This is a genomic window from Devosia sp., from assembly GCF_036563435.1.
Taxonomy (GTDB): domain Bacteria; phylum Pseudomonadota; class Alphaproteobacteria; order Rhizobiales; family Devosiaceae; genus Devosia.
This window is the reverse complement of sequence record NZ_DATCMJ010000018.1, coordinates 341,486-802,858: the sequence shown is the minus strand read 5'-3', so window position 1 is coordinate 802,858 and position 461,373 is coordinate 341,486. Positions and strand designations below refer to the sequence as shown.

The 461,373-nt window shown below is 63.3% G+C and carries 419 protein-coding genes, 3 tRNA genes, 3 pseudogenes and 1 riboswitch (2 of these 426 only partly in view); of the genes and pseudogenes, 250 read left to right on the top strand and 175 right to left on the bottom strand.

The annotated features are described in order from the left end of the window. The 4 genes in view from VIL88_RS16275 to VIL88_RS16260 are tightly spaced (at most 49 nt apart) and all read right to left on the bottom strand, a layout consistent with a single transcriptional unit that may run on beyond the window. Positions 1-659, bottom strand: the 5' portion of a protein-coding gene (locus tag VIL88_RS16275) for a hypothetical protein (RefSeq protein WP_331990641.1). It extends 490 nt beyond the left edge of the window; 659 of the gene's 1,149 nt are visible here — the first part of the coding sequence; the start codon lies at positions 657-659; its stop codon lies beyond the left edge, outside the window. A 2-nt stretch (positions 660-661) separates the two neighbouring features. Continuing rightward, entirely contained in the window at positions 662-883 is a 222-nt protein-coding gene (locus VIL88_RS16270; protein WP_331990640.1) for a DUF2093 domain-containing protein, read from the bottom strand. Positions 884-932: 49 nt separating this feature from the next. After that, entirely contained in the window at positions 933-2,546 is a 1,614-nt protein-coding gene (xseA, locus tag VIL88_RS16265) for an exodeoxyribonuclease VII large subunit (RefSeq protein ID WP_331990639.1), read from the bottom strand. Between the two features lie 46 nt (positions 2,547-2,592). Then, positions 2,593-3,480 carry a LysR family transcriptional regulator gene (locus VIL88_RS16260; protein WP_331990638.1) on the bottom strand — a complete coding sequence of 296 codons (888 nt, stop codon included), beginning with the start codon at positions 3,478-3,480 and terminating at the stop codon, positions 2,593-2,595. A gap of 59 nt (positions 3,481-3,539) precedes the next feature. Here VIL88_RS16260 and VIL88_RS16255 point away from each other — a divergent pair, with 59 nt between their 5' ends. Further along, positions 3,540-3,881 carry a hypothetical protein gene (locus VIL88_RS16255; protein ID WP_331990637.1) on the top strand — a complete coding sequence of 114 codons (342 nt, stop codon included), beginning with the start codon at positions 3,540-3,542 and terminating at the stop codon, positions 3,879-3,881. Positions 3,882-4,045: 164 nt separating this feature from the next. On the opposite strand, the gene VIL88_RS16250 is transcribed toward VIL88_RS16255, so the two are convergent. Next, on the bottom strand, positions 4,046-4,612 hold the full coding sequence (locus tag VIL88_RS16250) for an invasion associated locus B family protein (RefSeq protein ID WP_414650150.1): 567 nt from the start codon (positions 4,610-4,612) through the stop codon (positions 4,046-4,048). A 269-nt stretch (positions 4,613-4,881) separates the two neighbouring features. Between VIL88_RS16250 and coxB the strand changes: the two genes are divergently transcribed. The 11 genes from coxB (at position 4,882) to VIL88_RS16195 (ending at position 17,416) form a co-directional block, all read left to right on the top strand. Beyond that, a complete protein-coding gene (gene coxB / locus VIL88_RS16245) occupies positions 4,882-5,820 on the top strand; it encodes a cytochrome c oxidase subunit II (protein ID WP_331990635.1) in 939 nt (312 codons plus the stop codon). 24 nt (positions 5,821-5,844) lie between these two features. Next, on the top strand, positions 5,845-7,548 hold the full coding sequence (gene ctaD / locus VIL88_RS16240; protein WP_331990634.1) for a cytochrome c oxidase subunit I: 1,704 nt from the start codon (positions 5,845-5,847) through the stop codon (positions 7,546-7,548). Between the two features lie 51 nt (positions 7,549-7,599). Beyond that, positions 7,600-8,532, top strand: coding sequence for a heme o synthase (locus VIL88_RS16235; protein ID WP_414650149.1), 933 nt, complete (start codon positions 7,600-7,602; stop codon positions 8,530-8,532). Beyond that, entirely contained in the window at positions 8,532-8,714 is a 183-nt protein-coding gene (locus VIL88_RS16230; RefSeq protein ID WP_331990632.1) for a hypothetical protein, read from the top strand. Before VIL88_RS16235 ends, VIL88_RS16230 begins: the two co-directional genes overlap by 1 nt. Next, positions 8,714-9,280, top strand: coding sequence for a cytochrome c oxidase assembly protein (locus tag VIL88_RS16225; RefSeq protein WP_331990631.1), 567 nt, complete (start codon positions 8,714-8,716; stop codon positions 9,278-9,280). The genes VIL88_RS16230 and VIL88_RS16225 overlap by 1 nt, the downstream gene beginning before the upstream one ends. Before the next feature lie 2 nt (positions 9,281-9,282). Beyond that, entirely contained in the window at positions 9,283-10,116 is an 834-nt protein-coding gene (locus tag VIL88_RS16220) for a cytochrome c oxidase subunit 3 (protein WP_331990630.1), read from the top strand. A 60-nt stretch (positions 10,117-10,176) separates the two neighbouring features. After that, positions 10,177-10,959: an SURF1 family protein gene (locus VIL88_RS16215; RefSeq protein WP_331990629.1), complete on the top strand. Its 783-nt coding sequence runs from the start codon at positions 10,177-10,179 to the stop codon at positions 10,957-10,959. A gap of 69 nt (positions 10,960-11,028) precedes the next feature. After that, complete coding sequence (gene thrC, locus VIL88_RS16210) at positions 11,029-12,423, top strand: threonine synthase (RefSeq protein ID WP_331990628.1); 1,395 nt, start codon at positions 11,029-11,031, stop codon at positions 12,421-12,423. A gap of 53 nt (positions 12,424-12,476) precedes the next feature. Further along, positions 12,477-13,739 carry a pitrilysin family protein gene (locus tag VIL88_RS16205; RefSeq protein WP_331990627.1) on the top strand — a complete coding sequence of 421 codons (1,263 nt, stop codon included), beginning with the start codon at positions 12,477-12,479 and terminating at the stop codon, positions 13,737-13,739. Between the two features lie 14 nt (positions 13,740-13,753). Beyond that, positions 13,754-14,359 (top strand): GNAT family protein, encoded by a 606-nt coding sequence (locus tag VIL88_RS16200; protein WP_331990626.1) that lies wholly within the window; start codon positions 13,754-13,756, stop codon positions 14,357-14,359. A gap of 162 nt (positions 14,360-14,521) precedes the next feature. After that, positions 14,522-17,416, top strand: coding sequence for an EAL domain-containing protein (locus tag VIL88_RS16195; protein WP_331990625.1), 2,895 nt, complete (start codon positions 14,522-14,524; stop codon positions 17,414-17,416). Here the strand turns inward: VIL88_RS16195 and VIL88_RS16190 are convergent, their stop codons facing one another. Beyond that, positions 17,417-17,992 carry a YqgE/AlgH family protein gene (locus tag VIL88_RS16190; protein WP_331990624.1) on the bottom strand — a complete coding sequence of 192 codons (576 nt, stop codon included), beginning with the start codon at positions 17,990-17,992 and terminating at the stop codon, positions 17,417-17,419. A 219-nt stretch (positions 17,993-18,211) separates the two neighbouring features. Here VIL88_RS16190 and VIL88_RS16185 point away from each other — a divergent pair, with 219 nt between their 5' ends. The 3 genes from VIL88_RS16185 (at position 18,212) to VIL88_RS16175 (ending at position 20,134) form a co-directional block, all read left to right on the top strand. After that, entirely contained in the window at positions 18,212-18,949 is a 738-nt protein-coding gene (locus tag VIL88_RS16185; protein WP_331990623.1) for a protein-disulfide reductase DsbD domain-containing protein, read from the top strand. 89 nt (positions 18,950-19,038) lie between these two features. After that, positions 19,039-19,527: a peroxiredoxin gene (locus tag VIL88_RS16180; protein WP_331990622.1), complete on the top strand. Its 489-nt coding sequence runs from the start codon at positions 19,039-19,041 to the stop codon at positions 19,525-19,527. A 22-nt stretch (positions 19,528-19,549) separates the two neighbouring features. Beyond that, positions 19,550-20,134, top strand: coding sequence for a hypothetical protein (locus VIL88_RS16175; RefSeq protein ID WP_331990621.1), 585 nt, complete (start codon positions 19,550-19,552; stop codon positions 20,132-20,134). 57 nt (positions 20,135-20,191) lie between these two features. On the opposite strand, the gene gcvPB is transcribed toward VIL88_RS16175, so the two are convergent. The 14 genes from gcvPB to VIL88_RS16105 all read right to left on the bottom strand — a co-directional run bounded on the left by gcvPB (position 20,192) and on the right by VIL88_RS16105 (position 34,261). Further along, positions 20,192-21,739, bottom strand: a complete 1,548-nt coding sequence (gene gcvPB / locus VIL88_RS16170) for an aminomethyl-transferring glycine dehydrogenase subunit GcvPB (RefSeq protein WP_331990620.1) — start codon at positions 21,737-21,739, stop codon at positions 20,192-20,194. Continuing rightward, positions 21,736-23,079 (bottom strand): aminomethyl-transferring glycine dehydrogenase subunit GcvPA, encoded by a 1,344-nt coding sequence (gcvPA, locus tag VIL88_RS16165; RefSeq protein ID WP_331990619.1) that lies wholly within the window; start codon positions 23,077-23,079, stop codon positions 21,736-21,738. Before gcvPA ends, gcvPB begins: the two co-directional genes overlap by 4 nt. A 9-nt stretch (positions 23,080-23,088) precedes the next feature. Then, entirely contained in the window at positions 23,089-23,454 is a 366-nt protein-coding gene (gene gcvH / locus VIL88_RS16160; protein ID WP_331990618.1) for a glycine cleavage system protein GcvH, read from the bottom strand. Between the two features lie 8 nt (positions 23,455-23,462). Beyond that, positions 23,463-24,632 carry a glycine cleavage system aminomethyltransferase GcvT gene (gcvT, locus tag VIL88_RS16155; RefSeq protein ID WP_331990617.1) on the bottom strand — a complete coding sequence of 390 codons (1,170 nt, stop codon included), beginning with the start codon at positions 24,630-24,632 and terminating at the stop codon, positions 23,463-23,465. Between the two features lie 151 nt (positions 24,633-24,783). Further along, positions 24,784-24,870, bottom strand: a riboswitch (glycine riboswitch). 240 nt (positions 24,871-25,110) lie between these two features. Then, entirely contained in the window at positions 25,111-25,599 is a 489-nt protein-coding gene (locus VIL88_RS16150; protein ID WP_331990616.1) for an ATP F0F1 synthase subunit B, read from the bottom strand. Between the two features lie 3 nt (positions 25,600-25,602). Further along, a complete protein-coding gene (locus tag VIL88_RS16145) occupies positions 25,603-26,229 on the bottom strand; it encodes a F0F1 ATP synthase subunit B (protein ID WP_331990615.1) in 627 nt (208 codons plus the stop codon). A 97-nt stretch (positions 26,230-26,326) separates the two neighbouring features. Further along, positions 26,327-26,554, bottom strand: coding sequence for a F0F1 ATP synthase subunit C (locus VIL88_RS16140; RefSeq protein ID WP_331990614.1), 228 nt, complete (start codon positions 26,552-26,554; stop codon positions 26,327-26,329). A 67-nt stretch (positions 26,555-26,621) separates the two neighbouring features. Further along, the gene (locus VIL88_RS16135; protein ID WP_331990613.1) at positions 26,622-27,395 is read right to left on the bottom strand and encodes a F0F1 ATP synthase subunit A; all 774 of its coding nucleotides are present in this window, start codon (positions 27,393-27,395) and stop codon (positions 26,622-26,624) included. A gap of 24 nt (positions 27,396-27,419) precedes the next feature. Next, entirely contained in the window at positions 27,420-27,812 is a 393-nt protein-coding gene (locus VIL88_RS16130) for an AtpZ/AtpI family protein (protein WP_331990612.1), read from the bottom strand. Positions 27,813-28,030: 218 nt separating this feature from the next. After that, positions 28,031-28,756: an RES family NAD+ phosphorylase gene (locus VIL88_RS16125; RefSeq protein ID WP_331990611.1), complete on the bottom strand. Its 726-nt coding sequence runs from the start codon at positions 28,754-28,756 to the stop codon at positions 28,031-28,033. Further along, positions 28,728-29,156: an antitoxin Xre-like helix-turn-helix domain-containing protein gene (locus VIL88_RS16120; RefSeq protein ID WP_331990610.1), complete on the bottom strand. Its 429-nt coding sequence runs from the start codon at positions 29,154-29,156 to the stop codon at positions 28,728-28,730. The genes VIL88_RS16125 and VIL88_RS16120 overlap by 29 nt, the downstream gene beginning before the upstream one ends. A gap of 66 nt (positions 29,157-29,222) precedes the next feature. Next, positions 29,223-32,678 (bottom strand): chromosome segregation protein SMC, encoded by a 3,456-nt coding sequence (smc, locus tag VIL88_RS16115; RefSeq protein WP_331990609.1) that lies wholly within the window; start codon positions 32,676-32,678, stop codon positions 29,223-29,225. Positions 32,679-32,822: 144 nt separating this feature from the next. Beyond that, positions 32,823-33,644, bottom strand: a complete 822-nt coding sequence (locus VIL88_RS16110) for a thioredoxin domain-containing protein (protein WP_331990608.1) — start codon at positions 33,642-33,644, stop codon at positions 32,823-32,825. Between the two features lie 107 nt (positions 33,645-33,751). Next, positions 33,752-34,261 (bottom strand): hypothetical protein, encoded by a 510-nt coding sequence (locus VIL88_RS16105; RefSeq protein WP_331990607.1) that lies wholly within the window; start codon positions 34,259-34,261, stop codon positions 33,752-33,754. A 103-nt stretch (positions 34,262-34,364) separates the two neighbouring features. Between VIL88_RS16105 and mutY the strand changes: the two genes are divergently transcribed. Beyond that, complete coding sequence (mutY, locus tag VIL88_RS16100; RefSeq protein ID WP_331990606.1) at positions 34,365-35,417, top strand: A/G-specific adenine glycosylase; 1,053 nt, start codon at positions 34,365-34,367, stop codon at positions 35,415-35,417. A gap of 125 nt (positions 35,418-35,542) precedes the next feature. On the opposite strand, the gene VIL88_RS16095 is transcribed toward mutY, so the two are convergent. The 3 genes from VIL88_RS16095 to VIL88_RS16085 form a co-directional block, all read right to left on the bottom strand. After that, positions 35,543-36,676, bottom strand: a complete 1,134-nt coding sequence (locus VIL88_RS16095; RefSeq protein WP_331990605.1) for a site-specific DNA-methyltransferase — start codon at positions 36,674-36,676, stop codon at positions 35,543-35,545. A gap of 105 nt (positions 36,677-36,781) precedes the next feature. Further along, complete coding sequence (locus VIL88_RS16090; RefSeq protein WP_331990604.1) at positions 36,782-37,444, bottom strand: ribonuclease HII; 663 nt, start codon at positions 37,442-37,444, stop codon at positions 36,782-36,784. Positions 37,445-37,489: 45 nt separating this feature from the next. Further along, positions 37,490-37,861 (bottom strand): DUF4180 domain-containing protein, encoded by a 372-nt coding sequence (locus VIL88_RS16085; RefSeq protein ID WP_331990603.1) that lies wholly within the window; start codon positions 37,859-37,861, stop codon positions 37,490-37,492. Between the two features lie 74 nt (positions 37,862-37,935). On the opposite strand from VIL88_RS16085, the gene VIL88_RS16080 reads away from it, so the two are divergent. Both VIL88_RS16080 and VIL88_RS16075 read left to right on the top strand, forming a co-directional pair. Beyond that, positions 37,936-38,520, top strand: a complete 585-nt coding sequence (locus VIL88_RS16080; RefSeq protein ID WP_331990602.1) for a hypothetical protein — start codon at positions 37,936-37,938, stop codon at positions 38,518-38,520. 22 nt (positions 38,521-38,542) lie between these two features. Beyond that, on the top strand, positions 38,543-39,235 hold the full coding sequence (locus tag VIL88_RS16075) for an HAD-IA family hydrolase (RefSeq protein ID WP_331990601.1): 693 nt from the start codon (positions 38,543-38,545) through the stop codon (positions 39,233-39,235). On the opposite strand, the gene VIL88_RS16070 is transcribed toward VIL88_RS16075, so the two are convergent. Then, positions 39,232-40,380 carry a PA0069 family radical SAM protein gene (locus tag VIL88_RS16070; RefSeq protein ID WP_331990600.1) on the bottom strand — a complete coding sequence of 383 codons (1,149 nt, stop codon included), beginning with the start codon at positions 40,378-40,380 and terminating at the stop codon, positions 39,232-39,234. The two genes, VIL88_RS16075 and VIL88_RS16070, sit on opposite strands and share 4 nt — an antisense overlap. Positions 40,381-40,730: 350 nt before the next feature. Here VIL88_RS16070 and VIL88_RS16065 point away from each other — a divergent pair, with 350 nt between their 5' ends. Continuing rightward, positions 40,731-42,221, top strand: a complete 1,491-nt coding sequence (locus tag VIL88_RS16065; RefSeq protein WP_331990599.1) for an MDR family MFS transporter — start codon at positions 40,731-40,733, stop codon at positions 42,219-42,221. Between the two features lie 45 nt (positions 42,222-42,266). Here VIL88_RS16065 and moaB read toward each other — a convergent pair whose 3' ends face one another. From moaB to VIL88_RS16050, 3 genes are all read right to left on the bottom strand, one after another. After that, positions 42,267-42,803 (bottom strand): molybdenum cofactor biosynthesis protein B, encoded by a 537-nt coding sequence (gene moaB, locus VIL88_RS16060; RefSeq protein ID WP_331990598.1) that lies wholly within the window; start codon positions 42,801-42,803, stop codon positions 42,267-42,269. After that, positions 42,781-44,106: an MFS transporter gene (locus tag VIL88_RS16055; protein WP_331990597.1), complete on the bottom strand. Its 1,326-nt coding sequence runs from the start codon at positions 44,104-44,106 to the stop codon at positions 42,781-42,783. Before VIL88_RS16055 ends, moaB begins: the two co-directional genes overlap by 23 nt. A 107-nt stretch (positions 44,107-44,213) precedes the next feature. After that, complete coding sequence (locus VIL88_RS16050; protein ID WP_331990596.1) at positions 44,214-45,020, bottom strand: uracil-DNA glycosylase; 807 nt, start codon at positions 45,018-45,020, stop codon at positions 44,214-44,216. Between the two features lie 67 nt (positions 45,021-45,087). Here VIL88_RS16050 and VIL88_RS16045 point away from each other — a divergent pair, with 67 nt between their 5' ends. From VIL88_RS16045 to VIL88_RS16035, 3 genes are all read left to right on the top strand, one after another. Then, positions 45,088-46,734, top strand: coding sequence for an electron transfer flavoprotein-ubiquinone oxidoreductase (locus tag VIL88_RS16045; RefSeq protein ID WP_331990595.1), 1,647 nt, complete (start codon positions 45,088-45,090; stop codon positions 46,732-46,734). Positions 46,735-46,839: 105 nt separating this feature from the next. After that, a complete protein-coding gene (locus VIL88_RS16040) occupies positions 46,840-48,582 on the top strand; it encodes a tetratricopeptide repeat protein (protein WP_331990594.1) in 1,743 nt (580 codons plus the stop codon). A gap of 5 nt (positions 48,583-48,587) precedes the next feature. After that, complete coding sequence (locus VIL88_RS16035; RefSeq protein WP_331990593.1) at positions 48,588-49,472, top strand: 4-(cytidine 5'-diphospho)-2-C-methyl-D-erythritol kinase; 885 nt, start codon at positions 48,588-48,590, stop codon at positions 49,470-49,472. Here VIL88_RS16035 and VIL88_RS16030 read toward each other — a convergent pair. Beyond that, positions 49,467-50,540 carry a polyprenyl synthetase family protein gene (locus VIL88_RS16030; protein ID WP_414650148.1) on the bottom strand — a complete coding sequence of 358 codons (1,074 nt, stop codon included), beginning with the start codon at positions 50,538-50,540 and terminating at the stop codon, positions 49,467-49,469. The two genes, VIL88_RS16035 and VIL88_RS16030, sit on opposite strands and share 6 nt — an antisense overlap. Positions 50,541-50,712: 172 nt before the next feature. Here VIL88_RS16030 and VIL88_RS16025 point away from each other — a divergent pair, with 172 nt between their 5' ends. The 8 genes from VIL88_RS16025 (at position 50,713) to VIL88_RS15990 (ending at position 59,254) form a co-directional block, all read left to right on the top strand. Next, positions 50,713-51,357, top strand: coding sequence for a tRNA1(Val) (adenine(37)-N6)-methyltransferase (locus VIL88_RS16025; protein ID WP_331990591.1), 645 nt, complete (start codon positions 50,713-50,715; stop codon positions 51,355-51,357). 47 nt (positions 51,358-51,404) lie between these two features. Next, positions 51,405-52,247, top strand: a complete 843-nt coding sequence (locus VIL88_RS16020) for a S49 family peptidase (RefSeq protein ID WP_331990590.1) — start codon at positions 51,405-51,407, stop codon at positions 52,245-52,247. Continuing rightward, on the top strand, positions 52,244-52,465 hold the full coding sequence (locus VIL88_RS16015; RefSeq protein WP_331990589.1) for a hypothetical protein: 222 nt from the start codon (positions 52,244-52,246) through the stop codon (positions 52,463-52,465). The genes VIL88_RS16020 and VIL88_RS16015 overlap by 4 nt, the downstream gene beginning before the upstream one ends. Before the next feature lie 52 nt (positions 52,466-52,517). After that, positions 52,518-53,441, top strand: a complete 924-nt coding sequence (locus VIL88_RS16010; protein ID WP_331990588.1) for a glycine--tRNA ligase subunit alpha — start codon at positions 52,518-52,520, stop codon at positions 53,439-53,441. A gap of 131 nt (positions 53,442-53,572) precedes the next feature. Beyond that, entirely contained in the window at positions 53,573-54,133 is a 561-nt protein-coding gene (locus VIL88_RS16005; protein ID WP_331990587.1) for a LemA family protein, read from the top strand. A gap of 10 nt (positions 54,134-54,143) precedes the next feature. Continuing rightward, positions 54,144-56,114, top strand: a complete 1,971-nt coding sequence (locus VIL88_RS16000; RefSeq protein WP_331990586.1) for a DUF2207 domain-containing protein — start codon at positions 54,144-54,146, stop codon at positions 56,112-56,114. Positions 56,115-56,178: 64 nt separating this feature from the next. Further along, a complete protein-coding gene (gene glyS / locus VIL88_RS15995) occupies positions 56,179-58,203 on the top strand; it encodes a glycine--tRNA ligase subunit beta (RefSeq protein WP_331990585.1) in 2,025 nt (674 codons plus the stop codon). 58 nt (positions 58,204-58,261) lie between these two features. Further along, the gene (locus VIL88_RS15990) at positions 58,262-59,254 is read left to right on the top strand and encodes a DUF808 domain-containing protein (protein ID WP_331990584.1); all 993 of its coding nucleotides are present in this window, start codon (positions 58,262-58,264) and stop codon (positions 59,252-59,254) included. Between the two features lie 3 nt (positions 59,255-59,257). Here VIL88_RS15990 and rnhA read toward each other — a convergent pair whose 3' ends face one another. Continuing rightward, positions 59,258-59,704 carry a ribonuclease HI gene (rnhA, locus tag VIL88_RS15985; protein ID WP_331990583.1) on the bottom strand — a complete coding sequence of 149 codons (447 nt, stop codon included), beginning with the start codon at positions 59,702-59,704 and terminating at the stop codon, positions 59,258-59,260. Beyond that, a complete protein-coding gene (ispH, locus tag VIL88_RS15980) occupies positions 59,701-60,672 on the bottom strand; it encodes a 4-hydroxy-3-methylbut-2-enyl diphosphate reductase (protein WP_331990582.1) in 972 nt (323 codons plus the stop codon). The genes rnhA and ispH overlap by 4 nt, the downstream gene beginning before the upstream one ends. A gap of 117 nt (positions 60,673-60,789) precedes the next feature. Here ispH and VIL88_RS15975 point away from each other — a divergent pair, with 117 nt between their 5' ends. The 3 genes from VIL88_RS15975 (at position 60,790) to VIL88_RS15965 (ending at position 64,901) form a co-directional block, all read left to right on the top strand. Beyond that, a complete protein-coding gene (locus VIL88_RS15975) occupies positions 60,790-63,054 on the top strand; it encodes a putative PEP-binding protein (protein ID WP_331990581.1) in 2,265 nt (754 codons plus the stop codon). A 64-nt stretch (positions 63,055-63,118) separates the two neighbouring features. Continuing rightward, entirely contained in the window at positions 63,119-63,676 is a 558-nt protein-coding gene (locus VIL88_RS15970) for a hypothetical protein (RefSeq protein ID WP_331990580.1), read from the top strand. A 187-nt stretch (positions 63,677-63,863) separates the two neighbouring features. After that, the gene (locus VIL88_RS15965; protein WP_331990579.1) at positions 63,864-64,901 is read left to right on the top strand and encodes a cell wall hydrolase; all 1,038 of its coding nucleotides are present in this window, start codon (positions 63,864-63,866) and stop codon (positions 64,899-64,901) included. Here the strand turns inward: VIL88_RS15965 and VIL88_RS15960 are convergent. The 3 genes from VIL88_RS15960 to VIL88_RS15950 form a co-directional block, all read right to left on the bottom strand. After that, positions 64,898-65,344 (bottom strand): hypothetical protein, encoded by a 447-nt coding sequence (locus tag VIL88_RS15960; RefSeq protein WP_331990578.1) that lies wholly within the window; start codon positions 65,342-65,344, stop codon positions 64,898-64,900. The genes VIL88_RS15965 and VIL88_RS15960 overlap by 4 nt on opposite strands. 123 nt (positions 65,345-65,467) lie before the next feature. Next, a complete protein-coding gene (locus tag VIL88_RS15955; RefSeq protein WP_331990577.1) occupies positions 65,468-66,070 on the bottom strand; it encodes an HD family hydrolase in 603 nt (200 codons plus the stop codon). Positions 66,071-66,164: 94 nt separating this feature from the next. Continuing rightward, positions 66,165-66,995, bottom strand: a complete 831-nt coding sequence (locus VIL88_RS15950; protein WP_331990576.1) for a hypothetical protein — start codon at positions 66,993-66,995, stop codon at positions 66,165-66,167. Between the two features lie 73 nt (positions 66,996-67,068). On the opposite strand from VIL88_RS15950, the gene VIL88_RS15945 reads away from it, so the two are divergent. Further along, positions 67,069-68,388, top strand: a complete 1,320-nt coding sequence (locus VIL88_RS15945; protein ID WP_331990575.1) for a dihydroorotase — start codon at positions 67,069-67,071, stop codon at positions 68,386-68,388. Between the two features lie 169 nt (positions 68,389-68,557). Then, positions 68,558-69,049, top strand: coding sequence for a DUF6985 domain-containing protein (locus VIL88_RS15940; protein ID WP_331990574.1), 492 nt, complete (start codon positions 68,558-68,560; stop codon positions 69,047-69,049). Here VIL88_RS15940 and VIL88_RS15935 read toward each other — a convergent pair. From VIL88_RS15935 to VIL88_RS15905, 7 genes are all read right to left on the bottom strand, one after another. Next, positions 69,046-70,074: a hypothetical protein gene (locus tag VIL88_RS15935; protein ID WP_331990573.1), complete on the bottom strand. Its 1,029-nt coding sequence runs from the start codon at positions 70,072-70,074 to the stop codon at positions 69,046-69,048. The two genes, VIL88_RS15940 and VIL88_RS15935, sit on opposite strands and share 4 nt — an antisense overlap. 257 nt (positions 70,075-70,331) lie before the next feature. After that, a complete protein-coding gene (locus VIL88_RS15930) occupies positions 70,332-70,739 on the bottom strand; it encodes an SRPBCC domain-containing protein (protein ID WP_331990572.1) in 408 nt (135 codons plus the stop codon). A gap of 18 nt (positions 70,740-70,757) precedes the next feature. Continuing rightward, positions 70,758-71,168: a DUF1801 domain-containing protein gene (locus VIL88_RS15925; protein WP_331990571.1), complete on the bottom strand. Its 411-nt coding sequence runs from the start codon at positions 71,166-71,168 to the stop codon at positions 70,758-70,760. Next, a complete protein-coding gene (locus VIL88_RS15920; protein WP_331990570.1) occupies positions 71,165-71,488 on the bottom strand; it encodes a metalloregulator ArsR/SmtB family transcription factor in 324 nt (107 codons plus the stop codon). Before VIL88_RS15920 ends, VIL88_RS15925 begins: the two co-directional genes overlap by 4 nt. A 246-nt stretch (positions 71,489-71,734) precedes the next feature. Further along, on the bottom strand, positions 71,735-71,995 hold the full coding sequence (locus VIL88_RS15915) for a hypothetical protein (RefSeq protein WP_331990569.1): 261 nt from the start codon (positions 71,993-71,995) through the stop codon (positions 71,735-71,737). 121 nt (positions 71,996-72,116) lie between these two features. Further along, a complete protein-coding gene (locus VIL88_RS15910) occupies positions 72,117-72,485 on the bottom strand; it encodes a TIGR02301 family protein (RefSeq protein ID WP_331990568.1) in 369 nt (122 codons plus the stop codon). 12 nt (positions 72,486-72,497) lie between these two features. Continuing rightward, positions 72,498-72,911, bottom strand: coding sequence for an NUDIX hydrolase (locus tag VIL88_RS15905; RefSeq protein ID WP_331990567.1), 414 nt, complete (start codon positions 72,909-72,911; stop codon positions 72,498-72,500). Between the two features lie 56 nt (positions 72,912-72,967). Between VIL88_RS15905 and VIL88_RS15900 the strand changes: the two genes are divergently transcribed. Beyond that, positions 72,968-73,699 (top strand): SOS response-associated peptidase, encoded by a 732-nt coding sequence (locus VIL88_RS15900; protein WP_331990566.1) that lies wholly within the window; start codon positions 72,968-72,970, stop codon positions 73,697-73,699. Positions 73,700-73,714: 15 nt separating this feature from the next. Here VIL88_RS15900 and VIL88_RS15895 read toward each other — a convergent pair whose 3' ends face one another. After that, positions 73,715-74,272: a hemerythrin domain-containing protein gene (locus VIL88_RS15895; RefSeq protein WP_331990565.1), complete on the bottom strand. Its 558-nt coding sequence runs from the start codon at positions 74,270-74,272 to the stop codon at positions 73,715-73,717. A gap of 72 nt (positions 74,273-74,344) precedes the next feature. After that, positions 74,345-75,760, bottom strand: coding sequence for an FAD-binding oxidoreductase (locus VIL88_RS15890; protein ID WP_414650153.1), 1,416 nt, complete (start codon positions 75,758-75,760; stop codon positions 74,345-74,347). A gap of 101 nt (positions 75,761-75,861) precedes the next feature. Here VIL88_RS15890 and fabI point away from each other — a divergent pair, with 101 nt between their 5' ends. From fabI to VIL88_RS15870, 4 genes are all read left to right on the top strand, one after another. Beyond that, positions 75,862-76,671 (top strand): enoyl-ACP reductase FabI, encoded by an 810-nt coding sequence (gene fabI / locus VIL88_RS15885; protein WP_331990563.1) that lies wholly within the window; start codon positions 75,862-75,864, stop codon positions 76,669-76,671. 60 nt (positions 76,672-76,731) lie between these two features. Then, positions 76,732-77,340, top strand: coding sequence for a histidine phosphatase family protein (locus VIL88_RS15880; RefSeq protein ID WP_331990562.1), 609 nt, complete (start codon positions 76,732-76,734; stop codon positions 77,338-77,340). Positions 77,341-77,403: 63 nt separating this feature from the next. Further along, positions 77,404-77,679: a hypothetical protein gene (locus VIL88_RS15875; protein WP_331990561.1), complete on the top strand. Its 276-nt coding sequence runs from the start codon at positions 77,404-77,406 to the stop codon at positions 77,677-77,679. A 14-nt stretch (positions 77,680-77,693) separates the two neighbouring features. Further along, positions 77,694-78,083, top strand: a complete 390-nt coding sequence (locus VIL88_RS15870) for a type II toxin-antitoxin system VapC family toxin (protein WP_331990560.1) — start codon at positions 77,694-77,696, stop codon at positions 78,081-78,083. 19 nt (positions 78,084-78,102) lie between these two features. On the opposite strand, the gene VIL88_RS15865 is transcribed toward VIL88_RS15870, so the two are convergent. Then, complete coding sequence (locus VIL88_RS15865) at positions 78,103-78,945, bottom strand: MBL fold metallo-hydrolase (RefSeq protein WP_331990559.1); 843 nt, start codon at positions 78,943-78,945, stop codon at positions 78,103-78,105. Between the two features lie 157 nt (positions 78,946-79,102). Here VIL88_RS15865 and aroC point away from each other — a divergent pair, with 157 nt between their 5' ends. Next, complete coding sequence (gene aroC, locus VIL88_RS15860) at positions 79,103-80,218, top strand: chorismate synthase (RefSeq protein ID WP_331990558.1); 1,116 nt, start codon at positions 79,103-79,105, stop codon at positions 80,216-80,218. 137 nt (positions 80,219-80,355) lie between these two features. Here aroC and VIL88_RS15855 read toward each other — a convergent pair whose 3' ends face one another. From VIL88_RS15855 to VIL88_RS15840, 4 genes are read right to left on the bottom strand one after another with little or no spacing between them, the layout of a single operon-like run. After that, positions 80,356-81,093, bottom strand: coding sequence for a TlyA family RNA methyltransferase (locus tag VIL88_RS15855; RefSeq protein WP_331990557.1), 738 nt, complete (start codon positions 81,091-81,093; stop codon positions 80,356-80,358). After that, entirely contained in the window at positions 81,090-81,692 is a 603-nt protein-coding gene (locus VIL88_RS15850) for an SCO family protein (protein ID WP_331990556.1), read from the bottom strand. The genes VIL88_RS15855 and VIL88_RS15850 overlap by 4 nt, the downstream gene beginning before the upstream one ends. 17 nt (positions 81,693-81,709) lie before the next feature. Further along, positions 81,710-81,952, bottom strand: a complete 243-nt coding sequence (locus tag VIL88_RS15845) for an exodeoxyribonuclease VII small subunit (protein ID WP_092180342.1) — start codon at positions 81,950-81,952, stop codon at positions 81,710-81,712. A gap of 9 nt (positions 81,953-81,961) precedes the next feature. Next, a complete protein-coding gene (locus VIL88_RS15840; protein ID WP_331990555.1) occupies positions 81,962-82,909 on the bottom strand; it encodes a histone deacetylase family protein in 948 nt (315 codons plus the stop codon). A gap of 67 nt (positions 82,910-82,976) precedes the next feature. Here VIL88_RS15840 and VIL88_RS15835 point away from each other — a divergent pair, with 67 nt between their 5' ends. Next, positions 82,977-83,918 carry an L-threonylcarbamoyladenylate synthase gene (locus VIL88_RS15835; protein ID WP_331990553.1) on the top strand — a complete coding sequence of 314 codons (942 nt, stop codon included), beginning with the start codon at positions 82,977-82,979 and terminating at the stop codon, positions 83,916-83,918. Between the two features lie 199 nt (positions 83,919-84,117). Here VIL88_RS15835 and VIL88_RS15830 read toward each other — a convergent pair whose 3' ends face one another. Beyond that, positions 84,118-85,059: a J domain-containing protein gene (locus VIL88_RS15830; protein WP_331990718.1), complete on the bottom strand. Its 942-nt coding sequence runs from the start codon at positions 85,057-85,059 to the stop codon at positions 84,118-84,120. A gap of 105 nt (positions 85,060-85,164) precedes the next feature. On the opposite strand from VIL88_RS15830, the gene pdxH reads away from it, so the two are divergent. Beyond that, positions 85,165-85,788, top strand: a complete 624-nt coding sequence (pdxH, locus tag VIL88_RS15825) for a pyridoxamine 5'-phosphate oxidase (protein ID WP_331990551.1) — start codon at positions 85,165-85,167, stop codon at positions 85,786-85,788. A gap of 100 nt (positions 85,789-85,888) precedes the next feature. Further along, positions 85,889-86,701, top strand: coding sequence for a DUF1499 domain-containing protein (locus VIL88_RS15820; protein ID WP_331990549.1), 813 nt, complete (start codon positions 85,889-85,891; stop codon positions 86,699-86,701). Between the two features lie 14 nt (positions 86,702-86,715). Here the strand turns inward: VIL88_RS15820 and VIL88_RS15815 are convergent, their stop codons facing one another. Further along, the gene (locus VIL88_RS15815) at positions 86,716-87,633 is read right to left on the bottom strand and encodes an MBL fold metallo-hydrolase (RefSeq protein ID WP_331990547.1); all 918 of its coding nucleotides are present in this window, start codon (positions 87,631-87,633) and stop codon (positions 86,716-86,718) included. A gap of 96 nt (positions 87,634-87,729) precedes the next feature. Here VIL88_RS15815 and VIL88_RS15810 point away from each other — a divergent pair, with 96 nt between their 5' ends. The 3 genes from VIL88_RS15810 (at position 87,730) to VIL88_RS15800 (ending at position 90,569) form a co-directional block, all read left to right on the top strand. After that, a complete protein-coding gene (locus VIL88_RS15810; protein WP_331990545.1) occupies positions 87,730-88,341 on the top strand; it encodes a biotin transporter BioY in 612 nt (203 codons plus the stop codon). 76 nt (positions 88,342-88,417) lie between these two features. Further along, positions 88,418-88,999: an HXXEE domain-containing protein gene (locus VIL88_RS15805; RefSeq protein WP_331990543.1), complete on the top strand. Its 582-nt coding sequence runs from the start codon at positions 88,418-88,420 to the stop codon at positions 88,997-88,999. A gap of 259 nt (positions 89,000-89,258) precedes the next feature. Further along, positions 89,259-90,569: a hypothetical protein gene (locus VIL88_RS15800; protein ID WP_331990541.1), complete on the top strand. Its 1,311-nt coding sequence runs from the start codon at positions 89,259-89,261 to the stop codon at positions 90,567-90,569. A gap of 49 nt (positions 90,570-90,618) precedes the next feature. Here VIL88_RS15800 and VIL88_RS15795 read toward each other — a convergent pair whose 3' ends face one another. From VIL88_RS15795 to VIL88_RS15770, 6 genes are all read right to left on the bottom strand, one after another. Next, positions 90,619-91,050, bottom strand: coding sequence for an RbsD/FucU family protein (locus tag VIL88_RS15795; RefSeq protein ID WP_331990539.1), 432 nt, complete (start codon positions 91,048-91,050; stop codon positions 90,619-90,621). A 76-nt stretch (positions 91,051-91,126) separates the two neighbouring features. Further along, complete coding sequence (locus VIL88_RS15790) at positions 91,127-92,122, bottom strand: aldo/keto reductase (RefSeq protein ID WP_331990537.1); 996 nt, start codon at positions 92,120-92,122, stop codon at positions 91,127-91,129. A gap of 4 nt (positions 92,123-92,126) precedes the next feature. Next, positions 92,127-93,401, bottom strand: coding sequence for an L-fuconate dehydratase (locus VIL88_RS15785; protein ID WP_331990535.1), 1,275 nt, complete (start codon positions 93,399-93,401; stop codon positions 92,127-92,129). A 168-nt stretch (positions 93,402-93,569) separates the two neighbouring features. Continuing rightward, positions 93,570-94,517, bottom strand: a complete 948-nt coding sequence (locus VIL88_RS15780; protein WP_331990533.1) for an ABC transporter substrate-binding protein — start codon at positions 94,515-94,517, stop codon at positions 93,570-93,572. A gap of 83 nt (positions 94,518-94,600) precedes the next feature. Continuing rightward, positions 94,601-95,596 carry an ABC transporter permease gene (locus VIL88_RS15775; RefSeq protein WP_331990531.1) on the bottom strand — a complete coding sequence of 332 codons (996 nt, stop codon included), beginning with the start codon at positions 95,594-95,596 and terminating at the stop codon, positions 94,601-94,603. A gap of 45 nt (positions 95,597-95,641) precedes the next feature. Further along, the gene (locus VIL88_RS15770) at positions 95,642-97,195 is read right to left on the bottom strand and encodes a sugar ABC transporter ATP-binding protein (protein ID WP_331990529.1); all 1,554 of its coding nucleotides are present in this window, start codon (positions 97,193-97,195) and stop codon (positions 95,642-95,644) included. A 165-nt stretch (positions 97,196-97,360) separates the two neighbouring features. Between VIL88_RS15770 and VIL88_RS15765 the strand changes: the two genes are divergently transcribed. Continuing rightward, positions 97,361-98,053 carry a FadR/GntR family transcriptional regulator gene (locus VIL88_RS15765; protein ID WP_331990527.1) on the top strand — a complete coding sequence of 231 codons (693 nt, stop codon included), beginning with the start codon at positions 97,361-97,363 and terminating at the stop codon, positions 98,051-98,053. Positions 98,054-98,084: 31 nt separating this feature from the next. Then, a complete protein-coding gene (locus VIL88_RS15760; protein WP_331990525.1) occupies positions 98,085-99,098 on the top strand; it encodes a zinc-binding alcohol dehydrogenase family protein in 1,014 nt (337 codons plus the stop codon). Positions 99,099-99,211: 113 nt separating this feature from the next. Here VIL88_RS15760 and VIL88_RS15755 read toward each other — a convergent pair whose 3' ends face one another. The 3 genes from VIL88_RS15755 to VIL88_RS15745 all read right to left on the bottom strand — a co-directional run bounded on the left by VIL88_RS15755 (position 99,212) and on the right by VIL88_RS15745 (position 102,278). Further along, positions 99,212-100,084: a sugar phosphate isomerase/epimerase gene (locus VIL88_RS15755; protein ID WP_331990523.1), complete on the bottom strand. Its 873-nt coding sequence runs from the start codon at positions 100,082-100,084 to the stop codon at positions 99,212-99,214. Continuing rightward, positions 100,081-101,034 carry a zinc-binding dehydrogenase gene (locus tag VIL88_RS15750; RefSeq protein WP_331990521.1) on the bottom strand — a complete coding sequence of 318 codons (954 nt, stop codon included), beginning with the start codon at positions 101,032-101,034 and terminating at the stop codon, positions 100,081-100,083. The genes VIL88_RS15755 and VIL88_RS15750 overlap by 4 nt, the downstream gene beginning before the upstream one ends. Positions 101,035-101,255: 221 nt before the next feature. Beyond that, positions 101,256-102,278 carry a LacI family DNA-binding transcriptional regulator gene (locus tag VIL88_RS15745; RefSeq protein ID WP_331990519.1) on the bottom strand — a complete coding sequence of 341 codons (1,023 nt, stop codon included), beginning with the start codon at positions 102,276-102,278 and terminating at the stop codon, positions 101,256-101,258. 192 nt (positions 102,279-102,470) lie between these two features. Between VIL88_RS15745 and VIL88_RS15740 the strand changes: the two genes are divergently transcribed. The 7 genes from VIL88_RS15740 (at position 102,471) to VIL88_RS18130 (ending at position 108,695) form a co-directional block, all read left to right on the top strand. Further along, positions 102,471-104,012: a sugar ABC transporter ATP-binding protein gene (locus VIL88_RS15740; RefSeq protein WP_331990517.1), complete on the top strand. Its 1,542-nt coding sequence runs from the start codon at positions 102,471-102,473 to the stop codon at positions 104,010-104,012. Beyond that, complete coding sequence (locus VIL88_RS15735; protein ID WP_331990514.1) at positions 103,993-105,012, top strand: ABC transporter permease; 1,020 nt, start codon at positions 103,993-103,995, stop codon at positions 105,010-105,012. Before VIL88_RS15740 ends, VIL88_RS15735 begins: the two co-directional genes overlap by 20 nt. 69 nt (positions 105,013-105,081) lie before the next feature. After that, entirely contained in the window at positions 105,082-106,032 is a 951-nt protein-coding gene (locus VIL88_RS15730) for a substrate-binding domain-containing protein (protein WP_331990512.1), read from the top strand. A gap of 619 nt (positions 106,033-106,651) precedes the next feature. After that, the gene (locus VIL88_RS15725) at positions 106,652-107,308 is read left to right on the top strand and encodes a DUF4145 domain-containing protein (protein ID WP_331990717.1); all 657 of its coding nucleotides are present in this window, start codon (positions 106,652-106,654) and stop codon (positions 107,306-107,308) included. Positions 107,309-107,523: 215 nt separating this feature from the next. Further along, positions 107,524-107,928: a helix-turn-helix transcriptional regulator gene (locus tag VIL88_RS15720; protein WP_331990511.1), complete on the top strand. Its 405-nt coding sequence runs from the start codon at positions 107,524-107,526 to the stop codon at positions 107,926-107,928. Positions 107,929-107,932: 4 nt separating this feature from the next. Next, positions 107,933-108,106 (top strand): hypothetical protein, encoded by a 174-nt coding sequence (locus VIL88_RS15715; RefSeq protein ID WP_331990510.1) that lies wholly within the window; start codon positions 107,933-107,935, stop codon positions 108,104-108,106. A 229-nt stretch (positions 108,107-108,335) separates the two neighbouring features. After that, positions 108,336-108,695, top strand: coding sequence for an NYN domain-containing protein (locus VIL88_RS18130; RefSeq protein ID WP_414650147.1), 360 nt, complete (start codon positions 108,336-108,338; stop codon positions 108,693-108,695). A gap of 973 nt (positions 108,696-109,668) precedes the next feature. On the opposite strand, the gene VIL88_RS15705 is transcribed toward VIL88_RS18130, so the two are convergent. Continuing rightward, the gene (locus VIL88_RS15705; RefSeq protein WP_331990508.1) at positions 109,669-110,079 is read right to left on the bottom strand and encodes a hypothetical protein; all 411 of its coding nucleotides are present in this window, start codon (positions 110,077-110,079) and stop codon (positions 109,669-109,671) included. 167 nt (positions 110,080-110,246) lie between these two features. Here VIL88_RS15705 and VIL88_RS15700 point away from each other — a divergent pair, with 167 nt between their 5' ends. The 12 genes from VIL88_RS15700 (at position 110,247) to VIL88_RS15645 (ending at position 128,596) form a co-directional block, all read left to right on the top strand. Continuing rightward, positions 110,247-111,293: a hypothetical protein gene (locus tag VIL88_RS15700; RefSeq protein ID WP_331990506.1), complete on the top strand. Its 1,047-nt coding sequence runs from the start codon at positions 110,247-110,249 to the stop codon at positions 111,291-111,293. A 76-nt stretch (positions 111,294-111,369) separates the two neighbouring features. Next, positions 111,370-114,183: a DEAD/DEAH box helicase family protein gene (locus tag VIL88_RS15695; protein ID WP_331990504.1), complete on the top strand. Its 2,814-nt coding sequence runs from the start codon at positions 111,370-111,372 to the stop codon at positions 114,181-114,183. Then, positions 114,180-115,730, top strand: coding sequence for a restriction endonuclease subunit S (locus tag VIL88_RS15690; protein WP_331990502.1), 1,551 nt, complete (start codon positions 114,180-114,182; stop codon positions 115,728-115,730). The genes VIL88_RS15695 and VIL88_RS15690 overlap by 4 nt, the downstream gene beginning before the upstream one ends. Continuing rightward, positions 115,727-117,454, top strand: a complete 1,728-nt coding sequence (locus VIL88_RS15685; RefSeq protein ID WP_331990500.1) for a DUF262 domain-containing HNH endonuclease family protein — start codon at positions 115,727-115,729, stop codon at positions 117,452-117,454. Before VIL88_RS15690 ends, VIL88_RS15685 begins: the two co-directional genes overlap by 4 nt. Then, positions 117,451-118,893, top strand: a complete 1,443-nt coding sequence (locus VIL88_RS15680; RefSeq protein ID WP_331990498.1) for a class I SAM-dependent DNA methyltransferase — start codon at positions 117,451-117,453, stop codon at positions 118,891-118,893. The genes VIL88_RS15685 and VIL88_RS15680 overlap by 4 nt, the downstream gene beginning before the upstream one ends. Before the next feature lie 20 nt (positions 118,894-118,913). After that, positions 118,914-119,723, top strand: coding sequence for a DUF429 domain-containing protein (locus VIL88_RS15675; protein ID WP_331990496.1), 810 nt, complete (start codon positions 118,914-118,916; stop codon positions 119,721-119,723). A 133-nt stretch (positions 119,724-119,856) separates the two neighbouring features. Then, positions 119,857-120,174: a hypothetical protein gene (locus VIL88_RS15670; protein WP_331990494.1), complete on the top strand. Its 318-nt coding sequence runs from the start codon at positions 119,857-119,859 to the stop codon at positions 120,172-120,174. A gap of 56 nt (positions 120,175-120,230) precedes the next feature. After that, a complete protein-coding gene (locus VIL88_RS15665; protein ID WP_331990492.1) occupies positions 120,231-121,172 on the top strand; it encodes a site-specific integrase in 942 nt (313 codons plus the stop codon). A 96-nt stretch (positions 121,173-121,268) separates the two neighbouring features. Continuing rightward, positions 121,269-123,218, top strand: a complete 1,950-nt coding sequence (locus VIL88_RS15660; RefSeq protein ID WP_331990490.1) for a hypothetical protein — start codon at positions 121,269-121,271, stop codon at positions 123,216-123,218. Positions 123,219-123,278: 60 nt separating this feature from the next. Beyond that, positions 123,279-124,208 carry an OmpA family protein gene (locus VIL88_RS15655; RefSeq protein ID WP_331990488.1) on the top strand — a complete coding sequence of 310 codons (930 nt, stop codon included), beginning with the start codon at positions 123,279-123,281 and terminating at the stop codon, positions 124,206-124,208. After that, positions 124,205-125,512, top strand: a complete 1,308-nt coding sequence (locus VIL88_RS15650; RefSeq protein WP_331990486.1) for an EH signature domain-containing protein — start codon at positions 124,205-124,207, stop codon at positions 125,510-125,512. The genes VIL88_RS15655 and VIL88_RS15650 overlap by 4 nt, the downstream gene beginning before the upstream one ends. A gap of 3 nt (positions 125,513-125,515) precedes the next feature. After that, on the top strand, positions 125,516-128,596 hold the full coding sequence (locus VIL88_RS15645) for a DEAD/DEAH box helicase (RefSeq protein WP_331990484.1): 3,081 nt from the start codon (positions 125,516-125,518) through the stop codon (positions 128,594-128,596). Positions 128,597-128,695: 99 nt separating this feature from the next. Here the strand turns inward: VIL88_RS15645 and VIL88_RS15640 are convergent. Then, positions 128,696-128,772: transfer RNA gene (locus tag VIL88_RS15640), tRNA-Pro, on the bottom strand. Positions 128,773-128,930: 158 nt separating this feature from the next. Here VIL88_RS15640 and VIL88_RS15635 point away from each other — a divergent pair. Together VIL88_RS15635 and VIL88_RS15630 are read left to right on the top strand one after the other, a co-directional pair. After that, positions 128,931-129,005 (top strand) — tRNA-Gln (locus VIL88_RS15635). Positions 129,006-129,358: 353 nt separating this feature from the next. After that, a complete protein-coding gene (locus tag VIL88_RS15630; RefSeq protein WP_331990482.1) occupies positions 129,359-132,361 on the top strand; it encodes a hypothetical protein in 3,003 nt (1,000 codons plus the stop codon). Between the two features lie 42 nt (positions 132,362-132,403). On the opposite strand, the gene VIL88_RS15625 is transcribed toward VIL88_RS15630, so the two are convergent. Further along, positions 132,404-133,069: a response regulator transcription factor gene (locus VIL88_RS15625; protein ID WP_331990480.1), complete on the bottom strand. Its 666-nt coding sequence runs from the start codon at positions 133,067-133,069 to the stop codon at positions 132,404-132,406. Between the two features lie 300 nt (positions 133,070-133,369). Here VIL88_RS15625 and VIL88_RS15620 point away from each other — a divergent pair, with 300 nt between their 5' ends. The 5 genes from VIL88_RS15620 (at position 133,370) to VIL88_RS15600 (ending at position 148,421) form a co-directional block, all read left to right on the top strand. Further along, positions 133,370-142,315, top strand: coding sequence for a peroxidase family protein (locus tag VIL88_RS15620; RefSeq protein WP_331990478.1), 8,946 nt, complete (start codon positions 133,370-133,372; stop codon positions 142,313-142,315). A gap of 92 nt (positions 142,316-142,407) precedes the next feature. Next, positions 142,408-144,138, top strand: a complete 1,731-nt coding sequence (locus VIL88_RS15615; RefSeq protein ID WP_331990476.1) for a type I secretion system permease/ATPase — start codon at positions 142,408-142,410, stop codon at positions 144,136-144,138. Continuing rightward, on the top strand, positions 144,135-146,366 hold the full coding sequence (locus tag VIL88_RS15610; protein WP_331990474.1) for a calcium-binding protein: 2,232 nt from the start codon (positions 144,135-144,137) through the stop codon (positions 146,364-146,366). The genes VIL88_RS15615 and VIL88_RS15610 overlap by 4 nt, the downstream gene beginning before the upstream one ends. A 21-nt stretch (positions 146,367-146,387) precedes the next feature. Then, positions 146,388-147,737 carry an HlyD family type I secretion periplasmic adaptor subunit gene (locus tag VIL88_RS15605; RefSeq protein ID WP_331990472.1) on the top strand — a complete coding sequence of 450 codons (1,350 nt, stop codon included), beginning with the start codon at positions 146,388-146,390 and terminating at the stop codon, positions 147,735-147,737. Next, on the top strand, positions 147,738-148,421 hold the full coding sequence (locus tag VIL88_RS15600) for a response regulator transcription factor (RefSeq protein WP_331990470.1): 684 nt from the start codon (positions 147,738-147,740) through the stop codon (positions 148,419-148,421). Between the two features lie 41 nt (positions 148,422-148,462). Here VIL88_RS15600 and glmS read toward each other — a convergent pair whose 3' ends face one another. The 4 genes from glmS to VIL88_RS15580 form a co-directional block, all read right to left on the bottom strand. Continuing rightward, positions 148,463-150,289 (bottom strand): glutamine--fructose-6-phosphate transaminase (isomerizing), encoded by a 1,827-nt coding sequence (gene glmS / locus VIL88_RS15595; RefSeq protein ID WP_331990468.1) that lies wholly within the window; start codon positions 150,287-150,289, stop codon positions 148,463-148,465. Positions 150,290-150,434: 145 nt separating this feature from the next. Further along, the gene (locus tag VIL88_RS15590; protein ID WP_331990466.1) at positions 150,435-156,536 is read right to left on the bottom strand and encodes a cadherin-like domain-containing protein; all 6,102 of its coding nucleotides are present in this window, start codon (positions 156,534-156,536) and stop codon (positions 150,435-150,437) included. Positions 156,537-156,545: 9 nt separating this feature from the next. After that, positions 156,546-157,037: a hypothetical protein gene (locus VIL88_RS15585; RefSeq protein WP_331990464.1), complete on the bottom strand. Its 492-nt coding sequence runs from the start codon at positions 157,035-157,037 to the stop codon at positions 156,546-156,548. A 13-nt stretch (positions 157,038-157,050) separates the two neighbouring features. Further along, positions 157,051-158,007, bottom strand: coding sequence for an MJ1477/TM1410 family putative glycoside hydrolase (locus tag VIL88_RS15580; RefSeq protein WP_331990462.1), 957 nt, complete (start codon positions 158,005-158,007; stop codon positions 157,051-157,053). Between the two features lie 192 nt (positions 158,008-158,199). Here VIL88_RS15580 and VIL88_RS15575 point away from each other — a divergent pair, with 192 nt between their 5' ends. From VIL88_RS15575 to VIL88_RS15560, 4 genes are read left to right on the top strand one after another with little or no spacing between them, the layout of a single operon-like run. Next, a complete protein-coding gene (locus VIL88_RS15575) occupies positions 158,200-158,850 on the top strand; it encodes a hypothetical protein (protein WP_331990460.1) in 651 nt (216 codons plus the stop codon). 30 nt (positions 158,851-158,880) lie between these two features. Further along, positions 158,881-160,401, top strand: coding sequence for a GT4 family glycosyltransferase PelF (pelF, locus tag VIL88_RS15570; protein ID WP_331990458.1), 1,521 nt, complete (start codon positions 158,881-158,883; stop codon positions 160,399-160,401). After that, entirely contained in the window at positions 160,401-161,795 is a 1,395-nt protein-coding gene (gene pelG / locus VIL88_RS15565) for an exopolysaccharide Pel transporter PelG (protein WP_331990456.1), read from the top strand. Before pelF ends, pelG begins: the two co-directional genes overlap by 1 nt. 30 nt (positions 161,796-161,825) lie before the next feature. Further along, positions 161,826-162,419 (top strand): hypothetical protein, encoded by a 594-nt coding sequence (locus VIL88_RS15560; RefSeq protein WP_331990454.1) that lies wholly within the window; start codon positions 161,826-161,828, stop codon positions 162,417-162,419. 4 nt (positions 162,420-162,423) lie between these two features. Here VIL88_RS15560 and VIL88_RS15555 read toward each other — a convergent pair whose 3' ends face one another. Both VIL88_RS15555 and VIL88_RS15550 read right to left on the bottom strand, forming a co-directional pair. Beyond that, entirely contained in the window at positions 162,424-162,792 is a 369-nt protein-coding gene (locus VIL88_RS15555) for a response regulator transcription factor (protein WP_331990452.1), read from the bottom strand. Next, entirely contained in the window at positions 162,789-164,201 is a 1,413-nt protein-coding gene (locus VIL88_RS15550) for a sensor histidine kinase (protein WP_331990450.1), read from the bottom strand. Before VIL88_RS15550 ends, VIL88_RS15555 begins: the two co-directional genes overlap by 4 nt. A 326-nt stretch (positions 164,202-164,527) precedes the next feature. Here VIL88_RS15550 and VIL88_RS15545 point away from each other — a divergent pair, with 326 nt between their 5' ends. Beyond that, positions 164,528-165,187, top strand: coding sequence for a response regulator transcription factor (locus VIL88_RS15545; RefSeq protein WP_331990448.1), 660 nt, complete (start codon positions 164,528-164,530; stop codon positions 165,185-165,187). A 2-nt stretch (positions 165,188-165,189) separates the two neighbouring features. Here VIL88_RS15545 and galE read toward each other — a convergent pair whose 3' ends face one another. Continuing rightward, the gene (gene galE, locus VIL88_RS15540; protein ID WP_331990446.1) at positions 165,190-166,176 is read right to left on the bottom strand and encodes a UDP-glucose 4-epimerase GalE; all 987 of its coding nucleotides are present in this window, start codon (positions 166,174-166,176) and stop codon (positions 165,190-165,192) included. A 15-nt stretch (positions 166,177-166,191) separates the two neighbouring features. Then, positions 166,192-166,992 carry a Crp/Fnr family transcriptional regulator gene (locus VIL88_RS15535; protein ID WP_331990444.1) on the bottom strand — a complete coding sequence of 267 codons (801 nt, stop codon included), beginning with the start codon at positions 166,990-166,992 and terminating at the stop codon, positions 166,192-166,194. 469 nt (positions 166,993-167,461) lie between these two features. On the opposite strand from VIL88_RS15535, the gene VIL88_RS15530 reads away from it, so the two are divergent. The 12 genes from VIL88_RS15530 to VIL88_RS15475 all read left to right on the top strand — a co-directional run bounded on the left by VIL88_RS15530 (position 167,462) and on the right by VIL88_RS15475 (position 180,154). After that, positions 167,462-168,700, top strand: a complete 1,239-nt coding sequence (locus tag VIL88_RS15530) for an ABC transporter substrate-binding protein (protein ID WP_331990442.1) — start codon at positions 167,462-167,464, stop codon at positions 168,698-168,700. A gap of 210 nt (positions 168,701-168,910) precedes the next feature. After that, positions 168,911-169,942, top strand: a complete 1,032-nt coding sequence (locus tag VIL88_RS15525) for a sugar ABC transporter permease (protein ID WP_331990440.1) — start codon at positions 168,911-168,913, stop codon at positions 169,940-169,942. A 1-nt stretch (position 169,943) separates the two neighbouring features. After that, positions 169,944-170,834 carry a carbohydrate ABC transporter permease gene (locus tag VIL88_RS15520; protein WP_331990438.1) on the top strand — a complete coding sequence of 297 codons (891 nt, stop codon included), beginning with the start codon at positions 169,944-169,946 and terminating at the stop codon, positions 170,832-170,834. Between the two features lie 4 nt (positions 170,835-170,838). Next, a complete protein-coding gene (locus VIL88_RS15515; RefSeq protein WP_331990436.1) occupies positions 170,839-171,897 on the top strand; it encodes a sn-glycerol-3-phosphate ABC transporter ATP-binding protein UgpC in 1,059 nt (352 codons plus the stop codon). 20 nt (positions 171,898-171,917) lie between these two features. Beyond that, the gene (locus VIL88_RS15510) at positions 171,918-173,441 is read left to right on the top strand and encodes an amidase (protein WP_331990434.1); all 1,524 of its coding nucleotides are present in this window, start codon (positions 171,918-171,920) and stop codon (positions 173,439-173,441) included. 87 nt (positions 173,442-173,528) lie between these two features. After that, positions 173,529-174,857, top strand: coding sequence for a histidinol dehydrogenase (hisD, locus tag VIL88_RS15505; protein WP_331990432.1), 1,329 nt, complete (start codon positions 173,529-173,531; stop codon positions 174,855-174,857). A 3-nt stretch (positions 174,858-174,860) separates the two neighbouring features. After that, the gene (locus VIL88_RS15500; RefSeq protein ID WP_331990430.1) at positions 174,861-175,625 is read left to right on the top strand and encodes an SDR family NAD(P)-dependent oxidoreductase; all 765 of its coding nucleotides are present in this window, start codon (positions 174,861-174,863) and stop codon (positions 175,623-175,625) included. Between the two features lie 11 nt (positions 175,626-175,636). Further along, positions 175,637-176,680 carry a LacI family DNA-binding transcriptional regulator gene (locus VIL88_RS15495; RefSeq protein ID WP_331990428.1) on the top strand — a complete coding sequence of 348 codons (1,044 nt, stop codon included), beginning with the start codon at positions 175,637-175,639 and terminating at the stop codon, positions 176,678-176,680. A gap of 100 nt (positions 176,681-176,780) precedes the next feature. Further along, the gene (locus VIL88_RS15490; RefSeq protein WP_331990426.1) at positions 176,781-177,818 is read left to right on the top strand and encodes a cupin domain-containing protein; all 1,038 of its coding nucleotides are present in this window, start codon (positions 176,781-176,783) and stop codon (positions 177,816-177,818) included. A 4-nt stretch (positions 177,819-177,822) separates the two neighbouring features. Further along, entirely contained in the window at positions 177,823-178,950 is a 1,128-nt protein-coding gene (locus VIL88_RS15485) for a cobalamin-independent methionine synthase II family protein (protein ID WP_331990424.1), read from the top strand. A 163-nt stretch (positions 178,951-179,113) separates the two neighbouring features. Beyond that, positions 179,114-179,815, top strand: a complete 702-nt coding sequence (locus VIL88_RS15480) for an RraA family protein (protein WP_331990422.1) — start codon at positions 179,114-179,116, stop codon at positions 179,813-179,815. Positions 179,816-179,875: 60 nt separating this feature from the next. Then, on the top strand, positions 179,876-180,154 hold the full coding sequence (locus VIL88_RS15475) for a hypothetical protein (protein WP_331990420.1): 279 nt from the start codon (positions 179,876-179,878) through the stop codon (positions 180,152-180,154). Between the two features lie 30 nt (positions 180,155-180,184). Here VIL88_RS15475 and hisD (VIL88_RS15470) read toward each other — a convergent pair whose 3' ends face one another. Further along, a complete protein-coding gene (hisD, locus tag VIL88_RS15470; protein ID WP_331990418.1) occupies positions 180,185-181,471 on the bottom strand; it encodes a histidinol dehydrogenase in 1,287 nt (428 codons plus the stop codon). A gap of 168 nt (positions 181,472-181,639) precedes the next feature. On the opposite strand from hisD (VIL88_RS15470), the gene VIL88_RS15465 reads away from it, so the two are divergent. After that, a complete protein-coding gene (locus VIL88_RS15465; RefSeq protein ID WP_331990416.1) occupies positions 181,640-183,562 on the top strand; it encodes an alpha/beta fold hydrolase in 1,923 nt (640 codons plus the stop codon). Between the two features lie 189 nt (positions 183,563-183,751). On the opposite strand, the gene VIL88_RS15460 is transcribed toward VIL88_RS15465, so the two are convergent. Continuing rightward, positions 183,752-184,279, bottom strand: a complete 528-nt coding sequence (locus tag VIL88_RS15460) for a hypothetical protein (RefSeq protein WP_331990414.1) — start codon at positions 184,277-184,279, stop codon at positions 183,752-183,754. Between the two features lie 395 nt (positions 184,280-184,674). On the opposite strand from VIL88_RS15460, the gene VIL88_RS15455 reads away from it, so the two are divergent. From VIL88_RS15455 to VIL88_RS15420, 8 genes are all read left to right on the top strand, one after another. Further along, on the top strand, positions 184,675-185,142 hold the full coding sequence (locus tag VIL88_RS15455; protein ID WP_331990412.1) for a GbsR/MarR family transcriptional regulator: 468 nt from the start codon (positions 184,675-184,677) through the stop codon (positions 185,140-185,142). Then, positions 185,139-186,341 (top strand): efflux RND transporter periplasmic adaptor subunit, encoded by a 1,203-nt coding sequence (locus VIL88_RS15450; protein WP_331990410.1) that lies wholly within the window; start codon positions 185,139-185,141, stop codon positions 186,339-186,341. Before VIL88_RS15455 ends, VIL88_RS15450 begins: the two co-directional genes overlap by 4 nt. Positions 186,342-186,344: 3 nt before the next feature. Then, entirely contained in the window at positions 186,345-189,476 is a 3,132-nt protein-coding gene (locus tag VIL88_RS15445; protein ID WP_331990408.1) for an efflux RND transporter permease subunit, read from the top strand. Between the two features lie 124 nt (positions 189,477-189,600). After that, on the top strand, positions 189,601-191,325 hold the full coding sequence (locus VIL88_RS15440) for an ABC transporter ATP-binding protein (RefSeq protein WP_331990406.1): 1,725 nt from the start codon (positions 189,601-189,603) through the stop codon (positions 191,323-191,325). A gap of 266 nt (positions 191,326-191,591) precedes the next feature. Next, positions 191,592-192,914 (top strand): sn-glycerol-3-phosphate ABC transporter substrate-binding protein UgpB, encoded by a 1,323-nt coding sequence (ugpB, locus tag VIL88_RS15435; RefSeq protein ID WP_331990404.1) that lies wholly within the window; start codon positions 191,592-191,594, stop codon positions 192,912-192,914. 76 nt (positions 192,915-192,990) lie between these two features. Next, positions 192,991-193,875, top strand: a complete 885-nt coding sequence (ugpA, locus tag VIL88_RS15430; protein ID WP_331990402.1) for a sn-glycerol-3-phosphate ABC transporter permease UgpA — start codon at positions 192,991-192,993, stop codon at positions 193,873-193,875. A 9-nt stretch (positions 193,876-193,884) separates the two neighbouring features. Continuing rightward, positions 193,885-194,727, top strand: coding sequence for a sn-glycerol-3-phosphate ABC transporter permease UgpE (gene ugpE, locus VIL88_RS15425; RefSeq protein WP_331990400.1), 843 nt, complete (start codon positions 193,885-193,887; stop codon positions 194,725-194,727). 1 nt (position 194,728) lies between these two features. Then, the gene (locus tag VIL88_RS15420) at positions 194,729-195,781 is read left to right on the top strand and encodes a sn-glycerol-3-phosphate import ATP-binding protein UgpC (protein ID WP_331990398.1); all 1,053 of its coding nucleotides are present in this window, start codon (positions 194,729-194,731) and stop codon (positions 195,779-195,781) included. Here VIL88_RS15420 and cobM read toward each other — a convergent pair whose 3' ends face one another. Genes cobM through cobF form a run of 7 tightly spaced genes read right to left on the bottom strand, consistent with a single transcriptional unit; the run spans position 195,782 to position 201,805 of the window. Continuing rightward, positions 195,782-196,540 carry a precorrin-4 C(11)-methyltransferase gene (gene cobM / locus VIL88_RS15415; RefSeq protein ID WP_331990396.1) on the bottom strand — a complete coding sequence of 253 codons (759 nt, stop codon included), beginning with the start codon at positions 196,538-196,540 and terminating at the stop codon, positions 195,782-195,784. It abuts the gene before it with no gap. Continuing rightward, positions 196,537-197,742: a precorrin-6y C5,15-methyltransferase (decarboxylating) subunit CbiE gene (gene cbiE / locus VIL88_RS15410; RefSeq protein ID WP_331990394.1), complete on the bottom strand. Its 1,206-nt coding sequence runs from the start codon at positions 197,740-197,742 to the stop codon at positions 196,537-196,539. Before cbiE ends, cobM begins: the two co-directional genes overlap by 4 nt. Beyond that, on the bottom strand, positions 197,739-198,500 hold the full coding sequence (locus tag VIL88_RS15405; protein WP_331990392.1) for a precorrin-3B C(17)-methyltransferase: 762 nt from the start codon (positions 198,498-198,500) through the stop codon (positions 197,739-197,741). Before VIL88_RS15405 ends, cbiE begins: the two co-directional genes overlap by 4 nt. Next, the gene (locus VIL88_RS15400; RefSeq protein ID WP_331990390.1) at positions 198,497-199,219 is read right to left on the bottom strand and encodes a precorrin-2 C(20)-methyltransferase; all 723 of its coding nucleotides are present in this window, start codon (positions 199,217-199,219) and stop codon (positions 198,497-198,499) included. The genes VIL88_RS15405 and VIL88_RS15400 overlap by 4 nt, the downstream gene beginning before the upstream one ends. After that, positions 199,216-199,848: a precorrin-8X methylmutase gene (locus tag VIL88_RS15395; protein WP_331990388.1), complete on the bottom strand. Its 633-nt coding sequence runs from the start codon at positions 199,846-199,848 to the stop codon at positions 199,216-199,218. Before VIL88_RS15395 ends, VIL88_RS15400 begins: the two co-directional genes overlap by 4 nt. Before the next feature lie 2 nt (positions 199,849-199,850). After that, positions 199,851-201,035: a precorrin-3B synthase gene (cobG, locus tag VIL88_RS15390; protein ID WP_331990386.1), complete on the bottom strand. Its 1,185-nt coding sequence runs from the start codon at positions 201,033-201,035 to the stop codon at positions 199,851-199,853. A gap of 44 nt (positions 201,036-201,079) precedes the next feature. After that, positions 201,080-201,805 carry a precorrin-6A synthase (deacetylating) gene (gene cobF, locus VIL88_RS15385; RefSeq protein WP_331990384.1) on the bottom strand — a complete coding sequence of 242 codons (726 nt, stop codon included), beginning with the start codon at positions 201,803-201,805 and terminating at the stop codon, positions 201,080-201,082. Between the two features lie 85 nt (positions 201,806-201,890). Between cobF and VIL88_RS15380 the strand changes: the two genes are divergently transcribed. The 3 genes from VIL88_RS15380 to VIL88_RS15370 all read left to right on the top strand — a co-directional run bounded on the left by VIL88_RS15380 (position 201,891) and on the right by VIL88_RS15370 (position 203,670). Next, positions 201,891-202,232 (top strand): metalloregulator ArsR/SmtB family transcription factor, encoded by a 342-nt coding sequence (locus tag VIL88_RS15380; RefSeq protein WP_331990382.1) that lies wholly within the window; start codon positions 201,891-201,893, stop codon positions 202,230-202,232. A gap of 11 nt (positions 202,233-202,243) precedes the next feature. After that, positions 202,244-202,735 carry an SRPBCC domain-containing protein gene (locus VIL88_RS15375; RefSeq protein WP_331990380.1) on the top strand — a complete coding sequence of 164 codons (492 nt, stop codon included), beginning with the start codon at positions 202,244-202,246 and terminating at the stop codon, positions 202,733-202,735. 218 nt (positions 202,736-202,953) lie between these two features. Then, positions 202,954-203,670, top strand: coding sequence for a DUF1428 domain-containing protein (locus VIL88_RS15370; RefSeq protein ID WP_331990378.1), 717 nt, complete (start codon positions 202,954-202,956; stop codon positions 203,668-203,670). Between the two features lie 62 nt (positions 203,671-203,732). Here VIL88_RS15370 and VIL88_RS15365 read toward each other — a convergent pair whose 3' ends face one another. The 3 genes from VIL88_RS15365 to VIL88_RS15355 are packed head-to-tail and all read right to left on the bottom strand — an operon-like array spanning position 203,733 to position 206,588. Continuing rightward, positions 203,733-203,936, bottom strand: a complete 204-nt coding sequence (locus VIL88_RS15365; protein WP_331990376.1) for a heavy metal-associated domain-containing protein — start codon at positions 203,934-203,936, stop codon at positions 203,733-203,735. Between the two features lies 1 nt (position 203,937). After that, entirely contained in the window at positions 203,938-204,345 is a 408-nt protein-coding gene (gene cueR / locus VIL88_RS15360; RefSeq protein ID WP_331990374.1) for a Cu(I)-responsive transcriptional regulator, read from the bottom strand. Further along, positions 204,342-206,588, bottom strand: a complete 2,247-nt coding sequence (locus VIL88_RS15355; RefSeq protein ID WP_331990373.1) for a heavy metal translocating P-type ATPase — start codon at positions 206,586-206,588, stop codon at positions 204,342-204,344. Before VIL88_RS15355 ends, cueR begins: the two co-directional genes overlap by 4 nt. Before the next feature lie 367 nt (positions 206,589-206,955). Here VIL88_RS15355 and VIL88_RS15350 point away from each other — a divergent pair, with 367 nt between their 5' ends. Continuing rightward, positions 206,956-207,102, top strand: coding sequence for a DUF1127 domain-containing protein (locus VIL88_RS15350; RefSeq protein ID WP_331990371.1), 147 nt, complete (start codon positions 206,956-206,958; stop codon positions 207,100-207,102). Positions 207,103-207,335: 233 nt separating this feature from the next. Here the strand turns inward: VIL88_RS15350 and ybaK are convergent, their stop codons facing one another. Together ybaK and VIL88_RS15340 are read right to left on the bottom strand one after the other, a co-directional pair. Further along, positions 207,336-207,809 carry a Cys-tRNA(Pro) deacylase gene (gene ybaK / locus VIL88_RS15345; protein ID WP_331990369.1) on the bottom strand — a complete coding sequence of 158 codons (474 nt, stop codon included), beginning with the start codon at positions 207,807-207,809 and terminating at the stop codon, positions 207,336-207,338. A 193-nt stretch (positions 207,810-208,002) separates the two neighbouring features. After that, positions 208,003-208,179: a hypothetical protein gene (locus VIL88_RS15340; protein WP_331990366.1), complete on the bottom strand. Its 177-nt coding sequence runs from the start codon at positions 208,177-208,179 to the stop codon at positions 208,003-208,005. A 118-nt stretch (positions 208,180-208,297) separates the two neighbouring features. Here VIL88_RS15340 and VIL88_RS15335 point away from each other — a divergent pair, with 118 nt between their 5' ends. After that, positions 208,298-209,194, top strand: a complete 897-nt coding sequence (locus VIL88_RS15335) for a LysR substrate-binding domain-containing protein (RefSeq protein ID WP_331990364.1) — start codon at positions 208,298-208,300, stop codon at positions 209,192-209,194. Positions 209,195-209,257: 63 nt separating this feature from the next. Here the strand turns inward: VIL88_RS15335 and rhaI are convergent, their stop codons facing one another. Then, positions 209,258-210,547: an L-rhamnose catabolism isomerase gene (gene rhaI / locus VIL88_RS15330; protein WP_331990362.1), complete on the bottom strand. Its 1,290-nt coding sequence runs from the start codon at positions 210,545-210,547 to the stop codon at positions 209,258-209,260. A 10-nt stretch (positions 210,548-210,557) separates the two neighbouring features. Next, positions 210,558-212,657, bottom strand: a complete 2,100-nt coding sequence (locus VIL88_RS15325) for a bifunctional rhamnulose-1-phosphate aldolase/short-chain dehydrogenase (RefSeq protein ID WP_331990360.1) — start codon at positions 212,655-212,657, stop codon at positions 210,558-210,560. 185 nt (positions 212,658-212,842) lie between these two features. Here VIL88_RS15325 and VIL88_RS15320 point away from each other — a divergent pair, with 185 nt between their 5' ends. The 16 genes from VIL88_RS15320 to VIL88_RS15245 all read left to right on the top strand — a co-directional run bounded on the left by VIL88_RS15320 (position 212,843) and on the right by VIL88_RS15245 (position 231,298). Then, complete coding sequence (locus tag VIL88_RS15320; protein ID WP_331990358.1) at positions 212,843-213,649, top strand: DeoR/GlpR family DNA-binding transcription regulator; 807 nt, start codon at positions 212,843-212,845, stop codon at positions 213,647-213,649. Positions 213,650-213,686: 37 nt separating this feature from the next. Further along, positions 213,687-214,673: a rhamnose ABC transporter substrate-binding protein gene (gene rhaS, locus VIL88_RS15315; protein WP_331990356.1), complete on the top strand. Its 987-nt coding sequence runs from the start codon at positions 213,687-213,689 to the stop codon at positions 214,671-214,673. Between the two features lie 217 nt (positions 214,674-214,890). Next, positions 214,891-216,396 (top strand): sugar ABC transporter ATP-binding protein, encoded by a 1,506-nt coding sequence (locus VIL88_RS15310; RefSeq protein ID WP_331990354.1) that lies wholly within the window; start codon positions 214,891-214,893, stop codon positions 216,394-216,396. Then, positions 216,393-217,370, top strand: a complete 978-nt coding sequence (locus tag VIL88_RS15305; protein ID WP_331990352.1) for an ABC transporter permease — start codon at positions 216,393-216,395, stop codon at positions 217,368-217,370. The genes VIL88_RS15310 and VIL88_RS15305 overlap by 4 nt, the downstream gene beginning before the upstream one ends. Positions 217,371-217,548: 178 nt before the next feature. Next, the gene (locus tag VIL88_RS15300; protein WP_331990350.1) at positions 217,549-218,544 is read left to right on the top strand and encodes an ABC transporter permease; all 996 of its coding nucleotides are present in this window, start codon (positions 217,549-217,551) and stop codon (positions 218,542-218,544) included. Beyond that, on the top strand, positions 218,541-218,873 hold the full coding sequence (rhaM, locus tag VIL88_RS15295) for an L-rhamnose mutarotase (protein ID WP_331990348.1): 333 nt from the start codon (positions 218,541-218,543) through the stop codon (positions 218,871-218,873). Before VIL88_RS15300 ends, rhaM begins: the two co-directional genes overlap by 4 nt. A 59-nt stretch (positions 218,874-218,932) precedes the next feature. Continuing rightward, positions 218,933-220,492 carry an aromatic amino acid lyase gene (locus VIL88_RS15290; protein ID WP_331990346.1) on the top strand — a complete coding sequence of 520 codons (1,560 nt, stop codon included), beginning with the start codon at positions 218,933-218,935 and terminating at the stop codon, positions 220,490-220,492. Positions 220,493-220,583: 91 nt separating this feature from the next. After that, positions 220,584-221,495 carry a glycine betaine ABC transporter substrate-binding protein OsmF gene (osmF, locus tag VIL88_RS15285; protein ID WP_331990344.1) on the top strand — a complete coding sequence of 304 codons (912 nt, stop codon included), beginning with the start codon at positions 220,584-220,586 and terminating at the stop codon, positions 221,493-221,495. A 147-nt stretch (positions 221,496-221,642) separates the two neighbouring features. Then, entirely contained in the window at positions 221,643-222,827 is a 1,185-nt protein-coding gene (locus tag VIL88_RS15280; protein WP_331990716.1) for an ABC transporter permease, read from the top strand. Then, a complete protein-coding gene (locus tag VIL88_RS15275; RefSeq protein WP_331990342.1) occupies positions 222,824-223,759 on the top strand; it encodes an ABC transporter ATP-binding protein in 936 nt (311 codons plus the stop codon). The genes VIL88_RS15280 and VIL88_RS15275 overlap by 4 nt, the downstream gene beginning before the upstream one ends. Then, positions 223,756-224,502, top strand: coding sequence for an ABC transporter permease (locus tag VIL88_RS15270; protein ID WP_331990340.1), 747 nt, complete (start codon positions 223,756-223,758; stop codon positions 224,500-224,502). The genes VIL88_RS15275 and VIL88_RS15270 overlap by 4 nt, the downstream gene beginning before the upstream one ends. 2 nt (positions 224,503-224,504) lie before the next feature. After that, positions 224,505-225,866, top strand: a complete 1,362-nt coding sequence (locus VIL88_RS15265; RefSeq protein ID WP_331990338.1) for a dihydroorotase — start codon at positions 224,505-224,507, stop codon at positions 225,864-225,866. Next, the gene (locus VIL88_RS15260) at positions 225,863-227,116 is read left to right on the top strand and encodes a Zn-dependent hydrolase (protein ID WP_331990336.1); all 1,254 of its coding nucleotides are present in this window, start codon (positions 225,863-225,865) and stop codon (positions 227,114-227,116) included. Before VIL88_RS15265 ends, VIL88_RS15260 begins: the two co-directional genes overlap by 4 nt. Continuing rightward, positions 227,117-228,214, top strand: coding sequence for a DUF917 domain-containing protein (locus VIL88_RS15255; protein ID WP_331990334.1), 1,098 nt, complete (start codon positions 227,117-227,119; stop codon positions 228,212-228,214). A gap of 121 nt (positions 228,215-228,335) precedes the next feature. Beyond that, on the top strand, positions 228,336-229,997 hold the full coding sequence (locus tag VIL88_RS15250) for a urocanate hydratase (protein WP_331990332.1): 1,662 nt from the start codon (positions 228,336-228,338) through the stop codon (positions 229,995-229,997). Positions 229,998-230,071: 74 nt separating this feature from the next. Then, on the top strand, positions 230,072-231,298 hold the full coding sequence (locus VIL88_RS15245) for a PQQ-dependent sugar dehydrogenase (protein WP_331990330.1): 1,227 nt from the start codon (positions 230,072-230,074) through the stop codon (positions 231,296-231,298). Here the strand turns inward: VIL88_RS15245 and VIL88_RS15240 are convergent. Then, positions 231,295-232,164 carry an NAD(P)-dependent oxidoreductase gene (locus VIL88_RS15240; RefSeq protein WP_331990328.1) on the bottom strand — a complete coding sequence of 290 codons (870 nt, stop codon included), beginning with the start codon at positions 232,162-232,164 and terminating at the stop codon, positions 231,295-231,297. The two genes, VIL88_RS15245 and VIL88_RS15240, sit on opposite strands and share 4 nt — an antisense overlap. A gap of 134 nt (positions 232,165-232,298) precedes the next feature. Between VIL88_RS15240 and VIL88_RS15235 the strand changes: the two genes are divergently transcribed. From VIL88_RS15235 to VIL88_RS15220, 4 genes are all read left to right on the top strand, one after another. Further along, positions 232,299-232,637 (top strand): SH3 domain-containing protein, encoded by a 339-nt coding sequence (locus VIL88_RS15235; RefSeq protein WP_331990326.1) that lies wholly within the window; start codon positions 232,299-232,301, stop codon positions 232,635-232,637. 59 nt (positions 232,638-232,696) lie between these two features. Continuing rightward, a complete protein-coding gene (locus VIL88_RS15230) occupies positions 232,697-233,692 on the top strand; it encodes an asparaginase (protein ID WP_331990324.1) in 996 nt (331 codons plus the stop codon). Positions 233,693-233,767: 75 nt separating this feature from the next. Then, positions 233,768-235,255 (top strand): helicase HerA-like domain-containing protein, encoded by a 1,488-nt coding sequence (locus VIL88_RS15225; protein WP_331990715.1) that lies wholly within the window; start codon positions 233,768-233,770, stop codon positions 235,253-235,255. A gap of 3 nt (positions 235,256-235,258) precedes the next feature. Then, a complete protein-coding gene (locus tag VIL88_RS15220; protein ID WP_331990322.1) occupies positions 235,259-235,819 on the top strand; it encodes a hypothetical protein in 561 nt (186 codons plus the stop codon). A 3-nt stretch (positions 235,820-235,822) separates the two neighbouring features. On the opposite strand, the gene VIL88_RS15215 is transcribed toward VIL88_RS15220, so the two are convergent. Together VIL88_RS15215 and VIL88_RS15210 are read right to left on the bottom strand one after the other, a co-directional pair. Continuing rightward, positions 235,823-236,368, bottom strand: coding sequence for a response regulator (locus VIL88_RS15215; protein WP_331990320.1), 546 nt, complete (start codon positions 236,366-236,368; stop codon positions 235,823-235,825). Positions 236,369-236,518: 150 nt separating this feature from the next. Next, positions 236,519-238,615 carry a S9 family peptidase gene (locus VIL88_RS15210; RefSeq protein WP_331990318.1) on the bottom strand — a complete coding sequence of 699 codons (2,097 nt, stop codon included), beginning with the start codon at positions 238,613-238,615 and terminating at the stop codon, positions 236,519-236,521. A gap of 168 nt (positions 238,616-238,783) precedes the next feature. Here VIL88_RS15210 and mbhE point away from each other — a divergent pair, with 168 nt between their 5' ends. The 11 genes from mbhE to VIL88_RS15155 all read left to right on the top strand — a co-directional run bounded on the left by mbhE (position 238,784) and on the right by VIL88_RS15155 (position 247,316). Next, entirely contained in the window at positions 238,784-241,177 is a 2,394-nt protein-coding gene (gene mbhE, locus VIL88_RS15205) for a hydrogen gas-evolving membrane-bound hydrogenase subunit E (RefSeq protein WP_331990316.1), read from the top strand. Next, positions 241,174-241,596, top strand: a complete 423-nt coding sequence (locus VIL88_RS15200; RefSeq protein WP_331990314.1) for an MnhB domain-containing protein — start codon at positions 241,174-241,176, stop codon at positions 241,594-241,596. Before mbhE ends, VIL88_RS15200 begins: the two co-directional genes overlap by 4 nt. Next, a complete protein-coding gene (locus tag VIL88_RS15195; RefSeq protein ID WP_331990312.1) occupies positions 241,596-241,973 on the top strand; it encodes a Na+/H+ antiporter subunit C in 378 nt (125 codons plus the stop codon). The genes VIL88_RS15200 and VIL88_RS15195 overlap by 1 nt, the downstream gene beginning before the upstream one ends. A 1-nt stretch (position 241,974) precedes the next feature. Then, positions 241,975-243,528: a proton-conducting transporter membrane subunit gene (locus VIL88_RS15190; protein WP_331990310.1), complete on the top strand. Its 1,554-nt coding sequence runs from the start codon at positions 241,975-241,977 to the stop codon at positions 243,526-243,528. Between the two features lie 8 nt (positions 243,529-243,536). Continuing rightward, entirely contained in the window at positions 243,537-244,001 is a 465-nt protein-coding gene (locus VIL88_RS15185; protein ID WP_331990308.1) for a Na+/H+ antiporter subunit E, read from the top strand. Continuing rightward, positions 243,998-244,297, top strand: a complete 300-nt coding sequence (locus tag VIL88_RS15180) for a cation:proton antiporter (protein WP_331990306.1) — start codon at positions 243,998-244,000, stop codon at positions 244,295-244,297. Before VIL88_RS15185 ends, VIL88_RS15180 begins: the two co-directional genes overlap by 4 nt. After that, positions 244,294-244,623: a monovalent cation/H(+) antiporter subunit G gene (mnhG, locus tag VIL88_RS15175; protein WP_331990304.1), complete on the top strand. Its 330-nt coding sequence runs from the start codon at positions 244,294-244,296 to the stop codon at positions 244,621-244,623. Before VIL88_RS15180 ends, mnhG begins: the two co-directional genes overlap by 4 nt. Before the next feature lie 151 nt (positions 244,624-244,774). Further along, on the top strand, positions 244,775-245,197 hold the full coding sequence (locus tag VIL88_RS15170; protein ID WP_331990302.1) for a MucR family transcriptional regulator: 423 nt from the start codon (positions 244,775-244,777) through the stop codon (positions 245,195-245,197). 164 nt (positions 245,198-245,361) lie between these two features. Further along, entirely contained in the window at positions 245,362-245,721 is a 360-nt protein-coding gene (locus tag VIL88_RS15165) for a helix-turn-helix domain-containing protein (protein ID WP_331990300.1), read from the top strand. Continuing rightward, positions 245,708-246,205, top strand: coding sequence for a DUF6456 domain-containing protein (locus tag VIL88_RS15160; RefSeq protein WP_331990298.1), 498 nt, complete (start codon positions 245,708-245,710; stop codon positions 246,203-246,205). The genes VIL88_RS15165 and VIL88_RS15160 overlap by 14 nt, the downstream gene beginning before the upstream one ends. Before the next feature lie 52 nt (positions 246,206-246,257). Further along, positions 246,258-247,316 (top strand): acyltransferase, encoded by a 1,059-nt coding sequence (locus VIL88_RS15155; protein WP_331990296.1) that lies wholly within the window; start codon positions 246,258-246,260, stop codon positions 247,314-247,316. Positions 247,317-247,319: 3 nt separating this feature from the next. Here VIL88_RS15155 and VIL88_RS15150 read toward each other — a convergent pair whose 3' ends face one another. Then, complete coding sequence (locus VIL88_RS15150; protein WP_331990294.1) at positions 247,320-247,745, bottom strand: SufE family protein; 426 nt, start codon at positions 247,743-247,745, stop codon at positions 247,320-247,322. A gap of 152 nt (positions 247,746-247,897) precedes the next feature. Further along, positions 247,898-248,203 carry a hypothetical protein gene (locus tag VIL88_RS15145; RefSeq protein ID WP_331990292.1) on the bottom strand — a complete coding sequence of 102 codons (306 nt, stop codon included), beginning with the start codon at positions 248,201-248,203 and terminating at the stop codon, positions 247,898-247,900. Between the two features lie 328 nt (positions 248,204-248,531). Between VIL88_RS15145 and VIL88_RS15140 the strand changes: the two genes are divergently transcribed. From VIL88_RS15140 to VIL88_RS15130, 3 genes are read left to right on the top strand one after another with little or no spacing between them, the layout of a single operon-like run. Further along, a complete protein-coding gene (locus VIL88_RS15140; RefSeq protein ID WP_331990290.1) occupies positions 248,532-250,343 on the top strand; it encodes a PAS domain-containing sensor histidine kinase in 1,812 nt (603 codons plus the stop codon). After that, positions 250,340-251,530: a peptidoglycan-binding protein gene (locus tag VIL88_RS15135; RefSeq protein ID WP_331990288.1), complete on the top strand. Its 1,191-nt coding sequence runs from the start codon at positions 250,340-250,342 to the stop codon at positions 251,528-251,530. The genes VIL88_RS15140 and VIL88_RS15135 overlap by 4 nt, the downstream gene beginning before the upstream one ends. Next, positions 251,531-251,863, top strand: coding sequence for a DUF1491 family protein (locus tag VIL88_RS15130; protein ID WP_331990286.1), 333 nt, complete (start codon positions 251,531-251,533; stop codon positions 251,861-251,863). On the opposite strand, the gene VIL88_RS15125 is transcribed toward VIL88_RS15130, so the two are convergent. After that, the gene (locus tag VIL88_RS15125) at positions 251,860-253,005 is read right to left on the bottom strand and encodes a DUF2336 domain-containing protein (protein ID WP_331990284.1); all 1,146 of its coding nucleotides are present in this window, start codon (positions 253,003-253,005) and stop codon (positions 251,860-251,862) included. The two genes, VIL88_RS15130 and VIL88_RS15125, sit on opposite strands and share 4 nt — an antisense overlap. Before the next feature lie 358 nt (positions 253,006-253,363). Between VIL88_RS15125 and VIL88_RS15120 the strand changes: the two genes are divergently transcribed. The 3 genes from VIL88_RS15120 (at position 253,364) to VIL88_RS15110 (ending at position 256,642) form a co-directional block, all read left to right on the top strand. Then, positions 253,364-254,182, top strand: coding sequence for a hypothetical protein (locus VIL88_RS15120; protein WP_331990282.1), 819 nt, complete (start codon positions 253,364-253,366; stop codon positions 254,180-254,182). 12 nt (positions 254,183-254,194) lie between these two features. Beyond that, positions 254,195-255,403: a chromate efflux transporter gene (chrA, locus tag VIL88_RS15115; RefSeq protein WP_331990280.1), complete on the top strand. Its 1,209-nt coding sequence runs from the start codon at positions 254,195-254,197 to the stop codon at positions 255,401-255,403. A gap of 66 nt (positions 255,404-255,469) precedes the next feature. Continuing rightward, complete coding sequence (locus tag VIL88_RS15110; protein ID WP_331990278.1) at positions 255,470-256,642, top strand: GAF domain-containing sensor histidine kinase; 1,173 nt, start codon at positions 255,470-255,472, stop codon at positions 256,640-256,642. Here VIL88_RS15110 and VIL88_RS15105 read toward each other — a convergent pair. The 4 genes from VIL88_RS15105 to VIL88_RS15090 all read right to left on the bottom strand — a co-directional run bounded on the left by VIL88_RS15105 (position 256,639) and on the right by VIL88_RS15090 (position 260,607). Continuing rightward, positions 256,639-257,184, bottom strand: a complete 546-nt coding sequence (locus VIL88_RS15105) for a hypothetical protein (RefSeq protein WP_331990276.1) — start codon at positions 257,182-257,184, stop codon at positions 256,639-256,641. The genes VIL88_RS15110 and VIL88_RS15105 overlap by 4 nt on opposite strands. Further along, entirely contained in the window at positions 257,181-257,753 is a 573-nt protein-coding gene (locus VIL88_RS15100; protein ID WP_331990274.1) for a DUF1214 domain-containing protein, read from the bottom strand. The genes VIL88_RS15105 and VIL88_RS15100 overlap by 4 nt, the downstream gene beginning before the upstream one ends. Before the next feature lie 373 nt (positions 257,754-258,126). After that, positions 258,127-258,438, bottom strand: a complete 312-nt coding sequence (locus tag VIL88_RS15095) for a helix-turn-helix transcriptional regulator (protein ID WP_331990272.1) — start codon at positions 258,436-258,438, stop codon at positions 258,127-258,129. Between the two features lie 3 nt (positions 258,439-258,441). After that, positions 258,442-260,607 (bottom strand): PBP1A family penicillin-binding protein, encoded by a 2,166-nt coding sequence (locus VIL88_RS15090; RefSeq protein ID WP_331990270.1) that lies wholly within the window; start codon positions 260,605-260,607, stop codon positions 258,442-258,444. Between the two features lie 134 nt (positions 260,608-260,741). Between VIL88_RS15090 and VIL88_RS15085 the strand changes: the two genes are divergently transcribed. The 4 genes from VIL88_RS15085 to arsC all read left to right on the top strand — a co-directional run bounded on the left by VIL88_RS15085 (position 260,742) and on the right by arsC (position 263,723). Continuing rightward, on the top strand, positions 260,742-261,197 hold the full coding sequence (locus VIL88_RS15085; protein ID WP_331990268.1) for a YcgN family cysteine cluster protein: 456 nt from the start codon (positions 260,742-260,744) through the stop codon (positions 261,195-261,197). A gap of 70 nt (positions 261,198-261,267) precedes the next feature. Then, positions 261,268-261,927 carry a diguanylate cyclase domain-containing protein gene (locus tag VIL88_RS15080; protein WP_331990266.1) on the top strand — a complete coding sequence of 220 codons (660 nt, stop codon included), beginning with the start codon at positions 261,268-261,270 and terminating at the stop codon, positions 261,925-261,927. Between the two features lie 97 nt (positions 261,928-262,024). Beyond that, positions 262,025-263,281 carry an Hsp70 family protein gene (locus VIL88_RS15075; protein ID WP_331990264.1) on the top strand — a complete coding sequence of 419 codons (1,257 nt, stop codon included), beginning with the start codon at positions 262,025-262,027 and terminating at the stop codon, positions 263,279-263,281. Between the two features lie 25 nt (positions 263,282-263,306). Beyond that, a complete protein-coding gene (gene arsC / locus VIL88_RS15070; protein ID WP_331990262.1) occupies positions 263,307-263,723 on the top strand; it encodes an arsenate reductase (glutaredoxin) in 417 nt (138 codons plus the stop codon). Positions 263,724-263,739: 16 nt separating this feature from the next. On the opposite strand, the gene VIL88_RS15065 is transcribed toward arsC, so the two are convergent. Both VIL88_RS15065 and VIL88_RS15060 read right to left on the bottom strand, forming a co-directional pair. Then, positions 263,740-264,522, bottom strand: a complete 783-nt coding sequence (locus tag VIL88_RS15065; protein ID WP_331990260.1) for a DUF2243 domain-containing protein — start codon at positions 264,520-264,522, stop codon at positions 263,740-263,742. 461 nt (positions 264,523-264,983) lie between these two features. Next, positions 264,984-265,229, bottom strand: a complete 246-nt coding sequence (locus VIL88_RS15060) for a KTSC domain-containing protein (protein WP_331990258.1) — start codon at positions 265,227-265,229, stop codon at positions 264,984-264,986. 97 nt (positions 265,230-265,326) lie between these two features. Here VIL88_RS15060 and VIL88_RS15055 point away from each other — a divergent pair, with 97 nt between their 5' ends. The 24 genes and pseudogenes from VIL88_RS15055 (at position 265,327) to VIL88_RS14940 (ending at position 284,132) form a co-directional block, all read left to right on the top strand. Then, positions 265,327-265,737 (top strand): hypothetical protein, encoded by a 411-nt coding sequence (locus VIL88_RS15055; protein ID WP_331990256.1) that lies wholly within the window; start codon positions 265,327-265,329, stop codon positions 265,735-265,737. Between the two features lie 37 nt (positions 265,738-265,774). Continuing rightward, entirely contained in the window at positions 265,775-266,245 is a 471-nt protein-coding gene (locus tag VIL88_RS15050) for a terminase large subunit domain-containing protein (protein ID WP_331990254.1), read from the top strand. Further along, positions 266,134-266,958, top strand: coding sequence for a terminase large subunit domain-containing protein (locus tag VIL88_RS15045; RefSeq protein ID WP_331990714.1), 825 nt, complete (start codon positions 266,134-266,136; stop codon positions 266,956-266,958). Before VIL88_RS15050 ends, VIL88_RS15045 begins: the two co-directional genes overlap by 112 nt. Positions 266,959-267,001: 43 nt before the next feature. Beyond that, on the top strand, positions 267,002-268,156 hold the full coding sequence (locus VIL88_RS15040) for a phage portal protein (RefSeq protein ID WP_331990252.1): 1,155 nt from the start codon (positions 267,002-267,004) through the stop codon (positions 268,154-268,156). Positions 268,157-268,181: 25 nt separating this feature from the next. Then, positions 268,182-268,370, top strand: coding sequence for a hypothetical protein (locus tag VIL88_RS15035; protein ID WP_331990250.1), 189 nt, complete (start codon positions 268,182-268,184; stop codon positions 268,368-268,370). 120 nt (positions 268,371-268,490) lie between these two features. Beyond that, a complete protein-coding gene (locus VIL88_RS15030; protein WP_331990248.1) occupies positions 268,491-268,976 on the top strand; it encodes an HK97 family phage prohead protease in 486 nt (161 codons plus the stop codon). Further along, positions 268,976-270,195 (top strand): annotated as a pseudogene (locus VIL88_RS15025) (phage major capsid protein). Before VIL88_RS15030 ends, VIL88_RS15025 begins: the two are co-directional and overlap by 1 nt. Before the next feature lie 298 nt (positions 270,196-270,493). After that, entirely contained in the window at positions 270,494-271,060 is a 567-nt protein-coding gene (locus VIL88_RS15020; RefSeq protein WP_331990246.1) for a head-tail connector protein, read from the top strand. Beyond that, on the top strand, positions 271,057-271,398 hold the full coding sequence (locus VIL88_RS15015) for a phage head closure protein (protein WP_331990244.1): 342 nt from the start codon (positions 271,057-271,059) through the stop codon (positions 271,396-271,398). The genes VIL88_RS15020 and VIL88_RS15015 overlap by 4 nt, the downstream gene beginning before the upstream one ends. Positions 271,399-271,402: 4 nt before the next feature. Next, positions 271,403-271,774, top strand: a complete 372-nt coding sequence (locus tag VIL88_RS15010; RefSeq protein ID WP_331990242.1) for a DUF3168 domain-containing protein — start codon at positions 271,403-271,405, stop codon at positions 271,772-271,774. A 105-nt stretch (positions 271,775-271,879) separates the two neighbouring features. Next, the gene (locus VIL88_RS15005) at positions 271,880-272,293 is read left to right on the top strand and encodes a phage major tail protein, TP901-1 family (RefSeq protein WP_331990240.1); all 414 of its coding nucleotides are present in this window, start codon (positions 271,880-271,882) and stop codon (positions 272,291-272,293) included. 25 nt (positions 272,294-272,318) lie between these two features. After that, positions 272,319-272,633, top strand: coding sequence for a gene transfer agent family protein (locus VIL88_RS15000; protein WP_331990238.1), 315 nt, complete (start codon positions 272,319-272,321; stop codon positions 272,631-272,633). Continuing rightward, the gene (locus VIL88_RS14995; protein WP_331990236.1) at positions 272,630-272,818 is read left to right on the top strand and encodes a rcc01693 family protein; all 189 of its coding nucleotides are present in this window, start codon (positions 272,630-272,632) and stop codon (positions 272,816-272,818) included. The genes VIL88_RS15000 and VIL88_RS14995 overlap by 4 nt, the downstream gene beginning before the upstream one ends. Further along, entirely contained in the window at positions 272,808-273,359 is a 552-nt protein-coding gene (locus VIL88_RS14990) for a phage tail tape measure protein (RefSeq protein ID WP_331990234.1), read from the top strand. Before VIL88_RS14995 ends, VIL88_RS14990 begins: the two co-directional genes overlap by 11 nt. Positions 273,360-273,456: 97 nt before the next feature. Beyond that, a pseudogene (locus tag VIL88_RS14985) lies at positions 273,457-274,076 on the top strand (phage distal tail protein, Rcc01695 family). Beyond that, positions 274,073-274,951, top strand: coding sequence for a DUF2163 domain-containing protein (locus VIL88_RS14980; RefSeq protein WP_331990232.1), 879 nt, complete (start codon positions 274,073-274,075; stop codon positions 274,949-274,951). Before VIL88_RS14985 ends, VIL88_RS14980 begins: the two are co-directional and overlap by 4 nt. Then, positions 274,948-275,361 carry an NlpC/P60 family protein gene (locus VIL88_RS14975; protein ID WP_331990230.1) on the top strand — a complete coding sequence of 138 codons (414 nt, stop codon included), beginning with the start codon at positions 274,948-274,950 and terminating at the stop codon, positions 275,359-275,361. Before VIL88_RS14980 ends, VIL88_RS14975 begins: the two co-directional genes overlap by 4 nt. A gap of 19 nt (positions 275,362-275,380) precedes the next feature. After that, positions 275,381-279,121 carry a baseplate multidomain protein megatron gene (locus VIL88_RS14970; protein WP_331990228.1) on the top strand — a complete coding sequence of 1,247 codons (3,741 nt, stop codon included), beginning with the start codon at positions 275,381-275,383 and terminating at the stop codon, positions 279,119-279,121. After that, entirely contained in the window at positions 279,102-279,848 is a 747-nt protein-coding gene (locus VIL88_RS14965; protein WP_331990226.1) for a glycoside hydrolase family 108 protein, read from the top strand. Before VIL88_RS14970 ends, VIL88_RS14965 begins: the two co-directional genes overlap by 20 nt. Before the next feature lie 67 nt (positions 279,849-279,915). Then, positions 279,916-280,245 carry a hypothetical protein gene (locus VIL88_RS14960; RefSeq protein WP_331990224.1) on the top strand — a complete coding sequence of 110 codons (330 nt, stop codon included), beginning with the start codon at positions 279,916-279,918 and terminating at the stop codon, positions 280,243-280,245. A gap of 16 nt (positions 280,246-280,261) precedes the next feature. Next, a complete protein-coding gene (locus tag VIL88_RS14955) occupies positions 280,262-280,921 on the top strand; it encodes a response regulator transcription factor (protein ID WP_331990222.1) in 660 nt (219 codons plus the stop codon). A gap of 5 nt (positions 280,922-280,926) precedes the next feature. Next, positions 280,927-282,309 (top strand): HAMP domain-containing sensor histidine kinase, encoded by a 1,383-nt coding sequence (locus VIL88_RS14950; protein WP_331990220.1) that lies wholly within the window; start codon positions 280,927-280,929, stop codon positions 282,307-282,309. Positions 282,310-282,370: 61 nt separating this feature from the next. Beyond that, positions 282,371-282,850: an RT0821/Lpp0805 family surface protein gene (locus VIL88_RS14945; RefSeq protein ID WP_331990218.1), complete on the top strand. Its 480-nt coding sequence runs from the start codon at positions 282,371-282,373 to the stop codon at positions 282,848-282,850. A gap of 178 nt (positions 282,851-283,028) precedes the next feature. Beyond that, on the top strand, positions 283,029-284,132 hold the full coding sequence (locus VIL88_RS14940; RefSeq protein ID WP_331990216.1) for a hypothetical protein: 1,104 nt from the start codon (positions 283,029-283,031) through the stop codon (positions 284,130-284,132). Here VIL88_RS14940 and VIL88_RS14935 read toward each other — a convergent pair. Then, positions 284,094-286,118 (bottom strand): FAD-dependent oxidoreductase, encoded by a 2,025-nt coding sequence (locus VIL88_RS14935; RefSeq protein ID WP_331990214.1) that lies wholly within the window; start codon positions 286,116-286,118, stop codon positions 284,094-284,096. The genes VIL88_RS14940 and VIL88_RS14935 overlap by 39 nt on opposite strands. Further along, entirely contained in the window at positions 286,115-287,173 is a 1,059-nt protein-coding gene (locus VIL88_RS14930; RefSeq protein WP_331990212.1) for a hypothetical protein, read from the bottom strand. The genes VIL88_RS14935 and VIL88_RS14930 overlap by 4 nt, the downstream gene beginning before the upstream one ends. Before the next feature lie 123 nt (positions 287,174-287,296). Between VIL88_RS14930 and ccmI the strand changes: the two genes are divergently transcribed. From ccmI to VIL88_RS14890, 8 genes are all read left to right on the top strand, one after another. Further along, positions 287,297-288,376 (top strand): c-type cytochrome biogenesis protein CcmI, encoded by a 1,080-nt coding sequence (gene ccmI, locus VIL88_RS14925; protein ID WP_331990210.1) that lies wholly within the window; start codon positions 287,297-287,299, stop codon positions 288,374-288,376. Then, entirely contained in the window at positions 288,373-288,843 is a 471-nt protein-coding gene (gene ccmE / locus VIL88_RS14920) for a cytochrome c maturation protein CcmE (RefSeq protein WP_331990208.1), read from the top strand. Before ccmI ends, ccmE begins: the two co-directional genes overlap by 4 nt. A gap of 43 nt (positions 288,844-288,886) precedes the next feature. Beyond that, positions 288,887-290,860 (top strand): heme lyase CcmF/NrfE family subunit, encoded by a 1,974-nt coding sequence (locus VIL88_RS14915; RefSeq protein ID WP_331990206.1) that lies wholly within the window; start codon positions 288,887-288,889, stop codon positions 290,858-290,860. Further along, a complete protein-coding gene (locus VIL88_RS14910; RefSeq protein WP_331990204.1) occupies positions 290,857-291,297 on the top strand; it encodes a cytochrome c-type biogenesis protein in 441 nt (146 codons plus the stop codon). Before VIL88_RS14915 ends, VIL88_RS14910 begins: the two co-directional genes overlap by 4 nt. A gap of 137 nt (positions 291,298-291,434) precedes the next feature. Further along, positions 291,435-292,958: a Do family serine endopeptidase gene (locus tag VIL88_RS14905; RefSeq protein WP_331990203.1), complete on the top strand. Its 1,524-nt coding sequence runs from the start codon at positions 291,435-291,437 to the stop codon at positions 292,956-292,958. 151 nt (positions 292,959-293,109) lie between these two features. Then, positions 293,110-293,781, top strand: coding sequence for a response regulator transcription factor (locus VIL88_RS14900; protein ID WP_331990201.1), 672 nt, complete (start codon positions 293,110-293,112; stop codon positions 293,779-293,781). 3 nt (positions 293,782-293,784) lie between these two features. Beyond that, positions 293,785-295,200 (top strand): sensor histidine kinase, encoded by a 1,416-nt coding sequence (locus VIL88_RS14895; protein WP_331990199.1) that lies wholly within the window; start codon positions 293,785-293,787, stop codon positions 295,198-295,200. A 42-nt stretch (positions 295,201-295,242) separates the two neighbouring features. Further along, positions 295,243-298,125, top strand: coding sequence for a bifunctional [glutamine synthetase] adenylyltransferase/[glutamine synthetase]-adenylyl-L-tyrosine phosphorylase (locus tag VIL88_RS14890; RefSeq protein WP_331990197.1), 2,883 nt, complete (start codon positions 295,243-295,245; stop codon positions 298,123-298,125). 4 nt (positions 298,126-298,129) lie between these two features. On the opposite strand, the gene VIL88_RS14885 is transcribed toward VIL88_RS14890, so the two are convergent. The 3 genes from VIL88_RS14885 to pepN form a co-directional block, all read right to left on the bottom strand. Continuing rightward, positions 298,130-298,306, bottom strand: coding sequence for a hypothetical protein (locus VIL88_RS14885; RefSeq protein WP_331990195.1), 177 nt, complete (start codon positions 298,304-298,306; stop codon positions 298,130-298,132). Between the two features lies 1 nt (position 298,307). Next, the gene (locus VIL88_RS14880; RefSeq protein ID WP_331990193.1) at positions 298,308-299,960 is read right to left on the bottom strand and encodes a HAMP domain-containing sensor histidine kinase; all 1,653 of its coding nucleotides are present in this window, start codon (positions 299,958-299,960) and stop codon (positions 298,308-298,310) included. A gap of 253 nt (positions 299,961-300,213) precedes the next feature. Next, positions 300,214-302,850, bottom strand: a complete 2,637-nt coding sequence (pepN, locus tag VIL88_RS14875; protein WP_331990191.1) for an aminopeptidase N — start codon at positions 302,848-302,850, stop codon at positions 300,214-300,216. A 290-nt stretch (positions 302,851-303,140) separates the two neighbouring features. Between pepN and VIL88_RS14870 the strand changes: the two genes are divergently transcribed. After that, on the top strand, positions 303,141-304,988 hold the full coding sequence (locus tag VIL88_RS14870) for an ABC transporter ATP-binding protein (RefSeq protein ID WP_331990189.1): 1,848 nt from the start codon (positions 303,141-303,143) through the stop codon (positions 304,986-304,988). A 7-nt stretch (positions 304,989-304,995) separates the two neighbouring features. On the opposite strand, the gene VIL88_RS14865 is transcribed toward VIL88_RS14870, so the two are convergent. Beyond that, positions 304,996-306,972 carry a putative bifunctional diguanylate cyclase/phosphodiesterase gene (locus VIL88_RS14865; RefSeq protein WP_331990187.1) on the bottom strand — a complete coding sequence of 659 codons (1,977 nt, stop codon included), beginning with the start codon at positions 306,970-306,972 and terminating at the stop codon, positions 304,996-304,998. A gap of 249 nt (positions 306,973-307,221) precedes the next feature. On the opposite strand from VIL88_RS14865, the gene VIL88_RS14860 reads away from it, so the two are divergent. Together VIL88_RS14860 and VIL88_RS14855 are read left to right on the top strand one after the other, a co-directional pair. Next, the gene (locus tag VIL88_RS14860) at positions 307,222-309,741 is read left to right on the top strand and encodes a beta-mannosidase (protein WP_331990185.1); all 2,520 of its coding nucleotides are present in this window, start codon (positions 307,222-307,224) and stop codon (positions 309,739-309,741) included. Positions 309,742-309,933: 192 nt separating this feature from the next. Beyond that, on the top strand, positions 309,934-310,920 hold the full coding sequence (locus tag VIL88_RS14855) for a DMT family transporter (protein ID WP_331990183.1): 987 nt from the start codon (positions 309,934-309,936) through the stop codon (positions 310,918-310,920). Here the strand turns inward: VIL88_RS14855 and VIL88_RS14850 are convergent. Together VIL88_RS14850 and VIL88_RS14845 are read right to left on the bottom strand one after the other, a co-directional pair. After that, positions 310,917-312,203 carry an NAD(P)/FAD-dependent oxidoreductase gene (locus VIL88_RS14850; RefSeq protein ID WP_331990181.1) on the bottom strand — a complete coding sequence of 429 codons (1,287 nt, stop codon included), beginning with the start codon at positions 312,201-312,203 and terminating at the stop codon, positions 310,917-310,919. The two genes, VIL88_RS14855 and VIL88_RS14850, sit on opposite strands and share 4 nt — an antisense overlap. Positions 312,204-312,269: 66 nt before the next feature. Then, complete coding sequence (locus VIL88_RS14845) at positions 312,270-313,634, bottom strand: FGGY-family carbohydrate kinase (RefSeq protein ID WP_331990179.1); 1,365 nt, start codon at positions 313,632-313,634, stop codon at positions 312,270-312,272. Positions 313,635-314,011: 377 nt separating this feature from the next. On the opposite strand from VIL88_RS14845, the gene VIL88_RS14840 reads away from it, so the two are divergent. The 8 genes from VIL88_RS14840 to VIL88_RS14805 all read left to right on the top strand — a co-directional run bounded on the left by VIL88_RS14840 (position 314,012) and on the right by VIL88_RS14805 (position 320,325). Next, positions 314,012-314,305, top strand: coding sequence for a pyocin activator PrtN family protein (locus VIL88_RS14840; protein WP_331990177.1), 294 nt, complete (start codon positions 314,012-314,014; stop codon positions 314,303-314,305). An 87-nt stretch (positions 314,306-314,392) separates the two neighbouring features. Then, positions 314,393-314,647, top strand: coding sequence for a hypothetical protein (locus tag VIL88_RS14835; protein WP_331990176.1), 255 nt, complete (start codon positions 314,393-314,395; stop codon positions 314,645-314,647). 181 nt (positions 314,648-314,828) lie between these two features. Next, positions 314,829-315,929, top strand: a complete 1,101-nt coding sequence (locus VIL88_RS14830; protein ID WP_331990175.1) for an AAA family ATPase — start codon at positions 314,829-314,831, stop codon at positions 315,927-315,929. 1,385 nt (positions 315,930-317,314) lie between these two features. Further along, positions 317,315-317,869 (top strand): hypothetical protein, encoded by a 555-nt coding sequence (locus VIL88_RS14825; protein WP_331990174.1) that lies wholly within the window; start codon positions 317,315-317,317, stop codon positions 317,867-317,869. 10 nt (positions 317,870-317,879) lie between these two features. After that, positions 317,880-318,473 carry a hypothetical protein gene (locus VIL88_RS14820; protein ID WP_331990172.1) on the top strand — a complete coding sequence of 198 codons (594 nt, stop codon included), beginning with the start codon at positions 317,880-317,882 and terminating at the stop codon, positions 318,471-318,473. Positions 318,474-318,634: 161 nt separating this feature from the next. Further along, entirely contained in the window at positions 318,635-319,138 is a 504-nt protein-coding gene (locus tag VIL88_RS14815) for an HK97 family phage prohead protease (RefSeq protein ID WP_331990170.1), read from the top strand. A 410-nt stretch (positions 319,139-319,548) separates the two neighbouring features. Beyond that, positions 319,549-319,737, top strand: a complete 189-nt coding sequence (locus tag VIL88_RS14810; protein ID WP_331990168.1) for a hypothetical protein — start codon at positions 319,549-319,551, stop codon at positions 319,735-319,737. 18 nt (positions 319,738-319,755) lie between these two features. Further along, positions 319,756-320,325: a hypothetical protein gene (locus VIL88_RS14805; RefSeq protein WP_331990166.1), complete on the top strand. Its 570-nt coding sequence runs from the start codon at positions 319,756-319,758 to the stop codon at positions 320,323-320,325. 325 nt (positions 320,326-320,650) lie between these two features. On the opposite strand, the gene VIL88_RS14800 is transcribed toward VIL88_RS14805, so the two are convergent. Both VIL88_RS14800 and VIL88_RS14795 read right to left on the bottom strand, forming a co-directional pair. Continuing rightward, positions 320,651-321,475 (bottom strand): hypothetical protein, encoded by an 825-nt coding sequence (locus VIL88_RS14800; protein WP_331990164.1) that lies wholly within the window; start codon positions 321,473-321,475, stop codon positions 320,651-320,653. A 226-nt stretch (positions 321,476-321,701) separates the two neighbouring features. Beyond that, positions 321,702-322,070: a hypothetical protein gene (locus VIL88_RS14795; RefSeq protein ID WP_331990162.1), complete on the bottom strand. Its 369-nt coding sequence runs from the start codon at positions 322,068-322,070 to the stop codon at positions 321,702-321,704. 350 nt (positions 322,071-322,420) lie between these two features. Between VIL88_RS14795 and VIL88_RS14790 the strand changes: the two genes are divergently transcribed. Continuing rightward, positions 322,421-325,048, top strand: coding sequence for a hypothetical protein (locus tag VIL88_RS14790; RefSeq protein WP_331990160.1), 2,628 nt, complete (start codon positions 322,421-322,423; stop codon positions 325,046-325,048). Positions 325,049-325,151: 103 nt separating this feature from the next. Here VIL88_RS14790 and VIL88_RS14785 read toward each other — a convergent pair whose 3' ends face one another. Then, complete coding sequence (locus VIL88_RS14785) at positions 325,152-327,107, bottom strand: acyltransferase family protein (RefSeq protein WP_331990158.1); 1,956 nt, start codon at positions 327,105-327,107, stop codon at positions 325,152-325,154. A gap of 293 nt (positions 327,108-327,400) precedes the next feature. Between VIL88_RS14785 and VIL88_RS14780 the strand changes: the two genes are divergently transcribed. Next, positions 327,401-327,571: a hypothetical protein gene (locus tag VIL88_RS14780; protein ID WP_331990156.1), complete on the top strand. Its 171-nt coding sequence runs from the start codon at positions 327,401-327,403 to the stop codon at positions 327,569-327,571. A gap of 244 nt (positions 327,572-327,815) precedes the next feature. On the opposite strand, the gene VIL88_RS14775 is transcribed toward VIL88_RS14780, so the two are convergent. The 3 genes from VIL88_RS14775 to VIL88_RS14765 form a co-directional block, all read right to left on the bottom strand. After that, positions 327,816-328,424, bottom strand: a complete 609-nt coding sequence (locus tag VIL88_RS14775; RefSeq protein WP_331990154.1) for a BRCT domain-containing protein — start codon at positions 328,422-328,424, stop codon at positions 327,816-327,818. A gap of 94 nt (positions 328,425-328,518) precedes the next feature. Continuing rightward, positions 328,519-328,773 carry a hypothetical protein gene (locus tag VIL88_RS14770; protein WP_331990152.1) on the bottom strand — a complete coding sequence of 85 codons (255 nt, stop codon included), beginning with the start codon at positions 328,771-328,773 and terminating at the stop codon, positions 328,519-328,521. Further along, complete coding sequence (locus VIL88_RS14765; RefSeq protein WP_331990150.1) at positions 328,770-328,997, bottom strand: hypothetical protein; 228 nt, start codon at positions 328,995-328,997, stop codon at positions 328,770-328,772. Before VIL88_RS14765 ends, VIL88_RS14770 begins: the two co-directional genes overlap by 4 nt. A gap of 521 nt (positions 328,998-329,518) precedes the next feature. On the opposite strand from VIL88_RS14765, the gene VIL88_RS14760 reads away from it, so the two are divergent. After that, positions 329,519-329,707: a hypothetical protein gene (locus VIL88_RS14760; protein ID WP_331990148.1), complete on the top strand. Its 189-nt coding sequence runs from the start codon at positions 329,519-329,521 to the stop codon at positions 329,705-329,707. 20 nt (positions 329,708-329,727) lie between these two features. Here the strand turns inward: VIL88_RS14760 and VIL88_RS14755 are convergent, their stop codons facing one another. Next, positions 329,728-330,831: a site-specific integrase gene (locus VIL88_RS14755; RefSeq protein ID WP_331990146.1), complete on the bottom strand. Its 1,104-nt coding sequence runs from the start codon at positions 330,829-330,831 to the stop codon at positions 329,728-329,730. 100 nt (positions 330,832-330,931) lie between these two features. On the opposite strand from VIL88_RS14755, the gene dusA reads away from it, so the two are divergent. Continuing rightward, positions 330,932-331,957 (top strand): tRNA dihydrouridine(20/20a) synthase DusA, encoded by a 1,026-nt coding sequence (gene dusA / locus VIL88_RS14750; protein WP_331990144.1) that lies wholly within the window; start codon positions 330,932-330,934, stop codon positions 331,955-331,957. A 4-nt stretch (positions 331,958-331,961) separates the two neighbouring features. Here the strand turns inward: dusA and VIL88_RS14745 are convergent, their stop codons facing one another. Together VIL88_RS14745 and cobS are read right to left on the bottom strand one after the other, a co-directional pair. Beyond that, on the bottom strand, positions 331,962-332,648 hold the full coding sequence (locus VIL88_RS14745) for a retropepsin-like aspartic protease family protein (RefSeq protein WP_331990142.1): 687 nt from the start codon (positions 332,646-332,648) through the stop codon (positions 331,962-331,964). A gap of 81 nt (positions 332,649-332,729) precedes the next feature. Further along, positions 332,730-333,560: an adenosylcobinamide-GDP ribazoletransferase gene (gene cobS, locus VIL88_RS14740; protein ID WP_331990140.1), complete on the bottom strand. Its 831-nt coding sequence runs from the start codon at positions 333,558-333,560 to the stop codon at positions 332,730-332,732. Positions 333,561-333,625: 65 nt separating this feature from the next. Between cobS and cobT the strand changes: the two genes are divergently transcribed. Continuing rightward, positions 333,626-334,648, top strand: coding sequence for a nicotinate-nucleotide--dimethylbenzimidazole phosphoribosyltransferase (cobT, locus tag VIL88_RS14735; RefSeq protein ID WP_331990138.1), 1,023 nt, complete (start codon positions 333,626-333,628; stop codon positions 334,646-334,648). Between the two features lie 26 nt (positions 334,649-334,674). After that, a pseudogene (locus VIL88_RS14730) lies at positions 334,675-335,336 on the top strand (DUF2161 domain-containing phosphodiesterase). Here the strand turns inward: VIL88_RS14730 and VIL88_RS14725 are convergent. Continuing rightward, positions 335,333-336,874, bottom strand: a complete 1,542-nt coding sequence (locus VIL88_RS14725; RefSeq protein ID WP_331990136.1) for a HAMP domain-containing sensor histidine kinase — start codon at positions 336,872-336,874, stop codon at positions 335,333-335,335. The pseudogene VIL88_RS14730 and the gene VIL88_RS14725 sit on opposite strands and share 4 nt — an antisense overlap. 80 nt (positions 336,875-336,954) lie before the next feature. Between VIL88_RS14725 and VIL88_RS14720 the strand changes: the two genes are divergently transcribed. From VIL88_RS14720 to VIL88_RS14710, 3 genes are all read left to right on the top strand, one after another. After that, positions 336,955-337,512, top strand: coding sequence for a thermonuclease family protein (locus tag VIL88_RS14720; RefSeq protein WP_331990713.1), 558 nt, complete (start codon positions 336,955-336,957; stop codon positions 337,510-337,512). 132 nt (positions 337,513-337,644) lie between these two features. After that, positions 337,645-338,124, top strand: a complete 480-nt coding sequence (locus tag VIL88_RS14715) for an Lrp/AsnC family transcriptional regulator (RefSeq protein ID WP_331990712.1) — start codon at positions 337,645-337,647, stop codon at positions 338,122-338,124. Between the two features lie 19 nt (positions 338,125-338,143). Further along, on the top strand, positions 338,144-338,557 hold the full coding sequence (locus tag VIL88_RS14710) for a VOC family protein (RefSeq protein ID WP_331990711.1): 414 nt from the start codon (positions 338,144-338,146) through the stop codon (positions 338,555-338,557). On the opposite strand, the gene moaA is transcribed toward VIL88_RS14710, so the two are convergent. Together moaA and VIL88_RS14700 are read right to left on the bottom strand one after the other, a co-directional pair. Then, positions 338,554-339,567: a GTP 3',8-cyclase MoaA gene (moaA, locus tag VIL88_RS14705; RefSeq protein WP_414650146.1), complete on the bottom strand. Its 1,014-nt coding sequence runs from the start codon at positions 339,565-339,567 to the stop codon at positions 338,554-338,556. The genes VIL88_RS14710 and moaA overlap by 4 nt on opposite strands. Before the next feature lie 226 nt (positions 339,568-339,793). Then, positions 339,794-340,384, bottom strand: coding sequence for a L,D-transpeptidase (locus VIL88_RS14700; protein WP_331990132.1), 591 nt, complete (start codon positions 340,382-340,384; stop codon positions 339,794-339,796). A 251-nt stretch (positions 340,385-340,635) separates the two neighbouring features. Between VIL88_RS14700 and rpiA the strand changes: the two genes are divergently transcribed. From rpiA to VIL88_RS14675, 5 genes are all read left to right on the top strand, one after another. Then, a complete protein-coding gene (gene rpiA / locus VIL88_RS14695) occupies positions 340,636-341,331 on the top strand; it encodes a ribose-5-phosphate isomerase RpiA (protein ID WP_331990130.1) in 696 nt (231 codons plus the stop codon). Positions 341,332-341,365: 34 nt separating this feature from the next. Beyond that, positions 341,366-341,878, top strand: coding sequence for a DUF2059 domain-containing protein (locus tag VIL88_RS14690; protein WP_331990128.1), 513 nt, complete (start codon positions 341,366-341,368; stop codon positions 341,876-341,878). 137 nt (positions 341,879-342,015) lie between these two features. After that, positions 342,016-343,395 carry a glutathione-disulfide reductase gene (gene gor / locus VIL88_RS14685; RefSeq protein WP_331990126.1) on the top strand — a complete coding sequence of 460 codons (1,380 nt, stop codon included), beginning with the start codon at positions 342,016-342,018 and terminating at the stop codon, positions 343,393-343,395. A 1,009-nt stretch (positions 343,396-344,404) separates the two neighbouring features. After that, positions 344,405-345,781, top strand: a complete 1,377-nt coding sequence (locus VIL88_RS14680; RefSeq protein WP_331990124.1) for a class II 3-deoxy-7-phosphoheptulonate synthase — start codon at positions 344,405-344,407, stop codon at positions 345,779-345,781. A 94-nt stretch (positions 345,782-345,875) separates the two neighbouring features. Continuing rightward, complete coding sequence (locus VIL88_RS14675) at positions 345,876-347,777, top strand: PAS domain-containing sensor histidine kinase (protein ID WP_331990122.1); 1,902 nt, start codon at positions 345,876-345,878, stop codon at positions 347,775-347,777. Here VIL88_RS14675 and VIL88_RS14670 read toward each other — a convergent pair. Further along, a complete protein-coding gene (locus tag VIL88_RS14670; protein WP_331990120.1) occupies positions 347,774-348,187 on the bottom strand; it encodes a response regulator in 414 nt (137 codons plus the stop codon). The two genes, VIL88_RS14675 and VIL88_RS14670, sit on opposite strands and share 4 nt — an antisense overlap. Before the next feature lie 218 nt (positions 348,188-348,405). Here VIL88_RS14670 and VIL88_RS14665 point away from each other — a divergent pair, with 218 nt between their 5' ends. After that, positions 348,406-349,383 carry a hypothetical protein gene (locus VIL88_RS14665; protein ID WP_331990118.1) on the top strand — a complete coding sequence of 326 codons (978 nt, stop codon included), beginning with the start codon at positions 348,406-348,408 and terminating at the stop codon, positions 349,381-349,383. A gap of 118 nt (positions 349,384-349,501) precedes the next feature. Continuing rightward, entirely contained in the window at positions 349,502-350,827 is a 1,326-nt protein-coding gene (gene gltX, locus VIL88_RS14660) for a glutamate--tRNA ligase (RefSeq protein WP_331990116.1), read from the top strand. Here gltX and VIL88_RS14655 read toward each other — a convergent pair. Beyond that, entirely contained in the window at positions 350,772-351,920 is a 1,149-nt protein-coding gene (locus VIL88_RS14655; RefSeq protein WP_331990115.1) for a DUF2865 domain-containing protein, read from the bottom strand. The two genes, gltX and VIL88_RS14655, sit on opposite strands and share 56 nt — an antisense overlap. Positions 351,921-352,061: 141 nt before the next feature. Between VIL88_RS14655 and VIL88_RS14650 the strand changes: the two genes are divergently transcribed. From VIL88_RS14650 to VIL88_RS14620, 7 genes are all read left to right on the top strand, one after another. Continuing rightward, positions 352,062-353,063 (top strand): fumarylacetoacetate hydrolase family protein, encoded by a 1,002-nt coding sequence (locus tag VIL88_RS14650; protein WP_331990113.1) that lies wholly within the window; start codon positions 352,062-352,064, stop codon positions 353,061-353,063. A 208-nt stretch (positions 353,064-353,271) separates the two neighbouring features. Beyond that, complete coding sequence (gene cysS, locus VIL88_RS14645; protein WP_331990111.1) at positions 353,272-354,678, top strand: cysteine--tRNA ligase; 1,407 nt, start codon at positions 353,272-353,274, stop codon at positions 354,676-354,678. Then, positions 354,675-355,151 carry a GFA family protein gene (locus VIL88_RS14640; protein WP_331990109.1) on the top strand — a complete coding sequence of 159 codons (477 nt, stop codon included), beginning with the start codon at positions 354,675-354,677 and terminating at the stop codon, positions 355,149-355,151. Before cysS ends, VIL88_RS14640 begins: the two co-directional genes overlap by 4 nt. Before the next feature lie 3 nt (positions 355,152-355,154). Further along, complete coding sequence (cimA, locus tag VIL88_RS14635; protein ID WP_331990107.1) at positions 355,155-356,771, top strand: citramalate synthase; 1,617 nt, start codon at positions 355,155-355,157, stop codon at positions 356,769-356,771. 111 nt (positions 356,772-356,882) lie between these two features. Next, entirely contained in the window at positions 356,883-358,598 is a 1,716-nt protein-coding gene (locus VIL88_RS14630; protein WP_331990105.1) for a LysM peptidoglycan-binding domain-containing protein, read from the top strand. 94 nt (positions 358,599-358,692) lie between these two features. Next, positions 358,693-359,013, top strand: coding sequence for a metalloregulator ArsR/SmtB family transcription factor (locus VIL88_RS14625; RefSeq protein WP_331990103.1), 321 nt, complete (start codon positions 358,693-358,695; stop codon positions 359,011-359,013). Beyond that, positions 359,013-360,908, top strand: coding sequence for an ABC transporter ATP-binding protein/permease (locus VIL88_RS14620; RefSeq protein ID WP_331990101.1), 1,896 nt, complete (start codon positions 359,013-359,015; stop codon positions 360,906-360,908). Before VIL88_RS14625 ends, VIL88_RS14620 begins: the two co-directional genes overlap by 1 nt. A 441-nt stretch (positions 360,909-361,349) precedes the next feature. Here the strand turns inward: VIL88_RS14620 and VIL88_RS14615 are convergent, their stop codons facing one another. From VIL88_RS14615 to VIL88_RS14575, 9 genes are all read right to left on the bottom strand, one after another. Beyond that, a complete protein-coding gene (locus VIL88_RS14615; RefSeq protein ID WP_331990099.1) occupies positions 361,350-364,685 on the bottom strand; it encodes an efflux RND transporter permease subunit in 3,336 nt (1,111 codons plus the stop codon). 11 nt (positions 364,686-364,696) lie between these two features. Beyond that, on the bottom strand, positions 364,697-365,965 hold the full coding sequence (locus VIL88_RS14610; protein ID WP_331990097.1) for an efflux RND transporter periplasmic adaptor subunit: 1,269 nt from the start codon (positions 365,963-365,965) through the stop codon (positions 364,697-364,699). A gap of 13 nt (positions 365,966-365,978) precedes the next feature. Beyond that, positions 365,979-366,527, bottom strand: a complete 549-nt coding sequence (locus VIL88_RS14605) for a PadR family transcriptional regulator (protein WP_331990095.1) — start codon at positions 366,525-366,527, stop codon at positions 365,979-365,981. A gap of 123 nt (positions 366,528-366,650) precedes the next feature. Beyond that, entirely contained in the window at positions 366,651-367,469 is an 819-nt protein-coding gene (gene cysQ, locus VIL88_RS14600) for a 3'(2'),5'-bisphosphate nucleotidase CysQ (protein WP_331990093.1), read from the bottom strand. A gap of 54 nt (positions 367,470-367,523) precedes the next feature. Beyond that, entirely contained in the window at positions 367,524-368,789 is a 1,266-nt protein-coding gene (locus tag VIL88_RS14595) for an AGE family epimerase/isomerase (protein WP_331990091.1), read from the bottom strand. Positions 368,790-368,869: 80 nt separating this feature from the next. Continuing rightward, complete coding sequence (locus VIL88_RS14590) at positions 368,870-369,820, bottom strand: class 1 fructose-bisphosphatase (protein ID WP_331990089.1); 951 nt, start codon at positions 369,818-369,820, stop codon at positions 368,870-368,872. 96 nt (positions 369,821-369,916) lie between these two features. Next, entirely contained in the window at positions 369,917-370,213 is a 297-nt protein-coding gene (locus VIL88_RS14585; protein ID WP_331990087.1) for a DUF6894 family protein, read from the bottom strand. 67 nt (positions 370,214-370,280) lie between these two features. Further along, positions 370,281-370,832, bottom strand: a complete 552-nt coding sequence (locus VIL88_RS14580) for a flavin reductase family protein (protein WP_331990085.1) — start codon at positions 370,830-370,832, stop codon at positions 370,281-370,283. A gap of 125 nt (positions 370,833-370,957) precedes the next feature. Continuing rightward, positions 370,958-371,560: a superoxide dismutase gene (locus VIL88_RS14575; protein ID WP_331990083.1), complete on the bottom strand. Its 603-nt coding sequence runs from the start codon at positions 371,558-371,560 to the stop codon at positions 370,958-370,960. Between the two features lie 188 nt (positions 371,561-371,748). Here VIL88_RS14575 and VIL88_RS14570 point away from each other — a divergent pair, with 188 nt between their 5' ends. The 3 genes from VIL88_RS14570 to VIL88_RS14560 all read left to right on the top strand — a co-directional run bounded on the left by VIL88_RS14570 (position 371,749) and on the right by VIL88_RS14560 (position 374,051). Further along, the gene (locus tag VIL88_RS14570; RefSeq protein WP_331990710.1) at positions 371,749-372,351 is read left to right on the top strand and encodes a metalloregulator ArsR/SmtB family transcription factor; all 603 of its coding nucleotides are present in this window, start codon (positions 371,749-371,751) and stop codon (positions 372,349-372,351) included. After that, complete coding sequence (locus tag VIL88_RS14565; protein ID WP_331990081.1) at positions 372,348-372,845, top strand: group III truncated hemoglobin; 498 nt, start codon at positions 372,348-372,350, stop codon at positions 372,843-372,845. The genes VIL88_RS14570 and VIL88_RS14565 overlap by 4 nt, the downstream gene beginning before the upstream one ends. Before the next feature lie 168 nt (positions 372,846-373,013). After that, a complete protein-coding gene (locus tag VIL88_RS14560; RefSeq protein WP_331990080.1) occupies positions 373,014-374,051 on the top strand; it encodes a sulfate/molybdate ABC transporter ATP-binding protein in 1,038 nt (345 codons plus the stop codon). Between the two features lie 87 nt (positions 374,052-374,138). Here the strand turns inward: VIL88_RS14560 and VIL88_RS14555 are convergent, their stop codons facing one another. Further along, entirely contained in the window at positions 374,139-374,606 is a 468-nt protein-coding gene (locus VIL88_RS14555) for an Lrp/AsnC family transcriptional regulator (RefSeq protein WP_331990078.1), read from the bottom strand. 146 nt (positions 374,607-374,752) lie between these two features. Here VIL88_RS14555 and putA point away from each other — a divergent pair, with 146 nt between their 5' ends. After that, entirely contained in the window at positions 374,753-378,166 is a 3,414-nt protein-coding gene (putA, locus tag VIL88_RS14550; protein WP_331990076.1) for a bifunctional proline dehydrogenase/L-glutamate gamma-semialdehyde dehydrogenase PutA, read from the top strand. Positions 378,167-378,219: 53 nt separating this feature from the next. Here the strand turns inward: putA and VIL88_RS14545 are convergent, their stop codons facing one another. The 4 genes from VIL88_RS14545 to VIL88_RS14530 form a co-directional block, all read right to left on the bottom strand. Further along, the gene (locus VIL88_RS14545; protein ID WP_331990074.1) at positions 378,220-378,951 is read right to left on the bottom strand and encodes an ABC transporter ATP-binding protein; all 732 of its coding nucleotides are present in this window, start codon (positions 378,949-378,951) and stop codon (positions 378,220-378,222) included. Continuing rightward, positions 378,948-379,781, bottom strand: a complete 834-nt coding sequence (locus tag VIL88_RS14540; protein WP_331990709.1) for an ABC transporter ATP-binding protein — start codon at positions 379,779-379,781, stop codon at positions 378,948-378,950. Before VIL88_RS14540 ends, VIL88_RS14545 begins: the two co-directional genes overlap by 4 nt. Further along, positions 379,781-380,680 carry an ABC transporter permease gene (locus tag VIL88_RS14535; protein ID WP_331990072.1) on the bottom strand — a complete coding sequence of 300 codons (900 nt, stop codon included), beginning with the start codon at positions 380,678-380,680 and terminating at the stop codon, positions 379,781-379,783. The genes VIL88_RS14540 and VIL88_RS14535 overlap by 1 nt, the downstream gene beginning before the upstream one ends. A gap of 142 nt (positions 380,681-380,822) precedes the next feature. After that, positions 380,823-381,896, bottom strand: a complete 1,074-nt coding sequence (locus VIL88_RS14530; protein WP_414650145.1) for an ABC transporter permease — start codon at positions 381,894-381,896, stop codon at positions 380,823-380,825. 129 nt (positions 381,897-382,025) lie between these two features. Here VIL88_RS14530 and VIL88_RS14525 point away from each other — a divergent pair, with 129 nt between their 5' ends. The 4 genes from VIL88_RS14525 (at position 382,026) to VIL88_RS14510 (ending at position 386,182) form a co-directional block, all read left to right on the top strand. Beyond that, positions 382,026-382,706: an XRE family transcriptional regulator gene (locus VIL88_RS14525; protein WP_331990070.1), complete on the top strand. Its 681-nt coding sequence runs from the start codon at positions 382,026-382,028 to the stop codon at positions 382,704-382,706. Next, on the top strand, positions 382,703-384,289 hold the full coding sequence (locus VIL88_RS14520; RefSeq protein ID WP_331990067.1) for an ABC transporter substrate-binding protein: 1,587 nt from the start codon (positions 382,703-382,705) through the stop codon (positions 384,287-384,289). Before VIL88_RS14525 ends, VIL88_RS14520 begins: the two co-directional genes overlap by 4 nt. Positions 384,290-384,508: 219 nt before the next feature. Continuing rightward, a complete protein-coding gene (locus VIL88_RS14515) occupies positions 384,509-385,612 on the top strand; it encodes a Xaa-Pro peptidase family protein (RefSeq protein WP_331990065.1) in 1,104 nt (367 codons plus the stop codon). Further along, positions 385,613-386,182 (top strand): GNAT family N-acetyltransferase, encoded by a 570-nt coding sequence (locus tag VIL88_RS14510; protein WP_331990063.1) that lies wholly within the window; start codon positions 385,613-385,615, stop codon positions 386,180-386,182. A gap of 162 nt (positions 386,183-386,344) precedes the next feature. Here the strand turns inward: VIL88_RS14510 and VIL88_RS14505 are convergent, their stop codons facing one another. Both VIL88_RS14505 and VIL88_RS14500 read right to left on the bottom strand, forming a co-directional pair. Next, complete coding sequence (locus VIL88_RS14505) at positions 386,345-387,856, bottom strand: alpha-N-arabinofuranosidase (RefSeq protein WP_331990061.1); 1,512 nt, start codon at positions 387,854-387,856, stop codon at positions 386,345-386,347. A 120-nt stretch (positions 387,857-387,976) separates the two neighbouring features. Next, positions 387,977-388,906, bottom strand: coding sequence for an ArsR/SmtB family transcription factor (locus VIL88_RS14500; RefSeq protein WP_331990059.1), 930 nt, complete (start codon positions 388,904-388,906; stop codon positions 387,977-387,979). Between the two features lie 131 nt (positions 388,907-389,037). On the opposite strand from VIL88_RS14500, the gene VIL88_RS14495 reads away from it, so the two are divergent. Together VIL88_RS14495 and VIL88_RS14490 are read left to right on the top strand one after the other, a co-directional pair. Continuing rightward, the gene (locus tag VIL88_RS14495; protein WP_331990057.1) at positions 389,038-389,280 is read left to right on the top strand and encodes a hypothetical protein; all 243 of its coding nucleotides are present in this window, start codon (positions 389,038-389,040) and stop codon (positions 389,278-389,280) included. After that, the gene (locus tag VIL88_RS14490; protein ID WP_331990055.1) at positions 389,277-389,408 is read left to right on the top strand and encodes a hypothetical protein; all 132 of its coding nucleotides are present in this window, start codon (positions 389,277-389,279) and stop codon (positions 389,406-389,408) included. Before VIL88_RS14495 ends, VIL88_RS14490 begins: the two co-directional genes overlap by 4 nt. 57 nt (positions 389,409-389,465) lie before the next feature. On the opposite strand, the gene VIL88_RS14485 is transcribed toward VIL88_RS14490, so the two are convergent. Next, positions 389,466-389,975, bottom strand: a complete 510-nt coding sequence (locus VIL88_RS14485; protein ID WP_331990053.1) for a ferritin-like domain-containing protein — start codon at positions 389,973-389,975, stop codon at positions 389,466-389,468. Positions 389,976-390,104: 129 nt separating this feature from the next. Here VIL88_RS14485 and VIL88_RS14480 point away from each other — a divergent pair, with 129 nt between their 5' ends. The 4 genes from VIL88_RS14480 (at position 390,105) to VIL88_RS14465 (ending at position 393,755) form a co-directional block, all read left to right on the top strand. After that, positions 390,105-391,076, top strand: a complete 972-nt coding sequence (locus VIL88_RS14480; RefSeq protein ID WP_331990051.1) for a TIGR03885 family FMN-dependent LLM class oxidoreductase — start codon at positions 390,105-390,107, stop codon at positions 391,074-391,076. Continuing rightward, positions 391,069-391,683 (top strand): isochorismatase family cysteine hydrolase, encoded by a 615-nt coding sequence (locus VIL88_RS14475; protein WP_331990049.1) that lies wholly within the window; start codon positions 391,069-391,071, stop codon positions 391,681-391,683. The genes VIL88_RS14480 and VIL88_RS14475 overlap by 8 nt, the downstream gene beginning before the upstream one ends. Before the next feature lie 14 nt (positions 391,684-391,697). Then, positions 391,698-392,516: an ammonia-dependent NAD(+) synthetase gene (gene nadE, locus VIL88_RS14470; protein ID WP_331990047.1), complete on the top strand. Its 819-nt coding sequence runs from the start codon at positions 391,698-391,700 to the stop codon at positions 392,514-392,516. A 126-nt stretch (positions 392,517-392,642) separates the two neighbouring features. Next, a complete protein-coding gene (locus tag VIL88_RS14465; RefSeq protein ID WP_331990045.1) occupies positions 392,643-393,755 on the top strand; it encodes a cache domain-containing protein in 1,113 nt (370 codons plus the stop codon). Here the strand turns inward: VIL88_RS14465 and VIL88_RS14460 are convergent. Together VIL88_RS14460 and VIL88_RS14455 are read right to left on the bottom strand one after the other, a co-directional pair. Next, complete coding sequence (locus VIL88_RS14460) at positions 393,720-395,690, bottom strand: cellulose synthase catalytic subunit (RefSeq protein WP_331990043.1); 1,971 nt, start codon at positions 395,688-395,690, stop codon at positions 393,720-393,722. The genes VIL88_RS14465 and VIL88_RS14460 overlap by 36 nt on opposite strands. Next, entirely contained in the window at positions 395,690-396,505 is an 816-nt protein-coding gene (locus VIL88_RS14455; protein WP_331990041.1) for an HlyD family efflux transporter periplasmic adaptor subunit, read from the bottom strand. Before VIL88_RS14455 ends, VIL88_RS14460 begins: the two co-directional genes overlap by 1 nt. Positions 396,506-396,654: 149 nt before the next feature. On the opposite strand from VIL88_RS14455, the gene VIL88_RS14450 reads away from it, so the two are divergent. Next, positions 396,655-396,888 (top strand): hypothetical protein, encoded by a 234-nt coding sequence (locus VIL88_RS14450; RefSeq protein WP_331990039.1) that lies wholly within the window; start codon positions 396,655-396,657, stop codon positions 396,886-396,888. A 7-nt stretch (positions 396,889-396,895) separates the two neighbouring features. On the opposite strand, the gene VIL88_RS14445 is transcribed toward VIL88_RS14450, so the two are convergent. From VIL88_RS14445 to VIL88_RS14435, 3 genes are read right to left on the bottom strand one after another with little or no spacing between them, the layout of a single operon-like run. Then, positions 396,896-398,116 carry an NAD(P)/FAD-dependent oxidoreductase gene (locus VIL88_RS14445; RefSeq protein ID WP_331990037.1) on the bottom strand — a complete coding sequence of 407 codons (1,221 nt, stop codon included), beginning with the start codon at positions 398,114-398,116 and terminating at the stop codon, positions 396,896-396,898. A 22-nt stretch (positions 398,117-398,138) separates the two neighbouring features. After that, positions 398,139-398,450 (bottom strand): MocE family 2Fe-2S type ferredoxin, encoded by a 312-nt coding sequence (locus VIL88_RS14440; protein WP_414650144.1) that lies wholly within the window; start codon positions 398,448-398,450, stop codon positions 398,139-398,141. Between the two features lie 13 nt (positions 398,451-398,463). Continuing rightward, complete coding sequence (locus VIL88_RS14435) at positions 398,464-399,564, bottom strand: fatty acid desaturase family protein (protein ID WP_414650143.1); 1,101 nt, start codon at positions 399,562-399,564, stop codon at positions 398,464-398,466. A 136-nt stretch (positions 399,565-399,700) separates the two neighbouring features. Here VIL88_RS14435 and VIL88_RS14430 point away from each other — a divergent pair, with 136 nt between their 5' ends. The 6 genes from VIL88_RS14430 to iolG all read left to right on the top strand — a co-directional run bounded on the left by VIL88_RS14430 (position 399,701) and on the right by iolG (position 406,521). Continuing rightward, positions 399,701-400,729 (top strand): LacI family DNA-binding transcriptional regulator, encoded by a 1,029-nt coding sequence (locus VIL88_RS14430; RefSeq protein WP_331990031.1) that lies wholly within the window; start codon positions 399,701-399,703, stop codon positions 400,727-400,729. A gap of 134 nt (positions 400,730-400,863) precedes the next feature. Then, the gene (locus VIL88_RS14425) at positions 400,864-401,694 is read left to right on the top strand and encodes a TIM barrel protein (protein ID WP_331990707.1); all 831 of its coding nucleotides are present in this window, start codon (positions 400,864-400,866) and stop codon (positions 401,692-401,694) included. A gap of 78 nt (positions 401,695-401,772) precedes the next feature. Beyond that, entirely contained in the window at positions 401,773-402,726 is a 954-nt protein-coding gene (locus VIL88_RS14420) for a sugar ABC transporter substrate-binding protein (RefSeq protein WP_331990029.1), read from the top strand. A gap of 111 nt (positions 402,727-402,837) precedes the next feature. Continuing rightward, positions 402,838-404,376, top strand: a complete 1,539-nt coding sequence (locus VIL88_RS14415; protein WP_331990027.1) for a sugar ABC transporter ATP-binding protein — start codon at positions 402,838-402,840, stop codon at positions 404,374-404,376. Positions 404,377-404,413: 37 nt separating this feature from the next. Beyond that, entirely contained in the window at positions 404,414-405,430 is a 1,017-nt protein-coding gene (locus VIL88_RS14410) for an ABC transporter permease (protein ID WP_331990025.1), read from the top strand. 53 nt (positions 405,431-405,483) lie between these two features. Beyond that, on the top strand, positions 405,484-406,521 hold the full coding sequence (gene iolG, locus VIL88_RS14405; RefSeq protein ID WP_331990023.1) for an inositol 2-dehydrogenase: 1,038 nt from the start codon (positions 405,484-405,486) through the stop codon (positions 406,519-406,521). Between the two features lie 131 nt (positions 406,522-406,652). On the opposite strand, the gene iolB is transcribed toward iolG, so the two are convergent. The 6 genes from iolB to VIL88_RS14375 form a co-directional block, all read right to left on the bottom strand. After that, positions 406,653-407,453 carry a 5-deoxy-glucuronate isomerase gene (iolB, locus tag VIL88_RS14400; protein ID WP_331990021.1) on the bottom strand — a complete coding sequence of 267 codons (801 nt, stop codon included), beginning with the start codon at positions 407,451-407,453 and terminating at the stop codon, positions 406,653-406,655. Continuing rightward, positions 407,398-407,649, bottom strand: coding sequence for a hypothetical protein (locus VIL88_RS14395; protein WP_331990019.1), 252 nt, complete (start codon positions 407,647-407,649; stop codon positions 407,398-407,400). Before VIL88_RS14395 ends, iolB begins: the two co-directional genes overlap by 56 nt. 42 nt (positions 407,650-407,691) lie before the next feature. Further along, positions 407,692-408,609: a myo-inosose-2 dehydratase gene (gene iolE / locus VIL88_RS14390; protein ID WP_331990017.1), complete on the bottom strand. Its 918-nt coding sequence runs from the start codon at positions 408,607-408,609 to the stop codon at positions 407,692-407,694. A 169-nt stretch (positions 408,610-408,778) separates the two neighbouring features. Then, positions 408,779-410,626, bottom strand: coding sequence for a 3D-(3,5/4)-trihydroxycyclohexane-1,2-dione acylhydrolase (decyclizing) (iolD, locus tag VIL88_RS14385; protein WP_331990015.1), 1,848 nt, complete (start codon positions 410,624-410,626; stop codon positions 408,779-408,781). A gap of 49 nt (positions 410,627-410,675) precedes the next feature. Beyond that, positions 410,676-412,613 (bottom strand): bifunctional 5-dehydro-2-deoxygluconokinase/5-dehydro-2-deoxyphosphogluconate aldolase, encoded by a 1,938-nt coding sequence (locus VIL88_RS14380; protein WP_331990013.1) that lies wholly within the window; start codon positions 412,611-412,613, stop codon positions 410,676-410,678. A gap of 126 nt (positions 412,614-412,739) precedes the next feature. Further along, entirely contained in the window at positions 412,740-413,582 is an 843-nt protein-coding gene (locus tag VIL88_RS14375; RefSeq protein WP_331990011.1) for a MurR/RpiR family transcriptional regulator, read from the bottom strand. Positions 413,583-413,700: 118 nt separating this feature from the next. Here VIL88_RS14375 and VIL88_RS14370 point away from each other — a divergent pair, with 118 nt between their 5' ends. Further along, positions 413,701-414,828, top strand: a complete 1,128-nt coding sequence (locus VIL88_RS14370; protein WP_331990009.1) for a Gfo/Idh/MocA family oxidoreductase — start codon at positions 413,701-413,703, stop codon at positions 414,826-414,828. A gap of 3 nt (positions 414,829-414,831) precedes the next feature. Continuing rightward, positions 414,832-415,761, top strand: coding sequence for a sugar phosphate isomerase/epimerase (locus tag VIL88_RS14365; protein ID WP_331990007.1), 930 nt, complete (start codon positions 414,832-414,834; stop codon positions 415,759-415,761). 644 nt (positions 415,762-416,405) lie between these two features. Here VIL88_RS14365 and VIL88_RS14360 read toward each other — a convergent pair. Then, positions 416,406-416,479, bottom strand: a tRNA-Gln gene (locus tag VIL88_RS14360). A gap of 228 nt (positions 416,480-416,707) precedes the next feature. On the opposite strand from VIL88_RS14360, the gene VIL88_RS14355 reads away from it, so the two are divergent. Both VIL88_RS14355 and VIL88_RS14350 read left to right on the top strand, forming a co-directional pair. After that, positions 416,708-417,889: a Ppx/GppA phosphatase family protein gene (locus VIL88_RS14355; RefSeq protein ID WP_331990005.1), complete on the top strand. Its 1,182-nt coding sequence runs from the start codon at positions 416,708-416,710 to the stop codon at positions 417,887-417,889. Further along, positions 417,846-418,622: an RlmE family RNA methyltransferase gene (locus VIL88_RS14350; protein ID WP_414650142.1), complete on the top strand. Its 777-nt coding sequence runs from the start codon at positions 417,846-417,848 to the stop codon at positions 418,620-418,622. Before VIL88_RS14355 ends, VIL88_RS14350 begins: the two co-directional genes overlap by 44 nt. Before the next feature lie 4 nt (positions 418,623-418,626). On the opposite strand, the gene VIL88_RS14345 is transcribed toward VIL88_RS14350, so the two are convergent. Both VIL88_RS14345 and VIL88_RS14340 read right to left on the bottom strand, forming a co-directional pair. Further along, positions 418,627-420,018 (bottom strand): MFS transporter, encoded by a 1,392-nt coding sequence (locus VIL88_RS14345; protein ID WP_331990001.1) that lies wholly within the window; start codon positions 420,016-420,018, stop codon positions 418,627-418,629. A 4-nt stretch (positions 420,019-420,022) separates the two neighbouring features. Further along, a complete protein-coding gene (locus VIL88_RS14340) occupies positions 420,023-421,375 on the bottom strand; it encodes an MFS transporter (protein WP_331990706.1) in 1,353 nt (450 codons plus the stop codon). Between the two features lie 371 nt (positions 421,376-421,746). Here VIL88_RS14340 and guaB point away from each other — a divergent pair, with 371 nt between their 5' ends. After that, the gene (gene guaB / locus VIL88_RS14335) at positions 421,747-423,249 is read left to right on the top strand and encodes an IMP dehydrogenase (RefSeq protein ID WP_331989999.1); all 1,503 of its coding nucleotides are present in this window, start codon (positions 421,747-421,749) and stop codon (positions 423,247-423,249) included. 91 nt (positions 423,250-423,340) lie between these two features. Here guaB and VIL88_RS14330 read toward each other — a convergent pair whose 3' ends face one another. From VIL88_RS14330 to guaA, 4 genes are all read right to left on the bottom strand, one after another. After that, positions 423,341-423,997 (bottom strand): L,D-transpeptidase, encoded by a 657-nt coding sequence (locus VIL88_RS14330; RefSeq protein ID WP_331989997.1) that lies wholly within the window; start codon positions 423,995-423,997, stop codon positions 423,341-423,343. An 830-nt stretch (positions 423,998-424,827) separates the two neighbouring features. After that, positions 424,828-426,279, bottom strand: coding sequence for a ribosome biogenesis GTPase Der (gene der, locus VIL88_RS14325; RefSeq protein WP_331989995.1), 1,452 nt, complete (start codon positions 426,277-426,279; stop codon positions 424,828-424,830). 32 nt (positions 426,280-426,311) lie between these two features. Then, entirely contained in the window at positions 426,312-427,109 is a 798-nt protein-coding gene (locus VIL88_RS14320) for a tetratricopeptide repeat protein (RefSeq protein ID WP_331989993.1), read from the bottom strand. A 110-nt stretch (positions 427,110-427,219) separates the two neighbouring features. Continuing rightward, positions 427,220-428,791: a glutamine-hydrolyzing GMP synthase gene (gene guaA, locus VIL88_RS14315; RefSeq protein ID WP_331990705.1), complete on the bottom strand. Its 1,572-nt coding sequence runs from the start codon at positions 428,789-428,791 to the stop codon at positions 427,220-427,222. 131 nt (positions 428,792-428,922) lie between these two features. On the opposite strand from guaA, the gene VIL88_RS14310 reads away from it, so the two are divergent. Then, a complete protein-coding gene (locus VIL88_RS14310; protein WP_331989991.1) occupies positions 428,923-430,140 on the top strand; it encodes an acyltransferase in 1,218 nt (405 codons plus the stop codon). Here the strand turns inward: VIL88_RS14310 and VIL88_RS14305 are convergent. From VIL88_RS14305 to VIL88_RS14295, 3 genes are all read right to left on the bottom strand, one after another. Next, a complete protein-coding gene (locus VIL88_RS14305; protein WP_331989989.1) occupies positions 430,137-430,625 on the bottom strand; it encodes a TspO/MBR family protein in 489 nt (162 codons plus the stop codon). The two genes, VIL88_RS14310 and VIL88_RS14305, sit on opposite strands and share 4 nt — an antisense overlap. A gap of 75 nt (positions 430,626-430,700) precedes the next feature. Next, the gene (locus VIL88_RS14300; protein WP_331989987.1) at positions 430,701-431,993 is read right to left on the bottom strand and encodes an RsmB/NOP family class I SAM-dependent RNA methyltransferase; all 1,293 of its coding nucleotides are present in this window, start codon (positions 431,991-431,993) and stop codon (positions 430,701-430,703) included. Continuing rightward, positions 431,994-432,428 (bottom strand): MAPEG family protein, encoded by a 435-nt coding sequence (locus VIL88_RS14295; protein ID WP_331989986.1) that lies wholly within the window; start codon positions 432,426-432,428, stop codon positions 431,994-431,996. Between the two features lie 200 nt (positions 432,429-432,628). Here VIL88_RS14295 and VIL88_RS14290 point away from each other — a divergent pair, with 200 nt between their 5' ends. Next, positions 432,629-433,900, top strand: coding sequence for a hemolysin family protein (locus tag VIL88_RS14290; protein ID WP_331990704.1), 1,272 nt, complete (start codon positions 432,629-432,631; stop codon positions 433,898-433,900). A 1-nt stretch (position 433,901) separates the two neighbouring features. Here VIL88_RS14290 and VIL88_RS14285 read toward each other — a convergent pair whose 3' ends face one another. From VIL88_RS14285 to VIL88_RS14270, 4 genes are all read right to left on the bottom strand, one after another. After that, positions 433,902-434,501, bottom strand: a complete 600-nt coding sequence (locus tag VIL88_RS14285; protein WP_331989984.1) for a GNAT family N-acetyltransferase — start codon at positions 434,499-434,501, stop codon at positions 433,902-433,904. After that, positions 434,501-435,250, bottom strand: a complete 750-nt coding sequence (locus VIL88_RS14280) for an SDR family NAD(P)-dependent oxidoreductase (RefSeq protein ID WP_331989982.1) — start codon at positions 435,248-435,250, stop codon at positions 434,501-434,503. The genes VIL88_RS14285 and VIL88_RS14280 overlap by 1 nt, the downstream gene beginning before the upstream one ends. Next, complete coding sequence (purF, locus tag VIL88_RS14275; RefSeq protein WP_414650141.1) at positions 435,250-436,740, bottom strand: amidophosphoribosyltransferase; 1,491 nt, start codon at positions 436,738-436,740, stop codon at positions 435,250-435,252. The genes VIL88_RS14280 and purF overlap by 1 nt, the downstream gene beginning before the upstream one ends. Positions 436,741-436,911: 171 nt before the next feature. Further along, complete coding sequence (locus tag VIL88_RS14270; protein ID WP_331989978.1) at positions 436,912-437,565, bottom strand: CvpA family protein; 654 nt, start codon at positions 437,563-437,565, stop codon at positions 436,912-436,914. Between the two features lie 160 nt (positions 437,566-437,725). Here VIL88_RS14270 and VIL88_RS14265 point away from each other — a divergent pair, with 160 nt between their 5' ends. Further along, entirely contained in the window at positions 437,726-438,094 is a 369-nt protein-coding gene (locus VIL88_RS14265; RefSeq protein ID WP_331989976.1) for a DUF2200 domain-containing protein, read from the top strand. A 1-nt stretch (position 438,095) separates the two neighbouring features. Here the strand turns inward: VIL88_RS14265 and radA are convergent, their stop codons facing one another. The 8 genes from radA to rpsF form a co-directional block, all read right to left on the bottom strand. Beyond that, the gene (gene radA / locus VIL88_RS14260; protein ID WP_331989974.1) at positions 438,096-439,496 is read right to left on the bottom strand and encodes a DNA repair protein RadA; all 1,401 of its coding nucleotides are present in this window, start codon (positions 439,494-439,496) and stop codon (positions 438,096-438,098) included. A gap of 91 nt (positions 439,497-439,587) precedes the next feature. Further along, positions 439,588-440,127 (bottom strand): DUF1697 domain-containing protein, encoded by a 540-nt coding sequence (locus VIL88_RS14255; RefSeq protein ID WP_331989972.1) that lies wholly within the window; start codon positions 440,125-440,127, stop codon positions 439,588-439,590. A gap of 21 nt (positions 440,128-440,148) precedes the next feature. Beyond that, a complete protein-coding gene (gene alr, locus VIL88_RS14250; RefSeq protein WP_331989970.1) occupies positions 440,149-441,279 on the bottom strand; it encodes an alanine racemase in 1,131 nt (376 codons plus the stop codon). Positions 441,280-441,282: 3 nt separating this feature from the next. Continuing rightward, positions 441,283-442,767 carry a replicative DNA helicase gene (locus VIL88_RS14245; RefSeq protein ID WP_331989968.1) on the bottom strand — a complete coding sequence of 495 codons (1,485 nt, stop codon included), beginning with the start codon at positions 442,765-442,767 and terminating at the stop codon, positions 441,283-441,285. 174 nt (positions 442,768-442,941) lie between these two features. After that, on the bottom strand, positions 442,942-444,054 hold the full coding sequence (locus VIL88_RS14240) for a hypothetical protein (protein WP_331989966.1): 1,113 nt from the start codon (positions 444,052-444,054) through the stop codon (positions 442,942-442,944). Positions 444,055-444,173: 119 nt separating this feature from the next. Continuing rightward, positions 444,174-444,746 (bottom strand): 50S ribosomal protein L9, encoded by a 573-nt coding sequence (gene rplI / locus VIL88_RS14235; protein ID WP_331989964.1) that lies wholly within the window; start codon positions 444,744-444,746, stop codon positions 444,174-444,176. Between the two features lie 246 nt (positions 444,747-444,992). Then, positions 444,993-445,247, bottom strand: a complete 255-nt coding sequence (rpsR, locus tag VIL88_RS14230) for a 30S ribosomal protein S18 (RefSeq protein ID WP_046169334.1) — start codon at positions 445,245-445,247, stop codon at positions 444,993-444,995. A 19-nt stretch (positions 445,248-445,266) separates the two neighbouring features. Continuing rightward, on the bottom strand, positions 445,267-445,683 hold the full coding sequence (gene rpsF / locus VIL88_RS14225; protein ID WP_331989962.1) for a 30S ribosomal protein S6: 417 nt from the start codon (positions 445,681-445,683) through the stop codon (positions 445,267-445,269). A 338-nt stretch (positions 445,684-446,021) separates the two neighbouring features. On the opposite strand from rpsF, the gene fabD reads away from it, so the two are divergent. From fabD to gmk, 7 genes are all read left to right on the top strand, one after another. Further along, positions 446,022-446,972, top strand: a complete 951-nt coding sequence (gene fabD, locus VIL88_RS14220) for an ACP S-malonyltransferase (protein WP_331989960.1) — start codon at positions 446,022-446,024, stop codon at positions 446,970-446,972. Between the two features lie 56 nt (positions 446,973-447,028). After that, positions 447,029-447,766: a 3-oxoacyl-[acyl-carrier-protein] reductase gene (gene fabG / locus VIL88_RS14215; protein WP_331989958.1), complete on the top strand. Its 738-nt coding sequence runs from the start codon at positions 447,029-447,031 to the stop codon at positions 447,764-447,766. A gap of 232 nt (positions 447,767-447,998) precedes the next feature. Next, positions 447,999-448,235: an acyl carrier protein gene (locus tag VIL88_RS14210; RefSeq protein ID WP_331989956.1), complete on the top strand. Its 237-nt coding sequence runs from the start codon at positions 447,999-448,001 to the stop codon at positions 448,233-448,235. Positions 448,236-448,259: 24 nt separating this feature from the next. Further along, positions 448,260-449,528: a beta-ketoacyl-ACP synthase II gene (fabF, locus tag VIL88_RS14205; protein WP_331989954.1), complete on the top strand. Its 1,269-nt coding sequence runs from the start codon at positions 448,260-448,262 to the stop codon at positions 449,526-449,528. A 159-nt stretch (positions 449,529-449,687) separates the two neighbouring features. Further along, positions 449,688-450,794 carry an endolytic transglycosylase MltG gene (gene mltG, locus VIL88_RS14200; RefSeq protein WP_331989952.1) on the top strand — a complete coding sequence of 369 codons (1,107 nt, stop codon included), beginning with the start codon at positions 449,688-449,690 and terminating at the stop codon, positions 450,792-450,794. Continuing rightward, entirely contained in the window at positions 450,791-451,675 is an 885-nt protein-coding gene (locus VIL88_RS14195) for a YicC/YloC family endoribonuclease (RefSeq protein WP_331989950.1), read from the top strand. Before mltG ends, VIL88_RS14195 begins: the two co-directional genes overlap by 4 nt. An 11-nt stretch (positions 451,676-451,686) precedes the next feature. Next, on the top strand, positions 451,687-452,325 hold the full coding sequence (gmk, locus tag VIL88_RS14190; protein WP_331989948.1) for a guanylate kinase: 639 nt from the start codon (positions 451,687-451,689) through the stop codon (positions 452,323-452,325). 103 nt (positions 452,326-452,428) lie between these two features. On the opposite strand, the gene rsmA is transcribed toward gmk, so the two are convergent. The 6 genes from rsmA to VIL88_RS14160 form a co-directional block, all read right to left on the bottom strand. After that, positions 452,429-453,292: a 16S rRNA (adenine(1518)-N(6)/adenine(1519)-N(6))-dimethyltransferase RsmA gene (gene rsmA / locus VIL88_RS14185; RefSeq protein WP_331989946.1), complete on the bottom strand. Its 864-nt coding sequence runs from the start codon at positions 453,290-453,292 to the stop codon at positions 452,429-452,431. Continuing rightward, positions 453,289-454,287 carry a 4-hydroxythreonine-4-phosphate dehydrogenase PdxA gene (gene pdxA, locus VIL88_RS14180; RefSeq protein ID WP_331989944.1) on the bottom strand — a complete coding sequence of 333 codons (999 nt, stop codon included), beginning with the start codon at positions 454,285-454,287 and terminating at the stop codon, positions 453,289-453,291. The genes rsmA and pdxA overlap by 4 nt, the downstream gene beginning before the upstream one ends. Before the next feature lie 44 nt (positions 454,288-454,331). After that, positions 454,332-455,231: a peptidylprolyl isomerase gene (locus tag VIL88_RS14175; RefSeq protein ID WP_331989942.1), complete on the bottom strand. Its 900-nt coding sequence runs from the start codon at positions 455,229-455,231 to the stop codon at positions 454,332-454,334. Positions 455,232-455,324: 93 nt separating this feature from the next. Further along, a complete protein-coding gene (locus VIL88_RS14170) occupies positions 455,325-457,637 on the bottom strand; it encodes an LPS-assembly protein LptD (RefSeq protein WP_331989940.1) in 2,313 nt (770 codons plus the stop codon). 8 nt (positions 457,638-457,645) lie between these two features. After that, on the bottom strand, positions 457,646-458,716 hold the full coding sequence (locus tag VIL88_RS14165) for an LptF/LptG family permease (RefSeq protein ID WP_331989938.1): 1,071 nt from the start codon (positions 458,714-458,716) through the stop codon (positions 457,646-457,648). Then, positions 458,713-459,783 (bottom strand): LptF/LptG family permease, encoded by a 1,071-nt coding sequence (locus VIL88_RS14160; protein ID WP_331989936.1) that lies wholly within the window; start codon positions 459,781-459,783, stop codon positions 458,713-458,715. Before VIL88_RS14160 ends, VIL88_RS14165 begins: the two co-directional genes overlap by 4 nt. A gap of 184 nt (positions 459,784-459,967) precedes the next feature. Here VIL88_RS14160 and VIL88_RS14155 point away from each other — a divergent pair, with 184 nt between their 5' ends. After that, on the top strand, positions 459,968-461,373 hold the 5' portion of the coding sequence (locus VIL88_RS14155) for a leucyl aminopeptidase (protein ID WP_331989934.1). Its footprint extends 73 nt past the window's final position; 1,406 of the gene's 1,479 nt are visible here — the first part of the coding sequence; it begins with the start codon at positions 459,968-459,970; its stop codon lies beyond the right edge, outside the window.

Genomic DNA, 461,373 nt, shown 5'->3' with positions numbered 1-461,373 from the left:
CGCAAGGCATCGACCTGCAGCGCGAAGCTTTCGGCGGTAAGGGCCCGGCTGCCGGGCAGCAGGGTCACGGCGTGCCGCCTGGTGCGGCGGGCGCCAGCGTCGTATTCGCCATGCGGAATGGTGTCCATCATCACATTGCCGGCGGCGCGGGCATCGACGCCCACATCGCGCAGCGTCTGTGCCAGATTGTCGGCCCGGCAGAAGACGGTGCGGCAGGCGCGCCGGATGAACCAGCGCTCCAGCCCCGAATAGAGTCGCGCTGCGCCGGTCTTGTAGACGTCGAGGTAGAATAGGTCCCGGTAGCCGGTGGCATAGCCGGCCAGCACCCCGACCATGTCGCCAACAACGACCACCCGATCATAACGGTCACGGATCTGGCGCAGGAAGCGCAGCGCCGGCGGCACTGTCGCCAGGCCCCCATTGGCGAGGTCCCGGCGCAGCGATCCCTTGACGTTGCGCCAGCCTTCCGATGCGAGCGTTGCACGCGGGCCGACAATGGGGCAAACGCCGGCAAAGGCATTGCCCAACCCAATCATGGGATAGGCGTCGACCTCGATCGACTTGGGCAGGGCGCGGATGGTTGCGGCAGCTATGCTGTCTTCGCCGTGGCCGTTGGAAATGAACAGGAACCGGTTACGGCCTGACGCTGCGGCCGTCACGATCAGGCTCCGCGGCCAAACCGCTCAAAGGCGGTGTGCGCGGCCACGGCATCGACATAGGCTTCCTGCCGGTCGACACTCCAATAGAACAGCTCGTCGAGCGGAATGGGCTTCTGTGTAATGGCGCAGCGCACGAAGGTGCCGGGCTTCAGCACGACATAGTCGCCATCCAGATAGCGAACCGTCGCCTCGGTGGGGGAAAAGCCCCTGTCGAAGATGTTCATGCCGACCTTCCTTCGCCGTTTCTTCCGCTATAGCCGCCTGCGACGATGATCAAAAGAGGCTTTCCTGCACGTCGCTCGCGGCTGCGGGGCGTGGTTTCTTCTTTATTGGCGGGCTGCCGGCAATTGTTGCGCCGACTTCCCCATCGGCAAACTCGATCGACACCTGGTCGCCCGGATTGGTCGCGGCACGGCCATGCACGAGGTGGCCTTCGCTATCCTTGACCACGGCATAACCGCGCGCCAGGACGCTGCGATAGCTCAAGGAGACGAGGAGCTTGCCCGACTGGGTCAGAGCAGTGCGCCGGTGCAGCAGGGTCTGTCCGATGCTGGCGAGAAGGCGCGCGGAAAGCGGTGCCAACTGCCCCTGCGAATGCCTGAGTTCGGCGCGCAGCGCATTGGGCGACAGCTTGGGTCCGATGGCGTCGAACTGGGCGCGCTTGCGCTCCACCAGCCGCCCCGCTGCCGCGCCGAGCCGCTCGGCCCGCGGATCATGGGTCAGACGTGCCCGCTCCACCGTCTTGCGCAGCCCGGCATCGGCGCGCAGCGACAGGTTGCGCAGTTTCTCCGCCGCCTCCTGGCGCTGCGCCACGAGGAGGCGCGGGTTGAGCTTGGTTTCCACGCGGGAAAAGGCGAGGTGCCGGTCCTGTACGGAGTGGCGGAGGCAGGCAAAGAGATTACTGGCGGCATGGTCGAGCCGCTGCCGATGCGTTGCAACGAGATCGGCCGGCCGGGGCAGGCCAGCGGCAACGGCGCGGTAGCGGTCGCGGGCACTGCCGGTAACGCGGCGCGCGGCCTGGCGCTGCCGCCCGCCCAGGTCATCGACATAGCCGATAAGCTCGGCGCGTACCGGAACGGCAGCCTCTGCCGCCGCGGTGGGCGTGGGCGCGCGCATGTCGGACACATAGTCGATCAGCGTCGTGTCGGTCTCGTGCCCGACGGCGGAAATCACCGGAATGCCGCTGGCGGCAACGGCACGCACCACCGCCTCCTCGTTGAAGCCCCAAAGGTCTTCGATGGAGCCGCCGCCGCGGGCGACGATCAGCAGATCCGGGCGCGGCATGTTTCCAGCCGCTGGGAGAGCGTTGAAGCCTTCGATCGCCGCGACCACCTCGCTGGCGCAGGTATCGCCCTGCACCCGTACCGGCCAGACCAACACATGGCTGGGGAAACGGTCTGCCAGCCGATGGAGGATGTCGCGGATCACGGCGCCGGTTGGCGAGGTCACCACACCGATGACCCGCGGCAGATAGGGCAGGGGGCGCTTGCGCTCACGGGCAAACAGGCCTTCGGCCTGAAGCTTGCGCCGCCGCTCTTCGAGCAGGGCCATCAACGCCCCGGCGCCGGCTGGCTCGATATTGTCGATGACGATCTGGTATTTGGACGAGCGCGGGAACGTCGTCAGCCGTCCGGTGGCGATGACCTCCAGTCCCTCCTGGGGCTTGAAGGTGAGCTTGGCATAGTTGCCCTTCCAGACCACGGCATCCATGCAGGCCGCATCGTCCTTGAGGGTGAAATAGGCGTGGCCGGACGAGTGCTGCCCGCGAAAGCCGGAAATCTCGCCGCGCACCCGGACGTGCCCGAACTCGTCTTCAACCGTACGCTTTACCGCCTGGGCGATCTCGCTGACGGTGAATTCGGCGGCATTGGTAAGAAGTTCGGCCATACGCTCTGGTGCGACAAAGGGGAGGGGAGGTCAAGAGCCCCGGGCTCTACTCCGCGGCCTCGGCCGGGCGGTGGAGGTCGAGATTGCCCATGGATTGCACGATGTGGTTGGCCAGGGCGTCATAGATGCCGCCATAGGCGTGGCTGGCGCGCTTGAGCGCAATCTGCGCATCTTCCAGATGAGGCAGGCCAACCTCGTCATTGACGACGCGCATGCCCGGCTGCAGTGCACTTTCGGGCAAAAAGCCGACAGCCAGGTCCGACAGGACGGCGCTCGAAATCGCCGTTGCGTTGGAAGACGTATAGGCAATGCGATAGTCGGTGCCGCTGCGGTCCAGCGCCTCCATGGCATCCTTGCGCCAGATGCAGCATTGCGGGCCGCAGGCGATGGCGAGCGGCTCGCTGGCCAGGGCGCGGCCGCCATGGCTTGCGACCCAGAACATCTTTTCGGTGCGGAACAACTCGCCGAAGTTCTGGTCCGTGCCCTGCGTGAAGACGATAAGGTCGTAACGCCCTGCCTTCATGCCCTCCAGCAATTGCTCGGAGGCCATGCAGGACACATCCACCGCGATCTTGGGATGGGTGCGCTGGAAGCTAGACAGGATCACCGGCAGGAGCCGCACGGCGTAGTCGTCGGGCACCCCAAAGCGGATCGAGCCTGCCAGATCGCCTTCGGAAAAATGGTCAAGAATCTCGGCATTGGTGCGCAGCATCTTGCGCGCCTGCGAATAGAGCGTCTCGCCATGCACCGTAAGCGAAACGCCGCGCCCGTCGCGCGTCAGCAGGGTATGCCCCAGCCGTTCCTCGAGCCGCTTGATCTGCATCGAGACAGCCGATTGGGTCTTGTTCACCCGGCGGGCCGCCTCGGTGAAACTCCCGCAATCGGCGATGGCGCAAAAGCTTTGCAACTGGTCGAGATCGAGCGGGGCAGTCATGGCGCGTGTCCATCAGCCATTTTGATGATGAAGATGAAATCTATTTGTTGGACGAATAGATGTCCAGCAGTCAATCTCCCTCATCGGCGCTCGACGCGTCGGCCTCGCCGACCTCCCTCGGCACAACCACATTGGAAACCATCATGGCTCTCTCGCTGTTCGGCGAGCGGTCTCTTGCGGCCGCCTCGCCCGCCAATCCACTTACCGCCGTCGCGCGCTGGATCCGCAAGGCGCAGGCCGCCCGAACCCGCCGTGCAGCGCTGTCGGCCCTGCTCGAGCTTGATGCCGATCGCCTCGGTGATCTCGGTATTTCGCGTCAGGACGTCGTTGCCGCGATGGTCGCGCCAGCCCATGCCGGACGAATGCTTAATACAGCGCGGGCCCGCAGCGCCCGTTCCTGAGCGCCACGAATTGCATCCGCCTGACCACCGGCCGGTGCCCACTTGTTGGTACGAACGCGTGAGTGCTCGTGCCATCTCCCAGGCCGGTTTTGCCGCCGGTCCTGTTTCCTGATGACTTGCCGGACGGTGCCTAGCACCTGTCCGGCTTTTTTATGGAGTCAAACTCAGGGTAGTTGGGCGAAGCCCTCTTCAAAGCCGTTGAGCGACACGGGGATGCCGATGCCCTCCTCGGGGGTCTTGAAGACCACAAAGATCGCGCTTTCGCCCTTGGACAGGGTTTCGATCAGGCTGTCGTCGAGCACGACTTCAGCCACGCAGCCATTGGGCAGGCAGCGCACAAAGGCAACGCGCCCCATATCCTCGCCATCCACATTGAGGCCGAGCCCGTTGGGCAGCAGCACGCCAAGTGGCGCCAGCACGCGCAGCAGCCGCGCTTCGCGGTCGGCCGTGCGCAGAACGATCACCGAAAGGCCGACATTGGGCTGATCTTCGGCCATGACGTTCTGGATGATGGCGCATTGCTCCGAACTTGCGCCGGGCGGGGTGTCGCAGCTCATCTGCCAGTCGCCATATTCGGCACGGACGACCCCTTGCGCCATGCTGGCGCCCGCGCCGCCAAGGGCGGCAAGTGCGGCAAGGCCAAGACCGGCTAGACGGCGCTTCACAATTGACTTCACTCTATCAATTCTCCCGACGAATCGCCCGCCGGCGCGAGCTCTCGTGTGTTTCATACAGCCCGGGAGGCGAGTCAACCAAAGCCCGGAAACGCTGGGTTATGCCGGGCAAAGTACGGCAAGGGTGAGGCGCCGGCGCTTCCTGCGGGCGCATTATGACGCAGCAGGGGCGGCTGAGGCTGCCATAGACTCGCCCTTTCCGATATGATTTAGGTCAAACCAGAGTTTTGCGCTCCGAGGTTGAGTCGGGGCGGCGTATGCTATGCCGCTATAAAAGCCCTCAATCCCGGTGTGGATGCACCAATTGAAGTCGATAGGGGGTTTAGGTGACCTTGCATTTCTTGAGAAAGATCGGGGTCGTTTCGGCAGCCGCCTTGGCGCTGGCCCCGGCTTTGGCCACGGCGCAGGAAGAAGCCGGCTATGCTGCCGGCCATCCCCTACCGGGTCAGTTCCACCTGCAGCGTTCCGTTACTCCGATCATGGACTCCATCACGGCATTCCATGACGGCATCCTGATGTGGACGATCTCGTTCATCGTCGTGCTGGTTCTGGCGCTGCTGGTCTGGATCATGATCCGCTACAATGCCAAGCGGAACCCGGTTCCCGCAGCCTTCACCCACAATACCCTCGTCGAGATCGTCTGGACGGTCCTGCCCATCGTCGTGCTGATCATCATCGCCATCCCCTCCTTCGGTGTGCTCAGTGACCAGCTGACGACCCCGGATGGCGAGCGCAAGTATCTGGGCGCCAACATCTTCTCCTTCGGCGAAGTGGAAGTTCCGGCGCCCGAACTCACCGTCAAGGCCACCGGCCAGCAGTGGTACTGGGACTATGAATATGTCGACCAGGGTCTGGCCTTCACCCAGCTCCTGCTGCCCGAAACCAGCGGCGACGGCAATGATCGTCCGACGCTGAAGCCGAACCAGCCCCGCCTCCTGGCCGTCGACAATGAACTGGTCGTTCCAGTCGACACCACCGTGCGCCTGCAGGTCACAGCCGACCCGATGGGTGTGATCCACGCATTCGCGCTGCCCTCCTTCGGCGTCAAGATCGATGCCGTGCCCGGCCGCCTCAACGAAACCTGGTTCAACTCGCGCGAGACCGGCATTTTCTATGGCCAGTGCTCGGAGCTTTGCGGCAAGGACCACGCTTTCATGCCCATCGCCATCCGTGTGGTGGAAAAGGAAGAATTCGCAGCCTTCATGGCGGCTTACGAAGGCGGCGACTATGCCGCTGCCAATGCCACGCTTGCGGCTGTCCAGTAGATAACGGGTCAGAGGAAACACTAAATGGCTGACACGACTGCCCACCTCGAGGCCCATGCGACCGGACACGATCTGGCGTCGCACATGCACGAGCCGACCGGCTGGCGCCGCTGGCTCTTCTCCACCAACCACAAGGACATCGGTATCATGTACCTGGTCTTCGCCATCGTGGCGGGGATCATCGGTGGCCTGCTTTCGGGCGTAATGCGCCTCGAGCTGCAGGAGCCGGGTGTGCAGATTTTCCACGGCCTTGCCGCAATGGTCTATGGCCTCGACGGCGGCAGCGCTGCCGCGCTCGACGCCGGCAAGCACATGTACAACGTGTTCACCACGGCTCACGCGCTGATCATGGTGTTCTTCGTCGTCATGCCCGCGACCATGGGTGGCTTTGCCAACTATTTCGCGCCGCTGATGATCGGCGCGCCCGATACCGCGTTCCCGCGCATCAACAACATCGCCTTCTGGCTCCTGCCGCCGGCCTTCATTCTCCTGCTGATGTCGTTGTTCTTTGAGGGCACGGGCCCTGGAGCGCTTGGTTTCGGTGGCGGCTGGACGGTTTACCCGCCGCTCTCGACCATGGGTCATCCCGGCCCCGCCATGGACTTTGCGATCCTGTCGCTCCACGTGGCCGGCATCAGCTCCATCCTGGGCGCGATCAACCTGATCACGACCATCTTCAACATGCGCGCACCCGGCATGACGCTGCACAAGATGCCGCTCTTTGCCTGGTCCGTGCTGGTCACCGGTTTCCTGCTGCTGCTGGCCCTGCCAGTTTTGGCAGGCGCCATCACCATGCTGCTAACTGACCGCAACTTCGGCACGGCCTTCTTCAAGCCGGCCGAGGGCGGTGACCCGATCCTGTTCCAGCACCTGTTCTGGTTCTTCGGTCACCCTGAAGTGTACATCATGATCCTGCCGGGCTTCGGCATCATCTCGCACATCGTCTCGACCTTCTCACGCAAGCCGATTTTCGGCTACATGGCCATGGCCTATGCAATGGTTGCGATTGGTTTCGTCGGTTTCGTCGTGTGGGCGCACCACATGTACACGACCGGCCTCAGCCTCGACGTGCAGCGCTACTTCGTGGCCGCAACCATGGTCATCGCTGTGCCCACGGGCGTGAAGATCTTCTCCTGGATCGCCACGATGTGGGGCGGCTCGATCACCTTCAAGTCTCCCATGCTCTGGGCCATCGGCTTCATCTTTCTGTTCACCGTTGGTGGTGTGACAGGCGTGGTGCTGGCCAATGCCGGTGCCGACCGTGCCCTCCATGACACCTACTACGTGGTCGCGCACTTCCACTACGTGCTGTCGCTGGGTGCCGTGTTCTCGATTTTCGCCGGCTGGTACTACTGGTACCCCAAGATTTTCGGCTGGCTCTACAATGAGACGCTCGCCAAGCTCCACTTCTGGGTCATGTTCGTCGGTGTGAACCTGATCTTTTTCCCGCAGCACTTCCTGGGTCTGGCCGGCATGCCGCGCCGCTATATCGACTATCCGGACGCCTTCGGCTTCTTCAACCGCATCTCGTCGGTGGGCTACTACATTACCTTCGCCGCCATGCTGATCTTCTTCTACGCAACCTGGGAAGCCAGCCGGAAGAAGCGCCCAGCTGGTGACAATCCATGGGGTGATGGGGCGACGACGCTGGAATGGACCCTGTCCAGCCCGCCGCCGTTCCACCAGTTCACCACGTTGCCGCGCATCGACTCGAGCAACGCACACTAAATACGGCGAGCCGCCCAGGCGGCTCGTTCTCTACCCAACAAGGCAAGGCCAGTGGCTCTGATCGACGACAGCAGGAATCTTTCCGGCATGACCGGAGAAGCAGGCGTGGGGGACTACCTCGCGCTGCTCAAGCCCTCTGTCATGCAGCTGGTGGTTTTCGTCGGCCTCGTTGGCGTCGTCGTGGCGCCGGGTACCATCAATCCCTTCATCGCCATTATCGCCGTAGCCTGCATCGCCATCGGGGCTGGCGGCTCTGCGGCGCTCAACATGTGGTACGATAGCGATATCGACGCCATCATGAGCCGCACGCAGAACCGCCCGATCCCCTCTGGCCGCATGTCGCGCGAAGAGGCACTGGTCTTCGGCATGGTGCTGTCGGGCTTCTCAGTGGCGCTACTGGGACTGGCAACCAACTGGGTTGCAGGCGGCCTCCTTGCCTTCACGATCTTTTTCTATGTCGTCATCTATACGATGTGGCTCAAGCGCCGGACGCCGCAGAACATCGTCATCGGTGGTGCTGCCGGTGCCTTCCCGCCCATGGTGGGCTGGGCCGCCGTCACGGGTACGGTCTCGTTCGAAAGCGTCGTGCTGTTCCTGATCATCTTCCTCTGGACGCCGCCGCACTTCTGGGCGCTTGCGCTCTACAAGCAGTCCGACTACGGCGCAGCCGGCGTGCCGATGATGCCCAACGTCGTTGGCGACAATTCCACCAAGCTGCAGATCTTCGTCTACACGCTGATCCTTGCCGCCTCGGCCATGCTGCCCACCTTCTTCGGCTTCGCCGGCGCGATCTATACGACCGTTGCGCTGATCACCGGCTTCTGCTTCAGCTTCCTTGCCTGGCGGCTGCTGAAGACGCGCGAAGACGTCGCCATGCGCCGCGCCGCGCGCACGCTCTTCAACTACTCGCTAAGCTACCTGTTCATCGTGTTCTTCGCCTTCATGACGGACAACCTGCTGACGCGCTTCGGGACGTTCAGCTGATGAGTTCCCCCAACGAAATCCGGGCCGTCGAGCCGGAGTCGCCGCAGGTCGCGGAGGCGCGCAAGCGCGTTCGGCGCCGCCGCTCCATCGCTCTGGCTATCGCTCTGGCCCTGTTTGCCGTCACCTTCTACACGCTGACCATCGTCAAGATGGGGCCGGCCCTTTTCGATCGGGCGATGTGATGGCCGAACTGCACTACAACAGCATCGATCCCACGGTTGCCCGCCGCAATAAGCGCGTGGCGATGACGGGCCTGTTCGTGGCTGCCAGCATGGTGGGCCTCGCCTATGCCTCCGTGCCGCTCTACAATATCTTTTGCCAGGTCACCGGCTTCGGCGGCACGCCCGGCAAGGCGACCGATAATCCCAAGGGCGTCATCGACCGCGAGATGACGGTGCGCTTCGATTCCAATGTCGCCAACGACCTGGCCTGGTCAGTCGAGCCGGCCGTCGCGATCACCGACAAGATCGGCGCCGTGGATACGGTCAACTACATTGCCACCAACAATTCGGACAAGCCGATTACCGGCATGGCCGTGTTCAACGTCTCGCCCGAAAAGGCCGGCGTCTATTTCAACAAGATCGAATGCTTCTGTTTCACCGAACAGACGCTGCAGCCCGGTGAAACCGTGGACATGCCGATCGTGTTCTTTGTCGATCCCGAGCTCGACCAGAACCAGGAACTCGACACTATCCGGGAGATCACCCTCTCCTACACTTTCTACGCTTCAGACAACGAGGGAAGCTGAGCATGGCCGATCTAGCCAAAAACCATGACTACCACATGGTGGAACCGAGCCCCTGGCCCTTCGCGATGTCGGCGGCAGTCCTCGTCATGGCCATGGGTGCCGTCTTCTGGATGCACGACTGGACTCCATGGGTCTTCGCCATCGGTCTTGTGGGCGTGCTCTATGTCATGTTCGCCTGGTGGAGCGATGTGGTGAAGGAAGCCAATACCGGCTTCCATACCCCGGTTGTGCAGCTGCACCACCGCTATGGCATGATGCTGTTCATTGCCTCCGAAGTGATGGTGTTCTTCGGCTTCTTCTGGGCCTATTTCGACGGCTTCTTCCGCCTGGACGACGTGGAGCAATATGCCCGCGTCGCCGCAACCGGCGGTGTCTGGCCACCGACCGGTGTGGAGCTCTTCGACCCCTTCCACCTGCCGCTGTTCAACACGCTCCTGCTGCTGACCTCGGGCACCACCGTGACCTGGGCGCACCATGCACTGCTGGAAGGCGACCGTGACGGTCTCAAGTGGGGCCTGTGGCTAACTGTGCTGCTGGGTGCCATCTTTACCGGCGTGCAGATCCTGGAATATTCGGAAGCCGCCTTCAGCTTCTCGGGCAACATGTATGGCGCCACCTTCTTCATGGCGACGGGCCTGCATGGCTTCCACGTCTTCATCGGCACGGTCTTCCTTCTCGTCTGCCTGATCCGCGCCTATCGCGGGGACTTCACCCCCGATCGTCATCTGGGCTTTGAATTCGCTGCCTGGTACTGGCACTTCGTGGACGTGGTCTGGCTGTTCCTGTTTGCCTCGATCTATGTCTGGGGCAGCTGGGGCGTGGCCATCCACCACTAGTCCCGCAACATATCAATCGGGGCGCAGCCAGGCTGCGCCCCGATTTCTTTGGAGAGCAGCTTGGCCGATCCCACCCAGCACGCCAGTCCCAGTCGCCGGCTCGGCCGCGGCATGAGCTGGGCCTTTATCGTCTTGATGCTGGCGCTTGCCGCCACCTGCGCCTTTCTGGGCCATTGGCAGATGCAGCGCCTCGCTGAGAAGGAAGCGCTGATCGCCGCCGTCGATGCCCGCATCGATGCCGAGCCCATACCTGTGCCGGAAGCCACGACCTGGAACACACTCGATCTCGAATCGCTAAACTTCCAGCCGGTCACAATGATTGGCAGCTTCCGCTACAGCCAGACCGTGACGGTATTCACCAGTCTCCTCAACGGGCGCGGCATGGCCTCTGGCCCCGGCTTCTGGGTGGTGACACCATTCGTGCTTGCCGACGGCAGCGGGACGGTCTTCGTCAACCGCGGCTTTATTCCCGAAGAGGTGCAGCCCGCAGCCGTCAGCGATGGCGATAGCCAAGACGTGGAGGTTACCGTCTCCGGCCTCCTGCGCCCGGGCGAAAAGGCCGGCCTGATCACGCCCAGCCCAAATACCTCCGACCGCATCGAATGGGTGCGTGACCCGGAGCGCCTCGCCGCAATGGTCGACCCGGCACTGGCGCCCTTCGCGCCCTTCTATGTCGACCTGCCGGCCGGTGCCCCGGGCGAGCTGCCACAAGGCGGGGAGACGGTGATCGAGTTCCCCAACAATCACCTTGGCTATGCCTATACCTGGTATGGCTTTGCCATCGTGGCGATCGTGATGCTGGGCTACTGGATCATTCGTGAGCGGGCAGCGGGCAAGGGTTGAGCCGGCAAACTTGCGGTTCACCCGCTGTTTGACTAGGTTGCAACAATTCCAAAGGGGCTCCCTTCCCGAATGCAGTTTGTTTCTACGCGCGGCCAGGCGCCGGTGCTTGGTTTCTCCGACGCCGTCCTGGCGGGTCTCGCCTCCGATGGCGGCCTCTACGTTCCACAGAGCTGGCCGCAGATCGGCCGCGAGGAAATCGCCAGCTTCGCGGGCAAGCCCTATGCCGATGTTGCCTACGCCATCATCAGCCGCTTCGTGGGTGACGAGATCGCGCCTGACAAGCTCAAGGCGATTGTCGACGAAGCCTATGCCGTGTTCCGTCACCCATCGGTGACGCCGCTGGTCGAGATCGAGCCCAATCACTTCGTGCTTGAACTGTTCCATGGCCCCACCCTGGCCTTCAAGGACGTGGCCATGCAGTTCCTGAGCCGGATCATGGACCACATCCTCGCCGAGCGCGGGCTCAAGGCAACGATCGTGGGTGCCACATCAGGGGATACCGGATCGGCCGCCATTGAAGCCTTCCGCGGCCGCGACACCACCGACATCTTTATCCTTCATCCGCAGGGCCGCACCTCGGTGGTGCAGCGCCGGCAAATGACGACCGTGCTCGATGCCAATGTGCACAACATTGCCATCGAGGGTACATTCGACGACTGCCAAAACATAGTCAAAGCCATGTTCGGCCACTCGGCCTTCCGGGATCGCGTGCGCCTGTCAGGCGTCAATTCGATCAACTGGGGCCGCATCGTTGCGCAGATCGTCTACTACTTCACCTCGGCCGTGACCTTGGGCGCGCCGCATCGTCCGGTGAGCTTCACCGTGCCCACCGGCAATTTCGGCGATATCTTTGCCGGCTATTGCGCCAAGATGATGGGCCTGCCGATCGAGCGGCTGGTGATTGCCACCAATGCTAACGATATCCTGCGCCGCACCATCGATACCGGACGCTACGAGATGGACGGCGTTGCGCCCACCATCAGCCCGTCCATGGACATTCAGATCTCGTCCAATTTCGAGCGCCTCCTGTTCGAAAGCGCCGGCCGGGATGCCGCCGCGGTGCTGCGGATGATGGAAGGGCTCAAGCAGTCAGGCGGCTTTGCCGTGCCGGAGAGTGCCCTGGCAGCCATCCGCCGAGACTTTGCAGCGGGAACCACCAACGAGGCCGAGACCCGGGCGACCATCTCGATGACGCTCCAGGCTGCAGGTTATCTGCTTGATCCGCACACCGCCGTCGGCGTCAACGTTGCCCGCCATCAGCCGCATGGCGCGACGCCGATGATCACACTGGGTACGGCCCATCCGGCCAAGTTCCCGGCCGCCGTCCATGAGGCCACGGGTTTCGAGCCCGCGCTGCCGCTCTGGTTGGCCGACCTGCATGCCCGCGAGGAGCGCCTCAGCCTCCTTGCCAATGACCAGTCACTGGTTGAAGACTTCATTTCAGCGCGCACGCGCGCTGCCTGACGCATTCGAGCGCCAGCGGTCGCTTGATCGCTGGTCTCGTGGAGGAGCCTGGCGTGAGCGTACAATCGACAACCCTCGACAACGGCATGGTGGTGCTCACCGACGATATGCCGCATCTCGAAAGTGCCTCGCTGGGCGTCTGGGTCAAGGCCGGCGCGCGCAGCGAACGCAAGGCCGAGCACGGCATTTCCCACCTGCTCGAGCACATGGCGTTCAAGGGCACCACGTCGCGCAATGCCCTCCATATCGCCGAGGCCATCGAGAATGTGGGCGGCGACCTCAACGCCGCCACGTCCATTGAACATACGGGCTACTTTGCCCGCGTGCTCAAAGACGATGTGGTGCTTGCCGCCGACATCCTTTCGGACATCCTGCAGAATTCGCTTTTCGACGAGGAGGAGCTGACCCGCGAAAAGCAGGTCATCGTCCAGGAAATCGGCGCAGCGCGCGACAATCCCGACGACCATGTCTTCGACCTGTTCCAGGCTGCCGCCTTCCCGACGCAGCCTATCGGTCGCACTATTCTGGGTACGGTCGACTCAGTGCGCGAGTTCACGCCCGACACGGTCCGCAAATACATGAACCGCAACTATGTGGGTGACCACATGGTGATGGCCGCCGCCGGCAGCGTCGATCATGACGAACTGGTGCAGGTGGCCCGCGAGCGCTTCGCTGAGCTCAAGCCCAATGGCGCACCGGCGCCACAACGCGCGGAATACCAGGGGGGTGAGGAGCGGCTGATCTCCGAACACGAGCAGGCCCATATCGTCGTCGGCTTCGAGGGCCGGGCCTATAATGCCGACGGTTTTTACGCGGCACAGGTCCTTGCGTCCATTCTGGGCGGCGGCATGAGCTCGCGCCTTTTCCAAGAAGTGCGCGAGAAGCGCGGCCTCTGCTATTCGGTTTATTCCTTCCACTGGGCCTTTGCCGATAGCGGCGTCTTCGGCGTCGCTGCCGCCACGGGTGAGGAGGAGGTCGCCGACCTCGTGCCGGTTGTGCTCGACGAACTAAAGCGCGCCACCGAAAGCATTACCGAGGCCGAGGTGGTCCGGGTCCGCAATCAGATCCGTGCCGGCCTGCTGATGTCACTGGAAAGCCCATCAGCCCGTGCCGGGCAGTTGGCGCGCCAGCAGATCCTCTGGGGGCGCCCGATCCCGATGCAGGAGACGGTGGATCGGATCAACGCCATCACCGCACAGCGCGTGCAGGACGTAGCCGCGCAGATCTTTACTCAGGGAACCCCGACCCTGGCCGGTATCGGTCCGATCGGCAACCTGCCCGACTTGGGCGCCATCAGCGAACACCTCAAGCGCTAGGCTGCAGCAAAGCCATGCTGTGGCCCTGGTCATCGCCTGCTCCGCTGATCGCCCTCCACGGCGAGCGCGTCGTGCTGCGCCTGCCGCAGATGAGCGATTATGACGCCTGGTATGCCTTGCGTCACGCGAGCCGCGATTTTCTCAAGCCGTTCGAGCCACGCTGGACCGAGGCTGACCTCGGACGGCGGGTCTTTGCCATGCGCGTTAAGCGGGCGCGGGTCGAGGCGGAGGAAGGGACGGACTATTCGTTTTTTGTTTTCCTCCGGCAGGAGCAGACGCTGGTCGGCGGCATCACGCTGTCCAATATCCGGCGCCGGGCGGCGCAGTTCGTCAATCTTGGCTACTGGATGGGGCAGCAATATGCCGGGCAAGGGCTGATGACCGATGCCGTCGCCGCCAGCCTCCCGTTTGTCTTCGACACGCTGGACCTCCATCGCGTCCATGCGGCGTTTCTGCCGGGAAACATGGCCTCGAGGCGGGTCTTGGAGAAGAACGGCTTTGTCGAGGAGGGCTTTGCCGAGCGTTACCTGCAAATCGACGGTCGCTGGGAGGACCACGTCCTCTTCGGTCTGACCAAGGAGCGGTACGAGACCGCGCGGTATCTGCGCAGTCTCGGCTAAAGCTAGTTGCCATTTGGCAACACCTTGCTAACCTTGTCGCAAGGGTCAATCCCCGCTACCAAGAGGCGCTCCCGCCAAGTGGATGCCGCTCCGCCCGGCTGATGTGGCCAATGTCGGTAGCGCTGCCACAATGAAGCCTACCGCAGGATATACTCGCCCCTGATGCGTCACCTCTTTGCACTTGCGATGTGTCTTGCCCTCGCCCTCGGCGTTGTGGCACCGGCCGCCGCCTTCGAAGTCATCACCGTTCCCGAAGACATCAATGCGGTTAATCTCAGCGACGTCATAGAGATACAGCCAGGTCCCCAGGGGCGGGTGCAGCTGTCGACGGCTCCGGGCGCAGACGGCATCATCCGACGCATCGAAGTGCTCGCCAGCGAGCCGGGCACGACTCCAAACTTCGCCATTTTCGCGCTGCGCAACGACAGCGACCAGCAGATCGAGCGCCTGCTTGTGGCGCCGTTTTTCCGCCTGCCGGGCTCGGGCATTTTCCAGCCCGACCTGGGCGACGAGCGGCTGAACGCCATAACCCCAAGCGCCGGCATTCGCCCTGTGCGTCTGGTGGATGCCGAGGCCGACGTGTTCGAGGTGACGCTCGACCCCGGTGCGACGGTGACGTTTGTCGCGGAGCTGGCGGGTGCAGACCTGCCGGAGCTCTACCTCTGGCAGCCCAATGCCTATCGCGACTACATCAACTCATTCACCTTGTTCCGCGGCGTGGTGCTGGGCGTCGCATCGCTGGCCGCGGTGTTCCTGACCATCATGTTCGTGGTCAAGGGACGCGGCGTCTTCCCGGCGACCGCCGCCTTTGCCTGGGCCGTGCTGGCCTATTTGCTGATCGATTTCGGCGTCCTGGGGCGCATCCTTGGCCTGCCGGCCGGGGGCGTGCAGCCCCTGCGGGCGGCGGCCGAGGCGGGTATTGCCACGACACTGTCCGGTTTCCTTTTCATCTATCTCAACCTCCATCGCTGGCACCTGCGCTTCGTGCATCTGGCGCTGGGTCTCGCGACGCTGTTTCTGGCGCTTTTTGCCTTTGCCTTCGTGCAGCCGGCTATCGCCGTCAGCATTGCGCGGCTGGTTCTAGCGCTGCTCGGCGTTTCGGGCTTTTTCCTGATCCTGCTGCTGGCGCTTCGCGGCTACGACCGCGCCGTGCTGCTGGTGCCGACCTGGATCATCCTGATCGCTTGGCTGTTCTATTCATGGCTGGTGCTTTCCGGCCAGGTCTCCAATGACATCGCCCAGCCCGCCGTCGGTGGCGGCCTGGTGCTGATCGTCATGCTCCTGGGCTTCACCGCAGTGCAGCACGCCTTCTCGGAAGGGCAGGTGTCCATCGGCACCCTGTCCGAGGTAGAGCGGCGGGCCTTGGCGCTCACGGGATCGGGCGATTTCGTCTTCGACTGGAACATCGAACGCGATCGCGTCTCCGTCAGCGACGAACTGGCCACGCGTCTGGGCGAAAAACGCGGCGCCCTGCGCGGCGCGATCAAGCGCTGGCTTGACCGTGTGCATCCCGATGATCGCGACCGCTTCCGCACCGCTTTCGACACCCTGGTGGAGCTGCGCCGCGGCAAGGTTTCTGCGGACATGCGCATCGCCGGGCACGACGGCAGCTATCGCAGCTTCCGCATGCGCGTGAAGCCGGTGCTGGGCGGCGACGGGCAGGTGAACCGCATCGTCGGCACGCTTCAGGACGTGACCGAAGATCGCGCCTCGCGCGAACGCCTCCTCCATGACGCGGTGCATGACAGCCTCACGGGCCTCCCTAACCGCATGCTGTTCCTCGACCGGCTGGAGCGCGCGCTGGTTCGGGCGCGGACGCCGGGCGGCGTCAAGCCGGCCGTGTTCCTGATCGATATCGATCGCTTTATGGAGCTCGAGGAGCGCGTCGGCCACTCTGCCGCAGATTCGGTGCTGCTGGCGATTTCGCGCCGCATCGCGCGCATCATGCGTCCGCTGGATACCGTGGCCCGCGTCACCGGTGACCAGTTCGCCGTGATCCTCGCCTCGGAACAGGCGGCTGGCAAGATCGCCGAAACGGCCGAGCAGATCCGCAAGGCGCTAAAAGCCCCGTTCAACTTCGGCGATCGGGACCTGACCCTGTCCTGCTCCATCGGCGTCACCATCTATGACAGTAATCCGGCAACAGCCGCCGACGTGCTGCGCGACGCGGAGCTGGCCATGTATTACGCCAAGCGCCTGGGTGGCGACCGCATCGAGGCCTATCGCGCCTCCGCGCGCTCCATCGCGGCCTATAACCGCGCCAGCGAGGAGGACCTCGAGCGCGGCATGACGCAGGGTGAACTGCAGGTGCAGTTCCAGCCGATCATGGACATTGTTTCGGGCAAGATCGCCGGAGCCGAGGCGCTGATGCGCTGGCTCCACCCGACGCGCGGCCCCGTGGCGCCCAATGAGTTCATTGCGCTTGCCGAACGATCGGGCCAGATCGAGCGGCTGGGCCGCATCGCCTTCGAACAGACCGCGTTCCAGATGCGCGACTGGATGACGACCCTGCCGGGCCTGCCGCAGGAGTTCTTCATCTCCGTCAACCTCTCGCCGGGCCAGCTGGCTGCCAAGAGCCTGCTCAACGATATCCGCGCCGTGATCGCCCAGCATCCCGGCATCGCCGGTCACCTCAAGCTCGAGCTGACCGAGTCGCAGGTGATGACCAATCCCGAGCACTCCGCCTTCATGCTGGATGCCTTGCGGGGCATGGGCCTCGGACTGGCGCTGGACGATTTCGGCACCGGCCACTCATCCTTAAGCTACCTGCACCGCTTCCCGGTGGACACGATCAAGATTCCGGCCGACTTCGTCACCATCAACGAGGCGAGCGGCCTCGGCCATACGCAGATGCCCATCATCCGCGCCATTGTGGCCTTGGCCGACGAACTTGGGCTGGCGGTGATTGCCGAAGGGGTGGAGTCGACTGGCGAGATCGAGCGCCTGCGTCAGCTCGGCTGCCGCATGGGACAGGGCTTTGCCTTCGGGGCGGCCATGACGGCCCCCGAATTCAGCAAGCAACTCGCCGCTCAGCTGGCCCGCGTGGTTCCAGCCTGATCAGGCGTGGCCGGCATCGGGGCTGAGCGTAGCTCTCGTTATATGAAGGCTCGCCAGCGCCGCGTCGTAGCGATCCTCGACCGGCGTATCGAACAAGAGTTCACGGCTGAACGGCACCGTCAGCCAACCATTGTCGACGATCTCGCTTTCGAGCTGCCCGGCGCTCCAGCCGCAGCAGCCCAGGGCGAAGAGCGCTGAGCGCGGCGCGGGCCCGAAGGCCATCGCCTTGAGGATGTCGACTGTCGCCGTCAGGCAGATGCCCTCGTTGACGGCATAGGTATTGCCGCTCTTGTAGTCGGGCGAGTGCAGCACGAAGCCGCGCGACTTCTCCACCGGCCCTCCACGCATCACCGCCCGCTCACGGATCGAATCCGGCAGGCGGATCACTGCGTCGGGATCACCGAGGTCGAGCTCGTCGAGGATATCGGAGAAGCGCATCTCGGCCAGCTGATGGTTGATGACGAGCCCCATCGCGCCTTCCTCGCCGTGTCCAACGACAAGAATGACGCTTTCTGCGAAGCGTTCGTCGGCCATATCCGGCATGGCCACAAGAAATTGGCCTTCAAGCGATGTCATGCCCTTATTGTAGGCATCGGCCAGGCAGATTCCAAGCTCAGGGCAGCGTCGGCAAAGCTCGCCCGCCATCACGAACGCCTGATGCCGCGTCAGCTTTTTCTCAACACCATCCTGCGCTAATGGCTCGCCATGCGCCTTCTTGTTCTCGCTGCAACCATCGCCTTGCTTTCCTTGCCTGTCCACGCGGGTGAAACTCCTTGGCAGGAGGTCAGTCCGGGCGTGGCGCTTCGGCTGATCAGCACGGGCACGGTGAAGGCGGACGGCACTACGATGGTGGGCATCGAGATCATGATGCCACCCACCAACAAGACCTATTGGCGCGTGCCGGGCGAGACGGGCTTCCCCACGGAGCTTGATCTCGCCGGCTCGACCGGGGTGAAGGCGCACAGGATCCTCTGGCCCTATCCGACGCGCCAGGACACGGCCGACTACCTCGATTATGTCTATATGGGCCCGACCATTCTCCCGGTTGAGCTGACGGTGGAGCCGGGGCAGCCGTGGGTGGAACTGGAGGCGCTGCTGGGCATCTGCTCGGATATTTGCGTGCCCGCGCAGGCACGCTTCTCGCTCCCGCTGACCGATGCGGCCCCGGATCGCGCCAATGGCTTGCGCATCAAGCAGGCGGCGGCGCTTGCGCCCATCGCCTGGGACGGGGCCGAGCCACCTATCACCGAGGTGGCCGTGCTGCCTTCGGACAAGATGCTGGCCGTCTCGGTTGCAGAGCCCAGCGTCGATCCCATGTCGCTGATCGTTGCCACGGAAGCTGGCGAGCCGCTGTTCGGCACGCCGCAAAAAAGCCGGGAACCAAACCTAGTGCTCGTGCCGATTTTGGGGGAGGGCGACCAGATCCGTCTCGAGGGAAGCAAGGTTCAGCTTACGTTCCTGACGGATGAGGGAGCCTTCGAGGTGATGCGGCCGGTTTCGAGCGGCCAACAAACTAAAGCCGACCGGGAATAGGGCTTTTAGCCTTGTCGATGGGCCTAAAGCCCCGTATCCCGGTAAACAGAACAAGCCGCTGCAGCGGCGCGGCATGGGGCAACTAATCGATGATCCAAAGCGGCAGTCCAATTCCTTCCGTGCCGGTCAAACTCGTCAATGCCGAAGGCGCGGTGGAAACTACTGCCGATGCTGCTTTGGGCCAGGGGACAGTGGTGTTCTTCGCGGTGCCCGGCGCCTTCACGCCGACCTGCCACGTCAATCACTTACCCGGATTCCTCGCCAACATGACCAAGCTGCGCGCCGCAGGGGTCGATCGGGTCGTCTGTGCCTCCGTCAACGATGCGCATGTCATGCGCGCCTGGGCCGAAGCCAGCAATGCTTTGGGGGAAATGGACTTCCTTGCCGATGGCCGCGCTGTCCTGGCCGAAGCCATGGGAATGGCTAAGGACTTTTCGGGCATGGGCAAGCGCTTCATCCGCTCGGCGATGATCATCCGCAATGGCGTCGTTGACGCCGTTTTTGTGGAGGATGCGCCCGGCGTCAATGCCACGGGCGCTCCGGCCGTGCTCATGGCGCTTGAAGCTGCCAATAGCTAATCTCAGCGTCAGGAGATACGCGATGACCATAGTTTCCCCCGTCCTGCGCCTGTCGGCCGTTGCGGCCGCCGCTGCGATGCTCGGAGCCTGCTCCATGGGTGGTCTGATGGGGAGCGGCAATGCCGCCCAGAACCAGCAGCTACAGAACGCCACGGCCAGCCCCGCGGCTGTTGCCCAGGCGCAGACCAATGCCCTGCCTGCCATCGCCACGACATGTCCGCCGATACGCGTTCGCGCCGGCAGCGAGGCGATGTTCTACTACGGCAATGGCCGCACGGGCGACGCGCGGGCGCTGCAGTATCAGGGCGTGATCGACGAGACCTCGCGCAATTGCGTAGTCTCGAATGGCCTGATCACCGTCAATATGGGTGTGGTCGGGCGTGTGCTGCTCGGGCCTGCCGGCAAGCAGACGTCGGTGAATGCGCCGATCCGCTTTGCCGTTGAACGCGATGGGCAGGCGGTGTTTTCGGAAAAGCACACCATCCCGGTCGCCATCGCCGCTCCCGCCCGCTCGGCGGAGTTCGTGAAGGTGCTCGAAAACGTCGCTATTCCCTATCTCGGCGGCGAAGAGATCACGATCTGGGTTGGTTTCGACACGCGCGGCTAAGACGCGCTGCTTCTGAGTTGAAAAGCCCGCGGCCGTAGCCGCGGGCTTTTTTTGCTTCTATTCAGCGGCCTTGAGTGTTTCCTCCGGCCGTTCCCATTTCAGCACTGGTTGCCGTGCCGCACGCGTCTCGTCAAGGCGGCGACGCGGGGCCTTCATCGGGGCCGCGGTGAAGCGTTCCCTGTTGCCGGCTTTGGCATCCTGCGCAAGCTCTTCCATGACGTCGCAGAAGCGGTCCAGCGTCTGCTTGCTTTCGCTCTCGGTTGGCTCGATCAGCATGGCGCCATGGACGACCAGGGGGAAGTACATGGTCATGGGGTGGAAGCCCTCGTCGATCAGCGCCTTGGCAAAATCGAGCGTGGTGACCCCGGTGCCTTCGAGGAAACTGTCGTCGAACAGCGCCTCGTGCATGGTCGGGTAGTCGGGAAAAGGCACCGAGAAGACGTGACTCAGGCGAGCCTTGATATAGTTGGCATTGAGCACTGCGTCCTCTGCCGCCTGGGCCAAGCCGTCGCCGCCGTGGCTCAGCATATAGGTCAGCGCCCGCACATACATGCCCATCTGACCATGAAAGGCCGTAACGCGGCCCAGCGCCTGCGCTTCGGCATGCTCTACCAGTTCAAGGCTCTTCTCGCCCTTGCGCACGAAGGGCACCGGCGCGAACGGCGCCAAGGCCTCTGACAAGACGACCGGACCTGCACCAGGACCGCCGCCGCCATGGGGCGTCGAGAAGGTCTTGTGCAGGTTGATATGCATCGCGTCGATGCCGAGATCACCCGGCCGCACCACACCCATGATGGCGTTGAAGTTGGCGCCATCGCAGTAGAAGAAGGCGCCTGCCTCATGCACAGCTGCGGCGATTTCGATCACCTGCGGTTCGAACAGGCCGCAGGTATTGGGGTTGGTCAGCATGATGGCAGCGACATCAGGCGATAGCGCCGCCTTGACCGCTTCCACATCCACGGTGCCGTCCTCACGCGCGGGCACCGGCTTGACGGTGTAGCCGAGGAACGCGGCGGTGGCCGGATTGGTGCCGTGGGCGCTTTCGGGCACCAGCACGATCTTGCGATGGCTTTGGCCGGCCGCTTCCTGTGCAGCCTTGATGGCCATCATGCCCAGGAGCTCACCATGAGCGCCGGCCTTTGGCGTTAGTGCCACGGCGGCAGTGTTGGTGAGCGTCATCAGCCAATGCGAGAGCTCGTTCATCAGCTCCAGCGCGCCTTGCACAGTCGAGACCGGCTGCAGGGGGTGAATGTCCGAGAAGCCGGGCAAGCGTGCCATTTTCTCGTTGAGGCGCGGGTTGTGCTTCATCGTGCACGAGCCGAGCGGGTACATCCCACTGTCGATCGAGTGGTTGAGCCGCGACAGGCGGACATAGTGGCGCATGGCCTCGGGCTCGGTGAGGCCGGCCAGATCGAGCGGCGTCTTGCGCTCGAAGCCGCGGAGACGATCGCCCGAAATGGTGACGTCTGGCAGGTCGACGCCCGAATGCTCGGTGTCCCCGATTTCGAACAGCAGGGGTTCGTTGGGGAGGAGGGCGGAGCCGGAGGTGGCGGCGAAGCCAGACGTGCCGGTGCCGGTGGGCCGGCCCTGATTGTTCATGCTCATGCGAGTTCCTCCGCAAGGGCGGCGCAGAGCGCTGCGATGTCGGCGTCGGTGGTGAGTTCGGTCGCGGCCAGCACGATCAGGTTGCTGACCGAGGGATCATCGGGTTCGAGTCGGCTCACAGGGACACCGCCGAGGATGCCTCTCATGGCAAGGCGCTCGATCAGGGCGGCCGCTGGCTGCGATGTGCGGATGGTCATCTCGTTGAAGAAGGTCGTGTTGAGGACCTCGACACCTGGCACGGCAGCTAAGGCGTCGGCCAGCTTGCAGGCATTGGCGTGGTTGAGGCGGGCGAGGCGGGTGAAGCCAGCTTCCCCCAGCAGCGCCATGTGGATGGAGAAGGCGAGGGCACACAGGCCCGAATTGGTGCAGATGTTGGACGTCGCCTTTTCGCGGCGAATATGCTGCTCGCGGGTGGAGAGGGTCAAGACGAAGCCGCGCTGGCCTTCGGCATCCACCGTCTCGCCGCAGATGCGGCCTGGCATCTGGCGGATGAACTCCTTGCGGGTGGCAAGAAGACCTAGATAGGGACCGCCGAAATTGAGCGCGTTGCCGATCGACTGGCCTTCGGCCACGACGATATCGGCGCCGAGCGCACCAGGCGCTTCCAGGAGGCCAAGCGACACCACCTCGGTGATGACGACGATCAGCAGCGCGCCCTTGGCGTGAGCGGCATCGGCTGCGGTCCTGAGGTTGCGCAGGTGGCCGTAGAAGTCTGGCGTCTGGATGACGATGGCGGCGGTCTGCTCGTCGATGTGGTCGAGGATGTCACCCTGGCCTTCCGGCGAGGCGGTGAGGCATTCGAGATCGGCATCGTCCTTGAGATAGGCCTTGACCACATCGCGGTAATGTGGGTGGAGGCCGCCCGAGAGGACGATCTTGGGGCGCTTGGTGATGCGCCGGGCCATCAGCACGGCTTCGGCTGTGCCGGTGGAGCCGTCATAAAGCGAGGCGTTCGCCACATCCATGCCGGTGAGCTTGGCCACCTGGGTCTGGAACTCGAATAGCATCTGCAGGGTGCCCTGCGAGATTTCCGGCTGGTAGGGCGTATATGCGGTGAGCCATTCCGAGCGCTGGATCAGGTGATCGACGGTTGCCGGAACGTGGTGGCGGTAAGCGCCGGCGCCAACGAAGAAGGGGCCATCTGCGCCCGAACGGTTCTTGGCGGCGAGCGCCCGCATATGGGCTTCCACTAAGAACTCGGGACTGTGAGCAGGCAGGCGGAGATCGATGCTTTTCAAGGCGCGTGCGGGTACGGCGCTGAACAGCGCGTCGATATCGGCAGCGCCGATCACGCCAAGCATCTCGGACCGCTCGGCTGGGGAATGGGGGAGATAACGCATCGGGAACTCTTAAAGGGTTAGTTCGGCATAGGCGTCGGAATCGAGCAGGGTCTCGATCTCGGCGGCGTCGGCGATGGTGATCTTGTAGATCCAGCCGCCAGCTTCCGGGTCGGCGTTGATCAAACCCGGATTGCCCGAGAGTTCCTGGTTGACCTCGGTGACGGTGCCGGCCACGGGAGCGTAGATTTCGGAAGCAGCCTTGACCGACTCCACAACAGCGGCTTCGTCGCCCTTCTTGAGCACCTTGCCCACTTCGGGCAGCTCGACGAAGACGATGTCGCCGAGCGCTTCCTGGGCATAGGGGGTGATGCCGACGGTGCCGGTGGAGCCTTCGACGCGGATATATTCGTGGTCTGGCGTGAACTTGGTGGTCATTGCGGGTCTCAACTGGCTTGGGTCTTGCGGAAGTAGCGGTGGGGAACGAAGGGGGTGGGTACGACCTCGGCTGGCTGGGCCCGGCCGCGGACGGAGACTTGGAGCTTGCTGCCGATCTCGGCATGGGCGGGCGGCACGAAGCCCAAGGCAATAGCCTTGCCAAGCGAGGGGGCAAAGCCGCCGCTGGTGACGGTCCCAACGGGCTCGCCTGTGCCATCGAGGATTTCGGCACCCTCACGGGCAGGTGCACCATCAACAAGCAGGCCCACACGCAGCCTGGAAGGCTTGTTGCTGATCTCCTGGAGGATGCGGGCGGCACCTGGAAGGTCTGCTTCCTCGCGCCGGCGCCTGGAAACGGCAAAGCCCAGACCCGCCTCGATCGGCGAAACGGTCTCGTCGAGGTCGTGGCCATAGAGCGGTAGCCCGGCCTCAAGCCGCAGCGAGTCGCGGGCGCCGAGGCCGACGGGTTTGACCCGCTCGTCCGAGAGCAGCCTGTCCCAAAGCGCCGCGGCATCGGCGGTGACGACGAGGATCTCGAAACCGTCCTCACCGGTATAGCCGGAGCGGGAGACGATGAGCTTGTCGCTTCCCCAGTCGAAGGCGTTGTAGGTCATGAAGCCAAGATCGGCCGCACCGGGAGCGATGGTGGCCATGACACTCGCGGCTTCGGGGCCCTGAAGGGCCATGAGGGCATAGGTGCCATCGGCGCGGATCAGGCGGGCCTTGTCGCCGGCGGCCGCTTCGATGCGCTCAAAGTCGGTTTCCTTGGTGCCGGCATTGACGACGATATAGAGCCCGCCCGCGACGAGTGGCGAGCGCGCCACCAGGAGATCGTCCAGCGTGCCGCCCTGGTCGTTGAGCAGCAGGGTGTAGCGGATCTGCCCGGGCTTGAGGCTGGCTATGTCGCCGCAGATCAGCGGCTCGATAATGGCGGAGATCGCGGCGTGATCGGCTTCCGCGTCACCGCTGCGCTCATTCAGCAGGAGAAAGCTCGGACCCATGTGCGAAACGTCGAACAGGCCCGCGTGCTCTCGGGTCCATTTATGCTCGGCCATGATGCCGGTCGGATACTGCACTGGCAGCGAATAGCCGCCGAACGGCACCATGCGGCCATTTGCACGGAGATGCCGTTCATGGAGCGGCGTGATCTTGAGGTCGTCGGTTGGGGCTTGGGCCATCAACACATCCCGGAACTGAACAAGGCGACACGACTGCACCCGCCTTGCGGCGATTGTCGTGCCCCCTCTGTCCTTGCCCTGAGAGATTTCCCGGCTGAGCGCCGGTTGCTCCTTCGGTGGGACCGGTGAAGGTCCGCTTTCCAGAGTGTTTGTGCTGACGGCGGTCCGTTGGCCTGAGAGTTTCCGGGGCGGTTGCTCCTTCGGCGCTGGATTGAACCAGCTCTCCCGCAGTCAGAGGCACCATGAGGGAGAACGCGGAGGGCGTCAACGGTGGTCGGTGACTTGTTCTGTGGGGAAGAAAGAACCCCACCCAACCTCCCCCTGAAGAGGGGGAGGGACTTGCCGGTGGGTGGGGCGGGATCGTGCCTCATATCCGATCTGCTCCTCCCCTTCAGGGAGAGGGTGGGTGGGGGGCGCCGGACAAACGAAAAAGGCGGGAATTGCTGCCCGCCTTTGGATTCAATCGGAATGGAGCGCCTTAGTTCAGGCGGTTGCCCACATCGGCGATGGCGCGGTCGACGACCTGACCGCCCTTACGACCCATTTCGTCGGTGAGGACCAAGCGGGCCGCTTCGATGGCGACGTCGGCCGAGCGTGAACGCACTTCGGCGATCGCCTGGGCCTCGGCCTGGGCGATCTTGTCTTCCACGGCCTTGGTGCGGCGGGCGACGAGATCGGCCAGCGACGCCTGGGCCTCGGTGGTGAGGCGTGTGGCTTCGTCCTGCGCGGCAGCGATGATCCCTTGGGCTTCGCTTTCAGCGGCAACGCGCTTCTGCTCGTATTCAGCAAGAAGTGCAGCGGCTTCTTCGCGCAGGCGCTTGGCCTCGGCGAGTTCGTCGGCGATCTGCTTGATGCGGCCGTCGAGCATCTTGCCGATGACGCCAAAGATGCCGAAATAGCCGACGGCGACCAGGAAGATGATGAGGGCGACGAGGGCCCAGAAACTATTGTCCATCCACTCGGGCATGGCCTACTCCTTGCTCACCTTTGCGACCGCCGCTCGGACGCTGTCGCTGGGGATATCGCCGACCAGCTGGGTGACGACGGTCTGGGCCGTTTCGGCAGCGATCTCGTCGACATTGGCCATGGCAGCCGTCTTGGTGGCGGCGATGCGGGCTTCAGCAGCGGCAACCTTGGAGGCCAGATCAGCTTCGACGGCGGCGCGCTTGCCGGCAATATCGGCCTGCATGGCGGTGCGGTTTTCTTCAGCAATCGCCTGCGCCTTGCTCCGCGCCGAAGCCAAAGCAGCCTCATAGGCAGCGATGGCGGCATCGGTCTGCTGGCGGCTGGCATCGGCGGCAGCCAGATCAGCGTCGATCCGGGCCTTGCGATCTTCCAGCACCGAGCCGATGCGCGGCAGAGCCAGGCGGCTCATGACCACGTAGAGCACGAGGAAGGTCAGCGCCAGCCAGGCGAGCTGCGAAGGGAAGGTCGCTGGGTCAAATGGCGGGAAGATATCGGAGTGACCGGCTTCGGTCGTCGCATGCGTGTCGGTGGCCGCGTGGCCATCGGCGGCTTCGCCATGAGCGGCAGCCGGCGTCTCGACATGTTCTTCGCTTGGGGTTTCCGCCTCTTGGGCGAAGGCCTGCGTTACCATTACATTCGGTCCCGTTCAAATTCATGGTCCAGCGGAGGCCGGACGAATGAGCCGCAGCCGGGACTCCGGCTACGGCAGTTCGATAGGTCGCTTGGAATTAGGCGACGAACAGCAGGATCAGGGCAACCAGGAACGAGAAGATGCCCAGAGCTTCGGTCACGGCGAAGCCGAAGATCAGGTTACCGGTCTGGCTCGGAGCAGCAGACGGGTTACGCAGAGCGCCCGTGAGGAAGTTCGAGAAGATGTTCGACACGCCAAGGGCAGCGCCGGCCATGCCGAGGGTGGCAATGCCTGCACCGATGTACTTTGCCCATTCAGCTTCCATTTTGTAGTCCTTTCGAGGGTAGGTCGTTTGTTGCCGGCGGGACCCGCCGAGGAGGGGACTCAACGTCTTAGTGAGAAGGGTGAACCGCGTCGTTGAGATACATCGACGTCAACACTGCAAACACATAGGCCTGCACTGCTGCGACGAGGAATTCGAGAGCCGTCAGAGCCACGCCCATGGTCAGCGGGAGCAGCGCGCCCAGCCAGCCAAGGAAACCTGCGGCGCCCAGCGACACCACAAAGCCGGTGAAAACCTTGAGGGTGATGTGGCCGGCAAGGATATTGCCGAACAGACGAACAGAGAGGCTGATCGGACGCGACAGGAAGCTGACAACTTCGATTGGCACAACGATCAGCAGGACCGGCGCAGGGATGCCCGAGGGCGCGAAGAGCTTGAAGAACTTCAGGCCGTGCTTGGCGAAGCCATAGATGGTCACGACGCTGATCACCAGCATGGCGAGGGCGAATGTGACGATGATGTGGCTGGTCACGGTGAAGAAATAGGGCACCATGCCGAAGAGGTTCGCCACGAGGATGAAGGCAAAGAGCGAGAAGACGAAGGGGAAGAAGACCATCCCCTGCTTGCCTGCCGAACTGCGCAGCATGTTGGCGATGAATTCATACATCAGTTCGCTTGTGAGCTGGAGCCGGTTAGGCACCAGCGAGCGCTTGCCGGGCGCCAGCAGCATATAAGCGCTGACAGCCACAACGGTCGCCACCATGAACAGCGACGAGTTGGTAAAGGAGAGATTCAGGCCGCTGCCTGCAGTGCCATCGCCACTGAGGTGGATCGGGATCATGTCCTCGATGACAAACTGGTGGATCGGATCAGTACCGGCCAATGTGCAGCCCCTCGTTCGTCGTCATCAAAAATCGTCCGGCTTTTCGGTGACCGCATCCGAGCCGGCGCCGGAAGCGGGCGAGGCTTTCGCCTCTTTATCCATTTCCGCAACCGCGCGGATGACGTTGAGCACACCTGCGGCAAAGCCCACCAACAGCATGATGAGCAGGCCCCAGGGGCTGGTCTTGAGGCCTTGATCGATCACATAGCCGATCCCGGTCCCCACGAGAATGGCGGCCGCAAACTCCGAGCCCAGGCGCAGACCGCGCGCTATGCCCGAATTATCCGACCCGCCGCCCGAAGCTCTGTTGTCTTCCAGCTGACGTTCCCGCTTGGCAGAGGCTATACGCGATGCGAGATCGCCCGTCACCCCTTTGGCGCTGTCCGGCCGCCCTTCGGTGTCTTGCGGTTCTTGCATCCGCGCGCTCCCCCAGGCTGGCTTTTCCCGGTTTTCCGGACGCCTTTCAAGTCGCGCGCAACATAGTGGTGGGGTTTGGGAGTGTCAAGGCAGCGGATGAAGCGCTAAGTAGCTGTTTTCGCAACTATATTCAGCCCGATGTGGGGGTGCGGCATGCTGTCCACAGCCAATCGTGGCGGAGTCTGGGCAGGCGGGAAGATTCTGCGGGGCCGTAAAGGCTATAGCCCCCCTTCCACCACCGGCTCCGGGCTCCCGCGCCAGATCATGCGATAGACGGCCCCCTGCCGAACCGATTGCACTGCCGCGGGGCGCAGTGCGACGATGCAGGTGCCACCCCGATGGCGCACGGACGGATAGATGATCCCGTTCAAGGCCTCGCTGCGAGCGCGATCGGCCAAGGCATTGCCAGCGGGATAGGCTGTTGCCGGATCTTCGCCAAGGGAGGGGTGTTCATCGACCTGGCGCAGATCAACAAACTCGCCGGCAAGGCTGGCAAACATTTCGGCATATTCGACCGTGGCATGAAAGTCGCCAGCATCGGCCAGAAAGCGCGTGAGGTGAAACCCGACCTCGGCCAGGCAGGTCTCGACCGCCAGCGCCGCATACCAGGCGCCGCGATAGGCGCCGTTGAACCGGTTGGGCTGGCGCGGCTTGCTATAGGCAAAGCTCGCATTGATGAAGCGGGCATGCGGTACGTCATGGACCAATTCATTGGCAGCAAGACCCGATATGCCGCGATCTTCTGCTACGAGGCGTGCACTGGTCGCCCCTTCGATCTCGCTCAGCAAGGCCAGTTCCTCCTCGCTGTCTACAAGCGCCAGGAGAACCGCCTCGCGCAGCCGCGCTGTGGTGACGAGGCGGACGGTCCGCCCAAAGGCCTCCCGCACGACGGGCACACCGTCGACTTGCACGGCGCTAGAGCCCGCCACGTGCGGCATCGACATAGCGGCGTACTTCGACCATGTGCGGGATACCGCCCCCGATCATCGACTCGATAGGGCTCTGATGCGCAAAAAGCGGTGCCTTGTTGCGGAGGCGGGGCCAGCGATCGGCCATGTCATCGGCGAACAGGAGGTGGAGGCCCTTGTAGATGCCGACGAGGGCCGAGATGCGGGTCATCTGATCCTGGCTCAGCACCTTGCCCCTGCCTTCCGGCTTCAGCCGCTCCCATGTGCTCATCGAAATGTCGAGGAGGGCCGCTGCCTGTTGACCGGACAGACCCCATTGCTCCGCGAGCCGCCGATAGGCCTTGAGCGCAACATCCGACAGGCGGGCCCGATCTGTATCGTGGGCAAAAGTCAGGCGTTCTGGAAAAGCAGCGTCGAGTTCGGCTGTTATCGCCACGAGCAATGCTCCATCAAATGACGGGTATGATATACGTCATTTGATGTGAGTTGTCGAGAAGACCTGTTAGCCAGCTTCGCGGAAGCTTTCGGCGGTGGTGAGATCGACAGAAACAAGCTGTGAGACGCCGCGTTCGGCCATGGTGACGCCGAACAGGCGGTCCATGCGGCTCATGGTGATGGGATTGTGGGTGATCACCATGAAGCGCGTATTGGTGCGCTGACGCATGGAGTCGAGAAGGTTGCAGAAGCGTTCGACATTGGCGTCGTCGAGCGGGGCATCGACTTCGTCGAGCACGCAGATCGGCGCCGGATTGGTGAGAAAGACAGCAAAGATCAGCGACATGGCGGTGAGCGCCTGTTCGCCGCCCGACAGCAGCGTCATGGTCTGCGGCTTCTTGCCCGGCGGGCGGGCGATGATTTCGAGCCCTGCCTCGAGCGGATCGTCGCTTTCGACGAAGATGAGCTCGGCCGTGCCGCCGCCGAAGAGGGTGGTGAAGAGCTCCTGGAAGTGCGCGTTGACCTTGCCGAAGGCTTCGCTGAGGCGGGCGCGGCCTTCGCGGTTGAGCGAGGCGATGCCGGTACGCAGCTTGGCGATGGCCTCGATCAGGTCGTTCTTGTCCTTGACCATAAGGTCGAGCTTTTCCTCGACCTCGACGGCTTCCTTTTCGGCCGAGAGGTTGACCCCGCCCAGCCGCTCGCGCTCGGCCTTCAGGCGATCAAGCTTTTGTTCGGTCGCCGTTTCGGAGGGGAGAGGCTGTTCGGGCCGAATCCCTGACGCCTCGAGGGTCTTGCTGGCAGGGATGTCCAGCGTTTCCTCGATCTGCCGCTCGATCTGCTGGCGCTGGGCGATGAAGCTGCGGACGCGCTCTTCGATGCGGGTCAGCTCGATGCGGACATTGCCCAAGGCGTCGCTGGCGGTCTTGAGGGCCCGGTCGGCCTCGCGCCATGCGGTCTGGGCGACCGATAGCGTGTCGCCAGCCGCCTTGTGCTCGATCTTGGCGGTTTCGATCTGCCCTTCAAGCTGCGTGCGGCGGGCGGCGAGGCCATCGGGTGCGTCGGTGACGCTGCTCAGCTGCGCGGCAACCTCGGCCTGGCGCTGGTCCAGCGTCGCCAGCTGCGCCAGGGCGCCGTCACGGCGGCGTTGCCAGCTGGTGGCATCGCGTTCCAGCTGATCGAGGCGGCTGGTGCGCATGCGGGCAGTGGTTTCCCAGTTGCCAAGTTTCAGCCGCGCCTGATCAGCCTGTTCCCGCGCCTTGGTGAGCTCGGCTTGGCGGGATGCGGCCGCGGCGGCGGCTTCATCCTCGGTGCCGGCTTCCGCGAGCAGGCGTTCGGCTTCGGCTTGCGCCAGTTCGGCTTCGGTGAGCTGGGCAGCGAGGCGGCTCTGGGCCTCGGCAAGAGCCGATTGCCGCGTGGCGAGGTCGCCGATGGCGCGCTGCGCCTTGTCGACTTCGCTTTGGGCAGTGCCGATGGCGTGCTGGGCGGCGCGCCAGGCATCACGCCTCTGGCGCTCGTCGCGCCGGGCGGCATCGAGTGCGGTCGAGAGCGCTTCGACTGCTCTTTTGTGCGCGTTGCGTTCACCGCGAAACCGTGCGATCTCCTCGTCGAGTTCGGCGAGGCGATTGCGCTGGGCGAGACGCTGGGCGGCGGCGCTGGGCGCGTCGGCAGCGGCGACGAAGCCGTCCCAGCGCCAGAGCGCGCCTTCGAGGGTCACCAGCCTTTGGCCGGGCTTGAGTGCATGCATGAGGCTGGGGCCATCGGCCTCGTGGATCAGCCCGATCTGGTCGAGCCGGCGCTTGAGGAGCGGTGAACCCGTGACATAACGCGACAGCGGTTCGGCGGCCTGGGGCAGGGCGGCGTCGTCGGTGTGGTCAACCGGCACCGACCAATGCATGGGCGCGCCGGCATCGGAGCTGGCATCGAGGTCGTCGCCCAAAGCGGCGCCGAGCGCAGTTTCAAAGCCGGGCGCGACCTTGAGCTGGTCGACAATGGCGGGCCAGAGGCTGGCACCCACATTGAGCATCTTGCCCAAGGTGGAGGCTTCCGCCTCAAGGCGGTTGAGTGCAGCTTCGATCTCGTTGAGGCGGGGGCGGGCGGCATCCAGGGCGCCCTGCGCCCCGGTTGCCGCTTCTTCGGCGCTGAGGGCCGCGGTTTCTGCCTCGCTCGTGCTGGCCTGGGCCGCAGCGAGGGCCGCGCGCTTGAGGCTGAGGGTTTCGTCGGCGTCGAGGCGGGCGCGGATGGTTTCGGCCTCGCGCTCGACTTCGAGCAGTTGCGTGCGGAGGCGGTCGAGGCGAGTCGCGGCATCCTGACGGGCGCGGCTGGCCTGCATGCGGCGGGCGCGGACCTGGGCGAGGAGATCGGCGGCGGCGCGAGCCTCGGTTTCGGCCGCTGCAACGGCTCGCCTAGCATTTTCGGTCTCGTGGCGGGCGGCGTCGAACTCGGCTTGCGCCGCTTCGCCCTCGGCGCGGAGGCGGTTCTGTTCTTCTACATAGGCGGCGAGGGTCGTCTCGGCCTCCGCCACCAGTTCGCGCTCGCGGGTGCCGTCGGCGGCCAGTTGGGTGAGGCGGGTTTCGAGTTCGGCGCGGCGCTGGCTGGCGCGGCGAGCTTCGTCGGCCAGCTGTTCGGCCAGGATGGTGTAGCGCTGGAGGAAGGCACCAGTCACCGCTTCCCTGTCGCGCAGAGGCTGGAGGGCCGCCTCTGCCGCTTCCACCTTGCGCTGGGCGGCGAGTTCGTTGTGCGTGGCCTCGGCCAAATGGCGGATCAGCACCGCCTGCTGCGCCTCCGCGTCCTTTTCGGCGAAGCGGGCAGCCACCCAGCGCAAGTGCCCCAGCGTCGCCTCTGCACGGCGAATGTCGCCGCTGAGGGAGCGGTAGCGGATGGCGAGGCGCGCCTGGCGCTTGAGGGTTTCGAGCTGCGTCTCGATCTGGGCGATGATATCGTCGACCCGTTCCAGATTGGCTTCCGCGGCGCGCAGCCGCAGTTCGGCCTCATGCCGGCGCGAATGAAGGCCGGAAATGCCGGCGGCTTCCTCGAGAAGGGCCCGGCGGGCGGTGGGTTTGGCGGCAATCAACTCGCCGATTTGGCCTTGGCGGACCATGGCAGGGGAGTGCGCCCCGGTCGACGCATCGGCAAACAGCAACTGGACATCGCGGGCGCGAACTTCCTTGCCATTCACCCTGTAGACCGAGCCAGCCTCCCGCTCGATCCGGCGGGTGACTTCGAGCACGTCGGCCGTGTTGAGGGCGGCCGGGGCGGTGCGATCGGAATTATCGAGGACCAGGGTCACTTCGGCCGAGTTGCGCGCCGGGCGATTGCCCGAGCCCGAGAAGATCACGTCATCCATGCCCGAGGCGCGCATGGCCTTGTAGGAGCTTTCGCCCATGACCCAGCGCATGGCTTCCACAAGGTTGGACTTGCCGCAGCCATTGGGGCCGACAATGCCGGTGAGGCCGGGCTCCATGTGGAGCACCATCTCGTCGGAAAATGATTTGAAGCCGTGCAGCTTGAGACGGGAGAACTTCATTGGCAGCGCTCCACGCTCGGAGCGGCACCCTTCCCCTTGCGGGGAGGGGTGGAGAGGGGGGCGGACTGCCTATGTATCGTGGCTCTCGTCACCCCCTCCCAGCCTCCCCCGTCAAGGGAGAGGAGCAGATTGCGGATGTGAAGATTACTGCGCAGGCGTCGCTGGGGCCGTTGCAGCAGGGGCAGCTGGAGCCATGGCGTCGCCGGCAGCGGGTTCGGCGGGCGCAGCTGGAGCAGCGGCAGGTGCCTCGGCGGCAGGAGTTGGAGCAGCGGGGGTTGCTGGAGCCGCTTCAGCGGCGCCGGTCGTGGGGACGAAACCGGCAGGAATGAGCGGATCGATTTCCGCCGCAAGCTGCTCCATTGTCTTGTCACCGGTAAGGGTCTTGCCATTGACATAGAATGTCGGGGTGCCTGCCAGACCGAACTCGTTCAGCGCCTGCTCGCGCACGGCTTCCATCCCGGTGAACAGCTCCTGATTCGTCAATGCGGCGTCGAAACTTTCCTGGGTAAAGCCCAACTGCTTGGCGATGTCGAGGATGGCGTCGCGTGGCGCCTGCGAAGCGGCCCAGGTGTTCTGCGTCTTGAAATAGGTCGAGACCACATTGTGGTAATTGGTGGGGCCGGCAGCCTCGGCCAGCATGAACACCGCCGCGTCAAGCACGTTGCGCACGAAGGGCCGCACGATCAGCTTGACCTTGCCGGTATCCACATACTGCTCGATGAAGGTGGGCAGCACATTGTTGGAGAAGGCGGCACAGTGCGGGCAGGTAGGCGACGCATATTCGATGACCGTGACCGGCGCGGTGTCGCTGCCCATCACGTGATCGGCGATTCCGCCGGCCGGAGCCATCAGCTTGGCCACGTCGACCATATCGCCTTCCTCAGCATTAGCGGTGGCAACCCCGCACAGGCTCAGAGCCGAAGCGGCAGCGGCCAGAATAAGGGTTTCGCGGCGGTTGAATTTCACGGCTAACGCTCCTGTTTTTGTTCTGCGCGACACTACACGGGGCAATTGTGTGGGCAAGTGGGCACATTCATCAACCCGGTGTGAACGCTGTGGCCGATGTTTGGTGGCTAATGCCGCTCGCTGCGCGACGTCACGGCATGACCCAGCTTGCGCAGCGCGTCCCGCAATTCGTCGTCAGCAACGGCAGCAACCTGCGCCTCAACCTTGGCAGAGACGGCAGGATCAGGTGCCAGCGGCCCGGCGCTCTTGCTGCCGCTGTTTGGGTTGAACGCTTCGGCTGAGAGGCGCACTGTGTTGACCAGGACAAAGCCGAAATAGCGGTTGACCGCGGCAGCGATCTTGGGGGCATCATGGGCAATGGCCAGGGCATGGCCGGGCATGCAGCGCAGAACCAGCGTTGCGCCTTCTTCGCTTCGTTCGCCGCGTGGCCAGCTGAGCTTGTCGGGAATGGCGACCTCGTCATAAGGCCTGGGCGCCATGACGCTCCAATGCGTGATGATGTCCCGGCTGGCAAAGCCGCGCTTCTTGAGCACGGGGTCAAGCGCGCCCGACAGCACGTCGGCGATGTTCATCGCGCGGTTGCGCCGCTTCGGTTCGGGGAGATCGTCCTTGGCCATGCCCGACAATTACCGTCACCCGGCACGAGGGGCAAGTTCAACAGGTCCGGAGGTGAACGCTTGCCACTTGAACCAGAGGCCGCGCAGACGATATCGGGTGACCATGCATCTTTCCCTCGCTGCTCCCATCGATGCCCCGGCTGTGCTCGGCTGGTATGATCGCCATGCGCGCGATCTGCCCTGGCGGGTGGGCCCGCTCGACCGGGCGCGCGGCATCAAGCCCGACCCCTATCGCATTTGGCTGAGCGAGGTCATGCTGCAACAGACCACGGTGGCGGCGGTGAAGAACTACTTCCTCCGCTTCACCAGCCTCTGGCCCACGGTGCACGACCTGGCGGCAGCGCCGCTCGATAGCGTGCTCAAGGAGTGGGCCGGACTGGGTTACTATGCCAGGGCCCGCAATCTTCACGCCTGCGCCCAGGCCGTGGTCGAGCGGCATGGCGGCGTCTTTCCGCAGAGTGCGGAAGCCCTCCAGACCCTGCCCGGCATCGGCGCCTATACCAGCGCCGCCATTGCGGCCATCTGCTTCGACGAGCCGGTGGCAGTGCTCGATGGAAATCTGGACCGGGTGCTGGCCCGCTACCATGGGCTGCCCGTGCCGGTTCGTGACGTCAAGGATGAGCTCCGCGCTGCGTTGCAGCAATCAGTTCCCCAACGTGCAGGGGACTATGCGCAGGCGATGATGGACTTGGGAGCAACGATCTGCGCGCCACGCACGGCGCTTTGCATGTTGTGCCCGCTCCAGCCGGGTTGCCTTGCGACCAGGACCGGCAACCCCACGATCTACCCCGTCAAGCCGGTCAAGGCGGACCGCCCGGTGCGCAACGGGCATGCCTATGTGATGCTGGACACAGATGGCGACGTTTATCTTCAGAGCCGCCCGAGCAAGGGCTTGTTGGGCGGCATGACGGAGGTGCCAGGCTCCGATTGGGCCTCTGAATTGCCGGCGCCAACCTACCCGGCAGAGGGCGATTGGCGTCACCGCGGGCAGGTGGTGCACGTCTTCACCCATTTTCGGCTCGAACTTGAAGTGTGGTCTGCCCACGTCGCTCCAGCCGGGCTCGACAGTGGCTGGTGGGCGGAGCCGCAGGCGCTCAAAGGTGAGGCCCTGCCGACGCTTTACCGCAAGGTTCTGGCTGCTGCGGGCCTGAAGTAGCCCGTCAATCCGTTAGCGGGCCGGCTTGATGGTGCGATCAAACGCGTGTCGGCATCATGAAAAGAAAGAGGCCGCCGGGGCAAACCGGCGGCCAGTTCAAGAGCCTGAATGATTGGAGGTCAGGATCAGGCAGAAAGCAAATCAAGTTTTGCACGGATATCCGTGCGAAGATCGTCGATGGGCAGGGAGCGCCCGTTCTGCTCGTGGTGCCAGAAAGTCCACCCGTTGCATGACTCGGATCCCTGAACCAGCGCCCCAACCTTGTGGATGGAACCCTGGTGAGTGCCCGAGACGAGCGAGCCGTCTGCACGAACCATGGCGTAGTAACGTCTTGTTAAGTCGAAAAGTTGCGCCCCTGGCTCGATCACACCTTGTTCAACGAGTGAGCCGAACGGGATGCGTGCTTCCTTGCGCTTCGGCTTAACCGACTGCAACGCCTCGAAAACGCCAGGGCGGATGGTCGAGATGCGCTTAAGGGCGGCGTTGATATAGCTCTGCTCCCGCTCGATGCCGATGAAGTGGCGTCCGAGCTTGCGGGCCACGGCGCCCGTCGTCCCGGTACCAAAGAACGGGTCGAGCACGATGTCGCCGGGCTTGGTCGTCGCGTTGAGGATCCGGAAGAGCAGCGCTTCGGGCTTCTGCGTAGGATGAACCTTCCCGTCGTCCTCGTCCTTGAGCCTTTCGGCGCCGGTGCAGATCGGAAAGAGCCAGTCGGACCGCATCTGCGTGTCGTCATTGGCCAGCTTCATCGCCTCGTAGTTGAAGGTGACGCGGCTTTTCTGCGAGCGGGCCGCCCAGATCAGCGTTTCGTGCGCATTGGTGAAGCGCGTGCCGCGGAAGTTCGGCATCGGGTTGGCCTTGCGCCACACGATGTCGTTGAGCATCCAGTAGTCGAGGTCCTGGAGCGCCGTGCCGACGCGGAAAATGTTGTGGTAGGAGCCGATGACCCAGAGGGCACCATCCGGCTTCAGCACGCGCCGGGCCGCCTTGAGCCAGGCGCGGGTGAACTGGTCGTAATGGGCAAAACTGTCGAACTTGTCCCACGCGTCATCCACCGCGTCGACCTTGCTCTGGTCCGGACGGGTCAGCGCCTGCTCGAGCTGCAGGTTATAGGGTGGATCGGCGAAGATGAGATCGACGGAGCCGGCCGGCAAGGCATTCATGTGGTCGATGCAATCGCCCACAAGAATGGTATCGATCGGGAGGCGCGATGCCTCCTCCGCAGCGGCTGACGCAGCCGTACGCGCGGTACGCAACATATACTTAACCCTAACGCAGTACTAACGAGACCGTTATAGCGCGCCAGGGTTAATGGAGAGTTTTGAAGGAGTTAGCGGGACGTTAAGACGGAGCGGTTGAGCCGCTCAGGCGACTTTCACCGAGAGCCGGATACGCGCCCATGCTTCCCGCACAGGGGCGAATTCCTCCCGATGATGCCGGCAGGGACCATGCTCTTCGAGCGCGCGCATGTGCTGCGGCGTCGAATAGCCCTTGTGGCCGGCAAAGCCGAAATGCGGTGCGTCGCAATCCATGACCTGGCACATGCGATCGCGCGTGACCTTGGCGACCACGGAAGCCGCTGCGATGGACACGCTGCGGCCGTCGCCACCGATCAGCGCTGTGCCCTCGCAGGGGAGGCCGAGCGGAACGTCGCGGCCGTCCACCAGGACGCGATCCGGCGCTACGCCAAGGCTGCGGGCGGCTTGCGCCATGCCCCAGAGCGTGGCGCCGCGAATGTTGTGGCTGAGGATGATCGTGGGCGGCGCCACGACGACAGACACGGCGAGTGCCGTATCCATGATCTGGCCGAACAAGAGCTCGCGCTGTTCCTTGGTGAGCTTCTTGGAATCGTTGAGGCCCGGCGGGATCGCCAGCGGGTCCAGCACCACGGCCGAGACCACGACCGGCCCCGCCAGGGGTCCGCGCCCGGCCTCGTCGATACCCGCCACGATGCGCGCACCCCGAGCCCTAAGCTCGCGCTCATGACTATAGTCGGGTTCTGTCTGCTGGGGCGAATCGAACAACATGGCGCCAGCATCCCCGCCACGCCTCCTAAGTCAACGGCGCAGCAATCACAGCCGCGCCAGCAGGGCCTCGCGATCCGGCACGAAGAGGTGGTTGCCGATGCGGTTGGTTTCGCCAACGAAATCGCGCAGCGACTTGCTTTCACTCACCCACTTCGAGATGTCGCCCAGGATCACCAGGCGCAGTCCGTAGTTCTGCATCTTCTGGAAGAACGCGCCGGCCAATCTGCTGCTGAGATCGAAGAACCTGGGGTCCAGCCGTTCCGTTGGCACCACGACGAAGCCGAAGTCGGTGCCATAGGTCAGGCCGACGAGGTCCACCGCATCCTGTTCGCTGGCAAGCACTGGTCCGTCCACCGGCAGTTCAAGCAGGTTCACGCCCTTGTGGGCGGTAACCACCACGTCTGATTGTTGATCCATTTGGGCTCGTGCCTATTCCGTCACAATGCCGTTGCTATAATGGGTAGGCTGGGGGCAGCAAAGAAAGAACCCGCATGATCATCCGCACCGGCATCATCGTCGCCACGCTGATACTCTCGGCAGGATGGACCATGGCCGAACCGTTCCGGCACTCGAGCGGCGAGTGGCGGGAATACCATCGCGACTGGCTGGCTGCCTGCCCCGACATGATCAATGAAGATGCGGTGGATTATTACGGCTATTCCTGCTTTGCCAGCACTGGCAGCGAGGAACTCAACAGCGCCAACCTGCCAGCCTACAAGCTGACGATCCTGCGCAACCGCCTCGACGGCCAGCTCGATGTTGCCATCACCATGGCCGCTGACGATGCCGAACCGGATCTGGACGGAACCGTTGTTCTCGCCTTTGGCGGAGAGGCGCCCCTTCGGCTGAGCTTCGCCAATGATCTTGAAACGCGCTACAATACGACCAACCAGTTCTATGTGGTGGACGAAGCTAAACGCACCGAACTGATCGAGCGCATGAAGGCGCGCAATGCCGTCACCATGATCGTGCCCTTGCGGGGCGCCAAGAACGAGAGCGTGCGGCTCTCCCTTCGAGGCGTTGCCGCCTCGCTCGATTTTATGGCTGCCTATGCCCGCAAGGTGGCGCAATACTGATACTTTCTCCCGGACTTTTTCCATGAAGCTCAAGCCAGGCGCTGCGCTGCTGTTCGATATTGACGGCACGCTTGCCGATACCGATCCCATTCACCTCCAGGCGTTCAACACCGCCTTCGCGCCCTATGGCCACAGCTTCGACAAGGCGCGCTTTTCGTGCGAATTGCAGGGGCTGGCCAACGTCGCCATCGCTGCGCGCTTTGTGCCGCATCTGTCGCCCGAAGCAGGCATGCAGGTGCTGGAGGAAAAGGAGAAGCTGTTCCGCGAACTGGTCGCCGAAGCCATTCATCCCGTTCCGGGCCTGTTCGAGTTGATGGATTTCGCTGATCGGCACGGCGTGCCCATGGCTGCGGTGACCAATGCCCCGCGCGCCAATGCCGAGCTGCTGCTTGACGGGCTTGGTGTGCGCGGCCGCTTTCAGGCCATCGTAATCGGCGCCGAACTGCCCTATGGCAAGCCGCATCCTCTCCCTTACCTGGAAGGGCTCCGCCTCCTGGGTGCTGATGCCGCGCATTCGGTGGCCTTCGAGGATTCGCGCACCGGCATCGCCTCTGCCGCAGCGGCAGGTATTGCCACCGTGGGCATCCGCACAAGCCTCGTGCACGAAGACCTCGAGGCTGCCGGCGCTGTCATCTCGGTGGATGGCTACGATGATCCCGGCCTGCAGGCGTTTATCGCCGAGCGCATTGCGCTGCGCGAAACCAGTTCTGGCTAGAACAGGCTCATCTGCCGGTCTTCCAGCCGCGGAGCAATGAAGAGGTCGTTCCGCAGGCCCGGTAGCTTGGCTTCAAGGCCATAGCGCTCGCGCGCCTTCTCGAAACGCTGCCGCAGAAGCGTGGCATAGGGGCCTTCGCCGGTCATCCGGGTGCCCCAGCGCGAGTCGTAATCCTTGCCGCCGCGCGTGTCACGCACCAGCGCAAGCACATGCCGCACCCGGTCCGGAAAATGGCGCAGCAGCCATTCGCGGAAGATATCGCGCACTTCGCCGGGCAGGCGCAGAAGGATCATGGAAGCGCTGACCGCGCCCTGGGCCTTTGCGGCATCCAGGATGCGCTCAAGTTCCATGTCGTTGATCGCCGGGATCATGGGCGAGGCGAACACCGAGACCGGCACTCCCGCTTCGCTGAGCAGGCGGATCGCTTCCAGGCGCCGAGCCGGGGAGGAGGCACGGGGCTCCATCTTGCGGCTGAGCTTGTGGTCCATGGATGTCATGGAAATTGCGACCTTCACGAGGCCAAGCTTGGCCAATTCCGTCAGCAGGTCGAGGTCGCGAATGATCAGCGCCGACTTGGTGGTGATCATCACCGGATGCCGGGTTTCCAGCATAACCTCGAGGATGCCGCGGGTCAGCTTGTGCTTGCGCTCGGCCGGCTGATAGGGATCGGTATTGGTCCCCATGGCGATGGGCTTGACCTTGTAGCTCTTGGCGCCGAGCTCCGCCCGCAGTGCTTCAACCGCATTGACCTTGACGTAGATGTCCCGCTCGAACTCGATGCCCGCCGAATGCCCGAGGAACGCATGCGTTGGCCGGGCGAAGCAATATGAGCAGCCGTGCTCGCAGCCACGATAGGCGTTGATCGAGCGCTCGAAGCCGATATCGGGGCTGTCATTGCTAGTGATGATGGTCTTGGCGCGTTCGACATGCTCCACTGTCTCGAAGATCGACAGGGGCTCCACATTGTCCCAACCGTCGTCGAAGCGTTCACGCGTCTGCTTCTCGAAGCGGCCGGTGAAGTTGGTTTGTGCGCCGCGCCCGCGAATGCGATCCGGGTCCAGCAACTCACGGCGCGCCAGGTCAGCGTCGCGGCTGCGGCTCAGCCGTTCCAGTGCTTCAAACGAGGGTGCCTGATAGAGTGCCATAAGTCGTCTCCTGCCGGCTGCGCGCTGTCGAATCGCGACGGCGCCGCATGCGCTTACCTGTAGCAGGGGAATGAGAACAAAACAAGAACTGTGACTGCTGCCTGGATCACATATGGGAAGAGCGGCGGCAAAGTTGAAGAGCCGGCCATGCCGATTTGCATCGGTGAATTGCGATAAAGGCGATAGACGCTCTCTGGCTGCTGCTCTAGACAGCCAGACCCTTCGCGAGGCTGGCTGCAGTCGCGCAACTACTGACAGCAGCTGTCGCGAAGCAGTTTCAACGGTGCTGTAGAAATCGGGCGGCCCCGTTCGTCGTCCGGAAGCCGCCACAGTCGCATCTGAGGGATATCATGAGTACCGACGCAACAACATTTGACGCCATGCCGATAAGCGAACCGGTAAGCCAGAGCGACGCCGCCCGCAACCGGCTGGTCATTGCCCTCCTGCTGGTTTCGACCTTCGTGGTGTTTCTCAACGAAACCATCATGAGCGTGGCCATTCCGCACCTGATGACCGATCTGGGTGTGGCGGCCAGCGTGGCGCAGTGGCTGACGACGGCCTTCCTCCTCACCATGGCGGTCGTGATCCCGGTCACTGGCTTCCTGCTGCAGCGGCTCAATACGCGGCCGATCTTCCTGCTGGCCATGTCGATCTTCACCTCGGGCACGCTGCTTTGCGCCGTCGCCCCGGGAATCGAACTGCTGATCGTGGGCCGCGTCGTGCAAGCAGTGGGTACGGCCATCATGATGCCGTTGCTGATGACCACCGTCATGACCCTGGTGCCACCCGAGGCACGCGGCAAGACCATGGGCAACATCTCCATCGTCATGTCCGTGGCGCCCGCTATCGGCCCAACGATCGGTGGATTCATTCTGGCCAACCTCGAATGGCGCTGGATGTTCATCCTCGTACTGCCGATTGCCGTCGGCGCGCTGGCCCTCGGTGCCCGCAAGATCCAGAATGTCTCGACGCCACGCTATGCCCCCCTGGACGTAACTTCCGTCGTCCTGTCGGCGCTCGCCTTTGGTGGGCTGATCTACGGCCTGTCGAGCTTCGGCGAAAGCTTCGCCCATACGGGTGAGGCTGGCCCGATCCCGGTTTGGATGCCGATCGCAATCGGTGCGCTTGCCATGGCCGTCTTCGTCTGGCGCCAGTTGCGCCTGCAGAACGAAAACAAGGCCCTGCTCGACCTGCGTGTCTTCCAGTCGCGCAACTATGCGGTGTCGGTCAGCATGATGCTGGTGGCCATGATGACGCTCTTCGGCACGGTGATCCTGCTGCCGATCTACACCCAGAGCGTGGTGGGCCTCGATACGCTGCAGACGGGCCTGCTGCTCCTGCCAGGCGGCCTGATCATGGGCTTGATGGGTCCCGTCGTCGGCCGCCTCTATGACCGCTATGGCCCCACCGTACTGGCCGTGCCGGGCGCCGTGCTGGTTTCTTTGGTCATGTGGGCGCTGACGCTGGTCGGCAAGGACACTTCGGTCTGGGCGCTGCTGGCCGGGCATGTGGTGATCAGTGTCGGCCTGGCGCTGATCTTCACGCCTGTCTTCACCTCGTCCATGGGCTCGGTGCGCAAGGAGCTTTATTCCCACGCCTCGGCCGTGCTGGGTTCGGTGCAGCAACTGGCGGGGGCGGCCGGCATCGCGCTGTTCATCGCCCTGATGACCATCCGCACCGCCAGCCTTGCGGCGGAAGGGCTCGAGCCGGTTGACGCACTGGCGGGCGGTATTCGCCTGGCATTCCTCGTGGGGGCGATCATTTCGCTGTTCGCGATCGTCGCCGCCTTCTTCATTCGCAAGCCGGCGGGTGGGGAGCCAGGTATGGGCCACGGTCACTGATCAAAATTGGACTTCGCAACGGCGCCTTCAGGCGCCGTTGTTGTTTCAGCGTTCGTCGAGCCGCGGCATGAGTTCCACGAAGTTGCAAGGCTTGTGCCGATAGTCGAGCTGATGGGTCAGGATGCCTTCCCAGGCATCGCGGCAGGCGCCGCGGGAGCCGGGCAGGCAGAACACGAAGGTTGTGCCGATCAGGCCGGCCGTGGCGCGGGACTGGATGGAACTGGTGCCCACAGTCGTCGCCGAATACTGGTGGAACAGCACGGAAAACCCGTCCATGCGCTTGTCGAAAAGCGGCTCCACGGCTTCGGGTGTCACGTCGCGCCCGGAAAAGCCCGTGCCGCCGGTCGTCAGCACCACATCCACCATCGGATCGGCAACAAGGTTCTGTACCGCCTGCCGGATCAGTTGGATCTCGTCACGGACCACGAGGCGCTGCGCGCAATGGTGACCGTCGGCTTCGAGAAGTGACTTGAGCAGCGCTCCGCCGGTGTCGGTTTCCAGCGTCCGCGTATCGGAAACAGCGATGACGGCAATCGAAAGCGGCTTGAACTGGCGGTCCTCAAACCGTGCTGTTTTGAACATCGCGTCCATCCTCGTTCTGCGTCATCAACTCATCCGGCACCGGGGCTTCGGCATGACCCATCTCGGGAGCGTCGCCATCGGCGCGCGGATCGAGTTCGATGCTTTCGAGCGTCACCTGCTTGTCGCTACCCATGGGCTGGAACGGCGCACGGTCGGCAGCATCGAGGCTCTTGCGCTGGCTCATGCGCCAATAGGCAAAGCCGGTGATCACGGCGTGGAACACGGCCGTGACCAAGAACAGCGCAACAGGCGAAATGCCGCCCATCAGCAATGATGCCAATGTCGGGCCGATGGCCAGACCCACGCCCAGGATAAGCAACATGCCGCCGGCAACGCGGGCGAACTCGCCTTCGCGTGCAAAGTCGTTGGCATGTGCGACGGCGATGGCATAGAGCGGATTGGCGGTCAGGCCATAGATGGCGAACAGCACATACATGAGCCAGCCGGCGCCGGGATTGAGAACAAAGATCACGGCGCCCGTGAGCGCTGCGCCGCCGCCCAGGCCGACCATGACCCAGCGGCGGTCAATCCGGTCCGACAGGCGCCCGAACGGTATCTGCCCGGCAGCGCCGGCAATTGCCGCAATGGCGAAGAGAAAGGCGATGCCGCCGGCGTTGAGTCCCTGCTCATAGCCATAGACCGGTGCCAGCGTACCGAAGGAGCCATTGGCCATGCCGCAGCAAAAGGCGGCGACAGCGGCAACAGGCGAGGTGCGGATCAACAGGCCCAGATCGAGCTTGGCGGAGGCGAGAGGGCGCGGCTGCGGGCTCGAGGTTAGTGCCGTCGGCAGAACGGCGCAGATGAAGCTGATGGCCCCGACGATAAACGGGACATAGCCTGCCGTGCCGGTGATCGACATGGCGATCTGCCCGGCCGTGGAAGCCGTCATGTTGATGGTGGTGTAGACCGAAAAGATCGTGCCCCGGCTCTTGTTCTCCGCGACTTCATTGAGCCAGCTCTCGACGATCATCGCCGCACCGGCGAAGCAGAAGCCCGAAAGCGCGCGCAGGAGGATCCAGCTGATGTCGTTGACCAGCAGGAGGTTGAGCAGGATGGTGACGGTGCCGATGGCCGCCATGACCGAGAAGGCGCGAATATGGCCGACATTGCGGACCACGAGCGGCACCGTGATGGATCCAGTGACGAACCCAACCGACCAGCCGGTGCCGATCAGGCCGAGGGCGAGCAGCGAAAAGCCCTCCTCGGCGCCGCGGACTGACAGAAGCAGGCCCTGCAGCCCGCCACCGAACATAAGAAGAGCGGAGCCCAGGAAGAGGGCATAGATCTTGATTACAGAGGCCATGACGCTTTCGGCTGTGCTGAATCGGAAGAGCGTTGCAAATCACGCAAGCATGACGATAGCGCGGCAGGGCGAAAATGGCAGGGCTGAATTGCCATGCCTGCAGAGATTTAGAGGAGGCCCAGTTCGCTTGCTCTAAGCTTGAGGCTCAGCATGTCGCGCCAAGCCTGCTGCTTGGCGGCTGGATTGCGCAGCAGATAGGCGGGATGCAGGGTAGCGATGGCCGCCACCTCGTGGTTGCCGAAGCTGACGTCGCTCCACTTGCCGCGCATCTTGATGATGCCGTTGGACGTCGAGAACACCGTCTGCATGGCAGGGCCGCCAAGCGTCATGACAAGTTTCGGAGCAACCAGCTCGACCTGGCGATGAAGAAACGGCAGGCAGAGCGCCATTTCTTCCGGCGTCGGCGTGCGATTGCCCGGCGGCCGCCACGGCACGGTGTTGGCGATATAGACCTTGGTGCGGTCAAGGCCAATGGCACCCAGCATGCGGTCCAGCAACTGTCCCGATTTCCCGACGAAGGGCTTGCCCTGCCGGTCCTCTTCGGCGCCGGGCGCTTCGCCAATCAGCATGATCTCGGCCTCAGGATTACCGTCGGCAAAGACCAGTTGCGTAGCCCGGAGCTTGAGCCCGCAACCGTCATAGGCTCCCAGGAGCCGTTCCAGCTCCACCAAGGATTGCGCCGAGGCAGCAAGGCTTCGTGCTTCTGAAGGGTCGCCACCGAGCAGCAGTGGCTCCGCTGGACGGTCCACGACACCCGCTGGGCCCGGAACATTCGGCAGGGTGACGCGCGCCGGCGGCCGTTGGGCGAAACGGTCGACCGGCTCCTCGCCCACCGCGAGATCGACGCCTGCCGCGCGGTACCAGTCGAGTACCGACAGCATCTCGTCGTGATTTAGCGGTCGATCTTCAGCCATGTTCTCTGTTATGTCACAGCCCGTTTGGCGCGGCCAGCCGCGCCCTGGCTCCATGAGGCACTCCTATATGGCAGAGGTCGGCTCCCGCGAAACCCTTTCCACCGATGTATTGATCGTCGGTGCGGGTCCTGCGGGTCTGTCTGCCGCCATCCGCATCAAGCAGCGCCACCCCGAGCTTGCCGTCACGGTGGTGGAAAAATCCGCCGAGCTTGGCGGCCATATCCTTTCAGGCGCGGTGATGGATCCGGTGGGGCTTGATGCGCTGATCCCCGATTGGCGGATCAAGGGAGCGCCGGTAGGGCCCGACGTCACCACCGACACCTATCATTTCCTCACCAGCAAGCACGACTTCGCGCTGCCTCATGCCCTGGTGCCGCCGCAGATGCGGACGCCCAACGCGGTCATCGTCAGCTTGGGGAGCCTTGTGCGCTGGCTCGGCGAGCAGGCGGCCGAACTGGGCGTTGATATCTTTCCCATGACGGCTGCCGTGGATGTTCTGGGGGGCAATGGTGCGCCCATACGGGGCATCATCACCGGGGACTTGGGCCGCCACGCCGACGGCACGCCCAAGCCGGGCTTCGCCGAAGGCATAGCGCTCGAAGCCAAATATACGCTGATCGCCGAAGGTGCACGCGGCTCCCTTGCCAAGCAGCTGATGGCAAGCGAACAGCTTGAGCGGGAACCGCAAAAGCATGGTCTCGGCATCAAGGAAGTCTGGGAGATTTCGGCAGACAAGCATCGGCCAGGGCAGGTCGACCACTATCTGGGCTTTCCGCTCGACAACGGCACCGCCGGGGGCGGCTTCGTCTACCATGCGGAAGATCGCAAGCTTTATGTAGGGCTGGTGACCTATCTCGATTATCGCGATCCCACCCTGTCCCCCTTCGACGAGTTCCAGCGCTTCAAGATTCACAAGTCGGTTGCCTCGCTATTGGAAGGCGGTACCCGCATCAGCTATGGCGCACGCGCGGTCACCGCAGGCGGATGGCAGTCCGTTCCTACGCTCGCCTTTCCCGGAGGTGGACTTATCGGTTGCGCGGCCGGCTTCATGAACGCGCCGCGACTCAAGGCGATCCACAATGCCATTCTGTCCGGCATCGGGGCGGCCGATGCCGTGGCCTCGGCGATCGCTCAAGGGCGCCAGCACGATCTGATTGCCGACTTCGGTCACCGCGTCATGGCAACCGGTATTGCGGATGAATTGAGGGGCGTGCGCAACATCAAGCCGCTCTGGAGCAGGCTGGGCACCATTGCCGGCTCGCTGGCGAGCGGAATCGAACTCTGGACCTCAGCCATTCTCGGCCGGTCCTTGCTGGGCACGCTGCATCATCGCGAGCGGGACTACCAGGGTCTTCAGCCGAGAGCAGGCTTTCCCGGCCGCAACTATGGCAAGCCCGATGGCAAGCTGACATTCGACCGCGCGTCCTCGGTCTATCTGGCGAACCTCGCGCACGATGAAGACCAGCCGGTGCATCTACGTCTTGCCGATCCGGCCGTACCCATCCGCGACAACCTGCCCAAGTATGGTGAGCCGGCGCCGCTCTATTGCCCTGCCGGCGTCTACGAAGTGGCCGAGGAGGGCGAAGAGCCTATATTCCGCATTCACGCCGCCAACTGCGTGCATTGCAAGACCTGCGACATCAAGGACCCCGCCCAGAACATCACCTGGGTGCCACCCGAAGGAGGCAGCGGGCCCAACTATGTCGGGATGTAGCCTTGGCTCCATCACGCTATGTGGCGCGCCCTTGCGGGACGGTCCCAAAACAGACAATCTTCGCCGCCAGAACGGGCGGGTGAGCCCAAGGGAGATTCAAGCCTCGTGACTTCGCTTCTGCATCGCTTCGCCCGCGCGGCGCTTGTTCCCATGCTGCTCTCGGCCACGGCGCTGCAACCTGCCGCTGCGGCCCAGGCGGTGCAGACCGCCCAATCGAGCCCTCTGGAGCAGTTCAACCTCCTGCCGCTGTTCCGCACCAGCGTGACCGGCGCCTACATGGCGGGGCAGCAAGCCCTTCAGGATCTGCGCACCGAAGAGGCTGCGCGCTATTTCAACAACGCCGCCCAGGGTGAATGGGACAACCCCATCCTGGTGGAACGCGCCTTCATCGCCTTTGCCGCGGATGGCCAGATCGGACAGGCGGCATCCACCGCCAAGCACCTGCTGGAACTCGATCCTGACAACGAACTGGCGGAACTGGTGGTCGCCACTGAAGCACTCAAAGAGCGTCGCTACGGCGCGGCCGAACAGATGCTGGGCGCCATTGGGCAGGAGAGCTTCACCGGCATCACCGCAGGCATCCTCCGGGCCTGGGCGCTGGTGGGCGACAATCGCAAGGATGAAGCCGACCGGCTGCTGGATGAACTCGGACAGTCCGGTCTTGAAGACTTCCTGGTGTTCCACCGCGCCCTGATGGCGGAATCGAGCGGCGACAACGCCACCGCCATCGAACTTGCCGGCCGAGCCTTCGATGCTGAGCCCTATGTTGCGCGCATCGTCGAGGTCTATGCCCGCAGCCTCGCCAATTCGGGAGAGTTCGAGCAGGCCAAGGAGGTTATCGCCCAATACGAGGATCAGGGCCTGACTCATCCGGTGGTGACGCTGGTCAAGGAACAGATCGACGCGGGGCAGCGCCCCGGCATATTTGCCAGCAATGTGCAGGTCGGCGCGGCCGAGATGTTCCACGGCATCGGTGTCGCGCTGTCACGGGACGGCAATCTCGACCTGTCGCTGGTCTTTCTCCGGCTGGGCCTTTACCTAGACCCCTCAGCGGACGTGATCTCGCTGGCCGTGGGGCAGTTGCTTGATGCGGCCAACCAGCACGAGGCCGCCAATGTGATCTACGAGGCGGTGCCGATCACCTCGCCGATGAAGCCCACGGCGGTGGTTCGGGTCGCGACCAACCTCGATGCCACGGGCGATCGCGGCGAGGCGCTGCGCAGGCTCAACAACATCGTCACCAGCCGGCCGGAAGACCTCGATGCCCTTTCGGTCTATGGCGACCTGCTGCGCTATGACGAGCAATATACCAAGGCGGCCGAGGTTTACTCGGAGGCGCTGGAACTGACCGGCGGTGACAGCCCGGCCGATTGGCGCTTCTACTATGTGCGCGGCATCGCCTATGAGCGCGCCAAGGAATGGCCGAAGGCGGAGGCGGATTTCCTCAAGGCGCTTGAGCTCAATCCTGATCAGCCGGCGGTGCTGAATTACCTGGGCTATTCCTGGATCGACCAAGACATGAACCTCGAGCCGGCGCTGGAGATGATCGAGAAGGCCGTCGAGGCGCAGCCGCAGGATGGCTATATCGTCGACTCGCTGGGTTGGGCCTTCTACAAGCTCGGCCGCATCGAGGAAGCCGTGGAGACGCTGGAGCGCGCCGTGATGCTGCGGCCCAACGATGCCGAGATCAACGACCATCTGGGCGATGCCTACTGGAAGGCCGGGCGCAAGCTAGAGGCGCGGTTCCAGTGGAATGTGGCTGCTTCGGTCGATGAAGAGGGCAATGTCAAGGAGCGGGTGGCGCCCAAGCTGGCTGACGGGCTTACCGAAGCCAACCAGACCGAATAGCCCTGATGGACGACATCCCGGTGCAACTGGCTCCGGCCAAGGTCAACCTTGCGCTGCACGTCACCCGTCGGCGTGAAGACGGCTATCATGACCTCGAGAGTTTAGTGGTCTTTGCTGACCTCGCCGACGAGCTTTCCGCCACCGCAGCAGGCACCGATACGCTCACAATCGGTGGTCCATTCGCTAGCACGCTGTCAGCAGGAGAGGGGAACCTCGTATCCCGCGCCGTTGCCGCCTTTCGCGCACGGTGGCCGGGTGCGGTCGAGACGGGTCTGGCACTGCACCTGACCAAGAACCTGCCGGTGGCGGCAGGCATCGGTGGCGGCTCGGCCGATGCCGCCGCCGCATTGCGCCTCATGGCCTCGCTGGCAAGCCAAGTTATACCGGTTGCAGAGCTCGCGCAGCTGGCGGCCCGCCTGGGTGCCGACGTTCCGGCTTGCCTTGTATCGGCGCCGCTCGTGGCACGTGGCGTGGGCGAAGTGCTCTCACCCTTGCCGCAGTTCCCGGCCTGCCACATCGTGCTGGTCAATCCGATGATCCCGCTGGCCACGGCCGACGTGTTCCGGCGGCTGCGCGCGCATGACAATTACCCTCTGCCCGAACTGCCGTCGCCGCTGACGCGACCGGCACAGTTGGGGATCTGGCTGGCCGAGACGCGCAACGACCTCCAGCCGCCCGCCGTCAAGCTGGTTCCCGTGATCGGTGACATCGTGGACGAGCTGGCGCAGACGCAGGGTTGTATCCTCGCCCGCATGTCGGGGTCGGGCGCAACGGTGTTCGGCCTTTTCGGCTCAAGCGGGCAGGCGCATCAGGCTGCCCAGGTCATGCGGGCAAGCCATCCCGATCATTGGGTGGCCGCGGCACCGCTGCTGGTGCCGCAAGAGCTATGAGGCGCGGGCGACGCTGAATTCGACCACGTCGCCCAGCAGCGTCCGCATCTCGGAAGGGGGGAGAACGTCGAGTGCCGCCTTGGCGGCGCGGGCATGGCCGTGCGCCTGGTCGGTGGTGCGGGCCAGCGTCTGATAGCGCTCCATGATGGCAACCACTGCGGCCACCTGTTCAGCGGTGGCATTGGCATCGCCCAGGGAGCCGGCGATGATCTCGCGCTCCTGCGCGTTGCTTTCTCCCAGCGCCAAAATCACCGGCAGGGTCATCTTGCCCTCGCGCAGGTCGTCGCCGGTATTCTTGCCGAGCGCGCCTGATTCACCGCCGTAGTCGAGCACGTCGTCAACCAGCTGGAACGCATTGCCAAGTTCAAGGCCGTAACGCGCCAGGGCCTGCCGCCCCGCCTCGTCGGCACCACCGGACATGGCACCCACTTCGCACGCTGCCTCGAACAGAACGGCGGTCTTGGCGCGGATCACCTCGGCATAGTCTTCGGGCGTCGTGGCAAGGTCACCGGTCTTGGCGAGCTGGAACACCTCGCCCTCCGCCATGACGGCAGAGGCGGCCGAAAGGACGCCGAGTGCACCGATGTCGCCGGTTTCCACCATCATCATGAAGGCCTGGCCCAGGAGAAAGTCCCCCACCAGGATCGAGGCCTTATTGCCCCAGACCATGCGGGCCGCCGGCTTGCCGCGGCGCATGTCGCTCTCGTCGACGACATCGTCGTGGAGCAGGGTAGCATTGTGCATGAACTCCACGGCCGCCGCGAAATTGATGGCCGAGCCCGAACCCTTGCCGAACAGCTGGGCTGCGGCCACCGTCAGCATGGGGCGCAGGCGCTTGCCACCGCTCTCGATGAGGTAACGGGCCAGTTCGGGGACCATTTCCACGTGGGAGTCGGCGCGGCTCAGAATCAGGGCATTGACCTTGGCCATGTCGGCCTCGGTTGCCGACAGGAGCCGCTCGATCGGATTGGCTTCCGGCGCTTGTTTGATCTGCGTCAGAACTGACACTGTTGTTCCGTCCTCGTTTGCCGCTTGGCAAATGTGGTTGAGCCTGCTGCACGGGCGCATATAAGGTCACGCCAGACCGGCCACTAAGGGTGCGATGTCCCTAGACCAGCCTTCCGGCTTTGTAAAACACCATTCGGTAACGCGCGACGCCTTTTTGGGTGGTCGGCTCACTCTGTCGCAGCCAAGCCACGGTTTTCGCGCGGGGCTCGATAGCGTGCTGCTCGGGGCGGCAGTGCGGAAGGGTGTTAAGCGCCTACTGGACCTCGGATGTGGCGTTGGTACCGCGGGCTTCGTCGCGCTCAAGCACGAAGAGGCTGCAGACGCCACCTTGGTGGAGAAAAATGCCGACGCAGTTGAGCTGGCCCGCGAGAATGCCGCCGGGAACGGGCTTGCGGAGCGGACCACTATCCTTCAGCTCGATCTCATCACCAAAGGCGCGGAGCGCCGGGCGGCCGGACTCGCCGACAATGCCTTTGACAGCGTGATCGCCAATCCACCCTTCTTCACCGCAAATGCCGGGACTTTGGCCGCAGACAGTGGGCGAGCGGGCGCCCGTCACATGGACAAAACCAGCCTTGATCTGTGGATCAAGACTGCCGCGAGTTCGGCTGCTGCGGGTGGCGAGGTGATTTTCATCTATCCGGCCGAAAGCCTCGGTGCACTGCTGAGCAGTTTCGAGCAGCGCTTTGGCGCCATCACCCTGCTGCCGCTGACGCCGAGAGAGGGGGCGAGCGCCTCCCGCATCCTGATCCGTGGCATCAAGGGTTCCCGGGCGCCGCTGACGCTCTTGGCCAGCCGAACGCTTCATGGTGAAGGACGGGCCTTTGCTGCGGAGTTCGATGCGATATTTCGCGGCGAAGCGCGGCTCGTCTGGTAATCGCGCCCGAGCCGCCCTAAATCTGCGCAAAGCAAGAAGGATCGAGCATGGCCGCACCGACCACGCCGAAGCGCCACTGGCTGCAGCGTCTGCTGGGCCGCGGCAAGACCGTCATACCGGTTATTCGCCTGCATGGCGTCATCGCTGCCGAGCAGCGGCAGGGCCGCCTCAATATCGCGACGGTGGAGCCGCTGCTCAAGCGCGGCTTTTCGATCAAGTCGGCACCGGCCGTTGCCATCGTCATAAACTCTCCCGGCGGCTCGCCGGTGCAGAGCCGCCTCATTGCCAAGCGCATTCGAGACCTGGCCGAAGAACACGGCAAGCCGGTGCTGGTCTTCGTCGAGGATGCAGCCGCTTCAGGCGGTTACTTCATTGCCGTGGCTGGCAATGAGATCTTCGTCGATCCGAGCTCAATCGTCGGCTCCATCGGTGTCATCATGGCGGGCTTCGGCTTTGTGGGTGCGCTCGAAAAGCTGGGGATCGAGCGCCGCGTGCATACCGCCGGCAACAACAAGTCCACGCTTGATCCGTTTTTGCCGGAGAAGGCCAGTGATGTCGAACGCATCAAGCAGTTCGAACTCGATATCCATCAGGTGTTCATCGACTTCGTAAAACAGCGCCGGGCTGGCCGGCTCAGGGCCGATGACGAGGTTCTCTTCACCGGCGAATGGTGGACCGGCCTGCGCGGGGTCGAACTGGGGCTGGTGGACGGCATCGGCGACCTACATGGCACCCTGCGCGAGCGCTATGGCAAGGACATCGCCCTCAAGGTCATTGCACCCAAGCGACCCTGGTTCGGACTTCCCCGTTTAAGCTTTGGCGCAAACCTGAGCAGCGACCTGGCTGCCACGGTCGAGGACCGTATCACCTGGGGGAGGTTTGGCCTGTGATCTGGCGCGTACTCATCCTGGCCGTCGTCGGCTTTGCCATCTTCTGGGGCCTGCGCCGCATCTGGCGCGACTGGACCGGGCACTTCAACATGCAGGAACAGGAGCAGCGCCGGTTGCGCCGTGAACGCGACCTGCGGGAACGGGCGCAGCCCGGTGTCATCGACCTCAAGCGTGACGAGGACGGCACTTACCGCCCCGGCGACGACAATCATCGTTGACCGGTTCGGGCTGCCAAACTAGAGGTTTGTCCCGCATAGCAGGGACTGCCACATGACTGAACGCCCGCCACATATGGACCCCAAGAACTCGTTTCAGGGGCTTATCCTCACGCTGCAGCAGTTCTGGGCCGAGCAGGGTTGTGTCGTTCTGCAGCCCTATGACATGCAGATGGGGGCGGGTACCTTCCACACGGCGACGACTTTGCGCGCGCTTGGCCCTAAGCCGTGGAAGGCCGCCTATGTGCAGCCTTCGCGCCGGCCCAAGGATGGCCGCTATGGCGAGAACCCCAACCGGCTCCAGCACTATTACCAATTCCAGGTGATCCTGAAGCCGTCGCCGCCCGATATCCAGGAGCTCTACCTCCGCTCGCTTGCGGCGATTGGACTCGACGCCTCGCTGCACGACATCCGCTTTGTCGAAGACGATTGGGAGAGCCCCACGCTCGGTGCCTGGGGCCTGGGGTGGGAATGCTGGTGCGACGGCATGGAAGTATCGCAGTTCACCTATTTCCAGCAGGTGGCCGGCTTCGAGTGTTCGCCCGTTCCGGGTGAAATCACCTATGGCCTCGAGCGCCTCGCCATGTATGTGCAGGGTGTCGAGAACGTCTACGACCTCAACTTCAATGGCCGCACCGGCGACGACAAGGTCACCTATGGCGACGTGTTCCTGCAGAACGAGCAGGAATCGAGCAAGTACAACTTCGAAGTGGCCGACACCGAGATCCTGTTCCGCCACTTCGCCGATGCCGAAAACGAGTGCCGTGCCATCCTGGCCAAGAGCGCCGAGGGGAACCGGCACACCATGGCCATTCCCGCCTATGAGCAGGTCGTCAAGGCATCGCATAACTTCAACCTTCTCGATGCCCGTGGCGTCATCTCGGTGACCGAGCGGCAGAGCTATATCCTGCGCATTCGCGAACTCGCCAAGAGCTGCGGCGAGGCCTGGCTGCAGACGTCGGGTGGCGGCGTAGACTGACCTGTAGGTTTCGAAAGTAGCGCGACCGGCTGGACCTCCCGCTGCGCCGGCCGGCGCTGCCCATTGCGATTCTCCAACCTCGGTGTAAAGGTCCGCTCGCAAAGCCGTGAGCGCTTCAGGGAGCCCGCACCATGTTCGGTTGGATCATTCTTGCCGTTGTCGTTATCGCCGCACTTTATGCCGTCGCCTTGTACAACGGCCTCGTCAAGAACCGCCAGCTGGTGGAGGAGGGCTGGTCCGGCATCGACGTGCAGCTCAAGCGGCGCACCGACCTCATCCCCAATCTCTTGGAAACGGTGAAGGGCTATATGGCCCACGAGCGTGAGACGCTTGAAGCCGTCACCAATGCCCGCGCCGCTGCAACCAGCGCGGCGAATGGCACCCCCGAACAGCGTGCCGCTGCCGAAGGGCAGCTTTCGGCGGCCCTGGGCCGGCTGATCGCCACAGCGGAGGCCTATCCGGACCTCAAGGCCAACACCAATTTCCTGGAATTCCAGACCGCCCTGCAGACGGTGGAAGACGAGATCCAGATGTCGCGCCGCTACTACAACGGTGCGGTGCGCAACCTCAACGTCATGGTCGAGTCGGTGCCCTCCAACTTCATCGCTGGCCCGTTCGGCTTCCAGAAGGCGCAGTATTTCGAGCTGGAGAACGAAGCCGACCGGGCCGTTCCCAGCGTGAAGTTCAACTGAGGGCGGCACTTTGGACACTGCGCGTTTGGCAGCCCGTGGGCGCTCTCACGGAACTCTGCGCGCCCTGAGGCGCGTCCTTGCCGCCCTTGTTGCCTTCCTTGTCCTCGCCCTGCCAGTCCTGGCTCGGGAGGAGATCCGGCTCTTCACCTCCGACGTTGTCCTTCAGGTGGACGGCACGGCCGAGGTGACCGAGACCATCGAGATACGCGCCGAAGGGATCGAGATCAGCCGCGGCATCTACCGTGACATCCCGGTGATGATGCTGGGACGCGATGGCGGCAAGGTGCGGCCCGAGCTCGAGGTCAGCTCGGTGATGCGCGACGGCCAAGCCGAGATGTTCCGCGTCGAGCGCATGGGTGACTTCCAGCGCATCTGGATCGGCAATCCGAATGAGTTCATCAGCCGCGACGTCCACCGCTATGTCATTCGCTATTCGCTGACCCGGATGGCACGAGCGTTCGAGGACCACGATGAGTTCTACTGGAACGCCACGGGCAACTACTGGATATTCCCGATCCTTCACGCGCGGGCCAATGTGACACTGCCTGACGGAGCGGTGATTTCAAACCTTGCCGGCTATACCGGCGAAGTCGGCTCCAGCGAGCAGGCCGTCTCGATCCAGCGAACGTCAGATGCAACGGCCAGTTTTCGGGCCACGAGGGCGCTCGGGCCGGGGGAGGGGATGACCATCGCCGTCGCCTTCAACAAGGGCGTCGTTGCCTTTCCGACCGGGTTTGCCGCAGCGGGACAGCGACTGGGTGACCTGCGCGAGGTTATCCTGCCGGTGCTCGCGGCGCTGATCGCCATCGCCTACAATGCATTGGCCTGGTACCGCGTCGGGCGCGACCCGGAAAAGGGCGTGATCATCCCCCTGTTTCACCCGCCAAAGGGCTTCTCGCCGGCCTTGGTCAACTACGTGCATAACTGGGGTTTCGACAATTCCGGCTGGACGGCATTCACGTCGGCCATTTTCGACCTCGGCGTGCGAGGCCTCGTGGTGATCGACAACGCGGCGGGCAAGCTCAAGATCGCCGTGACCGGCAAGGAGCCTGAGGAGAAGCTCTCCTCGGGCGAGAAACTGCTGTTCGGCTACCTTACGGAGCGACAGACCGTCACCATCGACAAGGCTACCGGAACGGAGATCGCCAAGAAGCGCGGTGAATTCACCAGCGCCATCTCGAGCGAGAACCGTTCGGTCTGGTTCAAGAACAATACCGGCTATTCCGTCCTGGGCGTGGTGTTGGCGATCCTCCTGCTCGTGGGCATGGTGGGCATGGACGTGCTGACGCCCGACTGGCTGCTCGGATCGATCGTCCTGGGCGTTCTCGCCGGCATCGTCATCGGCACCATCAGCCGCTTCCGCCATGGCTTCAAGGTCCTCAGCTTCTTCGGCTTCTTCTGGGGTGCGATCGTGGTTTTCAACCTGGGCGGCATGCTGGTCGATACCTTCAGCAGCACCCAGGTCAATGTCGGCGCCATAGCGGCCATATCGATCGTGGTCATCACCATAAGCTTTGCGGTGCTGATGCGGGCGCCCACCCTCCAGGGCCGCAAGATCATGGACCAGATCGAGGGGCTCAAGCTCTATATCGAGACGGCGGAAAAGGAGCGGATGAACATGGCTGGTGCGCCACCCATGACCGTTGCCCGCTTCGAGCGTATGCTCCCCTTTGCCATCGCCCTGGGCGTCGAAAAGCCGTGGAGCAACCACTTCGAAGCGGAGCTGGAACGTCACGCTGTCGCTGACGCAAGGGCGGACTACCAGCCGCACTGGTATCGCGGCAGCGGCTGGTCGGGTTCCGCCTCCCAGACAGCGTCGAACATGACCAATGCCATCAGCGCTGCGGCAGCCAGCATGACGGCGGCCATGGTCGCGGCGCAGCCGGTGCAGGCAAGCTCGTCGGGCTTTGGTTCATCGGGCGGTGGTGGCGGTGGTTTTTCCGGCGGCGGGGGCGGTGGCGGCGGCGGTGGCGGCTGGTAATCCGCAATAGACATCCCGCCCCACCCAAGCTAAGCAATCCGCGCCTCCAAACCCTGGTAAGTCCATGCCCGAACTGCTGCTCGAACTGTTTTCCGAGGAAATCCCGGCCCGCTTCCAGCGCCGCGCCGCCGACGATCTCAAGAAGGCCGTGACCAATGCGCTGGTGGATGCAGGCCTGGTCTACGAGGGGGCCAAGGCATTCGTGACACCGCGCCGCCTGGCGCTCACGGTGACGGGCCTGCCCACCCGCTCGCCCGACACGAGCGAAGAAAAGAAGGGGCCGAAGGTTGGTGCGCCGCAGCCGGCGATCGACGGCTTCTTGCGCTCGGCCGGCCTTGCGTCGCTGGATCAGGCCAAGATCGAAAGCGATCCGAAGAAGGGCGACTTCTATGTGGCTCAGATCAAGAAACCGGGTGCCGAAGCGGTCACGCTCCTGTCGACCATCCTTCCCAAGATCCTGACGGATTTCCCCTGGGCCAAGTCCATGCGCTGGGGCCGGGGCAGCTTCAACTGGGTGCGCCCGCTGCGGGCCATCACCGCCACCTTTGGCAGCGAAAACGAAGAGCCGGTGGTCATTCCCTTCAGCTCCAACGAGCTTTCTTCCGGCCAAACCACCTTTGGCCACCGTTTCCTGGCGCCCGAAGCCATTCGCGTGCGCCGCTTCGACGACTATGTCGAGGCGCTGGAGCGCGCCAAGGTGGTGCTGGACATCGACCGGCGCAAGGACATCATCCGCACCGACGCCGAGCACCTGGCCTTCGCCCAGGGGCTGACGGTGATCGGCGACGAAGGCCTGCTGGAAGAGGTGGCGGGCCTGGTCGAGTGGCCGGTCGTGATGATGGGCTCCTTCGATCCCGCCTTCCTCGAACTGCCCGAGGAAGTGATCATCGCCACCATCCGCGCCAACCAGAAATGCTTCTGCCTGCGCGATGCGAGTGGCAAGCTGGCGCCCAACTTCATCATCACCGCCAACACGGTGGCAACGGACGGTGGCGCCGTGATCGTTGCGGGCAACGAGCGCGTCATCCGCGCGCGGTTGAGCGATGCCATGTTCTTCTACAATGGCGACCTGGCGCTGCCGCTCGAGCACGGGCTGCCCAAGCTCGAAGAGACGGTGTTCCATGCCAAGCTTGGATCGCAGTTCGCGCGCGTCGAGCGGCTGGTGAAGCTTGCCGGCGAGATCGCGCCGCAGGTCGGCGCCGACCCGGAACGTGCCAAGCGGGCTGCCATGCTGGCCAAGGCCGATCTCACCACCGGCATGGTCGGTGAGTTTCCCGAGCTGCAGGGCCTGATGGGCCGCTACTACGCCGCGGCGCAGGGTGAGCCGGCCGATATCGCCACGGCCGTCGAGATGCACTACAAGCCGCTCGGCCCGACCGACAAGGTGCCCACCGAGCCCGTGTCCATCGCCGTGGCGCTGGCCGACAAGCTCGACCTCCTGACCGGCTTCTGGGCCATCGACGAGAAGCCCACCGGCTCCCGCGATCCCTTTGCGCTCCGCCGCGCGGCTCTGGGCGTGATCCGCATCATCACGGAGAACGGGCTGCGCTTCCCGCTTAATGTGGAGGTCGATCTCCTTGCCTTCTTTCATGACCGCCTCAAGGTGTCACTGCGCGATGCCGGGGCGCGGCATGACCTGGTGGATGCGGTCATCTCGGCCGAAAGCAATGACATTCTCCAGATCACGCAGCGCGCCGAAGCCCTATCGGCCTTGCTGTCATCGGCGGATGGTCAAAACCTTCTGGCCGGGTACAAGCGCGCCGCCAACATCCTGGCCGCTGAAGAAAAGAAGGACGGACGCAGCTTTGCCGGTGCCATCGAGCAGGATGCGTTGAAGCTGCCGGAAGAAACGGCGCTGGCCTTCTCCGTGGACGCTGTGCATGCGGCTGTCGCCAATCACGTGGCCAAGGACGACTACAAGGGCGCCATGGCGGAACTGGCAACGCTGCGGGCCCCAGTGGACAGCTTCTTCACCGCCGTGCTCGTCAACGACGCCGACCCCGCGGTACGCATCAACAGGCTGAACCTCCTGGCGCGCCTGCGCGATACCATGCACCTGGTTGCCGACTTCAGCAAAGTTGCTGGCTAGGGAACTCCCACCCATCGAGGCAGTTAGCTAACCAGTGTCCATGGCAGGGGAATAGCTCATGAGTGTCGGCTTGCTGGCCCTGCTCGATGATGTCGCCGGTATCGTGAAAGTGGCGGCAGCATCGCTCGACGACATTGCGGGCCAGGCAGCGAAGGCCGGCGTCAAGGCCGCAGGGGCGGTCATCGACGACGCCGCGGTGACGCCGAACTATGTTCACGGCTTCAAGGCCGACCGCGAACTGCCCATCGTCGGCAAGATCGCCTGGGGCTCGATCAAGAACAAACTGCTGTTCCTGTTGCCAGCGGCCTTGCTGCTGAGCCTCTTTGCGCCCTGGCTGATCACGCCACTGCTGATGATCGGCGGCGCCTACCTTTGCTATGAGGGCGCCGAGAAGGTCTTCCACGCACTGGCGCCCCACAGCGCCGAAGCGCATGAAGCAGGACTCGAGCCCGCAGCCGTCGATCCGCAGAGCCTCGAAGACCAGAAGGTCGCGGGCGCGGTGAAGACGGACTTCATCCTTTCTGCCGAGATCATGACCATTGTCCTGGCCGCCATCGAAGTGCCGGACTTCTGGACCCGTGCCGCCATCCTCGCCGTCGCGGGGGTGGGCATCACCGTCGCCGTCTATGGCGCAGTCGCCCTGATCGTGAAGGCCGATGACTTCGGGCTGTGGACGGCAACGCATGCCCGTACCGGTGCGGGGCGCGGTATTGGGCGCGGCATCGTCAAGGCAATGCCTGTCTTCATGCAGATCCTGAGCGTTATCGGCACCGCCGCAATGACCTGGGTGGGTGGCAGCATCGTTGCCCATGGGCTCTATGAATTCGGCCTGGACGCACCCGAACACATCATTGAGGCGGCTGCGCATTGGGCCGAACATACATTCCCGGCGATTGCAGGTTTTGCCGGATGGTTCGCCACGGCCTTTGTCGACTTCTTCTTCGGCTTGGCCTTGGGGGCCCTGCTGATTCCGGTGGCCGGCTATGTGATTTCGCCCGCCTGGAAGGCGATCAAGCATGTGCTGCCCAAGCGCGCAGCCAAGGCATCGTAACGGTCAGGCCTTGACCTTGAACGGCGCCATGCCATCGCGCGCCAGTTGATCCGCCCGCTCGTTGAGGTCATGCCCGGCATGGCCCTTTACCCAGCGCCAGTCTATCTGGTGGCGCTTGGTCGCCTCGTCGAGCGCCTGCCATAGCTCCATGTTCTTGACCGGCTTCTTGTCGGCGGTCTTCCAGCCATTGCGCTTCCAGCCATGGATCCAGCCCTGGACGCCGTTCTTGACATATTGGCTGTCGGTGTGGAGTTCGACTTCACAGGGGCGCTTCAGCGCGTTGAGCGCCTCGATGGCAGCCGTGAGCTCCATCTTGTTGTTGGTGGTGAGGGCCTCGCCGCCCTTGAGTTCCTTGGTATGCTCGCCGAACTGCAAAATTGCGCCCCACCCGCCCGGGCCGGGATTCCCGGAGCAGGCACCGTCGGTGTGAATGACGACCTTGTCGCTCAACGCGCGACGGCCGCTTCGATGGTGCGCAACTCGCGCGGGATGTTGAAGGCGATGTTCTCCCGCGCCGTTACCCGCGCCTCGACCTTGATGTCGTAGCGCTGGGCGAAGGCTTCGATCACCTCGTCCACGAGCTTTTCTGGCGCAGAGGCGCCAGCCGAGACGCCAAGCGAGCGGATACCGGCGAAACGGTCCCAGTCGATCTCCGAGGCACGGTCGACCAGCATGGCGATCTTGCAGCCCGAGCGCTCCGCGACCTCGACGAGCCGCAGCGAATTGGAGGAGTTCGGTGAGCCCACAACGATCATGGCGTCCACCTCCGGCGCCACGGCCTTGATGGCCTCCTGCCGGTTCGTGGTGGCGTAGCAGATATCTTCCTTGTGCGGCCCGGCGATGGAGGGGAAGCGCGCCTGCAGCGCCGCCACGATCTCTTTGGTGTCATCGACCGATAAGGTGGTCTGGGTCACGAAGGCGAGGTTTTGCGGGTCGCGGGGCTGGAAAGCCATGGCGTCGGCCACAGTCTCGATGAGGCTGATCGAACCGGGCGGGAGCTGTCCCATCGTGCCGACGACTTCGGGGTGTCCTTTGTGACCTATCAGGACGATGTCATGGCCCTCGGCATGATGCCGCTGTGCCTCCACATGCACCTTGCTGACAAGCGGGCAGGTGGCATCGAGGAAAAACATGTTGCGGCTTTTGGCGTCCGCCGGCACCGATTTGGGCACGCCATGGGCGGAAAACACCACCGGTGCGTCAGTGTCTGGAATTTCGCTCAACTCTTCGACGAAGACGGCGCCTTTGTCGCGCAAGCCGTCGACCACGTATTTGTTGTGAACGATGGCATGGCGCACATAGACCGGGGCGCCATACTTTTGCAGCGCGAGTTCCACGATCTGGATGGCACGATCGACGCCTGCGCAAAATCCGCGGGGGGCGCAGAGCAGAATGTCTAGTTGTGGCCGCTTTTCCATATCAGTCAGATGCTTTCGCCGCTCCGGCAAGTCAAGTCTTGTTGCAGCAATCGGGCCGCACAGGCATTATGCAGTTACAATCATGGCAAGGACTTAACGGTGAGTTTGGCGCAGGAAATGTTCGCGATCGCCCCCGCTTCGGGCAAGGCGAACCTGTCGGCCAGCCAGTTGAAGCTCCTGAGCGGCAAGGCGCGCTGGATCTTCCGCGTCGGTGAAGCGGGTTTTCCCACCGTACCGACAATTGCCCTTACCCGTGCCGCCTGGGACGCGCTGCAGACGGAGCGCAGCAAGAAGGATATTCGCCTCCGCACGCATTGGATCGCCTGCCTGTTCAAGCTGGTGGATCGCGATGGCACGCCGCCTTCGCTTGTGGTGCGAACGTCGGCGGCGCTGCACAATGGCGGCCTGGCACCTGCCAAGCTTGGCATTCCGGCACCCGCCAGCCCCGAAGACTCGGTGGATCCGACGCGGCCTTTGGCCAAGGCGATCAAGAACGCTTTCGAGAGCTATGGCTTCAGCCCCGGCTGGAGCGGCCGCGCCGATGAAGACCGTGCCAAGCAGATCGTGCTCGTGCAGGCTGCGGCTCCCGGCGAGATCGAGCAGTTTCTGACGCGCAACGCCCTGACGGGAGCGCTCGGACCCGCGCCGGTGAATGGAGCGCCTTTGCCGCGCCTGCCGGCATCGGTCGATGCGCTGGTGGCGCTCGTCGATGCCAAGGCCGGCCGGCACATGTGCTGCACCGTTGCCATCAATCGCGGCGAAGTGGTCTTCCTGTCGGCGCGCCCCTCCCAGGTTCCGGCGGCGGCTGAGCTCGAGGCAGCGGTCGATCGGGTGGATCGCAAGATCTGGACCGCGCAAAACGCCGTGTCCCGCGTCGATCCGCACCGGTTGGCGCAACTGCTCCACCCACGGCTCAAGTCCAGTGAGGGTGCCGCACCCGTCGCGGTGGGCCTGGGCGTATCGCCCGGCGCGGCCAGTGGCCCGATCGTGTTCAACCCCGACGATGCCGCGCGGCTGCGTGCGCGTGGCAAGCACTGTATCCTGGTGGTCAACGAGACCGGACCGGCCGATATCGAAGGCATGCGCGCGGCGACGGGCATTCTGACGGCGCGCGGTGGCATGTCGAGCCATGCCGGCGTTATTGCGCGCATTACGGGCAAACCCTGCGTCGCGGGGGTGCGGACGCTGTCGGTCGACACCAACGAAATGGTGTGCCGGATCGGGGATCGCGAGTTTCGCAGCGGCGATCGCCTCACCATCGACGGCAACGATGGCTCGGTCTATGCCGGCATGCTGCCGCTGACCCAGCCCCATATCGGCGGCGCTATCGGGCGCCTGCTGAACTGGTCCGACGCAAGCCGCACCATCGCCGTTCGCACCAATGCCGAGACGGTCGAATCGGCGCGGACGGCACTGAGCTTCGGGGCCGAGGGTATCGGCCTTGCGCGCAGCGAACACATGTTCTTCTCGCCCGAGCGCATGGTGGCGCTGCGGCGCGTTATCTTGAGCGAGGACGAGGACGATCGCAGCCGGGCGGTCAACGGCCTCGTGGACTACCAGACGGGCGACTACCAGGCACTGTTCTCGACCATGAACGGCGCGCCGGTGACAGTGCGCCTGTTCGATCCGCCGCTGCACGAGTTTCTCCCGCGCAGCGACGAAGAGATCGAAGAAACCGCCGCCTCGCTGGGCCTCGCCGTCCGCGCCCTGCGGTTGCATCTGGAACGGATCGCCGAGATCAACCCCATGTTGGGCCATCGCGGGGTGCGGTTGGCAATCACCTATCCCGAGATGCTGCAGATGCAGATGCAGGCGCTGATGGCCGGGGTGCGCGCCGCCAGTGAAACCCAGAACGAGCCTGTCTCGGTCGAAGTCATGGTGCCTTTCGTCTCCACCGCGAGCGAGGTGGCCTGGGTGCGCGATCGGGTGAACACCATCGTCGCCAATTCCGGACTGTCGCGGACAGAGCGGGTGAAATTCTCCTTCGGGACAATGATCGAACTGCCCCGCGCCTGCCTCCGCGCGGGGGACATTGCCCATATGGTGGATTTCTTCTCCTTCGGCACCAACGACCTGACGCAGACGACCTTCGGCATTTCCCGGGACGATGCCCCGACATTCCTCGCCGCCTATCAGCGCAAGGGTGTCTATGAGCGCGATCCCTTCGTGACCATCGACGAAAAGGGCGTTGGAGAGATGATCTCCATTGCCATCGAACGGGGCAGGGCAGCCAATCCCGGGCTCAAGATCGGCATCTGCGGCGAACATGCGGGCGATCCGGCTTCGCTCAAGTACTTCGCCGGTCTGGGTGTCGACTATGTCAGCTGTTCGCCCTACCGTGTTCCCGTGGCTAGGCTGACGCTGGCGCAGGCATCTGCTTAAATTACAAAGGACAATCCCCATATAGTGGGGGTGCCGGACGTTCGGCAGGGGAGGACAAGCTCACGTGAAGTATTTGCCAGTGCTGGCGCTGTTGCCGATCCTTGCCGTTCCTGTCCCCGCCGCCTTGGCGCAGCAAGATGCGAGGCAATGCACGGCTATTGCGGCGGACGCAGAGCGGCTGGCCTGTTTCGATGCCGCTTTCGCCACCGCTGATAGGGCAAATGGCGAAGCTTCGATCGTGCTGGAGTCGCAACAGCTCATCCCTGCCCGCCCGACTGGCCGGGCTCCCGCAACCATCACGATCGCTTGTACGGACGAGATTCTGAGCGTGGCCTTTGCCTTTGCCGGCAACACGATTTCAGCGCTAGGGCGGGATGCGGGCTTAACCTGGCAGCTCGACCTCGGCACACGCACCAGCCGCACGCTGCCGGTGGATGAAAGCAACACGGCCTTGCTGCTCGACAATACGCGCGACGCGCTGGCCTTCCTGCGCAGCCTCGAGGGCGCCAACAACCTGACCGTGCGGGTGACGCCTGCCAGCTCGCGAACCCTGTCCGTGCGCTACGAATTGGCACCGCTGCGTGAACTCGTTGCGCCGGTGCTGGCGGCCTGTGGCGTCTAAACGGCTGACAGCTGCGACAAATTCGCCCTTCACATTTCTGCCCGCTGCGCGCCATGGTTAACCCATTGCTGCGCCGCAAAGCTTGTTTACCCGCTGCTAACCCTAATCATACATCATCACGAACGTCGGCATTTTAGCGTCACTTTCGCCGATCAGTAGTTTTGTTGCGTATTGTTGAGTAGCGTTTATGGCTTATTCCCACCGGCCGGTGGCGCAGTCGCGCCCGGTCAGAGCGGTTCGCCGGCATACCTTCACCAGGCTTCTGGCGTTGGGTTTGTTTTGTGGGCTGAGCTATGCAGGCTTCACCAGCGGCGCCTTGGGGCCTGCTGCAGATCTGGCCGAAACGCTCCCTCCCAACGTCAACCTTGTCAGTGCCAGTCTCTCGCCGGCGCCCGCCGAGCCGGCTGCAGCTCAATCCTTCGAGCACCTGTTCGAAAGCGCCAGCTTCACCGGCCCCAACCGTGCCGAGAAGGTGGACCGCAAGCGGCCGCCGGTTGATCTTGTGGCCTTCTCCCGCAGCTTCGAAAAGGAGCGCGTGCGCATCGCCTCGCTCCGCGGCGACGATGCTTCTGCGCTCGGTCAGTCGCAAGTGGCCACGGTGGACTTCCCCGCGACCGGTGACGTGGAATACGGGCCGCGCATGTCGGTGGCCTCCATCGATCCAAGCGCGGCTGCGGCGCTGGACGCTATCGCCGGCATTGCGCCCACCACTGGTTCCCCGCTCCCGGCCATGGCGTCCGAACAACTCGCCTATGCTCGCGCCAATGCCCCCGTCACCGGCGGTTTCGCCACGGGAACACCGGTTGCCGCGTCTGACAAGGAATTGTGGTGCCTTGCCACTGCAGTCTATTTCGAGGCGCGTGGCGAGAGCTATCGTGGCCAGGTCGCGGTGGCGCAGGTCGTGATGAACCGGGTCAAGGATCGCCGCTATCCCGATACGATCTGCGGTGTCGTGTTCCAGAACCAGCATCGGCGCAATTCCTGCCAGTTCTCCTTTGCCTGCGACGGTATTCCCGAAACCATTTCCGACCGCACTGCCTGGGCTCAGGCCGAGGACATCGCCAAGCGCTACGCCGCCGGTGAGCTTTACCTGACCGAAGTGGCTGATGCGACGCACTACCACGCCACCTATGTGCGTCCCGCCTGGGCTCCGCGCATGACCAAGGTGACCCAGGTCGGCCTGCACGTCTTCTACAAGTTCAAGCGCGGCTGGCTGTTCGGCTAGTCGCGCCAGGCGCGGCTGTAGATAAAGGAATCAGCGCTGCGGGTGACAAAGCGCGACCAGTGCCCGTTGCTCCAGAAGGCAAACTGGTTGCCGGCCGCTTCGACCGGCTTCACCGCGATGCCCGGATACTGGACATGCGGCGAGAACATCGCGTCGCTGGAATAGGTACCCGTTTCTGTCGTGGTGATCGTGACATAGCTGACCGAGCCGCCTTCGATCTTCTTGATGCGCGTGGTGGAAAGCGGCGTGGTGGCGACGCTCGCGTCGTAGTCGACGGCGTATTCACGCCCCTCGAACTTCACCAGCCTGGAGGGATCGAAGCCGGCGGGTGCTTCGTCGGCGAAGGCTTCAATAACCATACCCGGCCCGATGGCGGCAAGCGCGGTGGCGCAGGCGGCGCCCAGGAACATGCCCATCAGCATATGGCGGCTTGGAAGATTCATCGCATGCGTCCCGAAATGAAGCGAATGGTTTCATCCTGTTAACGGATCAGAAACCATAATCGATCGGAAGGCGCAAAGAACAAGTCGGGTTAGGGTTAATACCCCCAGCTTAAGTGTTGGCAGCTAAACGGAAATTGCTTCGAAGGCGGCGACGAAGCGATCGTGAGCTTCGCGCGTCGGCCATGGCCGGATGAGGCGATCGAAGGCGTCGACGTCAAAGGCGGGGAGGCTCGGTTCGCCAAATAGCCGCCGCGCCTCGGTTTCTTCGAAACCGGCGAGGTGGATGGCTTCGAAGAAGGCCGATTCGCGGTCAGCCTTTTTGATCAGCTTCGCCAGGGCGGCGGAGGTGGTGGCCGGGAGGCTGAAGCGCAGGTAAATGGCGGACAGCAAGCGATTTTCCACGTCCTTGTAGTTGCCGCCCATGGCCGCTTTAAACGGGGAAATGATGTCGCCCATGACATATTCGGGCGCGTCGTGCAGCAGGGCCTGCGCCTGCATCACCGGATCGCAATCGGGGTTGTGGGCGCGAAAGATTTCCAGCACCAGGACGGAGTGCTGGGCGACGGAAAATGGGTAGTCGCCAGCGGTTTGGCCGTTCCAGCGCGCGACGCGGGCCAGGCCATGGGCGATGTCGGAGAGCTCCACATCCATCGGCGATGGGTCGAGAATATCCAGCCGCCGCCCCGACAACATGCGTTGCCAGGCGCGTGCACTTGCGCGTGCCATTATGCCCCCAGATGCTACCGATACGCTATCACTCTGCTAGCGGCAGAATTAGCAGCCCGCCACGATTCGCGACACGCCCGCGGTGGGGCGATCGCTACTCGTCTGCTGCAACGTCGCCGAAGGAATAGGTAGCCCACTGGGGCAGGGTCAGTGTGACGGTAGCGTCGCCGATGGTGACCGCGGTGGGGTGGGTGATGCGGTCGAGGCGAATAATGGCGACGGCCTTGCCCTCTACCACGTGGCCAATCTGACCGGCCTCCCGGCCGCCGGCGATGACCGCGGCACCGGCCGGAGCGGTGACGCCGGACACGATCACCGGACGACGGCGGGCGGTGCCGCGGTGCTTCATGCGGCTGACCACTTCCTGGCCGACATAGCAGCCTTTCTTGAAGTCGATCCCCTCGAGAAGGTCGAAGCCGATGTCATGGGCAAACGTGTCGTTGGTGGGGAAGTCGTTGCCCTGGTGGGCGATGCCGGCCGCGATGCGCGAGAGGTGATAGGGCGTGTCATGCGTGTTCCAGGCGCTGGCTTCCTCGACCGGAGCGATGACGTGCCAGCCAAGCTGCACCGGACCGAGGCGATTGCTGAAGGTCAGGGGCTCGGCGCCTTGTTCGGCGGAAAAGCCGACGCGGTGCGTCTCGCGCAGATCATCGATCACCACCTGTGAGCGCAGCCGGTACATTTTTATGCGCTTGAAGAAGTCATCGGCGACCGACTGGTGCACATCGAGATAAAGGCCGTCGGCAGCGTGAGCCGCGAGACCTTCGGCGAGGATTTTCCCCTGCGGCGACAGCAGGGCCCAGGCTGCCGCGACGGGGCTCTCCCCGACCGGCACCTGTCCGGTCACCACGTCGTTGAGCAGCTTGTGCGCGTCCGGCCCGGAGAAGCGGAACAGGGCACGGTCGGCGCGCAGATAGATGGTCATGGTCTTGCCTCGCAAAGCGCCTGTCGCCTATGTCGTGTTTAGCAATGCTTTGAATGCTACAGGGACCGCAGAGATGGCGCAGTACGATACCATTTTCAAGAACGCCACCGTGGTCAACCAGGATGGCGAAGGGCGCGCTGACATTGCAGTGCGCGATGGCCGGATCTTGGCGCTGGGCGAAGTGGGCACCGATGCCGATGAGATCGTGGACTGCACGGGTTTGCACATCCTGCCTGGCGTCATCGACACCCAAGTGCATTTTCGGGAACCAGGGCTGACGCATAAGGAGGACCTAGAATCAGGCTCCCTGTCGGCGGTGATGGGCGGGGTGACGGGCGTGTTCGAAATGCCCAATACCAATCCGCTGACCACGACGCGCGAGACCTTCGAGGCCAAGATCGCCGCGGGCACCAACCGCATGCATTGCGACTTCGCCTTCTATATCGGCGGCACGCATGAGAATGTCGATCAACTGGCGGAACTGGAGCGGCTGCCCGGTTGCGCCGGCGTCAAGGTGTTCATGGGCTCGTCCACCGGCTCCCTGCTGGTGCAGGACGACGCTGGCGTCGAGGCGATCCTGCGGGCCATCTCGCGACGCGCCGCCTTCCACTCGGAAGACGAATATATGCTCGAGGAGCGCAAGCGCCTGCGGGTCAAGGGCGATCCGTCCAGCCACCCCGTCTGGCGCTCGCCCGAGGTGGCGATGAGCTGCACGACGCGCCTGGTCAACCTGGCGCGCAAGACGGGCAAGCGCATCCATGTGCTCCATATCTCCACCAAGGAAGAGATCGTCTACCTTGCCGGCCACAAGGACGTGGCGAGCGTCGAGGTGACGCCGCACCACCTGACGCTGGACGAGACGGCCTATGAGCGGCTGGGCACCTATGCACAGATGAACCCGCCGGTGCGCGACAAGGCGCATCGCCAAGGCATCTGGGCAGGCGTCAGCAATGGCGTGGCCGATATCCTCGGCTCCGACCATGCGCCCCATACGCGTGCGGAGAAGGATCGCCCGTATCCGGAGTCCCATTCCGGCATGACGGGGGTGCAGACCTTGGTGCCGATCATGCTGGACCACGTCAATGCCGGCCGTCTCAGCCTGCAGCGCTTCGTCGACATGACCAGTGCCGGACCGAACCGCCTGTTCGGCATCGCCAACAAGGGCCGGATCGCCGTCGGTTATGATGCCGACCTGACCGTGGTCGACCTCAAGCGGCGCGAGACCATCACCAATGACTTGGTAAAGTCGCGGGCCGGCTGGACACCCTATGACGGCGTCGAAGTCACCGGCTGGCCGGTGGGCACGGTGGTGCGTGGCCAGCGGGTAATGTGGCAGGGCGAGCTGGTAACCGCCGGAACCGGGCAGCCCATGCGGTTCCTGGAAGCGCTTTAGTGACGGGTCGCAATCTCGTCGCGAGGCCGCTTTAGATTGGCGGCAATTGTTGCCACAGCTGAGATCGTCATCCTCGGGCTTGACCCGAGGACACTGCACTTGTCGATGGTGCTGCAAGTGAAGAGCCCTCGGGTCAAGCCCGAGGGTGACGCGCGGTGGGAGGGGTTCAATGGTCAAGGTGGCCTATTTCGACGGTGCAGAGCTCGTCTTCGACACCGAGGAGGACCTCGATGAACACAAGACTGCAGCCGCCGTCGAAGCTTTCCTCGCGCTGACGGCGGGGGATCGCATCAAGGACACGCGGCACGTCTACGCTTACTACAAGGACGTCCACGAGGCCACCGATGGTCAGGACTGGCTGGATGAAGAAATGGGCGTACCAGCGACGCCCGAAGCCATCTGGTCACACGTTCAGCCCGGCATGTTGGGCATCTGGCATGGCTATGGCGAGGATGAAAGCGTCTATGTCTTTGCCGAGTGCAACTGTGATTGGGACGTGGAACACGGGCTGCTGCTGGTCTGGCGCGACGGCAAGGTGCTCAACAAGGCAGGTGAGTTCGACGGCCACCCCACCAATGCCAACGCCTACGGCGACGAGACGCTGAGGGATGTGGTCTACCACGCGTCCAACCCAGCCTGGTCGACCAGGCTCGACGACTAGCGCCAGCTGGTGGCCGGAACCTTGATGCGGAACAGATCGGTGCCGCCGCGGACGTAGTTGTAGCGCATGGCGATGATCGAGCCATCGTCGTACCAGAACGGATCGGAGAAGCCGTTGACGACCGGCACGGTCAGAACGTGCTTGCCCTCGGTGTGGTCCCAGACCTCGAGCGTTGAGCTGACCTGACCCCACCGGTCTGGGCAGTCAAAGACCGCGGCGATACGCTTGCCGTCCGGGCTGAAGGCAAGATCGATGAAGTTGTAGTGGCAGCCCGAGCGGAGACTGGCGCCCAGTAGCTGGCCGGGACGATCCTCAAGCCCCACTGCATAGACCCGCAGGCCCACAAAGGGCGTAGCATAGGCATGATCAAGTGCCTGGGCGAAGGTGGTTCCATCGGGACTATAGGCCAGGGTCAGCCCCTGCTGGAACAGTGGACCAAGCTCATTCCAATTGACCGGCTGTGGCACCTGCGACACGGAAAGGTCATAGGCTGCGGCCAGAGCCGGGCTGGCCAGTTCGCCCAGAATGGCGTCGGGATGCAGTAGCAGGCGGCCACGCGCGTCGAAGGCCATGTAGCCCGGCAGTCCGCCCATATCCTCGGCAATAAAGCCACCCTGCCGGTCAAAGACGCTCAATTGGTGCCGCCGTCGCCCCTCACGGAACGACTGCTGGACGGCAACCTGCTCCCCGTCGGGGCTGACCGCGATGCCCAGCGGGTGGGTCTCGACTGGGTTATCCCGCAGCACCGTCTCGCTGATGACAGGACCACCCGTGGCGGGGATTTCCACCAGCCTTATGGCATTGCTTGAGTCGCCTTCGTCGGCACCAAGCGCCACCAGCAGATTGCCATTGGGGAGTCTTGCAGCCCCGCCCACATCGCCCGTGATCAGGTGCGTGCATGAGCCACCGCCGAGCAGCCTGCCGGCGGGCTCGCACGGCCAGAAGGCGCCTTCGCCCCAGAAGTAGACGAGGGCGCCCACAAGCAGCAGCCCAAGCAAGACAATGCCGGTGATCGCCTTCCGCATCGCAGTTCCTCGCAATTGCACCACTAGATTCGCCGGAGGATGACACCTTGGCGCGGAAATGCATTTGCGGGAATGGCTTTGGAGGTTTGATGACGGTGACGGGGAGTGTGGACGCCCAAGGCGGCCCCTGCCACGGCGTCATCCTTGCGCAGGCGGGAATTGTTGGGTTGCGCTCGATCGGCCAGAAAGAAGAGTGGATCCCCGCTTTCGCGGGGATGACGTCGGGGTTGTTTGTCGTGGGGCCTACACCCAGACGCTTACTCAAGCGTGCCGAGCACCTCGTCCATCTTGGCGATGAACCTGGGCCAGGAAGCGCTGGCGCCGTTGAAGGCTTGCTGCTGGTCGGCGCGGAAGCCGGCCTGTTCCATGCGCAGGTGGGTGCCGGTGGAAGTCGGCGTCAATGTCCATGTGACTACGCTTTCGAGGCCGTAAGCGTCCCACTTGTAGGCGAGCGTCCGGTGTGGCTCGACCTCGATCACCTGGCAATCAACGCCACCCCAGTCGGCGGAAAAGCGGAAGCTGTGGCCGGTCTCGGGCTTGAAGTCGCTCTTCATGCCGATCCAGTCCTCGATCAGATGGGGCTGGGTCAGGGCGCGCCAGAGCTTTTCGGGCGGATGGGTGAAGTCGCGTTCGACGATGACGGAGCGGCGTTCGGTTTCGGTCATCCTTGATCCTCCAGTGTTTCAGAAATCGTGCGACAGCGGCAGCTGGGCGGCCTGCCGCACCCAGTCGGCGAACTGCCTTTCATCGATGGCATCGCCCTCGTAGATATCGAGGTAGCGGACGTGCTGCTGCTTGGAGGTGCCCGGCGGCACCGGATCGAGCGCTGCCCCGTGAAAGAAGGAGACCTTCACGTAGCGGGTGAGGCAGTGGAAACCGAGAAACCAGCCATCGTCGATGCCATAAAAGGGCGTGTTCCAGCGCACCGCTTTCCTTACCCCCGGCAGGGCTTCGGAGATGATCCGGTCGAGCGTTCTGCCGACCTCCTGCTTCCAGCCGGGCATGGCGGCGATATAGTCCTGCACCGGACCGTCGCCATCGCCCTTGGGGATCTGCGGATTGCCGCCTGACAGCAGCACGACGTCCTTGGTCATTGGTCCATCCTCCCGAGCAGGTCTTCCAAGCGGTCCAGGCGCTTTTCCCAAAAATTGGTCATCTCTGCCGTCCAGTCGGTGAGCGGCGCGAGGGCGTCGATGCGGGCGCGATAGTGGGTGTTGCGGCCTTCCTGGCGGTCTTCCACAAGGCCCGCCTGACGCAGGAGGCCGAGGTGTTTGGAGACCACCGGCTGGGAAACGCCTGCGCCCTTGGTCAGGGCACCGACCGTGGTTTCGCCGTCGCGGCAGAGGCGCTCGAAGAGCTTGCGCCGGGTTGGGTCGGCGAGGGTCTTGAAGATGATGTCTGGCGCGGGTGACATGAATACATATCCGGTCGGCTATGGGTTGATGTATAGTTGAATGGCTATGGGTTTGTCAAACGGACAATTGCCGAGCGTCCCTCGGGGTTGAGCCGAGGGGGCTGCACTATTCGAGCGCTGTGAAGTGAAGAGCCCTCGGGTCAAGCCCGAGGGTGACGTCTGGTGGATTGGGTGACGCCTGGTGACAGAAAAGCAAAGGGGCAGCGTATGCAGCCGCTGCCCCTGATGACCGGTTGGAGGCCGGAACTATTGCAGGATGCGTTCGAGATTGTATTCGCCGCAGCGGACGCGATCGGGCAGGAGCGCGATCAATTCGGCCGTGGCTTCATCTCCATGCATCTTGACGAAGGTGGCAAGCGCCGCGAACAGGGATGCATGGGCCAGGGCGGCGGTATGGACGCCGTCGTCTTCGGCCACATTCCAGGCTTCTGCCAGGTATTCGAGCGCCAGCTGCCGCTCCCCCTGGTCGCGGTCAAACACGGTATGGCCCGAGGCGGGCGCAAACATGGTTTTGCTCGTCGTCATGCCATCGGGGGTAGCACGGGCAAATGTGGCAGGCGCGGAGGAAGTAACCCGAAGGTTAACATTGTATGCGCAAGTGCGGCGGCCGCTTTAACGGTCGTTAAGCCTATTCGGCGAAGCGCGTATGGATGTCGCGGGCGGTCCGTTCGGCTTCGCTGAGGAGACGCGTCAGCGCCTCGCGGGCGGACGGTGTGCAGGCGCGGTGGAAGCGGGCATAGGCGGTGTAGCCGACGTTGAAAGCGCCGGCCAGGCGCTGGCGCCGGTCCTCATCGGGTTCATCGAGATTGATCAGCTCGCCCATCTGCGCGCGCCAGTCCTCGCTGGCAGAAGTGCAGAGCGGCTGGAGGAAATAGAGGCTGCCCATGATCTCGGCGAGCCGCTCCATCTGCCGCTGATAGGGCGGGTCGATCGCCAGCGCCGGCACGGCGGCGGGCACGAGCAGGAGGACGGCAAGGAGGATGCGGAGGCGGATCATGGCCGATCTCTATCAGCTTTGCCCCAAAACTGCGAAGGCTCTCGCCAACACTTCATCGAGCCGGCTGGTGGTGCGCAGGGCGGGGAGGGCGGAGGGGTCCATCCACTTGTGGTCGGCGATCTCGTCGGAGGCGAGGATCTGGCCGGAAAAGTCGCGCGTGGCGAAGATGGCCAGGCGGAAGGTGCCGTCGCGGCCCAGCGGTTGCACCATGACGGGGCGCGGATTGCGGATGGAAAGGGCCAGCTCCTCGCGGACCTCGCGAATGGCGCATTGCTCGATAGTCTCGCCCGGCTCGATGCGGCCGCCGGGCAGGGTCCACAGGTGCTGGTAGGGGGCATAGGCGCGCTTGATCAGCAGGACCTTGCCCTCGCGCACGATGGCGACGCTGGCGGCGTTGGGCGGGAGCTCGGTCACTTGGAGACTCATTTGCGATTCGTGTTTCCACACACTACCTGTGCAGTGTTGATGGAGGAGTAAACCCGATGTGCGGACGCTATGCCTCGACGCTGCCGCCCGAGATGATGGTGGAGCTGTTCCGGCTGCTCAAGAGCATCGACATCGTGCCGCGCTACAATATTGCGCCGACCCAGCCCGTTGCCGCGATCTGGGAGGCGCATGGGCGGCGCGAGGCGCATTTCGCCCGCTGGGGCCTGGTGCCCGGCTGGGTCAAGGATCCGCGCGAGTTTCCGCTGCTGGTCAATGCGCGGGTGGAGACTATGGCCGAAAAGCCGGCCTTCCGCGATGCGCTCAAGCATGGCCGCTGCATCATTCCGGCCAGCGGCTACTACGAGTGGCACACCAATCCCGACAAGACCAAGCAGCCCTATTACATCACCCACACCGATGGGCGGCCAATGGCGCTGGCGGGGCTATACGCAAGCTGGATGGGTCCCAATGGCGAGGAGATCGACAGCGTCGCCACCATCACGGTGCCGGCCAACGGGCAACTGAGTGACGTCCATGACCGCATGCCGGCAATCCTTGAGGGCGACCAAATCGAGCAGTGGCTCGACGTGCGCAATGTGCGGGCGCGCGAGGCGGCGCAGCTGACGCTGCCGCTGCCCGATGGCGTCTTGAAGTTTCACCCCGTTTCGACGCGGGTCAACTCGGCGCGCGACGACGATCCGGGGCTGATCGAGCCGGTGGAGATCGAACTCCCAAAGCCGCGGCCGGCGAAGGTCGCGGCCGGTGGCGGGCAGCTGGATTTGTTCTGACGGCGACGGTGCGCGTCACATGATGCCGAAATAGCCTAGGGCATCGCCCATGGCTTCTTCTTCCCAGCCGAGGTGGGAGAGGAGCACGCGTTCGAGGGCGTGGTAGATGGTCTTGGCGTCCTCGAAGCGGCTGGGGCTGGGTTCGGTGGCGAGGGCATTGAGCGCGTCGACCAGGCGCTCGAGCAATTCGTGCACGACAACGTGTTCTGCGGTCAGCCGGTCGGCAATTGCCTTGAAGGCGGGGCCTTGCTGGGCCAGCGCCGGGAACAGGTGGTAGTCCTCGATGGAATGGTGGGTGTTCACGATCTGGCAGTACTGGCCGCAGAGATTGCCGAAGCGGCGGTAGTTGCTGACCATGGCGAGGTCACCGGTCTCGGCGGCGATCTCGGCAGGCGAGACGGCGCCGGCATTGGCCCGCTCGATCAGCTTGCCCAAAGTCACCATGTTGTGGCGCAGGTGGTCGTGGATCTGGCGCAGGTGTTCGCCGGCGCCGCGTTGCGCTGGCGTCAACCCTTCGAGCTTTTGCAAAGGTGGGCGGGTGGCGTCGTCGAGGAAGGCAATGTCGAGCAGCATTGCCCGAAGATGGGTGGAGCCGGCGCCCGGTGCAAGACGGCACGCCCATGTAACCAGCAACCAACGGGAGAACTATCCGAGCATCTTGCCGGGGTTGAGGATGCCCAGGGGATCCAGCGCCGTCTTGATGGCGCGCATCATGTCCAGCGCGACCGGATCCTTGACCTGCCGAAGCAGGTCGACTTTGAGCTGGCCGATGCCATGCTCGGCCGAGACCGAGCCGCCGAGGCGCAAGACGATGTCGTAGATCGCCTCGTGAATGCGTTCGTCGGCTTCGGCCATGAAGCTCTTGCTGTCGGCACCCACAGGCTGGCTGAAATTGAAGTGGATGTTGCCGTCGCCCATGTGGCCGAAGGGGACCGGGCGGATGCCGGGGACCAGGCGCATGGCGGCAGCGCTGCCCTCGGCAATAAGCTGCGGCACGGCGGCGATCGGCACGGACACGTCGTGCTTGATTGAGGCGCCTTCCTTGGATTGCACTTCGCTCATCTGTTCGCGGAAGGCCCACATGCGGGTGCGGTCGGCGAGGGATTCCGCCAGCACGGCATTGTCGATCATGCCGGCGCCAAAGGCGGTTTCGACCGCAGCCAGGAGCGTGCCCTCGGGGCCGCCTGCCATGCGGCTGACCTCGATCAGCGCGTACCAGGGGGAGGGGCCGGCGGTGGGGTCGCGGTCGAGCATGCCGTGGCGCAACTGCATGTCGAGGCCGATGGCGGGAATGATCTCGAAGGCATTGAGACGGCTGCCGATGCGTTCGCGCATGAGCTGGAAGAGATCGAGGGCGGCTTCGGGTCCGGCGATGTTGACCAGGGCCGTTTCATAGTCGGCCGGCTTGGGGAAAATCCTGAGCGTTGCCGCGGTGATGATGCCCAGCGTGCCCTCGGCGCCGACTAGAAGGTCCTTGAGGTCGTAGCCGGTATTGTCCTTCTTGAGCGAATTGAGCCCCTGGTAGAGCCGCCCATCGGCCAGGACGGCCTCGACGCCCATGGTGAGTTCGCGCGCATTGCCATAGGCGAGGACATTGACCCCGCCGGCATTGGAGGAGAGGAGGCCGCCGATCCGCGCGGAGCCCTGCGAGGCCAGCCACAGCGGGAAGATCGTATTTTCGGCTTCGGCGGCCTTGTGGGCCTGTTCGAGGATCACCCCGGCCTCGGCCGTCATGGTGCCGGCAGCGACATCCATGTGGCGGATGCGATCGAGGCGGGCCAGGCTGACGATGACCTCGTCGCCGCGCATCGGCACCTGGGCACCCACAAGCCCGGTATTGCCGCCCTGCGGCACGAGGCCGACGCGGTTTTCGGCCGCCCAGCACACCACGGCCTGTACCTGCTGAACAGAGCCGGGACGCACAACGGCCGCGGCCTGCTGGTGGAAGCGCTTGCGCGGTTCCTTTAGGTAGCTGCCCATCTGCGCCGCTTCCCCGATCACCGCATCGGCTCCCAGGAGGGTGGTGAGCTGGGCAACGGCTTCGGATGGAGAAAGGGTCATGGAAAAACCGGACTTTGGCGGGCTATTGCGGGAGGCGAACTTGCCGCGATGGGCCGCCATGTGCCACAACCGGCACAACGACTCCAGCAAGGGAAACAACAATGGCCACTGGATTGATGGCAGGCAAGCGCGGCTTGATCATGGGTCTCGCCAATAATCGCTCGATCGCCTGGGGCATTGCCAAGCAGCTTCATGCGCAGGGCGCCGAGATGTGCTTCTCCTACCAAGGCGAAGCGCTCAAGCGCCGCGTCGAGCCACTGGCCGCCGAAGTCGGTTCCGACTTCCTGGTCGAGTGCGACGTGACTGACGACGCGGCCATGGACGAGACCTTCCGCCAGATCAAGGAGAAGTGGGGCAAGCTGGACTTCGTGGTCCACGCCATCGGCTTCTCCAACAAGGACGAGCTGGAAGGCCGTTATCTCGACACCAGCGCCGACAACTTTGCGCTGACCATGAATATCTCGGTCTATTCCTTCACGGCCGTCGCCAAGCGCGCCGAGGCGCTGATGAGCGAAGGCGGATCGCTGTTGACGCTGACCTATTACGGCGCGGTCAAATACGTGCCCAACTACAATGTCATGGGCGTGGCCAAGGCCGCGCTTGAGGCGTCGGTGCGCTACCTCGCCGTGGACCTCGGCAGGCAGGGCATCCGCGTCAACGCCATTTCGGCCGGTGCCATCAAGACCCTGGCTGCCTCCGGCATTTCGGGCCTGCGTGACATGCTGCACTGGCAGGAGGCCAACTCGGCCCTACGCAAGAACGTTTCCATCGACGATGTCGGCGGCGCCGCGACCTACCTGCTGAGCGACCTGGCCGGCGGGGTGACCGGCGAAATCCACTATGTGGATGCCGGCTTCAACGTGGTGGGCATGAAGTTGCTCGACAACGACGCTCCCGAGGCAAGCGAATAGTCGCTTGCCTGTCATTCTAGCCACGTAGGACGCGGTCACACGAGTGACGCGGGAATGCCCATGACAGCCCTGGTCTGGCCGGAAATCTACTTCATCCGCCATGGTGAGACGCCGTGGAACGCCGAACGCCGCTACCAGGGCCGTCGGGACATTCCCCTCAACGAGAAGGGGCGGGGCCAGGCGAGCCAGAACGGCAAGGTCCTGGCCGCGCTGTTCAAGGCGCGTGGCCTCGACCCAATGCAGTTCGAGTGGCACGCCTCACCCCTCGGACGTACCCGCGAAACCATGGAGCGGGTGCGGGCCGGTTTCGACACCCACCTGCCCGAAACCAAGTTCGACGTTCGGCTGATGGAAATCTCCTTCGGCGTCCTCGAAGGCGAGCTGTTCGAGCAGTTGCCCGCCAACATGGCCGTCGCACCGGGCGATCGCACCGAGGACTACTGGGAGTTCCGCCCCGAAAACGGGGAGAACTACCGCGACGTCGAAGCCCGGCTGGCCGAGTTCTCATCGGTGCTCAAAGGGCCGTCGGTGGTGGTCGCCCATGGTGGCATCGCCCGTACGCTCCGGGTGCTGATCGAGCGCGCGCCGATCATCGAAGTCGTCAACTGGGCCCCACCCCAGGACGCCATTATGCACTTTACGCCCGGCAGGATGGAACTGCTGCGATAGGCGCTGCAGTTGTTGCCTATGTAGATCAGGCCTATATTGTGGCGTCGACGAATGGAGGCGCCTGTGAACGAAGTCAAAAGTCCGCGCCTGATCAATACCCAAGCAAGCAGGGCAATCGAGTTACCCAGCAGCTTCGAACTGCCACGGGAATTCGACCAACCCGAAGTTGAGCTTTCCGTAGTCAAGGGTGGCAATCAACTGATCATTCGCGCCGATGCCAAGCTCGAAGGCCGCGGGCGTATGACCTTTGCGGAAATGCTGGATCAGATGGAAACCATCGATATCGAATGGCCCAATGTCGACGAAGGGCTGCTGCCCCCGGACGATATCAAGCTGTGAGCCGGTGGAGCGTCATGCTCGACACCAACATCGTGTCGCACATCATGCGCTTTCCGAATTCCAAACCGGCGGACAAGATGGCGGACTACACGCCGGACGAGCTGGCTATCTCATCGGTGGTGCTCGCAGAGCTGATGTTCGGTGCGGCACGAGTTGGGTCGACCAGGTTGTACCTGCAGATCGAACTCGTCTTGCGCACCGTGAAAGTGCTCGATTACGATCCGCCCGCAGCAGAGCACTATGCCAATATTCGTACGGAACTTGAACGCACCGGAACGCCGATCGGAGGCAACGATCTTCTTATCGCTGCCCATGCCCGATCTACAGGCGCCGTTCTGGTGATGGACAACATGCGCGAGTATTCGCGTGTCTCCGATCTGCAACTGGAAAACTGGCTCGATTAAGCAGTCCGCTTCAAGGCTCTCAGCCCGCCCGCCGCAGGTGTTCGGGTGGGGCGATGCTGTCGAAGTCCTGGGCCAGTTTTTGCAAGGCGGTGAGCATTTCCGGGCCGGACGCAGCGCGGCCGTGGCCAGTGACGACCAGCCGCGGCTGATGGGCGGCGAGAAGGCGGACGGAGCCGGCGGCGGCGGCCCAGTTTGGCGTGAAATAGCGCGGCGGGCCGTGCATCTCCAGTTCCTGGATCATGACCTCGTAGGCCGATTCCTGCCCGGTGGTGATGAAGGCATCACCCACGATCATGCTGCGGTCGCTGCTGCGCCAAAGGGAAATGTGGCCTGGCGTGTGGCCTGGCGTGTGAAGCCATTGCCAGCCCGCCATGAAGGGAACGGTGCCGTCTTCGGGCAGGATGTTGAGGCGTTCGGACACATCGACCGGCGAACGGGGGAAGAGCGGCGCCAGCTTGGGCATCATGCCGCCGTCGGCAGCCGCGTCGGGCGGTGGATAGTCGGCCTTGCCGGAGAGGTAGGGGATTTCGAGGGGGTGGGCGTAAACTGGAACCTCCCACTCGCGGCTCAGCGTCTCGAGGGCGCCGACATGGTCGAAGTGGCCGTGAGTCTGCACGATGGCCGCCGGGCGGGCGCCGTGGCCGAAGCGCTTTTCAGCAGCCTCGCGAATGCTGTCGGCGGCGCCGATGATACCGCTATCGATCAGCACCCAGCCGCGGTCGCCGGCCTGTCGAGGTCCCACGAAAACGACGTTGACCAGAACGGTTCGCAGATAGGCGATGTCGGGCGCCACTTCATGGCTGCCAAGGCTGTCATCCGATTTCGCGCGCGCTGCAGAGGCAAGAGGCAGTTGTACCGTCATCGCGTCACTCCTTTGGCCGATCAACGCGATCGGCACGGCACGGTTCAGCCGGGCAAGGCAGGTTAAGGCACACCTTGGCAAGCCGAGGAGCCAAAAACGCTTCCCCGTTTCCACCAAAACCTTCTATGAAAGCGCGGTCAGCACGAGGCCGCTCTCCATGTCTTTCAATACATTCGGACACCTTTTCCGCTTCACCACCTGGGGCGAAAGTCATGGGCCGGCTTTGGGCGTGGTGGTGGACGGGTGCCCGCCCGGCCTGAAGCTGACGGCGGAGATGATCCAGCGTGACCTCGACCGGCGGAAGCCGGGCCAGAGCAAGTATACGACGCAGCGGCGCGAGGACGATGCGGTCAAGATCCTTTCCGGCGTGTTCGAGGACGAGCGCACCGACGGCGCCCGCACGACGGGCACACCGATTTCGCTGCTGATCGAGAATACCGACCAGCGCTCCAAGGACTATGCCGATATCCGCGACAAGTACCGGCCGGGCCATGCGGACTATACCTATGACCAGAAATACGGCATTCGTGACTATCGCGGCGGCGGCCGCACATCCGCTCGCGAAACGGCTGCGCGCGTGGCGGCCGGTGCGGTCGCACGGCAGGTGCTCGCGGGCGTAACCATTCGCGCCAGCCTCGTGCAGGTGGGGCCGCACAAGATCGACTATGACAACTTCGACTGGAGCCAGGTCGACCAGAACCCGTTCTTTTGCGCCGACAGCAAGGCGGCCGAACTCTGGGCCGATTATCTCGATGGTATCCGCAAGGATGGCAATTCGGTCGGCGCCGTGATCGAGGTTGTCGCCGAAGGCGTGCCGGCAGGCTGGGGCGCGCCCATTTATGGCAAGCTCAGCGCCGACCTTGCGTCAGCCATGATGAGCATCAACGCGGTCAAGGGCGTGGAGATCGGCGCCGGCTTCGAGGCCGCCAGCCTCACCGGCGTCGAGAATGCCGACCAGATGCGGGCAGGGGCGGACAAGCCTTATTTCCTCGACAACCATGCCGGTGGGATCCTGGGCGGGATCAGCAATGGCGACCCGATCGTCTGTCGTTTTGCCGTCAAGCCGACGTCGTCGATCATTACGCCGCGGCAGACGGTGACGGTCCGCAATGAGGACACCGACATCGTCACCAAGGGCCGGCACGACCCTTGTGTAGGCATTCGTGCGGTGCCGGTGGGTGAGGCGATGATGGCGCTGGTTCTGGCCGATCATGCGCTGCGGCATCGCGGCCAGACCGGCCGGGATGGTGCTGTGGGGTTTGAGCGGAACTAGGGGAGGCACGCCCTCGTGGTTCGAGGCTTTGCGCTGCAAAGCACCTCACCATGAGGGCTACTCTGGGCCAGGTATTCCGGCAGCCCTCATGGTGAGGCGGGAGCGCAGCGACCCTCGAACCACGAGGGCGTGGAGCGCTAGGCCCGCCCGAACACCAGCACCGTCTCGACATTGCCGTCGCCGCCGGCGATGGGGGAGGTGACCGAATGGCGGTGAGCGAAGCCCTGGTTCTGCATGAAGGCGATTACGTCGGTTAGTGCCAACTCGATGGCCGCTTCGCTGGTGACGATGCCGCCCTTGCCGACATTGCTGCGGCCCACTTCGAACTGGGGCTTGAACAGGACCACCGCGTCGGCCTCCGCTGCACAGAGCGCCAGCGGCGCTTCCAGCACCTTGATCACCGATACGAAGCTGATGTCGGACACCAGCAGGTCAATCGGCTCGGGGATCGTCTCCGGCGTCAGGTCGCGCGCATTGATCCCTTCCATGCTGACCACGCGGTCGCTGCCCTTGAGGCGGTCGTGGAACTGGTCGTGGCCGACGTCGACGGCATAGATGCGCCGGGCGCCGCGCTCCATCAAGACTTGAGTGAAGCCGCCGGTGGAGGCGCCGACATCGAGGCACGTCTTGCCATGGGGATCGATGCCGCCGGCGTCGAGACCGGCCACGAGCTTGAGGGCTGCGCGGGAGACGTAGTTGGCCGCGGGGTCGGAGAGCGCGACGACGTCTTCGCGACCCACCATGCGGTTGGGCTTGTCGGCGGTGACGCCATTGATGGTGACGGTGCCGCGCAGGATGGCATCGCGGGCACGGGCCCGGCTGGGGAGGAGCCCGCGTTGCTCGAGGGCAAGGTCGAGGCGGATGCGCTCGCTCATCCCTGAACCAGGCGCTGGACCTTGGCGAGGGCGGTGTCGTGGTCCTCTTGGTAAGCGATGGTGCCCTCGAAGGCGCCGTCGGCATCGACGAGGAAGGTCAAGGCGGTGTGGTTGACCGTATAATAGGGGTCGCCCGGCTCGCTCTCGACCTTTTCCGAAAACACGCCGAAGGCCTTCTTGGCGTTCTCGGTCTGCTCGATATTGTGCCCGACAAGGCCGATGATCGTGGGATCGAAGCCTTCCACATAGGATCGGACCATGTCGAGCGTGTCGCGCTCGGGGTCGACCGAAACGAAGATGATGCGCAACTGCTCCTCGGTCAGGCCCAGTTCGGCGCGCAGGGCCGTGGTTTCTGCGAGCGTCGTGGGGCAGACATCGGGGCAGTAAGTGAAGCCGAAGAACACCAGGCTCGGCACGCCTTGGAGGTCATCCTGCGTGAAGGCGCCGCCCTTGGTGGAATTGAGGGCGAATTCCTGCCCCGTGAGGCCTAGTGGCCGGGCCGGGGGGCGGAAGACGACCAAGGCCGTGGCGCCGATGGCGACAACGGCGACCAGCGTCCAGAGGAGAATGCGGAAGTTGCGGAGCGTCTTGCTGTTCATGACGGACGGCGTGCCGCTCAGGCGTCCAGCGGCTCGGTGCCGGTGGGGCGGCCGTCGCGGGACAGGGTGATCTTTTCGATGCGCGCTTCAGCCGTGCGCAGCAGCGTTTCGCAATGCGCCTTGAGGGCTTCGCCGCGCTCGTAGATGGCGATGGACTCGGCCAGCGGCGCGCGGCCGGACTCCAGTTTGCCGACGATTTCCTCGAGCTGGGCGAGGGCAGCCTCGAAGCTGAGGGTCTTCACATCGTCATTGTCGGCCATGGCAGTTTCCTAGTCTTCCAGGCGCCCGACGGCGCCGTCCATCAGCATGGCGACGTGGTGCGATGCACCGCCCGCCAGGCCCTTGAGGTCATAGCCACCTTCCAGCAGCGACACAATGCGGTTGCCGCAGCAGCGATCGGCGAGGTCCATCAACTTTCCCGTGAGCCAGGAAAAGTCCGAAGACTGCCAGTTGAGCTGGGCCAGCGGGTCGCGCTCATGGGCGTCGAAGCCGGCGGATAGAAGCAGCAGATCGGGCGAGAAGTCGATGATGGCGGGGATGATGCGGGTGAGATAGGCGTCGCGCATTGCCTCGCCGCCGCTTTCGGCATCGAGCGGGACATTGAGGATGTTGCCGACGCCGGTTTCCCGCGGATGCCCGGTGCCGGGATAGAGCGGCATCTGATGGGTGGAGGCGTAGAATACCGTCGGATCGGCCTTGAAGATGTCCTGCGTTCCATTGCCATGATGGACGTCGAAATCAACGATGGCGATGCGCTCGGCGCCATACTTGCGCTGCGCCTCGCGGGCGGTGATGGCCACGGTGTTGATGAGGCAAAAGCCCATCGGGGCGGCGATTTCGGCGTGATGGCCCGGCGGGCGGATGGCGCAGAAGGCGTTGTCGGCCTCGCCGAGGAGCACTGCATCGAGGGCTGCCAGCGCTCCACCCAGACCCGTGGTCACGGCGGAGAGCGAATTGGCGGAGATGAAGGTATCGGCATCGATCTGGCCCATGCCTTCGGCGGGACGTGCATCGCGCAGGCGGGCGAGATAGCGGCTGTCATGCACCAGTTCGGCCAGCAGCAGGTCGCCGGCGGGAGCGTTGCGGCGCAGGAGCTTGTCGAAGCGGGGGCGGCTCAGGGCATCCTCGACGGCCCGGATGCGGTCGGCGCGCTCCGGATGGCCCTCGGGCGTGGCGTGATCGGCGAAGTTGGACTGACTGACAAGCAGCGTGGTCACGGGATGCAAATCTCCTGATCGGAGCGATCGTCTTGACGCGCCGGGGCGGCATTGTCAAACAACGCGCATGATCCCGACCTCAACCGATCCAAGCACCGTCGCGGAAGCTGCCGCCATCCTGCGCGCGGGCAGGCTCTGCGCCTTCGCGACCGAGACCGTCTATGGCCTGGGCGCCGACGCCACGAATGCCGATGCGGTGCTGTCGATCTACGAGACCAAGGGGCGGCCGCGGTTCAATCCGTTGATCATCCACTGCGCTGACTTGGCCATGGCCGAGACCGTAGCCGAATTCTCGCCCTTTGCGCGCAAGGTTGCGGCGCTGTGGCCGGCTAGCCTGACGCTGGTTCTGCCGGCAAGACCAAACAACGGCCTTGCCGATGTGGCAACGGCCGGGCTCGACACGGTGGCGATCCGCATTCCCGATCATCCAATAGCGTTGGACTTGATCCGCGCTGTGGGACGGCCTCTGGCTGCGCCATCGGCCAACCCCTCCGGCCGCTTGTCGCCGACTACCGCCGACCAGGTGCGGCAGGGTTTTGGCGGGAGGGTGCCGGTGCTGGATGGCGGGCCATGCCAGGCGGGGGTGGAGTCCACGATCCTGCGGATCCAGGGGGAGCGGCTGGTCCAGCTCCGGGCCGGAGCGGTCGCGCGTGAGGAGGTCGAGCGCGCGCTTGGGGTGGAAGTTGCCGTTGCTGCAGGCGATGCGGCAATTGCGGCGCCTGGGATGCTGGCGAGCCATTATGCGCCCAATGCGCAGATGCGGCTCAATAGCGGACCGCGGGAGGAGGAGGCCTATCTGGCCTTTGGTGCTGCACCACAGTTTGCGGGCATAGTGCGCAACCTGTCGCCGAGCGGCGACCTGCGCGAGGCAGCCCGGAACCTCTTTTCCATGTTGCACGAACTGGATGCGATGGGTGTTGGTACGATCGCGGTGGCGCCGATTCCTGACGAGGGGCTGGGCGAGGCCATCAATGATCGCTTGCGCCGGGCTGCAGCGCCGCGGGGGTGAAGTGCCCACGCCCTCGTGGTTCGAGGCTCGTGAAGAACTCGCACCTCACCATGAGGGCTACTGCGAGCACGATGTGGACTTCTGCCAGCCGTCATCCTCGGGCTTGACCCGTGGGGGCTGCATTTGGGCTGCGTATCTCAAGTGAAGAGCCCTCGGGTCGAGCCCGAGGGTGACGATTGGGGGTAGGGTCGTTTCGTGACTAATCCCGGACCTTGTAGGGCTTCTGGTCGCGCATGAAGCGGGCGAGGGCCTCGAGGTCGGCGTCGCCGCCGGGGGGCAGGATGACCTTGAGGTTGACGTACAGGTCGCCGTCGCCATAGAGGCCCTTGCCCTTGAGGCGGAGCGCCTTGCCGGTGTCGATGCCCGGGGGCAGGTTGAGCTCGACGGAGCCGTCCAACGTCGGGACGCGGACCTTGGCGCCCAGCACCGCCTCGTAGAGGGTGATCGGCACGTCGGTGCGCAGGTCTGCGCCATCGCGGCGGAACTGCTTGGATTTCTCGAAGCGGATGGTGACAAGGGCGTCGCCGGGCTCGCCCATTCCAGGTGACCCCTGGCCCTTGAGGCGCACCTGCTGGCCCTCTTCGAGCTTTTCGGGCAGCTTGACCGACAGCATCTTGCCGCTGGGCATGCGCACCGAGATCGAGCCGCCGCGATGCGCCTCTTCCAGCGAGACCGTGGCATTGACCACGATGTCTTCGCCCTTGAGGCTGCGCCCGCCGCCACCGGCGGCTGCACCGGCAAACGGGTCCCACTGGGCCCCGCCTGCAGCTCCGCGGGGGCCGCCACGCTGCTGGCCGCCAAAGCCGCTCATGAATTCCTTGAGGATGTCTTCGGCAGAGAAGCCACCGGCACCGGCGGCACCGGGCCGGGCACCGCGCGTGCCGCCAAAGCCGCCCGGATTGAAGCCGGCGAATTTGGGATTGCCATCGGCATCGATCTCGCCGCGGTCATACTGGGCGCGCTTTTCGGCGTCGTTGAGCAGATCATAAGCATTGGTCGCCTCGGCGAACTTGCCGTGGGCCGAGGGATCATCCGGATTTTGATCGGGGTGATACTTCTTGGCCAGCTTGCGATAGGCGGACTTGATGTCCTTCTCGCCGGCTGATCTTGGCACCCCAAGCACGGTATAGGGATCGCGCATTTGGTCCATTCAATGTCTAGGGCGTTGCTTCGCCTGATGTTCGGGTCCTATATGGCCACGCCCCCACGCCTTGTCTAGTTCCAGCCGCAAAGGGATGTTCCGACCATGCTGCAAACGCTGACCGAACGCTTGTTTGACGATGGCGATCGCGCCGATCTCGATCCCTTCGCGCTGTTCGAGGAATGGTTTGCGTTGGCGCAGGAGGCGGAGCCCAACGACCCCCATGCCATGGCGCTGGCCAGCGTGGACGAGGACGGCATGCCCGACGTGCGCATGGTGCTGCTCAATGCCCGCGACACCCGCGGCTTCTGCTTTTTCACCAATTTCGAAAGCGCCAAGGGCCGGCAGCTGCTCAACCAGCCCAAGGCCGCCATGCTGATGCATTGGAAGTCGCTGCGGCGCCAGATCCGGGTGCGGGGACCGGTCGAGGTCGTTACGCCCGCCGAAGCCGACCAGTACTTTGCCAGCAGGCACAAGGGCAGCCAGATCGCCTCGTCCGTGTCGGACCAGTCGCGGCCGCTCGACAGGCGTGAAACGCTGGAAGCGAGAGTGGCGGCGTTGACCGAAAAGGTCGGCGACGGTCCGGTCACCCGTCCGGCACATTGGTCGGGGTTCCGCATCGTTCCCACCAGCATCGAGTTCTGGAAGGACGGCCAGTATCGTCTCCACGACCGGGTGCGCTTCGTGCGCGACGGGGCTGGCTGGAGCAGCACGCGGCTCTATCCCTGAGCGCCAGTAGAGAGCGCCGGGAACGAACCACCAATCCGGCAATTCTTCAAACTCGCGCAACACCTGGCGGCTAGGATGCCGCGGGTTCAAAGGGGCGGCCTTGCGCATACTGATCCGTACATCGCGAATGGCAATCTGGGCGCGGCGGCTGGGCAGCGTGGCCATACCCCTGGTCATCATCGCCGTCCTGCTGCATCGCTTCCGGCTGATCACCAGCGACCTCTTCATGGCTGCAGCCATCACCGCCGGGCTTGTCGCCCTGGTGGCGGTGCTGGTCTCGCTCCTGGCGCTGGCGCGGCTCTGGTGGTCGGGCGACCAGGGCTGGGGCAAGGCCTTGGCGGGCCTCCTGTTCGGCACCATCGCCCTGATGCCCTTTCTTTATTTCGGCAGCCTGGCCATGCGTTATCCGGCGGTGACCGATATCGCTACCGCTGCCCGCGATGCCATGCCGCTGATGTTCGAGCCGGGCACGGCCGCCATGCCCCCGCCGCGCATGCTCTCGGCCGTGCAGATGGCCGAGGAGTTTCCCAACGTCGAGACCCGCACCTATCCGCTGGGAATCATACCGACCTTCGCATTGGTGCAGCAGCTTGTGGCCGACAATGGCTGGGACGTGCGGCGGCTGAGCGAACCGGGCGAGGTGGGGCAGGTCAATGCGCAGATCATGACCTTGCCGGGCTGGCGCGAAGAGGTGGTGGTGCGCGTCACCGGCAGCGCCGACCAGTCGGCAGTGGACATGCGTTCGGCCTCGCTGCACGCGCTGCACGACTTTGGCAGCAATGGGCAGCGGATCGAGGCGTTCCTCGCTGCCTTGGATGAGGCCGTGACTACGACCTTGCGCGACAATCCCGCAGCCAACCAGCCTGCCGAAGCGGACAGCGAAGCCGAGGCGCCCGCGCCGCAAGCGCAATAGGTTGTGCCGGACGGCTAGTTCCGTCGGGGCGTGAGCCGCAGGCCCAAGAGGCCGCGGCCGACGGTGAGAAGGCCGCGCTCGGCCAGGTATTCCACATGAGCGCGAATGGTCATGGCCGCGGCCAGGCGGACCGCTACCGGCTGCTGCGGATAGATGCTGCGCACCACGGCGCCGATGCTGCGCGCGCCGGACTGGACTGCCGCCAGCACCTGCTGGTTGCGCATTTCGCGATGTTGCCGCAGCGCCTGTGCATAGGCAGGGCCGTCGGCAATGGGGCCGCCATGGGCGGGGAGATACTGCCGGCATTGGAGGGCGATGACCTTGTCCAGGGACGCAAGGTAATCGGCCATGGATCCGTCGGGCACGGAAACCAGGGTCGAGTTCCAGCCCATGACATGGTCGCCGCTGAGGAGAATGTCGCCGGCGGCGAAGGCGAGGTGATTGGCGCAATGGCCGGGCGTGGCATGCACCACGAGGGGCAGGTCGCCCGCAAGGATCGACTCGCCGTCACGCAGGACCCGGTCCGGCACGAGGTCCCAGTCGCAGGAGTTGCGGATTGGATTGCGCTCGAATCGCCCGAGCGGGCGCGACAGACGATGCCGGCCGCCGAACCAGAGCGGCGCACGCAGTTCGGCGGCTAGCTGGCGGGCACCGGCACTGTGGTCGCGATGGGTGTGGGTCAGAATAATGGCGTCCACCGTCCGCTCGCCGATGGCGCGGTGGAGGGCCGCACGGTGCCGCGGGTCGTCCGGGCCCGGATCAAGCACGGCAAGCCGCTCCCGGCCAAGGAGGAAGCTGTTGGTGCCGGTGAAGGTATAGGCGCTGGCATTGGGCGCGGTGACGCGCGTGATCCCCGGTGCAACCGCCACGGCCTCGCCGGACTGCGGATCGAAATCCTTCTGAAAGGGAAGGGAGGGAACAGGCGATGCCATTGCGCTCACTTTGGCGAGAGATTAAGACGGTGGTGAATGAACGCCAGGGCGGCCCGGGAGGGGACGCCGGTTCGATCTAAGCATGGAAGGTACGAAATGGCCGTGACTTTGACCACGCCCAACACGCTGCTCGGCGTGTTCCAGCCCAAGGGCGATGCTGCCAAGCTGGCATCCAATCTCGCAACCGTTGTGCTCGGCACGCTGCTCATCACCATTTGCGCCAAGATCAACGTGCCGGTCTGGCCGGTGCCGGTGACGCTGCAGAGCTTTGCCATCGCAGCACTTGCTGCAGCCTTTGGCCTGCGCATCGGCGTGGCAACTGTCGCCCTCTACCTCCTCGAAGGCGCCTTGGGCCTGCCGGTCTTTGCCACCGGCGGCGGCCTCGCCTACCTCGTCGGTCCGACCGGCGGTTTCCTCCTCGGCTTCCTGGTTCTCGCCGCGGCCGTTGGCTATGCAACCGACCGCGGTGCCTCGGGCAAGCCGCTGACCCTGTTTGTGGCCATGGTGGCCGCCGAGGCCGTGCTGCTGGTGCTGGGCTTTGTCTGGCTGCTGGCGCTTTCGGGCCAAGCGGGCTGGATCGACCAGAACAACGTCGTCGCCTCCGCCTTTGCCGGCGCCATCCAGCCCTTCGTGGTCTGGGACATCCTCAAGATGGCCCTGGCGGCCCTGACCGTCACCGGTCTCTGGAACCTTGCTGCCAAGCGGTAAGCGCTGCGGAGAGGAATGTCGAAGGCCGGCCATGTGCCGGCCTTTTGCTTTTCTGGCTTGGGAAGGGAGCGAAGCCATGCTGCGACGTCTGATCGCCAACTGGGTCTATGGGGGCTTTCTGGCTGCCCTTTTGCTGCTGGTGCTGACGCCGGTGCTGGCGCAAGGCTGGCCGCTGGCGCTGACGCTCGTCTTCCTCGTCATTCCAACCTATATGCTGCACCAATACGAGGAACATGACGACGACCGCTTTCACCGGGCCGTCAATCAGCTCATGGGGCAGGGCCGGGATGTGCTCCCCTCGAGGGCGATCTTCCTCATCAATGTTCCCCTAGTCTGGAGCGTCAATGCCTGGGTCTTTGCCGCCGCCCGGTCCGACCTGGGCTGGGGGTTGATCGGGCTCTATACGCTGCTGGCCAATGCGCTGGTCCATATCGTGCCGGCTGTCGCAACCCGCCGTTACAATCCGGGCCTGATCACCGCAGTTATCCTGTTCCTGCCGCTGGGCCTCTGGGGCAGCCAGGCCGTATTGGCCGCTACTCCTGTGACGCTGCTGCAGCAGATCGTTGCCATCGCCGTTGCCGTGGGCGTGCATGTCGGCATCGTGCTTTATGTGCAGTCAAATGTTCGCCGCCTGCGCGGCAGGGGCAGGGCGGCGTAAGGGCGCAAACGCAAAACCCGGCCTCTGGGAGCGAACCTCTTTGCACTGAAGCCAGGGAGTGCGCCCAGTAGATCAGCGGGTCCCGTCATGAAGGGTCACCAGAATGCACACCCGATACGATTTTGCACTAGACGCATGAAGTCGGCACTCGTGGCATAGCGCTGTTTCAGCCGTGTGCCATGCTGCCCCGAGTGTATCTAGTGCGCGAGGATCGAGGCTCCCACGCCTCGTGCGGGCATCGAAACGGGAGGAGACACCGATGGCAAGGATGCTGTCCATAAGCTGCGTTAGCCTGTCGAGTGCCCTACTGGTCACCACCTCCGTTCCGGCTCTGGAGGCCATCACCTACAAGGGCACGGTGGGCCGCAGCGAGGTCATCGTCGAATTGAGCGACCCCGATGAAGGCATGATGGAGGGGCGTTACAGTTATCTTCGTGTTGGTGGCGACATCCCGCTGCACAATGTAGATGGCATCGACAGCTTTGAGTTTGCCGAAGAAGCGCCCTGCACTGAAGAGACCTGCATTGCTGACGAGAACGGCACCATCTCCGATCCGCCGATAGGCGCCCACTGGGCGCTCACCTTGGCAGCCGACGGGACCAGCCTGGAAGGTCAGTGGATACCGGTTGGCAAGAGTGGCAAGTCATTGGACATCCGGCTTGCTGAAATCGGCCGTCGCACCCTCCCGAAGGATACCGAAAACAGCCCGATGGGGCTGGCCGACAGTGCGTTCTTCCGCATTCATGCCTATGGCGATCCGGTTACAGCCGTGACGCATCCCTATGAACATGCCAAGATGGACGTGAGCCTTACGGAAGGTGCCATTCAGGATATCGATGGCTCCCAGCTTCGCTTCGTCACCGATCCACGGACCATCTTTGGTTTCCCGCGTGTTGTGGCGCTGGTCGATGGCAGCTCGCCCGATGCTGCCAACCGCGCTCTGGCGTCGCGCCATGCCGCAATCAATGTCGCCGCCTTTTCGTGCCTGAACAACGACTATGCCGGGTTCTCCTATTCGCCTTACGACTCCAGCATCGAGAGCGGCTCGCTTGGCGACTATGACGGGGAAATCATCGCCGTTTCCTATCTCTCCCCCACGGTGATGGGCTGGACCGAAGCGGGCAGCACCTGGTGCGGCGGCGCTCATCCCAACAATCATTTCGACAGCTTCATCATCGACGTGAAAACGGGGGGGACTTTGCCCCTCGGCCGAGTGTTCAAGCATTGGGTAGCCACGAGCCGGATCGAAGCCGACGCTGACAGTGCAATCGATCAGACGGCAGCATTGGCTGATCCTGACCAGTATCTCTGGGGCCCCGGAGAGCCCTTGATCGACTATGTCCTCGCGCATCACCGCCGCGAGGCATCGGAGGATTGCGACATCGACGAGTTGATCACCACAAACCTGGGAGTGCGCTTTGGCCCCGGCGACACAGCCATCTTCAGCCTCGAGGATCTGCCGCACGCCATCTTTGCCTGCACCGAGGACGTGCTCACCGTAAAACTGGCCGACATCCCCGAACTTCTGGCGCCCACCGCCAGCGAGTACTTCCCCAGCCTTGGACGGTGATGGCGAACCGCTTAGGCCATCTCGAAGTCAGCAGAGCATCCCATGCCGGCTAGGCCGGACGAATGACGCCCTTTTTGAGAATGATGTTGCCATAAAGACGGGTTTCGCCGGTCTGCACTACGCAGGTGGCCTTCTTGGCGCGGTCGTAAAAGGCGAAGCGTTCGATGGTCGAAAGGGTCTTGCCGGGTTCGTGGCGGGCAAGAAGGCTTTCGAACTCGCCGAAGATCGGCGGGCGGGCAGTGGGATCGCCGACCACCGCCATGCTGATGGCCGCTTCTTCAACGAAATCGTCTAACGGCATGACGCTAAGAATGGCATCGAGAATATCGGTCACCGGAATGCCATCGGCGCGAATGGTTCGGGGCCCCAGGAACTGGGCGGGGAAGTTTGCGTCCGCGAGCACGATTTCGTCGCCGTGGCCCATGGCACGAAGCACGAAAAGCAGTTCCGGACCGAGCAGGGGCGGGATGTTCTTGAGCATGGGTTCACCAAAGGAGTGTGCTGACGGGGGACAGGTTTGGCACCTCGCGCGAGTAGCGGAAGCTGCCAAATGGAGATCAAGCAGCTTGTGCCGACAATCCTTCTGCTTGGAGGTCTGCCCAAAGTTCCTTCGGAATTTCGGCGGATAGTCCGCTCAGATTGCGCTCGAGATTGCGCGTATTGGAAACGCCGAGAAGCACCGAGGCGACCACGTCGCTGCGGAAGGGGAAATGCAGTGCAGCGGTTGCAAGCGGGACGTTGTGCGCCTGGCAAACCTGCTCGATGCGCCGGGCGCGCGAGAGGATTTCCTCTGAGGCGGGGGCATAGTTGAACATGGCACCCGGCTTTGGTCCCGTCGCAAGAATGCCCGAATTGAACACGCCACCAACAACGAGGCTGGCACCACGCTGACGGCAAGCATCGAGCAGCGGGGCGGCGCCCGCGTGGTCGAGCAGTGAATAACGGCCGGCAAGAAGAAAGCAGTCGAGGTCGGCATGCTCAAGCGCATCGAGGCATACCTGCACTTCGTTCACTCCGAGTCCGATGGCCTTGACCAGCCCCTGGTCTCGAAGGTGCGTCATCGCCTTGAGGCCGCCATCAAAGGCGATAGGCTGCCAATGCTCGTTGGCGTCGCCATGGGTGTCGCGGCCGATGTCGTGCATGTAGAGCACGTCGATCTGGTCGAGGCCGAGGCGCTGCAGGCTGTCCTCGAAGGAGCGCATGATGCCGTCATAGCTGTAGTCATATTCCTGCTCGAAGGGCAGGGGATCGGCAAAGCCGTAGTCGGTCATGGTGCGACCGCGCAGCGGGGTCAGCAGACGCCCGACCTTGGTCGAGAGCACATAGCTGTCACGCGGCTTGTCGCGCAGGAAATCGCCCAGGCGCCGTTCGCTGAGTCCATGGCCATAGCGTGGTGCGGTGTCAAAGAAACGGATACCGGCCTCCCAGGAGCCCTGGAGAGTGGCTTCCGCGTCATCTCGTGTGGAGGGTTTGAACAGGTTGCCGATGCCGCCGCCGCCAAAGCTGATCGTGGTGACGTCGAGGCCGGTGCGGCCGAGGGGACGGGTTTGCATGGGGTCAGCCTCTGAACTCGTTAGCGGCAATGGATGCGGGTTTCATCTGGATGGAAAATCCTGGCCCCCTGGGGGGCATATAGGCCGCATTTTGGATGTCGCAGGGCTCAAGAAAATGCTCGTGCAGGTGGTCGACATACTCGATCACCCGGCCTTCCTTTGTGCCGGATACGACCAGATAATCGATCATCGACAGGTGCTGCACATATTCGCACAAGCCCACGCCACCGGCATGCGGCCAGACGGCTTTGCCATATTTGGCTGCCATCAGCAGCACGGAGAGCACCTCGTTGAGCCCGCCGATACGGCAGGCATCGATCTGCACGATGTCGATAGCATCGCGAGCGATGAACTGCTTGAAGAGGATGCGGTTCTGGCACATCTCGCCGGTGGCGACTTTCACCGGAGCGACCCCGTCGCGGATCTTGCGATGGCCTTCGACGTCGTCGGGGCTGGTCGGTTCTTCGATGAAGAATGGGTTGAAGGGCTTGAGCCGATTGACCCAGTCAATGGCCTGGTCGACTTCCCAGACCTGGTTGGCATCGATCATCAGGTAGCGATCGGGGCCCATTATCCTGCGCACGATCTCGAGGCGGCGGATGTCGTCGTCGAGGTCGCGGCCGACCTTCATCTTGATGTGGTTGAACCCGGCTTCGACCGCTTCGGTGGCAAGGCGCGTCAGCTTCTCGTTGCTATAGCCGAGCCAGCCGGCTGACGTGGTGTAGCAAGGGTAGCCTTCCGCCTTGAGGGTGGCAATGCGCTCGGACTTGCCGGCTTCGGCCTTGCGGAAGATGGCAAGAGCTTCATCGGGCGTGATGGCGTCGGTGAGGTAACGGAAGTCAATTATGGAAACGAGCTGCTCGGGACTCATCTCCGCGACATAGAGCCAGACTGGCTTGCCTGCCTCTTTGGCCAGCAAGTCCCAGACGGCGTTGACCACTGCGCCGGTCGCCAGGTGCATGGCCCCTTTGTCCGGGCCGATCCAGCGGAGTTGGCTGTCGCCGGTGACGTGCCGCCAAAAACGCCCTGGGTCAGCGGCGATCCAGTCTAGCTCCAGGCCAACGACACGGTCAGTCAGGGCCTTGATTGCAGCCACGACTACCTCGTTGCCACGCCCAATGGTGAAGGTAAGGCCGTGCCCCTCATGCGCTCCGTCCGTCGCCAGAACGACATAGGCAGCCGAATAGTCCGGGTCCGGGTTCATGGCGTCCGAGCCGTCCAGCGACTGGGACGTGGGGAAGCGCAGATCGTGCGTGGAAAGGCCGATGATCTTGGTCATGTTTCACCTTAGGCCGTCGAGCTGTCCACAGAGGAGGAGGTCGTTTTGGCTGTGGCGCCGGCCGGATAGAGCAGTGGGGCAGGCGCAGACGGAAAATCGGTTGCGCCTGGTCTTGGTGATCCTAGTGGAAGGCCGGGCAGCGAACGCCGCTGCCCGGCATCGTGGTTTTTAGTCGTAGAGCACGGCTGCGATTTCTTCGTCAGCCATGTTGGATTTGTCGTAGTAGAAGAAGCCTGTGTCGATGACCGGCGGCAGCGTCTCGCCCTTGAGCGCGCTGATGGCGGCCTTAACGGTTTCGTAGCCGATGCCGACCGGGTTCTGGGTGATGGAGCCGGTGATCACGCCGCTTTCGATGAAGGCCTTCTGGGCGGCGCCGGAGTCATAGCCGATAACGACGATGTTGCTGCCCAGCTCCTGCTTACCATTGGCGACGCCGAGCACGGAGCCTTCATTGGCGCCGAAGATGCCCTTGAGATCTGGGTTGGCGAGAAGGATCGACTTGGTGATTTCGGTCGACTGCAGCTGGTCTCCGCCGCCATACTGTACCGAGACCACTTCGATATCGGGATAGGCTTCTTCGATACGATTGGTGAAGCCTTCGACGCGGTCGATGCCGGTGCGGCTGGTCTGGTCATGGGCAACCACGGCGACCTTGCCTTCGCCGCCGATGAGTTCGGCCATTTTGTCGGCGGCCAGGGCGGCAGCCGCGACGTTATCGGTGGTGGCGGTGGTGAGCGGAATATCGCTGTCGACGCCGGAGTCAAAGGCGATGATCGGGATATTGGCGCCCTTGGCCTGTTCAAGGAGCGGCGTTGCTGCCTGGCTGTCGAGGGCGGCAAGGCCGATCGCGTCCGGCTGGCGCGACAGGGCGGCAGCGAGCATGTCGAGCTGGCGATCGACCTGCGATTCCGTTTCCGGACCTTCGAAGGTGACATTGGCGCCAAACTCGGCGGCTGCCTTATCGGCACCGGCCTTCACGGCCTGCCAGAACTGGTGCTGGAAGCCCTTGGAGATAAGAGCGATGTCGTAACTGTCCTGCGCGAAAGCCGGGCCGTTAGCGGCGGCCAGCATGGCCACGGCGCTGATGGCGCCGAGCAGGGTGCGGCGAGTGAGCATGGTTTTCCTCCCAGATGCTGCGTTGAAGTCGTTTGGCATTTCTTGTTCTTGTTGGCGCCGTGTGCGCTGTTGGTGATCGGCGCCTAAAGTGCGCGGCGCCGCAGTATGTCGGCATAGACGGCCAGGATGATGATGCAGCCGGTCACCACCGTCTGCCATTCCTGGGCCACCGATAGGATGCGCAGGCCATTGGCCAGCACCGAAATGATCAGCGCGCCGATCAGCGTGCCGAGCACGGTGCCGCGGCCGCCCGAAAGCGAGGTGCCGCCGATGACCACGGCGGCGATGGCGTCGAGCTCGTAGCCCTGGCCAAGCGCCGGCTGGGCCGAGTTGAGGCGGCTGGCAATCAGGAGGCCCGCAACGCCGCAGATGGCGCCGGTGACCGAGTAGACCGCGATCTTCCAGCGATCGATGTTGACGCCGGAAAGACGCACGGCCTCCTCATTGCTGCCCAGGGCAAAGGTGTAGCGGCCAAGTGCGGTCTTAGAGAGCACGAAGGCGGCGACCAGCGCCACGGCGAAAAGGACGAGAACGCCATTGGGCAGTGGCACGCCTGGGAAGATGGAGCCGACCACCGAGCCAAGGGCGATCTGGTTGAAGCCAGGCGTGTCGTTGAAATAGATGGGCTTGGTGCCCGAGATCACCAGCGACAGGCCCTTAAGGATCAGCATCATGCCCAGGGTCGCGATGAAGGGCGGCACCTTGAGCTTGGCGATGACGGTGCCTGAAACGAGGCCGCTGGCCGCGCCGGCAAGGATTGCGCCGATTATGCCCAGCGGCAGCGGCAGGCCCCAATAGGTTAGAATAACGCCGGTTATGACGGCGCAAAAGGTCATCAGCGTGCCGACCGAAAGGTCGATGCCGCCGGTGATGATGACCAGCGTGGCGGCGATGGCAAGCACGCCATTGACCGATGTCGCCTGCAGGATCGCAAGGATATTCTGCGTCTGCATGAAGTTGGGCGAGGCGATCGAAAAGCCGACCACCAGCGCAATGAGGCCGGAAAAGGCGAGGAGCCGATGAAAGGCGCCGGAGATGCGCGGGCCGGTCTTGATGGCGGGGGCGGTGGTGTCGGTCATGCTGTTGCTCCCGAAAGGCGGACGGCGGCAAGGAGTGCGCGGAGATTAGCTGGCATGGCGCACCGCCGTGGCCGGTTCGCGCATTGTGGCAAGGCTCATGATTTCTTCCTGGCTGGCGCCGCCGGGCAGGATGCCGGTCAGGCGGCCTTCGCACATCACTGCAATGCGGTGCGACAGGCGGAGCACTTCGGGAAGTTCGGACGAGATGACGATGATGGCCTTGCCCTGCGCGGCAAGGGCGTTGAGCAGCTTATAGATTTCCGACTTGGCGCCGACATCGATGCCGCGGGTCGGCTCGTCAAAGATCAGGATATCGCAATCGCGCAGGAGCCACTTGGCGATGACCACCTTCTGCTGGTTGCCGCCGGAGAGGAGCCGCGCTTCCTGCGTGTCGCTGGGCGTCTTGATCGAGAGCTGGCGGATATAGCTCATTGCCTCGCGCTGCATGCCGGCTTCGTCGAGCACGCCAAAGGGGCCGGTGAAGCGCTCGAGGCTGGCCAGCGCCACATTGTTGCGAACGTCGAGGCCGGTGGCGAGGCCGAAATGCTTGCGGTCCTCGGAAAGGTAACCGATGCCTGCGGCGACGGCGTCCTTGGGCGAAGAGATGCCGACACGCTTGCCGTGGACCCAGATTTCGCCGCTTTCGCGCCGGTCTGCACCGAAGATGGCGCGGGCCACCTCGGTGCGGCCAGCGCCCATGAGGCCGGCAAAGCCCAGGATTTCGCCCTTGCGCACCGAAAAACTGACGTCGCGGATTTCGCGACCGCGATTGAGGCTACGTACTTCCAGTGCCACCGGCTCGTTGGTGGTATTGGGGATGACCAGCGCATCATTGGACAGGGTGCGGCCGACCATCATCGAGATGATGGTTTCGATCGGCGTATCGGCGCCCGGCACGGTGCCCACATATTCGCCGTCGCGCATAATGGTGACGCGGTCGGAGATGCGCTTGATCTCGTCCATCTTGTGGGAGATGTAGACGATGCCGACACCTTCGGCCTTGAGCCGGTTGATGATGGCAAAGAGTTCGGCAATCTCGGCATCATTAAGCGCTGCCGTCGGCTCGTCCATGATGAGGACGCGCGAGCGGTAGGACAGCGCCTTGGCGATTTCCACCATCTGCTGCTTGGCGATGGTCAGCGTTTCGACCCGAACCGTGGGCTCGAGCTTGAGGTTCATCGAGGCAAAAATGGCGGCGGCGTCGCGATTGAGCTGGCCTTCGTCCAGGATGCCGAAGCGGCGCGGTTCGCGGCCGATAAATATGTTCTGTGCGGCGGTCAGGTCCCGCATCAGCGCCAGTTCCTGGTGGATGATGCCGATGCCGAGGTCCTGCGCCTGGCGCGGCGAGGTGATCTCGACCGGCTGCCCATTCAGCAGAACCGTGCCGGCGTCGCGGCTATAGACGCCCGAAAGGATCTTCATCAGCGTCGACTTGCCGGCGCCGTTCTCCCCCATAAGGGCGTGGACTTCGCCGGGCATCAGCTCGAAGCGCGCCTTGGAGAGGGCGCGGACGCCAGGAAAGGACTTGTCGATCTCGGTCATCGCGACCAGCGGCTGGGCACCGCCATGCGCGGACATAGGACGTCCCTGACCTGTCATCGAAGCTCTCCCTCCGCCAAGCTGCCCATCTGGTGCGGGCAAGTCGCGGCGTCCGGCAAGTCAAGTGGAAATCAGTCAGGCTGTCAAGTGGTCTTACCAGTAGACCAATGTGCTGGTTCGCGCTATGGTTTGGCTTGAGACGGCGGTGCCGCTCTCGGGGGAGCAATGAAACTTCAGGCCGTTTCCAACCGAAAACTTTACATCCAGATCGCGGACCAGATCCGCGAACAGATTCTTGCCGGCGCCGTAGAAGCGGGCCAGCAGTTGCCCTCCGAACGGGATCTGGCGCTGAGTCTCAACGTGTCCCGGCCTACTGTGCGTGAGGCGCTGATTGCGCTTGAAGTGGCGGGATTTATCGAGGTGCGAGTGGGCGTCGGGGCATTTGTTCGTGACCAGAGCAAAGGCGGGGCGGCCCTGCCGGACCAGGATCATTCACCGATCGAGATCATGCGGGTGCGCCGGATGCTCGAGCCCGATGCCGCAGCACTCGCCAGCCAGAACATTTCAGCCGAAGGCAAAACCCGCCTTGCGCTCAGCATCGATCGCATGGCGGCGGACAAGGCGCAAAACGTCTGGTCCACCGATAGTGACCGGATGATGCACATGACCATTGCCGATGCCTCGGGAAATTCTGTGCTGCGCGAGATGCTGGACCTCCTGTGGAACTCCCGGTCCGAAGTGGTGGATACGCGCTTTCACGAGCATCTGGCCGCCATGGCCGGGGTGCGCGAACACATTTTCAGCGACCACAGCAAGGTGGTCGACGCCATCGTCGCAGGCCATGCCGATGCCGCGCGCAATGCGATGGCGGCGCATCTCGACTTTGTCACTGCCGCGATGATGAAGGCGTGGGACTAATTCTCTTGCACGAAACGGAAAGAGCTTGGCCATGCAGGCGCTACGCATCACCCGGCCGGGAGTAGCCGAACTTGCCGACATCGATGTGCCTGCGCCCGGGCCCGGCGAAGTTGCCATCGACATCGCTTATGTCGGGTATTGCGGCTCCGACCTGACCTCCTATCGCGGGCTTAACCCGCTGGTGAGCTACCCACGGGTGCCCGGCCACGAGATTGCCGGCACCATTGCGGCGGTAAGTCCAGATGTGACGGGGCTCGGCGTAGGGCAGCCGGTCACCGTCATCCCCTATTTCAACTGCGGCACTTGCAAGGCGTGTCGCGGCGGAAGACCTAATGCCTGTTCCTCCAACCAGACCATGGGTGTGCAACGCGAAGGCGCCATGACCGGCAGGATCGTCGTTCCGGCAGGCAAAGTGCTCCCGGTCGATGGCATGCCGCTGCGTGATCTCGCGCTGATCGAACCTTGTGCGGTTGGCTTTCACGCCGTCCGCCGCGCCGGTATTGCGGCGGCAGAAACGGTGCTCGTGCTCGGCTGCGGCATGATCGGGCTCGGTATCATCATGGGTGCGTTGAGGGCAGGAGCGACTGTCATCGCAGCGGACCTGAGCCCTACCAAACTCGACGTTGCCAAGGCTCTCGGTGCTTCGCATGTGCTAGAAGGCGGTGCTGACTTGCCGCAGCGCGTCCGGGCGATTGTCCCGGAAGGCCCTGACGTGGTGATCGAGGCAGTGGGGGCGGAAGCGACCTTTCTCCAGGCCGTCGACATTGTCGCCCCGACGGGACGGGTGGTCTATGTCGGCTATGCCAAGGCGCCGATCGCTTACGACACCAAGATGTTCCTGACCAAAGAGATCGATATTCGCGGCTCGCGCAATGCTTTACCGGAAGACTTCGAGGCGGTGGTTGACTGGCTGGGAGCGCATCCGGGCGCCGGCGATCTGGTCGTCACCAAGACGGTGAGCATCAGCGAAGCGCCACAGGCTCTTGAAGCATGGCATCAGGCCCCAGGTGACTTCACCAAGGTGCTCGTGAAGCTGGCCGTCTGACGTCGCCGCTGACGCACCGGCTGTGATGTCGCGCCGCGACCAAGGCCGGCAACGCCGCGTCCACCACCTGCTCGGCGATTTTGGGGGAAAGACCTTCCCCTCGTCGTAGCTGATCAAGTCAGATTCAGGGTGCGAGCCACGGACTTGATGTGGGCCAAGCCGCGTTGGTAGCCGGGCAGATCGAAATGCTCGAGCATCAGCGGCACGTCGCGACCGAGCTTGTGAAGCTCGGTGAGATAGGTCGCGTAGTCGAGATTGCCTTCGCCGGGCGGAACTTCGTCCATGTGGAAGGAGATCGTGCCCGGGCCCCCCTGCATGACGATGTCCTTGGCGTGGCATGAAACGATCCAAGGGCCTAAAAGGGCGAAGGCGTCGCGGATCAGGCGCCCGGTGTTGAAGTAGAGGCGCGGCGAGATCACCATGTTCACCGCGTCGATGTGGGCTCCGAAACCCGGCCGATCGATCGCCTTGATCAGCTTGAGGTAGTTTTCGGCTGTGTCGGTGACAAGCCACGGCACCATTTCAAGCGAGAACTTGGCGCGCTTTGGCTTCACCGCATCGATGACATAGCGGGCCGTGTCCACGGCGCGCTGGAAACCGGCCTCGCTTTGGTTGTCCGGATGCGGTCCGTAGTCGTAGTTGTCGCTCAGCTGCCATGGGTCGCCTGAGTGACCCACGGTGCCATGGAAGGCAACGCAGGCGCGTGCGCCCAGCTCGTCAGCCAGCGCCAGCTGGTGAACCGCGTAGTCGAGATTGGCTTTGCGCACCGTCTCGTCATGGGCGATCAGGTTGCGCCAGGCACCGCCTTCAGCGATCACCACATCGGCTGCGGCCATCGCCTTGACCACAGCAGCCACCTCGTCCTTGTTGTCGAGGCTGATATTGGGCATGTAGGCGGCATTGTAGCCGAACGCGACATGTGCCTGTGCATAGGCTTCCGGATCGCCTTGATAATCGATGCCGTAGCCGCCGATCCGCAGCGTCATAGTGCCTCCTCCAATGCGGAATGGCGCTGCCGCTTGTCTTCCGGCACGCCAGCCGGATAGAGCAGCACCTTGCCGCATGCGCCGGTTTCCTGGAGCGCGAAGGCCTTCTCGACATCGTCGAGCCCAAAGCGATGGGTGGTCAGCCGATCGAGCAGGGGCCGCGCATCGCGCACGCGCTGCATCATTGCGTCGCCGAAGCGATCGTGGTTCCAGTGCCAGCAGCCATGGATGTCCAGCCCCTTGCCGGTGATGCGTTTCACCGGCAACTCGCCCGACCAGGTGACAAAGGACAATCGTCCGCGGGCGCGGAGCAGTTCGAGGACCCGTGGCGGCGCCAGGGGATTGTTGCTGGTTTCGATCCCTGCATCGGCACCATAGCCACCTGTCAGCGCCTCTACCTGCTCAAGAAGATCGGGCGCTCTTGGATCAAGCACATGTTCCGCACCGAGCGCGCGGGCCAACTCGACGCGATAGGGGTGGAGCTCGAGGGCAATAACCCTGGCACCGATGGTACTCGCATTGATCACGGCTCCGAGGCCAACCGCGCCGCAACCGGAGACCAGGACCGTTTCCCCTGCCACAACCCCCATCCGTTCCATGGCGGTAAAGCTGGGTCCCAGGGCGCAAACAGCCATGGCCGCGTGGTCGGTCTCAATGTCGTCGGGCACCTTGTGCAGCAGGTAATCGGGTTTCAGCAGATAATCGGAATAGGTCCCAATGCCGCTGCTCGATCCCGTCTCAGCCAAGAGGTCCCGTTGCTGGGTGCAATGGATGTGCTCGCCCGCCTCACAGGCGGGGCAGGCGCCGCAGCCAGCATGCGGCATAACGATCACCCGGTCACCCGCCTTGAGCCGCGTCGACTGCGCCGCGTCGACAACCAGTCCGACCGCTTCGTGGCCGAGTTCACATGAATGAGTACCGGCCCGCCAGCCCTGCCATTCCGTGCACATGGGAGCAACAAGGATCTGTACCTTGACGACATTGTCATGGACATGCGGTTCGGTTCGCTCCGTCGCCTTCGCTTGGCGCGGACCGTCTATTTCTACGCTACGAATGTCTTCCTCCTCGATCAGCCATTTGGCCGCTCACTTCTTTGGTGAGTAGCTCATGCTAGTACCGTGAGGTACGTAAGGCAACGGGAGCTGTTTTGGACCGACTCTTCCAGAAACACCTAGATGCCCGGCGGTGACACTGAATTGCGCACGATGAGTTCGGCACGGAACAAGACTTCACGCGACTGCGGCTGTTCGCCTGCAAGCAGCGTGAGCAGCAATTCCATGGCGGCTTCGCCGATACGATGGCGGGGCTGCTTCATTGTCGTCAGGGAGGGCGACACAAAGCTCGAAAACGAGATGTCATCAAAACCCATAACCGAAAATTGTCGAGGCAGGTCATACCGCCGCGCGTTGAGCGCGATGATCACTCCCAGTGCCGTGGCATCGTTGACGCACAGAAACGCCGTTGGCAGGGCGTCTCGCACAAACATCAATTCGGCCGCGGCCCGGCCGCTTTCCGTCGTGCCATCGCCGTCGATAATGAGCCGGGGATCAATGGCGATGTTTGCGCCACTCAAAGCGGCGCGGTAGCCGTCTTCGCGGAGCCGATTGATCTCCCGGCCGGGCTTGCGGCCGATGAAGGCGATACGGCGATGGCCTTGGGATATCAGGTGTTCGGTTGCAACCCGCGAGCCTTCCAGATTGTCGACGCCCACAAATGGAATGTCGCTATCGGTGACAGGTTCGTTCACCGCCACCATTGGGGGGAGGCGCGCCTCTCCCGTGTCTTTGCCAAATCCATAGGGCAGGTGACCGGTAAAAAGGATGAGGCCATCGGCCTGGTTGGAACTGATGAAGCGCAGGTAGTCGGTCTCACGCGTCGCGTCGTTCTGCGTATTGCCGATAAGGACGCCATAGCCGCGCTTGCTGGCTTCGGTCTCGAGACCCACAAGGATGTTGGAGAAGTTTGGGTCGCCTACATCGGGCGCCAGGATCAGGATCATGTTGCTGCGGCGCATGCGCAGCGAACGGGCCATGGCATTGGTGGTGTAGCCGGTGCGGGCAATGGCTTCGTTGACGCGGCGCCGTGTCTCGTCGGCCACCTTTGTCGGCTCGTTGATAGCGCGGCTGACCGTTGCAATAGATACGCCGGCCAAGGCCGCGACGTCTTCGATGGTCGCCAGTTTCTGCTGTTGCACGTAAGAGCCCCGCCCACCCTCTGGCGCCGCGTGTTCCCGCCTTTAGCAGAAGCCGCAACCGGTGCCAGACCCTCCTGCTAGGGTTATCGTGTTTTGCACTTGTGTAAACCTTTACATCATTGATGAAAACCTTTACATCAAGGTCAGGAACGAAGAGCCAGCCAATGGCCGCGTTCAGGGGAGGGGTTCCAAATGAGCAGTGCCGACGGCGCGGCCGCATCGTCAATCCTGACTGCCAGCAGGATCTCTAAATCGTTTGGCGATATCCCGGTGCTGTTCAGTGTCGATTTTGACATCAAGCCCGGCGAAGTCCATGCCGTCATCGGCGAAAATGGCGCCGGTAAATCCACCCTCATCAAGATCCTTTCGGGCATCGAACAGCCGACCTCTGGATCGATCAGCTATGATGGCAAGACCGTGGTGCTCCCGCCCAATGGCGAAGCCGAAGCCATGGGCATCGTGCTCATCCACCAAGAACTGAACCTCGCCGAGCATTTGACAGTAGCCGACTCCATCTTCCTTGGTCGGGAACTGCGGAAGTGGGGCTTTCTCGACCTCAAGGAGATGCGCCGCCGCGCTGCCGATATCCTCGATACGCTGCACGTCCATGTCGATCCGGACGCTCGTATCAACACACTCTCGGTTGCCGACAAGCAGATGGTCGAAATCGCCAAAGCCATCAGCCGGGATGCGCGGGTGCTGATCATGGACGAACCGACGGCTGTGCTCTCGGTTGGCGAGACGCAGACGCTGTTCGAGCAGATCCGGCGTCTCACGGCGCGCGGCGTTGCGGTTATCTTCATCTCGCACAAGCTCGACGAGATCATGGAACTGGCCCAGCGCGTCACCGTGCTGCGCGACGGGCAACTGATCGCGACGATCGGGACAGAGAACCTCACGCCAGACTCAATTGCGCAGATGATGGTGGGGCGCGAACTGTCGAACCTCTATCCGCCCAAGCACGAGCCCGATGTGGATGCGCAGGTGGTGCTCAGCGTACGCGGGCTATCGGCGCCAGGTATTGCGGACATCTCATTCGACTTGCGCCGTGGCGAAATCCTCGGATTCGCCGGGCTGATCGGTTCTGGCCGAACCGCAGTGGCCGAAGCCATTGTTGGACTGACGCACAAAACTGCTGGGGAGGTCAGTCTCAACGGTCAGTCTGCGAACTACTCCGACGTCGGCAAGTCGGTCGATGCGGGCCTTGCCTATATGACCAAGGACCGCAAAGGTCGTGGGCTCCTCCTCAATGTCGGCCTCCAGCCGAACCTGACGCTGCTGACGCTCAAGAAACATCTGCGCGGCGGCTTCCTCGATGGCAAGAGCGAGGAGCGCGCGCTGGAGCGGGCGACGCGGCGCTTCGACATTCGCGCGCGCGACGCCTCCGTCCGCGTAGGGCAGCTTTCGGGCGGCAACCAGCAAAAGCTGATGCTGGGCAAGACCATGGAGAGCGAGCCCGACATCATCATCATGGACGAACCGACGCGCGGCATCGATGTCGGCACCAAGCAGCAGATCTACCACATCGTTGCGGCGCTGGCCGCCGAGGGCAAGTCGATCATCGTCATTTCCTCGGAAATGCAGGAGGTGATCGGGCTCAGCCACCGCGTCCTTGTCATGCGCAACGGGCGCCTAGCTGGCACGCTCGAGGGCAGCGAGATCGTGGAAGCAGAAATCATGCGGTACGCCGCAGGCATCAAAGGGGATGGGGACAATGAGCGTATCAGCGCATGAGGCAGCACGGCCGGCCAAGGGGTTCCGGCTCGACCTCAAGACTGCGGGTCCGCTGCTGGCGCTGATCCTGCTGGTGATCCTGGGCTATTCGCTCAACCCGCTGTTTCTGGCAGAGGGTAACGTCACCAACATCCTGACGCGCTCGGCCTTTATCGGCATCATTGCCGTGGGAGCGACATTCGTCATCACCGCCGGCGGCATCGACCTGTCGGTTGGCTCCATGGCGGCATTCATCGCCGGCGTCATGATTATCATGATGAACTGGGCAGTGGATTCCATGGGGGCCACCATCTGGACGGTTCTGCTGGGTATCGGCTGCTCGGTTATCCTCGGCGTGGGCGCCGGCTTCATCAACGGGTTTTTGACCACCAAGGCCAAGATCGAAGCCTTTATCGTGACACTGGGCACGATGGGCATCTATCGTTCGCTGGTCACCTACTTCGCCGATGGCGGCACGCTGTCGCTGGCTGGCGACGCGCGCGACATCTATCGCCCCGTCTACTATGACAGCTTCCTGCGCATTCCCTACCCGGTTTGGGTCTTTGTGCTCGTTGCCATCATCGGCTGGGTACTGATGAACCGCACCGCCTTTGGCCGCTACTGCATGGCCATCGGCTCCAACGAGCATGTCGCGCGCTACTCGGCCATCAAGGTCGATCGCGTCAAGACCTGGACCTATATCCTGCAGGGCCTTTGCGTCTCGCTGGCGACCATCATCTATGTGCCGCGCCTGGGCTCGGCGTCGGCGGCAACCGGCGTCCTTTGGGAACTGGAAGCCATTGCCGCGGTGATCATCGGCGGCACCATGCTCAAGGGCGGCTTTGGCCGTATCGGCGGCACGGTGATTGGCGCGCTGATCCTGACGTCCATCGGCAATATCCTCAATCTCACCGAGATCATCTCCAACTACCTCAATGGGGCAGTGCAGGGCGTGATCATCGTGGCAGCCGTTTACCTGCAGCGCGGCTCGCTGCAGACGCGCCGGAAGAAGGCCGACTAATTCCACGCTCCTAACGGGCGGGATCACCGGCGTCGCAAGGCGCCAAACATTGGTAGGGAGGACTTGAATATGTCTTTGAAGGCAATCGCATTGGGCCTGCTGGCAACCTCTGCCCTGGCTGGTGCAGCCGTGGCGCAGGACGAGCAGATCAAGATCGGCGTTTCCATTCCAGCGGCGACCCATGGCTTCATGGGTGGTCTCAACTGGCATGCCCAGGAGGCCGAGAAGCGCCTGGAAGAGCAGCACCCCAACATCGACCTGATCATCGTGACTGCCGATGGCCCGGAAGACCAGGCCTCGGATCTTGAGGATCTCGTATCCGTTCAGCAGATCGACGCACTTGTCGTTCTGCCGTTCGAATCCGAGCCGCTGACCGAACCGGTCCGCGCCGTTGCCGATACAGGTGCCTTCATCACGGTGGTCGATCGTGGCCTGACCGATACCTCGATCCAGGACGTCTATGTTTCGGGCAACAACACCGAAATGGGCGTGAACTCCGCTGAGTACATGAAGAGCCGCCTCAAGGAAGGCGACAACATCGTCATCCTGCGCGGCATCCCGACCGTTCTCGACACTGAGCGTTTCGACGCGTTCATGGGCGCCATGGAAGGCAGCGGCATCAACGTGCTCGACGATGAATTTGCCAACTGGAACCGCGATGACGGCTTCGAAGTGATGCAGGACTTCCTGTCGCGCTTCCCCGATATCGACGGCGTCTGGGCCCAGGACGACGACATCACGCTCGGTGTGGTCGAAGCCATCAAGCAGGCTGGCCGTGAAGACGAAATGTTCGTGGTCGGCGGCGCCGGCATGAAGGAAATCATCAAAGGCGTGATGGACGGCGACACGCTCGTGCCGGTTGACGTGCTGTACCCGCCGGCACAGATCGCGACCGCCATGGACGTGACGGTTGCTCACTTCACCTCCAATGGCCCGGTCACTGGCTCCTATATCCTCGGCGCGCCCTTGATCACGCAGGAAAACGCCGAACAGTTCTACTTCGCAGACTCGCCTTACTGATCTTTCGGAAAAATTGTGAAGGGGCGCGATCAGGCGCCCCTTCTCAAGCCCATGCCGCAGTCGCGCCGGAGCTAGCTAAACGCCTAAGTGGTGCCTCGCATATGCCTGGGGCTGCTCTGATGTTCAGTCCTTGCGAACCAGTCGGAACCTTGTCAGATGTAAAAAAACCCCGACGCCGTGAGACGCCGGGGTTGATTGGTCGGAGTAGAGTGATTCGAACACTCGACCCCCTGCTCCCGAAGCAGGTGCCGCTAAGGAAAAGCCCAGAAAACCGGTCTTTTTGTTCGCAAAAGGAGACCAGAAATCTGCTTTTGTTCCGCTAACACTGTCGGTGGCCTGTCGGTGGAAGTTAGCGTGACGATCTCACCACTGCTCCGGCGCGCTGGTAGGAAATAAAGCTAGATGGGCGACGGTCCTCAACAGCCAAGGCTACCTTGACTAGCGGGCGTTAGCTGGACATTGATTGTCGGCGATTGGTTGCGGAGCTGCGAAGGCGAGCTATAGCTAAATGCCTATCAATAAGAGCAGCTGGTCTCGCTACGTTGGGGAAAACTTCAGGGAGAAATACCCCTGCCCAAGATGTGGGAAAGGCCACGTCTTGCGCGGAGAAACTCCCGTGATGATTTCCGAGCCTGCGCACTCGTCTCGTCAGCATGGGGACGAGGAGTGGGGGCCGGACTGGGTCGAGATGTCGTTCGCGACTATGCTGACATGTGACAACATCGCTTGTGGCGAGATCGTCGCTGTAAGCGGACGAGCCGGCGTCGAATCCGTCGACGACTACGACCACAATGGATATCCTATCGGAACTGAATATTCGACGTTTCTGCGGCCACGAAGCATGTTTCCGGCGCCGCCGCTCTTTCCAATTTCGAAAGCATATCCGAAGTCGGTTCAGGAAGAGCTAAGGCTCGCGTTCCAGCTCTTTTGGGCAGACCTTTCATCGTCGACATCAAGGCTACGGACGAGCCTAGAGCGCGTTCTGGACGAACGAGGCATCCCGGCAACCGCTCCTGACAAAAAGGGCAAACTCCAGCGACTCTCGCTTTTTGCCCGCATTGATCTGTTCGAGCAGGCGACGAATGATCCAGACAGTGCAGAGTCTATGACTGCCTTGAGGGTGGTCGGCAATCTGGGAACCCATGGCGATGAGGTTACTGAGGGTGACTACTTTGACTTGCTGGAAGTCTATGAAGACGCGCTCCTTGATATATACGAGCAGAAGAAGGCGAAGCTTAAGGCCAAGAAGCAGGCGTTAATAGCGCTGCACAAATAGGTTGGTGGCAAACTGCGGCCAGTGATGACTCTTCAACAGATCAAACCAATAGCACGGGCCTAGGGCCGGACAAACGTTAGCGTCATCTTCCGCTTGCTGCCGGACGGAGCCATTCAAGGCAGGATCGGTATTTTTTCTCCCGCTCGGGACCAACGCGCATTCCCGCTACGTGTTTCTCTATAAAGTAAGTATCTTCAATAACTTACTTATACACGATGGCTACCAGAAAACCTTACGGCGACACCCGTCTTCCCCGCTTCATCGAAACGCGCGTCCTAGAACTCAAGTCCAACAAGACCCAGGCAGAGATCGCGGCAGGGGCCGGGTTCGTCAATCCCAACATGATATCGATGATCAAGTCCGGGAGTGCTCGCCTGCCCATCGACAGGGTTCCGGCACTCGCAAGAGCGCTTGAGGTTGATCCTCGACGCTTGCTGCAGCTCGCTGTCGAGCAGTGGGTCGGTGTGACTGCTGCGAGAACCTTCGACGAAATCTTCGGAACCATCGTGACGCTCAATGAGATCGCCTGGCTCAAAGAGCTCCGGGATGCATCGGACAACAGCGATCCGACACTGACTACCCGTGCCCGCTCCAGTCTGCGGTCCATTTTCGGGAAGTAGTCTGATGCACCTCATCCTTCGTGACGCACAGCCTCGCGTGCGACCAGGCGAACGGCTGACGCAGCAGCTATGGCTGAGAGCGCTCGCCCCTGGCGGGCGCCTGCCTATGCCCACCATTGAACGCATCCGCGCCGTCAAGGAACTCGTGGCGACTTGGACGGAGGAACACGATGATTAGCAGTGTCTCAGGCCAGGCTCTGAGAGCACCGACCCAGGGGTCCTCCGGTCTACGGCTCGATCGCCGCGCTTGGCTGTCCTAGTCGACGGCGACGGCATCTTGCCTGCTGATGTGAGCAAGGTGCTGCGGGATCTGCCGGGGCTTGGGCGCGTATGCATCCTGCGGGTTTACGGAAACTTCACGGGTCGAAGCGCTGCCTTGGACCAGAGTAGTCCGCACTCACAGCGCGGTGGCGCGCCACCTGCCATCTGTCGCTCCCGGGAAGAACGCAACCGACATCGCTCTCACGATTGATGTGACAGAGATGCTGATAAGCCGTCGTCTCCAAACGTTCGTGCTGATCGCCAGCGACACCGACTTCACCCCGCTCGCGGTCCGCATCCGCGAGGAGGGCAAAGACGTCATTTGGTTCGGCAGCCGATCCACGCCCGACTCGTTCCGGAGGCGTGCACCGCGTTTCATCAGGTCGATGAGCTTGGGCCTGTCGCTTCGACTGCGCCGCTCTGGAGCCTCTCGCCGAATGACGCCGAGCCCGGGGTGCTGCCCATCCTTAGTGAGCTCTTCAGGGCCGCTGAACCCGTTGAGCTGAACGTCCTTGGCGCGCACCTGGCGGAAAAGGCGCGTGGCTTCGATCCCCGCATCTATATTCGTCGCGCGCTGAGCAGCCTCTTGCGCCATTTGCCGACTGTCGAGCTCGTGGATCATGCGGGGAAGCTGATGGTCCGCCTGCGTCTTCCGTCGAACTAGGACTGGCTGACTTCCTGGGCAGGGACTGACCGGCGTATACCCACGAGCATGTCGATGTCCTAGGGTTCCCCCAGATCCTTCATGGGGAACGGTCGGATGTCCACCATAGCCGGTCCACCTATCCTCCTATGTGGCGACGCTCGCCGGCGTCGCGGCTAACGACGAGCCCACGACATGATCTGCGGCCATGACCAGGCGATAACGCCTGATCGAGCAGGGACGTCGGTTGACAACGACCTAAAACGTCAACCGGAGAGTTGGCATGGCGTCAACCGGAGGCCCGAAAACGTCAAGTCTCGGGTAGGAAGTAGCCATTTTCAAGCGTAAATCCGGTTGACAGTGCCAATCCAGTGCCAGCCAGTCGGCTCAAAAAGATCAATGAAATCAATGGGCGCGGTTGACACCGGTTGACAAGACTTGACACGGCTCCCCTGTTTTCGCGCGCGATCGACTACTTGTTGGTCACCGGGGCTGCTTGGATGTGCCTTACTGCACACCTCACCCTGTCGACGTCCCGAAATAGCTCGGGAGCTATTTGCCGGGACGGCTCCCTCCACGACCATGACGCCCAGGGGATCATGCGTGCCTAAGGAGAACAGCAATTTGGCTACAATGCCGGTGATCCAGAGGGCGTCGGGATCGGCAACGCTACGACTCCCCCCTTGCGGGAGCCTGTTGTTGGACACGACTGTATTGGGAGCCGGGAACCCAACAGCAACGACCAAGGTGACAGGAGGATGACGACCGCGACGATGCTCCGAAAGGCTCGCACGAAATGCCGCAAGACCTCCTTGGTCACCAGACTTGGACGTAGATTAATCTACGTTTTCGAAGATCCACTTACTGAGCGCTGCTGCTAGCTTGGGCTCGATTTTCGTTCCGCGGTGAAGCGCCAGGCCCAGCGATGGGTTCAGCGCCTTGAACCCTATCTCTTTCATAACCTGGCCTGACGTTATGGCGCGGCCGGCCATGATCCTAAGAATGTCGCGCTTCATGGCATCGCTCAGCGCTACTCCAGCCGTTGCCGGAGCTGAACGCGAGACCGGCGTCGGCGTGTGGGACGGGATCGTTGCCCTGAGCCAGCCTAAAAACTCCCGCTGCTCGGCCACTGATGCTTTGCTCCAGCTGTTCTTCAGTTCCTGCAGCCTCGTCCGCGGGCGCTTCAGACCGGCAACTCGAAACGCCTCAGCGGGAGACGCGATCTTGCCGGATTCGAGGTCCGCCAAGAGTGCCGGCGCCTCACGCTTGAGGCGCCCCAAGTAATATTTGTTGTCTCGTGTCCCGCCCGACGGGCTTCTCTCGCTCATCTACCCAGACCTTCGTCGGCACCTCGTCCGCGCCGCAGCTATAACGAAAACATCAGACAGCAATTACTCTCTACAGGAGCTGCCCCATGGACCCTGCACCCACCTCTGAAAAGAAGGAGCGCTTCGACGACGCCGTGTTTGCCTCGGGTAATCTGGAGCACCGACGACTTGAAGTGGAACGCGAACTGCAGTCCCTCAAATGGGTCGGATATCGCTTTCTCACCCCGCTGGCCGCGACGCGTCTCTTCTACGATGAGTATCGGGCCCGGCGCATCGACTACGTTCGAGAGCATACGGACGTCGAGCTCGCAGATAGCCTGCCCAAGGTTTCGTTCGAAAAGTTCATCAAGGATCCTGCCAAGCTGGCAGCAGCATGGTCAGCACGGCAGGCCGCAGACGCTTGCGGGGTTCCGTATGACCTATACATTGGGTTCTCGCTTTGGTTCTGGTCGCGGCGATCAGGGGGGGGCAGGGCAAAAGTTCCGCAGATCAACCAGCTGGGCTACAATAAGAAGACGGAACAGGCCTGGCTTGCCGAGTTCAACAAATACCGCGACGAACATGTCGGCCTAGCTTACCGGACGCTGGCGGATGTGCCGCAGCTCCTGGCAAGTTCGTTTGTCGGAACGCCTGAGCAGAACCACGCCCGCGATGTGATCTTGGGGCACTGCCGCCGAAGCTCCGCGTCGTTGGCCAGTCTTATCGAGACGTGGTGTTACTCTTATCCGATCCTGACACCGGACTGCTTCGAGACGATCTTCCCGGCGGATGTAGTTGCGAGTGCGATGGAAATCGTGGACACGAGCTGCGCCACGTCCGGCGCTTCAGCTTGGGTCGGACCCTCGCTGCTTTGGCCAGCGTGTCACGGGTTGCCCAACACGTTGGATGCGACCCACGAGCAATGCACGAATTGTGCGGTCGCGGAGTCCTGCGGCAAGTTCGCCACCATTGTAAAGACCGAAGTGCTCCGCCGGACGGGTCGCGAGGAGCCGAGGAAAACGCAGCTGCGGGCGGCCGCCAATAAGAGGATGCGGGACCTCCGGGCTCGAAAGAAGGCGGGCGCTGCAGGATCGGCCAAGGCGATTTCGTCCTTGCCGGGCACTGACTCCTCCGTGCCAGAAGCAGTTCTCTAACGCTGCTACAGTGACGCTTCCCTAATATAGAAAAACCTCTTTAAATAAGGAGCTACATAGGGAAGCGTCACTCTGGGTGAACTCTCCGGCACGACGACACCAGCGCAGCCGGGAGGATAGGGGAAGACTATTGGCTGCACCGGAGCAAACGGCTCGCGAGAGCATTGATCGTCTTCTGCGCGATGCCGGGTGGGTTCTGCAGGATCGGGAGCACCTTGACCGCAATGCTTCACTGGGTGTCGCCGTCCGCGAGTTCCCGTTGCCTAGTGGCCATGCCGACTATCTGCTTTTCGTCGCCGGCAAGGCAGCGGGCGTCGTCGAGGCGAAGAAGTCCGGGGTGACACTCAGCGGTGTAGCGGAGCAGTCAGAGAAATACATGGGCCAGCTTCCGTCCCATCTGGCGAGTTGGGACGAAAGCCTGGTCTTCGACTATGAGACCACCGGCGACGAGACGTTCTTCCGCAACATGCGCGATCCTGTTCCGAGGTCGCGACGCGTGTTCGCCTTTCACCGGCCGGAAATTCTGCTGGAATGGCTACAACAGCCGGACACCCTTCGGGCCCGCTTGCGCCGCATGCCGCCTATCGACGTGCGCGGGCTGAGGGATTGTCAAGGCGACGCTCTACAGGGCCTTGAGGGCTCGTTGGCGGCTGACAAGCCCCGGGCACTCATTCAGCTCGCCACGGGCGCCGGGAAGACATTTACGGCGTGCTCCTTCTCACACCGGCTGATCAAGGAGGCTGGGGCCAAGCGCATCCTCTTCCTGGTCGACCGAAACAATCTCGGAGATCAGACGCTCAAGGAGTTCCAGGCCTATCAGCCGCCAGGCACAGCGAACCGCTTCACCGGCACTTACATTGTGCAGCACCTGAGCGGCGCGCGCATCGATCCCGACGCCAAGGTCGTCATCACGACGATCCAGAGGCTCTATTCCGTCCTGCGCGGCAAGGAGCTCTCCGTCGAGGAAGAAGACCGCTCGGCATTTGAGGGTTGGCAGGCCGACGACGAAGAAGTGCCTCTCGCCTACAACCCGGCCGTGCCTATCGAGACGTTCGACTTCGTCGTCACCGACGAGTGCCACCGGTCGATCTATGGACTCTGGCGCCAGGTGCTCGAGTATTTCGACGCGTCGATCATTGGGCTCACTGCCACGCCATCCAAGCACACGCTGGGCTTCTTCAACCAGAACCTGGTCGCGGAATACCCATACGAGCGCTCAGTCGTGGACGGGGTGAATGTCGGTTACGAGATCTACCGGATCAGGACTCACGTGACTGCGAACGGCGGCAGGGTCGAGACTGACGAAGCCGGCTTCCAGGTTCCTGTGCGCGACAAGCGCACGCGCAAGGTCCGATACGAACAGCTTGATGCTGATCTGGAATATACCGCCAAGGAACTCGACCGATCGGTCGTGAACCCGAACCAGATACGCACCGTGCTGCAGACCTACAAGGACCGGGTGTTCACCGAGTTGTTTCCTGATCGCACAGGCGAATGGCTGCCCAAGACGCTGATTTTCGCTAAAGACGACAACCATGCCGAAGAGATCGTCCACGCCGTTCGGGAAGTGTTCGAGGAAGGCAATAGCTTTGCCAAGAAGATCACCTACCGCAACACCGGCGAGGACCCCAAGTCCTTGATCAAGGCTTTTCGGGTTGATCCGTTTCCACGCGTTGCTGTCACCGTCGACATGATCGCCACCGGCACGGACATCAAGCCCGTCGAAGTGCTGATCTTCATGCGCGATGTGAAATCGGAAGGTTACTACGAGCAGATGAAGGGACGCGGCGTTCGCACGATTCCGGATGCCGATTTGCAGGCCGTCACGCCCGACGCCAAGACCAAGACACGGTTCATACTCATCGACGCTGTCGGTGTCTCCGAAAGCAAGAAGACGGCGAGCCAACCACTGGAGCGCAACAAGTCAGTCAGCTTCGATGCGCTGATCGAGCAGGTCGCGATGGGGCGGCGCGACGAGGATGCACTGTCTTCGTTGGCCAGTCGTCTGGCCATTCTTGATCGCAAGCTCGATGACGCGGATCGCGCTCGAATCGCCGAGGTTACCTCGGGGAAGAGCCTCCGTGATCTGGCCAACGGTCTTCTGGACGCGATCGACGTCGACAAGCAGCAGGCGGAGATCGAGGCCCGCTATGGTCCAGCGCCGAGCCAGGAACATGAGAAGCAAGTTATCGAAGTCATGGTGGACGCTGCCTGCCGCCCGTTCGACAATCCTGCGGCGCGGTTGCTTTTAAAGGAGATCAAGCAGAAGACGGACATCGTTATCGATGAGGTGACGACGGACGCTCTCGTGTCGGCGTCCTTCGATGTGAAGCGCGCCGAGGAAACGATCACCAGCTTCAGGAAATTCATCGAAGACAATCGCGACGAGCTGACGGCCCTGCAGATCCTCTACAATCAGCCGCAGGGTCGCCAGCGCCTCACCTATGCCGCGATCAAGGAGCTGGTGCAGCACCTGACCGATCCGCCTCTCTATCTGACCACTGCAAACGTCTGGCAGGCCTATAAGCGGCTCGACGCCGCTAAGGTTCGTGGGGCCCCCGTCGACGAGCAATTGACCGAGGTCGTGAGCCTGGTTCGCTTTGCTCTGGGCCAGGCAGAGACGCTTGAGCCCTTCGCTGCCGTGGTCGAACAGCGCTTCAATCTGTGGATGGGTCGCGAAAAACGAGCCGGTCGGGACTATTCGGCTGAGCAGGAGGGCTGGCTGCGGACCATCGCCTCGTTTATAGCCGCCAATGCCGAAATCGCGCCGCGCGATTTCCAGGACGTGCCGAGCCTCGCCGACAAGGGCGGGATTCTGCAGGCGCGCAAAGTTTTGGGGCCAAGATTGAACGAGATGCTGGATGATCTGCTTGGGGCGCTGGTCGCGTGACTGAGGGATGGGCGGTCGCACAACTTAAGGACCTTGTTGCCTTCGTGATTGGCGGTGATTGGGGGAAGGCCCCCGACTTTGAAAGTCCTGACTACGTTGATGTTCTGTGCTTCCGTGGAACGGAGCTACGTGAGTGGAAGTCAGAACGAGGAGCTAGCGCGGCTCCGAGGAAAATCAAAAAGACCAGTCTCCAAAGTAGGCAATTGAAAGTAGGGGATTTGATCCTGGAGATATCCGGGGGAGGTCCAGACCAACCAGTAGGCCGCGTCGAACTGATTGATAAGCGGGCGATGGCTCATCACGGTGACACGCCGCGCATCTGCACCAACTTCTTTCGAAAGATCGAAGTTAAGGATGGCGTAGAATCAGCCTACCTCAGTAATTACCTTAAATTTTTCTACGTTAGCGGGGCGATAAACAATTATCAGGCCGGCAGTAACAATCTTCGGAACCTAAACTATACCGAATACGAAACGATCGAAGTGCCGCTTCCGCCCTTGAACGAGCAGCGACGCATAGTTGACAGGATAGAGGTGCTGTTTGCCCAATTGGACAAGGGTGACGAGGCCCTGTGTGCGGTTCAGAAGCAGCTTACTCGCTATCGCCAGTCTGTCCTGAAGGCCGCCGTCAACGGGCAGCTCACAGCCGACTGGCGCGCCGAGAATGCCGATCGGCTGGAGCACGGTCGCGACCTACTCGCCCGCATCCTGCGAGCTCGTAGGGAAACGTTCAACGGGCGAGGCAAATACAAGGAGCCTGCCGATTTACATATCGCCGACTATCCGGAGCTCCCTGACACATGGACCTGGGCGTCAGTGGAACAAGTGGTTGGGGTTTTCGGGAATGGGCTCTCTCGCCAGCCGGCCGGCCATGAGACTCCGTTTCCCATACTAAGGATTTCTGCGGTTCGGCCGATGAAGGTGGATATGGGCGACCGACGGTTTTATCTGCCGGAGCCAAAGGAAGACTTATCGTCTTACAGGGTGCAGCGAGGTGACCTCCTCTTCACCCGCTACAACGGCTCTGGCCATCTAGTCGGCGTATGCGGCTTGGTCAGGTCGGACGCGCCGACGCTTCATCCAGATAAGCTGATCAAGGCACGTCCTGTCTCGAATGAATTGACCAACCTCGACTATTTGGAGCTAGCCTGGAATTCTGGACTGACCAGGCGGCATATCGAGGCAAACACAAAGACGACCTCTGGGCAAAAAGGGATTGCTGGGTCAGATATCAAGGCAGCGCCTTTTCCACTTCCGCCGGTCGAGGAGCAGAATGAGATCGCCAGACGCGTTGGTGAGGCGTTGGCCAACATCCAAATCGCGACCTTGATGTGCCAATCCGAGCTCGCCCGCTCTACCGCCCTGCGTCAGTCCATCCTCAAGGACGCCTTCACAGGCCGCCTCGTCGCCCAAAACCCCGACGATGAGCCGGCAGCGGATCTCCTGACCCGCATAAAGGCAGCTTCGGGAGCTAAACTCACACGTCGAAGCAAGGGCGCTGCAGAGCGAGCAGCTCGCCAAGCTGATCCCAAAGGTATAATGTCATGAATGAAGCTGTTTCCGGCCTTCGCATTGAAGCGGCCCACAAGACGATATCGAAGGTCTTCTCAGAGGACTATTCCTTCAGCATCCCCGCCTATCAGCGTCCATATTCTTGGGAGCGGCAGCAGGTTGAGGAATTGCTGTCGGACATTTCCGACGCGATGGGTCCACACGCGTCGTTGGACGGCTTCTACTTCCTCGGTAGCATCGTTCTGGTCAAGCAGCACGGAAGTGCCGAGGCGAAAGTAGTCGACGGTCAACAGCGCCTGACGACCTTGACCATTTTGTTCAGCGTCCTCCGCGATCTGACGGTAGATCCAAAGACGCGCGCCCGCCGCGAGAAATACGTGAAGCAGGCTGCAGATCCCGATGTTGGGCTCAAGGAAAAGCTTAGGCTGCAATTGCGCAAGCAGGACCAGGCATTCTTCGAGAAACACGTCCAGTCCGATGCAGCCACCGACAATCTGCCCTCGGTGGAAGGATTGACTGGCAGCAAGGCTCGCATCGTCGAAAACGCGATGCTGATGCGCAGAGCGCTGCTCGAGATGGACGAGGCTCGTCGAACGGAGTTGATCGGATTTCTGCTGCAGAGTTGCTACCTGGTCGTCGTGGAAGTTCCGACTGACACTGCAGCCCGAAGAATCTTTACCGTCCTCAACGCCCGCGGCCTTGATCTCACGGCCACCGATATTCTGAAGGCCGATCTGCTGGAGCGGGCGGGCGAGGACAGGGAAACCACGCTATCAGAGCGGTGGGAGAACATTGAGCTTGCACTCGGTGTTGAGCGGTTCAATGAGCTGTTCGTTCATATCCGCATGGTCTTCGAACGTGACAAGCCACGTTCCGCTTTGGAAGTAGGGTTTCCTGCAGTTGTGACGTCGTTCAGGGCCGCACCCGTCAGCTTTCTCGACGACGTGCTCGAGCCCTACGCCGATGCGTTTCTGCTTGTGGCCGATGATAAAGAACTCCGCTACCAGTTCGGTGGCAAGACTGCCGATCTGGTAAGATCGTTGAACCGTCTCGACAATAAGGATTGGCTGCCGCCTCTCCTGCTGGCGCTTCATCAGAAGGCCAAGGGCAAGCCGGTCGATGTGCCTGTCTTCGTCGCCAAGCTTGAGCGTCTTGCCTATTTCCTGTTTTTAACCCGGGCCGACGTCAATGCGCGTATGACGCGCTACGCCGACGTCATTCAGCTCCTCGAGCCCAAGGATGGGGTCAAGGCAAAAACACTTGGGATGGATATCAGCGAAACGGAGGCGCATGCACTGTTCGATGCGCTGAACGGGCCGGTGTATCTTGCCTCCCGAGTGATCAAGCCACTGCTTCTGCGGCTGGACCAGGCATCGACGGACGCTTCGGCGACCTATGACCACGCAACGGTCACCGTCGAGCATGTCTGCCCGCAGACCATTGCAGTCGGATCACAGTGGGACACCTGGTTTGCAGACCGTGCCCATCACGCTCATTGGCTCCATCGTCTGGGCAACCTTGTGCTTCTTGATCGGCGCAAGAACCCTGCAGCGAGCAACTGGGACCTAGAGCGCAAGAAGAGCGTCTATTTCGTCAGTGGCAAGTCTTCGCCCTTCGCAATCACACAAGAAGCACGCCAGGCCGTAACCTGGACCCAGGACGATATCAGGGCCCGCCAAGACCTTCTCGTTGGTCGCTTTGCGTCAGCGTGGGAGCTCGTGCCACAGCACGCACTCTGGAAAGCAGCACAACCGAAATGACCAACGAACAGCTCGTCTCCAAGGTGTGGAACTACGCGCACGTTCTGCGCGACCAAGGCGTTTCCTATGGGGACTATATCGAGCAGATCACCTATTTGCTTTTCCTCAAGATGGACCAGGAGCGCGAGGAGCTGCTGGGCGAGACCTCGGCCATCCCGCCGAAATGGAGCTGGCCGCACCTGTCGAGCAAAGACGGGGATGCCCTTGAGCTACACTACCGTCACACGCTTGAGGCTCTCGGCAAAGAAGAGGGCCTGATCGGCACGATCTTCCGAAAGGCGCAGAACAAGCTTTCGGATCCGGCCAAGCTCAAGCGCATCGTGAGCCTGATCGACAAGGAAGGCCCCTGGGTGGGCATGAAGGTCGATGTTAAGGGCGAGATCTACGAAGGCCTGCTCGAACGCAATGCCTCCGAGGTCAGATCAGGCGCTGGCCAGTATTTCACGCCGCGTCCCGTGATCGACGCGATTGTCAAATGCGTCGATCCGAAGATCGGCGAGACGGTCTGCGACCCGGCCTGTGGCACCGGCGGGTTCCTGCTTTCGGCCTTTGATCACATGAAGACACAGTCGCAGGACCGCGAAAAACTTCGTTCCCTGCGTCACACGGCCTTCACCGGTATCGACATCGTCGACGAGGTGGTGAGGCTCTGCGCGATGAACCTCTACCTGCACGGTATCGGCAACGGCGGAAGCCCGGTCGCGCAAGGCGACGCGCTGGCAGGTGATCGAGGCGACCGTTTCAAGGTTGTGCTGACCAATCCGCCCTTCGGCAAGAAGTCCAGCTACAAGGTCGTCGGAGAAGACGGCTCTGTCACAACCGAGCGCGAGAACTATGAGCGCGAGGATTTCAAGTTCACCACCTCGAACAAGCAGCTCAACTTCCTGCAACACATCATGACCATATTGGAGGCCAACGGCCGGGCTGGCGTCGTGCTACCGGACAACGTCCTTTTCGAGGCTGGAAGGGCCGGCGAGGGGATCCGGAAGCGGCTGCTCGAGGGGTTCAACTTCCACACACTGCTGCGTCTGCCCACAGGCATTTGGTATAGCCCAGGCGTCAAGGCGAACGTGCTCTTCTTCGACAAACGCCCGGCGTCCAAAGAGGTCCAGACGAAAGAGCTCTGGGTCTACGACTACCGCACTAACGTCCACAAAACGCTCAAGACCAAGCGCCTTACCACGTCAGACCTAGATGACTTCGTTGCCTGCTATCGGGATCGCAAAGAGAGCGAGCGCTTCCGTAGATTTAGCTACGAGGAACTCGCGCAGCGGGACAAGCTCAACCTCGATATCACCTGGCTCAAGGACGATAGCCTCGAAGATATAGACAGCCTGCCAGAGCCAGATGTTCTGGCCGCCGAAATCGTGGAGAACCTTGAGGCCGCGCTTGAGCAGTTTAAGGGCGTGGCAGCCGAACTGAATCCGGATCTGGAGTAGATTGAGTGCTGGAGAAGCATGTGACCACTTCGATCATCGGCTTCGACTCCGCTTGGACGGATCAAGTGAAGGCGCCCGGTGCTGTGAGCATCATTCGGGTCGTCGAGGGCCGACCGACGGAGTTTGTGCCGCCACGCCTGGCCAGCTTTGGACAGGCACTCACGATCATTGAGGCGGAGAGGCGGCAGTTTGATCGGTGCTTCGTCGCCCTTGATCAGCCGACAATCGTTCCCAATGCCACAGGGTCGCGTCCAGTCGATAAGGTGGCTGGATCACTAATCTCCTGGGTCGGAGGTGGCGTTCAGCCAGCCAATCGGTCGAAGAAGGGCATGTTCGACGATGATGCGCCGGTCTGGGCGTTCAAGAACGCTCTCGGTGCGACGGAAGACCCTGAGGGCGCGCGCGATGCAGAGTCGGGTGTGTTTATCGCAGAAGTCTTTCCGGCGCTGGCCCTCCCGAGCCTCGCCGCCGAGTTCTGCGGGCGACTTATGGTGCCGCGCTACAACCCTGGGCGCAGGAAGACCTTCCGCATCGAACATTGGAGCGCCGTCCTGAAATGCGTCGGCGCTGCAGGCGAAGCTTATGGTGTCATAGGGCTCTTGCACTGGTGCGAAACTCACCGACTGATTGAGACGCCGACTAAGTCCGACCAGGACCTGCTCGACGGCGTCTTATGCGCGCTGATCGGATACATCTGGCTTTTCCAGCCAAGGGACCAGTCTGTTATGATTGGCGATCTCGAAGCCGGCTATATGATTGGGCCCGCTATAGAAGAAGCACGCAGAAGGCTTCAGACAGCGGCCGAAGCCAGAGGCGTCCGTCACGGATAGCTCGCCCGTATTCGATCTTCTGCACTCCCGCGACCCCGCCGCTACAACGAAAACATGAAGACCAGAATCGTGTCTGGTCGCGTGTGGACGTGCTGTGCTCGATATACCTCGCCATCTCGCCGACGATTTTCCCATGACGCTCGATCAAGCATGCAAGCTGGAGTTCGGGGGCGCCATTAAGCCCGGAACGCTAAAGGCGGAACATCGGCGTGGGAACTTGGTGCTGGAGCGGATCGGCAACAAGGACTTCGTCACGCGCATTGCAATACGGGAAATGCGTCGCAAGTGTCAGGTGGACCAGTCGGAAAGGGCCCGCGACTTTGGCTTCAGCCAGAGCGCAAGAATCGCAACGGCAGCGTCGAGGCCGCACGGTGGGTCATCCGTGACGGCGACGCAAAGCGCAGCACTGGATGCGCTGAAGGTGAGCGTAGCCGGGCTGAAAAGGCACTAGCGGACTATATCGCTCTTAAGCATGATCCTCGCCGGAATGTCGGGCAGCCCGGCCATGTGCTGATCGCCGACGTCCTCAGCATCTATGCGCGGGACGTGGCACCCAATCATAGCCGGCCGGAGGAGACCGCGTCAAAGATACTTCGTCTCGCTTCCTGGTGGGGGGATCCCGCATTTGCTCGGCGTAAGGCATTTGGGTCGGCGCCGGTCCTGACCGGCTTTGTGAGTGACGTCAATGATGCCAGTTGCAGAGCGTATTACGAGTGCCATGGAGCCAATCGGAGCGCGGCCCGCGATCTCGAGATCCTACGCGCAGCCCTCAACCATGCGCACGACCAGCGCATCTTGGCGACTACCGTGAAGGTTAAGGTGCCGCATAAGTCTTTATCGCGCGAGCGCTGGCTCACTCGTTCAGAAGTAGCCAAGTTGGTCTGGACCGCTTGGCGCGGCGGTCGCAGCGCCAACGGAAAGTCGGGTGAGGGCGATAACTGGCATATGCGCCGGCACCTCGCTCGGTTCATTCTGTTGGCCGTTTATACCGGATCCCGCAAGCAGGACGTGCTCAATGCGTCTTTCGAGCGACATCCCGACCACGGGTTCATCGATCTGGAACGCGGTGTATGGACTAGGAAGGCCGCTTCGAAGGTCGCAACCACGAAGCGGCAGACAGCCATCCCGCTGCCACCCGGCCTGCTTGCACATCTGCGGCGCTGGCGCCGCTCAGGTCAGAGCTTCGCTGTGGAGTTCAACTGCAAGAAGGTCGACAACATTAGCAAGGCATTCCGCGCACTCGTCGCAGAATGTGGTTTGGATGCGGACGTGATCCCGCATGCCCTCCGCCACACCGGAGTGACCTGGGCGATGCAGAACGGCGTCGCCCTATGGGACGCGTCGGGGTATTTCGGCATGAGCCCGAAGGTTCTGATGGAGGTCTACGGCCATCATCATCCAGATCACCTCATCGGTGCTGCAGCCGCCATGGGCAGGCGGAGGCGGTAAGGTGAGGTGTGTCTTACAGTGTTCGTCTATTCAGGTAAAAAGTTGCTGAGCTCTGAACGCGCGCTATAACTTGCCTCTATTGTTTTGGGGGCATTGATGGATTTTCTACAGAGCACCGGGGTCGCGGTTCGAAACGCGGTCCTTTTCGTCGCGTCCGGGTTGAGAGACCCTGCGGCTCCAGGCGTTATTACGCTAGTGCTACTTTGTGCCCTTGCCGCCTCAGTTGTTTCGTTCTGGCTCCGCAACGGTTCTCGCGTCGCCGCGATGCGTTGGCTCGATAAACTGGTGCGCCAATATCCGGACGACGCGGCTTTGAGCGGAAGCCTCGAAACGCTGAAGGCGCAGGTCTTCGAGGAGGCCCGAGGGCGCGACCGCGCAAAAGTGGCGGCGAACTGGCGCGAATTTGCTGAGACTTTGATCCCTCAGGACGACGATGGGCGCACAATTTACCATAATTCGGTGCGTCCCTCGACGTTCTTCAATCTTGACGACATGGGGTTCGGCCCGGGATTCTGGCGCCATGCGCCAGGGTTGTTTGTGTCCGTCGGGCTATTTCTGACCTTTCTTGGTCTAGTTTCGGCGTTGAATTCGATGGTCCCGGAAGGAGGAGGAACCATTGGCCCTTCTGAAATGAACGACTTGCTGACCGTGGCGTCAGCAAAGTTCATTATGTCGCTGACAGGCTTGCTATGTTCGATTCTATTCACGGTTGTTCTGCGTCACGGCCTGCATCGCGCAGAGGACACCGCCCATCGTTTGTCGGATGGCCTTGAGGAGCGGTTGGCCTTCCTCAGCTTGGAGGCGCTTGCGGCAAAGCAGCTCAAGTCCATGCGCGAACAGGAGACCCTGCTCAAGAACTTCGCAACGGAGCTAGTTGCTGAGCTGGGTCGACCGCTCAAGGATATGCCAGCGATGATCTCTGAGAGCATTGGGGAAAATCTTCGACCGCTTCTCGATCAAGTTGGCAAGGCCGGCACCGATGGTGTGGGCACGCTGGTGCAGGATCTGAGTAGCCGCATGAGCGAGGACGTTAGCCGCGCATTAGGCAAGGCCAGCGACAGCATTTCGGAAGCTGGCGATCGCATCGCAAAGCTCTCCGACCGCATGGACCAGAGCTCATCGAAGGTCGGGGATGAGCTCAACGTCGCGCTCGCTCGTGTCTCCGAAGCCGTGGCTAGCATAAGAGACACATTGGGAGATGCTGCGCGCGACACTGGTGGCGCCTTCAACGCTGGAGCCGAGAAACTGCTGGGTGTCATGAACCAGACGCTGGAAGGCATTCGCGACAACACCTCTCAAGGCGCCGAAGCCCTTAGCGCTGCTGCGGCGAGCCTGCGCCAGGCCGGCGAAGGGTTCGGGAAGCAGATTGAAGACGCGGGCCGCACGGGTGCGGAAGCAGCAAGTCGTGAGCTTAGCCGCGTCACCTCCGATGCCACGGAAAAAGCAGCTAGTGAGGTGTTGGCGCCCCTCGATGCGATAGCCGAGAAGATTGAGGCGGTTACGCGTCAGGTAGCAGCCGCGGGCAATGATATGCGCCTGTTCGCCGATGGGGTGAAGGCGGGCGCCGATGCGTCCGTGGTGGCTTCGAATGCCTTCCGCGCGGCGAGCCAAGAGCTGACTTCGGCCGCTGCGCCGATCCGGTCGTCTATCGGCAGTGTCGAGGCATCCGTTTCGGCTTTGGCGGATGCGACGCAGAATGTAGCAACTACGGTCTCTCGTTCCGCAGAATCGACAGCGCGGGCGGCGGCAGACGCATTGTCGTCTGCTCAAGCGGTTCTCGGTAGCGAGCAACAGGCCATTGAGAATGCGCTGGAAGGCATCCAGGTCGCGCTGCAGCGGCTGCGGGAGCAGGGCGACCGGATCGATGACATTGATGGCAAGCTTGGCCGCGCGTTTGAGATCTATACGCAGCAAGTTTCGGGAGCGGTCGATGGCATGCGGCAACACGTCCAGGAACTGCAGGAGAAGCTGCAACCAGGCATCGATACCTTGAAGACGGTAGTCGAAACGGCCGAGGAGTTTATTCCTCGGAGCCGGACGCGATAGATGCGTGCCGCATTTCGACGCCGGAGCAGGGAAGACGAAGAGGAGTCAGTCTTCGTCTCTATGACCGACATGACGGTCAGTTTCCTGTTCATCATTATGATCATGCTGGCCTTCTTCGCCAGCCGATTTAACCCTGAAGAAAGCGTGACGCGCGACGAATTTGACAAGGTCATTGTCGAGCGAGACCAACTGCAAGCTGAGGTCGCCGACCTTGAAATCGTAATTGCCGATCTCGTTGCAGAGCGTGACAGCCTGAAGATTGAACTTGCCGAGGCCCACATACAGATTGCGGCTCTACGGCTAAGGATCGAGGAACTTGAGGCCGAGATCGAACGGCTAAAGACCGAGCTAGCAGAAAGAGATCCGGTGGAGGAGTATCTCAAGCGCACCGCCGTGGTGCGTCAACGCATCTTGGAGCAATTGCGTGATCAGCTCAGGATCGATTTTCCGGACCTGCTAATTGAGATTAGCCAGGAGCAGGACGCGTTGCGCTTTTCAGGGGATGGGCTGTTCGCGAGCGGCCAGTCGGTATTGGCGCCAGGTAAGCGCGAGATCGTGGAGACGATTGCGACTAGGCTTGAGCAGATACTGCCCTGCTACACACTTGGCACCAGCGCCAGATGGTCGCTGAACTGCAATGAGAGTGCTGCGATTATTGAAGCGGTGCAGATTGAAGGTCACACTGACTCTACGGGCGATGACCGGTTGAACCTCGACCTGTCCACAAAACGAGCGAATGAGACGTTCTGGTCTATGCTGGATCGCGAGCCGAACCTTGATAATCATCTGAACTTCCGAGACCAGCCAGTGCTTTCCGTCGCCGGCTACGGAGAGATGCGCCCGATCGCTGAGAACGACACAAGTTCCGGTCGGTCCGCGAACCGGCGCATCGATCTTCGCATCATCATGTATACGCCAACGATATCGTCCGAGATCGACGAGATAGGCAGGCGTCTTGGAGCAGCTCCGAGCGGGGAGCCAATGCCATGAGCCTTTCCGGCGTCCTTGGGCGTCTCCAGCCATATCGACCGCGGGCTTTGCCTTCGCTGTCTCCCATCTCCGCTGCAGTTGAGCGAGTTCTGGCCAACTGGCCGGATTTGGTGCGGGAGCCACCAGAGAGTGACCGCGAGCGCATCGTGATGGAAATGAAGCGTCGACTTGACCAGGACGACTGGCAGGACCTTCACACCTCGCTCGTAACTTCCGCGGCTGTCGCGCTGTTCGACGAACAACGACGAGGTCGCGAAGATCTGGCGGCGCTGCGGCAGTTCTATCTCGATGAGGTTGCCGCCAATGATAGCAAGGCATTTCGCAACGGCATGATGGCGGTCTATCTGGGCTCGTATCTTCCCGGCGCCCCGCACACCATCAAGCTGGGTCGCGCACTGAGCCAAGTATCTAGCCTCCTTGGGGAGCGATGGCGTCCGCTCCTGTCAGCGGTGCCCCGTTTGCTCGATGGCACGTCTGCTCACGAGCAGTTGGGACAGCTCATGCTCGCAATGCCGTCGCCATGGTCCGACCTAAAAACTATTGGGATGCGCAAGCCACACGACGCTGGCCTGATGACGCATACACATCTGAGTTTTGTAAAAGCCATCGCACCATCTCTCAAATCTGAGCCTTCAATTGACAAATTGCTTAGTTGGTTGAGGCCAGATGGGGCTCTGCAGGCAAAGAAAGAAGGCGCAGCGCAGGCCATAGCCGCACTGCTATCGCCATGGTCGAGCGATCCTCCTGACGAACTGCGCAGTTCGTTGACGACGCGCCTAACTAGTTCTTATGGGGACCCCAGGACGCGCGGCGGCGAAGCGCCGTGGGGTCAGGTGCCCCAAGATCTGGTTGAGCGAATTTCGCGGTGGCTGACCGGCGAGAACATCAGGTTCTTCATGGACGTGGTTTCGGCGGTCGAGACCAGTCATATGTGGGAGCCTCGGCGTCGCTTCTGGCTGCAGTTGCATAGGGAGAAGCGAATCGACAGCGCTTGGGTAGCGCTTAGCGACGACGGCGCGCGACGAGCACGTGAGATGGCTCAAGGACGTCCGGGTCTGGCTTTTGGCCGTCAGACAGCAGGTGGAAGCCGGGTAAATACCTGCCTCCTGGTCCTGAAGGTCGGCTCGAGAATCGTCGTTGAGGGGTCCCACAGCTACAAGGTGCACGTATTTAGAGAGGGGGGCCACAAGACCCCTAAACTTTATCAGCCACGCTATGATTGTGAGGACATTCGCATGATCCCTGGAGCAGACTCACGTGCGCATAACGGCGATTGGCAGGGTTGGGTCAGAGAAAGGATCTAGGGGATGGATTTGAGCTTCGAATACGACGCGACAGGCATCACGTTGCGCGCTCCCCAAAAGGCCGGACTTGCTCGCCTTTTTTCTCGCTCTGGGATCAGCAACCTAAAGAAGCTCCCGCCCACCGAGCGCGACATGATCCTCGCCGTTGCTGACCTTCGCGCGCTTAGCGACGACGATACCCGAGAGCTACAGATCTACGATGACCGCATTTGGCTGTCGCACCGTTTGGCATCAAAGCTGGATGCTGGGAGTGCCAGCTCGCTCGGCTTGCCGAGGCGGGTTGATCTGACCCTCAGCACCGACGTTGAGGGCGTCGTCGGCTCAAGGGACTTCAAGCTGGTCTATCAGTGGACCAAGTCTGGCCAACGTCAGCTTCCCAAGCGCGTTGGCGCGATCCTCGAAACCGGGCGGGGCAAGAGACTTGTTCCACACTGGATGCTCGACGCCATCGAAATTGCCGAAGGCCCGCGCACTGGCGGCACCGACGAAACCGACTGGGAGGCACTTGCCCGTTTCCGCCAAGCACTTGAGCCTGGTCTGCACATGAGCCGCGACGATGCCGCCGCTCGGATGTCGATGACGGATTTCTTATCCGGCCTGGAGGTGCGCATATCGGACTCGTTCTCCTTATCGCCGACTACAGACGGCACGGATTTTGAGGTTGTGCCGTTTTCTCGTGACCGTCTGGCGAGCGAAGGGGAGGTGAGGGAAGGCGAGATCGATGAGGCGCAAGGCGAACTCACGGAGGACTCACTCAGGGCTTTTCAACGTCGCCTGCGTGATCGCGGTGCACTTCCAGCGTATCGAGTAAAGCCGGGTAGCTATCTGATCATCGATACAAGCGCGATGCCGGCCTTAAAGTTGATGGCTGAGAAGCAACACGCTCCGCGTGAAGAGCGGCAAGCCTTTATAGCCAATCCTCGTCCGGCACTGACCGAAGCGATCGTCGCCGATCTGGAATCACGCGGCCTTCTTGACGGCTTGGATGCCGCCGGGTTCGAGGAGTCGGTTGAGGCATTTGCGGGACCGGTATTGGTGGAGACGGCCCAATATTCTAGCCGCGTTCTGGGGACCAAGCTGTTCGAGAAGAATGCCCCGCTGCCGCATTCCGATCCGTCTACCTGGATGCCAGAGGAGTTCGCGCGAAAGCTCGCTGAATATCTTGAAGAACAGAATCAAGAGTCGCTTGCACAGCTGCATCGTGATGTGACTTCGGCGATAGAGGCGGGTCACTCATCAATAGAGCGCGAAGGCATCGAGATTCCCGCCAGGCCGGAAACGCTGACCACAATCTCGGCGCGACTGGACCGCATGACTGAGCCGGTTGATGATGACGACGCCCAGCCGATCGTAGAGCAAGGCCCGATTGTGCTCGACAGCAAAAGCAATCTGCGTGAGCTACAATGGTATGCCTCTCTCAAGCCCCGGACGCTCAGAGACCCTTCGCTGCCCGCTCTCGTAAAAACAGCTCTAAAGCCACATCAGGTTGCGAGTTTCGAATGGCAACAGGCAGCCTGGAAGGCGGGCCTGCCGGGTGTGCTCAACGCCGACGAGCAGGGATTAGGCAAAACGCTACAAACCATTGCGTTCCTTTCGTGGCTTCAGTCTGAGATGAAACTGCCGTCGCAACGGCGTCCACTGCTGATTGTCGCGCCGACGTCTCTTCTGCTGAACTGGGAGGAGGAGGTCGAGCGGCACCTTGAGGCACCGGGCCTAGGTCACGTCATCCGACTCTACGGCAGCGGCATCGGCACAAGGAAGCATTTCGGGGCACACGGCCGTGACATCGATGACGGCAGCGCCAAGTTGGATTTGAGGACGCTTCAGGAAGCGATTGAGGAAGGGCGCGCCCATCGGTTCTGGGTGCTGACGACCTACACCACTCTCACCAACTATCAGCATTCACTCGCGACCATTCCGTTCGCCGCTGCAGTGTTCGATGAAATCCAAACTCTCAAGAACTCCCGCAGCATGCGCTCGGAAGCAGGGCGGTCCATCAAAGCCGACTTTACGATCGGTCTCACTGGGACACCGATCGAAAACACGGTGCTTGACCTCTGGGCGGTCTTGGATCAAGTCGCCCCGGGCCGCTTGGATACCGAAGAGAATTTCATTGCGCGGTATCGAGAGCCGGACGCGACTAACATGGCCGAGTTGCACGGCCGCGTCTTCAAATCACATGACGATGTGCCTCCGGTTGGCATCAGACGTCTCAAGTCGGAAGTCGCATCGGATCTGCCTCCAAAGCGCCGCCGGCTCTATCCGCGTGCCATGCCCGCCGAACAGCAGCTTGCCTATGAAGACGCCCGTCTCAAGCTCGCCCAGGGAGGACATGGCGCCGCGCTGAAGATGCTGCACCATATCCGTGCCGTCTCCGTGCACCCAGATCTCGAAGCGCGGAATGGCAACGACGAATTCATAGAAGCCTCTGCCCGGCTCACCGCGTGCTTCCAGCTGATCCGAAAGATCCAACAGTCTGAGGAGCGGGCACTGGTTTTCATCGAGCACCGCCGGATGCAGTATCGCTTCATTGAGCTTGCAAAGGCCGAACTTGGGCTACGTCAGATAGATTTGATCAACGGCGATACGCCCATCAAGACCCGACAGAAGATCGTCAATCGCTTCCAGCAACACGGGTCTGCACCTGGCTTTGATCTGCTGGTCCTTGGTCCCAAAGCTGCCGGCACCGGCTTAACGCTCACGGCGGCCACTCACGTAATTCATCTATCTCGATGGTGGAATCCTGCCGTGGAGGAGCAGTGCAACGATCGCGTCCATCGCATTGGTCAAACTCGCGATGTAACGGTTCATCTCCCGATGGCGATTCATACCGGATATCGGGAGGCATCTTTTGACTGCCTCCTGCACAGCCTGATGCAGAAGAAGAGGAATCTGGCCGAGTCTGCCCTGTGGCCAATGGGCGATACGGGCGCCGACGCGGAGCAATTGCAGGACATGTTGTCAAACAGCGTCTCCCATCCTCCCAGCAGTGGAGACCCCGTAATAGGTGCTATCAAGGCGATGTTTGCGAGGGATGGCCTGCAAATGCCCAAGTGGGAAGCTGACGGTTCGGTGCCGCTGTAGGGACAAGCAAACTACCGGCCGCAGCTGCGATATGGACGAACCCTGTCGGTAACCCTGTCGGTGTAAAAAACCCCGACGTCCGAGAACGCCGGGGTTGATTGGTCGGAGTAGAGTGATTCGAACACTCGACCCCCTGCTCCCGAAGCAGGTGCGCTACCAGGCTGCGCTATACTCCGTCATGATTGCGACACGGGATTTCGGCCGTTCCGGCCGGTCGCGATGGGGCGGGTTATAGCTCCGCTTCACCCCCGGTTCAAGCGTCTCACCGAGGCTTTTTACAAGGGGCGGAGGTGAGTTGCGAAGCGAAATCAAACCGTGTAGGAACCGCCACAGTTGGGGTGTCGCCAAGTGGTAAGGCAGCGGTTTTTGGTACCGCCATTCCCAGGTTCGAATCCTGGCACCCCAGCCACTCCACTTGTTTGTCTATCCGTCATACTAGGGCGCTCTGGTTGGTGCCTGCTTGGACGCGACTAGGGTAAGCCAATCCACGTGCTGATGCTCAGGCGGCCTTCACGGATCGGCTCGGTCATGGCCTGGAATATGTGTGCCATCTTCACCGTTCTAGGGTGGATGGACTGTTCCTCATGAACTCGGGGCAGGGCTGGGAGAAAGAGGCTAGCAGAGTGGGTGCACTGACACGCGTGGTCAGGCCCATCCACCGCCTTACATGGTCGAAGGGTGCGCTGAAGCAGCGATCTTGATAACCGTCAATGCTGATCGGCGCGATTGAGCCAGAATACCCGCCAGTTGCGGGAGTTCAAAATGCGTCTTTGGTCAACGATAGCCGCCGTTTCCGTCTTCGCCCTTGCCGTACCCGTGGACGCAGGCGCCAGTCCGCCACTCTGCCGCACGGCTGACCACGCATGCCTCAAGGGGCAGCTCGAACATGCCGCTACCGCCGGCGACATAGTGGCCAAGATCGAGCTTGCGCGCATGTTGCTGAACGAACCTGAAAGTGGATCAAACTGGGGTCGCGCGGCTGGCCTTTTGCACCAGGCGGCGCGCACCGGAGATGCCTGGTCCGTCAGCATTCTCGCCAGCCTGTATCGTGAGGGCAAGGGCGTGCCTGAGGACGGGCGCCAGGTCATGAAGCTGCTGATCCCGCTAGCCGCAAAGGGAAGCATCGGGGCGGTTGCGGGGTTGGGTGACCTTTTCGCCTCCGGCGCCACTCCCATAGCGCCTGACCCTCAGAGAGCGGCACGATATTTTGCTCGGGCGGCAGCCGAAGGGGACGTGCACAGCAAGTACCAGCTCGCGCTGATGCTGCTTGATGGCAATGGCGTTCGCGCCGACATCGCCCGGGCGATCACTCTGCTTGAAGAGCTCAACCGGTCTGGCGATCCGTGGATCTCCATCCAGCTTGGGGAAGTATACGCCAGCGGCAAGAGTGGTCCTGCCGAACGCGCGATCGACTATTTCGCTCAAGCTGCCGAAACCGGCAACGCCTCCGCCATGGTTCGCCTCGCCCAGATGTACCAGACTGGCATAGGCACCGTGGGGCCAGATCTCCAAATTGCCATGGACCTGCTCGAGCAAGCTGCAGCCCTGGGCGACATGGGCGGGCAGGTGCAATTGGCACTGGTGCTGCTGGCGAGCGGGACGAGCGAGGATGCAAGCCAAGCCATCGAACTGCTCGAACGGGCAGCCGAAACAAACCAGGCGTGGCCTGCGACCATCCTGGCCCAACTCTACGCCGAGGGGAGGCAGGCGCCGCTTGACGGTGCCCGCGCCGTTGGGCTCCTGCAGCCCTTCGCTGACCAGGGCGTCACCGTGGCTTTGACCGGCTTGGGGGGCATCTACGCCAAGGGCGCTGGCATTGTTCCCGCCGATCCGGCGCTTGCACGCCACTACTTCGAGCAGGCAGCAGGCTCCGGTGATCTGTCTGCCAAGAACCGTCTTGGCTTCATGCTGATCAACGGGGAGGGCGGTACTGCCGACGTCGCGCGCGGCCTCCGCCTGCTTGAGCCGGTGATGGAGAGTGGCGACACCTGGGCCATGCTCCAGCTGGGTGACACCTACGCCCAAGGCACTGCCCTGCCGCAGAACGCAGAGCGGGCGCTGCATTATTATGGGCGTGCCGCAGAACTCGGCAATGCCGCCGGATTGAGCCGGATCGGCATGATCTACCGGAATGGGTTGGCAGACGTGGCGCCCGATCTGGCACAGGCGCAGGAGTATTTCGAGCGGGCTCTTGCCGAGGAAGATGCAACCGGTCGCATTCAGCTGGCCCTGCTTTTGCTCGAGGACGGTCCGGCGCAGGATATTGCGCGCGCCGAGCAACTGCTCGCCGCTGCAGCCAGTGAGGGGGACGCCTGGGCGACAACCATCCTGGCTGACCTGCTCACAAGGGGCGAAAAGGTGGAAGCTGATGGTGCGCGCGCTCTGGCCCTGCTTCAGCCCCTTGCCGAGCAAGGGAACGCTGCCGCTCTGTCCGGCCTAGGCGTTCTTTATGCCAGGGGCGCAGGGACGCTTGAGCCCGACCCTGCCAAGGCGGGCGCTTACTTCGAGCAGGCCGCGGCCTTGAACGACTACGTGGCCAAAAGCCGGCTCGGCATGATGCTGATCGCAGGTGAGGGTGTTGCCGTGGACCCCGCGCGTGGTCTGGCGCTGCTGCGGGAGGTTGCGGCTATCGGCGACGGCTGGGCCAAGATCCAGCTGGGCGATGTTCTCTCCTCGGGCAAGAACGTTCCGCTTGATCCACAGGGAGCCCTTGCAGCCTATCAAGCAGCCCGCGATGCGGGCCTCCCGGCTGCTGCGATCAAGCTGGGCTACCTCTTCCTCTATGGAAAGGGAAATATCGCTCCCGATCCGGCACGCGCCGCCAATCACTTTGCGGATGCGGCAGAAGCCGATCTCAGCGCTGGCAAGGTCAGCCTCGCCTTGCTGCTGCTCGACGGCAAGGGCGTGGAAAAAAACGTCGACCAAGCCGTCGATCTGTTGCAAGAGGCTGCTGGTCACAGTGACGCCTGGGCCAGCGGTGTTCTTGGCGGTCTCTATGCCGACGGGCGCAATTTGAAGCCAGACTACCGGCAAGCCCGCGATTTTTCTCAAGCCGCGTTCAACGCTGGCGATCAAGCTGCCATGCTGCGTTTTGGCATGTCTTTGGCTATCGGACCACTGGCGCCGGACCATCGTGCCGAGGGTATAGATTACGTCACGGAAGCCGTGGCTGCGAACATTCCTGGGGCCGTGGTTGAGCTGGCTCGCCTGCAGAGCATGGGACTTATGGGCAGTGACGGAGCGGTCGAAGCGGAGCGTAATCTGCTTGCCGAAATCGAGGCCGGCAATCCCGCCGCGCTCAGGCTTTTACTGCAAGTCTATCGATCCGGTGGCCCAGGACTCAAAGCTAGCCCACGTAAGGCGCGCGGCCTTTTGGAACAACACGCGGCGCTGCTGACATCCCCAGCGCTGGCTTTCGAAACCGTGGCGCTACACTCCATGGCTCCCGCGACCGAAGCGTCCTTAAGCGAGATCGGAGCAGCCCTAAGCGGCATTGCCTCTGCGGATTTCCCACAAGCCGTTCAGATGATGTTCTGGGGCAACAAGAACGCCTACGTTTACGCGCTGCAGTTCGGTTTGCGGGACGTTGGTCTGTATAGCGGCCCAATGAGCGGATACCTGACCAAGCAGACAATCTCGGCCATCAACCAGGCCTGCGCACAGCAGCAGATCGAGGAGATCTGCCGCCGAGGTCCGTTGACGCCGGAAGTGGCCGTGAGCCTGGGAGAGTATCTCGCCACACGTCCCGCCCCCCTGCGCTCGTGAGCGAGGGCGACAATCAGTTTCAGGCGTAAGTTGCGGCGGGCCTTATAAATGCCTTCCTGCATCCCCAAGCAACCGGCCTGCCAAGACAGCCGCTTCGACCCGATTGCGGACCCCGAGCTTCGCGAAGATGTGGGCTAGGTGGTACTTGACCGTGGCAGCGCTGATGCCCAGCCGGGATGCAACTTCCCGGTTATTGTCGCCTTCGCTGATGGCGGCCAGCACGGCAAGCTCCTGAGTGGTCAGGCTTACCTCAGGTCTGGCGGCGGCTGTGATCCGAGCGTTCTCCTTCAGCGCTTCCAGCCATCCCGTGAGCGCTTTCGGCGATAGATAGGTCTCCCCCTCGTCGATACTGTGTATGATCAAAACAAGCTCGTCAGGCAGAACTTGTTTGGAGACAAAGCCGCTCGCACCCGCCGCCATGGCGGCTACGACGTCTTGGGTGTCTTCGGAGGTCGCCAGGACCAAAATTTTGGTGTTCGGCGAGGCGGCGACTATTTCACCGAGAATGTCGCCACTCTTTGAGCTTTGCAGGCAAAAACCCACCAGCAGCACGTCCGGCTGAAATCGCTTGGCCAGAGCGATTGCTTCCATGGCATCGCTGCCTTCTGCAATGATCTGGACTGTGGGTGATCCGGACAGGACTTGATGCAGGCCAAGACGGAAGATGACCTGATTATCAACGATGACGACCGACACGGGCTTAGTCATCAATCTTCCGATCAGTAAAACACGCGGTTCCCGAAGTAAGGATACAGAGCTGCCTAAAATAAGTAGCCCGAACGGTTTGGCTTCAGCAAGCTCTGTATTCATCGCAGCCTAAGCTTGATCGACCAAGGTCCCTATCCAGGTGGTTAGCCGGCGCTAGCCGATCCGTTAGGGGCTGATGCGACCTATAGGGAAAAAGTCGAGGGACCTCCTGACATTATCCGCTGCCTCCCCGGCCGGCATAGTCACAGCATGGAGACTACGCGGCTCGATGGGCTTGTCGCGATCAGTTGGGAGGCGACTATGGTTACCTACATCAAAAGCGACCTGGAATTCATTCTCAAGCAGATCCAGCTTGCGGAGGCGCATGCGGCAGGCACGCCGCTCTATGGTCCGGGCGGACTGATCCCGACCTACAATCTTTCCTGGGGCCTGCGCGCCGTCGATGGCTCGAACAACCACCTGCTTCCAGGCCAGGAACGCTGGGGCGCATCGGACACCCCGTTCAACGAGCTGATGAACCCGACATACCGCACCATCACGATGATGATGGATCCGGATGGTCCGAACGGCCCTGCGCCGACCATGCCTGTTTCGATGCCCTACACACCGGGCAATGACGTCGATGGACCGGGTACCTTCGCAGGCCCGGGCGATGTCATCGATCCAGGCGTCCGCACGATCTCGAACCTCATCGTCGACCAGACGCTGGCCAACCCCGTCGCCATCATGATCGCGCTGCAGCGCGGCGGCGTGCTGGCGACACAAGCTGAAATCAACGCAGTTACCGGCGAAATCACCGCCGCCTTCAAGGCAATCGCGCCCCTGTTCCAGGCGGTCAACCAGGCCCAGGTCGCGCAGGCGGCAGCAGAAGCGGCTCTCAACGCCAATCCGACGGACCCGGGCCTGATAGAAGCCAAGGCCACGGCTGACGCTAACCTTGCCACGGCCCGGCTCAACCTTGCCGACGGTAATGGGGCGCTGGATACGCTACTGACTACCTATAATATCGCCATGGACGGGCAGAACATCAGCCTGACCAATGCCGCACCGGACGAAGGCCTTTCGGCGCCGTTCAACTCCTGGTTCACGCTTTTCGGACAGTTCTTCGATCACGGCCTCGACCTCGTCAACAAGGGCGGATCGGGCACTGTGATGATCCCGCTGAGCCCGGATGATCCGCTCTACATTCCCGGCAGCCCAACTAATTTCATGGTGCTGACCCGCGCGACCACGACGGCTGGACCGGATGGCCAGTGGAATACGATTGACGACGTTCGTCCGATCAATACCACGACCGCTTATGTCGACCAGAACCAGACCTACACTTCTCATCCTTCGCACCAGGTCTTCCTTCGCCAATATGTGATGACAGCCGATGGCCCGCTTTCTACCGGCAAGCTTATCGAAGGCGCCAATGGCGGCATGGCTAATTGGGGTGAGGTCAAGGCCCAGGCACGGGACCTGCTCGGCATCCATCTGACCGACCTCGATGTGGGCACGGTGCCGCTGCTACGCACCGACGCCTATGGCGAATTCATCCGTGGACCGAACGGCTTCCCGCTGATCGTGACCGGTATTGGTCTCGACGGCATCCCGAATACTGCTGACGATACTTTCATCGAGGGCGATCCCGATGCCAATGGCGGCCTCGGTGTATCGCTGGCTACTGCCGTGCGCACCAACCACGCCTTCCTTGCCGATATCGCCCACTTCGCCGTGCCCGATGGCATCGCGGATGGTGACACCGAAGTCGGCGGCAACATTCCGGAAGACGGCTTCTACGACAACGAACTGCTCGACGCGCACTTCATCGCCGGCGACGGCCGCGCCAACGAGAACATTGGCCTCACGGCCGTGCACCATGTGTTCCACTCCGAGCACAATCGTCTGGTGGATCACACCAAGGCAACGGTTCTGGCAACCAACGACCTCGCATTCATCAATGAGTGGCTGGCCGTGGACGTCCAGGTTGTGCCGACCACGCCCGAGGCTATCGCAGCCCTGGTGTGGGATGGCGAACGCATCTTCCAGGCGGCCAAGTTCGGCACCGAAATGCAGTATCAGCATCTCGTGTTCGAAGAATTCGCCCGCAAGATCCAGCCGAACATCAACGTCTTCCTGGTGCCCGATGGCTTCGACACCATGATGGACCCCTCGATCTTCGCCGAGTTCGCCCATGTCGTGTACCGCTTCGGTCACTCCATGCTGACCGAGTCGATCGACCAGTTCGACGAGAACTTCAACCCGAACCACATCTCGCTGATCCAGGGCTTCCTCAATCCCGGCTCCTTCAACGGGCCTCACGGGGAATCCGACCATGACCTCGCCGCCGGTGCCATCATCCGTGGCATGACCCGTCAGGTCGGCAACGAGATCGACGAGTTCATCACCAGTGCCCTGCGCAACAACCTGCTGGGCCTGCCGCTCGATCTTGCGACTATCAACCTGACTCGCGGCCGTGACGTCGGCGTCCCCTCGCTCAATGAAGCGCGCCGCACCTTCTTCACCATGACCAATCAGGATGCCCTGCTCACCCCCTATGCGAGCTGGGTGGACTTCGCCGGCAACCTCAAGCACGAAGCTTCGATCATCAACTTCGTCGCGGCCTACGGCACCCATCCCCTGATCACCGGGGAAACCACGGTCGAAGGCAAGCGCGATGCTGCCATGACCCTGATCTTCGGCGAGGCTATCGGCAAGTTCGCGGCAATCCCCGGCTTTGTTGTCCCTGCCGACGCGACGGATTTCCTCAATGCCACCGGCGCTTATGCCGGGGGCTCGTTGGGTGGCCTCGAAAATATCGATCTCTGGATCGGCGGCCTTGCAGAAAAGATTATGCCGTTCGGCGGCATGCTCGGTTCCACCTTCAACTTCGTCTTCGAAGCCCAGATGGAACTGCTCCAGAGCGGCGACCGCTTCTACTACCTGCAGCGCCTCGACGGCCTGCATCTCTTCGGCGAAATGGAAAACAACTCCTTCGCCGCCATGATGATGCGCAATACCGACGCGACGCACCTGCCGTCCGACGTGTTCTCGACGCCCGGCTTGATCCTCGAGATCGACCGCACGCGCCAGTACAATCCGGGCCTCGGTGAAGAAGCGGGTGCCGATGGCATACTCGAGGACGATCCGGAAACGGAAGTCAACGAGAGCGCCGACAACCTGGGGGTCGATCCGGTCGGGACCAGCATCCTCGTGCCACTGGTGGTCCGCAATAATCCGGCCACTAGCGGCACCGACACCAACTACCTCAAGTACAATGGTGGCGATCACGTCGTCCTGGGCGGCACCGATATCGGCAATGCCTTCAACCCTTCAGGCAATGACATCCTGATCGCTGGTATCGGCGACGATACCGTCTATGGCGACAGCGGCAACGACGTCATCGAAGGCGGTTTCGGCAATGACATCCTCAATGGTGGTGACGGCGACGACATCATCAAGGACATGGGCGGCGACGACAACATCAAGGCCGGTAAGGGCAATGACGTGGTGCACGCCGGCCCCGGCCTCGACCTCGTCATGGGCAACGACGGCCATGACTTTGTCTTCCTGGGTACCGACATGGGCTCGGAAGTCTTTGCCGGCACCGGCAACGACTACATCTACGGCAACCGCAACGCCGAACGTATCCTCGGCAACGAGGGCAATGACTGGATCGAAACCGGTACCTTCGACGGCGCTCCCGGCGACAACTTCGACGAAGTTTTCGCCCATGACGGCATCGACGGACACGACGTGTTCCTCGGCGACGGCGGGTTCGACGAATTCATTGGCGAGGGCGGCGACGACATCATGGTCGGCAGCACCGGCCGCGGCAAGATGGCCGGCATGTCGGGCTTCGACTGGGCGACCTACAAGGACAGCACCTTCGGCATCAATGCCGACCTGTCGCGCCCCATCGTCTTCGACGAAGCCCCGACACTGCCGGCAAATGCCGCGCTTGATGAATATGCGTCAATGGAAGGGCTTTCAGGTTCCAAGTTCAACGACGTGCTCGGCGGCTCCAATGCGCTCGGCTCTGAACGCCTGCCCTTCGACCCCAATGCGCCTGCTGGAACTACTGGCCAGGAAGGCTATCGCGGCAGCCAGGTCACTAAGGAAAGCTTGCAGCTGATTTCAGGACTGGCCGCAGTCCTCGGACTGACGACAGAACAGGTCAACGCGCTGGCCAATGGCGCCAATGTCTTCAATGCCGGCGACATCATCCTCGGCGGCGACGGCAGCGACGTCATCCAGGGCAACGCCGGAGACGACATCATCGATGGCGACAAGTGGCTGAACGTGCGCATCGCCGTCCATGCCCAGGTCGGTGAAGATGGCGGCGTTGGCGCGGTCCTCGAATACCACAACAGCATGACCACGCTGGCCGCCAAGATGTTCTCCGGCGAAATCAATCCGGGCCAGCTCCGCATCCATCGCGAGATTACGACGGCTGGTGCGGACAATGTCGCCGACATCGACACCGCCCGCTTCCAGGGCGCCCGCGGCGAATACACCTTCGGCGCTACCGCCGACGGCCAGGTCATCGTCAGCCACGCCGTGGAAGACTCCCTCGATGGCACCGACAAGCTGCGGAACATCGAAAAAGTTCAGTTCGCCACCGGCAGCGCGCTCAATATCATCGTGGGCACGCCCAACAACGACACCCTCAACGGCACGGCGACCGGCACCGACCTCGACGACCTAATGCTCGGCCTCGCCGGCGCAGACACGCTCAACGGCGGCGCCGGCAACGACATTCTGGTCGGTGGGGCTGATGGGGTGAATGTCACCAATACGACAGCCACCTATGCCGATGACTTCAGTATCCTGAACGAGAACGAAGGAAGCGCGAACTTCTCTGGCAATTGGAATGAAGCCAACGACTCTGGTGGTTCAACTATAGGGCAGATCCGTATTGACGCCAACAATAGCAATGTCATGCGCTTTCACGGTGGCACCCCAGCCGGGGACTACAATGGCGCTCAGATCACGCGTGGCATGAACCTTGCGACCGCGAGCTCGGTGACGATCGCCTACTCGGCTGACCCCGACAGCATGGAATCCGGCGAAACGGTTACGGTGCAGTTCTCGGCGAACGGCACCACCTTCACCGATCTGCAGGTCATGACCGGAGATGGCGCCTCGGGCAACTACAGCCACACCATCACCGGCCCCTTTACGGCCAATGCCGCGATCCGCTTCATTTCGACCGCAATGAACGAAACCAACGACATTGTCACCATCGACAATCTCGTCATCACCCGAACCACCACGACCAGCACAGCGGCTGGTGACACTCTCAACGGCGGTGCTGGCGACGATACCTACTCCTTCTCGCTCGGCGACGGCAACGACGTCATCAATGAAACTGCCAACAACGGGGCTGGGGATCGTATCTCGATCCTCGCTCCAACCACGGGCACCGACATCGATGGCCTGCCGGTCCAGACCATCGCCGCTCTGAACATCGTCGACAACGATACTGGCACCAACAACGGCGATCTCGTCATCAACTATAGCCTGCCGGACGGTGCGAACTCCGTCGCCCAGTCTATCCGGGTGGTCAATCACTTCGACGGCACCAATGCGCAGTCGGGCGTCGAGCTCATCAACTTCAATGGTGCGCTCTATAACGGCTACCAGCTGCTCGGCGACTATGCCATCAGCCGCGCCGACCCGACGGGCAATACCCGCACGGTCGACCTGTCAGCCTCCACGGTCAACAACCTAGTGGCCGGCGAAGACGGCGAAAATGATGCCATCGCCGGTGGCTTGGGCAACGACGTGATCTTCGGTGGTGGCCAGGGCGATGATCTCACCGGTGGTGCCGGCGACGATCTTCTGGTCGGCGATGCGGGCGATGACGAGCTCGATACCCGTATCGACGCTGGCGGCGATTTCGGCACCGCGATAGGCGCCGATACCATGGTCGGCGGCGCAGGCAACGACACCTACGGCGTCGATGACCTCCTCGATATCGTCGTCGAAGCGCTCAATGAAGGCACTGACACGGTCGAAACCTTCATGACCGAACTGTCGATCGCCAACATGGCCAATGTCGAAAACCTCACCTATCGCGGTGCCGACGCTGGCGCCTTCGTCGGCACCGGCAACGCCGGCAACAACACCATCACCGGTGGCGATCTCAACGACACGCTGAGCGGCCTTGCAGGTGCTGACCGTCTAGTTGGTGGCCTGGGTGCCGACAACATGAACGGCGGCGAAGGCAACGACACCTATGTCGTCGACGATGCAGGTGACGTGGTCAATGAATCGACCGGCCTCCCGGCGGATGTCGATACGGTCGAAGCCTCGATCAGCTACACCCTGGCAGCGGGTGTCGAAAACCTCACCCTGATCGGTGGGGCTGACATCAACGGCAACGGCAATGCCCAGGCCAACGTCATCAACGGCAACGATGGGATCAACCAGCTGTTCGGCGGCGCCGGCGACGACGTCATGAATGGCGACGACGACAACGACGTGCTCGATGGCGGCCTCGGCAACGACGTGCTCAATGGCGGAAACGGCAATGACACGGTGATCGGCGGCGCAGGCGATGACACGATCAATGTAGGCTCTGGCAACGACACGATCCGCTACTCGGCGACCGGTTTTGGCAACGACACCATCACCGGCTTCGATGCCAATCCTACTCAAGGTGGACAGGACCTGATCGACCTGCGCGGCCTCGGCCTCACCGCAGCGATGATCGGGACCGCCAATACCTCGCGCATCCATATCCAGGATATCGAGGACGGCGCGGTCGACGACACCTTGATCACCATCCGCGACGCTGTTGGCGCCACGGTCGGCACGATCAGGATCGAAGAAGTCGAGAACACCAACTTCAGTGCCACCGACTTCATCTTCGATGCAGCGGCTCCTACGCCCTTCGGCGCACCGACCGAAGGCGCCAACACCATCACCGGCAACGCGGCGGCCAACACGATCAACGGACTTGGCGGCAACGACACCCTCAACGGCGCCGGCGGAGACGACGTCATCAACGGCGGTGAAGGCGCAGATGCCCTTAACGGCGGCGATGGCAACGACACCCTGAGCGGTGGCATCGGCAGCAATACCGGCAGTGCCCTCGACCAGTTTGGCACGGGTTCCTTTGCCAACAACAACGGCTCCCTGTCCTTCTCAGGTAACTGGGTTGACAACGATCCGGGCCAGGGTGCCAACGCAGCCACATCGGGCGACATCACCGTCAGCAACGGCTGCCTGCAGTTCAACCAGAACATCGATGGTGGCGAGAGCATCGAGCGCACCGTTAACCTGACGGGTGCAACTTCTGCCACCGTGACCTTCACCTACGAGGACGACAACCTCGATGGTGGGCAGACCGTCATCGTTCAGGCCCGCAACCTCACCAACAATACTTGGGTGACGCTGACAAACGGCACCCTAGGCACGGGCGGAAACGGCACCTTCAACTTCACGGCGACGCTTGCCGCCAACCAGATCGGCGCCAACACCGCCATTCGTTTCCTGACTACGGGCGACGGTAGCAACTGGGACAGTGGCGACAACTTCTATGTCGACAATTTTGCGGTGAACGCCACCATCCCCAACCTCAATGCTGGCGTCGACACGATCAACGGCGATGCCGGCGACGACACCGTGGTCTGGAACGCCAATGCTTCCGGTCCGACCGATGGTCGCGACCTGGTCGATGGCGGAACCGAAGGGGCGGCTGGCGATACTTTCTCCATCATCGGCAATGACTCTGCAGAAACCTACCGCATCTACACCAGGGCCGCATGGCTCGCGGTAGCCGGCAACCTCGCCAGTTCGCTAGCAGCGGGATCGGAAATAGTCGTCACCCGCAACGGGAGCAATGCCGCCTCGATCATTGCCGAACTCACCGAGATCGAAGAAATCCGGGTGAACGGCGCCGATCCGGCCGGTCCGGGCAGTTCGGGCGGCGACAGCTTCGAGGTGATCGGCGACTTCTCCGGCACGAGCCTGCGCCTCAACACCATCACCATCGATGGCGATGCCGGCGACGACACGATCGACATCTCAGCCCTCTCGTCTGCCCATCGTATCGTGTTCCGCTCCAATGGCGGCCATGACACGATACTAGGCACCCTGCGGCCCGAGGATGTGATCGAACTCGGCGATGGCGCCGATCCGGCAAGCTATACCTCCACGGTTGTGGACGGTGTGACCACCCTCTCCAATGGCGAACACAGCGTCAGCTACCGAACCACCGGCAGCGGTCCTCAGATCGGTGACGACGACGAGGATGAGGACGAGGATGAAGACGACCAGGACGTCGATGACGATGATGATCTGGACGACGAAGACGATCACGATGAAGACGACGACGGCTCGGCACCAGTAAATACCGGCAACGTTCTGGGTACGGGTAGTGACGATGTGCTTCTGGGCACCTCGGGCGGGGATCTGGTCTTCGGCTTTGCCGGCACGGACTACATCATCGCCGGTGCCGGGGTGGACGTGATCCGCGCCGGAACAGGCAATGACTTCGCCGATGGCCAGGCGGGCAGGGACATCCTCTTCGGCGACGACGGCAATGACGACCTGTTCGGTGGCGACGATGATGATATGATCTACGGCGATGCTGGCAACGATCGCCTGTTCGGCCAGAATGGCAATGACCTGATCGACGCTGGAGACGGCAACGACAGTGTCTTCGGCGGCAGTGGCAACGACATGTTTGCCGCCTCGCAAGACGACGGCAATGACACCTACTACGGTGGTGACATCTCGGGTGATGCCGGTGTCGATACCCTGGACATGGGTTTCCTCACCGCCGGTGTGAATGTCGATTTGGGCACCGGCGTCAACGGACGCGGTAGCGCCGTCAGCAGCCAGAGCGGTACCGACACGCTCTACGGCGTTGAAAACGTCGTCACCGGATCGGGCAACGACCGCCTCGCGATGAGCAACGCCGTCAACGTGGTCGACGGGGGAGACGGGGAGGATGTGTTCGTCTTCGGATCGACCACCGCGGCCCATGGCGACACGATCCGTGGCTTCGAGGCCGGCGACAAGATCGACCTGTCGGGTATCGATGCCAATGTCGGCACTGCCGGCAACGACACCTTCACCCTGCAGTCCGGCCAGGCGGCCACCGCACCCGGGCAGATCATGGTGACCCACGAAACCCGGGAGGACGGCGAATACACGGTGGTCTCGGGTAATACCGCCGGGGACGGCGCCCCTGAGTTCCGGGTCAATATTGCCGGGCACCATGTGCTCACCGGCTCGGACTTCAACCTCTAGCCTCCAACTAGCCCGGCCGGTGCCACACCGGCCGGGTTTTTTGATTTCCCACCTTTTTGCGGGCGCACATCATGGCATCAACGAGCAAAGCAATGGCCGAGCAACGCGGCAACGACATGTTGCGCAAGCAGTTCAAGAGCATTGCGTTTTTTCTGTTCTGGATCTCCGGCATCATCAACGTCCTGGCACTGACCGGCTCGTTCTACATGCTGCAGATCTATGATCGAGCACTCACCAGCGGCAGCATCCCGACCTTGGCTGCCCTCTCGATCCTGGCTATCGGGCTGTACCTGTTTCAGGGCATTTTCGACGTCATTCGCAGCCAGCTCCTGGTTCGCATAGGGGCGCGCTTCGACCGCCTGCTGTCTCCCATTGCTCATCGGGTGAGCGTGGACATGCCCCGTTTCGGCTTCTCCACCGGCGAGGCGCTGGAGCGCGGCCGCGACGTAGACACGGTGCGCACCTTCCTTGGCGGGCAGGGGCCGGTGGCGCTTTACGACCTGCCTTGGGTGCCGCTCTACATCCTGTTCGTCTACTTCCTTCATCCGGTCCTTGGATCCGTCACGCTGGGTGGTGCCGTTGTTCTGACGCTGCTGACGGTTTGGACGGAGTTCAGGTCGCGCAAGCTCGCCACTGCCGCGCAGCAGGCTAACCTCCAGCGCAACGCCATCGCCGACTCCAATACGCGCAATGCCGATATTCTCAAGGCCATGGGCTTTGCCGGTCGCGCGGTAGCACGCTTCAACGAAGCCAACCGTGAGCATCTGGATCTCCAGACCCGCGCAAGCGACGTGATCGGCACCTTTAGCGCCTTCTCACGCGTGTTGCGGATGATCCTGCAGTCGGCACTCCTCGGTCTGGGAGCCTATCTGACCATCCAGGGCCAGATGTCGGCCGGTGCGATCATCGCGGTTTCGGTGGCCTCGTCACGCGCCCTGGCGCCGATCGACATGGCAATCGCCAACTGGAAGGGCGTCGTTGCCGCGCGTCAGGCGCTCAAGCGCCTCCGCGATACCATGGTGGCTCTCGCTGGCCTCACCAAGCCGCTCGACCTGCCACCGCCGTCCAAGTCCCTCAAAGTCGACAAGATCACGGTTGCAGCGCCCACATCTGGGCGAGTGCTGCTCACCGACGTTGCGTTCGAGCTCAAGGCCGGGCAGGCCCTGGGCGTCATCGGCCCTAGTGGCGGCGGCAAGACCACGCTCGTACGGACCCTTACTGGCATCTGGCCGGCGCTGCGGGGCACCGTTCGCCTCGACGACGCGGACCTCAATCAGTGGGACGAGGACAAGATCGGCCAATACATTGGCTACCTGCCCCAGGACGTGGCTTTGCTCGACGGCACCATCGTCGAAAACATCACCCGACTGGCGCCGGATCGCGACGCGCGTGCCATCGTGGCGGCCACCAAGGCGGCGGGTGTGCATGAGATGATCGTGCGCTTGCCCGATGGTTACGATACGCAGCTGGGCCCCATGGGCACGGCATTGTCGGCCGGTCAGCGTCAACGCCTGGGCCTGGCACGCGCGCTTTATGGCGATCCTTTTGTGGTGCTGATGGACGAGCCCAACTCCTTCCTCGACGCCGAAGGAGAGCAGGCGCTCAACGAGGCCATTCGCCAGGTCCGCGCCCGCGGCGGCATCGCGATCGTCATTGCCCATCGACCTTCCATCCTTGCCGAGGTGGATATAGTCGCCGTCATTCAGAACGGCCGCATGACCGCCTTCGGTCCCAAGGAAGAGATCGTCGCCGGTCAGCGCCAGGCCAATGCCAACAGTCTCAGACCGGTTGAGCCTCGCGTGGAAGCAGGGGTGCCAGCATGATTATCCAGGCCAAAGGGAGCCGGCCCGAAGAGGCCGACGACCCGCGCAAACGCTATGAATCGCCCGCCGAGAAGCTGTCTCGACTGCCAGCATATTTTGCGATGGTGATCCTGGGGCTCGCCGCCTACCTCAAGAGCGCAATCTCGGCGACCTCGCAGCCCGCTGGTGCTCCGGCAGCTGACGATCCTGCGGATAAGCCGCGTTCGCATCTGCCACAGATGGGAAGATTGGAGCGGCTCGAGCGCGCCGCGGAGATTGATGATGTCGAGACCGGGAGCATTGGCGACGAGCCCGCGCAGAACAGCATTGCCGGAACAAGCACACCATGGATCGAGCTTTTCAACCCTCCGCCACCCAATGATTTGAGCTATTCGGCCACCTCGTTTGAGCATCTCGGGGCAAAGGTGACGGCCTTCTTTCCTGCGGCGTTCACCTACCAACCACAAAACGACAACACCGCGCCCGCAAGCGAGCGCCCGCGATCTTTGGGTCCCACTGCGCCCTCCAATGAAAATGAGGGCTCAAAGCCGCCCAGGAGCCCTGAACTGCCGCCGGCCCTCACCGACGACAAGGACGATGACGACGAGGACCCCAGCGAACCGGACGATGACGAAGACGATGACCAGACCACGGTCGCGAACCGCGCGCCGGTGGTTGCCGGACCGGTCCGCCTGCACGACGTCTTTGCCGGGCAGGTTGTGCTGTTCGGTCTGTCCCACCTCCTTTTCGGTGCCAGCGACCCCGATGGCCAGGCTCTTAGCGTCAAGGATCTGACAGTATCCGGCGGAGAAGTCGTTCCGACGGCCAATGGTTGGAGCTTCGCCACGCTACCCGGAATGCTCGGGGTCTGGACCTTTGTCTACAAGATCAGCGATGGTCTCGTGGATATCGTTCAGACCGCAACGGTGGAGGTTGTCCGCAACACGGTCGTGCTGACGCCTGGCCATGACGTCTTTATCGGCACTGCCTATGACGATGACATCGACGGCAAGGCGGGGAACGACATCATTGATGCCAGAGCCGGCAACGACGTAATCGATGGCGGCGAGGGAGACGACCATCTGCAGGGCGGCGCCGGCGACGACCAACTCTTCGGTGGCCTCGGCAACGACGTCATCTTTGGTGGCCACGGCAATGACGTCATCGGCGGCGGCCAAGGCGACGACCGGCTCTTCGGCGAAGCCGGGGACGATGTGATCGAAGGCGATGCCGGCGACGACCTGCTGATGGGCGGCGATGGCGGCGATATCCTCGACGGCGGCGATGGCGATGACACCCTGCTTGGCGAGGCCGATGACGATGTGATCCATGGCGGCGCGGGTCAGGACGTTGCCGACGGTGGCCTTGGCGCCGACGTCATCTCTGGCGACGCCGGCGATGACGAACTTGCCGGCGGCGAAGGGGACGACGTTATCGACGGCGGCGATGGTCACGACACCCTCGTTGGCGACGCCGGGAACGACACCCTCCTTGGAGGCGTCGGTGACGATGACCTGTCTGGCGGAGCCGGAAACGACAATATCGAAGGCGGCGAAGGCGACGACACGATTGCGGGGGACGGTGGAGACGACACGATTGCGGGGGACGGTGGAGACGACATCCTGCGCGGCGGCGCCGGTGATGACACAGTAGCGGGTGGTGATGGCGAAGATCACATCATCGGCGGTGCAGGCTCTGATGACATCGATGGCGGCACAGGCATCGACACACTCGACTATTCCGAGATCGAAGACGACCTTGTGGTCAACTTTGTCGAGGGTGCCGCCACCGGCAGCGGCATCGAGGTCGATACATTCAGCAGCATCGAAAAGGTGCTGGGTGGCATGGGTGATGACACCTTCATAGTGGGAGCCACCGCGACGATCATCAGCGGTGGCAGCGGCGACGACCTGTTCGTCTTCACGGTCGAAGAGCAAGATCCGCTCGTCAGCCACGATCTGGTGCACCAGATTCTCGACTTCGTCATCGGCGACCGCATCCATGTAGCCGACTACAGCATCTCTCGCCGCGTCGAATTGACCGAAGAAGAACGTTTTGGCGACCTTTACGACGCCTTGGACGGCGCTCCAGCCTCGGGGAGCTTCCCCATCAAGGTCAGCTATGGCCGCTATGACGACATCGACACCTCGATCATCGAGGCGGATGCAGATGGTGACGGCAACTACGACGTCGCCATCCGTGTCGACGGACTGCACCTGCCGTTCCATTTCGAACACAACCTCACGTAAGGCAAAGGCGGAATACGCGTTATGACCACGATCGACAGCTTGTCTTCTTTTGGTGAAACCCCGCCGCGCCGCCGCTCCAAACCGCGAGACCGGGACAGTTTTGCGCTTCGCGGGAGGGTCATCGCCGGCAGTGTCTTTGCCCTGCTGCTTGTGGCGGGTATTGGCGGCTGGGCGGCCACGGCGCGTCTCTCGGGCGCGGTTATCTCGGCCGGCACCGTATTGGTCGAAGAAAACCTCAAGGTGGTCCAGCATGTCGATGGCGGTGTGGTTCGCGCCATTCTCGTCAAGCAGGGCGACGTCGTGGCCAAGGATGATGTCCTGCTCCGCCTCGACGACGTGCAAATCCGGGTGGAGAAATCCATCCTTCTGGGCCAGTTGGCGGAACTCACCGCGCGCCAGTCGCGGCTTCAGGCCGAGCATGCATCTTCAGGGACAATCGCGTTTCCGCAGGACTACCTCGAACACTTCCCGGAAGCCGACCTGATCATGGACGGGGAACGGCAACTGTTCGACAGCGCGAGGCGCGATCAGGCTTCGAAGCGTGCCCAGTTGCAGCTCCAGGTCGAGCAGCTGCAGGAGGAAATTGTCGGGCTCACGGTGCAGGCTGCAGCGCTCTCCGACGAAGTCGGGCTGATCCGCGACGAGCGCGCCCGCATGGAGGTGTTGGCGCAAAAGGGTCTCATCGAAACGACGCGGCTCAACACCACGGATCGCGAATTGGCGCGGATGACCGGCAGCCAGGGGGAAATTGCCGCCAGCATAGCCCGGTCGCGTGCACGCATCAGCGAGATCGAGCTGCAGATCCTGTCCATCGACGAACTTGGTGGAACCGAGGCATTACGCGAACTGCGTCAGGTCGAGGCACGATTGGCCGAGCTCCGAGATCGCCTGACCGAAGTCGATGCCCGGCTGATCCGCACCGAGATCCGGGCGCCGGTGAGCGGCACGATCAACGAGCTGTCGGTGACGACGCTGGGGGGTGTGATAACGCCTGCCGAAAAGCTGCTGACGATCGTACCGACCGATGCAGAGCTCAAGATCGAATTCAGGGTTGCGACGCAGGATATCGACCAGATCCGCATCGGCCAGCCGACCAAGCTGCGCTTTTCGGCCTTTAACCAGCGCACGACGCCTGAGATCGACGGGATTGTAACCCGCATCTCGGCTGCCGCTACCGCCGACCCCAGCAACGGGATGAGCTTCTATGTGGCGGAAGCGGAAGCAACGGGCGATCTTTCCCAGCTTGGCAGCACAGGTCTGGTTCCCGGCATGCCGGTCGAAGTGTTCGTCGCCACGGCGGAAGAGGTCGCAATCGCCTATTTCGCCAAGCCTTTTACCGATCAGGTTGCTCGTGCCTTCCGAGAGGAATAGATGCCTACTTCTTCGCCGACCAGCACCGTCACCATTTCCGATGATCATCCCATTTTTCTGCAGGGCGTCGAGGATGTGCTTCGGCGGCATCTGGATTTGCAGGTTGTAGGGACGGCCATCTCGGCCCAGTCGACACTTGAACTGGTGGTCGCGCAGAAGCCAGACCTGGCAATCCTCGACCTTTCGATGCCGGGCGATGTGTTCCAGACCATAGCCGATATCGCCTCTGCCGCGGTTCGAACCCGCACCCTTGTCTATACCGCCTACTGCAGCGTGGATTCCGCCGTGCGGGCGCTCGACGCGGGGGCAACGGGCTTCGTGCTCAAGACCGATCCTGTGGAGGAGCTTCTCTATGGCGTGCGGGGGAGCATCCGGGGAGAACTCGTGATCTCCAAACGCTTCTCGGCGGAAGTCCTCAAGGCCATGCGCGCCCGGCTCAAGGAGGCGCCTCAGGATCACTTCGCTACCCTCAGTGCGCGCGAAACCCAGATTGTCGGCCAGCTCCTGCTCGGCCATACCAACCGCGAAATCGCCAAGACGCTGGGACTGACGGAGCAGACGGTGAAGCACTACATGACCGGGCTCATGCAGAAGCTCGACGCGCGCAACCGCGTCGACATCGTCATCGCCGCCAAGCGGCTGCAGTCGGCTCAGGCTGAGTGGGGCCAGCAGCTCGCGATGTGAGAAATGGCCGGGTCACCGGCCATTTCTCTTCCCGTAGCGGCTTATTCAACAGTGACGGACTTCGCCAGGTTCCGGGGCTGATCGACATCGGCGCCGAGCTGCGCGGCCGTATGGTATGCCAGGAGCTGGACCGCCACGGTCGCCACGATCGGGGCGACAAAAGGATGGACCGTAGGCAGGATAACCGTTTGCGTGGCGGTGTTGCCGTGGGTGGTGGCTCCGGCGGCATCGGTAATCAGGATGATCTTTCCGCCACGAGCCTGCACTTCCTGCATGTTGGAAACCGTCTTGTCCGATAGCTCGTCCGAGGGCGCGATGACCACCACAGGCATTGTGTCGTCCACCAGCGCAATCGGCCCATGCTTGAGTTCGCCGGCGGCATAACCCTCGGCGTGGATATAGGAGATCTCCTTGAGCTTGAGGGCTCCTTCAAGCGCGATCGGATAGAGGGCACCCCGGCCCAGAAACAGCACATCCTTGGCCTTGCTCACGCTGCGGGCGATCTCGGCGACGGCGTCACTCGCCTGCAAAGCCTGGGCGAGAGCCCCGGGCAGCGCCGTCAGCGCCTCAACCAGCTCGTGGAACCTGTCGTCGGACAGAGTGCCGCGAGCCCTTGCAGCGACGAGGCTGAGGCACGCCAGTGTCGTCAATTGAGCTGTGAATGCCTTGGTGGACGCAACACCGATTTCCGGGCCGCACAACAATGGGAAAACCGAACCCGACTCCCGGGCAATGGTCGATTCTGCCACGTTGACGACGCCAGCAATGTGCTGGTCGTTGCTGGCGCAGTAGCGTAGAGCCGCCAGAGTGTCGGCCGTCTCGCCCGATTGCGAGACGAACATCGCCAGCCCACCCGCCTGTAGCGGCGGCTGGCGGTAACGAAACTCGGAGGCGACGTCGATGTCGACGGGCAGGCGCGCCAGGCTTTCGAACCAGTATTTGCCCACCAGGCCTGCCAGATAGGCGGTGCCGCAGGCAGAGACAGTCATGCGGGGCAGGGTGGTAAAGTCGAACGAGAGCTGTTCTTCCTGTGCCAGGCTCCGTTCCGCTCGATCGATATAGCGGCCGATCACCCTGGAGACCGCGTCGGGCTGCTCGTGGATCTCCTTGAGCATGAAGTGGCGATAGGGACCCTTCTCGATGATGTTGGAAGAGGTTGTGCTCAGGTGCACAAGCCGGTCGACTGCTGTGCCGGCGCGGCTGCGAATGGACGCACCTTGCTGTGTGACAACGGCCCAGTCGCCTTCTTCGAGATAGGTCACGCGGTCGGTGAACAGCGACAGTGCGAGTGCATCGGAGCCGAGGAACATCTCGCCTTCGCCATGGCCGATGGCAAGGGGAGACCCCTGCCGGGCGGCGACGAGAAGGCCGTCCTCGCCGTGAAACAGGAACACCAGGGCAAAGGCGCCCTGCAGCCGGCTGACCGTGGCCTGCACCGCTGCCACCGGGGCCAGGCCCAAATCCATCCAGCGCGTGACCATCATCGCGACCACTTCGCTGTCCGTCTGTGAGGCCGGCAGGTAGCCGTCGGCGGCAAGCTCGACCAGGAGCGACCGATAGTTCTCGATGATGCCATTATGAACCACGGCGACGCGAGGCGTGGCGTGCGGATGGGCATTGATCTCGGTTGGCGCCCCATGGGTGGCCCAGCGGGTGTGGCCGATCCCGATTATCCCACCGACCGGCTCGAGCTGCAGTTTGGTGGCCAGGTTGACCAGCTTCCCCGGGCTACGGCGGCGCTGAATTGCCCCCTCATCGAGTGTGGCAATGCCGGCGCTGTCATAGCCACGATATTCCAGCCGGGCCAACGCGCTCACCAGCCGATCCGCAATCGGTTGTCGCCCCACAATGCCAACGATGCCGCACATATTCCCTCTCCAGAGCCCAAGTTTCAGTCTGGTCCAAGGCTAGTGGGTGAGGGGATTCGGGACATTGACGGCAGTCAACGGTCAGCGGGAACAGCAATGCCCGGCAGGGTCTGCCGGGCATCGAGGTAGGCAGGACGGTGCTACCCTAGAGGTTGAAATCGCTGGCCGTCAGCGGCACGAGGCCCGTCAGCTCGACCTGGAAATCGGCAATGCGGTCGCCATTGATGTCACCCATCACGATGACCTTGTCACTGGCCGTTCCGGCCGGATCCTCCTGCACCCAGCGGATCTGGCCACGCGTGCCCGTGAAGGCAGCCCCTTGCGTTTCGAGGAAGCTGAAGGCCTGGTTGCCGCTCAGATTGGTATTGCCATCGATCGCGGAGAAGTCGAACCTGTCCTCGCCATGGACGAAGTCGGTAATCACGTCCCGGGTCGAGACCGTGTTGCCGATTTCGCCAGACGTATTGAAGATGAAGACGTCGTTGCCTTCCCCGCCGGTCATGACATCACGCCCACCGCCACCGGTGATCCGGTCTGCACCCGAGCCGCCAATCAGCGTATCGGCGCCGCCCATGCCAAGGAGAAGGTCGTCGCCTTGGTTGCCCTCCAGCCGGTTGGCTGCCGAAGAACCGGTGATGAGGTCAGCGCCACTGCTGCCTCGGACATTCTCGATCGTGGCCAGCGTGTCGGCTCCCGTTTGAGCACTCGTTGCGGTGCCATTGGTTAGATTGACGGTCGCCGCAGCGCTTGTGCCCGACAGGTCATAGGTGTCCGTGCCGGCATTGCCGGAGTAGCGGTCGTTGCCGTCGTTGATCGTCGCAACGAAAGTGTCGCTGCCAGCCCCACCACCGGCGACATCAGCACCTTCGTCGCCGAAGATCGTATCGTTGCCGTCGCCTGCCGAGATCGTGTCGTTGCCGGCAAAGCCGCGATAGGTGTCGGAACTGGTCCGCCCCGCAAGCGTGTCCGCCCCGGCCGTGCCCAGCATTGTGTTGGAGACGAGCAGGTCCATGGAGGCGGTGCCCTGCGCCAGCTTGATGCCTGCGGTCGCCGTATAGGTGAAGGTCACGGCGGTAGAATTGTTGAGCGGTGGCGTATAGGTCCATTGCCCGCTGCCCGAGGACACCAGCGTTCCTATCGATGCCGTCACGCCGGTGATCGTCACCTCACCGGCAAGGGCTGAGCCGACGATCTCGGCCGTGGTGAGGATGCGCGATGTATTGGCGGCGAGAGGGGAAAGTGTGGTGGCGGGCAGGACGTCAACCACCTGACTGCTTGGGACGGAATAAACCGTCTCCCTGGAGCCGCGACCGTCGCGATAGCTGACGGCAACGCGAACCTGCTGGTCCGCATCCGCCTGGACCAGGCGATAGGTCGAGCCGGTGGCGCCACTGATATTGGTGAAAGTGGTGCCGCTACCACGCTGCCACTGGTAGGAAAACGTCCCGAGCCCATCGGCATCCTTGATCAGGGTCGTATTGCTGCTCAGGAGCGAACTTTCAGTCGCAACCCCGCTGATGGTGGGCGCTCCGGTCGGCGCGTCGTTGGCATTCAGCACCGAAATGGCCAAAGCCTTTGCTATGCTCGTCTGCCCATCCGTGGCGGTGATCACGAGCGAAATCGCAGGCGTCGTTTCGAAGTCGATGACCTGGCCAGCTTTCAAATGGAGGGCACCGGAACTCGGGTCGATCTCGAAGCGGGCGTCGGACACGCTGAGTGTGTTGAGCCGGAAGGCCTCCGCAAGGTCAGGATCGGCGACACTGAGGTCCGCTACCTTGGTGCGGGCGGCCGTATTTTCGGCAACGGCAACCAGATTGGTCACCGTGATGGCGGTGGGTGCGTCGTTGCCGTCCAGGGTGGAAAGGGTGATGGCCTTGAAGAAGGTGACGTTTCCATCCACGCTCACGAGGGTAAGCGCAATTGTCGGCGTCATTTCGAAGTCGATCGACTGGCCCGCCTTGAGATAGAGCGCACCCGACGTCGAATCGATCTCGAAGCGCGAGTCGGACACGCTGACGACGTTGTTGCGCAGAAGCGGATTGGTGTCCGGGTCGATGACGGCTATATCTGCGACCTTGAAGCGGGTCGCGGTGTTCTCGGGGATCACGGCCATGTTGGATAGGACGATATCGGTAGGCGCCAGGTTGAGCGGCACCTGCTTGACTGAGACGCTATGGCTGCCGATGGCGCCGATATCGATGGTCATGATATCGCCTGCCTGGTTGACCACGGTGGCTCCCGTAACCGCGTAGGCAAAGCCGGCAGTCTGCTTGAGGTCGATGACCACCTTGCCTTCGCCGGCAATCGTGAAGTCGAGGTCAGTACCGTTGCCGGTGAGCGAAAGGAGCTGCGCGCGAGAACCGATGGAGGTGATGTGCGTGACATCGGCCGCCACCGCTCCAAGCTCGACACTGAACACGCCGCCATCGGCGTCGAGGAATACGCTGTCGCCATCATAGGCGTACCAGTTGGTGACCGCGGCGATCGTCTTGCCGCCCAGGTCGTCAAGGTTGAGGGCGAACGTGCCGAGCGTTCCTGCCTGTGGCGTGGAATTTATGGTGATGATGTCACCGGAAACCGAGTAACCGAACGAGGCCTGCTCGAAGGCCTTGATGCGGGCGGCCAGGTCCGCCAAGGTCACGAATTCAGTGCCGGCCGCATGGGCAGCGGCGATGAAATTGGTGAACATCGCCTGGGTGTAGGGCGAGGGCTGTCCAGCATCGAGACTCCAGCTCGTGACGCCATAGTCATGCCAAGGCCAGACCACGATGGGCATGTCGGAATTGGCGTTGAGCTGCGTCCACTCGGCCGCCCACTTGGCTTCCGCCTGTGCTGCGTTGAGGCCGAGCCATCCCATCAAGGTGAAGTCGAAGGACATATTGGGCGCAATATAGACCCTGCCCGCATCGGCCGGCGACAGATAGCCGATGGCTCCGGGATAGCCGGCACCCAGCATCGACGCGCCGCCGCTGAGATAGTCATAGTACTGGATGATGGCCCGCGCGGTTTCGAGGTTTTCCGGCATGCCGGGTACCGCCGCGCCGGTGACCGGAACGCTCAGGTTTTCCGACAGCACATGGCGCGAGGTGCCAAACTGGAACTGGAACGAGGCTTCAAGGATCGCCTTGGAGATCGGATCGAGGCCAGATGGATTGGTGGAGGCAAGGGCCGTCTGAAGCGTGGCGTTGATCTGCGCCACCGTCATTTGCGAGAGCGACTGGATCACGGCGGGATCGGCGCCGGAGCGCATGCAATAGGGGCAGAAGCAGGCTGCCGGATTGTCGAGCAGCGCCGCGTATTGGGCGATGCGCTGGTTGAGGACCTCTTGCGTCACCACATCGGGTAGGAGCAGGTTCGTGTCCGACGGATGGCTGTAGGAATGGGATCCGATCTCGTTCCCCATGTCGAGCATGGCCTGGTAGTAGGGGTTGGAGATCAGCCAGTTGGTCTCCTGGTCCGGCGAATAGAGGCCGACATTGATGTAGTAGGACCCGACGAAATTGTAGTCGGTCTTCCACTGCTCGATGATGGGGAGCATGGCGTCATAGATGCCGCCATCGACGTCATAGGTCTCCTGGCTCTGGTCCATGTCGTTGCGGGAGGCAAAGAGCGAACTGTTGCGCGTCATGTGCAGCGACACGGTCGGGCCGCCGCCCTCCTCGTTCACCCAGTCGATGGCCTGGCCGAGCAGGTTCACGTCGCCGAGCATGGCCTCGGTCGAGAAATGGACGTTTCGGCTACCGGTCACCGAACCGAGCACGGCAGCGTGGGACACACCGTTGACGACCTGCTCAGCAATCGTTGTGACCTGTCCCCCATTGGAGCCCACCGGTGTGAAGTAGGAGGTCGCATTGTACTGACCGGAATAGGTATGGATGGTTCCGCCATTGCCATAGCCTTCGGTGATCGCGTGGCCTTCAGCCATTGCCTTGACCACGGCCGTCACGCCGGTTTCACCGCCCGTGCGCTGGATGCCGAACAGCGACTGCATGATCGCATAGGCATTGCCGGGCAGGCTGTTGCCGGCTGCATCATTGGTCATGAAGTCGCCCGCGGCGATCAGCGACACGTCATACTGATAGACGAGCTTGGTCAGGACATCCTGGATGGCCGCATAGTGGGACGGCACATTGCGGAAGGATGGGAAGATAATGGTGTCATAGTTCACCATCTTGGCGAGGTCGGTCAGGTCGGCTTCCGTTACCAGGTCGAAGGGTACACCGGCCGCCATGGCCTGGCTCTGCGCCGCCATCACCAGCTGTGAATAGGCCATCTGGCTGAAAAAGTTGTTGGCCGTGGTCTGTGAGAAGACGATGGCGACCTTGTTGCCTGTCTCGGTTGCCACCGGCAGGGAGGCCGGATCATAGATCGTATAGGCTGGTGACAAGTAGTTTGCAGGCAGGAACACGCTGTCATTGACGTCAGCGAGCACGCTGACGGCATTCACCCTGGCGCCCAGCATCGCCTTGGGCACGGCAAATTCGATGCTCCTGCCGTCCGGTGCGATCTTGAAGTCGATCGCGCCGACCAGCGTCTGACCCGCCCCGCCGGTATAGAGCCGCGCCACTCCATCTTGGCCGATATTGACGTTGAACTCAGCGCCACCGGCATAGCCGAAGATCTGCGTGCCGGTGGCGGCGTTGCCATCCGTATTGAGCCAGAAGGTCGTGTTGGGGCCGATGCTCACCGCGCTCTTGAACCCGAACGTATAGGCGTCATCGCTGAAACTGCCGTAGAACTCGTAGCCTTCGACGGTGGTCATGGGCGTTTCAAGGCGCTGGTTGCTCTCCCATTCCGACAGGATGCCGTCGAACTTGCTGGCGGGGATCGAGGCGGGATCGACAAGGCTATAGCCCCCGCTGGCAAAGCTGGCGGGGAGAAAGACCGCATTGTTGATGTCCGCCAGGAGGCTGACGGCAGTCACGGAGGCGCCGATCAAGCTACGCGGAACAGCGAATTCCATGCTCAAACCATCCGCGGCGATCTTGTGGTCGATCTGCCCGACAAGGGTTTGTCCATCGGCGCCCGTGTAGAGTCTTGCCACGCCGTCGGCACCGATATTCACATTGTACTCGGCACCCCCGGCAAAGCCGAAAATCTGGTGGCCTGTTGCTGCGTCCTTGTCGGTGTTGAGCCAGAACGTGGTCTCGGCTCCGATGGCCACGGCACTCCTGACACCGAACACGAAGCTGTCGTTCTGAACGGCGCCATAGAGCTCGTAGCCTGGGACCGCGACGGCTCCGTCGATGCGCTGGGCGGCAGTCCATTCCGTTAGCAGGCCATCATAGGGCCCTTCAGGCACCACAACGGGGGCGGTCAGCACATAGCCACCGGCTGCATAGCTTGGCGGAAGAAAGATCGAGTTGTTGATGTCGGCCAGCAGCACCACCGAGGTAACCGCTTCTCCGAGCAAGGCCTGCGGCACGGCGAACTCGATGCTAAGCCCACCCGCCGCAATCTTGTAGTCGATGGTGCCGACAAGGGTCTGCCCGTCTGCGCCCGTATAGAGCCGAGCTATCCCGTCCGGACCGATATTGACGTTGAACTCCGCACCGCCGGCGAAGCCGAAGATCTGGTACCCCGTGGCAACGTCGTTGTCGGTGTTGAGCCAGAAGGTGGAATTGGGCCCAATGGGAACGGCGCTGCTGATGCCGAACACAAAGCTGCCCTCGGCCACCTTGCCGTAAAGCGCATAGCCGGCAACTTCGTTGGCCGGCGTATCCAGCCGCTCCGCCGCAGTCCACTCGGTGAGCAGTCCGTCGAATTGTCCGGCGGGCGGTGGTGTCGTGATCGTGTAGGCGGGATAGCTGTAGTCGACCGGCAGGAACACGGTGTTGTTGATATCGGCCATGATGCCGACGCTGGACACGCTGCTGCCGAGCAGGATCTTGGGCAGTGCGATTTCGAGGACCTTGCGATCTGGGCTCAATGCATATTGGAGATCGCCGATCAGTGTCTGCCCGTCGGCGCCGCTATAAAGGCGAGGAATTCCGTCCGCCCCGAAATCGACATTGAACTCCGCGCCGGCGGCAAAACCCCACACCTTGTATCCCGTTGCGGTATTGGCGTCAGTATCGAGCCACAGCGTCGAGCTGGCGCCAATGGCCACCTCGGACTGGAGAGCGAAATAGAACACCTCCGACTCGAGCCGGCCATAGAGTGAGTAGCCAGCCACAGCAGTAAGGGCAGTTTCGAGGCGATCCTCGTTGGTCCAGTCGACCAGCGTTCCGTCCAGAGCAATGGTCATGATCGTGTCCTAATCGAGTGAGGGTTCAAGGGAGGTGGTGACGTTGGAAGGCGCCAGGGCAGCCTGAAGTGACGATTGCATGGCAGGAAGGTCCTGCCCGCGGCCTGCGGCTTCTCCTACCAGCACCGGCACTTGCGCTTCTGCGGGCGTGCCCTCTGCATCCCGGAACAGCAGCAGGGCGCGGCGCGTCATTTCGGAACTGGTGGCTTGCAGGACCGGGACGGCGGTGAGCAGTGGCGCTGTGCTCAACCGGTCGATGGTGAGCACATAGAGCTTCAGCAGCATCTGGTTCTGGTAGTCCGTCAGCGGACCCTCTGCCCGCGCAGCGTCCAGCATGCTCAGTGCAGAAGCGTAACGGCCGTCGTCGATCAGGCCCGCCACCTTCTCCTCGGCGTCGGGCAGCAGCGACCAGACGCCTCCCAGGGCGATCACCGCCAGAAGCAGGATCGCGCGCAGGCTACGGTCGGGTCTCCTGCCGGAGCTGCTGACATTTCCGTGCAATGCTGGTCTGGACTCAGCGGGATTCAACATCGTCCAACTTTCTGTTCGCGATAAAAAGAGGTGCACCGAGTTGGGAGGCCGACGCGCGCGCCTCTTGGCTGCTCTTTGCGCTTTTGAGATATTCGACGACAAAGACTGGCTTGCCGGTGCGCTGGAACGGTTGCAGCAAGAAGAGGCTGGCGCGCAGCTCCGCGTGGCTGTTCCGCATGCCGTCGCCATCGAGGCCAAAGAACAGGTCTTCCTTGCCCACGGCGTCGATGGCTTCTGCGTATCTGGCGTCCACAAGCAGTTCCTCGGCATTCTGCCCGACGACGGCAAAGCCGGGCTGCTTGCCCCGGGCATAACGCGCCAGCGCATCGACAAAGGCGCTCATGGCGGCCATGCGGTCGGCCCGGCCGAGATCTGGGTCCTCGACATCGAAGGCGTCGATGCGGTCGAGATAGACCCCATCGAAACCAGCATCGATGATGGCGTCCAGGTAGCTGCTTGGCCGCCCAAAGATGATGCTCTGCCACTCCGCGGACCAGTATCGGACGGCATAGTTGCCTTCCCAGTCCTCGTTCTCGGCTCCGAGCCATTCCGGGGGCGCTGCGTGCCACGTAGCCTGCCAGTAGAAGCGGTAATCCTCCGCCTCGCCGATGCTGAGATAGGCAATCACGAGACGCTTGCCGCCGTCTGGCTTGGTCTGCATGGTTGCCACGTCAGCGCGCGTGAAAGCGGTTTCAGCCGTTCCATCGCGCGAATAGTCGATAACCATCAGGTCGTAGGCGGAGTTGGCAACCTGCCTAGGGTCGACTTCCTGCAGCTGGTAGCCCCAGCTCTGCACGCGCGACAGGTCGGCACGCAGCCCACCAGCAGACGCCGGAGCGATGGGCGCGGCAAGTGCAATATTGAGGGCCACGGCGGCACCGAGCATCCGTCGCCTAAGGCGTGCATCGCCCGAAATTCTCGAGACTGCATCGTGCGGCATGGTGCTCCCCGGCCATTGCGCAAGGACCTCTCTTGGCCATCGCTGGATAGCCGGCAGGGCACGGGGCGGCATTGATGTCCATCAATGCTGGCCAGGGGCGCCTATCCTTAAGAAAGGGTTACCAGGCGCGCTGCCAGCACGCCGTCATACTGAGTGGGTGATGTCGTGAACCAGCATATCAGTCCCCAAACCATGACCGCCCGTTCCGAGGCGCAGTCCGCCGCTGTTGTGCCCGGCACGATGATCGTCCAGGTGACAGTTGTCGTTGCCGAAATCCTGCTGGTCTCCCTTCTGCTTGCCGGGCATGCCTGGCAGGCCGTGCTCATCGGCCATTTGGCCATAGTCGGCATCCTGATCATGCTGATCGTGGCGCTTGAAAACGCCAGGGCGTCAACCGAACCGCTTCAGGCCTTGGCTCTTCTGACCTTTGCGGGCGGGCCCATCGGCGCCGCTGCTGCCCTGACAAGCGCGCAGCAGCTATGGCAACCGCGCGGCGATGCTCTCGACCGGTGGTACGAGACCATCGCGCCCACCCAGACAGAGGCAGTGACCCTGGTGGACCTCATTCTCGACGGTCGACTGGTCCGCGAGCAGTCCCGTTTGCCGCGCCCCTACGATGCCCTGCTCGAAAGCGGCACGATGCAGGAGAAACAAGCGCTGCTTGCCCATCTTGCCGTCGAGCATGACGAGAAATTCGTCGAGGTCGCACTCGCGCTAGCGCTCAGGAGTTCCGACCAGCGCGTTCGTGTTCAGGCTGCGGCCGTGGCCGCGCATATCAAGGCTCGCAATCGTCTCAGGGCGCGGCCCGCCAGCAGTGTCACCGCCGGCCCCTCTCGCGCCTGACCCCGAAAACCACACGCAAGGAAAGCAGCCATGTGGCGCGATGAGAGAATGGACTTCAACGGCTCGCCGGCACCACTTGTCGACGTATGCCTGATCGCCGAAGGTTGTTACCCCTATGTGGCCGGTGGCGTCTCAAGCTGGATCGATTGGCTCTTACGGGCGCATCCCGAGCTGACATTCAAGGTCCTGGCCATCCTCCCGGGCGAGCCAGATGGGGAGCCTCGCTATGCCCGGCCGGAGAACCTGCTGTCGATCGAACATGTCATGCTCGACGGCACGAGCTTCGGGTCCGAGCGCGCATGGCCCGCGGTGACCCCGGACCGCTTGGCGCAAATGCTTGGCGAACTGCTGAACGAGGGTGATGCAACGCAGTTGTCGAAGCTTCTGTCCTTGCTGGGCACGCCGCGTCACAGGACCGCCCTCGATACGTTGCTTAACTCGCCGGAAGCCTGGGAGACCATGTGCAGCTACTACGCGTCCATGTCCCACGCTTCGTTCCTGGGCTACTTCTGGGCCTGGCGCACCCTGGTCGGCGGTCTCTTCAGATCGTTGACCTGCCCGCTGCCGCAGGCGCGGATTTATCATGCCGTCTCGACGGGTTATGCCGGCCTGATCGGGGCCCGCGCCGCCATCGAGACGGGGCGTAATCTCATCATCAGTGAACACGGCATCTATTCCAACGAACGGCGCATCGAAATCCTGATGGCCGACTGGATCTCCAACAGCGTCGATAACGGCCTCGACCTGTCCGATGACCGCAAGGACATTCGTGAACTCTGGGCCCGCAGCTTCGAAAGCTTCGCCCGCATCGCCTATGATGCCGCCAGCGAGATCACCGCCCTCTACGAGGCTAATCAGGTCTTCCAGTATGGCCTGGGTGCCGAGCCCAAAAAGCTCAAGGTCATTCCCAACGGCGTCGATGTGGACCGCTATGGTGCGGTTCGGCGCCTGGACCATGACCGGCCAACCATCGCCTTTATCGGCCGAGTCACCCCGATCAAGGACGTGCAAACCTTTATCGATGTTGCCGAACGGCTGCGGGAAGACTTCCCCGATCTGCAGGCGTTGGTCATCGGTCCCATGGATGAGGACCCTGAATATGCCCAGGGCTGCATCGAGGAAGTGAATCGACGCTTCTTGGCTGACACCGTCACCTTCACCGGAGCGGTCAAGGTCGCCGATTATCTCGGCGAGATCGACGTGCTGGTCCTGACCAGCATCAGTGAAGCACTGCCGCTGGTCATTCTGGAAGCCGGTGCGGCCGGCGTTCCCTGCGTAGCAACGGACGTTGGCGCTTGTCGCGAGATTCTCGAAGGTCGCACAGGGCAACACGACGGCATCGGTCCGGGTGGCGCCGTGGCGCCGGTTGGCGCCAACGAAGAGATCGCGGCCTCCATCGGGTTCCTCTTGGCTGATCCCGATCGCCTCAGGAGCTTTGGCGACAACTTGCAGCGGCGCGTGCAGGAGCACTACCGCGCCGAAGACGTGGCAAGCGCCTATCGCGCCCTTTATGGGCAGAATTTCCAATCCAGGAACAGGGTGGTGGCATAATGGCCGGCATAGGTTTCGCTCTCAAAAAGCTCAGCAACCAGGATAATCTGGCCTCTCGATCACTCGCGGGCGGCCACGCCATCCTCATCTCCTCGGGCCCGTGGATCGTCATCATGGCGGGCCTGGCCCTGCTGCATGTCGTGGGCCGGCCCATCCTCAGTCCCGATGACCTGAAGATCTTCAGCATCCTGGTGATCTACAGTTTCGCGCTGTCACTGGTCGTGACCTCGCCGGTTTCGCTGGAGGCCACCTTGCGCGTGTCGCGTATTCTGTTCCGGCGGCAGTTCGACAAGGTGCAGGGCGTCTATCTGGCAGCCCTGTTCGTCACCACCTTACTGTCCCTTCTTGGGGGCGTGATCATATTCTTTGGCGTCATCCGCCTGCCCGTGACGCTTGGCGTCGCTGCCATGTTCTGCGTCTTGCAGGTGTCACAGCTCTGGCTAGCGATGGCCTTTGTGGCAGCGATAAAGCAGTACGCAGCGGTAACGTCTGCCTTTGCTCTCGGTTTGAGCTGTTCCATCGTCTTTGGCACCTCTGCAGCCTCACTCGGTCATGGTCCGGCCGGCATGCTGCTCGGCTTTAGCGCCGGGCTGTGCGTTGCCTTCTGCATTCTCAATTTTCTCATCATCAAGACATTTCCGGGCACGCGCGCCCCGCTGCGGCAGCTGCGCAAACAGCTGGACTCCCTTCCGCCGAGTTCAGCCACCTTTGTCTTCGCCGGCTTGTGCAGCGCACTGGCCGTCTGGATCGACAAGATCATCGTCTGGCATTCAGTTGAGGCAACCAGCGTTGCCGACGGTTTGCTCTACGCGGTGCGTTACGACAGCCCCATCTTCGTGGCCTATCTCGCCATCGTCCCTGTCATGTCAGTCCTGGTCATGTGGCTCGAAACCACGTTCTTCGACAACTACCGGCACTATCGCGACATTGTCCATTCGGGTGGGACCTTGCGTCAAATCGACGAGCAGCGAAGCAGCTTGGCAGGGGATACGACCGATACGGTATTCACCGCGTTCCTGGTGCAACTGACCATCAGTGCTGCACTTGCGGTGATGGCTCCCTTCATCGCCGAGATACTGGGTCTGCCCTCCGACGCCATCTCGGTCCTGCGACTGGCGCTCATAGGTTCCGCATTCCACTTCCTGTTCCAGGCCAGCTGCGGCGTCATCCTCTTTGTCCAGTACGGCAAAGCATACCTCTGGCTGCAGATTGTGTTTGTTGCGCTCAACGGCGCTTTCACGGCCTTGATGCTGCGGAACCCGGACTACCTTGGCATGGGCTATGTCTTGGCCTGCATGATCTGCGGGACGCTCGCTTATGCCGCCATGCAGCGTACGCTGAATTCTCTCAACCGCCTCACCTTTGTCGTCAACAATCCGGCAGTCCTGGGCTGACGCCTGGCATAAGCACACGAGGAGGAAAACATGAGCAACGACAATACCGAGATCGCGGCCGGCTACCCTGAAGACATCGGCAGCGAGATGCTGCGCCGATCAGACCGGCTCGCAATAGCTGAAGGCGTGATACTGCTGGGCGGGTTGGCTTTGCTCAACTACTCCGGCATCGTGCCTTTCAGCGTCTTCCCGGTGCACCCTTATCTCTTTGTCGTTATCCTTCTCAGTGCCCAGTACGGGCTCTATGGCGGGATACTGACCGCTCTTGGAGCCGCTGTGTTGGTGCATGGCGGCGGATTGCCAGTGCGGACAATCGACATGACCTATGCACAGTATTTCCGCCTGGTCTGGGCCGACACGCTGTCATGGGTGGTAGCCGCTCTGATGCTGGGCTTGGTCACCACACGTCGGAGCAGGGTTTTCAAGGAACAAACACAGCGGTTGCGAGAAGCAGCACTGGCCGAGGCGCTCATTGCGGGACAGTATCAGGTATTAGCGCAACGTACGCACTTGCTGGAACGCAGCCTGGCGGCTCGCAAGGAAGCCAATGCAGCAGATTCCACCAAGCTGAACACTGCACCGTCCCTAAAGAGGCTTCCCCGCGCAGCCCAAACCTCCGGTTAGGACCTCACACCTTCCCCTCGTAGACCGACCGCACCAGGTTGCGCAGCTTTGAACCCGTGGAGCCTTTGAGCAAATAGCCAGAGGCTCCAGCTCGCTTTGCATTTTCCATATCCGATGGGTCGCTGGAGGCACTGACCATGATGACCCGCGTATTCGGATGAATGTGCAGGATCTCACCGATGCGGCCGATACCACCGCCTGGCATATTGACATCCAGCAGGACGATGTCGGGCAGAAGTCGTCCTGTCAGCACAACGGCATCATCCCCGCTCCCGCCTTCGCCAACAACTGATATGTCGTCCTCGAGTGTTATCGAAGCAATCAGCTCAGCACGAAACGCTGCGTGATCGTCGACGACGATGACGCGGATCATTCCGGCTGCTTTCCGTGCGGCTGCAGGGGCAGCCACATTTCCAGGCGCGACAATCCATTGTTGCGCACAAAGGAGAATGTGCCGCCCAAACTTTGAACGCGGGTACGCAGACTATATAGGCCAATGCCAATATGCTGGGGTAGAACTGGCGAAGCGTGTTCGTCGTAGTGGTTCGAAATAGCCAATTTCAGCAACCCATCTTCAGTCCGGGCCGTCAGCGTCTGGTTGCCAGCAAGGCCGTGTTTGAACGCATTGTTGAGCCCCTCCTGAACAAACCTGAAGACGCAGACCGAGACATCTGCCGGCAGTTGAACCGGCTCGGCCTGGTTATCGAACATCAGTCCGCCGCCAGTGCGCCGCAAATGCCGGGCTGCAGCATTGTTGATGACTTGGGCAATATCGAGACGGTCTATCTCCGGCAGCACAAGGGCCATTGCGATGTCGCGAATTTCGGCCATGGCATCGCCCAACACCGCTTCCACGTCGCTGATCGCTGCGCTGCGCTGGGCGGCCCGCGACTTGGAGCGAACACCGTCGAGCTTCAGTACGGCCAAGCCGATCGTCTGCGCCGGACCGTCGTGCAAGTCGGTACCTATATTGCGCAGATAGCGTTCTGTAAGGAGCGTTACATTCCGCGTCGCTTCCTCGGCCACGTCTTTGGAATGACGGTAGCGCGTTGCTCGTGAGCGAAACTGCTGCAGCCGTTTGGCGAGCAGGGCACGTTGGCGTTCCACGGTGCGGGCACCTTGGAGGCCAATCACAAACAGGCCGATCATGACGATCAGCGATATGCACGTAACCGCTACCCAACTCGCCGTGGCAACGAAGTTCAGGTCGCGTTGTAAACCGACACGCACATCTTGCAGTTCCGCGACAGCAATGATCTGGCCCGACGACGCGTTCCGCAACGGGAAGAAGATTGCAACAGGATCGTTGTCTCTTCGGCGGAAACCGAAGAGTCCGCGCTCACTCATGGGAAACTTGACGGTAGCGGCGCCGGCATCAAAACCCTTCACCACTTCAGCGGGTGGCACACTGGCTGGTGGTGGCAAAGGAGTATTGGCGTACATGATATCAAGGTCAGCGGACCAGATCCGGAGGAGCGGGAACTCCGCCGAAAGTACAGGGTCGGACATAAGGTTGGTCAAGAAAGAGGCCGCCTCTGGCGGCAGACTCTCACCCGGCACATAGCCGCGCATCGCAGGCGCCAGGATCCTCTGCCCTAGCGCTGCGATATCGCCCCCTCGTCTTTTCACAAATGTATCCGACAGGAATGTAGCGATGAGGACACCGCAAATGACCATCGCGGCCAGCGTGTATACGCCGCCCAATAAGACAAATCGCACCGCAAAGGAATATTGCTTCCAACGCCTGAGCGAGTGAGCCGGACGCCTAGGCAAACCAACCATCCTGTCCTCCAACAGGGTGCCGCGTGGTAATGCTACATCCGCCGCAACTAAGTAGCTACTGGCAAACCGTTCCTCCTTCTTGGCCCCTCAGTTCCGATGCAGTGGGAATTTTACTCAGCTCGTTGAGCACCTGAGCCGTTCTTCTTGTGGCTCTTAGGTCCAGACTTGTGCCCACTTCGCAGGGCAGGCCGATAAACGGGCTTGTCAGCGGTCGCCGTTAATCACCTTTGCACAGGCCAGCGCAAACTGGTTTACGAAGTGTTAATTAAGCAGTAGTCTGTAGTTAGCTGTTTCCAAGAGGAGTGCAGCTTTACGCTGCGATCAAGATGAACAAGTTGATCAAAGTCGTAGTTGCCGACGACCATCCTGTTTTGCTTGCAGGGATGGAGACTCTCCTGATGACCACCGGGCGGCACAATGTCGTCGGTCAGGCGACCAGCGCCGGCGGGTGCCTGGAGCTTGTGCGGACGGCGGCACCGGATGTGATCGTCATGGATCTCAGCATGCCGGGGGATGTGTTCCGGACCATCTCACAGATCTCCACAACGGCTCCTGACACCAAGATCGTTGTTTTCACTGCATTTTGCAGCCTTGAGTCTGCCATCAAGGCGTTGGACGCCGGGGCTACCGGCTTTGTCCTCAAGGGCAGCGCCTCGAGCGAGCTGCTGCAGGCGATCGACATGGTGCTCGCCAACCAGATGTTCATCACCCAGCAATATGCCGGTCAGGTCATGAACGGCCTTCGGGATCGCGCAAGGCGGCAAGGGCTTGATGAAATGATCAAGCTCAACGTTCGCGAGAAGCAGATCATCGGGCACTTGATGCAGGCGCGCACTAACCGGGAGATTGCGGGTGAGCTGCATATCAGCGAAAAGACGGTCAAACACTATATGACTGGCCTGATGCAGAAGCTAAAGGCACCCAACCGGGTGGAAGTTGTGATTGCGGCCCGGCGCAGCCAGGAAGCTGCACTGGTTTCTCCATAGCGTCAGTTGTTGCGCACCATCAGGTGCTTCTCCCAGGCGAAGGCCGTGCTGACGATCGTCTGCAGGTCATCGAATCGCGGGACCCAACCTAGCAATTGGCGGGCTTTCTCGCCTGTGGCGGTTACCGAGGCCGGATCACCCGGTCGCCTGGGCTGCTCATCGGCCCGAAAATCGACGCCAGATACGGCGCGCACCGCGTCAACCACCTGGCGGACGGAGTAGCCTTGGCCATAGGCGCAGTTGATGGTCGTGCTCCCACCGCCATCGCGCAGTCGCTTCAGCAGCAAAACATGGGCTGCGATCAGATCTGAGACGTGGATGTAGTCACGGACCCCTGTACCGTCGGGCGTCTCGAAGTCCGTACCGAAGATGCTCATGTACCCCCTCTGACCAAGTGCGGTCTGGCAGGCAACCTTGATCAGGTGGCTGGCTTCCGGCGTTGATTGTCCGGTCCTCTTGCCGGGGTCGGCACCAGCAACATTGAAGTATCGCAAAACCCCGTACGTCATCGGGTGGGTCGCCGCCACATCCGCCAGCATCATCTCCGTCATGAGCTTGGAGCGCCCATACGGCGACATCGGGCTGAGCGGGGTGGTTTCCACTACGGGTGCCAGTCCAGTCATGCCATAAACGGCTGCAGTCGAGGAAAAGATAAAGTGCTTCACCCCGCCACGGACCGCGGCCTCGAGCAGGTTCCGCGACACGGCTGTGTTGTTGCCATAGTATTTCAGGGGATCAACCACCGATTCCGGCACCACGATCGAGCCGGCGAAGTGGATGATCTCGGAGACCCCGTAGCGCTTGATCACCTCGCTCACGCGGTCGATGTCTCCGGCATTGCCCAGCTCGAACGACGCGCGCCCTTCTATGGCCCAGTCGAAGCCGGTAACGAGATTGTCGAGCACCACGACGTCTTCGCCAGCCTCAGCTAGCGCCAATACCATGTGGCTGCCGATGTAGCCGGCTCCGCCGGTGACCATGACCGTCATGTTACGCTCCTCACTCTATTCGGCCGCAACACGGAAATGGACCGCATCATCAAACGCGGACCCGTCCAGAAGCATGGCTTTCTGTCTGAGGGCTGGGGCACGGCTGCGCGCCATTTCCACCAGATCTGCCTCGTCCTGCCCAGCAAGGTTGAATAGATCTGCCCGGCGCAGAAGCCGGACATTGGCACTGTCGATGGCAGCGATCGTGCCGCGGCGCACCAGGGCCTGGATATTGCGGCTGACGGTCTCTACCGTGGTGCCGAGATATGCGGCAAAGTCCCGCCGGTTGATCGGTATGTGGATCAGCGACGGCCCCGCAACGTGGCCGTGGTGACGCATCTCGTCTGCAATGAGGCGCAGGGCAAGATAGGTCGTCAGGCGCTCCATCGTGCTTTGGCAGGCAAGAACAGTGATGCGGTCATAGGCTTCGTCAAGCTGGTAGAGGTTCTCCAGGTGGATGCGGTGCTCCAGCTCTCGGCTCTGGGACAACTGCTGCTGGAAGGCGGCGCGCTCGAAACAGGCGACCACGACATCAGTGGCGGCTTCGATGGTGAACTCCCCACCCGTCTCGAACAGGCGGCCGAAAAATCCGGGCGCTTCGATCACGCCGACGATGTTGTTCCTGCCGTCGGGCAGGTAAGTCACCAGCTTTACAGCACCGCTGATGACATATCCCACGATTTCGGGAGCCCCGGGTGCCCAGATCGTCTGCCCTCGCGAAAAGGTCTTTGTCTTTGGCGAATGGTGAGGGAGTTGGTTTGCGCCGTTCGCCCTCGTCGGTCGAACATGGTTCTCTGTAGGTAAGCTGTCGTACATGGCAGACGCTCCAGCGGCCCTATGCCTATGGAGTAATAGAGAAAAATTCTGCGAGATCGGCCATTTACCATGGTCCCAAGATCGTTGAGACCAAGGCGTAGCAAAAGCGAACACAATGGTCCGGCCATTCATCGGACCTTAGTGCCCCAACCGCCATCCTCGGACCAACAACATCAATACGGGCAAACGCAAAGACAATGATCCTCATGGGTATTGCTCGCTCTAGTCAGCTGGGTTGGGCACCGTGTGCGCTAGCAAACAGCCGCCGCACATCGAATTCGTTCAACTTTGCATACGAATGCAAATGCTGTTGCATTCGTATGCAAGGCCGCTTACCAATTGTGACGTGCATAAGACACGGCTGGACCAGAGCGCTTAGAGCGAGGGGCTGATCCGGCTGCGGAGCGTAACAACAGGGGATGGTTGGCGCAGGCGCTGGGGCGTGTGCGTTCACCGTCAGGAGAACGAGATGAAGTTTATGTTGAAGACTACCGTATCGCTTGGCGCTCTGGTGCTGACCGCCGGGGCGGCCTTTGCCGATTGCGGCATCGAGGGCGCCGGTTCAGTTCGTATTCTGTCCAACGACTTCGAGGCGCTGCGCCTGGTCAACACCACTGCCGCCGAATGCGCCAACGACGCGGTGACGGTGACATCCAATGCGACAGCCGAGCACAAGAACCTCCAGGTTCCGGCGCTGTCGATCAATCCGGCTGAATATACGGTCGCTGTGGTTGCCAACAATTCCATCGTTCCGTTGATGAACGATGACCTGATCCGTCCGCTGGACGATCTGGTGGCTGAGTATGGGCAGAGCCTGCAGCCGAACCAGCTGATCAAGATCGACGGCAAGACCATGGCCATCGCTTTCATGGGCAATGCCCAGCACCTGTTCTATCGCAAGGACATTCTCGACCAGGCCGGCATCGAAGAGCCGAAATCCTACGAGGACATCCTGGCTGCTGCCGAAAAGATCAAGGCCGACGGCCTGATGGACTATCCGCTGGCCGCCTCGGACAAGCCGGGCTGGGATCTCGCCGCAGAATTCGTCAACACCTATCTGGGCACCGGCGCCGAGTTCTTTGCGCCCGGTTCGGCCGAGCTCGCCATCGACAACGAGAATGGTCTCAAGACCCTCGAAACCATGAAGGCGCTGACCGCCTATATGGACCCCGACTACCTGACGTTTGACGCCAATGGCATCCAGGCCGAATACAAGGCCGGCAATGTTGCCATGATGGTGCAGTGGGGTTCGCTGGCCGGTGACATGCTGGACGGCGAAGGCGCTGCCGAAGGCGTGGTGGAGAACACCGTTCTGGCTGCCGCGCCGACCATTGCTGGCGGCACGACGCCCGCCGTGGCGCTGTGGTGGGACGGCTTCACCATTGCGAAGAACATCTCGGACGAAGACGCTGCCGCCTCGTTCCAGGCCATGGTGCACGGCATCAACCCGGAAATGGTCGCCCAGAACCCCACGGTCGCCACCTGGCTGGTTGCCGGCTACGAGCCCGGCCCGAACGCTGTCGGCGTGATCGCCACGGCCAATGCCGGTGCCCGTGCCTATCCGATGCAGCCCTATATGGGCCTGCTCCATACCGCGCTGTCGGCTGAACTGGCCGAGTTCATGGCCGGCTCGGAAAGTGCCGAACAGGCGCTGGCGGATGTGAAGGCAGCCTATGACACTGCCGCGCGCGAAGGCGGGTATCTGTAAGCGTTCTTGAGCGACTCAAGGGGCTGAGGCCGCAGTCGACACCCTCCCCATTGTGGGGAGGGATCAAGTGTGGGGGAGTTTTAGCCCCGATCTCGTGGCTGCCCCACCCCCTCCCAACCTCCCCCTCAGAGGGGGAGGTGCCGTCCGGTGGGTGAGGCACGACTGTGCCCTGCCGGATCACTCGCCAGCTCTGCTTCCGAGGAGGCCTCGATGCCACACAAGACATTCTTTGCCTTCATCCTCCCCTCGCTTGTTGCGATGGTGCTGTTTATCGCGCTGCCGATCGTGTCGGTCGTGGTGCAGAGCTTTCATGTCGAGCATGGCCGCGTGCTGGTCGAGGTCGAAAGCTGCCAGCCCTTTGGCGGCTGCACCACCGAGACGCGGGTCGATACGGCAGCCATGGCCGAGCTGCGGGCCGAGCAGCCGATGGGTCAGTTCAACGGGCTCGGGACCTATCTCAACCGCGGCCACCTGGCGGTGAACGAAATCGGCGCCATTCTCGCCAACAACAATGGCGTGGGCGACATCATCGCCCGCATCTACAACCTGCCCTTCTACAAGGCGCTGAGCTTTACCCTGGTCTTTTGCTTCGTGGTGACGCCGCTGGCCATGGCGCTGGGCTTTGCCATTGCCCTTGCCGTCAATGCCCTGCCCAAGCCGACCAAGGGGCCGGTGATCTTCTTTTCGCTCCTGCCCATGATCATCACGCCCCTGATCGGCTCGCTGATCCTCTACTGGATGGTGCAGCCCAATGGCATCATCGGCGCGACGCTGCAGAACATCGTCAACGATCCAACCCTCTCGCTGCGCCAGTCGCCGCAGCTGACCTGGATTTCGCTCCTGTTCTACGGCGTCTGGACCAATGCCCCCTTCAGCTTCGTGGTGTTCTATGCCGGGCTCCAGACCGTGCCGGGCGATACGCTGGAGTCGGCCATGATCGACGGTGCCTCGCGCTGGGAGCGCATTCGCTACGTGATCATCCCGCATCTGGCGCCGCTCGCCACCTTTGTGGCGCTGGTGCAGCTGATGGACAATTTCCGCGTCTTCGAGCCGATCGTCGGCTTTTCGGCGGAAGCCAATGCCACGTCGCTGTCGTGGATGATCTTCAACGACCTGTCGGGCGATGCGCAGCTCTTCGGCTCGGCCGGGGCGACCTCCGTTTTAACCATTATCGGCGTCGTGATCCTCCTGATGCCGGTGCTGATCCGCACCTGGCGCGAATTCAACCACAAGGTGGTCTAGCATGTCGGAAGCAAATGTTTCGCAGAAGCGTCCGCTGCCGCTCAACATCCTGATCTACCTGTTCATCGCCGTCTGGGTCGTGCTGGCAGCCTTTCCGTTCTTCTGGACGGTCTGGGGCTCGTTCAAGGTGGAGCCGGACTTCTTTTCCCGCGAGTCCTGGTGGAACGCCATTTTCGGCACCTATACCAAGGCCCAAAATGACGGCTCGCCCTTCACCGGAAGCGGCTATTACGGAGCCTGGGTGACGCGCGAATTCTGGCGCGCCGTAGGCAATACGGCGATCGTGACCGTTTCGGTGACGGTGATCTCGCTGACCTTGGGTACTTTGGGTGGCTATGCCCTGGCGCGCTCGGGCCAGCGCTATGCCTTCTGGATCCTGATCATCGCGCTGGTGTTCCGCGCCATGCCGCATATCACGCTGGTGTCGGGCTATCTGCTGCCCTTCTTCCAGCTTAACATTTGGGGCGTGCTGCCGACCTCCATTATCGTGCTCGTGGCGATCAACCAGCCCTTCACGCTTTGGATGCTCCATTCGTTCTTCCTGAGCATTCCCAAGGATCTTGATGAATCGGCCATGGTGGACGGCTGCTCGCGCTTCGAGGCGTTTCGCCGGGTGATCATTCCGGTGATGTGGCCGGGCGTGGTGACGACGGGGCTGTTCAGCTTCCTTCTGGCCTATAACGACTTCGCCGTGACCTCGATGCTCTTGAGCGCCGACAACCAGACCATGGTGCCCAAGATTTCGAGCTTCCTGGGCTCGGTGCAGGAGCAGGGCAATGTGATGTTTGCCGTTGCCGCCGTGGTTTCGGCCACCGTGCCGCTCTTTATTCTCGTGCTCTTCTTCCAACGCCAGATCGTCAGCGGGCTCACCGCCGGCGCCGTAAAGGGGTAATCAGATGGCCCAGATCCGTCTCAAGAACGTCTCCAAGCGCTGGAACAATTTTGTCGGCGTCGACAACTTCAACCTCGATATCGCCGACCAGGAATTCCTGGTGCTGCTGGGTCCGTCCGGCTGCGGCAAGACCACGACCATGCGCATGATTGCTGGATTGGAGGACATTACCGAGGGCGAGATCTGGATCGGCGACCGGCTGGTCAACAAGCTCGAGCCGAAGGACCGGGACATCTCCATGGTGTTCCAGAGCTATGGGCTCTACCCGAACATGACGGTCTACGAAAACATCCGTTTTCCGCTGAAGGTCCGGAAGGTGCCGGCCGAGCAGCACCATGAGCGGGTGATGGCAGCCTCGAAGATGGTGGAGCTCGACGACTTTCTCCAGCGCCGTCCGGCGGCTTTGTCGGGTGGGCAGCGGCAGCGCGTGGCGCTGGCGCGGGCCATCGTGCGCGAGCCCAATGCCTTCCTGATGGACGAGCCGCTGTCGAACCTTGATGCCAAGCTGCGTGTCTCCACACGTGCGCAAATCAAGAACCTCCATCATACGCTGAAACGCACCACGATCTATGTGACACATGACCAGATCGAGGCCATGACGCTGGCTGATCGCGTGGTGGTGATGCAGAAGGGGCTGATCCAGCAGGTCGGCACGCCGATGGAGATTTATGACCGACCGGCCAATACCTTTGTGGCGAGCTTTATCGGCTCGCCGGCGATGAACCTGGTGCATGGCGAGATCGAGGGTGGGGTGTTTACCGGTGCCAATATCCGCGTCGACGGCCTGCCTGTCGGGGCAAAGGGGCCGGTGACGCTGGGCTTCCGCGCCGAGGATGCGGTGGTGATGGGCGAGGGGGGGCATATCGAGGCGCCGATCTACACGGTGGAGCTCTTGGGCGAGGCGACCATGATCTCGATGCGCGTGGCGGGCGAGCTGGTCTCGATCAAGGTCGGCAAGGAGTATCGCGCCGAGATCGGCGACGTGGTGCGGGTCAATATCGCGCCGGGCGCCTGTCACCTCTTTGACCGCTCCACGGGGCAGCGTATGGCTGCGGCAGGGTGATGGCTGCCGGAGAAGCCAGATTGGCTGACGACAACGATGACGGTTTTGACGCGGCAGTGGAGCGGCATCGCTTGATCCTGTCCGCCGAGGAGCGTGAGAGCGTGCGCAAGCTCGCCACGTGGATGCGCGAGGGGCTAGCGGGGCTGGAGACCGATGCGGGCCCGGTGACGGAGGCGATTGCCGACCGGGCGCTCGACCTGTCGCTGTTCGAGCAGGGTGCGATGCTGCGCGATGGGCGGTTGACGTCGGTGGCGCTGGTGGAGGCCTACCTTCGGCGCATCGAAGGGCGCGATGGGGCTTACCGGGCCTTTTATCTTGTGGACCGGGATGGTGCCGTGGCGGCGGCGCGGGAGGCAGATGCGGCTTTTGCCCAAGGGCTGGATATCAGCCACCTGCAGGGCATTCCGGTAGGGATCAAGGACTTGATCGACGTTCAGGGGCTGCCGACCACGGCCAACGCGCCGGGGCGGCGGGATGCGGTTGCCGCGGCCGATGCCGTGGTGATCGAACGCCTGCGCAAGGCGGGGGCCGTGGTGATCGGCAAGCTCGCTACCTATGAATGGGGCACGGTGGGTCCGGACAATCGCGGCCTCTTTCCGCCGGCGCGCAATCCGTGGAGCCTGGAGCATATTACCGGCGGCTCGTCCTCGGGCAGCGCGGTGGCGGTGGCAGGTGGGCTGCTGCGGACGACGCTGGGGACCGATACCGGCGGATCGCTGCGCGGACCGGCCTTCTATTGCGGCGTGGTGGGGCTGAAGCCGACCTTTGGTCTGGTGCCGCGCGGCGGGGTGCTGCCCATGTCCGACAGCATGGATCATGTCGGGCCGATGAGCGCGACGGTGGCTGAAGCCGCGGCGACGCTGGACGTCGTTGCCGATTTTCCGCCCGGTGTTTCGGCGGCCGAACGTCTGGGGCAGCAAATTACCGGTCTACGGATCGGCTATGCGCGCAGCTGGTTCGCCGGCAATGGGCAGACCGCGCCGGCGGTGCTGGCGGCGATGGATGCAGCGGTTTCAACGCTGTCGCAGCTGGGCGCTGTTGTCCAAGAAGTGGAGCTTCCCGATTACTTCGCCATCGAAGTTGCCGCGGCGGCGATCCTTCACAAGGAGAGCTTTGACTTCCATGCCGAGAACCTGCGGCAGCGGCCGGAGGACTTCGGGCGCCGGGCATTCCTGAGCCTGGCCGCTGGCCTGGCGGTGACGGAGGAGGAGCTGGCGAAGGCGTGGGGGGCAGGTTCTGTGTTCCGCCAAGAGGTGGACAAGCTGCTGCTCAGCCACGATGCCTTGATCACCGTCGGAGCGCTGACCACCGCGCTGCTCGCGGCGCCATTCGAGAAAGAGGCGGTCTGGACGCCGATGCGCACCATTGGCTTCAATGTCAGCGGGCATCCGGTGCTGGCTTTGCCAGTTGGGTTTGACGGTGGCTTGCCCATCGGCATGCAGGTGATCGGCAAGCACTATGACGAAGCCAGGATCGTGCAGATCGGGGACGCGTTCGAGCGCGCCACCGATCATTCTTTGCAGCGCCCGTCCGCGATCTCTTGAGAAAACGCCCGGACATCTAAAGGTCGGCGTTTACTTTCTTGCATACGTATGCAAAGTGGATGAAACAGTGTTTCGGGAGGGCAGAGCATGCCAGTCTGGCTCAAGCGCGGGGTGGATGTCGAACAGCGGGCCGAGGCGGACCGTCAGGTCCGCGCGACCGTTGAAGGCATTCTGGGTGATATCGAAAAGCGCGGCGACGAAGCGGTGCGCGAGCTGTCGCAGAAGTTCGACAAGTGGGATCGCAAGGATTTCCGCCTGTCGCAGGCCGAGATCGACGACTGCATGCGCCAGCTCACCGATCAGGACCTCCACGACATCGCGTTCGCGCAGACCCAGGTGCGCAACTTCGCCCAGGCGCAGCGCAATACCATGCAGGATCTCGAGATCGAGACGTTGCCGGGCGTGACGCTGGGCCACAAGCACGTGCCGATCAATGCCGTGGGTTGCTACGTTCCCGGCGGCAAGTACCCGCTGCTTGCCTCAGCCCATATGTCGGTGATCACCGCCAAGGTGGCCGGTTGCGAGCGGGTCATTACCTGCGCACCTCCCTTTGGCGCCAAGCCGGCGCCGGCTGTCGTCGCCGCACAGGCCATGGCCGGAGCGGACGAGATTTATGTCCTTGGCGGCATCCAGGCAATCGGCGCCATGGCAATCGGGACCGAGAGCATCGCGCCCGTCAACATGCTGGTCGGCCCCGGCAATGCCTTTGTCGCCGAAGCCAAGCGGCAGCTTTTCGGCCGCGTCGGCATCGACCTCTTTGCCGGACCGACCGAGACCCTGGTGATAGCGGACGAGACGGTGGATGGCGAAATGTGCGCCACCGACCTGCTCGGCCAGGCCGAGCACGGCCCGACCTCGCCGGCAATCCTCTTGACCAATTCGGAAAAGCTCGCCCGCGAGACTATGGCCGAGATCGAGCGCATTCTCGCCATCTTGCCGACCGGCGAAATCGCCCGCAAGAGCTGGGCGGATTTCGGCGAGGTCATCGTCTGCGAGAGCTATGAGGAAATGCTGGCGGAAGCCGACCGCATTGCGTCCGAGCATGTGCAGGTGATGACCGATCGCGACATGTGGTTCCGGGATAACATGACCAATTATGGTGCGCTGTTCCTCGGGCCGCGCACCAACGTCGCCTATGGCGACAAGGTGATCGGCACCAATCACACCCTCCCCACGATGAAGGCCGCGCGCTATACCGGTGGCCTCTGGGTGGGGAAATTCATGAAGACCTGCACGTGGCAGACCGTCACCAGTGACGAGGCTTCGGCGATGATCGGCGAGTACGGCTCGCGCCTGTCCATGCTGGAAGGCTTTGTCGGCCATGCCGAGCAGGCCAATGTCCGCGTACGTCGCTATGGCGGCCGCAACGTGCCCTATGGCACCGGCGCTGCGCCCCGCACCCAAGCGGCCGAGTAGATCATGGCCCTGCCGCGCACCCCCAGCTTCCGCCTCGACGGCAAGCGGGCCCTTGTTACCGGGGGCACGCGCGGTATCGGGCTGGGTGCGGCGGTGGCTTTGGCCGAGGCAGGCGCGGCGGTGACGATTGCCGCGCGCACGGCGTCGGATATCGAAGCGGTGGTCAACGAAATGGCCGAGGCCGGCTTCACCGCCGAGGGCGTGGCGCTCGACATCACCGACAGCGAGACGGTCAAAGCCTTCGTCGGCGACGTTGAGCCCTTCGACATTCTGGTGAACTCCGCCGGAACGGCCCGCCACTCCACGTTTGGCGACATCACGCCGGAAAACTATCACGCGGTGATGGACGTCAACCTTGCCGCGACGATCTTCGTTTCGCAGGCCGTGGTCGGCAAACTGCTCGCCGCCGGCAAGCCGGGATCGATCATCCACATCTCCTCGCAGATGGGCCATGTCGGTGGGCCGAACCGTGCGGTCTATGCCGCCAGCAAACATGCTGTGGAGGGCCTGACAAAGGCCATGGCAATCGAGCTCGGGCCGTACAATATCCGCGTCAACACAGTGTGCCCGACCTTTGTCGAGACCGAGTTGACGGCCAGGAACCTGAGCGATCCGGACTTTAGAAGCTGGGTGCTATCGAAGATCAAGCTTGGCCGGTTGGGGAGAGTGGAAGACCTGATGGGTCCGATGGTGTTTCTGGCCAGCGATGCCGCGGCACTGATCACCGGCACATCGCTTCTGGTGGATGGCGGATGGACAGCGGAGTAAAAAAGCTGGGCGTGACGTCTAGCCAAGTCGCCGAACATGCCGGCGTCTCGCAGTCGGCCGTCTCGCGCACCTTTACGCCCGGCGCCTCCATTTCCCCCAAGACGCGCGCCAAGGTTCTGGCGTCGGCCAAGGTGCTGGGCTACCGCCCAAATGCGATTGCGCGCTCGCTGATCACCAACCGCTCGCGCATCATCGCGGTGGTGATGGCTTATCTCGAAAACCTCTTCTACCCCGATGTGCTTGAAGAACTCGGCCGGGCGCTGGCCGCCGAGAACTACCATCTGCTCTTGTTCACCGGCTTCATGGATCGCGACAGCGACCCGGTTTTCGACCAGCTGATGCAGTATCGCGTCGACGGCATCATCCTGGCTTCGACGTCGCTTTCCTCCGAACTGTCGGAAGAATGCGCCACGGCCGGCATTCCGGTCGTGCTGTTCAACCGCACCACAGAGCGCGATGCCGTGTCGAGCGTCACCACGCGCAACAGGGAAGGGGGCAAGCGTATTGCCGATTTCCTGGTCGCCGGTGGGCACAAGAGCTTCGGCTACCTTGCCGGCCTCGAAAATTCCTCAACCAACCGGGATCGCCAGCAGGGCTTCGTGGACGGGCTTGCCGGCTATGGCTTCACCGATGTGGTGATCGAAACCGGCAACTATTCCCGCACGGAAGCGCAGGAGGCGGCCCGGAAAATGTTCTCGCGCCCCGATCGGCCCGAGGCGCTGTTTGTGGCCAATGACCATATGGCCGTCGCGGTGATGGATGTGGCGCGCTACGAGTTCGGCCTCCGCATCCCCGAGGATATCTCTATCGTCGGCTATGACGATGTCGGCCCGGCAACCTGGGCCAGCTATGGCATCACCTCGATGAGCCAGCCGGTCAAGCGCATGGTGGAATCCACCGTCGACATCCTGATGGATCAGATCGCCTCGGGCGAGATCGAAGCCGAGCACCGGATCCACAACGGCGAACTGGTGGTGCGCACTTCGGCCCGATTGCCCAAGACCGGCATTGTCGAGGCCGACGGCCGCAAGATCTTCAAACCCAAGGACGTTTGACCCATGACGCGACATGCTGCCGTCCTCTCTGCGACTGTCCATGCATACGAATGCAAGAATACTTATCCCCGCTCCTGCGACTCATGAAAGGATTTGAACCATGAGCAAGTGGACCCAAGCTGAAATGGAAAAGCGCCTAGTGCGCTATGCGGACCTTAAGGGCCTGCGCAACGCGTTTATCGACGCGCGCACGCCCGGCTCGGACCGCAAGGAAAACTTCACCATCATCGGGCCGGGCGTTTCGGAAAACCCGGCGCAGGTGGTGCATATTCCCGAGGCGCACGGCTTCAATGTCGGGGCGGCCCGCCAACCCTTTGGCTGCACCAATTCGCAGCATTCGCACCTGACCGCCGAGACCTTCGTGGTTCATACCGGCAAGTGGCGCTTCGTGTTCGGCGCCAACAAGGACGAGGGCTATCTCGACGTCGAGCCGGGCGATGTGGCGACCGTTCCCACCCACATGTTCCGCGGCTTCGAGAAGCGCGACGAGGGCACAGGCTTCCTCTATGTCGTGCTCGGCCACGACGATCCGGGCAAGGTGGTCTGGGCGCCGTCGGTGTTCAAGATGGCCGAGGATTTTGGCTTGAAACTCCTCAAGGGCGGCAAGCTGATCGATACGACACTGGGCGAAACCGTGCCGGAAGGCGCCGAACTCGAACAGCCGCCGACGCCTGAAAAGATGGCCGAATTGGCCACGCCGCCCATGGAAGAGCTGCAGAAGTACGCCATTAAAGCCGCCGACATCAAAGGCGATCCCAACTCGCCATTGGCGGGCGAGGGCGTTGAAGAAGCCGGCGTCATTGGCGATGTCGATGGACAGGACGGCATCAAGGCCGGCCCGATCAAAGGGCATTGGGACCATGGCTTTGCCCTGCGCCGCCTGAAGCTTGAAACGGGCGCCACTATTCCCGCGCATAGCCGCAGCGAGCAGGAAGTGATCTTCGTGCAGTCCGGCACTTTGGAAGTGACCTGGGACGGCGGTTCGATCATCATGGGCGCCGGCGACACGCTGACCGTACCGGTCGGCCTCCTGCATGGCTTCCGCAACCCGGCCTCCGCCGATGCGATCGCCTTTGTCGTCCGTGGCGCGTCCTCACCAGCCGCCCCGCAATTCGCAACCGCCCAGGCCGCGGAGTAAACGCATGGTACACAAGATCCTCACCACCCATGTTGGCTCCCTGCCGCGTTCCAAGCAGGTGACGGACCTTGTGTTCGCGCGCGAAGCCGGCGTCCCGATCGACGAGGCCGGCTTCTCGACCATCATTGCGGCGGCGGTGGATGACATCGTCGCCCGGCAAAAGGCGGCGGGCATTGACCTGCCGTCCGATGGCGAGATGAGCAAGATAAGCTACGCGACCTATATCAAGGACCGACTGACGGGCTTTGATGGGGACTCGTCGCGCCAGCCGCCCGCCGACCTCGAAATGTTTCCCAATTTCCTCAAGCGCCAGGCCAATACTGGCGGCACGCCGACCTATCGGCGGCCCAAATGCGTGGGCGAAATCACGGTCAAAAGCCTCGAGCCGCTGCGCGAGGACGTCGCGGCGTTCCAGGCGGCGCTGCGCAAGAACGGCTACGGCAAGGGCTTCATGAATTCGGCGACGCCGGGCGTCATTGCCCTGTTCCAGCCCAATGATTTCTACCGGACGCAGGACGAGTATCTCGAAGCCGTGGCCGAGGGCATGCGCGTCGAATACGAGGGCATCGTCGAGGCTGGGTTCATCCTCCAGCTCGACGCGCCGGACCTCGGGCTTGGCCGGCACATGATGTACAAGGACCTCGACGACGACGGCTTCCTCCGGGCGGCCGGGCGCCACATCGAGGTCATGAACCACGCGCTGCGCAACGTCGACGGATCCAAGGTGCGCATGCATGTGTGCTGGGGCAATTACGAGGGCCCGCATGTCTGCGATATTGCGCTGAAAAAGATCCTGCCGGGCCTGCTGAAAGCCAAGCCGCGGGCGCTGCTGTTTGAAGGCGCCAATCCGCGCCATGCGCATGAATGGGTGGACTGGAGAGAGGTCGGCCTGCCGGATGATTATGTGCTGATCCCGGGAGTCATCGACTCGACCTCCAACTTTGTCGAGCACCCCGAACTGATCGCGCAGCGGCTCAAGAACTATGTCGACATCGTTGGCGCGGAGCGGGTGATCGCCGGCACCGATTGCGGCTTTTCGACCTTTGCCGGCTTTGGCGCGGTGGATCCGGACATTGTCTGGGCCAAGTTCCGCGCGCTGCGCGAAGGCGCCGAAATCGCCAGTCGGCACTGATCTAGCGGCTCTTACACCACCTCTCCCTTCGGGGGAGAGGTCGGCGCGGAGCGCCGGGTGAGGGGGCCTTTTCTTGACCCAATGCGAGGGGAAGGCCCCCTCACCCGACCCGAAGACGGGTCGACCTCTCCCCCAAGGGAGAGGTGAAGAAGGAGGAACCCACATGCCCACTATCGCTCCCGAAACACTCGCGGCCCTGCGCAAGGCCGATACACCAACCGTCTGCAACGCCCTCGAACACGTGATGGGCGGCCGCACTGCCGAGGGCTTCACCAAGACGCCGGTGGTCTGCGCTGACCCGAGCCTACCGCCGGTGGTGGGCTTTGCCCGTACGGCCAAGATCCGGGCGTCCTCGCCGGCGCAGAAGCCGGCCGCCGAAGTGCGGGCGCTGCGGATGAAGTATTACGAATATGTCGCCGCGGGCGAGGGCCCCAATGTGGTGGTGATCGAGGACACCGATTGGCCCCATGCCATTGGCGGGTTCTGGGGCGAGATGCAGGTGGCCCAGCACAAGGGCCTGGGCATTGCCGGAACGGTGACCAATGGCGTCTTGCGTGATCTCGGCATGCTCGACGAGGGCTATCAGGTGATCGCCGGATCGGTGGGGCCAAGCCATGCCTTTGTGCATGTGACCGAGCTTGATGTGCCGGTGACGGTGTTCGGCATGGCGGTGCGGCCGGACGATCTGATCCATGCCGATCGGCATGGCGCGGTGGTGATCCCGGCCGAGCACATCGAGCGCATGGCCTGGGCGATCGACGTGGTGATGCGCAAGGAAGTGCCGATCCTTTCGGCCGCGCGGGCGCCCGGCTTCACGGTGGAAAAGCTCAAGGCGGCCTGGCTCGAGGCGGACAAGATCAGTTAGGGCCCGGAACCCTGGTCTGCCCGCTACGTTGGATTCCTTTGCAACCCAGGGAGAACCAGCATGGCAAACGCTTCAAACAGCATGGGAAATGGTCAGCAGGGCGCCAAGGGCGCAGGCACTGAGGAGCCGGGCAAGCGTCTCGACGAGCACGATCTGGCGTCCGACATCAAGAACAACAACAGCCTGCAGGGCGAGAACCAGAACGACCATTTCAACCAGCGGCAGGCCCAGGCCGATGCCAAGGGCGAAACCGATGGTCTGATCGAAAGCTTCGAAAAGCTCGACAAGGATGTCCGGGCCGAGCAAGACCTCGGCAAGGGCAACCGCAGCAGCAAGTAAGTAAAAGGCCCGCTTCCGCGGGCCTTTCCTTTAGTTCGCCTTTGACTGCATGCGGTCGAGCCGCAGCTGCGCGGCGCGGCGGTGACCTTCGAGGCCTTCCGACGCCGACTGGCGAGCGGCGGGCGAAGCGACTTGCTTGACGCCCTCTTCGTCCAGCCACTGGTGCGTCGCGATCTTGACATAGGCGCCGACCCAGAGGCCGCCGGTATAGGCGCCGGCGCCCATGGTGGGGAGGGTATGGTTGGTGCCCGAGCACTTGTCGGAATAAACGACGCTGGCCAGCTCACCGATGAACAGGCTGCCGTAATTCCTGAGCTTTTTGGCGAAGGCCTTGGCGTCTGTGGTGTGGACCTGGAGGTGCTCGGCGGCGATCAGGTCGGAGTAGCCAATCATGGCCTCTTCGGTGTCACAGACGGTGATCTCGCCATAGTTGATCCAGGCTTCGCGGGCGGTGTTGGCGGTCGAGAGCGTTTCAAGCTGCTTCTCGACTTCCTTGAGGGTTGCTTCCGCCAGCGCGCGATCGGTGGTGATGAGGCCCACGCGGGTTCGGATGTCGTGCTCGGCCTGGGCCAGGAGATCGGTGGCGATCATCTCGGGGTCGGCCGAGGAGTCGGCGACCACGAAAATCTCGGAGGGGCCGGCGAGCTGGTCGATGCCGACCGGGCCGAAGACCTGCCTTTTGGCTTCATTGACGAAGGCATTGCCGGGGCCGACGATCTTGTTGACGGCCGGGACGCTCTCGGTGCCATAGGCCATGGCGGCGATGGCCTGGGCGCCGCCGATGCGGAAAATTCGGTCAGCACCAGAGAGATGGCAGCCGGCGATCATGGCCTTGTGGGCGTTGGGCGGCAGGCAGGCGATGACTTCGTCGACGCCAGCGACCTTGGCCGGGACGATGGTCATGATTGGAGCGCTGAGAAGGGGATAGCGACCACCGGGGACGTAGCAGCCGACGCGCTGGATGGGGATGACGCGGTGGCCCATATGGACGCCGGGGAGGGTTTCGACCTCGAGCGGCAGGATGGTGGCGAGTTGCGCTTCGGCGAACTTGCGGACGTTGTTGATGGCGAATTCGGTGTCCATGCGGGTCTGCGGGTCGAGCTCGGCGAGGGCAGATTCTCGTTCGGCAGCAGTGACTTCGAAGACTTCGAGCTCGGCCTTGTCGAACCTGGCGGAGTATTCGCGAACGGCGGCATCGCCGTTGTTGCGGACATTGGCGATGATCTCGCTGACCAGGATTTCGACCGGGGCGTTGTCGCTCACGGAGGAGCGCTCCGGCGCCTTGACATAGGTGACGCCGGGGAAGGGTTGAGTCATCGAAAACACTCCGAAACGATAGCAAAAAGCGGTCGATATGTTAGCCAAGTGCTAACATCGGCAGGCGGCGTCCCCGGCTGCAATTTGATCTTGCATACGTATTCAATTTTTGCCAGAGTTTTTTGGCAAAATCGGCCCTGGAGGTGCTCCCGGGCGATACGGATAGCGATGAACAGTTTGTCTCCGGCCAGATCAGACATGGAGGGTGCCGTCACGGTGCCGCTGCCGCTTTTGCTGCTGCCCGGGACGGCGTGCGACCGCCGCCTGTTCGAGCCAATGCTGGCGCGGCTGGGCCTGCCAGTGACGATCGTCGCGGACATGAGCGGGGCAGGGAGCGCGGCGGAGCAAGCCAGGCTGATCCTTGCCGAAGCGCCAGAGCGATTTTCGCTGCTGGGTTTCTCGCTCGGCGGGATCGTGGCGCTGGAAATGATGGCACAGGCGCCGGAACGCGTGGCGCGGCTGGCGCTGGTGGATACCACGGCGCGTCCGCTGCCGCCTGACGAGGCGGTGCGCCGCCGCGAGCAGGTGAGGCGTGCCCGGGCAGGCGGCATGCGGGACTATGTGCTGGACGGCTGGAGCCGGTCCGTTGCCGAAGGAAATGCGGCCGACGAGATGTTGCGTGACACCCTGGTCGCCATGGCCGAGGAGCTCGGAGCCGAGCGGCTGAGCCGGCAGGTCGAGATCGCCATCAATCGCGCCGACAGCCGGCCGCGACTGTCGGCCATTGCTGTGCCCACGCTGATCCTGGCTGGCGAGGACGAACAGGTCTGCTCGCTAGAGGCGCATCGGGAAATGGCCGATGCCATTCCCGGGGCGGCATTTTTTACCATTCCCAGGGCGGGCCACTTCAGCCCGCTTGAAAATCCCGCCGCAGTGGCGCGTCATGTGCGTCACTGGCTGGACTGGACCGACATCAAGCACGCCATTCCGGCAGACGACCAAGGAGCGACCATGAGCGACGTGACCAGCAACCCCAAGACCAAAGGCTCATCGGCCGTGGCGCTGGAGGAAAGCGTGCTGCAGGTTGAGCGCCGCGATTATCCCGATCTCGCGCCGACGGACCGCCCCCGTTCGCAGTCGCTCGAGGGATTCGACGACATCTATACTGACATCGTCGACTACATCATCCGCTGCACCCACAAGATTTGGGACGAGCGCGATATCGGGCTGATCTACACCCATTACACCCACAACTGCGTGCTCTATGGCACGACCGGCACGATCTATAATCGCGAAGACGTGGTACGCGACACCATCCAGCGTCTGGTCTCGTTCCCCGAGCGCCGTGGCATGGGCACGCAGGTTATCTGGAACGGCAATGACAAGGATGGCTTCTATACCAGCCATCTCGTGACGGGCTCGGGCCGCCACACCCAGTATGGCCATCTCGGCCAGCCGACTGGCAAGCCCTTCGTGTCGCGCACGATCGCCGACTGCATGGTGCACCGCAACAAGATCTACCGCGAATGGGTGGTGGCCGATCAGATGGCCATCATCAAGCAACTCGGCCTCGACCCGCACCACTTCGCCATGCGTACGGCCAAGCAGAAGTTCGACGCCGGGCTGCTGTCGCTCGATATCGGCGAAAACCGCCGCTTCCTCGGCCAGACCCCGCCGACCGACAAGGCCGACACCTCGCTGGCGCACAACGACGTAGAAGCCCAGACCATCGAAATGCTGCACGAGGTGTTCACCAAGCGCATGTTCGGCCGCATCGCGCAGGATTACGCGCCTAACGCGCAATATCATGGACCGCTGATGAAGGAACTCTATGGCGTCGCCGCCATCATCCACCAGCATCTGGGGCTGATCGGCTCGCTGCCGGACGCGAGCTACGAGGTGCAGCACGTCGCCTCCAATCCATGCGAGGAAGGTGGCACCAAGGTTGCGGTGCGCTGGCTGATGGAGGGCCATCACTTGGGCTATGGGATTCTGGGTGAACTGGGCGATCCGACCGGCAAGCGCGTCCAGGTCATGGGCATGAGCCACTATCACTGGAAGGACGGCAAGATCGTCGACGAGTGGAACGTCTATGACGAGCTCAGCCTGCTGGTGCAGGTCAAGCTCGGCCAGTTGGCGGAAGCGGCGTAAGGGGGCGGTTTCCCACCGACACGGCGTCGTTCCCGCGAGGGGGGGGGAATCCAGTCTTAACGGCCAAGAATGGATCCCCGCTTTCGCGGGGATGACGCCGTGGGTGTTCGCGGGGATGGCGCTGTGGGTGAAGGAGGACGCCGTGGGGGTGGTGCGCTGACCCCCCCACGCCAGGGCCAGTGCTGCCGCCTACTTGAACGTCATGGGTGCGGCGGCGGTGAAGGCGTCCTTGGCCAGCTTCTCGACACGTTTCTGATCCTTGCCATAGGCCTTGACGATCAGTTGCTGGCCGTCGTCCCATAGCTGGTAGGTGGAGGCGTAGTCGCCCGTTGCCGTCATGGCCGAGGTCTTGAAGCCAACGGCGGAGGCGAAGGATATGTCTTCGGTGCCATAATAGGCGGCGCCACTGCCCAGGCGTTCGGCATTGGCCTTGCCGATTCCGGTGTAGGTCTCGGCGGTAGTCTCACCAGACTTCACCCGCCCGCCTGTGCCGTCGTCGGGGAGGGTTTGCACCTGAAACATCAGCGTCTCACCGCAGGTCAGGCACATGCCGATATAGTTGCCCTCGCGCTCGCCGGCGACCCAATCGGGCTGTTCGATGCCGGAAATGGAGAAGCTCGACCAATCAGGCGAAAGGAATTCGGCCATGGCGGGCAGGGGAGCGGCTGCAAGGACTGCTGCCAAGGCTGCGGCTCGGGCTATGCGGGATCGGGTCATGTCGGCTCCTGTGTACGCACCGGCAGCTTACGGTGCGGAGTTTGACCATATGATGATGCCCCTCGCAGAGGTCGCATGGCTGCCGCGCGTAAAATCCATTTACATCGTATGGATCGTTCAGTATGGACTGAACGATCGCCCCGGGTGCTTTTCACACTGGTGAGGTGGCTGTCGAGTTCGCTGGATTGAGAACCGGCTTGCCTTCGTCAGGATTGAGCAGTGCTCACCCGTCGAGGTCAGCGGTTCACGGTCCCGGCGTGAGCAGCAGGCGCTGCGGAAGTTTAGCGACTTGGCGAGGCCTCAGGAGGCAAAGTCAAATTGAGCCGCCGGCTTTGACCTGCCGGTGAGCGTAGTGAAACGGGACAGGCCGTCGTCCAGCGGCCCAGGAGAATTGGGTGTCGGCGCAGGAACGCTTTATCGAGGAAATGGGGCTGATCTCCCAGCAGCATGACGGATCGCGTATCGCGGGCCGCATCATCGGCCTGCTCACCATCGAGGGGCGAGAGCTCAGCCTGCAGCAGATCAGCGAGCGGCTTGGCGTCAGCCGGGCCAGCGTCAGCACCAATGCGCGCCTGCTGGCGCGCCGGGGCACGCTACGGCTCACGACCCGCGCGGGCGACCGCCAGGACTATTACGAAATGTCCGGCGGCTCGCACTTCGAGATGCTCCATGACCTAGCCCAGCAGTTCGACCGTCACGCCAAAGCGATCGGAGCGTGCTCCATTGAGCTGGAGGCGGAGGACCCGCAGGCGGCGGAACGCGTCAACGACTTGAAAGACTTCTTCGAAAAATCAGCCGGCATCCTTCACGACTGGGCGGGGGCCCTGCGGGAGGAAAAGACCACCGGAAAGGAACGGGCATGACCAATACACACGACAAGCCGGAATGGGCGCAAAGCAAGCGCGAAAAGAAGAATGCGGAACGCGTGGCCCAGGGATTGAAGCCGCGCCGCCGGATCATGCCGTGGATTATCTTCGCCATCATCGTCGTGGCTGTCGTCGCCTTTTTCGTGACCCGGCCTCCGGCGCCCGCACCGGTTGTGGAGGAAGCGGCTGCCGCCGAACCGCAGGCCGTGCAACTGCTCCGGTCCGAAGTCACCGAAATTGCCCCCGCAACACTGCGCGAAACAGCGCGCGTGACCGGATCGCTGGTGCCAGCGCGTCAGTCCGCCGTGGCGTCGCAGGCCTCGGGTCAAGTGCTGAGCGTTCCCGTGCGTCCCGGTGATGCCGTGGCCGAGGGCGACGTCCTGGCCGAGATCGATCGCAAGAATCTCGAACTGCAGCTGGCCCAGCAGCGTGCAACCGCTGACGCGACCCGTGCGCAGCTCGTATCGTCGCAGCAGCAGCTGCAGCGTACCGAAGAACTGGCGCGCCAGGGCCTTGCCACGCCTTCCGCACTGGAGCAGGCGCGCTCCGCGACCTCGGCTCTCGAGGCCAATCTTGCGGCCCTGCAGAGTGCGGTCCAAACTGCCGAGCTGGCCCTGAGCAATGCTACGGTCTATGCGCCGCTCGATGGTGTCGTCTCGGAACGGTCGGTCGAGCCGGGTCAATCGATCACGGCCGGCACGCCGCTCTTTACCATCGTCAACCTTGAGCAGATGGAATTCCAGGCCTCGGCCTCGGTCAATTCCAGTGCACTTGTAAGGCCGGAACAGGCGGTAACCGTTTCTGTCACCGGCTTGGGCAACGAGACCTTTGAGGGCAAGGTGACGCGCGTGAACCCGGTCGCTCTGACCGGCACGCGCACCGTGCCGATCTATATCGAACTTGAGAACCCCGACGGACGCCTGCGTGGCGGCATGTTCGCCACCGGTGAAATCACCGTCGCAGAAGTTGCCGATGCCATTGCCGTGCCGGTGGCCGCAATCCGCGAAGACGCCGAAGGGCAGTTTGTCCTCAAGCTCGTGGACGGTACGCTGACGCGCCAGGCCGTCGAAACCGTCAAGACCTGGCAGCGCGGCAGCATTGCCGAAGTGACCGGCCTTGCCGCAGGCGACATGGTGGTCACCGCGCCGCTCGCCGACCTGAGCGATGGCCAGGCCTACGAGCTCATGGAGGGCTAGAATATGTTTTTGACCCGCATCAGCGTCAACCATCCCGTGTTTGCCACCATGATCATGGTGGCCATCATGGTCTTTGGCATCTACTCCTACCAGCGCCTGCCGGTCGAGCAGATGCCCGATGTCGACTTCCCCGTGGTCGCGGTGGTCGTGAGCTATCCCGGCGCCTCGCCCGAGGCTGTGGAGGCTGACGTCGTCCAGCCCATCGAAGAGGCGGTCAACACCATTGCCGGGCTCGATACCGTGCAGTCTACCGCACAGGCCGGCCAGGCGATGATCCTGATGATCTTCGACCTCGAGCAGAACTCGCAGGAAAAGGCGCAGGACGTCCGCGACAAGATCGACCCGATCAAAGCAACCTTGCCTGATGGTGCCGACGATCCGCGCGTGCTGCGCTTTGACCCGAGCGCCTTGCCGATCCTGTCGCTTGCCGTCAGCTCCGATACGCTGTCGGACCGCGACCTGACCGCGCTTACCGAAGACATCATCGTCAAGCGCATCTCCAACATCACCGGCGTCGGTAGCGCCAGCGTGGTCGGCGGCGTGCCGCGCCAGCTCAACATCCAGATCGATCCCGATCGCCTCACGGCCTTCAACATAAGCCCCAATGCCGTCGTATCGGCGCTGCAGGCCGCCAACAAGGACCTGGCTGCCGGCTCCATCACGCAGAACAGCATCGTCCAGTCGATCCAGGTGCTGGGGCGGCTGGAAGACCAGCAGGATTTCTATGACGTGATCGTCGGTAACCAGGGCGGACAGCCGGTCACCGTGCGCGACGTCGCAACCATCGTGGATGGGACGGGGGAGGCAGGAAGCCTCGCCATTCTCAACGGCCAGCGTGCACTGGCGGTGGATATCCTCAAGACGCAGGGCGCTAATACCGTCGGCGTGGCAGAGGCCATCCGCGAGACCATTGCCGAACTGCTCGAGAATGAACTGCCCGAGGGGCAGGTCAATATCGAGGTGGTGGTCGACAATGCCGAGCCGGTGGAGGACTCCTTCCACGCCGTGCAGAACATGCTGATCGAAGGCGCGATCCTTGCCGTGGTCATCGTCTTCCTGTTCCTCAACTCGTGGCGCTCGACGGTGATCACGGGCATGACCCTGCCCATCTCGATCATCGGCACCATGGTGGCGCTCAACGTGCTGGGCTTCACGCTCAACATGATGACGCTGCTGGCGCTGTCGTTGGCCGTCGGCATTCTGATCGACGATGCGATCGTGGTGCGCGAGAACATCACGCGCCACCTCCATATGGGCAAGTCGCACCGCCAGGCGGCGTTCGATGGCACCAACGAGATCGGCCTCGCCGTGATGGCGACGACGCTGTCCATTGTCGCGGTGTTTTTGCCCGTGGCCTTCATGGACGGCATTATGGGCCGCTTCTTCCTGCAGTTCGGCGTGACGGTCTCGGTTGCCGTGCTGATCTCGCTCTTCGTCGCCTTCACGCTCGATCCGATGATGTCGAGCGTGTGGTACGATCCGGCCTCCAACCCCAACGCCAAGCGGGGACCGATCGGCAAGCTGGTCGGGCAGTTCGACCGCTTCTTCGAATGGGTCAGCGAGGGCTATCGCCACCTGATCCGCTGGGGCCTCAAGTGGCGCAAGAGCGTGCTGATGATCGCGCTCCTGTCCTTCGTGGGCAGCATCATGCTGTTCCCTATGGTGGGCGTCGAGTTCCTGCCCGCGACTGACAATGGCAACTTCACGGTGACGGTGGAGACGCCGGCGGGGTCGAGCAAGGAATATACTGCCAGCAAGCTCATGCAGGCCGAAGCGGTGATCCGCCAGTTCCCGGTGGTGGAGACGACCTATTCCACCGTGGCGGGCGGGCTGACCGCTTCGGGCTCCAATACCGGCACCATGACGGTGACGCTGGTGCCCAAGGATGCACGGGCGATCACGCCGATCGAGTTGATGCCGCAAATCCGCCAAGCGCTGACAGTTGTGCCGGGCGCGACATTCGAGGTGGCGGCGGCCTCCGGCCTTGGCGGCTCGGCGGCGCCGGTTTCGATCACCATCTATGGCGACAGCTTCGCCGTGCTGGAGCGGCTGGCCGACCAGATGGTTGCCCAGCTCGAACAGGTCGAGGGGCTGATCGACATCAGCTCGAGTCTGGACGAGGCGCAGCCGGTGCTGGGCATCAATGTCAACCGCGAGCTGGCCGACAACCTGGGCGTATCCCTCTCGCAGGTGGCAGCAACGCTCAACCCGCTGATCACCGGCACCGACGTGGCCGACTGGACCGCGCCCAATGGGCAGGTCTATTCGGTGTTCGTCCGCCTGCCGGAAGAACTGCGCGACAATGTCGATGCGGTGGGCAACCTCCCCATTGCCCAGTCGGGCGCCAGCGGGTCGTCGGGCATGATCACCCTGTCGCAGGTGGCCGAAGTGGTGCAAAGCACCGGGCCAGCAACGATCAACCGCGAGGACCTCCAGCGCGGCGTCACCATCGAGGCCAATATCGAGGGCGTCGAACTGGGCACGATCACGCCGCAGCTGCAGCAGATCGTGGACAACATTGACCTTCCGGTGGGCTATCGCACGAGCTTCGGCGGCGACGTGGAGCAGATCGCCGACACGATGGGCTCGGTCGGCTCGGCCCTCCTTCTGGCCGTGGTCTTCATCTACCTGGTGCTGGCGTCGCAGTTCGGCAGCTTCCTTCAGCCGATCGCCATCATGGGCTCGCTGCCCCTGGCACTGATCGGGGTGATGGTGGGTCTGCTGGTGGGTGGATCGACGCTCAACATGTTCTCGGCCATCGGCTTCATCATGCTGATGGGCTTGGTGGTCAAGAACGCCATCCTGCTGGTTGACAATGCCAACCAGCACGTCAAGGCAGGCTGGAACCTCTATGAGGCGCTGGTGGAGGCGGGGGTGACCCGCTTCCGGCCGATCGTGATGACCACGCTGGCCATGATCTTTGGCATGCTGCCGCTGGCGCTGAGCCTGCATGAAGGCAGCGGGCAGAATGCGCCCATGGCCCATGCGGTGATCGGCGGGCTGATCAGCTCGACCATCCTGACGCTGCTCGTGGTGCCGGTGCTCCTCACCTATATCGACAGCTTCAGCCGCTTCACCCGGCGCTTCATGCCGAAGGCGCCACATGACGACGAGCATCATGTGCCGGCGGAGTAGGTAAAAGAGCTAAACCTAAGGATGCGCGGGACCTCGGTTCCGCGCATTTGCTTCGGGCCCACCCTTGCGGAGGAGCGTGCCTTTGCGGCACAGCTGCGCCGCAACTCCTCCGAAGCCGGCCCCGATGCTCAAGCGATTCTTCTCCTACTATGCGCCCTACAAAGGTTTGTTCGTCCTCGACTTCGGCTGTGCGGTGATTGCGGGGCTGCTGGAACTCGCCTTTCCGATGGCCGTGGCCTACTTCATCGACCAGCTGCTGCCGCGCTCGGAATTCAGCATTATTCTGCTGGCCGGTGCGGCGCTGCTGGCGGTCTATGTCTTCAATGCGCTCCTGCTCGGCGTGGTCAATTACTTCGGCCACATGCTCGGCATCGGTATCGAGACCGACATGCGGCGGCAGGTCTTCGATCACCTCCAGAAGCTGAGCTTCCGCTTCTTCGACAACCACAAGACGGGCCACCTGATCACCCACGTGACCAAGGACCTCGAGGATGTGGGCGAGGTCGCCCACCATGGTCCCGAGGACGTGTTCATCGCGGTGATGACGTTTCTGGGCGCCTTCATTCTCATGTTCACGGTGAACTGGAAGCTGGCGCTGCTGACGACGCTGATCGTGCCGGTGATGACTTGGCTCGTGAGCCGCTATGGCGCCAAGATGACCGAGAACTGGCGCAAGCTCTTCCGCCAGGTGGGCGACTTCAACACGCGCATCGAGGATGCGATCGGTGGCATCCGCGTGGTCAAGGCCTTTGCCAACGAGCCGCACGAGGCAAAACTTTTTGCCGGCAACAACAATGCCTATCGCTCAACCAAGCTGCAGGCCTATGCCTTCATGACCGCCTCGATCACCATCACCTACCTTTCGACCCGCCTAGTGCAGCTGATCGTTATGCTGGTGGGCGCCTGGCTGGTGGTGCGAGGGGAACTCAGCAATGGTGGCTTCGTCAGTTTCCTGCTCCTGGTCAACGTCTTCATGCGCCCGGTCGACAAGATCACCAGCGTGCTTGAGAGCTATCCCAAGGGCATTGCCGGCTTCCGCCGCTTCACCAACCTGATCGATACCGAACCCGACATCGCCGATCGCAAAGGCGCGATCGTCGTGGAGCATCTCAAGGGCGACATCGTCTTCACCGATGCGCGCTTTTCCTATGAGCAAGGACGGCAGGTGCTGGGCGGGTTGAACCTGCGGATCAATGCCGGCGAGACGCTGGCCATCGTCGGGCCCTCCGGCGCGGGCAAGACCACGCTGTGCTCGCTGCTGCCGCGTTTTTATGAACTCGACAGCGGCTCCATAACCATTGATGGCATCGACATCCGCGACATGACGCAAGCATCGCTGCGCAGCCAGATCGGCATCGTGCAGCAGGACGTGTTTCTGTTCGGCGGCACCATTCGCGAGAACATCGCCTATGGGCAGCTGGGCGCCAGCGACGACGCCATTTGGGAGGCGGCGCGGCGCGCCCGCTTCGACACGGTGATCAAGCGCATGCCCGAGGGCCTCGACACGGTGGTCGGTGAGCGCGGCGTCAAGCTCTCGGGTGGGCAGAAGCAGCGCGTGGCGATTGCCCGCATCTTCCTCAAGAACCCGCCAATCCTGATCCTGGACGAGGCGACTTCGGCGCTCGATACGGCGACGGAAGTGGCGATCCAGCGGTCGCTGACCGAACTGTCGCAGGGCCGCACCACGCTGGTGATCGCGCATCGGCTGGCGACGATCCAGCATGCCGACCGGATCGTGGTGATCGACGAAACCGGGATCGTGGAAGAGGGGGCGCATGCCGAACTTCTCGCCCGCGACGGTGCCTATGCCGTGCTGCACAAGGCGCAGTTCGGGTACTTGGCGGGGTAGGTGAACCAGTCGATCTTTTCTCCCCTTTGCGGGGAGGGATCGAGGGCGGGGAAGGTTTGTGGGTCACGGCGGGACCCCCACCCCCGCCCCTCCCCGCAAGGGGGAGGGGAGCCTGCGCGATGTGGTCGGCAGGCTGTTCACTGTCACGGAACCGTCAAATACCTGTCACTGAACTGAAAAACACCGTTGTTAGGCACGCCGGGCTCGCACGGACGAGCCGGTAGGGGGCTTTCCTGCCGTTGTTTCCCGCACGCAGGAGAGACCTTATGGTTCGCCTTTCCCTTGCCGCTCTGGCCCTGACACTGACGTCGACCACCGCCTTTGCCCAAACTGAGATCAGCTGGTGGCATTCCATGGGTGGTGAGCTGGGCGAACGCCTTGAAGCCATTGCTGCCGACTTCAACGCTTCGCAGTCCGACTACGTCGTCGTTCCCTCCTATCGCGGGGAATACGAAGAGTCGCTGGTCAACACCATTGCCGCCTTCCGCGCCGGCGAGCAGCCGCACCTGGTGCAGGTCTATGAAGTGGGCACCGGCACGATGATGGCCGCCAAGGGCGCCGTCTACCCCGTCTACCAGCTGATGGCCGACCACGGTTCGAACTTCGACCCGTCCGCCTTCCTGCCCGTCGTGACCGGCTACTACACCGACACCGAAGGCAACATGCTCTCGATGCCGTTCAATTCCTCGACCCCGATCCTCTACTACAACAAGGACGTGTTCGAAAAAGCCGGTCTCGACCCCGAAGTCGCACCCAAGACCTGGGAAGACATCGAAGCCTTCGGCAAGCAGATCGTCGAATCCGGCGCCGCCAAGTGCGGCTTCACCATGGGCTATGCAGCCACCTGGCTGGGCACCGAGAATGTCTCGGCCCTACACAACGTCCCCTATGGCACGCTGGAAAACGGCTTCGGCGGCCTCTCGAGCGAATTGACCTTCAACGGCCCGATCCAAGTCCGCCTCTGGGAAAAGCTCAAGGAATGGCAGGACGCCGGCATCTTTGCCTATGGCGGCCCTGCCGGTGGTCCCGATACTGCTCCCAAGTTCTACGCCCAGGAATGTGCCATCAACATGGGCTCCTCGGCCGGCCGCGCCGGCGTGATCGCCAATGCCAAGGACTTCGAAGTTGGCTTCGGCATGCTGCCCTATTTTGCTGACGTCGAAGGCGCACCGCAGAACTCGATCATCGGTGGTGCAACGCTCTGGACCCTTACCGGTCATGAAGACGCCGAGTATGAAGGCGTTGCCAAGTTCCTGACCTACCTGTCCTCGCCTGAAGTCCAGGCTGCATGGCACCAGGCAACCGGCTATCTCCCGGTGACCCAGGCAGCCTACGAGCTGACCCAGGAGCAGGGTTATTACGAAGCCAATCCGGGTTCGGACATTGCCATCCAGCAGATCAACCTCAACGAGCCGACCGAGAACTCCAAGGGCCTGCGCTATGGCAACATGCCCCAGATCCGCATCGTGCTCGACGAGGAACTGCAGGCTGTCCTGAACGGCGACAAGACCGCCCAGGAAGCGCTCGACTCGGCCGTCGAACGCGGCAACGCCATCCTGCGCGAATTCGAATCCGCCAACGCACAGTAAGCCTTAGCTCATCGGGAAGGCCGGCTCTCCACGGAGGGCCGGCCTTCCTCTTCGCCCTGGCCGATCGGAAGCAGGCATGGATACCAAGCGCACTATTTTTCCCAACAAGGGCCTGCCCTACGCATTCATTGCGCCGCAGCTCGCCATCACCCTGATCTTCTTTATCTGGCCGGCCGCGCAGGCGGTCAAAGCCTCGTTCGAGCGGCAGGACCCGTTCGGACTCTCGACCACCTTTGTCGGCTTCAGCCACTATGCGCGCCTGCTCAACGATCCCACGTACCTAGCGGCGATCGGGCGGACCTTTGTTTTTGCCGCCGCCGTGACGGTCATTGCGATGGGGCTGGGCCTGCTGCTCGCCATGGCGGTGAGCCGTGTCATCCGCACCGCGCAATTCTACAGTACCATGTTGGTCTGGCCCTATGCGGTGGCGCCAGTCGTTGCGGGTATCCTCTGGTGGTTCATCTTCAACACCGGCACCGGCATCCTGCCCTATATGCTTGGCTTCTTCGGCGTCAGCTGGAACCACCAGCTCAATGGCACTCATGCGATGATCCTGATCATCATCGCCGCAAGCTGGAAGCAGGTCTCCTACAACTTCCTGTTCTTCCTGGCCGGCATGCAGTCCATCCCGCAGTCGCTGACCGAGGCTGCGGCCATCGACGGCGCGGGACCCTTCAAGCGGTTCTGGACCATCATCGTTCCGCTGATCTCGCCGACCTCGTTCTTCCTGTTCATCGTGAACGTCAACTACACCATGTTCGACACCTTCGGCGTCATCGCCGCGACGACGCATGGCGGACCGAACCAAGCCACCAACGTCCTTGTCTACAAGGTTTATTCCGACGGCGTGGTGGGGCTCAACATCGGCTCCTCCTCGGCACAGTCGGTGCTGCTCATGCTCATGGTCGTCATCCTAACCTTCGTGCAGTTCCGCTTCGTGGAACGCCGGGTGCAATATTGAGGCCGCGCCATGGTTGAAAACCGTCCCATTCTCGACTTCCTCACGCATCTTGTGCTGATCCTGGGCATGGTGCTGGTCGCCTTCCCGGTCTATGTGGCCCTGATCGCGGCGACGCATCCGGCCTCGGCGCTGGGCAGCGGATTGATGCCGCTGCTGCCGGGCGGGGAATTCTTCCGCAACATGTCGCTTGTGCTGTTTTCCAAGCTCCCCGGCCTGCCGCCCTTCTGGCTGATGGTCTGGAACTCGACGTTGATGGCGCTGCTGATCACGGCGGGCAAGATCGCCATTTCGATCATCTCGGCCTATGCCATCGTGTACTTCAAGTTCCCCGGCCGGACGCTGGCCTTTTGGATCATCTTCATCACGCTGATGCTTCCGGTCGAGGTACGCATCTTGCCCACCTATGAAGTGGTGGCGAGCCTTGGCATGCTCAATTCCTTCCAGGGCCTCACCATTCCGCTGATCGCCTCCGCGACGGCCACCTTCCTGTTCCGGCAGTTCTTCATGACCGTGCCGGACGAGCTGATGGAGGCCGCGCGCGTGGACGGCGCGGGCCCGCTCAAGTTCTTCTGGGATATTCTCCTGCCGCTCAGCCGCACCAACATCGCGGCGCTCTGCGTGATCCTCTTCATCTATGGCTGGATCCAGTACCTCTGGCCGCTGCTCGTGACCACCAACGAGAAATACTACACGCTGATCCTTGGCGTGCAGCGCCTGACCGCCACCGCCGAGGCGGAGCCGCAGTGGAACATCATCATGGCAGCGGTGATCCTTGCGCTGCTGCCCCCCGTCCTCATCGTCATCTTCATGCAGCGCCTGTTCGTCAAAGGCCTCGTGGAAACGGAGAAATAACATGGCCGCCATTGAACTGACCGGCGTCAAGAAGACCTATCCCGGCGGCGCGCAGGTGATCCACGGCATCGACCTTTCCATTGCAGATGGGGAAATGGTGGTGCTGGTCGGGCCCTCCGGCTGCGGCAAGTCCACCCTCCTGCGCATGATCGCGGGCCTTGAAACCATCAGCGATGGCGAGATCAGCATTGGTGGCAACGTGGTCAACCGCAAGGAACCGGCCGAGCGCGATATCGCCATGGTGTTCCAGAACTATGCGCTTTATCCGCACATGACGGTGCGCGGAAACCTCGAATACGGCCTCAAGAACCGCGGCACGCCCAAGGACGAGATCAACCGGCGGGTCGAGGCGGCGGCCAAGACGCTGGAGATCACTCCGTTCCTCGAGCGGAAGCCGCGCCAGCTCTCGGGCGGCCAGCGCCAGCGTGTCGCTATGGGGCGCGCCATCGTGCGCCAGCCCAAGGCCTTCCTGTTCGACGAGCCGCTGTCCAACCTCGACGCCAAGCTGCGCGGGCAGATGCGCATCGAGATCCGCCGGCTGCAACGGTCGCTGGGCACGACCAGCGTCTATGTGACCCACGACCAGCTCGAGGCCATGACGCTGGCCGACCGGCTGGTGGTGATGAATGGCGGCCATATCGAGCAGGTGGGCAGGCCGACCGAGCTCTATGACCGGCCGGCATCGCTGTTTGTCGCGGGCTTCATCGGCTCGCCGCCGATGAACCTCCTGGAAGTCGATCAGCTCGGGGCCTTGGCGGGGGTGTCGCTGCCGGCGAGCCTGCCCGAGGGAACCGACATTGTCGGGATCAGACCGGACGCGGTGATGATGGGGCCGGCTGCGCCAGGTGACATCGGGCTTTCCGGCACGCTTGAGCTGGTGGAGCCGGTGGGCGGCGAGAGCCACCTCTATGTGCGTGTTCCGGGGCTGGACCAAGCGTTCATCATCGTGGTGCAGGGGCGACCCGATTTGGCGGAAGCGGGGCAGGTGACGTTTGCGATACCCGCTGCGGCGCTGCATCCGTTTAATCGGGAAACCGGGAAGCGGGTGGGCTAGCTAAACGCGATCCCGAAACCGCCGCTGATAGTCGGGATCGTAGAGCGAACTCTCGCGGAAGTCCTCTGCGCCCAGGCCGTGGCCGACGAAGATGATGGCGGTGCGTTCCACAGGATCCTGGGCGAAGCGCGCGGCAATGTCGCTAAGCGTGCCGCGGATGATCTTCTGGTCGGGCCAAGAGGCGCGGAAGACGATGGCGACGGGACAATCGGCGCCGTAATAGGGCAGGAGCTCGGCCACGACGCGATCCAGCGCGTGGATGGCGAGGTGCACGGCCAAGGTTGCGCCGGTAGCGCCGAAGGCGGCGAGCGTTTCGCCGGGGGGCATGGGCGAAGCGCGGCCGGAGACGCGGGTCAGGACCAGGCTCTGCGCCTCGGCGGGAATGGTCAGTTCGCGCCCAAGCGCTGCCGCTGCGGCGGCAAAGGCGGGCACACCGGGGGTGAGCGTATAGGGGATGTGGAGCCGGTCGAGGCGGCGCATCTGCTCGGCCACGGCGCTCCACATGGCGAGGTCGCCGGAATGGAGCCGCGCGACATCCTCGCCGGCCGCATGGGCGCGCTGGTATTCGCGCTCGATCTCGTCGAGCGATAACGGCGCCGTATCGACGAGGCGAGTCCCGGGTGGGCACCAGTCCAGCATATCGCGCGGCACGATCGAGCCGGCATAGAGGCAGACGGGGCAAGACTGGAGGAGGCGCATGCCGCGCACGGTGATGAGGTCGGCCGCGCCGGGCCCAGCGCCGATGAAATGGACGGTCATGGCTTGGTCCACGCCCATTGCGTGATCGGCATGGCAGGGCGCCAGCCGGTCATGCTGCCGACCGCATCGGCGCGGGAGACGGCGATGCGTGTTAGCGATCCGCCCAATTCGGCGTGCTGTGCCAGCAGCACCGCTTCCATCTCCAGCGTCACCGCATTGGCCACCAGCCGCCTGCCGGGGCGGAGCGCTGCGATGGCGACGTCGAGGACGCCGGGCTCGGACCCGCCGCCGCCAACGAAGATTGCATGCGGCGCTTCAAGTTCAGCGAGAGCTTCAGGCGCGCGGCCTTGAATCAGTTGCAGACCCGGCACGCCCAAGGCCTTGCTGTTGCGCAACAATCGGGCGGCGCGTTCGGCGTCGGCTTCGATCGCTATGGCTTGGAGGCTCGGGTCGGCCAGCATCCATTCGATGGCGATTGAGCCGGAGCCGGCGCCAATGTCCCAGAGGAGTTCGCCGCGGCGGGGGGCGAGGGCGGCGAGCGTCAGTGCCCGCACCTCGCGCTTGGTGATCTGCCCGTCATGCTCGAACAGGGTATCGTCGAGGCCCGGCGTCAGCGGCAGGATGCGGGCGCCGGGCAGGGCGACGACGCTGACCGCGCAGATGTTGATCGGATCGACGTTGGGGAGGTCGAACTGCATGGCGACCTGTGAGCGCACGGTTTCGGCCGGCCCGCCCAGGGCTTCGAGGACCGTGACGATGGAAATGCCGAAGCCCAGCTCGGTCAGAAGTTGCGCGAGAGCCGCGGGCCCGTGTTCGTCGGAGGTGAGGGCGAGGATGCGGGCGCCGGGATGGAGATGGGGACGGATGAGATCGATGGGCCGCCCGTGCAGGGAAAGCGTCAGGACATCCTGCAGCGGCCAGCCGAGGCGGCTGGCGGCAAGGCTGAAGGAGGAGGGGTGGGGGAAGACCCGCATCTGGCTCGGGTCGAGGCGGCGCGCCAGCGTGGCGCCGACACCGAAATGGAACGGGTCGCCGGAGGCAAGGACGCAGACGGGGCGGCCGCGGAGGGCGAGGATGGCATCCACCGAGTCAGAGAAGGGGCTGAGCCATTCGCGGGTCTCGCCGCGGATGACATCGGCGGCGAGTTCGAGGTGGCGCGCGCCGCCGAAGACGATCTCGGCTTCGGCGATAGCAGCTTTGGCTTGGTCGCCGAGGCCCGGCAGACCATCTTCGCCGATGCCTACGATGGTCAGCCAGGTCATGGCGCCAGTCCCGTCGAGCGGGGGGAGTAGACCAGCGGCGGCAGGCCGGGGCGCTCGACGATCCGCGTTTCGGGAGAGCCGATGATGACGCAGGTGGCCATGTCCGCCTGTTCGGGGCGGGCTTCCGCCAACGTGACGATGGAGATGGCTTCATCCGGTCGGCCGGCGGCGCGGCCGAAGATCACCGGCGTCGACCACGGCAGGATTTCGCGCAGGATGGCGAAGGCGGTGCCCAGCTGGTGCGGGCGGGCCTTGCTGATCGGGTTATAGAGCGCGATCACCAGTCCCGCACCGGCGACGGCGCGCAAGCGGGACTCTATGACGGTCCAGGGCTTGAGGTTGTCGGAGAGGGAAATGGCGCAGAAGTCGTGGCCAAGGGGGGCGCCGACGCGGGCCGCCACCGCCAGCATGGCGGTGATGCCGGGCACAACGACGAGGTCGACACTGCGCCAGGCGGGCGGGCCGGCTTCCAGCGCCTCGAGCACGGCGGCGGCCATGGCAAAGACGCCGGGGTCGCCGCCAGAGACGACGCAGACCTGCTCGCCCGAAGCGGCGGTGTGAAGGGCATCCTTGGCGCGGGCCAGTTCTTCGCGATTGTCGGAGGCGACGCGGCGTTGGTCGGGGCGAAGGGACAGGCGGTCGAGATAGGGGCTATAGCCGAAGAAGACGTGGCTGGCGGCGATGGCCGACAGCGCCTCGGGCGTGGTTTGTTCGGGATTGCCCGGCCCGGTGCCGACGATGACCAGCCGCCCGCTCATGGCCGTGTGCTCCAGCCGGGCACGAGGACGATGGCGAAATAGGGCGCCACGTCGTCGGGCTTGTCGGCAAGGCGGATGGCGTGGCCGTTGCTCATGGTCCCGCGCTCGACATAGACGGCGCTGTCGAGCCGCCCTGCCGCTTCAATGGCGCGGCGGATCTTGCCGAGGTTCCGGCCCACTTTCATGATGACGGCGCCATCGGTGCCGTTAAGGCGGTCGCGCAGGTCGACCTCATCCAGCGTTCCGGGCAGGACCGAGAGAATGTCATCGCCCTGCACCAGCGGCAGGCCCGCCTGCGACCAGCAGCCCGACATGGCGGTGATGCCGGGAATGACCTCCGTGGGGTAGCGGGGGGCGAGCCGGACATGGAGATGCATGTAGCTGCCGTAAAACAGCGGATCGCCCTCGCTGAGAACGGCGACCGTGCGCCCGGCATCGAGATGCGCGGCGACGCGCGTGGCGGCATCGCTATAGAAGGCGCTGGTGGCGCTCTTGTAGTCGTCGTGCCGGCGGTCGATCTCGGTGGTCACGGGATAGCCGAGGGGCTCCTCGACCTGCGTGGTGAGGAGGTCGGCGACGATGGCGCGGGCATTGCTCTGGTTGCCCTGCTTGCTGAAGAAGGCGACGACATCGGCGCCCTGAATCGCACGCGCCGCCTTGATAGTGAGGAGCTCCGGATCGCCCGGGCCGGTGCCGACGCCGATAAGCCTGCCGGTCATATGCCTGGCCTCGCCAAGGCGTTGAGGGCGGCAGCCGTCATGGCTGAGCCGCCAAGCCGGCCACGAACGATGGCATAGGGGACGCCCCAGGAGTTTTCAGCCAGGGCCGCCTTGGACTCGGCGGCGCCGACGAAGCCGACCGGCATGCCGAGAATGGCGGCCGGCTTGGGCGCGCCATCGCGCAGCAGTTCAAGGAGGAAAAACAAGGCCGTCGGGGCATTGCCGATGGCAACGACGGAGCCGGCCAGCCGGGGCAGCCAGAGGTGCAGGGCGGCGGCGGAGCGGGTGTTGCCAATCTCGGCAGCAAGGGCGGGCGTCTGCGGATCGCGCAGGGTGCAGATGACCTCGTTGTTTGCCGGCAGGCGGGCAGCGGTCACGCCGCGGGCCACCATTTCGGCATCGCAGAAAATGGGTGCGCCGCCAGCAAGGGCCGCTCGGCCAGCGTCCACGAAGCCGGGGCCGAACTCGAAATGCGCAGCGGCCTCGATCGAACCGGCGGCGTGGATCATGCGAATGGCAACTTCCGCTTCATCGGGAGAAAAGCGCGCGAGATCGGCTTCGGCGCGGATGATGCTGAAGGACTGGCGGTAGATCGCGTCGCCATCCTTGATGTAGTCGTATGTGGTCATCCTCATCCCCGGCCGGCAACCAAAGCGGTTGCCAGCTGATCGGCGCGCAACACTGCCCGCGGCGTATCGCCCGCCTTGCCGCCGAAGACAAGGCCGTAGCCGTTCGGCTCCCCGACCAGGGTGATATCCGCGGCAGCCGGATGGGCGCAGCCCTTGGCGCAACCGGAAACATGGAGCGTGCTATGCGGCGGAAGGGTAAGCGCCAAGCGCGAGGCAACGGCGCGCGCATCGACATGACCGGCAGCGCAGCCCCGATTGCCAATGCAGGCGCTGACCTGGAGGCGCGGGTCGCGTGGATCGGTAATGAAGCCGATGGCGGCGACTTCTTCGAGAAGGCTCTCATCGGCGTTGATGGCCAGAAGCGAATGCTGCGGCCCGAGCCGGAACTCGCCGATGCCAAAGCGCCAGGCGCCATCGGCCAAGGCCGCCAGCGATTCCCAGGGCAGCGCTCCGAAGGGCAGGGCGAGGCCGGTGGCGCTCCCGCTGCGAAGGCTGAAGCGGCCAACGGGGGAGGTGATCGGCTGATGAACGGGAGCAGACGGCTCCATCCGGTCGCCAAGTGTCAGGAGAAGTCCGGGCAGGTCGAACTGCGTGGCGCGGGCATCGGGGCCGAGAGCCAGGAGTGCCGAAAGCACGATGCGGGCACAGTCGAGCGGCTGCGTGGTGGTGCCCAGAAGGGTCGTTCCGGCCGAAACCAGCCAGCGGTCCGCCGCCACGGCGACCAGCCGCAGGTCAGCCTTGAGCGCCTCGAGACCGATCTGGCCGTTGCCATCGACGACCACCGTGGCCTTGGGGGCAAAGCCACCGGCGAAGGGGGCCGCAAAAGCCCTGATGGCGCTGGCAAGGGCGCGCGGATCGGTGAATTCGAGGGGATCATCGCCGGCAAGGGGCGGCGTTTCGACCACAAGCCCGCTTTCGACCGCCACGATTTGCCTCACCTGGCGGGCAAAGGCGGGCACGACGGCGTCGGTCAGGCCCCGCATCTGCAGATTGCCGCGCGAGGTAATCTCGACCATGCCATTGCCGAAGCTACTGGCCAGGATGGCCAACTGTTCCAGCCGCACCGGATCGATCCGTCCCCCGGCGATGCGGATGCGCGCCAGCAGCCCATCGCCGGTCGGCATGGGCTGGTCGAGCGTGGGGCAGGCGCCCCGGCGCAAGGAGGAAATGGGCAGGACCACGGACATAGCGCCTTCTAGCCGATCACGAGGCGCGGGGGAATTGCGCTTTCTCAGCCACGCTGCCGCAGCAGGTAGGTGTCCATGATCCAGCCATGCCGTTCGCGCGCCTGCTGGCGTACCGAAGTGATTTCGTCGGCAACGTCACCGAGGCGGCCTGCGATCAGCATCTGGTCTGGCGTGCCTAGATAGGCGCCCCAGAAGATTTTGAGATCCGGATCAGCCTGGCGAAACGCCTGCTGGCCGTCGAGCATGACAACAGTGTCGGTCTCGACGGGGCCGAGCTGGCGCCCGGTGGTGATGAGAACCGGCTCGCCGATGCGGTTGAGGGCAATGCCATGGGCGGCGGTGAGCGCCTGGATGGCGGTTATGCCCGGGACGACTTCGACCCGGATTGGCGTCGCGACGCGATCAAGAATGCGCAGCGTTGAGTCATAGAGGCCGGGATCGCCCCAGACCAGGAAGGCGCCGGCGCCGTTCTCGGGCACCTGGTCGATCAGGCCGGTGAAGATCGCGGCAAGCCGCCTATGCCAGTCGTCGACACCGGCACCGTAGTCGGGATTGGCTGCATCGCGCCGCGGTATCGCATAGCTGACCTGGCGCGGCGTGCCGGTGACAAAGCGGGCGATGATGGTGCGGCGGACATCGGCAAGGTCGGCCTTCGCAGCCCCCTTGTCGGGCACAAAGAGCGTGTCGGCGCGGTTGAGCGCCTCGATGGCGGCGATGGTCAGATGCTCAGGGCTGCCGGTGCCGATGCCGACGACAAGGATGGTTTTCATGGAACTGCAATGCCACTCGGCTGCGCGCTTGACAACAATTCAACCAAACAGTATTATATCAATAAGTTGAATAAGAGATCCCGAGATGCCCGACCCGTTAAGCGCGACCCTGGCGGCCCTGGCCGATCCGACCCGCAGGGCGATCCTGACGCGGCTGTCGCAGGGCGAGGCAAGCGTCAATGAACTGGCCGAACCCTTCGACATGACGCTGGCCGCGGTGTCCAAGCACATCAAGGTGCTTGAGAGTGCCGGCCTGGTCCGGCGCGGGCGACATGCCCAGTACCGGCCCTGCGCGCTCGAAGCAGCGCCGATGCGGGAAGTGGCCGCCTATGTCGAAACCTATCGCAGGTTCTGGGAGCAGAACCTCGACCAACTCGACGCCTATCTCAAGAAACTGCAGACGCCCCAATCCGACACGAAGAACTGAGGAGACTTCCGATGAACGACTTGGCCTTTCCCAATCCTTTCAAAACCGAACTTCCCAGCGACGCTCCCTTGATCGTCATGTCGCGCACCTTTCACGCGCCGCTGGCGCTGGTGTGGAAGGTTTGGACCGAGAGCGAACATGTGGCGCAATGGTGGGGCCCACACGAGGCGAACCGGGTGGTGGAGTATGACGTGCGCAGCGGCGGCAAGTGGCGCATCGTCTCGACCATGCCCGATGGCGCGGAAATCACCTTCTTCGGCACTTATCTGGCGGTCGAGCCCCAGACGCTCATCCGCAACACCTTCGTGGTGGAAGGCATGTTCCCCGAGGACCCGCGATACTACGAAGAGCATCACTTCGAGGAGCGCGATGGCGTCACCCACTATCGTTCGATCTCGAACTTCCCCGATTTCGAGATGCGCAACGCCACTGTGGACACGGGCATGGAATGGGGCGCCAATGTCTCCATGGTCAAGTTCGACGCGATCCTCGATCGACTGTAGGCGCAAGGCTAAATATCTGCGATCCTTGACAACTTGCCGCGGGAACCGGAAGCAAGCTTCTTCGTTCATGCCGCGAGCCTCGGGCGACGCCGGACTATTTGGTGCCGCTGAGGCTCACCAATTTCCCTCTTTATGTCGAAACAAACTGCATGCGAACGTCATGCAGAAGAACTAGCCTCGTTCCGAGGCATGGATCCACGACAGCAAGGGAGAGAGCGATGACTTACCTATCAGGCTTTGTCAGCCCGGTACCGGCCGCCAACAAGGAGCAGTACCGGCGTTTCGCAGCCGAGAGTGTCGCCATGTTCAAGGGCCACGGCACGACGCGGCTAATGGAGGCCTGGGAAGATGACGTGCCCTCTGGCGAGGTGACTGATTTCCGCCGCGCCGTGGACGCCAGGGACGGTGAAGTCATCGTCTTCTCCTGGCAGGAATTCCCGGACAAGGCGGCCGCCGACACAGCGGGCGAGCGGATCATGAACGATCCGGCCATGGACGAGATGATGGGGAAGATGCCCTATGATGGGAGCCGCATGATCTATGGCGGCTTCGATGGTCTGTTTGAGGTCGGCACCAGGGACGCAAAGCCTGGCTATGTGGACGGCTCGCTGATCCCGGTGAAAACCGCGCGCAAGGGCGATTATCTTGCCGCCCTGCAGCGCCAGGCGGCGATCTTCACCGAAGCCGGCGCCGCGCGGTTCGTCGACGCCTGGGGCGATGCCGTTCCCGATGGCAAGCTGACCGATTTCAAGAAAGCGGTCCGGGCGCAGGCGGACGAGACGGTGGTGTTCTCGTTCATAGAATGGCCATCCAAAGAGGTGCGGGACGCCGCCTGGAGCCGGATCTATACCGATCCAAGGATGCAGGAGGACGATCCGGCGGGCGACGAAGCGCGGCGGATCTTCGGCGGCTTCGTGCCGCTGGTGGATGAGTAGCGCCTGAGCAAGATTGCGGCGCCAAGCGGTGTGGTTCAAGCCTGTGCCGGGATCACACCGCCTCAGTACGCGGCTTCGGGCGTGTAGCCGGCGTCCTTGATGGCTTCCTCGCCCTTGCGGCGATCGCCGGTGAAGCTCACGCGGTGCGTGGCGAGGTCGACGCTGACCTCGGAGCCGGGCAGGGCCGCTTCCAGGGCCTGGCGTACGGTGCCGACGCAATGGCCGCAGGTCATGTCGTTGACGATGAAGTCGTTCTTTTCGGTCATGTCAGTGTCCTTTCCGAGGAGGTGTGCCGGCGAGGTCGTCGAGAATGGGGCAGTCGGGGCGCGCGTCGCCGCTACAGCAATGGGCCAGGTGCTGCAGCGTCTTCACCATGGACTGGAGCTCGTCGATTTTGCCCTGGAGTTCGGCAATGTGATCGGTGGCGATCTGCTTGACCTCGCCACTGGCGCGGGACTTGTCCTGCCAAAGGCCGAGCAAAGTGGCCGTCTCTTCCACGGAGAAGCCAAGATTGCGGGCGCGTTTGACGAAGCGCAGCACATGGACTTCGTCACTGCCATAGACCCGGTAGTTGCTGCCCGTGCGCGCGGGGGAGCGGATCAGGCCGATGGATTCGTAGTAGCGGATCATCTTGGCCGAAACGCCCGATGCTGCGGAAGCTTCACCGATGTTCATGGGCGGGTTCCCTTGATGGCGCGCAGGCGCTGCGCATTGGTAACGACAAAGACCGAGCTCAGGGCCATGGCTCCCGCGCCCAACATGGGATTGAGGAGAATGCCGAAGGCCGGATAGAGCAGGCCAGCGGCGACCGGGATCAGCACCACATTGTAGCCAAAGGCCCAGAACAGGTTCTGCCAGATGTTGCGCATGGTGGCCGCGCTGACCTCGAGCGCGTCGAGCACGCCGCCGAGATCGCCACCCAGCAGGACGACGTCGGCGCTTTCGATGGCCGCGTCGGTGCCGGTGCCCACTGCGATGCCCACATCAGCCTCGGCAAGGGCGGGAGCGTCGTTGATGCCATCACCCACATAGGCAAGGATGCCCAGTTGGCGAAGCGTCTTGATTGCGTCGACCTTGCCGGCCGGCAGCACCTCCGCCCGCACTTCGTCGATGCCGAGCTGCCGGGCTATGGCCTCGGCGGTGCGCCGGTCGTCGCCCGAGATCATGGCCGTCTTGATGCCGCGCGCATGGAGCGCGGCAATAACCGCTTTGCTGGTCGGCTTGATCGGGTCGGCGACGACGATGGCGGCAGCCAGCTTGTGGTCGATGGCCGCGAAGACCGGCGTCTTGCCTTCCTGGGCCAGCCTGTCGATGGCGCTCTCGAAGTCGGAGAAGTCGAGATGCCCGAGGTGGCGACGGGAGCCGACGGCCACCAGCCGCCCGTCGACGCGGGCGGTGACGCCGTGCCCGGCGGTGGCATTGAACTCGGTGACCGAGCCGAGCGCCAGGCCGGCCTCTTCGGCGGCAGATACGATGGCGGCGCCGATCGGGTGTTCGGATTGGCTTTCCACCGCCGCGACCAGCGCCAGAACCTCGTCATGGGCGAAATCGTCATCGAGGATCAGGTCGGTCAGCACCGGCTTGCCCTCCGTCAGCGTGCCGGTCTTGTCGAACGCCACGACGCGGGCTTCGCGCAACTGCTGGAGGGCTTCGCTCTTGCGGAACAGGACGCCGAGCTCGGCGGCGCGGCCGCTGCCCACCATGATGGAGGTGGGCGTGGCCAGGCCCATGGCGCAGGGGCAGGCGATGATCAGCACGGCGACGGCATTGACGAGGCCGAAGGCATAGGCCGGTTCCGGACCGAACACGGCCCATACGCCAAAGGTCAGCGCGGCCAAGGCCATGACGGCGGGGACGAACCAGCCCGTGATGCGGTCGACAACGCTCTGGATGGGCAGCTTGCCGCCCTGCGCCTCCTCCACCATGCGGATGATCTGCGCGAGCATCGTATCGGCGCCGACCTTGGTGGCGCGGAAGCGGAAGCTGCCGGAGGTATTGAGCGTGCCGCCGATCACCTGCTCACCCACCGAGCGCGAGACGGGCAGGGGTTCGCCGGAGATCATGGACTCGTCGATATGGCTTTGGCCTTCGATGATCTCACCATCCACTGCGATCTTTTCGCCCGGCCGGACGATGACGACGTCGCCCACCCGGACTGCCTCGATGGGCAGTTCCATGCTCTGCCCATGGCGCTCAACACGGGCGGTCCTCGCCTGCTGGTGCAGCAGGTGCTGGATCGCCTCGCCGGTGCGGCCCTTGGCGCGCGCTTCCAGCCAGCGGCCGACCAGGATCAGCGTCACGATGACGGCGGCGGCTTCATAGTAGACGTAGCGCGTGCCCTGGGGCAGCAGTTGCGGGGCAAAGGTTGCGACGGCCGAATAGAGGTAGGCGGCTCCCGCGCCCAGCGCCACCAGCGAGTTCATCTCGGGGGCGCCGCGCAAGAGGGCAGGGATGCCATGGTGGAAGAAGCGCCAGCCGGGCCAGAAGAGCACCATCGTGGCGACGATGAAATATGCGCTCCAGAGCACCTGCCTGGGAACCAGCGCCTCCAGGGCCATGTGGAACGGCATATGGAGGTGGCTGAGCATCTCCAGCACGAACAGTGGCAGGGTGAGGCTGCCGGCCACCAGCATATCGCGGCGGAGGCGGGACGCATCTTCGTCATGGTGCGCGTGCCCGGAAGCCAGCTCGCGGGTCTCGGGCGACGGGCTAGCCTCATAGCCGGCCTTGGCGATGGCGGCGAGCAGGGCGTCCTGTTCTCCGCCGGTGACCGTGGCGCGCTCGGTGGCCAGGTTGACGGACGCCGCGGTGACCCCGGGCACCTTGAGCAGGGACTTCTCGACCCGCGCTACGCAGGACGCGCAGGTCATACCTGAGATGTCGATGGAGAGCGGTTTGGCTTGGACGTGTTCGTTCATGGTCAGCACCTCGTCCCCCTGCATATGGACCTTCCCATCATGGGAAGGTCAAGGGGCCGGGCAAATCTTCGGATCAGATTGAGGGTCAGAGAGCGCCCAGCGCTGCCTGCATGGCTTCTGGGCACATGACTAAGAAAGGGTAAAAGACGCAGACGTGTTGCCTTCCTTGGAATAGTTCAAATAAATCAGTTGTTTATATCGAAGGCTGCGTGAGGAGTGCTCCTCCGCGTGCCTCCGATCCTGACGCCAGGATGAACGCTCTGCCTCTTTTGTTTGCAGCGAATGCATAACGGATGTGCACAGAGGATATCTTCTAATCACGACCAGCTCGGTCTACATAGAGGTCATCAAACGAAGGGGAACCGAAATGACCATCCGCCAGAAAATCGCACAATTTGCCCAGTATCAGCGCACGATGCGCGAGCTCAACGCTCTCGACGCCCGTCAGCTGAACGATCTCGGCATCACCAAGGGCGACATCAAGAACATCGCTCGCGGCACCTACACCAACTAAGACTTGGTTTCTGCTGCAGACTGAAGATGAAGGCGTCCGCTTGGGCGCCTTTTGTCTTTTGTGGGGGTGGGATTGTAGTTTAGCCGCAAGGGGTGCCATCCGCAGGCCGTCACTCGGGCTCGACCCGAGGGCTCTGCACTTGCTGAACTTGCGTGAAGTATAGAGCCCTCGGGTCAAGCCCGAGGGTGACGTTCAGTGGGTAGTGGTGACGTTGGTGCACGCGCCCGCGGAAGTTACCGGATCAAGTCCGCCGCTCGTGCGCCGAGTGCCGCCACGAGGTCGTCTGGTTTCATCCGGATCTGCAGCCCGCGCTGGCCCCCGTTGAGGAATACCTCGTCCTCCAGCGTTGCCAGTTCTTCCACGCAGGTGGGCACCTGTTTCTTCTGGCCGAAGGGGCTGATGCCGCCGACCTTGTAGCCCGTCAGGCGCTCGGCGTCGGCGGGCTTCATCATGTGGGCCGACTTGCCGCCGAAAGCGGCGGCGAGCTTTTTCATGTTAACCTCCTCGTCGGAGGGCACCACGACGCAGACGGGCTTGCCATCCACTTCGGCCATCAGCGTCTTGAGCACGATGGATGGCGGCACGCCCATGGCCTCGGCAGCCTGGAGGCCGACGCGATCGGCATCGGGATCGTAGTCATAGGTGGCGGTGGTGAAGGGGATGCCGGCCTTGCTCAGGGCCAGCGTTGCGGGCGTGGTCTTGGACATGGGGAGGTTTTAGCCCATCAACTCTGCTGGGCGGAAGCCGGTTTGATCCGGAACCTGCGGGTGATCCCGGAGGTCATGCTTGGGCTTGAACCGAGGAGATTGCACGTTACGTGCGCGCTGGACGTGCAGGGCCCTCGGGTCAGGCCCGAGGGTGACGGGCGGTGGGTGGGTGACGCTTTGGAGTACTTGCCCACTAATTGCCGCGTTCCAGCACGCTCCCGTCCGCTAGGCCGAGGTCGCGCAGGAGATGGGGAGAGGAATGGATCAGGTCGATGGTTGCGCGCCGGCGCCGTTGGTCGCTGAACAGGCGGGGGATGTGCCAGCGGGGGAGGGAGATGGCGAGAAGTCGTGGTTTGGCTATGGCGTTCATGGCTGTGACCATCCTTATGCGGATGGCTCCTGCTCGGTTGTCCATGGCAGGATAGTGGCTGGCGCTGTGAGCGATTTCCAACTAAAGCTCGGAGGGTATGCATAAGGAGATTTGATCCATGTCGTCTCTCCCGCCCCTTGCCGCCTTACGGGCTTTCGAGGCGGTGGCGCGGCATCTGAGCTTCACCAAGGCCGCCGAAGAGCTGGGCATGACCCAGGCGGCGGTGAGCTATCAGATCAAGATCCTCGAGGAGCGCCTGGGCACGCCGCTGTTCCTGCGCAAGCCGCGTCAGATCGCCCTGAGCGACACCGGCGCGCGGCTGGCACCAGAAGTGACGCGAGCTTTCCAGACCCTGCGCAGCGCCTTTGCGGAACTCCATGGTCGCGTTGATTCGACGCTCTCCATCAGCGCGGTGCCGACCTTTGCCAGCCAATGGCTTGCAGCGAATTTGGGCCTGTTTCAGCTGGCGCATCCGGACATCGCAGTCCGCATCGAGAGCAATGTCGCGCTTGTCGATTTCGCAGCCGAAGAGGTGGACGTGGCTATCCGCGCCACCGGCCGGGTGGGGCCGGGGCTCGTCGCCCATGCCCTGACCAAGGTCGAGTTTGCGCCCATGCTGCATCCGCGACTGGTGGAGGAACACCAGATACGTGGACCCGCAGATCTCCTGCGCGTGCCGCAAATTACGCCGGATGATCCCTGGGTAGCAGCCTGGTTCAAGCTGGCGGGTGTACCACTGCTGCCGCTGGACCGGCCGTTTGCGCGGCTCGGCTACCAGTCGATGGAGGCCGCGGCGGTGATGGCGGGGCGCGGCGTGGCGATGCTAACGCCGCAATTTTATGGCGAGGAGGTCCGGGCGGGGCGACTGGTGCAGCCGTTTGACCTCGTCGGCTGGGAGGGCCACTATTACTATCTGGTCTATCCCGAAGCACGGCGCAACAATCCAAAAATCCGAGCCTTCCGCGACTGGATCGTGTCCGCAACCGAAGCCTTGCGGGCGCTGGAACAGACGTGAAAAAGGCCCGGCGATGCAGCCGGGCCTTTTTCGTCCGCCGCTCGGGAGGAGCGTTGGAAAAGTTTAGATGATGCCGCCCGAACCGCCTTCCACCGCGGGCCGCACTTCGGCGACCTTCTGGCGGTAGCCGGCAGCGCGATAGGTGCCGAGGAGATCGATGGCACCGCCGCGTTCGAAGCGCGACATGGCCAGAATCGGCTCGACATCGGTGCGGTAGGCCTGGCGCAGCGCCTGGGTGGCCGCAAGGGCATCGTTGGCTTCCTGTGCGGACTTGAGCCCCGCACGGTCGACGAGCAGGGCCTGGGCATAGGAGCGCTGCACGTCCGAAGCCGACAGCATCAGCGACTCGATCGGATCGGTGACATTGTGCGACTGATCGAGCATGTGGGCCGGGTGGAAGTCGGGCTGGCGGTTCTCGATATCGACCAGCTCGTTGAAGACGAGGAACAGGCGGTAGGGATCGATCGAGCCGGCGTCGAGGTCGTCGTCGCCATATTTCGAGTCATTGAAATGGAAGCCGCCGAGCTTGCCGCACTGGGCCAAGCGCGAGACGATCATCTCGATATTGACGTTGGGCGCATGGTGGCCGAGGTCGACTAGGCAGAAAGCCTTCTCGCCCAGTTCCTTGGCGATGATGTAGTTGGTGCCCCAATCCTGCACGACCGTCGAATAGAAGGCCGGTTCGTACATCTTGTGTTCGGTATAGACGCGCCAATCATCGGGCAGGGCGGCATAGACTTCCTTGGCCGAGTCCAGATAGTGCTCGAACTGGGTGGCAAAGTTTACCTGGCCCGGGAAGTTGGAGCCGTCGCCGATCCAGATGGTTAGGGCTTTGGACCCAATGGTCTTACCAATCTCGATGCATTCGAGATTGTGCTCGATGGCCTGCTGGCGCGTCGCCTTGTCATAGGCCGAGAGCGAGCCGAACTTGTAGCTCTGCAGCTGCCCCTTGGCATCCGAGAAGGTGTTGGAGTTCATGGCGTCAAAGCCAAGGTTGAAGCGGCTAGCGGCCTGCTTCAGCCGGTTCGGATCGGCCTTGTCCCACGGGATGTGGAGCGAGACGGTCTTGGTCGCCTGCGTCAGCTGGGCAATAACGGCGCAGTCCTCGATCTTGTCGAAGATGTCGCGGGGCTCGCCGGCGCCGGGGAACTTAGCAAAGCGCGTGCCGCCCGTGCCGACGCCCCAGGAGGGGACGGCGACGGAAAAGTCGGCGACCTTGGCCTTGATGGCGTCGATTGAGATGCCGCGGCGGTCGAGACGCTCGCCGAGCGAATTATAGTCGGCGCGAAGGTCAGCCTCGCGCTTGCTGTTTTCAGCTTCGACGATGGATGCGTCGATCATGTGTTCGGTCATCACGCGATCCTTAGCGGGTGAACGACTGGGCGTTGCCCGCGTCGACGTTGATGATGTTGCCGGTGGACTTGGCCGATGCTTCCGAGGCGAAGAAGTAGATCGCTTCGGCGATGTCTTCGGGGAACACCGAGCGCTTCAGCATGGAGCGTTCGCGATACATTTCCTCAAGGCCGTCCTTGTCGGTCTTGTAGGTTGAGGCGCGCTGCTCGAGCCATTCGCCGGCCCAGATCTTGGAGCCGCGCAGGACGGCGTCGGGATTGACCACGTTGACGCGGATCTGTTCGCCCGCACCTTCCAGCGCCAGGCACCGGGCCAGGTGGATTTCGGCGGCCTTGGCGGTGCAGTAGGCGGCGGCGTTGGGCGAAGCGGCAAGGCCGTTCTTGCTTGCCACGAACACGACATTGCCGCCGATCTTTTGCTGGCGGAACAAGCGGAAGGCTTCGCGCGACACCAGGAAATAGCCCGTGGACAGGATGTCCATGTTCTTGTTCCAGAGTTCGAGCGTCGTCTCTTCGATCGGCGCCGAGGAGGCGAGGCCGGCATTGGACACGAGGATATCGAGGCCGCCGAACTCGACCACGGCATGGGCGAAGCCTGCGAGGACCTGCTCTTCGCGTGTGACGTTGATGTTGACGGGACGGACGAAGTCCTTGCCGAAGGCGGAGCCGAGTTCTTCCGTTGCGCTATCGAGGGCCGTCTGGTCGATATCGGCCAGCACCACGCAGGCGCCTTCGCGCAACAGGCGAGCAGCGGTTGCCTTGCCAATGCCGCCGGCACCGCCGGTCACCAGCGCGATCTTGCCGGCCAGGGACTTCGGCTTGGGCATGCGCTGCAATTTGGCTTCTTCAAGCAGCCAGTATTCGATGTCGAAGGCCTCCTGCTCGGGCAGGCCCTGATATTCCGACACGGTCGAGGCGCCGCGCATCACGTTGATGGCGTTGACATAGAACTCGCCCGAGATACGGGCCGTCGCCTTGTCCTTGGCGAAGGTGATCATGCCCACGCCGGGGATCAGGTAGACCACGGCGTTTGGGTCGCGGACTGCCGGGGAGTCGGGGTGCTTGGAGCGGTCGTAATAGGCCTGGTAGTCGGCGCGGTAAGCCGCGATCTGTTCGCCCAAGCCGGCGATGACGGCATCAACATCGGGGTTGGCCGGGTCAAAGTCGATCACCAGCGGACGGATCTTGGTACGGAGGAAATGGTCGGGGCAGGAGGTGCCCAAAGCGGCCAGCGGGCGGAGGCTGTTGCTGTTAACGAATTCCAGCACGGCTTCGCTGTCGTCGAAGTGGCCGACCTTGTGCGAGTCTTCGGAAATGAAGCCGCGGATCTTCGGCATCAGCTTGGCGGCGACGGCGCGGCGCTCTTCAGCCGAGAGCGACTGGGTGGCAGGGCCACCAAAGATCGTCTTGCCTTCGGTCTGCTGCTCAAACCACTCGATCGCCTGGTTGATGATGCGGATCGTGGTCTCGTAGCACTCCTTGGGCGTGTTGCCCCAGGTGAAGAGGCCGTGCGACTCGAGGATCACGCCCTCGGCGTTGGGGTTCTCAAGGCAGAACTTTTCCAGCCAAAGGCCAAGCTCGAAGCCCGGCTTCTTCCATGGCAGCCAGCCGATCGTGTCGCCGAAGATTTGCTTGGTCAGTTCCTTGCTGTTCTTGGATGCCGCAATCGCAATGATCGCGTCGGGATGCATGTGATCGACGTAAGGCCGGTTCACATAGGCATGGAGCGGCGTATCGATCGACGATGCGCGCGGATTGAGGTTGAAGGTGGCGTGGGGCAGGTAGCCCACCATCTCGTCTTCGAACTCGACGCCGCGATAGAGGCCCTTCAGCGCGCGCAGCTTGTCCATGTAGAGCGTGGCAAACCCGTCGAGCTTGATCGAGGCATTGTCGCCGCCCGAGCCCTTGACCCAGAGAACCTCAACTTCCTGACCGGTCAGCGGATCCTTCTGCATGATTTTGGAGGAGGTATTGCCGCCACCATAGTTGGTGACGCGCTTGTCCGAGCCCAGAAGGTTGGAGCGATAGACGAGGCGTTCCGGCTCGCTCATCGCGGCGGCTGTGGCGTCGTCCCACAGATTGGCAAGGCGCTTGGGCGCGGACGTGGACATGGCAGACTCCTCCCAGAGGGTAGTGATGGTCAGGGTTGGCCGGACCATGGCCACGATCGATCATGAGTGTCAATCACAAACAATCATAACTGCGCATATCGCGCTTTTGGTGTTTGAAGTTGCTGGATCGGTGATTGACACTGATCGGATTAGGTGTGAAGGAATGCGTCAGGGAGATAGCAGCCTTGCACGAAACAGAGCGCCAGAGAGTGATTGTCGCAGCCGTCCAAACCCGGCCGGTGGTGACCGTTGCCGAGCTGTGCGAGGTCACCGGCTCCTCGGAAGCCACCATCCGCCGCGATATCGCGGCGCTGCATGTCCGTGGCGAGGTGCGGCGCGTACGCGGTGGCGCCGAGGCGGTGAACCCGCCCGAGCAGTCGGCCCTGGTCGGGCGCCCCTTTGTCGTGAGCGAAACGCTCAACATCGCGCAAAAGCGTGCAATAGCGCGTGAAGCTGCAGCGCTGTGCAAGGACGGCGAACCCATCATCATCAATGGTGGCACCACGACCTACCAGATGGTGCACCACCTGACCGGCCGGCGACTGTCTGTCTTCACCAACAGCTTCGCCATCGCTGAATTCCTGATCCACAACTCGCGCAATTCGGTCGTCATCCCGGGCGGTACCGTCTATCGCGAGCAGAACGTGATCCTCTCGCCCTTTGGCGGCGTGGTCGCGTCGCACTTCTATGCCAAGCGCATGTTCATCGGCTGCCAGGGCATCGGCACCCACGGCTTGATGGAGGCCGACCCCATGGTCGTGCAGTCCGAGCTGGGGCTGATCGGGCAGGCCGACGAACTGATCGTTTTGGCAGATTCATCGAAGTTTTCGGGCAGATCGAGCCTCATCCTTTGTGGGCTCGACCGAATTGCCGCTGTCGTCACCGATAGCGGCATTCGCGACGAGGACCGCCAGATGCTGGAAACGGCAGGCGTGCGGCTCATCGTGGCGGAAACCAATGCTCAGGCCGACCGCCAGTCGACGGTCGCCTGAGAAGGACTAACCAAACGTCCCAGGGAGGGAACAACGAATGAAACTCATGAAGCTCCTGGCCGCATCCACTGCCGTTGCAGTGCTGCTCGCCGCCCCCGCCTATGCCCAGACCCGCATTGCGCTGGTCGTAAAGTCGCTCGGCAACGGCTTCTTTGACGCGGCCAACAAGGGTGCGCAGGAAGCCGCCGCCGAACTGGGCGATGTCGAAGTCATCTATACCGGCCCGACCGCCGCAACCGCCGAAGCCCAGATCGAAGTCGTCAACTCGCTGATCGCCCAGCAGGTCGACGCCATCGCCATCTCGGCCAACGATCCCGACGCCCTGGTGCCGGCCCTGCAGCGCGCCATGCAGCGCGGCATCAAGGTCGTGTCCTTCGACTCGGGTGTTGCCCCCGAAGGCCGCCAAATCCACCTCAACCCGTCAGACAATGCGCTGATCGGCGAAACCATCATCAAGCTGGCTGCCGACTACCTGCCCGAGGGCGGCCAGGTCGCCATCCTGTCGGCTGCGTCCACCGCAACCAACCAGAATGCCTGGATCGAAGCTGCCAAGGCCGCTCTGCCCGAGAAGTTCCCCAACATCGAGCTGGTTGCCACCGTCTATGGTGACGACGACTCGGTGAAATCGACCGACGAGGCCAAGGGCCTGATCGCTGCCTATCCCGACCTCAAGGCCATCATCGCCCCGACCACGGTCGGCGTCGTTGCCGCCGCCCAGGTCGTGACCGACCAGAACCTGATCGGCAAGATCAACGTCACGGGCCTGGCTCTCCCAAGCGAGTTCAAGCAGTTCATCGACAACGGTGCCTCGCAGGCCGTGGCCCTCTGGAACCCCATCGACCTGGGCTACTCGGCCGTGATGCTGGCCGACCAACTGGTGGACGGCAAGGAAGCGGCTCCGGGCGCCACCTTCTCGATCGGCCGCGTGGGCGAAGTCACGCTGGACGACACCAACTCGGCCGCCATGTCCGAGCCCTTCCAGTTCGACAAGACCAACATCGAAGAGTTCTCCAAGATCTACTGATCTTGATTACCGGTCCGGCGCTTCGGTGCCGGGCCGACCCTCTTGTGCCGCGATCTGTGCCAACCACCGCGCGGTTCCTCCCCCTTGACGGGGGAGGCTAGGAGGGGGTGTCGGAAGCCACGATTGATATCGGGGCCAAACATTCCCCCACCCTGACCCTCCCCGCGAGGGGGAGGGTGTCGACTGTGAGATCGCGGCCAGCATGAGACAAGCCCACATGACCGACCCCATCCTCACCCTTTCGGGCATATCGAAGAGCTTTCCCGGCGTGCGGGCACTCCACGATGTGTCGCTTGAACTCTATGCCGGTGAAGTGACCGCGCTGATCGGGGAAAACGGGGCGGGCAAGTCGACCCTGGTCAAGACCATGACCGGCATCTACCAGCCAGATGGCGGCGAAATCCGCGTCGGCGGCAAGGTGGTGACCCTGCCCACGGCGCATTCCGCTTCGGCTGCCGGCATCACCGCCATTCACCAGGAAACCGTGCTCTTCGATGAGCTCACGGTCGCCGAAAACATCTATCTGGGCCATGCGCCGACCAATCGCTTCGGGATGATCGACTGGAAGACCATGCGCAACGAGGCACGCAAGACGCTCGATGCCATGGCCGCGGGCATCGACCCCGACATCAAGCTCAAGGAACTGGGCATTGCCAAGAAGCACCTGGTCGCCGTGGCGCGGGCGCTTTCGGTCGACGCACAGGTCGTGATCATGGACGAGCCGACCGCCGCGCTCTCGCAGAAGGAGATCGAAGAGCTCTATGTGCTGATCGAGCTGCTGAAGCAGGACGGAAAGGCCATTCTCTTCATCTCGCACAAATTCGATGAAATCTACCGCATCGCCGACCGCTTCACCGTGTTCCGCGACGGTCAGCAGGTGGGCAAGGGCTTCATCAAAGAAACCTCGCAGAGCCAGATCGTGCAGATGATGGTGGGCCGCGCGGTGGAAAACATCTTCCCGCAGCGCCAGGCCACGATTGGCAAGGTGGTGCTCGAAGCCAAGGGCCTGAGCCACCCGACCGAGTTCGAGGACGTCTCCTTCACCGTGCGCAAGGGCGAGATCCTGGGCTTCTACGGCCTTGTCGGGGCAGGGCGCTCGGAAGTGATGCAGGCCGTGTTCGGCATGACCCAGACCTCCGCCGGCACCATGGTGCTCGACGGCAAGACCATTGCGCCCAAAACCGCTGCCGATGCGGTGGAAGCGGGCATCGTCTACGTGCCGGAGGAACGCGGCAAGCAGGGCGTGATCACCGGCGAACCCATCTTCAAGAACGTCTCGCTGCCCTCGCTGGGCAAGACCAGCCGCAGCGGCTTCCTGCGCATGGCCGAGGAATACAAGCTCGCCCGCACCTATACCGAGCGGCTCGACCTGCGCGCCTCGTCGCTGTCGCAGAATGTCTCGACGCTGTCGGGCGGCAACCAGCAGAAGGTGGTGATCGCCAAGTGGCTCGCCACCCTGCCCAAGGTCATCATCCTCGATGAACCGACCAAGGGCATCGACATCGGCTCCAAGGCGGCCGTCCACGCTTTCATGGCCGAACTCGTGGCGCAGGGCCTGTCGGTCATCATGGTCTCGTCCGAGCTGCCGGAAGTTCTGGGCATGAGCGACCGGATCGTGGTGATGCGTGAAGGGCGGGTTATCGACACACTCATCAATGACGGGCTCAAGCCCGAGACGCTGGTACGCCTGGCTGCCGGTATTGCCGAGGAGCAGGCAGCATGAACCGCCTCCTGAAACACCGCGAAGTCTTCCTGCTGCTGGCCATCCTCCTGGTCCTGGTGCTGGTGACGGCGCGCTTTCCGCGCTTTGCCCAGCCGGGCAATCTCCTCACCATCTTCAATGACACGTCCATCCTGATGATGCTGGCGCTGGGGCAGATGGCAGTGATCCTGACGCGCTCTATCGACCTCTCCATGGCCGCCAATCTCGCCCTAACCGGCATGATCGTCGCCATGACCAATGCGGCCTTCCCGGGCGTGCCCGTGCCGCTGCTGATCGCCATGTGCGTGCTGATCGGCGGAGCGCTGGGCGCGTTCAACGGCATCCTGGTGTGGAAGCTCGAGATTCCGCCGATCGTCGTGACGCTGGGTACGCTGACGATCTTCCGCGGCCTGGTTTTCGTCGTCTCAGGCGGGGCGTGGGTCAATGCGGCGCAGATGAGCCCCGACTTCATCAATCTGCAACGCACGATCTTCCTGGGCCTGCCGCTTCTGAGCTGGTTCGCCATCGTCACGGCGCTGCTGTTCTTCCTCCTGATGACGCGGACGCCCCTGGGGCGTGCGCTCTATGCCATCGGCGTCAATCCGACCGCCTCGGTCTATACCGGCATTAATGTGGGTCGCACCAAGTTCTACGCCTTCGTTATCGCCGGCGCGGTGGCGGGCCTTTGCGGCTATCTCTGGATTTCGCGCTACGTGATCGCTTCGGTCGAAGTTGCCGGTGGCTATGAACTGACCATCATCGCGGCCTGCGTGATCGGCGGTGTGTCGATTGCCGGGGGCATCGGTTCGGTGGCCGGGGTGATCCTGGGTGCCCTGTTCCTGGGCGTCATCAACAATGCCCTGCCGGTCATCAACATTTCCCCGTTCTGGCAGATGGCGATTTCGGGCACGGCAATCCTCCTGGCCGTGGTGCTCAATGCCCGGGGCGAGCGCCGCAAGGGCCGCATTATCTTGAAGAAGGCGGAGGCGGTTTGATGGGCTCGATGCTGCAGTCGTCTCCCTCCCCCTTGCGGGGAGGGATCAAGGGTGGGGGTTCTGCGCCATTCGCCCGCTCAGGCGCCAGTCGTGCGGCCGGAACCCCCACCCTCACTCCCTCCCCGCAAGGGGTAGGGAAGCCCGCGCTGTGGCTCTCCACCAGCGGAGACAAGCTTCAATGACCGATACATCCCTCCACCGCTCGCTCCCCAACCGCCTCGACAACCCCCTCAAGTCAGCCGTCTTGAGCTGGGAGACGCTGCTGGTCCTCGTGGCCGTGGCCATCTTCATTCTCAACAGCTTCGCGTCGCCCTACTTCCTCAACGAGTGGAGCTTGAGCGACATGACGTTCAACTTCACCGAGAAGGCGCTGATTGCGCTTGCCATGGCGCTGCTGATCATTGCCGGCGAGATCGACCTTTCGGTTGCTGCGATCATTGCCCTGGCGTCCACCATGATGGGCCTGGCGCTGCAATATGGCGCCGATACCCCCATGCTGGTCGCCATTGGCGTGGGTGTCGGACTCCTGTGCGGCGCATTTAATGGCTTCCTGGTCACCGGGCTCAAGCTGCCCTCGATCGTCGTCACCATCGGCACGATGAGCCTGTTCCGCGGCATTGCCTTCATCGTCCTGGGTGACCAGAGCTTCAAGGGCTATCCGGCCAGCTTCTCCTGGTTCGGCCAGGGTTATGTTTTTTGGGTGATCTCGTTCGAGCTCGTCTTGTTCGCTGTTTGCGCCCTGATCTATTGGGTGCTGCTCCATCGCACCAATTTCGGCCGCCGGGTGTTCGCCATCGGCAACAACGACGTTGCCGCCCAGTTCTCGGGCGTGCGCGTCGACCGCATCAAGTTTATCCTGTTCTGCCTCACCGGGCTAATGAGCGGTATCGCGGCCGTGCTGTTGACCGCGCGCCTGGGCTCCACCCGGCCATCGATTGCCGAAGGCTTCGAGCTCGAGGCCATCACCATGGTCGTGCTGGGCGGCGTATCGATCCTCGGCGGTGCCGGTTCGATCATCGGCGTGGTGCTGGCGGCGCTGATCGTGGGTCTCGTGACCTTCGGCCTTGGCCTACTCAACGTCCCGGGCATCGTCATGACCATCTTTACCGGTTCGCTGCTGATCGTGGTGATCGCGCTGCCGATCCTCTTCCGCATGTGGAGGCAGCGAGCATGATCGTCGATGGTGAGTACGAGAAGCACGCCTTCAAGATGAGGCTCAATCCCGGCATGGCGGCCGAGTACAAGAAGCGCCATGACGAGATCTTCCCCGAACTGGTGGACGCGCTGCATGCCGCTGGCGTGAAGGACTATTCCATCCACTTCGATGAGGAAACCAACACCCTTTTCGGTGTCCTCTGGCGGCGCCTGGATCACACCATGGCGGACCTGCCCAAGACGGAGATCAATCAGCGCTGGTGGAAACACATGGCCGACATCATGGCGACCGACGAGAACAACGTGCCCCATTCGGTCGATCTCGTGCCCATGTTCTGGATGAAGTAGAGGCACGCTACGAGGCCGTGGCACTATGCTTTCTCACGCCAATCCCATAGCTTGGCGGCATGAATGAACGTCCATCGAGCCTCCACGCATCCCCCATCTCTCTTCACGGCAAGCCGCTGAGCTTTGCCGACATCGCCCGGATCGGCCGGCGCGAAGCGCAGTTGGTAGCGGATCCGGCGGCGATGCAGCGCGTCAGGACGGCGCGGGAAGCGGTCGAAGCCGCAATTGCTTCGGGGCAGCCGGTTTATGGCTCGACCACCGGCGTCGGGGCCATGAAGGATGTCGAATGGACCGACGACCAGCTCGACGCCTTCAATACCGGCCTTGTGCGCGCCCACCATTTCGGTACCGGCGACGCCTTTTCCAGCGAAATCATCCGGACGGCCATGGCCATCCGCGTCAACATGGCGCTGACGGGGCGGGTGGGTTGTACGCCTGACCTGGTAGAAGCCTTTCTGGCGCTGCTGTCGGCCGATGTCGTGCCCGTGGTCCGGCGTACCGGCTCGATCGGTTGCGCCGATATCGGGCTCATGGGCCAGATCGGGGCCGTGCTGACCGGGGCGGGCGAGGCCATGTTCGACGGGCACCGCCAGCCCGCTGAGCGTGCATTGAGCGCCGCGGGTCTCAAGGCGTTCCGGCTGGCGCCGCGCGACAGCCTGGCCGCCGTTTCCACCAACGCGGTCGGCTATGCGGCGGCGGCTTACGCGATCCGCGATGCGGCCAGCGTGGTCAGGGTTATGCTGGCGACCGGCCTCACCACGGCCGGGGCGCTCGGCGCTTCGCGCGATCCCTGGAAGGCGGTGGCGCATGTTGGCACGGAGCGGGAGGCCGGAATCGGTGCCTGGCTCTATTTCAATGCCAAGGGGTGGGACTGGCCGGACGCCACCCATATCCAGGATCCGCTGTCGCTGCGGATGATGAGCCAGGTCTTTGCTACCGGTTTCGAGACGCTGGTGAAGGCAGGTGAAATACTTCTGGCCGCGACGGGCCGCACCGATGACAACCCGGTGGTGGCGGGCGGCCAGGTGCTGACCTCGGGCGGATCGCTGCCGCTCGACGTGACCGTGTTCCTGCAGACCGCCCAATTGGGTCTCGCGCATATCGCTCGCAATTCGTTCAACCGCTGCGTGCTGCTTGGTAATGGCGGCCGGCGTCACCTGCCGGTCAATCTCGTCATGCCGGGCGCCATCGCCACTGGCTTCGGGCCCGTCATCAAGCTTGCGGGTGAACTCTTTGCCCGCGTGCTGACCATGACCAACCCGATTTCCGCCGGGTCCATGGTGGTGGCAGGCGGCATCGAGGACGAGGCGGCCTTCCTCCCGCTGGTGGTCGAGCGGCTGGAGCGGCAGGTCCTGGCACTGCGGCGCCTGGCGGCGCTCGAGGCCATGCTGGCCGCGCAGGCCATGGACATTTCTGGCGACAGCCCGGGCAACGTGCCGGGCATCATTTATGCTCTGGTGCGGCGCCATGCTGACACCTATCGTCAGGACCGTCCGCTATCGGCAGAAGTGGAGGCCATCGAAGAGGCACTGGCGTCCGACGGGCTGATGCGCGAACTTATTTCTCACTCGACTATTATGGAGTTGGACGAGTTTTTCGCTCTGGGTCCGGTCGGCTAGAACAGGCGGCCTCGCTCAATTCCACCAACAGGTTAGGTTAGGATCAACGGGGCACGCGCGATGGAGCACCCCGGAGAAAACGGAGAATACAATGCGTCTGACTTCCAAGCTTCTCACCGCCGTCGCCGCTCTCGCCATTTCAGCCAGCGCCGCCAATGCCCAGGTCGTGGTGTCGTCCAAGATCGACACCGAGGGTGGCGTTCTGGGCAACATCATCAAGCAGGTGCTCGAGGCCAACGACATCCCGGTCGAAGACCGCATCCAGCTCGGCGCCACCCCGATCGTGCGTGAGGCCATCATTGCCGGCGAAATCGACATCTATCCCGAATATACCGGCAACGGCGCCTACTTCTTCGACAAGGCCGAAGACCCGCTCTGGAACAATCCCGAAGAGGCCTATGCCGAAGTTGCCAAGCTCGACTACGAAGCCAACAAGATCGTCTGGCTGACCCCGTCCTCGGCCAACAACACCTGGGCCATCGCCGTGCGCAACGACGTTGCCGAGGCCAACAACCTCAACACCTTCTCCGATTTCGGCGCCTGGGTGGCCGGCGGCGGCGAGGTGAAGCTCGCGGCCTCTGCCGAGTTCGTCAACTCTCCCGGCACCTTGCCCAAGTTCCAGGAAGTCTATGGCTTTACCCTGACGCCCGACCAGCTGATCACCCTCTCGGGTGGTGACACGGCTGCTACCATCGCTGCGGCTGCCCAGCAGACCAACGGCGCTAATGCCGCCATGGTCTATGGCACCGACGGCGGTATCGCGCCCTCCGGCCTCAAGGTGATGGAAGACGACAAGGGCGTGCAGCCGGTTTACCAGCCCGCGCCGATCATCCGCGAGGAAGTGCTGACCGAATATCCGCAGATCGAAGAACTGCTGAAGCCGGTTTTCGAAGGCCTGACGCTGGAAGTGCTGCAGGAACTCAACGGCCGCGTACAGGTCGGCGGCGAAGTAGCCGACGCCGTGGCAACGGACTACCTGACCCAGGGCGGCTTCCTGGAATAGTCGTCAGGGCAGGTCCAGCGGCTTGCTCCCTCGATCGTCACCCTCGGGCTTGACCCGAGGGCCCTGCACTGACCCAATGTGCAGCACGTGAAGATCCCTCGGGTCTAGCCCGGGGGTGGCGCACAGTGGGTGGACAGCATCTTGAGCATTTCTGCAACATCGCCTTCTACGCGCCCCACCTGGCTGGCGCTGGACAAGCTCGGCATTCTCATCGCCTTGATTGCCGCCGCCGGGGCCGTGCTGCCCTTCAGCCTGTTTCGCGCCAACCGCATCGTGCTTGGAGAGTCGCGCTCGCTGCTGGATGCGCTGCCGAGCTTTGCCTCGGCCTTCGTTGTCGGCGTTCTTCTCGTGGGGCTGGTTGCGAGTGCCCTGCGCTTGCCGACCCTCGCCAAGCTCGCCGCAGGCCTTGTGGCGGTGGCGGTTCTCCTTGTCGCCATCGGAGTTTCCGCCAGTTTTTTGACGCCCGAAGGCGATACCTTTGCGCGGGTATCCCCCGGCGCGGGATTCTGGCTCCTCGTTTTCGCCTTTGCGCTGTTGGTCACCGACGCTCTGACCCGGCTGCGGCTGAAGCCGCTAGTGCGCATCGGCATTCTCGTCCTGGTCGGCGTTGCGCTCGCTGTGCTGCTCTGGAGCGGGACCTGGAACGACATTTCGACGCTCAAGGAATATGCAACGCGCGCCAGAGCCTTCTGGGCAGAGGGACGCACCCACCTGCTGCTGGCCTTCGGCTCGGTGGCCATAGCGACGGTGGTCGGCATTCCACTCGGCATCCTCTGCTACAAGGTCGCTCCCTTGCGCGCTGCCGTGCTCAACGTGCTCAACATCGTCCAGACCATCCCCTCGATAGCCCTGTTCGGGCTCCTCATCGCACCGCTGGCCTGGGTCGCTGCCAATGTTCCCGGCGCGTCGAGCATCGGCATTTCGGGCATCGGCCTGGCACCGGCCTTGCTGGCGCTGTTCGCCTATTCGCTCCTGCCGGTGGTGTCCAACACGGTCGTCGGCTTGCAGGGCGTCTCGCCTGCGGCTGTCGACGCGGCGCGCGGCATGGGCATGACGGGCCGGCAAAGGCTGCTGAGCGTTGAACTGCCGCTGGCTTTCCCGGTGATCCTCACCGGCATCCGCATCGTCCTCGTCCAGAATATCGGCCTGGCTACGATCGCAGCGCTGATCGGCGGCGGCGGGTTCGGTGTCTTCGTGTTCCAGGGCATCGGGCAGACGGCCATGGACCTGGTGCTGCTCGGCGCTGTGCCCACGGTGGTACTGGCCTTCGCCGCCGCGGTCGTGCTTGATGCTCTGGTGGAAATGACCTCCCGCGCGGAGACACGGCAATGATCGAAATCGACGACATCACCAAGACCTATAGCGGCACCAGGGTGGTGGACGGGGTGACGCTGACGATCGAGCCGCACACGATCTGCGTGATTGTGGGGACCTCCGGCTCGGGCAAGACCACCCTGATGCGGATGATCAACAAGCTGGTGGAGCCAAGTTCAGGGCGCATCCGCATCGATGGCGAGGATATCGCCGGTATTCCCGCCTATGAACTCCGCCGCCGCATCGGTTATGCCATTCAGGGGCATGGTCTCTTCCCGCACCGTACCGTGGGGCAGAACATTGCCACGGTGCCCAAGCTCCTTGGCTGGGACAAGCGCAAGACGGCTGATCGCGTCGATGAATTGCTTGCTCTGTTCCAGCTCGATCCTGCGCAGTTTCGGGACCGGCTGCCGCACGAACTTTCGGGAGGCCAGCAGCAGCGGGTTGGCGTGGCGCGGGCGCTGGCCGCCTCGCCCAATATTCTGCTGATGGACGAGCCCTATGGTGCCCTCGATCCGGTGATCCGCGCCAAGGCGCAGGATGACCTGCTGACGATCCAGCGCCGCCTGGGCACGACCATCGTCCTGGTAACCCACGACATGGAAGAGGCGATCCACCTGGGCGATACCATTGCGGTGATGGACAAGGGCAAGCTGCTGCAAGCGGCAAAGCCAGCCGAAATCATCGCAAACCCGGCCACGCCTTTCGTGGCCGAACTGATCGGCACCAGCGAACGGCCATTCCGCCTCCTGTCGCTGGCCCGCGTCGGCGATCACCTCGAGGCCGGAGAGATCGGAGGCGAGCCTATCGATGCCGCGGCGTCCCTGCGCGACGCCTATGCCGAACTGCTCTGGTCGGGCAGGCCAGCCCTTCCGGTGCGTCGCGACGGGCAGATCGTAGGGCATGTGTCGCTCCACGCCCTTTCGCGCCTGGCGGCGAGACCGCAATGACGGTTGGCAATCTGGTTCGTTTCGCGGCACTGGCGCTGCTGGTCTTGTTCCTCTTCCGCCCCGACCTGTTCAGCGGCTTCTTTGCGCTGTTTGCCCGCCCCAACCAGCCGCCCATCTACAACCAGGGCAGTCTGATCGACATCACCCTCAACCACCTGCTGATCGTCCTGGCCGCGACGGTCGCCTCCACGGTGATTGCAGTGGGCCTGGCGATCGTGGTCACCCGGCCGTTCGGGGCCGAGTTCCTGCCGCTGTCGCGGTCGCTGGCCAATATCGGACAGACCTTTCCGCCCGTCGCGGTGCTGGCGCTGGCGGTGCCGATGCTGGGTTTCGGGACGGCGCCGACGCTCGTCGCCCTCTTCCTCTATGGCCTCCTGCCCATTTTCGAGAATACCCTGACGGGACTGACCAGCCTGCCGCCGGCGGTGACCGACGCGGCCAAGGGCGTCGGCATGACGGGGTGGCAGAGGCTGCTCAAGGTCGAGCTGCCGCTGGCGCTGCCTGTGATCCTTGCGGGGATTCGCCTGTCGGTGGTGATTTCGCTGGCGACCGCCACGATCGGCTCCACCGTTGCCGCGCGTACGCTGGGCGAGGTGATCATCGCGGGGCTGACATCGAGCAACACCGCCTTCGTGCTGCAGGGCGGGTTGATCGTGGGCATCCTCGCCGTGCTGATCTACGATGCCTTGTCGGCGCTCGAGCGCCTGTTGATGGCGCGCACGGGACAGCTGAGGAGGACATGAGCATGGCAGACTTCGACCTCGTTCTTGCCGGCACCGTTGTTCTGCCCGACCGCGTGGTCGAGGGCGGCTATGTCGCGGTGCGCGCGGGCAGGGTCGATCACGTGGGCAGCGGCGCTGCTCCGGCGGGCCGCGAACGGCACGAGCTGGGCGAGGCGCTGATCCTGCCCGGCGCCATCGATGCGCAGGTCCATTCGCTGTCGCAGCGCAACCAGGAGGACTTCATCTGGTCGACCCGCTCGGCGGCGGCTGGTGGCGTGACTACCATTGTCGACATGCCCTATGACGAGGGCAATCTCGTCTGCTCGGCCGAGGCCGTGCGCATCAAGGTGGCGCATGCTTCGCCGCAGGCGCGGGTGGACTTCGCGCTCTATGGCACGATCAACCCCGAAGAGGGCGCGGCGCGCATCGCCGAGCAGGCGGAAGCGGGCGTCGCGGCGTTCAAGTTCTCGACCTTCGGCACCGATCCTGTGCGCTTTCCACGCATCCCGCCGGCCTTGCTGGAAGAGTGTTTCGCCGCGGTGGCCAAGACCGGGCTTACGGCTGGGGTGCATAACGAGGACGACGAAATGGTCCGGGCCGCCATGGCCAAGGTCAAGGCGGCGGGGATCACCGACTATCGCGCCCATGCGCTGAGCCGGCCGCCGCTGACCGAGCTACTGGCCTCGCTGCAGATTTACGAGACCGGAGCGCAGACCGGCTGCCCGGCCCATGTGGTGCATTGTTCGCTCGGCCGCGGCTACGAGATTGCACGCGGCTATCGCGACCAGGGCTATGCGGCGACCATCGAGGCCTGCATCCACTACCTTGTGCTCGATGAGGAAAACGACGTCCGGCGCCTGGGCGGCAAGGCCAAGATCAACCCGCCGATCCGGCCGCGCGCCGAGGTGGAAAGGCTCTGGGAGCATGTGCGGCAGGGCAATGTCACCATGGTATCGACCGACCATGTGAGCTGGTCGGAAGATCGCAAGACCAATCCCGACATGCTGGCCAATGCTTCGGGCGTCCCGGGCCTCGAGGTCATGGTCCCGCTCTTCGTCAAGGGTGCGCTGGAACGGGATATTCCCCTGATCTGGGCAGCGCGGCTGCTGGCGGACAACCCGGCGCGGCATTTCCGGCTGGATCATCGCAAGGGGGCGCTGGCGGAAGGCAAGGACGCCGACATCACCGTGCTGTTTCCGCGGCCCAAGGTCTATGACGCGGCGGCGAGCGGGCATAATGTCGTCGGCTGGTCGCCCTATAACGGCATCGAGCTGCCCTGGACGGTGGGATTGACCTATCTGCGCGGAGTGGAGGTGTTCGACGGCACGGACGTTGCTGCGCCGGGGCTTGGGCAGTTCGTGCGGCCGGAGGTGCGGAAGCGATGATCCCCAATTCACCCATCCGTCCGGAGCGGATTGCCGCCGATATCGAAGCGCTGAGCGCTATCACCGAGCCGGGCCGTCCCTGGACGCGGCGGGCCTTCACCCCGATGTTCCTCGAGGGGCGCCAATGGCTGACCCGCGCCATGCAGGAAGCTGGGGCGGTCACGCAGATCGACCCCGCGGGCAATCTCGTCGGCACCATTCCCGGCCGCAATCCGGGCCTTGGCACCATCATGCTGGGCTCCCATTCCGATACGGTCCCCGATGGCGGGCGCTTCGATGGCGTGGCCGGGGTCGTGGCGGCGCTGGAGGTGGCGCGGGCGCTGCGCGACCAGAACATCGTGCTCGATCACACCCTGGAAGTGGTCGATTTCCTGGCCGAGGAGGTTTCGATCTTTGGCGTCTCCTGTATCGGCAGCCGCGGCATGAGCGGGACGCGGCCGGCAGAATGGCTGACGCGCGAAAGCGGCGGCAGAACCCTGGAGCAGGCACTTGTCGAGGTCGGCGGCAACCTGATCCATCCGGCGCAGCGCGATGACATCAAGGCCTTTCTCGAACTTCATATCGAGCAGGGCCCGGTGCTGCAGAACGAGGCGCTCGACGTGGGCGTGGTGACGGCCATTGCCGGCATTACCCGGATCGAGGTTGTGGTGGAGGGCAGGGCCGACCATGCCGGGACCACGCCAATGAGATCAAGGCAGGATGCGCTGACAACGGCTGCCTGGATTGCGCTGGGCGTCGAGGAACTGGCCAAGGCGCTGGCTGCCGGTCCCGAGCACTTTGCCGCCACCGTCGGCGAGTTCGAGATGTGGCCCAATGCCGGCAATGTCGTCCCGGCCCGGGTGCGCATGCTGATCGATGCTCGGGCAGAGCTGCGCGCCGACATGGAACGGTTCACCGACGAGCTGCGCAACGGCATCGCGGCCATAGCGGAAAAGACCGGTGTGACGGTAGAGGAGCCGCGCATTGTTTCGGACAATCCGCCCACCCCGTCCGACGCCGGCTTGCTCGACATACTCGACGCTGCCTGCGAACGGACCGGCACCCGCCATCGCCGCGTGGCCTCGGGCGCGGGGCACGACACGGCCTGGATGGCGCGGATAACGCGAGCGGCGATGATCTTCGTGCCCTGCAATGACGGGCGCAGCCATACGCCAGACGAATTGGCCACGACGGACGACATTGCCATGGGCGCCGCGGTGCTGCTCGATGCCGTGCAGGCGCTGGACAAAAAACTGCAAGAGGAAAGCTGAATGGGTCGCATCCTGACCGAAAAGGACGTCGAGGCGGCGGTGCGCGGCGGTTCGATCTATGCAGCCGGCGGCGGTGGCTGGGCCGATCATGGCCGCATGCTGGGCATGGCCGCGGTTAATGCCGGACGGCCCGAGCTGGTCAGCGTGGACGAACTCGATCCCAATGACTGGGTGGCCACGGCCGCAGCCATCGGCGCCCCGGCTTCGACCACGCCGTGGGAGATGCAGGGCGTCGATTATATCAAAGCGGTGCAACTGCTGCAGGACGCGCTGGGCGAAAAGCTGAGCGGCCTGATGGTGGGGCAGAATGGCAAGAGCTCGACGCTCAATGGCTGGCTGCCCTCGGCAATCCTCGGCACCAAGGTGGTCGACGCCGTGGGCGATATCCGCGCCCATCCGACCGGTGACATGGGCTCGATCGGCATGGCGGGGGCGCCCGACCAGGTGATCCAGACGGCGGTGGGCGGCAATCGCGCCGAGAACCGCTATATCGAACTGGTGACGCGGGGCGCGACCGCCAAAGTCTCGCCGATCCTGCGAACGGCAGCCGACATGTCGGGCGGGTTCATCGCCTCGTGCCGCAATCCCTTGCGTGCCAGCTATGTGAAACAGCACGCGGCGCTGGGTGGCATTTCGCTGGCGCTAAAGCTCGGCGAGGCGATGATCGCGGCCGATGGCAAGGGGCCGGGTTCGATGATCGATGCCATTGTCAAGACGACGGGCGGCACGATCCTCACCAAGGGATACATTACCGCGATCGATGTGACCTATACTAGGGAAGCCTTCGACATCGGCAAAGTCACCGTTGGCGAGGGCGACAAGGCTTCGACGCTCCACATCATGAATGAGTATATGGCGGTCGAAGACGCCGGCGGCGCGCGGCTGGCGACCTTTCCGGATGTGATCACCACGCTCGATGCTGCCGGACAAGCGCTGTCGGTGGGCCAGCTCGGGCGCGGTATGTATGTGTTCGTGCTGCATGTACCCAAGACGGGCATTCCGCTGAGTTCGTCGGTCCTCGATCCGGCAGTTTATCCCTTCGTGGAGGAGCGGATGGAGATTGAACTGGCGCGGTATGCACTGGATGGCGGTCGTTAGCGACTGGGCCCTTACTTGTTGAGACCTCATGGTGAGCCTGTCGAACCACGAGGTCGGGAACCATAACCTGCCACGACCTCGTCCTTCGACAAGCTCAGGATGAGGTCTACTGAGGACGACCATGCCCACACCAAATCCGCGTCATCCCAACTTCCCTATTCCAGGCGGGCCGGAATTGCGTGCCAAGGGGTGGCGGCAGGAGGCCCTGCTGCGTTTGCTGGAGAACGTGCTGAGCGTCGGCGAAAATCCGGACGAGTTGGTCGTTTATGCCGCCCTGGGCAAGGCGGCGCGCAACTGGGCGAGCCACAAGGCGATCGTCGAAACCCTGCTGCGCATGGACGAGGAGCAGACGCTGATCATCCAGTCGGGCAAGCCGATCGGGCTGCTCAAGACCCACAGCAAGGCGCCGCTGGTGATCATGGCCAATTGCAACATCGTGGGGCAGTGGGCCAAGGCGGAAGTGTTCTACGAGCTGGAGCGTAAGGACCTGATCTGCTGGGGCGGGCTCACGGCGGGGGCCTGGCAGTATATTGGCTCACAGGGGGTCATCCAGGGCACCTATGAAATCTTCATGCGCATTGCCGAGAACCGCTTCGGCGGAACGCTCGCGGGGCGGTTCATCCTCACGGCAGGGCTGGGCGGGATGGGCGGAGCGCAGCCCCTGGCCGGGCGCATGGCCGGGGCAGCGATCCTCTGCATCGACATCGACGAGGAGCGGGCCCGCAAGCGGCAGGCGATCGGCTATCTCGAAGAGATCGCGCCGGACCTCGATACGGCGCTGGAGAGGATTGCAGAGGCGGTGCGCGACAAGCGCGCGACCTCTATCGGCCTTGTCGGCAATGCGGCCGAAATCTATCCCGAGATCGTGCGCCGCGGCATCGTGCCCGACATCGTCACCGACCAGACGTCGGCGCATGACCTTGTCTATGGCTATGTGCCCAAGGGCATGTCGCTGGAGGAGGTGCGGCGGCTGCGGATCGAGGGTTCGGCGCAGCTGATGGCGGCCAGCCGGGCATCCATCGTCGATCATGTCCGGGCCATGCTCGCCTTCCAAGCCGCCGGCGCCGAAGTGTTCGATAACGGCAACCTGATCCGCACCCAGGCCAAGGCAGGCGGGGTCGAGAATGCCTTCGACATCAAGATATTCACCGAAGCCTATCTGCGGCCGCTCTTTGCCCGTGCCATCGGGCCATTCCGCTGGATGGCGCTGAGTGGGGATCCAAATGACATCCGCAAGATCGATGACAAGCTGCTCGAATTGTTCCCCGACAACCAGATCGTTACCAACTGGATCGCCCTGGCGCGGGAGCACATTCCCTTCGAAGGCCTGCCGGCGCGGATCGCCTGGCTGGGCCATGGTGAGCGCACCAAGCTGGCACTGGCAGTCAACGACATGGTGGCGGATGGGACCCTGGCCGGCCCGGTGGCCTTCAGCCGCGATCACCTCGATGCCGGGGCCATGGCGCACCCCAATATCATGACCGAGAACATGAGGGACGGTTCGGACGCCATTGCCGACTGGCCGCTGCTCGACGCCATGCTTCTGTGCTCGTCCATGGCCGATCTGGTGGTCGTTCATTCCGGCGGTGGTGGCTATGCCGGCTACATGACCTCGGCCGGTGTGACGGTGGTCGCCGACGGCACCGAGGCGGGGGCGGAACGGCTGGGGCATGCGCTGACCAACGACACGGCGCTCGGCGTGATGCGCTATGCCGATGCGGGCTACGAGGCCAGCCACGAAGAGATTGCAGCCAAGGGCATCGGCTACATCCCTGTCGGATAAACGGTTCTTGATCGGCTCCGGGGCAACGCCTGCGCCTTGACGCGGTTTTGCCTCCAGCAACCATGGAGGCCGTCATGATCCGTATCACCCACCTGCTGACCGGGACGCTGCTGAGCACCGCTCTTCTGGCTACGCCAACGCTTGGACAGACTTCGAGCCAGCCAGCCGAGACCGAGGCGCCGAACGCACCGGACCAGCAGCCAGCCTTTAAGGGGCAGACCCGCGCGCCGACGCCGGATGAAGCGACGGCCGTGATGACGGAGGTGGTTGCCGAGGACCTGCCGCAGCTCTGGGCCATGGAATTCCTGCCCGACGGGCGCATGCTGGTGACGGCCAAGAGCGGCGCCATGCATATCGTCGCCGAGGACGGCACGGCCGGGCCCGAGATCACCGGCGTGCCGGAAGTAGATGATGACGGGCAGGGTGGCCTGCTCGATGTGGCACTGGCGCCCGACTACGAGACGAGCGGAACGGTCTTTTTCTCCTTCTCCGAACCGCGGGACGGTGGCAACGGCACCTCGGTCGCCTCGGCACGGCTGGTGCCGGACGAGGCGGGCGGTGGCGCGCTGGAAGATGTCACCGTGATCTTCCGCCAGACGCCCACCTATGATGGCGACAAGCATTTCGGTTCGCGGCTGGTCTTCGGACCTGCGGGTGAGCTCTATGTAACGGTGGGCGAGCGCTCCGACGTGGAGACGCGACAGCAGGCGCAGGATATCGGCAGCGGCCTGGGCAAGGTGTTCCGCATCGACGCTTCCGGCGCCGCCCTGCCGGACAATCCCTTTGTGGACGAGGCGAACGCCTTGCCCGAGATCTGGAGCCTGGGTCATCGCAACATGCAATCGGCTGCGCTGGATGGTGAAGGACGGCTCTGGACGGTGGAACATGGTCCCAAGGGTGGCGATGAGCTGAACCGGCCGGAGGCGGGAAAGAACTATGGTTGGCCCGAAGTGACCTATGGCATCGACTATAGCGGCGACCCGATCGGCGAAGGCATCACGCAAAAGGCCGAGACCGAGCAGCCAATCTACTACTGGGATCCGGTGATCGCCCCGTCAGGCATGGCCTTCTACGATGGCGATGCCATCCCGGCCTGGAACGGCGCCTTCCTTGTGGGCGGGCTCGTCAGCCAAGGGCTAGTCGTCGTGCATGTCGAGGGCGATAAGGTGGTGACCGAAGAGCGCGTGCCGCTCGAAGCGCGGGTACGCGACGTCAAGGTAGGACCCGACGGTGCCGTCTATGCCGTGACCGAGAACCCGGAGGCCGGGACGTCACAGATCGTGCGGGTGAGCGGCGCCTAGCGCTTCGCCACGGACTCCGTGCGCCAGCTATATTGCGGCGCGTAGCCAAGCATGCGCTTAGCCTTCTCAATCGAAAGCAGCGTCCCGTTGGTGGTAACGTTGCCCTTGGTCGGAACGGCGGGGAAGACCTCGGCCAGGAGCGACATGTTGGAGCGGCTCATCACCGTATCAGCATTGGCGATGATGAAGGCTTCGAAGCCCTTGAACTCGGCCTGGATGGCGCGCCGCACCGCCTGCGCGCCATCCCGCGCGTCGATATAGCCCCAGAGGTTCCATTTGCGGCCTTGCGGATCGGCGTCGAAGCGCGGGAAGGCGGCATAGTCTTCCGGGTACATGACGTTGGAGAAGCGCAGGCCGACCATGCGCAGTTCCGGATCCCAGCGGCAGAACTGCACTGCCATGGTTTCGTCCAACAGCTTGCCCAGGGAATAGGCGGATTCTGGACGGGGATAGTATTCCTCGTCTACCGGCGCATAGGGCGGCGGGGTGTCGAAGGGAAGTCCGAGCACGGTTTCGCTGGAGGCGAAAACGACGTTCTTGATGCCTGCAAGGCGGGACGCTTCGAACACGTTGTAGCTGGAGGGGACATTGTTGGCGAAGGTCTTGCTGTTGGCGGCAAGGCCCGGCGCGGGAATGGCGGCCAGGTGCACCACCGCCTCGAAGGGACCAGGACGTTCATCGACACCGCCAAGAATGGCTGCGGCGACCTCCCCGAAATTGGTGAGGTCGACGCGAACGCTGGGGCAGACGGGTTCGGGCAGGGGCTGCTGATCGAGGTTGAGCACCTTGTAACCATGCGCCACGAGGTCCCGCAGCACCGCCATGCCGAGTTTGCCGCTGCCCCCGGTCACCAGAACTTTGCGCATTGCCGATCTCCCTTTTCATTCAGTGTGGCACGCCGCGGGGCAAAGATGAACAGTGCCTGAACGACGATTTCAGTCACAGTTCAAACGCTTGCGAGCAGATTGGAGGAAAGCAGACGAACATCCTGGGATAGATGATGAAGAAAAACCACGAACAGCTCCTGATCGCCACCTTGTGCGGCATGGTCATTGCAGCGGCCGCTGGCTTTGCCGTGCAGCCGGCCATGGCAGGGGGCTACAATGTGGATCAGCTGGCGCAGGTGAGCGGCGTCGCCCAGTGGGACGAACTCAACGTCCGCAAGTGGCCGGCTGCCTATTCCCGCAAGGTCGGCGCCTTCGAGCCGGGCAGCCATGTCTGGGTCGAGCGCTGCATTGAGGCCAAGGCGGGTGCGGACTGGTGCCTGGTGGATGCCAACGACACCCGCGGCTGGGTCAACTCGCGCTACCTGACCCCGGTCGAAGGCACCGATATCTGACCGGGCGGTTGACTTTTCCCGGTCTGCGCTGTTCGTGAGCGCAGACGAGGGAGACTGCCATGGACGCCAACCCCATTCTTGCCGAGACCGTGCGCGGCAACTGGGTCGAGAACCGCCATCGCGGCGCCTATGTTGTGGTGGATGCCGACGGCAGGATCATCGCCTCGGCAGGCGACATCGAGCGGCCGATCTTTCCGCGCTCCGCCATCAAGTCCATGCAGGCGCTGCCCATTTTTGCGCGCGAGGCGGAAGGCCGGTTTCATCACACGGACGAGGAACTGGCGCTGGCCTGTGCGAGCCACCACGGCGAAGCGGCGCATGTCGCGACGGCCGAGGGCCTACTCACGCGCATCGGTCTCTCCGCCGCCGATCTTGAATGCGGGGCGCATGCGCCAACCAATGCTGCGGCGCGCGAGGCCCTGCGCTCGGCCGGCGCCGAGCCCAGTTCGCTTCACAACAATTGTTCGGGCAAGCATTCGGGCATGTTAAGCGTCGCGCTTGCAATGGGTGTGCCCACCGCGAGTTATGTAGGCCGCGAGCATGCGGTGCAGAAGGCGGTGCGCGAGGCGGTGGAAGCGGTGATTGGCGAAAGCCTTTCGGAAGACCGTTGCGGCACCGATGGCTGTTCGATCCCGACCTTTGCAGCGCCTCTCCGGGCTTTTGCCCTCGGCTTTGCCCGCATGGCCACCGGCAAGGGCCTTTCCCCCGACCTGGGGGCAGCGGCACGGCGCCTGTTCGACGCGGCGACGCGCCATCCGCATCTGGTGGCCGGGACCGGCCACCCCGACACGCTGCTGATGAGGGCGTTCGGGGGGCGGCTGATGCAGAAGGTGGGGGCCGAGGGCGTGCAGTGCGGCGCCATCCGCGACAAGGGCTGGGGCTATGCGCTCAAATGCGACGACGGCAATATTGCCGCCTCGCAGGCCATGCTTGCCGGCATGCTGCTGAAGCTAGCCGACTCCGACACCACCCAGCGGCAGGCGCTCAAAGCGCTGGCGCACCAGCCGATCAAGAGCGTACGCGGCGCTGTTGTGGGAGAGTTGCGCGCCGTCTGACGGGCAAGCAAATGCCGAGTTGTCCGGCGGGGAAACGGGCGGCTATAAGGGCGTGACGCAAGGGTAACGGTGGCTATGCTCCTCGACGACAAGATTTTCCTCGGCACCAGCACCCAGCCCGAATATCTGGCGCTCCGCTATGGCAACCGGCATGGTCTGGTGACCGGTGCGACGGGCACGGGAAAGACGGTCACGCTGCAGGTGCTGGCGGAGGGGTTCTCCGCGGCAGGCGTGCCGGTCTTTGCCGCGGACATCAAGGGTGATCTCAGCGGCATTGCCAAGCAGGGCAAGGCGCAGGTCTGGCAGACCCAGCGGGCAGCCGAGATCGGCTTTGACGACTACCGTGACGCTGTGTTCCCGGTGATGTTCTGGGATCTCTTCGGGCGGCAGGGGCACCCGATCCGTGCGACCATCTCGGAGATGGGGCCACTGCTGCTGAGCCGCTTGCTGGAGCTCAACGACACGCAGGAGGGCGTGCTCAACATCGCCTTCAAACTGGCAGATGACGAGAGCATGCTGCTGCTCGACCTCAAGGATCTCCGGGCATTGTTGGTGGACATCCAGGAGCGCAGCAAGGAGATCTCCAGCCGCTACGGCAATGTCTCCGCGGCCTCGATCGGCGCGATCCAGCGGGCGCTGTTGGTGCTGGAGCAGCAGGGCGGCGAGAACTTCTTCGGCGAACGGGCGCTCGACATTGCCGACCTGATGCGCACGGACCGCGACGGGCGTGGCTTCATCTCGATCTTGGCAGCCGACGAGTTGATGCGCTCGCCGCGCCTCTATGCGACCTTTCTCCTCTGGATGCTGAGCGAGTTGTTCGAGGAACTGCCCGAAGTGGGCGATCTCGACCGCCCCAAGCTGGTGTTCTTTTTCGACGAAGCGCATCTGTTGTTCGACGATGCGCCCAAGGCACTGATCGACAAGGTCGAACAGGTCGTGCGGCTGGTCCGCTCCAAGGGCGTCGGCGTCTATTTCGTGACGCAAAACCCGCTCGACATTCCGGAGACCGTCCTCGCGCAACTGGGCAATCGCGTGCAGCATGCGCTGCGTGCCTATACGCCGCGCGAGCAGAAGGCGGTTCGCGTCGCGGCCGAGACGTTCCGCCCGAACCCGGCCTTCTCGACCGAAGAAGCGATCACCCAGCTGGGTATCGGCGAGGCGTTGGTCTCGGTACTGGAAGACAAGGGTGTCCCCTCGATGGTCGCGCGCACGCTGATACGCCCGCCTTCGGCGCAGGTCGGACCGCTGCTGCCCGAGGATCGCCGCGCCGTGATGAGCGCGTCACCGGTTGGCGGGCTCTATGACCAGACCGTGGACCGCGAGTCCGCATTCGAAGTGCTGAGCCGCAAGGCGCGTGACCGGCAATTGGCCGAGGAGCGCCAGCGGCAGGACGACGAACTCCGAAAGACCGAGCGGAGCTACCAGGACGAGCGGCCGCGCCGCAGTTCCAGCAGGCAAACGCCGGCGGAAGCGGCAATGAATTCGCTGGCGCGCACTGTCGCCAACCGGCTGGGAAGTGCCCTTGTGCGTGGCATTCTCGGCAGCCTCAAACGCGGACGGTAGAACATGGTCGCTCCGGGCAACGCCCCCATTATTGCCGTCTTCGCTTCGGATCGTGGCCCCGGCGATCCGGAACGGGCTTCGATGATGAGCCAGACGGGGACCTATTTCGCCAGGCGCGGGGCTCGGATCATCTGCCTTGCCGAGAATGGCATCATTCCGGTGCCGCTGATTACCGCGACGCGCGCCGCGGGCGGGCATGTCGAGATCATCGCCGATCCTAGTATCGTTTTGCCGCCAGCGCTGGCTGGCGTGGCGATGGAGGTGATCGAGCCGCGGGAAGAACGCATCGTGCGGCTGGCGCAGCTGGCAAAGGCCTATGTGGCGCTTCCAGGCTCGCTGGCTTCCGCTTCGGCGCTGTTTGCCACCTGGTCGGCAGCCAAGCTGCAGGGCGGCACACCGCCCGTGGTCATGCTCAACCGCCATCGGGCGTTCGAAGTGGTAAGGGGCTATGCAGCCGATGTGCTCGCGCCCGGCCTTGCTGGGCACGAACGAGCCGTGCAGTTCGCCGATACGATCGAGGACTTGTGGGCACGTTTGAGTCGGCTCATGGCCGAAGCGCGCTGATTTCTAGCCTTCCAGCCCTGGATGGCTGGGTTTGCGCCGGTCCGGGAACAGCGGGATGACGTTGTCGGTGTTGCGGCGCGCTTGGACCGGCTGCGGAGTGGGCATTGCAATACGGTTGCGCCGCTCGGGTCCACGGTAGCTGCCGAAGGCGCCGACCACGGTGCGGCCGCGCAGGCGTGCCTGGATGCGCTGCAGCAGGTGGCGGGGCGACATCGGCTTGATAATGACCTCGTCGATGCCGGCGCTGATCGCCTGGTGGCGCATGGGCGGAGTGATGGTGCGCGTGAGGGCAATCACCGGCACGTCCTGGCTGATCAGGCTGCCGTTCAGGCGGATTCCTTCAACCATTTCATAGGCTGGACGGCCTTCGCGGTCGAAGTCGCAGACCAGCATGTCGACGGGTGCGATGCGCATATAGGCAATGAGATCGATCTCGCTGTCGAACTGGCGCACCTTGAGGTGCGAGTCGCCGGCCACCACCATCGCCAGGAGCGACGACAGAGCAGGATTGGCCGCAATGATGGCGACGACCTTGGCAGATGCGGACAACGAGACCCCCAAACGTTAACAAAGTGTTACCATGTTCGATTGGCCGGTTGAAGCGCTGCTCTGGGGAAATAGCTAACGAGCTTTGGAAAACGAAACTCGCCGCGCGGGGAGCACGGCGGGCTGGCGATGTCGCAATGAGCGAGCGGAGGGTCAGGCCGCGTCGAACGAGCCTTCGATGCCGACCGCATGAAGGGCGAAGGCGTAGCACATGGCCGTTTCCTTGAGGCGGTCGAACCGCCCGGATGCGCCGCCATGACCGGCACCCATATTGGTCTTGAGAAAGAGCGGGGCTGACCCTGTCTTGGTGGCGCGAAGCTTGGCCACCCACTTGGCCGGCTCCCAATAGGTGACGCGCGGATCGGTCAGCCCGGCCAGGGCAAAGATCGGCGGGTAGTCCTGCGCGGCGACCTGCTCATAGGGTGCGTAGCTGGCGATGCGCCTATAGTCCTCCGGCGAGGCGAGGGGATTGCCCCATTCGGGCCATTCGGGCGGGGTGAGCGGGAGCGTGTCGTCGAGCATGGTGTTGAGCACGTCGACGAAGGGCACCTGCGCCAGGATGCCGGCCCATAGGTCGGGACGCATATTGGCGATAGCGCCCATCAGCATGCCGCCGGCCGAACCCCCCTGCGCCACGATGCGGCCCTTGGCGGTGTAGCCTTGCTCGATCAGCATCTCCGCCGCGGCGATGAAATCGGTGAAGGTGTTGGTCTTGTGCTCGCGCCGGCCTTCGACATACCAGCGATAGCCCTTTTCCATGCCGCCGCGGATATGGGCCGTCGCATAGACGAAGCCGCGATCCACCAGGGAAAGCGCCGAGATCGAGAAGGCAGCCGGCATGGACATGCCATAGGCGCCATAGCCGTAAAGGAGGGCAGGGGCCGAGCCGTCGAGCTGGATTCCCTTGCGGTAGAGCACCGTCACCGGAACCTGCTGCCCGTCGGGCGCGGTGGCAAAGAGGCGGCGCGTCTCGTAGTCGTCCGGGTTATGGCCGGAGGGCACTTCCTGCTCCTTGAGCAGGGTGCGGGTGCCGGTTTCGAGGTCCACGTCATAGGTGCGGGATGGAGTCGTGGGCGAGGAATAGGTGAGGCGGAACACGGAGGTGTCGAACTCGTAGCCCACCGAGATGCCCAACGAATAGGCTTCTTCCTCGAACCGGACGGTTTCCTCGGTGCCGTTGCGCAGATCACGCACGACGATGCGCGGCAGGCCTTCGTGCCGCTCGAGGCGAAGCAGGTGGTTCTTGATGACAATGGTGTCGAGGATCAACACGCCCTGCTGGTGCGGGACGAGGTCGGTCCAGTTGTCCATGCCCGGACGGTCGACCGGTGCGGTCACCACCCTGAAGTCCTCGGCGCCGCCCGCATTGGTGCGGATGTAAAGGAGGCCGTCGCGTTCATCAATGTCGTATTCGATATCGGTGACCCGCGGCGCCACGATGCGCGGCTCGCCACCCCGTTCAGCGTCGATCAGCCAGCATTCCGAGGTCTGGTGATCGTGCGCGTCGATGACGATGAACTTGTCGGACAGCGTGCGGCCGACGCCGACGAAGAAGCCCGGGTCCTTTTCCTCGAAGATGATGGGGTCATCAGCCTGGTCGGTGCCGATCGTGTGGAGCCGGACCCGATAGGGACGGTGGTTGTCGTCGTATTCGGTGTAATAAAGGGCGGTGCTGTCATTGCTCCAGACATAGGAGCCGGCAGTGTCGCGGATGATCTCGGAACTGTCCTTGCCGGTATCGAGGTCGCGGATCACCAAGTCGTAATATTCCGAGCCGGCGCGGTCGGCGGCCCAGGCGAGATAGCGGTGGGAGCGATCATGTTCGGCACCGGCGAAGCCGAAATAACCGTCGCCGGCTTCCACGTTGCAGTCGAGCAGCACCGCTTCGGCGCCGCCATCGCGGGGGGTGCGCACGATCTGGGGATATTGCTTGCCCTCGAGCATGCGTGAATTATAGGCGAAGGGGCCATCCGGGGAGGGAATGCCGCTGTCGTCTTCCTTGATGCGGCCGCGGATCTCCTTGTAGATCCGCTCCTGCAGCGCCTCGGTCGGCTTGCCGAACTCCGTTTCGAAATAGCTGTTCTCGGCGTCGAGATAGGCGCGGATTTCCTCGTCCAGAGCTTCCGGCTTCTGCATCACCTCCTGCCAGTTTTCCGCCCGCAGCCAGTGGTAGGGATCGTCGCGCTCCACATTGTGGAAGGTTGCGGAATGTGGCTTGCGCGGAGCGCGGGGCGGAGAAGTCTTGGTCATGAGGGGATCCAGGTCGGCGGGACCCCAGACATAGGCGGGGCCTGGCCGCTTTGGAAGGGCATGTCGTCGCGGACCCGTGCAGAAGGCCGGTTTAGGCTTGTCCAGAGAGGTCTAATCGTTAAGGTCTGCCAAAACCCGGCGGCAGAGTCGGGGAGAAGGGAGCGTGGTTTGGGGCTTGATCTGGAAGCAGGCATTGCGCTGGTGGCGCTCCTGCCGTTTGTCGCCGCCATCCTGGCGCCGACGATTCAGCGCTTCACGCGGCCCTTTGCCGGCTGGATCCTGGCGCTGGTTCCCGGTGCGATCTTCCTGTTCCTGCTGCGCCTGGTGGAGCCGGTGCTTGCCAATGGCTCAGTTTCCGCCCGCATCGGCTGGATACCGGCCTATGACCTCGATCTCTCCTTCTACGTAGACGGCCTGAGCCTGGTCTTCGCGCTGACGATTTCGGGCGTGGGCGCGCTGGTCGTGCTCTATGCCGGAGCCTATCTCAAGGGCCATCAGCACCTGGGGCGTTTCTTCGCGTTTCTCCTTGCCTTCATGGGCGCCATGCTCGGGCTGGTGCTGGCCGACAACATGCTGGCGCTGTTCATGTTCTGGGAGCTGACCTCGATCAGCTCCTTTCTCCTGATCGGCTTCGACCACGAGCGGCAGGCGGCGCGGCGCGGCGCCATCCAGGCGCTGGTCATCACCAATATTGGCGGCATGGCGCTTCTGGCCGGAGTCGTGCTCGTCCATCAGGCAACGGGTGTCTGGGACCTGAGCGCCCTGGGCGACGAGTTGCGCGGGACACAGCTCTATGGTTGGGCGCTGGCGGCGTTCCTCCTCGCGGCATTCACCAAATCGGCACAGCTACCGTTCCACTTGTGGCTTCCCAACGCCATGGAAGCGCCGACACCCGTCTCGGCCTTCCTCCACTCAGCCACCATGGTTCAAGCGGGCGTCTACCTCCTGGCGCGGGTTACTCCATGGCTGGGCGGAACGCCGAGCTGGTCGACGGTGCTGGTGCTGTTCGGCGGCGCCACGCTAATCTGGGGCGGCATGGGTGCGCTGCGCCAGACCGACCTCAAGCAGATGCTGGCGCAAACAACGATCGCCTCGCTTGGGCTGTCGGTGCTGCTGCTGGGGCTCGGCACGACATATGCGGTGGCGGGCGCAGTGCTCTACTTCGTGGCGCACGCGCTCTACAAGGCGGCCCTGTTCATGGCCGTAGGCGCGGTGGACCACGAGGCAGGCACGCGCGACATTACGGTGCTGGGCGGGCTGGCCGACAAGATGCCGGTTACCTTCATCGGTGCCGCCATGGCGGCGCTGGCCATGATCGGCCTGCCATTGACGCTGGGCTATTTCGCCAAGGAGGAGATGTATCTCGGGCTCCTCCACTGGGACTGGCGCGACGTGGCCGTGCTGGTTGTTCTTGTGGTCGGCAATGCCATTTTGGCCGGTATCGCCATGATCGTCATGGTTCGCCCGTTCCTCGGACCGATCGTGCCGTTGCCCAAGACCGTGCACGAGGCGCCGATCGCCATGCTGGCCGGTCCGATTCTCCTCGGTGCTGCCGGGATCGTCGCGGGCGTGATGCCGGACTGGCTCGGGCAAACGGTGCTTGAGCCCGGAGCGTCGGCAATTCTGGAAGCCGAGGTGGAAAGCCATCTGTCCTTTGCCATCAATCCAGCCAGCGCGCTGATCTGGCTTTCGCTGGCGACCTGGGCGCTGGGCCTTGTCATCTACCGGCAGCACAACATGCTGCGGACGGTGCTGCGGCGCTTCGCCAACTGGCTGGACTGGAATGCCGACAAGGTGTTCGACGCGGTGATGTTCGGCCTGATCCGCTTCGCGGCAGCGGTGACGCGACTGCTGCATCACGGCAAGCTGGAGGTCTACCTCGTTACTGCCTTTGCCGCGCTCGCGCTGGCCCTGGTCATGCCCATGGTGCTGCTCGGCGGCTATGCGGTGCTGCAGCCGACGGCTGAGCTCGGCGACTGGTCGGCCAAGCTGCGATGGCCCGACATGACGCTCTATGAGTGGGGCGTTATCGTCCTGGCGCTGGTGGGCCTGGGGGCGGTGCTGGCGGCGCCGACGCGGCTGATCGCGGTAGTGGCGCTGGGCATCCAGGGTTCGGCGGTGGCCCTGATCTTCCTCCTGTTCGGGGCGCCTGACCTGGCCTTCACCCAGTTCATGGTTGAAATCCTGTCGGTCGTCATCCTCGCGCTCGTGATGACGCGGTTGCGGCTCGACGAGCGCGATCACCGCGAGCTCGAGGACCTGGCGCGGGACGGAACGCTTGCGCTGGTCTGCGGCACGGCCGTCAGCCTCCTGCTCATGGTCGTGGTTTCCGGCGAGCTCAATACGCGCCTGTCGGATTTCTTTACCGCCACCAGCGTGCCGATCGCCCATGGCGCCAATATCGTGAACGTCATCCTCGTCGACTACCGCGGCTTCGATACACTGGGCGAGATTTCCGTGGTGCTTGGCGCCGGGATCGCCATCATGGCCCTCCTGCGCCGCAAGCCGCGGCCGCTCCCGGAAGCTGCAGCGCCACTCCAGGCACCGGAGGAAGTGTCATGAACACCATTATCTTCCGCACCATGGCGCCGCTGATCGTGGCCACTATGCTGCTCTTTGCCGTCTATATCTGCCTCCGCGGTCACAACGAGCCGGGCGGCGGCTTTATAGGCGGGCTGATCGCGGCTTCCGCCATCGCTGTGCTCGGCATGGCCAACGGGGCACAGGTGACGCGACGCGCACTGCGCGCCGATCCGCTCGCCATAGCGGCCTTCGGCGTGCTGATGGCCGGATTTTCGGGCGTGGCCTCGCTCTTCACCGAGTCCCCCTTCATGACCAGCATCTGGCTCTATCTCGAACTGGGAGAGACCACGGTGCCGCTCTCGACGCCGCTGGTCTTCGATCTGGGCGTGTTCCTTGTCGTCTTGGGGACGGTTTCGGCTATTGCCCTCGGGCTTGAGAGCCGCGGAGGGGCGGACTGATGGACTATGTGTCGGCAGCCCTGGTCGGGTGTTTCTTTGCGGCGGGCGTTTATCTGTTGCTGTCGCGCTCGGTGATCCGCATGCTCCTAGGCCTCGTCGTCTTCGGCAACGGCGTCAATCTCCTGATCTTCACTGCCGGGCGACTGACCGAGGGTGCAGCGCCCATCGTGCCGCCGGACCTGGAGCAGCCGGCCGGCGTGATCGCCAATCCCCTGCCGCAGGCGCTGATCCTTACGGCCATCGTGATCGGCTTCGCCATGTTCAGCTTTTTGCTGGTTCTGGCCTTCCGTGCCTATCAAAGCCTTGATGCCGACAATACCGACACGATGCGCGTGGCCGAACCGGTCGGCGAACCCACCCCCCCCTTGAGCTACTGACATGGAGGAATTGGTGCTTCCTCCGGCCATGATCGAGACGACGACGGCTGCGGCCGACTGGGTGCTGGTGCTGCCCCTGGTGCTGTGCCTCATGGGCGCGGCGCTGACGGTGATGTTCCGCAAGGTCGGGCGGCTGGGTTTCCTTGCCGCCGTGCTGGTGGTGGCTGCGGTCATTGCCGCCGAAATTGCGCTGCTGCTGCGGGTCTTTGCCGACGGCCCGCTCAGCATGACCATGGGCAAGTGGCTGCCCCCGTTTGGCATCAGCTTTACCGCCGATCTCCTGGGCGCCGCGCTGGCGCTGGCGGCTGCGACGGTCACGCTGGTGGTGCTAATCTTTGCCGAGGGCGAGCGTAAGCAGGGCGGCGCGGACAATTTCCACGCCATGGCCTTGCTCTTGTTGGCGGGCGTGACGGGCTCGTTCCTCACCGGGGATCTCTTCAACCTTTATGTCTGGTTCGAGGTGATGCTGATCGCCTCCTTTGGGCTTCTGGTGATCGGCGGCGGGCCGCTGCAGCTAGATGGCGCCGTCAAATACGGCTTCCTCAATTTCCTTGCGACCAGCTTCTTTCTTGCCTCGCTCGGCCTGATCTATGGCCTGACGGGCACGCTCAACATGTCGGACTTGCTGCGTGTGGCGCCTTCGGCCCCACCCGCTGCCATGGCAGGCGTTGCAGCGCTGTTGCTGGTGGCCTTCGGCATGAAGGCGGCAGCCTTTCCGCTCAACGGCTGGCTGCCGGCCTCCTATCATACGCCGCCGGCGGCCATTTCGGCCCTGCTCGGTGGACTGCTGACCAAGGTGGGAGCCTATGCGCTCCTGCGCGCGCTGGTGGTCATTCTGCCGGGCAGCCGGGAACTGCTCGAGCCGGTGCTGATCGCCGCTGCGGTCGCGACACTGCTGGTGGCGCCGCTGGGTGCCATTGCCGAGACCAATCTGCGCCGTGCCATCGGCTTCCTGCTGATCGGCGGCGTCGGTTCCATCCTTGTGGGCATTGCCGTGCCGTCCCTGGCCGGCATCAACGGCGCGTCGCTCTATATCTTCCACGCCATCCTGACCATGGCGGCGCTCTACCTCGTCGCCGGCCTGGTGGAGCGCGCGACGGGCGCCAGCGACACGCGGCAAATGGGCGGCCTTTATGCAAGCAATGGTGCGCTCTCGATCCTCTTTATCGTGCTGATCCTGGCAACAGCCGGGGTGCCGCCCTTTCTGGGCTTCTGGCCCAAATTGCTGTTGCTCGAAGCGGCACTGGAGGAGGGCGGCTGGACCGGCGCACTGTTGACCGGCGCCATTCTAGCCAATGCCGTGCTGACCCTGATCGCCGGCTCGCGCCTTTGGGCGCACATCTTCTGGCGCCCGGCGCCGGTGCCGGTGGAGGTGGTCCGGAGCCGAACCGCGGACTGGATGGGCTACGGCGCGGCCGGGATCCTGGTGGTGCTGGTCGGGGCGGCCGGACTCTGGCCTAACGGGCTGTTCGAGGCGCTGGCCGTGGCCGGGCCGGATCTGCTCGACCCCAGCCGCTATGTGGACGCGACGGGCCTGGCAGGAGCGACACCATGAATATGGTCATGATCATGCTGGTGCTGGCGCTGCTCTGGGCGGTGATGACCGGCAATTTCAGCGGGCTGAACCTGCTGTTCGGCGCCGTGATCGGGGCCGGCGCCATGCTGCTGCTGCGCGGCCGCGGCCAGCCGCGTGCGCTGCGGAGGATCGGGCAGGTTGTGCTGCTCACGCTGCTTTTCCTGCGCGAGCTGATGCTGAGCGCGGTGCGGGTGGCGCGGGTGGTGCTCAGCCCCAACCTTCGGGCCCAAATCGCGCCGCAGGTGGTGGCTTTTCCGCTGAGCGTGAAGACAGATGCGGAGATCACCCTGCTTGCCAACCTGATCACCCTGACGCCGGGAACCTTGAGCATCGATGTCAGCGAGGACCGCTCGACCTTGTTTGTCCATGCGCTCGACGCGAGCTCGCCCCAGGCGGTGATCGCCGACATTGCCACGGGCTTTGAAGCCCGCATCAGGGAGCTCAGCCTATGACCCCCGCGGATGCCCTGTCGCTGGCCACCCTGGTTGCCCTGGTCGTGCTCGGTGCGGCCATGCTCCTGTCGACCCTACGCATCATCGTGGGGCCGACTTTGGCGGACCGGGTGCTGGCGCTCGACCTCCTGACCATCCTCGCCATGGGCTTTGTGGTGGCGATGGCCTTGCGCACGGGCTTTTTGCTGTACCTCGATATCGCGCTGGCCCTGGCACTGCTGGGCTTCCTGGCGACGATCGCACTGGCTCGCTACATCTTTTCGCGCCGGTTGATGCAAGAGGAGCGACAGCGATGATCGCCGATCTAGCCGTTTATGCCGGTTCGCTGATCCTGGTGCTGGGCGCCTGCTTCTCGCTGGTGGCAGCCATCGGCGTCTGGCGCTTGCCCGATCTCTATACGCGCATGCATGCCGCTTCTAAGGCCGGAGCGGTCGGGGGCGGGCTGGTTTTGCTCGCGGCGGCGATGATGTGCTTTGATGTCGGCATCTCGCTGCGTGCAATGGTGGGTATTGTTTTCCTGCTGATTACAACGCCAGTCGGCGCGCATATGCTGGCAAGAGCAAATCACCGCTTCATCGAGCAACGGGCAGACGGAGAAATCCCAAGTTCAACTAAAGGCTAAAATCTGACAGAATTTTCGCCAATGAATTGTTGCGTGGTAACATGTTAATCCAGCCGCGACGGGTTGCGGTGGACGATGAACAATCATAGGAATGCAACGTGGTCGTGCCTCCCCCTTGTCTCGACCAATAAAAACAATGGAAGGTTGAACTATGAGTGACACCGCCACCGCGGCGACCGGGTACGATCACGACCTGATCGAACTCAGCACCGAGATCGTCTCCGCCTATGTCAGTCACAACTCGGTCAGCGTTACCGATCTGCCCAAGCTGATTGCCGATGTGCATGGCGCCCTGCGCGGCCTGCAGTCCAATGAAGCGCCGGTGCAGGTCGAAGAACTCAAGCCCGCAGTCCCGGTCCGCAAGTCCGTGGCCGCCGACTACATCATCTGCCTCGAAGACGGCAAGAAGTTCAAGTCGCTCAAGCGCCACCTGCGCACGCACTACAACCTCTCGCCGGAAGAATACCGCGAGAAGTGGGGCCTGCCGGCCGACTACCCGATGGTTGCGCCCAACTATTCGGCGACGCGCTCCAAGCTCGCCAAGGACAATGGGCTCGGCCGCAAGGCCGCCTAAGCGCCCCGCACGCCACGAAACGTCGCGCTCGAACGGGCCCCGGCGATAACTAGGCTTCAAGCGGCCGCCCCTCGGGCGGCCGTTTGAATTTTGACTTATCCCCGCCCCCTGTTGCCTGTCGCAGTATCTAGGAATAAATTCCTTGATACTGACGAGGCGGCAGCATGCATCATACTCCCACACACAAGACAATCCAGCAGGCCATCCTGTGGTCGCGCCCCCACCAGGCAAGCTGCCAGAGGCTGGTCACGGTGGTTTCGCGCGCTACGGAGGTGCCGGTTTCCTTGCTGTTGCAGGCGAATCGGTCGGGCAAGGTCGCGCGGGCACGGCAGATTGCCATGTATCTCTCCCATGTGGTGCTCGGGCATAGCCTGAGCGAGGTGGGGAGAGCCTTCGGTCGAGATAGGACTACAGTCTCATACGCTTGCGCCTTGGTCGAGGACAGACGCGACGACCCGGCGTTCGACGCCGAGATCGACGCCATCGAACGCCAGCTGGAGGAGGCGGGCCTTGTTGCAGAGTGATGATGCTGTCGTCAGCCGGCTCAGCAGCAGAAGCGCGGGCGGAGAGGAGGCGTTTCTGGGGGCGCATCATCGCGCGGCCGCAGATCGGCTCGAGCGGATGATTGCGCGGGCACAACTGATGCCCCGGGTGACCATGTCCTATGATCCTGCCAGGGTTGGCGGGCGGCGCAACGCCGGCAATGGCGTGGAGACGGCGAGCGACACTGCGGCCGAAGCCCGGCAGAAGCTTAGTATCCTGGCCGGCAGGCTGCCGCGCGACTGCTGGGGCGTGCTGATCGATGTGATCGGGCTGGGCAAGGGCTTGCAGATGGTGGAGACCGAGAGGCGCTGGCCGCGGCGAAGCGCCAAGCTGGTGCTGCGCATCGGCCTGGACCAGTTGGCCAACCTGTTCGGTCTCTCACCCGAAGCGCGAGGGCGTGAATGTGGACCGCAGGAGAGCTGGCTGGAAACGCGCCTGCCGCTGATTGCCCGGCCCGAGGCTTAACCATGTCCGCGGCGGTAATATGCGCTTAGGAGGGGCCGTGGTAGAAATGCGCATGCGCAAAAAATTCTTCGCCATCCAGTATTTGCGTGGCCTGGCAGCAATGCTCGTCCTGGCCTCGCATGCGCTGCTTTACCCGCTTGTGGGTGAGCACCTGGCGTTCGGGCGGCTGGGCTGGATGGGCGTCATCCTGTTTTTTGTGATCTCGGGCTTCATCATGGTGGTGGTGACGGGGGAGAGCCGCTTCTCGGCCACAGATTTCCTGCGCCGCCGGTTCATTCGTATCGTGCCAATGTACTGGGGCGCGACGCTGATCGCCGCGGCATTGGCGCTGGCAGCACCGCAATTGTTCAAGACCACCGTCTATGACACCGGGCAACTGATCCTGTCGCTGCTGTTCATTCCCTTCTACAACCCGGTAAGCCACGGCATCCACCCGCTCTATAAGCTCGGTTGGACGCTGAACTACGAAGTGTTCTTCTACGTCTGCTTTGCCCTGCTGGCCTTCCTGAGCGCCCGGCAGCGCGTGATCTGGCTGACCATTGCTTTCACGGGTCTGGCCTTGGTTGGTCTGGTGTTCAAGCCCACAATGGCCATCGGGCAGTTCTATACGAGCTTCATGCCGCTGGCCTTCTGCGCCGGCGCGTGGATCGGGCTCGCGACGCTGGAAGGCCGGCTCCACCGCTTGCCCATGCCCCTGCTATTGGCAGTGGGGTTGCTCGGGGCGGCAGGGTTGTTCGAGGGCTTTGTCTACGATCAAGGGTTGATGGAGGACGGCGTGGCCTTTGTCGGCCTCGCGAGCTTCGCCTCGGTCCTCGTGCTGCTGGCCGTGCGGCTTGAGGAGGCCATTCCACGAATCAAGCTGCTGGAGCTGATCGGCGACGCCTCCTATTCCATCTACCTGGTCCATATCTACGAGGTCGCGATCCTGGCGGGCCTTGCCTTCCGGCTGCTCGATCCGGCAGATCTCTGGGCCGACTATTTCGTCGCGAGCGTTGCCCTGGTGGCAGGAACCGGTGCCGGCATCCTGGTGTACCGGCTGGTCGAGTTGCCGGTGCTGCGCTTGTTCAATCAGCTGTTGGGAAAGCCTCGCCGGGCAACCGCAGCGGCCTGAGGGTCAGCTCAGCGCCCGCGCTTCCGTCCGGATGCGGTTGACCATGGCGACGAGGCCATTGGAACGCTGCATGCCCAGGTGTTCGCTCAACCCAACCGTCTTGAACCATTCAATGGCATCGGTCTCGGCGATCTCGGGAGCAGGGCGGCCGGAATAAAGCGCAATCAGCACGGCCACGAGCCCCTTGGTGATGATCGCATCCGACTGGCCGCGGAACTGGAGCACCGGAACGGCGCCCGAACGGTCGACGCTCGAAACCAGCCAGACATTGGATACGCAGCCCTTTACCCGGTTCTCGTCGGTCTTTTCGGCCTCGGACATGGACGGAAGGGCCTGGCCGAGCTCGATGAGGTAGTTCAGCCGGTCTTCCCAATCGTCGAGGAAGGAGAGGTTTTCGGCGATGTCCTGAAAGACTTGGGGCGGGGTCATGGGAACTTATCTAGTCAAACCGGCCCGGCTTTACCAGCGGCGGGCAACGAGAAAAGACCGCAAGCACGGGGCAGCGTGCTTGCGGCTAGGGCCAGGCCGTGGGGCGCCGCTCGGGTAAAGCGGATCGAGCCTGGGATCTGCGAAAGGACGGCTCAGAGCGCGGCGGGGCGCTGATGCGGCACCGGGGCGATCTTGCCGGGAGCACGAGGGGCGAGGACCGTGGCAACAACAGGGGAGGGCTGCGGGGCGGCGCTGCGCAGCGCCTGGGCCACGACCACCTTGCCACCCATGCACTGAAGCGTGTCGCACTGGACGGCATCGAGCTGCTGCGCCACCACCTGACCGCCGGTGGTACGGGCGAAGTGCTGGAGCTCGGCTGCATCCGGGAAGTCGACGCCGGGCTTGATCACCATATAGGCGACGGTGAGCCAAAAGAGCGAACGAACAACTGCAAACATGACACTTCTCGTGAGTTCGACAGGGCTTCTGCCCCTCGACAGCCAAACTAGGGTCGGGCCGTTAAACCGCATTGCGGGAATTCGATAAAATTTGAAGCAAATGCTGTCGACCTGCTGCGGGAAGGTCGCAACGGCTTGTTTACGCTAACCCGAGAAAGGGAGGTCTGGGCCTCCGCGCCGGGCACCGTGTTTAAGGTCGAATTTAGCTCTTGGGACGCAGGGTGAGGGCAACAAGACCTGATCTCATTCAGGCAGGCCGCGGGGTGCGGCCAAACTCTGCGGGTGCTTCGGCAACCGCATAGCGGGCGTCGTGTTGAGAGTATTGCGTATGGGTAGCCTGTTCTCTTTCGGCGAAAGCAAAGAGACGTCCCTTGCCGTGGCCTGCACCAGCCAGCGGCCAGAAGTGCTGCGCCGCAAGACGCTGGCCAACAATTCACGCCTGCTGATTCTGCTCGCCGCCCTGGCCATGCCGGTTGCGATCTATTGCCTCGTCGTAGGCAGCGCCTTTCCCTTCGCCGTTGCCGCATTGGCGATGGGCGCCGGGACGCTGACCCTGGCATTGCACCATCGCCAGCTGTTCGACCTTGCCGCGAGCGGACAGGTCTACACCATGCTGGCCATCGGGCTGCTGCTGACCGTGACCGATCCCGCGCTCGGCGATGCGGGGCTGGCCGTTGCGGTGATGGGTCCGATCATGGCCGCGCTGCTGGGCCGCGCCGGCCTGCGCCGCCAGAGTTGGTTCATGCTGCTCGGCGTGCTGGTCGTGGCCGTTCTGGTGAGCATGCTGCCGGTGCCGCTATTCGCCGTGGCAAATGGAGTGCTGGTGTCGACGACGATCCTGGCCTTCTGCGCGGCAAGTGCCGTCGTTCTTCACACCGCTCACCGCATCAATGCGGCCTATGAGGTCTATGACAAGTCGCAGATGACGGCCTATCGTCACCTGATCGAACATGTGCAGGACGGCGTGATCCGTTTCTCGAGCGCCGGGGAAATCCTGCTTGCCTCGCGCTCGTCCGAGCAGCTCTTCGGCTGCCGCCGCTACGAGCTTTCGGCAACGAGCCTCAGCGACCGCATACATGTGCTGGACCGTCCGGCCTATCTCAGCGCCTTTGCCGAGGCCAATTGCGACGGCCGTTCGCGCACCATCGAGCTGCGCCTGCGCCAGGACGATCCCCATGGCGGCAGCAATGTGCCGCGCTTCATCTGGGTCGAGATCAGCCTTTCGCCAGTGGTGGATGGCGATCAAGGCGAGCAGCGCTTCGAGGTGGTGGCCCTGTTCCGCGACGTTACAGACCGGCGCGACAATGACTTTGCCATGGCGGAAGCCAAGCGGGCGGCCGAGGAAGCCTCCGCGGCCAAGTCGCGCTTCCTTGCCACCATCGGCCATGAATTGCGCACGCCCCTCAATGCCATTGTCGGCTTTTCGGAGATGATGACCAGCGGCATCGGCGGCGACATCTCCGACACGCATCGCGAATATGCCGGCCTTATCCACCAGAGCGGCAAGCACCTGATCGAGGTGGTCCGCATGCTGCTCGACATGTCCAAGATCGAGGCGGGCAAGTTCGAGCTGCAGACCGAGCCATTCGTCGTCCAGGACCTGATCGAGCCCTGCTTCAGCATGGTCGAACCGCTGGCTGCGACCCACAGCGTCACGTTGAGCGCAGATATTGCATCGCACCTGCCCTTGCTGGTGGGGGACGAGCGTGCCTGCCGGCAGATCCTGCTCAACCTCCTCTCCAACGCCATCAAGTTCAGCTATCCGGGCGGCAAGGTGGCCGTGAGCCTCAAGCGCCAGGGGCAGAGCATCAATCTCTCCGTGACCGACCATGGCGTGGGCATGGCACCCGAATCGCTGGAGCGCATCGGCGAACCCTTCTTCCAGGTTCAGGACGGCATTTCCCGTCGCCACGAAGGTACGGGCCTCGGCCTGTCCATCGTCAAGGGTTTGGTGGACCTCCATAACGGCACGCTGCGCGCCATGTCCGAAATTGGGGCGGGGACAACCGTGACGGTTTTGCTGCCCATAAACGGTCCGGCAATAAAGAGTGAGGAAAGTGCCGCGGTAATGCCCTTCCGCAAAGAGCCGCCCGCCGCTCAGATTCACCCATGGCAAGACGAAAAAAGAAAAGCGCAATGACGGCAAACACCTTATCGCGCCTGCCTCTGCTGGCGGGTAGTGCTGTCGCGGCCTCGTTGGGCCGCGCCGGACTTTGGACCCTGTCGCGCTATATGCGCGCGCCGCTGGCCTCCACCGGCCTCCTGGCGCTGGTCACGATGACGGCTTTCGCCGCCAGCAATGCCCTCTATTTCCAGACGGCGCGCCATCCCGCGCCGCTCTTCGCACCCGTGCCGGATGTGCCGGTTACGGTAGCAGAGCCGGCCGAGACCGCGGCTGCCGCACCGGTGCCGCAGCAGCAGGTCTCGGCTCTGCCCAGCGTGTCGCAGTACACGACGGGCAGCGTCGCAGCCTTGCCACAGGTGGCTCCCGCAGCGGCACCTGCCGCCGTCGCCGCACCCGTGCCGGATGCGCCGGTGGGTAATCGCGATGCCTTTGCCGTGCAGAAGAAGCTGACCGAACTGGGCCTGTTCAGCGGCACGGTGGACGGCTTCTATGGCCCCATGACCGCCTCGGCCATTCGTTCGTTCGAGGTCCGCAACGGCATGACGCCGACCGGTGCGCTCACGCCGGACATTGTCGATGCGATTCTCCGATCGGACGCTGCGGGCAGGGTGCCCGTTGCCCAGCAGCCTGCGCCAACTGTGCAAGCGCCGGCGCCTGTCCAGGCAGCGAGTGTCGCGCCACAGCCGCAGGCCGATGTCGTGGTGGGACGGGCGGCTCCGCTGTCGCCGGTCGACCAGGCGGTCGACACGGTCGGCAGCGCTGCAGCCACCACCATCGATTCGATTGTCGCGGCTGTCGAAGGCGGGCGTTCCACGCCGCCGAAGCCGTCTGCCAATGCGCCGGTGCCGCAGCGGCCGGTACTGGCGTCGGCTTCTCCTGCCGCCCCGGCCAACCCGCCGGTGCTGCAGGTGGCATCGCTGGAACCCATGGGCCTGCCCGCCCTGCAGGCCGCGGCACCAGCCGAGCCCCAGGCACCCGCTGCCGCCAGCAATGTCATGCCGGCCAACAATGTCCAACTGGTCAGCAGCATCCAGCGCGGCCTTGCCAGCCTCGGCTTCTACCATGGCCCGATCGACGGACATCCGGGCGATGCGACGGCCAAGGCCATCCGCGAGTTCGAGAACTTCCACAGCTACAAGGTGACCGGTCAGATCAATCCCGACCTCGTCGACCTGCTGCGCCAGGCCGGCGCCTCGGTCTAGGTGTCCCGCCTCCGCAGCGATCTGTGGTGCGGCATTTTCGTGCGGCGCCACAACGATCTTGGCCATATGTGCGTCATGGTGCGCCGGGGCGACCCCATCGCCGGCCAGGTCTTCATCGAGGTGGACCACCTCGATGGCACGCGTTCGCTCTATACGCCGGCGCCGCTTGCGGGGCGCGACGACGATGCCCGGCTGGTGTTCCAGTGCCGCTTCAAGCGGGCGGAACCGGCCAAGGTGCAGGAGCGCATCGCCCGCGAGATCGAGTTCGACCCAGACCTCTGGGTGCTCAGCCTCGACCTCAGGGGCGACGATATCGGTGTCGACGTGGTCTAGCCGGCGCGGCGGACGCCGATGCGGGCCAGGGCTTCGATGGCCTGGTCGACCACGGGGTTGTGCGCGGGCGCCAGCGTCGAGGAGGCGCGGCGGCGCGACTCCGTGAAGGGCTTGTATTCGGGCTTGTTGAGCTCAAGGAGGTTTACCTCGCCGCGCCAGGCGCTCATCAGATAGGCCATTGATTCGGGCGTGACATTGCCAAAGAGGGAGGCGAAGTCAGCCAGGGCACGCGAGCGCTCGGTGTCGTGGCTGGTGGCGTGGATCAGCACCTTGAGCCCGTCATAGGCGGTGCAGCCAAAGGCGCGCAGGATGACAAAGAGCGAAGCGCCGGTCACGTCATGGGCGATCTGGCCGCAGCGGACTTCGTCGAGGCCGGTGATCTGCGACAGGAGACGGGTGACCTCGGGGCGACGGTTCTCCGAAAAGAGCTTCATCAGCGCCTTGGTCAGCTCGGCATTGGCGACGGTGAGCTGTTCGATGGTCTTGCTGATTGGCGCCACGGGCGTCTGACGCTCGGTGAAGGCCTGGATGACCTTGAGGCGGTGATCGTCCGAGAGGTCAAAAAAGGCGGGAGCCAGGAGGGCCGCGTCGAAGTCGTCGCGGTTGGCGAGCGCTTCGGCGACCATGTGGTCCATCTGCGCCGAGCGGGCGAGGGCGCTGAGATAGGCGCCACGCGGCACGATGGCGGTGTTGGAGGCAAGCGCACGGTAGACCTTGCGCGAATTCATCTGGAAGAGCTTGGCCAGGACGACGTTGGAAAGGTCGGCGCGCGCGGCCAATGTGGCGGCTGCGGGGACGTCGTAGCGGGTGATGACGTCGATCATGGTCGCTTCCGACAGGTCTGCGGCGCCGGCGAGGAAGCTGTTGAGGTCCTCGCCAATATTGTCCACCACCAGCTTCTCAAGGGCAGGGGAGAGCATTTCGGCGCGGCCGAGGATGGCGGCGCCCTTGGCGCGGGCCTGTGCGCCAGCGATGGGGAAGAGGCGGCCGGCGAGAGCCTCGAACTGTTCCATTTCGGGATGGGTGGGTTTGCCCCGGCGTGAATAGGCGTCGCAGGCTGCGATCAGCAGGGTATTCGTCCGGTCTACGCCACCTGTCTCGATCAGCAGTTGGAACGTCTCGTAGGGCTGAAAACCAAGCATTTGTCGGGAACCGTCACTTCGGAATCGCATCACATTGATGCACCGCCACTTTTGACGCCAATTCGTTAGCAGACTGTTAACCTTGACGATCTCTTAATAGGCTCATGTGCAGTGGCTGATTTGGGCGTCGCATCGCCACTGTTGTGCAACGCGAAACGCTGCCGCCAATGGGAAGGCGGAGCGACATTGGAGGCCAGCTTGGGAAAGCTCGTCATTTTAGGTCTGCAGCCCGTACCGCCGCGCGACGTCGCCCCGCAGAGGGGCAGCGCACAGATCCTGTTGTTCACCGGAGTGCGCTATGAGCGCGGGACATTGCCACCGCCAAACCGGCGCGATCCGACGCGGCCAAAGCGCAAGCGTGGCTAGACCAATCCGTGTTTTGACGGCGCTGGCGCTGACCGGCCTGCTTGCCGCCTGTTCGGCTGCGCGCCCGGTGGGAGACTTCGGCCGCGCCGCGCCGAGCTGGACCCATGATGTCGCCATGCCCGCGGCAGGGGATGCCCTGTCAGGCATGCGCGGCGAGCCGGTCTCGGATTTCAACCGCACTGACCAGGAAGAGGAGATGCACAACCGGGTCTGGCGCTTCCTCGTCGCCGCCCATGCCAAGGATTGGGTCTTCGATAGCTCAGTGGAACTGCAGCGCACCCGCATCATCCCGCCCAACAAGGACGAGCACTATACGGTCGAGCGCTACTACAGCTGGCTCAAGCGCACGAGTTACCAGTCCTCCCGCACCCGTTATGCCACCGTAGGCAGCCATATCGCCGCCGACCTCGACACGCTGCCCACGACCTTTGCCGCCATCTGTGCGGTGATCGAGGTGGACCGGCAGCGGTCAGTCGCCTATGCCGGGCTGGGGAGGGGCCTGCCGCCGGACCGTGGCGATAATCTTGCGGCCCGGAAGTACGAGAATGACGCGTTCATCGCCTGGTTCGTGCGGGCGCTGAACTACCGCTACAGCAGCTACGACTTCGCGCTGGACAACCTCCTTGTGGAAACCCCGCACGAACAGTCGCTAGCGGTGGACGAGGCGTTGCGGCGCATGTCGGGTTTCGTAAGCCGCGCCAACCGCCGAGATTTCTGCGGCGATGGGGTGCCGCACCTTTCGGGCGGCAGTGTCGTCATACCGTCACGTTACCAGCATAGTGGCGACCGGGAAGTCGTGCTGCCCAAATAGCGCGGGGGCAGGGTGAACCAGGATCGGCACGAGCGACGGTGTACGGCAGGCGAGGTGTTCCTGGTCTTCCTCAAGCTCGGCCTGACCTCGTTTGGCGGACCCATTGCCCATCTAGGCTATTTCCGCGACGAGATCGTTTCGCGTCGCCGCTGGATCGATGAAACCGGCTATGCCGACCTAGTGGCGCTCTGCCAGTTCCTGCCGGGGCCCGCTTCGAGTCAGGTGGGTTTCGCCCTCGGGCTGCATCGGGCGGGTTGGCTTGGGGCGCTGGCCGCCTGGTGCGGCTTTACCCTGCCATCCGCCATCGTCCTGGTGCTGTTTGCCCTGACTGCCGCCGCGTTTAATGGGCCTCTGGCGCAAGGGGTGCTGCATGGGCTCAAGCTTGTCGCTGTTGCCGTGGTGGCGCAGGCCGTCTGGGGCATGGCGCGAACGCTGACCCCCGATCTGCAGCGCGCCGGGATCGCGCTGGTTGCCATCGTGATTGTCGTTGCGCTGGCTGGCTCGGCCGGACAGGTCCTTGCCATCGCCGTCGGAGGGCTCGCCGGGCTCTGGCTTTGCCGTGGCGCCGCGCAGAAGGTCGATGCTGCCATGATGTTTCCGGTGACAGCTCGGGCGGGGATGATCTGCCTGCTGATCTTTACCGTCTTGCTGCTGGGGCTGCCGGTGCTGGCGACGGTGAGCGGGCATGCGCTGGACCTGTTCGATGCGTTCTTCCGTGCCGGTGCGCTGGTTTTTGGTGGCGGGCATGTGGTGCTGCCGCTGCTTGACGCGGAAACGGTCACCACGGGCTGGGTCAGCAAGGATGATTTCCTGGCCGGCTATGGCGCCACGCAGGCCATGCCGGGACCGCTCTTTACCTTTGCCGCTTACCTCGGCGCCGCCGGCACGCTTGCACCCAATGACGTCCCCGGCGCTCTCATCGCGCTTGTGGCGATCTTTATGCCGGGCATGCTGCTGCTGGTGGGGGCCCTGCCGTTCTGGGACGCCCTGCGGCGTCGATCATGGGCACAGGCGGGCATGCGCGGCGCCAATGCCGCGGTGGTCGGCATTCTTGCGGCGGCATTTTTCGACCCCGTATGGCGCAGTGCCGTGCTGACGCCGCTCGATGCGGTGCTGGCGCTTGCCGGCTTTGTCGCGCTGGTGTTCGGCAAGGCTCCACCGTGGCTGATCGTGGTGGCCATGGCGCTGGTCGGAGCAGGGAGGGGCCTGCTGCAGCTTTAGTGCGGGCCGCACATGACAAGCGCGGCGTGGGAAGTTAACATTCCCCTTACAAGCAGCGCGGATGCCATGACTCACGACTTCCAGGACGACATAGACGCAGTGGGGCGGATCGACTCGGTCAGGACCATTCTCAACGTGGTCTGCCAGACGACGGGCATGGGCTTTGCTGCGGTTGCGCGCGTGACCGAAGATCGCTGGATTGCCTGCCAGGTGCGGGACGATATCGACTTCGGCCTCACACCGGGTGCAGAGCTCGAGGTGGTGACGACCATCTGCAGCGAAATCCGCGACAGCCGGAAAGGTGTGGTCATCGACCATGTCGCGGAAGATCCAGCCTTTCGCGCCCACCATACGCCGCTACAATACGGCTTCCAGAGCTATATCTCGATGCCCATCATCCGGCAGGACGGTTCGATTTTTGGCACTTTGTGCGCAATCGATCCGAAGCCGGCGAAGCTGAACAACCCCACCACGATCAACATGTTCAAGCTGTTTGCCGAGCTGATTGCCTCGCATCTCGATGCTGCTGAAAATGTCAGTTCCGCACAAGCAGGCCTGGCCAGCGAGAAGGCCATGGCCGAACTGCGCGAGCAGTTCATCGGTGTTCTGGGGCACGACTTGCGCAATCCGCTGGCGGCGATCGGTTCCGGCGCCAACATGCTGCTCAAGACGCCTCTGAATGAGAAGGCTACCCGGATCGTCACCCTGATGCAGGGTGCCGTCGTTCGGATGGAAGTGCTGATCAGCAATGTCATGGACTTTGCCAGCGGCAGGCTCGGCAGCGGCATCGAGCTCAGCCGGGCACGGGACGACCTCGGTCCGGCGCTTGACCAGGTGATCGAAGAATTGCGCTTGGCCAATCCGGAGCGTGAGATCGTCACCAAGATCGATCTGCAGAAGCCGGTTCATGCAGACCGGGCGCGGGTGGCGCAGCTCTTTTCCAATCTCCTAGCCAACGCGCTGACGCATGGAGCACGAGAGCGGCCCGTAGAAGTGGAGGCGAAGGCGCTTGACGGGCACTTCGAACTTGCCGTGGTCAACGGTGGCGAGCCCATCCCCCAGCATCTGCAAACCGAGCTGTTCCGGCCCTTCACGAGGCCAGCGGGCAGCGTGGGCCGACCAGGGCTGGGGCTTGGCCTCTATATCGCCAGCCAAATAGCCGAGGCCCATGGCGGCACGATCATGGTCAAGTCAGACGAAGCGGACACCCGCTTCATCTTCCGCATGCCCAACGACTAGGTCTGGTTGCCGCAGCTGACCGAGGCCAGCGCCTGAGCGAAGCGCTCGCGCATCACCTGGTGCGGGGGCGCTAGCCGTACGAGGATCAACAACTGGTCGCTCGCCGATTCCACGACCAGAAGGCCTTCCGCAACATCGAGCTGCTGCTGCGCGAGCAGCCGGGTCTGGGCTGCATTGAAGATGCCCAGGTCCAGCGTTTGGCCGATGCCATCGCGATTGGTGGTCGAATAGGACACGATGCCGGCCGGGTTGAAGAGGGCGATCGACCAGAAGGCATCCGGCATGGTGCCCTGCACATAGGCGGGGCCCTGATCGAGATCGACCCGGCAGAGGCCATAGATCAATTCGGGGTCGAGCCCGAGTGGGTTAGGCTCGCCGGCGCGCACCGGTGGCAGAATGGCGATGCGGTTGTCGGCCTCGATATCGTCAACCCGCGTCCAGATCGATTGTTCGGCGAGCGCCGGCAAGGTCAGGATGACGACGATGTGGATGATGCCGCCAAGGATGACGCCGCCGACCAGCCAAAGGAGAAAGCGGATCATGCGCAGTCCACCCGCGTGATGGTGGGCATGGACTCATCGCTGGAGAAGCCGGAGAACACGGCCGTGTCATAGAAGCGGAGCACAAGCTGGAAAGGCCCGCGGCCGGTCAGCTCGAGCCAGTTTCCCGGCATCAGACTGGTGCCGACATTGATGTGCAGGTCCCCTTCATTGGTGCGGGTGACACCGGAGCTGCGGATGGCGGGCGGTACATCGGGTGCGGCGACGTTGATGCCGGTTTCATCCAGTGCCACCAGGGTCCAGAAGGTTGCAAGGGGCGTGCGTCCGTCGATCCGGTAGGAGCAGTCGCGGGTAAGCGCCTGGCCGTCGCTATCGGTGGTGGCGGTGAACTGCAGGCCCTCGGCCTGGCCGAGTTCGAAAGCGGCCGTGCGGGCTAGATGGCCGCGCGTATAAGGATTAGGTGTGCTGGAGCCCACATCGGGCCAGGCATGCCAGGGCCCCACCTGCGCAACGCCGAAGATGCGCCCATCGGTCAGTGCGTAGTAGCTCAGCCCGAAACCAACAGCCAGAGCGACGGCGCTCATCATCAGCAGGTAGAAGACGAAACGCACTGGTCAGTGCCTCGGCGGAACGATGGAAGGCATGGAGGCAGGACCTGCGCGCGGAGTGGCTGGCTAGGCTATAGCAAGGGGTGCGGGTGTGCGGAAGGGTGTTCGATTGCCAAGCGTGCAGCGCGAGCCGATCTGCTGACCCTTATGGGTTTTCACAAGGTGGGTCTGGCGATCGGGATCATGTTACACTTGGTCGCGAGACGCGTGCTGCGCCAGTTGGAGGAATGAGATGGAAACTCTGATCCTGTGGCTATGGGGACCGACAGTTGCCTTGATCGTGATCCTCTTTGCCCTCTTCATCACCCGTCGCCAGAAGATGCATCCCGGCGAGTAAGGTCGCTGTAGACGCCTCACTGCTCTCCACGCGGTTCAGCTATCCCGTAAGGTCATCGAGGGTGACGTCCAAAGCCTGGGCGAGCTTTCGGACCGTCTCCACCGATCCTGATTTTCGGCCCGCCTCGATTTCGGCGATCTGGACGCGAGTGACGCCGGAGGCAGCGGCAAGCGCTGCCTGGGTAAGCCCACGGAATTCGCGATAAACGCGCAACGGACTTTCACCGTCGATGATGCGGTCGGCAAGTGGGGAAGGGATGAGTTCCTCGCGCCCCGCAGCGATGTCAGCCTTGATGCGGTGGTAGGCCTCGATATCGGCCAGGTCCTCAGCCGCCTCCAGAAGCCGCGTCAACGCCTACATTCCCAGCGATCTGGTCTGCGTCGTGATGCTTGCCTGATCAGTGTCCGCCTCGATTGCGGCGCTTTCAATGGTCGCGGCGAGGCGATCGGCGAGGTCGACGAGCTTGCGGGCGGCGGCGGGCGTGAGGCTGGGGGGGCGCTCGGCGATCTCTTCTTCCAGGGCGGGATCGGCTTCGGCCACGATCGGCGGCTCGATGGCGAAATCGACGCCGAAGACCGGCTGGATGTCGATATTGGTATGGGCATAGGCCATGAATTTCTGCCAGGCGATCGCGGGCAGGGTGCCACCGGTCAGGTTGTTAGTGGGGTGGTAGTCGTCATTGCCGAACCAGACGGCCGCGACATAGTTGCCGGTGAAGCCGCAGAACCAGGCGTCGCGATAGGATGACGTGGTGCCGGACTTGCCGACGGCGGGGACGCCCGGCACATCGGCGCGGCGGCCGGTGCCGCCGGTGACGACGCCACGCAGCATGGAATTCATGTAGGCGACGGTCTGCTCGTTGAGGATGCGTTCGCGCGGCGCCTCGGGATCGACTTCGAAGACGTTTTCGCCGCTGAGCGTAGTCATGCGGGTGATGCCATAGGCGGGCGTCTTGAGGCCGCGATTAGCGAGCACGGCATAAGACGAGGTCATGTCCAGGACCGAAACGGAGGCGACGCCCAGCGCCAGTGAGCGGGTGACGGGGTAGTCCGCCTGCAGGCCCATGCGGTGGCTGAGTGCGGCGATCGTGTCGCGGCCGGTCTTGATCGAGAGCGTGACAGGCACGGTGTTGAGAGATTGGGCAAAGGCACTGGCCAGGGTCACCGAGCCCTTGTAGCTGCGGCCGTAGTTCTGCGGGCACCAGTCGCCGATGCAGACCGGGCGGTCGGTGATGACGTCGCTGGGAGTGAGCCCGAGCTGCTCGAAGGCCTCGGCGTAAACGAAGATCTTGTAGGCCGAACCGGGCTGGCGCGTGGAGACGATGGCCCGGTTGAACTGGGACTTGCCGTAGTCGGTGCCGCCGACCATGGCGCGAATGGCGCCTTGCGTGTCGGTCACGACCATCGAGGCCTGCGTCACGTCATACTGCTCGCCCTGTTCGCGGACGGTGGAGACCACGGCCTCCTCGGCATATTTCTGCAGGGTCGTGTCGATGGTGGTGCGGACGACAAAATTGTTGGTGGCGAGCTGGCTTCTTTCGATCAGCAGCTTGGATTGCTCGAAGGCCCAGTCGAGGAAGTAGTTGGGGGAATTGGCATCCTCGGTTCGGGCGATCGGCGTGGCCGGGTGGCGGCGGGCCGCGGTGACCTGGCCCTCGGTGAGGAAGCCGGAGGCGACCATGTTGGAAAGGACGACATTAGCGCGGCCGCGGGCGGCGGCCAGGTCGATATGTGGCGCCCAGCGGCCGGGTGCCTTGTAGAGGCCTGACAGCATGGCCGCTTCCGCCAGGGACACGTCCTGGATGCGCTTGCCGAAATAGTAGTCGGCGGCCGCCACGACGCCGAAATTGCCGCCGCCCATATAGGCGCGGTCGAGATAGAGCTTGAAGATCTCGTCCTTGCTGTAGTGCCATTCCAGCCAGACGGCGAGGAAGGCCTCGACGATCTTGCGCTCGATGGTGCGCTCGGAGGAGAGGAAAAGCTGCTTGGCGAGCTGCTGGGTGATCGAGGAGCCGCCATGGAGGGAGGTCTCGCCCGAGGCATTGGTGACCAGGGCGCGCAGGGTGCCCACCACGTCGATGCCGAAATGCTCGTAGAAGCGCCGGTCCTCGGTCGCGAGGGTCGCCTTGAGCAGGTAGTCGGGCATGTCGGCCAGGGCCACCGAATCGTCAGAACGGATGCCGCGGCGGCCGATTTCGTTGCCGAAGCGGTCGAGGAACAGGACGGAATAATCTTCCGCCTTGTTGAACTCGCCCGAGGCGGTGACGTCGAAGGCCGGCATGGCCAGCGCCACCATGAGGACGCAGCCGATGGCGAGGAAGGAAAAGCCGTCGCTCAGCACTTCCACGATGCCGCGCTTGATGCCCGCCACATGGAAGATCGACATGAAATCCTGAAAGCGGGTATAGCCGCGGCCCAGGGACTGCCAGAATTCGTAGAGCGAGGAATCGAGCCAGGCGTCGGCGGCCAGCATGCCGGACGACTTCTTGCGCTTTTCTTTGGTGTAGAAGGGGTCTTGCACCAGCTATCCTCGGGCTCGGTTCACGCAGTGTTGTCCGGGCTGCGCCGTGAAGGCAACGCAATCGCTGGAATATGATTGCGCTCGGGCGCCGACAAGAGCAAACCGGCAACAGGCTTAGCGCCGCTTGGGTTAAGATGGCCTTCTGGGAAGAAAAATCGCTGGACGAGATGACCGACGCGGAGTGGGAAGCGCTCTGCGACGGCTGCGGGCGCTGCTGCCTCATCAAGCTCGAGGACGAGGATTCGGGGCTGCTGATCACCTCCGACGTGCGCTGCCAGCTGCTGGATGGCGACAGCTGCGCCTGTACCGACTATCCGGGGCGGCAGGCCAAGGTGCCTGACTGCATCAAGCTGACGCCGGCCAATGTTGGGGAGATCAAGTGGATCCCCACCACCTGCGCCTATCGGCGTCTGGCTGAGGGCAAGGGGTTGGCCTGGTGGCACCCGCTGGTATCAGGCGATCCGCAGACGGTGATCGATGTCGGCGTCTCGGCGCGGGGTCGCACCTTTGCCGAGCAGGACATTGCTCCCGACGAGTGGGAAGAGCATGCCGTGGACTGGCCGGAATGGGAGCCGCCAGAGCACCTGTGAGGCGTTTACGCTCCGTTAACCATCTTGTGGCGTCATCGCCGCAGATGTGAGCCTAGGATGGGCGATGAGCATGGCGGCGACTTCCAAAGATCAGGCGGACTTCTTCTGGACCCGGGTGCGGACGGCATTGCATGCCATGCGCCCGCTGCGGGAGCCGGGCTATGGGCAGGCGGCCATGGCACGATCCATGGGCATGCGGCCGCGACTCGGTGCCATGATCGAGCAGGAACTGGCCGAGGGCTGGGCCAAGGCTGCCGACAAGCACGTGTCGCTCAGTCTTCTCGTCATCGAGATGGACCGGGCGAGCGACTTCTTTGCCGCCTATGATGCCGAGATCGCCGCACAGGGCGTGCACGCCGTGATGCGTGCCATCACCGATTCCCTGCCGCGCGGGGGCGACAGCTGCCTGCGGCTGGGGCCGGGCGGTTTTGTCGCCGTGCTGCCGGACGTGCCGGTACTGATGGCGCGGTCTGCCGCGCTCAACATCGCCACCGCGGTGCGGAGCCTGTCGCTGCCCAACAAGGAAAGCCATGAGGGCGTGGTGACGGTAAGCCTGGGCCTTGCGGTCACCAATCCGCGCGGTGGCTACGACAAGAAGTTCTTCGAAGCGGGTGCCGAAGCGCTCAAGAAGGCGCAGCGCAAGGGCATCGGCTATCTCCATACCGTGGATCTGCGCCCCGCGCTTGACCGCAAGCGTAGGGCGCGCGACCGGGTGTTGAAAGCCGCCTAAGCAGGCAGACGAGGGGGCTCTTGCCTCCCGCTGCCCAAGCCCTTAAGAGAGCCGTCCCTCGCGCCGCCCGGCGCTTTTCCCCGATGGACGGCATGCCATGACCCTCTTTTGCGGCCTCGATTTCGGCACGTCCAATTCCACCATCGCACGGCTCGATCCAGGAGGCGTGCCGCACCTGCTCAAGCTCGAGGCCGGGCGCGAAACTATCCCCAGCGTGATCTTCTTCGGCTTCGAGGACGATATGATCCGCTTCGGCCGCGAGGCGGTGGCGGAATATGTGAGCGGGGCCGAGGGGCGGCTGATGCGCTCGCTCAAGAGCGTGCTGGGCACCTCGCTGATCGGCGACACGACCCGGGTCAAGGCGCGCAGCTATGGTTTTGTCGAAATCCTCGGCATCTTCATCGCCGAGCTCAAGCGCCGGGCGGAAGACGAGCTCGGTGGCGTCGTAGAGCAGGTGGTGTGCGGACGCCCCGTCCATTTCGTCGACGACGATGTTGCGGCCGACCGGGCGGCGCAGGAGCAGCTGGCCGGTGCCGTGCGGGCGCAGGGCTTTCGCCATGTGGAGTTCCAGTTCGAGCCGATCGCCGCGGCGCTCGACTACGAGCGGCAGGTAACGGCGGAGCGGCTGGCGCTGATCGTCGACCTGGGCGGCGGTACCTCGGACTTCTCGGTGGTGCGGGTTTCGCCCGAGCGGGCGAGGGCGGCTGACCGGAGCGGCGACATTCTCTCCACCGCCGGCGTCCATATCGGCGGCACCGATTTCGACCGGCTTCTTTCCATGGCCAAGATCATGCCCGAACTGGGGCTCGGCACCATGACGCGGGACGGCAAGCGGCACCTGCCGGTGGCGCCATACTATGACCTTTCCACCTGGCATCGCATCAACAGGCTCTACAATGCGCAGACGCTGCGCGACCTGCGCGGCACCCGCAACGAGGCGCGGGCCCCGGAGCGGGTCGAGCTGATGATGGAGCTGATCGAGGACCGGCTCGGGCACCGGCTGGTGGGAGCCGTGGAAGCGGCCAAGATCGCGCTTTCAGATGTGGACCGGACCAGGTTCGAGTTTGCGGTGCGCGACCAGTCGATCACGACCGAAATGACGGTCGCCGATCTGACCGAGGCGCTGCGCAACTCGGTGGAGCGGATTGCCGGCGCCATCGGAGAAACGCTGCGCCGGGCAGGTGTAGGGGCCGAGGCGATCGATAGCCTGATTCTCACCGGCGGCTCGACCCAGGTGCCGGTGATCGCCGATGGCTTGCGGAAGCTCTTCCCGGATGCAGAACTGGTGCGCACCGACGTGCTGGGCAGCGTCGGGCTGGGCCTGGCACTCGATGCCAAGCGCAAGTTCGGATGAGGCGATGGGTTCAAGGAGCCGGACAATGAGCGTTGTTATCTACCACAACCCCGAATGCGGCACGTCGCGGAATGCCTTGGCGATGATCGAGGCGAGTGGGGAGCAGCCCGAGGTGATCGAATATCTCAAGACCCCGCCGTCGCGGGAGCGGCTCAAGCAGCTGATTGCAGCGGCGGGACTGACGGTGCGGCAGGCCATAAGGCAGAAGGACACGCCCTACCTGGAGCTGGGGCTCGACGATGGATCGCTGAGCGATGAGGCGCTGCTGGACGCCATGGAGGCGCATCCGATCCTGATCAACCGGCCGTTTGTCGTGGCGGAAAAGGGTGTGCGGCTGGCGCGACCGTCGGAAGTGGTGCTGGAGATTTTGCCTAATCCCCTGAGCGGTGACTTCATCAAGGAGGATGGCGAAGTGGTGCGTGGTGGTGGCACAGCCGGGTAGGCTGTCGATCGAGCGCTCAAGCCCTGGTCCAGCTGAAACAACCGAGTGGCAGCAGCGCGCTGCTGACCAGAAGGGCGCCGTGCCGATAGAGGGCTGAAGCGTCGCCTGTGGCAACGTCGATGGCCCAGAGCTGGCGCGATGGGTCGGTGCCAAGGACGCGGGCATCCACTGCGGCTATGGCGCTCAGCGCCTGCCCCTCGGAGACGCCGGGCTGGAACAGCACGACGGCCTGCCTCTGGTTGGGCGGCGGAAGAGCGGCGATCGGCGCCGCGACGAGTACCGCCATGACCAGCGCCAGGGGCGAGTTGTGTAGTGCGGCGCTGGAGCTCCGGCGATGCATGAGCCAGCCGATGACCAGCGGCAGGACCCCGAACAGGGCGAACCACAAAAGGTCCCAGAACAGGGGATTGTGGACATCCATGCGGATGCGATGGATACCGAGGATCCAGTGGGACAAGACGCTGTCGAGCACATGCCAGATGCCGAAGCCCAGGAGCGCGTCGGCGAGGAGCCACAGATCGGCTCCCGGCGCTGAGAACATACGGCGGGCGCGGAACAGCAGCCACAGGCCGACCGCGGCAACGACATACATCAACGCGTGAAACAGGCCGTCGGCGAGAATCAGCACCCGGATGTCCTGCCGGGCCTGTTCGACGCCACTGAGGAGATGATGCCACTGCAGGATCTGGTGAAGAAGGATGCCGTCGAAGAAGCCTCCCAAGGCGAAGCCGAGCGCGTAGCCGGACCAGCGCAGGGTGGCCGATCGATGAGCAGGAGGCGCTGGGTGTAAATCGTGCATGCTGATCACTGGGGTTGCTGATCAACATGGAAGGGGGAGCGATGTTCCCGGCCGTGGAGGACGGTAACAAGGGTTATCGGGCACGAGGTCGCGCCATTCGAGCATAGCTCTCATGGCCTTCTCGTTTTCGCAAGGCTCCACTGAGGCTTTCGCCGAACGCCTCTGCCATTCGGCCACAGGCCTCATGGCCTTCTCAGCTAAAATTGCGCCACTGGCGCGATTTCGCCTGCGGCCGCCGTGCCATTCGAACATAGCTCTCATAGCCTTCTCGTTTTCAAAAGGCTCCACTGGAGCCTTTTGTCGGCTTTCGCCGAACGCCTCTGCCATTCGAGCGTAGCTCTCATGGCCTTCTCGTCTCGATAGTCTCCACTGGAGACTATCGTAGGCTTCGCCTACCGACATCGAAGTTATCCCCGGGTGACGGTGGGGTGGTATAGTTCAGCTATAGTCGGAGAAGTGGGTCAGGAGGCGGTGCGGAGCGGTGGGCGGCGGGGTTTGCGACGGTCCTCTGGCTCGACCCTCCGGCACTCGAAGCGCCCCTTGATCGACTCGTTGAAGAAGCGGCCGCGGGACTCCGCGTCGCGCAGCCCTTCATAGATGAAGTCGGGCACGCCGAAATATTTGTAGCGACGGCCATCGGGCCAGAACCAGATCGAGAGCTCCTCGTCGGCGGGCTTGTAGTGGATGTTGCGGATTGCGGCGGACATCGGGTCTCTCCCGGTTGGACTCCGCAAAGACGAATCCGGCCCGATTCCACCAGGTTCCGCCAGCGCATCGCGGGGCGATTCACAAGTGAGTCATTGCATGACGGAAGACACGGTCGACTGGGCCGCGGTGCAGGCTGCCTATGAAGCGGGTGAGATGCCGCGAAAGGAGATCTGGGAAACCTTCAAGGTGACGGCGGCCAAGATCCGCTACCGGCGGCAGAGCGAACACTGGGCCATGCCTACAAAGCGCCGGGTGGCGCGGGGCACACTGATCACCGCCATGATGCGGGTGTTGGCCAAGCAGATCGAGACACTGGAGAAACAGATGCCAGAGCAGATCGACAGGGAGGCCACCCTGCTCGGAACTATGGCCAAGACACTGGAGAAGCTGATTCAGCTCGAGAAAAGCGAGGCGGGCCAGCGTCCGGTGCAAAAGGACCTGTCGGCGCTGCGCCTCAAGGTTGCCAAGCGGCTCGAACAACTGAGCCAGCGCAATAAACTGGGGTAGGGTCGCCTGGCTCAACAACAATGAAATCGAGGCACTGATGTTCGATTGGCCCTTTTGGGCCCGCGACGAGCAATTGCCGCCGGACGGCGACTGGACGACCTGGCTGCTGATGGGTGGTCGCGGCTCGGGCAAGACTCGGGCCGGGGCCGAATGGATCAGGAGCCTTGCCGCGGCGGGCGTGACCCCCATTGCCATTGTGGGGCAGACCATCGCCGACGCCACGGCGGTGATGGTGAAGGGCGAAAGCGGGATCATGGCGGTGCATCCACCTGGGGAGCGGCCTTTGCTGCGCGAGCAGACGCTCCGCTGGCGCAACGGCGTCGAGGCCACCATTCTTTCCGCTCCGAGCCTGATCGCTTTCGGGGGCCGCAGTTTGCGGCAGCCTGGTGCGATGAAATCTGCAAGTGGCCCAATGCCGAGGCGGCGTGGGACATGCTCCAGTTCGGCCTGCGCCTCGGGAGCCGGCCTCGACAATTGGCAACGACCACGCCGCGTCCGACCAGACTGATCAAGCGGCTGCTGGCCGACAAGGAGGCGATCGTGACGCGGATGACCACGCGCCACAACCACGCCTTTCTGGCACCGAGTTTTCTCGAGGCCGTGGTGGCGCGCTATCGCGGTTCGGTGCTGGGGCGGCAGGAACTCGATGGCGAGTTGATCGAGGATCTGCCGGGGGCGCTCTGGCAGCGTGGCATGTTCCGGCGCTTCGAAGGCGGAAACGTCGGGCGCATCCTCGTGGCGGTGGATCCGCCGGTGACGGGCACGGCACGTTCGGACGCCTGCGGCATCGTCGTTGCGGGGCGGGTGGGCGAGGGAGCGGTGGTGCTGGAGGATTGTACGCTCAGGCCGGCCGCACCCCTCCAGTGGGCGCGGCGGGCTGTGGCCGCCTACAAGGCGCATGCGGCCGACGCGATTGTGGTGGAGGTGAACCAAGGTGGGGACCTGGTGCGGCAGGTTTTGGCGCAGGTGGACGCAACCGTACCGGTGCGCCAGTTGCGGGCCGATCGTGGCAAGTGGCTGCGGGCGGAGCCGGTGGCGGCGCTTTATGGGCGTGGGCTGGTGCAGCATGCCGATGGGCTGACGGCGCTCGAGGACGAAATGTGCGCATTCGGCGCCGACGGCAGGAGCGAGGGGCACTCGCCAGACCGCGTCGATGCGCTGGTCTGGGCGCTGACCGAACTGCTGCTCAATGACAATCGCCCGCGCATCCGGGGGCTGTGAGGGCGAGCCTGCGGGAGCGGGCTTTGGCCAGAGGATCAAGAACATGTCGAACTGGATCGGCCGCCTTTGGGGCGGCAGCGCTGCCGTGGCGGCGGAGCAAAAATCGTTTCCCGGGCACACAATGCTTAGCCTCAGCCAACTGGGGGCGGCGAGCTGGAGCCATCGCGGTTTTGCCAGCCTCGTCACCCAGGGCTATGCGCGCAATCCGGTGGTTTATCGCTGCGTGCGGCTGATCGCCGAAACGGCCAACCGGGTGCCGCTGGTGGTGAGCGAGGGCGGACAGCGGGTGGATGAGCATCCGCTTGGGGCGCTGTTGGCGCGACCCAATGGGCGGCAGTCAGGTGGCGAGCTGCTGGAAGCGGTGTTTGCCTATCTCCAAACGGCGGGCAATGCCTACCTGCAGGCGGGCGTCGTGGAGGGCGAGGTCAAGGCGCTGTTCTCCCTGCGGCCCGACCGGATGAAGGTGGTGGCGGGCAGTGATGGCTGGCCGGTCGGCTATGACTACACGGCAGGCGGGCGAACGGTGCGGCTGCGCCAGGATGGCGAGCCGCTACCGCAGGTTCTGCACCTTGCGCTGTTCCATCCCCTCGACGACCATTACGGCATGGCGCCGCTCGAGGCGGCGCAGACCAGCATGGACATCCACAATGCCGCCTCGGCCTGGAACAAGGCGCTGCTCGACAATGCGGCGCGGCCCAGCGGCGCGCTGGTCTATTCGGCCGGCGGGCAGTCGCTGACCGAGGACCAGTTCAGCCGGCTCAAGAGCGAGCTCGAGGAGAACTTTTCCGGCTCGGCCAATGCCGGGCGGCCGATGCTGCTGGAAGGCGGGCTCGACTGGAAGGCGCTGTCGCTGTCCCCGCGGGACATGGATTTCATCGAGACGCGGCACGCGGCGGCGCGCGACATCGCCCTGGCCTTCGGCGTGCCACCCATGCTGCTCGGCATCCCCGGCGACAATACCTATGCCAACCTCGCTGAAGCCAACCGCGCCCTCTGGCGGCAGACGCTGATCCCGCTGGTGGTGCGGGTGGCGGAGGAACTGAGCAACTGGCTCTCGCCGGCCTTTGGCGGAGCGACGATCCAGCCGGATTTCGACGGCGTCGAAGCCCTGGCCGAGGACCGCGCGGCGCTCTGGGCGCGCGTGGGTGCGGCGGAGTTCCTGAGCGACGCCGAGAAGCGGGCGATGCTGGGGGTTTAAGCCGCGAACATCATGGAGGCTGAAGATGGACGAACTCACCAAATCCGTCGTGGAGCGCGGGGACCTGGCGCATCTGGCGCTGTTTCTTTGGGCATCGGGGGCCAGTGGGTTGCTGGTGTGGAGCCTGCGCGAAATGGCCAAGGTGAATCAGCACTTCAACGACTTCGTGCAGGAGATTGCCACTCTGAATCGGCTGTTTCGAAAGGATGACTAAGGCCATGACGAACAAGACAAATCGCGTGGAGGCGCAGCAGACGTTCCGGCAATTTGCCTGGAATCTGGCCGGCACGCTGAGCAAGGCCAAGCCGGCGCAGCCAAGGCCGGCGAAGCGCTGATGGCCGCTATTGCCATCGACGCTGAGGGACGGTTCAGCGGCTATGCCAGTGTGTTCGGCAGGGTCGATGCCGGCGGCGATATCGTCATGCCGGGCGCGTTCAAGCGCAGCCTCGCCCGGCGCGGCAAGGCGATCCGGCTGCTGTTCCAGCACGATCCCAAGGAGCCGGTCGGTGTCTGGGACAGCATCAGCGAGGACGGCCATGGGCTGGCCGTCAGCGGCCGTCTGATTGGCGGCGTTCCCCGGGCCGAGGCGCTGCAGCGGCTGATCGGGCAGGGGGCGCTGGATGGGCTCTCCATCGGCTTCCGCACGGTGCGGGCGACGCGCGAGGGCGCCTACCGCAAACTCTGGCAGGTGGACCTGTTCGAGATTTCCATCGTGACCTTTCCCATGATGGAGGACGCGCGCATCGCGCCCTCCATTTCTCCGGGTGCCGCCATCCAGGCCGCTACCCGCACCATCCGCAACCAGAAAGAACATCCTTAATGGACTTGACCAGTGACGGCCTTGAAACCAAGGCCGGCGCAGGGAGCGACATTGCCGCGCTCTTTGCCGAATTTTCCACCGCCTTCGAGGAGTTCAAACGCACAAATGACCAGCGCCTGAGCGAGATCGAAAAGCGCGGCAGCGCCGACGGTCTGCTGGAAGGCAAGCTGGACCGGCTCAACGCCGTGCTCGACGGGCAGAAGGCGGCGATGGACCGGGCCGTGGCCGATCGTGCCCGCCCGCAGCTGGAGGGCAAGGCGGCGCTGCCCAATGGCGAGTACAAGGAGGCTTTCGCCTCCTATGTGAAGCGCGGCGAGGAAAAGGCGCTTTCGATCGGCGTCAATGCCGATGGCGGCTATGTCGTGCCGGCGGAGACGGAGACCGAGATCACCCGGCTGATGACGGCGGTGTCGCCGATCCGCGCCATTGCCGGCGTTCGGCAGGTGTCGAGCGCCGTCTACAAGCGGCCCATTTCGGTGACGGGCCCGGCAACCGGTTGGGTCGGAGAAACCGCGGCGCGCCCGACTACGGACAGCCAGACGTTAGCGGAGCTGAGCTACCCCACCATGGAGCTCTACGCCATGCCGGCGGCGACCTCGGCATTCCTCGACGATGCGGCGGTGGACGTGGGGCAGTGGATCGCCGAGGAGGTCAATGCGGCCTTTGCCGCGCAGGAAACCACCGCCTTTGTGACCGGCAACGGCGTCAACAAGCCGACCGGCTTCCTGGCGCCCACAACGGTTGCCGAAAGCAGCTGGAGCTGGGGTAACCTCGGCTATGTGGCAACCGGTGCCGCCGGTGCCCTTCCGGCGAGCCATGCCAGTGATGTCCTGATCGACCTGGTCTATGCGCTGAGGCCGGTTACCGGCAGAATGCCAGCTGGGTGATGAACCGCAAGGTGCAGGGTTCGCTGCGCAAGCTCAAGGATGCGGACGGCAACTACCTCTGGCAACCGGCAGCAGCGGCGGACGGACGGGCGCGCTTCATGGGCTTCGACCTGGTCGAGGCCGAGGACATGCCCAATATCGCGGCCAACTCGCTGTCGATCGCCTTCGGTGACTTCCGCCGCGGGTATCTGATCGTGGACCGGCAGGGCGTGAGCGTCTTGCGCGACCCGTTCTCGAGCAAGCCTTATGTGCTGTTCTATACGACCAAGCGCGTGGGCGGCGGGATTGCCGACTATGACGCGATCAAGTTCCTGAAGTTCGCGGCGAGCTAGGACTGCACCCCTTCTCCCCATCGGGGAGAAGGTGGCGCGTAGCGCCGGATGAGGGGTGGTCGGGCGGCGCACAACGCTCTGCAATCCCGACCACCCCCTCACCCGTCTCGCGCTTCGCGCGATCCACCCTCTCCCCAATGGGGAGAGGGAAGGGGCGCGGTGCCCTCCCAAAGAGCACTCCGCACTTCAAAGGCTCGAAGCAATGGGGTGATGCAGAACCCTCACCCTTGATCCCTCCCCGCAAGGGGGAGGGAGACGACTGCAAACGCGGTTCTTCACGAAAATCAAAGGCAAACAGATGATATCCTATCTTCTTGCGGGACCCCCGGAAGAGCCGGTTTCGCTTGCCGAGGCCAAGGCGTTTCTTAGGGTCGACGATGGGGCCGAGGACGCACTGATCACGACGCTGATCGGGGCGGCGCGGCTGCATGTCGAGGGTGTGACGGGGCGGGCGCTGCTGGCGCAGAGCTGGCGGGTGGTGCTCGACCAGTGGCCGGCTGACCGCCAGGTGCGGTTGCCGGTGACGCCGTTCATGGCGGTGACCGGGATCACTGCTTATGACGCTGCCGGAGGAGCGCACGAGCTTCCGCTGGCGCAGTTCCTGAGCGAACCAGATCGGCTGCTGCTGCCCTCCGCCGTCGCCGGGATGCCGGTGCTGCGCGAGCGGCAGGGCATCGAAATCGACTATGTAGCGGGCTTTGGCACCGAGCCCGACGAGGCGCCTACGGATATCCGCCAGTCACTGCTGGCGCTGGTGGCCTATTGGTTCGAACACCGCGATGCGGTGATCGTGGCCGGGTCGGGCGCGGTGGTGCCGAGCGGGTTCGATCGCCTGGTGGCCGGCTACAAGCGAGTGCGGCTATGAGCGAGCTCGTGCCGCCGCTGGGCACGCTGACCGATCGGGTGCACCTGAAGCGCCGCGAAACAGCTGCGGACGATGGCGGTGGGCACCTGGTACTGTTTGTGCCGGTTGCGCATCTGTGGGCGCGGGTGCGGTCGCTAGCGGGACGCATGGGTGCCACGAGCGATGGCCGGGCGGTGGCGATCTCCCATTCGGTGGTGCTGCGGTTCCGGACAGACGTCAAACCCGGTGATCGCATCATCTATCGCGGGCGCCAGCTCGATGTCGTGACGGCGGCCGATCTCAATGGCAGGCGAGCCTATCTCAGCTGCGCCTGCACCGAAACCACGATCACGGGCTGAGCCGATGCATCCCATCATCGAAGTGCAGGCGCAGCTGGTGGCGGCGTTGCGGGGTGACGCGGCGCTGGCGGCGATCATTGCCGGCGCGGTGTTCGATGCACCGCCGCGGAGCGCTGCACCACCCTATGTGGTGATCCGGCGGCACGACGTGGTGCAGCGTGATGGCGATCTGGCACCGGTGCAGGAGCATCGGCTTCTGCTGCAGTGCTGGGCGGACCAGCCAAGCCGCAGGCGCGCCGTGGAGATGGCAGAGCGGGTGGTTGCGGTGGCGCTCCTGCTACCGGTGGCGCATGCCGAGCATGTGCGCACCGAAACAAGCATCGACGAGACTGGCCTGGCGCGTGCATCGGTGACGCTGCGGCTGCTGACCGGTTAGGGGCTAGGGCGGCTCGGGTATTCGCCACGGCCCCCCACCCTCGATCCCTCCCCGCAAGGGGGAGGGAGTCGACTTGATATTCAGTGATTTTGTGAGGCAAGGACCATGGCCGCTCAGAGCGGGAAGAACATGCTGCTCAAGCTCGACCAGACGGGGTCGGGGAGCTTTCTGACGGTGGCGGGGCTGCGGACGCGGCAACTAGCCTTCAATGCGGCGACGGTGGACACGACCGACCAGGAAAGCGCCGGGCGCTGGCGCGAGCTGCTGGCCGGCGGCGGGGTAAAGCGGGCCTCGGTAACGGGAGCAGGGGTGTTCAAGGACACGGCGTCGGACGCCGAGGTGCGGTCGCTGTTTTTCGGCGGCACGATCCGACACTGGCAGTTGATCCTGCCCGATTTCGGCACGGTGCAGGGACCGTTCCAGATCGTGGCGCTGGAGTTTGCCGCCGATCACGCGGGTGAAGTCACCTTCGACCTGGCGCTCGAAAGCGCCGGCGAAGTGACCTTCTCGGCGCTCTAGTTCAGGATCAGGAAAGGACACGCGAATGGCGATTGCGCAGCGCGGGGAGATCGATGCCGTCATCGGCGGCGAGGTGCGGACACTGTGCTTGACACTGGGGGCGCTGGCCGAACTGGAGGCGCGGCTGCAGGCAGGTGACCTGGTGGGCCTGGCAGAGCGGTTTGCGAGCGGACGGATTTCGGCGCGGGACCTGACCGCGATCCTCGGCGCGGGCCTGCGCGGCGGCGGCAATGATGTTTCCGACGATGACCTGGCGCGGTTCTCGATCGAAGGGGGCCTCAGGGGCGCCGGCGACATCGCGGCGCGGCTGCTGCGCGCGACCTTCGGTGACGCGGCATGACGCCCTTTCCGTGGGAGGCGGCAATGCGCTTCGGGCTGGGCGTGCTGCGCCTTGCGCCAGATGCCTTCTGGCGCATGACGCCGCGCGAACTGAGCGCCGCCTGGAGCGCGCTGCCCGGCACGAGCGGAGCTCTGCCGCGAGACGTAATGAAACAGTTGATGGAGCGCTTCCCAGATGAGCGATGAGCTTTTTCCCCAGCAGTGGGGGCGTGACCTCGAGGATGTGTCGCTGGAGATCGAGCGCATCGGCGACCTGGCGGACGGTGTCGCCCGCTCCATCTCGGCCGCGTTTCGCGGCGCGCTGACGGACGGCAAGTCGTTCAAGTCGGTGCTGGGCGACATTGCCCGCTCGTTCGGCGACATCGCGCTCAAGGCAGCGATCCGGCCGCTGGGCGATCTGGTGGGTGGCCTTGTCGGCAATGTCCTTGCCGGCACCAATCCCGCGCTTGGACAGGTGACACCCTTTGCCAAGGGCGGGGTCATCGCCGCGCCGAGCTATTTTCCGCTCGGGCGCGGTTTTGGGCTTGCGGGGGAGGCGGGAGCGGAGGCGATCATGCCGCTGGCGCGCGGGCCGGATGGGCGGCTGGGCGTCGCCGCGGGCGGTGGGGGCACGGTGAACGTGACGTTCCACGTTACCGCGACCGATGCGCGAAGCTTTGCCACGAGCGAAGCGGAGATCAGCGCTATGCTGCTGCGGGCGGTGAAGCGTGGCACGCGGGGTAGCTAAGGCTTCTTCATCAGAGCATTTGCAAACTCGATCGTCACCCTAGGGCTTAGCCCGAGAGTGGCGGTATGTGCTTGTCAACCAACATCGAGTACCAATCATGGCCTTTCATGCCGTTCGTTTCCCGCTCGACGTTGCACTGGGCGCGCGGGGTGGGCCGGAGCGCAAGACCGATGTGGTGACGCTGGCGAGCGGGCGCGAACAGCGCAATGGCCGCTGGCAGCATTCGCGGCGGCGCTTCAATGCCGGCTATGGGGTCAAGTCGCGGAGCGACATGGCGGCCGTCCTGCCTTTTTCGAGGAGCGGCGCGGGCGGCTCCATGGCTTTCTGTGGCGGGACGGGCTGGATTATTCGAGCGGCGGACCCGAGCCGCAGCCGCTCGACCAGTCGATCGGGACCGGGGACGGCGCGACCAGGACGTTTCAGTTGACCAAGACCTATGGCGCTGGTTTCGATCCCTATGTCCGGCCGATCACCCGGCCAGTGGCGGGCAGCGTCAGGGTAGCCGTCGGCGGGGTGGAACAGCTGGGTGGCTGGACGGTGGACACGGTTACCGGCGTCATCGGCTTTACGGAAGCCCCGCCGCTCGGGGCCGCTGTAGCTGCCGGCTTCCTGTTCGACGTGCCGGTGCGCTTCGACACCGATCGGCTCGATGTGGAGCTCAGCAGCTTCGACGGGGCTGAAGTGCCCAATATTCCGCTGGTGGAGATCCTGCCGTGAGGACGCTGCCGATTGGACTTGCGGCGCACCTGGCGCAGAGCGAGACGACGCTGGCGACCTGCTGGCGGCTGACGCGGCAGGATGGGGTAGTGCTGGGCTTTACCGACCACGACTGCCCGCTGGTTTTCGGTGACACCACCTTCTCGCCGGTCTCGGGCTGGGATGGCAGCGAAGTGCCCGGCAAGCTCGGCATGCAGGTGGAAACCAGCGAGGTGCTGGGTGTGCTCAGCGCCGAAGCGATCACCGAGGACGATATTCTCCTGGGACGCTATGACGGCGCCGGGGTCGAGACCTGGCGCGTCAACTGGGCCGAAGTGAGCCAGCGCCTGCTGCTGCGGCGCGACACGATCGGTGAGATCGTGCGCGAGGATGGCGTGTTCCGGGCCGAGTTGCGGTCCGGGCAGCAGGCGCTCAATGTCACCCATGGCCGCATCTACCAGGCCTTGTGCGACGCGACGGTGGGCGACGGGCGCTGTGGCGTCGATCTGTCGGTGGCTGAGCGGTCCGCGGGCGCCACGGTGGTCGCGGTGCTGGACCGCCACCGGGTGCGAGTGACGGGGCTCGAGGCCTTTGCCGAGGGCTGGTTCGGCTTCGGCAGCGGCCTCTGGACGGTGGGACGCCGGGACGGCTTGCGCGACGCAGTGCTGACGCACGAGAGCGACGTGTTGAGCTTTGCCGCGCCGGTCGGGACCTGGGTGGCGGAAGGGGATGCGCTGACGGTAACGGCGGGATGTGACCGGCGCTTCGCTACGTGCCGCGCTAAGTTCGCCAACGCGGCCAACTTCCGCGGCTTCCCGCATATTCCGGGGAGCGACTTCGTCCTGCGCCACCCGCGCCACGGCGACGCGCTGGACGGACGGGCGGTAGTGCCGTGAGCGAGCGGGTGGTTGAAGAGGCACGCCGGTTTCTCGGAACGCCGTATCGCCATCAGGCGTCCGCTATAGGCGCAGGTTGCGATTGCCTGGGGCTGTTGCGCGGCGTGTGGCGCGCGATCTACGGCGCCGAACCCATGCCGCTTCCGCCTTATCGGGCCGATATTCGTGACCCGGACCATGTGGGCGCGCTCCGCGAGGCGGCGGAGCGCATTCTCCGGCCCGAGGACGGCGCCTGGGAGGCGGGGCAGGTGGTGCTGTTCCGCTTTGCCGGCATGGCCGAGCCGCGCCATTGCGGCATTACCGTGAGCCCGAGCCGCTTCATCCACGCCCAGGAGCGGCTCGGCGTGGTGGAGGCGAACCTTACCGAACCCTGGGCGCGGCGCGTGCACGGGCGCTTCCGGTTCCCGTAAGACGAACGAGGAAAAAAGAATGGCGACATTGGCATTGTCGGTCGCCGGGCAGTTCGTCGGCGGACTGGTCGGCGGCCCATTCGGCGCGACGGTTGGCCGGGCATTGGGGGCGCTGGCGGGCAGCGCCGTAGACGGATTGCTGTTCGGTGAACAGCGGGCACCTGCCGCGGCGCCGGACATCCGCCTGCAGGGATCGAGCGAGGGCGGGGCGGTGCCGCGCCTTTATGGCTGGAGCCGGCTCAGCGGCAACATCATCTGGGCGCGCGAGCTGGAACTGCTGGGCGCCGAAAATGTTGGCGCCAAGGGCATGAGCGAACCGGGAGAGGAGGTTGTCGGCGCAAGCTTTGCCGTTGCCTTCTGCGAGGGGGAGGTCAGCCATCTGGGGCGCATCTGGGCCGATGGCCAGTTGCTCGACACCAAGGGCCTGACGCTGCGCTTCTATCGCGGCACCCAAGACCAGCTGCCGGATGGGCTGATCGAAGCGACGCAGGGTGAGGCGCCCGCCTATCGCGGTCTCTGCTACCTGGTGGTGGAGCAATTGCCGCTCAACCGCTTCGGCAACCGCATTCCCCATTTGAGCGCCGAGCTCTGCCGCGTCGTGGGCGACCTGGAGCCCGACATCCGGGCGGTGACGATGATCCCGGGCGCCACCGAATTCGGCTACGATCCGGTGCCACGCCTGCGGCTGCTCGCGCCGGGCGAGACGGCGGGCGAAAACACCCATGTCTCGGCCCATGTCAGCGACTGGACCTATTCGGTCGACGAACTGACCGCGCTTTGCCCCAAGCTTGAACATGTGGCGCTGGTGATCGCCTGGTTCGGCGATGATCTCCGCTGCGGACATTGTGAGATTAGCCCGCGTGTCGAGGCGGCGGCGCGGGAGGTGGCTGGCACGGAGTGGCGGGTGGCTGGCCTTGGCCGCAGCGATGTGCCGGTCGTGTCGCAGCACGAGGGGAGCCCCGCCTATGGCGGAACGCCTTCGGATGGCTCGGTGCTGGCGGCGATTGCGGACCTCAAGGCGCGCGGGCTCAAGGTCACGCTTTATCCGATGGTGATGATGGATGTGCCCGCTGGCAATGCCTTGCCCGACCCATATGGCGGTGAGCGACAGGCGCCCTATCCTTGGCGCGGACGGATCACCTGTCACCCCGCGCCGGGGCAGCTGGGCTCGCCCGACCAGAGCGCTGCGGCGGCAATGGAGGTCGAACAGTTTGCCACGCGCTACCGGCAGATGGTGCTCCACTATGCCGGGCTGGCCCAGGAGGCCGGTGGCGTGGACATGCTGGTGATTGGCTCCGAAATGGTAGGGCTGACCACCGTGCGCGGCGCCGGCAACAGCTTTCCCTTCGTGGCGGCGCTCGTTGAACTGGCGGCAGAGGTGCGGTCGGTCGTGGGGGCGGGCACGAAGCTCATCTATGCCGCGGACTGGACGGAGTATTCCGGCTACCAACAGGAAAGCGAGAAGTTCTTCCACCTCGACCCGCTTTGGGCCTCGCCCGCCATCGATGCGGTGGGTATCGACAACTACATGCCGCTGGCCGACTGGCGCGAGGGTGATGGTCATGCCGATGCCGGAACATCGGCCGCGGGCTACGACCTCGACTACCTGATGGGCAATATCGCGGGCGGCGAGGGTCACGACTGGTTCTATGCCTCCCCGGCTGATCGCCTGGCGCAACAGCGCACGCCCATCACCGACGGCGCGCATGGCGAGCCGTGGATCTGGCGCTTTAAGGACCTTCGAAACTGGTGGAGCCATGCGCACCACGACCGGCCGGGCGGGGTGCGGCAGGCGGAGCCGACGGCCTGGATACCCGGCTCCAAGCCGATCTTCTTTACCGAGCTGGGCTGTGGCGCGGTCGACAAAGGGGCCAACCAGCCCAACATCTTCGGTGACCAAAAGAGCGCGGAAGGCGGGCGGCCGTATTTCTCGCGTGGCACGCCCGACCCGCTGATCCAGCGCCAGGTGCTGCGGGCGCATCAGCGCTTCTGGCGCGACCCTGCCAACAATCCGCCCGGCATGGTGGACGTGAGCCACATCTATCACTGGACGTGGGACGCCCGGCCCTATCCGGCGTTTCCGGCGCAGACGGATGTCTGGGCGGATGGCGTCAACCACCGCCGAGGCCATTGGCTGACCGGACGGCTGGGTGCCGTCTCGAGCGGCGAGCTGGCGGAACGGGTGGCGGCCGACCATGGCGTTACGCTTCGGGCAGAACCGGCGCAGCCCTTCGTGACGGGCTATGTGCTCTCCGGCCCGACAACGGCGCGGGAGGCGCTGGAGCCGTTGCTACAGGCGACAGCGTTGCGCCTGCGCAGCCGCAGCGACGGGCTCCAACTGGCCGCGCCGGGGCGACAGGCCGACATGGTCATTGACGCCGACATGCTGGTGCGCGGCGATGAGCCGGTGCTGACGCAGCGGCGCGGTGACCCGGCGGAGGCGCCCGGCAGACTGGCGCTGACCTATCAGGATCGGGAGCGGGACTACCTCAACGCTGCAGCAACGGCCATGATGGCTGGGGATGGGCCCCTGGTCGCCGAGAGCACGGCGCTGACGATGGATGGTGCGGCGGCGCGCCAGGCGGCGGAGCGCATGCTGGACCAGCGGGTGGCAAGCCGCCAGACAGTCGACCTGGCACTCCCGTCTTCCGCCCTTGCCCTGGAGCCGGGGGACGTTGTCCGGGTGGCAGGCGCGGCGGGAGGGCCGTTCGAAGTTACCCAGATCAGGGACGGGTTGGCACGGCGCGTGACCGGACAAACGGTGCCGGCGGCGCTTGCTGTGTCCGCGAATGTCGACCGCCCGTTCCAGGCGAGTGCACCAATCGTTGCGCGGGCCGTTCCCCTCGTGATTGTCGCGCATTTGTCTGGGCTGCCGGCCGATCCCGCGCGATCGCGTCTGGTGATCGGCGCCTATGCAAAGCCCTGGCCTGGCGTGGTCGATATCGCCGATGACGAGACCGGCGCCAGGCTGACGCAGCTGACGCGGACGGCCTCGCTCGGCACCCTGCTGGCGCCGCTCCGTCCGGGACCGACGGCTGTTTGGGATTTGGCGAACACGATCGAGCTGGAACTGCGGTCCGGCCACCTGTCATCGGCGGCGCCGGGTGCGGTGCTGGCCGGCGTCAATCGCCTGGCGGTGGAGAATGACGCCGGCGAGTGGGAGGTGGTGGCCTTCGCCGAAGCCGAACTGGTTGCCTCAGGACGCTATCGGCTAAGCCGGTTGCTGCGCGGCGTGGACGGCACCGCTCCAACGATGGCTCTGGCCTCGGCAACCCGACGGGTCATGGTGCTCGACGGACGCACCGTCACTTTGCCGGTAGAGCCGCAATGGCTTGTTGAGGCAAGGCGCCTGCGGATCTATGGCGGTCCGGCAGACACCGATGGCACGGGCTTGACCCTGGTGCCGGGTTCCGCGCCAGCCCTGCCGCTGCCGCCGGTGCACCTGCGGGCCCGAAGTGTTGGCAGCGAGATTGTTTTTGCCTGGACGCGCTGCAGCCGCAGCGATGCCGACGGGTGGGGCGTCGCCGCGCCGCCGCTGGACTACCAGCCCGAGCGCTACGAGATCGCGATCCTGAATGGCGGGATGCAGGTGCGGTGGCTGCAGACCGACGGCCCAGAGGTTGTCTATGGCGCCGGCGAGCAGGTGGCCGACTTCGGCGCGTCACCAACCAGCTTCGTCTATTCGGTCGCCCAGCTCAGCGCAAGGCTGGGCTCGGGACATACCGCCTGGGGAGAATTTCATGGTCAAAAGCCGCTTTGACATCTGCCTCAACCTGGTGCTGCGGCACGAAGGTGGCTTTTCCGACCATCCGGCCGATCCCGGCGGCGCCACCAATATGGGTATCACCCGCAAGACCCTGGCGGCGTGGCGCGGGATCTCGCCCTGGTGGACGCTGTCCAAGACCGAGGTCCAATCCCTTACGCGGGCCGAAGCGGCCCGCATCTACCGTGACCGGTTCTGGGAGCGATGCCGAGCCGGGCAAATGCCGGCTGGTCTTGACCTCGCCGTCTTTGACTATGCGGTCCATTCTGGGCCCGATCGCGCCATTCGCGCCCTGCAAAAGCAGCTGGGCGTGACGGTGGATGGCCAGGCGGGGCCAGTGACCCTCGCGGCAATTGCTCAGAAACCGGTCCCCGATCTCGTCGTGGCGCTCTGCAGCGAACGCCAGCGCTTTCTGAGCCAGCTGCCGGCCTTCGCCACCTTTGGCAAAGGCTGGACCAGCCGGGTCAATGCCGTACGGAACGCGGCCCTCGCCGCCGCCGCAACCAACTCACCCAACATCAAGCAAGGAACATCGATCATGGATCTTCTGAATGGCTACAAGACCTATTTCGTGGCAGTCGTGATGCTGCTGGCCGGACTGGCGCAACTGCTGGGTATTGACCTGCCCGCGCTCGACGGCAACGCGGCTGGGCACCTGATCATGGAGGCATTGGCCGTGCTGTTTCTGCGCAAGGGGCTGAAGACGGGAGGCGCTGGGGTCTGACCGATGTCGTCCGTGCGGAGATGGGGCGCGGTGCCATGGACCCATTCGGTCTGCTGTGGTCATATTCATGTCCCATTCAGCAACGCCACCCTATGGTGCGGCCATGACACGATTGTTCCCGAAACGCATCGCCACGATGGCCATGGTGCTGGGCCTCTGCCTCCCTGGGGCCGGGGGCGCCATGGCCCAGGCCTGCATCGACAGTTCGGCCGAAATCCAGGCGCTCATCAGCGAAGGTCGGATCATCAGCCAGTATGAAGCCGTCGCCTCTGCCGGCTATAGTGCCGATCAGATTCTCAATTTCCGGCTGTGCGAGCAGGGCGGACGCTATGTGTGGATCATCGGCGTGCTGAGCGCCGATGGCACGGCACAGAATCTGACGATCAGCGCCGAATAAGGGGCAGGGGGCAGCGATGCGCATTCTGGTGGTCGAGGACGACGCCAATCTCAACCGTCAGCTCAAGGAGGCACTGACTGAAGCCGGCTATGCCGTCGACGTTGCCTTCGATGGCGAGGAAGGGCACTTCCTGGGCGACACGGAACCCTACGACGCCATCGTGCTCGATATCGGCCTGCCGCAGATGGATGGGCTCTCCGTGCTGGAAGAGTGGCGCCGCACCGGCAAGACGACGCCGGTGCTCTTGCTGACGGCGCGCGACCGCTGGAGCGACAAGGTACAGGGCATCGACGCGGGCGCGGACGACTATGTGGCCAAGCCCTTCCACATGGAAGAAGTGCTGGCCCGCATCCGGGCGCTGGTGCGCCGCGCTGCGGGTCTCGCCTCCAACGAGATCGTGTCCGGATCGGTGCGGCTCGATACGCGCTCGGGAAAGGTCACGGTGGATGGCCAGTCGGTAAAGCTGACGAGCCACGAGCTGCGCCTGCTGACCTATCTGATGCACCACAAGGGCAAGGTCATCTCGCGCACGGAACTGACCGAGCATCTGTACGATCAGGACTTCGACCGCGACAGCAACACCATCGAGGTCTTTGTCGGCCGCCTGCGCAAGAAGCTGCCCGAGGATTGCATCCAGACGGTGCGGGGACTGGGCTACCAGATCGCGGAAGACTGAGCGGGATGGCGAGCCTGCGCAAGGGATCGATCGCGGCCTCGCTGTTCTGGCTGTCGGCGGGTTGGCTGGTGCTGGCCCTTGTTGCAACGGGCTTCCTCCTGACCGACCTTTATTCGCGAGCCCTCGACACCTCGCTGTCCGAGACGCTGGACTTTCACGTCGAGAGCTTGACCGGCTCGCTCCTGGAAACCGACGATCCGACCAGCGACGCCATTGCCCTGACCGATCCGCGCTTCAATCGTCCGCGCTCGGGCTGGTACTGGGCCATCCGCGATGCCGATGGCACGCTCTACAATCTCTCGACCTCGGTGGTGGGGATCGACCTGCCGGTGCTGATGGGGCCAGCGGATTCGCGCGGCCGCCGCACCGCCATCATGGAAGACGTGTTCGGCACCCAAATGCGGGTGGTCGAACGCACGGTTACCGTGGCGCCCACCACCTACCAGATCGTTGTCACCGGCAATCTCAGTGAAATCCGCGAGCTGGTTGGTGACTTCCGCGGGCAGACCTTCATCGTTCTGGGCGCGGTGGGGGTGATGCTGGCCATCATGAGCGCGATTGTCGCCCGCTTCGCCATGCGCCCGATTTCCAAGCTGAGCCATGCCATTGAAAGCGTGCGCGCCGGCGAGGCTGGGGCGGTGGAGGGGACCTATCCCCGCGAAATCGCGCCCCTCGCCGAAGAGGTGAACGAGTTGCTGCGCTCCAATGCGCAGATCATCGAGCGCGCCCGTAACCAGGTGGGCAACCTTGCCCATGGCCTCAAGACGCCGATTGCCGTCCTGCGCAACGAGGCTGCCACTTCCCATGGGCCCCTGGCAGAAGCGGTGATGAGCGAGAGCGACAAGATGAGCACCATGGTCGCGACCTATCTCGAGCGGGCGCGGCTGGCTGCCCGCACTTCAGTGGTCGGCAAGCGGGCCGATGCCGGCGCCATCGTGCAGCGGCTGGCGCGCGTCATGCGCAAGATCCATCCGGAGGTCACCATCGACTTCTCGGCCGATCAGGGCCTGCCCTGGTTCCGCGGTGACGAGGCGGATCTTGAGGAAATGGCGGGCAATCTGCTCGACAATGCCTGCAAATGGTCGCGCGGGCAGGTGAGCGTTCGTCTTTCCACCGCAGCCGGCGGAACGGGCACCATGCTGCTCATTCGCATCGAGGACAATGGGCCGGGTCTGAGCGCGGCCGACGCAGAAAAAGTGTTGCGCCGGGGTGTCAGGCTGGACGAGAAAACGCCCGGCAGCGGCTTGGGGCTCGATATCGTCAAGGAACTGGTGGATGTCTATGGCGGCGATCTGGCGCTGAAGCGCTCGGACCTCGGGGGGCTCCTGGTGGAGCTGCGCTTGCCTACGGCACGCCAGAGCGCCTCGACGAAACCGAACGCAACTTGACGCACTTTCGCCGCATTACGCCAACAAGAGCCACAAACAACATCCACTGGATCGCACACACATGAACCGCATTGCCTTCCTTGCCGCTCCGCTGCTTGCCCTTTCTGTGGCTGCCTGTTCCAGCACCGCGCCAACGCAGCGGGTCGCGACGGCCGCACCTGTGGTGACGACGCCAGTGATTTCCCAGCCCTTGGTGCCGACCCCGGCCCAGACCACGCAGCAGGCGCTTCTGACCACCAGCGTCTCCAACGGCTTCGTCGATCCGGCCGCGCTCGCCGTGATGACCAGCAAGGACTCGGCCGAAGCCAACAGCGCCCAGTTCTATGCGCTGCAGTTCGGCCGCCCCGGCGCGCCGCGGCAGTGGGCCGGTGACAAGGGCACGACCGGCTCGGTGGCCGTCGGCCCCTATGTGCGGGTGAACAATCTCGACTGCCGCGACTTCACTCACACGGTGAAGACCAACGGCCAGGAATACGTAAAGAAGGGCACCGCCTGCCGCGAGCAGAACGGCAACTGGGCAGTGGCGCCTGGCGCTGCCTGACGCCTTGTGATCGCAGCGGGAATGGATTGTTTACCTGAGGGCCTTAGGGTCGACCGGTGAACATGTCATTCCTGCTGCGTTGATGTCTCAAGCCGTCACCCAACCCGAAGCTGCCACTTCCCGCCGGCCTGGCCGTGGACGCCTGCGGCCGTTTGCTGGCGTGCTTGACCTCGTGCTTGTGCACGACCCAATCCAGTTTTCGTTTCCCGGCTCCATCGCACGCAGCCATGCCCAGGCCGCCTGGACCTGGGTGCATCGCGATCTCTGTGCCGACCTGATCGATGCCGCCCGGGTGGAAGAGGGCAGCTTCACCCCCGCAGAACTCGAAGCGATTATCCCGCAGGTATTGAGCCGCATGAAGGCGGGGCTCGACGCGGTGGCGGAAGACTCCGAGAAGGATCGTCGCCTGCGGGCCATGCTAGGAAGTGCAGAGGCGCGGGACGCGCTGCCGTCCATCATCATGGCGCTCCGCAGCCGCGCCCTGCTGGTCAAGGCACAGGCCTTCGGCAAGGCGGTAAATGCCATCACCGAAGAAGCGCAACTGGGCGCGGCGCTCCAGTCAATGCCGCTCAAGGATCCAGCACTGGCAGCCTTGCTGTTTCATGCGGCCATGCCCCAGGTTGGCAACCCTAGCCGCCTGATCACGGCCGTGATCAAGCTCAGCGGCAACGCCACCGAGGCATCGGTGATGCGCATGGGTTTCAGCCCGGTGATCGAAGCGATCCTTGCGCATGCGCAGAACCAGCTTTTCGCCCTGCAGCCGGCGGGCCCCTTTGCCGATATCGACATGGTTTGCCGCAGCCTCGAACGGTTTCACCGGCTGGTTCGTGCGCTGACGGGCTATATCGAATTCGCGCGCGGTAGCCGCTGGGCGATGATCCTGTCGGCCATCACCAAGCAGGTGTCCGATCGCATCGAGCCGCGCCTGCGCGAGGTAGTGCCCGACATCAACCACGCGCTGCGCAGGGGCCGCGAAGGCGCCGACCGCGTCGACAACGACCGGCTGCTGGCGGCCATCAACGGCGTCTATCTCCTGGCCACCATTCGCGAATGCCGCGACTCGCTGGCGCTCAACGCCTTGTTCGAACAGGCCTGGAGCCAGAGCGGCGAGGCGCTCGAGATGCACCTGCAGCGCAATCTCGACCTCATCCGGCAGAACCCCGCTGATAGCAATACGGCCCTGCGGCTCGACGCCGGGATCAAGATGGCGGAAGTGCGCTTCAATGCCGACTATGCGGAAACGCTAAGGCGCGCCCGCGCCACTGCCGAGCGCCGCAGCTAGATCCATGCCATCGCGATAGGCGGTCACGAGGCGGATCGCGACCGCGCGGCCGGGCTCGCGGCAAAAAACCGTTGCCCCTGGCGTCCCGTTGACCAGTGCCACGGCCACCTCGCCCTGCGAGCGTATGATCACGCCGATGGCATGGAGCGGGTTGCTCTCGTCGGCAGTGGCATAGACCAGTGCACCGACATTAAGGCGGCGGGGCTCAACCGGGTTGGCGACGAGAAGCTCGGCGCCTGGATAGCGCCCCCCGAGATAGGCAGGTGGGAACGGCGTCTGAGGCTTGTCCAATGCTGCTGATGCCGCACCGCCCAGGGGCACCACTTGCACCCGCTCCCGCGCAACGATGCCGGCGCTCTCCGCCGGGATTGCACCCAGCTGCACGCCGGCAGCAATCGCGGAGAGTTCCAGAGGGTGCGGAGTGTCGGCAAGCGACCAGACCGGTGGGGGCGAGTTGAATTGTAGCCAGCCTGGCCTGGTTTTCACCGCCGCAAAGGGGCGGACCAGATAGGCGCGGCTGCCGTCGAGAAACGCTGACGGTCCGCCCTCTTGGGGCGCTTCGCCAACGGGAGCGGGACCATCCGGCGTGTCGTAGATGGGATCGATCAAGGATTCCTGAACCGCGATCGGCTTTTCCCCGAGCAGCTGGGCCACGGCGCTCCTGCCACTAGCGAGGCAAGCGCTGCGGGTGAGCCAACCGGCCGCACTTCCGGCCAGCGCGATACCCTCGACGACCCCGCCTGGCTCGAGCCGCGACAGTTCGGCGTTCCACCGGCTTTCCCCGCCGGCTATGTGCCAGAGCGTCAGTTCGGGTTGCCAACCGCCGCAGACGACCAGCCGGTCGACGGTGAGCGGCGGCTCATGACTGGGCAGGCCTTCGGTGCTGAGACGCGGCGAGACGGACAGCGCGGCGCCCTTCGCCGCCGCACCGGCCGAGCCGACAACTGTTCCGGCTGCCATGGTGATGCCATAGGCCTTGGCGAATTCGATGAAGCGCGACTGGGGAGCGAGGCGGGAGTCGAGGATGCGGGCTACCGCTGCGCCCGCGTCCCTCGCCAGCATGGCAAGGCGATAGGCGGGGCTGCTGCTGGTGGCGACTATCGCGGGTCCCGTCGGCCAGACACCGTAATGGTAGGCAAGCTCGAAGGCTTCAAGCGCGCCGACAACGCCGGGCAGCCTGTTGCCGGGAAAGACCGGCAGCCGCTCCAGGGCACCGGTGGCGACCACCATGTGCCTGGCGCTGACGTCCACGATGGATGGCTTCGCGTCCTCGAGGCCGACTGCATGCAGGCGCAGCTTGCCCTTCTGCAGCGCGTAGACCTCGGCCGAGGTCAGCACCGTGACACTGGGTGCCTGCTCGATCTGCAGGCGCAGCAGATCGATCGCTTCGTCGGGCGTTGCTTCGCCATCGAGGCGTCCGAAGAGGCGCGAAGAACCGCCAAGCTGCGGCTGGGCCTCCACCAGCAGCACGCCAAGACCGCGAGCCGCGGCAGCCAGGGCAGCTGACATGCCGGCGACGCCTCCGCCGATCACCGCGAGGTCCGCCTGCATCTCCTGTGCCGCAGGAAGCCCCAGCCAGGGCTTCGACATGGCCTTGGAAGATGCCAGGTCGATGCCGAGCGAGCGCCCGCGCTGTCGCATGAGAGCGCCAAGGCCGAGGGACACTGGCCGGTGGCCCCAGGTCAGGTATTCGGCGCCGTCGCTGACCAGCGTGCGTTCCATGGCCAAGGCGTGGTGCGGATCGTTGGCATGATTGGCAGCAACGATGGAGGGCGCGTGGCTGCTGGTCAGCGCGACCGGGTGGTTGTGGAGCTTCCCGGCGGTGTCCACGCCAGAGGCCAGAACAGCACTCAGCACAGTGTCGCCGCTGAAGGCCGAAAAGGTCCTGCCGTCTAGCTGGAACTTGATGGGCTTCTGCCGGTCGAGTACCTGACCGTGGAACGGGTGTTTCTCGCCCGAAGCGAGTCGTGCGGATCTGGAACTCATGGCTGCGCACCGATCTCGGCAACGGGCGATGCGGCGGTGTCGCGCATCGGGTGCCGGGCCTCGAACCAGGCTGCCTCGGTCGAACTGGCGCTGCCGCAGAGCCATCGCGCGATGGCGGGTGCGAGGAAGGCGCCGGTGGGGCCTAGGCCCGCCAGAACATCAACGGCCGTATCGCCAAGGCGGCCGAGAGCCGGAGCGCCATCGGTCGCTGCCAGGGTGTCGAAGCTGGACTGACCGGCAGGCTGAAAATTCTCCTGTTGCGCGACCAGGAGGCGCAATTGTTCCGCTACATCCAGGATCGACCCACTGCCCGTCGCCACCATGCCGCGCCCGGGTTGGTTCAAGATGCTGAGTGCGGTATCCAACTGGAGCATCAACGGGATGCGGCTTCGCTCGACGCCAGCGGCAAAGACGGTGCTGCTCTGCTGCCGTCGTAGCAGGGGCAACTGCTCACCCAGGTGCTGCAGCACGGCCTGGTCGTCGGCCAGTACGACCCGGTTGCACCCAAGCGTCGTGCCCTCCACGCTGACCTCACCGCTGCCGTCGGCATGAAGAACGAGCCCGTCGCTGCCGGGAACTTTCCGTACATCTTGCGCGGTAAGCCACTGGTCGAGCTTTGCCTCCAGGGCGGCGCGATGCAGCAGGACGGCGTCGCGCAGCAGGACGCCTTCGCCCGAAACGCCGGATGGCAGCCGCGACACCGGCTCGGCTCCGTAACCGAAACCCAGCGCCATCTGGCGAACATGGGCGAGGGCCTCCCGGTGCTCCTCACCCTTCGCCACCAGCAGCGGATCGATATGCGACCAGGTCCCCCGGCCGCCGATGCGCGCGATCAGTTTGAGGCTTTCCGGCATGACGGATTGCAGCAAGAACCAGGTTTCCGGCCGCGTAATCGGCGCGAGGGAGAGGTCGATGCCCTGCGGCAGGCGATAGGCGGCATGGCTCTCGCCCAGGAACAGCACGGTCTTGCCGTGCGCCGACGCCAGCAGGCCCGCCAGCAGTCGCGCAAGCGGGGTTGATCCCACGACGGCGAAATCGGCCTGGCTGCTCGTCATGCCGGCTGCGCCGCCTGTGGCAATGCGTCCACCCCACTTTGCCGTGTTTCGATGGTTTTTCGCTGCAGTGAGATTATAGATGGCACCATCTTGCCGCATGACGGCGTCAAGCGTTCAAGGCCCATGCTTTTCTGGTCTATTGCCACTGCCATCACTGTGATTGCCTGCGCTGCACTTTACTACGCAGCCGGCCGGCGCATGGTCAACGCGGTGGCTGGGGAAAGCCACGATCCCAACAACCATTTTCGTCTTGTGCTGGCCGAGATCGATGCTGACCTCAAAGCCGGAAAACTGGCAGTTGCCGAAGCTGATGCGGCCAAGGGCGAACTCGCACGGGAAATCCTGCGGCACAAGGCCGAAGCCGGCGGCACTGTTTCGGCCGGCGCAAGCCTTGGGCGGATGTCGCTCCTGGTGGGGCTTGCGGCTGTGGCCGTAGTCTCTTTCGGCACTTACGCCCTGCTTGGCCAGCCGGACCTTCCGGCACAGCCTCTTGCCGGCCGCACCGACACGGCGGCCCAGGCCCTGGATCTCGAGAGCGCCGTCCAGCGCATCGAAGCCGCACTTGCTGGCAATCCGGAGGATCTGCGCGGCTGGAGTGTTGTGGCGCCCGCCTATATGGAACTCGGCCGCTTCGCCGAGGCCGCACGCGCTTATCGCCGCGTCATCGAGTTGAGCGGCCCCACGCCCGACCTTCGCACCCGCCTTGCCGAAGCGCTGCTGTCGGCCGGCGACGAGGCCGATGCTGCCGAAGCCATGACCGAGTTGCGCAGCGCTGCCGCAAGTGACCCGCAGCACGTTCCGTCCAGGCTCTATATCGCAGCCGAGCTCATGCGGCAGCAGGATTACCCGGCTGCCGCCGAAGCATGGAACGCAGTCCTCTCCCTGTCGCAAGGCGATGAGCCCTGGCTCAACGCTGCTCGCCAAGGGCTGGCCACCGCCGAAGCCGGCGGCGAAGACCCTGAAGCTGAGCAGGACATGATCGGCCAAATGGTGACCGGGCTTGCCGAACGCCTCGCCAGCGAAGGCGGTAGCGTCCAAGAGTGGACGCAACTGGTTCGCTCCTATCTTGTGCTGGGCGACAAGGCAGGTGCACAGCAGGCCTACGATCAGGCCGTTGCTGCTTACCCGCAGACTTTTGACCGCGGTGAACTCGATACGCTGGCGCTTGGCGCCGGCCTGACGCTGAACGGAGCTAAGCCATGACCATGCCTGCTGTTCGCCGCAAGGGTTGGTCGCGCAAGCAGAAGCGGCTGGCAACGATCGCCGGACTGGCTCTCGTCGTCGCCCTGGCAGCGGCCCTGGTGCTGACCGCGTTGCGTGACCAGATCGTGTTCTTTTATGCACCGAGCGACATCATCGCCCGCGAGGTTGCGCCGGGCACGCCGATCCGGCTCGGCGGGCTGGTCAAGGATGGCTCCTGGCAGCGCGACGGGCAGAACAACAGCTTCGTCGTAACCGACGGGGCGCAGGACATCGCCGCCCGCTATGTCGGCATTCTCCCCGATCTCTTCCGCGAAGGGCAGGGGGTGGTTGCCGAAGGAAGGCTGGAGCCCGATGGCTCCTTCACCGCCACCAATGTCCTAGCCAAGCACGACGAAAACTATGTGCCCAAGGAAGTCGTCGACGCGCTGAAGGCGAGCGGCGAATGGCGGCCGGAGGCAGCGCAGTGACGATCACGCGGCACCTTCAACTCCTGTGGGACCCGATCGCTTCATGAGCATCGAACTCGGCCACTTTGCTCTAATCCTGGCCTTCGCCATCGCGACGGTGTCCACCGTCGGTGGCTACCTCTATTGGCGTGGGGGCTCGCGCATCTCGCTGGTCCTGAGCCAGGGCGCTGTGCTGCAGTTCGTCTTGGTGGCCGCAGCCTTTGCAGCGCTGATCCAGGCCTTTGTCAGCTCCGATTTCAGCCTCCTGCTGGCGGTCAACAATTCCCATTCGCTCAAGCCCCTGATCTTCAAGATCTCGGGCGTCTGGGGCAATCACGAAGGCTCGCTGGTCCTCTGGATCTTCATCCTCGTGGCCTTTGGCGCCATGGTGGCCACCTTTGGCCGGCGCCTGCCGGACGATCTCCTGGCGTTGGTGCTGGCGACGCAAAGCATGCTGACCGCAGCCTTCACCGGCTTCACGCTCTTTACTTCCAATCCCTTTACCCGCACTTTTCCGGCACCAATGGAAGGCAACGACCTCAACCCGGTGCTGCAGGATATCGGCCTCGCCATCCATCCGCCGCTGCTCTATGCCGGCTATGTCGGCTTTTCGATCTGCTTCTCCTTTGCCGTTGCCGCGCTGATTTCCGGGCGCATTGATCAGGCCTGGGCCCGTTGGGTCAGGCCCTGGACGATTCTGAGCTGGACGTTCCTGACGCTGGGCATCGCCATGGGCTCCTACTGGGCCTATTACGAGCTCGGCTGGGGCGGCTGGTGGTTCTGGGATCCGGTGGAAAATGCAAGCTTTATGCCGTGGCTGGCCGGCACGGCGCTGCTCCATTCCGCCCTGGTCATGGAAAAGCGCAACGCGCTCAAGATTTGGACGATCTTTCTGTCCATCATCACCTTCTCGCTTTCCCTGCTTGGCACCTTCCTGGTCCGGTCGGGCATCCTGACGTCGGTGCATACCTTTGCCGCCGATCCGACGCGGGGCATGGTGATCCTGATCATCCTGGCGATCCTTATCGGCGGCGCCTTCGCCCTCTTCGCCATGCGCGCCGCGGCGCTGCGGCAGGGTGGCCTGTTTGCCCCGGTCAGCCGCGAAGGCGCGCTGATCCTCAACAACCTTTTCCTAGCGACAGCAGTGGGCGCCGTGCTGGTCGGCACGCTCTACCCCCTGCTGCTCGACGCGCTGACCGGAACCACCATCTCCGTCGGCGCACCCTTCTTCAATCTCACCTTCGGCGCACTGATGTCGCCCGTCCTGCTGGTCCTGCCCTTCGGACCGCTGCTGGCCTGGAAGCGCGCCGATGTCGTTGGCGCAGCCCAGCGGCTGATCGGCGCGGCAGCTTTGGCCATCTTCCTGACCATTCTGGTTTCGGCGCTGGGCGGCGTCTCGATCTCGCTGGCACCAATCGGCCTGTTGCTTGGCTTCTGGGTTTCCTTCGGCGCCTTTGCCGAACTGGTAGACCGCAGCAAGCTCGGGCGCATTCCCCTTGGCGAAAGCATGCGGCGCCTCCTTGGTCTGCCGCGCGTGGCCTGGTCCACCGCCATCGCCCACTTCGGCGTTGGGATCACCGTTCTGGGCATCGTCACCGTGACGGCTTGGGAAACCGAACTCGTCACCACGCTCAATCCCGGCGAGACGGCCGAACTCTCCGGCTACACGCTTGCCTTCGATGATTTCCGCCAGGTCGATGGCCCCAATTATCGCGCGGAGGAGGGGCACTTCACCGTGACTTCACCCGGTGGTGGACAGCGGCAGATCGTGGCCGACCGGCGCAACTATGTCGTCAGCGGCATGCCGACCACCGAGGCCGCCATCGAGACCTATGGCTTCTCCCAGCTCTATGTCCAGCTTGGTGAGCCGCTCAACGATACCCATGTCGTGCGCATCTGGCACAAGCCTTACATCACCCTGATCTGGCTCGGGGCGCTCCTGATGGCCTTGGCCGGCGTTCTGTCGCTGACCGACCGCCGGATGCGGGTGGGTGCCCCCCGCCGCGCGCAGAAAACAGCCGTGAGCCCGGCGCAATGACCTTGCTTCGCGCGCTGCTCCTGGCTCTTTTGGTATGCATGCCGGCTCTGGCCGTGAGCCCCGAGGAGATGCTGCCCGATCCGGTCATGGAGCAGCGGGCGCGCGACATATCGGCCGGGCTTCGGTGCCTTGTTTGCCAGAACCAGTCCATCGACGACAGCGATGCTGACCTGGCCAAGGACCTGCGGGTTCTGGTGCGGGAACGGCTGGTCGCCGGCGACAGCGACGAGGAAGTGCGCCAGTTCCTGGTCGACCGCTACGGCGAATATGTGCTGCTCAACCCGCGGGTGAACAACCACACGATCCTCCTTTGGATCGCGGCGCCCGCGCTGCTCCTCGTGGGCCTCCTCGCTCTGGTCGTCCTCGGCCGCAGGCGCCGTCCGCTTCCGGGCGGCCTTAACGCAGATGAACAGGCCGCGCTCGACGAGCTCAGATAGCCGTCCCAGCCAATCGTATTGCCCCGATCCTGCCGCCAACATTGCCAAGGTTTAATGTTGGGGCAACTTCCATGAAAGGCGAGGCATTCCATATGTAAGCCCATAAGCCGTTGAGGGCTTCCAAGGAGAACATCTTAATGCGCTCGTCCATTCTGAAACGTACCAGCCGTTGGCTTGGGGCTTCCACCCTGGCGCTGCTGGTGGGTATCGGTGGTGTGTCCACCGCCTTTGTCATGACCGGCCAGACCGCCAATGCACAGGTCCAGAACGCCGCCCAGATCACCGTCCCCGAGACGGCGCAGCCGCATGCCGGCTTTGCCGACCTCGTGGAAGCGGTCAAGCCCGCCGTGGTGTCGATCCTCGTCGAAGCCGAGGAAAGTGCCGAACAGGTGCAGCGCCGCGGTGGCGATTTCAACTTCAACTTCCCCGATTTGCCTGAAGGCCACCCGTTCCGAGACTTCTTCGACCAGTTCGGCAATGGCCCGCGCGGTGGTGGCGAACAGGCGCAGCCGCGCCAGTTCATGGCTGCCGGTTCCGGCTTCGTGATTTCGGCTGACGGCTATGTCGTCACTAACAACCACGTCGTCGAGAATGCTACCAAGGTGACCGTCGTCTTTGAAGACGGCTCCGAGCAGGTCGCGGAGATCGTCGGTCTCGACGAACGCACCGACCTCGCCGTCCTCAAGATCGAAGGTCAGGACCTGCCCTTCGTCAGCTTCGAAACCGAGTCGAGCCGCGTCGGTGATTGGGTCGTGGCCGTGGGTAACCCGTTTGGCCTCGGCGGTACCGTGACCGTTGGCGTGATCTCCGGCCAGGGCCGCAATATCGGCGGCTCCAACTATGGCGATTTCCTGCAGATCGACGCCGCGGTCAACACCGGTAACTCGGGTGGTCCCGCCTTCAACACCAAGGGTGAAGTGGTCGGCGTCAACACCGCCATCTATTCGCCCAATGGCGGCAATGTCGGCATCGCCTTCGCCATCCCCGCTGCCACCGTCAAGGGCATCGTGGACCAGCTGATCAAGACCGGCGACGTGACCCGCGGTTACCTCGGTGTCGGCATCCAGGACGTCACCCGCGATATCGCCGACGGCGTCGGCCTCGCCGACGACAAGGGTGCCATCATCAGCAACATCGCTGAAGACGGTCCTGCCGGTCCTGCCGGCGTCAAGTCGGGCGACATCGTCACGGCCGTCGACGGCGATCCGATCGATGACGCCCTCGACCTCAGCCGCACCATCGCCGGCAAGTCCCCCGACACCACTGTCGAGCTGACGATCTGGCGCGACGGTGCCGAGACCAAGCTGTCGGTCCAGCTTGGCACGCTCGACGAAGAAGCCGTGGCTCAGGGCGACGAACAGTCCGCTCCCACGCCTCAGGCCCCTGTTCCGGCGGAATCCAGCGTCGGACTGACCCTGGTGCCCAATGCGGACGGCAATGGCGGCCTGCTGATCCAGGACGTTGATCCGGAATCGGCAGCAGCTGAAAAGGGCCTTGCTGTTGGCGATGCCATCCTCGAGGTCAACAACCAGCCGGTGAACACGCTCGAAGAGTTCGAAGCCGCCATTGAAGGCGTGAAGGCCCAGGGCCGCAACACCGCCCTGGTCAAGGCCAGCCGCGACGGCAACGTCACCTTCATCGGCCTGCCGCTGAGCGAGTAAAATGCAGAGGGGTCGGGCCTGCCCGGCCCTTTCGCAACCACCGCGTCATTCCCGCGCAGGCGGGAATCCCCCTTGGACGTGTGAGGGAGATTCCCGCCTGCGTGGGGATGACACTGTGCTAGGTCTGTAATCGTGCGTGGGACTCAATGCCGTGAAAATCCTCCTGATCGAAGATGACCGCGAGGCGGCGAGCTACCTGATCCAGGCCCTCGACGAAGCCGGGCACATCACCCACCATGCCGCCGATGGCGAGACCGGCTACGCCATGGCCTCGGGCATGGACTACGATGTCCTCATCGTCGACCGCATGCTCCCCCGCCGCGATGGGCTATCCATCGTTGAGTCCCTCCGGGCCGAGGGCGACAAGACCCCCGTTCTCATTCTCTCCGCCCTGGGCGAGGTCGATGACCGCGTCACGGGCCTCCGCGCCGGCGGCGACGACTACCTCACTAAGCCCTATGCTTTCACCGAGCTTCTCGCCCGCGTCGAGGTGCTGGCGCGCCGATCCAGCCCCTCGGAAGCAGCAACGAGCTACGAAGTCGCCGGCCTGACGCTGGACCGCCTTTCGCGCAAAGTCGAGCGTGACGGCGAGACCATCATCCTCCAGCCGCGTGAATTCCGGCTGCTCGAATACCTGATGAAGAATGCCGGCAAGGTGGTCACCCGCACCATGCTGCTCGAAAATGTCTGGGACTACCACTTCGACCCCCAGACCAACGTCATCGACGTGCACATGTCCCGCCTGCGCTCCAAGATCGACAAGGGCCATGCCACGCCCTTGCTGCATACGGTGCGCGGCGCCGGCTACATGATCCGCGAGTAGCGCGTGAACCGCTTCTGGCAACTCTGGCGCACTTCCACGGTCAGGCTGACGGCAACGTTCATCCTGATCTTCTCGCTGTTTGCGATCCTGCTCCTGGCCTTCATCACCTGGCAGTCCAGCGTGCAGATCCAGCGCCAGCAGGCCGACGAGATCGACCGCGAGATGCGCGTCTTCCAGCGCATCGATGCCAACCAGGGCATCAGGGCGCTGGCTTTCGCGCTCCAGCGCGTCGCCAGCGCGCCGGGCCCGGGCGTCTACTATCTTGGCGACGCGTCGGGGCAGTTCCTGCTCGGCAATGTCACCGACGTTCCAGCCAACGTTTTGATCGAGCCGGGCATCTATAGTTTCGACTACGAACGGGCCAATCCCTTCATCGACCCGCCCCGGGGAGGTGGTCCAGACCGGCCACCGAAATCTGGCGTCGCCGTCGTCCGCTCGGTTGAATTGAGCAACGGCATGCGCCTTGTCGTGGGGCGGGACGTGGTCGAACGCCGCGGCTTTTCGGCCATCATCGTGCAGAGCTTTCTCTTCGGCGTGCTCGGAATCGTGCTGTTCTCGGTGATCGCCGGTGGCATCACGGCGCGGCGGGTCCTCAAGCGCATCGATACCATCCGCGACACCTCGACCAAGATCATGTCGGGCAACCTGAGCGAACGGGTGCCCGTCACCCGCCGCAACGACGAGTTCGACGGTCTTGCCACCAACCTCAATGCCATGCTCGACCGCATCGAGCAGTTGCTGCAGGGTCTCAAGGAGGTGACCGACAACGTCGCGCATGACCTCAAGACGCCGCTGACGCGCCTGCGCAACCAGGCCGAAAGTGCGCTGCGCGATGGTGCCACCGATGAAACCCGCCAGCGCGCGCTCGAAACCACGATTGCCGAAAGCGACCGCCTGATTCAGACCTTCAACGCCCTGCTGATGATCGCGCGGGCCGAGGCTGGAGCACCTTCGGGCAATCTCTCGGCCGTGGATGTCAGCGCTGTGGTGGCCGACGTGGCCGAACTTTATAGCCCTGTGGCGGAAGACGAGGGGATCGTGATCGAGACGGCGATCGAAGAGGGCGTGCACCTCCACGCCAATCGCGAATTGATCGGCCAGGCCATGGTCAACCTTCTCGAGAATGCCGTCAAATACGCCAAGCCCGAAGGTGAGGGGCAGGGGCGGATCACCGTCGGCCTCCGTCGGGAGGCAGGCCGTGTGCTGATCGAGGTGGCCGACAACGGGCCCGGCATTCCTGCCGAGGACCGCCAGCGCGTGCTGCAGCGCTTCGTGCGCCTCGAGAAAAGCCGCTCCGAGCCGGGATCGGGCCTGGGCCTCTCCCTCGTCGACGCGGTGACCCGCCTCCATGGCGGCACCTTCCGCATCGAGGACAACATGCCCGGCGTGCGGGCGGTGATCGATCTGCCGGGCGCCTGAGCCGCGCTTGCCCTGCTTGGGACCTCGCGCTATCCCTCAGGCATGACCCTGTCGCTCAACGTCCTGCCGTCCACCGACACGCCACGCTTCGACGCCTGGCTCGCTCAATTGCCCTCTTCCGAGCACCAGGCGATAGCGACGGCGCGCGCCGCTCTCGGGCCGTTGCTGGAAGCCGCCCCCTATCTTCTTGGCCTCGCCCAGGAGAATGCGGACTGGCTTGTGGCAACCCTGGGCGGCAACGCCGACGATGCCTTCGCCGACATCCTCGACGCTGTGGAACGGCAGGGTGGCACCGCAATTGACGAAGCGGCCCTCGCGCCAGTGCTCCGCATCTCCAAGGGGCGCACGGCCCTCCTTGCGGCGGTGGCGGAAACCGGCGGCGCCTGGACGACTGCGCAGGCCACCGCAGCTTTGTCGGACCTCGCCGACGCCGCGCTGGACGCGGCCCTCAACCTCCTGATGCGCCAGGCGGCCGAGAAGGGGCAACTCGCCATTCCGGCTGACCAAGCAAGCGCTGGAAACTCCGGTCTTGCCATCTTCGCCCTCGGAAAACATGGCGGGCAGGAACTCAACTATTCTTCCGACATCGACATCGTCGCCTTCTTCGATCCGCAAAAGGGCGTCCTGGTCGATCCCGCCGAGGCCACCAAGATCTATTCGCGCATCGTGCAAAAGCTGGTCGGCCTCATGGAAGACCGCCAGGCGCATGGTTACGTGTTCCGCACCGACCTGCGGCTGCGGCCCGATCCGGGCTCCACACCTGTCGCCATCTCGTTTGATGCCGCGCTCGCCTATTACGAAAGCCGGGGGCAGAACTGGGAGCGTGCTGCCTGGATCAAGGCGCGGGCCTGCGCCGGCGACAGGAAGGTCGGCGAGGCCTTCCTTCGCGAACTCGCTCCCTATGTCTGGCGCAAGCACCTCGACTTCGCGACCATAGCCGACATCCAAGCCATGAAGCGCCAGATCAACATCTCCAAGAATGTCGGCGACATCCGCGTCGAGGGCCACAACGTGAAGCTCGGCCGCGGCGGCATCCGCGAGATCGAGTTCTTCACCCAGACCCAGCAGCTGATTGCCGGCGGTCGCGACAAGTCCCTTCGCGTCAAGCCGACGGCTCACGCGCTCGCCGCCCTGGCCGACGCCAACTGGATCACCCCCAAGGCCGCGACCGAGCTGACCCAGACCTACTGGTTCCTGCGCGCCGTGGAGAACCGTCTCCAGATGCTGCGCGACGAGCAGACCCATGTCATGCCGGCCTCCGCCGAGGAGGTTGCAGTGATCGGCCGCCTGATGCGCGAGTCTGACCTGCGGGCCTTCGAACGGCGCTACCGTTCTGCCCTGGAACGTGTCGTCGGCTACTACTCCGAGCTCTTCACCGAAGGCGAAAGCCTCGGCGCTGGCGGCGGCAATCTGGTCTTTACCGGCAATGACGACGATCCGGGCACCGTGGAGACCCTCTCGGCCATGGGTTTCGTTGATCCGTCCAAGGCCATCGCCACCGTGCGCAAGTGGCACTATGGCAGCTATCCCGCCACGCGCGCCTCGGCGGCGCGGGCCCACCTGACCGAGCTGCTGCCGGCTCTGCTCACTACCTTGGGTAATGCCGGTAATGCCGACGAGGCGCTGGCCAAATTCGACAATTTCCTGTCGCGCCTGCCCACCGGCGTCCAGCTCTTTGCGCTGTTGCGCAGCCACGCCAATCTGCGCACCCTGTTGGTGCAACTCATGGCCTCGGCGCCCCGCATGTCGGAAGCGGTGATCCACCGCGCACACGTCATGGATGGCCTGATCGACCCGGCCTTCGTCAACGATGTCACACATCGTGACGTCCTCGTGGCCAAGGTGGATGCTTTCCTTGCCGAAGCGCGCTCTTACGAGGAGATCATCGATCGGGCCCGCATCATCGGCCAGGAACAGAAGTTCCTGATCGCTGCCGGCCTTCTTTCCGGCACTGTCGATGCGACCGGGGCAGGGGAGCAGTTCACCGCACTGGCGGAGACCCTGGTCCACCGCCTGTTCGACAGCGTTCGCGCCGAGTTTGGGCGTCGGCATGGCAAGCTCGCGGGGGGGCGCGTCGCCCTTCTGGCCTTTGGAAAGATGGCCAGCCGCGAGATGACAGCGACCTCGGACCTCGATTTTATCCTGCTCTACGATGCACCCGATGCTGAGTCGGACGGCGACAAGCCGCTCAGCACCAATCACTACTATACCCGCCTGACCCAACGCCTCGTCGCCGCGGTGACCTCGCCCACGGCCGAGGGCGTGCTCTACGAAGCCGACATGCGCCTGCGTCCTTCGGGCAATGCGGGTCCACTTGCCACCAGCATCGGTGGCTTCCGCGCCTATCACCATGACGACGCCTGGACCTGGGAGCACCTGGCCCTGAGCCGAGCGCGCGTCATTGCCGCAGACGGGGCCTTCGGCAATGAAGTCGAGGCCGCCGTCGCCGAAGTGATGGCGCGCTCGCGCGATCCCGAAAAGATCGTCGAAGACGTGCTGTCCATGCGGGCGCTAATGGCGCGCGAGCGGCCATCCCGTCACCCGCTGGACCTGAAGCTCGCAGAGGGCGGACTGGTCGACCTCGAATTCATTGCCCAGTCGTCCCAACTTTTGGTCGGTAAGACGATCGACCGCCCGCAGGCGCCCACCGCCCGCGTCCTGTCGCGGCTGGGCGATATCGGCCTCGTGCCGCAGGGCCTGCGCCTGGCCGAGATCCACGAGACCTTCTCCACCGTTCTCCAGGTCATGAGCTCGGCCCTGGTCAGCCCCTTCAAGGACGAAGCCTGGACCGCAGCCTTCAAGGAATTGCTGGCAGGGCTGACGCACTACCCCACCTTCGAGCTGCTGGAACTGGATCTTGCCGGGATGCGCGGCGAGGTTCGGGACGCGGCGGCCCAATGGTACGGGCGGGCGCGGGAGCTCTAGCCGGTCAATCTTCCCGCCGCGGCGGCACCGGGGTACCGCGCTGTTCCAGCGCCCGCTTGGCGCTGTCTGGCAGGTCGCGGCAGCCGCATTGCTCGGCATGTTCGATATGCCACTCGATCGGCTGCTCGAGATTGGCATTGGGCGGCATGCGATGCGTGCTGTGCCAGTCCCGGTTGATCATTTCAGGCGGCCTGTCCCTGCGCCATGCTGGCCAGCGGCAAGGATATCGCAACCGTGGTGCCGATTGAAGGGGTGGAGTCGATCACGAGATTTCCCCCGCTCGCCTCGGCAATGGCGCGGGAGATCGAAATCCCTAAGCCTGGGCCGCCGCTTTCGCGGGTAAAGGTCGCGTCCCCCAGCGCAAAGGGCTGCGACAGACTGTCGAGCCGCTCCTGGCTCATGCCGAGGCCGGTGTCGGTGATCTCGATCACCACGCCGTCGCGCGCCGTGAAGGCGGCAAGCTTCACCTGCCCGCCCGATGGGGTAAACCGCAGCGCGTTCTCGACCAGGTTTGAAATCATGCGGGTCAAGCCGAGCTGGTCGCCCATCACAATGGCGTTGCTCTGTTCGCCCAGAACAAACGTGACGCCCGCCCGGTTCGCCTGCGCCTTGAAGCGGTGCACCACGCCGTCGAGCAGGTGATCAAGATCGACCGGGTCGGAGCGCAGGGCCTTGTGGCCGCCCTCGAGCTCGACCAAGTCCAGGATGGTCGCAAACGACGCCAGCAGCCGCTCGCCCGAGGCCTTTATGGACTGGACGTAGTCGGCATAGCGCGCGTCGCCGAGCGGCCCATAGGTCTGGTGCCGCATCAGGTCGGCAAAGCCGATGATGTGGTTGAGCGGTGTGCGGATATCGTGGCTGAGATGGGCGAGGAAATTGGTCTTGGCGCGACTTGCCGCTTCCGCCTTGAGCTTTTCTTCATGGTAGCGGCGGGCGAGGAGGCGTTGCTCCTGCCGAATGGCGTGCAGCATGTTGTCGGTGCGCTTGGCCTCGGTGACGTCGCTGATCAGCGTCATGAAGGCGCCTTCGCCGAGCGGCCGTTCGTCGATCAGCAGGCACGCGCCATCCTCGCTATGCAGCTCCAGCACGCGGCTGCCGTCATCATCGTTGATGAGCTTGATATAGCCGCCGATGCTGAGCCTTTTCACCGCTTCCTGGTAGGTCGTCGTGCCGCTCCCTAGCTTCAGGCGGCTGCGATATTGCTCGTTGCAGACGATCAGCTTTCCGGTACGGGTCCAGCAGGCCACGCCCAGTGGAATGGCGGCGGCCAGGGTGCTGAAATTGTGCCGCTGCACGGCGTCGGGCATGTCGTCGCGGCGCTTGCGCGCCGCAGCCAGGGTGATGAGCCCAGCCAGCGCAAGGGCGGCGCCGCCACGCTGGATGATGCCGCTCCACACATGCCCCTGCCGCGGTTCGAGCGTTAGGACGCCATGGGGCGGCACCGGCAGCACCAGCCCGGCCAGAAGCGGGCTGGCGTCGATATTGGTGTTGCCGTTGAAGCGCGCGTGGGCTGCCGAAACCGGATAGCGATTGTGGCTGGCCAGCATGGCTTCGGCTTCGCTGCTGTTCATGCTCGAAAGCTGGGTTGCGAGAGCCGCGCCCACCATCGCGATCTCGCGCTGCGCGTCCTGGAAGCTGCGGGCGGTGTCGTAGAGGATGAAGAGCGTGGCGCCCAGCAGGGCGGTGAAGGCCACGGCGGTGGTGAGCGGCGTGAGCGTGAAGCGGAAAAGGGATCGCGAAGCCCGGGCCTTGGCGGAGTGAAGTTGCCTGCCTGCACCAACCTTGCCAGAACCGAATCCGGTTACGCTGGCGCCGGATATCTCCGCCGTCCGCATGCAATTCTCCGCTGTTGAGGAGGGGTCTCCTGACCCGCCGATTTGCCCTTAACGATTAATGAATCAGGCGGACTCAGCTGTCCATACCCCGGTCTCTGCCCCGGCCAGGCAGATCGGAAAAACACGAGTCGGAAGAGTCACTTAGCGCCGAAGAAAAATTCTTCCACAGGAGCTGTAAATTTCTCTGTCGAGAGCGCCGAGCCTCTTCGATTTTTTGAGGCCCGGCACAAGGTTGCAGCACCTTTCGGGGGTGCTAGTCAGCCAGCATGCGCGTAAGGATATCGGCGGTGTTCCGGCTCAGCGAAACGCCCTGCAGCGTTGTCAGCGCAGCCCGGGCTGCTTCGCGCCGGGAGCGCTCCAGCATGGGCCAGATGCGGAAGCCGGTCAGCACGCGCGCCGCCACCTGTGGGTTGATCTTGTCCACCTCGGCCACAAAATCGGCGACGAAGCGGAAGCCCTCTCCGTCGGCACGCGCAAACTGCGTCGGGTTGTTCATGGCAAAGGTGGCTAGCAGCGCCCGCAAGCGGTTCGGATTGGTCTTGGGGAAGCCCGGCTCCGCCAGGATCGCCTTCATGTCCGCGATCACGCCGTCCCGTGGTGCCGCAGCCGTGACGGCCAGCCACTTGTCGAGCACCAGCGGATCGCTGCCGAACCGGCTGCGGAAGTCGGCCAGCATGGCCGCGGAATCGGGCGTGTTGGCATAGGTGGAACTGGCCAGCGCTGCCATGCGGTCGGTCATGTTGCTGGCGCTGGCATATTGCTGCGCCGCCAGCGTCGAAGCACCCGGCGCTTCCGCCGCCAGCAGCAGTCCCAGCAAGCGATTGCGCAAGGCGCGGCGTCCCGTGCTCTGCGGGTCCGGCGCATAGGGCGCATCGCTGGCAAGGCGGTTGTAGGCCGTGAGCAACTGCGCAGCGATTGGATCGAACACCACCCGCAACAGGTCGCGCCGCACCGTGTGAATGCGGTCTGGATCGATGTCGCTGCCGATCTCGCGCCCGATGGCCTGCTCGTCCGGAATGTTGAGCGCCAGCGCCTTGAAGGCGTCGTCCAGCGTCTCGCTGGCAAGCGTGTCGCTCATCGCTTGGCTCAAAGCTGCAGCCGAGGCCGTGCTCCACGGCGTGCCCCTGACCGCATCCACGGCAAGCGCCATGCCGACGTCCTGCAGGGCCTGCCAGCGGTTGAACGGGTCGCTGTCGTGCCGGGCAAGGAAGAGCTGATCCTCCTGGCTCGCCTTGCTGTCCACGATCACGGGTGCCGAGAAGCCGCGCAGCAGCGAGGCGACCGGGCGGTTGGCCACGCCGGTGAAGGTCACTTCCGCCGTCGCCGTGTCGAAGACGATGATGTCGTCGCGGATCTCGGCGCCGGCCACTCCGGACCACTCCATCGGATTGCCATTTGGACCCAGCAAGCCGAAGCGGATCGGCAGGACCAGCGGCTGCTTGTCCGGCTGGCCGGGCGTGGGCAGCGTTTCCTGCTTGAGCTTGAGCTTGAAGGTCTGGGAAGACGGATCGTAGCTGTCCTCCACGCTGAGGCGTGGCGTGCCCGCCTGCAGGTACCAGGTCTTGAACTGGTCGAGATTGGTGCCGTTGGCATCGGCGAAGGCTGCAAGGAACGCCTCGATCGTCGTCGCCTGGCCGTCGTGGCGCTCGAAATAGAGATCCATGCCCTTGCGGAAGCCCGCTTCGCCCAGCAGCGTTGCCAGCATCCGGACGATCTCGGCGCCCTTCTCATAGACCGTGGTCGTATAGAAGTTGTTGATCTCGCGATACTGGTCCGGCCGCGGCGGGTGGGCGAGGGGACCACCGTCCTCCGGGAATTGGGCCCGGCGCAGCGTGGCGACGTCCGAAATGCGCTTCACCGCGCGGCTGCGCTCGTCACTGGTGAATTCCTGGTCGCGATAGACCGTCAGCCCTTCCTTGAGGCAGAGCTGGAACCAGTCGCGGCAGGTGATGCGGTTGCCGGTCCAGTTATGAAAATATTCGTGCGCAATGACGCGCTCGATCCCGTCATAGTCACCGTCGGTGGCCGTGTCCGGCTTGGCGAAGACCAGCTTGTCGTTGAAGATGTTGAGCCCCTTGTTCTCCATCGCGCCGAAGTTGAAATCGCTGACGGCGACAATGTTGAAGATGTCGAGGTCGTATTCGCGCCCGAAGCGCCGCTCGTCCCAGGCCATGGAGCGCTTGAGGCTGTCCATTGCCCAAAGGCACTGCTCTTCCTTGCCGTGGGTGCAATAGATCGCCAGCTGCACCTGCCGGCCAGAAGCGGTGGTGAAGCTGTCGGTGATTGAGCCGAGATCCCCCGCCACCAGGGCAAAGAGGTATGCCGGCTTGGGGAAGGGGTCCTCCCACACCGCGAAGTGGAGCCCGTCTCCCGCGTTGCCCTCGTCCACCAGGTTGCCATTGGCCAGCAGCACCGGCGCCACGTCCTTGGGCGCCGTCATGCGCACCTTGAACACGGCCAGGTTGTCCGGGCGATCCAGGTAATAGGTGATGCGGCGGAAGCCCTCCGGCTCGCATTGCGTGCACCAGGTGCCGCTGGAGCGATAAAGCCCCATCAGCTTCGTATTGCCCTCCGGCTGCAGCACCACCTCCGTTTCAAGCACGAAGCGGCGCAGCGGCGGCTCCACGAGCGTGAGGCTCTTGTCGTCCGCTGCGTAGGCGGACAGCATCAGCGGCGCGCCATCGATGGCGATGGAACTCAGCGTCAGCCCATCCCCGTCCAGCACCAGCGGCGTCCCGGCCAGAGTGTCCTCGCGCGGCTCCACGGTCAGCAGGGCCCTGACGCGCGTGTTCTCGGGGAGGATCTTGAAGTCCAGGTCGACGGCTACGATCCGATAGGGACTGGGGGTGTAATCCTTGAGGTAGATGGTGTGCTCGGTCTCAGTACGCATGCGTCATCCGTCTGTCGTCGGTCCGGGATTTATTGTGGCGCGGCTGCAACAGCAGACTCGCCTCTATCGTGTATCCTAACGGACCTGCATCCGTTTCGGTCGAATATTCTCAGCCCCGTTCGTCGGCTTGAGGCGCGGACCGGCTGGCTGCGCGACGCTGCTCCTCTGCGCCTGTGCGCGTATCGAGCGCGGAAGTCTTTTCTGGTCGGCACGACATCGGGCGCGCTCCCGGTCCACAATGGGGACAGAGCGCAAGTCCGATGCGGCCTGGCCCAATCCTGGTGACGATCATGCTGCGCTGGTTTGAACGACGTCTGAACGCCTATCCTTCCGGAGATCCTGTCGAGCCGCCCAAAGGCTTGCTGGCCTTCTGTCTCCACTATAGCCACGGCGCCAAGAAGTGGCTGGCCCTGATGGCCTTTGCTGCCGCTGCGGTGGCCATCGGCGAAATCATCATCTTCGGCTTCATCGGCGATGTGGTGAACTGGCTCGCTGGCGCCAACCCGGAGACCTTCCTCCAGACCGACGGCTGGAAGCTGGCACTTATGGCCGCCATGGTCGTGCTGGTCCTGCCCGGCTTCGCGCTGGTCTCCACCCTCACCATGCACCAGACGCTCTTGGGCAACTTCCCCCAGCGCATCCGCTGGATGAGCCATCGCTACCTCATCCGCCAGTCGATGAGCTACTTCCAGGACGAGTTCGCCGGCCGCATCGGCGCCAAGCTGATGCAGACCTCGCTCGCCGTACGTGAAGTGGTGATGAAGCTGCTCGACATGCTGGTCTATGTCGTCGTCTACTTCACCGGAGCGGTGGTGCTGGCGGCGTCGGCCGACTGGCGCCTCGCCATTCCGTTCCTGCTGTGGCTGGCGGCCTATGTGTCGCTGATGGTCTACTTCATTCCGCGCATGGGCAAGATTTCGCAGGCCCAGGCCGATGCTCGCTCGACCATGACCGGCCGCATCGTCGACAGCTACACCAATATCGCCACGGTCAAGCTCTTCAGCCACTCCAACCGCGAGGAGCGCTATGCCAAGGAGGCGATGGACGAGTTTCTCGACACCGTGTACCGCCAGATGCGCCTCTTCACCTGGCTCAACATGCTGGTGCTCTGGTCCAATGCCCTGCTGCTGGCCTCGGTGGGCGGCGTCGGCATCTGGCTCTGGATGCAGGGCCTGATGACGCCGGGCGCCCTCGCGGTCTCGCTCGGCCTCGTCATGCGCTTCCAGGGCATGAGCCAGTGGGTCATGTGGGAAATGTCGGCGCTGTTCGAGAATATCGGTACCGTCAAGGACGGCATCTCCTCCTTCTCCCTGCCGCGCGTCGTCTCCGACGCCAAGGGCGCCCAGCCGATCGGCAAGGTCGAGGGCGATATCAAGTTCGAGAACGTCTCCTTCCACTACGGCAAGACCTCGGGCGTCATCGACGACCTCAACCTCCACATCCGCCCTGGCGAGAAGATCGGCTTGGTCGGCCGCTCCGGCGCCGGCAAGTCGACCATCGTCAACCTCCTGCTGCGCTTCTATGACCGCGCCGACGGGCGCATCCTGGTGGATGGGCACGACATCGCCGCCGTCACTCAGGACTCGCTCCGCGCCAATATCGGCGTGGTGACGCAGGACACGTCCCTGCTGCACCGCTCGGTTCGCGATAACATCATCTATGGCCGCCCTGACGCGACCGAAGAGATGATGCGCGAGGCGGCCGATCTGGCCGAGGCGACAGCCTTCATCGAAGGGCTGAGCGATCTCCAGGGCCGCAAGGGCTTCGATGCCCATGTCGGCGAGCGCGGCGTCAAGCTCTCTGGCGGCCAGCGCCAGCGTATCGCCATCGCCCGCGTGCTGCTCAAGAACGCCCCGATCCTGGTGCTGGACGAAGCGACGTCCGCCCTCGACTCCGAAGTCGAAGCCGCCATCCAGGGCCAACTGCAACTGTTGATGAAGGGCAAGACGGTCATCGCCATCGCCCACCGCCTCTCCACCATCGCGATGATGGATCGGCTCGTGGTGCTCGACAAGGGCAGGGTGGTCGAGACCGGCACGCATGCCGAGCTGGTCGATACCGGCGGCATCTACAGCCAGCTTTGGCATCGTCAGTCGGGCGGCTTCATCGATGCCGACCAGGTTGAGGCGGCGCAGTAGCCCGGCTCTAGCTGGCGGTATCGAAAACCTGGCGTGGGTGGCGGTGCCACCCATGCCGCTCGTCCGTCAGCTGCTTGAGCATGGCGTCCTCGGTCATGGGGCGGCCGAACAGGTAGCCCTGCATCACCGTGCCGCCCAGCCCGAGCAGCACCTTGAGCTGCTCCTCGGTCTCGATGCCTTCGAAAACGCAGGAGATGCCCAGGTTCCGGCAGAGGTCGATCGTGGTCTTGATGATCGCCCGGCTGGTCGCGTCGGTGGTCACGTCCTTGACGAAGCTGCGGTCCACCTTGATCCGGTCCAGCGGCAGCTTCTGCACATAGGTGAGGCTTGAATGGCCGGTGCCGAAGTCGTCCAGCGCGATACGCGAGCCAAGCGACAGAAGCGCGATCAGCGCATCGCTGGCCTGCTCCATGTCGCGCATGACGGCGGTCTCGGTGATTTCGAAGTCGACGCGGCACGGCCTGCCCGCCTGCTGCACCAGGGCCACGATGGCTTCGATCGCCGTTGTCGAGGCCAAGTCGTGTGCCGAAAGGTTCACCGACAGCCGCATCGAGCGGGGAAGCCTTGCCGAGGCGAGGAGCGCCTTGCGCAACACCGTCTGCGTGATCTTGCTGATCATGCCGATCCGCTCGGCCAAGGGAATGAACTTGGCCGGCGACACTTCTCCCAGCAGCGGGTTGTGCCACCGCGCCAACACTTCAAATCCGGTGATCCGGTTCAGCGATACGTCAAACTGCGGCTGGAACAGAATGTGGATTTCTGCCTCGAGGTCCGCCGTGAGCAGCGCGTGCTCCATGATGCGCACGCGCCCCAGTTCGGCCGCATGCTTGTCGCTGAACACCAGCGCCGTGCCCCGCGCCTCGCGCTTGGCCACCCACGTCGCGTAGTCGGCCCGGTCGTAGAGCGTTTCAGCAGTGTCACCCGACTTGGACAGCGCGAGACCAGCGGAGGCCGACAGGTGGACGATACCCTGCTTGGTGTCGAAAGACTTGCGCATCGCTCCAGCCAGGGTGTCTCCGCACGATTGGAGGCCCGCAGAACTCGTGGCTTCAACAATGACCAATGCGAATTCGTCGTCGCCCAGCCGCGCCACCATGGTGGCGGGGCGGCGCAGCGCCTTGATCCGCTCCGCCACCTCGATCAGCACCCGGTCACCGGTGATCTGCCCGAAGATGTCATTGACCGATTTGAAGCTGTCGAGGTCGAGCCGGGCCACGGCGATCTGCCGGCCCTCGGCTTCGGCCTTTTCCAACTCGGCCGTGAGGTGCCGCACGAACCAGCGGCGGTTGGGCAGCCCCGTCAGGCTGTCGACATTCGCCATGCGGTAATTTTCGTCCGACAGCAGCTGGGTTTCCCGCTGTTTGCGCTCGACCGCCGAGCGGGAAGCGACCAATTCGCTGAAGTCCCTGTAGTTGCCCAGCAGTAACCAGATCAGCACCAGGACGACGATGGCAAAATTGAACGCCAGCGCCATGAACACCGCATTACCGCTGGTCGCAAAAACGCCGGTGAACGGCACGAGAACACAGACAGCCACCGTGATCGCAGCGCCACGCAGGTTCTTGAGCGAGAACACGCAGCAAATGCTTGTGATAGCCATGTAGAAAGCGACATGGGACTGCTGGAAGGCGTTGCCGTAGGGATAAAGGCTCAGCGACCAGGCGGAGAAGCCCACGCCCAGGAGCGCCGCCAGCGCAACCGTGCTGCCCAGGAGCTTGCGCGCACGTTCAGCCGTCATCTCCCTTTTGCGGGTGCGCCACCACATGACGAGGCGCGACATGCAGGCCAGTGTCAGCAGCGCAGGAACATAAATGCGCAAAAGGGCAGGGGCCGTGTCATGCGTCGCCGCCAGCGCCAGAGAATTGACCAGGAGGATGCAGTACATGAGCGGCACTTGCCGCGTGAATGCGCGCGCCTGCGCCTGAACCAGATCGGGATCGTCCGGCAGCGCGAAGAACTTGGCAATGGCATTCAAACCAGACATTGGCCTTCTGGCCCCAACTCTGGGCAGACCCTAGCCGGAAAAATCCTAATAGAGCTGTAAAGCTGGCTCCTGCTGATCGGTCCTCTGTCGCAAATAGCAACGCTGCAATTACGAAAAATCGAGCAGATTTCGCCATTGAGGGATGCCTTGATCTGCGTGTAGAAGGAGTTCCGCAATCGATTGCAGAACCTATTTGCTACGCCCAACAAGCGAGCTGACTGCCCCTAAGGGGCGCGTGAGGAGACCCAGATGGCCGTGCCAGAGACTTATTCCGCCCTCGATCTGCGGGGCGATTTCGCGCTGTCATCGCCGACCATCGACATCAAGGCGCCCATCGCGCTCCCGGGCGACGTGCACACCGCCCTGCTGGCCGGCAACCACATTCCCGATCCCTATTTCGGCGAAAACGAAAAAACGGTCATGTGGGTCAACGAAACCGCCTGGTCGGTGGAGCGGCAATTCACCGCCTCCGCCGCCGATATCGACGGTTACCTGACGCTGACCCTGGCCGAGGTCGATTGCATCGCCACGATCCTTCTCAACGGCGAAGTGGTCGCCAGGACGCAGAACAGTTTCCTGCGCAACGACATCGACGTCACCGGCAAGGTGCGCGAGGGCAACAACACGCTCCGCATCGAGTTCGACATCGCACCCGACGTTGCCAAGGCGCGCGCCGATAGGCACCCGTTTCCTATCCCCTTCACCAAGAACTACCAGACCAACGGTTTGAAGGGCATCCACATGAACTTCATCCGCAAGGCGGCCTGCCATGCGGGTTGGGACTGGGGCATCTGCCTCATGCCGATCGGCGTCTACGGCACCATGTCCTTGCGCAAGTCGCGCCTGGCGCGCCAGGACAGCGTCCAGGTCGATCAGGCCCATGGCAGCAACTCGGTCGAACTCTCGATCAAGACTCGCCTTTTCGCCTTTGCTCACGGTGAGGTGGAACTTGAACACACCATCGATGGGCAGTTGATCACCGATAAGGTTGTGGTGCAGAAAGGCGAGAACCTCTTTACGCACAACATCACCATCCACAATCCCAGGCTCTGGTGGCCAGCCGGGCAAGGTGAGCAACCGCTCTACGAATTGGTAACTAACCTCGAGGGCGAAAAGACCGTCCGCCAGATCGGCCTGCGCAAGCTCGAATGGATCGTCGAGCCCGACGAGATCGACCACTCGTTCAAGTGCCGCATCAACGGCCGCGACATCACCATGATGGGCGCCAACTGGATCCCCGCCGACGCCATCCCGTCGCGCATCACCCCCGCCGTCATCCGCGACCTCCTCGAAAGCGCCAAGGCCGCCAACATGAACATGCTCCGCATCTGGGGCGGCGGCCAGTACGAGCCGGACTACTTCTACGAGCTCTGCGATGAGCTGGGCATCCTCATCTGGCACGATTTCATGTTTGCCTGCATGAGCTATCCCTCCGACCGCCCGTTCCTCGAAAACGTGCGCCAGGAAATCACCCAGCAGGTGCGCCGTCTCAGTCACCACGCCTCGATCGCGCTCTGGTGCGGTGACAACGAGGTCATCGGTTCGCTCAACTGGTACCCCGAGACCAAGGCTGACCCCGGCCGCTATATCGCCAACTACGACCGCCTTAATTCCATGCTCGGCAACATCGTCGAGGACGAAGACCCGGTCCGCCGCTTCTGGCCGTCCTCGCCTTCGCTTGGCTACATGGATTTCTCCGACGGCTGGCATTCCGACACCCGTGGCGACCTCCACTACTGGGACGTCTGGCACTCCGCCAAGCCATTTGAGGCCTACCGGACGGTCCATCCCCGCTTTGCCTCCGAATTCGGCTTCCAGTCCTTCACATCAATGAACGTGATCGAGACCTTTGCCGAAGCCAAGGATCGCAACCCGTCCTCGCCGGTGATGGAAAACCACCAGCGCAATGCCGGCGGCAATGCGCGCATTCTCGAAACGATGACGCGCTACTTCCGTTTCCCGCGCGATTTCGAGCAGATGGTGTTCCTCAGCCAGATCCAGCAGGGCCTCGCCATCAAGACGGCCATCGAATACTGGCGCTCCACCAAGCCGCGTTGCATGGGCACCCTGTTCTGGCAGATCAACGACATCTGGCCGGTGGCCTCCTGGTCGAGCCTTGACTATGGCGGGCAGTGGAAGCTGCTGCAGTACATGGCCAAGCGCTTCTTCCTGCCGGTCAATGTCGTGGCCGTGCCGCAGCACGACGAGGTGCCCACCAACTCGCGCGGCACCCCCGTGGAAGGCGCACCGCCGACCACCATCGCCTTCCGCGGCATCAATGATACCGCCAAGCCGGTCAGCATCTCGCTCGAGGTGCGCGCGGTGCGCATCGGCGGCGGCGACCGCGTTGTGTTCTCCGGCAACACGGCCATCAGCCCCGATGCTGCCATCACCATCACCGCGCTGCCCTTTGCAGATCTTGCCGAGGACGAGTTCCTGTTCTTCTCCTGGCGCGATGCGCAGGGCAAGCTCCTGGGCGAGAACGACTACTTCCCCAAGCCCTACAAGGCCTACGAACTGGTGGAGCCCAAGGTCCGTGCTGCCTGGTCCGACAACGACGGCGAGTTCGTCCTGACGCTCACGGCAGACAAACCCGCGCTCTTTGTCACGGCCACGGTCGACGTGCCCGGCTACTTCTCCGACAATGCCGTGACGCTGCTGCCGGGCCGGACAACCGAACTAACCTTCACGCCCCGTCACGGCGCCAAGCCCTCGGCGTCCGAGCTGCTTCACTCGCTGAAAGTGCGTAATCTCAGCGACACGTTCTGAAACTGTCAGCGGTAGGGCGAGCTGAACGGAGCGGCGCCCCACCCACCAGCCGTCACCCTCGGGCTCGACCCGAGGGCCCTTCACGTGCGGAGCGCCGCCCAAGTACATTACCCTCGGGTCAAGCCTGAGGGTGACGCTTGTGGGTGGGGCGCGGCCCAACTTCCATACAAGTTTTCCCTGATGTGCCTTGACATGCGTCGGCGCATCACCCATCGCTGGGCCGATCCCGACGCGCCTGCGGCGCCCATCTTCGGAACAGCTATGTCCTCCACCATCGCGCCCGCACAGGAGCGTCGCCTGCTCGGCATCGGGCTTGCGCTTGCCGCCTATTTTCTCTTCGTCTGCCTCGACAGTTCGGCCAAGTGGCTGGGCCTTGCCGGCATTCCGGCGCTTCAGGTCATGTTCGTGCGCTACGCCGTCCATCTTGGCCTTGCTGCCGGCATCAACCTGCCGCGCAAGGGCCTGGGGCTTCTCCGCACGCAGAACCTGACGCTTGAAATGCTGCGGGCAGCGGCGCTTGTCGGCTCCACCCTCTGCAACTTCACCGCCGTGCGCTATCTCCCCCTCACCGTAACCGGCGCCATCAGCTTCACCGTTCCCCTGATCATCACCGCACTTTCCGTCTTTATCCTGCATGAAGCCGTAGGCTGGCGGCGCTGGCTGGCCATCATTGTCGGCTTCGTCGGCGTGCTGATCATCGTGCGTCCCGGCAGCGACGTATTCCACCCCGCAACGCTGCTGTCTCTAGGCGGCGCTGTCTCCTATGCCTGCTATGCCCTGCTGACCCGACGCCTCGCGGGAATAGACTCGGCTGGCACCCAGCAGTTCTACGGTGCTGCTCTCCCCACGCTGGTTCTCGCGCCCCTTGCCCTCGCTAATTGGGTCTGGCCAGACAGTCTCCTGGGCTGGGTGATCCTGTCCCTGATCGGCATCATCGGCTTTTCCGGGCATCAGTTCATAACCGTTGCCCATCGCTATGCGCCCGCCTCGGTGCTGGCGCCGTTCAGCTACCTGCAAATTTTCTTTTTCGCGGCGGCAAGCCTCTTTATCTTCAACCAGCCACCCGACGTCTGGTTCTTTGCCGGGGCGCCGGTCGTCATCGGTAGCGGGCTTTATATCTGGCTACGCGAACGGGCATTGCACCGCGCGGCGACCGCGGTGGAAGCGGCCGAGCGCTAGCTGTCGGTCACTTCCTTGATCGGCACGGCCTTTGTCGCGTCCCCCTGCGTGATGAGGCGGGCGCTGCGCTGTCCGCTAAGGTAGATCCACAGCCAGCTCAGGGCCACGGCGAGGCGATTCTTGGTGTCGATCAGGAAATAGATGTGGGCCAGGCCCCAGAACCACCAGGCGATCCATCCCTTGAGGCGGATCCAGCCGAAGTCGATCACAGCGGCGCGCTTGCCGATCGTCGCCAGGTCTCCCTTGTGCCCATACCGGAAGGGCCGCGCCTCTTGCTCGCCGCGGAGCCGCGCCTCGATGATGCGTGCGGCATGCCGCCCCGCCTGCTTGGCCGCGTCACCAATGCCTGGCACGGACTTGCCGTCAGCATTGATCATTGCGGCCGTGTCACCCACCACGAAGATGTCCGGATGCCCCGGCACGGAAAGGTCCGGCTCCACCTTTACCCGTCCCGCCTTGTCGCTTTCCGCGCCAAGCCACTTCGCCGCCGGCGATGCCTGCACCCCCGCCGCCCAGATGATGGACGCTGTATCCAAGCGCTTGCCGCCATATTCCAGGCCCTCCGCATCAATGGAGGTCACCGGTTCCCCCATGACCACCTCAACGCCCAGGCGTCTCAGCGCCTGGAGGCTATAGTCGGATAGCTCCGGCTTGAAGTTGCCCAGCACCTTGCTACCCGCCTCGATCAGCACCACGCGCGCCTTGGCCGGGTCGGAGTGCCGAAACTCGCCGCGCAGCGTTTCCCGCGCCAGCTCTACAATGGCGCCGGCAAGCTCCACCCCTGTGGGTCCGCCGCCGATGATCGCAAAGGTCAGCAGCGCCTGCCGCTTCTGCGGATTCGGCTCGCGCTCGGCAGCCTCGAACGCCAGCAGCAGCTTGCGGCGGATCGTGGTGGCGTCTTCCAAGGTCTTGAGCCCGGGTGCGAACTGCTCCCACGCGTCGTTGCCGAAATAGGCATGGCGGGCGCCGGTGGCGATGATCAGACTATCATAGGGCATGGGAGGGGCGTCGGCGAGGATCACCCGCTTGCCGGCCACGTCCACCTCCGTCACCGTCGCCAGCAGGGTCGTGGCATTGCGCTGGTCGCGCAGGATGTGGCGGATGGGCCAGGCAATCTCCGACGTGGCCAGCGAGGCGGTTGCCACCTGGTAGAGCAGGGGCTGGAACAGGTGGTGATTGCGCCGATCGATCAGCACGATCTCGACATCGGCTCGCGCCAGCGCTTGCGCCGCGGAAAGCCCGCCGAAGCCGCTGCCGACAATAACTACCCTGTGCCGCCCCATGATCGTCTCCATGCCCCTATATGGGTACAATGAAGCACGCTAGCATCGGTTCAGCCTGCAGGGCAGCTAGGCGATGGAACGACGCCAGCGCTGCGCGTATTCGTCGAAGCCCGGCACCGCTAGCGATTGGATTGCCGCATGGCTGGCCCGCTGCGCCTCGCCAAAGCCGAAAAGCATGCTAGCGCCCAGACTCGTGCCCGTGGCATCACCTGAAGCATAGACCGGCACGCCGGTGAGGCGGCCCAGGGCGCTGGCAAACAGCCGGTTGCGCGCCAGAGGCCCCTCGATGATGATCTCGCGCCCCAGGCCGCAAAGCCCCAGCGAAGCCTCCGTCACAAGAGCCAGGTAAAGCGAAGCCGCAGCCGTCCGCTCACCGGCCCCAAGCGTCTCGGCATCCACCGTCCAGCCGCCCTTCGCCTGCGGAAAAGGCCCGACGCCAGGCGTAACGCTGGGCTGTACCCGAACATCCCTATCGATGACGGCGGCGATCTCCTCGTCACGCGGCTCCGCGATGTTCGGCACCAGCTGGTCGAATTCCCGTCCACCCATGAAACGGGCTGTCGGCACGGCGCGCCCGAACGCGTCAACGTTGGCAAGGCTGTCGCGCCCGGCATCCAGCTGCGCGGTGCTGCCGCCTACTGTCATGGCGATGGTCCAGGTGCCGGTCGAGATGATGGTGAACGGCGCTTCGTGCTGGCCCAGATGGGGCAGGAGCGACGCATTGGAATCGTGGATGCCGCAAGTCACCGGCGTGTCGCTCGTCAAGCCAGTCTCCTGCGCCACGTCCGGTCGGAGGTGGCCGATCACCGAAGCCGCTGGACGAACCTCCGGAAACAGCCCTGACCAATCCTGTGCGCTTACAAGGCTCGAGAACGTCCCCGTCGCCGGTGCCCACAGGTCGGTATGGCATCCCAGCGATGTCACCTCGCTCGCGAGCACACCCGTCAGCCGCCACGCCCAGTATTGCGGATAGGTCAGGATCGCCGTGGCGCGGGCAAACTCCTGTGTGAAGGCATTCGCCTGCCAGAAGATTTGCGCAGCAAGATTGAGCCCGTTGGGCAGAAGCGGCGACAGGGTCTCGCTGAAGGGTGGGCGGACTTCGCCATAGGCCTCTGCCGTCTGCTCGGGACCATCATGTTCATAGTCCAGCACCGGCATGGCCAGGACCCCGCCCGCCATGAGCGCCGCCGTGGCGCCATGGGTGGTGATCGAGATGCCGTCGATGCCATGCTCGGCGCCCAGCACCCGAAGGCTCCCAACGATGAAGGTCCAGAGCATCTCCACGTCCGCATGCGGATAAAGCCCCTCCCGCCGCACCACATTGGGTGTCGTGCGCACCGCCACCTGCTGGCGCGACTGGGAGTCGATCAGCACGACCTTGGCATTGGTTTTGCCGATGTCGATCACGGCGATGTGGCGGGGCAGGGTCATGGGACGCTCGCGGGAACTGGTGCAGCGCCCATACTGCAAATCGCAGCGCCATGCCACACTAACATGTTACTCCTGCACCCCTCTCGTGCAAACCAGCTCTCCCGCCTGCGGCTGGCCAGACCGCCCTTTCTGATGTATCCCGCCACCATGACCGACATCGCGCGCGCCCGGCGCTTTTCCGTTGCCCCCATGATCGATTGGACGGACTGACGCTCTAATTTACCGCAGGCAAACAATATTTCATTGATCTGTGGCTGCCGCGTAGGATTTTTGTCGTACTCAGGGATAGTCGCGAATAAGCGCAAACGAGTTGACTTCAGAAATGACACACAGGTCTAAACTGGATGTTGGCACCTCCGCCAACGCCGGAGCCTGTCATGTCCCAACTCGCTAACGACAATTCCCCACGCCTGAACACGGCTTTCCTGCTGATGGCCCAGTACAATGGCGCCGCTGTGATCCCGGTTGAGGCGGTTTGCCGCGATTACTTCTCACATCTCGATCCGACTAAGTTCGTCCGCAAGGTCGGGGCAGGGGAGATCGCCATTCCGCTAGTCCGGATGGAAGCAAGCCAGAAGTGCGCAAAGGGCGTGCACCTAACGGACCTTGCAGATTACCTCGACGGCCGAAGGGCTGCTGCACTCAAAGAGCGCGATCAGTTGGCCGCCTAACCACCAACACCAACCACAACGATCAGCTCCGGGCACCCTCCCGGCGCTCAACTCAACACGCCCGCATTACCGCGGATAGGAAATACAATGCGCATACTCTATGCAGAGCTGGTCGATGAACCTGCCAGCAAACCAACCCGCTGCCTTGGCACCGTGGATCTGGAGCTGACGCCCGACGTCCGGATGTACGGACTACGTCTGCTCCAAATGCCCGACGGCAAGAAGATCTTGTTCGCTCCCCATGCTGGCCATCGTCGCGCGGCTACGTTCTCGCTTAAGTTGGCCAGGACCCTGACCGCCATGGCGATCGAAGCACTTGGGGTGGCAGCAAATGACGACTGATAACACCACAGCAGTCGACCCAAGAAAGGATCCTACATTTCTTGCCTGGTAAGCCGGTATGGTGGCTTCGATGCGTAGGGCGGCATCCAGGGTAAACCTACGTAGGCTCGAAGCTTGGCAAGCAGACGCCCCGGCTGCGCCTGTTCCCCAGTACCCGGTGCAGACAATTGTGCCCCCTCGGATGAGTGAGCCGGCGAACGACAACTACCCCGCATCGCTGGTTGAGTTTGTCGACCCCTCGGTTTGGGCAGGAAAGCATGTTCCGGAGCGGCGCTGGTATGTTCCAGCCCTTATTCCAGGTCGGACAGTCACCCTGCTATCTGGCGATGGCGGTCTCGGTAAGTCACTCCTGGCGCTTCAACTTGCTATAGCTTCCGCCGTGGGTGGCTCGACCATGGGTCTACACCCAGAAGCTGGCCGCGTCGTGTACGTAGGAGCCGAAGACGAAGCTGACGAGTTTCACCGGCGTATTGATGACATCCTCGCCAGCACGGGCCACACGTACGCTGATCTAAAAGACCGTTTTCTGTTGCTACCGCTTGCTGAGACTGATGCCACGCTCGCGGCGCCTGACAAATCCGGAAAGATGCAGGCCACGCCTCTCTTGGATGCGTTGTTTGATCGCGTTGTCGAGTACAAACCCACCCTAGTGGTACTGGATACCAGCGCCGATCTTTTTGGCGGTGACGAGATCAAGCGAGTACAGGTCAGACAGTTTGCGGCGATGCTTCGGGGGCTTGCCATCGAAGGTAATTGCGCCGTTCTGCTGCTCAGCCACCCATCACAGAGTGGTATGCAGTCCGGCAGTGGAACGTCCGGCAGCACGGCCTGGAATAACAGCGTACGCTCGAGGCTATACCTGACTAAGCCGACTGGTGATGCCGCGGATCCAGACGCGCGGGTGCTAACGACGATGAAAGCCAACTACGGCCGCACTGGTGACACTTTGAACCTCCGCTGGGAGGACGGTGTATTCGTCGCGAGCGATGGGCAGACTATGAGTCTCGCCGGCGGTCTGTTGAACAAGCAAGACGAAGACACTTTTCTAGCGCTCCTGTCCAAGCTCAACCGACACGGGCAATCATGTAGCCCGAACCGTAGCTCAACGTATGCACCATCGGTGATGGCCAAGCATCCCGACGCTAAAGCCGTTGGGAAGGCGAAGCTGGAGTCAGCTATGCACCGACTGCTAGACGATGGACGGATTAAGATCGTGGTCGATGGGCCGCCTTCCAAGCCTCGAAGCAGGCTTTGGGTGACGGCTGAAGACTTCGGCGGGTGACCTTCCGACGGTGCTTCCAACGGTCTTCCAACGCCTACCAACGGGGTGTTCCCACTCTCCCCCTATAACCCCCGCACCGTCGGAAGGCGTCGGTAGCCGTTGGAACGGCTGCCGCCTTCCGGCATGCACAAGGGTAAATTAATCCGATCGAACCGAACAAATGGTGGACGGCCACGTTTGACGGGCCGGTGAATTGCGGACAAGATGTCCGGGTGAAAAAAAGACCCCGCCGAAGCGGGGCCAAGTTTTCTGCATCGCTGGTTTTACCGCTTGGCGACCCGTCGCAAGGGCCACCGGCGGCAGTGGGAACTGATATGTTCCCGCTGACCCAGCCGTGTACGCCAGTAGTCGATAACCGACACTGGCTTGATGATCGGACATGCTACTCGCATAGCCAAATCTCCATCTCTGGAGACAAGTCGGGCTTGCCACCCCTTCGACGGCTAACCCGCCGAAAGACCATCCTCCTCATTACTTGGAGCGGGCCTGCCGGTGGTGGGCGCGAGTAACGTTGCGATCACCCTGTCAATTTACAGGTTGAGCCTAATACTTAACAACCAGTGATTTCGCAAAATGGGGGCTTGACTGCGAGTCCGGGCTTATAAAGGGCCGCGTCTGCTGATTATTCTTGGTTATTGCTGTGGATAGTGCCGGCTAGCCCGCATTCCGGTTTCCTGCGGGACTGGCCGCCCAACCACCACCGGCAACCCGTGGCTGGCAGCCATCACGTACCGGCCGTGCTGGGTTATCGCCAACCCTCTAGGTGTGATGCTCGCCAAACCCAAGAAGCAGAGTCGCCGCTGGGTAAGCCAAGCTACACCCCGTTGTGGCTCGACTGTCATTGCGAGCAGGAGTAGCCGCTCAGCTAGTTCAAGCTGGTCCCACCGGACCGGTTGGGGCTGTGTTAGCAGGCTCATCTCAGCACTCCGCCAGGCATCGAAGATGACCGTCAACGTGCGCTGGTCGTGGGTGGTTGCGGTTTTGTGATCGGTGGAAGGCGCACCGAACTTTGAGGGCTGGAGGGGAGGGGGTGGGTCGCCTTTCTGCCGGAACCAAGGGTGCCCACCGGCCGGGTACTGAAACGCGTTACGCCGCGAGTTTCGAGACTTTTTTCCCCACTCAGATCAGGCAGAGAACAAGAGCGTTTCTGGTGTCCATAACCTTCGATGAGGTAGGAAAACCGGAAAGTTGCAACCTTAATCAGTGAAGGGTCAACATACGACCGTTCCTGTACTCGTGCGCTTGGTTCCTGAAGCCTTCACAAGCCACCAGATTGAGGCCCGACAGCCCTCAGTGTGGTGATAGTCCCTGCCGTTTAGGCGGGGATTTTTTTCGCGCGTCCATTTGCGCGCGTCGCAGCGCGCCAACCAACATAAGGAAACAACATGGCAACCGTTGCCGAAACGGTGGCAGCGATAGCGGCTGCCACTGAAACCAAACCTGGCTGGGTGTTGCACCTCGCAAGGCGTTTGCAAGAAGCAGGTATTCTACCAACTGGCTCAGCCTCTGCACCAGCGGCCGTCCACATTGAGCATGTCGCCTCGCTGCTTTTAGCTTTGCTGAGCGGAGCGCAGCTGAAAGCAGCCGCCACGGCCGTTCATGTCTATGGTGACATGCGCCGCTGCGGCGTGGACGTCACCATCATGCCGGAGGCTATGCGGCCGCCGGTAACTGTAGCCCGCGATTATCTCGAGCATGTGTTGCACCTGTTTGCGGCTGGTAGTGCAGATGATCAGCGTGGGCTGCCACAAATGCAGCTGGAGTTTGTCTCCAACTGGCCCGAACTGACTATCCTGTTTGGCAAAGGCGAAGACCCTTGGCGGTTCGTTCCAGCAGGTGAACTGGCCACCCATTGGCGCTCAGGCGCAATTCGCAAATCCACAACCATCACCGGCGCCGCGCTCCGAGAGATCGTTCGCCGCCTGAATCAAACCCGTTAAGGAGCGCCCCATGGGTCTACTTAGTAAGAAACCTGCGGCTGTAGAGCCGAATTATCGCGTCCCAAGCCTGCAAGAAGTTGATGACGAATACGGCGTCCTGCTTGAACGGCGTTCGGCGCTGCAAACCACGCATGCTCGGCTGCAGGCTGAAATCCGGCAGTGCCAGGATGAACTGGGACGTCAGCCGGCGCCGGCCTTCAAGCCCGAAGTCGCCGAGCTGCTTGGTGAAGATGCTGGCAGTGCATCAACGCTTCGCACACAGATCCGGGAAAAGACCGCACAGGTGGCGCATCATGACGCGGCACTTCAGGTCATTGAGGATCGTCTCCGCCAAGCCGTCGGGGCTGCTAGCCTAAAGGTTTGCGAGCAGGTTCGCCCGGAATACGGGCGGCGCGTGCAACAGGTATGTCGCGCATTGCTGGCTTTGGAGAGCGCGTACGCAGAACTAGATACGCTCAAGAACGACCTAGAACGCGAGGACGTACAATGGACGCGCCTCACTCCAATGCTCCCGACCTTTCTTGGTCCTCTTCGCGACCCGGACAACCGCATCGCACGCTATCTGCGAGAGGCCAAAGACGCGGGGTATTGGGATGTCGCTTGAGCGCGCAGTCGAACGCCGATCCAAGAGCGCTCGGAAAGTGAAACTTCCTGGGCAGACTGAGCACTTCTCAAGCCGAGATGCATCGGTGATCGCTCGCGAACTTCGGGAGCGATCGGAGCTGGGTAAGCGCGAGGCTCGCCTTGCAGCCGCGGAGGCGAAACTTGGCAGAGGTTCTTAGCGGTTACGCAGCCAAGTTCGGCAAAGAGACTACCATCGCCGGGGAGTTTCGCGAGCGTCTGGCTCCAGGCTGCTTTGATCGTACCCTGCGCGAGAACAAGGACATATTCGCCCTTCTATACCACGACTACAGCCACGTGCTCGGGCGAACCAGCTCGGGAACCCTGCAGCTCCGAGTAGATGATGTGGGATTGTGGTTCTCGTTGCAACCTAACCCCGAAACACCGGATGGTCAGGCAGCGGTGGGTCACGTCAGAAGGCGAGACGTTGCTGGGTGCTCTTTTGGGTTCAGAGTGAAAGCCGAGGAATGGGAAGACGGCGGACTTAGGTTGCCGCTTCGAACCATCACCGATGTCGACCTGTTCGAGATCACGCTAACTCCGATCCCTGCCTATAAGGACACTGACGTCTCGCTAATCGCTCCTGGTGAGGCACTGCGGCAAAAAGCTGAAGCGGCCATGCGTCGGCGTGGCATTTCGCTAAACTGAAAAAGGCCCCGGCAGCTTAAGAGCGCCAGGGCCTTCTCTGTCCGGCGCAGCAGGGGGCATTGCGCACCGGTTGATGGATAGATGGTGTGGGTAGCGAAGGGATCAACGGCGCTCGCGAGGGTGTGAAGGGCCACTGCCTTCGTGAAAGGTAGATAGCTTCAGCGCGCGATTCAGCTGAAGCCAGCGGTGCGTTGAGTGGTTATCCTTCTCGCCACGCGATCAATTATAACGGAGAAACGAACTTAGCCCCGTTTCGCGCCTTATATGAGTGAGTAGCATGACGCATCAGGAGATGGGCTTTGGCTATTCGGGATTCCCGAATAGCCAAAAAACAAACTCATTGTCAACATATTGTTGACCTGCTATGGCGTACAAACAAATGAACTCACAGGAGTTCTAAGGAGCGTGGAATGGATACTCAGATCGAACTAGCGAAGCATCGGCTTTTTGCCGTTGATGAGCTCAATGCGGCTGACATCAAGCTTTTTCCCGGCTCTACCCGGGACAGCACACCTGAGCAAATAGCTGAGCAGGTAAATAAAGCTATTGCCCAAATCATGAACGGCGAATACGAGTTGCTGTCTGACGACAACGATTAGTCTGAGCTGCTCAATCGAATGAAGTATCGCGACCTATACGAATATTGCCAAGAACAGCCGCTATATATAGGTCGCAACGTTATCCGGGATAAGGCGCTCGAACTTACTGGCGTGCCCAAGATCCCCATAACGATAGTGGATATGGACCCGCAGCACTGTCGTGGGTTTTACCTATCAGCCAAGAATCAAGATCACGTTATGGTACGCCAGTTTGGCGGCCATATCGTTGCTATTGCTCGGGGCCTTAACAAGTGTTGGACCCGCTTCGTGGTCGTAAAAGAGTTCATGCACCTCTTCGGTGATGAGCTCTCTGCAGCAGACACCGGGGCAGAGTTCGAGGCGCTACTCCAGGGGATCAACGGCCCTGATGAGCTCACGCCCCAAATTCAATCTGAATTCGATTGTTTCTGGATGGCTCTCGGAGCTCTTTGTCCAGAGGCTAAGCGCCTGGAGTATGCAGCTAAGCGCGCCTTGAACGAAATCGACGACTACACGATCGCGCTCGAGCTCAAAATCCCACAGCTTTATGTTCCGCGCCTTTTCGAGAGTAGGTACCGCAAGATTCTAGATCGCATTCTTGCTAGCTAGTAAGACGCCGGCTTCAACCCGCCTCCAAGGCGGGTTTTTTGTCCCTCGTATGAATCCGGAACCAATCTTCAACAAAGCTCGTTGGACTTGGGTAAGTCGGAGTAAAAGCATGATCAAAAAGGCTTTTTCGGCATTGCTTGCCACGCATGTCTACGCGCTTGTTGCTTATCACGAGCATCGCTTCCGAACCCGTTACGGCCGCCCAGCCGTTCCACCTCGAACTCTCTGACTGCCAGCTATTAGCCCGATGGGCATAACCAGAAACGCCTCGCGAAAGCGGGGCGTTATGGCTCCAACCTGCTCGCCAAAAGTCTAGGACCACCCTCTAAGCATGTGGCGCGATATCGTAAAAGGGCACGTTCTGGAACTGTATCCCCAAAAAGAACTGCTCAATAGGTGTATGATCGGGTGGCGTTCTGATGAATACTTCGAAACAGAAGCGGAAAACACGGGTATCGGCGTCCCGTTGCCAAAAGACGTCACGGTACTCCCCGTAGCCAAAGAGAAAGCACCTCTTCTTCCCCTGGTACACCTCCCACGCTTCATCCATAGAGAGAAAGCGGTCAGACAGGTTGAAAACATTACCCGCACCCAATTCATGCTCTACTTCGGCGCCCATCCGTGAAAACGTGATATTTGGGGCTGGCTCAGACTGAGAAAGAAGAGGCATGTCGACGTAAAGCAGCTTCAAAGTTGCTGGAGACTGTCCGGTGTTCTTAATGACTGGCGCAAAGCGGAAGGCCACCACGGCACCATCCATCTGAGCGTGCATGCTGGCGGTACTCGCATGATCCCAAGACACATAAGCCCTTACCTGCGCCTCGCCCAGCAACCTAGCCGTGGCGTTCGCTTCTATGGCGGCGTTGGCAGTTCGCCTTGTCTCGATAAAAGTCCTCCTAACGAGAACCAACCCGACTAGGCTAATGCCGGTCGCGACAAGAGCAAGTAAAGCTGTCAACCAATTTGCATAGGTATCCCGCGTCGAAAATTCCGGCCACCAGTATCCCTCGAGCGGACCTCTGGCTTCTAAGCTCGCAACTATGGAGGAATCCACAGGAACGCGGTGTAGCAGTCCAACGACGGCGATCATCACGACACTTAGAAGAATAAGTCCAAGTGCAACTAAAGCTGGCTTGTCGTCGCGGTACATATCAATCTCGCAGTGTAGAAGCGCATAAGAAGGAACCTGGCGAGCCATCACCGACATCATTCAGCTAATGCAGCCCTCCCTCGTCGCGTGCGAAGTGACTATGGAAAAACGCGGGCAGCTATAAAAGGCGATGAAGCCGGTTGATGGCAACCTGGGTTGTCACGCGGACGAAGCGACTCGTAGGTGGCAAGTGCCCACCGAGGTACCGGCTTAAAAGTCGCTGCGCCTATGTAGCAGCGAAAGTGATGCCGCAGTTTTTGATGCGGTTGACCTGTTCGATCGCCTGCATCTCGCCTTTGAGACGGGCGACTTCCGCTGCAGCTGCGCCATCACCCTTCATGAAGAATGCGGCCGGCCAGAAGAGCACCAGAGAGACGGTGGTCATAGCCACGTCGCTGCTACGGGCCTTTTCCTGCTGTCCATTTGCCGCGGCCGCACGGGCCGATACGGCCTCGGCTTCGGCACGAAGCTGGGCACAACTCAGATTTTCGTAAAGGCCAGTCGAAACATAAGCAGGTGCGATGTCTTTCGGCGGTGTTGCGCAGGCAGCAAGCATCGCAGTCGCGCCGAGCACGATTACAGTCTTCTTCAACATTAGAAAGTCCCCAACAATGCAGTGACTAAGCACAATCGCGTGAATTCAAGCAAGTAGATTCATTCACGTATCGTTAAGCACTGTGTCTCGGTCCAGCTAACGCCGAGCTACCACTAACCATTCCAAGCCCGCAGCCCGCCCATCAAGGCGGGTTTTTCTTTCCGAACTGAAACTTTTACAGCCCGCCTTGAGGCGGGCTTTTTGCACATGGAGTGCCGAATGACTCTTAGTACCAACTGGCTTTTCTTGATTCTCGCGAAAGCCATACTCGAGCTAGCAGCCGGGGGGCTTTCCGCTCCGACACGGGAAGCGCTGCAGAACATTGTTGACGTTTCTGGCGAGGGCAACGAATGACCCTCACCGTCGACCAGGTCTATCGCGACAACAAAATCCTGAATAACCCGTCGAGCGGCCAACACGAGCCGGTTAAGTCTGAGGTTCGTGCCTTTCTGAAGGGGGTAATGAACCGCTCGGGTCAAGCCGTCACGCGCAACACCCTGACTGCACTGCAGGCCGTGACGCCGCCCAATGAAAACTATATGGGTGTGGTGCTCACAGGCGCTGACGCGGGGTATTATAGCCGCAGTGGTGCGGCATGGGTCTTTGGGAGGCCGTTCGCTGACACTTTCGCGCAGGTCGACCTTGCGGGATCGGGCACGGCCCAGACAGGCTCGCTGAATACGGGCGTCAACCCTGCCGGCGTCGAGGTGTTCTTCGCAAAGGTGGAGACGCCCAATACTGGCCAGTTGACGCTTTCGATCAGCGGCGGCCCGGCGCGCTCGGTCCGCAACCTCGCAGGCAACCCACTCTCTGCCGGTGAATGGACCGGCATGGTGATGTTCTACCTGAACGAGGATGGGCAGTATCAGCTTCTGATCGATGCCGGTGCTGCGGCTTCCGCTGCGGCAAGCGCGACAAGTGCCAACGCAGACGCCGATCGAGCCGGCGAAGAAGCAGATAGGGCTGAGGAAGCAGCCGCGGCGGCTCTAGCAGCGGTAAGCGGCGGCACTTCGATAAAGGCCACAGTCGCAGCGGCCATTGCGGACGAACCAGATGTCGATCCTGCCTACTACGACATCGCGTATTACGACACGAGCTATCAGACAGGGTCTGGCGCGAAATACCGCAAGGTTAATGCCGAGCCTGCGCATCCAGGCAAGTTCCAGAATGCGAATGGCGTTTGGTATGAGATTGATGCGCTGGTCTTGTTGCCGGAAATGTTCGGTGCAACTGGCGATGGCGTTACCGACGATACACCTGCGTGGCGGAAGATGGCGGAGGTTTCAACGTTCCTTCGTCGACAGATGGCAGACCGTCGCACGGGCTATTTTATCAACCCGTTGACGACAATCGAGTGCACGGAAGATGCGACGTTCTTGGGGTACTTTATCGTCCCCAAAAACAACACTGTGACGCCCTTTCGCTGGGAGCGAGACAATAAGGCTGGCACCGTTCTAAGCACCGCCGCATGGGTGGCAAATCTCACACGCGGACTGACCGAAATCGGCGCTGTGAATGCTTCAGGTAAGACAGTCGTTCTAAGTTCAACTGAAGTGCTGATCCAGCGCATTGGCGCCCCGCACTATCTGAAGACCGAAACTGTGCAGGTGCATTCGCAGGATGGGAGTCTGAGCCGCGGCCTGGTGTGCTCTTACACCAGCAAGGCCAATCTGACGGCTACAGCATATGATCCTGATCGGCCGATCAGGGTTGCGGGTATTTCGTTTCTCTACACCGGCACCGAAGGCAACGGCCCCGATGGTGTCCTTCACATTAGGCGCGACCATGTGACCGTGGACTTTCCGCGTATCCATGTCGCGGACCCAACGAACGGCATTGTCACCGGCTTTTACTCGATCGATTGCGTGGGCACGATTTGGAATAACCCGGTCTCAAGCGGTTTCGGCACTCCCGGCACAGGCTACGGAATTCAAGGAAGCCGCACGCTCGGCATGCGTGTCTACGACGCGGAAATGCTTGACGCCAGGCACGCATTTTCTGGTCGGAACAATACCGACTGCGTCATCGACGGCGGGCGGTGGTCGATCATCGATGATCACTGGTGCGAGAACTTCACCATCAAGAATTGCACAGTTCGCACCCGCGCCGTTGGCGAGCCAGTTCTATGGATTGCCGGCAATGATCTCCACGTGGAGAATGTTTCTTCCTTTGGTGGGCGAGGCTTCCTTGGAATACGGCTCGACACGCCGCACTTAGGCGGCACTGTCATGCTCCGGGATATCAAGTGCTTCTCGCGCGGCGTTTCTGCCCACGGCCAGCCTTTCGACCTTGTGGCGTATACGAGTCGCGAAGGAGATTTTGCGCCAGGCCGGACTGATCGCGTGTCCCTGGCCGATAAATTGCACATTGAGAACATCACGATAGATTGCGATGCCGACGCATGGTTGCTTTACAGCGGCGCGTTCAAGGCCGACCATCAAAGCTGGGGAGAAATCCACATCACCGGCACAAATAAAGCTGTCGGACCTAATGGAAAATCGCTTGGTGGCGTTTTCGCCTATAAAGAGGCTGTCTTCGCAACCGGGCGAACCCCACGGGTCACCATTGATGGTTGCTCGGATTTCACTGGAGCGCAATTTGGCGTCTTTATCGCAGCGCTAGACACATCCGATAGCCGAGCTTGGAACGTCAGCGTTTCCAATATGCGTGCAACCCAGTGCCGGTTTAGCCCCTATTCGGTGAGCCGCTTTGCCGCCCATCAGAGCACAATAGGTTCGGTGCTAAAGCACAGTGGTGAAGCCGGCGGCAATCATCTTTACACATTTGACGACTGCGACATGACGGGCGGAGAGGTCGGCGCCTTCACCAATCTTGGGTTCTTCAACTGCCGGTTTATGAATGGATCCTATACCAGCTTCCCATCAAGCCCCGGTGCGATGATCGGCAACGTGCGCGCCTCTACTGTAACCGGCTTGCCGACAGATATCCGCAATAATGTCGTCAGCCCATTTGCATAATGCTTGCCGCGATACCGTCGAGCGCTATATCGGAAGGCCACCCATATTTACATGCCCAGGAAATACAGGAGTCAATGTTACGATCCTATCGATAGCGTTCATCTTAGGGCTTTAGTGCGGAGATTTCGCTCTTCAAGGCCTTTTCGAAAACGTCTTTCATTGACGCTGCAAAAGTAGCAGTGAGGTGATGTTGGTCCCGGTACACAATGTTCCCGCCAATCGCTGGCAAACAAGCGTCCCTATCGCACAACCTGTCATTTACATCGATTACATGCTGACCGGCTGCAGGCAGAGAGGTGGGCATACCTCTCAGCGCATCACTCCGCGGGCGCCCGCACGCTTCCATCTCGCCGAAGCTTAGGCAGTCTCGATAGCTGGTGAACATCTCCGGCGTGTCGTTTATGAACGCCGCCGGAATGCCAGCAGCCGCAAGTTCTGCATACAGCTCCTCCAGCGCTGCCCGCCACAATGATTCAGCAGAGGCGTTATCGGCCGGCTGCTGGTACTCCTCATCGAACACCCAACCGTGGTACCGTGACGAGTTGCCGATGATAACGAGGTCAGGTGGACTTGAACGCAGTTCGGCCAAGATCTGATTACGCCAGACGTTGCATTCCTTGTAAGGCGCCTTTGAAGGCTGGTACCAGATAGTGACTGGCACGGCAGGACAAGATGACTTGGTCCGTGTTTGAACTTCCCAGCCCAGGGTGTCTGCTGCCAGCTGCAATGGAGTGAACCATTGCGCAGCGTGGCTGTCTCCGAACAGAACCACCTTTGGCCCGCCAATCCTGCCAAAAGTGCATGGAGGTTGATCAACGTCTTCGAAGTCCCGGTGACAGCCATTTAGGTAGTTCTCGCCGAAATCATTCGCTGCGGCGTTGATCTGGGCAGTTAGGATAGGATTCGTGCGGCTGGGAAGGGCATGCACAGCTAGAGAAGCAGCAGCGACGCCAATAACACCAAGCGCCGCTGCACCGAACATTCGGCCAAGTCCCACAGCTTGTAGTGAAAGATGGTGGACCGGCCGTTCTACCAGGTAGTAAGCCAAGGCACTCAGAAATGCGGTAATGGTCAGACCCAGACAGGTTGCTGCTACAGACCATTCCGGCCAAAGAGCTGAGATGATTACTGCCACCGGCCAGTGCCAAAGATATAGGCTGTATGACATGTCCCCGACCAGAACGAGCCAGGGGTGAGCCAGAGAGCTGCTCAACTTCGCAGACTGAGGGGAGTCTAAGCCTAGAAGCACAAGAGCGGCGCCTCCTGTCGGAAGGAGTGCCCAAGCGCCTGGATAGATCAGCTGATCGTTGTAGGCGAGGTACGAATATACGATTGCGGCTAGGCCGAAAAAGCAGCCGAAAGCGCGCAGAGGTGCGGCGATCCGTTGTCGGTGAACGTAGGCTAGGCTCACTAAGCCACCAGTGGCAAGCTGCCATGCTCGATATTGCGGGTGGTAGAATGCCTCAGGCTGACTTGTGATGATGATCGTCATGGCGCCAACAAGAGAGCCCGCGAACGCACCAGCTAGCGCAACGAGGATCAGTCGAGACGCTCCGAGCCGGTTGAAAAAAAGCCCTAGAGCCGCCAGCAGTGGTGGCAGCGCGAGATAGAATTGTTCTTCAACCGAGAGCGACCAGAAGTGCAACAGAGGGCTGGGGGGGTCTCCGAGCTGGAAATAATCGACGGCGCTGGCAGCGAAGTGGAAGTTGGCGAAGAACAGGCTGGCTGAAGCGGCATCGACAGCTAAGCCGGGCAATCTGTAAGCTGGCAGCAAGGTCGCCGACACAACGACTGTAGCGAGAATTGTAAGGAGAGCGTTCGGCAGCAGCCTCTTGATCCTGTTGCCCCAGAATTGAAGCAAGTTGATCGACCCGGTCTGCTCAAGCTCACGGTGAAGTAGCCGAGTTATAAAGAACCCAGACAGCACGAAGAAAACGTCAACGCCGACGAAACCTCCCCGGAAGGGTGGGACGTCAAAGTGAAACGCAATCACGCCAAGGACAGCGAAAGCGCGCAATCCTTGGAGATCCCCGCGCTTGTGGTTTTCTTTGAGGCTCATAAGGGTGCGCTAGCATGGGATTCGGTACGCCGAAAGGTAGGTCGCTGGGTCTGACTGTACCCTACGCGAACTTGTCCACTACCGCCGATCCTCAACCTTCGGCTTCACCAAAGCAAGCTAACCGACCCGCTCCGGCGGGTTTTTCTTTACCCTTTTCCGGAGAATACCCATGCCCGCTGCACAAGCGGCGCTTCCGCTCCCGCCCCTTAGCGGGATTAATCCAGCATACGCTGTCCAAGTTATCCCCGTCAGCTCATGCCGCGGTACTCTGCCTCTAAACACAGGAGGCGGCAATGACCGACGAAGCGAAGAAGACACAAGCACAATACCTGAATGGGCTAGCCATCGCTACCTTGAGCCTAGCTACCACGGCAGTACTGAGTGGTGTGCCATGGTGGGTGTTGCCGGCTGCGGCAATGGTCAGCGTAGTGCTGCACTGCGCTGCGGTGCGGGTTGTGCGTTAAACGCGTGACCTCCGCCAGCCCGCCGCGCGCGCCTCTTCTTCTGAGCAGAACCAGCGCTCTCCGTGCGACGCGCTTATTCGGGTCTCATTGTAATACTTCTGCCCAGGCACGTGGTAGATCTTCTCGCCCCGCGTGCTCACGTTGCCTTTGATGTTGCAGTCGCCGTTCTGCGCCACCGCCGAGGGTGTAACCGGCCCGACGACAAGCAGCACTGCCGCAAAGGCGGCTAACGTCACTGACCTGATCAATTTAGGTGCCTAACCCAGTGATCCTCAGAGACGATCGAGATGGGGAATCCCTGCTCCCGCCACTCCACCGCCTGGAGGATTTTGTTACCGAACGAGGAGTGCTTCCAAGACTCGGTGGCATAAACCCCGATGACCAGAACGTTGGTCTTCTGAGCGATGCCGCCTGCGGTAGCACCACGTTCTATGACAGCCGCCTCGCAGTGCTTTCGCTGCCCATAGTTGAATGTGCCAGTGAACGTATACCGGAGGCCTGGGAACGTCAGTGAAGGAGCGGGCTGGCAGACTGGCAGAGTGGTGGCCTTAAGCGGCTCTCCCAACTCGAAATCGTGGTTGGTGAAACGGCCGAGGGTTTCGAACAACTCGACTTTCTCGTCCTCGTCTGCCACGCCGTCGGCTAACACTTCATTGATGCGCCGGTAGAGCATGCGGATCAAAGGCTGACTGCTAACTTCAACGTTTGCCGCGAGCCACTTCTGCAAGAACTCGACTTCGGCTTGGTTGATCGCTCCGTCTGCGAGTAACCCACGAGTGATGCCAATCAACTCATCGATTTGCCTACCCTCGATGCGCTCTCCGCCAACTCGGTTGTAGAACTTGTCGTCCATGTTGCCCCCCTCAACAACTTCCTCACTCAGCATAGTGAGGCGGAAGTATAGATTTCGGCAACACGTTTCTTACGGAACGCAGTCACGGTGCTACTCACACGGCCTCCCATTCATCGTCTTGATCGTCCTCACCACCAGGCAAGCGCGCAAACGCCTTCTCGATGGCTGTGCGTGACCAAACTCGTCTGGCGTCGATCTGCTTTGGCTTTGGCATACGTCCGTCCCGGACCATCTCGTCAAATTTGGACGGCGAGACGTCGATGAAAGCCGCAGCTGTTTCGCGGGAGAGCCCGATGGGCGGCAAGCTGCGTGGGAGGGTGTCTTGGCGGTTCTGCTTGGCAGCTGTCACTTCTCGCCCTCCTTGCCGGCTCTATATTCCCGCTCCCATTGTGTGAAGGCATCTTCCCCCTCGGGCGGATCGATGCCACTGGCCTTGTCTAGGAATGCGTCGAGTACCTTGCGGTCCCAACGGTGCAAACCAACAAGAGGTTTGGGGAGCTTTCCTGCTGCGACGTGAGCAGAGAATGCCGACGGCTTGTAGCCGCAATAAGCAGCGGCTTCGGCGCGGGTCATAAGGCGAGGTGGGGTAGTCATGGGCTGCCTTTGAAGCAGCTTGCTCTGCAGCACAAGTCACATGCGAAAGTATTCGTTTTAGGCCGAACATGTCGAATACATACGTTTGAAGGCAGTATTAACGCATCAACTCAGATTCTGTTCCAAGTCAACCTGACAAATGTGAACTAACCACCCGGGCAAGGGTGGTTTTTCACTATTCGCAAACCATGAGATTGGTAGGTTGGCAGCGGTGCTTCGAAAACACCCGCGCTAGGCCGGCAAGCCAATGTGCAACCAAACTGAGCGGTGCAGCCAATCCCGGCAAGGATGAAACTGCCCCGTAAGAGAGCCTCGGTCGCTCACGCGCCCGTGACCGGCATCTTTATGCCGGGATCCTGCACACCATACAAGACCCTGCCAGGGGAAAGTGTGCGGAGCGCTGCTCAGTTGGCGTTTTCGAAAATCCCGGTTTTGCCTGCCCCGAATGCCGGTGGGCACCAAAACGGCCTTCGAAAAGCCGTCGCACTGAGCACACGAACATGACCAATCACGAACCTACCGCACCCGAGCGCCCGCTCTGGTACACCGAGCGGCAACTCCGCTCCAAAGCGCCACACGTCATCGTCCAAGGCACTTTCAAAGTCGCTGATTACTTCGGGGGCGAATCCATCGAGATCGACATGGCCCTGTCGCTGCGCGCGTTTAACAAGCTCCGCGATCGAGGCTAACAGCTCAGTCTGAGGCCGCTCTACAGGGCGGCTTCATCCTTTGACAGGGGCGTACTTGCAATCTCAAGCCATGGCCAGTTGGCGTATTTGTCACCGGACTGTTCCAAGTGGGTGTAACGCTGCAATGACGACCATGATCTATGACCGCTCACAGCTGCGGCGTTCGGGATGGCGAAGCCCATCTCGAACAGTCGTGACACACCGTCGTGTCGCAGGTCATGAAAGTGGAGATTCTCTACCCCAAGGAACTGACAAGCGCGGGTGAATGCGGCGCTGATGGCGTCGGTTGTGTAAGGGAAGATTTCGGCCTTGTTCTTAGGCATTGCCTCGACAACCCGGATAGCTTCAGGCGGCAGGTCAACCCAAGTGTCGTTGCCTTTCTTCTGACCTGGGTGCTTCATGTCTCGCACCAGAATACGGCCGCGCTCACGTTGCAAGTCGTCCCATCGGATCCGAGTGATCTCGTCTTGTCGCCGCGTCGAGAAAATCGCGAACACTATAATCTGGACCATTGGGCCGGACGCTGGGCGGCGCTCGTTCCTTATTTTGAAATGGTCGAGAATTTTGTCCAGTTCGGCAAGGGTAGGGCGCCTGTCTCGTTTCTCCGACTTGCTAACAGTGCCCTGATGACGCAGTACCGCTTGCGCTGCAATCATGGCCGGATAGTCGAGTTCGAAACCACCTCCAGCTTTGCCAATCCTGAAAATCGAGGCGAGGTGTGAAAGGTAGTTTGCAACGGTTTGCGGCTTCCGCCCGCTGCTGCCCAACTCCCTGGCAAATGCAACTATATCGGTGCTGCCAATGGTACTACATGGCATGCCCGCTATGCCGTACTCTTTGATTGATCGAAGTACCTGCGCCTTGGTTCGGCCGATCTCTTTGATCGAGTTCTCGACATACCAATCTATTGCGTCCGCCAGTGGATGATCCTTTCGGTTCTCACGTTCCAGCGCTCCTGGCACCGCTAGCTCGGTTTCCCGGCGTTTTATCCAGGCAGCGGCCGCGCCCCTTCGGTCAAAGGTTTGTGCCTGTCGGTGGACGATCTTGCCGCCGCGCTTTATGAGTATCTGCGCAGTGTACCCAGTGGTGCCGTCTTTACGTTTGCGCGAAACGATAGTGCCCATAGCGGTACGACAAGCCTCCTGCTGGTACGACAATGTTGTACCTGGTACGACGAAACAGTCAACAACAGGCCGGAATGGTCGCATTCGAGCAGCCGATAAAATGTCCAATACCCCAGCAAAATCGGGAAAAAGCAGCGTCTCTAAGGCCCGGCGCTTTTCCGTTGCCCCCATGATCGATTGGACGGATCGGCACTGCCGCTTTCTCCACCGCTTGTTGACGCGCGAAGCCCTGCTCTTCACCGAGATGGTGACCACGGGCGCGATCGTTCATGGCGACGCCGAGCGCCACCTCCGCCTCAACAGCGAAGAGGCCCCGGTCGCCCTCCAGCTGGGTGGTTCGGAGCCCGCCGAACTGGCCAAGGCGGTCCGCATCGCCGAAAGCTACAACTACGCCGAGATCAACCTCAATGTCGGTTGCCCCTCCGACCGGGTGCAGTCGGGCAAGTTCGGTGCCTGCCTCATGGCCGAGCCGCAACTGGTCGCCGATTGCGTGCGCGCCATGCGCGACGCCACCGATCGGCCGGTAACCGTCAAGTGCCGCATCGGCATCGATGACCAGGACGCCGAGGAAAGCCTCGACCGCTTTGCCGATGCCATTGTCGACGCCGGCGTCGACGCGCTCTACGTCCATGCCCGCAAGGCCTGGCTCAAGGGCCTGAGCCCCAAGGAAAACCGCACCATTCCGCCGCTCAACTACGACCGGGTGCACCGCCTGCACCAGCGCCTGCCCGAACTGCCCATGATGATCAATGGCGGCCTCGAAAATCTCGACATGGCAGCAGCCGAACTCGCCCATATGGACGGGGTCATGTTGGGCCGTGCTGCCTACAACACGCCCATGCTCCTCGCCGAGGTCGACCGGCGCTTCTTCGGTTCAACGGCCCCAAAGCCAGAATTGCCTGACATCATCCGGGCCATGGCCGACTACGCGGACCGCGAGTGCGCTTCGGGCACGCGCGTCAACAACATCGCCCGCCACATGCTGGGCCTCGCCAATGGCCTGCCCGGCGCCCGCCAGTTCCGCCAGATCCTGAGCGTCGAGGCCTGCAAGCCGGGTGCCGATTCAGCCGTCATGTTCCAGGCGCTCGACGCCCTCTCGCATCCGCCGCTGGCCGAGGCGAGCTGACGGCTCAGTCGGCGAGCTCCAGCGAGTTCTGCGTCACGCTGTAGCGGCTGAGGGTCTCGAGAAAGGTCATGCCGAGCAGGCTCTGGTCGAGCGCATGTTCCTCCGCAACGAAGGCAACCACACCCTCGCGCACAATGCCGCCCACCTCCATCCGGTCCAGCCGCACCCGCGCTGCCCGCCCGGTCCCATTGGCGGTCGATACCGCAATCGTGTAGTTGAGCTTCTTGGTGGAAATGCCCGCCGCTTCTGCATCATCGCGCGTCAGCACCACCGCGCTCGCCCCCGTATCGAAGATCATCGGGGTCGTATGGCCATTCACCGTCGCATTGATCTCGAAATGCCCGCCGATCCCGCGGCGGAAGGTGGCGAGGCCCTGCTCGGCGTCCACCATGGCAACTCCGGGCTGCAATTCACCGGCGACGCGGGCCGCCACATTGGTCAGTTCATCGCGATACGCATAGGCCAGCGCCGCAACCCCGACGATGGCGACCCATAGAAAGACGCTGCCGATCAGCTCCTGCGCCTTGCGGCGGCGCGTGAACAAGCCGCCGGCAAACACCACCAGGATCACTAGCATGGGGATCAGCTGCGCCGTCTGCCCCTGGCTGAGGCCGAAAACCGCCCCGGCGTCGGCACTGATCAGGAAAGCCAGCCCGACGGCGATCAGCAGCGCTACGCCGATAAAGATCATGTTCGGCGCTCCCCTTGTTCAACCGCTCCGCAAGATAAAGGCGGACCCGGTGTCAAATTCAAGACTGCGTGCGCCTCAGGCTCACACAAACGGCAGCAGCGCGGCGAGCACTGCCGTTTCGACCAGTGCCCCCAGCGCCCCGATGACGTCGCCGGTCTGTCCCTCCAGCAGCCGGCGGCACAGTGCCGTCCAGCCGGCAATCACCAGGCTCGCCGCCGCTCCCGCGACAACCACCGCCACAACGCTGGTCGCCGGCGCCGCCAGCACGAACAGCAAGACCAGCGCAAAGGCTCCACCCACCAGGAAGTTCCGCAGTGGCACCTGTCCCGCGGCCGCTGAAGCCCCGTCGCGCCGCGCCGGCGGCAGCGTCACGGCCAGCCACAGGGCGCCGGATCTGCCGGCAATGCTTGCCGCCAGCCACAGCGCCGCAGCGGCCAGGGGATTGAGCGCCGCCACCGCGCCCAGGGCGGTCACGCGCAGAAGAACGAACAGGCATAGCGCCGCCACGCCATAGGTGCCATGGCGGCTGTCCTTCATGATCTCCAGCCGCCTTTCACGGCTATGGCCGCCGAAAAGCCCGTCCATGGCATCCGCCACGGCATCCTCGGCCATCGCCCCCGTCGCAATGATCATGCCCCCCACGGCAAGGGCCGCGGCAAAATAGCTGGGAAGGCCAAGAAACGCACCGACGACGAGCAGCAGGGCAGGGCCGATGCCGATGACGACGCTGGCCAGCGGCAGCGCCAGGGCGATGCGCCCCAGATCGGGCACCTGATGTGGCGAGTCGCCGGTCGGCAGGCGCGAAAAGAAGCGCAGCGCCATAACGAGATCAGCCTTGAGGCCAAGGCCGGCACTCGCCGCTTCTGCACGGTGCAGTTCGGGCGGCTCGATCAGCGGCTCATCGTGGTTCAATTGCTTTTCACCCCGGGATCGGCAACAAGTCCGCCAACTCCTATCCCGAACCACCGTGACTTGCCATGCCCGCGCTCAGCCCCGCCTATGCCGACGTCGTCGAACTCCTCACCATTGTCGGCGATGGCGACGAATCCGCGGTGGCGGCGGTGCGCGCGCGCGACGCCCAGCTGACCAAGCCCGCCGGCTCGCTCGGTAGGCTAGAAGGCCTGGTCGAGTTCCTTGCCCGCTGGCAGGGCCGGGCGCAGCCGCGGCTCGACAACCCCATGGTCACGATCTTTGCCGCCAATCATGGGGTCACCGACCAGGGCGTGTCCGCCTTCCCGCGCGAGGTGACGGCACAGATGGTCGCCAATTTCACCAATGGCGGCGCCGCCATCTCGCAGATTTGCGCCCTGCACGAAATCAACCTGCGCGTTTTCGAACTGGCGCTCGAACTTCCCACCGGCGACATCACGCGCGAAGCGGCGCTCGACGACAAGATGTGCGCGGCAACCATCGCCTATGGCATGGAAGCGATCGCCGGCAAGCCCGACCTCATCTGCCTGGGCGAGATGGGCATCGGCAACACCACCGTTGCCGCCGCCATCTACGCAGCCCTGTTCGGCGGCACCGGCGCCGATTGGGTGGGCCGTGGCACCGGTGTCGACGATGCCGGCCTTGCTCGCAAGGCCGATGCAGTGGACCGGGCCCTTGCCCACCACGCCGGCACCCTCGATCACCCGCTGGCAATCCTCGCCCGCGTCGGGGGCCGCGAGATCGCTGCGATGCTGGGTGCCCTGATCGCCGCCCGTCACCAAAAGGTGCCGGTCATCGTCGACGGCTTCGTCGCGACTGCGGCCGCCGCCATCGCCTATGCCGTCAATCCGGAAAGCATCGAGCACTGCCTCTTCGCCCATGTCTCGGCAGAATCAGGCCACGTCCGCGCTCTTGCGGCCATGGGCCAGAAGCCCCTCCTTGACCTCGGCATGCGCCTGGGCGAAGGCAGCGGCGCAGCCCTTGCAGCAGTCCTGGCCAAGACCGCCCTCCACCTCCACAACAACATGGCAACCTTCGAAAGCGCAGCGGTGAGCGGCAGGGAAGGCTGACAAGGCCCGGATCGCGAAGCCGGATCATGGCTGAGACCGACCTATATCTGCCTCTCAAAGCCTTCATGGAAGGCGCTGGCTATTCCGTCAAAGGCGAGGTCAACGGTTGTGACCTCGTTGGCGTGCTGGAAGGTGAGCCGCCAGTGGTCGTAGTCTGCGAAATGAAGCTGAGCTTCAATCTCGAGCTGGTTATGCAGGGCGTGCAGCGCGCCGCCTATAGCGATGAGGTTTGGCTGGCGGCGCGTTTGTCCCGCTCGGGCAAAGGCCGGGAGCAGGATCCACGTTTCCGCAACCTCTGCCGCCGGCTTGGTTTCGGTCTGATCACTGTTGCTGAATCCGGCGAGGTTGAGGTCGTCGTTGCCCCGTTTGCTGCTATGCCCGTCGTGACGCCAAGCGCAGATCACGCCTTCTGGACGAACACCGGCGCAGGGTAGGTGATCCGCAAAAGGGGGGCGGTCGCGGCAAACCTATCATGACTGCTTACCGCCAGGATTGCATTCTCTGCGCCACCGCGCTGTTGGCGGGGCCGCAAAGCCCCAGGCAACTCAAAGCAGTCGTAGACCGGGCCCCGTCCATCCTGCGCAGCAATGTATATGGCTGGTTCGCGCGGGAGAGCCGGGGCATCTATGGCTTGACCGAACTGGGCCGGACCGCAATCCAGCCAACAACAGCTGCGGATAGCCTCTAACCAGCTTCCGAGAAAATCTCGAGGCGGTTGCGCTTCTCGACCACCGGCGCCAGCGCATCCATTACCCGGGCTCGCGGGAAGGTGGCGATCACTTCGGTGCCGAAACGCAGCTTGCTGAAGAGGTCGAAGCGCCCCTGATGCAGTTCCATGATCTTCTGGACGATCGGCAGGCCCAGGCCAGCCCCTTGCTCTGCCGTCTTCTGCGCCAGCGAACCCTGCCCGAATGACGAAAGCACGGTTTCTATCTCGTCTTCGGGAATTCCGGGGCCGTTGTCCTTTACGGAAACCATCTGCCCGCCGTCGCTGCTGCGGGTCACCACCAGCGTCACCTTGCCCGCCTGCGGGGTGAACTTGATGGCGTTGCTCAGGAGATTGAGCACGACCTGGCGGATGGCGCGCTCGTCGCCCCAGAGCTTGGGCAGGTTCTTGCCCACATTGTAGACCAGTTCGATGCCCTTGGCCTTGGCGCGCAGCTCCATCATGCGGCGGCAGTCTTCGGCGATGTCGACCAGCGACACCACTTCCTCGTTGAGCTCATACTTGCCCGCCTCGATCCGGCTGAGGTCGAGCAGCTCGTTGATGAGGTTGAGCAGGTGCTGCCCGCTGCCATGGATATCGCCGGCATATTCCTTGTATTGCGGCACCTGGTGCGCGCCCAGCAGCTCCGACTTCAGCACTTCGGAAAAGCCGATAATGGCATTGAGCGGTGTCCGAAGCTCATGGCTCATCGTGGCCAGGAACTGCGATTTGGCGATGTTGGCCTGCTCCGCATGGCGCCGCGCCTCGTCCGACATCTGCCGCGCTTCCTCGAGCTCCCCGATCAGTGCATCTTTTTCCGACTGATGCATGATCGTTTCGAGGTTCGCCCGGTGCATCTGCCTTGCCTGGTAGACAAAGAACACCTCACCGAACAGCACCACGGCGCCCAGCGTGTAGTTGAGCGTGCCGCCCAGCGCCAGGAGGTTACCCGATACCGTTAGGGTGACCGGCAGCGTGCTCATCAGCGTCGCCGAAGGCAGCGAATGCGTGGCCACGGAGTTGGCGGCAACCGATACCAGCACCATGGCGAACATCACCGGCGTCAGCGTATGCGGGTCGGCAACCAGGGTGAACAGCGCCAGTGTCGACCATGCGAGGCCATAGATCGTTTCCCCTGCCACAAAGGTCGTGGTCCACCGTCCGGCATTGAATTTGGATGGATCGCTGGTGCGGAAGCGCTGCGCCGTCAGCACCACGATCAGGAGGCTCAGCAGCACCAGCCCGGCCCACAGGGTGGTGAAGACCACAGGCACCCAGAAGCTTGCCACGACCGACAGGATCGACACGACGCCGGCGATCGGCAGCGCCGCATTCACGCGCGAATACGCATAGTCCTGCATCAACTCGAAGTCGAAGTCGGCGCGGGTGCCGGAGCTTGAAGTCAGCCGCTGGCGCGCATCCAGCACAGTTTTCTGCGCGGCACGCCTGCCATCCCGCCCCATTTGCGAACGGACGTCATCGATGACAGCCGAAGGGGACGCCATAAACTCGGTACTCATGAACTAAACAAATGCAGACATAAAACGCGTCCGCTACTCTGCCAGCCACACTAGCGACGGCGTAGTTAACGGGTGGTGAAATCCGCAGGCGACAGTTTTCCCAAAAGTCGATCTTCCGCACCCGCGGCGGAACCCTTCTCGCTGTCCTGATCCTGGCCGCCGCGGCTTTAGTCGCTGCTGCGCTCGACCAGCCCGGGGCTGCTCTGGTTGGAGGAGCGCGAGCCAGTGATGGGGATAGCCTCCAGATTGGCGAGACCCGCATTCGCCTCCTCGGCCTCGACGCACCGGAGTCCGAGCAGCAATGCGACAGGGCAGGGGGCGGCCAATGGCCCTGCGGTCGGTCAGCCCGTGACCGCATGGCGGAACTGCTGCGTGGCGCGGCGGTCGATTGCCAGCCCGATGGTCACGATCGATATGGCCGCCTACTCGCCACCTGCACCATCAAGGGCAGGGACCTGGCTGCAGTAATGGTAAGTGAGGGCCTTGCCATCTCCTCCGGCGCCTACTGGTCCGAGGAGCAGGAGGCTCGCCGGCGCCGCGTCGGCATCTGGCAGGGCGGCTTCGACACGCCGCGCAATTGGCGCGACGACCATGCCCGGCAGGACGCGCTCGGCTGGCTGTGGAGCTTCCTGCCGTAATCGGGGGCGCACACCGCCACAATCTAGAGGAACAATATTGCTGCCAACAGGCGATTGTGGCACCAAGGGCACAGCTAGAACCGGCAGCTGAAGCCGAAACACGCAATCTGATTTCGCGGGGCGATTGTGGCACTGGACAAGATCGACAGGAAAATCCTCACCATCCTCCAGAAGGATGCGACCATGCCGGTGGCCGAAATCGGCCGCAAGGTCGGCCTTTCCACCACGCCCTGCTGGCGCCGTATCCAGAAGATGGAAGAAGACGGCGTCATTCAGCGCCGCGTCGCGGTGCTCGACCCCACCAAGGTCAATGTCGGCGTCACCGTCTTCGTCTCGGTCAAGACCAACGAGCACAACGAAGCCTGGATGCGCAAGTTCGCCGCTGTCATCGAGGAGTTCCCCGAAGTCGTCGAGTTCTACCGCATGAGCGGCGACGTCGACTACCTGATGCGCGTGGTCGTGCCCGATATCGGCGCCTATGACGCCTTCTACAAACGTCTGATCAGCAAGATCAATCTGACCGATGTCAGCTCCGCCTTCGCCATGGGGCAGATCAAGTACACCACCGCCTTGCCGCTCGATTTCGCCATCGTCAGCGACGACGACAAATAGCCTGAAGGGAGGCATGGCCATGCTGCTGGGCTTCGAGCATGTCGGCATGACCAGCTCCGACCCCGACCGCACCATCGCCTTCTACTGCGATCTCATTGGTCTGCGCCTGGCGCTCCGCAAACCTGCCAGTGGTGGCGAACTGCTGTTTCTCGATGCTGGCGGCGGCATGCTGGAAATCTTCTGCCGCAGTGACGCCGCGGGCGCCAGCGACGTCCCGCCAACACAGGCCGGCATGCGGCACCTGACCTTCGCCTTCGACAATATCGATCCCCTGATCGGGCAACTTGAAGCAGCCGGCGTCGAAATCGTTGAACGACCGCGCCCCGCCATCAACACCGAAATGCTGCACCGCGTCGCTTTCGTGCGCGATCCCGATGGTATCCTGGTGGAACTGGCCGAGCGCTCCCCCAGCCGCCTTGCGGCCGGCTCCTAGCCGCCCGTGACGCTCATATGCCGCGCCACCGCCGGCGCCTCGCGGCTGCGATCGAGCACAAAATCGTGGCCCTTGGGCTTGATCAGCATCGCCCGGTCCATCGCCACGTCCAAAGCCGCCGGGCCACCCTCGCGTAAGGCGTCCCGCAGATTCACCTGGTCATCCTGACCCAGGCACAGGAACAACTGCCCGGTCGCCGTCAGCCGGACGCGATTGCAGCTTTCGCAGAAGTTGTGGCTCATCGGCGTGATGAACCCCAGCACGCCCCCCGTCTCGGCCACATGCACATAGCGCGCCGGCCCGCCCGTCCGCTTGTCCATGCGCGTCAGGGTAAAGCGCCGCGCCAGCTGGTCGTGCATTTCGCGCAAGGGCAGATAGCTGTCCACCCGATCCAGCCCCACCTCGCCAAGCGGCATGCCCTCGATCAGCGTCAAGCCCATGCCACGCCCATGCGCCCACGCCATCATGGGCTCGATTTCGTCGTCATTGACGCCGCGCATCGCGACCATGTTGATCTTGATCTGCAGTCCGGCCGCCTGCGCCGCCTCGATCCCGTCGAGCACCTCCCCCAGGCGGCCGCGCCGGGTGATGGAAGCAAACCGTCCGGTATCCAGCGTATCGAGCGACACGTTGATCCGCCGCATGCCCGCCGCAAACAATCCCTCGGCATATTTGCGCAGCTGGCTGCCATTGGTGGTCAGGGTCAGCTCCTCCAGCCCGCGCCCCACCTGCTGCCCGAGATTTTCCACCAGGTCCATGATGCCGCGCCGCACCAGCGGCTCGCCGCCCGTCAGCCGGATCTTGGTGGTGCCCCGCTCGATAAAGGCCCCGGCAATGCGCTCGATCTCCTCGAAGGTCAGCACGTCGCGCTTGGGCAGAAAGGTCATCTCCTCCGCCATGCAATATACGCAGCGGAAGTCGCAGCGATCGGTCACGGAGATGCGCAGATACGATACGCGCCGTCCGAAACGGTCGATTAGGGGGCGTGCAGGGGCAGCAGCAATGCTCATGCCCCACATCTATAACCTAAGGGGCCGCTTTCAAAGCAGCGCGCAAACAAAAAGGACCGCCGAAGCGATCCTTGTGCTTTTGCACTAGAGGCAAGGCAGGCGGCTCAGGCCGAGGCGAAAAGGGTGGTTTTCGAGAACCGGACCGGAGCGTACGTTTGGTACGCGAGGACCGGAAGCGCAGACAACCGCCCTTTGCAGCCCGGCATCAGCCGACCTGCCGCAGGCTCTAGTGGTTGACGATGATCTTGGCGCCAACGGCGACGCGTTCATAGAGATCGGTCACGTCTTCATTGGTCAGGCGGATGCAGCCCGAGGACACGGCCTGGCCGATCGACCACGGCTCGGACGTGCCATGCACGCGATAAAGCGTCGAGCCGATATAGAGGGCGCGGGCGCCGAGCGGGTTGTCCGGGCCGCCTTCCATATAAGCCGGCAGATCGGGGACGCGCTTGCGCATGGCAGCCGGCGGGGTCCAGCCGGGCCATTCCGCCTTGCGGGTGATGCGGTGCGTGCCCGACCAGGTGAAGCCGTCGCGGCCCACGCCGATGCCGTACTTCATGGCCTTGCCGCCTTCGAGCACGAGATAAAGGCGGCGCTCGCCGGTCTCGATAACGATCGTGCCGGGCTTCTGCGTGGTCTGGTAGTCCACGACTTCCTTGCGGATCGGGCTGCCGGCGCGCGGGCGTGGCGCGATTGCGGCCTCTTCCACCCAGTTGCCGGTGGTCCGATCATAAACCAGCGCCGCTGCGGGCATCACACTGGTGGCCGACAAGATAATCGACAGCCCGATTGCTGCCGCAGACTTGAGATTGCGCATCTAACGACTTGGCCTCTGAATAGAACGAATGAGAGATTCTTCCGTCCCAAGAATTTGGGTTGCTTACGCGTATTGATCTGGAGCGAAAAGGGGACGCTGCCTCCGAAACGCCACACTTTGAACACGTTCACCGAAATGTGTTGCGTCTTGGTTACAGTGCCTGTTCACCACTGCGTGAACGCAGGCCCCTTGAGCCATTGACACTCGGCACTGTGGCTGTAATGGCGGGATCACCAATTCACGAGGCACCGATGAGCGAAGATCTCAAGCGTCAAGCTGCCGCCATGGCCCTGGATACGCTGCAGCCCGGCATGCGCCTGGGCCTCGGCACCGGCTCAACCGCCCGCCACTTCGTCGCGCTGCTCGGTGAGCGTGTCGCGCAAGGCTTCGACTGCATCTGCGTGCCCACCTCCGAGGCGACGGCCGAGCAGGCCCGCTCACTCGATATCCCGCTCTCCGATCTCGACACGCTGGACCGCCTCGACGTCACCGTCGATGGCGCCGACGAGATCGATCCGAGGCTCAACCTCATCAAGGGCGGCGGTGGCGCCCTGCTACGCGAAAAGATCGTCGCTGCCGCTTCCGACGCGATGATCGTCATCGCCGACAGCTCCAAGCTGGTGGACGTCCTGGGGCGCTACCCGCTGCCCATCGAGGTCAATCGCTTCGGTCTGGGCGCAACGCAGCGCACCGTCGGTGAGGTTATCGCCAGCAATGGCGCCGAGGGTGGCCTCCGCCTCCGTCAGGACGGCTCAGGCGCGCCCTTTGTCACCGATGGCGGACACCTCATTCTCGATGCTTTTTTTGGCCGCATTTCGCAGCCAGAAGCGCTGGGACGCGACTTGCTCGATATTGCCGGGGTCGTGCAGCACGGCCTGTTCATTCAGATGTGCAAGACGGCTTATGTTGCAGCGCCCGATGGCGTAAGAACGCTGGCTTCTGCTTGAGAGATATGGATCGGACACGATGGGGATTGCGACGATGACCGGTATGATGACCCGCGCCAAGGCGCTGCTTGCAATGGTGCTGGGCGCCGTGATGCTGACCTCCGCTGTTGCCGCCGTGGCGCAGGAAGTGCCGCCCGAGCAGATGGCGCTGGCCCGCAAATATGTCGACTTGACCGATAGCGCCGGCGTCTACGAGATCGCCCTGGTCGAAATCGGCATGGGCACCCTGTCCGAACTCACGACCCAGAATCCGGAGCTGGCCGAGGAAGTCGACCTCGCCATCGGCAAGGTCCTCGAGACTTATCAGGGCCGCAAAGGCGAGTTGCTGGACCAGTTCGCTCGTATCTACGCCACCCGCTTCACCCTCGAGGAACTGCAGCAGATCGTTGCCTTCTACGAAACGCCCACGGGCCAGAAGCTGGCTGCCGCCAATACCGAAGTGAACAGCGATCTTCAGGCGGTGCTCCAGGTCTTCACCAACAACACCCGGTCTGAATTCTTCGCCAAGGTGCGCGCCGAGCTCCGCGCCCAGGGCTTCGAAGTCTGAGGATTTCGCCGCAGCCGAGGTGGCATCCTCGGCAAATGCATGGCAGCTATCGGACCCCGCCTCGTGCGGGGTCTTTCTTTATGGCGCGGCACAACCGATATTCATCGTAGTTTGCCGATGAACCCAAGGAGCCTCTCATGACCTATGACTATGATCTTGTTGTCATCGGCGCTGGCTCTGGCGGGGTCCGGGCCGCCCGCATGGCCGCCACCTATGGCGCCAAGGTGGCCATCATCGAGGAGTTCCGCGTCGGCGGCACCTGCGTCATCCGCGGCTGCGTGCCCAAGAAGCTCTATGTCTATGCCTCGCGCTTCCACGACCTGTTCGACGTGGCCTCGAGCTTCGGCTGGCAGGTCGATGCGACCTTCGACTGGGCGACCTTGGTCGCCAACAAGGAAAAGGAAATCACCCGCCTCGAAAGCGGCTACACCGCCAATCTCGAAAAGCCGGGCGTCGAGATCATCAAGGATCGTGCGGTCGTTGCCGGTCCTAACAGCGTGCATCTGGTGGGGCAGGGGCGTGACCTATCGGCCAGGTACCTGCTGATCGCCACCGGCGGCCACCCCTACATTCCCCACATTCCCGGTGCCGAGCTGGCGATCACCTCCAACGAGGCCTTCGACCTGCCGCAACTGCCGCACTCGATCCTGATCGAAGGCGGCGGTTATATCGCCGTGGAATTCGCCACCATCTTCGCCGGCCTGGGCGTCAACACCACCATCATCTATCGTGGCGACTGCATCCTGCGCGGCTTCGACGATGACATGCGCCGTGGTCTTGAAGCCGGCCTTATCGAGCGCGGCATACGCCTGATCTACCAGACCACCATCAAGTCGATGAGCCGGCAGGGCGACGACATCTCGGTCAATTTCAGCGATGGTGTCACCGCACCCTTCGGCGCCGTCATGTTCGCCACCGGCCGCACGCCCAACGTTCATGGCCTGGGCCTGGACAAGGTCGGCGTTGAGCTGACCTCGACCGGCGCCATCAAGGTCGACGCCTATTCCCAGACCAGCGTCACCTCCATCTACGCCGTCGGCGACGTCACTGGCCGCGCCCAGCTGACGCCCGTCGCCATCCGCGAGGGCTGGTACTTTGCCGAAACGGTGTTCAACAACAACAAGTTGGCCGTCGATCACTCGCAGATCCCGACCGCGGTCTTCTCCGATCCCGAGATCGGCGTCATCGGCCTGACCGAGGCCGAAGCGGCAACCCATGGCGACATCGACGTCTATCTCGCCCGCTTTCGCCCCATGATCAACACGCTCTCCACCCGCACCGAGCGCATGGTCCTCAAGCTGATCACCGAAAAGGACGGCGGCAAGGTCCTCGGCTGCCACATCCTGGGACCGGGCGCGGCCGAAATGATCCAGCTCGTCGCCATCCCCATGGGCATGGGCGCCACCAAGGCCGACTTCGACCGCACCATCGCCCTCCACCCCAGCGCCGCCGAAGAACTGGTAACCTTCAAGGCCCCCACCTATACCTACCGCAACGGCGAGAAGCTCGGCGGCTGACGCCCGGGATCCTGCCCGCCCCGCACCCCCTCCCAACCTCCCCCTGAAGGGGGAGGAGCCGATCGGGAACGGACCACCATCCCGCCCACCCACCGGCCCGACTCCTCCCCCTACCAGGGGGAGGCCGGGTGGGGGTACCGCAGCCTCATCGGGGCTCGCTCGTCGTCGCACCCACCACCCCACGTTCCCGCACCACGTCATTCCCGCGAAAGCGGGAATCCCCCTCCCAAACCCACGGAGACACCCGCCTGCGCCGGGACGACACCGCGCATTTGGACCGATCGCTGCGCCATCCTGCCCAGCTCCCACCCCCTCCCAGCCTCCCCCTGAAGGAGGAGGAGCCGATCGCGTGTGGGGCACCATCTCGCCCACCCACCGGCCGAACCCCTCCCCCTACCAGGAGGAGGCCGGGTGGGGGTACCACAGCCTCATTGGGGCTCTCTCGTCGTCGCACCCACCACCCCACGTCTCCCACGACGTCATTCCCGCGAAAGCGGGAATCCCCCTCCCAGCCCAACGGAAACTCCCGCCTGCGCAGGAATGACACCGACACCAAAAACTTATGCCCGCCCCCTCAACCGCGCGTACAATCCCTCCATCGCCTGCAGCAGAGCACGGTCATGACGAGTGATGGCTGCAGGGACTGTCGGGGAGCCTGGGTCGCCAGGCTCGCGCATGGATGCTGACCACCGGCTTGCTGCTGCGGCGGGGGAGAGATCTCTCCAGGGGAGAGGTTGCGGAGACGGCCAGGAGAGCTCGGCTCTTGTGGCATGATCCACCTCCGGCGATGGTTTCTTGCTGCTCGATGCGTGTGCGAAAAATCCCGGCGTGATGGCGAGGCTGCGATCTCACTTCACACTCTACCTATTCGAGACCGTGGTCTCGCCATCGCTGCTCGACAACAACCGCTGGACACGCGGCGCTTCCGCACGCCCGATTATCCTTGTCCCCCAGTGCCAGCCTTGATATTCCGCCCGCAGCAGCACGCAACCCTGCAAGGAACAAGCCGATGAGCACCTGGACCCCCGACAGCTGGCGCAGCAAGCCCATCTCGCAGGTACCGGCCTATCCCGATCCGGCCGCTCTCGCCGAAGCCGAGCGCCAGCTCGCAACCTTCCCGCCGCTGGTCTTTGCCGGTGAAGCGCGCGATCTCAAGACACGCCTGGCGGCCGTTGCCCGCGGCGAAGCCTTCCTCCTCCAGGGCGGTGACTGCGCCGAGAGCTTTGCCGAGCACGGCGCCGACCACATCCGCGATTTCTTCCGTGTCTTCCTCCAGATGGCGGTGGTGCTGACCCATGGCGCCAGCAAGCCCGTGGTCAAGGTCGGCCGCGTCGCCGGCCAGTTCGCCAAGCCGCGCTCTGCCGATACCGAAACCATCGATGGCGTGGAACTGCCCTCCTATCGCGGCGACATCATCAACGACATCGACTTCACCGAAAAGGCCCGCGTGCCCGATCCCGATCGCATGCTGCAGGCCTACCGGCAGTCCGCGGCCACGCTGAACCTCCTGCGCGCCTTTGCTTCCGGCGGCTATGCCGATCTCACCCGCATCCACGAATGGACCGTGGGCTTCATGAAGGGCTCCAACTGGTATCCGCGCTACGAGGAAGTGGCGCGCAAGATCGACGATGCCATAACGTTCATGGGTGCGCTCGGGCTCACCCCCGAAAACACGCCGGCCCTGCGCCAGACCAGCTTCTATACCAGCCACGAGGCCTTGCTGCTGGGCTACGAAGAGGCGCTGACCCGCCGCGACAGCATCAGCAACAACTGGTACGCCACGTCGGGCCACATGCTCTGGATCGGCGACCGCACCCGCCAGCCCGATGCCGCACATGTCGAATACTTCGCGGGCATCCACAACCCCATCGGCATCAAGTGCGGTCCCTCCCTCGGCAGCGACGACCTGCTGCGCCTGCTGGATCGCCTCAATCCCACCGACGAGGCCGGCCGCGTTACCCTGATCGCCCGTTTCGGCTCCGACAAGGTGCATGATCACCTGCCGCGCCTGATCGAGACGGTGCAGAAGGCCGGGCGCACTGTCGTCTGGTGCTCCGATCCCATGCACGGCAACACCATCAAGGCGTCCACCGGCTTCAAGACCCGCCCCTTCGACCGTGTGCTCGGCGAGGTGAAGGCCTTCTTCGATATCCACCGCGAAATGGGCACTTATGCCGGCGGCGTTCATATCGAGATGACCGGCGACGACGTCACAGAATGCGTCGGCGGCGTCTCGGCGGTTACCGAAGCCACGCTGGCCGATCGCTACAACACCTATTGCGACCCGCGCCTCAATGCCTCCCAGGCGCTGGAGCTGGCCTTCCTCGTTGCCGAGGAGATCGGCAGCCAGAAGCTGCCGCAACAGCAGCTTGCCGCTGGAGAATAGTGCCAGGCCGGGCTCTGGCGGATGTGACGCGTTGCGGATCACCCGCCAAGCCCGCTATGATGGGCACGCGTCGTGATTGCGTTGAAAGCTGTGCATGCCCAGATCCCTGTTCCCCGCTGCCAGCCCTGATACGCGCGAGCGTCTCGAACAGGATCCCACCCTCAAGCTGATCAACGCCTTCGATTGGTCGGCAAATCGCCTGGGTCCCATTCCCCATTGGCCCGAGAGCCTCAAGGGCGCCGTGCGCCTGATGATGGCCGCCGCCACGCCCATGGTGATGATGGTGGGTGAAGACGGCATCCTCATCTACAACAACGCCTATGCGCTGTTTGCCGGCAACCGCCATCCGCAGATTTTCGGCATGCCGGCCCTCGAGGCCTGGCCGGAGATTGCGGACTTCAATCGCGACAACATCGAGCGCGGCCTGCGCAGCGAGTCCTGGGTGCTGCGGGATCAGGAACTGGTGCTCAACCGTCACGGGCAGCTTGAATCGGGTTGGATGGACCTCCACTACAGCCCGATCGTCGGCGACGATGGCCTCTCCATGGGCACGCTCTGCGTTGTTTACGAGACCACCGAGCGCGTCTTGGCGGAGAAAGCCTTGGCCCGCAGCGAAGAGCGCCTGTCGCTGGCGCTGAGCGGCTCGAGCCTTGTCGGCACCTGGGACTGGAACGTCCAGGACAATATCGTCACCTCCGACGACAAGTTCGCCTCCATGTTCAACCTCGATCCTCTACGCGCCGGCCTTGGCGTGCCGATCGAGGAATTCCTCAACGCCATCCACCCCGAAGATGTGGTCCGGGTGCGCGAGGAAATCGACGCCTCCTTGCAGTCAGGCGCGCCCTATCGCAGCGAATACCGCCTGCGCAGCCCCGATGGCACCGTTCACTGGGTCATCGCCTCCGGCAAGCCGCGCCTTGCCATGGACGGCACGCCACTCCGCCTGCCGGGCGTCATCGTCGATATCTCCGAGCAGCGCCGCATTTCCGAGGCCTTGTCGGAAAGCGAGATCCGGTTCCGCACCCTGGCTGACACCATGCCGCAGATGGTCTGGTCCACAAGGCCCGACGGCTTCCACGACTACTACAATGCGCGCTGGTACGAGTTTACCGGCGTGCCCGAAGGCATGACCGATGGTGAAGGGTGGAACGGCATGTTCCATCCCGACGATCAGGAGCGGGCCCATCAGGTCTGGGCCCATTCCCTGGCGACCGGCGAGCCGTATCACATCGAATATCGCCTCCGCCATCACAGCGGCGCCTATCGCTGGACCCTGGGCCTGGCCCTGCCCATCCGGGACTCCAATGGCCAGATCGTGCGCTGGTTCGGCACCTGCACGGATATCCACGAAACCAAGCTGGTTGCCGAAGAGCGCGAGCTGGTGGCCCAGGAACTCAGCCACCGCATCAAGAACATCTTTGCGGTACTGACCGGCATCATCAGCCTCTCCGCGCGCACCCGGCCCGAGGTCAAGTCCTTTGCCGAGGAACTGCGCCAGCGCATCTACGCCCTGGGTGAGGCGCACGACTTCGTCCGACCACATAGCCAGGCCTCTCAGTCCCCTGAGACGCAGGGCTCGCTCCAGGCGCTGATCCTGCGCCTGATGCAGCCTTATGAACGCGATGGCCAGCCGCGCATCGTGCTCAGCGGCGATGACACACCAATCGACGACGGTGCCGCAACGCCACTGGCGCTGCTGTTCCATGAACTCGCCACCAATTCCGCCAAATACGGCGCGCTGTCGGTGGATGAGGGCAGGGTGGACCTTGCCGGTCACAATGACGGCGAGCGCTACCATCTGTCGTGGAAGGAACTCGGCGGCCCGCCGGTTTCCGGCAGCGTCGAACTCTCTGGCTTCGGCTCCCGCCTTATCACCCTCAGCGTCGAGGGTCAGATGCGCGGCAGCATTGAGCGTCTATGGGAATCTGACGGCTTGCGTGTCGAGATCGATCTGCCTGTCGATGCGCTGCGGCGCACCAACCGCTTGCACAGCTAGCCGGTAGCAGCCCAGTCGAACAGCTGCAGCCGCTTGGGCGGCGTTGCCTCGGCCGCGTCCCGCCGCGCCACCGCATAGGCGACGATCGCCCGCAGCTCGTGATCGGTCACCGGCTTGGGCATCACGCCGACAGTGCCGGGCACGCCTTCGCCCAGCTGCGATGGGTTGGCCGTCATGAACAGAACCGTGATGCCGTGATCCTGGGCCAGCGTATGGCCGATGCGAATGCCGGTCGGCCCGTCCTGCAGGTTGAGATCTACCAGGGCAACTTCGGCAGACGGAGCCAAAGCCAAAGCGGTGCGCTCATCGGGAGCGATGCCGACAGGCTCGTGACCCATATCCTCGATGACGTGCTCGATCTCCGTCGCCACGAAAATCTCGTCTTCAACCACTAAAATCTTGCGCGTCATACACGTACTCTGGAAACACTTCGGCCTTCTGGCTGAGCAACTCCCCGGCTCGTTAAGGGTTGCCCGTCGGTCGGCAAATCGCCGCCGAATGTGATCAAGTCTGCAGCAATGCAGTTAGCAAAATGCCAACCGCCTTGCACTGCCGCTTAGCGGAACTTTAACCCTAACCAACCATAAATTTGCCTCAACGCTGCACCGCTGTTGCTCCCGAGGCTTCCATGAAACACCCACTCGGCCTGGTTCTGCCTCTGCTGCTGGCCGCTCCGGCCGCTGCCGCCGACTACTTCGGCACCGCCCCCGACCTCCGCCCCGCCTATCCGCAGGATTGGGCGCTGACCGATGACAGCCCGCTCCGCTTCGAGTCGGGTCTGCGCTACTGGTACTCGGTGGGAACGCAGGAGCACAACGTCAGCACCTATTCCCAACGCGTAGAGTCGAAGTCCTCCTCCGCTGAAATCTTCGCCCGCGTCGAAGACCTCTCGACGCAGACCTTCCTTGAAGCCACCGGCGGCTACGGCATCGCCCATCAGGGCAGCTACAGCACCAATGGTGGCGCGAGCGTCGACCTGCCTGCCGCTCGCCTTGGCTATGTCGGCGCCGACTTCGGCTGGCTGCCGCTTGGCAGCGAAACCGGCGGGGTCGGGTTCCTCGCCGGCTATCAATACACCAATGACTCGCCGGACACCGGCCGGGGTGACTTCCTGGTCACTCCTACCGTCGTCAACAACGGAGGCGGCTTCTATTCCTTGGGGGGCGGCGGGGATAGCAAGGTCAACGACTTCAATGTGCACAGCCTCAAGCTGGGCTTCACCGGCAAGGCCGACATGGGAACCTTTGACATCCTCGGCGAAGCGGCAGCCATTCCATATTCCTGGGTTACCGGTACCTATGGTGGATTTAGCATACCGGCGACCCCTGACTTCGAACAGGCATCGGAAGTCTCGATCAACGGCCACGGCTACGGCGCCAGTGGCAAACTCATGGTGGGCTTCCACCCTACCGAGAACTTCACAATCCGGGTCGGCGGTCGCGCCAGTTATCTCACCGGGCAGTATGACGCCAATTTCGATACAGTTAGCCTGATACCTGCCGGCGGTGGCGCACCTACTCTGTCCCGGCAGCGATACATCATCAACAACAACCCGTTCTCCATGATCCGCTATGGCGCCTTGCTGGAACTGAGCGGCCGCTTCTAGCCGGAGCGTCGCCTGGCTTGCCCCTGTTTGGGTGAGGGGCTAAGGCTTGTCCGAACTTGTCGGCTGGGGCAGCGGTGCTGCCTCGGCCGATCCTCGTTAAGAAGGAACCGACCTCCGGATGACAGTTGTTCGCTGGGCGCCGTCCCCCACAGGCCGCATTCACCTCGGCAACGCCCGGCCGGCGCTGCTCAATTGGTTTTATGCCCGGCGTCACGGCGGCAGGTATATTCTGCGCATGGATGACACCGACCACGCCCGTTCCACCCGCGCCTTTGCCGACGCCATCGAGGTCGACCTCGCCTGGCTCGGCATCACGCCTGACCTCCTGGTGCGCCAGTCCGAGCGCACCGCCCTGTATGATGCCGCGGTTGAAAAGCTGAAGGCAGCCGGCCGCCTTTATCCCTGCTACGAAACCGAGGAAGAGCTCGACCGCAAGCGCGCCCGCGCGCGTCTCCTTGGCAAGCCGCCAATCTATGATCGCGCCGCTCTCGCTTTGAGCGAAGAAGACAAAACCAGGCTTGAGGCCGAAGGTCGCAAGCCGCATTGGCGGTTCAAGCTCGATGGTCGCCCCGTGCAATTCGAGGACCTCATCAAGGGACCCCAGACGGTCAATACCGCCTCGATGTCCGATCCTGTCCTCGTGCGCGGCGACGGCAGCTATCTCTACACGCTTCCCTCCGTCATCGACGATATCGACCTGGGCGTCACCCATGTCATCCGCGGCGAGGATCACGTCTCCAATACCGGCACCCAGATCGAGATCTTCGAGGCTCTGGGCGGCAAGGTTCCCACCTTTGGCCACCACAACCTCCTGACCGATGCCGAAGGGCAGGGTTTCTCCAAGCGCCTCGGCTCCCAGTCCATCAGCGACTTCCGCGATCAAGGCTACGAGCCCATGGCAGTCGCTATCATGGCGAGCCTTACCGGCACGAGCCTGCCGATCGAGACCTACGAGACGCTGGATGAAATCGCCAACCGTCTCGACTTCTCCATGATCTCGCATGGCTCGGCGCGTTTCGATCCGGTTGAGCTGGACAACCTCAACGCCCGCCTGCTGCACAACCTTCCCTATGAAGGTGCAGCGGGCCGTTTGACGTCCATGGGCCTTGAGGGCGAAGCCATCTGGCTTCTGCTGCGCGAAAATCTGCGCAAGTTCGGCGATATCGGCGAATGGGCCAAGCTCGTCACCGGGCCCGTTGAGCCAGTCATTGCTGACGAGGATCGCGAATTCCTGGCCCTGGCCAAAGCCATGCTGCCGCCCGAGCCTTGGGATCAATCAACTTGGGGTTCGTGGACGGACGCGCTCAAGGCCGCCACCGGCCGCAAGGGCAAGGCCCTGTTCCTGCCGCTCCGCCTGGCCCTTACTGGTCGCCCCGACGGTCCGGAGCTTAAGAGCCTGCTCCCGTTGGTTGGGCGTACGGAGTGTCTGGCCCGACTACCCTGACCACCTTGTCGCCAAACTGCACCAGGCGCAGTTCCGAAGAGGCCGTCGCTTGCGCAGGGCGCGTCACCTCGGTTTCGCCAGGGCCCGCCGGGCGGCGGCGGGGCAGGGGCACATCCACCAGCTGCGCGGTCTGCACCGGAACTGGCGTGGCCGCCTGAACGGGCACTGCTCCGCGTGGATCGCGCAACGGGAACGGGAAGGTCTCGCCCCCGACTTCGAGCATGACACGGCTTGTGCCGGCCTCGGTCTGGGCAGTGGTGAAGGTGCCCTGGGCAATGGCCGGAACCTTGCAGTTGGCAGTTGCGCTCGTGTCCAGTTCATCGCGATAGCGGAAGGCGCTGGGCAGGGCGGTATAGGGCTCACCGAACTGATTGCGCATCTGTTCGGGCTCCTGGCCCGGATTGTCATAGAAATAGAGCTCCACCGGAGTCGTGGGGCAACTCGCCTGGCAGGTCTGCGCATCGTTGTCGACATAATCGGGCAGCGTCGCGTAGCTGATCGGCCAGAAATAGCCGTCGCTCAGGCGCACGCAGACCGTGCGCACCGTCTGGTAGCCCTGGTAACCCCAGTAGCCGCCGCCATCGATCATCTGACCGTCCGAGAAATCCCCCTCCGACGTCGTCCCGAAGATGCGGTCGAACACCGACTGGCGCTCGTTGCTGAAAGTGGCGCTGGAGCCGCCGGCGCCGCAGCCGAAGCGTGCCATCTCCTGCAGAATCGCTTCGCGCTGCCCCGCCACGGCATTGGCCGACTCGACCTGCTGCGAAATCGCAGCAGCTTCTTCGCGCAGGCGCAAAACTTCCCGCCCGATCTGCTGGCATTGCCGCGTGAGCTGCATGCCGGCACGCGCCGCGTCGTTGCAGCCCTCGCGGATATAGCGGCTTTCCATCTGCTGCACGGCGCTCGCCGCCTGCCGGGCAGCCTGTGAGTTGCCGCCCACTTGGCGGAAATCGGAATTGCCCTCGAACTGGCGCAGCGCGTTTTCCAGCTGCGCACATTGCGCCGCCTGGGCATAGGCGGTGTTCACGTCGAGGACGAGCAGTATGGCCGCAAACACGGTGAGAATAATGGCGCGCGCGCTGTATCTGCCCAAGCGAAGTCCTCGAAATCCCTGGGCGCCCGTTGCGCCCGGTCCGGCCCTTAAGACAACGCTAGGACCCTTGGCAACACTATAGTGGTCACCGTCGCGGCGTGGTAGCGCTGCAAGGTCACACATGTCTGAGATTGTGCCACCATGAAACTTGCATCGCTCCGCAACGGCCGCCCTGATGGTCAGCTCGCCGTACTGTCGAGTGACTCCAGCCGCTATGTTTCGGCCACGCGCATCGCTCCCACCCTTCAGGCAGCCCTGGACGATTGGGATGCGCACAAGCCCGCCCTTGCTAATCTCGCCGCCCAGCTCGATGCCGGTGCCATTGCCGGCCAGAGCTTCGATCCCGAACTGGCGCTTGCCCCGCTCCCCCGCGCCTACCAATGGATCGATGGTGCGGGTTATCTCAGCCATCTCGAACGGGTGCGTACGCTCAAGGGCAGCAAGGACAAGGAGCTGCAGTCCACAAGGCCGCTGCTCTACCAGGGGGGCTCCGACTCGCTCTCGGCGCCCACCGATCCTATCCGCGTCACCGATCCCGATCTCGCCATCGATTTCGAAGCCGAAGTTGCCGTCATCATCGGCCGGGTACCCATGGGCGCCACCCGTGAACAGGCCTCCGCCGCCATTCGCCTTGTTACCATCTGCAACGACGTCTCGCTCCGCCGCCTCGTGGTGGATGACCTGCAGAACGGCTTTGGCTTCTTCCATGCCAAGCCGTCGACAAGCTTTGCCCCGATCGTCGCGACGCCCGAAAGCCTGGATACTGCCTGGCGTGATGATCGCCTGCACTTGCCCCTGCGCGTCGAGGTCAACGGCACCCTCTATGGCCAGCCCAATGCCGGCACTGACATGCATTTCGATTTCGCCGACCTGATTGTCGAGGCGGCGCGCACCCGCAATCTCGGTTGCGGCACCATCATCGGCGGCGGCACGATTTCCAACCAGCATGACGAGAGCCTGCCGATCAAGGCCGACGGCATCGGATTTGCCTGCATCGCCGAGGCCCGCACCGTCGAAAAGCTTAAATATGGCCGCGCCCGGACGCCCTTCCTCAAGCCCGGTGACGCCGTGCGTATCCGCGCCGTCGACGCATTGGGGCGCTCCGTCTTCGGCGACATCGATCAGAAAGTTGCCCTGGTCTGAGCCGGTGGTACGCAGATCGGTCGCAATGGGGCTTGCATTCCGCCCCAGGCCCCGTCAACATGGCGGCATGAAGACCGGCATCATTCTGATTACCCGCTGCATTATTACCTGCTAACCACTGGTTGGCGGCGCGGTCTTCTTCATCCCGTAATCTTATCCCGAAGAGCCGTCTGCCAGCACAATTGCGCCTGGCCCAGGGACGGACCATATGACGACGCTCACGCTCTACAATACGCTTACTCGCAGCAAGGAGGCTTTCCTGCCGATCGATGCGAGCAATGTGCGCATGTATGTCTGCGGCCCCACGGTTTACGATTTTGCCCATATCGGCAATGCGCGGCCCGTCATCGTCTTCGACCTGCTGTTCCGCCTTTTGCGCCACGTTTATGGCGCTGAGCACGTCACCTATGTCCGCAACATCACGGACGTCGACGACAAGATCAACGCCCGTGCTCTGCGCGACTTTCCCGAGCTTCCACTTAACGAAGCCATCCGCCGCGTGACGGAGAAAACCGAGCGGCAATTCCTGGCCGATGCGGCAGCCCTTGGCGCACTGGAGCCCACCATCCAGCCCCGCGCGACCGACAATATCGAGCAGATGCAGGTGCTGATCCGCGACCTCATCGCCCGCAACCATGCCTATGACGCCGCGGGCGAGGTGCTGTTCGACGTCAAGTCCATGCCCGATTATGGCCAGCTTTCGGGCCGCAACCTCGAGGACAACCTCGCCGGCGCCCGCGTCGCCGTGGAAGCCCACAAGAAGAACCCCGCCGATTTCGTGCTCTGGAAGCAGTCATCCGATAACGAACCAGGCTGGGACAGTCCCTGGGGCCGCGGCCGCCCAGGCTGGCACATCGAATGCTCGGCCATGAGCGAGCGCTACCTTGGCCAGACCTTCGACATCCACGGCGGCGGCCTCGACCTCATCTTCCCGCACCACGAAAACGAGATCGCCCAGTCCCGCTGCGCCCACGGCACCCACGCCATGGCCAATGTCTGGATGCATAACGGCTTCCTTCAGGTCGAAGGCCAGAAGATGAGCAAGTCGCTGGGCAACTTCGTCACCATCAACGAACTGCTTGAGACCGGCACCATGGGTGGCCGCGCCTGGATCGGCGACGTGCTGCGCCTCGCCATGCTGATGACCCACTATCGCGAACCCATCGACTTCTCGGTCAAACGCCTCGAAGAGGCCGAGGGCAAGCTGCGCGATTGGCAGCGTGCCGCCCGCGGTGCCGAGCTTACCGCGGGCGATGCGCCTGACGAGACGGTGGTTCGCGAACTGGCCGACGATCTCAATTTCCATCGCGCCAGCGTCACGCTGGACCTGATCGCCAAGCGCGCCAATCGCGACGAAGGCAATGCCCGCAATTGCCTCGCGGCAACCCTCCGCTTCCTCGGTTTCAGCCTCGATAGCCTGCTGAGCAGCGATGACGGCTGGGAGGCACCGCCCCACATCGCGGACGCCATTGCTGAGCGCCTTGCGGCTCTCAACAGCCGTGACTTCGCTCGGGCGGACATCATTCGCAATGAACTCGCCGAACAGGGCATCGCCCTGATGGACTACAAGGACGAGAGCGGTCAGCGGCAGACCAAGTGGGAGATGAAGCGGTGACAAAGGAGCACTATTCCGGCGGCTGCCAGTGCGGCGCCGTGCGCTACCGCTTTACCAGCAGGCCCTATGGCGCCCACATCTGCCACTGCCGCATGTGCCAGAAAGCCTTCGGCGCCTTCTATGCACCCCTGGTGGGTGGCCCCCGAGAGAGCTTCGAAGTGACGCGCGGCATGGTCGCGACCTTCCGCTCGTCCGATCAAGCGGAACGCGGCTTCTGCCGCAATTGCGGCACCCCGCTCACCTTTGCCTATCTCGACAGCGACCGCATTTCCGTCTCCATCGGTTCGCTTGATGATCCTGCAGCGTTCCCACCCGTCGACCAGCATGGCGTCGAGAGCCGCATTGCCTGGGCCAACGGTCTTGGCGCGCTGCCGGATCAGCCAGAGACTGAAAGCGAAAACGAAACGGCCGCCTTCATCCGCGCGACCAATCACCAGCACCCCGACCACAACACCGGTCGCTGGCCCGAGTAAGCCATGTCCAAAGAGCGCCTTTATATCTTCGATACTACCCTGCGTGACGGCGCCCAGACCGCCGGCGTCGAGTTCTCGCTCGAGGACAAGATCTCCATCCTCCACCTGCTGGAGCAACTGGGCGTCGACTACATCGAGGGCGGCTATCCGGGGGCCAACCCGGTCGACACCGACTTCTTCGGCAGCAAGCGTACCACTAAGGCGAAGTTCACCGCCTTCGGGATGACCAAGAGGGCAGGGCGCTCCGCTGCCAACGACCCGGGCGTGCAGGCGCTGCTCAATTCAGCTGCCGAGGCTACCTGCTTTGTTGCCAAGACCTGGGATCACCAGGTTCGCGTCGCTCTCGAGATTTCGCTCGAGGAAAACCTCGACAACCTGCGGGACACCGTTGCCGCCGCCATCGCGGCTGGCAAGGAAGCGCTGGTCGATTGCGAGCACTTCTTTGACGGCTACAAGAACAATCCCGACTATGCCCTTCTTTGCGTCCGTACGGCCTTGGAAGCCGGTGCGCGCTGGATTGTCCTCTGCGACACCAATGGCGGCACCATGCCATCGGAAATCCGCGACATCGTCACTGCAGTACGTGCCGTTGCGCCCGGCGAACGGCTGGGCATCCACGCCCATGACGATACGGGCCAGGCCGTGGCCAACACGCTTGCCGCCGTCGAGGCCGGCGTTCGCCAGATCCAGGGCACCCTCAACGGCATCGGCGAGCGATGCGGCAATGCCAATCTCATCAGCATCATCCCCACTTTGGTGCTGAAACCCCATTTCAGCGCGCGCTTTGAAACGGGTATCGACGCGACGCACCTCCAGCGTCTGACGCAGATCTCCCGCGCTTTTGATGACCGCCTTAACCGCGCGCCGCAGCGCCAGGCGCCCTATGTCGGCGGCTCTGCCTTTGCGACCAAGGCAGGCATTCACGCCTCTGCCCTGCTCAAGGACTTTTCCACCTATGAACACGTGCCACCCGAAAGCGTCGGCAACGAGCGCTCCATCATGGTGTCGCAGCAGGCCGGCAAGTCCAACCTGCTGACGGCATTGGCTCGCCACGGCATCAACCTCGGCAAGGACGATCGCCGGCTCGAGCGCCTGCTCGCCGAGGTCAAGGACCGCGAGTCGCGCGGCTATTCCTATGACGGCGCCGACGCGTCCTTTGCCGTGCTGGCACATGAAGTGCTCGGCACGCTGCCGCAATACTTCCAAGTCGAAAACTATCGCACCAGCATCGAAAGGCGCCACAACGCCCAGGGCGAGGAGATCACCGTCACCGAGGCCGTGGTCAAGATCCGCGTCGAGGGCGAACTGCTGATGTCGGTCGCCGAGGGCAATGGCCCGATCAACGCGCTCGACCTCGCCATGCGCAAGGACCTCGGCAAGTACTCCTCCCGCATCGAGGATCTCGAGCTCGTCGACTTCAAGGTGCGTATCCTCAACGGCGGCACGGGCGCGGTCACCCGTGTACTGGTCGAGAGCCGCGACGGCAGTGGCGAGCGCTGGTATACTATTGGCGTCTCGCCCAATATCATTGATGCCTCGTTTGAAGCCTTGTATGAATCGATCAACTACAAGCTGCTGAAAACTGAAACTTCCCTGGGGACGACAGAAAAGGTGGCCTGATCCCGCAGTCCTGCCCCAAGGGAGGATTGCTGAACTGTCCCGGAGGACAAACTGGCCGACACTGCTCCCAACAAGCCCCTGGCGCTCACCATCGGTGCAGCAGCAGCTACCTTGTTCGTCATTCTTGCCGTTCTCGCCGGCCCATCGGTGGTCTCCTGTTTCAATGCGGAAGGCGGCATGGGCGTCTGCCTGCGCGGCAAGATGACCGATGCCGGTATCCTGCCCCGGCAGGCCGTGGCGAGCGGCAGCGAGACGCCAGCGGAAGAGGCTGCCGTCGCCTTGGCTGCGCCTGATACGGAAACGCCGGCCGCGCCGGCAGCCCAAAGCGCCCCGTCAGCGGCGGAGGAGCCGCAGGCCGAGCCTGCACCGCAGCCGCAGCAACAAGCAGAACCGCTGAGCGAACCCGAGACTGCCGTTGGCACGGCGGCCCTCGACGTCGAGCCGGCATCAGAGCCCGCCAATGACGCCGCGGTCGATGCCACTTTCGGCATGCGTGTCGAGCCGGACGGATCGGTCGTGATCGCGGGCAGCGGCACCCCCGGCACCGAACTCGAAGTCTATTCCGACGAAGAACTCCTGGGTACGGCCGAGGTCGAGCCCAGCGGCGACTGGGTCCTTGTTCCGGACGCTCCTATTGCGCCCGGCGGCACCGAAATCTCCGTTGCCGAAGCAGGCAAGGAGGGCCGCGCGCCGCAGTCATTCGTCGTCGTCGTGGACGAGGACAAGACCAGCGAGCCGCTGGTTGTTGCCAGCACGCCTGGTGCTGCCAGCGAAATCCTGCAGGGCCTTGATCGTCCCGCCACGCGCATTGCGCCCGAGGCGGCTGTCGCCGCTCCCGCCACGCCGTCTCCCACGATACCGCCCGCTACCGCTCCGGCCGTCGAAGAACCGGTTGCTCCGCAGCAGTCACCAACTCAGGCGCCGAGCGCTCAAACAGAGCCCGTCGCACCTCCCGCTCCGGCGGACGCAACCCCGCCTGCTGTGTCAACGGCACCCGCGATCGAACCGCAGGCAGAACCTGAAGCGCCTCCGAGCCCGCCAGTCGCTACCGCTGCTGCCGATCCGACTTCCGCCGCACCTGCCGCGTCGCCGGCCGTCACCCCGCCAACCATCGACGCCATCGAACTAGAGGGCGACCGCACCTTCTTTGCCGGTGCAGGCAGCGAAGGCGACACGGTGCGGCTCTATGTCGACGACACCTTCGTCGCCGATGCCGAGGTCGAGGATGGCCGCTGGCTGGTCGAGGCCGGCAAGGTCCTGACCAAGCCAAACCAGCGGGTCCGCGTCGACGCGCTTGCCGGCGAAGGCGGTGACGTCACGGCGCGTGCCGAAGTCAACTTCGAACTCGATCTGCCCCAGCCGGCTGCCCCCATTGCAGTGGCCGAGGCGGAACCCGCGACAGAAGCACCAAGCACTACGGCCGCGACTTCACCTGCAGCAGCGGCTCCATCGACCACGGCGCCATCTGCGCCAACCGCCCCCGCTACCGAGCCGAGCACGGCCACCACTGCTCCGGCCGCCGAGCCAGCCGTGGCAGACAGCCCCGCCGCCACCGAGCCGACCCCCACTGCGGAGCAGACGGCAAGCGCGCCAGTGGAGGAAAGCGACTCTGTTCCCACCATGGTTGCGGTGTCCGTCGGCGGGCCCGATTCCGAGCGCTTCGCCTCCGGCAAGGCCATCATCCGGCGCGGCGACAACCTGTGGACCATCGCCCGCCGGGTCTATGGCGAAGGCATCCGCTACACCACGATCTACGAAGCCAACAACGGCCAGATCCGCGATCCGGACCGCATCTACCCCGGCCAGGTCTTCGACCTGCCGAATTGATGCGAACAAAGTGGCCCGCCTTCTGGCGGGCCATTGATTATTGGCGGGCCAGCCCCCATTTTATCGGTAAATGACGATCAACAGCGGCCAAGCCATGCAAGACGACGACATTGCCAACATCATGCGAGCGATGGGCCATCCCGTGCGGCTCAATATCCTGCGCATCCTCGCCAAGCAGGAACGCGGCGAGTGCTGCTGCGCCGACGTCACCGACGAACTGACGCTGGCGCAATCGACCGTCTCCCAGCACATCAAGGTGCTGCTCGATGCCGGCCTGATCGAGCGCAAGCCGCGCGGCACCCGCAACTGCTATATCGTCCAGCATGATCGCCTCGCGGCCCTGGGCAGTGCCTATTCGGGCATGATCGCGGGGTTTGCGCCCGCTCCCGTCAAACTGGAAGCGGAACCCGCCTGATGTCCCAAGACAGCGTCGCGCCTAAGCCGTCCGTCAGCGCGGACGAGGGATCGGTATTCTCTACGGTCCGCAACCTCTGGTCCTATATGTGGCCCTCCGATCGAGCCGATCTGCGGATGCGCGTCGTTCTGGCGTTGAGCGCCCTGCTGCTGAGCAAGGTGGCCACCACGCTGATCCCTTTCGCCTACAAGGGCATCATCGACAGCCTCGACGCTTCCGCGCCCAACAGCGGCGTGATCCTCGGCCTTGCCGTGCCCATCGTCCTGGTTGTCGCCTATGCCTTGGGCAACGTGATCGACGCTGGATTCCAGCAGTTGCGCGACGTTTGGTTCGCCAGCGTCGGCCAGCACGCCGTCCGCAAGCTCGCGCTGCAGACCTTCCATCACCTCCACCGCCTGTCGCTGCGCTTTCACCTCGCGCGGCGCACCGGCGGCCTCAGCCGTGTGATCGAGCGCGGCACCAAGGGCATCGAAACGGTGGTCCGTTTCGCCATGCTCAACATCGCCCCGACGATCGTCGAGTTCATCATCACTGCCGTCATCTTCGTCTGGATGTTCGGCGTGAGCTATCTCGGCGTCCTCGTGGTGATGATCTGGGCCTATCTCTACTTCACCATCAAGGCTTCGAACTGGCGTATCGCCATTCGCCGCGACATGAACAATTCTGACACCGATGCCAACGGCAAGGCCATCGACTCGCTGCTCAACTATGAGACGGTGAAGTACTTCGCCAACGAGAAGATGGAGGCGGAGCGCTATGACGTCTCCATGGCGGGCTATGAGCGTTCCGCCATCCGTATCTGGACGTCGCTGGGCTTCCTCAACTTCGGGCAAGCCGTCATCTTCTATACCGGCTTCCTGATCATCTCGATCATGGCCGTCATGGGCGTGATGAACAAGACACTCACCCTGGGTGACTTCGTCCTGCTCAACACCTTCCTGATGCAGATCTACCGGCCGTTGAACTTCATCGGCTTTGTCTATCGCGAACTGCGCCAGGGCCTGACCGATATCGAAGAAATGTTCAAGCTTCTGGACCAGAAGCCTGAGGTTCAGGACAAGCCCGGCGCCAAGCCGCTCGCCGTCACCGGTCCGGTTATCCGCTTCGACAACGTCACCTTCCACTACGACCCCGAACGTCCCATCCTCAAGGGCGTCAGCTTCGAAGTGCCCGCGGGCAAGACAGTGGCCATTGTCGGCCCGACGGGCGCCGGCAAGTCGACCATCTCCCGGCTCCTCTATCGCTTCTACGATGTCTCTGGCGGCGCCATCACCATCGATGGCCAGGACCTGCGCGACGTGACGCAGGAATCCCTCCGTTCCGCCATCGGCATGGTTCCTCAGGACACAGTGCTGTTCAACGACACGATTGGCTACAACATCGAATATGGCCGCCCCGGCGCCAGCGCCGAAGACGTCCGCTCCGCGGCAGCCATGGCCCAGGTTGGTCCGTTCATCGAGTCGCTGCCGCATGGCTATGACACGCCGGTGGGCGAACGCGGTCTCAAGCTGTCGGGTGGCGAAAAACAGCGCGTCGCCATCGCCCGCACCATTCTCAAGGCCCCATCCATCCTGATTCTGGATGAGGCCACCTCCGCTCTCGACACCAAGACCGAGCGGGATATCCAGTCGGCGCTCGACGTCGTGGCCCGCAATCGCACCACCGTCGTTATCGCCCACCGTCTCTCGACCGTGGTCAATGCCGACGAGATCCTGGTGCTGCGCGACGGCGTTATCGCGGAGCGCGGCCACCACACCGATCTGCTGCAGCAAGGCGGTCTCTACGCCCAGATGTGGAATCGCCAGCGCGAGGCCACTGAAGCAGAGGAAAAACTGCTCCAGACCGCCAACGACCCCGACGGCTTCGTCAAACGCGGCACTCCCGCCGCAGAGTAGGGCAGGGGAAGAGCAGTCCCCCGCTGCCCACTAGCCATCACGGCCACCCTCGACATCATTCCCGCGAAAGCGGGAATCTTCCTTTCATGCCTCCCAAACCGCACCGCCGCTGAAACACACCGCGGGTAAGCACCTATTCCCGCGACTTGACTGCCGGCGGCCTATGCATCGGCGCCTCACGATGAGGCGCCTCATAGAGCGTCGTTGACAGAACAACAACTGAGTAGCGGCCATCGGACTGAACGAAGAACAGCTCTGCCTCCTCCAAACGCCCAACCACTTCGTCGAACTGCTCCTGAACTTCACCTTTGTCGAACTGCGCATTTGGGCAGTCTCTCGTTTTGGAGATGGCTGGATCATCGATAGCGCACCGTCTCGCGAGATGGGTACTATCCCGTAGCCCCCAACAAAAAGGCCCGCATCGCTGCGGGCCTTCTCATTTTACTCTGCCGCTTCCGGCCGCTCCGGCTTCTGGTTTGCCGGCCCGTCTTTATGCTCGAGTCCTGCATCCGGGCTCACGATGTAGCGCCGTGTCCCGTCCGCATCGGCGGGGATTTCCACCGCCATGCCGTCGAACCCGGCGGGAACAGCCATGGCCGGCTTGCGGCCGCGGCCCGTGACCCAGCGGCCAAAGCGCGCCACTGCATTGCCCGTGCCCTTGGCCTGGCCCCAGATCACGCTTGGCGCCGTAATCATCACCGGCACCATGATCAGCGTCAGCGCCGTCGAGAAGAACAGGCCGGACACCAACGCTGCCGACAGGTGGATGAACCACGAACCGGCAAGCCCGCCCACAACGATCTCGCGGCGAATGAAGTCGAACTCCACATTGGCCCACATCGGGATCACGCCGAGCGCGGTGAGGAAGGCCGTGAGCAGCACCGGCCGCACACGCTGCCCTACAGTCAACAGCATGGCCTTGACCGGCTCGACATGCTGGTGGCGGTGGTAGTCGTTGTAGGTGTCGATCAGCACGATGCCGTTCTTCACCACGATGCCCGCCAGGGCCACGATGCCAAGGCCCGTCATGATGGCCGAGAAGGTCATGCCCGTCGCCAGCATGCCCAGCAGCACACCGGCCACCGACATGGCAACGGTCGAGAGCGTGACCAGCACCTGATAGAAGCTGTTATACTCGAGCAGCAGCACGAAGAAGATGATAGCCATCGCCATGCCCATCGCCATGACGATGAAGGCATTGGCATCGCCCATCTGCTCTTCGGCACCACCGAACGCCACGTTGACCGTCTCAGGGAAGTTCTGGTCAGCGATCCAGCCCTGCAGTTCTTCCACCTTGTTGGAGGCGTTGACGCCTTCTGGCAGGTTGGTGAGGCCCGCGGCCACGTTCATCACATAGACCTGGTTGCGCCGCTCGATATTGGCGACCTTGGGCACGGCTTTGCGATCGATGAAGTTCGACACCGGGATTAGCCCCTGCGCCGTCGCAATGCGCATGCTTTCCAATGCATCAAACGTGCGCTCCTCTTCCGGCAGGCGCACGCGAATGTCGAGCTCGTCGCCCGTTTCCGCATCGCGATAGGTGCCCAGCTTCACCCCGGAGGTGATCAACTGCACATAGGGCGAGAGCTCGCGCACGCCGATGCCGTAGCGGCCCGCTTCCACACGGTCGATGGTAATCTGCCAGTCGATGCCACGCGATGGACGGCCGTCTTCGAGGTCGACGGTCTCCGGCCAGCTGGCCAGTTCGGTGCTGATGGCGTTCACCACCGGCAGCAGATCATCATAGTTGGTGCTTTCCACCCGCAGGTTGATGTCCTTGCCCGCCGGCGGGCCGTTCTCGAGCGGCAGAACCTGCACGTCGAGGCCGCCGATGGAGCTCACCCGTTCGCGGATGTGACCGAAGATCTCCTCGGCCGGAACGCGTTCGTTCCAGCTCGTCAGCTGCAGCTGGAAGTTGCCGATGGTGTTGGGCGGCATGGTGCCGGCAGCACCCGTATCGCCGAACTGCATGATCACGTCCTGAATTCCCTGGACCTGCAGGATCTCGTCCTGCACCTCCACCAGCATGTCGCGCACTTCCTCGGGGCTGTAGTTGCCCTGCCCGACGACGGCAACCGTCGCATATTCAGGTTCGGAAGCCGGGAAGGCCTCGGCTCCGGTTGGGTTGGCGCCGTAATAGATGAAGATGCCGATGACGATGGCAAATCCCGCGGCGAGCGTCGGAATGGGCCAGTGCATCAGCTTTTCCATCAGCCGCACATAGACGCCCGTGATGCCCGACACCTTCTTGGAGTCGAACTTGTCGGGGTACATCACGATGTCGGCCTTGGCCTTCTCCTTCTCGTCCACATGGGTCGAGGCGATGATCGAGCCGATAACCGGCATGAAAATCAGCGCCGAGATGAAGGAAGCCACCATCACGATGATCACGATGGTCGGCAGGTAACTCATGAACTTGCCGATGATGCCCGGCCAGAACAGCAGCGGAATGAACGCACCCAGCGTCGTCGCCGTGGCGCCCACAACAGGCACAAACATCTTGCGCATGGCCATAATGAAGGCTTCCTTCTTTGGAACACCTTCCATGAGCTTGCGTTCGGCATATTCGACGACCACCACCGGGTCGTCCACCAGCACGCCCACCGCAATAACGAGACCGAACATCACCATCATGTTGATGGTCATGCCCAGCATTTCGGCCACCAGGAACGCCATCATGAACGACAGCGGGATGGAAAGGCCGATCATCAGGGCAGGGCGCACACCAAGCGTGGCCACGCAAGTGATCAGCACCAGTGCCACAGCCGTCAGCACCGCAGCTTCAAGCGAGCGGAAGAGGTTGGTCGTGGTTTCCGCCTGGTCGAGGAAGAAGCTATAGCCCACCCCGCCCGACCAGGTATCGGCCACCGCCTTGGTGGTCGCGCGCACCTGTGCCGAGGCATCGATGATGTTGGTGCCGGTCTTTTTGGCGACGCTGAGGATCAGGGCAGGGGAACCGTTGACCTGCGTATATTCGGTGGCATCGGCCAGGGTACGGGTTATAGTCGCCACGTCGCCAAAGGTAACGACGGTGTTGCCATCAGTCTTGAGCGGCAGCTGATAGACGTCCTGCGCCGTGGTGATCAGGCCCGGCACTTCTATGTTGAACGCGCCCTGGCCCGAATTGTAGGTGCCCCCGGGCACGACCATGTTGTTGCGGGCGAGAGCATCAAGAAGCTGACCGGCCGTGAGGCCATAGGCTTCAAGCCGCGTCTGGTCGATACGGACTTCCAGCTGTTCCTTGCGTGCACCCGACAGGGTGACCTCGCGTACATCGGGGAGAGCTTCAAGCGCATCTTCGAGCTCTTCAGCCCGCCGGATCATTTCCTTGTCGGGCGCCGAGCCATAGATCGCCACCGACATGATCGGGCCGATGAAGTCGATTTCGGTAACGGTCGGATCGTTGGCCTCGTCAGGCAGCTTAGCGCGCACCGCATCCATGCGGGCGCGCGTGTCAGCGAGTGCCTGGTCCTTGTCAGTGTTGATATCGAACTCAAGGAGAACCGAAGCATGACCAGTGGTCGAAGTCGTGGTGATGTTCTCCAGCCCGGTCAGCGTTGCCAGTTCCTCCTCGGCCGGTTTGGCGAGGAGGTTCTCGGCGTCGGCCGGCGAAACGCCGGTCTGGGTGATCGAGACATAAAGGTAGGGGATCTCGATTGCCGGGAAGCTTTCCTTGGGCATCGAGACATAGGCGGCCGTGCCCGCTGCCAGCACGATCAGCATGACCGTTAGGACGACGCGGGGCATCCGGAGGATGCGTTCGATGAAATCGAGCATGATGCGTTCCCTTAGCTGACTGTGGCTTCAGCGGCTTGCGCGTCGGCGGGGCTCGTCTCGACCGACTCGCCGGCGGTTACGTTTTCCTGGCCTACGGTGATCACCTCCGCAGTTACAGGCAGGCCTGACACCCAAGTGCCGTCCCGCGTGTCGCTGACGATGGTGACCGGGTAGAAGGCGACCTTGCCGTCTTCCACCGTCCGCACACCTAGAATGCCATCGTCATCCAGGGTCAGGACAGATTGTGGCAGCAGGTGTCCCGGCACGGTGCCGACTTCGACAACCGCCTGTGCGGTCACGCCGTCACGGATGGCGAAGTCTTCGTTGGGGATCTCGATCTCGGCGGCAAAGGAGCGCGTTGCGTCGTCGGCGACGGAAGAGATGTAGGTCACTTCCCCTTCGACCGTGTCGCCCGTTACTGTGGTGACGGTAGCCTTGAGGCCAGTCTTGGCCTTGGCGATGTGAGCTTCCGGCACCGCACCGCTGAATACGATCGGGTTGAGCTGGACGATGGTGGCGCAAGGCGAGCCGGCATTGAGTACCGAGCCTACAACAGTAACCGGGTCTTGCACGAGTCCAGCCACCTTGGCTTTGATTTCGGTACGGGCCAATTCCTCGCGGGCATTGTCGATCCCGGCCTGAGCCTGCGTCACCCCGGCACGAGCCTGCGCCAACGCGACTTCAGCTGCATTGGCAGTGTTGGTGGCAGCCAGGCCGCGCTCTCGCAGGTCGGCATTGGTAGAGGAATTGAGTTCAGCCTGTGCGAGAGCGGCCTCGGCCTGGGCCAGCGCAGCTTCGGCCTGCGTCACGGCAGCCATCCTTGTGCCCTGGTCGAGCGTGCAAAGGAGGTCGCCCGCTTCCACGCGCTGTCCTTTGCTGACATGCACGATGTCGACCGTGCCGGCTGTTTCGGCAACGGCCGAGATGGTCGACTTGGCTTGCGTGCGACCGCGCAGCGATACCTGGATCGGCATTGGCTGCGCGGTGAACACTTGCGTACGGACGGACTGAACTGGAGCGTTCGCGCCGGTGACCTCTTCAGAGCGCTGGGCAATGGTGAGTGCCGGATCGACCTCGGGCGCATGGTGCTCCGCCAAGACTCCAGTCTCTGCCAGTGCAGTGTGGATTGGACCGTGTTCTTCACCCTCGATCACAGAGATGATCGGTCGAACCCCGTTGCCAGGGCCCTGGCCACCCTGCACGAGGGTGCCGGTCGCCAGCCAGCCGCCAATCCCGACAAGGATCAGGAAAGCCAGTCCATAGGAAAACAGTGCACGCATAAGTATTCGCCCCTTACTCAGCCGCGTCTTTGTTCGGCTCGGCTCTCGCCATTGTGATCAGTTCGTGCATATGGGCGCGCATGTGCCTTTCGGCAAGCTCCATGATTGCACGTCCGTAATTCAGTACCCAGGTGTCGCCGGCCTTGCTGCCGTGCTCAGCTGCCACATTGTCCAGTTTCTTGCGGTCCTGCACCAGCTTATCGAGCTGCTCGGCAGCGCGTGTTTCCACCAGTTCGCGCGGCAAAATATGCGCATAGCGGGCAAACAGCAGGAACGGACTGCGGAACACGTCTTCGCCAAGTGGTGCCGCCAGCTCATCCGCGAAAGCTGCACGTCCGGCATCGGTAATGCTGTAGACCTTTTTGGCCGGCTTGCCGCTTTGCTGCTGGGTTCGGCTGGTCACCAGCCCTTCCTGCTCCAGCTTATTGAGGGCAGGGTAGATCGAACCGAAGCTGGCTTCGATGAAATAGGCGCACTCGCCCTCGACGCATTTTCTGCGAATCTCATATCCGGTTGCCTCCCCTTCAAAGAGGATGGACAAGCACAGCGTTCTGACATTCATGCGTGGGATCCGAGCCTATATCAGTTCGATATATGCTGGTTCTTTATAAGGCGGCGTGCCGGAAGGCAAGTTGAGTGCGATACGCTTTCCAGCAGAGCAGTTAAGAGCGCCTTGCATGCCTGCCTAGTCGATCAGGCGGCTCATTTCCGCGGCGGCCCGCTGTGCCAGGGTCAGTGTGGAGGCCGCGACGAAGTAGGGGTTGAGGAAGGCGAGGTTGTGCTTGCCATAGCGCATCCGCTCCCCGTCCAGTGTCACCACGGCGCCGCCCGCGGCCTCTAGCACAGCCTGTCCGGCGGCCGTGTCCCATTCAGACGTTGGCGTAAACCGCGGGTAAAGCTGCGCCTCGCCGCGCGCCAGCATGCAGAACTTAAGCGATGAACCCACGGAAACATCGGCTTCCACGTCCAGCAGTTGGCAGAGCTCGGCCAGCGCCGCGTGGCCGTGCGACCGGCTCGCCACGATCATCGGCCTCGCCCGCTCCGCCACGCTAATGCGGACCCGTTCTGCCCCCAGCCCCTCCTGAACCCAGGCGCCGGTATGATCGCCGATAAACGTTTGGCCAGTGGTCGGAGCGAGGACGACGCCTATCACCGGCACGCCATGCTCGACCAGGGCGATGTTGACCGTGAACTCACCGTTGCGCTTGATGAATTCCTTGGTGCCGTCCAGCGGATCGACCACGAAGTAGCGGTCGCCCAGTTCGGGCACCACGCCCGCGGCGACGCTTTCCTCGCCCAGCACGGGAATGCCGGTGATGCTGAGCTTTTCGAGGATCACAGCTTCCGCGGCAGCATCCGCCTCCGTCACCGGAGATCCGTCCGTCTTCCGCACGACGCTGATCGGCCGGCTATAGACATCCATGATGACGCCTGAGGCAGCCTGGGCCGCCTCAAGTGCCAGCGTCGTCAGTGCCCCATCGGTCTCTGCTGCTGCCGCGATCATTGTTGCCTCCACGCGGCGCTGCTCTACGCGCAGACGGGCGTGCTGGCAATCGCGCTAGAAGCCACGCCGCTGCGTATGGTCAGCTTCGATGATCGCCTTGGTCAGGCTACCGGTGGCAGGGTAGAGCGGGATCAGGCAGGCCTGCAGCGCATGGTAGATGTCGGGTTTGCCGACAAACAGCCGGGACGTGGGCGTCAGGTCTTCCTTGAGTTCGCTCAGCCAGCCGCCGCGCGCATGATCAATCACGTGGTTCTCGGCATAATCCCAAAGCTTGCGGTACCAGCCTTGGAAATAGTCGCTCGTGTCGTAGGCGGAAATATACGCGGCTGCGCCGATGGCCTCGGCCAGCGGCCACCACAGCTTCTCGCGCATGATGGGCTTGTTGTCCCAGTCCAGCGTATAGAAGAACCCGCCGTGCACACTGTCCCAGCCCAGCGCGATCGACTGCTGGAACAGCTCCCGTGCCGCTCCTGTCATCCAGCTCGACCGCTTCTCGCCCAGAATCCACAGCTGGTAGAGCAGGCGCGACCATTCCAGCCAGTGCCCCGGCGTGGTGCCGGAGGGGCGGAACATCTCGTTGCCCTCGTAATTTTTATCGAGCACCCAGTTGTGGTCGAAATGCTCAGCTACCCGATGCCCTAGCGGCACGGCGTTCTTGAGGATGATCAACTCGGCAATGCGCTCGGCCTTCTTGAGGTAGTCGCGATTGCCCGTTGCCTCGTATGCGGCCATCAGCGCTTCGGTCATGTGCATGTTGGCGTTCTGCCCGCGATAGGGCAGCAGTTCCGACCAGTCCTCGTTGTACTCGTCCTTGACCGTGCCGGTTTCGTCGTCCCAGAACCGTTCGTTGATGATCGTCGTCACGTCCGCGATCATCTGGTCGGCCAGCGGATGACCCAGGAGCTTGGCGCTGGACGCCGCGAGGAGCACGAAGGCGTGCCCATAGGCCTGTTTGGAGCCGTTGGTGACGCCATTGTCATCCAGTCCCCAGCTATAGCCGCCGTGCTGGGCGTCGCGATGCTTGTCCCAGATATAGCGCATGCCGTGGTCGACGATCTCGTCTGAGCCCGGTCGGCCCAAGAGGCTCCCGATCACCGCACAATGCACCATGCGTGTCGTCACATGGATTTGGCGCGTGCTGTTCTCCGCATCCAGCGGCAAGCCCTCATCGTCGAGCTCGAAAAACCCGCCCTTGGGACTGATCGAGGCGGATTCAAAGAAGTCGTAGAGGTTGTTAGCCTGCCGCATCAGGTACTGCCGGTGAAACGGCCGGTTCTGCCAGGGGCTCGAATTGGTCTTGGCAAGCATCAGATCGGTCATGGGAGGCTCCTCATCCAGGCGGAGCTATAGCGAGCCCATGGCAACGTTGCAATCCAGCGTTGGAGCAGGGGGAAACCACCTCACCCCCTGCGGTACCAGGCCTCCACCCGCGCCACTTCCTCGACCGAGCCAAGGATTACCGGCACGCGCTGGTGAATCGCCGTCGGCACCAGGTCGAGGATATCCTCCCGTCCCGTCGTTGCGGCGCCCCCAGCAGCCGTCACGATCATGGCCATGGGATTGGCTTCATAGAGCAGCCGGAGCCGGCCCCCCTTGCTCACCGTTTCGCTGTCGAGCGGATAAAGAAAGATGCCGCCGCGCTGGAGGATGCGATGAATGTCGGCCACCATCGAGCCCACCCAGCGCATGTTGTAGCGCTTGCCCGCATCGCCCGTTTCGCCCGCAACGTTCTCCGCCACGTAAGCCTTGGTGGCCGCGTCCCAGAAACGTTCCCGTGCCGTGTTGATCGCGTACTCCCCCGACGACGGTGCGACCTCGACCTTGTCCAGCGTCAGCACGAACGTCCCTTGCGCGTCGAGGGTGAACACCGCCACGCCCTGGCCAAAGGTCAGCACCAGGCTGGTCGCCGGCCCATAGGCGGCATAGCCCGCCGCCAGTTGCGCCTTGCCCTGCTGCAGCAGGCCCTTGCCGGCATCGAGCACCGAAAAGATGGTGCCCACGGTCACGTTCACGTCGAGGTTGGACGACCCATCCAGCGGATCCGTGGCAACCAGGTAAAGACCCTGATTCTCCAGATGAACCGGCTCATCCAGTTCTTCCGAAACAAGAATCGCCACCTCGGCATTCCGCCGCAAGTGATTCAAAACTATGTCGTTTGAGATGACGTCGAGCGCCTTTTGCGCCTCGCCCTGCACATTGGTTTGTCCCGCCAGCCCCGTCTGCCCGGCAATCGGCGCCTCCCGCAACACCTGGGCGATCTCGGCACTTGCCGCGGCCATGCTAGCGACAACGGAAGCCAGATTCGGATCAACCGCCTGGGTATCGAGCCAATCGGCAAGCGTCGTGGTCATGTGCGTTCTCTGATCTGCTGCAGGAGCCTCCAGTCACCTCATGACGGCGCCTGAGGCAAGGCAGACTTTGGCATGAGGCGGCAGGGCAACGCCCCCTCAGTGCACCGTCGCCGGGACGTCGAACATCTCGTCCTCGTCATCGCCCTCTTCATCGGCGCCGAACTTCGGACCCGCCCAGAATACGAGGTAAAGCAGCTCCTCGCCATTTGCGTCGGTGATCTCGATCGAGCGGGGCAGGCGGGTGTCGCCGCCAGTGCTGGCCGCATGTTCCACAATGGCCTTGGCCAGCGCGGCAGCGCTATTCTCTGCCGCTTCGAGGTCCGGCAACTCGCTGCCATCCTCGTCCGGGATCAGCTCGTCATCGGTGCGATAGTGGAAAAAGAACCGCGGCATGAGCGCCTCCCTTTGCAACGGAATGCCAGAACCGGGGAGTGGTTGCAACGTTGCCGCAAACGGCAACTCAGTCGAGCGGGGTCAGCCCGTGATATTGGTGCCGCTGCCAGAGGAGCGGCGACCGTCCGGTGGTCGTCTCCGCCTCCACGATGGCGCCGGCAAAAAGGACATGCGATCCGGTTTCGATGGCGCCGATCACTTCGCAGTCCAGCGCCGTGACGGCCCCGAGCAGCATCGGGTGACCCGACGGCCATTCGCCCCAATGCGCGGTGTCAAACCTTTCATGCGGCTCGAGCTTGCCGGCAAAAGCGTCGGCAGTCGCTGCCTGGTCCTCCGCCAGCATGGAAAGGGAAAACCCGCCCGTCTTGGCGATCAGGTCCGCCAGCCGGCTCAGCATGTCGATCGAAACCAGCACCGCGGGGGGATTGGCCGCGAGTGACAGGACAGCCGTCACCGTCCGGCCGATCCGTTCCTCGCCGCGGCGCGCCGTCACCACGCTTACCGTCGACGCCATAGCCGCCATGGCCGAGCGGAATTCGGCATTGCCGATCACCGGCCGGCGCGACGGTCGCAGCCGCATGGCTTCGGGAAGGTCGAATTCAGCCATCAGTGCAGTCAATTCTTTCTCCGGCACCCGCTTTGCCAAGCGGTCTAGCAGGGCGAACATGCGCCCCGGAACGACGAACCCAGCTTGAGCCGGGTTCGCCTTTAGACCTCCCGGATGGAAGGCTGCGGTTCGAGGTCTTAGCCGAGATTGGCTTCGGCGAATTCGTAGTTGGCCAGCTTGTCGAGGAAGTTGGTCACGTAGTCAGGGCGGCGATTGCGGAAGTCGACATAGTAGCTGTGCTCCCACACATCGAGGCCGAGCAGGGGCTTGCCTTCGCCGGTCGCCAGCGGGTTGGAGCCGTTCGGGGTCTTGGTGACCTTGAGCTTGCCGTCATTGCCGAGCACGAGCCAGGCCCAGCCGGAGCCGAACTGCGTGGTGGCGGCGGTCTTGAACTGCTCCTTGAACGCCTCGACCGAGCCAAGATCGCTGACGATCTTGCTTTCGAGCTTGCCTGGCAGCGCGCCGCCATTGGGGGAAAGGGCATTCCAGAAGTGGATGTGGTTCCAGTGCTGGCCGGCATTGTTGAACACCGGCTGCAGGTCAGCCTTGCCATTGGCAAAGGTGATGATCTCTTCGAGCGACTTGCCCTGCAGATCGGGATTCTTTTCTACGAAGCCGTTGAGGGCGGTCACATAGGCCTGGTGGTGCTTGTCGTGGTGCAGTTCCAGGGTTTCCTGGCTCATGCCGCGCTCGGCCAGGGCGGAATGGGAATAGGGCAGGGCGGGAAGTTCGAAAGCCATGTTGTGCTCCTCTTGATGCGACATGCCGACGCTTGCTTTTGCGCATGACGCCGGGTAATTTCCAAGCAATGACTTTGAAAACCTCTGCCGCTAATATGTCAAGCCTCAACTTGGAAAACGGTGCCGCAGCCACCGTGCCCTCCGGTCGTCCGGCTTGGTCTCCGCGCAGCCCCGCCGAACGCGTCCTCATGGCGCTCAAGATGCATGGTGCGCTTTCCGCAGCAGAGCTCGGCAGCAAGCTTTCGACCACCAGCGAAGCGGCGCGCCAGCAGTTGTCCCGGCTTGCTGAAGAAGGTCTTGTCGTTTCCGCCAGTCTCGCCAGCGGCGTCGGTCGGCCCACCCAACGCTGGAGCCTCACCGCAGCCGCCCAGTCGCGCTTCCCCGACACCCATGCCGCGCTGACGGTGCAGTTGCTCGACATTGTCCGCAGCTCGCTGGGCGACGCCGCCCTGGATACCGTGATCTCGGTCCGCGAAGCTGAGACCCGCTCCGCCTACAGGACTGCCGTCGCCGATCACCTGCCGCTGCGTGACAAGGTGGAAGCACTTGCCAATATCCGCTCTGCCGAAGGCTACATGGCCAGTTGGCGCGAAGAGGCCGACGGCACTTTGGTCCTCGTCGAAAACCATTGCCCCATCTGTGCCGCGGCCACGGCCTGCCAGGGCTTCTGCAGAGCCGAGCTGGACGTCTTCCGCGCCATCCTTGGCCCTCAGGCCCAAGTGGAGCGCACCGAGCATATCGTCTCGGGCGGCCTCCGCTGCACCTATGCCATCCGGCCCGTCACGCGATGACGGACAACACTGGCCGCCCGCCGGTGGGCACCCGGCTCCAGCGCATCGGCTGGGAAACGCCGGAAGGGCTGGACGAGGCGCTGATCCGCAAGGTCGTCGACCAATTCTACGCCGATGCGCGGCGCGACCCTGTGATCGGCCCCGTCTTCAACCGCGTCATTCCTGATGAAGCCTGGCCAAACCACCTGCAGACCATCGCCGACTTCTGGAGCTCCATGCTTCTTGGCACTGGCCGTTATGCTGGCCGCCCCATGCCCAAGCACATGGCCATTCCCGAGCTTTCCGACGCGCACTTCACGCGGTGGCTGGCGTTGTTCCGACGCACAGTGGAAAGCCTGTGCTCGCCCGACATCGCGGCGCTCTTTATCGAGCGCTCCGAGCGCATCGGCAATTCCTTCCGCATGAACATCGCCATGCGCCGCGGCGAGGACATCAGCCGCATGGGTCCCCTCGAGCGCGAGACGCCTCTCTGGACGCCGCCACGCGACGCCTGAGCGACGGTCTGACGGGCCAAATCTCAAATCCGCTCGCGCGCTAGCACAATTTTCCATCACACTCGTCGCAAACGCCACGCGCGGGCTTTGAGAAACCCGACCGTCCGACTAGGGTCACGCCGCCATGCCGGGCCTGCCCGCCGTGGGGAATACCAATGGGGTTGAGACATGGAAGTTCGCGTTCAGAATGTGCGCAAGGAATTCGACCGGTTCCCGGCGCTGCATGATGTTTCGCTTGATATCCAGTCTGGCGAACTGATCGCTCTGCTTGGCCCCTCCGGCTCGGGCAAGACCACCTTGCTGCGCCTGATCGCAGGCCTCGAGATGCCAACCGCGGGCAAGATCTTCTTCGGCGATACCGATGCTTCCGAGAAGACCGTGCAGGAACGAAATATCGGCTTCGTCTTCCAGCACTATGCCCTGTTCCGGCACATGACGATCCTTGAGAACATCTCCTTCGGTCTCAAGGTTCGCCCACGCTCCACACGCCCGCCGGCGGGCGAGATTCGGCGCCGCGCCCTGGAACTGCTGGATCTGGTGCAGCTCTCCGGCCTCGAAAAGCGCTATCCCAACCAGCTCTCCGGCGGTCAGCGCCAGCGCGTCGCCCTCGCGCGCGCCCTCGCCATCGAGCCGGCCGTTCTCCTGCTCGACGAGCCCTTCGGCGCGCTCGACGCCCAGGTCCGTCGCGAGCTGCGCAAATGGCTGCGCGAAATCCACGAGCGCACCGGCCACACCACCGTCTTCGTTACGCACGACCAGGAAGAGGCGCTCGAGCTCTCCGATCGCCTCTGCGTCATGAGCCAGGGCCGCATCGAACAGGTCGGCACGCCCGACAGCGTCTATGACCATCCGACCTCGCCCTTCGTCTTCGGCTTCATCGGCGAATCGAGCGAGCTGCCGGTGACGGTCGAGAATGGCGAGCTCTGGGTCGGCGGCCGCGCCATCGGCGTACCGGCAGGCGATACTCCTGCTGGCGAGGGGCGCCTCTTCTTCCGCCCGCACGATGTGGAACTGGTTGACGGCGATGCAGCGCTGGCCGGCGTGGTCAGCACCAGCCGCCGCGTCGGCGGCACGCGCCGTGTCGAGCTTGAAATCGGCGGGGCCGGGCACCTGGTCGAGGTCGATCTACCCTTCGACCATCCCGCCGCCGAAAAAACACGCCTCGCCTTCCGCCCCCGCCGCTGGAAACTCTTTCCAGCTAAGTGACTTCGTGGCCTTGAGGCGGCCTGCCCACCCCCACCACCCGTCACCCTCGGGTCAAGCCCGAGGATGACGCGCAGGGTTGGCCGCCCGCTATTCCTCGTCCCCCTTCACCGCCTCCATCGACACATGCGTCGACGTATGCGCCACATGGGGCAGGGCGCTGATCCGCTCTCCCAGCACCTCGCGATAGGCGGCGATATCCTTGGTTCGCACCTTGAGCAGGTAGTCAAAGCTCGAGGCGATCATATGCGCCTGCTCGACCTCGGGAATAGCCCGCACCGCCTTGTTGAACGCTGCCAGCGCCGCCTTGCGCGTGTCGCTGAGCTTCACCTCGACAAAGGCGACATGGGGCAGTCCGAGCCGCTTGGGATCGATCACTGCGCGATAGCCAAGGATGTAGCCGGCTGCCTCCAGCCGGGTAATCCGGCCCTGGCATGGCGTCTTGCTGAGATTCACCCGGCGGCTGAGTTCTGCAACGCTGATGCGGCCATTCTTGGCCAGTTCATCGAGAATGCGCCGGTCGATCTGGTCCAAAGTCTCGTAGGTGACGGTTTTCATGGTCGGTTGTCCTGCAATATGGCCACTACATAATGTCTCTCCGCAGCAGGCGCCACAAAATCAGGCGAAACGCCTCCCGATCCTCTGCCATGATGATGCATCACAGCTGACTCCGCGCCCGGCTTGGGCGACATCATGGAACACCAATGTCCGCAACCGACATCCGCCACACCCTCCACGCCCTCTACCTGGCCGATGAGGCCGAACTGGTTCAAAGCCTCATCGCCGGCACGGCCCTGTCGGATGACGATCGATCCTCCATCTCCACCCATGCCCAGTCGCTGGTCGAAACAGTACGCAAGGGCAACCGGCTGGGCCTGATGGAGTCCTTCCTGGCCGAATATGGCCTTGCGACCGACGAGGGCGTGGCCCTGATGTCGCTGGCCGAAGCCCTGCTGCGCGTGCCCGATGCGGAAACCGTCGACGCCCTGATCCACGACAAGGTGGGCGGCTCGGACTGGGCGTCACACTTCGGCGCCTCGTCCAACCAGTTGGTCAACTTCTCGTCTTGGGCCCTGAGTCTGACCGCCGACGTTCTGGGCGATCCCGAAGTGGGGCCGCGCAATGCGCTGCATCGTGCCGTGGCCCGCCTGGGCGAACCGGTCATCCGCACTGCCGTCGCCCAGGCCATGCGCCTGCTTGGATCGCAATTCGTCTTCGGCCGCACCATCGATGAAGCCATTGGCAATGCCCGCAAGTCCGAGGCGCTGGGCTACCGCTATTCCTATGACATGCTGGGCGAAGCCGCCCGCACCGCCGCCGATGCTGCGCGCTACTTCGATGCCTATCGCAGCGCCATCGCCTCGCTCGCCCCGCACTGCAAGTCACCCTCCGTGCGTGAAAATCCCGGCATTTCGGTCAAGCTCTCCGCCTTGCACCCGCGCTACGAGTTCGCGCAACGCCACCGCGTCATGACCGAACTGGTTGATGCGACTCGTCAATTAGCCCTGGCCGCCAAGGCCGCGAACATGGGCTTCAACATAGACGCCGAGGAAGCCGACCGCCTTGACCTCTCGCTCGACATCATCGCCGAGGTCCTTGCCACGCCCGAGCTCGCCGGCTGGGACGGCTTCGGCGTCGTCGTCCAGGCCTATGGCAAGCGCGTCCTGCCGCTGATCGAGTGGCTGGAAACCACCGCCGCATCGCTCGATCGCCGCATCATGGTTCGCCTCGTCAAGGGCGCCTATTGGGATGCCGAGATCAAGCGTGCGCAGGTCATGGGGCTCGACGGCTACCCGGTTTTCACCCGCAAGGCTGCGACCGACATCAGCTATATCGCCGCCGCCCGCAAGCTCTTCGCCTCGCCCCATATCTATCCGCAATTCGCCTCACACAATGCCCATACCGCAGCAGCCGTGCTGCACCTGGCCGCCGTTGCCGGCCGCGGGCCCGAAAGCTTCGAGTTCCAGCGCCTCCATGGCATGGGCGAACGGCTCCACGAGGTTCTGCGCACCAATCACGGCACCCGCACTCGCATCTATGCGCCCGTCGGCGCCCACAAGGATCTCCTCGCCTATCTCGTCCGCCGCCTGCTCGAAAATGGCGCCAACGGCTCCTTTGTCTACCAGATCGCCGACGAAGACATCCCCGCCGCCGTCGTTGCCGAAGACCCGATCGGCAAGATGCTGGCGCTCGACAGCATCCCCAACCCCGCCATCCCTGCGCCCCACGCCATTTTCGGTGAGCGCCGCAACTCCACAGGTCTCGACCTCTCCGATCCTATCGCCTTCCCCGCCATGGACCGGGCCCGCACCGCCTTCCAGACGACGCAGTGGCATGCCGCGCCCCTCCTTACCTCGCCCCATCGGGGAGAGGTCGGCGCGCAGCGCCGGGTGAGGGGGAGCTTAAGTCCAGTCTCGAACCCGGCTGATGCGATCGACCTCCTGGGCACGGTCGAGGACGCCACCCTCGACGACGTCCACTCCGCCATCGCCGCCGCAACTGCCTCGACCTGGCCCCAAACCCCCGTCGCCACCCGCGCCAACCTCCTACGCGCCGTCGCCGACCTCTTTGAAGCCAATCGCCCCGAACTCTTTGCCCTCCTCGCGCGCGAGGCCGGCAAGACCTGGGCCGATGCTGTCGCCGAAGTCCGCGAGGCGGTGGACTTCCTCCGCTATTACGCCGACGAAGCCGACACCAAGCCCCTCGGCGCGCCCCGCGGCCCGGTCGCCGCCATTTCGCCCTGGAACTTCCCCCTGGCCATCTTCACCGGCCAGATCGCCGCAGCCCTGGTCGCCGGCAATCCGGTCCTCGCCAAGCCGGCACCGCAAACCCCGCTGATTGCCTTCCGCGCCGTGCAGATGATGCATGAGGCCGGTATCCCCGCTGACGCGATCCAGCTCCTGCCGGGTGCTGGCGAAGTGGGCGCCGCCCTCACAGGTAACCCCGCAATCGCTGGCGTCGTCTTCACCGGCTCTCTCCCCACCGCCCGCAAGATCGATCAGGTCATGGCCGCCAACCTCGCGCCCACCGCCCCGCTGATCGCCGAAACCGGCGGCCTCAACGCCATGATCGTCGACTCCACCGCACTGCCCGAGCAGGCGGTGCGCGACATCCTCGCTTCGGCCTTCCAGTCGGCCGGCCAGCGCTGCTCGGCCCTCCGCGTCCTCTATGTCCAGGAAGACGCCGCCGAGCGCACGATCGAGATGCTCAAGGGCGCCATGGATGAGTTGACCCTGGGCAACCCCTGGGCGCTCCAGACCGATATCGGTCCCGTTATCGACGAAGCCGCCCGCCCGAAAATCCAGGCCCACATCGATGCTTACGAGCAGTCCGGCAAGTTGATTCACCGTTTGAAAACGGCGCAGCCGGAGCAGGGGACCTTTGTCCTCCCCGCGGTGCTGCGCGTCTCGGGCATCGAGGAGCTCAAGGAAGAAATCTTCGGCCCGGTCCTCCATGTCGCGACCTTCCGCGCCGACCAGATCGACAGCGTGATCGCTGCCATCAACGCCTCGGGCTATGGCCTGACCTTTGGCCTCCACACCCGCATCTCCTCGCGCGTGCGCCAGGTCTCCCAGACGGTTCATGCCGGCAATATCTACGTCAACCGCAACCAGATCGGTGCCGTGGTCGGATCACAGCCCTTTGGTGGCGAAGGCCTGTCCGGTACCGGCCCCAAGGCGGGCGGCCCGCATTACCTGCCGCGCTTCACCCTTGGTCACGGCGAAACCCAGCTGCAGCCCCTGACGCTGCCGGGCCCCACCGGCGAAAGCAATGTCCTGCACACCGCGCCGCGCGGCGCCGTTCTCTGCCTCGGCCCCAGCCCAGCCGACCAGCAGGCGCAAGCCGCCATGGCAGCCACACTAGGCAACACGGCCATGCTGGCGGAGCTCGATCTCGACGCTCTTAGCCACGGCAAGACCTTTGCCGCCGTCGCTTACTTCGCCGATGACAGCAATCTCCGCGCCATCCGCATTGCCCTCAGCGCCCGCAGCGGTGCCATCATCCCGCTCCTGACTTCGGCGGACGACGCAGACCGGCTTCTCCTCGAACGCCACGTCTGCATCGACACCACTGCCGCCGGCGGCAATGCCAGCCTCATGGCTCAGGCGGGATTGTAGCAAGATCGCCCAAACACGGAACGGCACCTCCCCTCGAGGGGAAGGGGCTGCGCCTACGCCACCGTCGCTGCCAGCAGCTCCTGCGAATACGGCTCCACCAGCCGCCCCTGCTTGAGCTGCTCCACGTCCGCGACTTCCACGACCCGCCCCTGCCGCATCACCGCCAGCCGGTCGCACAGAAAGCTCACCACCGGCAGGTTATGGGTGACGAGGAGATAGGTCAAACCCTGTTCGCGCCGCAGGCGCTTCAGGAGGTTGAGGATTTCGGCCTGCACCGAAACGTCCAGTGCCGAGGTGGGCTCGTCCAGCAGCAGCACCTTGGGCTCCAACATCAGCGCCCGGGCGATGGCCACACGCTGCCGCTGGCCACCCGATAGCTGATGCGGAAAGCGAAAGCGGAAGCGGTGATCTAGCCCCACTGCGGTCAGCATGGCCTCCACACGCTCGCCGCGATTGCCGATGCCGTTGATTGCCAGCGGTTCGCTCAAAACTGAATCCACGGTCTTGCGCGGATGCAGCGACCCATAGGGATCCTGAAACACCATCTGCACCTGCCGCGCCACACCGCGCTCGACGCCATGCGACCGGGCCTTCCCCAGCACGGCGATCTCGCCTGTCCAGTCCGGCGCTAGCCCTGCGATCGCGCGTAGGATCGTCGACTTGCCCGAGCCGCTTTCCCCCACCAGGGCAAAGCTCTCGCCTTCGGCAATGGCGAGGTTGATCCCGTGCACGACCTTGCTGTCGCCATAGGAGATGTCGAGGTTCTTGAGTTCGATCGCGCTCATGTGCCCGCCCACTGTGTCCGGTCGAGCACCGGCAATTCCGCCCGCTGTTCATTGATGGTCGGCATGGCCGCCAGTAGCCCCCTGGTATAGGGATGCTGCGCCTGGCTCAGCTGGCCCGCCGCACATTCCTCCACTATGCGCCCGCCATTCATCACGAGGATGCGGTCGCAATAGCGCGAGACAAGGTTGAGGTCGTGGCTGATCAGGATCAGCCCCATTCCCTTGGTTCGCACTAGGTCATCGATGATATCGAGCACCTGCGCCTGCACGCTGACATCGAGAGCCGATGTCGGCTCGTCGGCGATCAGCAGTTCCGGCCCAGGGATCAGCATCATGGCGATCATGATGCGCTGCCCCATGCCGCCCGACACTTCATGTGGATAGAGCCGCGCCACCCGTTCCGGATCGTTGATGCGCACCGCCGCCAGCATGTCGAGAATGCGCTGCTGCACCTCCCGCCGCCCCAGCCTTTCATGTGTCACCAGCGCCTCGGCGATCTGCTCGCCCACCGTCATTACCGGGTTCAGCGAAAACTTGGGGTCCTGCATCACCATGGAAATGCGGGCGCCGCGGAAGTCGCGCATCTGCCGCTCCGACTGCGCGCCCAGGTCAATGCCGTCGAACTCCATCCGGTCCGCCGTCACCAGCCCCGGTTTGCGGATCAGCTTGAGGATCGAGCGCCCGGTCATCGACTTGCCCGACCCGCTCTCCCCCACAATACCGAGCCGCTCGCGGCCAAGCGCAAACGAAATCCCCTTCACCACCTCCACCCGCCCGCGATGGGTCGGGAAACTGACGCGGAGGTTCTCGACGTTCAGCAGGGGTGCCATCATTTGCCCTCGCTCTTTGGGTCGAGCACGTCGCGCAGACCATCGCCCAGAAAGCAGAAGCCAAGGCTCACGATGATGATGGCAAAGCCCGGCATCGTCGCCACCCACCACTGGTCGAGGATGAACGTCCGCCCGCGCGAAATCATCGCGCCCCATTCCGGCAGCGGCGGCTGCGCGCCAAGCCCGATAAAGCCGAGGCCGGCAGCGGTCAGGATCACCCCCGCCATGTCCAGCGTCACGCGGATAATCATCGAGCTCGTGCAGAGCGGCAGGATATGCTGGACGATCACCCGCACCGGGTTCGCCCCCTGCAGCCGCACCGCGGCAATGAACTCGGCATTGCGGATGGTCAGCGTTTCGGCCCGGGCAATACGGGCATAGGCCGGCCATGAGGTGATCGCGATGGCAATGATGGCGTTGTTGATGCCCGGTCCCAACGCCGCCACGAAGGCCAGCGCCAGGATCAGCTTGGGCATGGACAAAAAGATGTCGGTCACGCCCATTAGCACGCGATCGGTCCAGCCGCCGAAATAACCAGCAATCGCGCCAATCAGCAGCCCCAGCGGTGCCGAGATCAGCGCCACCAGGCCCACAATGGTAAGCGTGATCTGCGAGCCCCAGATCACCCGCGAAAAGATGTCGCGTCCCAGCTCGTCCGTTCCCATCCAGTGGGCCTCCGACGGCGGCAGCAACCGCTCGCCCAGGCTCTGGCCCGTTGGCGAATAAGGCGCGATCCAGGGCGCGAAGAGAGCGGTCAGGATCAGCAGGAGGATGATTACACCGCCCAGCACCGACAGCGGATTGCGGAGCAGGGCAGTAAACACCCGATAAGCCCGCCCCACATTGGCCTGCCACCGCGAAGCCGGCGAGTCGTCAAGCAGCCAGTCGCGTGTGGTCATCGTGCTTGCTCCGGAACATTACACTGCGCGTCACCCTCGGGCCTGACCCGAGGGCTCTTCACTTCGATAGCGGCCAGCAAGTGCAACGCCCTCGGGTCAGGCCGGAGGGTGACGGCCTGTGCCGGTTGAGAATTTGAGATCATCACCGCGCCCTCGGATCCAGCACGCGATAGAGCACGTCGCTCACCTTGTTGATGAAAATGAACACCGCACCGATCACCAGCGTGGAGCCCAGCACCGCGTTCATGTCGGCATTGAGCAGCGCCGTGGTCAGGTAGTTGCCGATACCGGGCCAGGAAAACACCGTCTCGATCATCACGGAGCCCTCGAGCAGTCCGGCATAGGAGAGGCCGATCACCGTGATCAGCTGCACCCGGATCGGGTTGAAGGCGTGCCGCCAGATCACCACCCGCTCCGGCACGCCCTTGACGCGCGCGGTGGTCACGAATTCCTGGTTCAACTGGTCCAGCATGAACGAGCGCGTCATCCGGGCGATATAGGCCAGGCTGAAAAAGCCAAGCACCGAAGCCGGCAGGATCAGGTGGTTGACCGCATTCCAGAAGATGTCGACCTCTCCGGCCAGCAGGCTGTCCACCAGGATCAGCCCGGTTACCGGCGACACCAGCCCATCGTAGAAAATATCCAGCCGCCCCGGTCCTCCCACCCAGCGCAGCCGGGCGTAGAACACGGCCAGCCCCACCAGCCCCAGCCAGAAGGCCGGCATGGAATAACCCAGCAGCCCCACCACGCGGATGATCTGATCGACCCACGATCCTTGGCGGCTCGCGGCGATCACCCCCAACGGCACACCGACCACTACGCCGATGATGATGCCGATCGTCGCCATTTCCAGCGTCGCGGGGAAAAAGCGGCTGAGATCATCCGCCACCGCGCGTCCGGTCGAGACCGACTGCCCGAGATTGCCGGAAAAGACGTTGATCACATAGGAGATGAACTGCTCCCAGAGCGGCCGGTCGAGCCCCATCGCCACTTTGGCGGCGTCATACTGCGCCTGCGTCGCCCGGTCGCCCACTACCGCCAGCACTGGATCGATGGGAATGACGCGCCCGATAAAGAAGGTGATGGCCAGGAGCCCGAGAAACGTCAGGACTACCGTCACCAAAAACCCTGCCAGGGCGGAGGCGCGGCCGCCCCAGACGCGGCGGGCCGGCTTGGCGGGGAGGGGCGTGGCGATCACTGACGGGTCGAGACTCAAGCGAAAATCCTATGCCAGAACAACACGTTGTGTCCGCAGGATGACTCTCCTGCAGACTGTGAAGGGCTTCACATTTCGCTTTCACCATACAGAAATCTTTGCTTATATCAAAAAAATTTTGGTGCTTTGATGACAAGCAGCCTGCTGACTAAGCTCGACATGGAGGGGCACCCCAAGGTGGGTGCACTCATCCGTGCCCGCCGTCGCCAGCAGCAGATGACGCTGGAAGCACTTGGCAGATCAGCCGAGGTATCCGTCGGTTACCTGAGCCAGGTGGAGCGCGATCACGCGACCCCGTCGCTGGGCACTCTCGCCAGCATCGCGCGCGCGCTCGGCATCGGCATCGACTATTTCGTTTCTGCACCCACGCCCGAAACGGCGCTTACCAAGGCGGGTGAGCGCAACCGTTTTTCGGTCGACGGCTCCTCCATCATCTACGAACGCCTGGGCACGGACTTCCCGGGCAATACGCTGTCCAGCTTCGTGATGACCGTGCCCCCCGGCTACCGCTCTGAAACGGTGGCCCATGAGGGCGAGGAAATCCTTTACGTGCTGGAAGGCTCGATCACCCAACGTCTCGACGGCGAAGAGATGATCATGAACGCCGGCGATTCCCTCCACTTCCGTGGCAATCGTCCCCATTCCTGGTCCAACCACACCGACCAGCCCGCGCGCCTCCTCTGGACCGGCACGCTTACCCTCTTCCGCTCCTCGGCCAAGCCCACAAGGCAGGCCGTGGCGGCAGCAAAAGCCGGCCACAAGCCGGTCAAGAACAAGAAAATCGTCATCACGAAGGAGAAACGCACATGAAGCTGCTCACCGCTGCTTTGCTGGCGACTGCGCTTTCGCTGCCTCTGGCAGCCGGCGCAGTCTATGCCGCCACCCCAGCCGATGCGCTGGTTATTGCCCAGAACATCGACGACATCGTCGCCCTCGACCCCGCCCAGGCCTACGAGTTCACCTCGGGCGAGATCAACACCAACGTCTATGACCGTCTGGTGCAATACGAAGCCGAAGACACCACCAAGCTCGTGGGTGGCCTCGCTTCCGAATGGGTGGCCGACGAAGACGCCAAGACCATCACCTTCACCCTGCGCGACGCCAAGTTTGCCTCGGGCAACCCGGTCCGCCCCGAAGACGTCGTGTTCTCGTTCAACCGCGTCATCACGCTGAACCTGACCCCGGCCTTCATCCTGACCCAGCTCGGCTGGACTCCGGAAAACATGGGCGAGATGGTGACCATTGCCGATGGCAAGGTCGTCGTGAAGTGGGAAGGCGACTTCGCCTCCGCCTTCGTGCTCAACGTCCTCGCCGCCCGCCCGGCCTCCATCGTCGACGAAGTGCTGGTCATGGAACACGCCGAAGGCGATGACCTGGGCAATGCCTGGCTCAACACCAATTCGGCCGGTTCGGGCCCCTTCGTGATGTCCGACTACCGCCCCGCCGAAATCGTGCGCCTCACCGCCAACGAGAACTACTTCCGCGGCGCCCCGGCCATGAAGTCGGTGATCATCCGCCACGTCGCCGAAGCCGCCACCCAGCAGCTGCTGCTGACCTCAGGCGACGTCGACATCGCCAAGAACCTGACCCCCGACCAGATCTCGGGCCTGCCGGCCGATGCGGTAAAGGTGGAGACCTATCCCCAGGCCGCCGTCCACTTCCTGAGCTTCAACCAGAAGACCGAAGCGCTGACCGACCCGGCGATCTGGGAAGCCGCCCGTTACCTCGTCGACTATGACGGCATGACGCAGAGCTTCCTCGCCGGCCAGATGGAAAAGCACCAGGCCTTCTGGCCCAAGGGTTTCCCCGGCTCCTATGACGAGACGCCCTTCACCTATGACGTGGAGAAGGCCAAGCAGATCCTGGCCGATGCCGGCATCGAGACCCCGATCAATGTCACTTTGGACGTGATCAACTCGACCCCGTTCACCGACATGGCGCAGTCCCTCCAGGCTGGCTTTGCCGAAGCCGGCATCAACTTCGAGATCCTGCCGGGCACCGGTGCTCAGGTTATTACCAAGTACCGCGAGCGCACCCACCAGGCCATGCTGCTCTACTGGGGCCCCGACTTCATGGACCCGCACTCCAACGCCAAGGCCTTCGCCTACAACTCGGACAATTCGGACGAGAACTACGCCGCCACCACGACCTGGCGTAATGCCTGGGCTGTGCCGGAAGAGTTCAACGCCGAAGTCAACGCTGCCCTCGCCGAACCCGATCAGGCCAAGCGCGACGAGATGTATGTGGACCTCCAGAAAAAGGTCCAGGAAAGCTCGCCCATCGTCATCATGTTCCAGGCCGCGCTGACCATCGCCATGGCGAACAATGTCGAAGGCTATGTCAACGGCGCCACCTCGGACTTCGTCTACTACCGTCTGGTGACCAAGAACTAGCGACTTTGCCGCCACTCCCTTTCAGCCGAGAGGGAGGTGGCGGCATTACCACCAATCGTCACCCTCGGGCTCGACCCGAGGGCTCTTCACTTTCACAGCCGTTCGTCAGAGCAGTGCCTTCGGTCAAGCCCGAGGGGGACGATTGAGCTCTAAACCATTGTAGCTCCCTTCCGTGACAGCTTGGGGTCTATGCCCCAAAAACGTGCAAACAGAGCCCCCATGAACCCCACCCTCACCACCCGCCTCGCCAATCTCCGCCAGCGCATGGCCGAGACCGAAACCGACCTCGTCGTGATCGGCCCCTCGAGCCACATGATGTATCTGGCCGAACTCTCCCCTCACGGCGACGAGCGCCCGGTGATGCTGATGGTGTCGCCTACCTTTGCCGGTTTCCTGATGCCCGCGCTCAATGTCGACAGCGCCCGCCAGCACACCGATCTGCCCTTCTTCCCCTGGACCGATGCCAATGGTCCCGCCGCTGCCCTCCAGGCCCTGCTCGACGCCACCGGCGTCCCGCGCATCGCGCCTTCGATCGTTCTCGACGAAACCATGCGCGCCGATTTCGCGCTCCTGGTCCTCGATGCGCTTCCCGGTGCCAAGCGCCGCTTCACCCACGACACGGTGGGCTACCTCCGCTCCCGCAAGGACGCCGACGAATACGCGCGCCTCAAGGCCGCGCATCTCCTCAACGACCGCGCCGTCACCGCCGCCTTCGCGGCCCTCAAGCCCGGCATGACTGAGCTCGACGTCGCCGCCTTCATCGGCGACTTCTACAAGCGCCACGGCGCCACCACCGAGTTCTGCTCGGTCTGCTTCGGCCCCAACGGCGCCTTTCCGCATCACCATACCGGCACCACCGAACTCAAGGCCGGCGACGCCGTCCTGATTGATACCGGCTGCCGCCTCGATGGCTATCCCTCCGACATGACCCGCATGGGCTATCTCGGCTCCGCTCCCGAAGGCTTCGGCCAGATCCACTCGGTTGTCGACCGCGCCGTCGAGGCCGCACTGGCCGCTGCCAGGCCCGGGGCCCTCGCCAGCGATGTCGATAAGGCCGCCCGCGACGTCATCACCGCCGCCGGCTATGGCCCTAATTTCCTCCATCGCACCGGCCATGGCCTGGGCATCGATGTGCACGAGACGCCCTATATCACCGCCACCTCCGAGACGGTGCTGGAAGAGGGCATGGTCTTTTCCATCGAGCCCGGCATCTACCTCCAGGGCCAGTTCGGCCTTCGCCTCGAGGAGATCGTGATCCTCAGGGACGGCAAGGCCGAGATCTTCTCGGAAATGCCCCGCGCCGCGGTCTCGGCAGGCGCCTGAGTGACCCCGCCGGACCTCACGGCCAGCCTCGCCGGGCATGAGGTCCGCCGCGCCTCGGTGCCAATCCTCGCCACCGAGCGCCTCTTGTTGCGCGGCCACACTGCTGATGATTTCGACAGCTGCTGCCGCCTCTGGAGCAATCCCGAAGTCACCCGCAACATCACCGGCCGCCCCAGCACGCCCGACGAAACCTGGCGCCGCATGCTGGCCTATGCCGGCCACTGGTCCTTCATGGGGTTTGGCTACTTCCTCGTCACCGAACAGGGCACCGGTGCGGTGGTGGGCGAGGTCGGCCTCGCCGATTTCCGCCGCACCATGACGCCATCCTTCGGCACGACCCCTGAAGCCGGCTGGATCATCGACCCGCAGTTCCAGGGCAGGGGCCTCGCCGCCGAAGCAGTATCCGCCGTCCTCGCCTGGGCAGGCCAGACCATGCCGCGCACCGTCTGCCTGATCAACCCGGACAATTACCCCTCGCTCCGTCTCGCCCACCGCCTCGGCTACCGCGAATACGCCCGCACCGACGGTGACCATTCCGCGATCCTCCTCGAGCGCCCCCCTCCGGTCTGACAGCTGAAATCTAGCCACCGCCCCCGCAGTCAACTCCCTCCCTCTCGCGGGGAGGGGTCAAGGGTGGGGGGCTGTCACGCCCGGATCGAAGTCGCGTGCAAAGAAAAAACTGCGCCCCCACCGGGAGCGCAGTTCCTCAGCAATCGACTTGATCGCGCCAGCCTAGACCTTCACGCGCACCATCTGGTACGAGTAAGGCGGCAGCTTCACGCTGAGCACATCGCCATTCACCGCAGCGCCTTCGCCCTTGCGCGGCTTCACCTCATCCTGGTTGCGCGCCGAGTTGACGGCTTCGAGGTTGTTGTGGGTCATCACCTGGTGGTCGATGACCTGGCCCGCGCCGAAGCCCTGGAGGCTCAGTTCCACCTCGGCCTCTTCGTTGCCACTGCGGTTGACGAGGAAGAAGCTGATGGTCCCTTCCTCTTCGTTATGGACGCCGGCCACGTCCACATAGGGTGCCTTTTCGGCATGCTTGCCGTCATAGGTGGGCGACTTGACCTGGAGGTCCAGCGCCGTGCCGCGACCGAAGATCGAAGCGAAGTAATACGGGTAATAGATGGTCTGCGCCCAGGCCGGGCCGCCCTTTTCCGTCATGATCGGCGCGATCACGTTCACCAGCTGCGCAATGCAGGCGATCTTCACCACATCCGAACGGCGGATGAAGGTGTTGAGGATAAGCCCCACCATCAGCACGTCTTCGAAATTGTAGATGTCTTCCAGCAGGCCCGGCGCAAACGGCCAGCCGCTATTGCCTTCGAGGATCTTCCGGTCCTGCTCCTTGGAGTGGTACCAGACGTTCCATTCGTCGAAGCAGATATAGACGTCGCGCTTGCTGCGCTTCTTGGCCTTCACCTGCTTGATGGTGGATGCCACGGTCTCGATATAGGTGTCGAGCTTTTCCGCCAGCGTCAGGAAGTTGCCGGTGTTCTTCTCTGGATTGGCAAAATACATGTGGAGGCTGATATAATCCACATGCTCATAGGTGTGCTCGAGCACGACACGTTCCCAGTCGGGATAGGTCGGCATGTCGGCATTCGACGACCCGCAGGCGATCAGTTCCAGCGAGCGGTCGAACATGCGCATGGCGCGCGCGGTGTTGGCGGCTAGCGCGCCATATTCGTCGGCAGTCTTGTGGCCGACCTGCCAGGGGCCGTCCATCTCGTTGCCCAAGCACCAGAGCTTGACGTTCCACGGCTCCTTGCGGCCGTTCGCAATGCGCATGTCGCTCCAATAGGAGCCGCCGGGATGGTTCACATATTCGAGGAAATTGCGGGCATCGTCCACGCCGCGCGAACCGAGGTTCACTGCCAGCATCATCTCCGTGCCGACGCTGGCGCACCAGTCGGCGAATTCATGGATGCCGACCTGGTTGCTCTCCGACGTATGCCAGGCAAGGTCCAGCCGCACCGGGCGATCCTCGCGCGGGCCAATGCCGTCTTCCCAGTCATAGGCGGAAACGAAATTGCCACCGGGATAGCGCACGACGGGGACATTGAGGTCCTTGACCAGCTTGGCCACGTCGCCGCGCATGCCGTTTTCGTCGGCAGTCGGATGATCGGGTTCATAGATGCCCTCGTAGATGGCCCGTCCCAGATGCTCCAGAAACGCACCATACAACCGGTCATCGATCTTGCTGATCGTGAATTCCTTGTTCGCTACGACTGACGCCTTCACGCCGACCTCCCTTTGATCCCGTTTAGCTGATTTGTATCAGGTGAGATGTTTTAAGCGACAGCGCTGCTTCGCCGCAAGCCGAAAAATATGACAATTGCGCAGGATACCAGGCGGGTGCGGCTATCGCGCCGTCTGCAACCGCATGACGATATCCTGGTCGTAATTGCCAAAGCCCCGGCCGAAGATGTTGATGCCGCCAGGGTGCTTGGCATTGTCCTTCACTTCGATGCGCAGGCGGATCGAATGGTGCCGGCCCAATTCAAGGTCCTTGAGCGACACCGTGGATATCTTCACCCCGTCCACAAAGGTCCCCTCCGCCGTCACCCGCCAGCTCTTGAGCTTGCCATATTGGCTGCCCTTGAGCTTCCACCAGTCGGGCGTATAGACGCCGCGCTTGTCGCCGAAGTCCCCCGGACTCATCCAGGTGCCGATCTCGGTGCCGTTCACCGATAGCGTGATGTCACTCGGCCAGTCGGCCGATGTGCCTGGCACTTCCGAACTGAGCTCCATGGCAAATTCCACCGCTTCGATCCGGCTCTGGCTAAGCTTGGCATTGTTGGGGAACTGGTACTCGACATGGCCGCGCGTAAACCAGATCAGCGCCGCCTTCATGCGGTCCGGGTCAAGGAAAGTGTCGGGCACGTCGAGGAGCCCGATGATGCCGTCGGTCGAACACAGACCGCAGGGTGCCGAGACCTCGAAGCTCGTATAGAGACCAAGGGGCATGGCCACTTCGATACTGTCGGCGGGGGAGGGCGCCAGGCTGTCCTTGAAGGTCACCAGCACCTCGTCGAACAGCGAATGGCAGACCTTCTGGCTGCCCTTGCGCGCCTTCTGGGTCTCGGTGCGGATCAGCCCGGTCGCTTCCAGCATCTGGATGTTTGTGGAGACGGTCGACTGCGGCAGGCCGAGACGCTCGGCAATGTCGTTGCCGTTCATCGCGCCGTCGCTATGCAGCAGCTTGAGGATCTTCACCCGCACGGGAGATGCCAAACCCTTGAGGATCTCGATGTCCTCTTCCGGGTCGATGACAAGAAAATTGCGGCCCATGGTTCCCCAGCGTAATGCACCTGCTGGACCAATTCGTATCAGTAATTTTGATACAGTCAAACGCCGCGTCGGCTCGCTGAACCATTGCCGTGGAAAACGGTTGTTAAGAAAACAACCTGCGGAGGCACATGATGACCCTGCCTATCAACCCGGCTGAACGATCGCCCAAGGGTGACCACAACCGTCGCCTGGCTTTGGGGATGGATCCCGACGACTTTGCCCGCGAAGCCGGCGTCACCACCGACGCCTTGCGTGAATATGAGCTGACCAGCCCCGACCACAACCACGACCCATATGTAGCCGAACTCGTGGGTGCAGCCCTGGAAAGGCTCGAAGCCAATCCTCCCAGTTCACAGCGGGTGATCAACAAATGAGCAAGGAACAATCAAAACCAGCCCCGCTGGAAACGGAACCGGGCGAGCAGAAAGACGACAACATTGACGACCTGGGCAACAAGTCCGGCGGCTCCAAGCAGGATCAGCCGACCCAGCGTCCGAAGTGACAAGGTCACTCAACCTAAAGATGCAAAAAGGGGCTGCTCACGGCAGCCCCTTTCGCTTTACTTCTTCGCAGTAGCGCCGGCTTCCTTGAGCGCGGCGAACTGCAGCGTCACCGCTTCGATATTGCCGTCGAGCCATTCGGCCATGTCCAGCTCTTCTTCGAGGTTGAGCTGCAGCGGGGCGATCGCTTCCTCATGTCCGCTAGCCTGCGCCAAGGCGATCAGGGACTTGTAGGCGGCGATTTCGAAATTCTCGAAGGCGTAGTTGGCCATCGAGTTCTTGAGAATTTCGTCGGGTGCAACCGAGTGCCCGGCGGCGGCAAACGTGCCGGCTAGCGACAGCGCCATATCCTTGAGCGACGAGCGGTCCTCACCCAGTCCGTCGAGGATCCCTTCCAACCGGGTGATCTGCCCTTCCGTTTCGGCGATGTGTCGGTTGAGCTGTGCTTCCACTTCCGGATAGCTCTCGATGCGCGCTGCCTGCGGCTTCATGATCGAGAGCGCCTGGTTCTCCATGGCATGGGCATTCTTAAGGCCTGTGACGAACAGGTCGTAGGATGTCGTTGTCATTGCAGTTCTCCTGTGTGGTGCCCCGGTAACGGTGCCGGACGCCGCCGGTTGCCTCGCTGTCCCAGAAGGCGCACGGGAACCTGATGGTCGCGCCGCCCATTGCACCGCTGTTACAGCGGGAACTCACCAATGACCTTGATCGGCTACCACGCATCCCACGAGCAGTTCGCGCCCAGCGCATTACGCGAATACTCCGTGCTGGCCGAACAGGCAGGGTTCCAGGGCATAAAGTCGTCGGACCACTTCAAGCCCTGGAGCGAACGGCAGGCGCAATCGGGCTTTGCTTGGTCGTGGCTCGGCGCCACCATGCAAGCTTGCTCGTCCCCCTTCGGCGTCATATCCGCTCCCGGCTACCGCTATCACCCGGCAGTTCTGGCCCAGGCCGCAGCCACCTGCGCCGAAATGTTTCCTGACCGGCTCTGGCTCGCATTGGGCAGCGGGCAGGCTCTTAACGAATCCATCACCGGGGTGCAGTGGCCCGAAAAGGCCGAGCGCAACGCCCGCCTCAAGGAATGTGCCGAAGTCATCCGGGCGCTGTTCAATGGTGAAGAGGTAACGCATCGCGGCCGCATCACCGTGATCGAGGCCAAGCTTTATTCACGGCCTGAACGCCCGGTGCCGCTGTTCGGCGCTGCCGTGTCAAAGGAATCCGCCACCTTCGTCGCCAGCTGGGCCGATGGTCTCCTGACCACGTCGGGCGCCGATCTCAAGGCTACCAAGGATGTCATCGCCGCCTTCCGCGAAGTCGCCGGGGACGACAAGCCGATCTATCTCCAGCATGCGCTGAGCTGGGCCGAGACCGAGGACAAGGCTTTCGAGCACGCCCTCGACCAGTGGGCCCCCGTATCGATCGGTGGCGAGGTCAACTGGGACCTTCGCCGCCCCAGCGACTTCGACCTCATCTCCACCGCCGTGCGGCGAGAGGACGTCGCTGAGACGCTCAAGGTTTCGGGCGATCTCCAGCAGCACATCGCCTGGATCGCCGAACTCGCGGAACTGGGTGCCGATCACATTTACCTCCACTGCGTCGGTCGCAACCAGATGCAGTTCATCGAAGCCTTCGCTCCACACATCCCCAGCCTGAGCCGCCACAATGGCTGACGGATTGCTCTTCGGCCCCTTCCGAGACCGGTGGGCACACCTCTGCATCGACATGCAGCGCATGTTTGCCGATGAGACTGAGTGGCACACGCCCTGGATGGCGCGGGTGCTGCCCAATGTGGTGAGTCTGGTGGAGCTCGATCCAGCCCGGACGGTGTTCACCCGCTTCATCACCCCCATGTCCGCCGACGATGTCTCCGGCACCTGGCATCGCTATTACCAGCGCTGGGCCTCCATGACGCGCGAGCGGATGCATCCCGACCTGGTCGACCTGGTGCCCGAACTGCGCCGCTTTGCCCCGCCGGCCTGGATCGAGGACAAGGTGGTGATGTCGGCCTGGAAAGGCACCCTTCACAGCCGCCTCCGCGCTGCGGGCGTCACCACATTGATTGTGACCGGGGCCGAGACTGAGGTCTGCGTCCTCGGCAGCGTCATGGAAGCCATCGATCTGGGCTACCGCATCATCCTCGTCAGTGATGCCGTATGCTCTGGCGCAGACTCGACGCATGATGCCATGCTAGGCATCTACAACAGCCGGTACGGCATGCAGGTCGAGGTCGTCACCACGGCCGAGCTGCTCGCGGCGCGTCTTGATGGAATGTTCTAGCGAAAGGCCCTCAATTGACTCAACATCAGGAAATCGTGGATGCGCTGGGCGTATCCCCCACCTTTGACGCGGCACATGAAGCGCGCCGCCGCATAGATTTCTTGAGCAGCTACCTGCGCTCGTCTGGCCTGTCGAGCTATGTCCTCGGCATCAGCGGCGGCGTGGATTCACTGACTGCCGCCATGCTCGCCCAGCGCGCCGTCGAGGAACTCCGCCAGTCCGGCTACGAGGCCCGCTTCTATGCCGTGCGCTTGCCCTATGGCGTTCAGGCCGACGAGAGCGACGCGCAGCGCGCCATGACCACTATTGCGCCGGACGAAGCCCTGACCGTCGACATCAAGCCCGCTGCCGACGCCATGCTGGCCTCCTTGCGCGCCGCAGGCGTGCCCCTTGGCGATGCAGCCAAGGAAGACTTCCTCCTCGGCAACATCAAGGCGCGCCAGCGCATGATCGCCCAATTCGCCATTGCCGGCGCCACCCGCGGCCTCGTCATCGGCACCGACCAGGCAGCCGAGGCGCTGATGGGCTTTTTCACCAAGTTCGGCGACGGTGCTGCCGACATCCTGCCGCTGGCCGGCCTCAGCAAGCGCCGCGTCCGCGCCGTCGCCGCACATCTTGGCGCCGCGCCCGAACTGGTCAACAAGGTGCCCACGGCCGATCTTGAAAATCTCAAGCCGCTGCGGCCCGACGAAGACGCGTATGGCGTGACCTACGAGCAGATCGACGACTTCCTCGAGGGCCTGCCCATCGACGAAGCCGCACGCACGCGCATCCTTCAGGTCTATGCCAACACGGCCCACAAGCGCGCTCTGCCAGTGGCGCCGCCAGCCTGAAATCGCCGCCCATCCAGCAGCGCGAGGTGAGAGCAAGGTGTTAGCAATCTGCTAACCTTTTCGGCCCTCGAAGGGTTCTCGCGCAGCGCTGTTGAGGCAACGATTGGCTCTTAACAGGAGACTCAGATGACGCTTCGTACCTCGCTCATGCTCTTGCTCGGCATCCTGCTTGTGGTCGCGATGGCGGTGCTGACTCTCCTGTTCCAATCCAACCTGCGCACCTATAGCGAAGCGACGTCCGAGCAGGCCGTCCACGTCCGCACCGAGGCGCTGGGCGTCTTCCTCAGCCGCTCGCTTTTCGAGGAATGGCAACGGGTTGAGCGCGCCGCAGCCCGCGTCTCCGGCAACTTCAACCCCGAACAGGCGCAGGCCACGATCGCAGGCCTCGAGCAGGACATCGACAAGGTGTCCTGGATCGGCATCGCCGACCGCAACGGCACCGTTCTTGCCGCCAGCGGCAATATGCTGGTCGGCGAAAATGTCGGGCAGCGCCCGTGGTTTCAGCAGGGCCTCGCCGGCCCTTTCGCCGGCGATGTCCACGAAGCGGTGCTGCTCGCCAAGCTGCTCGAAACCAACAACGACGACCCGATCCGTTTCGTCGATTTCTCAGCCCCCATCAAGGATGCGCAGGGCCAGGTTGTCGGCGTGCTTGGCGCCCACGTGAACTGGACCTGGGTCGAAGGCCTGGTCCAGGAAGCCTCTTCCATGCTGCAGCTCGATGCCTTCATCATCAACCGCGGCGGCACCGTAATCCTCGCCACCGACCCGACGCAGGGTGACCTTTCGGCGCAACCAAGCTTCCGCTCCGCGCAACTGGGCGTTTCGGTCACTGGCAACGAGACCTGGCCCGACGGCCAGACTTACTTCACCACCACCGTTCCCCAGTTCACCTACCAGACGCTGCCGCCCTTCGGCTGGAGCATGGTGGCCAAGCTCGACCCGACCTTCGTGAACGCAGCCGAAGGCCGTTTCCGCACGCATATGCTGCTCGGCACGACCTCGACCTTCCTCCTCCTGTTGGCGGGCTTCGCCATCATTGCCGGCATCCTGCTGCGGCCCCTGCGCATGCTGGCCGAAACCCTGCGCCGGCTGGCGAGCGGCGAAGCGACGCCCTTTGTGCGGGAACAGAAGCGCTTCCAGGAAGTCCGTGTGCTGTCCGACGCAGTCGTGTTGCTGCAGGCGCAGGGCTCCCAGACCGGAGCGTCACCGCACCGTTCCGGCGATAACCCGCCGCAATAAGCCAGCGCCCAACCCGGCGGCTGCCACGGCTGCCGTGCCAGGTATGCCGCTATGGGTGTGCAGCTTCTCGATCAGATCCTCGCGCTGCGCCGCGGTCAGCGTGATGCTGGCATCCACTGCGGCGGGAAGCGACAGGGTCACCTCGGCATCGACAGTCCCGACCTCGGGGACATCGCAGGTGAACCGCGTTCCGGCGGGCAGGCTGATGCCGCGCAGCTGCATGGCTTCGGCATGAATGTCGGTAAGCCAGACGCGGCGCACTGCACCACCCACGTTCACCTCTACCGATTCCGGCCGAGAGCGCAGGATCGAGGAGGTACGCGGCAGCTCGATGCAGACCAGCATCGTCCCGGCAAGCACCAGGAGATTGTAGAGCGTCCAGAACAGGATAACGATCTTGCCTTCGCCTGCCTGGGCGTCGAACAGGTAGTCCGACGTCAGGCCGATCAGCAGGCCGACAATGGTCAGCACGAAAGCCGCCAGGAACCGCCGCATGATCGGCCATTGAATAACGATCCGGTCGCGATCGCCGCCCTTCATCGTCACCTTGAACTTGTGGCCACGCGGTTTCACAAGGCCCGTGATCGCCGAGACGCTGATTTCCCAGGCGCCGATCAACTGGCTGATGTCGTTCACGATCGGCACGAACATGCCCACCGACACGAAGTTCAGGAACACCATGGTAGCCAGGTAATATGGCCCGAAATAGCTCACTACGTCGTAAAACTGCGCGTCGACGACGGTCACCCCGAAATACCAGTAGAGCAGGGGGTAGACGATGCAGGCGATCTTGAACGGAAACGTGGTCAGCCAATAAAGGCAGGAATCGAGCACGCTCCAGCGGTCGCGGAACCGCAGCGGCTCCTTGCTGAATGGACCGGCCGGGCTGCGCACGATCTGCATCAGCCCGAGGCACCAGCGCGAGCGCTGGACAATATATTCCTTAAGTCCTTCGGGAGCGAGCCCCTCGCTCAGTGGCTCGTTGAGGTAGGCCGTCGAGAAGCCTTTCATCTTCAGCACCGAGGTCAGCATGTAGTCCTCGGTCACGCTGGAGGTGGGGAAGTCGCCAATGGCTTCCAGCGCCGTCCAGCGCACGATGGACGAGGTGCCACAGCAAACCGCAATGTCCCAGCCGTCCCGGGCCGGCTGCATGTAGTCGAAGAAGAACCGCTGCTCGTCCGGATACGAACGGCTGATGCCCAGGTTGTGCTGAATCGGATCCGGGTTGAAGAAGTGCTGCGGTGTCTGCACGAGCCCAATCGTCTCGTCCGCAAACAGCGCCAGCGTCCGGGTCAAAAAGTCCTGGTGCGGCACGAAGTCGGCGTCCAGCACGGCCACAAAATCAGGCTCTTGCCCGCGCCGGCGCAATTCGCGCAGGAAGTGATTGATGTTGCCAGCCTTGCCGTGGTCGTTGTCGGGGCGGGTCACGTGCTCGACACCCATTTCCCGGCAGCGCTCGCCCAGCCATTCCCGTCGCCCGTCATCGAGCACATGGATGGTCTTGTTGCGGTATTGACTCGCCAGCGCGCCCGCCAGCGTACGCTCCAGCACGGCCCATTCTTCGTTATAGGTGGCGATAACCACCGCCACATGGGGCTGCGCCTGCTCGATCCAGGGCAGGTTCACATCGGCGTCCTTGGAACGCGAGCGGTAGCGCGACAGGACCAGGAAGGCCGAAAGGCTCGAGACGATCGTTGCCGCCTCGATCAGGGCGAAGGACCAACTGGCAAGAGCATCGATGGTGAAGCCGATCGGCGCCACGGTCTCGGTCAGCCGCCAAACCAGGTAGCGAACCGAAAAGAACGCGGCGAGCAGCATCACCGCGAAACGCATCCAACTGTTGGTGCGCCGGAGGAATGGCGTCAGGCCAAACCCGATCCCCAGCACCAGGAGGCTGGGGATCCAGGCGACCAACCATTCAGGAAAGAGGATCATCAGAAGCCGAGGCCCGAGAACCAGTCTCCAATGCTTGAGAGCGGGCCAGCGCTGAACACCACGCGCCCCGTCCGTCCCAGCGGACATGCACCACCCTGCGTCAGGCCTGGTACCGAAAGCAGAACCGAATAGCCCTCCAGCAGCCGATTGGTGGGGTTGATCGCGAGCGTCTCCAGCAGGGTCCGCGGCCCAGTGCCCGCCAGCAGCGCCACGGTTGCATCCAGCACTGGTCCGTCATGGAGACGGAACTGCGCCACGTCACCCACCGAGAGGCGATTATAAAGCTGCTGGTCGACGCTGGCATGGATGAAGGGCGCGCTGCAGTCCGCGATATTGGCGATGGTGTCGCCTGCCGCGACGGACTCGCCGGAGAAGGCAAGGACGCTCCAGATGATGCCATCAGTTGTGGATCGAAGCGCCGTCGACTGTGCGGCGAGGACCGCCGCCTGCTTGTCCTCGATCAGCCGGTCCAGCGCCGCAATCCGCCGCTCCAGTAGCGCTGGGGACTCACCGCCAACCGCCGTGCCCTGCGCTTCCAGATCCGCCGCATAAATGGCTCGGGCTTGCTCAGGGCCAAGCAAGGACAGAGCACCGTCAGTGCGGGGCGCAACGCTTCCGATGGTTTCGTTGAGGGCGATGCGGCTGCCGGTTGGCCCGATGTTGATTTGAGCCACGCCCGCCGTCGGACTGCGGATGGTCGCAAGCCGTGTATTAACGTAGGCGTCTCCGCTGGAGCCGACCAGTTGTTCGCCCACAATCACATAAAGTGCGAACAGTACGGCAAAAATTCCTAGGAAGCGCAGGGCATATTTCATGAGCCGCCTCATGGTTGTAAAGAATCAACAACCTCCAGACTGCCCCGGCACGGCAGAAAGATCACTTTCCAAGATCGATAAATTTGCGCGCTTCGCCTTCAGCGGATCGTGATGCGCCTTTGGCATGATGACGCAAACAGGAGTTCATCGTGCTCAAACTGCATCCCCGTGACGTCACCGCATCATTCCTCATCGGGGCTCTCGTCATCGGCGCGTCCGCTCTCGCCTGTGCCCATGTCGCTCGCAACGGCGGTCCGGCCTGGCTGGTGGGGCAGGAACTCTCAACCTTCGTGAAGTTCGCGCTGGTCACCGCCGGCGCTGTGGCCATCGATCTCGGCTGGAAGACCCAAGTTAGCAACCAGGCGCCGGACCTCGAACAATAGCTGAAGCCTACAGCAGGCGCTTGAGACTCACGCCGGCGTCGCCCAGCGCGGCAGCGGACGGGCGCGATTGTGCCGCGATCAACATCTGCGCCAGCCTGATATCCTTGGCCACTGCATTGCCGTGGCCGATCCCGCCCGCTGCAACGAGCCGGCCGTCGTTCTTGAGGCAGAACAGCACGGTGCCGCCATTACCGAGATCACGCGCCACATGCGTGGTGCCCTCGTCGAAAAGACCGGTGATCTGCAGGCCCAGGTCATATTGATCCGACCAGAACCAGGGAACGGTATCGACCGTCCGGTTGGCGCCGAGCATGTTGCTGGCTGCGAGGTTTCCCTGCTCCTGAGCATTGCGCCAGCTTTCCAGCCGCAGCCGGCGCCCGCCATAAAGGTCGAGCGGAAACGAGCAGCAGTCTCCCGCGGCGAACACATCCGGATCGCTCGTCGCCAGGCGATTGTCCACGGCGATGCCGTTGTCAATGGAGAGGCCGGCCTGCTCGGCCAGTGCAACGTTTGGCACCGCTCCAATGCCAACCAGCACCAGGTCCGCATCGATCACTCGGCCGCTCTTGAGTTCGACCGAGCTCTCATCTGCACCGTGGCGGATTTCGGCAATGCCATCGCCAAAGATAAGTGAGACGCCTTCTATCTCGTGCCGTTGCTGGATCCTTGCCGCCATCCCTTCGGGCACGGCGCGCGACAGGAGACGCGGCAGGGTCTCGATCAAGGTCACTTCGGCACCGCGTGCCCGTGCGCTTGCGGCCAGTTCCAGTCCGATGAAACCGCCGCCGATGATCGCCAGCCGTTTGCCCGGCAGCAGCTCGGCCCGCAGGCGCCGCGCATCGTCGAGAGTGCGGAGATAAACAATGCGCTTACCGGCCACGCCGGGAAGACGCCGCGGCGACGCGCCGGTCGCCAGCAGCAGCTTGTCATAGGCTATGGTGCTGCCGTCGGCGCTGACGATGCTTTTGCCTTCACGGTCTAGGCTGTCGATCCGCACCCCATGGCGGAAGGTCACACCAGCGTCGGCCAATTGCTCGGCAGAAGCGATGGTCTTGGCCGCAAATACCTCGGCCAGCATGCCGTCCTTGCTCAGCGGTGGCCGCTCATAGGGCAGATGACCTTCGTCGCCGATCAGCGAGACGTCGCCATCGAAGCCCTGTTCGCGCAGCGCTATCGCGGCCCGCACACCACACTCCCCCGCACCCACAATCACGTAATGCTCTGCCATTGCGTCCTCCTGCGCGTGAGGTTCAAACCTCGATGAACACCGCGCCGTCTTCGAGCTTTACCGGGTAAGTGCGCAGGTTCACGCAGACCGGGGCACCCTTGGCTTCGCCAGTCTTGTAGTTGAACCGGCCGTTATGCTTGGGGCATTCGATGATGTCATCCATCACAAGGCCATCGGCCAGACTGATCTGCTCATGCGTGCAGAGGCCATCGGTGGCATAGAACCGGTCATCGGGACTGCGATAGATGGCGAAAACCTTCCCCTGGTGGTCGAAGCGGATCACGTCCTCTTCGTCAACGTCGTCGGCACTGCAGGCCTGGATCCACTCGCCCATCACTGTTCCTCCTCTATTCGGCCGCCACGGCGTCGCCGCCATTGTGGAATTCTTCCTTGTAGGGCTTGGCTGTCGGCGGCAGCTCCCGCCGCAGGTAGTAGTCCTCGTTGCGCAACTGGCGCAGGAAGGCCGGGATCATCTCGCGATAGCCGTCCCAGATTGACCGATTGGGAGCCGGCAGGTCGTGCTTGATCATCGCGTGCAGCTGCGGCAGCGCGTGGTAGGGCACCATAGGGAACATGTGGTGTTCGACATGGTAGTTCATGTTCCAGTAGATGAAGCGGCTGACCGGGTTCATCAGCACTGAGCGTGAGTTGAGCCGGTGGTCGATGACGTTGTCAGCCAAGCCGCCATGCTGCAGCAGGCCGGTCAACACATGGTGCCAGGCACCATAAAGCCGGGGCAGGCCGATCAGCATCAACGGCAGGATCGAGCCGGTCCAGATCGCCACTGCAACGGTCGCCGCATAGATCGCCACCCATATGCGGGCGACGCGGATCACCTTATGCTGCTCCATTTCCGGAATGAAGCTCGCTTCCTCCTTGCTGATCATGCCCGCCGCATTCCGCAGCATGTCGATCACGGCATAGCCGGCATCCAGGATGCCGAAGAAGTTGAGGATCAGCCGAAAGAGATCAGGCGGCCGCATCACGGCGATCTCCGGGTCGCGCCCGACGATTACCGTGTCCGTATGGTGCCGCGCATGGCTCCAGCGCCAGGTAACCGGATTGCGCATGATCATGAACGAGGCGATCTGGTAGACCGCGTCGTTCATCCAGCGCGTCTTGAACGCCGTGCCGTGCCCACATTCGTGCCAGCGGGAGTCAGAGGCTGAGCCATAGAGTACGCCGTAGGCCAGGAAGACCGGCACAGCCCACCACGTGCCCCACAGCACGATACCCGCAACGGCGAGCACCAGCATGGAGCCCAGCCAAAGGACGGTGTCCCGTATTGCCGGCCCATCCGAGCGCTGCATCAGCGCCTTCATCGCCTTGCGTTCGACCTGGCTGTGATACCATTCGGCCGCGGCAAGACCGTTGGCGACGGCCGCCTCCGAACTCTTGCCGAGCAGGTTGTAGTCACGTTTCACCGAATCGGCCAAAGCATCCTCCATGGCTCCGGACTTCACCGCTGGGGTGATGCCGAGGTGCTACGGCAGTTGCGATCTGCTGACAATCGAGGCATGATAGATTCTATCATTTACCTCAAACGTGATGTTTCCTGATGATGGTTTCTTGCAAGGCCGCGCCGTGACTCGGCCCACCGTCGCCGATATCGCCAAGCTATCGGGTCTAAGCGTTGCTACCGTCGACCGCGTCCTCAACGCCCGCGCTCCTGTGCGTAGCGCGACCGCCGAACGGGTGTTCAACGCCGCGCAGGAACTGGGCTACCACGCAACCGGCCTGATCCAGCGCCGGCTGGAGCAGAGCCTGCCGCACCACCGCCTAGCTTTCCTCCTGCAGCGCCCCGACCAGGCCTTCTACCAGGATTTCGCTGCGGCCTTGGAGCATGCCGCAAGCCAGCCGACGCTGTTCCGCGTCACCCCAAACATCTCATTCCTCCGCTCCCAGACACCCGGCGAGATCGTCGCTCAGCTCAAGGAGGCCGCCAGCCGCAACGACGCCATCGCCATGGTGGCTGTCGATCATCCGGCCGTCACCGCCGCCGTTGCGGAAGTCGAGGCGGCGGGCAAACCCGTCTTCTCGCTCCTGTCCGACTTCGCGCCCGGCGTCCGCCACGGCTATGTCGGAACCAACAATCGCAAGGTGGGGCGTACGGCTGGCTGGCTCATAGCCAAGGCGGCTCGGGAAGCGGGCAAGGTCGTGGTCTTTGTCGGCAGCTATCGATTCCACGGGCACGAAATGCGCGAGATCGGCTTCCGCTCCTATTTGCGGGAAGCTGCGCCTCGTCTGTCCGTAATGGAAACGCAGGTGAGCCTCGAAGACGGCGCCCTGGCACATGAGGCGACGCTTGACCTGATGCGTCGGCATCCGGACCTCGTTGCCATCTACGTGGCGGGAGGCGGCACCGAAGGAGTGATCAACGCGCTGCGTGAGGAAAAGCTCGGCGGCAATATCGCGCTTGTCTGCAATGAGCTTAACCCCTTCACCCACGCGGCTCTTGCCGAAGACGTGGCCACGGCCCTGATCGGTACACCTCTGCCGACGCTGTCGCGCTGCGTCATCGACCTCATGGCCGGTGCCTTGGCCACGCCGCGCGTCGAGCCTGCGGGACAGACGTTCCTTCCCTTTGACATCTACGTTTCTGAAAACATCTAAGCCATCTAGCCCCGGCCTACCTGCTCACTTTTTGGAACGTACATTCCGCATTGACAGATTCGCAGAACCTGTGTTTCATTTGAATCAAGGATGCACGGGACGCTTGAGAGTCCGGTATCGCAGGGGAGTTGCCGATCTTGTCGCTCGATTTTGCGATCAATCACATGACCGCGCCGCAGCTGCCGCTAGGCGAGTTCTTTCGCCTCGCGGCCCAACTTGGTGCCCCGCAGGTCGAGATCCGCAATGACATCGCGGGCAATGCCATTCTTGACGGCACGACGCCTGAGGCGGTGGGAGACCTGGCCCAGCAGCACGGTGTCACCATCATCTCGATTAATGCCCTGCAGCAGTTCAATACCTGGTCCGAGGCGCGGGCCGCGGAAGCGGAAGAGCTTGCGGCCTACTGCGCGGCAAGCGGCGCTAAGGCGTTGGTCCTGGTTGCTGACAACTCCGGCAATGTCCCTGCCGATCCCGCCACGCAGATTGCCAACGCCACTGAGGCTCTGAAGGGTCTTGCCCCCATCCTGCGGGGGCATGGCATTATCGGGCTGGTCGAGTGCCTGGGCTTTGAAGCGTGCTCGCTCCGTTCGAAAAAGGAAGCCGTGGCCGCCATCGATGCCGCCAATGGCCGGGATGTGTTCCGGCTAACGCACGACACCTTCCACCACCACCTGGCCGGCGAGCCGGACCTTTTTCCCGAACTGACGGGTCTCGTCCACATCTCCGGCGTCGACGACCCGGCCATTGCAGTGCGTGACATGCGCGACAGTCACCGGCTCCTGGTTGGTCCTGAAGATCGCCTCGATAATGTGGGGCAGATCGCGGCACTGCGCCGTGGCGGCTATGCTGGCCCCTTGTCCTTTGAACCCTTTGCCGAGGAGCTTCGCGATCTGCCTGATCCGGCCGATGCTGTCCGGCAGTCCATGACCTTTATCAGCCAAAAACTCGCGGCACAGGCCGCCTGATGTTCAAGAATTCCCGCAAAGGGAACATCCGGAAAACGGGGCGCTAACCGGACGCCCGCTCTGTGGAGGAGAAACGAGATGAAGAAGATCGCGCTGGCCGCTTTGGCCACGACAATGCTCAGCACCGGCTTTGCCGGCGCCGCCTATGCCGAGACCGTGGGCGTCACCATGGCCGCTTTTGACGATAACTTCCTGACGGTGCTGCGCAACGGCATGCAGGACTATGCCGCCACGCTCGACGGCGTTGAACTGCAGGTGGAAGACGCGCAGAACGACGTGTCCAAGCAGATGAGCCAGATCCAGAACTTCATCGCCTCGGGCGTCGACGCCATCATCGTCAATCCCGTCGATACGGACGCAACCGCGCCAATGTCGCAGCTTGCCGCGGACGCCGGCATTCCGCTCGTCTATGTAAACCGCCAGCCGGTGAACCTCGACGCGCTGCCCGAAAACCAGGCCTTCGTCGCGTCCAATGAAGTGGATTCAGGCACGCTCGAAACCAAGGAAGTCTGCCGCCTCCTGACCGAAGCTGGCAAGACCGAGGCGAACATTGTCGTGCTTATGGGCGAATTGTCCAACCAGGCCGCCCGGCAGCGTACCCAGGACGTCCACGACGTCATTGCCACGCCCGAATGCTCCTTCATGAAGATCGTCGAAGAGCAGACCGGCAACTGGTCGCGCCAGCAGGGCGCCGACCTGGTGACCAATTGGCTTTCCGCCGGCATCGCCTTTGACGCTGTCGTGGCCAACAATGACGAAATGGCCATCGGCGCCATCCAGGCGCTTAAGGCTGCCGGCATTTCAATGGATGACGTGATCGTGGGCGGCGTCGACGCTACACAAGACGCGCTTGCCGCCATGGCCGCTGGTGATCTTGACGTCACGGTCTTCCAGAATGCGGCCGGCCAGGGTTCCGGCTCGCTCGACGCCGCCCTTGCGCTCGCGCGCGGCGAAGACGTCGAGCGCGAAGTCTGGATCCCGTTTGAACTCGTCACGCCCGACAACCTCGCCGACTACCAGAGCAAGAACTAGGATTTACGGGAGGATCATCCGCTCCTCCCGGTCTGGTTCACACAAGGCTTGGATGCGCTTGAAAACAGGCGCATCCTCCACAACAAGCCCGCAAGGGCAGGGAGGCTAGCGATGGTCAGTCCGCAGACAATGCGTGCCGTCCGCGAAAGCGGCGCTGTACCCAACGCGCCCTATCTTCTCGAGATCAGGAACGCTCGCAAGGAATTCCCGGGCGTTGTGGCTCTGGACGACGTTTCGCTCCGGCTCAAGCGCGGCACCGTGCATGCGCTGATGGGAGAAAACGGCGCCGGCAAGTCGACGCTGATGAAGATCATCGCGGGGATCTACGTACCTGATAGCGGCACGGTCACGCTGCGCGGCATCGACATTCGGCTCAAGTCACCGCTCGACGCGCTCGAAAACGGCATTGCCATGATCCATCAGGAGCTCAACCTGATGCCCTACATGACGGTAGCCGAGAACATCTGGATCCGCCGCGAACCGCTGAACCGCTTTGGCTTCGTGGACCACGCCAAACTCAACCGGCAAACCGAGGAACTCTTCAGGCGCCTCAACATCGATATCGACCCCGATGTGCTGGTCTCAACCCTGACCGTTGCCGCCCGCCAGATGGTCGAGATCGCCAAGGCGGTGTCCTATGAAAGCGACGTCCTCATCATGGATGAGCCCACGTCTGCCTTGACCGAAACGGAGGTTGCGCACCTCTTCGCAATCATTCGCGACCTGCGCAGCCAGGGCATCGGTATCATCTACATCACCCACAAGATGAACGAGCTCTACGAGATCGCCGACGAGTTCTCGGTGTTCCGCGACGGTCGTTATATCGGCACCCACGCCTCCAGCGATGTCACCCGCGACGAGATCATCCGCATGATGGTCGGCCGCGAGATCACCCAGATGTTCCCCAAGGAAGAGGTGCCAATCGGCGAGGTGGTGCTCTCGGTGAAGGACCTCACGCTCGATGGCGTCTTCTCCGACATCTCCTTCGATGTCCGCGCCGGCGAAATCCTGGGTATCGCCGGTCTCGTCGGTTCCGGCCGCTCCAATGTTGCCGAAACGCTCTTCGGCGTGACTCCAGCCTCGTCGGGCACGATCTCGATCAACGGCAAGCACGTCGATATCGCCTCGCCTTCCGTGGCGATTCAGAACGGCATGGCCTTCATTACCGAGGACCGCAAGGAAACCGGGTGCCTGCTATCTCTCGATGTCCAGGAAAACATGCAGCTGGCAGTGCTCCACGACCAGTTCACCCGCTTCGGCTTCGTGACCCAGAACCGGCTGAGCGCCATTTGCGAGGAGATGAGCCAGAAGCTGCGCGTTAAGACGCCAAGCCTTGACGAGCGGGTGGAAAACCTTTCCGGCGGCAACCAGCAGAAGGTGCTGATCGGCCGCTGGCTGCTAACCAACCCTAAAATTCTCATCCTCGACGAACCCACCAGGGGCATCGATGTCGGGGCCAAAGCTGAGATCCACAAGCTGGTGACCCAACTCGCCCGTCAGGGCGTGGCCGTCATCATGATTTCGTCAGAGCTGCCCGAGGTATTGGGCATGAGCGACCGCATCATGGTCATGCATCATGGCCGCGTCACCGGCATCCTCGACCGCGCCGAGGCTGACCAGGTCAAGATCATGGATCTGGCTGCACGATGAGCAAACCATTCAAATCCGCTGCGGGGAGGACCTGAGCATGACCACCACTTCCGAAAGCCTTGCCCCGCTGCGCACCCGCCGCCGCAAGCTGCCGACCGAACTCTCCATCCTCCTTGTTCTAGCCGGCATTGCGCTGATCTTTGAACTTTTGGGCTGGATTTTCGTCGGGCAGTCTTTCCTGATGAACCAGCAGCGCCTCACCATCATGATCCTGCAGGTCTCCGTCGTCGGCATCATCGCCGTCGGCGTCACCCAGGTCATCATCACTGGCGGCATTGACCTGAGCTCCGGCTCCGTCGTGGGAATGACCGCCATGATCGCGGCCAGTTTCGCGCAAAGCGCCGACTGGGCGCGCCCGGTCTACCCGGCGCTGGTAGGTCTTCCGGTTATCATCCCGCTGTTCATCGGCCTCGCCATCGGCACCCTGGCCGGCGTCATCAACGGCTCGCTGATCTCCTTCACCAAGATCCCGCCCTTCATCGCTACGCTTGGCATGATGGTGTCGGCGCGCGGCGTGGCCAAATGGTACACCAAGGGCCAGCCTGTCTCCGGCCTCACCCCCGAATTCAACTTCATCGGCTTCGGCATCTGGCCGGTCGTGATCTTCCTGGGCGTGGCGCTGATCTTCCACGTCGCCCTGCGCTATACCCGCTACGGCAAGTTCACCTATGCAATCGGTGCCAATCCGCAGGCGGCCCGCGTTTCCGGCATCAACATCGAAAAACACCTGATCAAGGTCTATGCCATTGCCGGCATGCTGGCCGGGCTTGCCGGCCTCGTCACCGCGGCGCGCGCCCAAACCGCGCAAGCCGGCATGGGCGTCATGTATGAACTCGACGCCATTGCCGCCGCCGTCATCGGTGGTACCTCGCTGGCAGGCGGGCAGGGGCGCATAACCGGCACGGTGATCGGCACCATCATCCTGGGCACCATGACTTCTGGCTTCACTTTCCTGCGCATCGACGCCTACTATCAAGAAATCATCAAGGGCATGATCATCGTTGCCGCCGTGGTGGCCGATCAGTATCGCCAGCGCAAGCGCAAGAAGGTCTGATTTTCTATCCTGCCATTCGCGCCGCCTTCCGGCGCATCTATCCGGAGACTAAAATGACTGTTCGTTTCGGCCTGCTCGGCGCCGGCCGCATCGGCAAGGTGCATGCCAAGGCCATCACCTCGAGCACCAAGGCCCAGCTTGTCGCCGTGGCTGATGCCTTTGAAAAGGCCGCCACCGACCTGGCCTCGCAATACGGCGCCGAGGTGCGCAGCGTCGAGGCCATTCTCAACGCCGGTGACATCGACGCGGTCGTGATCTGCACGCCCACCGATACCCATGCCGACCTGATCGAGCAGTTCTCGCGGGCCGGCAAGGCGATCTTCTGCGAGAAGCCGATCGACCTCGATGTCGAGCGGGTAAAGGCCTGCCTCAAGGTAGTCGATGCGGAAGGCGCCACGCTGATGGTCGGCTTCAACCGCCGCTTCGACCCCCATTTCATGGCGGTGCGCGACGTGATCAGCAGGGGCGAGATCGGCGCGGTGGAGATGGTCACCATCATCTCGCGCGATCCTGGTGCGCCTCCGGTCGACTACATAAAGCGCTCGGGCGGCATCTTCCGCGACATGACCATCCACGACTTCGACATGGCGCGCTGGCTCCTAGGCGAAGAAATCGAAACCGTCAGCGCCCAGGCCTCAGTCCTGGTGGATCCCGCCATTGGCGATGCAGGCGACTACGATTCCGTGTCGGTCATGCTGTCCACCGCTTCGGGCAAGCACGCCACCATCTCCAACTCCCGTCGCGCGACCTATGGTTATGACCAGCGCATCGAGGTGCATGGATCGAAGGGCGCCGTGTCCGCCGAGAACCAGCGCCCCGTCATGATCGAGGTCGCCAATTCCAGCGGCTATACCCGCCCGCCGCTGCATGACTTCTTCATGACCCGCTACACCGAGGCCTATGCGCGCGAGATCAGCGCCTTCATCGATGCCGTGGAAAGCAAGTCACCGGCCACGCCAAGCGGCATCGACGGCCTCATCGCCCTGGCCCTCGCCGACGCCGCGGTGAAGTCGGCCCAGGAGGGCAGGGCAGTCAAGGTCAGCGAAGTCACCGGCGCCCTGGCCGACAAGAGCGTGTTTCAGGGGCGCTGAACGCGTCCCATTCTCGATCGTCACCCTCGGGCTTGATCCGAGGGTTCTACACTTGCCGGGCGCACCTCAAGTGCAACGCCCTCGGGAAACCCGAGGGTGACGCCCGGTGGGGAAATGAGGGCAGCGTATTCCTACTTCAGCAGCCACTCATGCTCGGCGGCATTGTGGAACTTCCACACCCGCTTCGGCCCAGCCATCACATTGAGATAGTAGAGATCGTATCCCGCCGTCGTAGCCACGGGATGGTAACCGCGCGGCACCAGCGTCACGTCGCCGTCCTCCACCGCCATGGCTTCGTCGAGGATCCGGTCATCGGTATAGACCCGCTGGAAGGCAAAGCCCTGCGGTGGGTTGAGCCGGTGGTAATAGGTTTCCTCTAGCTCGCTCTCGAGGGGCAGATCGTCCTGATCGTGCTTGTGCGGCGGATAGGAGGAGGTATTGCCCTGTGGCGTGATGACTTCGACCACCAGCAGCGAATGCGCCGCCCCATCGTTCTCGGGCATGATGTTATAGACGTGCCGCACATTGGCGCCCTTACCGCGCGTGATGCGCGGATGCCGGCCAGGGGCAATCACATGGGCCTTGTAGTCGCCACCTCCTGGGGCCGCGCAAACGGCAAGCTCAAGGTCGGTCGTGGCGTCGGCAACCCACTGGCTGCCCTTGGGCACATAGACCGCATGCGGCGCGCCCTCGAAAGGCGACATGCGCTCGCCAATTTCGCCGAAATCCTGTCCGTCGACCGCGATGCGCGCCTTGCCGCTGACCAGCACAAGGCAAAGCTCCTGCTCGCCGCTGTCACCACCGGCAACTTCGCCGGCAGGGAGTTTGTGTAGGGCAAAGCCGACATGGCGCCAGCCTGCCGAAGCCGGCGTCACATCATGGACGAGTCCCGTCGTCGCTGTCGGTCGGATCAGGAGGGGAGATTTGCTCATGGGCCGGCTCCTCTTTGGGGAAGGCATAAAAGAAATTGTAGAGCGAATAGGCCAGCGCTGCGCCTACCAGCACGCCCCAGAACGGCTCCTGGTTCCACAGCCACTCCCAGGCGCACCACACCGCAAGAAACGCGGTAACGGCGACGCGGCGCCAGAGCGGTCTAAACCAGTTCACGTCGTTAGGCTTCAACGCCATGGCACAGTCTCCCTCAGGTTCCCGAGCCTTCTACGGGAAAGCTTACCCTTTGGGGAAGCCTTCAGTCTCGACCATGTAGCCGGCGGCGGTCATCACCCGCATCAGCTCCTTGTAACCGACCTGCGCCATGCGCAAAGGCGGATTGGCCACCGGATCCTGCTCGGCCTCCACCACAAACCACCCCTCATAGCCATGATCGGCCAGGCGCTGGACGATGGCTCCGAAATCGAGCGAGCCGTCGCCGGGCACGGTGAAGGCGCCTAGCGCCACGGCATCAAGGAAGCTTTGCCGCGTGCGGTCGAGGCCATCGACCACGGTCCGGCGGATGTCCTTGACGTGGACGTGGTTGATGCGGGCGTGATGCTTGTCGATCGCTGCCAGGACGTCGCCGCCCGCAAAGGCGAGATGTCCTGCGTCGAGCAGCAGCGGAATGCCCGCGCCCGAATGGTTCATGAAGGCGTCGAGCTCGTCCTGCGTCTCCACCACGGCAGCCATATGGTGGTGATAGGATAGCGGCATGCCCTGGTCGGCACACCACTCGCCGAACGCGGTGACCTTGCGGGCATAGGCCTTCATCTCGTCGTCACCCAGCTTCGGTTTGGTGGCCAGCGGTTTGGACCGGTCGCCCTGGATCGACCGCCCCACCTCGCCATAGACGATGCAGGGCGCATCGACCGCCTTGAACAGCTCGATCATGGGCTGGATGCGGTCCTTGTGGGCGGCAAGCTCTTCATCCACCAGCGTTCCCGAAAACCAGCCGCCGCACAGCGTCACATCGGCGGCACGCAGAATGGGCAGCATGACGTCGGGGTCGTCAGGGAAGCGGCGCCCTTTTTCCATGCCGGTAAAGCCCGCCGAGCGCGACTGGCGCAGGCATTCCTCCAGCGAGACATCGTCGCTGAGTTCCACCAGGTCGTCGTTCCACCACGCAATGGGCGACATGCCAAGTTTGGCTTTCAAGATCGATGCTCCAACTCTCGCCCGTGCGGGCTATCCAACCACTGCGTCATTCCGGCGAAGACCGGAAACCATGTCCGCAACCATTCGCATACGCCGCCGCGGTGGTCGCTCACCGCATGGATCCCGGCCTACGCTGGGATGACATCGTGCGAGGGGTAGCGAATGATGCTTACCCTACCCGCTGCGCCTTCAGCGCCGCCACATAGGCCTCGCGCGCGGCATTCACCTGCGGACGTTCACTCACTTCCGGCACCGCCACGTCCCACCAATGGCCGCCTTCGTCGGTGGTGATCAGCGGATCGGTGTCGATGACGATCACCGTCGTGCGGTCCTGGCCTTCCGTTTCCTGCAGGGCCGTTTCCAGTTCGGCGATGGATCCGACCTTGCGGGCCTGGGCGCCCATGGCAGCCGCGTGGGCGGCAAAGTCGATGCCGGGCAGGGTTACGTGGTGCGTGTCCTTGAGCAGGTTGTTGAAGTTAGCCCCGCCGGTCGCCATCTGCAGCCGGTTGATGCAGCCATAGCCCGCATTATCGAGCAGGACGATGGTGAGCTTGGCGCCCAGCATCACCGCGCTCGCGATCTCGGAATTGAGCATCATGTAGCTGCCGTCGCCCACCATGACGACCACATCCGCGTCGGGACGGGCCAGCTTGACGCCGAGGCCGCCGGCGATCTCGTAGCCCATGGTCGAAAAGCCGTATTCCATGTGGTAGCTGCCTGGGCCATTGGCCTTCCACAGCTTGTGCAACTCGCCCGGCAGGCCGCCGGCGGCGCAGACCAGCACGGCATTCTCGCGCGCCCGCTGCACCGCCCCGATTACCTGCGCGTCGGAGGGTAGCTCGGCGTTGGTGGACGCAGTGGCGCGATCTGCCGCCACCAGCCACTCCTCCTTGCCGTCCTTGGCACCTTCGGTCCAGCTCGGATCCGCCTGCCAGCCGGTCAGCGCCGTGTTAAGCGCGTCGAGCCCGACGCGCGCATCGGCAACCAGGGGCAGGGCGCCATGCTTGTGCGCATCAAAGGGCTGCACGTTCAGGCCGATGATCTTGAGGTTCTCGTTCTTGAACAGCGCCCAGGAGCCGGTCGTGAAATCCTGGAGCCGGGTACCGACGGCGAGCACCACATCGGCCTCTTCGGCCAGCCGGTTGGACGCAGAAGTACCCGTAACCCCGACCGAACCCATGTTGAGCGCATGGTCATGCGGCAGGCTGGACTTGCCCGCCTGCGTCTCCAGCACCGGCACGCCATAGCGCTCAGCGAAATTGCGCAGCGCGGCAGTGGCGCCCGAATAGAGCACGCCGCCTCCTGCAATGATGACCGGCTTCTTGGCCTGCAGCAGCGCCGCCGCAGCAGAGGCAAATTCATCCGCATCCGGCATCACGCGGCGAATGGTCCAGACCTTTTCGTCAAAGAAGCTCTCCGGATAATCATAGGCCTCCGCCTGCACATCCTGGCAGAGGCTCAGCGTCACCGGACCGCAGTCCGCCGGGTCGGTCAGCACCTGCATGGCGCGCCGCAGTGCCGGAATGATCTGCTCGGGGCGGGTAATGCGGTCGAAATAGCGGCTGACGGGCCTGAAGCAATCGTTGACCGTGGTTGTTCCATCGCCGAAATCCTCGGCCTGTTGCAGCACCGGGTCGGGCAGGCGATTGGCAAAGACATCGCCCGGCAGCAGCAGCACGGGCAGCCGATTGACATGGGCCAGCGCCGCCGCCGTCACCATGTTGAGCGCGCCCGGGCCGATGGAGGTCGTGCAGGCCATGAAGCGCCGGCGGAAGCTGGCCTTGCTATAGGCGATCGCCGCATGCGCCATGCCCTGCTCGTTTTGCGCGCGATAGGTCGGAAACACGTCCTTGATCCCATGGAGCGCCTCGCCCATGCCTGCGACATTGCCATGACCGAAAATGGCGAAGACCCCGCCAAAGATCGGCACGGTCTCGCCGTCGATCACGGTCTTCTGCATGGTCAGGAAGCGGGCCACGGCCTGGGCCATGGTAAGGCGGATCGTTTTCTGGCTCATGGCAATGTCCTGCTCGTATTCTTCTTGAGTACTTGGCCTGAGTCTGTCCTTAGGCCGCCCGGCTTTCGCCCAGCCTCTCCCAGACCTCGACCAGCGCGCCGAACCGGCGGGCCATGTCGTCCACAGCCGCCTCGTCATCGATCGCACCGGCCAGCCAGCCCTTGGCCGCTTCGGCAAAGATGGTCCGGCCGACGGCAAACCCCTTTACCGTCCGCGAGCCGCGGGCCGCCGCGAACCCGGCCTCCAGGACATCCTGCGGCGCCTCGAGCCCCAGCAACACCACGCCGCGGCAATAGGGATCGTTGGTCTCGATTACCTGGTCAACGGCAGTCCACGCAGCCGCGCTGGCTTGCGGCTCGAGTTTCCACCAGTCCGGCTTGATGCCAGCGGCATAGATCTCACTCAGCGCACGGCTGATCGTGTCCTCGGCAAGCGTTCCGTGCTTGCTGGCGATCACCTCGATCAGGATGTCCCGCCCGACCTTGCGCGCCGCCTCATAGGCCGAGCGCAGCTTTTCGATTTGCACCTGCTTGAGCTCGGCTGCGTCATCTGGATGATAGAAGCAAAGCACCTTGATGCAATGGTCCACCGGCCAGTCGACCAGCCGGGAGCCAAGGTCCTGGCTCCATTCGAACTGCAGCGGCCGCGATCCCGGTAGCTCGATCGGCTTGCCGATCCAGAAGTCCTTCTCAGCCCCGGCGGCAAAGAGGGCATCGCGCCCATACTTGTCGTCGAGCAACATGCCGAACCCGCTCCGGCCCCGCGCCACCCGGCTGGCCGCCTTCACGGCCAGGGTCTTGAAGCGCGGTATGCGCGCCAGCACCTCGGCGTCGCCATTGGCAAGATCCTCGAGCTGGCTGCGGTGGTCGATGGCCAGAGCCATGAGGTGGGGAATGTCACGGCGGCGATTGGTCGCCCAGTGGATATGATTGAGCGCCGCGTCCTTGCGCAGGGCGCGCTCCGAACTGCCATGTTCTAGGAAATAGTTGAGCTCCTCCCAGCTCGGATATTCCGGCGCGCAGAGCAGCCGAGACACGGCAAAGGCCCCGCAGGCATTGGCCCAGGTGGCGCTGGTCGCATGCGGTTCGCCCCTGAGCCAGCCGCGCAGCCAGCCGCTCATGAAGGCATCGCCCGCACCCAACACATTGTAGACTTCGATCGGGAAGCCCTTGCCGACAATGCCCTGCTCAAGGTCGTCGGGGATCGGCCCGTCATAGACGATGCAGCCCATGGGGCCGCGCTTGAGAACGATGGTCCCGGAGGACAAGGACCGAATCGTTCTCAGCGCGGATAGGAGGTCGGCCTCTCCGGAGGCGATCAGCACCTCCTCTTCGGTGCCGACAATGAGGTCGCAGTCGGGCAAGACCGACCTGTATTTCTCGGAGACCACGTCCGAAGCCACATAGCGGGAAAAGCCCGCTTCGTGTCCCGCCAGACCCCAGAGATTTGGCCGGTAGTCGATGTCGAAGGCGACCTTTGCGCCATGCGCCTTGGCCAGGCGAATGGCCTTCTTCTGTGCTGCCTCGCTATGGGCTCGGGAGAAATGGGTACCGGTCACCACGATGGAACGGCTCGAGGCGATCAGCGCCTCGTCGATATTGCTCTCGTCCAGCGCCATGTCGGCGCAGTCGGTGCGATAGAAGATCATGGGCGAAACGCCCTCGGCTTCCACCGAAAGCAGCACCAGCGCCGTCAGCCGCTCCGGATCGGTGGCGATGCCCGAGACCTCCACCCCCTCGCGTTCGAGCTGCTCACGGATGAAGCGGCCCATCTGCTCGTTGCCGACCCGAGTGATCAGCGCCGAGCGGAGGCCCAGCCGCGCCGTGCCCACGGCGATGTTGGTCGGGCAGCCGCCAACCGACTTTGCAAAGCTCCCGATATCTTCGAGGCGCGTGCCGATCTGCTGGCCATAAAGGTCGACCGAGGCACGACCGATGGTGATCACGTCGAGCGTCTTGGTCCTATGATCGGGTTGCGCTTGGGTCACGGCGATCCTCTCATGTGGCCGATGGCCGGTGCTGGTTCACCCTCGCGGGTTCGTCGACAACATGAAACATGGGTTCCGCCGATCCGTCAACATAGAATGTACGTTCTAATAACGGAATTCGTTGCGTCAGCCGCGGCGGCGCTTCTCGGCAATGGACACGGTCAGGGCCATGGCAAAGGCCATGCTGGCCGATAGCGACCGGAAGCCCGCGTGATCGGCCTCCACCACTTCGAACCATTCCTTGGAACACTCCACCAGCGGCGAAAAGGCCGAATCGGTCAGCGACACGACCGGGATGCCGTTCGCGGCCATCATCCGCGCTTGTGCCGCGCTCTCCGACGCATAAGGCGAAAAGCTCACCGCAAAGGCTGCATCCCTCGGCGTCGCCATGGCAAGGAGATCCTCGTCGATGCCGGCGGAGGTCCCCACCAGCTGGCATCGCACCCGCAACTTGCCAAAGGCATAGGCCATATAGCTGCTGATCGGGTAGGAGCGGCGCTTGGCGATCAGGTAGATCGTTTCGGCTTTGGCCAGCAGCGTCACCGCGCGTTCAAAAGCCTCAGGCTCCACGGCATCGGCAAGGGCATCGATGGACCGGTGCGCTGCCCCCACGAAGCCGTTAAAGATGGTCGTGCTCTCGGCCAGCGCCGCGTCGTTCTGCTCCAGCGTGCGCAACCGGTCCTCGTAGGATGAGGTTCGTTCGCGCAGGCGCGCCCGAAACAACAGCTGCAGCCCAGAGAACCCATCGAATCCGAAATGCTGGGCAAAGCGCACCAGCGTTGAGGGCTGCACATTGGCCGATACGGCAATGCTGGCGGCGGTGCCGAAGGCGATCTCGTCTGGGTGGTCGAGGGCAAAGACGGCAACCTGGGTCAGTCGCTTGGGCAGTTCGCCTTTGCGCTCGAGAATGGCCGCACGAAGCGCGTCGAAGTCCTGCGGTGGATGCTCTTTGGCAGTGGCGTCAGACATGGTGTGATCCCGGTTTGGCTCATAATCCCCAATATCTCGGCGCAATCAAGCCTCGTTAGAAAACCTATTCCGAAGATGGAATAGATGGACTATTCATTTCGCGAGGGAGGAGAATGGAATGAAAAGCACTATCGGCGTTGGCCTGATCGGCACCGGCTATATGGGCAAGTGCCACGCCTTGGCCTGGAACGGGGTGAAGGCTGTTTTCGGTGATGGACCGCGGCCCGTCCTCGCCCATCTGGCAGAGGTCGACGGGCAAACGGCGCGCCGCCGCGCCGACGAGTTCGGCTTTGAGCGCGCCACCGGCGACTGGCGCGAGCTGATCGCCGATCCCGAGGTCGAGGTGGTCTCAATCACCACGCCCAATGCCTTTCACGCCGAAATGGCCATCGCCGCGCTGGAAGCGGGCAAGCATGTCTGGTGCGAAAAACCCATGGCCGTGGCGCTGGTTGATGCCGAGCGCATGGCGGCCGCCGCACATCGCTCGGGCAGGGTGGCCATCCTCGGCTACAACTACATCCAGAATCCCTTGATCCGGCAGATCGGCCACGTCCTGGGGCAGGGCACTATCGGCCGGGTCAATCACGTTCGTCTCGAAATGGACGAGGACTTCATGGCCGATCCGGAAGCCCTGTTCTACTGGAAGAGCGAGGCGAGCTCCGGCTACGGCGCCCTCGACGACTTCGGCGTCCACCCGTTGAGCCTGCTCCAGATCCTCTTCGGACCAGTCGCTCGGGTCTTCGCTCACCTCTCCAAGCCCTATGCCGATCGACCCACCGCCGATGGTGCGCGTCGTTCGGTCGAAACCTTCGACATCGCCAGCATCCTCTTCGAACTCTCCGGCGGCATAAGCGGCGTCATGGCGCTCGATCGTTCCGCCTGGGGCCGCAAGGGTCGCATTGCGCTGCAGATATTTGGCAGCAAGGGCACCATCACCTTCGACCAGGAGCGCTTCAACGAGTTCCAGCTCTATGTCACCAGCGACAAGCCGGCAGAGCAGGGCTTCCGCACCATCCTGGCCGCGCCGCAGCACCCGCCCTATGACCGCTTCATTCCCGCGCCCGGCCACGGCCTTGGCTTCAATGACCTCAAGATCATCGAGTGCCACGAACTTCTCCGCCGCATTGCTGGCGAACCGGCGCGGGTGATCGACTTCGACACCGGCCTCGGCATCGAGCGAGCAGTCCACGCCATGGCGCGAAGTCATCGCGAAGGCCGCTGGATCAATCTCGACCAGGAGGCCTGACCCATGCAGAAATTCCTCGTGCTGCAATCACTCTGGGCCATGCAGAACCTGCGGGACGTGCCGCAAGAGCGCTCGCTTGCTGAGAACGTCGCGCTGATTAAAGAGGCCGGTTTCGACGGCATCAGCACCATGTGGGAGGACGATGCAACAGCCAGCGCCAGCGCTGCCGTGGCGCAGGAACATGGGTTGATCATGGAAGGCACCTGTCTGCCCACCGACCTCGACCAGGTCCCGCCGGCCCTGGAGCGGGGCGTGCGGCATGGCCTCCACCACCTCAATCTCCAGCTCAACTTCCGGCCGCGCCGCCTGAGCGAAGCCGTCGCCGCGCTTGAACGTCTCGACGCTATGGCGCGGCAGGTGGATTTCCCCGTCTATGTCGAGACCCACCGCGGGCGGCTGACCAACGACCTCCTCTTTACCCTCGACCTGCTCGACGCACTGCCCAATCTCAAGCTCCTGGGCGATCTCTCCCACTATGTCGTGGCCCGCGAGATCGAGCTGCCCGTCTCAGCCGAAACCGACGCCCAGATCACTAGGATCCTCGACCATGTCTGGGCCTTTCACGGCCGGGTGGCCGGCAGCGGCCAGGTGCAGCTGCCCATCAGCTTCCCCCAACACCAGCCCTATGTCGACCAGTTCGCCCAATGGTGGCAGCGCGGCTTCCGCAGCTGGCGCCAACGCGCCGCCCCCGACGCCGAACTGACCTTTGTCTGCGAACTGGGCCCCCAACCCTACTACGCCATCCCGGGCCCCGACGGCCGCGACCTCACCGACCGCTGGAAAGAGTCGCTGACCATGCAGAAGCTGGTGCGGGAGTTGTGGGAAGAGGCAGGGGGCCGACCAACTGCATCGGAAGAAGTTGGTCGGGGTATCTACCCCTCCCGTTTTCGCGAGTTACGACTGCGTCGTTCGCCGAAAAGCGGCTCAAGGTGATCACCTCTTGTGTGAGTCAAGGCGCTGATCATCCGCCCGTGGTGTCACTTCAACATCGCGGCAGTTCTCCAGAGCTCTGCTCGCACACCATAGGATCAGACGTGTTTCCGACCGGATCAGTGCTAAGTAGGTAGACGACTTCCAGAGATCCTATGAGGCCTAGAGCCATCAGGAACCTAGCGCGATACCATGGCAGCCGCGCCAGCGAAGTGACGAGGATCGTACACAATGACAGCAGGGCGATCCAAAAAAGCAGGCTCGGATGTTAAAAAGTGCGATCATCAATAAAGATTGGACCGTGCAAGAACGCCACAAAGATTCTGGTCCAGAAAGCTGCATTCTGAACGAAACACTGGTGCCGCCCTCGTTCTGACCTGAAATGCTGCGCGCGCAAGTGAGCTTAGTTAACAGCTCAAAGTCCGCGACGATCAACTGGGAAGCCGAATAGCGAACTCGTTCCTCTTCGACTTTCTTGCAATAGAGAGCTGGTTCGGCACACCCTGCTTCGTCTTGCGCTTATTGAGGCAAATGACTGATCTGCGCTGCCCAGCGGAGCACACCGCTCACGCATAGCGACCGGCAACATGGTCACTATGTTCGTCGGGAGGAAACCGAAACGTATACTCGACAATGCGAGAGAGTTTTGGCTGGGGAACCTGGATTCGAACCAAGATTGACGGAGTCAGAGTCCGCTGTTCTACCGTTGAACTATTCCCCAGCAAGGGAAGCGGCGGGGCCGCTCGGTGGGCCGAACCGGTCGGCGCGGGCACTGCATAGACAATGCGCCAACAGATTGCAAGCGCCTCCGACGCGTCAGTCACTCCCAATTGGCGCCATTGCGCTCAGGCGCCCCTTGCACTACCTTGATCGGTGACACGCAATAAACAGTGCGTCGGGCGCCGCCGGCATGACCGGTCCGGACGACCGCGCATGGCAGGAGACTATCGTGACCGATTCCGATCGGTCCGCCGCCAGAGCCTCGCAGGACGAGGTATCGGCAATCCGCGCCCCGTCCGATCACGGACAGCTGGGGCAGGCGGGGGGCAACGCGCCTTCCGCTCAGGCGGACAAGCGGACACCAGCCGCCCCAAATCCGCGCCGGCACCGTGGACCCACCTATGCGGCGCTGGACCTTGGCACCAACAATTGCCGCCTCCTCATCGCCCGTCCGCATGACCATGGCTTTCGCGTGCTGGATGGCTTTACCCGCATCGTCCGCCTGGGCGAGGGCGTCTCCGTCACCGGACGGCTGGGCGACGCGGCCATGGAGCGCACCATGGAGGCGTTGCGCCAGTGCCGCAACAAGCTGCGCGAGCACCAGCCGGCCCGGATGCGCCTGATCGCCACCGAGGCCTGCCGCGCCGCTGAGAACGGCCCCGCCTTTCTCCAGCGCGTCAAGAGCGAGATCGGGCTCGACCTCGAAATCATAGACCGCCGCACCGAGGCCGAATTGGCGGTCACTGGCTGCGCCGACCTGATAGAAGGGGCGGCCGCGGGCGCCCTGATGTTCGACATCGGTGGCGGTTCCTCGGAACTGGCATGGATGGACTTCCGCGGCGGGCGTCCCCGCTCGCAAGGCCGCATGTCAGCCTCGATTCGCTCCTGGCAATCGCTGCCGGTGGGCGTCGTCTCCATTGCCGAACGCTTCGGCGGCGTCGACGTGACGCCCCAGGTCTTCGAGGCGATGGTCGCCTATGTGGCCGAGCACCTCAAGCAATTCCGCGGCCGCGAGAAGCTCAGGCAGATGATTGCCAACCATCCTGTTCACCTGATCGGCACGTCGGGCACCGTGACGACCCTGGCCGGCCTTCATCTCGGGCTTGAGCGTTATGAGCGGCAAAAGGTCGACGGGCTCTGGATGAAGCGCGCTGAGGTGGATGAGACCATGAAGATCCTCCTCGGCATGTCCTTTGACCGCCGCGTCGCCCATCCCTGCATCGGCCGCGACCGGGCCGACCTAGTGCTGCCCGGCTGCGCCATTTTCGAGGCAATCCGCCGCGAATGGCCGACCGAACGCGTGCGCGTCGCCGATCGGGGCCTGCGCGAGGGCATCCTGATCTCATTGATGGATGCCGACCGCGTCCATGCCCGCGCATCGCGCTATCCGCGGAGGAACGCAAATGGTTGACAAGGCTCTGGGCACGGGCGGCCGCAAGTCCGAGAAGGATCTCAAGATCCGCGTGAAATCGGCCAAGGGGCGCAAGGTCAGCTCGACCAAGTGGCTGGAGCGTCAGCTCAACGACCCCTACGTCGCCAAGGCCCGCGCCGAGGGCTATCGGTCCCGTGCCGCCTTCAAGATCAAGGAAATGGATGGAAAGCATAAGCTTTTCCACCGGGGAACGCGCGTGGTCGACCTCGGAGCCGCCCCCGGCGGCTGGTCGCAGGTGGCGGCAAAGGCAGTCGGCTCGACCGAGGCCAACCCGCTGGTCGTGGGCATCGACTATCTCGAAATGGACCCCATTCCCGGCGTGATCCTTCTCCGCAAGGATTTCACCGAGGACGACGCGCCACAGCTGCTGATCGACGCCATGGGCGGCAAGAAGGCTGACCTCGTCATGAGCGACATGGCCTGGCCCACCACCGGCCATCGCGCCACCGATCACCTGCGCATCGTGCAGCTGATCGAGATCGCCGCCGATTTCGCGCTGGACGTGCTGGCCCCCGGCGGCGCTTTTGTCGCCAAGGTCTTCCAGGGCGGCACCGAGCATGAACTGCTCCACATGCTCAAGCGCCACTTCCGCTCGACCTTCCACGCCAAGCCACCCTCCAGCCGCGCCGACTCGGCCGAGGCCTACTTGATCGCGAAGGGGTTCAAAGGGGGTCGTGAGATGACGGAAGAGCACGACCAAGACGATCGATAAGGCGCTAGTGCACCCCGCCGCCCTGGGTGAGCTGGTGCCCGGCATTGTGTGGCAGCCGCAGAAACAGCGCCGTGGCGACAAAGCCCACGCTGGCCACGACAAAGAAGGCGATGTGGAAGTCGCCCAGCACCAGCGCGCCGCCGCCGCGCAGCTTGTGCGTCAGCTCCAGGATGCCCCCGCCCAGCGCCACGCCCATGGCAAACATCAGCTGCCCCCAGACCTGGCTGATCGTATTGGCCTGTCCCGCATCCTTGTCATCGATATCGGCAAAGGTGAAGGCGTTGGAGCCGGTCCAGAACATGGATTGCCAGAAGCCGGTAAAGACCAGGATGCCTAGGATCAGCGCCATGGGCGTGCCGGGCACATAGGTGCCCATGGCGAGGATCCCGCCGGCCGACACGGTGGTTGAGATCACCAGCGGATACTTGAAGCCAAAGCGCCGGAACATCCAGTTGGCGCAGAACTTGGCGACCAGGGCGCCGATGGCCGAGGCAAAGGTCACCATGCCGGACTGGAACGGGTTCATGCCGAAGGCCAGCTGCAGCATCAGCGGGAACAGGAACGGCGTGGCGCCTTGCCCGAGCCGGAAGAAGGTGCCGGCCACCACCGATGTCCGAAAAATCGGGCGCGCTAGGAGGCGCAGGTCAAGAAGCGGGTATCGCGTGCTGAGGGCGTGCCGCACATAGATGGCTCCCAGCCCGATGCCGGCCGCGGCAGCCACCGCACCATAGACCGGCGGCAGCGCCGGCAGGCTGATTACCGAGCAGCCGAAGGCAAAAAGGGCAAAGGCGCTGCCGGCCAGGACAAACCCCTTGCGGTCGATCCGCCGCGGTGCATTGCGCACCTCGTTGGGCAGCACCAGCCCCACCAGGATCATGCCCATGATGCCGATCGGCACGTTGATGATGAAGATCCAATGCCATGAGAAATAGGTGGTGAGAAAGCCACCAAAGGGCGGCCCGACGATCGGTCCGATCAGCGCCGGAATGGTCAGCCACGCCATGGCGTCCACCAGCCGGTGCCGCGGCGTCGAGCGCACCAGCACCAGCCGCGCCACCGGTCCCATCATCGCGCCGCCCATGCCCTGGATGAAGCGCGACACGACAAAGGCACCGAGCGAGGAGGAGAAAGCACAGGCGACCGACCCGCACATGAACACGGCCATGGCGACGCGGAACACGTTGCGCGCGCCGAACCGGTCCGCCATCCAGCTCGACAAGGGGATGAAGATGGCGAGGGCCACGAGATAGGCGGTGAGCGCGAGCTTGAGCGAAATCGGATCGGTGCCGATATCCGCCGCGATCGCCGCCAGCGAGGTCGCGATCACGGTGGAGTCCATGTTTTCCATAAACAGGGCGGTTGCCAGCACCAGCGGCACGACACGGGAGGAAACCAAGCGCTCAGTCCTTTTGCACGGCAACGCCGCGATGACCGGAAACGTTCGCCCCGGCATCGGAGGGCAGGCGCAGGTAGATGGCGCCGGCCAGCATGCTGAGGCCGCCCACCACGAAGAAGGCGATCTGGAAGTCGATCAGCGACAGCTCGGCCCCGCGCATCCGCGTGGTGATCTCGAGGAGCGCCCCCGCCACCGCCACGCCGAAGGCGACGCTGAGCTGCTGGCCCACAGCAACAATGGCGGTGGCCTGGCTGGCCTCCTCGTCGTCCACGTCGGCATAGCCGATGGCATTGGAGCCGGTGAAGAACACCGAGCGGAGCACGCCCCCCGCCAACAGCACCGCCATGATCACCGGTGCCGCCGTCTCGGCATTGAACAGTCCCTGCGCCGCGATCAAGGCACCCCCGAAGATCGAGGCAAAGCCAAGGACGCGGGGAAAGCCGAAGCGGGCATAGACGCGTTCAGCCAGGAACTTGCTGATGATGGCGCCGATCGCCGACACGAAGGTGATGGCGCCTGACTGGAAGGGACTGAGCCCGAAGCCCAGCTGCAGCATCAGCGGCAAGAGGAACGGCACGGCGCCGACCCCTATGCGGAACAGCGACCCGCCGATGATCGAGGCACGGAACAGCTTGTGCCGGAACAGGGCCGGATCGAGCAGCGGAAAGCGGGTGCGCCGTGCATGGAGCAGGTAAAGGAGGCCCGAGGTCACCCCGATCGCCAGCGTCAGCCAGCCATAGATCAGCGGCAGTGCCGGCAGGCTGACCACGGAAAGGCCGAACACCGTTCCGGCAGCGGCGACGCCGGCAAGAAAGAACCCCACCATGTCGATCGGCCGCGGGCTGCGCGCATCGGGCACCTTGAGGAAGATGCCGGCAAGGATGATGCCGGCGATGCCGATGGGAATGTTGATCCAGAAGATCCAGTGCCAGCTGAGATAGGTCGTGAGAAAGCCCCCGATAAGCGGGCCGGTCAGCGGCCCGATCAGCGCCGGCACGGTGAGCCAGGCCATGGCCGAAACCAGTTCGTTGCGCGGCGTCGAGCGCACCAGCAGGAGGCGCCCCACCGGCGTCATCATCGAGCTGCCGATGCCCTGGAAGAAGCGCGAAATGACGAAGGTTTCGAGCGAGAACGAAAAGGAACAGGCCAGCGATCCCAGCATGAAGACGAAGATCGCCAGCCGGAAGATGTTCTTGGCGCCGAACCGGTCCGCCATCCAGCCGCTGATCGGGATGAAGATCGCCAGCGCCACGAAATAGGCGGTCAGCGCTAGCTTGAGCGCGATCGGCTCGGTGCCGATATCGGCGGCGATGGCGGGCAGGGACGTGGCGATCACGGTCGAGTCCATCTGTTCCATGAACAGGGCGACCGCCAGGATGAGGGGTGTAACGCGGATCAAAGGGGAGCCAGAGAGAGAAAGCAGAAGGCCGAAGCAAGGCGCCCACTATGAACCCTGCTAGCGTCAGCGCAAGGGCAGGGCGGCCATATCCGTCAGCTTGAAGCGTCACTAGACGCAGAAGCGCCCAAACCCTGCTGTGTTAGCAGCAAGCTTGTCGCTTGGGTAGGGTCCGCGGCGCAAGCCTGCCGGGCAGGCGCTTGCCCCTCCTTCCCTTTGCAAAAAGCGGCGCGGGTGCTATTGACCCTCGCCAACCTGAACCCGCCGACCATGTCGTCCGGTTCTCAGCTCCAACATTTCTGATTGTATCAGAAGGCAGGAAAGGTCTGGCCTTGGCGAAGATTATCAGCACCGCAACCGGCGACTACGCGCTTACCTTCGACGACGTGCTCCTTCAGCCCGCGCGTTCCGATGTCCTGCCCGGCGAAACCGATATTTCCACCTATGTCACCAAGGACATAGCGCTCAATCTTCCCATCATTTCCTCGGCCATGGACACCGTTACCGAAAGCGCCATGGCCATTGCCATGGCCCAGGCCGGCGGTCTCGGCGTGATCCACAAGAACCTCACTGCCGCCGAACAGGCCGAGCAGGTCCGCCAGGTCAAGAGCTTCGAATCTGGCATGGTGGTGAACCCCATCACCATCGGCCCGGACGCGACCCTCGCCGATGCCCTCGCGCTGATGCAGACCCATCGCATCTCCGGCATTCCCGTCGTCGAGAATGGCGGCAAGGGCGGTCGCGCCGTCGGCAAGCTTGTGGGCATCCTCACCAATCGCGATGTCCGTTTCGCCTCCCACCCGGCCCAGCCGATCAGCGAGCTGATGACGCACGAAAATCTGGTGACGGTGCGTGACGGCGTATCGAAGGACGAGGCCAAGGTCCTTCTCCACAAGCACCGGATCGAAAAGCTACTGGTGGTCGACGCCGACGGCCGCTGCACCGGCCTCATCACCGTCAAGGACATCGAAAAGGCCCAGCTCAATCCCAACGCTGTCAAGGACGCCCAGGGGCGCCTCCGTGTGGCTGCCGCCTCAACTGTGGGCGATCAGGGCTTCGAGCGTTCATTGGCGCTGATCGATGCCGGCGTCGACCTCCTCGTCATCGACACCGCCCACGGCCATTCCGTGCGCGTCGCCGAGGCCGTTGAGCGCGTCAAGCGCGAGAGCAACTCCACCCGCATCGTCGCCGGTAACATTGCGACGGCCGAAGCAACCAAGGCGCTGATCGACGCCGGCGCCGACTCGGTCAAGGTCGGCATCGGCCCTGGCTCAATCTGCACAACCCGCATCGTCGCCGGCGTTGGCGTGCCGCAGCTGGCTGCCGTCATGGCCTGTGCGGAGGAGGCGGCCCGTCAGGGTGTGCCGGTCATCGCCGATGGCGGAATCAAGTTCTCAGGCGACATGGCTAAGGCCTTGGCGGGTGGCGCTTCCTGCGTCATGGTCGGCTCGCTTCTGGCCGGCACTGACGAGAGCCCGGGCGAGGTTTATCTCTACCAGGGCCGCTCCTATAAGTCCTATCGCGGCATGGGCTCGGTCGGCGCCATGGGCTCGGGCTCGGCCGACCGCTACTTCCAGCAGGACGTGCGCGACCAGATGAAGCTCGTTCCCGAAGGCATCGAAGGCCAGGTGCCCTACAAGGGCGCTGCCGGCGCCGTGCTGCACCAGCTCGCCGGCGGCCTCCGCGCCTCCATGGGCTATACCGGGGCCCACAATCTCAAGGAGTTCCGCGACAACTCGGTCTTCGTCAAGATCTCCGGCGCCGCGCTCAGCGAGTCGCACGTCCATGACGTGACCATCACCCGCGAAGCCCCCAACTACCGCAGCGGGCGGTAGGCTCCTCGGCTTCACCACCACGGAACGTCACCCTCGGGTCGGGCCCGAGGGTGATGCGCGGCGCTTACCGCTCACTTGGCGGTGTCCAACCTTAAGCGGGCAGCACGATCACCTTCGTATCGACCGGCGTCTTGTCGTAGAGGTCCAGCATGTCCTGCGTCAGCAAGCCCACGCAGCCGCTCGACACGCCCTTGCCGATCGTCTCGGGCATGATCGTGCTGTAGATCGTATAGAGCGTGTATCGTCCGTCCTGGTAAAGGTAGAGCGTCCGGGCACCGAGCGGGTTGTTAAGGCCAGGCGCCATGCCGTTCCGGTAGGGCGCCGCCTCCGGCTGGCGGGCAATCATTTCCGCCGGCGGCGTCCAGACCGGCCATTCCGCCTTGCGCCCGATATAGGCCTCGCCGCTCCACAGGAACCCGGCGCGTCCCACATTGGCGCCATAGCGCGTGGCATAGCCGTCGCCCTCGATGCGGTAGACAAAGTAGTTCTTGGGGTCAACGATGATCGTCCCCACCGCCTCATTGGACGCGTAGCGCACCCGCTGCCGCAGATACTTGGGATTGACCTTGCTGATATCCACGGCCGGCACCGGAAAGCGCTCGTTGGGCAGCGGCCCATAGATCCGCTCCGCCTCGGCAAAGCTGATCCCGCTCGTCGAACACCCCGCCACCGCCAGCGCCCCAAGCGCCGCTGTCCCCAGCAGAAACATGCGCCGCCCCACCCGCGCGCCGTCGATTGTCGTTGCCATGCCCATCACCCCTCTGCTGTTCGCCCGAAGAGTGACCGCACCAGAGCCAGTTGGCAATGCCCTGCTCGGCACGGCGCCTTGGCTCCTCCCCCGACGGGGGGGAAGCGCCGCTCGGTCCGAGTGACCGTAGCAGAGCTAGGGTGGGGTGCGCCCCGCTCTCGAAACTTAGATTGAAAGCGGATAGGTTCTGCACGGCCAACCCGACCCCCTCCCAACCTCCCCCTGAAGGGGGAGGAGTAGATCGGATTAGCCGCGACCTCGCCCCACCCACCGGCCGAACTCCTCCCCCTACCAGGGGGAGGCCGGGTGGGGGTACCGAAGCTTCGTCCAGCCTCCATTCTCCCCACTCCCCCACAACGTCATTCCCGCGAAAGCGGGTATCCCCCTCTCAGACCAAGGAAGATTCCCGCCTGAGCGGGACGACGCCGTGGCCAATCAACGCGCACACTACAAACTTATCCCCGCCCCCTAAACCGCGCGTACAATCCCCCCATCGCCTGCAGCAGAGCACGGTCATGACGAGTGATGGCTGCAGGGACTGTCGGGGAGCCTGGGTCGCCAGGCTCGCGCATGGATGCTGACCAACAACTTGGAGACGTTCCGAAGGACAAATCTCTCCGGTGGAGAGATTTGAGGCGACAAGGCCATGAGAGCTACGCTCGAATGGCGGGCGCGTTCCTTCGGGCGCAAAGCAGGTTGCTCGATGCGTGTGCGAAAATCCCGGCGTGATGGCGAGACTGCGATCTCACTTTCACATCTACCCATTCGAGACCGCGGTCTCGCCATCGCTGCTCGAGATAACCGCTGGGAAGGCGGCGCTTCCGCACGTCCTATCCCAGGCGGCGTTTCGACTTGTCGTCGTAGGGGTTTTCCTTGCCGCCACGGATCCACAGCCGGATCGGCGTGCCCTTGATGTTGAAGGCTTCCCGTATCCCGTTGATCAGGTAGCGCTGATAGGCCATCGGCACCGCATCTGGCCGCGAGGCGAAGATGATGAAGCTTGGCGGCCTGGTCTTGGCCTGCGTCATGTAGCGCAGCTTGAGCCGGCGCCCCGACACGGCCGGAGGCGGATGGCTCTCGACCATGCCGCTCAGCCAACGGTTGAGCCGCGCCGTCGACACATGCGAATTCCAGCTGCGCTCGATGGCAAAGATTGCATCCATCAGCTTGTCGATGTTCTTGCCGGTCAAGCCGGACAGGGTCACCAGCGGCACGCCGCGCAGCTGCGGCAGGAGGCGCTCGCACTCCTCGCGCAGCATCTTGAGATGCTCGTTCTTGTCCTCGATCAGGTCCCACTTGTTGACCGCGATCACCAGGGCCCGGCCCTCGCGCTCCACGAGGTCGGCCAGCGCCAGATCCTGCTTCTCGAACGGAATGGTAGCGTCGAGCATCAGCACGACCACTTCGGCATACTGGATCGAGCGCAGCGAGTCGCCCACCGCAAGCTTTTCGAGCTTTTCGGTGACACGCGAGCGGCGGCGGATGCCGGCCGTGTCAACCAGGTTGATTACCCGGCCTTCCCATTCCCATGGCACCAGGATTGAGTCGCGGGTAATGCCGGCTTCCGGCCCCACCAATACGCGTTCCTCGCCCACCATGCGGTTGATCAGCGTCGACTTGCCGGCATTGGGACGCCCAACGATGGCGACGTTGAGATAGCGCTTGGGGTTCCAGCGCAGCGTCGCCTCGTCGCCCTCACCCTCGAGCATGTCCTCGGTGATGTCGATATCGACTTCGGGCATCTCGTCGAGATCGGCAACCTCGCGCGCCTCGCTCTCGGCATTCTTGCGGTCGATGGTGGCCGAAACGATGGAATAGAGTTCCGACAGGCCCAGCCCATGCTCGGCCGAGAGGGGAATGGCTTCCCCAAAGCCGAGCTTGAACGCCTCCACCAGTCCGGCCTCCGCCGCACCGCTTTCGGCCTTGTTGCCAACCAGATGCACATCCTTGCCAGCCTTGCGCAGCACCTGGGCAAAACGCTGGTCCAGCGGCACAACGCCGGCTCGGGCGTCGATCATGAACAGGATGACGTCGGCTTCGCGGATCGCCAGTTCCGTCTGCTGGCGCATTCGGTCCTCGAGGCTGCCATCCTTCACGTCCTCATACCCGGCGGTATCGAGAATGCGGAAGGAAAGGTCGGCAATGCGCCCCTCGGCCTCGCGGCGGTCGCGGGTCACGCCCGGCGTATCGTCGACAAGGGCGATCTTGCGTCCGACCAGGCGGTTGAACAGGGTGGATTTGCCGACGTTGGGACGACCGACAATGGCAACGGTGACGGTCATGTGGTCCTTCCGATCCGGCGAGGCTGCGGCCGCTACTGCGCGGCCGGCGCTTCCGGTGTGGCTGCGGGAGCGTCCGCAGCAGGGGCTTGTGGGGCAGGGGCCTCGTCGCTGACGATGGCGTCGATCGCCGTCGCGGCGGCTTCCGCGTTGGTCGGGGCCGCTTCCTCAGCCGCGATGGCGCCTTCCGATAGCAGCTGCGCCAGGTAATAGCCCATGCGGTTGCGAGCGGTGCTCTGCGCCAGCGGATCGTTGACCACGGCCTCGAAGCTCGCCTGCGCCGCGGCGAAGTCACCGGCCTTGTACTGCGCCAGGCCCAGCGCCTCGCGGGCCGCGTTACGCAGCGGGTTGCCCTCGGCCGCAATCGTGCCGAGGCGCGATTCCACATCGGCCACCGTGCCGGCATCCACCATCAAGGTCCCGCCCAGCACCAGCGCCAGTTCACGGAGGCGCGGGTTGGATTGCGTATTGGCCAGCGCGTCATAGGCAGCCACGGCCTCGGCCGTCTTGCCTTCCTTGGCCAGAACGCCCGCCTTGCGGAATTGCGCCAGCACCGGATAGTTGCCCGAGCCGTCGGCGATCAGCGCATCGAGCTGCGTCTGCGCCGCCGCCAGGTCGCCACCCTCGATGGCGTCGAAGGCGGCATAGAGCTCGTCCGACGACTGCGCGGCATTGTTGGAGTGGTACCAGGTCCAGCCCTCGTTGACGGCGACCACCGCCACCACAGCCACCGCGGCCCCGATCACGAAGGGAGCAAAACGCCGCCACAAGGCGCGCATGCGATCGCTGCGCAGCTCCTCGTCGACTTCGCGGAAAATATTGTCCTGGGACATGGCCTGCCTAAGGTCTTAGCTAGTTCGGGGGCACGTTTAGCATGCTCCCTGCCGAAAGCAAGGCAACGCCGCCGCGCCGCGGATTTACGAGGCCCGCAACGGCCCTGCGCCTATTCCCACTCGATCGTGCCGGGCGGCTTGCTGGTCACGTCATAGACCACGCGGTTGATGCCGCGCACTTCGTTGATGATGCGTGTTGCCGTGCGCCCCAGGAAGTTCATGTCGAACTGGTAAAAGTCCGCCGTCATCCCGTCCACCGACGTCACGGCCCGCAATGCGCAGACGAACTCATAGGTCCGCCCATCGCCCATCACGCCCACCGTCTGCACCGGCAGCAGCACGGCAAAGGCCTGCCAGATCTTGTCGTACTGGCCCGACTTGCGGATCTCGTCGAGATAGATCGCATCCGCCTTGCGCAGGATATCGAGCTTCTCCGGCGTGATGCCGCCCGGGCAGCGGATGGCAAGGCCCGGACCGGGGAACGGGTGGCGGCCGATAAAGCTCTCGGGCAGGCCAAGCTCCCGGCCCAGCACGCGCACTTCGTCCTTGAACAATTCGCGCAGCGGCTCCACCAATTGCATGTTCATGCGCTCGGGCAGACCGCCCACATTGTGGTGCGACTTGATGGTGACCGATGGGCCGCCGGTGAACGACACGGACTCGATGACATCCGGATAGAGCGTCCCCTGCGCCAGGAACTGCGCCCCGCCGAGCTTGCGCGCTTCCTCCTCGAACGTCTCGATAAACAGCCGCCCGATGATCTTGCGCTTGGTCTCGGGGTCCGACTGTCCTTCAAGTTCGCGCAGGAAAACCTTGGATGCGTCCACGTGCACCAGCGGGATGTTATACTGGTCGCGGAACATGGAAACGACCTGTTCGCTTTCATTGAGGCGCATCAAGCCGTGGTCGACATAAATACAGGTGAGCTGGTCGCCGATGGCCTCGTGGATCAGCACGGCCGCGACAGAGGAATCGACTCCGCCCGAAAGGCCGCAAATTACCTTGCCGCTGCCCACCTGGTGGCGGATCTTTTCGATCATCTTCTGGCGGTAGGCCGCCATGGTCCAATTCGACTCGATGCCGCAGATGTGGTGCACAAAGTTGGCATAGAGCTTGGCCCCGTCCGGAGTGTGCACCACTTCGGGGTGGAACTGTACGGCCCAGATGCGGCGCTCTTCATTGGCGATCATTGCAAACGGCGCATTGGGCGACGTGCCCACGACTTCAAAGCCCTCCGGCAGCGCCACCACGCGGTCGCCATGGCTCATCCAAACCTGGTGCGAAGTCGACAGCGGCCAGACGCCTTCAGAAAGCGACGACGTTTTCTGGACGGTCAGCTCGGCGCGGCCGAATTCGCGGTGATGCCCAGCCTCGACCTTTCCGCCCAGCGCCATGCACAGCGCCTGCTGGCCATAGCAAATGCCCAAAATCGGCACGCCGGCCTCGAGGATCACCGGATCTATGGTGGGCGCGTTCTCGTCCAATGTCGAAGCGGGGCTGCCCGAGAGCACCACGCCACGCGGCTGCATCGCTGAAAGAGCAGCACCGGCATTCTGGAACGGATGGATTTCGCAGTAGACGCCCGTCTCGCGAATGCGGCGCGCAATCAGCTGAGTGACTTGCGACCCGAAGTCGACGATGAGGATCGATTGCGGCGGAGCGGACAGATCTGTGCTTTGCATGGCGAGGCCATATCGCCGCCAGCCGGATTCCGCAAGCGCCCACCACGCAAACCACGCCTGCAGCGGCTTTCGGGTCTTGACCACAATCGTCTGCTGCGGCAGGGCAGGAGCCGCAACTCAGTAGAGCCCACATGACCCAACAGCGATTGCTCGGTGCCGATTTCCTGCGCGCCGCCGCCTGCCTGCTCGTGCTCCTGCATCACCTGGCCTTCCGCGTGGCCGGCGACAAGGTCCCCCTATGGGCGAAGGGCTTCATCGACTTCGTCATCATGGGCAGCTTTGGCGTCGCCATCTTCTTCGTGCTGAGCGGCTTCCTTCTCGCGCGCCCTTTCTGGCTGGCGCTGGACGCAGGCCGTCCCATGCCGTCGCTCAAAGTCTATGCCCTGCGCCGTGGAGCCCGCATCCTCCCCGGCTTCTGGCTGGCGCTGGTCGTGAGCCTCATATTCAGCGTCACCATCAGCGGCTCGCCGCTCGACGGCGAGCATCTCCTGCGTTTTGCCGCCGGCTTCTTCCTCGTCAGCGACTGGCACTGGCTGACCTTGTTTCCCGTCGACAACAACGGCCCCCTCTGGTCCATCGGTTTCGAGGTCACCTCCTATCTCCTGTTGCCCATGTTCCTGGCAGCCCTGTTCGCTCTCCGCCTCCGCCACTGGCCCGCACGCCTCGCATGGGTCGGTGTCATCGGCATCGTACTCACGCTCCATTGGATGGTGGTACAATGGGCGCCGATCGACGAGGTGAACCGGGGCTGGGACCATGGACTGACAGGCGGCGCCAAGGCATGGATGCCCCGTTTCAACCCGGTCGGTTTCTTTGCCATCTTTGCCTTGGGCGCCCTGGCGGCCGGCATTCAGGTCAAGCTGAACCACCTGCGGTCATGGCTGTTCGACGCGCTGGGCCTGCTGGCCATCGGAGCCGCCGCCTGGGTCATGATCGCCCATATCGGCGGCCTCAACGAAGGCTTCGGCTTCCTCGGCATCCCCTACGGCTTCCCCTGGATGCCTCTTACCATCTGCGTAGCGCTGGTGGCGCTGCCCTCTTCGGTGATCGCGGGACGCCTCCTGGACAACCGTCTCTCCCGCTTTGTGGCGGAGATTTCCTTCGGCATCTATATCTGGCACTTCCTGATCATCGGCCTCATGGCGCGCCTCGTGCCACCAGCCTTCCAGACCTGGCTCGATGATGGCTGGAACATCTGGCTCTGGTCCAGCGCCGTGGCCATCGCCCTCAGCGTCCTTGTTGCCAGGGCAAGCTTCTACCTGCTGGAACGGCCGGTCGTGCGCTGGGCCCGCGGCCTGGAGCACCGGCCGCAGCAGTCTTCACTCACCGCGGCCCAACAGCTCGGTTAGCCGTTGAGCAGCGCGATCGAAAGGTTGAGCAGCGTCGCAAAGGCCACCCAGGCGAGGTAGGGCACAAACAGCCAGGCCGCCACTGTGTCGAACTTCCGCGCCGAGGCAATGAAGGCGACGATCAGCAGGAGGATGGCCACGATCACCGCAAAGGCTGGCCACAGCATCTGCCCGATGAACCAGATCGGCGACCACGCCCAGTTGAGCGCCATCTGCCCAAACCAGATCTTCATGGGCGTGCTGCTGCGGTCGATCATCCAGATGCGCCAGCCAGCCACGGCAATCATGGCATAAAGCGTGAACCAGACCGGCCCGAATATCCAGTTCGGCGGATTGAACGGCGGCTTCTCGAGACTCTCATACCACGCGCCCGGCGCCGATTGCGTTCCGATCAGCGCCCCGACGCCGATTACCACCACGAGGAAGATGCCAAGCGTCAACCAGGGACGTGGCGTCTTGTAGTCGGCAAGGGATGGAACCGTCATGGATGTGCTCACAAGTGGATGCTCTGCTCTTTGAACGCGCGTTCGGCCTCGCGGTTCAACGCCGACGATGACTCTTCAGCCCACGCGGCGCAAGGCGCAGAAATAGAACCCGTCCGTCCCCGTAAGGTGCGGCGTGAGGGCGATGCCACCCCCTGCGGTCACCACCCCGGCCGGGGCGCCACTGCCAAACGTTTCCCGCCAAAGCGCGGTCGCCGGTACCACCTCGAAACCCGCCTGCGCCGCCCGGAAGGCCGCGACCTGATCGTCGTTCTCCTCGGGCAGGATGGAGCAGGTAATATAGACCAGTGTCCCACCCGGCTTGAGGTAGCGTTGCCCCTCCTGAAGAATTGCCGCCTGCTCGGCGACGCGCTGCGCCAGCAGCTCCGGCGTCAGCTTCCATTTCGTGTCGGGACGCCGCCGCCAGGTGCCGGTGCCGGTGCAGGGGGCGTCGATCACCACGCGGTCCATCTTGCCAAGGAGGTCGTCGAGGGCGCCGGGCTGCGGGGCCCGCACCTGCACGTTGCGCGCCCCGTTGCGCTTCAGCCGATCATAAATCGGCGCCAGGCGGTTGCGGTCGCTGTCATAGGCAAAGATCTGGCCCTTGTTCATCATTGCGCTGGCCAGCGCCAGCGTCTTGCCGCCCGCGCCTGCACAAAGGTCCAGCACCTGCTCACCGGGCCGGGCGCCCGCCAGTGCCGCCACGATCTGGCTGCCCTGGTCCTGCACTTCGAACCAGCCCTTCAGATACCCTTCGTCCGTGGTGACATTGGGCGTCCGCGCATCGCGAGGTCCCGCCGGCATGGTCACGCCGATGGGCGAGATCGCGGTTTCAACCGGCTCGAACCGCGCCAGCGACTTCATCACCCGGTCCCGGTTCGATTTCAAAAGGTTGGTCCGGAGGTCCAGCGACGGCCTGCCGGCCATGGCCTGGCCCTCGGCGATCCAGTCGGGTCCAAAGGCACGCTCCAGCGATGGCGCAAGCCATTCCGGCACATCCGCCCGCACCCAGTCTTCCGTTTCCTCAGGCAGGCTGCCCTTGAGCCGCGCGAGTTCTTCCTCGCTGAGAACGTCCGGTCCGTGGCTGTCTGCGGCAAAGCTCTCGTTCAGCGCCTGCGCGTCCTCGCTCCAGTCCCGCACCGCGACTGCCAGCACCAGCGCCCGCGGAGTGTCGCTTCCCATCAGCGCCGCATGCGATTGGCGGCGGCGCAGTGCGTCATAGACGAGATTGCCGATGGCTGCCCGGTCCCCCGCACCGGCGAAGCGATTGTTCAGGCCCCATGCCTTGAGCGCTTCCGAAACCGGCCGCCTGCGCGTTTCCACGTCGGTCAGAACGTCGATGGCGGCGGAAAGGCGACCAGGAAGGCGCATCTAGATACCCGGGCTGAGCAGAAGTCGAAGCAGGAGCCATACCCACAGAACGGCCAGTACCACAAGGCCTGCGGCATAGGCGGTGAAGCGGCTCTGCAGCTGGTTGTGCGTAACGTGAATGGCGGCGTGCACATAGCGCAGCGCTACGAACAGCACGGCCAGGATGACCTCAGACCAACCCGTTACCCCGCTCCACAGCGACAGGAGAGCCGCCACATAAAACAGAACCGGCAGCTGGAACTGGTTGTCAAAATTGTTGGACAGCAGCCGCGCCCGCAGCGGGTAGGCGTCCCGCTCCACGGCAATCTTTGCGGCAGGGATTTCGCCGCGGATCACCCGCGGCACCCGCTCCATGCCCATCCAGAGGAGGATGCCCATCGTCAGCAGCACCTGGAGTGCCATCGCCACGATCAGCAGCTTCTCGACCAATGCCATCCCGACTTCTCCTGGAACACGCAACAGCACGGGCAAGCCCATGTTGCGACTCTTCAATACTCAACATCGTTGGGTGGTCGCGACATAATTCCCACCCCCATGGTGCAACCGGAAGCTTTGCCTCTATATTGTCTTGGCTTAAGCGACCCGATGCTGATCGCGGGGCCGCAATCCAGAAAAAGACCTTGTACGCTGAAATCCTGATTGTCGTCGTTCTGACCATCGTCAACGGCCTCCTGGCCATGTCGGAACTGGCCGTCGTCTCCGCCCGCCCCGCCCGCCTGCGCAACATGGCCGACCAAGGCAACAGGGGCGCCGCCACCGCCATCCAGCTTGCCGAAGATCCGGGCAAGTTCCTGTCGTCGGTGCAGATCGGCATCACGCTGGTCGGCATTCTGTCCGGCGCCTTCTCCGGCGCAACGCTGGGCCTGCGCCTCACCGATTGGCTCGACTCGGTTGGCGTGCCCAGCAACGTCGCCGACGTGCTCGGCGTCGGCGTGGTTGTCGTTCTCATCACCTATATCTCACTAATTCTTGGCGAGCTCGTACCCAAGCAGATTGCCCTGCGCGATGCCGAAGGCGTCGCTGCCCGCGTTGCGCCGGCCATGAAGATCGTCGCCACCATCGGGTCGCCCATCGTCTGGGTGCTCGATGTGTCGGGCAAGCTCGTCCTGCGCCTCCTGGGGCAGGGCGGCGAGGCGGAGGAGAAGGTCACCGAAGAAGAGGTCAAGACCATCATTGCCGAGGCGACAACGGCCGGTGTCATTGAAAGCGACGAGCACTCCATGATTTCGGGCGTCATGCGCCTCGCCGACCGCTCGGCCCGCGGTCTCATGACCCCGCGCCTCGATGTCGATGTGGTGGACCTCAGCGACGACAGCGAGGAAATCCGCCGCACCATCCTCGGCACCCATCGCTCGCGCCTCTTGGTCCAGGATGGCGACGCCGATTCGATTATCGGTGTCGTGGCGATCAAGGACATCATCAGCGTCTTCGCCAACGGCCAGCCGCTCGATGTCCGCCGCTTCGTTCAGCCCGTCCCCGTGGTGATGGACCATGCCGACGCGCTCGACGTGGTGCGCGCCATCCGCAATTCCACCGTCCATATGGCGCTGGTAGTCGACGAGTACGGACATTTCGAGGGGATCGTTACCTCGGGCGATATCCTCGAAGTCATCACCGGAGTCTTCCAGGAAGAAACCGGCGATGACCCTGCCGTGGTCAAGCGCGAGGACGGCTCCTACCTTGTCGCGGGCTGGATGCCGGTCGACGAATTCGGCGAACGGCTCAAGCTCAGTATCCCGCGCGACGCCAAGTACGAGACCGTTGCCGGCTACGTGCTCTCCATCATCAACCACCTGCCAAAGGTGGGCGAAACCTTCGAGCATACGGGCTGGAAGTTCGAAGTCGTGGACCTCGACGGACGCCGCATCGACAAGATCCTGATGACGAGGATCGAGGCGGAGACCTGAGCTAGAGCCGCATCCCGAACCAGACCGTGCGGTCCACGGTCCGGAGCGGCGTGAAGCCGCTCTTGGTCCAGAAGGCCACCCCGCCGGTATTGCCGCTGCTGGCGCCCAGGTGAATACCGGCAACGCCCGCGGCCTTCGCATCGGCGATCCAGTGCTCGAGGAGCCTGCTGCCCACCCGCTGTCCGCGGATACGGGGCAGCAGGTTCATGTGGATATGGGCCGGATATTCGGCCACCAGGTCGCCGGGATTGTGCTCTGGCTGACGGATTGCCTTGAGCCGCATCAGGTCGGCCGCGGTAAGGTCTTGCTCGGGAACTTCGTCGTATTGCGTCCGCAGGGTAGGCCACCAACTGCGCTCCTGCCGCGCCGCGAAGGCATCGGTGTCGTGGGTACCCACCAGGTACCCCGCCACGCCCTCATCGTCCTCGGCCACCCACACATGTTCCGGTTCGAGCACGCCATAGGGTGCCGAATAGATATGCCCGACCAGCTTGGGATCGGCATGCTGGGGTGAAGCGTCCTTGCCGGCGTCACCAGTGGCGAGGCAGATATGGTAGAGCGCCTCCAGATCGCTCTCGCGATAGCGGCGCAGGTTCACCATCAGAGGTCCCCGAACGTGCCGGTGGACATGTCGAAGAGCTTGCCGCTCTCGGTCACTGATGGGCTCAGCAGATCGATCAGCTTGGGCGCGATGTCGCTCGGCTTGGGCAGCGTCTCGGGGTTCTCGCCTGGCATGGCCTTTGCCCGCATGGCGGTGCGCACCGCACCGGGATAGAACACGTTCACCTTGATCTTGGTCTGCGCGACTTCCCCGGCATAAGACTTGGCCATCGCGTCCACCGCAGCCTTGCTGGCGGCATAAAGGCCCCAGAAGGGCCGGGCAGAACGTGCCGAGGACGACGAAACGAAAACGGCCCGTCCTGCCGCCGACTGACGCAGCAGCAGGTCCGTCGCGCGTAGCAGGCGATAATTGGCCGTGACGTTGACCGTCATGACCTTCTCGAAATCTTCCGGCTTCACATGGGGCAGGGGGCTCAACACGCCCAGCTGGCCGGCATTGGCAACCAGCCCGTCCAGCGCACCCCAGCGCTCGAAGATCGCCGCCCCGAGCCGGTCTATGGCATCGCCATCGCGCAGGTCGAGCGGCACCAGCGTAGCCGATGAGCCCAGGTCCTGGATCTCGTCGTCCAGCTCCTCGAGGCCGCCAACGGTGCGTGCCACGGCCACCACATGGGCGCCCCGTCGCGCTGCTTCCACGGCCGCCGCATAACCGATGCCGCGCGATGCGCCGGTCACCAGAACAACCTTGCCGGCAAGCACTTGCGCGCTCTGCACCTCGTTGGCACCCATTAACCGGCCTCTTTCAGCAGCGACATCTTCTTCGGCTCGTTCTTGGAGCGGCCATCAAGGTCGGTCAACTGCGTCGGATAGTCGCCGGTGAAATAGTGGTCGGTAAACTGCGGCGCCTGCGGATTGCGCTTCTCTCCGCCCACGGCTTCATAGAGCCCATCGATGGAGAGGAACTCCAACGAGTCCGCCCCGATATACTCGCACATGGACTTGAGGTCCCGGTGCTGGTTGGCCAGCAGCTTGTCCGGGTCGGGCGTGTCGATGCCATAATAGTCCGAGTAATAGATCATCGGGCTGGCGACGCGGATATGCACCTCGGTGGCGCCCGCCTCGCGTATCATCTGCACGATCTTGAGCGAGGTGGTGCCACGCACGATGGAATCGTCGATCAGCACCACGCGCTTGCCTTCGATCTCCGCGCGATTGGCCGAGTGCTTGAGCTTGACGCCAAAGGCACGGATCGACTGCGTCGGCTCGATGAAGGTGCGGCCAACATAGTGGTTGCGGATGATGCCGAGCTCGAACGGGATGCCGCTCGCTTGCGCAAAGCCGATTGCTGCCGGCGTGCCGCCATCGGGCACCGGCACGACCACATCCGCCTCGACAGGGGCTTCCTTGGCCAGGTTGATGCCCATGCGCTTGCGTGCGGCATAGACGCTGCGGCCGGCCACTACCGAGTCGGGGCGGGCGAAATATACATATTCGAAGAGGCACGGGCGCTCGGGGGCCGGGCGCGCTGGCTTGCGTTCCTCGATGGTGATCGAGCCATCGGGCTGCACTTCGCAGATAATGATCTCCCCGTTCTCCACGTCGCGGATATACTTGGCGCCGATGATGTCGAGCGCACAGGTTTCCGAACAGAAGATAGGTTTGCCATCCAACTCGCCCATCACCAATGGGCGGATACCGATAGGGTCGCGCGCGGCAATCAGCTTGGTGCGCGTCATCGCCAGCATGGCGTAGCCACCTTCCATCTGCCTTATGGCGTCGATGAACCGGTCAGTGGTCGAGCTGTGACGGGAACGGGCCACCAGGTGCAGCACGACCTCGGTGTCCGACGTCGACTGGCAGATGGCGCCGGTAGCAATGATCTGCCGGCGCAGCGTCAGGCCATTGGTAAAGTTGCCGTTATGGGCAATGGCGATGCCGCCGACCTCGAGCTCGGCAAACAGCGGCTGCACATTGCGCAGTGCCACTTCGCCGGTGGTCGAATAGCGGGTGTGTCCAATGGCAATGGTGCCGGGCAGCTTCGCCAGCACGGCCGGGTCCGTATAGTGGTCGCCCACCAGACCCATGCGCTTTTCAGTATAGAACTGCTTGCCATCGAAGCTGACGATGCCGGCAGCTTCCTGCCCGCGGTGCTGCAGGGAATGCAGGCCCAGGGCAGTCAGAGTGGAGGCGTCGCTATGTCCTAAAATGCCGAACACGCCGCACTCTTCGTGCAGCGTGTCCCCATCGAGGCTGAATTGATCATCGCTGGGATGGTTCACAAGGCTCTCCATGCCAAAAACTGCCCTCAACTGCAGTATCGCGTTGCCGCTGCCGCCAATGGCGGGCCATGAGAAGGGATGCCGGTCCCATAGCCTATTTCGGCTCGGCGGACCACTGCCTCACAAGCCGGTCAGGTTTGTGGCGAGCGCGGCGCGCTCACCCGGAAATGATCAGGCCTGCGGAGCGGTCGCAGCCGGCGGCGTCACGCCGGTGCCCGGCGTAGCAGGCGCGGCCGGCGCAGGCGTGCCGTCCTCGGTGGCGTCGGTGCCCTCTTCATTGGGCGCCGTGGGAGCGTCGGCGTCCTCGGTCAGGCCCGTGCCGCCCTTGAGCATGTCGGTCACCTGCTGTTCGAGGCCTTCCGGCAGCATGGAAATCAGCGTCTGGCCCATGTTGCGCAGATGCGGCAGCGTCTGCGATTCCGCAGCCCAGCTCGGCAAGTTGTTCGGCAGCAGCCAGGTCCCGAAGATCGTGATGACAATGGCGATCAGAATGCCGCGCAGCACGCCGAAGGCAAATCCCAAGGTGCGGTCGATCGGCCCGATCCGGCTGTCCACCACGAAGTCGGCAATGCGCATGGTGAGCAGGTGCAGCACGATCAACGCCACGATGAAGCTGACCACAACCGTGGCGATGTCGGCAACGATGGCCTCGGCAATATACTGCCGCGCGATTTCGGGATGGTACTGCCACATGTAGATGGCGATGGCGGCCGAGCCGGCCCAGGTGGCCAGCGAAAGCACTTCGCGGGTCAGGCCCCGCGCCGTGGCGAGGATCGCTGAAATCAGCACCAGCACACCCACACCAACGTCGAACGCTGTCAGCATATGTCTTCGCCTAGCTCCAGTTGCCGCCCCGGCAGTCTCGGGCCTCGTTTAGCCGCTTTGCCGTCCGATGCCAAGGGCGCGGCGCGCCCGAGAAGACGATCTCCAAAGAAACTGTTAACCCCTATGCCCGCCCCTGCTATTCTCTGCCCGAGGAGAAGCCATGGACAACAGCAGAAATCATCGCGTCTACGCCACCAGCGTGGCCAGCGTCTACAAGCACTACATCACCAAGGCCGAACGCAAGGGCCGCACCAAGGCGGAGGTGGACGAGGTCACCTGCTGGCTCACTGGCCATACCCAGGAAGGGCTGGAGCGCGAACTGGCCAACCAGACCACGTTCCAGGACTTCTTTGACAACGCGCCGCGCCTCAATCCCGCGCGATCCCTGATCAGGGGTGTCATCTGTGGCGTACGCATCGAGGAGATAGAGGAGCCGACCATGCGCGAGATCCGCTATCTCGACAAGCTGGTGGACGAACTCGCCAAGGGCCGCCCTATGGAAAAGATCCTCCGCCAGCCGCCCGCTTAACCTACCACTCGTCTCGATTTGCTTCGCGCGGCTTGCCGTTCGCAGCGATCCGCCCGACCAGATCGGCCAAGGCAGTGAACTCGGACACCGCCAGACCGGTCGCCCGGTCGGCATTGCCCAGCCGCCCTGTAGCAACCGATTTGAAGCCGAGTTTCTGCGCCTCACGCAAGCGTAGCGATCCATGCGCTACCGGCCTGATGCCCCCAGCCAGCGAGATTTCGCCGAAATAGACCGAGTCTTTGGGCAGGGGCGAACTGGTCAACGAGGAGATCAGCGCCGCCGCCACCGCGAGGTCAGCCGCCGGCTCATTGATCTTCAAGCCACCGGCCACATTGAGATAGATGTCATTGGCGCCGATCCGCACCCCGCAACGCGTCTCCAATACAGCCAGCACCATCGACAGCCGCGACGAATCCCAACCCACCACGGCCCGCCGCGGCGTGCCCAGTGGCGAAGGCGCCACCAGCGCCTGGATTTCGATAAGGATCGGCCGCGTGCCCTCCATCCCGGCAAAGACCGCCGAGCCGGTGGCGTCGTCGTCGCGCTGGTCCAGAAACAGCGCCGAAGGATTGGCCACCTGTTCGAGCCCCAACTCGGTCATGGCAAAGACGCCGATCTCGTCGGTGGCGCCATAGCGGTTCTTGACCCCGCGCAGGATGCGGAACGTATGGCTGGCGTCCCCCTCGAAATAGAGCACGGCGTCGACCATGTGCTCCACCACGCGTGGGCCGGCGATCTGCCCGTCCTTGGTCACGTGACCCACCAGCACGACGGCCGCACCGCTCTTTTTGGCAAAACGCGTCAGCGCCTGCGCCGAGGTGCGCACCTGCGTCACCGTCCCGGGCGCCGAATCCACCCGATCAGTCCACAGCGTCTGGATCGAGTCGATGATCACGAGATCGGGGGCAGGGCCGTTCTCCAGTGTCGCCAGGATGATCTCAACATTGGTCTCGGCCGCCAGCATCACATTGGCCTCGCCCAATCCCAGTCGCTGCGCCCGCAACCGCACCTGCGCCACGGCCTCTTCACCGGACACATAGATGACGCGCTTGCCGCGATTGGCCAGAGCCGCAGCCGACTGCAGGAGGAGCGTCGACTTGCCGATGCCGGGATCGCCACCCACCAGCAGCGCCGATCCCTTTACGAAGCCACCGCCGGTCACCCGGTCCAGCTCCGCCATGCCGGTCACCACCCGCGCCGCGCTCTCGGTCTCACCCGCCAGCGGCACCAGATTGGTCGGCCGGCCGCCGGACTTGGCCGACTTCGGCCCCGCGCCGACGCCGCTATCGGCGATCTCCTCGACAATGGTGTTCCATTCGCCGCAAGCGTCGCACCGCCCCTGCCAGCGCGAGGTCACCGCGCCACAAGCCTGGCAGACAAACGAAGATCGGGATTTGGCCAAGCTGCTACTCTACGAAGTGAAGTCTGGACATCTTTATGAAGGGGAGGCTGCTAGTGCAAGAACAAAATAGGAACTGCATCGATGCAGTTCTCTAAGCCCTGCCACGATGCGCAGCCTTCTCCGCCAAGCTCCGTAACGTGTTCCAGTTGCGAGCGGTCATGGTGCCCGACTTGCGCTCGATAAGGCTGGATAGGGACGAGCCGGTCACTTTATCATGGTAATCGACCACCAGATGGCCGCTGATCACGGCGATCCGCTCAGGCCCATCATAGTCTGCTACCCAGCTGAAGTCGGGGCGCGGATTTGCAGCGAAATAGGCCGCCAGTGCTGACGGACGCGCTGTGCTGGCATCCGGAAACGGATCGGCCTTGATCAGCCGCTGCAATTGGCCGGGCGTCCTCACGATCGCCTTGTTGCTGGGCGCCAGTCCCAAGCTCTGCACGATCTCATCCATGCGCCGCGCAACGGCAGCTGCGGTCCCGTCGCCTTCGACGATCATGTTGCCGGTCGCGACATAAGTCTCTGGATTGCTGAAACCGGCATCGGCAACGGCCGCACGCCAGTCGGCCATGGACATAACCCTGTGCGTCACTGGGCCAATGGCACGAAGCATGACTACGAAAACGCCCATCGCCTCCCCGTGAACGGCGCACTAACCAGCCGGCAAGTTCCCGTCGCCGACATAGTTCCGGTTGTACCGCCCCTTCAGCGAGGTCAGGATTTCGTAGCCGATCGTGCCGCCTGCATCGCCCTGGTCGTCGACATCAAGGATGTTCCCCAGCACCTCGGCGCCTTCGCCGGGGCTGGGAATGTCGGGGCCCAGTTCGGTGATGTCCACCGTAATCTGGTCCATCGACACCTTGCCGACCACCGGGCAGACCTTGCCGCGGATGACGACCTTGCCGCCGGGACGCGTATTGCTGGCGGACAGAGAACGGAGGAAGCCGTCGGCATAGCCGTGGCTCAGCACGGCAAGGCGGCTGTCGCGCGACAGCGAATGGCTGGCGCCATAGCCGACGGTCTCGCCGGTCCGCGCTTCCTTGATCTGGAGGATGGGCACATGCAGCGTCACTACGGGCGCCATCGGGTTCTTGCGGCCGTTGACGGCCCGCCCGCCGTAAAGCGCAATGCCTGGCCGCACCATCTGGAAATGGTAGTCACGGCCTGTCATCAGCCCTGCCGAATTGGCCAGCGACGCCGGCACGCCCGGGAACTGCGACATGACGGAGCCGAACAGCGCCAGCTGCGTGCGGTTCTTCTCGTGGTTGGGCTGGTCGGCGCAGGCGAGGTGGCTCATCACCATCTGCGGCGCATAACCCAGCGACTGGATGCGTTCGCGCACCATGCCCGCCTCGTTGAGGCGGAAGCCCAGGCGGTTCATGCCTGTGTCGAAGTGGAAGGCCGACGGATAGGCCTCGTTACGCTCCAGGCACTTGGCCAGCCATTCCTCCAGCATCGCCATCGAGGAGATAACCGGCATCAGGTTCTGCCGCACATAAAGGTTGGCCGCACCCGGATACAGGCCGTTGAGCACGAAGATATGCGCGTCCGGCACGGCAGCGCGCACGGCGAGCCCTTCATCCGGGGTTGCCGTGAAGAAGAAGCGGGCGCCGGCGGCATGCAGAGCCTTTGAAGCCATCGTGATACCGGTGCCATAGGCGTCGGCCTTGACCACGGCGCCCGTCAAGGCGCCGGCGCTCACCTTGTCCAGCGCACGCCAGTTGCGGGCCAGGGCCCCGAGATCGATGCTGAGTTGCCCGCCGAGGCCAGACGTCAGGGCCATAAACTATTCCATGCGTTCGGGCAGGTAGTCGGCGCGCGCCAGGTTGCCGAAGCGCGTATACTGCGCCTCAAAGCTCAGCTGCACCGTCCCGGTAGGACCGTGGCGCTGCTTGGCAATGATCACTTCGGCCTTGCCGTGCACCTTTTCCATTTCCCCTTGCCAGGACATATGCTCTGGCGTGCCCTCTTTGGGCTCCTTGTTCTTGAGGTAGTACTCTTCGCGGTAAACGAAGAGCACCACGTCAGCGTCCTGCTCGATAGAACCCGATTCGCGCAAGTCCGCCAGTTGCGGATGCTTGTCGTCACGCGCTTCCACCTGACGCGACAGCTGGCTGAGAGCGATCACCGGCACCTCAAGTTCCTTGGCCAGCGCCTTGAGGGTCGTGGTGATTTCGGTCAGTTCCTGCACGCGGTTCTGCGAGGCTGACTTGGTCGAGCCGCTGAGCAGTTGCAGGTAGTCGACGATGAGGCAATCGAGCCCCTTCTGCCGCTTGAGGCGCCGCGCACGCGCCGCCAGCTGCGCCACGCTGATACCGCCGGTGTCGTCGATATAGAGCGGCAGCTTGCTCATCATGTTGGAGACGTCGACGAGCTTGGAGAATTGCGAATCGTGGATGCGGCCGCGCCGTATGTCGGAGGAGGAAATCTCCGCCTGTTCCGCAAGGATACGGGTAGCCAGCTGTTCGGAACTCATTTCGAGGCTAAAGAAGCCCACGATGCCGCCATTGGTTGTCTTGTTGTGCCCGTCGGCCTGCACTTCGTTGCGATAGGCCTTGGCGATGTTGAAGGCGATATTGGTGACGAGCGAGGTCTTGCCCATGGCTGGACGTCCCGCGAGGATGATCAAGTCCGACCGCTGCAAGCCGCCCATCTGGCGGTCCATGTCGTCAAGGCCGGTCGAGATGCCGGACAGTCCGCCATCGCGCTGGTAGGCTTCGCCCGCCATCTGGATCGAGGCGCTGAGCGCGCTGGAGAAGGCCTGGAAGCCGCCATCGTAGCGGCCTTTTTCCGCCAGCTGGAACAGTTCGCCCTCGACCTTCTCGATCTGCTTGGTCGGCGTCATCTCGACATCCGACTCATAGGCGACCTGCACCATTTCCTCGCCCACAAGGATCAGGTTTCGGCGGATGGCCAGGTCATAGATGGCCTGGCCATAATCGGCCGCATTGAGCACGGTGGTCGCTTCCGCGGCCAGGCGCGCAAGGTACTGCGCCATGGTAACGTCGGGCAGCAGCTGGTCGGGCAGGTGGGTCTTGATCGTGGTCGGATCGGCCGACTTGCCGGCGCGGATAATCTTGCCAGCGAGCTCATAGATGTCCCGGTGCACCGGCTCGTAGAAATGGACCGGCTCAAGGAAGTCCGACACGCGGTAGAAGGCGTCGTTGTTGATCAGGATCGCGCCCAGCAGCGCTTGCTCCGCCTCCACGTTGTGGGGCGCCAGACGGAACGACTTTTCTTCAGCCGGATGGAGCCGCGCGATCTCTGCCATGGTGCCTCGGGAGGTTGTTAACCTTTCTTAACCACGCAGTGTGGGCAAGAGTCTTGGCCTATCGGCACCCTGGTTAATGCACCGTAAGGAGACCCTGTGAACACTGTGGACAACGGGGAATGTGACCAGCGTGTGTTGCACGGGAACAGGGCATGAACATGGCGAGTCGTGCGGCTAATTCCGGAACGAGTCCGCGACGCTGCCGGCACCCCATGGTCTGGCAGATGGGTTCGAACCCTCCCAGCTCACCTGGTCGACGCGCCATTGGCCGTTGCTCATCTGGAGCATGTGAAGGGATAGAAGCGCTGGCGCCTGTGGTGTCTTCACCGTGGCGACATTGTCGACAATACCTTTCAGCTCTGCTCCGTTGAATTCAAAAGGCAGCGCGCCCTGCCTTTCACCGGCAAGCATGATCCGGTCGAAGACAACACCGGTGTCTCGCATGGTATCGAGAGCTAGGGAGTCAGCCCGCGCGACGTTCGGCCGGAACAAACCCGTTCCCGGCAGGTCCGCCGTATCGATCCCGGGCAGCAGCATCTGCAAGGGTTGAGTCGGAGCAAGGATGCCCTGCTTGGCTGCTGGCGATAGCAGCAAATAGGCGCGATACCAGTCCCCTTCCGCCATGGCCGCGATGAATTCGTCGGCAACCGCTTCTGCCGTCGAATAGTCGATCTCGTCGATAAAGGTCCGTGGGAATGGCAGTTCTGCCGCCGGGATCGCGCCTGCTTCCGGACTGATCGACCAGCCTGGGCTGAACGTCCCATCGTTCCAGGCAATGCTGTCGACGCGCCATTCTCCCCATTCCGTTTCCTTGAGGCTCAGGCGCAGCCCGTCTGTCGCCCCGTCTATTGCCGCCTCTGCCCCGTCCTCTGTTTCGGCAACGACCTCCACGGCGCCTCCGGCGAAGCTGAAAGGCATCTGTTCGTTCTCGGTAGCGCCGGCCAACATGTCGTCGAAGAGGCGCGCCCAATCCAAAGAGAGGTCATCGAGCACGTCTGGCTCCGCATCGCGGGTGCCGATCAGCGCCGGCACTTCGAACTTCTCCACGCCAGCAAACAGGGAGGCCGAGTTTCCTGAGGCGATTGCCTGGTAAAAGGCATCTTTGGCTTCCGGCGACAGAAGATAGTAGGCGCTGACGAAATCCGCGGATGCCATGGCATCCGTAAACTGCTCGGCCACGGCAGTTGGCGACCCGTAATCGAAATCATCTATGTAGCGATAGCCCTGCGCGACCGCAGGCGCGGCGCCTGCCAAAGCAAATAGTCCTGCAGCTAAAAAGCGTTGCACGTCGATGTCCTCCGTTCGTCTGCCAATGGCAAACTACAGGAAACTGCTGTGACAGAAGCGTGACGGCAAACAAGAAGGCCGGGCACATGGCCCGGCCTTAGGAGATCTTGGCGCTAGCCTTAGATTTCGTCGTCGAAGCGGTCGTCCTGCTGCGCGTCCTTCTGGCCGGCAGCGAAGTCGCCTTCTTCGTCTTCGTCGTACTGGGTCACGGTGACGTCTTCACCGGCCGACTGGCGGGCGGCTTCGTCCGTCGAACGGGCGACGTTGACGGTGATCGACACGGCCACTTCGGCGTGCAGATTCAGCGACACGGTGTGGATGCCGACCGACTTGATCGGGTCGGCTAGGTCCACCTGCGAACGCTGGACGGTGAAGCCGTCGGCAGCCAGTGCTTCCACGACGTCGCGCGAAGCGACCGAGCCATAGAGTTGGCCGGTTTCGCCGGCCTGGCGGATGATGATGACTTCGCGGCCGTTGAGACCTTCGGCAATGCCGGCGGCGGCATTCTTGCGGTCTTCGTTGCGCTTTTCGATGTGAGCGCGTTCGGCTTCGAACTTCTTGCGGTTGGCTTCCGTGGCGCGGAGCGCCTTGCCCTGGGGCAGGAGGAAGTTACGGGCGAACCCGTCCTTGACCGAAACTTCGTCGCCGATGGAGCCGGTGCGGCCCACGCGCTCGAGCAGGATAACTTTCATTTGGGTATTCCTTGTGGCTGTCCCGTCTCTTAAACGGTTAGGAGCCCCGGACCATCCGGAACCCCAGCGATAGCCCTCTCCGTGGAGGGCACTTAGCCTACTGCACCTTGTAAGGCAGTAGGCCAAACAGGAAGTCGTTGGGCTGGATGAGATAGTGGTGGTTTGCGAGAACCGGAGCGGAGCGTACCTCAGTACGTGAGCACCGGAAGCGCAGCGAACCGCCGCTAGATCGCCAGCCCAGCGAACTTACTGGACGGCATACGGCATGATGCCGATGAAGCGGGCGCGCTTGATCGCCTGGGCGAGTTCGCGCTGCTTCTTGGCCGAAACGGCCGTGATGCGGCTCGGCACGATCTTGCCGCGCTCGGAAACATAGCGCGACAGCAGACGCACGTCCTTGTAGTCGATCTTGGGCGCGCCTTCGCCCGAGAACGGGCAGGTCTTGCGGCGGCGCTGGAACGGACGGCGGGCCTGGGCGGTGGTAAGGTCTTTGATTGCCATAGCTGTTCAGTCCTTCAAATTAGAAACGGCGCGGACGGCGTTCGCCGCCGAAGCCACCACGGTCACGGTCGCCGCCGGGACGGCCGCCGCGTTCGCCATCACGATCGTCGCGGTCGCGCTTCTGCATCATCGCCGACGGGCCTTCTTCCAGCTCGTCCACGCGGACGGTCATGAAGCGGAGGATGTCTTCGTTGATACGCATCTGGCGTTCCATTTCGGCAACGGCCTGCGGCGCTGCGTCGATGTTGAGCAGCGTGTAGTGCGCCTTGCGGTTCTTGCGGATGCGGTAGGAGAGACCCTTGAGGCCCCAATATTCGTTCTTGGTGACCTTGCCGCCGCCATTGGCGAGGACTTCGGTCAGCGCAGCGGTCAGTTCTTCGACCTGCTGCTGGGAAACGTCCTGGCGGGCCAGGAAGATATGCTCGTAAAGGGCCATTGATGCGCCTTCCTTCGTGGTTTCAACACAGCAACGTCTGGCGCGGAGCCTCCTTGAAGCCGGAAAGGCGTCAAAGCAGTCTTGCAAAGAGCGGGAACACGGGAGGCCGGGCCTTGGCCCTATCCGCCGTTTTCAACGGCAAACCCTCCGTTCAGCCCCCGGCCAAACGAATTGCTGGCGCCGCTATAGGGCAAAGGGGTGGGGAAGGCAAGGACCATGGCACGTTGGACCGAGTGTTGCTCTCGCCGATGCCTTGACTCCGCCACACCCTTTCGGCACACGCCCCGCGACTGGACAGCCGCCCCGGCGGTTGCCACACTGTGCAAAAGAGGACGACGATGACCAAGCGCGCATTCACCTTTCCGGGGCAGGGCAGCCAGGCCGTCGGCATGGGCAAGGATCTGGCCGCGAGCTATCCCGAAGCCCGTGCGGTTTTCCAGGAAGTGGATGAAGCCCTTGGGCAGCGCCTCTCGGCCATCATGTTCGAGGGCCCCGAAGACATCCTGCGGCTGACCGAGAATGCCCAGCCCGCATTGATGGCGGTCAGCATGGCGGTGATGCGCGTGCTGGAAGCGCGCGGCGTCCGCCTTGCCGATCATGCAGCTTTTGTGGCGGGCCATTCGCTGGGCGAATACTCCGCCCTTGCCGCTGCCGGGACCTTCTCGATCGCCGACGCGGCCCGTCTGCTCAAGACCCGCGGCCAGGCCATGCAGAAGGCCGTGCCCGTCGGCCATGGCGCCATGGCGGCCCTCCTGGGCCTCGACCTCGAGACCGCCCGCGAGGTGGCCGCCGAGGCTGCCCAGGGTGAAGTCTGCGACGTGGCCAATGACAACGCGCCGGGCCAGGTCGTGGTCTCGGGAGCCACGGCCGCGGTCGAACGGGCCGTCGAGATCGCCAAGGGCAAGGGCGCCAAGCGCGCGCTGCTGCTCCCGGTGAGCGCACCGTTCCACTGCTCGCTGATGCAGCCCGCCGCCGATGCGATGGCCGCCGCTCTCGACGAGGTCGAGATGCAGGCCCCAGTTGTGCCGCTGGTCGCCAATGTCCTCGCCGCCCCCGTCTCCGATCCCGCCGAAATCCGCCGGCGCCTCGTGGAACAGGTGACCGGCGTCGTGCGCTGGACCGAAAGCGTCACCTGGCTGACCGGCGCCGGCGGCGTCACGCACTTGACCGAACTGGGCACCGGTAAGGTGCTGACGGGTCTCGCCAAGCGCATCAACGCCGAAGCCGCTGCCAACAGCGTCGGCACGCCGGCCGATATCGACGCCTTTGTGGCCGAACTGACCGCCTGATTTCTTGAATCAAGCCTTCAAGTGCTTGAATCCTTATCTCCGCAAGGGAGGACTAAATGTTTGATCTGACTGGCAAGCGTGCTCTGGTAACCGGCGCCAGCGGCGGCATCGGGCGCGAGATCGCCAAGGCGCTGGCCGCCGCCGGCGCCACCGTCGCCCTGAGCGGCACCCGCGTCAGCGCGCTTGAAGATACGGCAAAGGAGATCGGCGCCGAATGCCCGATCCTGCCGGCCAATCTCAGCAAGCTCGAAGAGGTCGACAAACTCGTTCCCGCCGCCGAAGCAGCCATGGGCGGGCTGGACATTTTAGTCAACAATGCCGGCCTCACGCGCGATAATCTCTTCATGCGCATGAAGGACGAGGAGTGGGACGAGGTCCTCGCCGTCAATCTCACCGCCGCCTTTCACCTCAATCGCGCCGTCCTGCGCGGCATGATGAAACAGCGTTGGGGCCGCATCATCGGCATCTCGTCGGTCGTTGGCGTCATGGGCAATCCGGGGCAGGGCAACTACGCTGCCTCCAAGGCCGGTCTCATCGGCATGAACAAGGCCTTGGCCCACGAGGTCGCTTCCCGCAACATCACCGTCAATTCCATTGCGCCGGGCTTCATCGCCTCGGCCATGACCGACGAGCTCAACGACAAGCAGCGCGAGGCGATTCTCGCCACCGTGCCGGCGAACCGCCTGGGCACCGCGCAGGAAGTCGCCGCCTGCACCGTGTTCCTCGCCAGCGACGCGGCGGCCTACATCACCGGCCATACGCTGAACGTAAACGGCGGCATGGCGATGATCTGACGGCTGCTTCCTTTGGTAAGGACGGCTTGAAAGCCGTTGATAACCGGGGAACTGCCTTATAACGCCGGCGTTACCTGTGCTACTCGCCGCCTTCAATACCCGTGGTGGCCAGCCTTGCAGGTGCCCTAATGCCCGCATACATTGGCGCGTCGGCTAACACGGTGCTTGAAGATTTGGCACTCCGCCAATAAGAAGCGAAACGAAACCTCGATTTCGAAAAAGGAAGTCTAATATGAGCGATGTCGCTGATCGGGTCCGCAAGATCGTTGTGGAACACCTCAATGTGGATGCCGAGAAGGTCACCGAAAAGGCGAGCTTCATCGACGACCTGGGTGCAGACTCCCTTGATCAGGTCGAACTGGTGATGGCCTTCGAAGAAGAATTCTCGGTCGAGATCCCCGACGACGCTGCCGAGTCGATCCAGACCTTCGGCGATGCTGTCTCCTTCCTCACCAAGGCTGTCGGCTAAACCGCCGGCGGAGAAACATTGACCATGGAACTACGCCGCGTTGTCGTCACCGGCCTCGGCCTTGTCACCCCCCTTGGGTGCGGAGTCGAAGCCACTTGGGCCAATATCCTGGCCGGCAAGAGTGGCGCCAAGCGCATCGATGATTTCCAGGTCGATGACATTGCCTGCCAGATCGCTCATCGCTTGCCGCTCGGCGACTATGCCGACGGCAAGTACAATCCTGATGAGTGGATGGAGGTGAAGGAACAGCGCAAGGTTGATCCTTTCATCGTCTATGCAATGGCCGCGGCGACGCAGGCCATTCAGGATGCGGGCGTCGAGCCCAGGACCCAGGAAGAGCAGGAACGCACCGGCGTCCTGATCGGCTCGGGCATTGGTGGCGTCGGCGGCATTTATGATGCCTCCGTCACGCTGCACGAAAAAGGCCCCCGCCGCATCAGCCCCTTCTTCATTCCGGGCCGCTTGATCAACCTGGCGTCCGGCCAAGTCTCGATCCGCTTTGGCCTCAAGGGTCCCAACCATTCCGTCGTTACCGCCTGCTCGACCGGCGCACACGCCATCGGCGATGCGGCGCGTCTGATCGCGCTGGGCGATGCCGACGTCATGGTAGCCGGTGGCGCCGAAAGCTGCGTCAACCGCCTGTCGCTGGCCGGCTTCTCGGCCGCCCGCGCGCTGTCCACCGGCTTCAACGACAATCCCACTGCCGCCTCGCGTCCCTATGACAAGGACCGTGACGGTTTCGTCATGGGTGAAGGCGCCGGCATTGTCGTGCTTGAAGACTTCGAGCGCGCCAAGGCCCGTGGCGCCAAGATCTATGGCGAAGTTATCGGCTATGGCCTCTCGGGCGATGCCTACCACATCACCGCACCAGCGCCGGAAGGCGAGGGCGGCTACCGCGCCATGAGCGCCGCCATCAAGCGCGCCGGCATCTCGGCCGCCGACATCGACTATATCAACGCCCATGGCACCTCGACGCCGCTGGGCGACGAGCTTGAACTGGGCGCCGTCACCCGCGTCCTCGGCGATGCCGCTCCCAAGGCGGTGATGAGCTCCACCAAGTCGGCCATCGGTCACCTCCTGGGTGCAGCCGGTTCCGTGGAAGCCATCTTCTGCCTCCTCGCCATGCGTGACGGCATTGCCCCGCCGACCCTCAATCTCGACAATCCTTCCGTGGAAACCGAGATCAATCTCGTGCCGCACAAGCCCTTCGAAAAAGAGATCAACGTGGCCCTCTCCAACAGCTTCGGCTTTGGCGGCACCAATGCCACGCTGGTGATGCGCAAGGTCGCCTGACTTTTCCACGAACGAATAGGGAGGCACATCGCTTGGCGGCGGTGTGCCTCTTGTTTTTGTGCGGCCGCGACGCCAAAAATGCGCCCGGCCATGAGGCTGACTCAAACCCGTGACAAGTCCCGCCGCGCCAAGCAACGGGCCCAAAGGTGATCCAGCACGATGAATGACCGCAAGCCAAGGCGCCGCCGCCGCTCCCGCAATGGTTTCCTGGACATCCTGAACGGCCTTCTGTCGCTGCTTGTGCTGGGCCTGCTGGTCGCAGGCGGCGTCGTGCTCTATGGCGCGTCGCAATTCTATGGCGATGGCCCGCTCCAGGAAGAAACCACCTTCCGTGTCGAGGCTGGTTCCGGCCTGTCATCGCTGGCGCCCCGGCTCGAAGAGCAGGGTCTGATCTCCAATCAGTACATCTTCCAGGTCGGCAGCCGCCTGGCCGAACTGCCGGGCACCATCAAGCAGGGCGACTTCCGCATTCCGGCGGGCGCCTCCATGGCCGATATTCTCAACGAACTCACCACCGGCAATCCTATCCGCTACGCTGTCGTCATTCCGGAGGGCTGGACCTCGTGGGAGGTCATCCAGCGCCTCAACGACGACACCAACATCGTGGGCGAGATCTCCACGCTTCCGCCCGAAGGCTCCATTCTTCCTGGCAGCTACGACTATGTTCCCGGCGAAACGCGCCAGGCCGTGCTGGACCGCATGCAGGAGGCGATGAAGACCGAGCTTGCCGCCACGTGGGAAGCCCGCGATCCCGACCTGCCGCTCGAAACGCCTGAAGAGCTCCTGGTTCTTGCATCCATCGTGGAAAAGGAAACGGGTGTCGCCAGCGAGCGTCCGCAGGTCGCCGCCGTCTTCGTGAACCGTCTTCGCGAAGGCATGCGGCTCCAGTCCGACCCGACCATCATCTATGGCATCACCAAGGGCCAGTCGCGGCTGGACCGAGGCATCAGGCGCTCCGAAATCGAAGCAGAGACGCCCTACAATACCTACCAGATCGACGGCCTGCCGCCGACGCCGATCGCCAATCCGGGTGTCGAGGCTCTGAAGGCTGTCGCCAATCCCGATGCCCACGACTACCTCTACTTCGTGGCCAAGGGCGCGACCCCGAGCGAAGGCCATGTCTTCGCCGAAACCTATGCCGAGCATCAGGACAACGTTGCGCAGTATCGCCGCATCGCCGCCGAGGCCGCGGCACAGGCCGAAGCTGACGCCGAAGCGGCGCGTCAGGCCCTGGAGGCTGAGGAGGCGAGCGAGGCCACTCCGTGAGTCAGCCGCTCGCCAGCATGACCGGCTATGCCCGCGCCGTGGGGACCGCCGCGGGCGCGTCCTTTGCCTGCGAGGTCAAGTCGGTCAACGGACGCGGGCTCGATGTCAGGCTGCGCCTGGCCCCGGGTTTTGACAGTCTCGAAGGCGACATTCGGCAGTTGATCGGCAAGATCCTGACCCGCGGCTCGGTCACCCTCGGCCTGACTGTTGAACGCGACAGGGCAGGGGCGGAACTGGTAGTCAACCGGCGCGCCCTGGCAACAGTGCTGGAGACGATCAAGGAGCTGGGCAAGGAGCTCGATCTGCCAAGGCCCAGCCTTGATGGGATCCTTGCTCTGCCCGGGGTGCTCGAGCAGCGGGACACCGGCCGTGAGGGAGACGAAGCGCTCCACGCGGCCATTCTCGATGTCGTCTCACGCGCCTTGATCGACTTGACGGTGGCGCGTCGCCAGGAGGGCAGCGCCATGTCGACGGTCCTGCTGGGCATGCTGCTCGAGGTCGAGCGCCATGTCGAGCGGGCCGAGGCACACCCCGCGCGCGGCCGCGATGTCATTCTCGCGCGACTGCGCGAGCAGGTAGCGGCTCTGGCCGACGATATCGCCATTCCCGAGGATCGCCTAGCGCAGGAGGCGCTGCTGCTCGCCGCCAAGGCCGACATCCGTGAAGAACTCGATCGGTTGCGCGCCCATATCGCCAGCGCGCGCCAGCTGATTCAGGGCGGGGGCGCCGTCGGGCGCCGGCTCGATTTCCTCGCGCAGGAATTCAATCGCGAAGCCAATACCTTGTGCAGCAAATCCAATGCGGTGGAGCTTACTGCCATCGGCCTTGACCTCAAGGCGGTGATCGATCAATTACGCGAGCAAGTTCAGAACATCGAATAGGATCAAGGGCGATGGAATTTCAGCGCCGCGGCGTCATGCTGGTCATCGCTTCACCTTCGGGCGCCGGTAAATCCTCCATCTCCCGCTCACTGTTCCAGCAGGATCCCAACATTCGTCTCTCGGTCTCGGTCACCACCCGCGCCCGCCGCAGCGACGAGGTCGAGGGCACGCACTACTATTTCGTCGATGTGCCGACCTTCAACCGCATGCGCGCCGATGGCGAACTGCTCGAATGGGCGCAGGTGCATGACAATTTCTATGGCACGCCGCGCGCTCGGGTCGAGGAACAGCTCTCTGCCGGCAACGACATCCTGTTCGACGTCGATTACCAGGGCACGCTGCAGCTCTATGAGAAGAGCCGGCGCGACATGGTGACGGTGTTTATCCTGCCCCCCACCATCCGCGAACTGCGCGCCCGCCTGGAGCGGCGCGCCCAGGACAGCGCTGGCACCATCGAGAAGCGCCTGCGCAACGCCAAGATCGAGATGCAGCACTACGGCGAGTACGACTACATCATCATCAACGAAGACCTTGAAGCCTCGACGCAAAAGGTCCGCTCGATCCTCGCGGCGGCCCGCCTGGAGCGCGAGCGCCTGGTGCAGCTCGACAACTTCGTCAAAGACCTGCAGAACCAGATCGACTCGCTCTGAGAGCAATTTGCAGAGACCTCATGGTGAGCTTCCTGAGCTTGCCAAAGGACGAACCACGAGGTCGCTTGCACCATCATTGCCGCGACCTCGTCCTTCGACCAGCTCAGGATGAGGTCTGTTGTTGGCTCCGCAGCGCCGGCAGGGCCCGCGCCATGGCGAGGAATGCCTCGACCGGCAGTTCTTCCGCCCGCTCATCACCCTTGAGGCCAGCGACCGCCAGCAGACCGTCCACCGGCACGCCGGCCGCCTTGAGGCTCTGCCGCACCATCTTGCGGCGCTGCCCGAAGGCTGCACGAGTGATGTGTTCCAGATTTTTGACCGTAACGTCCTCGCCCACGGGCTTGGGCACCAAATGCACCACCGCTGAGGTAACATTGGGCGGGGGCACGAAGGCCTGCCGGCCGACGTTGAAGGCAATTCGCGCCTCCGTGCGCCAGCCCGCCAGCACGCCCAGCCTGCCATAGGCATCGTCGCCCGGCTTGGCGCAAATCCGCTCCGCCACTTCACGCTGGAACATCAGCGTCAGGCTTTCAAAGAAGCTCGGCCAGGGATCGAGCGTCAGCCACCCGGTCAGGAGCGGCGTCGCGATATTGTAGGGCAGGTTGGCAATGATGCGCGTCGGCCCATCGGCCAGCGTGCTGTAATCCATCTCCATCGCATCGCCGCTGATCACTGTCAGCCGCCCGGGATAGGCCTCGGCGATCTGCGCGAGGGCCGGGAGCGCGCGCGGGTCGCGCTCGATGGCGATCACTTCGCGTGCGCCCTCGGCCAGCAGAGCCCGCGTCAATCCGCCAGGCCCAGGACCCACCTCGATCACCCGCACGCCCTCCAGCGTGCCGGCAACGCGCGCAATGCGTGCCGTCAGGTTGAGGTCGAGGAGGAAGTTCTGCCCCAGCTCCTTCTTGGCGCGTAGACCGTGCTCCGCGATCACTTCGCGCAGGGGAGGGAGATTGTCGATCTGGCTCATTGGCTGGCAGTCATCTCATCGGCCATGCGGATCGCGGCCAGGAAGCTGGCAGGTGAAGCGCGGCCCGTCCCGGCAAGATCAAAGGCGGTTCCGTGGTCAGGTGAGGTCCGCACGATCGGCAGGCCCAGGGTGACGTTGACGGCATCCTCGAAGGCCACTGTCTTGATCGGGATCAGCGCCTGGTCATGATACATGGCGACCACGGCGTCGTAGCGGGACCAATGGAGGGGATAAAACAGCGTATCGGCGGGCAGGGGCCCTTCGGCGCCGATCTTTTCGAACTGCAACTGCGCTACCGCCGGACCCACGATCTCGAGATCCTCGCGACCGATCGCGCCGCCTTCGCCCGCATGGGGATTAAGCCCCGCAACACCGATCCGTGGGTGCTCGACACCGAAGCGGCGTTTGAGGTCCTGTGCCAGCACCCTCACGGTGTCCACGATCAGCTGCTTGGTCAAAAGCTCCGGCACGTCGCGGATCGGCACATGGATGGTGACGGGCACGGCCCGCAGCGCCCCATGCGCCAGCATCATCACCGGCAGGCGCGGCGTCCCGCCCGTGGCGCATAGTTCAGCCAGAAACTCGGTATGCCCCGGATGCTTGAACCCGGCATTGTAGAGCGCCGCCTTGTGAATGGGCGCCGTCACCAGCCCCCGGCATTCCCCGGTGAGCGTTGCGGCAACCGCATCCTCGATCGAGCGGATCACCGCACCTGCCGAAACCGGCGACACTTCGCCGGGCTTGTCCGGAACAAGCCCGTCCACATGCACCACCGGCAGCGCCCTGGGGAAACAGCCTTCGGCGTCAGCAGGCAAAACCGCTTCGATCGCAAGGTCGAGCCCGAGCCGCTCCGCGCGCTGCCGAAGAAAGTCCACCTGTCCGAACAGGCAAAAGCTGGGCAGTCCCAGCTCATCCCGGCGCGCATAAAGCGCGAGCGCCAGGTCGGGGCCGACCCCCGCCGGCTCACCCATGCTGATCGCCAGCGGTCTATCCATGCGGCCCCCATCAAGCAAAGGGCCCGCTCTGCGGGCCCTCGGTACTAGTTGTAGATGATCTTGGCGCGGCTGCGCAGTTCGGCCAGATAGTCCTTCACCTGCCCGCCCAGCGCGTCATTGCCCTGCTCGGCCCGAAGATCGCTCTTGATGAAGGTCAGGTCCTCTGCCTGCGTCTTTTCGCAGATCGCCAGCATCGAGACGCCGGTTTCCACCACGCGCGGCTTGGTGATGCCGCCGACATTGAGGCCGGCCAGTTCCTTGGCCACGGCCTCGGGCAGCTGGGTGGCATGGCGGCGGCCCACATCGATCACGGCCGCATCGGTGAAGCCGAGCGAGAGGTCCACCGCGGTGTCGCAGCCGGAGAACTTGGAACGATAGCTGTTGGCCTGGCCCGAGCGCCCGCTCGAACCGCTGCCGACAAAGATCACTTCCTTGAGGATGTAATCGAAGGTCTGGTATTCCTGGACCTTGTTGGCCGCTTCCTGGTCGAGCTGCAGCTCGGAAATCTGCACCTGCGGCATGATCACCTGCTCGGTGACGGCATTCCAGGCGATGGCGGCGCGCAGGCGGTCGCGCAGCGTTTCCATGCCGACGCCGCCCTGCTGCAGCGTGGCCACCAGGCGGTCCTGGCTGATCTTCATGTTGCGCGCGATCTGCAGCATGGCTTCGTCGATCTGCGCATTGGAGACGGTGACGCCGATCCGCTTGGCTTCGGCGATCTGTATGGCTTCGTCGATCAGCTGCTCCAGCGCACCCTTGGCGCCGCCGCTATTGCCCTCAAGGGCAAACAGCCGCTGCCGCTGCGCCACCTGGAAGTCGGTGATCGGCGTACCGTTCACCGTGACCTGTGTGGATTGCGCCATGGCCGGCATGGCAGGCGCCAGCAGCAGCATCGCGCCCATGAGCATGGCGCCCGCAGTGCGCCTCAAAATCGTCTTGGCCATCGTTACTTCGCCTCGCGTCAAACCACCCGCACTCAATGCTGCGGGAACAGCGCGCTGTCAATTGCCCCATGATTAAGGCCAAAATCTGCCAGCCTAGTTGCTGGGCAGGGGAACGGCGCCTGCATAACCCACATTGAGCCCGGCCGGTGCCTTGATGCGGAACGAGGCGGTCACGGTGGTCGCGTCGGGGGAAGTGTGCGTCGGACCGTTACGACTCGCATCGGCGCCGATCTGCAGGTAGCCATCGTCATAGGTCACGCCGCCGCCCACCTGCAGCCAGCTATTGCCGGCGAGGTCCCAGTAGGCGTGGCTGCGCAGCGACCAGTATTCCGCCACGGGGACCGTCAGGCTGCCGCCCACTTCGTGCAACGTCTTGAAGGCGCCGGCGGCCGGATTGGGCGCGATATAGTTGTAGCTGGCCGTCGCCCCATAGCCATCCTTGCCATAGCTGGCCGACAGGGAGGCGCGGGCGATGCGGAGATTGTCGTTGGGGTCGATCTGCAGCTTGCCGCCCGCCTTGACGCCCTGCGATAGCCCCGCATAGGCGCCCAGCACGGCATAGGACGCATTGCCGCTCAAGCCGCCCCCGACCGCCGTCTGCGCATGATCGGCCGTCGCGAAGGCATTGACCCCGCCCAGATGGAACGATTGCCCGGCGATGAACTCGACATAGCCGCCATCGATGAAGTTGGCCTGGTAGCGCCCGCCGACATTGAGCCGCGTACCGGTTTCCTGGCGGTCGTTGCCGCTGAAACGGTTGTAACTGAAGAGGTTGGTGTCATCGAAGACGAAGCTTTGCGCATCGTCATTGGTGATGCCGACAAGGCTCGTATTGGAGCCGCGATAGACCAACTGCCCGATCGGCTCGATCAGGTGCACGGTCGAACCGTCGCTCGCCGCCATGGGGTAGCGCACGTCCATCGCCGCAATCGGGGTCGCGCTCCACAGCGAGGTGGCGCCGGGCGGTGCCGGATATTGCGCTCCCGCCGTGAAGGCGCCCTGGCGCTCGTAATAAGCAAAATCCGCCCGCCCGCCGAGATAGGGCGTCGCTACGAAACCACCGGCGCCGATCCACTGCGTCTGCCAGCCGGCCTGCACGCTGGCATGCTGCTTGTTGCCAGCATAACCGAACACATAGGGCACGCCGTTATAAGTCGCGACCTGGTCTGCCTTGCGCTGCACGCCAAGGAGTCGCCCGCTGATGTCGATCTGCCCGAAGCCTTCGGCCAGCCGCTCGACATGGTCCAAGCGCACATTGGGGATGGCCGCGGCTTGGCCGTCCTGCGCCGACCACTGCACGTTCTCGCCGATCTGGTTGAACTGCTGCACCCGCATGTCGAGATAGGTGTCGTCGGTCAGATGCGTGGCATAAACCTGGTTGATGCTCGATTTGGCCAGGTCCAGGCGGTAGTCATAAAGGTAGGAGGGATCGGTGAAGGTCGAATAGCTCCAGCCCACCGTCCAGTCTTGGAACGGGCGGAACTCGCCTGCCGTCTGGATGGCGCCGCGCCAGTCCTGCCGGCCGTCCCCTACAAAGGCAGAGCTATCCATCTGGCGAATGCCCGAAACCTTGACCTGGATCGCCCCGGTCTCGAACCGCTGGTTCACTTCGGCTCCAAGCAGGAAGCCCTGGCGCGTCATGAAGGTCGGCGTCAGGATCACGTCGGTCCAGGGCGACCGATAGGCATGGTAGGGGATAACCAGGCTATGGCCGGTCTTTTCGCTATAGCCATAGGTCGGCATGCGCAGGTTCGCCAGTGCCGTTTCGCTCGTGTCCGGCAGCCACAGGAACGGTAGCCAGGCCACGGGTATGCCGAGCAGCGACAGCGTCGGCTGCTCCATATAGAGCGACCCATCCTCGGCATTGTAGGTGATGCGCGACGTGCTGACCGACCAGCCGATGCACCGGCCGTCCTCATCGATACATTCTCCGCAAGGCGCGTAATTGGCCTTCTCGAGAATCGTGCGCAGCGCTTCGTCGTAGTCGGCGCTGTCGGCGGTGACGCGGGCACCGTCATAGGAGGTGATGGTGAGCGCATTCATGAAGGCCTGCTTCATGCCGCCGGTGACATCGAGGTCCGCCATTTCGGCGAGGTTCCCCGAAGGGTCCCGCACCGTCACCGCACCGACGAACTTCAGGCGCTCGCTGGCGCGGTCATAGACCAGCTTCTGCCCTGTCAGCGTATAGCCGCCCTGGCGCAGCACCACGTCGCCATTGGCGGTAATCACGTTGGCGGCGCTGTCGAAGGTCAGCGTGCTCGCATCCACCTCCGTGGGGGCGGAGGGGTCAACCGGCGCATTGAAAAAGTCGAGCGGTAGGATGCCTTGCGCCTGCACGCCCGTCGCGAGGGCGAGTGCCAGCGCAGCACCGGCAAGCAGGCGGCGGGGCGAACCAGCTCTTTTCACAACACTCTTCACGCGCGCCCGTCTTCTCTGTGCAGCAACACCGTTACGCCAATAACGATGGCCACGAATGCCGGTCCGATCGCCGCGAACGTTGGGTTGAGAACGCCGGTCGACCCGGCACGGTCAGCCATCTCGGTAATCACGAACACGACAAATCCCAGCACGACCCCGTAAAGGACCGCTGGACCATAATTAGAGCTTCTTCGATAACCCGCAGTAAACGCAAAAGCAATGAACAGGGAACCCGTCAGCACCAGCGGCAATGCCAGGAGCTTAATCAAGCGCATGGTCCCGGCTGTGCGAATCGCAGGGTCGGCCACACCGGCACGAAGCAGTCCTACCAACTCGAAGAAAGTCATGTCTTCGGTCGATGCCAGCTTCAGCCGCAATTCGGCCGGCGTCGAACTCGTCGGCAGGAGGTAATCGTTGACGATCCGTGGCGGGCTTTCCGGATTGCGGATGGTCGCCACCGGCAGCCGCCAATGGCCCTTTTCGAGTATGGCTTCGGGCGCCTCGATGCGGGCATCGGTGGTGCTGTCCTGCCGGAAGATCGTCACCTGTCCCATGGACTCACCGCCCGACTGCATGCCGGTCGCCATCATTACATAGCGCGTATCTCCGCTTCCCTGCTGCAGCCAGATCTCGCCGGCCGGTGTCGCCATGGTCACCTGGCCGGGCGGGGTCGGATAGAGCTGCCGATTGACCTGCGTACTGACGGTTTCAAGGCCCAGCGATATGGCGAGGCTGACCAGGGCCAGCGCAATCACCGGCGCCCGCACCGTGCGCCAGATCGAAACGCCACTGGCATGGATGACGGTGAGCTCGTGACGCGCCTTGAGGTCGATGAAGCCCAGGATCGCCCCCATCAGCACCGTCACCGGCAGGGTCTTGATGGTCCATTTGACCGCGCTCATCCCCACCATCAGCATGGCACTCGGCAGCCCGTGCTGGTCCTTCACATAGTTGAAACGCCAGGTGTCGAGCGATTCCACCAGCGCGATGAGTCCATAGAACACCAGCACCGTTACGGCGATGCGGCTGCCCACGCGCCTTAGAACAACCCAGTCGATGCGGTTCATAGCGGCGCCGCCAAAGGAATGGGCCGCGGCCGGATGCGCAGCAGCAGGGCAATGCCCGCCACCACGATCAGCAGCAGCGCGCCGGTAGACGTGCCGATCGGGCTATAGGCGCTGATTCCCCGCTCACCAAAGGCGATCAGCATAACGACCGCCTCCATGGGCACGGCAAAGCGCGTGCGCTTGCCACTGGGAAAACCTAGCATGGCCAGAACCATGATGGCGATGCCGATCACCCGCAATCCCTCGGCCATGCGGTTTGCGACGAGAAGCAGCATCGGCTGGTTCCAGTCTCCCGTGGCCCAGGCCTGTGCCAAGAGGGTTACAGTATCCGTCTCATAGATCGGGTCGCTCCAGCCCGCCGCCTGCGACAGCCGGTCGACGCTGACGTCGTAACGGGCAAAGGCGATCTGCGAGAAGCGGCCATCCGCGGCGGCATATTGCAGCGTGCCATTGCGCAATTCGAGCACATAGTCTTCCCCATAGGCCGCCACGCGCGCCGTCTCGGCGATATAGGTCTGCCGCAGTTTCGGATCGCGGCGGTCATCGGCGAAGAACTCGCGGATTTCGCCATCGCCTTCGCGGCTGCCGATCAGCAGCACCACGCCCGGCGTGATCTGGGTAAAGCGCCCCGGCCGCAGCGAGGAACTCACCAGGTCGGCAGCCACGCTGGCATTGAGGAGGTTGAGGCGCCGGTTGGCGGCCGGTTCCACGAAGTTCGACAGCAGCAGCACGCCCACGACGCCCGCGCCGATCACGATCATCGTCGCGCCCCACAGAGACTTCAGCCCATGGCTGGTGTGGATAATGTGGAGCTCGCGATTGTTCTGCAGTGCCTGCAAGGCTCGCGTCAGGCCGATGCCGATGCAGATATAGAAAAACGAAATGGCCAGCGGCGGCATGGTCAGCAGGGCCTGCACTGCCAGTGTGAAGATGCTCTGCCCCTTGACCGAAATGACGTCGAACGAGCGGAGGCAATTGACCAGCCACAGCAGGAAGCAGACGACGCCGAACAGAATGATGGCATCGACCACGAACAGGCGCGCAAGATAGGCGGTCAGTTTCTTCATGCTGGACGTAGAGGTCTCCCCGGCGCGGCGGACCTTGGTGCAGTTTGTCCTGCGGTTCAAGCCGCCTGCTCGGGCCCGGTCGCTTTGCCCACGACCTGTTGCGGGATTGACGCGGCCGGTAAAGACCTCAATGTAAAGCATCTTATTCGCAGCGCCTTTCGCGCCTCTGCCACCAAGGCTTTTGATGTCCCAGACCATTTCCATCCGCACCGCGCCGCTGGGCGAGGTCCATGCCACGACCACCTTCATCTATGCCGCCGAAGACGCCGCCCCCGCTGGTGCCGGCGCATCGGTCTGGGCCGCCACTGGCCTCGCCTGGCAGGAGACGTCGGCCGCAGCGTCGTTCAAGGGCAAACAGGGACAGGCCCTGGAAATCCTCGGCGCCGGCGGTAAGCGCGTCGTGGTTCTGGGCACCGGCAAGCCGGCAGACACGCCGCTCAACGGCTGGACCGATCGCGGCGGCTCGCTCCTTGCCAAGGTCGCGGCAACGCGTGCCAACAAGGTGGCTGTAATCATTGACGAAGCCGGTGCCAGCCCCGCCGCTGTCGCCGAACTCGCGGCCGGCCTGCGCCTGCGCCACTACCGTTTCGACAAGTACAAGTCCGCCCGCAGCGACGATGCTCCCGGCGCGCTCGACGTAACGCTCCACGTCGCCGATCCGGCTGCTGTCGACCGCGCCATCGCCGACCGCGGCGCTACCGTCGACGGAACGCTGCTTGCCCGCGACCTCATTAACGAGCCCGCTAACGTCCTCGGCCCGGTGGAATTCGCCGCCCGCGCCGCCGAACTTGCCAAGCTTGGCGTCGAGGTCGAGATTCTCGAACCGGAAGCGCTGGAAAAGCTCGGCATGCGCTCGCTGCTCTGCGTGGCACAGGGCTCGGACCGCCCCGCGCGGGTCGTCGTCATGCAATGGAACGGCGGCCGGGCAGGGGAGGCGCCGCTTGCTTTTGTCGGCAAGGGCGTGGTCTTCGACACAGGCGGTATTTCCATCAAGCCCGCGGCGTCCATGGAAGACATGAAGGGCGACATGGGCGGTGCCGCCGCCGTCACCGGCCTCATGCTGGGTCTGGCCACCCGCAAGGCTGCGGTCAATGTCGTGGGCGTCATCGGCCTCGTCGAAAACATGCCTTCGGGCAAGTCCGTTCGCCCCGGCGACATTGTAAAGGCCATGAGCGGCACCACGATCGAAGTCATCAATACCGACGCCGAGGGCCGGCTCGTGCTGGCCGACGCGCTCTGGTACACCCAGGATCGCTTCAAGCCGCGCTTCATGATCAACCTGGCCACGCTGACCGGCGCCATTGTCGTTGCTCTTGGCCATGAGCATGCCGGCCTCTTTTCCAACAACGACGAATTGGCGACCCGCCTGCTGGGTGCGGGCCTCTCGGCCAACGAGAAGCTGTGGCGCATGCCGCTGGCTCCAGCCTATGACAAGCTGATCGAATCCAAGTTCGCCGACATCCGCAATTCCGTCGGCCGTCCTGCCGGGTCGATCACCGCAGCTCAGTTCCTGCAGCGCTTCGTCAACGACGTGCCCTGGGCCCACCTCGACATCGCCGGCACGGCCTTCGGCGCCGGCAATAATGAGGT

Coding starts and splice junctions, on each gene's coding strand:
- VIL88_RS16270 (WP_331990640.1), bottom strand. CDS start 883: ATGAACATCTTCGACAGGGGCTTTTCCCCCACCGAGGCGACGGTTCGC.
- xseA (WP_331990639.1), bottom strand. CDS start 2,546: ATGGCCGAACTTCTTACCAATGCCGCCGAATTCACCGTCAGCGAGATC.
- VIL88_RS16260 (WP_331990638.1), bottom strand. CDS start 3,480: ATGACTGCCCCGCTCGATCTCGACCAGTTGCAAAGCTTTTGCGCCATC.
- VIL88_RS16255 (WP_331990637.1), top strand. CDS start 3,540: ATGTCCAGCAGTCAATCTCCCTCATCGGCGCTCGACGCGTCGGCCTCG.
- VIL88_RS16250 (WP_414650150.1), bottom strand. CDS start 4,612: ATGAAACACACGAGAGCTCGCGCCGGCGGGCGATTCGTCGGGAGAATT.
- ctaD (WP_331990634.1), top strand. CDS start 5,845: ATGGCTGACACGACTGCCCACCTCGAGGCCCATGCGACCGGACACGAT.
- VIL88_RS16230 (WP_331990632.1), top strand. CDS start 8,532: ATGAGTTCCCCCAACGAAATCCGGGCCGTCGAGCCGGAGTCGCCGCAG.
- VIL88_RS16225 (WP_331990631.1), top strand. CDS start 8,714: ATGGCCGAACTGCACTACAACAGCATCGATCCCACGGTTGCCCGCCGC.
- VIL88_RS16220 (WP_331990630.1), top strand. CDS start 9,283: ATGGCCGATCTAGCCAAAAACCATGACTACCACATGGTGGAACCGAGC.
- thrC (WP_331990628.1), top strand. CDS start 11,029: ATGCAGTTTGTTTCTACGCGCGGCCAGGCGCCGGTGCTTGGTTTCTCC.
- VIL88_RS16200 (WP_331990626.1), top strand. CDS start 13,754: ATGCTGTGGCCCTGGTCATCGCCTGCTCCGCTGATCGCCCTCCACGGC.
- VIL88_RS16195 (WP_331990625.1), top strand. CDS start 14,522: ATGCGTCACCTCTTTGCACTTGCGATGTGTCTTGCCCTCGCCCTCGGC.
- VIL88_RS16190 (WP_331990624.1), bottom strand. CDS start 17,992: ATGACATCGCTTGAAGGCCAATTTCTTGTGGCCATGCCGGATATGGCC.
- VIL88_RS16180 (WP_331990622.1), top strand. CDS start 19,039: ATGATCCAAAGCGGCAGTCCAATTCCTTCCGTGCCGGTCAAACTCGTC.
- VIL88_RS16175 (WP_331990621.1), top strand. CDS start 19,550: ATGACCATAGTTTCCCCCGTCCTGCGCCTGTCGGCCGTTGCGGCCGCC.
- gcvPB (WP_331990620.1), bottom strand. CDS start 21,739: ATGAGCATGAACAATCAGGGCCGGCCCACCGGCACCGGCACGTCTGGC.
- gcvPA (WP_331990619.1), bottom strand. CDS start 23,079: ATGCGTTATCTCCCCCATTCCCCAGCCGAGCGGTCCGAGATGCTTGGC.
- gcvH (WP_331990618.1), bottom strand. CDS start 23,454: ATGACCACCAAGTTCACGCCAGACCACGAATATATCCGCGTCGAAGGC.
- gcvT (WP_331990617.1), bottom strand. CDS start 24,632: ATGGCCCAAGCCCCAACCGACGACCTCAAGATCACGCCGCTCCATGAA.
- VIL88_RS16150 (WP_331990616.1), bottom strand. CDS start 25,599: ATGCCCGAGTGGATGGACAATAGTTTCTGGGCCCTCGTCGCCCTCATC.
- VIL88_RS16145 (WP_331990615.1), bottom strand. CDS start 26,229: ATGGTAACGCAGGCCTTCGCCCAAGAGGCGGAAACCCCAAGCGAAGAA.
- VIL88_RS16140 (WP_331990614.1), bottom strand. CDS start 26,554: ATGGAAGCTGAATGGGCAAAGTACATCGGTGCAGGCATTGCCACCCTC.
- VIL88_RS16130 (WP_331990612.1), bottom strand. CDS start 27,812: ATGCAAGAACCGCAAGACACCGAAGGGCGGCCGGACAGCGCCAAAGGG.
- VIL88_RS16125 (WP_331990611.1), bottom strand. CDS start 28,756: ATGTCGATGCCGCACGTGGCGGGCTCTAGCGCCGTGCAAGTCGACGGT.
- smc (WP_331990609.1), bottom strand. CDS start 32,678: ATGAAGTTCTCCCGTCTCAAGCTGCACGGCTTCAAATCATTTTCCGAC.
- VIL88_RS16105 (WP_331990607.1), bottom strand. CDS start 34,261: ATGGCCAAGGACGATCTCCCCGAACCGAAGCGGCGCAACCGCGCGATG.
- mutY (WP_331990606.1), top strand. CDS start 34,365: ATGCATCTTTCCCTCGCTGCTCCCATCGATGCCCCGGCTGTGCTCGGC.
- VIL88_RS16095 (WP_331990605.1), bottom strand. CDS start 36,676: ATGTTGCGTACCGCGCGTACGGCTGCGTCAGCCGCTGCGGAGGAGGCA.
- VIL88_RS16090 (WP_331990604.1), bottom strand. CDS start 37,444: ATGTTGTTCGATTCGCCCCAGCAGACAGAACCCGACTATAGTCATGAG.
- VIL88_RS16085 (WP_331990603.1), bottom strand. CDS start 37,861: ATGGATCAACAATCAGACGTGGTGGTTACCGCCCACAAGGGCGTGAAC.
- VIL88_RS16080 (WP_331990602.1), top strand. CDS start 37,936: ATGATCATCCGCACCGGCATCATCGTCGCCACGCTGATACTCTCGGCA.
- VIL88_RS16075 (WP_331990601.1), top strand. CDS start 38,543: ATGAAGCTCAAGCCAGGCGCTGCGCTGCTGTTCGATATTGACGGCACG.
- VIL88_RS16070 (WP_331990600.1), bottom strand. CDS start 40,380: ATGGCACTCTATCAGGCACCCTCGTTTGAAGCACTGGAACGGCTGAGC.
- VIL88_RS16065 (WP_331990599.1), top strand. CDS start 40,731: ATGAGTACCGACGCAACAACATTTGACGCCATGCCGATAAGCGAACCG.
- moaB (WP_331990598.1), bottom strand. CDS start 42,803: ATGTTCAAAACAGCACGGTTTGAGGACCGCCAGTTCAAGCCGCTTTCG.
- VIL88_RS16055 (WP_331990597.1), bottom strand. CDS start 44,106: ATGGCCTCTGTAATCAAGATCTATGCCCTCTTCCTGGGCTCCGCTCTT.
- VIL88_RS16050 (WP_331990596.1), bottom strand. CDS start 45,020: ATGGCTGAAGATCGACCGCTAAATCACGACGAGATGCTGTCGGTACTC.
- VIL88_RS16045 (WP_331990595.1), top strand. CDS start 45,088: ATGGCAGAGGTCGGCTCCCGCGAAACCCTTTCCACCGATGTATTGATC.
- VIL88_RS16035 (WP_331990593.1), top strand. CDS start 48,588: ATGGACGACATCCCGGTGCAACTGGCTCCGGCCAAGGTCAACCTTGCG.
- VIL88_RS16030 (WP_414650148.1), bottom strand. CDS start 50,540: ATGCGCCCGTGCAGCAGGCTCAACCACATTTGCCAAGCGGCAAACGAG.
- VIL88_RS16020 (WP_331990590.1), top strand. CDS start 51,405: ATGGCCGCACCGACCACGCCGAAGCGCCACTGGCTGCAGCGTCTGCTG.
- VIL88_RS16010 (WP_331990588.1), top strand. CDS start 52,518: ATGACTGAACGCCCGCCACATATGGACCCCAAGAACTCGTTTCAGGGG.
- VIL88_RS16005 (WP_331990587.1), top strand. CDS start 53,573: ATGTTCGGTTGGATCATTCTTGCCGTTGTCGTTATCGCCGCACTTTAT.
- glyS (WP_331990585.1), top strand. CDS start 56,179: ATGCCCGAACTGCTGCTCGAACTGTTTTCCGAGGAAATCCCGGCCCGC.
- VIL88_RS15990 (WP_331990584.1), top strand. CDS start 58,262: ATGAGTGTCGGCTTGCTGGCCCTGCTCGATGATGTCGCCGGTATCGTG.
- ispH (WP_331990582.1), bottom strand. CDS start 60,672: ATGGAAAAGCGGCCACAACTAGACATTCTGCTCTGCGCCCCCCGCGGA.
- VIL88_RS15975 (WP_331990581.1), top strand. CDS start 60,790: ATGTTCGCGATCGCCCCCGCTTCGGGCAAGGCGAACCTGTCGGCCAGC.
- VIL88_RS15965 (WP_331990579.1), top strand. CDS start 63,864: ATGGCTTATTCCCACCGGCCGGTGGCGCAGTCGCGCCCGGTCAGAGCG.
- VIL88_RS15960 (WP_331990578.1), bottom strand. CDS start 65,344: ATGAATCTTCCAAGCCGCCATATGCTGATGGGCATGTTCCTGGGCGCC.
- VIL88_RS15955 (WP_331990577.1), bottom strand. CDS start 66,070: ATGGCACGCGCAAGTGCACGCGCCTGGCAACGCATGTTGTCGGGGCGG.
- VIL88_RS15950 (WP_331990576.1), bottom strand. CDS start 66,995: ATGACCATCTATCTGCGCGCCGACCGTGCCCTGTTCCGCTTCTCCGGG.
- VIL88_RS15945 (WP_331990575.1), top strand. CDS start 67,069: ATGGCGCAGTACGATACCATTTTCAAGAACGCCACCGTGGTCAACCAG.
- VIL88_RS15940 (WP_331990574.1), top strand. CDS start 68,558: ATGGTCAAGGTGGCCTATTTCGACGGTGCAGAGCTCGTCTTCGACACC.
- VIL88_RS15935 (WP_331990573.1), bottom strand. CDS start 70,074: ATGCGGAAGGCGATCACCGGCATTGTCTTGCTTGGGCTGCTGCTTGTG.
- VIL88_RS15930 (WP_331990572.1), bottom strand. CDS start 70,739: ATGACCGAAACCGAACGCCGCTCCGTCATCGTCGAACGCGACTTCACC.
- VIL88_RS15925 (WP_331990571.1), bottom strand. CDS start 71,168: ATGACCAAGGACGTCGTGCTGCTGTCAGGCGGCAATCCGCAGATCCCC.
- VIL88_RS15920 (WP_331990570.1), bottom strand. CDS start 71,488: ATGTCACCCGCGCCAGACATCATCTTCAAGACCCTCGCCGACCCAACC.
- VIL88_RS15915 (WP_331990569.1), bottom strand. CDS start 71,995: ATGTTTGCGCCCGCCTCGGGCCATACCGTGTTTGACCGCGACCAGGGG.
- VIL88_RS15910 (WP_331990568.1), bottom strand. CDS start 72,485: ATGATCCGCCTCCGCATCCTCCTTGCCGTCCTCCTGCTCGTGCCCGCC.
- VIL88_RS15905 (WP_331990567.1), bottom strand. CDS start 72,911: ATGAGTCTCCAAGTGACCGAGCTCCCGCCCAACGCCGCCAGCGTCGCC.
- VIL88_RS15900 (WP_331990566.1), top strand. CDS start 72,968: ATGTGCGGACGCTATGCCTCGACGCTGCCGCCCGAGATGATGGTGGAG.
- VIL88_RS15895 (WP_331990565.1), bottom strand. CDS start 74,272: ATGCTGCTCGACATTGCCTTCCTCGACGACGCCACCCGCCCACCTTTG.
- VIL88_RS15890 (WP_414650153.1), bottom strand. CDS start 75,760: ATGACCCTTTCTCCATCCGAAGCCGTTGCCCAGCTCACCACCCTCCTG.
- fabI (WP_331990563.1), top strand. CDS start 75,862: ATGGCCACTGGATTGATGGCAGGCAAGCGCGGCTTGATCATGGGTCTC.
- VIL88_RS15880 (WP_331990562.1), top strand. CDS start 76,732: ATGACAGCCCTGGTCTGGCCGGAAATCTACTTCATCCGCCATGGTGAG.
- VIL88_RS15870 (WP_331990560.1), top strand. CDS start 77,694: ATGCTCGACACCAACATCGTGTCGCACATCATGCGCTTTCCGAATTCC.
- VIL88_RS15865 (WP_331990559.1), bottom strand. CDS start 78,945: ATGACGGTACAACTGCCTCTTGCCTCTGCAGCGCGCGCGAAATCGGAT.
- aroC (WP_331990558.1), top strand. CDS start 79,103: ATGTCTTTCAATACATTCGGACACCTTTTCCGCTTCACCACCTGGGGC.
- VIL88_RS15855 (WP_331990557.1), bottom strand. CDS start 81,093: ATGAGCGAGCGCATCCGCCTCGACCTTGCCCTCGAGCAACGCGGGCTC.
- VIL88_RS15850 (WP_331990556.1), bottom strand. CDS start 81,692: ATGAACAGCAAGACGCTCCGCAACTTCCGCATTCTCCTCTGGACGCTG.
- VIL88_RS15845 (WP_092180342.1), bottom strand. CDS start 81,952: ATGGCCGACAATGACGATGTGAAGACCCTCAGCTTCGAGGCTGCCCTC.
- VIL88_RS15835 (WP_331990553.1), top strand. CDS start 82,977: ATGATCCCGACCTCAACCGATCCAAGCACCGTCGCGGAAGCTGCCGCC.
- VIL88_RS15830 (WP_331990718.1), bottom strand. CDS start 85,059: ATGCGCGATCCCTATACCGTGCTTGGGGTGCCAAGATCAGCCGGCGAG.
- pdxH (WP_331990551.1), top strand. CDS start 85,165: ATGCTGCAAACGCTGACCGAACGCTTGTTTGACGATGGCGATCGCGCC.
- VIL88_RS15815 (WP_331990547.1), bottom strand. CDS start 87,633: ATGGCATCGCCTGTTCCCTCCCTTCCCTTTCAGAAGGATTTCGATCCG.
- VIL88_RS15810 (WP_331990545.1), top strand. CDS start 87,730: ATGGCCGTGACTTTGACCACGCCCAACACGCTGCTCGGCGTGTTCCAG.
- VIL88_RS15805 (WP_331990543.1), top strand. CDS start 88,418: ATGCTGCGACGTCTGATCGCCAACTGGGTCTATGGGGGCTTTCTGGCT.
- VIL88_RS15800 (WP_331990541.1), top strand. CDS start 89,259: ATGGCAAGGATGCTGTCCATAAGCTGCGTTAGCCTGTCGAGTGCCCTA.
- VIL88_RS15795 (WP_331990539.1), bottom strand. CDS start 91,050: ATGCTCAAGAACATCCCGCCCCTGCTCGGTCCGGAACTGCTTTTCGTG.
- VIL88_RS15790 (WP_331990537.1), bottom strand. CDS start 92,122: ATGCAAACCCGTCCCCTCGGCCGCACCGGCCTCGACGTCACCACGATC.
- VIL88_RS15785 (WP_331990535.1), bottom strand. CDS start 93,401: ATGACCAAGATCATCGGCCTTTCCACGCACGATCTGCGCTTCCCCACG.
- VIL88_RS15780 (WP_331990533.1), bottom strand. CDS start 94,517: ATGCTCACTCGCCGCACCCTGCTCGGCGCCATCAGCGCCGTGGCCATG.
- VIL88_RS15775 (WP_331990531.1), bottom strand. CDS start 95,596: ATGACCGACACCACCGCCCCCGCCATCAAGACCGGCCCGCGCATCTCC.
- VIL88_RS15770 (WP_331990529.1), bottom strand. CDS start 97,195: ATGACAGGTCAGGGACGTCCTATGTCCGCGCATGGCGGTGCCCAGCCG.
- VIL88_RS15765 (WP_331990527.1), top strand. CDS start 97,361: ATGAAACTTCAGGCCGTTTCCAACCGAAAACTTTACATCCAGATCGCG.
- VIL88_RS15760 (WP_331990525.1), top strand. CDS start 98,085: ATGCAGGCGCTACGCATCACCCGGCCGGGAGTAGCCGAACTTGCCGAC.
- VIL88_RS15755 (WP_331990523.1), bottom strand. CDS start 100,084: ATGACGCTGCGGATCGGCGGCTACGGCATCGATTATCAAGGCGATCCG.
- VIL88_RS15750 (WP_331990521.1), bottom strand. CDS start 101,034: ATGTGCACGGAATGGCAGGGCTGGCGGGCCGGTACTCATTCATGTGAA.
- VIL88_RS15740 (WP_331990517.1), top strand. CDS start 102,471: ATGAGCAGTGCCGACGGCGCGGCCGCATCGTCAATCCTGACTGCCAGC.
- VIL88_RS15735 (WP_331990514.1), top strand. CDS start 103,993: ATGAGCGTATCAGCGCATGAGGCAGCACGGCCGGCCAAGGGGTTCCGG.
- VIL88_RS15730 (WP_331990512.1), top strand. CDS start 105,082: ATGTCTTTGAAGGCAATCGCATTGGGCCTGCTGGCAACCTCTGCCCTG.
- VIL88_RS15725 (WP_331990717.1), top strand. CDS start 106,652: ATGATTTCCGAGCCTGCGCACTCGTCTCGTCAGCATGGGGACGAGGAG.
- VIL88_RS15720 (WP_331990511.1), top strand. CDS start 107,524: ATGGCTACCAGAAAACCTTACGGCGACACCCGTCTTCCCCGCTTCATC.
- VIL88_RS15715 (WP_331990510.1), top strand. CDS start 107,933: ATGCACCTCATCCTTCGTGACGCACAGCCTCGCGTGCGACCAGGCGAA.
- VIL88_RS15700 (WP_331990506.1), top strand. CDS start 110,247: ATGGACCCTGCACCCACCTCTGAAAAGAAGGAGCGCTTCGACGACGCC.
- VIL88_RS15685 (WP_331990500.1), top strand. CDS start 115,727: ATGAATGAAGCTGTTTCCGGCCTTCGCATTGAAGCGGCCCACAAGACG.
- VIL88_RS15680 (WP_331990498.1), top strand. CDS start 117,451: ATGACCAACGAACAGCTCGTCTCCAAGGTGTGGAACTACGCGCACGTT.
- VIL88_RS15670 (WP_331990494.1), top strand. CDS start 119,857: ATGACGCTCGATCAAGCATGCAAGCTGGAGTTCGGGGGCGCCATTAAG.
- VIL88_RS15660 (WP_331990490.1), top strand. CDS start 121,269: ATGGATTTTCTACAGAGCACCGGGGTCGCGGTTCGAAACGCGGTCCTT.
- VIL88_RS15655 (WP_331990488.1), top strand. CDS start 123,279: ATGACCGACATGACGGTCAGTTTCCTGTTCATCATTATGATCATGCTG.
- VIL88_RS15650 (WP_331990486.1), top strand. CDS start 124,205: ATGAGCCTTTCCGGCGTCCTTGGGCGTCTCCAGCCATATCGACCGCGG.
- VIL88_RS15645 (WP_331990484.1), top strand. CDS start 125,516: ATGGATTTGAGCTTCGAATACGACGCGACAGGCATCACGTTGCGCGCT.
- VIL88_RS15630 (WP_331990482.1), top strand. CDS start 129,359: ATGCGTCTTTGGTCAACGATAGCCGCCGTTTCCGTCTTCGCCCTTGCC.
- VIL88_RS15625 (WP_331990480.1), bottom strand. CDS start 133,069: ATGACTAAGCCCGTGTCGGTCGTCATCGTTGATAATCAGGTCATCTTC.
- VIL88_RS15620 (WP_331990478.1), top strand. CDS start 133,370: ATGGTTACCTACATCAAAAGCGACCTGGAATTCATTCTCAAGCAGATC.
- VIL88_RS15615 (WP_331990476.1), top strand. CDS start 142,408: ATGGCCGAGCAACGCGGCAACGACATGTTGCGCAAGCAGTTCAAGAGC.
- VIL88_RS15610 (WP_331990474.1), top strand. CDS start 144,135: ATGATTATCCAGGCCAAAGGGAGCCGGCCCGAAGAGGCCGACGACCCG.
- VIL88_RS15605 (WP_331990472.1), top strand. CDS start 146,388: ATGACCACGATCGACAGCTTGTCTTCTTTTGGTGAAACCCCGCCGCGC.
- VIL88_RS15600 (WP_331990470.1), top strand. CDS start 147,738: ATGCCTACTTCTTCGCCGACCAGCACCGTCACCATTTCCGATGATCAT.
- glmS (WP_331990468.1), bottom strand. CDS start 150,289: ATGTGCGGCATCGTTGGCATTGTGGGGCGACAACCGATTGCGGATCGG.
- VIL88_RS15590 (WP_331990466.1), bottom strand. CDS start 156,536: ATGACCATTGCTCTGGACGGAACGCTGGTCGACTGGACCAACGAGGAT.
- VIL88_RS15580 (WP_331990462.1), bottom strand. CDS start 158,007: ATGCCGCACGATGCAGTCTCGAGAATTTCGGGCGATGCACGCCTTAGG.
- VIL88_RS15575 (WP_331990460.1), top strand. CDS start 158,200: ATGACCGCCCGTTCCGAGGCGCAGTCCGCCGCTGTTGTGCCCGGCACG.
- pelF (WP_331990458.1), top strand. CDS start 158,881: ATGTGGCGCGATGAGAGAATGGACTTCAACGGCTCGCCGGCACCACTT.
- pelG (WP_331990456.1), top strand. CDS start 160,401: ATGGCCGGCATAGGTTTCGCTCTCAAAAAGCTCAGCAACCAGGATAAT.
- VIL88_RS15560 (WP_331990454.1), top strand. CDS start 161,826: ATGAGCAACGACAATACCGAGATCGCGGCCGGCTACCCTGAAGACATC.
- VIL88_RS15555 (WP_331990452.1), bottom strand. CDS start 162,792: ATGATCCGCGTCATCGTCGTCGACGATCACGCAGCGTTTCGTGCTGAG.
- VIL88_RS15550 (WP_331990450.1), bottom strand. CDS start 164,201: ATGGTTGGTTTGCCTAGGCGTCCGGCTCACTCGCTCAGGCGTTGGAAG.
- VIL88_RS15545 (WP_331990448.1), top strand. CDS start 164,528: ATGAACAAGTTGATCAAAGTCGTAGTTGCCGACGACCATCCTGTTTTG.
- galE (WP_331990446.1), bottom strand. CDS start 166,176: ATGACGGTCATGGTCACCGGCGGAGCCGGCTACATCGGCAGCCACATG.
- VIL88_RS15535 (WP_331990444.1), bottom strand. CDS start 166,992: ATGTACGACAGCTTACCTACAGAGAACCATGTTCGACCGACGAGGGCG.
- VIL88_RS15530 (WP_331990442.1), top strand. CDS start 167,462: ATGAAGTTTATGTTGAAGACTACCGTATCGCTTGGCGCTCTGGTGCTG.
- VIL88_RS15525 (WP_331990440.1), top strand. CDS start 168,911: ATGCCACACAAGACATTCTTTGCCTTCATCCTCCCCTCGCTTGTTGCG.
- VIL88_RS15520 (WP_331990438.1), top strand. CDS start 169,944: ATGTCGGAAGCAAATGTTTCGCAGAAGCGTCCGCTGCCGCTCAACATC.
- VIL88_RS15515 (WP_331990436.1), top strand. CDS start 170,839: ATGGCCCAGATCCGTCTCAAGAACGTCTCCAAGCGCTGGAACAATTTT.
- hisD (WP_331990432.1), top strand. CDS start 173,529: ATGCCAGTCTGGCTCAAGCGCGGGGTGGATGTCGAACAGCGGGCCGAG.
- VIL88_RS15500 (WP_331990430.1), top strand. CDS start 174,861: ATGGCCCTGCCGCGCACCCCCAGCTTCCGCCTCGACGGCAAGCGGGCC.
- VIL88_RS15490 (WP_331990426.1), top strand. CDS start 176,781: ATGAGCAAGTGGACCCAAGCTGAAATGGAAAAGCGCCTAGTGCGCTAT.
- VIL88_RS15485 (WP_331990424.1), top strand. CDS start 177,823: ATGGTACACAAGATCCTCACCACCCATGTTGGCTCCCTGCCGCGTTCC.
- VIL88_RS15480 (WP_331990422.1), top strand. CDS start 179,114: ATGCCCACTATCGCTCCCGAAACACTCGCGGCCCTGCGCAAGGCCGAT.
- VIL88_RS15475 (WP_331990420.1), top strand. CDS start 179,876: ATGGCAAACGCTTCAAACAGCATGGGAAATGGTCAGCAGGGCGCCAAG.
- hisD (WP_331990418.1), bottom strand. CDS start 181,471: ATGACTCAACCCTTCCCCGGCGTCACCTATGTCAAGGCGCCGGAGCGC.
- VIL88_RS15465 (WP_331990416.1), top strand. CDS start 181,640: ATGAACAGTTTGTCTCCGGCCAGATCAGACATGGAGGGTGCCGTCACG.
- VIL88_RS15460 (WP_331990414.1), bottom strand. CDS start 184,279: ATGACCCGATCCCGCATAGCCCGAGCCGCAGCCTTGGCAGCAGTCCTT.
- VIL88_RS15450 (WP_331990410.1), top strand. CDS start 185,139: ATGACCAATACACACGACAAGCCGGAATGGGCGCAAAGCAAGCGCGAA.
- VIL88_RS15445 (WP_331990408.1), top strand. CDS start 186,345: ATGTTTTTGACCCGCATCAGCGTCAACCATCCCGTGTTTGCCACCATG.
- VIL88_RS15440 (WP_331990406.1), top strand. CDS start 189,601: ATGCTCAAGCGATTCTTCTCCTACTATGCGCCCTACAAAGGTTTGTTC.
- ugpB (WP_331990404.1), top strand. CDS start 191,592: ATGGTTCGCCTTTCCCTTGCCGCTCTGGCCCTGACACTGACGTCGACC.
- ugpA (WP_331990402.1), top strand. CDS start 192,991: ATGGATACCAAGCGCACTATTTTTCCCAACAAGGGCCTGCCCTACGCA.
- ugpE (WP_331990400.1), top strand. CDS start 193,885: ATGGTTGAAAACCGTCCCATTCTCGACTTCCTCACGCATCTTGTGCTG.
- VIL88_RS15420 (WP_331990398.1), top strand. CDS start 194,729: ATGGCCGCCATTGAACTGACCGGCGTCAAGAAGACCTATCCCGGCGGC.
- cobM (WP_331990396.1), bottom strand. CDS start 196,540: ATGACCGTCCATTTCATCGGCGCTGGGCCCGGCGCGGCCGACCTCATC.
- cbiE (WP_331990394.1), bottom strand. CDS start 197,742: ATGACCTGGCTGACCATCGTAGGCATCGGCGAAGATGGTCTGCCGGGC.
- VIL88_RS15405 (WP_331990392.1), bottom strand. CDS start 198,500: ATGAGCGGGCGGCTGGTCATCGTCGGCACCGGGCCGGGCAATCCCGAA.
- VIL88_RS15400 (WP_331990390.1), bottom strand. CDS start 199,219: ATGACCGGCAGGCTTATCGGCGTCGGCACCGGCCCGGGCGATCCGGAG.
- VIL88_RS15395 (WP_331990388.1), bottom strand. CDS start 199,848: ATGACCACATACGACTACATCAAGGATGGCGACGCGATCTACCGCCAG.
- cobG (WP_331990386.1), bottom strand. CDS start 201,035: ATGTCCGTGGTCCTGCCCATTTCCTCCTTGCGCCGGGGCGCCTGCCCC.
- cobF (WP_331990384.1), bottom strand. CDS start 201,805: ATGAAAACCATCCTTGTCGTCGGCATCGGCACCGGCAGCCCTGAGCAT.
- VIL88_RS15380 (WP_331990382.1), top strand. CDS start 201,891: ATGCCCGACCCGTTAAGCGCGACCCTGGCGGCCCTGGCCGATCCGACC.
- VIL88_RS15375 (WP_331990380.1), top strand. CDS start 202,244: ATGAACGACTTGGCCTTTCCCAATCCTTTCAAAACCGAACTTCCCAGC.
- VIL88_RS15370 (WP_331990378.1), top strand. CDS start 202,954: ATGACTTACCTATCAGGCTTTGTCAGCCCGGTACCGGCCGCCAACAAG.
- VIL88_RS15365 (WP_331990376.1), bottom strand. CDS start 203,936: ATGACCGAAAAGAACGACTTCATCGTCAACGACATGACCTGCGGCCAT.
- cueR (WP_331990374.1), bottom strand. CDS start 204,345: ATGAACATCGGTGAAGCTTCCGCAGCATCGGGCGTTTCGGCCAAGATG.
- VIL88_RS15355 (WP_331990373.1), bottom strand. CDS start 206,588: ATGAACGAACACGTCCAAGCCAAACCGCTCTCCATCGACATCTCAGGT.
- VIL88_RS15350 (WP_331990371.1), top strand. CDS start 206,956: ATGACCATCCGCCAGAAAATCGCACAATTTGCCCAGTATCAGCGCACG.
- ybaK (WP_331990369.1), bottom strand. CDS start 207,809: ATGTCCAAGACCACGCCCGCAACGCTGGCCCTGAGCAAGGCCGGCATC.
- VIL88_RS15340 (WP_331990366.1), bottom strand. CDS start 208,179: ATGAACGCCATAGCCAAACCACGACTTCTCGCCATCTCCCTCCCCCGC.
- VIL88_RS15335 (WP_331990364.1), top strand. CDS start 208,298: ATGTCGTCTCTCCCGCCCCTTGCCGCCTTACGGGCTTTCGAGGCGGTG.
- rhaI (WP_331990362.1), bottom strand. CDS start 210,547: ATGACCGAACACATGATCGACGCATCCATCGTCGAAGCTGAAAACAGC.
- VIL88_RS15325 (WP_331990360.1), bottom strand. CDS start 212,657: ATGTCCACGTCCGCGCCCAAGCGCCTTGCCAATCTGTGGGACGACGCC.
- rhaS (WP_331990356.1), top strand. CDS start 213,687: ATGAAACTCATGAAGCTCCTGGCCGCATCCACTGCCGTTGCAGTGCTG.
- VIL88_RS15310 (WP_331990354.1), top strand. CDS start 214,891: ATGACCGACCCCATCCTCACCCTTTCGGGCATATCGAAGAGCTTTCCC.
- VIL88_RS15305 (WP_331990352.1), top strand. CDS start 216,393: ATGAACCGCCTCCTGAAACACCGCGAAGTCTTCCTGCTGCTGGCCATC.
- VIL88_RS15300 (WP_331990350.1), top strand. CDS start 217,549: ATGACCGATACATCCCTCCACCGCTCGCTCCCCAACCGCCTCGACAAC.
- rhaM (WP_331990348.1), top strand. CDS start 218,541: ATGATCGTCGATGGTGAGTACGAGAAGCACGCCTTCAAGATGAGGCTC.
- VIL88_RS15290 (WP_331990346.1), top strand. CDS start 218,933: ATGAATGAACGTCCATCGAGCCTCCACGCATCCCCCATCTCTCTTCAC.
- osmF (WP_331990344.1), top strand. CDS start 220,584: ATGCGTCTGACTTCCAAGCTTCTCACCGCCGTCGCCGCTCTCGCCATT.
- VIL88_RS15275 (WP_331990342.1), top strand. CDS start 222,824: ATGATCGAAATCGACGACATCACCAAGACCTATAGCGGCACCAGGGTG.
- VIL88_RS15270 (WP_331990340.1), top strand. CDS start 223,756: ATGACGGTTGGCAATCTGGTTCGTTTCGCGGCACTGGCGCTGCTGGTC.
- VIL88_RS15265 (WP_331990338.1), top strand. CDS start 224,505: ATGGCAGACTTCGACCTCGTTCTTGCCGGCACCGTTGTTCTGCCCGAC.
- VIL88_RS15260 (WP_331990336.1), top strand. CDS start 225,863: ATGATCCCCAATTCACCCATCCGTCCGGAGCGGATTGCCGCCGATATC.
- VIL88_RS15255 (WP_331990334.1), top strand. CDS start 227,117: ATGGGTCGCATCCTGACCGAAAAGGACGTCGAGGCGGCGGTGCGCGGC.
- VIL88_RS15250 (WP_331990332.1), top strand. CDS start 228,336: ATGCCCACACCAAATCCGCGTCATCCCAACTTCCCTATTCCAGGCGGG.
- VIL88_RS15245 (WP_331990330.1), top strand. CDS start 230,072: ATGATCCGTATCACCCACCTGCTGACCGGGACGCTGCTGAGCACCGCT.
- VIL88_RS15240 (WP_331990328.1), bottom strand. CDS start 232,164: ATGCGCAAAGTTCTGGTGACCGGGGGCAGCGGCAAACTCGGCATGGCG.
- VIL88_RS15235 (WP_331990326.1), top strand. CDS start 232,299: ATGAAGAAAAACCACGAACAGCTCCTGATCGCCACCTTGTGCGGCATG.
- VIL88_RS15230 (WP_331990324.1), top strand. CDS start 232,697: ATGGACGCCAACCCCATTCTTGCCGAGACCGTGCGCGGCAACTGGGTC.
- VIL88_RS15225 (WP_331990715.1), top strand. CDS start 233,768: ATGCTCCTCGACGACAAGATTTTCCTCGGCACCAGCACCCAGCCCGAA.
- VIL88_RS15220 (WP_331990322.1), top strand. CDS start 235,259: ATGGTCGCTCCGGGCAACGCCCCCATTATTGCCGTCTTCGCTTCGGAT.
- VIL88_RS15210 (WP_331990318.1), bottom strand. CDS start 238,615: ATGACCAAGACTTCTCCGCCCCGCGCTCCGCGCAAGCCACATTCCGCA.
- VIL88_RS15200 (WP_331990314.1), top strand. CDS start 241,174: ATGAACACCATTATCTTCCGCACCATGGCGCCGCTGATCGTGGCCACT.
- VIL88_RS15195 (WP_331990312.1), top strand. CDS start 241,596: ATGGACTATGTGTCGGCAGCCCTGGTCGGGTGTTTCTTTGCGGCGGGC.
- VIL88_RS15190 (WP_331990310.1), top strand. CDS start 241,975: ATGGAGGAATTGGTGCTTCCTCCGGCCATGATCGAGACGACGACGGCT.
- VIL88_RS15185 (WP_331990308.1), top strand. CDS start 243,537: ATGATCATGCTGGTGCTGGCGCTGCTCTGGGCGGTGATGACCGGCAAT.
- VIL88_RS15180 (WP_331990306.1), top strand. CDS start 243,998: ATGACCCCCGCGGATGCCCTGTCGCTGGCCACCCTGGTTGCCCTGGTC.
- mnhG (WP_331990304.1), top strand. CDS start 244,294: ATGATCGCCGATCTAGCCGTTTATGCCGGTTCGCTGATCCTGGTGCTG.
- VIL88_RS15170 (WP_331990302.1), top strand. CDS start 244,775: ATGAGTGACACCGCCACCGCGGCGACCGGGTACGATCACGACCTGATC.
- VIL88_RS15165 (WP_331990300.1), top strand. CDS start 245,362: ATGCATCATACTCCCACACACAAGACAATCCAGCAGGCCATCCTGTGG.
- VIL88_RS15155 (WP_331990296.1), top strand. CDS start 246,258: ATGCGCAAAAAATTCTTCGCCATCCAGTATTTGCGTGGCCTGGCAGCA.
- VIL88_RS15150 (WP_331990294.1), bottom strand. CDS start 247,745: ATGACCCCGCCCCAAGTCTTTCAGGACATCGCCGAAAACCTCTCCTTC.
- VIL88_RS15145 (WP_331990292.1), bottom strand. CDS start 248,203: ATGTTTGCAGTTGTTCGTTCGCTCTTTTGGCTCACCGTCGCCTATATG.
- VIL88_RS15140 (WP_331990290.1), top strand. CDS start 248,532: ATGGGTAGCCTGTTCTCTTTCGGCGAAAGCAAAGAGACGTCCCTTGCC.
- VIL88_RS15135 (WP_331990288.1), top strand. CDS start 250,340: ATGACGGCAAACACCTTATCGCGCCTGCCTCTGCTGGCGGGTAGTGCT.
- VIL88_RS15125 (WP_331990284.1), bottom strand. CDS start 253,005: ATGCTTGGTTTTCAGCCCTACGAGACGTTCCAACTGCTGATCGAGACA.
- VIL88_RS15110 (WP_331990278.1), top strand. CDS start 255,470: ATGACTCACGACTTCCAGGACGACATAGACGCAGTGGGGCGGATCGAC.
- VIL88_RS15105 (WP_331990276.1), bottom strand. CDS start 257,184: ATGATCCGCTTTCTCCTTTGGCTGGTCGGCGGCGTCATCCTTGGCGGC.
- VIL88_RS15085 (WP_331990268.1), top strand. CDS start 260,742: ATGGCCTTCTGGGAAGAAAAATCGCTGGACGAGATGACCGACGCGGAG.
- VIL88_RS15080 (WP_331990266.1), top strand. CDS start 261,268: ATGGCGGCGACTTCCAAAGATCAGGCGGACTTCTTCTGGACCCGGGTG.
- VIL88_RS15075 (WP_331990264.1), top strand. CDS start 262,025: ATGACCCTCTTTTGCGGCCTCGATTTCGGCACGTCCAATTCCACCATC.
- arsC (WP_331990262.1), top strand. CDS start 263,307: ATGAGCGTTGTTATCTACCACAACCCCGAATGCGGCACGTCGCGGAAT.
- VIL88_RS15065 (WP_331990260.1), bottom strand. CDS start 264,522: ATGCACGATTTACACCCAGCGCCTCCTGCTCATCGATCGGCCACCCTG.
- VIL88_RS15060 (WP_331990258.1), bottom strand. CDS start 265,229: ATGTCCGCCGCAATCCGCAACATCCACTACAAGCCCGCCGACGAGGAG.
- VIL88_RS15055 (WP_331990256.1), top strand. CDS start 265,327: ATGACGGAAGACACGGTCGACTGGGCCGCGGTGCAGGCTGCCTATGAA.
- VIL88_RS15050 (WP_331990254.1), top strand. CDS start 265,775: ATGTTCGATTGGCCCTTTTGGGCCCGCGACGAGCAATTGCCGCCGGAC.
- VIL88_RS15040 (WP_331990252.1), top strand. CDS start 267,002: ATGTCGAACTGGATCGGCCGCCTTTGGGGCGGCAGCGCTGCCGTGGCG.
- VIL88_RS15035 (WP_331990250.1), top strand. CDS start 268,182: ATGGACGAACTCACCAAATCCGTCGTGGAGCGCGGGGACCTGGCGCAT.
- VIL88_RS15030 (WP_331990248.1), top strand. CDS start 268,491: ATGGCCGCTATTGCCATCGACGCTGAGGGACGGTTCAGCGGCTATGCC.
- VIL88_RS15020 (WP_331990246.1), top strand. CDS start 270,494: ATGATATCCTATCTTCTTGCGGGACCCCCGGAAGAGCCGGTTTCGCTT.
- VIL88_RS15015 (WP_331990244.1), top strand. CDS start 271,057: ATGAGCGAGCTCGTGCCGCCGCTGGGCACGCTGACCGATCGGGTGCAC.
- VIL88_RS15010 (WP_331990242.1), top strand. CDS start 271,403: ATGCATCCCATCATCGAAGTGCAGGCGCAGCTGGTGGCGGCGTTGCGG.
- VIL88_RS15005 (WP_331990240.1), top strand. CDS start 271,880: ATGGCCGCTCAGAGCGGGAAGAACATGCTGCTCAAGCTCGACCAGACG.
- VIL88_RS15000 (WP_331990238.1), top strand. CDS start 272,319: ATGGCGATTGCGCAGCGCGGGGAGATCGATGCCGTCATCGGCGGCGAG.
- VIL88_RS14995 (WP_331990236.1), top strand. CDS start 272,630: ATGACGCCCTTTCCGTGGGAGGCGGCAATGCGCTTCGGGCTGGGCGTG.
- VIL88_RS14990 (WP_331990234.1), top strand. CDS start 272,808: ATGAGCGATGAGCTTTTTCCCCAGCAGTGGGGGCGTGACCTCGAGGAT.
- VIL88_RS14970 (WP_331990228.1), top strand. CDS start 275,381: ATGGCGACATTGGCATTGTCGGTCGCCGGGCAGTTCGTCGGCGGACTG.
- VIL88_RS14965 (WP_331990226.1), top strand. CDS start 279,102: ATGGTCAAAAGCCGCTTTGACATCTGCCTCAACCTGGTGCTGCGGCAC.
- VIL88_RS14960 (WP_331990224.1), top strand. CDS start 279,916: ATGTCCCATTCAGCAACGCCACCCTATGGTGCGGCCATGACACGATTG.
- VIL88_RS14955 (WP_331990222.1), top strand. CDS start 280,262: ATGCGCATTCTGGTGGTCGAGGACGACGCCAATCTCAACCGTCAGCTC.
- VIL88_RS14950 (WP_331990220.1), top strand. CDS start 280,927: ATGGCGAGCCTGCGCAAGGGATCGATCGCGGCCTCGCTGTTCTGGCTG.
- VIL88_RS14945 (WP_331990218.1), top strand. CDS start 282,371: ATGAACCGCATTGCCTTCCTTGCCGCTCCGCTGCTTGCCCTTTCTGTG.
- VIL88_RS14935 (WP_331990214.1), bottom strand. CDS start 286,118: ATGAGTTCCAGATCCGCACGACTCGCTTCGGGCGAGAAACACCCGTTC.
- VIL88_RS14930 (WP_331990212.1), bottom strand. CDS start 287,173: ATGACGAGCAGCCAGGCCGATTTCGCCGTCGTGGGATCAACCCCGCTT.
- ccmI (WP_331990210.1), top strand. CDS start 287,297: ATGCTTTTCTGGTCTATTGCCACTGCCATCACTGTGATTGCCTGCGCT.
- ccmE (WP_331990208.1), top strand. CDS start 288,373: ATGACCATGCCTGCTGTTCGCCGCAAGGGTTGGTCGCGCAAGCAGAAG.
- VIL88_RS14915 (WP_331990206.1), top strand. CDS start 288,887: ATGAGCATCGAACTCGGCCACTTTGCTCTAATCCTGGCCTTCGCCATC.
- VIL88_RS14910 (WP_331990204.1), top strand. CDS start 290,857: ATGACCTTGCTTCGCGCGCTGCTCCTGGCTCTTTTGGTATGCATGCCG.
- VIL88_RS14905 (WP_331990203.1), top strand. CDS start 291,435: ATGCGCTCGTCCATTCTGAAACGTACCAGCCGTTGGCTTGGGGCTTCC.
- VIL88_RS14890 (WP_331990197.1), top strand. CDS start 295,243: ATGACCCTGTCGCTCAACGTCCTGCCGTCCACCGACACGCCACGCTTC.
- VIL88_RS14885 (WP_331990195.1), bottom strand. CDS start 298,306: ATGATCAACCGGGACTGGCACAGCACGCATCGCATGCCGCCCAATGCC.
- VIL88_RS14880 (WP_331990193.1), bottom strand. CDS start 299,960: ATGCGGACGGCGGAGATATCCGGCGCCAGCGTAACCGGATTCGGTTCT.
- pepN (WP_331990191.1), bottom strand. CDS start 302,850: ATGCGTACTGAGACCGAGCACACCATCTACCTCAAGGATTACACCCCC.
- VIL88_RS14870 (WP_331990189.1), top strand. CDS start 303,141: ATGCTGCGCTGGTTTGAACGACGTCTGAACGCCTATCCTTCCGGAGAT.
- VIL88_RS14865 (WP_331990187.1), bottom strand. CDS start 306,972: ATGTCTGGTTTGAATGCCATTGCCAAGTTCTTCGCGCTGCCGGACGAT.
- VIL88_RS14860 (WP_331990185.1), top strand. CDS start 307,222: ATGGCCGTGCCAGAGACTTATTCCGCCCTCGATCTGCGGGGCGATTTC.
- VIL88_RS14855 (WP_331990183.1), top strand. CDS start 309,934: ATGCGTCGGCGCATCACCCATCGCTGGGCCGATCCCGACGCGCCTGCG.
- VIL88_RS14850 (WP_331990181.1), bottom strand. CDS start 312,203: ATGGGGCGGCACAGGGTAGTTATTGTCGGCAGCGGCTTCGGCGGGCTT.
- VIL88_RS14845 (WP_331990179.1), bottom strand. CDS start 313,634: ATGACCCTGCCCCGCCACATCGCCGTGATCGACATCGGCAAAACCAAT.
- VIL88_RS14840 (WP_331990177.1), top strand. CDS start 314,012: ATGTCCCAACTCGCTAACGACAATTCCCCACGCCTGAACACGGCTTTC.
- VIL88_RS14835 (WP_331990176.1), top strand. CDS start 314,393: ATGCGCATACTCTATGCAGAGCTGGTCGATGAACCTGCCAGCAAACCA.
- VIL88_RS14830 (WP_331990175.1), top strand. CDS start 314,829: ATGAGTGAGCCGGCGAACGACAACTACCCCGCATCGCTGGTTGAGTTT.
- VIL88_RS14825 (WP_331990174.1), top strand. CDS start 317,315: ATGGCAACCGTTGCCGAAACGGTGGCAGCGATAGCGGCTGCCACTGAA.
- VIL88_RS14820 (WP_331990172.1), top strand. CDS start 317,880: ATGGGTCTACTTAGTAAGAAACCTGCGGCTGTAGAGCCGAATTATCGC.
- VIL88_RS14810 (WP_331990168.1), top strand. CDS start 319,549: ATGGATACTCAGATCGAACTAGCGAAGCATCGGCTTTTTGCCGTTGAT.
- VIL88_RS14805 (WP_331990166.1), top strand. CDS start 319,756: ATGAAGTATCGCGACCTATACGAATATTGCCAAGAACAGCCGCTATAT.
- VIL88_RS14800 (WP_331990164.1), bottom strand. CDS start 321,475: ATGTACCGCGACGACAAGCCAGCTTTAGTTGCACTTGGACTTATTCTT.
- VIL88_RS14795 (WP_331990162.1), bottom strand. CDS start 322,070: ATGTTGAAGAAGACTGTAATCGTGCTCGGCGCGACTGCGATGCTTGCT.
- VIL88_RS14790 (WP_331990160.1), top strand. CDS start 322,421: ATGACCCTCACCGTCGACCAGGTCTATCGCGACAACAAAATCCTGAAT.
- VIL88_RS14785 (WP_331990158.1), bottom strand. CDS start 327,107: ATGAGCCTCAAAGAAAACCACAAGCGCGGGGATCTCCAAGGATTGCGC.
- VIL88_RS14780 (WP_331990156.1), top strand. CDS start 327,401: ATGACCGACGAAGCGAAGAAGACACAAGCACAATACCTGAATGGGCTA.
- VIL88_RS14775 (WP_331990154.1), bottom strand. CDS start 328,424: ATGGACGACAAGTTCTACAACCGAGTTGGCGGAGAGCGCATCGAGGGT.
- VIL88_RS14765 (WP_331990150.1), bottom strand. CDS start 328,997: ATGACCCGCGCCGAAGCCGCTGCTTATTGCGGCTACAAGCCGTCGGCA.
- VIL88_RS14760 (WP_331990148.1), top strand. CDS start 329,519: ATGACCAATCACGAACCTACCGCACCCGAGCGCCCGCTCTGGTACACC.
- VIL88_RS14755 (WP_331990146.1), bottom strand. CDS start 330,831: ATGGGCACTATCGTTTCGCGCAAACGTAAAGACGGCACCACTGGGTAC.
- dusA (WP_331990144.1), top strand. CDS start 330,932: ATGTCCAATACCCCAGCAAAATCGGGAAAAAGCAGCGTCTCTAAGGCC.
- VIL88_RS14745 (WP_331990142.1), bottom strand. CDS start 332,648: ATGATCTTTATCGGCGTAGCGCTGCTGATCGCCGTCGGGCTGGCTTTC.
- cobT (WP_331990138.1), top strand. CDS start 333,626: ATGCCCGCGCTCAGCCCCGCCTATGCCGACGTCGTCGAACTCCTCACC.
- VIL88_RS14725 (WP_331990136.1), bottom strand. CDS start 336,874: ATGAGTACCGAGTTTATGGCGTCCCCTTCGGCTGTCATCGATGACGTC.
- VIL88_RS14710 (WP_331990711.1), top strand. CDS start 338,144: ATGCTGCTGGGCTTCGAGCATGTCGGCATGACCAGCTCCGACCCCGAC.
- moaA (WP_414650146.1), bottom strand. CDS start 339,567: ATGAGCATTGCTGCTGCCCCTGCACGCCCCCTAATCGACCGTTTCGGA.
- VIL88_RS14700 (WP_331990132.1), bottom strand. CDS start 340,384: ATGCGCAATCTCAAGTCTGCGGCAGCAATCGGGCTGTCGATTATCTTG.
- rpiA (WP_331990130.1), top strand. CDS start 340,636: ATGAGCGAAGATCTCAAGCGTCAAGCTGCCGCCATGGCCCTGGATACG.
- VIL88_RS14690 (WP_331990128.1), top strand. CDS start 341,366: ATGACCGGTATGATGACCCGCGCCAAGGCGCTGCTTGCAATGGTGCTG.
- gor (WP_331990126.1), top strand. CDS start 342,016: ATGACCTATGACTATGATCTTGTTGTCATCGGCGCTGGCTCTGGCGGG.
- VIL88_RS14680 (WP_331990124.1), top strand. CDS start 344,405: ATGAGCACCTGGACCCCCGACAGCTGGCGCAGCAAGCCCATCTCGCAG.
- VIL88_RS14675 (WP_331990122.1), top strand. CDS start 345,876: ATGCCCAGATCCCTGTTCCCCGCTGCCAGCCCTGATACGCGCGAGCGT.
- VIL88_RS14670 (WP_331990120.1), bottom strand. CDS start 348,187: ATGACGCGCAAGATTTTAGTGGTTGAAGACGAGATTTTCGTGGCGACG.
- VIL88_RS14665 (WP_331990118.1), top strand. CDS start 348,406: ATGAAACACCCACTCGGCCTGGTTCTGCCTCTGCTGCTGGCCGCTCCG.
- gltX (WP_331990116.1), top strand. CDS start 349,502: ATGACAGTTGTTCGCTGGGCGCCGTCCCCCACAGGCCGCATTCACCTC.
- VIL88_RS14650 (WP_331990113.1), top strand. CDS start 352,062: ATGAAACTTGCATCGCTCCGCAACGGCCGCCCTGATGGTCAGCTCGCC.
- cysS (WP_331990111.1), top strand. CDS start 353,272: ATGACGACGCTCACGCTCTACAATACGCTTACTCGCAGCAAGGAGGCT.
- cimA (WP_331990107.1), top strand. CDS start 355,155: ATGTCCAAAGAGCGCCTTTATATCTTCGATACTACCCTGCGTGACGGC.
- VIL88_RS14625 (WP_331990103.1), top strand. CDS start 358,693: ATGCAAGACGACGACATTGCCAACATCATGCGAGCGATGGGCCATCCC.
- VIL88_RS14620 (WP_331990101.1), top strand. CDS start 359,013: ATGTCCCAAGACAGCGTCGCGCCTAAGCCGTCCGTCAGCGCGGACGAG.
- VIL88_RS14615 (WP_331990099.1), bottom strand. CDS start 364,685: ATGCTCGATTTCATCGAACGCATCCTCCGGATGCCCCGCGTCGTCCTA.
- VIL88_RS14610 (WP_331990097.1), bottom strand. CDS start 365,965: ATGCGTGCACTGTTTTCCTATGGACTGGCTTTCCTGATCCTTGTCGGG.
- VIL88_RS14605 (WP_331990095.1), bottom strand. CDS start 366,527: ATGAATGTCAGAACGCTGTGCTTGTCCATCCTCTTTGAAGGGGAGGCA.
- cysQ (WP_331990093.1), bottom strand. CDS start 367,469: ATGATCGCGGCAGCAGCAGAGACCGATGGGGCACTGACGACGCTGGCA.
- VIL88_RS14595 (WP_331990091.1), bottom strand. CDS start 368,789: ATGACCGATCTGATGCTTGCCAAGACCAATTCGAGCCCCTGGCAGAAC.
- VIL88_RS14590 (WP_331990089.1), bottom strand. CDS start 369,820: ATGACCACGACGCTTGCCGATTGGCTCGATACCCAGGCGGTTGATCCG.
- VIL88_RS14585 (WP_331990087.1), bottom strand. CDS start 370,213: ATGCCGCGGTTCTTTTTCCACTATCGCACCGATGACGAGCTGATCCCG.
- VIL88_RS14575 (WP_331990083.1), bottom strand. CDS start 371,560: ATGGCTTTCGAACTTCCCGCCCTGCCCTATTCCCATTCCGCCCTGGCC.
- VIL88_RS14570 (WP_331990710.1), top strand. CDS start 371,749: ATGGCGCTCAAGATGCATGGTGCGCTTTCCGCAGCAGAGCTCGGCAGC.
- VIL88_RS14565 (WP_331990081.1), top strand. CDS start 372,348: ATGACGGACAACACTGGCCGCCCGCCGGTGGGCACCCGGCTCCAGCGC.
- VIL88_RS14560 (WP_331990080.1), top strand. CDS start 373,014: ATGGAAGTTCGCGTTCAGAATGTGCGCAAGGAATTCGACCGGTTCCCG.
- VIL88_RS14555 (WP_331990078.1), bottom strand. CDS start 374,606: ATGAAAACCGTCACCTACGAGACTTTGGACCAGATCGACCGGCGCATT.
- putA (WP_331990076.1), top strand. CDS start 374,753: ATGTCCGCAACCGACATCCGCCACACCCTCCACGCCCTCTACCTGGCC.
- VIL88_RS14545 (WP_331990074.1), bottom strand. CDS start 378,951: ATGAGCGCGATCGAACTCAAGAACCTCGACATCTCCTATGGCGACAGC.
- VIL88_RS14540 (WP_331990709.1), bottom strand. CDS start 379,781: ATGGCACCCCTGCTGAACGTCGAGAACCTCCGCGTCAGTTTCCCGACC.
- VIL88_RS14535 (WP_331990072.1), bottom strand. CDS start 380,680: ATGACCACACGCGACTGGCTGCTTGACGACTCGCCGGCTTCGCGGTGG.
- VIL88_RS14525 (WP_331990070.1), top strand. CDS start 382,026: ATGACAAGCAGCCTGCTGACTAAGCTCGACATGGAGGGGCACCCCAAG.
- VIL88_RS14520 (WP_331990067.1), top strand. CDS start 382,703: ATGAAGCTGCTCACCGCTGCTTTGCTGGCGACTGCGCTTTCGCTGCCT.
- VIL88_RS14515 (WP_331990065.1), top strand. CDS start 384,509: ATGAACCCCACCCTCACCACCCGCCTCGCCAATCTCCGCCAGCGCATG.
- VIL88_RS14500 (WP_331990059.1), bottom strand. CDS start 388,906: ATGGGCCGCAATTTTCTTGTCATCGACCCGGAAGAGGACATCGAGATC.
- VIL88_RS14495 (WP_331990057.1), top strand. CDS start 389,038: ATGACCCTGCCTATCAACCCGGCTGAACGATCGCCCAAGGGTGACCAC.
- VIL88_RS14490 (WP_331990055.1), top strand. CDS start 389,277: ATGAGCAAGGAACAATCAAAACCAGCCCCGCTGGAAACGGAACCGGGC.
- VIL88_RS14485 (WP_331990053.1), bottom strand. CDS start 389,975: ATGACAACGACATCCTACGACCTGTTCGTCACAGGCCTTAAGAATGCC.
- VIL88_RS14480 (WP_331990051.1), top strand. CDS start 390,105: ATGACCTTGATCGGCTACCACGCATCCCACGAGCAGTTCGCGCCCAGC.
- VIL88_RS14475 (WP_331990049.1), top strand. CDS start 391,069: ATGGCTGACGGATTGCTCTTCGGCCCCTTCCGAGACCGGTGGGCACAC.
- VIL88_RS14465 (WP_331990045.1), top strand. CDS start 392,643: ATGACGCTTCGTACCTCGCTCATGCTCTTGCTCGGCATCCTGCTTGTG.
- VIL88_RS14460 (WP_331990043.1), bottom strand. CDS start 395,690: ATGATCCTCTTTCCTGAATGGTTGGTCGCCTGGATCCCCAGCCTCCTG.
- VIL88_RS14455 (WP_331990041.1), bottom strand. CDS start 396,505: ATGAAATATGCCCTGCGCTTCCTAGGAATTTTTGCCGTACTGTTCGCA.
- VIL88_RS14445 (WP_331990037.1), bottom strand. CDS start 398,116: ATGGCAGAGCATTACGTGATTGTGGGTGCGGGGGAGTGTGGTGTGCGG.
- VIL88_RS14440 (WP_414650144.1), bottom strand. CDS start 398,450: ATGGGCGAGTGGATCCAGGCCTGCAGTGCCGACGACGTTGACGAAGAG.
- VIL88_RS14435 (WP_414650143.1), bottom strand. CDS start 399,564: ATGGAGGATGCTTTGGCCGATTCGGTGAAACGTGACTACAACCTGCTC.
- VIL88_RS14420 (WP_331990029.1), top strand. CDS start 401,773: ATGAAGAAGATCGCGCTGGCCGCTTTGGCCACGACAATGCTCAGCACC.
- VIL88_RS14415 (WP_331990027.1), top strand. CDS start 402,838: ATGGTCAGTCCGCAGACAATGCGTGCCGTCCGCGAAAGCGGCGCTGTA.
- VIL88_RS14410 (WP_331990025.1), top strand. CDS start 404,414: ATGACCACCACTTCCGAAAGCCTTGCCCCGCTGCGCACCCGCCGCCGC.
- iolG (WP_331990023.1), top strand. CDS start 405,484: ATGACTGTTCGTTTCGGCCTGCTCGGCGCCGGCCGCATCGGCAAGGTG.
- iolB (WP_331990021.1), bottom strand. CDS start 407,453: ATGAGCAAATCTCCCCTCCTGATCCGACCGACAGCGACGACGGGACTC.
- VIL88_RS14395 (WP_331990019.1), bottom strand. CDS start 407,649: ATGGCGTTGAAGCCTAACGACGTGAACTGGTTTAGACCGCTCTGGCGC.
- iolD (WP_331990015.1), bottom strand. CDS start 410,626: ATGAGCCAGAAAACGATCCGCCTTACCATGGCCCAGGCCGTGGCCCGC.
- VIL88_RS14375 (WP_331990011.1), bottom strand. CDS start 413,582: ATGTCTGACGCCACTGCCAAAGAGCATCCACCGCAGGACTTCGACGCG.
- VIL88_RS14370 (WP_331990009.1), top strand. CDS start 413,701: ATGAAAAGCACTATCGGCGTTGGCCTGATCGGCACCGGCTATATGGGC.
- VIL88_RS14365 (WP_331990007.1), top strand. CDS start 414,832: ATGCAGAAATTCCTCGTGCTGCAATCACTCTGGGCCATGCAGAACCTG.
- VIL88_RS14350 (WP_414650142.1), top strand. CDS start 417,846: ATGCCCGCGCATCGCGCTATCCGCGGAGGAACGCAAATGGTTGACAAG.
- VIL88_RS14340 (WP_331990706.1), bottom strand. CDS start 421,375: ATGGAACAGATGGACTCGACCGTGATCGCCACGTCCCTGCCCGCCATC.
- VIL88_RS14330 (WP_331989997.1), bottom strand. CDS start 423,997: ATGGCAACGACAATCGACGGCGCGCGGGTGGGGCGGCGCATGTTTCTG.
- der (WP_331989995.1), bottom strand. CDS start 426,279: ATGACCGTCACCGTTGCCATTGTCGGTCGTCCCAACGTCGGCAAATCC.
- VIL88_RS14320 (WP_331989993.1), bottom strand. CDS start 427,109: ATGTCCCAGGACAATATTTTCCGCGAAGTCGACGAGGAGCTGCGCAGC.
- guaA (WP_331990705.1), bottom strand. CDS start 428,791: ATGCAAAGCACAGATCTGTCCGCTCCGCCGCAATCGATCCTCATCGTC.
- VIL88_RS14310 (WP_331989991.1), top strand. CDS start 428,923: ATGACCCAACAGCGATTGCTCGGTGCCGATTTCCTGCGCGCCGCCGCC.
- VIL88_RS14305 (WP_331989989.1), bottom strand. CDS start 430,625: ATGACGGTTCCATCCCTTGCCGACTACAAGACGCCACGTCCCTGGTTG.
- VIL88_RS14300 (WP_331989987.1), bottom strand. CDS start 431,993: ATGCGCCTTCCTGGTCGCCTTTCCGCCGCCATCGACGTTCTGACCGAC.
- VIL88_RS14295 (WP_331989986.1), bottom strand. CDS start 432,428: ATGGCATTGGTCGAGAAGCTGCTGATCGTGGCGATGGCACTCCAGGTG.
- VIL88_RS14285 (WP_331989984.1), bottom strand. CDS start 434,501: ATGGTGAACCTGCGCCGCTATCGCGAGAGCGATCTGGAGGCGCTCTAC.
- VIL88_RS14280 (WP_331989982.1), bottom strand. CDS start 435,250: ATGGGTGCCAACGAGGTGCAGAGCGCGCAAGTGCTTGCCGGCAAGGTT.
- VIL88_RS14270 (WP_331989978.1), bottom strand. CDS start 437,565: ATGCTGACAGCGTTCGACGTTGGTGTGGGTGTGCTGGTGCTGATTTCA.
- VIL88_RS14265 (WP_331989976.1), top strand. CDS start 437,726: ATGGACAACAGCAGAAATCATCGCGTCTACGCCACCAGCGTGGCCAGC.
- VIL88_RS14255 (WP_331989972.1), bottom strand. CDS start 440,127: ATGGGCGTTTTCGTAGTCATGCTTCGTGCCATTGGCCCAGTGACGCAC.
- alr (WP_331989970.1), bottom strand. CDS start 441,279: ATGGCCCTGACGTCTGGCCTCGGCGGGCAACTCAGCATCGATCTCGGG.
- VIL88_RS14245 (WP_331989968.1), bottom strand. CDS start 442,767: ATGGCAGAGATCGCGCGGCTCCATCCGGCTGAAGAAAAGTCGTTCCGT.
- rplI (WP_331989964.1), bottom strand. CDS start 444,746: ATGAAAGTTATCCTGCTCGAGCGCGTGGGCCGCACCGGCTCCATCGGC.
- rpsR (WP_046169334.1), bottom strand. CDS start 445,247: ATGGCAATCAAAGACCTTACCACCGCCCAGGCCCGCCGTCCGTTCCAG.
- rpsF (WP_331989962.1), bottom strand. CDS start 445,683: ATGGCCCTTTACGAGCATATCTTCCTGGCCCGCCAGGACGTTTCCCAG.
- fabD (WP_331989960.1), top strand. CDS start 446,022: ATGACCAAGCGCGCATTCACCTTTCCGGGGCAGGGCAGCCAGGCCGTC.
- fabG (WP_331989958.1), top strand. CDS start 447,029: ATGTTTGATCTGACTGGCAAGCGTGCTCTGGTAACCGGCGCCAGCGGC.
- VIL88_RS14210 (WP_331989956.1), top strand. CDS start 447,999: ATGAGCGATGTCGCTGATCGGGTCCGCAAGATCGTTGTGGAACACCTC.
- fabF (WP_331989954.1), top strand. CDS start 448,260: ATGGAACTACGCCGCGTTGTCGTCACCGGCCTCGGCCTTGTCACCCCC.
- mltG (WP_331989952.1), top strand. CDS start 449,688: ATGAATGACCGCAAGCCAAGGCGCCGCCGCCGCTCCCGCAATGGTTTC.
- gmk (WP_331989948.1), top strand. CDS start 451,687: ATGGAATTTCAGCGCCGCGGCGTCATGCTGGTCATCGCTTCACCTTCG.
- rsmA (WP_331989946.1), bottom strand. CDS start 453,292: ATGAGCCAGATCGACAATCTCCCTCCCCTGCGCGAAGTGATCGCGGAG.
- pdxA (WP_331989944.1), bottom strand. CDS start 454,287: ATGGATAGACCGCTGGCGATCAGCATGGGTGAGCCGGCGGGGGTCGGC.
- VIL88_RS14175 (WP_331989942.1), bottom strand. CDS start 455,231: ATGGCCAAGACGATTTTGAGGCGCACTGCGGGCGCCATGCTCATGGGC.
- VIL88_RS14165 (WP_331989938.1), bottom strand. CDS start 458,716: ATGAACCGCATCGACTGGGTTGTTCTAAGGCGCGTGGGCAGCCGCATC.
- VIL88_RS14160 (WP_331989936.1), bottom strand. CDS start 459,783: ATGAAGAAACTGACCGCCTATCTTGCGCGCCTGTTCGTGGTCGATGCC.